At 70.3% G+C, this 461,373-nt stretch carries 397 protein-coding genes, 2 pseudogenes, 3 CRISPR repeat arrays and 2 riboswitches (2 of these 404 cut by a window edge); of the genes and pseudogenes, 185 read left to right on the forward strand and 214 right to left on the reverse strand.

What is annotated here, in order from left to right; translation table 11 throughout:
- Positions 1-767, reverse strand: the beginning of a protein-coding gene (locus JOD54_RS19845; protein ID WP_204451966.1) for a condensation domain-containing protein. The gene continues 937 nt to the left of window position 1, outside the view; the window shows 767 of its 1,704 coding nt (coding positions 1-767); its start codon is at positions 765-767; its stop codon lies beyond the left edge, outside the window.
- 128 nt (positions 768-895) lie between these two features.
- Positions 896-1,108: a hypothetical protein gene (locus JOD54_RS19850; protein ID WP_204451967.1), complete on the reverse strand. Its 213-nt coding sequence runs from the start codon at positions 1,106-1,108 to the stop codon at positions 896-898.
- A 7-nt stretch (positions 1,109-1,115) separates the two neighbouring features.
- Between JOD54_RS19850 and JOD54_RS35160 the strand changes: the two genes are divergently transcribed.
- Both JOD54_RS35160 and JOD54_RS19855 read left to right on the forward strand, forming a co-directional pair.
- A complete protein-coding gene (locus tag JOD54_RS35160; RefSeq protein ID WP_275592668.1) occupies positions 1,116-1,238 on the forward strand; it encodes a hypothetical protein in 123 nt (40 codons plus the stop codon).
- Between the two features lie 450 nt (positions 1,239-1,688).
- Positions 1,689-2,459 carry a pentapeptide repeat-containing protein gene (locus JOD54_RS19855; protein WP_204451968.1) on the forward strand — a complete coding sequence of 257 codons (771 nt, stop codon included), beginning with the start codon at positions 1,689-1,691 and terminating at the stop codon, positions 2,457-2,459.
- Here JOD54_RS19855 and JOD54_RS19860 read toward each other — a convergent pair.
- Positions 2,449-3,315 (reverse strand): hypothetical protein, encoded by an 867-nt coding sequence (locus JOD54_RS19860; RefSeq protein ID WP_204451969.1) that lies wholly within the window; start codon positions 3,313-3,315, stop codon positions 2,449-2,451. The two genes, JOD54_RS19855 and JOD54_RS19860, sit on opposite strands and share 11 nt — an antisense overlap.
- Before the next feature lie 119 nt (positions 3,316-3,434).
- Here JOD54_RS19860 and JOD54_RS19865 point away from each other — a divergent pair, with 119 nt between their 5' ends.
- From JOD54_RS19865 to JOD54_RS19880, 4 genes are read left to right on the forward strand one after another with little or no spacing between them, the layout of a single operon-like run.
- Positions 3,435-3,785 (forward strand): YciI family protein, encoded by a 351-nt coding sequence (locus JOD54_RS19865; protein WP_204451970.1) that lies wholly within the window; start codon positions 3,435-3,437, stop codon positions 3,783-3,785.
- Positions 3,782-4,951: an RNA polymerase sigma factor gene (locus tag JOD54_RS19870; protein WP_204451971.1), complete on the forward strand. Its 1,170-nt coding sequence runs from the start codon at positions 3,782-3,784 to the stop codon at positions 4,949-4,951. Before JOD54_RS19865 ends, JOD54_RS19870 begins: the two co-directional genes overlap by 4 nt.
- Before the next feature lie 46 nt (positions 4,952-4,997).
- The gene (locus JOD54_RS19875; RefSeq protein ID WP_307860180.1) at positions 4,998-5,738 is read left to right on the forward strand and encodes a HipA family kinase; all 741 of its coding nucleotides are present in this window, start codon (positions 4,998-5,000) and stop codon (positions 5,736-5,738) included.
- Positions 5,722-6,111: a DUF3037 domain-containing protein gene (locus JOD54_RS19880; protein WP_204451972.1), complete on the forward strand. Its 390-nt coding sequence runs from the start codon at positions 5,722-5,724 to the stop codon at positions 6,109-6,111. Before JOD54_RS19875 ends, JOD54_RS19880 begins: the two co-directional genes overlap by 17 nt.
- Here the strand turns inward: JOD54_RS19880 and JOD54_RS19885 are convergent.
- The 6 genes from JOD54_RS19885 to JOD54_RS34315 are packed head-to-tail and all read right to left on the reverse strand — an operon-like array spanning position 6,108 to position 11,229.
- Positions 6,108-7,322 (reverse strand): UbiD family decarboxylase, encoded by a 1,215-nt coding sequence (locus JOD54_RS19885; RefSeq protein ID WP_204451973.1) that lies wholly within the window; start codon positions 7,320-7,322, stop codon positions 6,108-6,110. The two genes, JOD54_RS19880 and JOD54_RS19885, sit on opposite strands and share 4 nt — an antisense overlap.
- Positions 7,319-8,005 carry a beta/alpha barrel domain-containing protein gene (locus JOD54_RS19890; protein ID WP_204451974.1) on the reverse strand — a complete coding sequence of 229 codons (687 nt, stop codon included), beginning with the start codon at positions 8,003-8,005 and terminating at the stop codon, positions 7,319-7,321. The genes JOD54_RS19885 and JOD54_RS19890 overlap by 4 nt, the downstream gene beginning before the upstream one ends.
- Complete coding sequence (locus tag JOD54_RS19895; protein WP_204451975.1) at positions 8,002-8,649, reverse strand: phosphoribosylanthranilate isomerase; 648 nt, start codon at positions 8,647-8,649, stop codon at positions 8,002-8,004. Before JOD54_RS19895 ends, JOD54_RS19890 begins: the two co-directional genes overlap by 4 nt.
- Positions 8,642-9,997, reverse strand: a complete 1,356-nt coding sequence (locus tag JOD54_RS19900; protein ID WP_204451976.1) for a TrpB-like pyridoxal phosphate-dependent enzyme — start codon at positions 9,995-9,997, stop codon at positions 8,642-8,644. Before JOD54_RS19900 ends, JOD54_RS19895 begins: the two co-directional genes overlap by 8 nt.
- A complete protein-coding gene (locus tag JOD54_RS19905) occupies positions 9,990-10,979 on the reverse strand; it encodes a hypothetical protein (protein ID WP_204451977.1) in 990 nt (329 codons plus the stop codon). The genes JOD54_RS19900 and JOD54_RS19905 overlap by 8 nt, the downstream gene beginning before the upstream one ends.
- A 1-nt stretch (position 10,980) precedes the next feature.
- A complete protein-coding gene (locus tag JOD54_RS34315) occupies positions 10,981-11,229 on the reverse strand; it encodes an acyl carrier protein (RefSeq protein ID WP_307860181.1) in 249 nt (82 codons plus the stop codon).
- Between the two features lie 381 nt (positions 11,230-11,610).
- Here JOD54_RS34315 and JOD54_RS19915 point away from each other — a divergent pair, with 381 nt between their 5' ends.
- Positions 11,611-12,204, forward strand: coding sequence for a TetR/AcrR family transcriptional regulator (locus JOD54_RS19915; protein WP_204451979.1), 594 nt, complete (start codon positions 11,611-11,613; stop codon positions 12,202-12,204).
- A 318-nt stretch (positions 12,205-12,522) separates the two neighbouring features.
- Here JOD54_RS19915 and JOD54_RS19920 read toward each other — a convergent pair whose 3' ends face one another.
- On the reverse strand, positions 12,523-13,992 hold the full coding sequence (locus JOD54_RS19920) for an aminotransferase-like domain-containing protein (protein WP_204451980.1): 1,470 nt from the start codon (positions 13,990-13,992) through the stop codon (positions 12,523-12,525).
- Between the two features lie 1,239 nt (positions 13,993-15,231).
- On the opposite strand from JOD54_RS19920, the gene JOD54_RS19925 reads away from it, so the two are divergent.
- From JOD54_RS19925 to JOD54_RS19990, 14 genes are all read left to right on the forward strand, one after another.
- Complete coding sequence (locus JOD54_RS19925) at positions 15,232-15,486, forward strand: hypothetical protein (protein ID WP_204451981.1); 255 nt, start codon at positions 15,232-15,234, stop codon at positions 15,484-15,486.
- Positions 15,487-15,665: 179 nt separating this feature from the next.
- Positions 15,666-21,479 (forward strand): ExeM/NucH family extracellular endonuclease, encoded by a 5,814-nt coding sequence (locus tag JOD54_RS19930; RefSeq protein WP_307860182.1) that lies wholly within the window; start codon positions 15,666-15,668, stop codon positions 21,477-21,479.
- Positions 21,480-22,554: 1,075 nt separating this feature from the next.
- Positions 22,555-23,754, forward strand: a complete 1,200-nt coding sequence (locus JOD54_RS19935; RefSeq protein ID WP_372440411.1) for an IS4 family transposase — start codon at positions 22,555-22,557, stop codon at positions 23,752-23,754.
- Between the two features lie 502 nt (positions 23,755-24,256).
- Positions 24,257-25,759, forward strand: a complete 1,503-nt coding sequence (locus tag JOD54_RS19940; RefSeq protein WP_204451983.1) for an alkaline phosphatase D family protein — start codon at positions 24,257-24,259, stop codon at positions 25,757-25,759.
- Positions 25,760-25,770: 11 nt separating this feature from the next.
- On the forward strand, positions 25,771-26,976 hold the full coding sequence (locus tag JOD54_RS19945) for a hypothetical protein (RefSeq protein WP_204451984.1): 1,206 nt from the start codon (positions 25,771-25,773) through the stop codon (positions 26,974-26,976).
- A gap of 987 nt (positions 26,977-27,963) precedes the next feature.
- Positions 27,964-29,175, forward strand: a complete 1,212-nt coding sequence (locus JOD54_RS19950; RefSeq protein WP_275592669.1) for an MFS transporter — start codon at positions 27,964-27,966, stop codon at positions 29,173-29,175.
- 104 nt (positions 29,176-29,279) lie between these two features.
- On the forward strand, positions 29,280-30,143 hold the full coding sequence (locus JOD54_RS19955; protein ID WP_204451986.1) for an FG-GAP repeat domain-containing protein: 864 nt from the start codon (positions 29,280-29,282) through the stop codon (positions 30,141-30,143).
- A 135-nt stretch (positions 30,144-30,278) separates the two neighbouring features.
- Positions 30,279-33,587, forward strand: coding sequence for a galactose oxidase family protein (locus tag JOD54_RS19960; RefSeq protein WP_204451987.1), 3,309 nt, complete (start codon positions 30,279-30,281; stop codon positions 33,585-33,587).
- Between the two features lie 160 nt (positions 33,588-33,747).
- Entirely contained in the window at positions 33,748-34,293 is a 546-nt protein-coding gene (locus JOD54_RS19965) for an RNA polymerase sigma factor (RefSeq protein WP_204451988.1), read from the forward strand.
- Positions 34,286-35,005: a hypothetical protein gene (locus tag JOD54_RS19970; RefSeq protein WP_204451989.1), complete on the forward strand. Its 720-nt coding sequence runs from the start codon at positions 34,286-34,288 to the stop codon at positions 35,003-35,005. Before JOD54_RS19965 ends, JOD54_RS19970 begins: the two co-directional genes overlap by 8 nt.
- A gap of 323 nt (positions 35,006-35,328) precedes the next feature.
- Positions 35,329-37,194 carry a molecular chaperone HtpG gene (gene htpG, locus JOD54_RS19975; RefSeq protein ID WP_204451990.1) on the forward strand — a complete coding sequence of 622 codons (1,866 nt, stop codon included), beginning with the start codon at positions 35,329-35,331 and terminating at the stop codon, positions 37,192-37,194.
- Positions 37,195-37,253: 59 nt separating this feature from the next.
- Positions 37,254-37,886: an ABC transporter ATP-binding protein gene (locus JOD54_RS35165; RefSeq protein WP_307860183.1), complete on the forward strand. Its 633-nt coding sequence runs from the start codon at positions 37,254-37,256 to the stop codon at positions 37,884-37,886.
- Positions 37,883-39,115, forward strand: a complete 1,233-nt coding sequence (locus tag JOD54_RS19985; RefSeq protein WP_204451991.1) for a hypothetical protein — start codon at positions 37,883-37,885, stop codon at positions 39,113-39,115. The genes JOD54_RS35165 and JOD54_RS19985 overlap by 4 nt, the downstream gene beginning before the upstream one ends.
- A gap of 102 nt (positions 39,116-39,217) precedes the next feature.
- Positions 39,218-40,492, forward strand: coding sequence for a cytochrome P450 (locus JOD54_RS19990; RefSeq protein ID WP_204451992.1), 1,275 nt, complete (start codon positions 39,218-39,220; stop codon positions 40,490-40,492).
- A gap of 7 nt (positions 40,493-40,499) precedes the next feature.
- Here the strand turns inward: JOD54_RS19990 and JOD54_RS19995 are convergent, their stop codons facing one another.
- From JOD54_RS19995 to JOD54_RS20015, 5 genes are all read right to left on the reverse strand, one after another.
- Positions 40,500-40,691, reverse strand: a complete 192-nt coding sequence (locus JOD54_RS19995; RefSeq protein ID WP_204451993.1) for a ferredoxin — start codon at positions 40,689-40,691, stop codon at positions 40,500-40,502.
- A gap of 459 nt (positions 40,692-41,150) precedes the next feature.
- Complete coding sequence (locus JOD54_RS20000; RefSeq protein ID WP_504739769.1) at positions 41,151-41,636, reverse strand: carboxymuconolactone decarboxylase family protein; 486 nt, start codon at positions 41,634-41,636, stop codon at positions 41,151-41,153.
- 35 nt (positions 41,637-41,671) lie between these two features.
- Positions 41,672-42,247 (reverse strand): GtrA family protein, encoded by a 576-nt coding sequence (locus JOD54_RS20005; RefSeq protein WP_204451994.1) that lies wholly within the window; start codon positions 42,245-42,247, stop codon positions 41,672-41,674.
- 331 nt (positions 42,248-42,578) lie between these two features.
- On the reverse strand, positions 42,579-43,349 hold the full coding sequence (locus tag JOD54_RS20010; protein WP_204451995.1) for a dioxygenase family protein: 771 nt from the start codon (positions 43,347-43,349) through the stop codon (positions 42,579-42,581).
- A 4-nt stretch (positions 43,350-43,353) separates the two neighbouring features.
- Positions 43,354-44,685 (reverse strand): amidohydrolase, encoded by a 1,332-nt coding sequence (locus JOD54_RS20015; RefSeq protein ID WP_307860184.1) that lies wholly within the window; start codon positions 44,683-44,685, stop codon positions 43,354-43,356.
- Between the two features lie 130 nt (positions 44,686-44,815).
- Between JOD54_RS20015 and JOD54_RS20020 the strand changes: the two genes are divergently transcribed.
- A complete protein-coding gene (locus JOD54_RS20020; RefSeq protein ID WP_204451997.1) occupies positions 44,816-45,781 on the forward strand; it encodes an aldo/keto reductase in 966 nt (321 codons plus the stop codon).
- 204 nt (positions 45,782-45,985) lie between these two features.
- On the opposite strand, the gene JOD54_RS20025 is transcribed toward JOD54_RS20020, so the two are convergent.
- The 7 genes from JOD54_RS20025 to JOD54_RS20055 form a co-directional block, all read right to left on the reverse strand.
- Positions 45,986-46,579, reverse strand: a complete 594-nt coding sequence (locus JOD54_RS20025) for a TetR/AcrR family transcriptional regulator (protein ID WP_204451998.1) — start codon at positions 46,577-46,579, stop codon at positions 45,986-45,988.
- Between the two features lie 484 nt (positions 46,580-47,063).
- Complete coding sequence (locus JOD54_RS20030) at positions 47,064-47,726, reverse strand: peptidylprolyl isomerase (protein WP_204451999.1); 663 nt, start codon at positions 47,724-47,726, stop codon at positions 47,064-47,066.
- A 48-nt stretch (positions 47,727-47,774) separates the two neighbouring features.
- Entirely contained in the window at positions 47,775-48,818 is a 1,044-nt protein-coding gene (locus JOD54_RS20035; protein WP_204452000.1) for an LLM class flavin-dependent oxidoreductase, read from the reverse strand.
- Positions 48,815-50,164, reverse strand: coding sequence for an NtaA/DmoA family FMN-dependent monooxygenase (locus tag JOD54_RS20040; protein WP_204452001.1), 1,350 nt, complete (start codon positions 50,162-50,164; stop codon positions 48,815-48,817). The genes JOD54_RS20035 and JOD54_RS20040 overlap by 4 nt, the downstream gene beginning before the upstream one ends.
- An 11-nt stretch (positions 50,165-50,175) precedes the next feature.
- Positions 50,176-51,372, reverse strand: coding sequence for an LLM class flavin-dependent oxidoreductase (locus JOD54_RS20045; RefSeq protein ID WP_204452002.1), 1,197 nt, complete (start codon positions 51,370-51,372; stop codon positions 50,176-50,178).
- A gap of 129 nt (positions 51,373-51,501) precedes the next feature.
- Entirely contained in the window at positions 51,502-51,876 is a 375-nt protein-coding gene (locus tag JOD54_RS20050; RefSeq protein ID WP_204452003.1) for a hypothetical protein, read from the reverse strand.
- 102 nt (positions 51,877-51,978) lie between these two features.
- Positions 51,979-52,521 carry a CGNR zinc finger domain-containing protein gene (locus tag JOD54_RS20055; protein ID WP_204452004.1) on the reverse strand — a complete coding sequence of 181 codons (543 nt, stop codon included), beginning with the start codon at positions 52,519-52,521 and terminating at the stop codon, positions 51,979-51,981.
- A 177-nt stretch (positions 52,522-52,698) separates the two neighbouring features.
- Here JOD54_RS20055 and JOD54_RS20060 point away from each other — a divergent pair, with 177 nt between their 5' ends.
- Positions 52,699-53,541 (forward strand): EamA family transporter, encoded by an 843-nt coding sequence (locus JOD54_RS20060; RefSeq protein ID WP_204452005.1) that lies wholly within the window; start codon positions 52,699-52,701, stop codon positions 53,539-53,541.
- On the opposite strand, the gene JOD54_RS35660 is transcribed toward JOD54_RS20060, so the two are convergent.
- From JOD54_RS35660 to JOD54_RS20085, 5 genes are all read right to left on the reverse strand, one after another.
- A complete protein-coding gene (locus tag JOD54_RS35660; protein ID WP_204452006.1) occupies positions 53,538-54,488 on the reverse strand; it encodes a LysR family transcriptional regulator in 951 nt (316 codons plus the stop codon). The two genes, JOD54_RS20060 and JOD54_RS35660, sit on opposite strands and share 4 nt — an antisense overlap.
- 302 nt (positions 54,489-54,790) lie before the next feature.
- Complete coding sequence (locus JOD54_RS20070) at positions 54,791-55,564, reverse strand: iron-containing redox enzyme family protein (RefSeq protein WP_204452007.1); 774 nt, start codon at positions 55,562-55,564, stop codon at positions 54,791-54,793.
- A gap of 180 nt (positions 55,565-55,744) precedes the next feature.
- Positions 55,745-56,587: a carbohydrate ABC transporter permease gene (locus JOD54_RS20075; protein ID WP_204452008.1), complete on the reverse strand. Its 843-nt coding sequence runs from the start codon at positions 56,585-56,587 to the stop codon at positions 55,745-55,747.
- Complete coding sequence (locus JOD54_RS20080; RefSeq protein WP_204452009.1) at positions 56,584-57,480, reverse strand: carbohydrate ABC transporter permease; 897 nt, start codon at positions 57,478-57,480, stop codon at positions 56,584-56,586. Before JOD54_RS20080 ends, JOD54_RS20075 begins: the two co-directional genes overlap by 4 nt.
- Positions 57,477-58,757: an extracellular solute-binding protein gene (locus JOD54_RS20085; RefSeq protein WP_204452010.1), complete on the reverse strand. Its 1,281-nt coding sequence runs from the start codon at positions 58,755-58,757 to the stop codon at positions 57,477-57,479. The genes JOD54_RS20080 and JOD54_RS20085 overlap by 4 nt, the downstream gene beginning before the upstream one ends.
- A gap of 332 nt (positions 58,758-59,089) precedes the next feature.
- On the opposite strand from JOD54_RS20085, the gene JOD54_RS20090 reads away from it, so the two are divergent.
- On the forward strand, positions 59,090-59,509 hold the full coding sequence (locus JOD54_RS20090; protein WP_204452011.1) for a hypothetical protein: 420 nt from the start codon (positions 59,090-59,092) through the stop codon (positions 59,507-59,509).
- On the opposite strand, the gene JOD54_RS20095 is transcribed toward JOD54_RS20090, so the two are convergent.
- From JOD54_RS20095 to JOD54_RS20115, 5 genes are all read right to left on the reverse strand, one after another.
- A complete protein-coding gene (locus JOD54_RS20095) occupies positions 59,506-60,309 on the reverse strand; it encodes an MHYT domain-containing protein (RefSeq protein ID WP_204452012.1) in 804 nt (267 codons plus the stop codon). The genes JOD54_RS20090 and JOD54_RS20095 overlap by 4 nt on opposite strands.
- Positions 60,310-60,483: 174 nt before the next feature.
- A complete protein-coding gene (locus JOD54_RS20100; protein WP_204452013.1) occupies positions 60,484-61,674 on the reverse strand; it encodes an ABC transporter permease in 1,191 nt (396 codons plus the stop codon).
- A gap of 722 nt (positions 61,675-62,396) precedes the next feature.
- Positions 62,397-63,056, reverse strand: a complete 660-nt coding sequence (locus JOD54_RS20105; protein ID WP_204452014.1) for an ABC transporter ATP-binding protein — start codon at positions 63,054-63,056, stop codon at positions 62,397-62,399.
- Positions 63,053-64,102, reverse strand: coding sequence for a peptidoglycan-binding protein (locus JOD54_RS34335; protein WP_307860185.1), 1,050 nt, complete (start codon positions 64,100-64,102; stop codon positions 63,053-63,055). The genes JOD54_RS20105 and JOD54_RS34335 overlap by 4 nt, the downstream gene beginning before the upstream one ends.
- Complete coding sequence (locus tag JOD54_RS20115) at positions 64,099-64,659, reverse strand: hypothetical protein (RefSeq protein ID WP_204452016.1); 561 nt, start codon at positions 64,657-64,659, stop codon at positions 64,099-64,101. The genes JOD54_RS34335 and JOD54_RS20115 overlap by 4 nt, the downstream gene beginning before the upstream one ends.
- A gap of 122 nt (positions 64,660-64,781) precedes the next feature.
- Between JOD54_RS20115 and JOD54_RS20120 the strand changes: the two genes are divergently transcribed.
- Both JOD54_RS20120 and JOD54_RS20125 read left to right on the forward strand, forming a co-directional pair.
- A complete protein-coding gene (locus tag JOD54_RS20120; protein ID WP_204452017.1) occupies positions 64,782-65,438 on the forward strand; it encodes a response regulator transcription factor in 657 nt (218 codons plus the stop codon).
- Positions 65,435-66,661: a sensor histidine kinase gene (locus tag JOD54_RS20125; RefSeq protein ID WP_307860186.1), complete on the forward strand. Its 1,227-nt coding sequence runs from the start codon at positions 65,435-65,437 to the stop codon at positions 66,659-66,661. The genes JOD54_RS20120 and JOD54_RS20125 overlap by 4 nt, the downstream gene beginning before the upstream one ends.
- Here the strand turns inward: JOD54_RS20125 and JOD54_RS20130 are convergent.
- The 5 genes from JOD54_RS20130 to JOD54_RS20150 all read right to left on the reverse strand — a co-directional run bounded on the left by JOD54_RS20130 (position 66,577) and on the right by JOD54_RS20150 (position 71,647).
- Entirely contained in the window at positions 66,577-66,981 is a 405-nt protein-coding gene (locus JOD54_RS20130; protein WP_204452018.1) for a DUF7144 family membrane protein, read from the reverse strand. The two genes, JOD54_RS20125 and JOD54_RS20130, sit on opposite strands and share 85 nt — an antisense overlap.
- Before the next feature lie 294 nt (positions 66,982-67,275).
- Positions 67,276-67,443 (reverse strand): hypothetical protein, encoded by a 168-nt coding sequence (locus JOD54_RS20135; RefSeq protein ID WP_204452019.1) that lies wholly within the window; start codon positions 67,441-67,443, stop codon positions 67,276-67,278.
- 108 nt (positions 67,444-67,551) lie between these two features.
- Complete coding sequence (locus JOD54_RS20140) at positions 67,552-70,149, reverse strand: winged helix-turn-helix domain-containing protein (protein ID WP_204452020.1); 2,598 nt, start codon at positions 70,147-70,149, stop codon at positions 67,552-67,554.
- A 405-nt stretch (positions 70,150-70,554) separates the two neighbouring features.
- A complete protein-coding gene (locus tag JOD54_RS20145) occupies positions 70,555-70,725 on the reverse strand; it encodes a hypothetical protein (RefSeq protein ID WP_204452021.1) in 171 nt (56 codons plus the stop codon).
- A 208-nt stretch (positions 70,726-70,933) separates the two neighbouring features.
- Positions 70,934-71,647: an inositol monophosphatase family protein gene (locus JOD54_RS20150; RefSeq protein ID WP_204452022.1), complete on the reverse strand. Its 714-nt coding sequence runs from the start codon at positions 71,645-71,647 to the stop codon at positions 70,934-70,936.
- Positions 71,648-72,113: 466 nt separating this feature from the next.
- Between JOD54_RS20150 and JOD54_RS20155 the strand changes: the two genes are divergently transcribed.
- Entirely contained in the window at positions 72,114-73,013 is a 900-nt protein-coding gene (locus JOD54_RS20155; protein WP_204452023.1) for an Lrp/AsnC family transcriptional regulator, read from the forward strand.
- Here the strand turns inward: JOD54_RS20155 and JOD54_RS20160 are convergent.
- From JOD54_RS20160 to JOD54_RS20195, 8 genes are all read right to left on the reverse strand, one after another.
- Positions 73,010-74,182: a cytochrome P450 family protein gene (locus tag JOD54_RS20160; RefSeq protein WP_204452024.1), complete on the reverse strand. Its 1,173-nt coding sequence runs from the start codon at positions 74,180-74,182 to the stop codon at positions 73,010-73,012. The two genes, JOD54_RS20155 and JOD54_RS20160, sit on opposite strands and share 4 nt — an antisense overlap.
- A complete protein-coding gene (locus JOD54_RS20165; RefSeq protein ID WP_204452025.1) occupies positions 74,179-75,345 on the reverse strand; it encodes an MAB_1171c family putative transporter in 1,167 nt (388 codons plus the stop codon). The genes JOD54_RS20160 and JOD54_RS20165 overlap by 4 nt, the downstream gene beginning before the upstream one ends.
- A complete protein-coding gene (locus JOD54_RS20170) occupies positions 75,342-75,884 on the reverse strand; it encodes a hypothetical protein (RefSeq protein ID WP_307860187.1) in 543 nt (180 codons plus the stop codon). The genes JOD54_RS20165 and JOD54_RS20170 overlap by 4 nt, the downstream gene beginning before the upstream one ends.
- Positions 75,881-76,339 (reverse strand): helix-turn-helix domain-containing protein, encoded by a 459-nt coding sequence (locus tag JOD54_RS20175; protein ID WP_204452026.1) that lies wholly within the window; start codon positions 76,337-76,339, stop codon positions 75,881-75,883. The genes JOD54_RS20170 and JOD54_RS20175 overlap by 4 nt, the downstream gene beginning before the upstream one ends.
- Before the next feature lie 589 nt (positions 76,340-76,928).
- Entirely contained in the window at positions 76,929-78,434 is a 1,506-nt protein-coding gene (locus JOD54_RS20180; protein ID WP_204452027.1) for a GGDEF domain-containing protein, read from the reverse strand.
- A gap of 470 nt (positions 78,435-78,904) precedes the next feature.
- The gene (locus JOD54_RS20185) at positions 78,905-79,333 is read right to left on the reverse strand and encodes a cupin domain-containing protein (RefSeq protein WP_372440412.1); all 429 of its coding nucleotides are present in this window, start codon (positions 79,331-79,333) and stop codon (positions 78,905-78,907) included.
- Between the two features lie 184 nt (positions 79,334-79,517).
- Positions 79,518-83,480: an LPXTG cell wall anchor domain-containing protein gene (locus JOD54_RS20190; protein WP_204452028.1), complete on the reverse strand. Its 3,963-nt coding sequence runs from the start codon at positions 83,478-83,480 to the stop codon at positions 79,518-79,520.
- Between the two features lie 215 nt (positions 83,481-83,695).
- A complete protein-coding gene (locus JOD54_RS20195) occupies positions 83,696-84,244 on the reverse strand; it encodes a hypothetical protein (RefSeq protein WP_204452029.1) in 549 nt (182 codons plus the stop codon).
- A gap of 102 nt (positions 84,245-84,346) precedes the next feature.
- Here JOD54_RS20195 and JOD54_RS20200 point away from each other — a divergent pair, with 102 nt between their 5' ends.
- Entirely contained in the window at positions 84,347-84,934 is a 588-nt protein-coding gene (locus JOD54_RS20200; RefSeq protein WP_204452030.1) for an ArsR/SmtB family transcription factor, read from the forward strand.
- Positions 84,931-86,202, forward strand: a complete 1,272-nt coding sequence (locus tag JOD54_RS20205) for an MFS transporter (RefSeq protein WP_204452031.1) — start codon at positions 84,931-84,933, stop codon at positions 86,200-86,202. Before JOD54_RS20200 ends, JOD54_RS20205 begins: the two co-directional genes overlap by 4 nt.
- Here JOD54_RS20205 and JOD54_RS20210 read toward each other — a convergent pair.
- A complete protein-coding gene (locus JOD54_RS20210) occupies positions 86,105-87,637 on the reverse strand; it encodes an amidase (protein WP_204456398.1) in 1,533 nt (510 codons plus the stop codon). The genes JOD54_RS20205 and JOD54_RS20210 overlap by 98 nt on opposite strands.
- 174 nt (positions 87,638-87,811) lie before the next feature.
- Here JOD54_RS20210 and JOD54_RS20215 point away from each other — a divergent pair, with 174 nt between their 5' ends.
- The 17 genes from JOD54_RS20215 (at position 87,812) to JOD54_RS20295 (ending at position 107,512) form a co-directional block, all read left to right on the forward strand.
- Positions 87,812-88,489 (forward strand): Pvc16 family protein, encoded by a 678-nt coding sequence (locus JOD54_RS20215; RefSeq protein ID WP_307860189.1) that lies wholly within the window; start codon positions 87,812-87,814, stop codon positions 88,487-88,489.
- A complete protein-coding gene (locus JOD54_RS20220; protein ID WP_204452032.1) occupies positions 88,482-90,485 on the forward strand; it encodes an ATP-binding protein in 2,004 nt (667 codons plus the stop codon). Before JOD54_RS20215 ends, JOD54_RS20220 begins: the two co-directional genes overlap by 8 nt.
- Positions 90,486-90,620: 135 nt before the next feature.
- The gene (locus JOD54_RS20225; RefSeq protein WP_204452033.1) at positions 90,621-92,144 is read left to right on the forward strand and encodes a phage tail sheath family protein; all 1,524 of its coding nucleotides are present in this window, start codon (positions 90,621-90,623) and stop codon (positions 92,142-92,144) included.
- A gap of 18 nt (positions 92,145-92,162) precedes the next feature.
- Positions 92,163-92,606, forward strand: coding sequence for a phage tail protein (locus JOD54_RS20230; protein ID WP_204452034.1), 444 nt, complete (start codon positions 92,163-92,165; stop codon positions 92,604-92,606).
- Between the two features lie 14 nt (positions 92,607-92,620).
- Positions 92,621-93,055 carry a hypothetical protein gene (locus JOD54_RS20235; RefSeq protein WP_239573447.1) on the forward strand — a complete coding sequence of 145 codons (435 nt, stop codon included), beginning with the start codon at positions 92,621-92,623 and terminating at the stop codon, positions 93,053-93,055.
- Positions 93,052-93,210, forward strand: coding sequence for a DUF6760 family protein (locus JOD54_RS20240; RefSeq protein WP_204452036.1), 159 nt, complete (start codon positions 93,052-93,054; stop codon positions 93,208-93,210). The genes JOD54_RS20235 and JOD54_RS20240 overlap by 4 nt, the downstream gene beginning before the upstream one ends.
- A 2,598-nt stretch (positions 93,211-95,808) precedes the next feature.
- A complete protein-coding gene (locus JOD54_RS20245; protein WP_204452037.1) occupies positions 95,809-96,360 on the forward strand; it encodes a hypothetical protein in 552 nt (183 codons plus the stop codon).
- Positions 96,361-96,375: 15 nt separating this feature from the next.
- The gene (locus tag JOD54_RS20250; protein ID WP_092774524.1) at positions 96,376-96,807 is read left to right on the forward strand and encodes a phage tail protein; all 432 of its coding nucleotides are present in this window, start codon (positions 96,376-96,378) and stop codon (positions 96,805-96,807) included.
- Positions 96,807-97,571, forward strand: coding sequence for a CIS tube protein (locus tag JOD54_RS20255; protein WP_204452038.1), 765 nt, complete (start codon positions 96,807-96,809; stop codon positions 97,569-97,571). The genes JOD54_RS20250 and JOD54_RS20255 overlap by 1 nt, the downstream gene beginning before the upstream one ends.
- Positions 97,561-99,333, forward strand: coding sequence for a VgrG-related protein (locus tag JOD54_RS20260; protein WP_204452039.1), 1,773 nt, complete (start codon positions 97,561-97,563; stop codon positions 99,331-99,333). The genes JOD54_RS20255 and JOD54_RS20260 overlap by 11 nt, the downstream gene beginning before the upstream one ends.
- Positions 99,334-99,350: 17 nt before the next feature.
- Positions 99,351-99,632 carry a PAAR domain-containing protein gene (locus JOD54_RS20265; RefSeq protein ID WP_204452040.1) on the forward strand — a complete coding sequence of 94 codons (282 nt, stop codon included), beginning with the start codon at positions 99,351-99,353 and terminating at the stop codon, positions 99,630-99,632.
- Position 99,633: 1 nt separating this feature from the next.
- Positions 99,634-100,092 (forward strand): GPW/gp25 family protein, encoded by a 459-nt coding sequence (locus JOD54_RS20270; protein WP_204452041.1) that lies wholly within the window; start codon positions 99,634-99,636, stop codon positions 100,090-100,092.
- Positions 100,092-102,029 (forward strand): putative baseplate assembly protein, encoded by a 1,938-nt coding sequence (locus JOD54_RS20275; protein WP_204452042.1) that lies wholly within the window; start codon positions 100,092-100,094, stop codon positions 102,027-102,029. Before JOD54_RS20270 ends, JOD54_RS20275 begins: the two co-directional genes overlap by 1 nt.
- Before the next feature lie 3 nt (positions 102,030-102,032).
- The gene (locus JOD54_RS20280) at positions 102,033-102,605 is read left to right on the forward strand and encodes a phage tail protein (RefSeq protein WP_204452043.1); all 573 of its coding nucleotides are present in this window, start codon (positions 102,033-102,035) and stop codon (positions 102,603-102,605) included.
- Positions 102,602-103,681, forward strand: a complete 1,080-nt coding sequence (locus JOD54_RS20285) for an NADase-type glycan-binding domain-containing protein (RefSeq protein WP_204452044.1) — start codon at positions 102,602-102,604, stop codon at positions 103,679-103,681. Before JOD54_RS20280 ends, JOD54_RS20285 begins: the two co-directional genes overlap by 4 nt.
- Positions 103,678-106,155, forward strand: coding sequence for a DUF11 domain-containing protein (locus JOD54_RS20290; protein ID WP_204452045.1), 2,478 nt, complete (start codon positions 103,678-103,680; stop codon positions 106,153-106,155). The genes JOD54_RS20285 and JOD54_RS20290 overlap by 4 nt, the downstream gene beginning before the upstream one ends.
- 40 nt (positions 106,156-106,195) lie before the next feature.
- A complete protein-coding gene (locus tag JOD54_RS20295; RefSeq protein WP_204452046.1) occupies positions 106,196-107,512 on the forward strand; it encodes a COG1470 family protein in 1,317 nt (438 codons plus the stop codon).
- Between the two features lie 23 nt (positions 107,513-107,535).
- On the opposite strand, the pseudogene JOD54_RS20300 reads toward JOD54_RS20295, so the two are convergent.
- Positions 107,536-107,628, reverse strand: a pseudogene (locus JOD54_RS20300) (TetR/AcrR family transcriptional regulator); the annotation flags it as partial.
- A 150-nt stretch (positions 107,629-107,778) separates the two neighbouring features.
- On the reverse strand, positions 107,779-108,387 hold the full coding sequence (locus tag JOD54_RS20305) for a TetR/AcrR family transcriptional regulator (RefSeq protein ID WP_307860190.1): 609 nt from the start codon (positions 108,385-108,387) through the stop codon (positions 107,779-107,781).
- A 121-nt stretch (positions 108,388-108,508) separates the two neighbouring features.
- On the opposite strand from JOD54_RS20305, the gene JOD54_RS20310 reads away from it, so the two are divergent.
- On the forward strand, positions 108,509-109,120 hold the full coding sequence (locus JOD54_RS20310; RefSeq protein ID WP_204452047.1) for an SRPBCC family protein: 612 nt from the start codon (positions 108,509-108,511) through the stop codon (positions 109,118-109,120).
- Positions 109,117-109,407: a hypothetical protein gene (locus JOD54_RS20315; RefSeq protein WP_204452049.1), complete on the forward strand. Its 291-nt coding sequence runs from the start codon at positions 109,117-109,119 to the stop codon at positions 109,405-109,407. Before JOD54_RS20310 ends, JOD54_RS20315 begins: the two co-directional genes overlap by 4 nt.
- Before the next feature lie 62 nt (positions 109,408-109,469).
- Here JOD54_RS20315 and JOD54_RS20320 read toward each other — a convergent pair whose 3' ends face one another.
- From JOD54_RS20320 to JOD54_RS20330, 3 genes are all read right to left on the reverse strand, one after another.
- Positions 109,470-110,114 (reverse strand): helix-turn-helix transcriptional regulator, encoded by a 645-nt coding sequence (locus JOD54_RS20320; protein ID WP_204452051.1) that lies wholly within the window; start codon positions 110,112-110,114, stop codon positions 109,470-109,472.
- A 171-nt stretch (positions 110,115-110,285) separates the two neighbouring features.
- A complete protein-coding gene (locus JOD54_RS20325) occupies positions 110,286-110,927 on the reverse strand; it encodes a response regulator (RefSeq protein ID WP_204452053.1) in 642 nt (213 codons plus the stop codon).
- A gap of 8 nt (positions 110,928-110,935) precedes the next feature.
- The gene (locus JOD54_RS20330; RefSeq protein ID WP_204452055.1) at positions 110,936-111,613 is read right to left on the reverse strand and encodes a sensor histidine kinase; all 678 of its coding nucleotides are present in this window, start codon (positions 111,611-111,613) and stop codon (positions 110,936-110,938) included.
- 365 nt (positions 111,614-111,978) lie between these two features.
- Between JOD54_RS20330 and JOD54_RS20335 the strand changes: the two genes are divergently transcribed.
- From JOD54_RS20335 to JOD54_RS20345, 3 genes are all read left to right on the forward strand, one after another.
- Positions 111,979-112,752: an eCIS core domain-containing protein gene (locus tag JOD54_RS20335; RefSeq protein WP_204452057.1), complete on the forward strand. Its 774-nt coding sequence runs from the start codon at positions 111,979-111,981 to the stop codon at positions 112,750-112,752.
- Between the two features lie 6 nt (positions 112,753-112,758).
- Positions 112,759-116,184 (forward strand): hypothetical protein, encoded by a 3,426-nt coding sequence (locus JOD54_RS20340; RefSeq protein WP_204452059.1) that lies wholly within the window; start codon positions 112,759-112,761, stop codon positions 116,182-116,184.
- A 110-nt stretch (positions 116,185-116,294) separates the two neighbouring features.
- Entirely contained in the window at positions 116,295-116,822 is a 528-nt protein-coding gene (locus JOD54_RS20345) for a HEAT repeat domain-containing protein (RefSeq protein WP_204452062.1), read from the forward strand.
- A 274-nt stretch (positions 116,823-117,096) separates the two neighbouring features.
- Here JOD54_RS20345 and JOD54_RS20350 read toward each other — a convergent pair whose 3' ends face one another.
- A complete protein-coding gene (locus JOD54_RS20350) occupies positions 117,097-118,947 on the reverse strand; it encodes a S8 family peptidase (RefSeq protein WP_204452064.1) in 1,851 nt (616 codons plus the stop codon).
- A gap of 346 nt (positions 118,948-119,293) precedes the next feature.
- On the opposite strand from JOD54_RS20350, the gene JOD54_RS20355 reads away from it, so the two are divergent.
- Positions 119,294-120,409, forward strand: a complete 1,116-nt coding sequence (locus JOD54_RS20355; RefSeq protein ID WP_204452066.1) for a DUF418 domain-containing protein — start codon at positions 119,294-119,296, stop codon at positions 120,407-120,409.
- Here JOD54_RS20355 and JOD54_RS20360 read toward each other — a convergent pair.
- The gene (locus JOD54_RS20360; RefSeq protein ID WP_204452067.1) at positions 120,366-120,806 is read right to left on the reverse strand and encodes a VOC family protein; all 441 of its coding nucleotides are present in this window, start codon (positions 120,804-120,806) and stop codon (positions 120,366-120,368) included. The genes JOD54_RS20355 and JOD54_RS20360 overlap by 44 nt on opposite strands.
- 56 nt (positions 120,807-120,862) lie before the next feature.
- The gene (locus JOD54_RS20365) at positions 120,863-121,819 is read right to left on the reverse strand and encodes a helix-turn-helix transcriptional regulator (RefSeq protein ID WP_204452068.1); all 957 of its coding nucleotides are present in this window, start codon (positions 121,817-121,819) and stop codon (positions 120,863-120,865) included.
- 204 nt (positions 121,820-122,023) lie between these two features.
- On the opposite strand from JOD54_RS20365, the gene JOD54_RS20370 reads away from it, so the two are divergent.
- The gene (locus JOD54_RS20370) at positions 122,024-122,746 is read left to right on the forward strand and encodes a hypothetical protein (protein ID WP_204452070.1); all 723 of its coding nucleotides are present in this window, start codon (positions 122,024-122,026) and stop codon (positions 122,744-122,746) included.
- Positions 122,747-122,827: 81 nt separating this feature from the next.
- Complete coding sequence (locus tag JOD54_RS20375) at positions 122,828-123,154, forward strand: DUF2218 domain-containing protein (RefSeq protein ID WP_204452071.1); 327 nt, start codon at positions 122,828-122,830, stop codon at positions 123,152-123,154.
- A 35-nt stretch (positions 123,155-123,189) separates the two neighbouring features.
- On the opposite strand, the gene JOD54_RS20380 is transcribed toward JOD54_RS20375, so the two are convergent.
- Genes JOD54_RS20380 through JOD54_RS20390 form a run of 3 tightly spaced genes read right to left on the reverse strand, consistent with a single transcriptional unit; the run spans position 123,190 to position 129,261 of the window.
- Positions 123,190-126,114 carry an ATP-binding protein gene (locus tag JOD54_RS20380; protein WP_204452072.1) on the reverse strand — a complete coding sequence of 975 codons (2,925 nt, stop codon included), beginning with the start codon at positions 126,112-126,114 and terminating at the stop codon, positions 123,190-123,192.
- Positions 126,115-126,174: 60 nt separating this feature from the next.
- Positions 126,175-126,387, reverse strand: coding sequence for a hypothetical protein (locus JOD54_RS20385; RefSeq protein WP_204452074.1), 213 nt, complete (start codon positions 126,385-126,387; stop codon positions 126,175-126,177).
- Positions 126,388-126,423: 36 nt separating this feature from the next.
- Positions 126,424-129,261 carry a type 2 lanthipeptide synthetase LanM family protein gene (locus JOD54_RS20390; RefSeq protein ID WP_204452075.1) on the reverse strand — a complete coding sequence of 946 codons (2,838 nt, stop codon included), beginning with the start codon at positions 129,259-129,261 and terminating at the stop codon, positions 126,424-126,426.
- 271 nt (positions 129,262-129,532) lie between these two features.
- Here JOD54_RS20390 and JOD54_RS20395 point away from each other — a divergent pair, with 271 nt between their 5' ends.
- The 6 genes from JOD54_RS20395 to JOD54_RS20420 are packed head-to-tail and all read left to right on the forward strand — an operon-like array spanning position 129,533 to position 139,798.
- On the forward strand, positions 129,533-130,885 hold the full coding sequence (locus tag JOD54_RS20395) for a lysine N(6)-hydroxylase/L-ornithine N(5)-oxygenase family protein (protein ID WP_204452076.1): 1,353 nt from the start codon (positions 129,533-129,535) through the stop codon (positions 130,883-130,885).
- Positions 130,886-130,903: 18 nt separating this feature from the next.
- On the forward strand, positions 130,904-132,292 hold the full coding sequence (locus JOD54_RS20400) for an aspartate aminotransferase family protein (protein WP_204452078.1): 1,389 nt from the start codon (positions 130,904-130,906) through the stop codon (positions 132,290-132,292).
- Positions 132,289-133,149 (forward strand): homoserine O-acetyltransferase/O-succinyltransferase family protein, encoded by an 861-nt coding sequence (locus JOD54_RS20405; protein WP_204452079.1) that lies wholly within the window; start codon positions 132,289-132,291, stop codon positions 133,147-133,149. The genes JOD54_RS20400 and JOD54_RS20405 overlap by 4 nt, the downstream gene beginning before the upstream one ends.
- Entirely contained in the window at positions 133,146-134,408 is a 1,263-nt protein-coding gene (locus JOD54_RS20410) for an aspartate kinase (RefSeq protein ID WP_204452080.1), read from the forward strand. The genes JOD54_RS20405 and JOD54_RS20410 overlap by 4 nt, the downstream gene beginning before the upstream one ends.
- Positions 134,401-135,732 (forward strand): MFS transporter, encoded by a 1,332-nt coding sequence (locus JOD54_RS20415; protein WP_204452082.1) that lies wholly within the window; start codon positions 134,401-134,403, stop codon positions 135,730-135,732. Before JOD54_RS20410 ends, JOD54_RS20415 begins: the two co-directional genes overlap by 8 nt.
- On the forward strand, positions 135,722-139,798 hold the full coding sequence (locus JOD54_RS20420) for a non-ribosomal peptide synthetase (RefSeq protein WP_204452083.1): 4,077 nt from the start codon (positions 135,722-135,724) through the stop codon (positions 139,796-139,798). Before JOD54_RS20415 ends, JOD54_RS20420 begins: the two co-directional genes overlap by 11 nt.
- 120 nt (positions 139,799-139,918) lie before the next feature.
- Positions 139,919-140,374: direct repeats of the CRISPR family, unit length 29 nt; unit sequence GGGAACAGCCCCGCTTGCGCGGGGAGGAC.
- 61 nt (positions 140,375-140,435) lie between these two features.
- Here the strand turns inward: JOD54_RS20420 and JOD54_RS20425 are convergent.
- The 7 genes from JOD54_RS20425 to JOD54_RS35665 all read right to left on the reverse strand — a co-directional run bounded on the left by JOD54_RS20425 (position 140,436) and on the right by JOD54_RS35665 (position 147,281).
- Positions 140,436-141,575 (reverse strand): 4-hydroxybenzoate 3-monooxygenase, encoded by a 1,140-nt coding sequence (locus JOD54_RS20425; protein WP_204452084.1) that lies wholly within the window; start codon positions 141,573-141,575, stop codon positions 140,436-140,438.
- Positions 141,572-142,750, reverse strand: coding sequence for a bifunctional 3-oxoadipate enol-lactonase/4-carboxymuconolactone decarboxylase PcaDC (pcaDC, locus tag JOD54_RS34345; protein ID WP_443601600.1), 1,179 nt, complete (start codon positions 142,748-142,750; stop codon positions 141,572-141,574). Before pcaDC ends, JOD54_RS20425 begins: the two co-directional genes overlap by 4 nt.
- Positions 142,686-143,285: a protocatechuate 3,4-dioxygenase subunit alpha gene (gene pcaG, locus JOD54_RS20435; protein ID WP_204452085.1), complete on the reverse strand. Its 600-nt coding sequence runs from the start codon at positions 143,283-143,285 to the stop codon at positions 142,686-142,688. The genes pcaDC and pcaG overlap by 65 nt, the downstream gene beginning before the upstream one ends.
- Positions 143,282-143,989 (reverse strand): protocatechuate 3,4-dioxygenase subunit beta, encoded by a 708-nt coding sequence (gene pcaH, locus JOD54_RS20440; protein ID WP_204456401.1) that lies wholly within the window; start codon positions 143,987-143,989, stop codon positions 143,282-143,284. Before pcaH ends, pcaG begins: the two co-directional genes overlap by 4 nt.
- Positions 143,990-144,048: 59 nt before the next feature.
- On the reverse strand, positions 144,049-144,699 hold the full coding sequence (locus tag JOD54_RS20445; RefSeq protein WP_204452086.1) for a CoA transferase subunit B: 651 nt from the start codon (positions 144,697-144,699) through the stop codon (positions 144,049-144,051).
- Positions 144,699-145,463, reverse strand: a complete 765-nt coding sequence (locus JOD54_RS20450; RefSeq protein WP_204452087.1) for a CoA transferase subunit A — start codon at positions 145,461-145,463, stop codon at positions 144,699-144,701. Before JOD54_RS20450 ends, JOD54_RS20445 begins: the two co-directional genes overlap by 1 nt.
- 162 nt (positions 145,464-145,625) lie before the next feature.
- A complete protein-coding gene (locus JOD54_RS35665) occupies positions 145,626-147,281 on the reverse strand; it encodes an IclR family transcriptional regulator domain-containing protein (protein WP_204452088.1) in 1,656 nt (551 codons plus the stop codon).
- A 156-nt stretch (positions 147,282-147,437) separates the two neighbouring features.
- Here JOD54_RS35665 and JOD54_RS35175 point away from each other — a divergent pair, with 156 nt between their 5' ends.
- Positions 147,438-148,280 carry a polysaccharide deacetylase family protein gene (locus tag JOD54_RS35175; RefSeq protein ID WP_204452089.1) on the forward strand — a complete coding sequence of 281 codons (843 nt, stop codon included), beginning with the start codon at positions 147,438-147,440 and terminating at the stop codon, positions 148,278-148,280.
- 510 nt (positions 148,281-148,790) lie between these two features.
- On the opposite strand, the gene JOD54_RS20465 is transcribed toward JOD54_RS35175, so the two are convergent.
- The 4 genes from JOD54_RS20465 to JOD54_RS20480 form a co-directional block, all read right to left on the reverse strand.
- The gene (locus JOD54_RS20465) at positions 148,791-149,567 is read right to left on the reverse strand and encodes an AfsR/SARP family transcriptional regulator (protein WP_204452090.1); all 777 of its coding nucleotides are present in this window, start codon (positions 149,565-149,567) and stop codon (positions 148,791-148,793) included.
- 148 nt (positions 149,568-149,715) lie between these two features.
- Positions 149,716-150,831 (reverse strand): DUF8189 domain-containing protein, encoded by a 1,116-nt coding sequence (locus tag JOD54_RS20470; RefSeq protein ID WP_204452092.1) that lies wholly within the window; start codon positions 150,829-150,831, stop codon positions 149,716-149,718.
- Positions 150,832-151,033: 202 nt separating this feature from the next.
- Positions 151,034-152,407, reverse strand: a complete 1,374-nt coding sequence (locus JOD54_RS20475; RefSeq protein WP_204452094.1) for an aspartate aminotransferase family protein — start codon at positions 152,405-152,407, stop codon at positions 151,034-151,036.
- Positions 152,408-152,420: 13 nt separating this feature from the next.
- Positions 152,421-153,911 carry a CoA-acylating methylmalonate-semialdehyde dehydrogenase gene (locus JOD54_RS20480; protein ID WP_204452096.1) on the reverse strand — a complete coding sequence of 497 codons (1,491 nt, stop codon included), beginning with the start codon at positions 153,909-153,911 and terminating at the stop codon, positions 152,421-152,423.
- Positions 153,912-154,038: 127 nt separating this feature from the next.
- Between JOD54_RS20480 and JOD54_RS35670 the strand changes: the two genes are divergently transcribed.
- Complete coding sequence (locus JOD54_RS35670) at positions 154,039-155,634, forward strand: PucR family transcriptional regulator (protein ID WP_204452098.1); 1,596 nt, start codon at positions 154,039-154,041, stop codon at positions 155,632-155,634.
- 14 nt (positions 155,635-155,648) lie between these two features.
- Here JOD54_RS35670 and JOD54_RS20490 read toward each other — a convergent pair whose 3' ends face one another.
- The 3 genes from JOD54_RS20490 to JOD54_RS20500 all read right to left on the reverse strand — a co-directional run bounded on the left by JOD54_RS20490 (position 155,649) and on the right by JOD54_RS20500 (position 159,133).
- Positions 155,649-156,740: a hypothetical protein gene (locus JOD54_RS20490; protein WP_204452100.1), complete on the reverse strand. Its 1,092-nt coding sequence runs from the start codon at positions 156,738-156,740 to the stop codon at positions 155,649-155,651.
- Positions 156,737-157,540, reverse strand: coding sequence for a hypothetical protein (locus JOD54_RS20495; RefSeq protein ID WP_204452102.1), 804 nt, complete (start codon positions 157,538-157,540; stop codon positions 156,737-156,739). The genes JOD54_RS20490 and JOD54_RS20495 overlap by 4 nt, the downstream gene beginning before the upstream one ends.
- A 180-nt stretch (positions 157,541-157,720) precedes the next feature.
- On the reverse strand, positions 157,721-159,133 hold the full coding sequence (locus JOD54_RS20500) for an APC family permease (RefSeq protein WP_204452104.1): 1,413 nt from the start codon (positions 159,131-159,133) through the stop codon (positions 157,721-157,723).
- 141 nt (positions 159,134-159,274) lie between these two features.
- Between JOD54_RS20500 and JOD54_RS20505 the strand changes: the two genes are divergently transcribed.
- Both JOD54_RS20505 and JOD54_RS20510 read left to right on the forward strand, forming a co-directional pair.
- Entirely contained in the window at positions 159,275-159,880 is a 606-nt protein-coding gene (locus JOD54_RS20505; protein WP_204452106.1) for a TetR/AcrR family transcriptional regulator, read from the forward strand.
- Complete coding sequence (locus JOD54_RS20510) at positions 159,880-160,944, forward strand: DmpA family aminopeptidase (RefSeq protein ID WP_204452108.1); 1,065 nt, start codon at positions 159,880-159,882, stop codon at positions 160,942-160,944. The genes JOD54_RS20505 and JOD54_RS20510 overlap by 1 nt, the downstream gene beginning before the upstream one ends.
- Positions 160,945-161,427: 483 nt before the next feature.
- Here JOD54_RS20510 and JOD54_RS20515 read toward each other — a convergent pair whose 3' ends face one another.
- The 6 genes from JOD54_RS20515 to JOD54_RS20540 form a co-directional block, all read right to left on the reverse strand.
- The gene (locus tag JOD54_RS20515) at positions 161,428-161,565 is read right to left on the reverse strand and encodes a hypothetical protein (protein ID WP_204452110.1); all 138 of its coding nucleotides are present in this window, start codon (positions 161,563-161,565) and stop codon (positions 161,428-161,430) included.
- A gap of 216 nt (positions 161,566-161,781) precedes the next feature.
- Complete coding sequence (locus tag JOD54_RS20520) at positions 161,782-162,072, reverse strand: hypothetical protein (RefSeq protein WP_204452112.1); 291 nt, start codon at positions 162,070-162,072, stop codon at positions 161,782-161,784.
- Between the two features lie 7 nt (positions 162,073-162,079).
- On the reverse strand, positions 162,080-162,772 hold the full coding sequence (locus tag JOD54_RS35675; protein ID WP_204452114.1) for an EndoU domain-containing protein: 693 nt from the start codon (positions 162,770-162,772) through the stop codon (positions 162,080-162,082).
- Between the two features lie 7 nt (positions 162,773-162,779).
- Positions 162,780-163,481 carry a WXG100 family type VII secretion target gene (locus tag JOD54_RS20530; RefSeq protein WP_204452116.1) on the reverse strand — a complete coding sequence of 234 codons (702 nt, stop codon included), beginning with the start codon at positions 163,479-163,481 and terminating at the stop codon, positions 162,780-162,782.
- Positions 163,474-163,785: a type VII secretion target gene (locus JOD54_RS20535; RefSeq protein WP_204452118.1), complete on the reverse strand. Its 312-nt coding sequence runs from the start codon at positions 163,783-163,785 to the stop codon at positions 163,474-163,476. Before JOD54_RS20535 ends, JOD54_RS20530 begins: the two co-directional genes overlap by 8 nt.
- A 4-nt stretch (positions 163,786-163,789) precedes the next feature.
- A complete protein-coding gene (locus JOD54_RS20540; RefSeq protein ID WP_204452120.1) occupies positions 163,790-164,227 on the reverse strand; it encodes a YbaB/EbfC family nucleoid-associated protein in 438 nt (145 codons plus the stop codon).
- Positions 164,228-164,350: 123 nt separating this feature from the next.
- On the opposite strand from JOD54_RS20540, the gene JOD54_RS20545 reads away from it, so the two are divergent.
- The 3 genes from JOD54_RS20545 (at position 164,351) to JOD54_RS20555 (ending at position 167,946) form a co-directional block, all read left to right on the forward strand.
- Positions 164,351-166,378, forward strand: coding sequence for an NACHT domain-containing protein (locus tag JOD54_RS20545; RefSeq protein WP_204452123.1), 2,028 nt, complete (start codon positions 164,351-164,353; stop codon positions 166,376-166,378).
- A gap of 223 nt (positions 166,379-166,601) precedes the next feature.
- Positions 166,602-167,261, forward strand: coding sequence for a papain-like cysteine protease family protein (locus JOD54_RS20550; RefSeq protein WP_204452125.1), 660 nt, complete (start codon positions 166,602-166,604; stop codon positions 167,259-167,261).
- A 4-nt stretch (positions 167,262-167,265) separates the two neighbouring features.
- Entirely contained in the window at positions 167,266-167,946 is a 681-nt protein-coding gene (locus tag JOD54_RS20555; protein ID WP_204452128.1) for a hypothetical protein, read from the forward strand.
- Here the strand turns inward: JOD54_RS20555 and JOD54_RS20560 are convergent.
- The 3 genes from JOD54_RS20560 to JOD54_RS20570 form a co-directional block, all read right to left on the reverse strand.
- Positions 167,933-168,124, reverse strand: coding sequence for a hypothetical protein (locus JOD54_RS20560; protein ID WP_204452130.1), 192 nt, complete (start codon positions 168,122-168,124; stop codon positions 167,933-167,935). The genes JOD54_RS20555 and JOD54_RS20560 overlap by 14 nt on opposite strands.
- A 33-nt stretch (positions 168,125-168,157) precedes the next feature.
- Positions 168,158-170,395, reverse strand: coding sequence for an ATP-binding protein (locus tag JOD54_RS20565; RefSeq protein WP_239573449.1), 2,238 nt, complete (start codon positions 170,393-170,395; stop codon positions 168,158-168,160).
- 124 nt (positions 170,396-170,519) lie between these two features.
- Positions 170,520-170,951 carry a PPOX class F420-dependent oxidoreductase gene (locus JOD54_RS20570; RefSeq protein ID WP_204456403.1) on the reverse strand — a complete coding sequence of 144 codons (432 nt, stop codon included), beginning with the start codon at positions 170,949-170,951 and terminating at the stop codon, positions 170,520-170,522.
- Positions 170,952-171,019: 68 nt separating this feature from the next.
- Here JOD54_RS20570 and JOD54_RS20575 point away from each other — a divergent pair, with 68 nt between their 5' ends.
- Positions 171,020-172,432: a serine/threonine-protein kinase gene (locus JOD54_RS20575; RefSeq protein ID WP_204452132.1), complete on the forward strand. Its 1,413-nt coding sequence runs from the start codon at positions 171,020-171,022 to the stop codon at positions 172,430-172,432.
- 4 nt (positions 172,433-172,436) lie between these two features.
- On the opposite strand, the gene JOD54_RS20580 is transcribed toward JOD54_RS20575, so the two are convergent.
- Positions 172,437-173,756 (reverse strand): methyl-accepting chemotaxis protein, encoded by a 1,320-nt coding sequence (locus tag JOD54_RS20580; RefSeq protein WP_307860191.1) that lies wholly within the window; start codon positions 173,754-173,756, stop codon positions 172,437-172,439.
- Between the two features lie 608 nt (positions 173,757-174,364).
- Positions 174,365-175,894, reverse strand: a complete 1,530-nt coding sequence (locus tag JOD54_RS20585; RefSeq protein ID WP_239573450.1) for an alpha/beta hydrolase — start codon at positions 175,892-175,894, stop codon at positions 174,365-174,367.
- Positions 175,895-176,134: 240 nt separating this feature from the next.
- Here JOD54_RS20585 and JOD54_RS20590 point away from each other — a divergent pair, with 240 nt between their 5' ends.
- Positions 176,135-176,938, forward strand: coding sequence for a DUF1206 domain-containing protein (locus JOD54_RS20590; protein ID WP_307860192.1), 804 nt, complete (start codon positions 176,135-176,137; stop codon positions 176,936-176,938).
- Here the strand turns inward: JOD54_RS20590 and JOD54_RS20595 are convergent.
- Entirely contained in the window at positions 176,935-177,798 is an 864-nt protein-coding gene (locus tag JOD54_RS20595) for an oxygenase MpaB family protein (RefSeq protein WP_307860193.1), read from the reverse strand. The two genes, JOD54_RS20590 and JOD54_RS20595, sit on opposite strands and share 4 nt — an antisense overlap.
- 69 nt (positions 177,799-177,867) lie before the next feature.
- On the opposite strand from JOD54_RS20595, the gene JOD54_RS20600 reads away from it, so the two are divergent.
- Both JOD54_RS20600 and JOD54_RS20605 read left to right on the forward strand, forming a co-directional pair.
- Positions 177,868-178,335 carry a hypothetical protein gene (locus JOD54_RS20600; RefSeq protein ID WP_204452137.1) on the forward strand — a complete coding sequence of 156 codons (468 nt, stop codon included), beginning with the start codon at positions 177,868-177,870 and terminating at the stop codon, positions 178,333-178,335.
- Complete coding sequence (locus tag JOD54_RS20605; RefSeq protein WP_204452139.1) at positions 178,332-181,016, forward strand: M48 family metalloprotease; 2,685 nt, start codon at positions 178,332-178,334, stop codon at positions 181,014-181,016. Before JOD54_RS20600 ends, JOD54_RS20605 begins: the two co-directional genes overlap by 4 nt.
- Before the next feature lie 12 nt (positions 181,017-181,028).
- Here the strand turns inward: JOD54_RS20605 and JOD54_RS20610 are convergent, their stop codons facing one another.
- The 4 genes from JOD54_RS20610 to JOD54_RS20625 form a co-directional block, all read right to left on the reverse strand.
- Positions 181,029-181,832: an SDR family NAD(P)-dependent oxidoreductase gene (locus JOD54_RS20610; protein WP_204452141.1), complete on the reverse strand. Its 804-nt coding sequence runs from the start codon at positions 181,830-181,832 to the stop codon at positions 181,029-181,031.
- A gap of 116 nt (positions 181,833-181,948) precedes the next feature.
- Positions 181,949-182,722: a peptidase M10A gene (locus JOD54_RS20615; RefSeq protein ID WP_204452143.1), complete on the reverse strand. Its 774-nt coding sequence runs from the start codon at positions 182,720-182,722 to the stop codon at positions 181,949-181,951.
- Positions 182,723-182,939: 217 nt separating this feature from the next.
- Entirely contained in the window at positions 182,940-183,935 is a 996-nt protein-coding gene (locus JOD54_RS20620; protein ID WP_204452146.1) for a YdcF family protein, read from the reverse strand.
- A 100-nt stretch (positions 183,936-184,035) separates the two neighbouring features.
- On the reverse strand, positions 184,036-184,683 hold the full coding sequence (locus JOD54_RS20625) for a DUF4386 domain-containing protein (RefSeq protein WP_204452148.1): 648 nt from the start codon (positions 184,681-184,683) through the stop codon (positions 184,036-184,038).
- A gap of 130 nt (positions 184,684-184,813) precedes the next feature.
- Between JOD54_RS20625 and JOD54_RS34380 the strand changes: the two genes are divergently transcribed.
- The 4 genes from JOD54_RS34380 to JOD54_RS20640 all read left to right on the forward strand — a co-directional run bounded on the left by JOD54_RS34380 (position 184,814) and on the right by JOD54_RS20640 (position 187,937).
- A complete protein-coding gene (locus JOD54_RS34380; protein WP_239573451.1) occupies positions 184,814-185,944 on the forward strand; it encodes a sensor histidine kinase in 1,131 nt (376 codons plus the stop codon).
- Positions 185,932-186,624, forward strand: a complete 693-nt coding sequence (locus JOD54_RS20630; protein ID WP_307860194.1) for a response regulator — start codon at positions 185,932-185,934, stop codon at positions 186,622-186,624. The genes JOD54_RS34380 and JOD54_RS20630 overlap by 13 nt, the downstream gene beginning before the upstream one ends.
- A gap of 60 nt (positions 186,625-186,684) precedes the next feature.
- On the forward strand, positions 186,685-187,107 hold the full coding sequence (locus JOD54_RS20635; RefSeq protein ID WP_204452152.1) for a hypothetical protein: 423 nt from the start codon (positions 186,685-186,687) through the stop codon (positions 187,105-187,107).
- 128 nt (positions 187,108-187,235) lie between these two features.
- Entirely contained in the window at positions 187,236-187,937 is a 702-nt protein-coding gene (locus JOD54_RS20640; RefSeq protein WP_204452154.1) for an NlpC/P60 family protein, read from the forward strand.
- 508 nt (positions 187,938-188,445) lie between these two features.
- Here JOD54_RS20640 and JOD54_RS20645 read toward each other — a convergent pair.
- From JOD54_RS20645 to JOD54_RS20670, 6 genes are all read right to left on the reverse strand, one after another.
- Positions 188,446-189,696, reverse strand: coding sequence for a multidrug effflux MFS transporter (locus JOD54_RS20645; RefSeq protein ID WP_307860195.1), 1,251 nt, complete (start codon positions 189,694-189,696; stop codon positions 188,446-188,448).
- Positions 189,666-190,589, reverse strand: coding sequence for an alpha/beta hydrolase (locus JOD54_RS20650; RefSeq protein WP_204456411.1), 924 nt, complete (start codon positions 190,587-190,589; stop codon positions 189,666-189,668). Before JOD54_RS20650 ends, JOD54_RS20645 begins: the two co-directional genes overlap by 31 nt.
- A 59-nt stretch (positions 190,590-190,648) precedes the next feature.
- A complete protein-coding gene (locus JOD54_RS20655) occupies positions 190,649-191,626 on the reverse strand; it encodes an alpha/beta hydrolase (protein ID WP_204452156.1) in 978 nt (325 codons plus the stop codon).
- A gap of 31 nt (positions 191,627-191,657) precedes the next feature.
- Positions 191,658-192,611 carry an aldo/keto reductase gene (locus JOD54_RS20660; protein ID WP_204452158.1) on the reverse strand — a complete coding sequence of 318 codons (954 nt, stop codon included), beginning with the start codon at positions 192,609-192,611 and terminating at the stop codon, positions 191,658-191,660.
- A gap of 52 nt (positions 192,612-192,663) precedes the next feature.
- A complete protein-coding gene (locus JOD54_RS20665; protein WP_204452160.1) occupies positions 192,664-193,770 on the reverse strand; it encodes a zinc-binding dehydrogenase in 1,107 nt (368 codons plus the stop codon).
- Between the two features lie 103 nt (positions 193,771-193,873).
- Positions 193,874-194,596 (reverse strand): SDR family NAD(P)-dependent oxidoreductase, encoded by a 723-nt coding sequence (locus JOD54_RS20670; RefSeq protein ID WP_204452162.1) that lies wholly within the window; start codon positions 194,594-194,596, stop codon positions 193,874-193,876.
- A gap of 368 nt (positions 194,597-194,964) precedes the next feature.
- On the opposite strand from JOD54_RS20670, the gene JOD54_RS20675 reads away from it, so the two are divergent.
- The 9 genes from JOD54_RS20675 (at position 194,965) to JOD54_RS20715 (ending at position 206,859) form a co-directional block, all read left to right on the forward strand.
- Positions 194,965-196,518 carry an ABC transporter substrate-binding protein gene (locus tag JOD54_RS20675; RefSeq protein WP_204452164.1) on the forward strand — a complete coding sequence of 518 codons (1,554 nt, stop codon included), beginning with the start codon at positions 194,965-194,967 and terminating at the stop codon, positions 196,516-196,518.
- A gap of 61 nt (positions 196,519-196,579) precedes the next feature.
- Complete coding sequence (locus JOD54_RS20680; protein ID WP_204452167.1) at positions 196,580-197,521, forward strand: ABC transporter permease; 942 nt, start codon at positions 196,580-196,582, stop codon at positions 197,519-197,521.
- Positions 197,518-199,335, forward strand: coding sequence for a dipeptide/oligopeptide/nickel ABC transporter permease/ATP-binding protein (locus JOD54_RS20685; protein ID WP_204452169.1), 1,818 nt, complete (start codon positions 197,518-197,520; stop codon positions 199,333-199,335). Before JOD54_RS20680 ends, JOD54_RS20685 begins: the two co-directional genes overlap by 4 nt.
- On the forward strand, positions 199,332-200,147 hold the full coding sequence (locus JOD54_RS20690; RefSeq protein WP_204452172.1) for an ATP-binding cassette domain-containing protein: 816 nt from the start codon (positions 199,332-199,334) through the stop codon (positions 200,145-200,147). Before JOD54_RS20685 ends, JOD54_RS20690 begins: the two co-directional genes overlap by 4 nt.
- 25 nt (positions 200,148-200,172) lie before the next feature.
- Complete coding sequence (locus JOD54_RS20695) at positions 200,173-200,775, forward strand: TetR/AcrR family transcriptional regulator (RefSeq protein ID WP_204452174.1); 603 nt, start codon at positions 200,173-200,175, stop codon at positions 200,773-200,775.
- 40 nt (positions 200,776-200,815) lie between these two features.
- Positions 200,816-201,541, forward strand: a complete 726-nt coding sequence (locus tag JOD54_RS20700; protein WP_204452176.1) for an alpha/beta fold hydrolase — start codon at positions 200,816-200,818, stop codon at positions 201,539-201,541.
- A 326-nt stretch (positions 201,542-201,867) separates the two neighbouring features.
- Entirely contained in the window at positions 201,868-204,012 is a 2,145-nt protein-coding gene (locus tag JOD54_RS20705) for a S8 family peptidase (protein WP_204452178.1), read from the forward strand.
- Between the two features lie 66 nt (positions 204,013-204,078).
- Entirely contained in the window at positions 204,079-205,029 is a 951-nt protein-coding gene (locus JOD54_RS20710) for a LysR family transcriptional regulator (RefSeq protein ID WP_204452180.1), read from the forward strand.
- A gap of 150 nt (positions 205,030-205,179) precedes the next feature.
- The gene (locus JOD54_RS20715; RefSeq protein ID WP_307860196.1) at positions 205,180-206,859 is read left to right on the forward strand and encodes a GAF domain-containing sensor histidine kinase; all 1,680 of its coding nucleotides are present in this window, start codon (positions 205,180-205,182) and stop codon (positions 206,857-206,859) included.
- A gap of 34 nt (positions 206,860-206,893) precedes the next feature.
- Here the strand turns inward: JOD54_RS20715 and JOD54_RS20720 are convergent, their stop codons facing one another.
- Positions 206,894-207,529 carry a response regulator gene (locus JOD54_RS20720; RefSeq protein WP_204452182.1) on the reverse strand — a complete coding sequence of 212 codons (636 nt, stop codon included), beginning with the start codon at positions 207,527-207,529 and terminating at the stop codon, positions 206,894-206,896.
- Between the two features lie 496 nt (positions 207,530-208,025).
- On the opposite strand from JOD54_RS20720, the gene JOD54_RS35180 reads away from it, so the two are divergent.
- Complete coding sequence (locus JOD54_RS35180) at positions 208,026-208,151, forward strand: hypothetical protein (RefSeq protein ID WP_275592670.1); 126 nt, start codon at positions 208,026-208,028, stop codon at positions 208,149-208,151.
- Here the strand turns inward: JOD54_RS35180 and JOD54_RS20725 are convergent.
- Together JOD54_RS20725 and JOD54_RS20730 are read right to left on the reverse strand one after the other, a co-directional pair.
- Positions 208,148-208,951, reverse strand: a complete 804-nt coding sequence (locus tag JOD54_RS20725; RefSeq protein WP_204452184.1) for a S1 family peptidase — start codon at positions 208,949-208,951, stop codon at positions 208,148-208,150. The two genes, JOD54_RS35180 and JOD54_RS20725, sit on opposite strands and share 4 nt — an antisense overlap.
- Positions 208,952-209,208: 257 nt before the next feature.
- Positions 209,209-209,982: a peptidase M10A gene (locus tag JOD54_RS20730; protein WP_204452186.1), complete on the reverse strand. Its 774-nt coding sequence runs from the start codon at positions 209,980-209,982 to the stop codon at positions 209,209-209,211.
- A gap of 260 nt (positions 209,983-210,242) precedes the next feature.
- On the opposite strand from JOD54_RS20730, the gene JOD54_RS20735 reads away from it, so the two are divergent.
- A complete protein-coding gene (locus tag JOD54_RS20735) occupies positions 210,243-210,407 on the forward strand; it encodes a hypothetical protein (RefSeq protein ID WP_204452188.1) in 165 nt (54 codons plus the stop codon).
- A gap of 450 nt (positions 210,408-210,857) precedes the next feature.
- Positions 210,858-211,910: a fatty acid desaturase family protein gene (locus JOD54_RS20740; protein ID WP_204452190.1), complete on the forward strand. Its 1,053-nt coding sequence runs from the start codon at positions 210,858-210,860 to the stop codon at positions 211,908-211,910.
- 28 nt (positions 211,911-211,938) lie between these two features.
- Here the strand turns inward: JOD54_RS20740 and JOD54_RS20745 are convergent, their stop codons facing one another.
- From JOD54_RS20745 to JOD54_RS20755, 3 genes are read right to left on the reverse strand one after another with little or no spacing between them, the layout of a single operon-like run.
- Positions 211,939-213,180 carry a TetR/AcrR family transcriptional regulator gene (locus JOD54_RS20745; protein WP_204452192.1) on the reverse strand — a complete coding sequence of 414 codons (1,242 nt, stop codon included), beginning with the start codon at positions 213,178-213,180 and terminating at the stop codon, positions 211,939-211,941.
- Positions 213,181-213,197: 17 nt separating this feature from the next.
- Positions 213,198-214,946, reverse strand: a complete 1,749-nt coding sequence (locus JOD54_RS20750) for an ABC transporter ATP-binding protein (protein ID WP_239573453.1) — start codon at positions 214,944-214,946, stop codon at positions 213,198-213,200.
- A complete protein-coding gene (locus JOD54_RS20755; RefSeq protein WP_204452195.1) occupies positions 214,943-216,739 on the reverse strand; it encodes an ABC transporter ATP-binding protein in 1,797 nt (598 codons plus the stop codon). Before JOD54_RS20755 ends, JOD54_RS20750 begins: the two co-directional genes overlap by 4 nt.
- A 101-nt stretch (positions 216,740-216,840) precedes the next feature.
- Between JOD54_RS20755 and JOD54_RS20760 the strand changes: the two genes are divergently transcribed.
- Positions 216,841-217,632, forward strand: a complete 792-nt coding sequence (locus tag JOD54_RS20760) for a siderophore-interacting protein (RefSeq protein ID WP_204452197.1) — start codon at positions 216,841-216,843, stop codon at positions 217,630-217,632.
- Positions 217,633-218,926: 1,294 nt separating this feature from the next.
- Entirely contained in the window at positions 218,927-219,847 is a 921-nt protein-coding gene (locus tag JOD54_RS35680; RefSeq protein ID WP_204452199.1) for an AEC family transporter, read from the forward strand.
- Here JOD54_RS35680 and JOD54_RS20770 read toward each other — a convergent pair.
- Both JOD54_RS20770 and JOD54_RS20775 read right to left on the reverse strand, forming a co-directional pair.
- Entirely contained in the window at positions 219,844-221,259 is a 1,416-nt protein-coding gene (locus JOD54_RS20770; RefSeq protein ID WP_204456417.1) for a protein adenylyltransferase SelO, read from the reverse strand. The two genes, JOD54_RS35680 and JOD54_RS20770, sit on opposite strands and share 4 nt — an antisense overlap.
- A gap of 62 nt (positions 221,260-221,321) precedes the next feature.
- Entirely contained in the window at positions 221,322-222,242 is a 921-nt protein-coding gene (locus tag JOD54_RS20775) for a LysR family transcriptional regulator (protein WP_204452201.1), read from the reverse strand.
- 73 nt (positions 222,243-222,315) lie between these two features.
- Between JOD54_RS20775 and JOD54_RS35685 the strand changes: the two genes are divergently transcribed.
- Positions 222,316-223,269, forward strand: coding sequence for an EamA family transporter (locus JOD54_RS35685; protein ID WP_204452203.1), 954 nt, complete (start codon positions 222,316-222,318; stop codon positions 223,267-223,269).
- Here JOD54_RS35685 and JOD54_RS20785 read toward each other — a convergent pair.
- Positions 223,219-224,082, reverse strand: a complete 864-nt coding sequence (locus JOD54_RS20785; protein WP_204452205.1) for a LysR family transcriptional regulator — start codon at positions 224,080-224,082, stop codon at positions 223,219-223,221. The two genes, JOD54_RS35685 and JOD54_RS20785, sit on opposite strands and share 51 nt — an antisense overlap.
- A gap of 83 nt (positions 224,083-224,165) precedes the next feature.
- Between JOD54_RS20785 and JOD54_RS20790 the strand changes: the two genes are divergently transcribed.
- The 3 genes from JOD54_RS20790 (at position 224,166) to JOD54_RS20800 (ending at position 226,161) form a co-directional block, all read left to right on the forward strand.
- Positions 224,166-224,567 (forward strand): hypothetical protein, encoded by a 402-nt coding sequence (locus JOD54_RS20790; protein WP_204452208.1) that lies wholly within the window; start codon positions 224,166-224,168, stop codon positions 224,565-224,567.
- Entirely contained in the window at positions 224,564-225,397 is an 834-nt protein-coding gene (locus tag JOD54_RS20795; protein ID WP_204452210.1) for an NAD(P)H-binding protein, read from the forward strand. The genes JOD54_RS20790 and JOD54_RS20795 overlap by 4 nt, the downstream gene beginning before the upstream one ends.
- Before the next feature lie 164 nt (positions 225,398-225,561).
- The gene (locus JOD54_RS20800) at positions 225,562-226,161 is read left to right on the forward strand and encodes a ricin-type beta-trefoil lectin domain protein (RefSeq protein ID WP_204452212.1); all 600 of its coding nucleotides are present in this window, start codon (positions 225,562-225,564) and stop codon (positions 226,159-226,161) included.
- A 77-nt stretch (positions 226,162-226,238) separates the two neighbouring features.
- Here JOD54_RS20800 and JOD54_RS20805 read toward each other — a convergent pair whose 3' ends face one another.
- Positions 226,239-228,335 (reverse strand): ATP-binding protein, encoded by a 2,097-nt coding sequence (locus JOD54_RS20805; protein WP_204452215.1) that lies wholly within the window; start codon positions 228,333-228,335, stop codon positions 226,239-226,241.
- Between the two features lie 237 nt (positions 228,336-228,572).
- Between JOD54_RS20805 and JOD54_RS20810 the strand changes: the two genes are divergently transcribed.
- A complete protein-coding gene (locus tag JOD54_RS20810; RefSeq protein WP_204452217.1) occupies positions 228,573-228,920 on the forward strand; it encodes a VOC family protein in 348 nt (115 codons plus the stop codon).
- On the opposite strand, the gene glsA is transcribed toward JOD54_RS20810, so the two are convergent.
- On the reverse strand, positions 228,917-229,822 hold the full coding sequence (glsA, locus tag JOD54_RS20815; RefSeq protein ID WP_204452220.1) for a glutaminase A: 906 nt from the start codon (positions 229,820-229,822) through the stop codon (positions 228,917-228,919). The two genes, JOD54_RS20810 and glsA, sit on opposite strands and share 4 nt — an antisense overlap.
- Before the next feature lie 50 nt (positions 229,823-229,872).
- Positions 229,873-232,407, reverse strand: coding sequence for a helix-turn-helix transcriptional regulator (locus JOD54_RS20820; RefSeq protein WP_204452222.1), 2,535 nt, complete (start codon positions 232,405-232,407; stop codon positions 229,873-229,875).
- Positions 232,408-232,540: 133 nt separating this feature from the next.
- Between JOD54_RS20820 and JOD54_RS20825 the strand changes: the two genes are divergently transcribed.
- From JOD54_RS20825 to JOD54_RS20835, 3 genes are all read left to right on the forward strand, one after another.
- Entirely contained in the window at positions 232,541-234,301 is a 1,761-nt protein-coding gene (locus tag JOD54_RS20825; protein WP_204452224.1) for a proprotein convertase P-domain-containing protein, read from the forward strand.
- 113 nt (positions 234,302-234,414) lie between these two features.
- The gene (locus JOD54_RS20830) at positions 234,415-234,807 is read left to right on the forward strand and encodes a VOC family protein (protein ID WP_307860197.1); all 393 of its coding nucleotides are present in this window, start codon (positions 234,415-234,417) and stop codon (positions 234,805-234,807) included.
- 101 nt (positions 234,808-234,908) lie between these two features.
- On the forward strand, positions 234,909-237,299 hold the full coding sequence (locus JOD54_RS20835; RefSeq protein WP_204452226.1) for an ATP-binding cassette domain-containing protein: 2,391 nt from the start codon (positions 234,909-234,911) through the stop codon (positions 237,297-237,299).
- A 30-nt stretch (positions 237,300-237,329) separates the two neighbouring features.
- Here JOD54_RS20835 and JOD54_RS20840 read toward each other — a convergent pair whose 3' ends face one another.
- Positions 237,330-237,692, reverse strand: a complete 363-nt coding sequence (locus JOD54_RS20840) for a hypothetical protein (protein ID WP_204452228.1) — start codon at positions 237,690-237,692, stop codon at positions 237,330-237,332.
- A 121-nt stretch (positions 237,693-237,813) separates the two neighbouring features.
- Between JOD54_RS20840 and JOD54_RS35690 the strand changes: the two genes are divergently transcribed.
- Entirely contained in the window at positions 237,814-238,644 is an 831-nt protein-coding gene (locus JOD54_RS35690; RefSeq protein WP_204452230.1) for a helix-turn-helix transcriptional regulator, read from the forward strand.
- A gap of 204 nt (positions 238,645-238,848) precedes the next feature.
- On the opposite strand, the gene JOD54_RS20850 is transcribed toward JOD54_RS35690, so the two are convergent.
- The 3 genes from JOD54_RS20850 to JOD54_RS20860 all read right to left on the reverse strand — a co-directional run bounded on the left by JOD54_RS20850 (position 238,849) and on the right by JOD54_RS20860 (position 241,753).
- Complete coding sequence (locus tag JOD54_RS20850; protein ID WP_204452233.1) at positions 238,849-238,986, reverse strand: hypothetical protein; 138 nt, start codon at positions 238,984-238,986, stop codon at positions 238,849-238,851.
- A 530-nt stretch (positions 238,987-239,516) separates the two neighbouring features.
- Positions 239,517-240,761 carry a pentapeptide repeat-containing protein gene (locus JOD54_RS35695; RefSeq protein ID WP_204452235.1) on the reverse strand — a complete coding sequence of 415 codons (1,245 nt, stop codon included), beginning with the start codon at positions 240,759-240,761 and terminating at the stop codon, positions 239,517-239,519.
- Positions 240,758-241,753, reverse strand: a complete 996-nt coding sequence (locus JOD54_RS20860) for a saccharopine dehydrogenase NADP-binding domain-containing protein (protein WP_204452238.1) — start codon at positions 241,751-241,753, stop codon at positions 240,758-240,760. Before JOD54_RS20860 ends, JOD54_RS35695 begins: the two co-directional genes overlap by 4 nt.
- A gap of 101 nt (positions 241,754-241,854) precedes the next feature.
- Here JOD54_RS20860 and JOD54_RS20865 point away from each other — a divergent pair, with 101 nt between their 5' ends.
- Positions 241,855-242,766 (forward strand): helix-turn-helix domain-containing protein, encoded by a 912-nt coding sequence (locus JOD54_RS20865; RefSeq protein ID WP_204452240.1) that lies wholly within the window; start codon positions 241,855-241,857, stop codon positions 242,764-242,766.
- 344 nt (positions 242,767-243,110) lie between these two features.
- Here JOD54_RS20865 and JOD54_RS20870 read toward each other — a convergent pair whose 3' ends face one another.
- Positions 243,111-244,199: a M20 family metallopeptidase gene (locus JOD54_RS20870; RefSeq protein ID WP_204452242.1), complete on the reverse strand. Its 1,089-nt coding sequence runs from the start codon at positions 244,197-244,199 to the stop codon at positions 243,111-243,113.
- A gap of 138 nt (positions 244,200-244,337) precedes the next feature.
- On the opposite strand from JOD54_RS20870, the gene JOD54_RS20875 reads away from it, so the two are divergent.
- Both JOD54_RS20875 and JOD54_RS20880 read left to right on the forward strand, forming a co-directional pair.
- On the forward strand, positions 244,338-245,468 hold the full coding sequence (locus JOD54_RS20875; RefSeq protein WP_204452244.1) for a Vgb family protein: 1,131 nt from the start codon (positions 244,338-244,340) through the stop codon (positions 245,466-245,468).
- A gap of 54 nt (positions 245,469-245,522) precedes the next feature.
- Positions 245,523-248,894 (forward strand): TM0106 family RecB-like putative nuclease, encoded by a 3,372-nt coding sequence (locus JOD54_RS20880; RefSeq protein ID WP_204452246.1) that lies wholly within the window; start codon positions 245,523-245,525, stop codon positions 248,892-248,894.
- On the opposite strand, the gene JOD54_RS20885 is transcribed toward JOD54_RS20880, so the two are convergent.
- The 3 genes from JOD54_RS20885 to mmuM form a co-directional block, all read right to left on the reverse strand.
- The gene (locus tag JOD54_RS20885; protein ID WP_504739770.1) at positions 248,841-251,285 is read right to left on the reverse strand and encodes a tetratricopeptide repeat protein; all 2,445 of its coding nucleotides are present in this window, start codon (positions 251,283-251,285) and stop codon (positions 248,841-248,843) included. The genes JOD54_RS20880 and JOD54_RS20885 overlap by 54 nt on opposite strands.
- Positions 251,286-251,500: 215 nt before the next feature.
- The gene (locus JOD54_RS20895) at positions 251,501-253,459 is read right to left on the reverse strand and encodes a tetratricopeptide repeat protein (protein ID WP_204452253.1); all 1,959 of its coding nucleotides are present in this window, start codon (positions 253,457-253,459) and stop codon (positions 251,501-251,503) included.
- On the reverse strand, positions 253,456-254,322 hold the full coding sequence (gene mmuM / locus JOD54_RS20900) for a homocysteine S-methyltransferase (RefSeq protein WP_204452255.1): 867 nt from the start codon (positions 254,320-254,322) through the stop codon (positions 253,456-253,458). The genes JOD54_RS20895 and mmuM overlap by 4 nt, the downstream gene beginning before the upstream one ends.
- A gap of 50 nt (positions 254,323-254,372) precedes the next feature.
- Here mmuM and JOD54_RS20905 point away from each other — a divergent pair, with 50 nt between their 5' ends.
- Positions 254,373-254,783, forward strand: coding sequence for a hypothetical protein (locus tag JOD54_RS20905; RefSeq protein WP_204452257.1), 411 nt, complete (start codon positions 254,373-254,375; stop codon positions 254,781-254,783).
- A gap of 78 nt (positions 254,784-254,861) precedes the next feature.
- Here the strand turns inward: JOD54_RS20905 and JOD54_RS20910 are convergent, their stop codons facing one another.
- The 5 genes from JOD54_RS20910 to JOD54_RS20930 form a co-directional block, all read right to left on the reverse strand.
- Complete coding sequence (locus JOD54_RS20910; RefSeq protein WP_204452259.1) at positions 254,862-255,422, reverse strand: RICIN domain-containing protein; 561 nt, start codon at positions 255,420-255,422, stop codon at positions 254,862-254,864.
- The gene (locus tag JOD54_RS20915; protein ID WP_204452262.1) at positions 255,419-256,309 is read right to left on the reverse strand and encodes an endonuclease/exonuclease/phosphatase family protein; all 891 of its coding nucleotides are present in this window, start codon (positions 256,307-256,309) and stop codon (positions 255,419-255,421) included. Before JOD54_RS20915 ends, JOD54_RS20910 begins: the two co-directional genes overlap by 4 nt.
- 209 nt (positions 256,310-256,518) lie before the next feature.
- Positions 256,519-257,619, reverse strand: coding sequence for an acyl-CoA synthetase family protein (locus JOD54_RS20920; protein ID WP_204452264.1), 1,101 nt, complete (start codon positions 257,617-257,619; stop codon positions 256,519-256,521).
- Entirely contained in the window at positions 257,613-259,040 is a 1,428-nt protein-coding gene (locus JOD54_RS20925) for an aldehyde dehydrogenase family protein (RefSeq protein WP_204452267.1), read from the reverse strand. The genes JOD54_RS20920 and JOD54_RS20925 overlap by 7 nt, the downstream gene beginning before the upstream one ends.
- A gap of 229 nt (positions 259,041-259,269) precedes the next feature.
- Positions 259,270-259,965: an NRDE family protein gene (locus tag JOD54_RS20930; protein WP_204452269.1), complete on the reverse strand. Its 696-nt coding sequence runs from the start codon at positions 259,963-259,965 to the stop codon at positions 259,270-259,272.
- A 307-nt stretch (positions 259,966-260,272) separates the two neighbouring features.
- Here JOD54_RS20930 and argJ point away from each other — a divergent pair, with 307 nt between their 5' ends.
- The 18 genes from argJ to JOD54_RS21020 all read left to right on the forward strand — a co-directional run bounded on the left by argJ (position 260,273) and on the right by JOD54_RS21020 (position 277,528).
- The gene (gene argJ / locus JOD54_RS20935) at positions 260,273-261,427 is read left to right on the forward strand and encodes a bifunctional glutamate N-acetyltransferase/amino-acid acetyltransferase ArgJ (protein ID WP_204452272.1); all 1,155 of its coding nucleotides are present in this window, start codon (positions 260,273-260,275) and stop codon (positions 261,425-261,427) included.
- Between the two features lie 44 nt (positions 261,428-261,471).
- The gene (locus tag JOD54_RS20940; protein WP_204452274.1) at positions 261,472-262,557 is read left to right on the forward strand and encodes a GNAT family N-acetyltransferase; all 1,086 of its coding nucleotides are present in this window, start codon (positions 261,472-261,474) and stop codon (positions 262,555-262,557) included.
- Complete coding sequence (locus tag JOD54_RS20945) at positions 262,554-263,801, forward strand: ATP-grasp domain-containing protein (protein WP_204452276.1); 1,248 nt, start codon at positions 262,554-262,556, stop codon at positions 263,799-263,801. Before JOD54_RS20940 ends, JOD54_RS20945 begins: the two co-directional genes overlap by 4 nt.
- On the forward strand, positions 263,798-265,021 hold the full coding sequence (locus JOD54_RS20950; protein ID WP_204452278.1) for an MFS transporter: 1,224 nt from the start codon (positions 263,798-263,800) through the stop codon (positions 265,019-265,021). Before JOD54_RS20945 ends, JOD54_RS20950 begins: the two co-directional genes overlap by 4 nt.
- A gap of 63 nt (positions 265,022-265,084) precedes the next feature.
- The gene (locus JOD54_RS20955; protein WP_204452280.1) at positions 265,085-265,882 is read left to right on the forward strand and encodes an enoyl-CoA hydratase/isomerase family protein; all 798 of its coding nucleotides are present in this window, start codon (positions 265,085-265,087) and stop codon (positions 265,880-265,882) included.
- Complete coding sequence (locus JOD54_RS20960) at positions 265,879-267,234, forward strand: asparagine synthase-related protein (protein WP_204452282.1); 1,356 nt, start codon at positions 265,879-265,881, stop codon at positions 267,232-267,234. Before JOD54_RS20955 ends, JOD54_RS20960 begins: the two co-directional genes overlap by 4 nt.
- 34 nt (positions 267,235-267,268) lie before the next feature.
- Positions 267,269-268,111: a TauD/TfdA dioxygenase family protein gene (locus tag JOD54_RS20965; protein WP_204452284.1), complete on the forward strand. Its 843-nt coding sequence runs from the start codon at positions 267,269-267,271 to the stop codon at positions 268,109-268,111.
- A 187-nt stretch (positions 268,112-268,298) separates the two neighbouring features.
- Positions 268,299-268,691, forward strand: coding sequence for a hypothetical protein (locus JOD54_RS20970; RefSeq protein WP_204452286.1), 393 nt, complete (start codon positions 268,299-268,301; stop codon positions 268,689-268,691).
- Positions 268,692-268,702: 11 nt separating this feature from the next.
- On the forward strand, positions 268,703-268,897 hold the full coding sequence (locus JOD54_RS20975) for a DUF4926 domain-containing protein (RefSeq protein ID WP_204452288.1): 195 nt from the start codon (positions 268,703-268,705) through the stop codon (positions 268,895-268,897).
- Between the two features lie 203 nt (positions 268,898-269,100).
- Positions 269,101-269,499, forward strand: a complete 399-nt coding sequence (locus tag JOD54_RS20980) for an Imm7 family immunity protein (protein WP_204452290.1) — start codon at positions 269,101-269,103, stop codon at positions 269,497-269,499.
- 160 nt (positions 269,500-269,659) lie between these two features.
- A complete protein-coding gene (locus JOD54_RS20985) occupies positions 269,660-270,040 on the forward strand; it encodes a hypothetical protein (protein ID WP_204452292.1) in 381 nt (126 codons plus the stop codon).
- A 51-nt stretch (positions 270,041-270,091) separates the two neighbouring features.
- The gene (locus tag JOD54_RS20990) at positions 270,092-270,766 is read left to right on the forward strand and encodes a hypothetical protein (protein WP_204452294.1); all 675 of its coding nucleotides are present in this window, start codon (positions 270,092-270,094) and stop codon (positions 270,764-270,766) included.
- A 99-nt stretch (positions 270,767-270,865) separates the two neighbouring features.
- Complete coding sequence (locus tag JOD54_RS20995; protein WP_204452296.1) at positions 270,866-271,528, forward strand: pentapeptide repeat-containing protein; 663 nt, start codon at positions 270,866-270,868, stop codon at positions 271,526-271,528.
- A gap of 38 nt (positions 271,529-271,566) precedes the next feature.
- Positions 271,567-272,655, forward strand: a complete 1,089-nt coding sequence (locus JOD54_RS21000) for a M20 family metallopeptidase (protein ID WP_204452298.1) — start codon at positions 271,567-271,569, stop codon at positions 272,653-272,655.
- On the forward strand, positions 272,648-273,118 hold the full coding sequence (locus JOD54_RS21005; protein ID WP_204452301.1) for a nucleotidyltransferase family protein: 471 nt from the start codon (positions 272,648-272,650) through the stop codon (positions 273,116-273,118). Before JOD54_RS21000 ends, JOD54_RS21005 begins: the two co-directional genes overlap by 8 nt.
- Before the next feature lie 9 nt (positions 273,119-273,127).
- Complete coding sequence (locus JOD54_RS21010) at positions 273,128-273,697, forward strand: hypothetical protein (protein WP_204452303.1); 570 nt, start codon at positions 273,128-273,130, stop codon at positions 273,695-273,697.
- Between the two features lie 163 nt (positions 273,698-273,860).
- Positions 273,861-274,400, forward strand: a complete 540-nt coding sequence (locus tag JOD54_RS21015; protein WP_204452305.1) for a hypothetical protein — start codon at positions 273,861-273,863, stop codon at positions 274,398-274,400.
- 161 nt (positions 274,401-274,561) lie between these two features.
- Positions 274,562-277,528: an AfsR/SARP family transcriptional regulator gene (locus JOD54_RS21020; protein WP_204452307.1), complete on the forward strand. Its 2,967-nt coding sequence runs from the start codon at positions 274,562-274,564 to the stop codon at positions 277,526-277,528.
- A 7-nt stretch (positions 277,529-277,535) separates the two neighbouring features.
- Here the strand turns inward: JOD54_RS21020 and JOD54_RS21025 are convergent, their stop codons facing one another.
- From JOD54_RS21025 to JOD54_RS21035, 3 genes are all read right to left on the reverse strand, one after another.
- Entirely contained in the window at positions 277,536-279,746 is a 2,211-nt protein-coding gene (locus JOD54_RS21025) for an SGNH/GDSL hydrolase family protein (RefSeq protein WP_204452309.1), read from the reverse strand.
- 291 nt (positions 279,747-280,037) lie between these two features.
- A complete protein-coding gene (locus JOD54_RS21030) occupies positions 280,038-280,544 on the reverse strand; it encodes a DUF305 domain-containing protein (RefSeq protein ID WP_204452311.1) in 507 nt (168 codons plus the stop codon).
- Between the two features lie 70 nt (positions 280,545-280,614).
- Complete coding sequence (locus JOD54_RS21035; RefSeq protein ID WP_204452313.1) at positions 280,615-281,001, reverse strand: DUF6153 family protein; 387 nt, start codon at positions 280,999-281,001, stop codon at positions 280,615-280,617.
- A gap of 183 nt (positions 281,002-281,184) precedes the next feature.
- Between JOD54_RS21035 and JOD54_RS21040 the strand changes: the two genes are divergently transcribed.
- The 17 genes from JOD54_RS21040 (at position 281,185) to JOD54_RS21120 (ending at position 304,959) form a co-directional block, all read left to right on the forward strand.
- Complete coding sequence (locus JOD54_RS21040; RefSeq protein ID WP_204452315.1) at positions 281,185-281,967, forward strand: S1 family peptidase; 783 nt, start codon at positions 281,185-281,187, stop codon at positions 281,965-281,967.
- A 201-nt stretch (positions 281,968-282,168) separates the two neighbouring features.
- The gene (locus JOD54_RS21045; protein ID WP_239573454.1) at positions 282,169-282,744 is read left to right on the forward strand and encodes an EF-hand domain-containing protein; all 576 of its coding nucleotides are present in this window, start codon (positions 282,169-282,171) and stop codon (positions 282,742-282,744) included.
- Positions 282,745-282,793: 49 nt separating this feature from the next.
- The gene (locus JOD54_RS21050; protein ID WP_204452317.1) at positions 282,794-283,159 is read left to right on the forward strand and encodes a DUF3558 family protein; all 366 of its coding nucleotides are present in this window, start codon (positions 282,794-282,796) and stop codon (positions 283,157-283,159) included.
- Between the two features lie 280 nt (positions 283,160-283,439).
- A CRISPR array of direct repeats spans positions 283,440-283,895; the repeat unit is 29 nt; unit sequence GGGAACAGCCCCGCTCGCGCGGGGAGCAC.
- Positions 283,896-284,146: 251 nt separating this feature from the next.
- Positions 284,147-284,923 carry an SDR family NAD(P)-dependent oxidoreductase gene (locus JOD54_RS21055; protein ID WP_204452319.1) on the forward strand — a complete coding sequence of 259 codons (777 nt, stop codon included), beginning with the start codon at positions 284,147-284,149 and terminating at the stop codon, positions 284,921-284,923.
- Positions 284,924-285,205: 282 nt separating this feature from the next.
- Entirely contained in the window at positions 285,206-288,688 is a 3,483-nt protein-coding gene (locus JOD54_RS21060) for a penicillin-binding transpeptidase domain-containing protein (protein WP_204452321.1), read from the forward strand.
- A complete protein-coding gene (locus JOD54_RS21065) occupies positions 288,685-290,796 on the forward strand; it encodes a hypothetical protein (protein WP_204452323.1) in 2,112 nt (703 codons plus the stop codon). Before JOD54_RS21060 ends, JOD54_RS21065 begins: the two co-directional genes overlap by 4 nt.
- Positions 290,793-291,110 (forward strand): hypothetical protein, encoded by a 318-nt coding sequence (locus JOD54_RS21070; protein WP_204452325.1) that lies wholly within the window; start codon positions 290,793-290,795, stop codon positions 291,108-291,110. Before JOD54_RS21065 ends, JOD54_RS21070 begins: the two co-directional genes overlap by 4 nt.
- Before the next feature lie 8 nt (positions 291,111-291,118).
- Positions 291,119-292,837, forward strand: coding sequence for a hypothetical protein (locus JOD54_RS21075; protein ID WP_204452326.1), 1,719 nt, complete (start codon positions 291,119-291,121; stop codon positions 292,835-292,837).
- Positions 292,834-295,353, forward strand: a complete 2,520-nt coding sequence (locus tag JOD54_RS21080; protein WP_204452328.1) for a hypothetical protein — start codon at positions 292,834-292,836, stop codon at positions 295,351-295,353. The genes JOD54_RS21075 and JOD54_RS21080 overlap by 4 nt, the downstream gene beginning before the upstream one ends.
- Positions 295,354-295,372: 19 nt before the next feature.
- Positions 295,373-296,608, forward strand: a complete 1,236-nt coding sequence (locus JOD54_RS21085) for a hypothetical protein (protein WP_204452331.1) — start codon at positions 295,373-295,375, stop codon at positions 296,606-296,608.
- On the forward strand, positions 296,605-297,129 hold the full coding sequence (locus JOD54_RS21090; protein WP_204452333.1) for a hypothetical protein: 525 nt from the start codon (positions 296,605-296,607) through the stop codon (positions 297,127-297,129). The genes JOD54_RS21085 and JOD54_RS21090 overlap by 4 nt, the downstream gene beginning before the upstream one ends.
- Positions 297,126-297,791, forward strand: coding sequence for a hypothetical protein (locus JOD54_RS21095; protein WP_204452335.1), 666 nt, complete (start codon positions 297,126-297,128; stop codon positions 297,789-297,791). Before JOD54_RS21090 ends, JOD54_RS21095 begins: the two co-directional genes overlap by 4 nt.
- Before the next feature lie 71 nt (positions 297,792-297,862).
- Positions 297,863-298,440: a CRISPR direct-repeat array (repeat unit 29 nt; unit sequence GGGAACAGCCCCGCTCGCGCGGGGAGCAC).
- Between the two features lie 375 nt (positions 298,441-298,815).
- A riboswitch (cobalamin riboswitch) is annotated at positions 298,816-298,929 on the forward strand.
- A 194-nt stretch (positions 298,930-299,123) separates the two neighbouring features.
- On the forward strand, positions 299,124-300,644 hold the full coding sequence (locus JOD54_RS21100; protein ID WP_239573455.1) for an aldehyde dehydrogenase family protein: 1,521 nt from the start codon (positions 299,124-299,126) through the stop codon (positions 300,642-300,644).
- Positions 300,641-301,900 carry an aminotransferase class III-fold pyridoxal phosphate-dependent enzyme gene (locus JOD54_RS21105; RefSeq protein ID WP_204452337.1) on the forward strand — a complete coding sequence of 420 codons (1,260 nt, stop codon included), beginning with the start codon at positions 300,641-300,643 and terminating at the stop codon, positions 301,898-301,900. The genes JOD54_RS21100 and JOD54_RS21105 overlap by 4 nt, the downstream gene beginning before the upstream one ends.
- Positions 301,897-303,204 carry an aminotransferase family protein gene (locus JOD54_RS21110; protein WP_307860198.1) on the forward strand — a complete coding sequence of 436 codons (1,308 nt, stop codon included), beginning with the start codon at positions 301,897-301,899 and terminating at the stop codon, positions 303,202-303,204. The genes JOD54_RS21105 and JOD54_RS21110 overlap by 4 nt, the downstream gene beginning before the upstream one ends.
- Before the next feature lie 66 nt (positions 303,205-303,270).
- Positions 303,271-304,086 carry a class I SAM-dependent methyltransferase gene (locus JOD54_RS21115; protein ID WP_204452339.1) on the forward strand — a complete coding sequence of 272 codons (816 nt, stop codon included), beginning with the start codon at positions 303,271-303,273 and terminating at the stop codon, positions 304,084-304,086.
- A 3-nt stretch (positions 304,087-304,089) separates the two neighbouring features.
- Complete coding sequence (locus JOD54_RS21120; RefSeq protein ID WP_204452342.1) at positions 304,090-304,959, forward strand: alpha/beta fold hydrolase; 870 nt, start codon at positions 304,090-304,092, stop codon at positions 304,957-304,959.
- A 54-nt stretch (positions 304,960-305,013) separates the two neighbouring features.
- Here the strand turns inward: JOD54_RS21120 and JOD54_RS21125 are convergent, their stop codons facing one another.
- The 5 genes from JOD54_RS21125 to JOD54_RS21140 are packed head-to-tail and all read right to left on the reverse strand — an operon-like array spanning position 305,014 to position 310,345.
- The gene (locus tag JOD54_RS21125) at positions 305,014-305,793 is read right to left on the reverse strand and encodes an enoyl-CoA hydratase (RefSeq protein ID WP_204452343.1); all 780 of its coding nucleotides are present in this window, start codon (positions 305,791-305,793) and stop codon (positions 305,014-305,016) included.
- Positions 305,790-306,674: a 3-hydroxyisobutyrate dehydrogenase gene (mmsB, locus tag JOD54_RS21130; RefSeq protein ID WP_204452345.1), complete on the reverse strand. Its 885-nt coding sequence runs from the start codon at positions 306,672-306,674 to the stop codon at positions 305,790-305,792. The genes JOD54_RS21125 and mmsB overlap by 4 nt, the downstream gene beginning before the upstream one ends.
- Positions 306,671-307,702: an enoyl-CoA hydratase/isomerase family protein gene (locus tag JOD54_RS34405; protein WP_307860199.1), complete on the reverse strand. Its 1,032-nt coding sequence runs from the start codon at positions 307,700-307,702 to the stop codon at positions 306,671-306,673. The genes mmsB and JOD54_RS34405 overlap by 4 nt, the downstream gene beginning before the upstream one ends.
- Positions 307,699-308,838, reverse strand: a complete 1,140-nt coding sequence (locus JOD54_RS34410; RefSeq protein WP_239573456.1) for an acyl-CoA dehydrogenase family protein — start codon at positions 308,836-308,838, stop codon at positions 307,699-307,701. The genes JOD54_RS34405 and JOD54_RS34410 overlap by 4 nt, the downstream gene beginning before the upstream one ends.
- A 7-nt stretch (positions 308,839-308,845) precedes the next feature.
- Complete coding sequence (locus tag JOD54_RS21140; protein WP_204452347.1) at positions 308,846-310,345, reverse strand: CoA-acylating methylmalonate-semialdehyde dehydrogenase; 1,500 nt, start codon at positions 310,343-310,345, stop codon at positions 308,846-308,848.
- Between the two features lie 162 nt (positions 310,346-310,507).
- Positions 310,508-310,682, reverse strand: a riboswitch (cobalamin riboswitch).
- 130 nt (positions 310,683-310,812) lie between these two features.
- On the opposite strand from JOD54_RS21140, the gene JOD54_RS21145 reads away from it, so the two are divergent.
- Positions 310,813-311,760 carry an NAD(P)/FAD-dependent oxidoreductase gene (locus JOD54_RS21145; protein WP_204452349.1) on the forward strand — a complete coding sequence of 316 codons (948 nt, stop codon included), beginning with the start codon at positions 310,813-310,815 and terminating at the stop codon, positions 311,758-311,760.
- Here JOD54_RS21145 and JOD54_RS21150 read toward each other — a convergent pair.
- The 4 genes from JOD54_RS21150 to JOD54_RS21165 all read right to left on the reverse strand — a co-directional run bounded on the left by JOD54_RS21150 (position 311,747) and on the right by JOD54_RS21165 (position 314,791).
- Positions 311,747-311,884, reverse strand: a complete 138-nt coding sequence (locus JOD54_RS21150; protein ID WP_204452351.1) for a hypothetical protein — start codon at positions 311,882-311,884, stop codon at positions 311,747-311,749. The two genes, JOD54_RS21145 and JOD54_RS21150, sit on opposite strands and share 14 nt — an antisense overlap.
- 164 nt (positions 311,885-312,048) lie before the next feature.
- A complete protein-coding gene (locus JOD54_RS21155; protein WP_204452353.1) occupies positions 312,049-313,278 on the reverse strand; it encodes an MFS transporter in 1,230 nt (409 codons plus the stop codon).
- Positions 313,275-314,387, reverse strand: a complete 1,113-nt coding sequence (locus JOD54_RS21160) for a PLP-dependent cysteine synthase family protein (RefSeq protein ID WP_239573457.1) — start codon at positions 314,385-314,387, stop codon at positions 313,275-313,277. The genes JOD54_RS21155 and JOD54_RS21160 overlap by 4 nt, the downstream gene beginning before the upstream one ends.
- 80 nt (positions 314,388-314,467) lie before the next feature.
- Positions 314,468-314,791: a hypothetical protein gene (locus tag JOD54_RS21165; protein ID WP_204452357.1), complete on the reverse strand. Its 324-nt coding sequence runs from the start codon at positions 314,789-314,791 to the stop codon at positions 314,468-314,470.
- A gap of 308 nt (positions 314,792-315,099) precedes the next feature.
- Between JOD54_RS21165 and JOD54_RS21170 the strand changes: the two genes are divergently transcribed.
- From JOD54_RS21170 to JOD54_RS21185, 4 genes are all read left to right on the forward strand, one after another.
- Positions 315,100-315,324 (forward strand): hypothetical protein, encoded by a 225-nt coding sequence (locus JOD54_RS21170; RefSeq protein WP_204452359.1) that lies wholly within the window; start codon positions 315,100-315,102, stop codon positions 315,322-315,324.
- Positions 315,325-315,453: 129 nt separating this feature from the next.
- Positions 315,454-317,262 (forward strand): DUF4407 domain-containing protein, encoded by a 1,809-nt coding sequence (locus tag JOD54_RS21175; protein ID WP_204452361.1) that lies wholly within the window; start codon positions 315,454-315,456, stop codon positions 317,260-317,262.
- Positions 317,183-318,439, forward strand: a complete 1,257-nt coding sequence (locus tag JOD54_RS21180) for a CHAT domain-containing protein (protein ID WP_204452362.1) — start codon at positions 317,183-317,185, stop codon at positions 318,437-318,439. Before JOD54_RS21175 ends, JOD54_RS21180 begins: the two co-directional genes overlap by 80 nt.
- Entirely contained in the window at positions 318,436-319,398 is a 963-nt protein-coding gene (locus JOD54_RS21185; protein WP_204452364.1) for an alpha/beta hydrolase, read from the forward strand. Before JOD54_RS21180 ends, JOD54_RS21185 begins: the two co-directional genes overlap by 4 nt.
- Positions 319,399-319,410: 12 nt before the next feature.
- On the opposite strand, the gene JOD54_RS21190 is transcribed toward JOD54_RS21185, so the two are convergent.
- The 5 genes from JOD54_RS21190 to JOD54_RS21210 all read right to left on the reverse strand — a co-directional run bounded on the left by JOD54_RS21190 (position 319,411) and on the right by JOD54_RS21210 (position 323,237).
- On the reverse strand, positions 319,411-319,851 hold the full coding sequence (locus tag JOD54_RS21190) for a hypothetical protein (RefSeq protein ID WP_204452365.1): 441 nt from the start codon (positions 319,849-319,851) through the stop codon (positions 319,411-319,413).
- Between the two features lie 51 nt (positions 319,852-319,902).
- Positions 319,903-320,349: a TY-Chap domain-containing protein gene (locus JOD54_RS21195; protein ID WP_204452366.1), complete on the reverse strand. Its 447-nt coding sequence runs from the start codon at positions 320,347-320,349 to the stop codon at positions 319,903-319,905.
- A 5-nt stretch (positions 320,350-320,354) separates the two neighbouring features.
- Positions 320,355-320,786 (reverse strand): DUF6301 family protein, encoded by a 432-nt coding sequence (locus JOD54_RS21200; protein WP_204452367.1) that lies wholly within the window; start codon positions 320,784-320,786, stop codon positions 320,355-320,357.
- 41 nt (positions 320,787-320,827) lie between these two features.
- Positions 320,828-322,003 (reverse strand): FAD-dependent monooxygenase, encoded by a 1,176-nt coding sequence (locus JOD54_RS21205; protein WP_204452368.1) that lies wholly within the window; start codon positions 322,001-322,003, stop codon positions 320,828-320,830.
- Between the two features lie 67 nt (positions 322,004-322,070).
- On the reverse strand, positions 322,071-323,237 hold the full coding sequence (locus tag JOD54_RS21210) for an Rv1322 family protein (protein WP_275592672.1): 1,167 nt from the start codon (positions 323,235-323,237) through the stop codon (positions 322,071-322,073).
- Between the two features lie 413 nt (positions 323,238-323,650).
- Between JOD54_RS21210 and JOD54_RS21215 the strand changes: the two genes are divergently transcribed.
- The 3 genes from JOD54_RS21215 to JOD54_RS21225 all read left to right on the forward strand — a co-directional run bounded on the left by JOD54_RS21215 (position 323,651) and on the right by JOD54_RS21225 (position 327,208).
- Positions 323,651-324,760, forward strand: coding sequence for a hypothetical protein (locus JOD54_RS21215; RefSeq protein ID WP_204452370.1), 1,110 nt, complete (start codon positions 323,651-323,653; stop codon positions 324,758-324,760).
- A gap of 98 nt (positions 324,761-324,858) precedes the next feature.
- Positions 324,859-326,334 (forward strand): vWA domain-containing protein, encoded by a 1,476-nt coding sequence (locus JOD54_RS35195; RefSeq protein ID WP_204452372.1) that lies wholly within the window; start codon positions 324,859-324,861, stop codon positions 326,332-326,334.
- A gap of 10 nt (positions 326,335-326,344) precedes the next feature.
- Positions 326,345-327,208: a hypothetical protein gene (locus JOD54_RS21225; protein ID WP_204452374.1), complete on the forward strand. Its 864-nt coding sequence runs from the start codon at positions 326,345-326,347 to the stop codon at positions 327,206-327,208.
- A 78-nt stretch (positions 327,209-327,286) separates the two neighbouring features.
- On the opposite strand, the gene JOD54_RS21230 is transcribed toward JOD54_RS21225, so the two are convergent.
- The 7 genes from JOD54_RS21230 to JOD54_RS21260 all read right to left on the reverse strand — a co-directional run bounded on the left by JOD54_RS21230 (position 327,287) and on the right by JOD54_RS21260 (position 339,607).
- Positions 327,287-330,313: an ATP-binding protein gene (locus JOD54_RS21230; RefSeq protein ID WP_204452376.1), complete on the reverse strand. Its 3,027-nt coding sequence runs from the start codon at positions 330,311-330,313 to the stop codon at positions 327,287-327,289.
- The gene (locus JOD54_RS21235; RefSeq protein ID WP_204452379.1) at positions 330,310-331,605 is read right to left on the reverse strand and encodes an esterase/lipase family protein; all 1,296 of its coding nucleotides are present in this window, start codon (positions 331,603-331,605) and stop codon (positions 330,310-330,312) included. Before JOD54_RS21235 ends, JOD54_RS21230 begins: the two co-directional genes overlap by 4 nt.
- Before the next feature lie 747 nt (positions 331,606-332,352).
- On the reverse strand, positions 332,353-332,802 hold the full coding sequence (locus JOD54_RS21240) for a hypothetical protein (RefSeq protein ID WP_204452381.1): 450 nt from the start codon (positions 332,800-332,802) through the stop codon (positions 332,353-332,355).
- A 259-nt stretch (positions 332,803-333,061) separates the two neighbouring features.
- Positions 333,062-334,564: a PPC domain-containing protein gene (locus JOD54_RS21245; RefSeq protein ID WP_204452384.1), complete on the reverse strand. Its 1,503-nt coding sequence runs from the start codon at positions 334,562-334,564 to the stop codon at positions 333,062-333,064.
- Positions 334,565-334,654: 90 nt separating this feature from the next.
- Entirely contained in the window at positions 334,655-335,632 is a 978-nt protein-coding gene (locus JOD54_RS21250) for a helix-turn-helix transcriptional regulator (protein WP_204452386.1), read from the reverse strand.
- Positions 335,633-335,720: 88 nt separating this feature from the next.
- Positions 335,721-338,492, reverse strand: coding sequence for a M28 family peptidase (locus JOD54_RS21255; protein WP_204452388.1), 2,772 nt, complete (start codon positions 338,490-338,492; stop codon positions 335,721-335,723).
- Between the two features lie 110 nt (positions 338,493-338,602).
- A complete protein-coding gene (locus JOD54_RS21260) occupies positions 338,603-339,607 on the reverse strand; it encodes a helix-turn-helix domain-containing protein (RefSeq protein ID WP_204452390.1) in 1,005 nt (334 codons plus the stop codon).
- Between the two features lie 466 nt (positions 339,608-340,073).
- On the opposite strand from JOD54_RS21260, the gene JOD54_RS21265 reads away from it, so the two are divergent.
- Together JOD54_RS21265 and JOD54_RS21270 are read left to right on the forward strand one after the other, a co-directional pair.
- Entirely contained in the window at positions 340,074-342,668 is a 2,595-nt protein-coding gene (locus tag JOD54_RS21265; RefSeq protein ID WP_204452392.1) for a helix-turn-helix transcriptional regulator, read from the forward strand.
- A 157-nt stretch (positions 342,669-342,825) separates the two neighbouring features.
- Positions 342,826-343,449, forward strand: a complete 624-nt coding sequence (locus JOD54_RS21270) for a nitroreductase family protein (RefSeq protein ID WP_204456430.1) — start codon at positions 342,826-342,828, stop codon at positions 343,447-343,449.
- A 306-nt stretch (positions 343,450-343,755) separates the two neighbouring features.
- Here JOD54_RS21270 and JOD54_RS21275 read toward each other — a convergent pair whose 3' ends face one another.
- Positions 343,756-343,965 (reverse strand): ATP-binding protein, encoded by a 210-nt coding sequence (locus JOD54_RS21275; protein WP_204452395.1) that lies wholly within the window; start codon positions 343,963-343,965, stop codon positions 343,756-343,758.
- 52 nt (positions 343,966-344,017) lie between these two features.
- Here JOD54_RS21275 and JOD54_RS21280 point away from each other — a divergent pair, with 52 nt between their 5' ends.
- Complete coding sequence (locus JOD54_RS21280) at positions 344,018-344,320, forward strand: phosphatase PAP2 family protein (protein WP_204452397.1); 303 nt, start codon at positions 344,018-344,020, stop codon at positions 344,318-344,320.
- A gap of 29 nt (positions 344,321-344,349) precedes the next feature.
- Here the strand turns inward: JOD54_RS21280 and JOD54_RS21285 are convergent, their stop codons facing one another.
- Positions 344,350-345,501, reverse strand: a complete 1,152-nt coding sequence (locus tag JOD54_RS21285; protein ID WP_204452399.1) for an alpha/beta hydrolase family protein — start codon at positions 345,499-345,501, stop codon at positions 344,350-344,352.
- Positions 345,502-345,660: 159 nt separating this feature from the next.
- On the opposite strand from JOD54_RS21285, the gene JOD54_RS21290 reads away from it, so the two are divergent.
- The 3 genes from JOD54_RS21290 to JOD54_RS21300 all read left to right on the forward strand — a co-directional run bounded on the left by JOD54_RS21290 (position 345,661) and on the right by JOD54_RS21300 (position 347,975).
- The gene (locus tag JOD54_RS21290) at positions 345,661-346,785 is read left to right on the forward strand and encodes a sensor histidine kinase (RefSeq protein WP_204452401.1); all 1,125 of its coding nucleotides are present in this window, start codon (positions 345,661-345,663) and stop codon (positions 346,783-346,785) included.
- Positions 346,782-347,420: a response regulator gene (locus JOD54_RS21295; protein ID WP_204452403.1), complete on the forward strand. Its 639-nt coding sequence runs from the start codon at positions 346,782-346,784 to the stop codon at positions 347,418-347,420. The genes JOD54_RS21290 and JOD54_RS21295 overlap by 4 nt, the downstream gene beginning before the upstream one ends.
- Before the next feature lie 261 nt (positions 347,421-347,681).
- Positions 347,682-347,975: a hypothetical protein gene (locus tag JOD54_RS21300; protein WP_307860200.1), complete on the forward strand. Its 294-nt coding sequence runs from the start codon at positions 347,682-347,684 to the stop codon at positions 347,973-347,975.
- Positions 347,976-348,159: 184 nt separating this feature from the next.
- On the opposite strand, the gene JOD54_RS21305 is transcribed toward JOD54_RS21300, so the two are convergent.
- The 4 genes from JOD54_RS21305 to JOD54_RS21320 all read right to left on the reverse strand — a co-directional run bounded on the left by JOD54_RS21305 (position 348,160) and on the right by JOD54_RS21320 (position 351,202).
- Positions 348,160-348,744 carry a hypothetical protein gene (locus JOD54_RS21305; RefSeq protein ID WP_204452405.1) on the reverse strand — a complete coding sequence of 195 codons (585 nt, stop codon included), beginning with the start codon at positions 348,742-348,744 and terminating at the stop codon, positions 348,160-348,162.
- Positions 348,745-348,767: 23 nt separating this feature from the next.
- Positions 348,768-349,271 carry a SigE family RNA polymerase sigma factor gene (locus JOD54_RS21310; RefSeq protein ID WP_204452407.1) on the reverse strand — a complete coding sequence of 168 codons (504 nt, stop codon included), beginning with the start codon at positions 349,269-349,271 and terminating at the stop codon, positions 348,768-348,770.
- A gap of 163 nt (positions 349,272-349,434) precedes the next feature.
- Positions 349,435-350,016 (reverse strand): dihydrofolate reductase family protein, encoded by a 582-nt coding sequence (locus tag JOD54_RS21315; protein WP_204452409.1) that lies wholly within the window; start codon positions 350,014-350,016, stop codon positions 349,435-349,437.
- Positions 349,955-351,202: an ATP-binding protein gene (locus JOD54_RS21320; RefSeq protein ID WP_204452411.1), complete on the reverse strand. Its 1,248-nt coding sequence runs from the start codon at positions 351,200-351,202 to the stop codon at positions 349,955-349,957. The genes JOD54_RS21315 and JOD54_RS21320 overlap by 62 nt, the downstream gene beginning before the upstream one ends.
- A gap of 138 nt (positions 351,203-351,340) precedes the next feature.
- Here JOD54_RS21320 and JOD54_RS21325 point away from each other — a divergent pair, with 138 nt between their 5' ends.
- From JOD54_RS21325 to JOD54_RS21340, 4 genes and pseudogenes are all read left to right on the forward strand, one after another.
- Positions 351,341-352,039: an RNA polymerase sigma factor gene (locus JOD54_RS21325; RefSeq protein ID WP_204452413.1), complete on the forward strand. Its 699-nt coding sequence runs from the start codon at positions 351,341-351,343 to the stop codon at positions 352,037-352,039.
- Positions 352,040-352,152: 113 nt separating this feature from the next.
- A pseudogene (locus JOD54_RS21330) lies at positions 352,153-352,719 on the forward strand (RNA polymerase sigma factor); the annotation flags it as partial.
- Positions 352,720-352,972: 253 nt separating this feature from the next.
- Positions 352,973-353,530, forward strand: a complete 558-nt coding sequence (locus JOD54_RS21335; protein WP_204452417.1) for a TetR/AcrR family transcriptional regulator — start codon at positions 352,973-352,975, stop codon at positions 353,528-353,530.
- 11 nt (positions 353,531-353,541) lie between these two features.
- Positions 353,542-353,829 carry a YciI family protein gene (locus JOD54_RS21340; RefSeq protein WP_204452419.1) on the forward strand — a complete coding sequence of 96 codons (288 nt, stop codon included), beginning with the start codon at positions 353,542-353,544 and terminating at the stop codon, positions 353,827-353,829.
- 18 nt (positions 353,830-353,847) lie between these two features.
- Here JOD54_RS21340 and JOD54_RS21345 read toward each other — a convergent pair whose 3' ends face one another.
- The 3 genes from JOD54_RS21345 to JOD54_RS21355 all read right to left on the reverse strand — a co-directional run bounded on the left by JOD54_RS21345 (position 353,848) and on the right by JOD54_RS21355 (position 354,766).
- Positions 353,848-354,153, reverse strand: coding sequence for a hypothetical protein (locus JOD54_RS21345; RefSeq protein ID WP_204452421.1), 306 nt, complete (start codon positions 354,151-354,153; stop codon positions 353,848-353,850).
- Positions 354,154-354,354: 201 nt separating this feature from the next.
- On the reverse strand, positions 354,355-354,510 hold the full coding sequence (locus JOD54_RS21350) for a hypothetical protein (RefSeq protein ID WP_204452423.1): 156 nt from the start codon (positions 354,508-354,510) through the stop codon (positions 354,355-354,357).
- A gap of 10 nt (positions 354,511-354,520) precedes the next feature.
- Complete coding sequence (locus JOD54_RS21355) at positions 354,521-354,766, reverse strand: DUF2795 domain-containing protein (protein ID WP_204452426.1); 246 nt, start codon at positions 354,764-354,766, stop codon at positions 354,521-354,523.
- Positions 354,767-354,954: 188 nt separating this feature from the next.
- Between JOD54_RS21355 and JOD54_RS21360 the strand changes: the two genes are divergently transcribed.
- Genes JOD54_RS21360 through JOD54_RS21370 form a run of 3 tightly spaced genes read left to right on the forward strand, consistent with a single transcriptional unit; the run spans position 354,955 to position 356,176 of the window.
- Positions 354,955-355,422 (forward strand): hypothetical protein, encoded by a 468-nt coding sequence (locus tag JOD54_RS21360; protein WP_204452428.1) that lies wholly within the window; start codon positions 354,955-354,957, stop codon positions 355,420-355,422.
- Positions 355,419-355,808: an SPW repeat domain-containing protein gene (locus JOD54_RS21365; protein ID WP_204452430.1), complete on the forward strand. Its 390-nt coding sequence runs from the start codon at positions 355,419-355,421 to the stop codon at positions 355,806-355,808. The genes JOD54_RS21360 and JOD54_RS21365 overlap by 4 nt, the downstream gene beginning before the upstream one ends.
- Positions 355,805-356,176, forward strand: a complete 372-nt coding sequence (locus tag JOD54_RS21370) for a hypothetical protein (protein WP_204452432.1) — start codon at positions 355,805-355,807, stop codon at positions 356,174-356,176. Before JOD54_RS21365 ends, JOD54_RS21370 begins: the two co-directional genes overlap by 4 nt.
- Here the strand turns inward: JOD54_RS21370 and JOD54_RS21375 are convergent.
- From JOD54_RS21375 to JOD54_RS21390, 4 genes are all read right to left on the reverse strand, one after another.
- Complete coding sequence (locus JOD54_RS21375) at positions 356,127-357,530, reverse strand: sensor histidine kinase (RefSeq protein ID WP_204452434.1); 1,404 nt, start codon at positions 357,528-357,530, stop codon at positions 356,127-356,129. The genes JOD54_RS21370 and JOD54_RS21375 overlap by 50 nt on opposite strands.
- Positions 357,499-358,215, reverse strand: a complete 717-nt coding sequence (locus tag JOD54_RS21380) for a response regulator (protein ID WP_204452437.1) — start codon at positions 358,213-358,215, stop codon at positions 357,499-357,501. Before JOD54_RS21380 ends, JOD54_RS21375 begins: the two co-directional genes overlap by 32 nt.
- A 170-nt stretch (positions 358,216-358,385) precedes the next feature.
- Complete coding sequence (locus tag JOD54_RS21385; protein WP_204452439.1) at positions 358,386-359,345, reverse strand: universal stress protein; 960 nt, start codon at positions 359,343-359,345, stop codon at positions 358,386-358,388.
- An 80-nt stretch (positions 359,346-359,425) separates the two neighbouring features.
- Complete coding sequence (locus JOD54_RS21390; protein ID WP_504739771.1) at positions 359,426-360,202, reverse strand: NsdA family TPR-like regulatory protein; 777 nt, start codon at positions 360,200-360,202, stop codon at positions 359,426-359,428.
- Between the two features lie 506 nt (positions 360,203-360,708).
- Here JOD54_RS21390 and JOD54_RS21395 point away from each other — a divergent pair.
- Positions 360,709-361,458, forward strand: coding sequence for a TIGR04222 domain-containing membrane protein (locus JOD54_RS21395; protein ID WP_204452443.1), 750 nt, complete (start codon positions 360,709-360,711; stop codon positions 361,456-361,458).
- A gap of 15 nt (positions 361,459-361,473) precedes the next feature.
- Here JOD54_RS21395 and JOD54_RS21400 read toward each other — a convergent pair whose 3' ends face one another.
- Both JOD54_RS21400 and JOD54_RS21405 read right to left on the reverse strand, forming a co-directional pair.
- Positions 361,474-361,911: a GNAT family N-acetyltransferase gene (locus JOD54_RS21400; RefSeq protein ID WP_204452445.1), complete on the reverse strand. Its 438-nt coding sequence runs from the start codon at positions 361,909-361,911 to the stop codon at positions 361,474-361,476.
- 85 nt (positions 361,912-361,996) lie between these two features.
- Positions 361,997-363,613, reverse strand: coding sequence for a hypothetical protein (locus JOD54_RS21405; protein ID WP_204452447.1), 1,617 nt, complete (start codon positions 363,611-363,613; stop codon positions 361,997-361,999).
- Positions 363,614-363,876: 263 nt separating this feature from the next.
- Here JOD54_RS21405 and JOD54_RS21410 point away from each other — a divergent pair, with 263 nt between their 5' ends.
- Complete coding sequence (locus tag JOD54_RS21410; RefSeq protein ID WP_204452449.1) at positions 363,877-365,976, forward strand: M6 family metalloprotease domain-containing protein; 2,100 nt, start codon at positions 363,877-363,879, stop codon at positions 365,974-365,976.
- A gap of 37 nt (positions 365,977-366,013) precedes the next feature.
- Here the strand turns inward: JOD54_RS21410 and JOD54_RS21415 are convergent, their stop codons facing one another.
- From JOD54_RS21415 to JOD54_RS21460, 10 genes are all read right to left on the reverse strand, one after another.
- A complete protein-coding gene (locus JOD54_RS21415; RefSeq protein ID WP_204452451.1) occupies positions 366,014-366,592 on the reverse strand; it encodes a DUF8817 family protein in 579 nt (192 codons plus the stop codon).
- A 137-nt stretch (positions 366,593-366,729) separates the two neighbouring features.
- Positions 366,730-367,692 carry a CE1 family esterase gene (locus JOD54_RS21420; protein ID WP_239573458.1) on the reverse strand — a complete coding sequence of 321 codons (963 nt, stop codon included), beginning with the start codon at positions 367,690-367,692 and terminating at the stop codon, positions 366,730-366,732.
- A 138-nt stretch (positions 367,693-367,830) separates the two neighbouring features.
- A complete protein-coding gene (locus JOD54_RS21425) occupies positions 367,831-369,942 on the reverse strand; it encodes a tetratricopeptide repeat protein (protein WP_204452456.1) in 2,112 nt (703 codons plus the stop codon).
- Positions 369,943-370,183: 241 nt separating this feature from the next.
- Positions 370,184-372,136, reverse strand: a complete 1,953-nt coding sequence (locus JOD54_RS21430; RefSeq protein WP_204452458.1) for an NACHT domain-containing protein — start codon at positions 372,134-372,136, stop codon at positions 370,184-370,186.
- A gap of 171 nt (positions 372,137-372,307) precedes the next feature.
- Positions 372,308-375,403 (reverse strand): isoleucine--tRNA ligase, encoded by a 3,096-nt coding sequence (ileS, locus tag JOD54_RS21435; RefSeq protein ID WP_372440327.1) that lies wholly within the window; start codon positions 375,401-375,403, stop codon positions 372,308-372,310.
- A gap of 143 nt (positions 375,404-375,546) precedes the next feature.
- Positions 375,547-376,248, reverse strand: coding sequence for a class I SAM-dependent methyltransferase (locus tag JOD54_RS21440; RefSeq protein WP_204452463.1), 702 nt, complete (start codon positions 376,246-376,248; stop codon positions 375,547-375,549).
- 107 nt (positions 376,249-376,355) lie between these two features.
- Entirely contained in the window at positions 376,356-377,273 is a 918-nt protein-coding gene (locus tag JOD54_RS21445; protein WP_204452466.1) for a nitroreductase family protein, read from the reverse strand.
- 167 nt (positions 377,274-377,440) lie between these two features.
- Positions 377,441-378,529 (reverse strand): SagB/ThcOx family dehydrogenase, encoded by a 1,089-nt coding sequence (locus tag JOD54_RS21450; RefSeq protein WP_204452469.1) that lies wholly within the window; start codon positions 378,527-378,529, stop codon positions 377,441-377,443.
- An 86-nt stretch (positions 378,530-378,615) separates the two neighbouring features.
- Entirely contained in the window at positions 378,616-378,774 is a 159-nt protein-coding gene (locus tag JOD54_RS21455; RefSeq protein WP_204452471.1) for a hypothetical protein, read from the reverse strand.
- Positions 378,775-379,126: 352 nt separating this feature from the next.
- Positions 379,127-380,533, reverse strand: a complete 1,407-nt coding sequence (locus JOD54_RS21460) for a DHA2 family efflux MFS transporter permease subunit (protein ID WP_239573459.1) — start codon at positions 380,531-380,533, stop codon at positions 379,127-379,129.
- Between the two features lie 88 nt (positions 380,534-380,621).
- On the opposite strand from JOD54_RS21460, the gene JOD54_RS21465 reads away from it, so the two are divergent.
- The gene (locus JOD54_RS21465) at positions 380,622-381,125 is read left to right on the forward strand and encodes a MarR family winged helix-turn-helix transcriptional regulator (RefSeq protein WP_204452474.1); all 504 of its coding nucleotides are present in this window, start codon (positions 380,622-380,624) and stop codon (positions 381,123-381,125) included.
- Positions 381,126-381,144: 19 nt separating this feature from the next.
- Positions 381,145-381,516 carry a helix-turn-helix domain-containing protein gene (locus JOD54_RS36045; protein ID WP_372440413.1) on the forward strand — a complete coding sequence of 124 codons (372 nt, stop codon included), beginning with the start codon at positions 381,145-381,147 and terminating at the stop codon, positions 381,514-381,516.
- Positions 381,517-381,518: 2 nt separating this feature from the next.
- Here JOD54_RS36045 and JOD54_RS21470 read toward each other — a convergent pair whose 3' ends face one another.
- Both JOD54_RS21470 and JOD54_RS21475 read right to left on the reverse strand, forming a co-directional pair.
- Positions 381,519-382,022, reverse strand: coding sequence for an RICIN domain-containing protein (locus tag JOD54_RS21470; RefSeq protein WP_204452476.1), 504 nt, complete (start codon positions 382,020-382,022; stop codon positions 381,519-381,521).
- A gap of 825 nt (positions 382,023-382,847) precedes the next feature.
- Positions 382,848-384,635, reverse strand: coding sequence for a CHAT domain-containing protein (locus JOD54_RS21475; RefSeq protein ID WP_204452478.1), 1,788 nt, complete (start codon positions 384,633-384,635; stop codon positions 382,848-382,850).
- Positions 384,636-384,692: 57 nt separating this feature from the next.
- Here JOD54_RS21475 and JOD54_RS21480 point away from each other — a divergent pair, with 57 nt between their 5' ends.
- On the forward strand, positions 384,693-385,022 hold the full coding sequence (locus tag JOD54_RS21480) for a hypothetical protein (RefSeq protein ID WP_204452480.1): 330 nt from the start codon (positions 384,693-384,695) through the stop codon (positions 385,020-385,022).
- Complete coding sequence (locus tag JOD54_RS21485) at positions 385,003-386,472, forward strand: CATRA conflict system CASPASE/TPR repeat-associated protein (protein ID WP_239574917.1); 1,470 nt, start codon at positions 385,003-385,005, stop codon at positions 386,470-386,472. Before JOD54_RS21480 ends, JOD54_RS21485 begins: the two co-directional genes overlap by 20 nt.
- Positions 386,473-387,575: 1,103 nt before the next feature.
- On the opposite strand, the gene JOD54_RS21490 is transcribed toward JOD54_RS21485, so the two are convergent.
- Complete coding sequence (locus JOD54_RS21490; RefSeq protein WP_204452485.1) at positions 387,576-388,970, reverse strand: aldehyde dehydrogenase family protein; 1,395 nt, start codon at positions 388,968-388,970, stop codon at positions 387,576-387,578.
- Positions 388,971-389,050: 80 nt separating this feature from the next.
- Between JOD54_RS21490 and hisC the strand changes: the two genes are divergently transcribed.
- Both hisC and JOD54_RS21500 read left to right on the forward strand, forming a co-directional pair.
- A complete protein-coding gene (gene hisC, locus JOD54_RS21495; RefSeq protein WP_204452487.1) occupies positions 389,051-390,169 on the forward strand; it encodes a histidinol-phosphate transaminase in 1,119 nt (372 codons plus the stop codon).
- Positions 390,170-390,219: 50 nt separating this feature from the next.
- On the forward strand, positions 390,220-390,921 hold the full coding sequence (locus JOD54_RS21500) for a GntR family transcriptional regulator (protein WP_204452489.1): 702 nt from the start codon (positions 390,220-390,222) through the stop codon (positions 390,919-390,921).
- 4 nt (positions 390,922-390,925) lie between these two features.
- Here the strand turns inward: JOD54_RS21500 and JOD54_RS21505 are convergent, their stop codons facing one another.
- From JOD54_RS21505 to JOD54_RS21520, 4 genes are all read right to left on the reverse strand, one after another.
- On the reverse strand, positions 390,926-391,747 hold the full coding sequence (locus JOD54_RS21505; RefSeq protein ID WP_204452492.1) for a P-loop NTPase family protein: 822 nt from the start codon (positions 391,745-391,747) through the stop codon (positions 390,926-390,928).
- Positions 391,744-393,348 carry a thiamine pyrophosphate-dependent enzyme gene (locus JOD54_RS21510; RefSeq protein WP_204452494.1) on the reverse strand — a complete coding sequence of 535 codons (1,605 nt, stop codon included), beginning with the start codon at positions 393,346-393,348 and terminating at the stop codon, positions 391,744-391,746. Before JOD54_RS21510 ends, JOD54_RS21505 begins: the two co-directional genes overlap by 4 nt.
- On the reverse strand, positions 393,348-394,229 hold the full coding sequence (locus JOD54_RS21515; RefSeq protein WP_204452497.1) for an MBL fold metallo-hydrolase: 882 nt from the start codon (positions 394,227-394,229) through the stop codon (positions 393,348-393,350). The genes JOD54_RS21510 and JOD54_RS21515 overlap by 1 nt, the downstream gene beginning before the upstream one ends.
- A gap of 216 nt (positions 394,230-394,445) precedes the next feature.
- Positions 394,446-395,117: a hypothetical protein gene (locus JOD54_RS21520; protein ID WP_204452499.1), complete on the reverse strand. Its 672-nt coding sequence runs from the start codon at positions 395,115-395,117 to the stop codon at positions 394,446-394,448.
- 747 nt (positions 395,118-395,864) lie between these two features.
- Here JOD54_RS21520 and JOD54_RS21525 point away from each other — a divergent pair.
- Positions 395,865-396,545, forward strand: a complete 681-nt coding sequence (locus JOD54_RS21525) for a hypothetical protein (protein ID WP_204452501.1) — start codon at positions 395,865-395,867, stop codon at positions 396,543-396,545.
- A 71-nt stretch (positions 396,546-396,616) separates the two neighbouring features.
- Here JOD54_RS21525 and JOD54_RS21530 read toward each other — a convergent pair whose 3' ends face one another.
- The 3 genes from JOD54_RS21530 to JOD54_RS35700 form a co-directional block, all read right to left on the reverse strand.
- Positions 396,617-398,749, reverse strand: a complete 2,133-nt coding sequence (locus JOD54_RS21530; protein WP_204452503.1) for an ATP-binding protein — start codon at positions 398,747-398,749, stop codon at positions 396,617-396,619.
- Between the two features lie 38 nt (positions 398,750-398,787).
- Positions 398,788-399,462 (reverse strand): hypothetical protein, encoded by a 675-nt coding sequence (locus JOD54_RS21535; protein WP_204452505.1) that lies wholly within the window; start codon positions 399,460-399,462, stop codon positions 398,788-398,790.
- Positions 399,463-400,195: 733 nt separating this feature from the next.
- Positions 400,196-402,556 (reverse strand): glycohydrolase toxin TNT-related protein, encoded by a 2,361-nt coding sequence (locus tag JOD54_RS35700; RefSeq protein ID WP_204452507.1) that lies wholly within the window; start codon positions 402,554-402,556, stop codon positions 400,196-400,198.
- Positions 402,557-402,639: 83 nt separating this feature from the next.
- On the opposite strand from JOD54_RS35700, the gene JOD54_RS21545 reads away from it, so the two are divergent.
- A complete protein-coding gene (locus JOD54_RS21545) occupies positions 402,640-403,116 on the forward strand; it encodes a hypothetical protein (RefSeq protein ID WP_204452509.1) in 477 nt (158 codons plus the stop codon).
- A 5-nt stretch (positions 403,117-403,121) separates the two neighbouring features.
- Here JOD54_RS21545 and JOD54_RS21550 read toward each other — a convergent pair whose 3' ends face one another.
- Complete coding sequence (locus JOD54_RS21550) at positions 403,122-404,762, reverse strand: DUF8616 domain-containing protein (RefSeq protein ID WP_204452511.1); 1,641 nt, start codon at positions 404,760-404,762, stop codon at positions 403,122-403,124.
- Between the two features lie 1,330 nt (positions 404,763-406,092).
- On the opposite strand from JOD54_RS21550, the gene JOD54_RS21555 reads away from it, so the two are divergent.
- On the forward strand, positions 406,093-406,536 hold the full coding sequence (locus JOD54_RS21555) for a hypothetical protein (RefSeq protein ID WP_204452513.1): 444 nt from the start codon (positions 406,093-406,095) through the stop codon (positions 406,534-406,536).
- Here JOD54_RS21555 and JOD54_RS21560 read toward each other — a convergent pair.
- On the reverse strand, positions 406,502-407,335 hold the full coding sequence (locus tag JOD54_RS21560; protein ID WP_204452515.1) for a WXG100 family type VII secretion target: 834 nt from the start codon (positions 407,333-407,335) through the stop codon (positions 406,502-406,504). The two genes, JOD54_RS21555 and JOD54_RS21560, sit on opposite strands and share 35 nt — an antisense overlap.
- 16 nt (positions 407,336-407,351) lie before the next feature.
- Positions 407,352-407,849 carry a YbaB/EbfC family nucleoid-associated protein gene (locus JOD54_RS21565; RefSeq protein ID WP_204452517.1) on the reverse strand — a complete coding sequence of 166 codons (498 nt, stop codon included), beginning with the start codon at positions 407,847-407,849 and terminating at the stop codon, positions 407,352-407,354.
- A gap of 136 nt (positions 407,850-407,985) precedes the next feature.
- Here JOD54_RS21565 and JOD54_RS36050 point away from each other — a divergent pair, with 136 nt between their 5' ends.
- On the forward strand, positions 407,986-408,129 hold the full coding sequence (locus JOD54_RS36050; RefSeq protein WP_372440328.1) for a NucA/NucB deoxyribonuclease domain-containing protein: 144 nt from the start codon (positions 407,986-407,988) through the stop codon (positions 408,127-408,129).
- A gap of 103 nt (positions 408,130-408,232) precedes the next feature.
- Here JOD54_RS36050 and JOD54_RS21570 read toward each other — a convergent pair whose 3' ends face one another.
- Positions 408,233-408,502 carry an NUDIX domain-containing protein gene (locus JOD54_RS21570; RefSeq protein ID WP_204452519.1) on the reverse strand — a complete coding sequence of 90 codons (270 nt, stop codon included), beginning with the start codon at positions 408,500-408,502 and terminating at the stop codon, positions 408,233-408,235.
- Positions 408,503-408,635: 133 nt separating this feature from the next.
- On the opposite strand from JOD54_RS21570, the gene JOD54_RS21575 reads away from it, so the two are divergent.
- Positions 408,636-409,268 (forward strand): hypothetical protein, encoded by a 633-nt coding sequence (locus tag JOD54_RS21575; protein ID WP_239573461.1) that lies wholly within the window; start codon positions 408,636-408,638, stop codon positions 409,266-409,268.
- Positions 409,269-409,655: 387 nt separating this feature from the next.
- Here JOD54_RS21575 and JOD54_RS21580 read toward each other — a convergent pair whose 3' ends face one another.
- The 7 genes from JOD54_RS21580 to cas3 all read right to left on the reverse strand — a co-directional run bounded on the left by JOD54_RS21580 (position 409,656) and on the right by cas3 (position 418,698).
- Positions 409,656-410,813: a hypothetical protein gene (locus JOD54_RS21580; RefSeq protein ID WP_204452521.1), complete on the reverse strand. Its 1,158-nt coding sequence runs from the start codon at positions 410,811-410,813 to the stop codon at positions 409,656-409,658.
- Positions 410,814-411,310: 497 nt separating this feature from the next.
- Positions 411,311-411,961 (reverse strand): type I-E CRISPR-associated protein Cas6/Cse3/CasE, encoded by a 651-nt coding sequence (gene cas6e / locus JOD54_RS21585; protein ID WP_204452523.1) that lies wholly within the window; start codon positions 411,959-411,961, stop codon positions 411,311-411,313.
- Positions 411,942-412,712: a type I-E CRISPR-associated protein Cas5/CasD gene (cas5e, locus tag JOD54_RS21590; RefSeq protein ID WP_204452525.1), complete on the reverse strand. Its 771-nt coding sequence runs from the start codon at positions 412,710-412,712 to the stop codon at positions 411,942-411,944. The genes cas6e and cas5e overlap by 20 nt, the downstream gene beginning before the upstream one ends.
- Positions 412,709-413,914, reverse strand: coding sequence for a type I-E CRISPR-associated protein Cas7/Cse4/CasC (cas7e, locus tag JOD54_RS21595; RefSeq protein ID WP_204452527.1), 1,206 nt, complete (start codon positions 413,912-413,914; stop codon positions 412,709-412,711). The genes cas5e and cas7e overlap by 4 nt, the downstream gene beginning before the upstream one ends.
- 49 nt (positions 413,915-413,963) lie before the next feature.
- Positions 413,964-414,500: a type I-E CRISPR-associated protein Cse2/CasB gene (gene casB, locus JOD54_RS21600; protein WP_204452529.1), complete on the reverse strand. Its 537-nt coding sequence runs from the start codon at positions 414,498-414,500 to the stop codon at positions 413,964-413,966.
- Complete coding sequence (casA, locus tag JOD54_RS21605) at positions 414,500-416,086, reverse strand: type I-E CRISPR-associated protein Cse1/CasA (RefSeq protein ID WP_204452531.1); 1,587 nt, start codon at positions 416,084-416,086, stop codon at positions 414,500-414,502. Before casA ends, casB begins: the two co-directional genes overlap by 1 nt.
- Complete coding sequence (gene cas3, locus JOD54_RS21610) at positions 416,086-418,698, reverse strand: CRISPR-associated helicase Cas3' (RefSeq protein WP_204452534.1); 2,613 nt, start codon at positions 418,696-418,698, stop codon at positions 416,086-416,088. Before cas3 ends, casA begins: the two co-directional genes overlap by 1 nt.
- A 115-nt stretch (positions 418,699-418,813) precedes the next feature.
- On the opposite strand from cas3, the gene JOD54_RS21615 reads away from it, so the two are divergent.
- Both JOD54_RS21615 and JOD54_RS21620 read left to right on the forward strand, forming a co-directional pair.
- Complete coding sequence (locus JOD54_RS21615) at positions 418,814-419,299, forward strand: NUDIX domain-containing protein (protein ID WP_204452536.1); 486 nt, start codon at positions 418,814-418,816, stop codon at positions 419,297-419,299.
- 819 nt (positions 419,300-420,118) lie between these two features.
- Positions 420,119-420,802 carry a DUF1990 family protein gene (locus tag JOD54_RS21620; RefSeq protein WP_204452539.1) on the forward strand — a complete coding sequence of 228 codons (684 nt, stop codon included), beginning with the start codon at positions 420,119-420,121 and terminating at the stop codon, positions 420,800-420,802.
- 21 nt (positions 420,803-420,823) lie between these two features.
- Here JOD54_RS21620 and JOD54_RS21625 read toward each other — a convergent pair whose 3' ends face one another.
- Positions 420,824-423,961: an AfsR/SARP family transcriptional regulator gene (locus tag JOD54_RS21625; protein ID WP_204452541.1), complete on the reverse strand. Its 3,138-nt coding sequence runs from the start codon at positions 423,959-423,961 to the stop codon at positions 420,824-420,826.
- A gap of 163 nt (positions 423,962-424,124) precedes the next feature.
- On the opposite strand from JOD54_RS21625, the gene JOD54_RS21630 reads away from it, so the two are divergent.
- Together JOD54_RS21630 and JOD54_RS35705 are read left to right on the forward strand one after the other, a co-directional pair.
- The gene (locus tag JOD54_RS21630; protein WP_204452542.1) at positions 424,125-424,415 is read left to right on the forward strand and encodes a hypothetical protein; all 291 of its coding nucleotides are present in this window, start codon (positions 424,125-424,127) and stop codon (positions 424,413-424,415) included.
- Positions 424,416-424,434: 19 nt separating this feature from the next.
- Positions 424,435-426,810: a DUF11 domain-containing protein gene (locus JOD54_RS35705; RefSeq protein WP_204452544.1), complete on the forward strand. Its 2,376-nt coding sequence runs from the start codon at positions 424,435-424,437 to the stop codon at positions 426,808-426,810.
- Positions 426,811-426,874: 64 nt separating this feature from the next.
- On the opposite strand, the gene JOD54_RS21640 is transcribed toward JOD54_RS35705, so the two are convergent.
- Positions 426,875-427,852 carry a toll/interleukin-1 receptor domain-containing protein gene (locus JOD54_RS21640; protein ID WP_204452546.1) on the reverse strand — a complete coding sequence of 326 codons (978 nt, stop codon included), beginning with the start codon at positions 427,850-427,852 and terminating at the stop codon, positions 426,875-426,877.
- A 250-nt stretch (positions 427,853-428,102) separates the two neighbouring features.
- Between JOD54_RS21640 and JOD54_RS21645 the strand changes: the two genes are divergently transcribed.
- Positions 428,103-428,660 (forward strand): isochorismatase family protein, encoded by a 558-nt coding sequence (locus JOD54_RS21645; RefSeq protein ID WP_204452548.1) that lies wholly within the window; start codon positions 428,103-428,105, stop codon positions 428,658-428,660.
- 39 nt (positions 428,661-428,699) lie between these two features.
- Here the strand turns inward: JOD54_RS21645 and JOD54_RS21650 are convergent, their stop codons facing one another.
- The 3 genes from JOD54_RS21650 to JOD54_RS21660 all read right to left on the reverse strand — a co-directional run bounded on the left by JOD54_RS21650 (position 428,700) and on the right by JOD54_RS21660 (position 431,478).
- On the reverse strand, positions 428,700-429,284 hold the full coding sequence (locus JOD54_RS21650; protein ID WP_204452550.1) for a GNAT family N-acetyltransferase: 585 nt from the start codon (positions 429,282-429,284) through the stop codon (positions 428,700-428,702).
- Positions 429,281-430,726 (reverse strand): APC family permease, encoded by a 1,446-nt coding sequence (locus JOD54_RS21655; protein ID WP_204452553.1) that lies wholly within the window; start codon positions 430,724-430,726, stop codon positions 429,281-429,283. The genes JOD54_RS21650 and JOD54_RS21655 overlap by 4 nt, the downstream gene beginning before the upstream one ends.
- Positions 430,727-430,809: 83 nt before the next feature.
- Positions 430,810-431,478, reverse strand: a complete 669-nt coding sequence (locus JOD54_RS21660) for a GOLPH3/VPS74 family protein (RefSeq protein WP_204452555.1) — start codon at positions 431,476-431,478, stop codon at positions 430,810-430,812.
- 565 nt (positions 431,479-432,043) lie between these two features.
- On the opposite strand from JOD54_RS21660, the gene JOD54_RS21665 reads away from it, so the two are divergent.
- Positions 432,044-432,700, forward strand: coding sequence for a peptidoglycan-binding protein (locus JOD54_RS21665; RefSeq protein WP_204452557.1), 657 nt, complete (start codon positions 432,044-432,046; stop codon positions 432,698-432,700).
- Between the two features lie 12 nt (positions 432,701-432,712).
- A complete protein-coding gene (locus tag JOD54_RS21670) occupies positions 432,713-434,974 on the forward strand; it encodes a zinc metalloprotease (RefSeq protein ID WP_204452559.1) in 2,262 nt (753 codons plus the stop codon).
- 33 nt (positions 434,975-435,007) lie between these two features.
- Here JOD54_RS21670 and JOD54_RS21675 read toward each other — a convergent pair whose 3' ends face one another.
- The 15 genes from JOD54_RS21675 to JOD54_RS21745 all read right to left on the reverse strand — a co-directional run bounded on the left by JOD54_RS21675 (position 435,008) and on the right by JOD54_RS21745 (position 447,287).
- Positions 435,008-435,850 (reverse strand): acyl-ACP desaturase, encoded by an 843-nt coding sequence (locus JOD54_RS21675; protein ID WP_307860202.1) that lies wholly within the window; start codon positions 435,848-435,850, stop codon positions 435,008-435,010.
- Positions 435,851-435,866: 16 nt separating this feature from the next.
- Positions 435,867-436,697 (reverse strand): SAM-dependent methyltransferase, encoded by an 831-nt coding sequence (locus tag JOD54_RS21680; RefSeq protein ID WP_204452562.1) that lies wholly within the window; start codon positions 436,695-436,697, stop codon positions 435,867-435,869.
- Positions 436,684-436,950, reverse strand: coding sequence for an acyl carrier protein (locus JOD54_RS21685; RefSeq protein WP_204452563.1), 267 nt, complete (start codon positions 436,948-436,950; stop codon positions 436,684-436,686). The genes JOD54_RS21680 and JOD54_RS21685 overlap by 14 nt, the downstream gene beginning before the upstream one ends.
- A gap of 21 nt (positions 436,951-436,971) precedes the next feature.
- Positions 436,972-437,484 carry a PaaI family thioesterase gene (locus JOD54_RS21690; RefSeq protein WP_204452565.1) on the reverse strand — a complete coding sequence of 171 codons (513 nt, stop codon included), beginning with the start codon at positions 437,482-437,484 and terminating at the stop codon, positions 436,972-436,974.
- A complete protein-coding gene (locus tag JOD54_RS21695; protein WP_204452566.1) occupies positions 437,481-438,269 on the reverse strand; it encodes a ferritin-like domain-containing protein in 789 nt (262 codons plus the stop codon). Before JOD54_RS21695 ends, JOD54_RS21690 begins: the two co-directional genes overlap by 4 nt.
- Before the next feature lie 28 nt (positions 438,270-438,297).
- On the reverse strand, positions 438,298-439,905 hold the full coding sequence (locus JOD54_RS21700; RefSeq protein WP_204452567.1) for an AMP-binding protein: 1,608 nt from the start codon (positions 439,903-439,905) through the stop codon (positions 438,298-438,300).
- Entirely contained in the window at positions 439,898-440,563 is a 666-nt protein-coding gene (locus JOD54_RS21705) for a 4'-phosphopantetheinyl transferase family protein (protein WP_204452568.1), read from the reverse strand. The genes JOD54_RS21700 and JOD54_RS21705 overlap by 8 nt, the downstream gene beginning before the upstream one ends.
- Positions 440,560-441,741, reverse strand: a complete 1,182-nt coding sequence (locus JOD54_RS21710) for a cytochrome P450 (RefSeq protein WP_204452569.1) — start codon at positions 441,739-441,741, stop codon at positions 440,560-440,562. The genes JOD54_RS21705 and JOD54_RS21710 overlap by 4 nt, the downstream gene beginning before the upstream one ends.
- 284 nt (positions 441,742-442,025) lie before the next feature.
- Entirely contained in the window at positions 442,026-442,382 is a 357-nt protein-coding gene (locus JOD54_RS21715; RefSeq protein WP_204452570.1) for a MaoC/PaaZ C-terminal domain-containing protein, read from the reverse strand.
- On the reverse strand, positions 442,382-442,777 hold the full coding sequence (locus tag JOD54_RS21720) for a hotdog family protein (protein ID WP_204452571.1): 396 nt from the start codon (positions 442,775-442,777) through the stop codon (positions 442,382-442,384). The genes JOD54_RS21715 and JOD54_RS21720 overlap by 1 nt, the downstream gene beginning before the upstream one ends.
- Before the next feature lie 155 nt (positions 442,778-442,932).
- Complete coding sequence (locus JOD54_RS21725; RefSeq protein ID WP_307860203.1) at positions 442,933-444,186, reverse strand: sigma-70 family RNA polymerase sigma factor; 1,254 nt, start codon at positions 444,184-444,186, stop codon at positions 442,933-442,935.
- Positions 444,159-444,578, reverse strand: a complete 420-nt coding sequence (locus JOD54_RS21730) for a YciI family protein (RefSeq protein ID WP_204452573.1) — start codon at positions 444,576-444,578, stop codon at positions 444,159-444,161. Before JOD54_RS21730 ends, JOD54_RS21725 begins: the two co-directional genes overlap by 28 nt.
- A gap of 118 nt (positions 444,579-444,696) precedes the next feature.
- Entirely contained in the window at positions 444,697-445,602 is a 906-nt protein-coding gene (locus JOD54_RS21735) for a hypothetical protein (protein ID WP_204452574.1), read from the reverse strand.
- A 231-nt stretch (positions 445,603-445,833) separates the two neighbouring features.
- A complete protein-coding gene (locus JOD54_RS21740; RefSeq protein WP_204452576.1) occupies positions 445,834-446,688 on the reverse strand; it encodes a phosphotransferase in 855 nt (284 codons plus the stop codon).
- A gap of 14 nt (positions 446,689-446,702) precedes the next feature.
- Complete coding sequence (locus JOD54_RS21745; protein ID WP_504739772.1) at positions 446,703-447,287, reverse strand: glycine-rich domain-containing protein; 585 nt, start codon at positions 447,285-447,287, stop codon at positions 446,703-446,705.
- Between the two features lie 70 nt (positions 447,288-447,357).
- On the opposite strand from JOD54_RS21745, the gene JOD54_RS21750 reads away from it, so the two are divergent.
- The gene (locus tag JOD54_RS21750) at positions 447,358-448,473 is read left to right on the forward strand and encodes a helix-turn-helix domain-containing protein (protein WP_307860552.1); all 1,116 of its coding nucleotides are present in this window, start codon (positions 447,358-447,360) and stop codon (positions 448,471-448,473) included.
- A gap of 236 nt (positions 448,474-448,709) precedes the next feature.
- Here the strand turns inward: JOD54_RS21750 and JOD54_RS21755 are convergent, their stop codons facing one another.
- The 4 genes from JOD54_RS21755 to JOD54_RS21770 form a co-directional block, all read right to left on the reverse strand.
- Positions 448,710-449,246: a GNAT family N-acetyltransferase gene (locus JOD54_RS21755; RefSeq protein WP_204456441.1), complete on the reverse strand. Its 537-nt coding sequence runs from the start codon at positions 449,244-449,246 to the stop codon at positions 448,710-448,712.
- 10 nt (positions 449,247-449,256) lie between these two features.
- Positions 449,257-450,231: a hypothetical protein gene (locus tag JOD54_RS21760; protein ID WP_204452579.1), complete on the reverse strand. Its 975-nt coding sequence runs from the start codon at positions 450,229-450,231 to the stop codon at positions 449,257-449,259.
- A gap of 108 nt (positions 450,232-450,339) precedes the next feature.
- Complete coding sequence (locus JOD54_RS21765; protein WP_204452580.1) at positions 450,340-451,962, reverse strand: methyl-accepting chemotaxis protein; 1,623 nt, start codon at positions 451,960-451,962, stop codon at positions 450,340-450,342.
- Positions 451,963-452,245: 283 nt separating this feature from the next.
- Positions 452,246-452,440: a DUF4253 domain-containing protein gene (locus tag JOD54_RS21770; RefSeq protein WP_204452581.1), complete on the reverse strand. Its 195-nt coding sequence runs from the start codon at positions 452,438-452,440 to the stop codon at positions 452,246-452,248.
- Between the two features lie 204 nt (positions 452,441-452,644).
- Between JOD54_RS21770 and JOD54_RS21775 the strand changes: the two genes are divergently transcribed.
- The gene (locus JOD54_RS21775; protein ID WP_204452582.1) at positions 452,645-453,487 is read left to right on the forward strand and encodes a tachylectin-related carbohydrate-binding protein; all 843 of its coding nucleotides are present in this window, start codon (positions 452,645-452,647) and stop codon (positions 453,485-453,487) included.
- 51 nt (positions 453,488-453,538) lie between these two features.
- On the opposite strand, the gene JOD54_RS21780 is transcribed toward JOD54_RS21775, so the two are convergent.
- A complete protein-coding gene (locus JOD54_RS21780) occupies positions 453,539-454,180 on the reverse strand; it encodes a lytic polysaccharide monooxygenase auxiliary activity family 9 protein (protein ID WP_204452583.1) in 642 nt (213 codons plus the stop codon).
- A gap of 176 nt (positions 454,181-454,356) precedes the next feature.
- Here JOD54_RS21780 and JOD54_RS21785 point away from each other — a divergent pair, with 176 nt between their 5' ends.
- A complete protein-coding gene (locus tag JOD54_RS21785; protein ID WP_204452585.1) occupies positions 454,357-455,400 on the forward strand; it encodes a M4 family metallopeptidase in 1,044 nt (347 codons plus the stop codon).
- An 8-nt stretch (positions 455,401-455,408) separates the two neighbouring features.
- On the opposite strand, the gene JOD54_RS21790 is transcribed toward JOD54_RS21785, so the two are convergent.
- Positions 455,409-455,756, reverse strand: a complete 348-nt coding sequence (locus JOD54_RS21790; RefSeq protein WP_204452587.1) for a hypothetical protein — start codon at positions 455,754-455,756, stop codon at positions 455,409-455,411.
- A 13-nt stretch (positions 455,757-455,769) separates the two neighbouring features.
- Between JOD54_RS21790 and JOD54_RS21795 the strand changes: the two genes are divergently transcribed.
- The 4 genes from JOD54_RS21795 to pqqA all read left to right on the forward strand — a co-directional run.
- On the forward strand, positions 455,770-456,084 hold the full coding sequence (locus tag JOD54_RS21795) for a hypothetical protein (protein ID WP_204452590.1): 315 nt from the start codon (positions 455,770-455,772) through the stop codon (positions 456,082-456,084).
- A gap of 258 nt (positions 456,085-456,342) precedes the next feature.
- Positions 456,343-456,738 carry an ATP-binding protein gene (locus tag JOD54_RS21800; protein ID WP_204452592.1) on the forward strand — a complete coding sequence of 132 codons (396 nt, stop codon included), beginning with the start codon at positions 456,343-456,345 and terminating at the stop codon, positions 456,736-456,738.
- A 277-nt stretch (positions 456,739-457,015) separates the two neighbouring features.
- Positions 457,016-461,185, forward strand: coding sequence for a CLIPPER-2 domain-containing protein (locus JOD54_RS21805; RefSeq protein ID WP_204452594.1), 4,170 nt, complete (start codon positions 457,016-457,018; stop codon positions 461,183-461,185).
- A gap of 142 nt (positions 461,186-461,327) precedes the next feature.
- Positions 461,328-461,373 carry the start of a pyrroloquinoline quinone precursor peptide PqqA gene (gene pqqA, locus JOD54_RS21810; RefSeq protein WP_204452597.1) on the forward strand. 47 nt of this gene lie beyond the right edge of the window, so only the first 46 of its 93 coding nucleotides appear in the window; it begins with the start codon at positions 461,328-461,330; its stop codon lies off the right edge, out of view.

Raw genomic sequence — 461,373 nt, forward strand, 5'->3', positions numbered from 1 at the left:
CGCAGCGCCGCCGCGGCCGCGCTCGACACCATCCGCCGCTCCAGGTACCCCGGGGCGCCCTCCGGGTGCGGCGGCAGCGCGCACATCGCCTGCGGGACCTGCCGCAGCCGGGTGTCCCAGTACTTCAGCGCCGACCTGGTCCGCCGCTTGCCGACCTCCGACTGCTCCCACTCCGCCTGGTCCAGCGGCTGGTGCCCCCGCTCCTCGGCCAGGTCGTCGCGCCCGGCCAGCAGCGCGCGCAACTGCTCACCCACGATCGCCGCCCCCGCCGCGTCCACCGCCACGTGGCAGAACAGCAGGACCACCACCATCGGCAGTCCGCCGCCGGTGATCACCAGCACCCGCAGCGGCAGCCCGTTGACCACGTCGAACGGCACCCCGAGCTGCTGCCACACCAACCGCCCGATGAACGCCAGCGGGTCGTCGCCCTCCAGTTCGTGCAGCTGCAGATCGATCTCGCCCTCGACCAGCACCCGCTGGGTGGGCCCGTCGGGGGAGTCGAGCACGAACGTCGTGCGCAGCGCCTCGTGCCGGGCCACCAACACCCCCAACGCCCCCACGATCTCGGGCACGGTGTGCTCGGGGGACAACTCCACGAACACCGGCAACACGTCCGACCGGTCCCCATCGGTCCCCAGCCACCGCAACACGTTGCGCTGCCCCAGCGTCACCGGCCCAGTCCCACCCCGCACCCCGCGGAACCGAACCGGCAACACCGGCACGGCAGGCCCGTCGGGCTGGGACGCGATCGACTGCGGCACCGTCATGGCGAACACTCCTCATGTCCCGGCGGCGAACACAGCAGGACCCTAGGCAGCCCGCCTCCGCCGAACATGGGGGAAATCCCCTATCTTGACCGATCCCACCCGCTGGAACACGACAGGTGTCTGTCCGACTACTCCCGCCGGGGCAACTGGCCGGTCGGACCCGCGGTGACGGTGAACCGGCCCGGTCCGAAGGTGACCTGACCGGTCGGGCCGGGGGAGATCGGTCCGGTCCCCGCCTGCAGGTCCGCCTCGAACCCCGGCAGCTTGAGCTTGATCAGCGACGGCAACAACACCGCGATGGTGAACAAGCCGACCAGCACCGGCGTGGTCGTCGTCAACATGACGGCGGTGACCTTGTCGCTGGTGAAGAAGGTGACCCACAGCGTGCTGAGCAGGGCGATCGAGACACCCCCGCAGGTGCGTAAGTGCCCGCTGGCGGTACAAGAGCCGTCCTCGCGCGTCGCCCGCTAGCGAGCCCATCCGGTGGTGGGCCACACCCGCGACGAAGTGCGGGTCGGCCTCCTTGTCCGGAGCGGACCCGATCGCACCCTGTGCGTGCGCGTAGGCCTCAGCGTGCAGGTCGGCGTTCTGCTGCTTGTCCGCAGGAACAACGCCCCCAACTCAACATGCGCCGCCGCGTCGTACCAATCACGATTGATCGCCTTGGCCAACTCCACCTCGGCCTCCTCGTACCGCCCCATCTGGACGTACAGGGCACCGAGGTCCGCGTGGCCGGATCCACCTCGATCGCGGCGTCGAGGTGGGGGAGGGAGTCTTCGAAGGCGCCTCGAGCTGCGTGAACGTTCGCCAGCGTCAGCGGCGGCGGAGAAGGTCGATTTCGGTGGTGGTCACGGCTCCCCTTAGGCTCGTTCTCCACCCTGGTCGTGACACTCTCACGGTCCGTTACCGGTCAGGAGCACCGTGCCAGATCCGTTCGCCGCGTTGCGGGCCGATTGCGCCAACTGCCACGCGCTGTGCTGCCGCGTGCCCGCCTTCGCCGCGTCTGCGGACTTCGCCATTGACAAGCCTGCTGGGCGTGCCTGCCCCAACCTGCTCGCTGACCACCGGTGCGGGATCCACGACCGGCTGCGGGCCAAGGGGTTCACCGGGTGCACGGTCTATGACTGCTTTGGCGCGGGTCAGAAAGTCACACGCACTGCGCCCGACGAGGCCCAAGACGTCTTCCCGGTTGTGCGTGACCTGCACGAGCTGCTCTGGTACCTCACAGAGGCCCAGCAGATCGCCGCGTCACTACGCGTCGACATCGGTCGGGTGTTGGTTGAGACCGAGGACCTCACCAACGCGGGCCCAGCTGTGCTGCGATCCCTTGACGTCCACTCTCACCGCAGCAAGGTCAACGCGCTGCTGCTTAAGGCGAGCGAGGTTGCCCGCGCGGGGACTCGCGGTAAGAACCACCGGGGTGCCAACCTCATGGGTGCCCGGCTGCGGCGCGCCGACCTACGCGGGGCGAGCCTAAGAGGGGCCTACCTCATCGGGGCAGACCTAAGAGACGCTGACCTACGCCAAGCCGATGTGATCGGTGCCGATATGCGGGGGGCTGACCTAAGAGGGGCTGACTTCACCGGTGCGCTGTTTCTCATCCAGTCCCAACTGGACTCCGCGCGCGGTGACTCCACGACCAAGCTGCCACCCAGGCTGACCCACCCCTCGCACTGGTCGGCTAAGGCATGAACTTCTTGGGGCCGACCAGCGCGGCCGCCCCGATCAGCACGTAGCCGACCACCGGTCCGAACGACCCGACGCTGAGGTTGTCGAAGCCGTCGGCGAAGTCGGCGACGGCGGCCACGTGGACCCCGGACAGCGCCAGCAGGATCAGGCCCGCGACCCGGCGGAACATGCTCACCGCGGTCTTCAGCACGAAGATGACCACCACGGCGACACCGACCGCCGCCACCGCGACCACCACGTCCCGGGTGCTGAAGTCCTGCTCGATGCCGAACATGCCGGTCATCGGGGCGATCCCGTAGCGCAGCAGCAGGTACCCGACGCCGAGCAGGACCAGGCCCGCCCACACCACCTTCATCGCCACGGACTCGAGCACCGCGGAGAACGACAGCAGCACCCCCAACACGACCAGCGGGTAGCTGAAGATCACCACGTACCAGTCGCCGAAGCCGTGCGCCTGGCCGTCCGACAGGTCGCCCACCAGGCTCGCCAGCGACCTGGGGTCGCCGCCGTGCGCGACCCACGGCAGCAGCGTGAGGCTCAGCAGCTGCACCAGCGACCCGACGATCGCCAGCACCAGGCCGACCCCGGGGATCCGGCGCGGACCGGACGACGACCTCGGCGGTGGCGCGGGCCGGGCGGGTGCGGGCCGCTGGGCCTGCTGAGCGGCGGGCCGCTGGGCCGACTGGGGCTGACCCGCCGGACGCTGGGGCTCCTGCCGGTACGGCTGCCCTTGCTGGGGCTGCTGCGGGCGGGGCTGCTGGGGGTAGGGCTGCTGGGGCTGGTAGGGCCCACCGCCCACGGGCGGACCGTAGCCGCCCTGGCCGGGGTACCGGGGGTCGTGCGGCGGCGGTTGCGACATGTGCGAACCGTACAGTCAGGACCGGTCGAAAACAGCCCGTCGCCGAGGTGTCGATTCGCGAGGCAGCCATTCGTGTAGAGGGTGCGGGCCGCCGGGCCCGCACGACAAGAGGAGCCGACATGGCGCAGTACCTGCTCAGCATCCAGCAGCCCGACGGTGACCCGCCCCCGCCGGAGGTGCTGGACCCGATCATGCGCGACGTCGCCGCCCTCAACGAGGAGATGCGGGCCGCGGGCGCGTGGGTGTTCACCGCGGGCCTGCACCCGGCGCACACCGCGACCGTGCTGCGCCCGAAGGGCGACGACGTGCTGGTGACCGACGGCCCCTACGCCGAGGGCCGCGAGCACGTCGGCGGCCTCTGGGTGATCGAGGCACCCGATCTCGACGCGGCGCTGGAGTGGGGCCGCAAGGCGGCGGTGGCGCTCACCCTGCCGATAGAGGTCCGCCCCATCGGCGGTCACTGCGGGTGACCCTGGCAGGCGTGTTCGCCCAGGAGTACGGGCGGGCGGTCGCGGTGCTGACCCGCGTCTTCGGTGACATCGACATCGCCGAGGACGCGGTTCAGGACGCCTTCGCCCAGGCTCTGCGCACCTGGCCGGAGCGCGGGGTCCCGCCGAGCCCGGCGGGGTGGATCATCACCACCGCCCGCAACCGGGCCATCGACCGGCTGCGCCGCGAGGCCGACCGCGACGACAAGCACGCCCAAGCCGCGCTGCTGCACGCGGCGGCGGAACCAGTCGAGGAGGGCCCCGTGGGCGACGACCGGCTGCGGATGGTCTTCACCTGCTGCCACCCGGCGCTGGGCAGACCGGCCCAGGTCGCGTTGACGTTGAAGCTGCTCGGCGGCCTCACCACCGCCGAGATCGCCCGGGCGTTCCTCGTGCCGGAACCGACCATGGCGCAGCGGCTGGTCCGGGCCAAGGCGAAGATCCGCGCGGCCCGCATCCCCTACCGGGTGCCGACCGACGCCGACCTGCCCGATCGGCTGCGCTCGGTCTTGGCCGTGGTGTACCTGGTGTTCACCGAGGGGCACGCCCGACGCCGCGAGGACCTGTGCGCCGAGGCCATCCGCCTGGCCAGGCTGCTCGTGGAGTTGATGCCCGATGAGCCGGAGGCACTCGGCCTGCTCGCGCTCGTGCTGCTCACCGACGCCCGCCGCGCCGCGCGGGTCGACGACGACGGCGTGTTCGTCCCGCTGACCCGCCAAGACCGCGCCCGCTGGGACCACGCCATGATCGCCGAGGGGCACGACCTGGTCCGCCGGTGCCTGCGCCGGGGCGCGCCGGGCCCTTACCAGATCCAGGCCGCGATCAACGCCGTCCACACGGACCCGCCGACGGACTGGGCCCAGGTCGTGGCGCTCTACGACCAGCTGATCGCGGTGGCCCCGACACCGGTCGCGCGCCTCAACCGCGCTGTCGCGGTCGCCGAGGTCTCCGGTCCCGCCGAGGCGTTGGCGTTGGTGGCGGAACTGGACCTCGACGGCTTCGCGGTCTTCCACGCGGTCAAGGCCGATCTGCTCCGACGGCTCGACCGGACCGAGGAAGCCGCACCGGAGTACACGCGCGCGATAGAGCTCAGCCCCGACCCTGCCGAACAGGACCACCTGCGACGCCTACGCGATTGCACGGCATGATTCGGGGGTGCCCTCGCCCCTGCGTGCCGTTTCGGCCACTCGGTATGTGACCCCCTTGCGCGAAGGTGGGTCGCTGCCCGGGTTGGTGGAGGCCGACGACCTGGGGATGTACGTGCTCAAGTTCCGCGGCGCGGGTCAGGGCCTCAAGGCGTTGGTGGCCGAAGTCGTGGTGGGTGAGTTGGCGCGGGCATTGGGCCTACCGGTGCCGGAGATCGTGCTCGTCGACCTCGACCCGGAACTCGGCAGGGCGGAGCCGGACGAAGAGGTCCAGGAGTTGCTGCGCGCCAGCGGCGGCCACAACCTCGGGTTGGACTACCTGCCGGGGTCGTTCGACTTCACCCCGCTGGTGCGCGACCCCGGGCCTGACTTGGCCGCGCGGGTGTTGTGGCTCGACGCCTTGGTCCTCAACGTCGACCGCAGCTGGCGCAATCCGAACCTCTTGCTCTGGCACCGGGATGTGTGGCTCATCGACCACGGCGCGTCTTTGTACTTCCACCACCGGTTCGCGCCGGGATGGCAGCCCTCGCAGACCTACCGCTACGACGCTGCCGACCACGTGATGCTGCCGGTGGCGGGGTCGGTCGTCGAGGTCAACGCGACGCTCGCGCCGAAGGTGCTCCCGGTTGTCGATGACGTGCTGGAGTTGGTACCGGACGACTGGTTGGACAGTGTGTTCGACACGCCAGACCAGGCCAGGGCGGCCTATAGGGCGTACTTCGAGGCACGACTGGCTGACGCGCCGCGCTGGGTCGAAGAGTTGGAGGCGACCCGTGTCGCACGTGTTTGAGTACGCGCTCCTGCGAGCCGTACCCCGCCAAGACCGCGGCGAGGCCATGAACGTCGGCGTCCTGCTTTATTGCGCCAGCCTGGACTACCTACGCTGCCGCACCCATGTAGACCCCGACCGGCTGCGCGCCCTGGACCCCGATCTCGACATTGACACCCTCGCCACCGCGCTGACGCTGCTGTGCGGCGCCTGCGATGGCAGTGACCAGCGGGCACCGGTAACGGGCATCTCCCTTGGGCAGCGCTTCCGCTGGCTCACAGCGCCGCGCAGCACTCTCGTGCAGACCTCGCCTACACACCCCGGGCTCACCAACGACCCTGATGCGGACCTAGAGCGCCTGTTCCAGCGCCTAGTACTTCCCGTAGGTGCCTAACGGCCGTAGGGGAGTGTCGCGTCGATGAAGCCGCGTTCGTCCGCGCGCGGCCACTCCGAACGACCCGTGCCCCGGGTAGCCATCGCCCACAGCACGTCCTCCGCGCACGAGGCGTCCACGTCGTCGTCGGTGAACACGATCAACCTGCCGAACGGGTGCCGGTCGAACGCCCGCCGCGCCACCTCCGCCAGCCGGTGGTCGTCGGCGCTGGACCGCTTGCGCACCGACACCACCAACAGCAGCATCCCGCCGCCCGCCGGGCTGTGGTGGACGTCGGTGACCAGGTCGTCGTCGACCGCCCGCGCCACCGACAACGCCCCCGCCAGCCCCAGGACGACCGACTGCTCCCGCCCCTGCTCCACCATCGCCTGGTACAGCGGATCCGGGCGCGCGGTCACCGCGGTCACGGTGAGCACCGGGCGTCCGTCCGCCACCGCCTGGTCGAGGTAGCCCTCCAGGACGATCTCGGAGTCCGCCAGCACGGTCGACCCGACTCCCGCGCACAGCGCCACCGGCGCCTCGGCGAGGGCACCGGCAAGAGCCACTTTGTCGACCGGCCACAGCTGCGAGGTCAACGCGGACGCGATGGTCACGGCGGGAGGAGCCCCGAGGTTCACCGACACGGGCAACCGGTCCCCAGCGGCCAACGCCTCCGCGCGCAGGTTGCCCAGGGTCGGGTCAGGTCCCATGCACACAGCGAGCCGAGACTCGTCCAACGCCACCATCTGGTGCGCGGACAACACGGCAACGTCGCCGCGGTTCGCGTAGAGGACGCCTTGGGTGATGTAGCGCCCGGCGGTGTGGTCGGTCAGCAACGGCAGCTTGTGCAAGTCGACATATGGCCACCGCACGCGGTTCTGCGCGACCCGCACAGGGGGAACAGCTGCCTCTATCAACGCCTTCGTGGTCTCGCGACTCGCGTACCGGGGGAGTCCGGGTAAGAGGGCCCGAACCCGGTTGGTGTCACCGTAGAACCCGAGCAGGATCGGGATGGATGTGTCCGGCAGTTGGTACTGCACCACCATCTCCGAGTGCGGTGCCGACGGCAAGCCGGTGAACCGCTCGACGAAGTCGGTCGCGACCGCGTCCAGGCGGAACAGCCTGCTCGTTGGTCCGTGCTCGTTGAGCGGGATCCGGCGCAACGCGGTGCGCAGTGACAACGCCGTCGGTTCTTCGACCGTGGGGGTGCGCGGGGTCGGGATGGCCGTCACCGCGGCACCCCGGCCCGGTGGGACAACCAGGCGGCCGGGTTGGGTGACCGCAACAACGCCGTGCCGACCAGCACAGCGGTGTACCCGGCCTCCACCAGCCGCGTGACCTGCTCAGAGCGCTCGATGCCGCTGGCGCTCACCGGGGCGCGGCAGCCCGTCGCCCGCACGACCGGCAGCAGTTGCTCGCTGCGGCCCAGATCGGCCGGTCCGCGCTCCCGCAGCCGGATGTCCTTGTTGTTCACCGCCAGCACGCACTCCCCGGGGTGCGGCACCGCGGCGATCTCGGCCTCGGACACCACCTCCACGAACGGCGTCAGCCCCAGCAGCAGCGCCTTGTCCACCAGCGTCGCCAAGACCCGCCCCGGCACCAGCGCGGCGGTCAGCAGCACCGCGGCCGCTCCGACGTCCCTGGCGTGCACCAGTTGGGACTCCCTGGTCAGGAAGTCCTTCTGCAGCACGGGCAGGTCGCAGCGCGCGGTGATGTCGGCGAGCAGCCGCAGGTCCCCGCCGAACCACCTGCCGGTCACCACCGACACGCACCCCGCTCCGGCGGCCTGGTACGCCGCCGCGATCGCCACCGGCGACCGGTCGCCCAGCAACGACACCCCGTCAGCGCTGTGCACCTTGACCTCGGGGATCACCGGGATGGACGCCCCCAGCAGCGCCTCGATGAACCCGCTCACGGCCGCCACCCCGCCACCAGTGCGCTCACCCTGCCGGGATCGATCCGACCGTTGCCGCCCCGGCAGCCGGTGTCCGCGTCGACCCCGGCGAACCTGGGGTGCCGCCGGACCTCCCGGAAGTCGGCGGCGTTGTCCGGGGTGATCCCACCCGAGAGCAGGAACGGTCGACTCAGCCGGTTCGCGATGCCCAGCACCACCTCTTCGGCCAAAGTCCTCCCCGTGCTGCCCAACGCCCCGTCCGGTCCCACACAGTCGAGCAAGAACATGTCCACCCCCGCCTGCTCGTAAGCCCCCACCAATGCCTCCTCCAAGCACACCCCGGCCCTGACGTGCAGGGCCTTCACCACGGTCAGACCAGCCCCCTTGAGCACCTTGACCACCCTCGGCGGCTGGAACCCGTGCAGTTGGACCCACCGCACCCCGGTCGCCTGTGCGAGCCCGACGAGGCCATTGGCGTCATCGGTGAACGTCACCAGCACCGGCTCCGGGCCGCCGCGCGAGGCCAACTCCGCGAAGGTCGACGGCGACAGGTTCGCGTGGCCGCCCCGCACACCGCACCACAGACCCACCAGGTCCACCCCGCCGAGCGCGGCGAGGTCCGAGGTGCGGGTGGCCCCGCAGACCTTCACCAGCGGCTCAGACATCCGGCAGCCCCGCCAACGCCGCGTACATCCGGCTGAGGTCGAACTCCTCGTCCCGCAACGTGCCCGCGAAGTACTCCGCGTAGGCGGGCAGGTCGAAGTGGCCGTGCCCGGACAGTCCGAAGAGGATCGTCCGGCCGATGCCCTCCTCCTTGCACCACAACGCCTCCCGGATGGCAGCCTCGACCGCGTGGCACGACTCCGGCGCCGGGACGATCCCCTCTGTGCGCGCGAATCGCACACCCGCCGCGAAGCACGCTGACTGCGCGACCGCGACAGGGTCGATCAACCCCTGCGCGACCGCCTCGCTCACCAGAGGTGCCATACCGTGGTAGCGCAGCCCACCCGCGTGTAGAGGCGGTGGGATGAACCCGTGCCCCAGAGTGTGCATCCGCAGTAGAGGCGTGAACCCGGCCGTGTCGCCGAAGTCGTAGGCCAGCGTTCCCTGGGTCATCGAAGGACAAGAGGCGGGCTCAGCTGCCACTACGCGAACAGGCCTGCCACCGCGCAGTTGCTCTCCTAGGAACGGGAACGACAACCCGCCCAAGTTGCTGCCACCACCCGCGCACCCGATAACCACATCCGGGTAGTCGTCGGCCAAACCGAACTGGATGATGGCCTCTTGGCCGATCACGGTCTGGTGTAGCAACACGTGGTTGAGCACGCTTCCGCAGGCGTAGTTCGTCGACGGGTCCTGAGCGGCGATCTCCATGGCTTCCGACGCGGCGATACCCAGGCTTCCGGGGGAGTCCGGGTCCCGCGCCAGGATGGACCTACCGGTCTCGGTCTCCCTGCTCGGGCTCGATACGCAACGCGCGCCGTAGGTCTGCATCAGCAGTTGGCGGTAAGGCTTCTGGTCGAAGCTCACCCGCACCATGTAGACGCTGACATCCAGGCCGAACAACGCGCCCGCCAAAGCCAGAGAAGATCCCCACTGCCCCGCCCCGGTCTCCGTGGCGAGTTTCGTGATCCCGGCCTGCTTGTTGAAGTACGCCTGCGCGACCGCCGTGTTCGGCTTGTGGCTGCCAGTAGGGCTGACTCCCTCGTACTTGTAGTAGATCCGCGCGGGTGTGTCCAAAGCGCGTTCCAGCCCGCGCGCCCGCACCAACGGCGAAGGGCGCCAACGCGCATAGACCTGCCGCACCGGCTCCGGGATCTCTACCTCCCGGTCGAGGGTCAACTCCTGCCGGGCTATCTCCGCGGGCACTATAGGCAGCAGATCGTCGGGTGTAACCGCCCGACCCGTCGCCGGATGCCGGGGCGCGGCGAGGTCAGGCAGGTCGGCGGCGAGGTTGTACCAGGTGCGCGGGATGTCCCGCGCGCTGAGCGTGAACTGCACGGGCTCAACCATGGCGAACCAACCGGGCCAACAACGCCGTCGCCGCGCCATCCCGCACGACCTCGGCCGCGTCCGCCTTGGCCCGCGCCCAGTCGGTGCTGGACCCGGACAGGACAGCCAACGCCGCCGCGTTCAAGCACACGGTCTGAACCGCCGCTATAGGCGCGCTACCGGACAGCAGCGCACGCAGGTCCGCCACCGGGTCTGCCCCGGGCGCGAGGTCGAGCAGGGAGCCCGGCTCGGACGGCTCCAGCCGCCAACTGCGCCCGGTCACCCCCTCGTGGACGTGGTTGACGGCGAACGACACCAACTCGTCGACGCCGGTGTCGTTGTGGCACAGCCAGGTCTTCTGGTCCGAGCGCCGAGCCGCGAGCGCGCGCAACGCGGGCACGTCCTCGGCGCGGGCCACCCCGGTCAACTGCGCCGCCACCGACACCTGGGCCAAGAACGGCCCCACGGTGTTGACGAACCGCCCCACTGTCCGCAGGTCCAACGGCACGATCTCGGCGGCCAGCAGCGAGATCTCCACCGGGTAAACGAAGACCCCGGCGAACCCCACACCGAACCGGTCCACCATGTCCGCCAACTCGCTGTGCGAACCCGCCAGGGGTACCCCGGCCGCTGCCAGGACGTCGAAAGACCCGGCCCGGCGCGAGTAGCCGCGCGACCCGGTCTTGACCACGCGCACCCCCATCGCCGCGGCCACCACCGCCGCCGCGGTGGAGACGTTCACCGTGAGCGGCCCACCGCCGGTCCCGACGACGTTCACCGCCCCCGGATACGCCACCGGTTCCGCACCACCGCGCTCCTGCGCCGCGTCGAACAACGCGGCCAGCGAACCCGGATCGGGCATGACCGTGGACAACGACGCCAACACCGCCGCCGCCTCACCCCTGGCCAGCCGCCCCCGCGACAACCGGTCCAGGAAACACCCCCACGCCGCTCTCCCCACCGGGCCTGCCCGTCTGGTCAGCCCGGCCAGCAACGCCGACACCTCAGCCCGCCCGCACCGGCGACACGGCGAGCCCGGCCACCGCGCGCACCGACCGCAGGTCCGCCGGGTCCACCTCGTCCACGCGCACGTCGAAGGTGTCCTGCAACCAGGCCAGCACGCGCAGCGCGCCCAGGCTGTCGATCACCCCGGCCGCCACCAGGTCCAGATCCGGGTCCACCTCCTCGGCGGGCACGTCCGGCAGGAACTCCTCGACCACGAACCGGGTCACGGCGCCCAGCACTTCGCTCACGGCAAACCTCTTCTCCCCCTCACCGCGCGGACCCCGGGCACGGTCTCCACAGTGGACATCCCGGCGGCATCCCTGCACCGGGATGTCCAAGTTATGTCCGGTAGGGGGGTCGGGCATGGGTGCCCGCCACCCACATTCCGCCAGCCGGAACCCGCGTTGGCGCACGTCACGGCCCCGAGCCGCGCTCAGGGCCCCGGCACGCTGGGGCGACGAGCGGAAAGGGCGTGGTTTCCACCCACCGCTATGCTGGGGCGTTGCCGCCAAGGCTCCTAAGAGGACAAAACGGATTCCGGCCGCACCCCTATCGGGGTGCCACCCCGTCGCGGGCCCGCTAGGATTCGGGGGACAACCCCGCCCACCACCGCTCGACGGAGGACTCCAGTGGCGTCCAAGCCAGCCCCGCAACCAGCCCCCGTCGAGGATCCCGCGCCCGAAGAGCGGGGTGTGCGCGCGCACGCCAGGCGCAACCACGAGAAGCTGCGCGTCGCCGCCAACATCGTCGTCGCCGAACAGGGCGCCGACGCCTCGCTCGAGGAGATCTCCCGCCGCGCGGGCCTGGGCTCGGCCACCCTCTACCGCCACTACCCCACCCGCCTGATCCTCCTCGACGTCGTCTTCCACGACCGCGTCGAAGCCCTCAACGCCGCGGCCGCCCCCCTGCTGACCTCGGCCGACCCCGGAACCGCCCTGGTCGACTGGGTGCTGCTGCTGGCCGACCACTTCACCGCGAACCTCGGCCTGGCCAAGTTCCTCGTCCTCGCCGAGGGCGCCAAGGACCTCACCAGCGCCCACGACCAGGTCCGCGACACCGGCAAGAAACTGCTGACCCGAGCCCAGAAAGCCAAGGCCGCCGCCCCCGACACCACCATCGGCGACCTGCTTGACCTCCTGAACTCCATCGTCCTGACCAACGAACGCGACCCCCTCCGCGTCCGGCGGCTGCTGGACCTGGCGGTCAGCGGCATCCGCCGCTGAGGTGCCGGCTGGTTGGTGCGGGTTGGCGGGGAGTTGCTCGTCTATGCGCAGGAGACCGGGGCGGCTGCGTAGGGGATCGCCGTTGGCGACTTGGTCGGCATGGTGAAACTTTCGTTGTTCTGCCCAACGAACGTGGTCTCATCCGCGTCCGGCGGCTGCTGGACCTGGCGGTCGGCGGCATCCCGCTGAGGTGGCCGCGCGCTGAAGGCGCGGCTTGACCCAGGTTGGCGAGATCTGCCACTGAGGTGGCCATGCGCCGAAGGCGCGGTTGGCGGCCGCAGGTTGGCGGGGAGTTGCTCGGCCGTGCGCGCGATGGCGTCAGATCAGCGGGGTCGTGTCGGTGACCGGGCCGTGGCGTTGGAGGTCGGCCCAGGCTCGGGCCAGGCGGCGGACCAGTTCGGTGATGACCTCGTGGGGGAAGGTGAACGGCACCCGCACGTGGTTGTCGTGCGCGCCGGTGGGGTCGGTGGCCGATCCCGGGACGGCCTCGACGCCGTGGCGGAGGGCCACTTGGGCGAAGATCTGCGCGCTGGTGTCGGGCAGCGCCACCCACAGCGCCGAGCCGCCGTCCGGGGTTTGCCACCGCCAGCTCGGCAGGTTCTCCGCCAGCAGGGTCTGCATGTGCTCCAGCCGCGACCGCATCGTCGCGGCCCGGATCGCGGTGATCTCGTCCAACCTCGGCAGCAGCCGGGCGGTCAGCGCCTGGTCCAGCACCGGGCTGCCCAGGTCCGCGCGGACCTTGTACCTCGCGAGCCGCTCCACGATGGCGGCTGGGCCGCGTACCCAGCCGATGCGCAAGCCGCCCCACACCGACTTCGCGACCGAGCCGACACTCAGGATCTCCGCATTGCCCCTGGCGAACGCGCCTATAGGGGGCGGGGTGGCACCGGTGCGGCTGTGGAAACCGCTATAGGCGTTGTCCTCCAACACCGGCACGTTGTACCGGGCAGCCAGTTCGGCGACCCGTCTTCGCCGCGTCGTCGACATCATCCGGCCGGTGGGGTTGTGGAACGTGGGCATGAGGTAGGCCAGCACCGGGCGTTCCTCGGCGAACACGGCCGCCAACCGGTCCGGGCGGATGCCTTCGTCGTCGAGCGGCACGCCGACCAGCCGCGCACCAGCCGCGCGGAACACGTCCAGACAACCCGGCCAGCTCGGCGTCTCCACGACGACGGTGCTCCCCGGCCGCAGGTACATCTGTGCGACCAGACCGATGACCTGCTGCGCCCCCGTCGTGACGAGCACCTGGTCGGCGTCGGTCGGCAACCCCACGTCGGTGTAGTGCGCGGCAACGGCTTCGCGCAACGGGGGATAGCCCCTCGGGTGGTAGCCGACATCGGCCATCAACTCGGCGAGCTCGCCGTCGGCCAGGTCGCGGTAGACCTCGGCGAGCTCGGGCGCCGCGGGTTCGATGGCCATCGCCAGCGAGATGATCGGCCCCGGTCCGTCGACGAGCCGCTGGAAGATGGAGGTGGCCCGCCCACCCGGGATGCGGCCGTGGGAGCCGTTGACCCTCGGGCGCGCGCTCACCCGGGTACCGCTGCCGCGCACGCTGTCGACGAGGCCCTTGCCGCGCAGCTCGTCGTAAGCGGCGACAACGGTCGCACGGCTGACCGTCAGCAGCTTGGCCAAGTCGCGCTCGGAGGGCAGCCGTTCGCCCGCGGGCAGGTCGCCGACTTCGATGGTCTTGGCCACAGCGCCCGCGAGTTTGCGGTAGAGCGGACCGCCCGTGGTGGTCCAATCGCCGAGCAACTCCACCAGGCTGTTCGCGTCGGAGAGGCGGTCCATGATCATCAAGGTACCGGGCCGGGCCAGCGGGAAACCGGTCCACTTCGGCCGTGATTGGACTGGACTCGGCCCGCCCGCGCGGGTAGGCGCCCCCGAAGTGGACGCTTGACCGCGACGGCTCGCACCGCGCTCCAACCGTTTCGCGCCACCCGGGAACCGGTGCGCGGACTCCGCCCGGGCGGCCTTGCCGGTTCGCGTCGCGCAGGCCCCCTGGTCTGCGGGAACCGCCCGCGCAAGCCCGGTGACCCGCCTTGGCCGGGTCGACCGCGGCGCACCCGGATGGACTAGCGGACCCCCGTCTGGCGGCCGGAACACCGGGCTGACAAGATCGACGCCGTGCCGAACCCGACCACGAGTCCCGCACCCAGCCACACGTCCGTCCAGCACGCCACGACCGTCCGGTTCACCCGCGTCCCCGACCAGCCGGTGATCCCCGCTCAGTCCGAGCCCGCGAAGGCACCGCGCGCCGAAGAGCCCCCGGTCGACCTGTTCGCCCCCTTCCGCCCGGTCGAGGCCACCCCCGAGGCCGTCTCTCCTTGGGCGCCGCAGCCCACCCCGCGGCCCACTGCGCCCCAGCCGCCCGCATGGGAGTCCGCAGCCGCGCCACATGCCGGTGTCCAGCCAGCCGCCGCAGCCCCACAGCCTCTTAGCGCCGAATCTGCGGCGTCGTCGGTGGCGCCGCCCGTGGTTCCGGCTTCGACTGCCACCGCGGCTGCTTCGCCGTTCTCGGCCGCCTCCGCTGCGCCCACTCGGCCATGTGCTCCGCCGCCTGCTGCGTCGTCGGTGGCCCCCGCGGGCGTTGTGCCGGTGGCACCGTCCGTGGTTTCGGCTACGCCTGTTCCTGCCGCTGTGCCAACTGCTTCGCCCGCGCCAGCAGTGCCTGTTCGGCCCGTTGCCCCGGCGCCTGCCGCTTCGTCGGCGGTGGCGCCCGCTGCCGCGGGTATTCGGCCGGTGTCGCCGTCCGTGGTGTCGGGTGCACCTGTTCCTGTTGCCGCTCCAGTTGCCTTGTCGGCCGCGCCCGCTGCGCCTGCTGTCGCAGGTGTCGGGCCGGTGGCACCGGCTGTGACCACCACGGCGGCTGCATCGTCGTTCTCGGCCACTTCCGCTGTGCCTGCCCGGTCGGTTCCGGCGCCCGCCGTGTCGTCGGTGTTGGACCCCGTAGCCGCGGGTGTTGCGCCAGTGGGCCCGGCTCCCGTGCGGCCGTTGTCGGCATCTCCTGCTGTAGATGTTCAGCCTGCTGTGCCTCCTGCCGGGCAGGCCGTCCCGCTCATGGTCGACGCCGCTCCCAGGAGTGCGCCGTCGCCCACTCCTGTCTCGCCGACCAACGGCCTTGAGTCGCTGTCCGCGCGGATGTCGCCGGTTGTCCCCTCGACCGCTGAGGCCGCCAATCCGCAACCGCAGGTGCCCGCCGCCAAGAAGGCCGTGCAGAAGCCGCTGGTGCGGCGGGTCGTGCGCCGGATCATCGGGCCGAGCCTGCTGCAGCGCCGCGACTGAGATCCCGCGTGAGACCCTCACCGGTGCGGAGAACGCCTGGTTGGTGGGCCATTCACCGCCACGGACGGTGGATGCACGCTGGCTGAACGTTGCCCGAACAGGCCTATCGCGGGGTCGTCGGGCGATCTAGTTTCAGCCGGCAGTGTTGGGAACGGTTGTGTGGATGAAGGGGAGTTGACGTGCGCTCACGTCCGCGACGTCTCCTCGGTGGGTTGGTGGTGACCACCCTTGCGGCGTCCGTCGTCGCAGTGGTCACCGGCCAGTCCGCCGCGGCTGTCGGGTTCGCGCCAGGAAACATCGTGGTGGCGAGGGTGGGGACCGGTGACGCCGCGCTGAGCAGCGCGGCCACGGCGGTCTTCCTCGACGAGTACACACCGGCGGGCACGCTGGTGCAGTCGGTGCCGCTGCCGACCACGGCAGGCGCGGGCAAGCGCCTGACGCTGAGCGGGTCGGCGACCTCGGAGGGGGCCCTCGCCCGGTCCGCCGACGGCCGCTACCTGACCCTGGCCGGTTACGACGCCGACCCGGGTACGGCCAGCGTCGCGGGCACCACCTCGGCCGCGGTCAACCGGGTCGTCGGCAGGATCGACGGCTCCGGCGCGGTCGACACCACCACGACCGTCACCGACACCTTCAGCGCCAACAACGTGCGCGGCGCGACCACCGACGACGGCAGCCGGTTCTGGGTTGTCGGCGCCAACGGCGGTGTCCGCCTCGCGGCCCTCGGGTCGACCGGCGCGTCCACCCAGATCAACTCCGCCAACCCGACGAACCTGCGCGCCGCCGTCATCGCGGGCGGGCAGCTCTACGTCAGCACCGGCAGCGGCACCACCGGCGTCTACAGCGTCGGTACGGGTCTCCCCACCACCGGCGGACAGACTCCCGCGCTGACCGTTCCCGTCGCGAGCCCCTACGCCTTGGCGGCGTTGGACCGCGACCCGGCCGTGCCCGGTGTCGACACCCTCTATGTCGCTGATGACTCCGCCACCGGCGGCATCCTCAAGTTCTCCACCGACGGCACCGCCTGGACCGCGCGCGGCTCGTTCCGCCCGTCCAACAGCGCCGTGCGGGGTCTTACCGGCGAGGTCACCGGCTCCGGCGTGACCCTCTTCGCCACGACCACCAACAACGTGCTGGTCAAGGTCGACGACACCGCCGCCTCCGCGGCCCCGATCGCCGCGACCTCGACCGTGCTGCGCACTGCGGCCACCAACACCGTGCTGCGCGGTGTCGCGCTCGCCCCTGCGGCGTCCACTACGGCGCCCGCGATCACCGCGGAGCCCCAGGACACCGCGGTCGCCTCTGGCACCACCGCGACTCTTAGCGTTACCGCCTCCGGCACCGGCCCCCTGACCTACCAGTGGTACAGCGGCGCTGCGGGCAACACGGCCAACCCGGTCTCCGGCGCCACTGCGGCGTCGTTCACCACCCCGGCGCTGACCGACACCGCCACCTACTGGGTGCGCGTGTCCGGCCCCGGCGGCCAGGCCGACAGCCGCACCGCCACGGTCAGCATCTCCGGCGCCACCAACACCGCGCCGACGATCACCGCCACGCAGGAGCTGGCGCTGACCGTCGCCGACCCGGACAACCCGCCCGCGGTCCGCACCGTGACCGTTGGCGACGCCGAAACCCCGGCCAGCGGCCTCACCGTCACCGTGACCAGCAGCGACCCGGCGATCGTGACCGGTGGCGCCACCGGCACCGGCGACGTCCGCACCCTCACCTTCACCCCCGCCGCGGTCGGCCGCGCGACGCTGACCGTCGCCGTCTCCGATGGCGCGCTCACCGCCTCGACCACGCTGCCCGTCGCGGTCTCCGCCGCTTTGCCCGCGGGCCAGCGCAACTACTACGGCGCCAGCGACGCCAGCACAGCGATCGACCTCGGCGGCGGCGCGATGGTCGTCTCCGACGACGAGACCAACGTGCTGCGCGTCTACGACCGCGACCACTCGCGCTACCCCGCGCAGTCGTTCGACGTCCGCGCCGCCGGTCTCGCACTACGCGACACCGACGTCACCCGCGAGATCGACATCGAGGCCGCTGCCCGCACCGGCGACACCATCTTCTGGATCGGCTCGCACGGCCAGAACTCTTCGGCCAAGACCCGCCTCAACCGCCAGGAGTTGTTCACCACCACGGTGACCGGCACCGGCGTGGGCGCGTCCTTCGCCCTTGGCGGCAGCTACCAGACACTGCGCGACGACCTCATCGCGTGGGACCACGCCAACGGTGACGCGCTCGGCATCGCCGCCGCCGCGACCCGCGCCCCCGAGGGCGACGGCGCCGGTGGCGCCACCGGCGTCAACATCGAGGGCGCCGAGTTCGCCCCGGACGGCACCACCCTGCTTCTGGCCTTCCGCGGCCCGCTCACCAGCGACGGCAAGGCCATCGTCGTCCCGGTGACCAACGCCGCCGCGCTTGTTACCGCCAACCCGACCACCGGCGTCACCGCCGCGTTCGGCACCGCCCTGCGGTGGGACCTCGGCGGTCGCGGCGTGCGGGAGATCCGGCGCAACGCCGCCAACCAATACCTGATCATCGCGGGCCCGTCGAGCGCGGGCACCGGCGCGGCGGGGGAGTACAAGTTCTACAGCTGGGACGGCGACAGCACCCACCAGCCCGTGCCGCGCTCCGGCTCGCTCGACGCGTTCGCCCCGGTCGGCAAGCCCGAGGCCGTCGTGGACGTGCCGAACCCGCTGACTGACAGCTCCACCGTGCAGGTCCTCACCGACGACGGCGACACCGTCTTCTACGGCGACGGCACCATCGCCAAGGAACTCCCGCAGTGGCAGCGCAAGGCCGTCGGCGCCACCGTCGCGGTCGGTGCCGCCCCGCCGTGCACCTCGCCGGTGGGCACCGTCGGCGCCGTGCAGGGAACCGGTGACATCACGCCCAAGAACGGTCAGACCGTGACCGTCCGCGGCACCGTCGTCGGCGACTACGAAGGCGCCCAGCCCGCGCTGCGCGGCTTCTACCTGCAGGACGGCGGCGACGGCGACCCCGCCACCTCCGACGGCGTCTTCGTCTTCGACAACGGCGCCAACCTCGTCGCCAACGGCGACGTCGTCCAGGTGACCGGCACCGCCTCGGAGTTCCAGGGCCAGACCCAGATCACCGCCACCGCGACCGGCGTGCAGTCCTGCGGCGTGCAGGCCGTGGTCACCCCGACCTCGGTGACCCTGCCGCTGTCCAGTGCCACCGACCTCGAGCGGGTCGAGGGCATGCTGGTGAAGGTCGCGCAGACCCTCACGGTCACCGAGCACTTCCAGCTCGGCCGCTTCGGCCAGGTCGTGGTGTCCTCCGGTGGCAGGCTGCAGCAGCCGACCTCGGTCATCCGGGCCACCGACCAGGCCGCGGTGCAGGCCAAGCAGGCCGCCAACAACCTCAACCGGCTGATCATCGACGACGCCACCAACGGCCAGAACCCCGACCCGATCGTCTTCGGCCGCGGCGGCCAGCCGCTGTCGGCGGGCAACACGCTGCGCGGCGGCGACACCGTCACCGCACCGGTCGGCGTGCTCACCTACACCTGGGCGGGCAACGCGGCCAGCGGCAACGCCTACCGGCTGCGCCCGATCGGCGCGCTCGGCGGCACCGCGGTGTTCGACGCGGTCAACCAGCGCCCGACCACCCGACCGGACACCGGCGCCGCCACCGTCCACGTCGCGGGCGCGAACCTGCTGAACTTCTTCAACACCTACACCGGCTGCAAGTTGGGCACCCAGGGCGCGGTCACCGACTGCCGCGGCGCGGGCGACGACACCGAGTACCAGCGCCAGCTGGCCAAGGAGGTCGCCGCGATCCGCTCGCTCGACGCCGACGTCACCGGGGTCATGGAGCTGGAGAACGACGGCTACGGCCCCGGCAGCGCCATCCAGGCCCTGGTCGCGGCCCTCAACACCGCCGAGGGGTCGGCCGTGTGGTCGTTCGTCGACGCCGACGCCGCCACCGGCGTGGTCGACGTCGCGGGCACCGACGCGATCAAGGTGGCCGTGCTCTACCGCAACGACCGGGTCACCCCGGTCGCGGGCACCACCTTCGTCGACCAGAACCCGGTCTTCGAGCGGCGGCCGGTCGCGCAGACCTTCGCCACCGCAGGCGGGTCCCGGTTCACCGTGACCGCCAACCACTTCAAGTCCAAGGGCTCCTGCCCGACCAGCGGCCCGGACACCGACCAGGGCGACGGGCAGAGCTGCTGGAACGTCCGCCGCACCGCGCAGGCCACCGAGCTGGCGAAGTGGCTGCGCGAGACCGTCGTGCCCGCCGCGGGCGACGAGGACGTCCTGATCGTGGGCGACCTCAACTCCTACGCGGGTGAGGACCCGATCGCGGTCCTGGAGGACGCGGGCTACGTCAACCTGCCCAAGGCCTTCGGCGGCGCCGAGGCGTACTCCTACGTCTTCGACGGCCAGTGGGGCTACCTCGACCACGCCCTCGCGTCGCGGTCGCTCGCCCCGCAGGTCACCGGTGCGGGCGAGGCCCACACCAACGCCGACGAGCCGTCGGTGCTCGACTACAACACCGACTTCAAGACCCCGGGCCAGGTCCAGTCGCTCTACGCGCCGGACCGCTTCCGCACCAGCGACCACGACCCGGTCCTGGTCGGCATCCGCCCGGGCAGCCCCGCCGCGATCACCGGCACCCCGACCCCGGCGACCGTCGGCGAGGCCTACTCCTTCGCCTTCGGCCTGAGCTCCCCGGCGGTCGTCTCGCTCGCCGAGGGCACGTTGCCCTCGGGTCTGTTCCTGAGCGAGGAAGGCGTCATCAGCGGTACGCCCACCGAGGCCGGTGACCGGACCTTCACAGTCCGCGCCACCAACGCCTACGGCTCGACCGACGCCGCTGCCACCATCCGCGTCGCCAAGGGCGCAAGCTCGACGACGCTGACCGCAACCCCCAACCCGCTCGCTGCGGGCGCGGAGTTGACTCTGTCCGCGCGTGTCGATTCGGCTGTTGGCGCTTCGGGTGTTGTGACCTTCTTGGACGGGACCACCGTTCTCGGGCAGGCGACCCTGGCTGACCGCACCGCGACCCTGCGCACCACGCTGGCCGCGGGCTCGCACGTGATCACGGCCTCTTACGCGGGTTCAGCCGCGCTGGAGCCGTCGGTTTCCGCACCGGTCACCGTGTCGGCGCTGGCACCGGTCACCATCAGCGGCTCCCTGGCGGACGGCCGCGTCGGCACGCCCTACACGGGCGCGCTGACCATCACCGGCTCGCCGCAGACCACCGGCGCCACCGGTCTCCCGCAGGGCCTGTCGATCGGGCAGGACGGCCGGGTGACGGGCGTGCCCACCACCGCGGGCACGTTCACGGTGACGGTCACCGCCACCAACGCGGTGTCCACGGCGACCAAGCAGTTCCCACTGCGCGTCACCGCCGCCACCACCAGCACCACGGTCGTCGCCAACCCCAGCCCGTCGATCATCGGCGGCGCGGTCCGCTTCACCGCCCGCGTCTCCGGCCCAGCGGGCACCACCCCCGACGGCACCGTCCAGTTCGTCGTGGACGGCCGCCCGCTCGGCACCCCGGTGGCCCTCGTCGGCGGCACCGCCACCAGCCAGCCGGTGACGACCCTGACCATCGGCCAACACCAGGTCCGAGCCGACTACAGCGGCTCCGCCTCGTTCGCCGCCAGCACCGCCACCACCCCCCACCAGGTCCACCTGGGCGTCAAGTTCTTGTCGCCCACGACCCAGGTCCGAGCCGGTGACCTGGTCCCGGTCCGCTTCCAACTGACCGACGCCAACGGCACCCCGATCCCGCAGCTGGCCTCCGCACTCCTCCTGCTCACCGGCCGCATCACCGTGTCCATCGACGGTGCCCAAACGCTGCGGCCCACCACCCCCCTCTACGACCCCTTCACCGACAGCTTCGTGCTGCTCTGGAAGACCACCAAACGCCCCACCGGCCCCGCCACCATCACGGTGTCCATCACCCACCCGGACGCCCCGACCCAGAACACAGCCCACAGGGTGACCCTCAACTAAACCCACCACACCGCCGATGGGGCGCACCCGGCGCGGGGTGCGCCCCATCGGCGTCTAACCACCCTTGGAGCACCAAAGTTCGCCACCCCCGACCTGCCGATTTCTCCATCCACAACCCCCGAATCCATCCCCAACTTTTCGCCGCACCCCTTTCCGCCCCCCACCCCCGCTAGACTGGCACCGGGGACGCCCCCCCCAGAGGTGTGGTGGGGGATGTGGACTCGTGGGGAGGGTCTCCGAAAGACGGCGAAGAAGGGCGGGGTGAGCTCAAACCCCCGAGCTGGCAACGCTGGAACGGTCACCGCTCCCGGAAGCCGTTGGGGTATCCCAGCCCTTGAGTCAGCCCCGCCAGTTCGACCACTGGACACACCGAACTTCGGTGCCAACCCGGCCCACCGAGTCAGCCACCCAAGGCAGCCGTCGCTCGCAGAAAGTCGCTGGTGCCAACCCAGCCCTCGAACCAGCCCACCAGCTCGACCACCGGACACACCGAACCTTCAGTGCCAACCCGGCCCCCGAGTCAGTCCCGCCAGCCTGACCGCCGCTCCCGGAAGCAGGCGTGCCACCTCACCCCCGACTCCGACAGCCTTGCCTGCCACCGCTCCCGCAAGCCGCTGGGGCATCCAGGCCCTCGAGCCAGCCCTGCCAGCCCGGCGACGCCCGGAAGTCGTTGGCGCCAGCCAGCCCACCGAGCCAGTCCCGCCAGCCTGACCGCCGTTCCCAGAAGCAGGCGAGCCAGAACAACCACCCGAGCCCGCCCCGCCAGCCCGTCCACCGCTCCCAGAAGCGGGCGTGCCAACCCAGCCCCCCGAGTCAGCCCCGCCAGCCCAACCACCCGACTCCGACAGCATTGCCGGCCACTGGACACTCGGAGTCGCTGGTGCCATCTGCTCGATGGGGTGGACCTGTTTTGTGTGGGGGGACGATAGTCGTAGCGTCGCCTCGCTGCAGGGCCATGCTTTTCGGCCCCTGCTTTGCGGTCCTGCCACGGCTGTCGTAGGGGCCCCGCGCAAAACACAATACCGTTGACTTAGCCCGGCGTGGAGTTTGGGCATGTTGTGTGGGTGTCGGTATGATGCGGGCCATGGTTGATCGTGGTCGCTTTGTCGATGGGATCTCGTTGGGTGTTCTTACGCGGGTGTTTCCGCGGGATCTTGTGGATGAGGTTGTCGCGGAGACTGGTTGCGGGGAGCGTCGTATTCGTCTGTTGCCTGCTCGGGTTGTGGTGTACTACGTGTTGGGGTTGTCGTTGTTCTTTGGTGATTCGTATGAGGAGGTGATGCGGAAGCTGGTTAATGGGTTGAGTTTTCTCGGCACATGGAAAGAGGGGTGGCAGGTTCCCACGCCGGGTGCGATATCGAGGGCTCGGCAACGTTTGGGTGCGGCGCCGTTGCGGGCGTTGTTCGAGCGAGTGGCGGTTCCGCTGGGAGGCCCGGGGACGCGGGGGTCGTGGTTTCACGGGTTTCGGGTGATGGCTGTCGACGGGGTTGTTCTTGATATTCAGGACACGCCGGAAAATGTCGCCGTGTTCGGGGCGAGGCGCTCCGGTGGATATCCTCAGGTCCGGGTCGTGGGTATCGGCGAGTGCGGGACGCACGCGGTGGTCGGCGCGGCGTTGGATGGGATGTCGGTCGGTGAACGGGAGTTGTTGCTCCGGTGTTCCGACGTGCTGGAGCCGGGCATGTTGTTGCTGGCGGACAGGGGATTCTACGGCTACGACGTGGTGTCCCACGTGGTCGACACGGGCGCTGACCTGCTCTGGCGTGTGAAGGACGACCTGATCTTGCCCGTGCTCGAATGGCTCCCGGACGGTTCTTATGTCGCGGAGTTGCTGCCGTCGAGAATCCGGGAAAGAATGACCGCGTCCTCGCGTCCGGCCCGCGCCGACGAGATGTCCATTCCGGTTCGTGTCGTGGAGTACATGGTCACGAATCGCGGCGAGTCCGAGACGATCCGACTGGTGACGTCCATCGCTGATCACACCCTCGCTCCGGCGATCGAACTCGCCGAACTCTACCAGCAGCGGTGGGAGTTCGAGATCACCTTGGATGAGATCGAGACCCATCAGATCGCGGGATCGCGCGTACTCAGATCACGACTTCCCGACCTTGTCGAACAAGAGATATGGGCGACACTGCTCACCCACTACGCCATTCGACATTTCATGGTCGACGCCGCCGACGATCTCGGCGAGGACCCCGACCGACTCTCCTTCATCCGCACCATCCGCGTGGTCCGCCGACAAGTGACGAACCAAGCGGGTTTTTCCCCCTGAACGCCTGAAGGCCGCGATCACCGACACACTCGCCGAGATCGTACGACACCTCAACCCACGGCGAAGAAACCGCCACAATCCGCGCGTCATCAAACGCTACACCATCGGCCAGAAACGAATCAGAAGACCGCACCACCGACAAACGAAATACCTCGAACCGCCGACGATCCACGTCTTCGGAGCAGTCTAAGTCAACGGCATTGGCGCAAAACAGGTCCACCGCATCGAGCCTGCACCAAAATCGCGGACCGGACCCGATGGCGCAGCCGAGGCGAAGATCATCTACCCCGAAAGCCCCCGATACCCATCCTACCGAGGCACACCGACAGAAACGGTCACAGCAGAAGCCCCTGTGCACAACCAAGCGCCTTGTGCACACCCCCCTCAAACCCAACCATCCACAACGAACACCCCTACTCCCAGCCACAACCCAAGCAGCCATCGCATGAACATCCGGTGCGCGCCCTAGCCCCCTCCCCACCACCGTCGTAGGAACAGATGCATGACACTGCATCGAAGGACCTTCCTACTCGGTGGTCTGGCCAGCGCCGGAGTCGTGCTCGCGGGCCCCGCCGTCGCCAATGCTGTCGCGTATCCCTTCACCCTCGGCGTGGCGTCCGGTGAGCCGACCTCGGATGGGTTCGTGTTGTGGACGCGGCTCGCGCCCAGTCCGCTCAACGCCGATGGGCTTGGCGGCATGAGCAGTGCGAGTGTCGCTGTGGAGTGGCAGGTTTCCACCGACCAGTACTTCACCCAGTTGGCCGCGTCGGGCACGTTCACCGCTACGCAGGCGTGGGCGCACAGCGTGCACGTGGAGGTGGCTGGGCTCGCGGCGGGTCGTGAGTACTGGTACCGGTTCCGCGCGCTGGGGCACATTTCGCAGGTCGGCCGGACCCGCACCGCGCCCGCGACCGGGTCGTCTCCCGCGTTGACGATGCTGTTCGCGTCGTGCTCGCATTACGAGGCGGGGTACTTCACGGCCTATAGGCGGATGGCTGAGGAGAACCCGGATCTGATCCTGCACCTCGGTGACTACATCTATGAGGGCGGTGCGGGCTCAGGCGTACGCACTCACCAGCCGTCCGGAGAAATCACCAGTCTGGCGAACTACCGGGTGCGGCACGCGCTCTATAAGCGAGATGTGGACCTGCAGGCCGCGCACGCCGTGGCGCCCTGGCTGGTTGTGTGGGATGACCATGAGGTCGAAAACAACTACGCCAACATGATCCGCGCCGACAGCTCCCCGGCTGGCGACTTCGCTGCGCGGCGGGCGGCTGCCTATAAGGCCTACTACGAGAACATGCCGCTGCGTTCGGCTCAAGCGCCGTCCGGGTCCAACTTGCAGCTCTACCGGCGGTTGCGGTGGGGCAGCCTCGCCACCCTGCACATGCTCGACACCCGCCAGTACCGCGACGACCAGGCCTGTGGCGACGGCACCAAGGTGTGTCCGGCCGCGGACAACCCGGCGCGCACGTTGACCGGTGCGGCGCAAGAGTCGTGGTTGCTCGATGGGCTCGGTCAGGGGTTGGCGACCTGGGACCTGATCGGGCAGCAGGTCTTCTTCGCGCAGAAGCTGGCGGCGGCCGACGGGTCCAAGAGCATGGATTCCTGGGACGGTTACACGGCCAACCGGGGCCGGATCCAGGCGGGGTGGCAGGCGCGGGGCAACACGCCGGTGGTGCTGACCGGCGACGTCCACCGGCACTGGGCGTCGAACATCATGGACAACTACGCGACCCAGAACAAGGTGATCGGCACCGAGCTGGTCACCACGTCGATCACCTCGAGCGGCGACGGCAACGCCGCCGACACGGGGACGTCCAGCCTCAACCCGCACGTGAAGTTCTACAAGAACCAGCGCGGCTACGTGCGCACGGTGACCACATCCACGCAGATGAACGTCGATTTCCGCGTGCTGGACAAGGTGACCGTGCGGGACTACCCGGTCAAGACCGCGCAGAGCTACGTCATCCAGGCGGGCAACCCGGGCCTGCAGGCACCGTGAACAGGAGAAGCATGCGTGCACTGATCGTGGCGGGCGCTACCGCCGTGTGTTCTGTCCTGCTGGCGGGCCAAGCCCTGGCCGATGGCACCACCCCGGCCGACATCACCTGGGTCACCGCCAACTCCGACTCCACCGGCGACCAGGACAACTCCGCCATCGCCACCGTCCGCACCGGCTACACCGCGGTCGTCTGGGAGGACGACCGCGACACCACCAACCCGACAGACCCCGTCCACAGCGAGGTCTACCTGCGCCTCTACCGCGATGGCGTTTCGCAGTACGAGAAGAAGCTCTCCGCGGGTGGCACCGGCAACTGGCGTCACGTGCAACCAGACGTGTCCCTGCACGAAGACGGCAGCGCTGTCGTCGTGTGGTCGGAAGACCCTGACGCCAACGGCTACTACAACATCGCCGTGCGCGCGGTGAACACCGCGGGAACCGTGACAGGCAGCACCACCGCGAACGCCAGCGCCGACGGCCAACAACTCAACCCGTCAGTGGCAGCCGACCCCGACGGCCCGGGTTTCGCGGTCGCCTTCGAAGACAAGCAAGGCACAGCCGCCCCAACCGTCCGCCTCTCCGGCTTCGCGTCCATCACCTCGAAGACCTACGAGGTCCAGGTCAACAACACCGGCGGCACCCACCAGCGCCCGGACGTCGCCATGGGCGCCCCCGGCAACGCCGTGGTCGCCTGGGACGAAGACGGCGACGCCAACGGCTCCTTCAACATCGGCCGCAAGATCGTCACCCCCACGGGCGCCGTCAAACTCGCCCAGGGGGTCGCCAACGTGACCACCGCGGGCCAACAACGGCACCCCTCGATCGCGGCGAACTTCAACGGTGACTTCGTGATCGCATGGGAGTCGGACACACAGGTCGGCGTGCGCTCGTTCACGGCCACGGGTGTCGCGCGCGCTGCCGCCGACACGCTGGTGCCCGGTGCGGATCCCCAGGCGGGCATCGACGACCAGCTGAACGTGGTCGTGGGGTGGTCCGAGGCCGCTGACATCTGGGCCCAGGGCCTGAACCCGAACGGAAGCACGACAGGGCGGCTGCCTCGGCTGCGGGTGCACACGGTTGTGGCGGGTAGTCAGACGGAGCCTGCGGTCGCGGTGAGCGCGTTTGGGCAGGTTGTGTTGGCGTACACGGATGACAACGATGGGAACGGGTTCGACCAGGTTCGGCTGGGGACGGGGTTGATCAACTCTACGTGGTAGCGGTGGGCTGCTTCGCCCTCGCTCGGGTGGCGGGGGCGAAGCTGCTCTTCGCGGTGGGTTGTCCACATGGGTTGCGTTTGTCCACAGGGTTCTGTTGCTGTGGCTGGATTGTCGGTGTGCCTCGGTAGGGTGGATATCGGGGGCTTCTCAGCGCGTTGATCTTGGGCGCGGGTCTCTTGTTTCGGCTTCGCCGTCGGATCGTCGCCTCGGCTGCGCCATCGGGCCCGGTCGCGAGTTAACTGCCAGCTCGATGTGGTGGACCTGTTTTGCGTGGGGCCCCTACGACAGCCGTGGCAGGACCGCAAAGCAGGGGCCGAAAAGCGTGGCCCTGTCCGCGCAGGAACGCTACGACTGCCGCCACCCCACACAAAACAGGTCCACCCCATCGAGCATCTGGCACCAGCGACTTCCGGGGGCGGTGGTCGGGCTGGCGGGGTTGGCTCGGTGGGTTGGGTTGGCACCAGCGACTTCCGAGTGTCCAGTGGCTGGCAATGCTGTCGGGGTCGGGTGGTGGGGCTGGCACCTGAGCTCCGAGTGTCCAGTGGTCGGCTGGCGGGGCCGACTTGGGGGGCTGGCGGGCGCCAACGACTTCTGTGAGCGACGGCTGGCCTTGGGTGGGTTGGCTCGGTGGGCCGGGTTGGCACTGAAGGTTCGGTGTGTCCAGTGGTCGAACTCGCGGGGCTGACTCGAGGGCCGGGATGCCCCAGCGGCTTCCGGGAGCGATGGCCGCTCCGGGGCTGGCTCGGGGTTGAGCTCGCCAAGTCGCCCCGCCCTTTTCGCCGTCTTTCGGAGACCCTCCCCGCGAGTCCACATCCCCCACCGCACCTCTGGGGGGCGTCCCCGGTGCCAGTCTACCCGGGGTGGGGGGCGGAGAGGGGGTGGCGAAAAGTTGGGGATGGATTCGGGGGTTGTGGATGGAGAAATCGGCAGGTCGGGGTGGGGAGATCGCCTGAACGGGGGCAACGCGGGGGCTGGGATGATCGGGGGATGGGTGTTGGGGGTGTGCTTCGGGATCGGAACGCGGCGGTGTATCTGGGTGCGGTGGTGGTGTCGAGCTTCGGCAGCGGGGCTTTGACGCTGGCGGCTGGGGTTTGGGTTATGACGCTGACGGGGGATAGTTCGTTGGCGGCGTTGGTTGTGGTGTTGTTGTGGGCGCCTACGGTGGCGGGGCCGTTCATCGGGGCGGTTATTGATCGGATCGGGCGGTACCGGGCCGTGTTGGTGGGGACCATGGCCGGTACCGGGGTACTGGTGCTGTCGCTGGGCGCCGTGACTTCGGCGGGGTGGTTGTGGTTGTTGTACACCGTGATGCTCATCGATGGCATCGCCTACGTCGCCATCTTCGCGGCGGAAACCGCCTTGCTGCCCCAGGTCGTGGCGCCCGCTCTGCTCGGCGACGTCAACGGGTTGCGGATGTCGGCGGCGGAGGGCACCAAGTTGGCCGCGCCTTTGGTTGGGGCGGCGTTGTTCGCCGCGTGGGGTGGTGCGGCCGTGGCCGTACTCGATGCCGCTTCCTTTGGGATCGCGGCGCTCTTGTGCCTTCTCATGAAGCCGGTGGAGGCCGCGCCGGTGCGGCGGGAGCGGGTCAGGGTTCGGGACGGTCTACGTTATCTCGTGGAGAGGGTGCACCTCCGTCGCGTTGTCGTTTCCGCCGCGGTTGCGCTGGTCTTGGCTGGTTTCGCGGGCACGATGACCTTCGCGCTCGTCGACGAGGGTCTGGGGCTGGCGCCGACGTTCGTTGGTGTTCTCGTTGCGGTGCAAGGGGTGGGGTCCGTGCTGTCGGGGATCTTCTCCGGCGCGGTGTTGCGCAGGCTCAGCCCGCTGGGCTTCGCGGCAGTGGGGCTCACCTTGTTCTCCGTCGGCATCCTGCTCCGGATGACCACTGTGGTGCCCCTCGTGCTCATCGGCACCGCGATAGCCGGGCTCGGGTTGCCCGCGCCACTGGTCGCGGCGACGACCACGATGCAGATCGACAGCCCACCGGAGCTCCTGGCCCGGATCACCGGATCCGTGCAGCTGGTCATGTACGCGCCCAACGCGCTCGCCCAAGCCCTTGGCGTCGTCGTGGTCGGGTTCGTCGACTTCCGGATCTCGCTGGGTGTCGTGGGTGTCGTGGGGCTGGCGGCGGCGGGTTGGGCGACGTGGACCGTACTGGTGAGGCGGGAAGACCGTTCGCGAGCGCGGGTGGCGGGCGCGTAGCCCGGGTGGCTGAACTCCGCCGGTGGCACTCAACGCGAGGCGCCCCTTGGGCCATCTTGGCGGTGGACGCCCGCGCCCGCGGTCGCCGACACGATGGGGAGACCATGCGCAAGCTTCGACTCACTGCACTAGCCCTCGCCGCGCTCACCCTGCCGATCGCCCTCTCTGGGGTCGCGGCGGGGGCGACCGCCGCGGGAACCATCCGCGGGGACGTCAACGGGGACCGGATCGCCGACCTGGTCACGCTCGGCCCGAACGGCACCACCCCCACCTGCACCATCAAGGTCGCCTACGGCCGCGCCAACGGGACCTTCGGCCCGCCCGTCGAGTCCCGCTACACCTCGCCGCAGGTGGCGGCGCCGTACTGCCCGGACATGGCGGTGATCGTCGACCTCGGCGGTGACGGCACCAAGGAGATCGTGACCACCGGCTTCGGCTGGGGCGACGCGAGCAAGGCGTTCCTGGTGCTGCGCAAGAACACCAACAACAACACGATCCGCGTGGTCACCACCCACGCCGGGTTGGCCTACCCGAGCACCATCCGCGCCGCCGACTTCACCGGTGACGGCCGCCAAGACATCTGGGTGTCCTCGGACCAGAGCGTGCGGCTGCGCTCGTTCACCAACACCGCGGCGGGCGGCATCGAGCCCGGGTCCATCGACGTGTGCTCCCGGCGGCCCATCCCGCAGTACGTGATCGCCGACTTCGACGGTGACGGCGGCCAGGACATCCTGCTGTCGCGCCAATGCGGCTTCGGCTACACCACAGCGGAACTGAACTTCGGCAACGGCAAACCCGCCGTCACCTTCGCCCGCGACGACGACGGCATCGCCCAGTACGAGGTCTACGCCAACGAGCAGACCGGCGACGAATCGCTCGACGTCGGCGTCATCACGACCCTGGACGAGCGGAGCACGATCCGCCGCTTCCACAACGACGGCACGGGCACCTTCTACGAGGTGGCCTGACTGGTAGCGGTGGTTTCACTCGACTGCCGTGACATTGCGCTGATCGCCGCTGTCCCTGCCGACGGGTGGGGGCAGCGGTCCGGTGAGGTGGGTCTCATCGGGTAACGATCTTCGCCTGCGGGCGAACCGGTGATCATGCGAGTCGGACGGCTTGTCGTGGCGTTGGCGGTCGGGGTGGTTTCCACCCCCTACCTGATGCAGGCGTTGGAGCACCAACAACCTGAGGGGCACTCGGCGGACCACCGGCACGTGGTGGCCAACGCCGAGGCGCTCATCCCCACCGCGACGGAACTCCCGCGTGACGGGTGGGAGGCGGTCGGCAGCAGCGAGGAGACGGCGGGGGAGAACGGGCGCGCCTCGAACGTCCTCGACGGCGATCCGGCGACCTTCTGGCACAGCCAGTGGACGGCCCCGGCCCCGCTGCCCCAGTCGATCACCATTGACACCCGGGCGACGCAACGCGTCTCCGGGATCGTCTACACACCGCGCCCCGGTGGTGGCAACGGCACGATCGGCCGGTACGAGGTTCGGCTCAGCGTGGACGGGACCACGTGGGGCAACCCGGTCGCCGCCGGTACCGCCGCCGACGACCCGACCGTGAAGACGTTCAGCTTCGCGGTGAGCGGCGCACGGTTCGTGCGGCTGACATCCCTGGCCGAGGCGGGCAACCGGGGGTCGTGGGCCAGCGCGGCCGAGATCGGCATCCTGGGCGACCCGGGCGCCCCCGCGCAAACGATTCCGTTGCCGCGTACCGGGTGGACCGCCACCGCGAGCGACCAGGAGACGGTCCGCGAGAACGGTGTCGCCGCCAACGCGCTCGACGGCAACCCCGCCACCTACTGGCACAGCCGCTACGACGTGCTGGCTCCCCTGCCGCACAGCATCACCGTCGACCTGAAGCAGCCGACTGTCGTCAATGGACTCGTCTACCGGTCCCGCCCCGAACCGGTGCGCAACGGCAACATCGGCGAGTACCTGATCGCGACGTCGTTGGATGGCACCAACTTCGGCGTCCCGGTGTCGTCAGGGCGGTGGGCCGATGACGCTGCCCTCAAGCACGCCCTCTTCGCGGGACCGGTCACCGCTCGCTACGTGCGGCTGACGGCCCTCACCGAGTCCGGCAACCGCGGCACGTGGTCGAACGCCGCCGAGATCGAACTCCTCGGTTCGCCCACCAAGGCAGACCCGCCGTTGTCCCGCACCGGCTGGGTGGCGACCGCCTCGACCGCGGCCGCGGGGCACCCCGCCGCTGACGCGGTCGACAACCGCCACACCACCTACTGGCAGAGTGCCGCCGTCGGCTCGCAGACCTTCACCGTCGACCTCCAGCGCGAGCAGCAGGTCACCGCGATCGTCGCGACACCTGGCCCCACCAACCGGATCTCTACCTACGCCGTGGCCCTGAGCACCAATGGTTCCACCTTCGGTTCCCCTGTCGCGCAAGGAACCTGGGCGGCCGACGGTAGCCCGAAGTCCGCGCAGTTCACCGGCAACGCCCGCTACATCCGCCTGACTGTCCAAGGCGCCGCTATCACGGAGTTCTACGCCTACGGGCCTTCCGCCGCCCCGGGCTCGGTCGCCCCGCTCCCGCGCACAGGCTGGACCGCCGTGGCCAGCGACGAGGAAACGGGCAGCGAGAACGGCCGCGCCGCCAACGTCCTCGACGGCAGCGACCGCACCATCTGGCACTCCCGGTACTCGACGACCACACCGCTGCCGCACTGGATCACCCTCGACATGCAGGCGGCCAAGATCGTCGCGGGCATCTCGGTCCGCCCCCGGGGCGACGGCGGCAACGGCAACATCGGCCAGTACCGCGTCCAGATCAGCAGCGACGGCACGACCTTCGGTCCCGCACTCGCGGAGGGCTCGTGGCCGGACAGCTCCAACGTGCAGACCGCGCTCTTCGACGTGCCGGTCACCGCCCGCTACGTGCGGCTGACCGCACTGACCGAAGCGGGCAACCGGGGCCCGTGGACCACGGCCTCCGAGATCAACGTGCTCACCCCGGCGGCCGCGCCCGACGCGAGCGCGGTCGGTTCCTGGGGGCCGATGATCGGCTTCCCGCTGGTCCCGGTCGCTTCCGCGCTGCTGCCGAACAACAAGCTGCTGACGTGGTCCGCCTACGCCGCCGACACCTTCGGCGGCAGCAACGGGTACACGCAGACCGCGATCTACGACCTCACCACCGGCCAGGTCACCCAGCGCCGCATCGACAACACCGGCCACGACATGTTCTGCCCCGGTACCTCCACCCTGCCGGACGGGCGGATCCTGGTCACCGGCGGCAGCAACGCCGACAAGGCCTCCATCTACAACCCCTACAACGACACCTGGACCGCCGCCGCGCCGATGCGGGTGGCCCGCGGCTACCAGGGGCAGACGACCCTGGCCAACGGGGAAGCGTTCACCGTCGGCGGCTCGTGGAGCGGGGGAGAGGGCGGCAAGCTCGCCGAGGTCTACTCCCCGGCCACGAACACGTGGCGCACCCTGCCCGGAGTCCCCGCCGACCCGTTCCTCACCGCCGACCCGCGCGGGCCGTACCGCGCCGACAACCACACCTGGCTCTTCGCGGCCTCCGGTGGACGCCTCTTCCACGCGGGTCCGAGCAAGCAGATGCACTGGATCACCACCACCGGCAACGGAACCGTGACGAACGCAGGCCTGCGCGGCGACAGCGACGACGCGATGAACGGCAACGCGGTCCTCTACGACATCGGCAAGATCCTGACCGTGGGCGGCGCGACCGCCTACCAGGACGTCGAAGCGACCACCCGTGCGTACACCGTCGACATCAACGGTTCGAGCCCGGTGGTCACCAGAGTCGGTGACATGGCCCTGGGCCGTGCTTTCGCCAACAGCGTCGTCCTGCCCGACGGCAAAGTGGTTGTCATCGGCGGACAACAGCGACCCGTGCCGTTCAGCGACCAGACAGCGGTCTTGACGCCGGAGCTGTGGAACCCCGCCACGGGCACCTTCACCGCGCTCGCCCAGGTGGCCGTTCCCCGGACCTACCACAGCGTCGCCAACCTGCTCCCCGACGGCCGGGTGTTCTCGGGCGGCGGCGGGCTCTGCGGGAACTGCGCCACGAACCACTTCGACGGGCAAATCCTCACCCCGCCCTACCTGCTCAACCCGGACGGCACCCCCCGGCCGCGCCCGGGCATCACCACGGCCCCGACCACCGCGGCCAACGGCGCCACCATCCGCGTCACCACCGACCGCCCGGTCACCCGGTTCGCCCTGGTCCGCACGAGTTCGGCCACGCACTCGGTGGACAACGACCAACGGCGCGTACCCATCACCCCGGTCACCGTGGGCACCAACGCCTACCAACTCACCATCCCCGCCGACCGCGGCATCGCCCTACCCGGGCACTATCTGCTGTTCGCGCTGGACGCGGCGGGAGTGCCCAGCGTCGCCACCACGGTGCGCGTCGGCTAGGCCGTTCGGGACCCACCAGCGGGGCGTGGTCATGGGCGGTTCACCACGCCCGGGACCACGCCCCGCTGCCGTGGAACCAACCCGAGTCCGCCGGTGTAGGTGCGGTACGGGCTCAACGACATCGAGGGTTGGGGGCGCCACGGACGAGGACGGGCAATTGGTGTCGCGGACGTGCGCCGGTGACCTGGGCGCGTTCGCCGACCTCGTGCGCCGCCACCACTCGGCGGCCAGGAGGCTGGCCCTGGTCTCCGGGGCGGGCAACGACGCCGAAGACGTCGTGCAGGAGGCGTTCGTCCGCGCGTTCGCCGCGTTGCCCGGCTTCCGGGCGGGCGCCGCGTTCCGGCCGTGGTTGCTGCGCATCGTCGTCAACCTCACCCGCAACTCCTACCGGTCCCGGATCCGCCGGGCCGGGCTGGTGCTGCGGGCGGCCGAACTGCGCGAGCACCTCGACGCCGTGGACGTGGCCGACCCGCAGGGCGCGGCGCTGGTGGCCGAGCGCGACCGGCGGCTGTGGGCGATGCTGCGCACGCTGCCGGACAAGGACCGGCAGGTGCTCGGGTGCCGCTACCTGCTCGACCTGTCCGAGGCCGAGACCGCCGACGTGCTCGGCTGGCCCAAGGGCTCGGTCAAGTCGCGCACGTCCCGGGCGCTGACCCGGCTGCGCGCACTGGTGGAACCTGAACTGGCGGGGGAACGGCATGGCTGAGCACGAGGAGCCGACACTGGCCCGCGACCTGGTCGAACTCGGTCGCGCCATGGACCAACCGCCGTCCGCCCGCACCGTGGCCACCATCGTGGCGGCGGCCGCGGAACAAGCGCCTCCGCGCCCGCGCACCGCACGCGTCCTGCTCGCGGCCGCCTCCGTTGCCGCCGTGCTCGCTCTGAGCGTGCACGCGGAATCCCTGCTGCGCGACCAGGCGACCGAACCGGCCACCGCGGCCGAGACCGGGATGGGCGACTGCTCGGGGTGGGCCACGATGGACGTGGTCTCCCTCTCGGACCTGAACCTGCACACCGGCTGGAACCCGCCGTCGATGCTGGGCCTGTGGTCGGCGCAGCAGTACTTCACCCGCGCCAGCAAGTCCTCCTGGCCCGCCGCGATGGTCCACTACACGCGCGGGGCGGACATGCTCAGCCTCGAGCGCTACGCGCCGGGCACCCAGATCGACTCGCACCCCACCAACGCCGCCGCGGTGGTGCCCACCCAGGTCGGGCCGTACCCGGGGCAGTGGGCCCGGTCCCACAAGGGCAGCTTCTACCGGGTCAACACCGGCCTGTGGGAGGGCGGCGCCGACCTGGTCTCGATCATCTGCGACGGCAGCAGGCTCAGTTGGACCTCGGACGACGGCAGCGTCTACGCGCTGTCCGGGTCGGTCTCCGAGGGCGCGCTGCTGGCGGTGGCCGAGTCCCTGCCGTGACCTGGGGGTGGCGCGGGCGGTCTGCCCATATCGCCCCCGCCAGACCGGGGCCGCGTCCGAGGGGGAGTCGGGTGCGGCCCCGGTCACTTCTCCTGTGAGCCGGTGGAATGCCGCTATCGAGTTGCGCAATCTGGTATCTAGATAATGGGCATCCAGCAGGGAGTGTCCGGGAGATATCGGGGTGCGATTGGAGCCCAAGACGAGGTCTTCGGTGGGCGAGAGGTGCGCCACACGGGGGGTGGGTGGGGCGGATCGGGCGTGGGCGGCGGTGGGTTTCGCTAGGATTCCGGCGCTGTTGTCCCAGACCGGACGAGGGGTTTTGCGTGAGCGCGACCGTCGAGACGCTCGAGTTTCAGTCCGAGGCACGCCAGTTGCTGCAGTTGATGATCCATTCGATCTACTCGAACAAGGACACCTTCCTGCGCGAACTGGTCTCCAACGCCTCCGACGCGCTGGACAAGCTGCGGTTGGAGGCGTTCCGGGACAAGGACCTCGAGGTCGACACCGAGGACCCGCACATCGACCTGGTGCTCGACAAGGCCGCCAGGACGCTGACCGTGCGCGACAACGGGATTGGGATGACCCGCGACGAGGTGGTGGCGCTGATCGGCACCATCGCCAAGTCCGGGACCGCGGAGTTCCTGCGCAAGCTCAAGGAGAACCAGGGCTCGCAGGACCTGATCGGCCAGTTCGGCGTGGGGTTCTACGCCAGCTTCATGGTCGCCGACAAGGTCACCCTGGTGACCCGCAAGGCGGGCGAGCCTGGCGGCACCCGCTGGGAGTCCGCTGGTGAGGGCACCTACACGATCGAGCCGGTCGAGGACGCCCCGCAGGGGACCTCGGTCACGCTGCACCTGAAGCCGGAGGACACCGAGGAGCACCTCTACGACTACGCCTCCCGGGCGAAGGTCGTGGAGATCGTGCGCCGCTACTCCGACTTCATCACCTGGCCGATCCGGGTCGAGCCGGAGGACGGCGGCGAGCCGGAGACGGTCAACTCGCGCAAGGCGCTGTGGGCGCGGTCGCAGAGCGAGGTCACCGAGGACGAGTACACCGAGTTCTACAAGCACGTCAGCCACGACTGGACCGCCCCGCTGGAGACCATCCGGCTCTCCGCCGAGGGCGCCTTCGAGTACCAGGCGCTGCTGTTCCTGCCGCAGCGCGCGCCGTTCGACCTGTTCATGCGCGACCGCAAGCGCGGGGTGCAGCTCTACGTCAAGCGCGTCTTCATCATGGACGACTGCGAAGAGCTGATGCCGGAGTACCTGCGCTTCGTCAAGGGCGTCGTCGACGCGCAGGACCTCTCGCTCAACGTGTCGCGGGAGATCCTGCAGCGCGACCGGCAGATCCAGCTGATGCGCAGGCGCCTGGTGCGCAAGGTGCTCTCGACGGTCAAGTCGCTGATGGCCGACAAGCCCGAGTCCTACGACACCTTCTGGTCGGAGTTCGGCCGGGCGGTCAAGGAGGGCCTGCTCGACGACGTCGACAACCGCGACGCGATCCTCGACATCTCGTCGTTCGCCTCCACCGCCGACCCGGAGAAGCTCACCACGCTCGCCGGGTACGTGGAGCGGATGAAGGAGGGCCAGGAGCACGTCTACTACATGACCGGTGAGTCCCGCTCGGCCCTGGAGAACTCCCCGCACCTAGAGGCGTTCCTGGCCAAGGGCTACGAGGTCCTGCTGCTGACCGACGCCATCGACGAGATGTGGGTCGGGTCGATCCCCGAGGTCAAGGGCAAGAAGCTGCAGTCGGTGGCGAAGGGCCAGGTCGACCTGGACGCCGACGAGGACACCGAGGAGGGCAAGCAGCGCACCGAGGAGTTCGCGGGCCTGCTCGCCTGGATGACCGAGCAGCTGGGGGACGCGGTCAAGGAGGTCCGGCTGTCCTCGCGGCTGACCACCTCCCCGGCCTGCGTCGTCGGTGACGAGTACGACCTGACGCCCACCCTGGAGAAGATGTACCGGGCGATGGGCCAGGACATGCCCGAGGTGAAGCGGATCCTCGAGCTCAACCCGACCCACCCGCTGGTCACCGCGCTGCGCACCGCGCACGCCGAGGAGCGCCCCGACCTGGCCGACACCGCCGAACTCGTCTACGGCATGGCCGTGCTCGCCGAGGGCGGCGACCTCCCGGACCCGACCCGGTTCGTCCGCCTCCTGTCGACCAAGCTGGAGAAGACGCTCTAGTCGCCCGCGCCACGCGGCCCACCGGGACACGACGGGAACGCGGTCGTACGGTGGGCTGCGTGGCAGGGGCATCCGAGCGGCGGGTCGAGGTGGTGGCGGTCACCGCCGCTGTGGGCAGCGAGGTCCTCTTCGCCGACGTCACGTTCGCCGTGGGCCCCGGGGAGTGCGTTGTGGTCTCCGGCCGCAACGGTTCGGGTAAGTCCACGCTGCTCGGGTGCCTCTACGGCACGCGGCAGGTGTCGTCGGGCGTTGTCCGCGTCGGGGGGATGACGCCCGACGAGCGGAAGGTGGGGTTCCGCCGCCGCGTGTCGGTGGTCTTGGACGACTCGGCGCTGTTCGACGAGTTGAGCGCCCGCCAGCACCTCGACCTGCTGCTGCGGTCGTTCCCCGCCGTGGACCACCGGGGCGTCGACGGGTGGCTGCGGCTGGCCGGGTTGGACGAGCGGGCGGACGTGCCCGCCCTGGGGCTGTCGGCCGGGCAGCGGCGGCGGTTGCTGCTCACCGGTGCCGTCGCGCGTGACCACGACGTGCTGCTGTTGGACGAACCGGAGCGGGCGCTGGACACCGCCGGGCGCGAGTGGCTCACCGGGCTGATCGCGGCGGAGCGGCGGCGGGGGACGGCCGTTGTCGTCGCCAGCCACCACGGGCCGTTGGCGGATCGGGTGGGCGCGGCGCGGGTCGAACTCGGGTGAGTGACACGGTCAGCCGGGTTCTGGCGCTCGTGCTCGCCGTGGGTATCGGTGGGCTGCCCTTCTACCAACCTGACGCCACGCGGGTCGCACTGGTGGGTGATACCGCGCCACCGCATGGCGCGCTGGTGGCGGTCGTGTGCCTTGGTGTCGCGGTCGCGTGGTGGTCGACCCAGGGGCGCGGCTACCTCTGGGCCGACCCGGCCTGGTTGACGTGGAACGACTTCACCACCACCCGCACGACCGCCCTCACCAGGCGGATGGTGCGCGGCTGGCTCGCCCGCTGGGCTGCCCTTGGCTACGGCACCGCTGTCGCCGGGATGGTCTTGGGCTGGAGCGGGATCCTTTACGCCGCTGCACTTTTCGCCGGGTACGGCTTGTTGGCCATCGCCGCGGGCAGGGTGAAGTCGCCGGGCATGTGGGAAAGCGTCTTGCCGTTGTTGCTGGCGGCATCGGCGGCATGGCCGATTCCGTTGGCGGTCAGTGCTGCGGCCGCGACTGCGGCGGGGATCCTGTTGCTGCGCAAGGAGTCGCTAGCGGAGACCGCCGGGCGTGAGGAACTCGTTCGAGGCTTTTCCGCCCGGATGACCCAGCGCGTCTCGGTCGCGTTCCTCGACGTCTGGGGTCTGCTCCCGGCGGCGCGACCCTTGTCCCTGGAACGGTTCTTCGCCCGTCGACCCGTTTTGCCACGCTACTTGCTGGCAGGGGTCTTCACCCGCGCGCGAGCGGTTGTGGGAGCCGGGCTGATCGCCGTGGTGGTGGCGAACCTGCACTGGATCTTTCCCGGAGTGCCGGGTGTGTGGTGGGTCGGTATCGGCTGCTACCTCGCCGCGATCCCGTTCGCCGCGCCCGTCGCGCAACTGCACCGCACGCCGGGGTTGCGGCGCTGGCTCAACCACTCGCCCCTCGCGGTCAAGACCACCGCGGCTGCCCTATTGGCTGTTGTCGCCGCCCTCTGGCTCGCGCTGGTGACCGCCCTCGGCGTCGACTTCCACCCGGCCGCCTTGGTCGCTGTGCCGTTGGCCGCCGCGGCGGCCGTCCGGTCGGTCACCCGGGACCCGATCGACTTCGCCAACGTCGGGGTGGTCGACGTCGGCGGGGTCCTGGTGCCGATGGGACTGGTGGTGCAGGTGGCGCGCGGGATCGACGCGTTGCTGCTCGGGATCTTGTTGCTCGGCGCGGGATTGGTGCCGCTCGCGGGCGTGGTGTGTGCGGCAGCTCTGCTGTTCTGACCGGAAGCTCCCGGAGCTGAGAGTGCTCGCGCTGGTACCGTGGGTTAACAGCCCCTAGACGCTACGGGTCGGCTGGGGATCGGCCCGGGAACAGGAGCTCCCATGGCCACGCCCACCACTTCCGTCGAGCAGCACGACAAGCCGCGCTCGACCCGCCTGCTCGGACTCCCGCCGGAGCTCACCGATCGCCCGGCCGGGTGCCCGTTCGCCCCCGCGGCCAAGCTCACCGAGCTCGGCGCCGCGGGCCCTGTGCACCGCGTCGCCGGGCCAGACGGCGAGGACATCTGGTTGATCACCGGGCACGCCGAGGCCAGGGCCGTGCTGGCCGACCCGAGGTTCAGCTCCGACATCACCCGCTCGCCCGCGGCCATGTCCCGGCTGCCGGAGCGGCTGCGCGAGCAACTGCGGTCGACCCGCTCGCGCGCGGGCAGCTTCATCGGCATGGACGCCCCCGAGCACACCCGCTACCGCAAGCTGCTCACCGGCCAGTTCACCGTCCGCCGGATGCGGCAGCTGGAACCCAGGATCACCCAGATCGTCACCGAACACCTCGACGCGCTCGTGGCCGCGGGCCCGGTCGCGGACCTGGTGCCGACCTTCGCGCTGCCGGTGCCGTCGCTGGTCATCTCCGAACTGCTCGGCGTCGACTACGCCGACCGCGAGGAGTTCCAGCGGCGCACCGCCACCGTGCTCAACCTCGACACCCCGCTCGACGAGGTGTTCGACGTGTTCGAGGAGCTCCGCCGGTTCATGGCCGACCTGGTCGCGGCGAAGCGGGCCAACCCCGCCGACGACCTGCTCTCCGGGCTGGTGCACGCCGACCAGGACAACCCGCTCACCGACGACGAGCTCGTCGGGATGGCCAACCTGCTGCTCATCGCGGGCCACGAGACCACGGCGAACATGCTCGCGCTCGGCACCTTCGCGCTGCTCGAACACCCCGACCAGCTGGCCCTGCTGCGCGACAACCCGGCGTTGATCGCGACGGCGGTGGAGGAGCTGCTGCGCTTCCTGACCATCATCCACCTCGGCATCCGGCGCACCCCGCTGACCGAGGTCGAGGTGGCGGGCCACCGGATCCCGGGGGGCTCGAACGTGATGATCTCCGCGCAGATGGCCAACCTCGACCCCGAGCAGTACGGGCACCCGGAGGAGCTGGACCTCACCCGTCCCCGAGCCCCGCACCTGTCCTTCGGCCACGGCATCCACCAGTGCCTCGGCCAGCAACTGGCCAGGGTCGAGATGACCACCGGTTTCACCGAACTGCTGCGCAGACTGCCCGGCCTGCGGCTGGCGGTGCCCGCCGACCAGGTCCCGGTGCGCGACAACATGGCCATCTACGGCGTGCACTCGCTGCCGGTCACCTGGGACGCGTGACCCGGGGTCACCGAGCGCTGATGGCCTGCGCCGGACAGGCGTGCACCGCGTCGAGCACGTCCCGCTCCTGCTCCGGCGCGGGCTCCGCGCGCAACAGCACAACGGTGCCGTCGTCCTCGCTCTGGTCGAACACCTCGGGCTGGGTGAGTACGCACATCCCAGCCCCCACGCAGCGGTCGCTGTCCACCTCGACCCTCATCGACCTACCTCCCCCGAGTCGGTGCTACACATCCCATGATGCACCCACCGCACCGACCCGGGCACACCCCGTGGACGTGCTGCCGCCCGATCACCGCCCCGGCCACCGAGCCCGGAGGGGCCCGAGGACGGCGACGCGGTGCGCCGCTGCGGGGTTGGTCGGTGGCTCCGGCGGTGCCGCCAGGTCGCGCCTCGCCCTGCTCACCCTGGCGCTCGGGTTCGGTGGCCTGGTGCGATCTCATCGGAGTCCGGCGATGTGGTGCGCTGCGGCGAGGCAGCCCGCACGTCGTCGGGCCCGCTTGTGACCGGCTGCCGCGCGACCCCCAGCCTGTTGGCCCGGCGGCCTGCAGAGCCCGGCGCGCCACGAGAGCGCGGCGGGGTTGGCTGGCCGCTGTCCGGCCGCGCGACCTGGCGTTCGGTCACCCGCCAGGTCGCGCGGCCTTGCCCGGGCGTTCTGGCCTCACCAGGATCCGGCGACCTGGTGCACCGCGGCGTTGAGGCGGTTCCAGACGTTGATGTTGGCGATGGCCACCAGGAGTGCCGAGGTCTGCCGCTCGTCGTAGTGCTCGCGGACCCGGGTCCACAGCTCGTCCGACACCGGGTTGGCCGAGTCGGCCAGGCGGGTCAGCACCTCGGTCAGTTCCAGCGCGACCCGCTCCGCGTCGGTGAAGAAGGGCGCCTCCCGCCACGCCGCGACCGTGAACAGGCGCTCGTCGGTCTCGCCCGCCTTGCGCATGTCCCTGGCGTGCATGTGGACGCACGCGCTGCACCCGTTGATCTGGCTCGCGCGCAGCTTCACCAGTTCGATGGTCGACTCCTCGACGCCCTTGCCCGAGGCGGCCTTGCCGAAGGCGAGCAGCGCCTTCATGGCCTCCGGGATGACGGCGGTCGGGTTGTCCATCCGTGCCTGCATGATCGTGCCCTCCGGTGCTCTCGTCGCTGTCACGGGGAAGACGGGGCGACGGGCGGGGGCGTGACAGGTCAGTTCTTGCTGGGCGTGTGATCCACGACACCGGTGGGCCCGGTGTAGGGCACCAGCTTGCCGAGCTTGCGGTCCCGGCGCGGCGCCCGGGCGTCGGCGGTCGGGAAGACCCACTTCTTGAAGGCCCACCACCGGAACACCATCGCGATGACCGTGCCCACGATCGACCCGAACAGGAAGTCCGCGACCTCCTGCGACAACGCGCTCACGTGCGGCTGCTCCAGGTCGAACACGTACCGCGACACGTAGAGCGGCGCGGTGTAGAAGAACAGCGACGCACCGCTGATGGCGAAGAACAGCGCCGCCTCGTGGTGGCGCTCCCGGCCACCGCGGGTGTCGAAGGACCACTCGCGGTTGAGGATGTAGGACACGATCGTGGCCAGGATGACCCCGATGGCCTTCGCGACCACCGGCTTGGGCTCGAGCACGGTCAGCTTCAGCAGGTACCAGGTGCCGTTGTCCACCAGGTAGGCGACACTGCCGACGACGCCGAACTTGAGCAGCTCGCGGTGCTTGAGCGCGAGCGGTCGCAGCCGAGCGGGCAACACGCGCAGGGCCACGTCGCGGAGGGACATGGGCCCCAGGCTAGCCCACCCGCCCCGGTATCCACCGGCGCGAACGCAAATAGGTCTGGACCAATCGGCGCCACCCCACCAGCCCCGCACAGCCGGTTTGTCCACAACGCCCGCACCCCTCCACAGCCCACCCGCCACCCCCTTGACACCCCGCCCCGGCCGATATCCTCAAACGTGGGACCTCAAACCCCGGGTGGGCGGGCTCCCGGCCGCGGGGTGATCATGAACCGCGGGTGATCATCGCCGTGGGCCGTGGGCCGTGGGCCGTGGGCCGTGGGCCGTGGGCCGGTCGGTGGGGTGTGTGTCTCGGCGCGCTGGGGGAGCGGCGGAGTCAGCGGGTGGGCATCGGCATGGGGCCCATGGCGTCGTCGGTGCCGACCTTGGTGTTGGTCAGGTCTAGGGCCAGGGTGAAGGCTGCTCGGTAGCCGCGGGTGCCGTCCACGTCGGCTTCGGTGGGGGTGAGGAGGAGTTGGTCGCCGCCCTGTTGGTAGAGCTGGTCCGTTTTGTTCGTCGTGTCGGCGGGGCCGTGGGCCTGGTAGGGGGCGGTGGCCAGGTAGCGGGCCGTCAGCTCGTCGGGGAAGTAGAGCTGCGAGGTGAACTCGTAGGCCTTGCCGTCGGCGCCGGTGGTGCGGATCTTGACGTGGATGTGGACCGTGCGGCCCTCGTACCAGCCGGGCAGGACCGTGGTGAACGCGGTGCGGCCGGAGGTGCCGCTGACCTGGAGGCCGCGCAGGTGCTTGGTGCCGGTCGTGCCCTCGCTCGCGATGTCGGAGTAGTCGCCCGCGGCGTCGCAGTGCCAGATGTCGACCACGGCGCCCGGTAGCGGTTGGCAGCCGCCGCCGTCGGCGCGCAGGACGGTCAGGGTCAGGGCCAGGGGTGTGCCCGCGACCCGGACCCCGGTTGCCGGGTCGGACCGGATGTCGGAGCGGTCGAGGTTCTCGTCGACGAAGTACGGGCCCTCCATCTGCTCCGGTCGGACCACGCAGTCCACCGGCGCCTCGGTCGAGCAGCCCGCCAGGGCCAGCGCCCCCACACCGAGCAGGACCAATGCCTGCCGCCGCCCCAGGACCCGGCCGACCGGTTCGTCGTCGTCGTGGGACATGGCGTCAGCTCTCGTAGACGACGCGGCCGCCGACGACGGTCAGGTGCACCCCGACGTGCGGGAGGTCGGCGGGGGAGACCTCGAGCGGGTTGGCCTCCAGCACGCACAGGTCGGCGACCTTGCCGACCTCCAGCGAGCCCTTCCACGACTCGGCGCCGTCCTGCTCCGCGGGGATCACCGTGTAGGCGCGCAGCAGCTGCCGCATCAGCTCCGGGCTCGCCTTGGTACCCATCCACTCGGCGGCCGCGGCCACCCAGCGCCGCCAGTCCGGCTCGATCACCGGCGCGTCGGAGCTCAGGCACACCCGCACGCCCAGCTCGAAGGCCCGGCGCAGCGGCCACGCCCCGGCCAGGGCTTCCTCGCCGAGGGCGGCGGAGAGCCAGTCGCCGGTCATCACCGCGATGCCGGGCTGGGTGTTGAGGCCGATGCCCAGTTCCGGCAGCCGGGCCAGGACCTCGGTGCCGACCAGGTCGCCGTGGATGAGGTAGTGCCTGCCGCCGGGGCCGTGCGCGGCGATGGCGTCGGCCATGGCCGAGACGGTGACCTCGATGGACCGGTCGCCGGTGGCGTGCACGCCGATCTGCGCGCCCGCCCGGTGCGCCAGGTCGATCATGCGGCGCAGGTTGGCCTCGCGCTCGGCCAGGTCGGTGCCCTCGACCAGCAGGTGGCCCTGGGACCCGTCAGCGTAGCAGCGGTGCGTCCACGCCGAGCGCATCGGCGGGATGCCGTCGGCGAAGATCTTCACGCCCGCGATCCGCAGCACGCTCGGGTCGGTGGCGGGGGTCGCCGAGGCCATGCCCGCCTCGAAGTCGGCGAGCGTGCTGGGGCCGTCGAGCTCGCCGAACAGCCGTAAGACGGTGACCCTGGCGCGCAGCAGGCCCTCGTTGGCCATCGCGGCGTACTCGTCGAGCACGCCGCTGGAGAAGCAGCCGGTCTGCCCGTCGTCCTCGCCGGGGCCCAGGCCGGGTTCGGTGTAGCTGGTGATGCCGAGGGCGGCGACCACGTCACCGGCGCGCTGGATGGCGGCGCGGCGTTCGGCCGGGGTGGTCAGCTTCGGCGCCCCCGCGCCCGCCATGCCGCCCGCGCCGAGCAGGGTGCCCGGCCACAGCGCGCCGAGCCAGGCGCCGTGCAGGTGGGAGTCGTTGATGCCGGGCAGCACGGTGCGGCCGTGCAGGTCGACGACCTGGGTGTTCGGTCCGATCAGGTGCGCCACCTCGCCGACGGCAACGACCCGCCCGTCCGCCACGGCCAGCGCGGTGCTCTCGGTGTCGGCGGCGTCGAAGGTGAGCACCGTGCCACCGGTGAGCACGAGGTCGGCGGTCTTGGGGTCGGCCACGGTGTCCTCCGTCAACAGCTGTAGATCAAGCGAGGTGGTGCGGGCACAGCATAAGCGCACTAACCGGGTTCTCCCAGTTTTTAGTCTATGTATGTAGACTAACCCAACCATTTCACGGGTAGGAGGACGCATGGCGCAGGCCAACCGCATCCCGGTCCGGCCACTGGGGCCCGGCGGACCGGACGTCTCGCTGTTCGGGCTGGGCTCGTGGAACACCTGGGACCGGATGGAGTTCGACGACGCGGTGGCCCTGCTGCGCCGCGCGCTCGAGGCCGGGGTGACCCTGTTCGACGTCGCGCACTACAACATGGGCCCGCACGCCGAGCAGGCCCGCACCGACATCATCTTCGGCGAGGTGGTGCGCGCCGCGGGCGTGGCCCGCGACGAGTACCACCTGTGCGGCAAGCTCTGGCTGTGGGAGTACCCCACGACCAGCTTCGAGCAGCAGATGACCACCTCCCTCGAGCGCATCGGTGTCGAGCGCGCCGACAGCGTCGTGGTCGGCGACTACATGTCGCCCCCCGACATCGCCCAGATCGTCACCGACGTCAACGAGCAGATCCGCGCGGGCCGCTTCGCGGTCTGGGGGGTCAACAACTGGGTGGCCGCCGACCTGGACCGCGCGCTGGAGTTCGCCGCCGAAGAGGGCATGGTGGCGCCGATCTTCGCCCAGCTCAAGTACAGCGTCGCCCGCCGCAGCATGGCCGAGGGCCAGTACTACCTGCCGCACTTCACCGGGGGCAGGCTCGCCCTGCAGGCCTCCGACGTGTTCGAGGGCGGCATCCTGGCCGGTCGCAAGTTCCCCGAGCGCAAGATCGGTGCCGACCCCGGTGGCATCCGCGACACCATCCGGGCCGCCGCCGACGTGGTCGCCGAGGTCGCCGCCAGGCACGACGCCACCGCGGCGCAGGTGGCCATCGCCTTCTGCCTGCTCAACCCGGCCGTGTCGAACGTGCTCTTCGGCGTCAGCAGGCTCTCCCAACTGGAGGACAACCTCGCCGCGATCGCCCTCGCCGAGGCGCACGGACCCGACCTGCGCGCCGCGCTGGATCCGCTGTGGGCGGACAAGGCGGTCAACGCGGACGGCTCCTGGTAGCCGATCGGTCCTCTGTGGACCCCGCGCTGTTGTGCGTCTACGCGCGGGGACCGGGAGAATCGGCCGAGTCGATCACGCACCGCGGCGTGGTGGCTTCCCCGACGGCGTGCTCGCCTGAGGGGAGGCGGGTGGGGGACCTGCCTGTCGAACAGGTCCCCCACCCGTCGCCCGCGCACCGGGTCTACGGGTGTTGGCGGCCGGGGGTCACGGCTGGGCGACGCGCTCGAAGAAGGCGTCCAAGTGGGCCTTCTGCAGCTTGCGGGTGGAGTAGCGGGCCCCGACCAGGCTCATCACGTTCGCGCCCGCGTGCAGCAGCACCAGCTCGTCGACCAGCTGCGCGTCCGGCACGGCGGTGCGGATGTCGCCCTCGGCGCGGGCCCGCCGGATGTGGTCGGTGAGCAGAGCCCGCCAGGCCTTGAGGTGGACCAGGTAGCGGTCGTGCAGGCGCTTGTTCGACAGCGACATCTCCCAGAACGCGAGCAGGACTCGCCCCGCGGTCACCCGCTTGGCGTCCAGCGGCATGGTCGCCGAGCACAGCGCGCGCAGCGCCTCGAACGCCGACCGCTGCTCGACCGGCTCGCCGACCTCGGTGTTGACCATGCTCAGCGCGCGCTCGAAGGTGGCTTCCACCAGGACGTCCTTGCTGGGGAAGTACCGCTTGAGCGCCCCGTTGGCGAACCCGGCGGCCTCGGCGATCTCGCGCATGGTGGCGGCTTCCAGGCCGCCGCGCATGATCAGGCCCCAGGTCACCTCCACGATGTGCGCGCGACGCTCGTCGTGGTCGATGACCTTGGGCATCGTGCTCCTCGGAGGACAAGAGGGGGCGGACAGTGGCCGATAGTGTAACGGTCAACCGGTATCCGGTGTCCCCTGCCGCGCGGACCGGATGGCGCAATCCTGCCACGAGCGGGCCCCGCGCGGCGGTTTCCCGCCGGAGCGGCGCCGCCGCCGTGTCCTTTGCCGACCCGGGCGCGCCGGTGTCAAGGGACAGAACCCGGTCGCTGTGGACCCCGCACATCGGACAGGACCAGGACTGGTCGCCCGGGCGCGGCGGTGGCCGCGCTCGGCGGGGTGGGGCAGTGGTGCCGCACGCGGCGGCTCGATTCGTCCAGGACGGCACGGACGTGATACATCGAATTGTTGTCGCGGAGGCAAGTGGCGTTGTGGTTGTTGCGTCCCTGGTGGCCGTGTGCGGGCGGGCAGCGCCCAGGGGGTCCACTGTGGATGTCGCACCCCGCCTGTGGCCGTCACGCGGGACGTGGCGGCCACAGGCGAGGAATGCTCAGCAGTCGTGGCCGATGCGGACGTCGTAGACGCGGACCGGTCGCTTGGGGGCGCCGTCGGTCGCGCCGTCGGGGGTGATGCCCGCGGCGACGATGCGGTCGAGGACCTCGATGCCGCGGGTGACCCGGCCCATCACCGTGTACACCGGGCTGATCTGGGCGACCGAGTGCACGATGAACCACTCGCTGCCGTTGGTGCCGGGGCCCTGGTTGCCCATCGCGATGGTGCCGCGCGGGTAGGTCTCCTTGCCGGTCACCTCGTCGGGGAACTTGTAGCCGGGGCCGCCCTCCTCGGCGCGGTAGATGTCGCCGCACTGCAGGACGCCCAGGCGCGCGCTGGTGGTGAGGCGGAAGCACTGCGAGTTGTCGTAGAAGTCCGCGCGGGCCAGGTGCAGCAGGTTGTGCACGGCGCACGGGGCGTTGTCGCGGTTGAGGACCAGGTCCATCCGGCCGTAGTTGGTGCGGATGGTCACCGACACGTTCCCGTGCGCCTTCGCGCGCGCCTTGGGCACGGTCACCGGCCGGGCGGCCGGGTTCTCCGGCGTCGGGGTGAACTGGCACTGGACGTTGCCGCCTCCGCCGGTGGCGGCGGCGACTGCGGGGACGACGGGCAGGGTCGCGGCCGCCAGCGCGAGGGTAGCGACGAGCAGGATTCGCTTCATTCCCCGCACGCTAGCGGCCCGCGCAATCCCCCTGGGTTGCCCGGATCATTACCCGAGCCAGTGCGGATCCGGGATCGTCTTGGACAACACCGGCGCGATCTCGGCCTGGAACAGCTCCAGCGTCGCCCGGTGCTGCGCCCCGGTCAGCCCCTCGCCGTCCGCGCTGATGTGCAGCACCTGGTGGCCGAACCGCTCGTGGTAGCGGCCGACCTTGTCCACGATCTGCTCCGGGCTGCCCACCAGCGCCGAACTGCGCGCGACGAAGTCCTCCAGCGACTCGAACACCGGCTCCACCCCCAACCGCAGGCTCAGGTTCAGCCGCGCCTCGAAGATCGGCCGGTAGGTCTCCAGCGCTTCTTGCGAGGTCTTGGCCGCGTAGTAGCCCGCGGTACCCGCCCCGACGATCGCGTCCGCGGGTTTGTGGCCGTAGTGGGCCCACCGCTCGCGGTAGTGGGCGATCAGGTCGGCGTAGGGCTCGATCGGGTTGGTCACGTTGGCCGAGAACAGCGGGTCGCCCCACTTGGCGGCCAGCTCGACGGAGTCGCGGCTGGTGGCGCTGCCGTGCCACACGCGGATGGGCCGCTGCACCGGCTTCGGCCACACCTCGGCGTCGACCAGCGGCGGGCGGAACCGCCCGGACCAGGTGACCCTGTCTTCCCGCCACAACCGGCGGAACAGTTCGTACCCCTCGGCGTTGCGCGCCCACTGGTCCTTTGGCGTGACGTGGAACAGCTCCCGCTGCGCGCTCCCGTTGCCCTTGCCGATGATCAGTTCCAACCGGCCGTCGGCGAGGTTGTCCAGCGTCGCGTAGTCCTCGTAGGCGCGCACCGGGTCCAGCAGGCTCAGCGTGGTCACCGCGGTGAACAGCCGGATCCGCGACGTGCGGGCCGCGATGTGGCTGAGCACCACCGGCGGCGACGAGGAGATGAACGGCCGCTCGTGCCGCTCACCCACCCCGAAGCCGTCGAAGCCCAACTCCTCGGCCAGCACCGCGTTGTCCACCACCGCGCGCAGCCGATCCCTGGTGCTGGCCTGGATCCCGGTCACCGGGTCCGCGGTGTGCGTGATCAGCGTGATCAGCAGGAACTTCACGCCGGAACACCGTCCAGGCCCAGGTGGTCGCGCAGCGTCGGCCCGGTGTACTCGGTGCGGAACACGCCGCGCTCCTGCAGCAGCGGCACCACGGTGTCGGCGAACTCGTCGAGCCCGCCCGGGGTCACATAGGGCACCAGGATGAACCCGTCGGCGGCGTCGGCCTGCACCAGCTCGTCGATGCGCGCGGCCACCGTCGCCGCCGAGCCGACGAACGTCTGCCGCCCGCTGACCTGGATGATCAGCTCCCGGATGGACAGGTTCTTCGCCTCGGCCAGCGCCCGGTACTCGCGCGCGGTCGCCAGCGGGTCGCGGTGCATCCGCACGCTGGCCCGCCCGCGCGAGATCGTGTTCTCGCCGACCACCGGGTCGAACGAGGGCAGCGGCCCGTCCGGGTCGTGGTCGGACAGGTCCGCGTTCCACAGCTGCTCCAACAGCTTGATGGCGGTCTGCCCGCTGTACTGCTGGTGGCGCACCACGTCCGCGCGTTCCTGGGCCTCGGCGTCGGTGTCGCCGAGCACGAAGGTGGCCGCGGGCAGCACGACCAGCTGGTCGTGGCGGCGCCCGTACTTGGCCAGCCGCCCCTTGACGTCGGCGTAGAACGCCTGCCCCTTCTCCAGCGTCCCGTGCCTGCTGAAGATCGCGTCGGCCGAGGCCGCGGCGAACTCACGGCCCCCGTCGGAGTCCCCCGCCTGCAGGATCACCGGTTTGCCCTGCGGTGAGCGCGGTACCGAGAACCGGCCGGAGATGTCGAAGTGCGCGTCCTGGTGCGCGAACGACCCGGCCGCCGGGTCGCGCAGGAACACCCCGGTCGCCGCGTCGGCCGCGACCTCGTCGCCGCGCCACGAACCGAACAGCTCCAGCGCCGTGTCCAGGAACGTCTGCGCCCGCTCGTAGCGCTGGTCCTGCGGCAGGAAGCCGCCGCGGCGGAAGTTCTCCCCGGTGAAGGCGTCCCAGGAGGTCACCACGTTCCACGCCGCCCGCCCGGCCGAGAGGTGGTCGAGCGAGGCGAACTGGCGGGCGACCTCGTAGGGCTCGTTGAACGTGGAGTTGATGGTTCCGGCCAACCCGAGCCGTTCGGTGACCGCGGCCAGCGCGGCGAGCACCGTGAAGGTGTCCGGGCGCCCCACCACGTCGAGGTCGTAGATCTGGCCGCCCTGCTCGCGCAGCCGCAGGCCCTCTGCCAGGAAGAAGAAGTCGAACTTCGCCCGCTCGGCGGTCTGCGCCAAGCGCACGAAGGAGCTGAACTCGATGTGGCTGCCCGCCTCCGGGTCGCTCCACACCGTGGTGTTGTTGACGCCGGGGAAGTGCGCGGCGAGGTGAACCTGCTTGATCGGCTTGCCCATGTCCGTCCTCCTCACACAGCCGCGTAGCGGTTCGCGGGCCTGCCCAGCCCAAGCAGGCCGCGCAGTGTGGTCGCTTCGTAGTCGCTGCGGAACGCGCCCCTGGAGCGCAGTTCCGGCACCAGGGCGCGGGTGATCGCGTTCAGGTCGTGCGGGATCGCGGCGGGCCGCAACCGGAACCCGGACAGGCCAGCGGCGTGCAGGTCGAGCAGTTCGTCGGCCAACTCCGCTGGGGTGCCGACGAAAACCCGCGTGTCCGAGGCGTACTCGGCGCCCGCCCAGTCGTCCAGCCGCGCCTTGTGGTCGCGAGCCGCTTGCGGCGTCTCGCCGAGGAACACCACCAGGTCGGCGAAGACGTGCAGCGTGTCGCGCTCGCGCCCGGCGACGGCCTGCTCGTGGCGCACCACGGCCAGGGTGTCCGCGGCCTCGGCGCGCTCCAGCGGCGTGATGTAGACGACGTCGGCCGACCGCGCGGCCAGCCGGTACGGGATCACCGCGTGCGCCAGGGAAGTCACCACCGGCTGCCCCTGCGGCGGCCGCGGCGTGATCGAGGGTCCCTTGACCGAGAACCACTTGCCCGCGAAGTCGATGTAGTGCAGCTTGTCCCGGTCGACGAACCGCCCGGTCGCCGCGTCGCGGATCTCGGCGTCGTCCTCCCAGCTGTCCCACAGCCGCCGCAGCACCTCGACGTAGTCCGCGGTCTCGTCGAACAGCTCCGACAGCGGGCTGACCAGGTCACCGTCCTTGGCGTCGGCCAGGTCCACCACGCCGATGTCGCGCCTGCCGAAGAGCCGGTTGTCCTCCGGCGTCCACGCCACCCGCACCCGCACACCCGCGCGGCCGGAGCTCACGTAGTCGAGCGTGGCGATCGCCTTCGACAAGTGGAACGGCTCGGTGTGGGTGACCACCGCGGTCGGCACGATGCCGATCCGCGACGTCAGCGGCGCCACCCTGGCCGCGACGAGCACCGCGTCCAGGTGCCCGTCGACCTGGTCGGTTCCCCCGCGCGAGGGGTTGAACGGGTCGGTCCTGGGTCCGAGGGTGTCCTCGATGGTGACGAAGTCCAGCGCGGCGGATTCGGCCTCGCGCACCAGGTCCGCCCAGTACGCCGCGGTGAGCAGCTCGCGCGGGCGGGCGTCCTCGGCCCGCCACGCCGCGGGGTGCCAGCCCGCCGCGTCCAACGCCACCGCCAGATGTGGTCCGGTTGTCACCGGCGGCCCCTTCCCCAGTAGGTCTTCCCGCGGTGCGTCCGCGCAGTCGGATTCTGCGCCGCGCGGGGGCCCGTGAGCAGGGACGGCCAAGTCGTGGGAATCAGACCGGGGCCGGGAATAAACGCCGGTTCACAGCGATAAGCCCGCGTACAGGTAGGCGCCGGTGGACGGATCGGTGACCAGCACGACCGCCTCGCCCTGGCGCGGCACGGTGATCCTGGGCACGACGGTGCGCAGCGGCACCGGGCGCTGCCGACGGCCGGAGTCCAGGCTCACCAGCAGGTCCACCACCGGGTCCTGGTCGACGACGTACCCGGTCACGGTCACCGACTCGATCCTGGCGCGGGTGGCAGGGGCACCCATCGCCAGCATGTGCTGAGCGGTCGCGGGCAGCGACACCGCGCCGGGCGCGACCGCCGGGGCTGACCCCGTGACCGCACCGGCGTTGTCCTGCCGTTCACCCGAGTGTCGCCCGTGCTTGCGCTCCCGGCCGAACAACCCCATCCGACGCCCTCTCCCGACCGTTGCTCCGCGCGGACACCCAGCGCGCTGACTGTCCGAAGTGTACGGCCGGGCGCGGACGGGGCCGCCGCCGGGCGCTGCGGGTCAGCCCGCCATCGCCATCGCCCGCTGCCTGGCCCGGTGGCGCACCGCGTTGACCCGGTTGGCGCACCTGGTCGTGCAGAACTGGCGGTTGCCGCCCTTGGAGATGTCGATGAACACGACCGCGCACCGGTCGTCGGCGCAGCGGCCGAGGCGGTGGCCGCCCTCGTCGCAGAGCACGTAGGCCAGGCCGGTCGCGGTGACCGCGCGGACCCGGTTGACCACGCCCTCGCCCTCACCGTGGTAGTGCAGGTGCGGTGGCTGGTTGTCGTGGGTGGAGATCATCGGTCGGCTGGCGGCCTGCTGCAGCAGCGCGTTGATCACGTCGACCCGGCGCTGCTGGGACATCTCGCCGAAGGCGGCGTCCAGCTGCTGGGTCCACTGCATGATCCGCGCCGCTTCCGGCCCGGTCGGTTCGGGGAGCGTGGGGGCGTGGCGGGAGATGACGGCGGCGACCTGGTCGCGGTCGAAGGTGCCGCCCCGGCCCAGGTTCACCAGGTCCGCGGCCATCGCCGCGGCCGCTCCGCCATAAGTGTTGAAGCGCATATTGCCATTACTCCACACTCCCGGCATGTTTGGCAATGACCAACCTGGGAACGACCGTCCGGCCTTATCGGTTACGCCGCCCGCCCGGCGAGGGGGGACCGGGTGGCGCACGCGGCGCGCGGCCGATCCGCCGATACCCCGTCCCCGCCCTGCTCAGGCGGGTTCCGGCGGCCGCGGATGAGCTCCCCGAGGACGGCGAACCCGCTGGTGCTCGTCGCGGTCCAGATGCTGAGCCTGCAGGTCGGTGCCGCGGTCGCGGTGGGTCTCATGGCGCACGTGGGCATCGTCGGGGCGGCCTTCGCCAGGGTCGCGCTGGCGTGCGCGCTGGTCGGGGTGCTGCTGCGGCCCAAGCCCCGGGTGCCGGACCGGCGGTCGCTGCTGCTGGCGGGCGCGCTCGGGGTGGTGATCGCGGTGATGAACACCGCATACTTCGGCGCGGTCGTCCACTTGGGACTGGGGCTGGCAACGACGATCGAGTTCCTCGGCCCGTTCCTGGTCGCGGTGGTCTCGGCGGGGCACGCCTCGGACGTGCTGTGGTCGCTGGTGGCCGCCGCCGGGGTGGTGCTGATCGCGGGCGTCGGCGAGGTGAGCGCGCTCGGGCTGGTGCTCGGGTTGCTCGCGGCGGGCTGCCGCGCCGGGTACATCCTGCTCACCAGGGCCGTGGGCGGCGCCTTCGACGGCGCCACGGGGTTGTTCGTGGCACTGGCCGTGGGAACCCTGGTGGCGGCGCCGTTCGCGCTGGAAACCCTGCCGGGCTTCGGGAACGTGGGCGTGCTCGGCCTCGCGGCCGCGGTCGCGGTGCTGTCCTCGGCGGTGCCTTACCTGTGCGACATGGTGTCGCTGCGCAAGCTGCGCACGACCTCGTTCAGCGTGCTGCTGGCGCTCTCACCGGCGGTCAGCGCGCTCGCGGGGCTGGTGCTGCTCGGCCAGACGCTGTCCGCGCCGCAGTGGTGCGGGGTGGGCGCGGTCGTGCTCGCGGGGACCGCGAGCGTGCTCACCACGGTCCGCGCGCCCGACTAGTCGGCCGGTGCCGACGGCGCGGGCAACGAGATCACGCCCGGTGGGTGCGCGCCGCCCGGCGATCCCGACATCAGCGCCGCGGTTTCCCGGCCCGCCTGGCACAGCCCGCGTACGGCGACGCACACCGCCGAGTTGTCCGCGGTCGAGCGCCACACCACCACCAACTCCGAGTCCACGCCCTCGATCGGCACGAACCGCAGGTCCCGGTTCACCGCGTCCCACTCCGCCAGCCGCGGGCACAGCGCGAGGCCGACCCCGGCGGAGACCGCGGCCAGGGTGTCCACCGCGTAGTCGGCGGTGTGCTCGACGAAGCGCAGACCCGCCACCGGGAACCCCTCGGTGCTGCCGACCCGGATCAACCGCTCCGCGCCGACCTCGGCCACCGCGACCGACGACCGCGACGCCAGCGGGTGGTCCCAGGGCATCACCAGGCAGGTCGGCACCACCGCGGCGGTGGCCTGCTCGACGTCGCCGGGGAACTTCGGCAGGTGCGGCCGCCACAGCAGCGCCGTGTCGACCTGGCCGTGGCGCAACTGGTTGAGCTGGTTGCCGAAGCCGGTGTAGGTCGGCACCAGCTGCATCGGCTCGTGCGCCACCAGCCGCGCGGCGCGGGCGATCACCTGCCCGGTGCCCCACCCGACGTGCCCGATGCGCACCGCCCGCCTGCCCGCCCCCGCCCGCCTGCGCACGTCGGCGAGCCCGGTGTCGAGCACCGAGATCGCCGACGTCGCCACGGCGAGCAGGTCGCGGCCCGCCTCGGTCAGCCGCACCGAGCGGGTGCTGCGGTGGAACAGCCGCAGGCCGATCTCGCGCTCGAACGCCGCGATCTGCTGGCTCAGCGCGGGCTGGCTCAGGTGCAGGTACCGCGCGGCGCGGCCGAAGTGCAGCTCGTCGGCCAGCACCAGGAAGGACCGCACCTTCTCGGTACCGGGGAATCGGTCGCTCACCACCGCAGCACCGCCTCGGCGGCGTCGCACTCAATGGGCATGGAAATCCCCAGTCGGCGTGTCCGCGCAAATCCGTTGTTCGCTCGTTGTCGCCACCGAAAAGGGCGAGTCGAGGTCAAAAATATCGACGCGGAAGGACGCCCGGCTACCGCCGATCGGGTGATCGCCTCCGTTGACGGTTAGATTGTTTGGTCACAGTCCCTTGGGTCGCGCGCGGGGGTGACCTGGAGTTTTCCGCCACGCGGCGGGAAATATCGGTCTATTTTCTCCGGTGTTCCCAGTTATCCATCAGAAATAGTGCTTTACATCACCCGGGAATCGTCGTCGGCCTCGGCGACGGCGCGGTGCACGCCGCGCCAGTAGTCGGCGGTGAGGGTGAGGAACGTGTCGTAGCCAGACACCAGCACCGCGAAGTCGCCCTCGGTGCGGCACACCGCGGCCGCCGAGGTGATCGCCTCGCGCTTGTGCTCCTTCTCCGCCTCGCCGATGTGGACGTAGAAGTACTCGCACGCCTCGTGGAAGTCGTCCTCGCGCCGCCACAGCGGTTTGTAGTTGCGCACCCCCTCGTAGAGCCGGGTCAGCATCGCGAACGCCAGGTGTTCCTGGGCCAGCAGCGCGCCCTGCACCACCCGCTGGTCGGTCGAGGAGAACAGCTCCCGCTGGCCCGCGCTGAACGCCGAGGTGCTCGGCAGCGGTTGCTCCAGCGACAGCTCCGCGGTGCTGACCTCGTGGCCCGCCAGCCGCGAGAGCAGGTCGCACAGGAAGTTCTCCAGCAGCACCAGGTGCGCCTTCTCGACGTTGCCGTTGCCGTACTCGGAGTACAGGTTGCGCACGCACTCCACCCGCGCGGCCAGGTCGGTGGTGTTGAGCACCGACAGCGCCACCATGACGGCGGTGAACCTGGTGCGCGACAAGTACTCCCTGGCGAACACCCGCACCGCGGGGTAGCTCAGCGGGCCGCCCATCCACAGCTTGTAGAAGTCGTTGTCGATGGCGGGCGTGGTGTCGATGTCGGCGACGACGGCGGACACGCGCGCGGCGCGGTCGGTCGTGGCGTGGGGTTGGACCAGCGTCATCGGAGCTTCGATCCCCTTCGCTGTGGGTGGCGCCCGTGCGGCGCGGCGTGCCCGGCGACCGTAACGACGGCGCGCGGCGCCGGTCCAGTCGCTTTGGCTGATGACCATTATTCCGTTCCGCTATCGCCCCCGGTCACCGCCCGCGGCCGGTGCGCGCGGTGCGCCGGGGGGCGGTGCGGATCACCCCTTGACCGACCCGGCGAGACCGGAGACCAGCTTGCGCCGCACCAAAACGAAGAATACGAGGACCGGGATCGTCATCAAGGTGGAGCCCGCCATGATGGCGCCCCAGTCGTTCTGGTCGGGTTTGACGAACACCTGCAGCGCCAGCGGCAGCGTCTGGTTGTCCTCGGCGGAGATGATGAACGTCTTGGCGAACAGGAAGTCGTTCCAGGCGTGGATGAACGACAGCACGCTGGTGGCCACCAGGCCGGGCGCCACCAGCGGGAACAGGATCCGCCAGAGGAACACCGAGCGGCTCGCACCGTCCACTGTGGCCGCTTCCTCGAGCTCGACGGGCACCGCGGCGACGAACCCGCGCAGCATCCAGATCGCGAACGGCAGGCTGAACGCCAGGTGCACCAGCACCAGCGACCCGAGGTGGTTGAGCCCGAACGCCGGGACGGATTCGCCGACCGAGCGCATCAGGAAGAACAGCGGAACGGTCAGCGCCTCCACCGGCACCATTTGCACGACCAGCAGCATGACCAACATGGTCGTGCGTCCGCGAAAGCGCAGCCGGGTGAGCGCGGCGGCGGCCAGGAATGCCACCAGCATGCTCAACGCCACCACCGCCAGCGCCACGATCACGCTGTTGAGGAAATAGCGGCCCAGGTTCTGCACGGTCAGCGCCCGCACGAAGCTGTCCAGGCTCGGCCGCAGCGTCCACGGCACCGGGTCCGCGGAGATCACCTCGTCCTGGGGTTTGACCGCGGTCAGCACCATCCAGAACAGCGGGAAGGCCACCACGCCCGCGACCACCACGGTCACCACCTCGGCGAGACCGCGGCGCGCCCCGCTCACAGCACCTCCCCGGACCGGCGCAGCGCGCGCAGGTAGAACCCGGTGACGGCCAACAGGATCAGCGTCATCACGACCCCGATCGCCGACCCGAGGCCGTACTCCGATGCCGCGAACGCCTCCTGGTAGGCGTAGACGTTGAGCACCAGGTTGCGCCCGGCGATGCCGCCGCCCCCGGTCATCACGTAGACCTGGGTGAACACCTTGAAGTCCCAGATGATCGACTGGATGGTGACCACGACCAGCAGCGGCCGCAGCAGCGGCAGCACCACCGAGCGCGCCGTGCGCCACGCCGAGGCCCCGTCGAGCGCGGCGGCCTCGAGCACTTCCGGTGGGATGGCCCGGATCCCGGCGAACAGGGTGATCATCACGAACGGGAACGAGCACCAGACGACCTCGGCGGCGACCAGGCCGAACGCGGTCCACTTGCCGTAGGTCCAGGAGAACCCGTCGAGGCCGAGCAGGCTGTTGACCAACCCGAAGTTCGCGTCGAACAGGAACAGCCAGATCGTCGAGCCCGCCACCGCGGGTGTTGCCCACGCGCCCAGCGCCGCCAGGAACAGCGCCCCGCGCGCCCACGGCCGCACCCGGGTGGCCAGCACCGCCAGCGCGGTGCCGAGGGCCAGCGAGCCGACCACGCACACCGCGGCGAAGCCGACCGTCTGCCCCAGCACCGACCAGAACTTGGCGCTGCCCAACAGGGTGCCGTAGTTGGCCAGGCCGAGGAACGTCAGCGGCGCGCCGCCGCTGACCTGCTCCTGCCCGTAGTCGTAGAGCGAGATGACCACGAGTTGGTACACGGGGTAGCCGAGCAGGGCGACGAGCACGAGCAGCGCGGGCGCCAGGTACGCCAGCGCCGCCCGGCCCTGTCCCCGGGTGGCGGGCCCGGCGGTCACGACGAGAACGCCGCGTTCATCGCCTCGGCGGCGGTCGTGGTGGCCGCGTCGACGTCCTTGCCCCCGCTGGCGATCTCCTGGAGCATGGTCGGCAGCACGGCCTGCGCGTCGATCTTGGCCCAGCTCGGGGTGACCGGGACGAACCGCGTCCCCGCCTCCAGCGTGGTGGTGAACGGCTTGAGGAAGGGGTCGGCATCGGCGACCGCGCGCTGCACGTCGGCGAAGGTGGGCAGGTTGCCCATCGCGTCGTACATCTTGCGCTGGTACTGCTTGCCCGCCAGCAGTTGGGTGAACTCCTTGGCCAGCGTGCGGCGCTTGGTGCCCGACAGCACGCCGAGCAGGTTGCCCCCGGCGAACGCGGGCGCGACCGAGCCGGGGCTCTTGCCGGGCAACGGGACCACGCCGTACTTGCCCGCCGCGGCGCTCGCGTCCACCGACTTGCGGTTGAAGTCGCCGCCGATGGTCATCGCCGCCTTGCCGCCGCGGAAGTTCTCCACGCTGGCGTCGCCGCCGTTGCCCGCGCACTGCGCCGGCGGGCAGATGTCGTCGCGCAGCAGCTCGGTGTACTGGGCGATCCCGGCCCTGGCCTGCGGCGACCCGATCGCGGAGGCGTACTTGTCGCCCTCGCGGGTCGCGACGTCGCCGCCGTTGGCCCACACGAACGGCAACGCGCCGTAGACGTACTTGCCGCCGACCGAGATGCCGATCAGCTCCGGCTTGGCGGCCCGGATCCGGCGCGCCAGCGGGGCGATCTCGTCCAAAGTGGACGGCGGCTGGACGCCGAGCTCGGCGAACACGTCGGTGCGGTAGTAGAGCGCGCGGACCCCGACGTACCAGGGCACCCCGTGCACCTTGCCGTCGACCTTCGCGGTGTCGAGCACGGCGGGCAACAGGTCCTTGCCCTCGGCCCAGCCCTCGACGTCGGCGGTGATGTCGGCGAACCCGCCCGCGGCGACGTAGCCCGCCAGGTCGGTGTTGCCGAACTCGGCGACGTCGGGCGCGCTGGCCGGGTCGCTGAACGCGGCCTTGAACCGCTCCGCCCGCGAGGACACCTGGATGTACTGCACGTCGACGGTGACCCCGGCGTGCGCGCCCTGGAACTGCGCGACCGCCTCCGCGACCACCTTCTCCTTGGCCGCGCGGTTGACCTCGTCGAACAGCCACACCCGCAGCTGACCGGTGGTCTCATCGGTTCCCGACCGCTGCGGACCGGACTGCACCGGGGCGCACCCGGCTGTCGCCACCACCGCCGCCAGGCAGGCTAACCACTTGCGCATCTCTCGACCCCGTCCCCGAGTGTTGCACTAGGCGCAACTCGTGTTTCATGGAGAGCAACGTGTCGGCGATGGTAGGGGGGTGGCCTGGGCATGGCAAGGTCTGAACCAATTAGGCCGGGTCCCGGTTTCCCGTCGACCACGGCCCGGCGCGGGCGTGGCACCATGGACGGCGGCCGAGTCGGCGACCCCGACGGCCACCCCTCGGCCCGGCGCGCGGGCGATCCGCCGCACCCGGCCCCTTCGACCCCGCAACCCCTGGCCGCGGACACCCCGCGCCGCGGCCGTTCTCGCGCGGGGGCACGCGCAGATCCCCACCATGAAGGAGGCCGCGCATGCTCGCGGTGAGCACCTACAGCCAGGACTACCTCGACGCCTGCCGCGCCCGCGTCGCCGACCACATCGAGGTGTACCGGGCGATGGTGGGCACCGGCGACGGGGCCGACTTCACCGCGGCGGTGGCGGCCTTCGAACCGGTCTTCTTCAACAACCTGGTGCTGGTGCTGGAGACGTCGTTCGTCCACCGCTTGCGCGGCAAGGAGAACAAGGACGGCAACCCGCTCAACGAGGTCCGCATGCTCAGCGGCTCACTGCTGACCAACGACGGGGTGCTGCGCGTCGACGAGGGGATCGCGTGGGACCCGGCGCGGTCGGTGCTCGGCTACGCCGCGGGCGAGCGGATCCGGGTCCGCGAGCGGGGGTTCTTGGCGCTGGCCGAGGCGTTCTTCGCCGACTTGGCCGCGAAGTACCTCTAGTTCTTGTCGGCGCGCTCGCCGAGGAGCTTGCGCAGCTGCTGCTCGGCCCAGAGGTCTTCCTCGATCTCCTTCTCCGTGGAGCCGATGCCGACCGCGAGCAGCGACAGCGCGGTCAGCACGCCCAGGACCATCGCCAGCGGACCGAAGAACGCGGCGGCGTCGACCCCGGTGATGGCGCCGGGTCGCTCCGAGAGGGTGCTGACGATCATCGCCGCCATGCCGGTGTAGTGCATGCCGTTGACCGCGATGCCCATGATCAGCGCGGCCGCCGCGGTCGCGGCGATGCCTCGCACGTTGAGCGTCGCCCACAGCGCGGCGGTCGCGGCGACGACCGCGATCACCACCGACAGGACCACGACGGCGATGTTGTAGTCCACCGTCGCGCCCATGCGCATCGCCGAGATGCCCAGGTAGTGCATCGACGCGACACCGATCCCGGTGATGGCGCCCGCGCCGATCAACCGGCCCCAACTCGCCTTGCCGTGCACCACCGCGGTCAGGCCGATGGCCACGATGCCGACCGCGACCAGCAGGCTGAGGATGGTGCGCGGCAGGTCGTAGCGGATCTCGGTGCCGTCGACGGCGAACCCGGTCATCGCCACGAAGTGCATCACCCAGATGCCGGTGCCGCCGATGGACAACGCGCCCAGCGTCAGCCAGCCCCGCCGCGACCAGCCGCTGTGCGCGCGGGCGCGCTGCATGCTCATCAGACCGAGCGCGCAGCCCAGGCAGGACATGAGGTACGACAACGCCGGGGTCACCGCTCCCGCCGAGAAGTGGTGCACGTGGTCCATGGTCATCCGTTCGACGGTCGAGACAGCCTCCGGCGAGGAGACCACGCGCACCCGCGCCGAACCAATTCCTCAGCGTGAGAGATGACTCATAATCACTGTTTCTTGTGGACGGAGTTGACCAGGGGTTATAGCGATTTCCGCGCGGGTGTCGCGGCCGCGTCGCTACGGTCGGTGACCGGTTCACGGTGACCCGAGGGCTTCGGTCGGGGAGAGTCTCGCCGCGCGGACCGCCGGGTACAACCCGGCGACCGCGCCGATCACCAGGGTCGCCGCCACACCGCCCGCGCTGGCCCACACCGGGACCAGCGCCGCCCAGGACCGGGTGGACGCGTAGAGCGTGGTCGCCACGACCCCCAGCAGCACCCCGCCGACCCCGCCGAGCGCCGACAACAGCAGCGACTCGGTCAGGAACTGCGCCCGGATCTGACCCCGGGTCGCGCCCAACGCCCGGCGCAACCCGATCTCCGCGCGCCGCTCCAACACCGAGATCACCATCGTGTTCGCCACCCCCACGCCGCCGACCAGCAGCGCCACCGCGCCCAAGCCGAGCAGCAACCCGGTGAACGCCTTCGACGTGGCCCGGCGCGCCGCCAGCGCGTCGGAGGGGCGGGAGACCTTGACCTCGCTGGGCGCCGCCGGGTTCGCGGTCGCGGCGAGAACGGCCCGCACCGCCTCCACCGCCGAATCCGCCGTGCGCGTGTAGACCGTGGTCGGGTTCCCGTCGAACTTGAGGTACGTCCGCGCGGCGGTCCACCCGACGAGCACCGACGAGTCCAACTCCGGCGCCAACGCGACCGCGTCGAGCACCCCCACGACGGTGAACCACATCGACCCGACGTAGACCTGCCCGCCCGCCGCGGTGATCCCCAACCGCCGCGCCGCCGCGGACCCCAGCACGGCCGCCGGGTACCGCTCGGTCGCCGCGTTGAGCCACGCCCCGGCGGCCAGCTCGGCGCCCACCGCCGCCGGGAGGTCCAGGTGCGCCGCCTGGACCGAGATCCCACCGGTCTGCGCCTCGGGGATCCGGTCGGTCCGGTAGGCGTGGGTGTCGGGCACCTTGCCGGTGGCCGCCACCCGCCGCACCGGCCCGATCCGGCCGACCATCGCCACCGACTCGGGCGGCAGCGAGGCGGTGCCGCCGAGGAGGGTGGAACCGGGGGAGACGGTGAGCAGGTTCGTCCCCAACGCCGCCAACTGCCGATCCACCTCCGCCTGACTCGACGCCGAGATCCCCACCACCGCGGTCATCGCCGCGATCCCGATCGCGATCCCCAACGCCGACAAGAACACCCGCAACGGGCGCGTCCTGAGTCCCGCGCTGCCGACCTGCAAGACGTCCCTGGGCCTGAGCCGTGCCGGAGTGAGCCTCACTTCAGGCCACCTCCCCGTCGCGTGGTGTTCTGGCGCCGGAGTGCCGCTTCCCGGTTGTGGGTGGTGGCCGGGGCCGTCGCGCCCGCTGTGGTCAGGGCGCTCAGGTGCGCCACCGCTCTCGCGCTGCCGACCCGCGAGACGTCCCTGGGCCTGAGCCGTGCCGGAGTGAGCCTCACTTCAGGCCACCTCCCCGTCGTGCGGTGTTCTGGCGCCGGAGTGCCGCTTCCCGGTTGTGGGTGGTGGCCGGGGTCGTCGCGCCTGCTGTGGTCAAGGCGCTCAGGTGCGCCACCGCTCTCGCGCTGCCGACCCGCGAGACGTCGCTGGGCCTGAGCTGCTTTGGTGCAGGTCTCACTTCAGGCCACCTCTCCGTCGCGTGGCGTGTTCTGGCGTGAGTCCCACCTCAGACCACCTCCCCGTCGTGCAACGTGATCTGGCGCGGCAGTGCCGCCGCGACTCCCGGTCGTGGGTGATGACCGGGACCGTTGCGCCCGCCGCGTTCAGCACGTTCAGGCGCGCCGTGGCCTCCGCGTTGCCGACCCGCGAGGTGCCGATTGGCCTGAGCCGTGGTGGCGTGGGGTCCCATCTCAGACCGCTTCTCCGTCGTGCAGCGTGGTCTGGGGTGGTAGCGCCGCCGCGGCCTCCCGCTCAGGCGCGCCCTTGCCCCCGCGTTCCCGACCTGCGAGGTGTCGCTTGGCCTGAGCCGTGCCGGAGTGGATCCCACCTCAGACCACCTCCCCGTCGCGGAGTGTGATCTGGCGCGGTAGTGCTGCCGCGACGTCCCGGTCGTGGGTGATGATCAGGACCGTTGCGCCCGCCGCGTTCAGCGCGCTCAGGAGCGCCATCACCCCCGTGCCCGCCGCCGAGTCGAGGTTTCCTGTTGGTTCGTCGGCGAGCAGTAAGGCGGGGGAGCCGACCACCGCGCGGGCGATCGCGACCCGTTGCCGCTCCCCGCCCGACAACTCGTTCGGCACGTGCGTCACCCGATCGGCCAGACCGACCTCGCTCAGCGCCTCTTCTGCCCGCCGCAGTCGCTCCCGTCGTGCGATGCCCGCGTAGAGCAGCCCGTCGGCTACGTTCTCCAGGGCCGAAAGCCCTGGTGTCAGGTGGAACTGCTGGAACACGAACCCGATCCGCCGGGCGCGCAACGCCGAGAGCGCGCGGTCGCTCAGCGCGGCCACGTCGTGCCCGTCCACCCGGACGACACCGGTCGAGGGCCGGTCGAGGGTGCCGATCAGGTGCAGCATGGTCGACTTGCCCGACCCGGACGGACCCACGATCGCCGCCAACTCCCCGTGCGCGACCGACAGCGACACCCCGCGCACCGCTGTCACCCCGCCCGGGTACACCTTGCTGACGTCTTCCAGTTCGACCACCGCGCTCACGCGGGAACCCCCACTACCTGACCCTCGACCACGCCGGTCACCTCGACGCGGCCCGAGGCGAACAACCCGGTCTCCACCGCCACCACCCGACGTGACCCGCCCTCGACCACCTCGACCCCGTACCCGCCTTCGGCCAACGCCAGCAGCGCGCCCACCGGCACGGTCACCACGTTCTCCCGCCTGGACGAGACGAACCCGACCTTCACCGACGCCTGGTCGAGGCCTGCGAGGGCCGCCTCGTCGTCGGGGGTGACCGTGACCCGCAGCCGCGTCGACGGCTCCGCGTCGGGGCCGCTGCCCTCGTCGACCACGGTGGCGGTCGAGGTCACCTTCCCCTGCACCGACTTCCCGCCCGGTAGCCCCACCGCGACCGCGGCGCCCTTCGCGGCGATCGTCTGGTCCGCCAGGTCCAGGTCCACCGTCACCACCCGCGCCGAACCCGTGTACTCCAACAACTCCCCACCCGGTCGTACCTCGTCGCCTACGTTCGCCTTGGCCTTGTCGACCCTCACCGCGCCCGGCGCGTAGTGCACCCGCCCCAGGTCGACGACCCCTGTCTCGGTGAGGCCCAGTGCCTTCTGCCACTTCTTCACGGCGGTGGTCGTCGCCGAGGAGAACTTGTTGTCGACCGTGAATCCCTTGTAGCCCAACGCTGCCAGGTTCTCCTCGAACTGCTTGACGTCCGCGCCCTCCATGTCGACCCCAAGCGTCCTGTACGCGGGGAGGGAGCCGTAGAGCAGCACAACGGGGGTGTTGTCCACCTGGCACAGTGTCTGTCCACGTTGGACAACACTGCCTATCGTGGGCACACTCGTCAGTGTTCCTTGCAGTCGAACGGAAACGGCTGTCTTGTCGCCGTAACCGAGTGACCCGTTCTCCTCGCGCGTGTCCACCAGCGTCTGCCGGGTCACCTTCGCCGTGGCCGACGGTGCGGGCTGCGGGCTCTCCTCGGGCGCGGCACCGGATCCGAACCCGGTCGCGGCCACCACGGCACCCCCGACCGCGAGCACCACCGTCGCCCCGACGGCGATCCTGCCCCGGCTCACCCCTCGCTCCTGGTCTCCTGCCGCGGCCCCGCGCCGTCGGCGGGCTTGGGCAGGAACTGGTCGCATTTCTGCTGGGCGGCCTTGAACTCCGGGCTTTCGGGGTTGATCCCGCCGTCCTTGCGCGCCTCGATGCGGATGCCGCCGTTCTCGTCGGGATCGGGGAACTCGGAGACCCCGTTCTCCCGCATGCATTGCGCCATCTTGCGGGCCTGCTCGACCATCCCCGGGTCCGCCTTTCCCGGCTCGCCGCCGTTGGGCAGGTGCGCGCGGCAGGTCGCGTTGGCCTCGTCCACCTTCCCCTTGTCCATGCCCTCCGGCACCCGCACCTGGATCCCGCCCTGCCCGCCCGGCTCCGGATCGGGCACATCGATCCCGTGCTCGCGCATGCACTGGGCGAACGCCAGCACCCGTTCCTCGTCCGACCGGGTGTCGGCCGGTTCCGCCGCCGTGCTCCCGGACCCGTCCGCCGAGGCCACCTTGTCCACCCCGGCGTCACCACCCGACCCGCAGCCCGCCAACCCGATGGAGAGCAGGGCGATCACCACCAGCACCCGCATGACGTTCCCTCCCGCGCCGGGGCCGTCCCGACGCGGGTCGAAGTAGAGCGGTCCGCCCGTTTCCCGGCCGTCGACCGAAACGTTGACGCCGAGGAAACGGGGGGAGCGGTCACCATGGGCGGATGCGGATCCTGGTGGTGGAGGACGAGCCGCTGCTGGCGGGCGCGGTGGCGCACTGGCTGCGCGGCGACGCCCACGCGGTAGACGTGGTGCACGACGGCGCGGCGGCGCTGGAGCGGATCGGGGTGCACGACTACGACGTGGTGGTGCTCGACCGCGACCTGCCCGCCGTCCACGGCGACGACGTGTGCCGCCGCATCGCCGACGGGGACGGCACCGCCCGGGTGCTCATGCTCACCGCGGCCGCCGACATCGACGACCGGGTCGCGGGCCTGGCCATCGGCGCCGACGACTACCTGCCCAAGCCGTTCGCCTTCGTGGAACTGGCCGCCCGCGTGGTCGCCCTCGGCCGCCGGTCCCGCCCGGCCGCGCCACCGGTGCTGCGGCGCGCGGGCATCCGGCTCGACCCGCACCGCCGCGAGGTCTTCCGCGACGGCCGCTATGTGCCGCTTTCCCGCAAGGAGTTCGCGGTGCTCACCGAACTGCTGCGCGCCGACGGGGCCGCCGTGTCCGCGGAAGTGCTGCTGGAGAAGGCGTGGGACGAGCACACCGACCCGTTCACCAACGCGGTCCGGATGACGGTGCTCAAACTCCGCCGCAAACTCGGCGACCCGCCGATCGTGGTCACCGAACCGGGCGTGGGGTACCGCATCCCGTGAGCACCGCCCGACTGACCCTGCGCACCCGCCTCACCCTGGTCTACGGCGGCCTGTTCTTCGTCGCGGGCGTGGTGCTGCTCGCCGTCACCTTCGCCCTCGTCGCCCAGCGGCTGCCGACCGCCGACAAGATCGTGATGGCCGGGACGGACCCGGGGGAGCTGCTCGGCGAGCCCCGGATGTTCATCGGTCAACTGCACCAGGTCGCCTTGGACACCCGGGACTCGGCGCTGCAGGCGCTGCTCACCCAGGGCGGGATCGCGCTGCTGCTGGTCGGCGCCGCCGCTGCCGCGTTCGGCTGGCTCGTCGGCGGGCGGGTGCTGCAGCCGCTGCACCGGGTCACCGACACCGCCAGGCGCATCGCCCACGCCGCCGACCGCGGCCTGCACGAGCGCATCGCCCTCGACGGGCCGCGCGACGAGGTGCGCGAGCTCGCCGACACCTTCGACGCCATGCTCGCCCACCTCGACCGCGCCTTCGACAGCCAGCGCCGGTTCATCGCCAACGCCTCCCACGAACTGCGCACCCCGCTGACCCTCAACCGGGCGCTGCTGGAGGTCGCGGTGCACCGCTCGCCCGCCTCCGCCGAGGTCCGCCACCTGGGCACCACCCTGCTGGAGATCAACGCCAGGCACGAGCGGCTCATCGACGGCCTGCTGCTGCTCGCCCGCGCCGAGAGCGCCCCGCTGGAGAAGTCCTACCTGGACCTCGCCGACGTCGCCGAGCACGTCCTCGCGCACACCCCGACCGACCCGGTCACCGTCGAGACCGACCTCGCCGAGGCCCCCGCCTCCGGCGCCGCGGTACTGCTGGAGCGGCTGGTGCAGAACCTGGTGAACAACGCGATCCGGCACAACACCGGTCCGGCGCCGTGGCTGCGGGTCACCACCGGCACCGACCCGTCCGGCCGCGCGGTGCTGGCGGTGGCCAACACCGGACCGGTCATCCCGCGCTACGACATCCCAGCCCTGTTCGAACCGTTCCGCCGCCACGCGGGCGACCGCACAACGCCCGCGGCGGGCGCGGGCCTCGGCCTGTCCATCGTCGCCGCCGTCGCCCGCGCCCACGACGGCACCGTCACCGCCGAACCCCGCCCCGGCGGCGGCCTGCTGGTCACCGTCACCCTGCCGGTCGTGCCCGGTCAGTCCAGTTCCCTGCCGTGGACCACGACCGCCCAGATCACCAGGACGTCGAGCGCGATCGCCACCAACGACCACGCCGGGTAGGCGGGCAGGAAAGCGATCTGGCTGATCGCGTTGACCCCCGCCAACACCACCGCGGCGACCTTCGCCCAGGTCGCCCCACCCAGCAACGCGAACCCGGCGAACGCCGCGACGGCCCCGACGACCAGGTGCACCCAACCCCAGCCGGTCAGGTCGAACACCAGCAGCCCACCGGGGACCGCCAGGTAGTGATCCCCCTGGAACAACGCGACCAACCCGAAGATGACGGTCGACAACCCCGCCAACACCATCATGATCGCCCCGAAGAAGATCCACCCAACCCACCCCGTCCGCTGCTCGCTCTGGTGTGCCGGTGCGCCCATCGGAACCCTCCCAACCCTCGTACTCCCCATGACGCCCCAACCCTGCGCGCCCCGCCCGCAACCCGACATCCCCCAACCCCGGTGAACCGGACCCGTGGAGCGCTGTCAGCGGGTGAGGAGGCATCCGCGTCACCGCCGCACGTCGCATGCGACGAGTGGGTCGATGACCACTGGGGTCGGTGGGGTGTGCGGGTTGGAGTGCCGCCTGCGGGCGGTGGCGGTGTCCGCCTCGTTGCCGCGCGGTGGCGCACTCCCCGCTCAGCTGCCCCGTCCGCGCCGTGCCACGGTGTGCCGTCAGCGGGTGAGGAGGCGTCCGCCCCATTGCCACACCTCGAAGACGTCCAGGACGGCGGTGACGACCGGGTTGGGTGGGTCGTCCGGGTTGGCGGATCTCTTGTGGGCGGCCAGGACCAGGAGCACGAACAGCAGTGACAGCAGGGGTTTCGCTCGTCTGCCGTTCATCCGGCCGACCCCGGCCGAGGCGGGCGGGCGCCTGCGCGCCCGCCTCGCGGATTTCCCTGTGCCTGCATGGGAGTCCTCCCTCCGTGCACGGGTGTCGCCTTGGCGGGCTCAGAGCAGGCCCTGCCGTCGGGCGACGACCACGGCGTCGCGGCGTTGGCGGACGCCGAGTTTTCGGTAGATGCCGCGCAGGTGGGTTTTGACCGTGTTGGCGGAGACGAACATCGATTCGGCGATCTCGTCCACCGTGCGCATCGACGGCAGTTCCAGCAGCAGTTCCAGTTCGCGGCTGGTGAGCGGGTCGGCGGTGGCGGTGTCCACCGGCAGCGCCGAGAGCGTGCGCACCGCGAACCCGTCCAGCCGCCCGAAGCGGCCAGCGCCCTCGGCGAGCATGTCGCGCACCGAGCGGCGGGCGGTCAGGAACGGGCGCACCGCGTGGATCGGCTCCGCGGCCTGCAGTGCCCGGCCCAGCGCCTCGTGCGCCTTGGCCGGGTTCTCCGCGCGGTCGATCAGGGTCGCTTCCAGCAGCCACGCGTCGATCGTGGTCGTGGTGACCAGCGCGGTGGTGGCACCGGTCAGCACCGGGACCAGCAACCGGCGCGCCTGGCTCACCCGGCCGTGGTGGGCGTGCATCAGCGCGTGCAGCACCGACAGCTCCGCCCGGCCCGCCAGCGCGGCGTGGCACCCGTCGACGAGTTCGACGGCGCGGCCCGGTTCGCCGACGCGCAGCGTCATCCGCACCAGTGTCGGCAGCAGCAGGGCCACGACCTGCGGGCACACCCGGCCGCCTGCCAACCGCTGCCAGTGCTCGACCGCGGTCCGCACGACCTTGTGCGGGTCTTCGCTCTCCTCGAAGTCCACGAACGCGGTGAGCGAGTGCCCGGCCAGCGCGACCGTCGGCTCCTGGTTCGACGGTGCCGTCTGGACGGCGAGGTCGGCCATCCGCCTGGCCTCGCCGGTGTCGCCGCGCTGGTAGGCGTATCCGCCGAGCAGTGTGTAGAGCACCGAGCACGGCCAGCTCCGCTGCCACCCGCGGGTCGTCGCCAGGTGCAACGCCCGGCGGGCCCGCCGTTCCATCTCGGGCAGGTCCGAGCGCAACGCCGCCGCCACCGCGAAATGCGACTTCGCGCGCATCGCCAACCACGGCAGGTTGTCCCGCAGGCACGTTTGCACCACCCGGCTCAATTCCGATTCGGCCGTCTCCAGGTCGCCCGCCCACAGCGCCGACGCTCCCCGCGCGTGCCTGGACAAGACGTCGACGTGACCGTCGCCGGTCGGTTTCGCCCGGCCTTGGGGCGGTACCCGCGACGAGTTCAGGTGGGCGCGTCTGAGCAGGACGGTCTCGTGCAGCGCGCGAATCCGATCCGGCATCGGCGCCCCGTCGGTGTCCGGGATCCGGGCCAGGAACGACTCCGCGGCGATCGGGTCGGGGACCTCCAGCGCCGCCAACGCGGCGGTCAGCGCGAACAGCGGGGTCGCCAACCGCTCTTCCGGCAGAGTCCCCACCACCGCGGCCAGGCGCGCACCCTGCCCCCGGGTGATCGCGCTGATCCCGTCGGACTCGATCAGGTCGGCCGTCAGGTCCGGGTCCTGGGCGAGTTCGGCGTGCTCGAGCGCGGCGGCGAGGTCACCGCCGTCGCGGAACCACCTGGCAGCGGCGCGGTGCAGCCGCTGCGGGGCGCCGGGGCGGGTCCTGGCCAGCTCGGCGCGCAGGTGGTCGCGCAGCAGCGGGTGGTAGCGGTACCACTCGCCGGGGCTGTCGTCGCAGCGCACCACCATGGAGTTGCCGCGCGCCAAGCCGTGCAGCACCGTGCCCGCGTGCCGCAGCCCGGACAGCGCCGTAGCGAGGTCCGCGCTGACCCGCTCGCAGATGCTCGTCGACAGCAGGAACTGCCGGGTGTGCGGGGGATGGGCGCCGAGGATTTCCTCGGCGATGTAGTCGGTCGCCAGCGGGTCCTCCGCGGGGAACCCGGCCAGGTCCCGGTCTTCCGCGGCCAACCACAGCGCCGCGAGCCGGGTCCCGGCGACCCACCCGCGCGTGCGCTCCCACAGCGCGCCGACCCGCTCGGGCCCCACCTCGGTCTGCTCGGCCAGCAGCGCCGAGACCTCGGTGGTGGTCATCGCGAGCTGGTGCCCGTCGATCTCGCGCAGCCTGCCCTCCAGGCTCAACCGCGACAGGTGCACCGGCGGGGTCCGCCCCGCGATCACCAGCCGCAGGTTGTCCGGGGTGTGCCGGATCAGCGCCGACAGCACCCGCAGCACCGCGGGCTCCCGCAGTTCGTGCACGTCGTCGAGCACCAGGCAGAGCGGGTCGGCCAGCCCTTCGACCGCGCGCACCAGCTCGCCCGCGGGGTCGCTCGACTGCGGCGCGGGGGTGGGCTCGCCGCCGTCGAGCGCGGCCTTGATGGTCGCCCACAACCGGTTCGGGTCGTTGTCGCGCTGGTCGAGCGTGGCCCACCGCACCGGGGTGCTCGCCGCGCCCGCCCACGCCGCGATCGCCGTGGTCTTGCCGGACCCGGCCGGGCCGTGCACCACCGTCACCGGCGGCGGGGTGCCCTGGGCGCGCACGCCCCGCTCCAGCGCCGCGGTCACCCGGTCGCGCCACGGGCCGCTCGCCGAGGTGGTCGGGACGCGCACCTTTCCCGCTGGCACCGCCGTTTCGGCCGGATCGCCGTCCACCCGGTACCCGGTCGTCTCCTGCTCGGACATCAGTGGTTCTGCTCCTGTTCGACAGTCGATGCCCCGGACATTTCCGTCGTGAATACGCGGCGGCGTCGAGGGCCGATATCTTCTTGTCGGCGAGTAGATCGGTGCTCCTGAATGACCGGCGTCACCTCCGGCGGGCGAAAGACCGCGATCGCGGTCAACCGGATCGGTTTGCGACACGCCGATTCGGCCGCGCACGGGCGATCTTGTGATTCACGCAACTCGGGCGCGGTGGGGAATCCGCGACAAAGCGACGCCGGGTGGCCTTGTGTGTATTCACAGTATTTGTTCGTCGAATGGGAACGCCAACCGGATATCACCCGGCCAGGGTGACGATCATGGACGGTGGTGACACGGAGCGCCCCCGTGTCCCAGGTGGGACACGGGGGCGCGGGTCTTCGCGGTGGGTCAGCCGGTGAACACCGCGCTGGCCGCGGCCAGCGAGGGCAGGGCGGCGATGGCCAAGCCGATGCCGATGGTTCCCGAGATCAGGGCCAGTCGGACCGAAGCGCGTAGTCGTCGTCGGCGGGCGCGCGGGCGGGAGAGCGCGTAGGCGGCGTCGAGAGTTCTGCTGCTCATCGGTGTCCCCTTCGGTCTTTCCGGCTGGGTGGAGAAGGGCTCGGTGTCGGGCCCGGTGCCGCGCGCAACGACCGCGACCCCGACTTCGCGGGTGCGCCGCGCGCACCGGACCCGACACCGGCGACGGGTGACCTGGGGCCCGCTGTGCCGTGGTTGGCCCGGTCGCTCCGTCTGCCAAGATCGTGCCGGGCTCAGCCCACCAAGATCGTCACCTGTCCCGGGTGGGATCGAGCGCCAGCACCGCCGCGCCGTGCAGACCCGGTGCGGCGACGAGGAAGTCCGGCGCGTCCCCGGTCCACCGCGACCCGTCCGCGGTGGACACCACCGCGCCCGCCTCGGCGGCGATCAGCGCCCCGCCGAGCAGGTTCTCCGCGTCCCGGCCGAACAACCAGAACAGGTCCATCCGCCCCGAGGCCACCTCCGCCACCTGCCACGAGGTCGGCCCGAGCCCCCGCACCGCCCCGACCGCGTCGAGCATCCCCGGCAGCGCCCGCCCCGCGGCCGCGTTGGCCTCCGGCTGCCGGTGGTGCGGATGACTCGTCCCCGCCAACGCCGCGGCCAGGGATGTCTTGCCAGAAGCCGAAATCACCCGCCCGTCGCGCCACGCCCCCTTGCCCCGCTCGGCCGCGTAGGTCTCACCGAGGGCGGGGGAGTGGGTCACGCTGAGGACGGCCTCCCCGTCGCGCACGAGCGTCACGGTCGTACACCACTGCGGAAGCCCTTGCAGGTACTGCACAGCGCCGTCGATCGCATCGATGACCCACTCGCCACCGGGCAACCGCTCGCGCAGGGCGTCGGCGAGCGGGCGATCGACCTCGGTGAACCTCTGGAGGAGTTCGGACAACGTCACGGGCGCGGGCCCGACCGGTGCGGGCACGGTGGCGGCGATCTTCTCGACGGTCTGGATCACATGGGTCAGCATGCGGACAGGCTGCGCCCCGGATGGCAGGATGGGGTCGTGCTTCAAGCCGTGATGAGCGGAAGCGGACACCGATGACGGCTGGAACGAGCGATTCTGACTAGCAGGCGCAGTGCGCTGCCGGAGGGGCTGCCGGGGACGAGCGGAAGGAGACACCGATGACCACCGAGTTGAGCGAGCTCGACTACCGGGCGCAGAGCGCTGCCGGGAGGGACTGCGGCAGTTCTCTTGGTGGCTTGGGCAGCTGGGTCGGCAAGCGGCCAGGGTGCGCGTGTTGGCCGGGGATGAGCGGAAGCGGACACCGGTGTCCACTGCGCCGGGCAGGCGTGCCAGCGGGCGCCTTGCGCTGCGGGGGCTGGCCGCGCGCATCGCGGCGATGTCTTGGGCGGTCTGGGTGGCGTGGCCCAGGTGTGTGCTCTGGTGCCTCGGTGGGTGTGCGCCTGCCGAAGATGAGCGGAAAGCGACAGACATGGCCACCGAACTGAGCGAGCTCGACCAGCAGGTCGCGTCCGCGTTGCAGGTCGACGGGCGGGCGGGCCCGGGGCGGATCGCGGGGGTGTTGGGGGTTTCGGGGCGGACGGTGGCCAGGAGCCTTGCCAGGATGGGCTCATCGGTGCGGGTCGTGCGGGTGCCGGACCGGGCTCGGTTGCCTGAGGTGACCCTGTTGCGGGTGCGGGTCCTGCGCGGCCGGGTCGAGGTGCTCGCGGATGCGCTCGCCAGGCGCCCGGAGGTGCTCTTCGTCGACGTCATCACCGGGGGTGAGGAGATCAGCGCGGTCACCGTCGGCGGCGCGCCCGCGTTGCCCACCGGTCAGGCGGTCACCAGCGTCCGCGCCCACGCCGTCTTGCACGTCTTCTCCGACGCCGCTGACTGGCGGACCCGTCTGCTCACCGCCGACGAGGTCGCCGCGCTCACCCCGCCCCCGCCCGCGGAGACGCACACCCCCGACGCGTTGGACGAGAAGCTGATCGAGCTCCTCACCGCCGACGCCAGGACCGGGCCCGGGCCCCTCGCCGCCGCGGTGCGCGCGCCCGAGTCGACCGTCCGCCGCCGCCTCGACCGGCTCGCCGACAGCGGGCTGCTGCGGACCTGCGTCGTCGCCGACCCGCGGTTGTTCGGTCTCGCGGTGGACGCCAACGTCTGGATGGCCGTGCCGCCCGATCGCCTCCCCGAGTTCGGCGAGCGCCTCGCCGCGGACCCGCTCGTGCACGGTGTCCTGGCCACCACGGGCGCCACCAACCTGATGGCCGCCGTGTTCTGCCGCGACCTGGCGCAGCTGTACGGGTTCGTGACCCGGCTGACCGACATCCCCTCGGCCGAGGTGACCGTCGTCGGCGGCGCGGTGAAGCGCGCCGGGCACCGCTTCTAGCCCAGCACCACCGGCAGCTCCACCAGGCCGCGGTTGCGGAACGACGGCTGCCAGCGCAGGTCCGCCAGGTCCACCGCCGCCCGGAGGCCCCTCGACAGCAGGGCCCCGAACGCCGCCGCCGCCTCGACCTGGCTCAGCCGGGACCCGAAGCTGCGGTGGATGCCGTGCCCGTAGCTCAGGTGCGGGTTGGGATCGCGGTCGAGGACCAGCGACTCCGCGTCGGGGAACACCTCTTCGTCGTGGTTGGCCGAGGCGATCCCCAGCAGCACCGTCTCACCCGCGGGCACCTCGACCCCCGCGATCTCCACCTCGCGGGTCGGGAACCGCCGGATCGCCCACTGCAGCGGCTGGTCGTAGCGGGTCAGCTCCTCCACCGCCCTGGGCAGCAGCGTCTCGTCCCGCAGGCACTCCGCGCTCTCGGGGTGCGCCAGCAGCGCCCGCGTGCCGTTGCCGATCAGGTTGACCAGGTTCTCGTACCCGGCCCACAGCGCCAGGAACGCCATCGACACCAGTTCCGCCTCGCTGAGCCGGTCCTCGTCGTCGCGCACCGCGATCAGCCCGGACAACAGGTCCGGCCCCGGTTCGGCGCGCTTGCGGGCCACGAGGTCCACCAGGTACGCGTGCATCCCGGCCACCGCGTCGCGCGCCGCGGTGGCGGGCTGGTCCGGGCGCGGGGTCAGCAGGGTCGTCGTCCAGCCGCGGAAGCGGGCCCGGTCGGTCGGGGCGACCCCCAGCAGGTCGCCGATCACCCGCAGCGGCAGCGGGGCGGCGAAGCGCTCGATCAGGTCGACCGGTTCACCGGAGGGCAACGCCGCCAGCAGGTCCTCGGTCGCCGCGTGGATCGCCGGGGCGAGTTCCTGGACCCGGCGCGGGGTGAACTCGCCCGCGATGAGCGTGCGCAGCCGGGTGTGGTCGGGCGGGTCGAGGTTGAGCAGGTTGGCGTCGAGCGCGGGCGGTAGCGCGAAACCGCGGTAGCCCTCGCCCGCGTTGTCCCGGCTCAGCGACAGCCGGGGGTCGGCCAACCCGGCCCGCACGTCGGCGTGGCGGGTGACCACCCACGCAGGCGATCCGTCCGGTGTGGACACCCGGCGGATCCCGCCATCGGCGCGCAACCGCGCGTAGGTCGGGTACGGGTCGGCGTGGAACGCGGACCCGAACAGCTCACTCATCGCCTGCTCCGTTGATCTCTACCGCCGTGCTGGTCGAGGTCGGCGAACGCCCGCGCGACCCGCACCAGCCACGCCGTGTCGGTGTCCTCCGGCGGTGGCTGGGGCATCGGGGTGCCCGCCGCTGGGGGAGTCGCCGCCGGGCGCCCCGGCATTGCATTCCCCTGCTCAGCGAGGGCGTCGGCGATGGCCGCGGCCGCGAAGTGGGCGCGCAGGTCGGCTCCCGCCGCCGCGGCGTCGCCGTCGCGGACCGGGTGCAGCCAGCGCAGCCCGTCCTGGATCTCGATCACCCGCCGGTGCAGCCGGAAGTCGAGGTCGCGGACCGCGCGCCTGCCCGCGGTCCGGTCGAGCGCCAGGTCCGGGTTGGCCGCCACCAACGCCGTCCACAGCGGGTACAGCGCCTGGTACGCCCGGCGATCGCGCCACCACAGCCGCAACCGCCCCACCTGCGGGCCCCACCCGGGCAGGCTCCACCCGATGAGCGTGCAGATCCCGCCCAGCCCGGCGCCCAACCGCGCCACGACCTCCCACCGCTGCGGGTCCAACCCCAGCGGCCCGGCCAGCACGTCGGCGTAGCGGGCCAGCACGTAGGCGAGTCCGCCGAGCGCGCCCGCCGCCGCCAGCCGCAGCCCTCGCCGCAGCCACGCCCCGGTCACCGCGCGCGCGTACCGCAGGCAGCGCACCACGATCAGGTACTCCGTCACGGCGAACGCGGTCACGTAGAGCATGAGGTACACCGAGTACAACCCGTGCCCGGCGTAGCGGACCGCGGCCGTGGTGGTGTCCTCCTCGGTGAGGTCCGCCGCCGCGAACAGCACCACCATCGCCGCGAACACCGCGCCGAACGCCCAGATCCGGCGCCGCACCAGCGGTCGAGCCCGCTGCGGTTCCACGGCCCAGTACGTCAACGCGGCCAACTGGCTGGCCGCGACCCCGATGACGCTGCCCTGCGACAGCACCAGCGCCAGGTTCGGTATCCCCGTCACCCGGTCGAGGGCCGCCCACACCCGGGGATCGCTGATGGTGAACGTCAACCCCATGAACAGGTAGAAGAACCCGACCGCCACCGCCGCCGGGCCCCGGTCCCGGCGCAGCAGCGCGGGCAGCTTGAACAGCAGGCTCACCCACGCCACCGCCGCGCACAGCGGGTAGAGGACCCCGTTCATCCGGCCGCGTTCACCCCGGGCACGGGCGGCGCCGAGTGGTCGAGCGAGTCGGCGATGCGCGCGGCGACCCCGTCCGGCCTGGCGGGCGCCCGCCGCAGCCGCGCCGCCAGCAGGTAGGCCATCACCTCGGCCTGTTGTTCCTGCTCGTCGCTGTAGTCCTTGCGCGCCAGCATGTCGCGCACCAGGTCCGGGTCGATGTCGGGGAAGAACACCGCCGCCGTGTCCTCGTCGAGGTGCCCGCCGCCGCGGTGGCAGCAGATCATGTGCCCGATCTCGTGCAGGATGATGTGCTCCCGGTGCGCTCGCGCGGTGGTCTCGTCGTAGAAGATGAAGTCCGCTTCCCGCGTGGCCACCCAGAGACCGCACGGCTCGGACGCGCGCATCGGCACCGGCACCACGTGCAGCGGCCGCCCGCGCACGGCGGCCAGGTGCTCGCACAACGCGGCGAGATCGAGCCCGGCGGGCAAGTCGAACTGGGCCAGCAGTTCCGCGCAGCCGCGCCGCAGCGCGCGCAGGTCCCGCCGCGACACCCCGGTCACGGCTCGGGGTTCTCGGTGCTCGGGTCGGCGTCGGTGACCGGCGGCAGACCGCGCTGCCTGCGCGCCTGGTCGAGCAGCGCGGTGATCAGGTCCAGGTTCGACTGGGGCAGCCCCATCGCGCGCTGCGCGATGCCGACCACGCCCCGGTCGCGCAACATCGCCAGGTGCTCGAGCTGCTCGCGCACCCGCTCGCCCTGGCCGTCCTCGTCGTCGAAGAAGTAGCTGGGGTTCACCCCGAAGAACCGCGCCAGCGCGACCAGCAGGTCCGTCGACGGGCTGCTCCGCTTGCCGGTGCGCAGCATCGACAGGTACGCGCCGCTGACCCGCAACTGCGGGTTGGCCCGCTTGATCTCGGCCGCGACCTCGGTGTTGGACCACTGCCGTCCCCGGGGTCGACTCAGCCGGAACAGCCGGTCCAGCCGCGCGGTCAACGGCGTGGTGGCGCCGTCGGACATCCCATCCCCCCACCAGTGGGTCGTCACTCCAACTCGACCAGTGTCGCAGGGTAACTGTCAGTTGACAATTCGCCTACGCGGCTGGCTACGATGACCCACAAGGGTTAACTCCCAGTTAGAGCACCAAACGCGAGTGCGCTCGGACTCCAGGCCACTGTGCGTGGGGGTGTGCCGTGTGGCGGGGTTCAAGGGGGTACCCCGCCACACGGGGCCCCGATTCCCTCACCCGCGGTACCCGTGGTGGTACCGGCTGTGGAGGTCTCCAGAAAGTAGGAGTTCCGCGCTCAACCGGCCTGGGGGTTACCGGGAGCGCGGAACTAGAACTAGCGTAGTACGCCACCGGGCCCCGTGCACAGCGGCACGGGGAAATTTGTCGCACGGCGTGTCGCCCGCCCCCTCTTCGGGCGGGATGGCCTCCCGTGGCGCACGCCGGTCGCGCGGCCGCCGCACCCGCTCCCACCACGGGATCTTGACCTTGAACGGCCGTTGTGCGGGTTAACGCCGCGGCTCGGCCGATTGTGGCGCGAGGTTGTCGAATGCGACGAAGGTCACGTCCGGGGTCGCTGATCAGTCCACAAAGGACGGCGCGCTAGTCGCCGGGGGAGCCCGCGAGCAGGACGACCCGGTCGCGGCCGGTCAGCTTGGCGGTGGCCAGGGCGCGGTCGGCCTGCAGTTGCAGGTCGGCGAGGTCCGTGCCGTGGTCGGGGGCGCAGGCGACGCCGATGGAGGTCGTGCACGGCGGGACGTCGTGGCCGAGGCGGACCCCCGGTCCCTTGCCCGGCAGGTCGATCTCGGTGTCCAGGCGGCGGATCGCGACGCGGATCCGCTCGGCGGCCGCGACCGCCGCCGAGGCCGAGGTGTTCGGCAGCACCACCGCCAGCTCCTCGCCGCCCCAGCGCGCCAGCAGGTCCGTCGGTCGGGTGCCCGCCCGCAGCGCGTCGGCCACCGCGCGCAGCACCTGGTCGCCGCCGAAGTGGGTGAGGCGGTCGTTCCAGGCCTTGAAGTGGTCCAGGTCCAGCATCAGCACCGCGGTGGGCCTGCCAGCCGCCCGGTCCGCGGCCACGGCGGCCACCGCGACCGGCTCGAACCCGCGCCGGTTGCGCAAACCGGTCAACGGGTCGGTGGTGGCGTCGATGCGCAACCGGTCGCGGTCGGCGGTGCGCACGGCCAGCCTGCCCAGCGTTCTCGTCTCCATCACCGCGACCGCCAGCACCGCGAACAGCGCGACCGGCGTGATCATCGCGGCCACCACGGCGCCCAACCCGACCAGCAAGGTGTGCCCCAGCAACAGGTTGTCCTCGCGGCTGCCCAGCGTCGCGCCCGGGCTCCAGTCCCGGAACCGCACGCCCCGGTACACCCCGACCAGCACGGCGTCGACGACGAAGTACACGACCGCGGCCAGGCCGAGCACCCCCATGAACCGCCACCCGTGCCCGGTGGCCAGCGTGGAGAAGTCGAGGGGCCACGGCTGGGTGATCAGCGCGCCGCGGACCAGGCTCACCGCCGCGATCGTCAGCAGCACGGCCGAGGTGTTGCTCATCCACACCGCGATCGGGCGCCGCGCGATGCGGAACCGGCGGACCCGCACGAACACCACCAGCAGCGCGGCCAACAGCGGCGGCAGCAGCAGTGCCGAGCTGAAGAACCAGATCGACGCCTGATCGATGTACTCGACCGCCCCGCGTTGCGCCCGCACCAACCGGCGCCGCCGCTCACTGGCCTCGGTCAGCTCGGTGTAGATCAGCGCGCACGCCGCCAGCACCAGGAACAGGCCCCAGTCGCCCGGCGACGCCCCCGGCGCCCGCCACACGGCCGCGCCGAGCCCGAGCGTCCCACCGATGTCCACCGACAGCAGGACCGCCATGGTCGCCCGGTCGAAGTCGCCGGTCCGGCGGCGCGGGGTCGCCCAGTGCTTGCGCGGCCCGGGGATCCCGCCCGCGTCGCCCGCCAGCCCGTCGATCGGCCGCGACAGCGCGAACGGGATCCCGGCGAAGCGGGCCGCGGCGAGCTCGCCGTGCCCGTGCCCGCCCAGACCGGTTGCCCGGTGGTCGTGGCCATGGCAGCGGTAGCCGGACCCCAGGCGGATTCCCCCCATACCGCTCGCACCTCCCCGTGCGCAGCTCCCCCGACAAGTGCGGACCCGCCGCTGGCCGGGGAACAGGCGAGGTGGCTACCGGGCGCGCCCAAGCGGGTGTCCCACGCGCGTGGGACACCCCCCAGGAGCCCGGCTTCGCACGATCACCACCCTGCGTTCCCCCGCGGGCGCAAGGTCCTCAGGAGAAACCCTAGGGCACAGGGGGATCTGGACAACGGCATTGCCGGAGGATCCCGGTCAACCACTCATTCGGAGCAGCACGCGGACGGCGAACGGAGCACGCGCTCCGCCGCCGCGGGCTGACCGCCGGTGCGCGGCCGGAGCAATGGCGTGATGGTCGACCAAGCGCACGGTCATGCGGAGATCACGGTGCTGTGGCGGGGATTCGAGGCGAGGCCGCGGCGGTGGATTGGTGGACCACCGCCGCGACCCTGCCCGGAATGTACCCCCCTCGCGGCGGTGGTCGCCGTTCAGTCGTGCTCGACCGGCGCCCACAGGCTCGGCAGGTTCACCACGATCCCCTCCTGGCTGCTCCGCGCGATGATCACCACCGCCGGTTCGTCGCCCGGGTTCTCCTCGCGGTGCGGCACGTACGGCGGGACGAAGATGTAGTCGCCCGGCCCCGTCTCCAACCGGACCTCCTGGTCCCCCTCGGCGAAGACGAACACCGGGTGGCCCGACTTGATGTAGATCGCCGTCTCCGCCTCACCGTGGTGGTGGTCCCCCGAATTGGTCCCCGGCCCGACGTGCGTCTCGCCCATCCACACCTTGGTGGACCCGACCGTCTTGCCCGACACCGCTTCCAGCCGCGTCATCCCACTGGTCTGCATCGTGTCCCCGGACAGGTCGGCGCCGCGGATGTGCCGCAGGGGCCGGTGCCAGTCCTCGGTCCCCGCCACCAGGTCCGCTCGCTCGCTCACGCGGTTCTCCCCAGTGGTCCACAGTGCACGGTCGTGTTCCGCATGCTTTTCCTTCCAGCACTTGCCATCCCGCCGGTACCGGGCCAGCGAACGACACCGGCCCCCACGGTGTCAACCGCGCGGATCGCCGAGTCCAGCCACTGGACGCCGGGTTGGTCGTGCGCTACCGGGTCCGGCGCCGGGTCCTGCCGACCAGCAGCAGCCCGGCGCCGCCGACCAGCAGCCAGACGCCCAGCGCCGCGACCGGGGTCACCGCTGCGCCGGTGTCGGGCAGCGGGTCACCGGGTCGGGCTTGGCCCACCGGCGCGGCGGAGGTGGTCGTGCTGCTGGGAGCCGGTGGGAACCCGGTGGTCGGGTTGGCCGTGCTGGTCGGGCCCGTGGTGGTGTGCGTCGTGGACGGCGTTGTCGCGGTGGGCGTTGTCGTTGTGCTCGGACCGGTCGTGGGGGTGGTGCTGGAGGTCGGGGGAGTTGCGGTGGTGGGGGGAGTGGTGGTTGGGGGCTGCCCGGAGGCGAAGTCGACGACCGCGGTCTCGCCCGGAGCGATGTGGACATCCGCGCTGGTTCCCGGGGGCGCGGGCTCGGTGTTCACCGTGATCGTCCAAGGGGCGAGGGCGGGGTCGGCGGTGATGGAGACCTCGACCCAGCCGGTCCCCGGCACCGCCAGCCGGTACGCACCGGTGGCATCGGTGCGGTCGTAGGCCGTGCCGGGGACCGCGATCACGGCACCGGCCAGTGGTGCGCCGCGGACGACGACGTGCCCGGTGACCAACCCGGCGGCCGCGAAGTCGTCCCACCGGTAGGCCGCGGTGGTCAGCGCCTCGGTCAGCACCGTCGCGGTGGTGTCCGAGTCGACCTCGTAGAGCGAGAGGTCCACCACCCGGTACGGACCGTCCACGCGGTGCCCGTTGATGAGCCTGCCGTCGTAGCGGATGGTGAGCGTGTGCGTGCCCGCGGCGAGGACTTGTTCGTCGCCGCTCCAGCCGATGTCCTTCCCGGTGGCCTCGACGAGCCGCGCGTTGACCGCGTAGGTCCCGGGCCGGGACACGACGACCCGGGCCGCGACGTCGAGCCAGTCGTAGGTCCCGGATCCGTCGGCGTCCACCGGGTGGTCGGTCAGCGAGTCGAGGAACACCCCGCCGCCCGGCCGGAACCCCGCCGCGGGGTAGACCGCCGTCCGGTGGGCCGCCAAGGCGAAGTCGACCTCGCCGGTGTTGTCGCGCAGCACGACGTTCGACAGCAGGTACGGTCCGTCGACGCCGTGCCGCCGCAGGTCCTCGCCGGGGAAGTCCAACGCCAGGGCGCCCGCGCCCGCGGTCACCGTGCCGGTGGTGGTCGCCGTCGTGATGAACCGACCCGCCGCGTCGAACAACGCGCCGGTCAGCGTGTAGTCGCCCGGCCGGTGGACCGCCACCGCCGCGGTGACCCGCACCCGGTCCGGTCGCCCGTCACCGTTGCCGTCCGCCGCCACGTCGGTGTAGGTCGCGGGCAGGGTGCCCGGGGGCGGGTCGAACCGCTCGGCGGGGTAGCCGTCGACGGTGTGCTCGACGGCCATCACCGTGGTGTCGGCGGCGTCGACCACCCGCAGCAGCAACCGGAACGCCGACTGCCCGGCGCGGCGCGCGATCGCCCGCCCGTCGAAGTCCAGCACGGCCTGGCCGGGCGTCGCCGCGGCGGTCGCGGTGCCGATGACCTCCCCGCCCTGGCCGACCAGGGTGCCGCGCAGGGTGACCTGTCCACTGTCGACGGATCGGACCCGCGTGACCACCCGGAGCAGGTCGAACCCCCCGCTGCCGTCGAGGTCGACACCCGCGGGACTGATGTCGTGGTCCACTGACACCCGGGGCCGCTGGAAGGCGTCGACCGGGTAGGTGGCCGTCCGGTGCGTGATCGACGAGCTCGCGAAGCGGTCGTCGACCTGGATGGCCACCGTGTACGGGCCGCCGGTCCCGCGCGCCCACAGCTGTTCGCCCGCGAAGTCGAGCGTGGCGGTCCGTGTCCCGGGTGCGACCGCCAGTTCGCGCTCGACCACCGCGACCGGGACGTCGCCCGGTGCGACCAGGTCCGCCCGCAGCCGGACCGTGCCCGTCCCGGTCCCGGTGACCGGGACGGTGACCCTGAGCAGTTCCGCGCCCGCGACCCCGTCGGCGTCCACCAGCGCGTCGGCGGCCGCGCCGATCTCCGCCAGCGCGGTTTGGAACCGCCCGTGGTCGTAGGGTCCCGTGGTGTGCGTGGCCGCGGCCACCTCGGTGCCGTCGGTGGTGAACAGCCGCACCAGCACAGTGAACGGACCATCCACACCGGACCTCCGGATCGGCGCGCCGGGGAAGTGGATGGTGGCGGGACCGCCGTCGAGGGTCGTAGTGGGCGCCGGGTTCACCACCGCCTCCGGGTCGACCCGGCCCCGGGCGATCGCCCCACCGCCGCTGTCAAGCAGGCGGGCGTCGACGGTGTAGGTGCCCGCCGGCGCGGCGATCGGCACCTCCGCGCGCAGGAAGTCCCACTGCCCGTTGGCGTCCAGGTCGACTCCGGTGTCGGTGCCCTCGACCGCGAGCGCGGTCACCGGCGCTGTTCGCGGCGCGGGCCCGACCGGTTCGAAAGTGACCAGTGCCCACCCCGTGGCGTTGCGCACCGTCCCGCCGCCGAGCCGGTAGGTCCGCCCCGGGTTCGCCACCTCGGTACACATGTCCTTGGCGGCGTCGACCTTGCAGAAGACGTTCTGCCGGTCGAACGCCTCGGTACTCGCGTCACCCACGACGCCGAATGTCGGGTCATACCGCTGACCGCCGTAGACGCCCCAGGTGTGGGAGGCGAACATCCAACGATCGGCTGGGCGGCCTACCGGGCCCGCGCTGACCCCCCGGTTGTTGTCCAAAGACCTCGCCTCGGGTTTGAGCATGAAACCCCTGCCGTTGCCGTTGTAGTCCCGGAGTCCCGCCGGGATCCCGAGGCTGAGCGCCAGGATCTGCCACACCTTCGCGAAGGTGAAGCACTGCCCTTTGTCGCCGGTGCCCTCGAGCAGGGCGGTGGGCTCCTGCAGGAGCTTGGGATCGCCGTGGTAGATCCAGCCCGGGTGCTGGCGGTGGACGCCGAGGGTCAGGTCGTACACGACCTGCTCAGGCTTGGTCTTCCCCGCCGCTCCCCACTCGAACGCCTTGTCCAACCAGCCCGTCTTGGGAACCTCGGTGCGGAAGGGGGACGTCACGGGGTTGTCCAACAACACGTAGACCGAGTGCGTCCTGGTTTCCGTGTGCAGCAGTCGCCCGTCCTTGGAGATCGCGAGCTCGATTCGCAGGACCGCTTTGCCCGTCTCCTGGGGTACTGGTACCTCGACCGTGCCGTTCCAGGCCACGACCTCGCGTTCGGCACCGGACTGGACCGTGCCGCCGCTGGAGACGATGGTCCACCGCGCCTGCACCTCCGGTATCCAGGTCGGTGTGACGGGCCAGGCCCCGAGCGAGTAGGTGTAGGTGAAGGAGCCGCTGGTCATGCTGTCGGCGATGGGGTCGTCCGCGCTGGGGGCGGTGAGTGCGCCGGTGGGCGTGAATCCCGTGGCGAAGACCTTGTCCGGGATCACGTCGTTGCTCAGGCCGCGCCGGATCGTGGTGTCTCGGGTCACCTCCGCCGCGGTCTGCGCGATCGCGAAGCCGAACTCGACCTCCGCCCAGTCGACCTCCACCAGCCAGCAGTCGGTGCCCGCCGCGTCGACGGTCACCTGGAAGGCGTTGACCTGCGGGGTGATGACGCCGTTGGGCAACGGGAACGTGTTGGTGCTCCAGCTGTCCGTGTGCCCGGAGAGGGTGCCGACCTCCCGGCCGTTGACCCGCACGACGTCGACCTCCGGCGCGCAGTTGTTGCCACCCTGCTCGTCGACGTCGAACACCCGCATCCGGAGCAGCGGCGTGGTTGTCGCCACCGCGGCGAACCCCCGCATGTCCAGCTCGAACCCGATCACCCCGTCCTTGTACGAGTCGAGATCACCCCCCTCGTCGACCCGCACCGTCGCCCGCTGCCGTGATTCGTCCACGCTCACCTGGCTACCCACCGCGCGCGGCACCGCGGCGGGCGGCGCTGGTTCGGCGGCGGGTGCCACCAGTGGTGCGACCGGTAGCAGGAGCATGGCCAGCACTGCGGAAACCCAACGCGCTCGACGACCCACGATCGCCACCCCTTGTCCGACAACGGAAACCCGCGCTACGCACCGCTTCCGTCGCCGACGCCCAACCGCTCGTGAGCCCGCGATCCGAACCTCACACGAACGCACCAAGGTCCACCCCGCGTCGCGGAGCGGAGAACGGCGCGGCGGTGAACGGGATGCGGCCAACCGCCCAACGGGTTAGGGGGCTAGCGGCCCGCCTTGGCCGCCTTGAGTTGGCGGTGGAGTTCGGGGTGGGGGTCCCGGTCGCCGGGGAAGAGGAGGGCGGTGGAGTCGGGGGTGCGCAGGACCAGGACGGGGTCGCCGACGCGGGGGATGTGGACGGGGCTGAAGGGGCGGGTGAGGGTGGTGGGGCCGCCGGGGTGGGTGACGGTGACGGTGACCTTCACCGTCGAGTCGCCTCCGCCGCCTGCGTCCTCGGTCGCGGTGACTTCTCCGGTGTAGCGGGTTCCGTGGGCGATCAGCGCGGCCACCAGCGGGGTGTAGTGGGCCCGCTCGCGTTTGCCGCTGATCACCAGCCAGGTGCCCAGCAGCGCGGTGAGCAAGAGGTACGCGCCGATGCCGACGAGCAGCCAGTTGGTCCCCGGTGCGCCCGCGAGCACCAGCGCCAGGCCCGCGCCGAACAGGGCGGTCAGCAGTCCGTACTGGACCAGGGCGACCAGCCGTCGGCGCTGTGCCGAGGGCGGGGGTGGCTGGGGGAGGTCGCGGGGGTCGGTGGGGAGTTGGAGCTCGGCCATGGCGGGAGCACATCACGCCCGAGGGTGGGGGCTTGACCCGGGCCGGGCCGTCGTGGATTCTGAAAGAAGAATTTCGAAAGACTTCTTTCAGATCGGAGGATCATGGCCGAGCTGCCACCGCGGCTGCGGGTGCGGGACGTGGAGTTGATGCGGGCGCTGGCGCACCCGTTGCGGACGGCGCTGCTGAGCTACCTGATGGCGGTGGGGCAGCGCACAGCCAGTGAGTGCGCGGCCGCGGTGGACTCTTCCGCGTCGAATTGCAGTTGGCACCTGCGGCAGTTGCAGAAGTGGGGGCTGGTCGAGTCGGTGCCGGGCACCGACGGCCGGGAGCGGCCGTGGCGGGCGACGCAGGTCGGGCTGGAGATCGGCGAGTTCGACACCGACGGGGCCACGCGGGCCGCCCAGGTCGCGGCGTTCGGGGCGACGCTGGGCAACGAGCAACTGCTCACCCAGCGCTACCTGGACACCATGGGCGAGATGGACCCCGAGTGGCGGCGCGCGTCCCAGCTCAACCAGTACTCGCTGCGGGTCACCCCCGATGAGCTGTCCGCCCTGCACGCCGCCATCGATGCCCTGGTCAGGCCCTATGTGTCCACCATCCGCACCGACGCCCCCGAGCAGGCCCGCCCGGTGCAGGCCAGCTGGCGGGCGTTCCTGCGGGTCGAGGCCGACGGGCGGCCCAGTCGATGAGGGATCTGCTGCGCCGGGGCCCGTTCGTCCGATTGTGGGCCGCTGGGTTGTTCGAGGAGGCCGCGGAGTGGATGGCCCAGGTCGCGCTGCCGGTCCACATCTACCAGAGCACCGGGTCGGCAGGGTCGACCGCGCTGGCCATGGTGGCCGGGCTGCTGCCGACGGTCCTGCTCAGCCCGGTCACCGGCGTGCTGGTGGACCGCTGGGACCGGCGCCGGGTGCTGCTCGGGGTCTGCCTGCTGCAGGCGGCCGTGTTGCTCCCGTTGCTGGTGGGACACGGGGCCGTGCTCGTGATCGCCGTGCTCGTGGCCCAGTCCGCCGTCGCGTCGGTGTTCGAGCCAACCAGGTCGGCGATGGTCCCCGCGCTGGTCCCGGTCGGCCGGTTGACGGCCGCGAACGCGTTGATGGGGTTCAACAGCAGCGTGGCTCGCTTGGTGGGCAGCGCCTTGGGCGGCATCGTTCTCGGCGTGTTCGGCCTGCAGTGGGTGATCGTCGGTGCCCTGGTCGCGCTGCTCGCCGCCGCGGCGTTGTTGTTGTCCGCGATGCCCGGCTCCTCGGTGGCCCCGGTTCGGTCTCCCGTGTTGCGTGAATGGCTCGCGGGTGTGGGGGAGTTCCGACGCGGTCCACTTCGGACACTTGGGGTCACCTTGGTGCTGGTTTCGCTCGCCCAGGGGATGTTCCTCGTCCTGTTCGTGGTGTTCGTGACCGGTCCGCTCGGCGCCGGGGAGGCCGAAGTCGGCCTGTTGCGCGGTGTCCAGGCGATCGGCGGGCTCGCCGCGGGCATCGCGCTCGCGACGATGGCGCGCCGTGCCAGCCCGCGCGGTCTCCTCGGCTGGGGCGGTCTGGCGTTCGGGTCGCTGTGCGCGGTCATGTGGAACCTGCCCGCCGTCAGCACCGAGATCTGGCTCTACACCGGACTGTTCGTCGCCCTCGGCGCTCCGGCCGTCGTCGCGACGACCGGATCACTGACCCTCCTGCAGTCCGCCGCCCCCGCCGATCGCGCGGGCCGCGTCCTGACCACCGCCTTCGCCACCATGGCCGCGTTCCAGGCGGCAGGCATGCTCGCGGCGGGTGCCCTGGTCGAGACCTGGGACCTCGGTGTCCTGCTCAACGTGCAGGCCGCGCTGCTCGTGGCCGCGGGCGTGATCCCCTTCCTCGGGCTGCGCGCGACTACGACGGCAGGTAGCGGGGTGCTCGCCGAACCGGGTTCGCCTTCTCGAACGCCGCTGCCAGCGCGAGCGACTTCGCGTCAGCCCAGCGCGCGGTGATGAACGACAGCCCCACCGGCAATTCGCCCACGTAGCCCGCCGGGACGGTGGTCGACGGGTAGCCCGCGACGGCGGCCGGGGTCGACGAGCCCAGGACGTAGGCGTCGCCGTTCTCGTAGTCGGTCAGCCAGGCCGGGCTGTTCGTCGGGGCGACGATGGCGTCCAAGCGGTGGGCGGCGAGTGTCTCGTCGATCGAGCGGCGCGCCAGGGAAGTCGCCTTCGCCCGCTGCTGCCGGTAGGCCGGGTCGTCCGGCCCCGGAGCGGTCGCGGCCTGCTCGAAGAGTTCCTGGCCGAACTTGCTGAGCTCCACCGGGTCGCGGCGGTTGAAGTCGATGAGCCCCTGGATCGTCTGCGGGGCCTGGGGCCGGTGCCGGAGGTAGATCGGGAGGTCGCGGGCGATCTCGGTGATCAGCGCGGGGTACTCGACCTCGCCGATCTCGGCCTGGTACGGCAGATCCACCTCGACCACCGTGGCACCCTGGGCGCGCAACGTGGCCGCGGCCCGCTCGACGATCCGGTCCACGTCCTTGTCGATGCCCGCCAAGCGCCAGAGGCCGATGCGGGTGCCGCGGAGCGCGCCGGGGCGTAGTGCGCAGGTGTAGTCCTTGGGCTGGGTGCTCGGGTAGGCCAAGGTGGCCGCGTCCGTGCGGTCGCGGCCTTGGAGAACGGACAGGACAATCGCCGCGTCTTCGACGTTTCGGGCCATAGGGCCCGCCGTGTCCTGTTCCAAGGAGAGGGGCACGACGCCACTACGGCTGACCAGGCCAAGGCTCGGCTTGTGCCCGACGATCCCGTTGGCGGCCGCCGGGCAGACGATCGAGCCGTCGGTCTCCGTGCCAATGGCCACCTGGGCCAGGCTTGCCGCGATACCCGCACCCGAGCCCGACGACGAACCGCACGGGTTGCGGTCGAGGACGTACGGGTTGTTGGTCTGCCCACCCACACCGGACCAACCGGACGTCGAGTGGGTCGAGCGGAAGTTAGCCCACTCAGACAGGTTGGCCTTGCCGAGCACAATGGCGCCGCCGTCGCGTAGGCGCGACACCAACGTGGCGTCCGCTGACGGAGGAGCGCCCAGCAGTGCACGCGAACCGGCCGTAGTGATGAGTCCACGCGTGTCGATGTTGTCCTTAAGAAGGACCGGAATGCCCTCTAGTGGGCCCCGAGCCTGACCGCGCTTGCGGCGGTGGTCGCTCTCACGCGCCTGGGCCAAGGCAGTGCTGTCGACCTTCAAGACCGCGTTGACCTTCTTGTCCACGGTCCGGATCCGGTCCAGGTAGGCCTGGGTCAAGCGCACCGAGGTGAGAGCGCCGCGGTCCATGAGCCGTTGGAGTTGGGGGATCGTCGCCCGGTCGAGGTCGAACCCGAGGGAGGCCGTCGCGACGGGGCCCGGGATGACCGAGACCAGCACCGCGAGGCTGAGGACCGCCAGCATCTGCTTCACGCGCACCCGCGTGATTCAAACCGGGCCCGCGACCCACGTCAACGACTCCCAATTGCCCGTTGGGGTAGCCGCCCGTTCCCCCACGGACGGCGGTGCACGGCTGTCGGGCCGCCACCGCGGCGCGCGATAGTCGATCGCAGGTCAGCACATGCGCGGGGAGGCACGGTGATTCACGAGGTCGACCTGTGCCTGCGGCGACTGGTCCGCGACGACCCGCTTCTGGGCGGGGAAGTGGACGTCGCCTTCGAGGCACCCACCAAGGACTGGGCATCACGCCGCAACGCACCCACGGTCAACGTCTACCTCTATGACGTCCGCGAGGACATGCGCCGTAGGCAGCGCGGACTGCACAACGAGTACGTCAACGGCGTAGTGACCGCCCGACACCTCCCACCCCGGTACTTCAAACTCTCCTACCTCGTCACGGCGTGGACCCAGCGCCCCGAAGACGAGCACCGCCTCCTCGCCTCGCTGCTCAGCAGGTTCTTGCGCTACGAGGCCATCCCCGCGGACCTCCTCGAAGGCACCCTCGCCGAGCTGGGGCTCCCCCTCCCGATGACGGTGGCCCTCCCGCCACCCGAGGACCGCGCCTTCGCTGACGTGTGGACAGCGCTGGGGGGTGAACTCAAGCCCTCACTCGACATCGTGGTGTCCGCACCCATGGAGACCGGGCGGGTGTTCCCCGCGGGCCCGCCCGCCAGCGAAGGCGTGCGCCTCACCGTCGGCGGTGGCGACGGCAGCGGCGGCGACACGGTCGAGCACAACGTGCCCGGCGACGCCGCTCCCGGGCACGTGCCCGACCGGGTCGCCATGACCAGGGTCCGGAGGGGGAGCAGTGACTGACACCAGCGTCATCCACCTGTTCGACAGGCTGGCCGCGCTCGAACAGCGCATCCGGGACGCCGTGGCGCAGCGCAGAGCGGGTGATCCCAACCCGGACGACCCGTTCCGAGGGCTCTACCTGTCTGAAGAAGCCATCGACGCCCTGTTCGCCGAGCCCCGCTCACCGTTCCCCTTGCCCGGCGATCTCGACCCCTCGGGCCTGTCGGACCGCCTCACCTCACTGGTCCCCCTGAGCCCGCTGGACGCCGAACTGCTGCTCATCGCTGTCGCGCCTGACATCGACAGCCGATTCGAGCAGTTCTACGGCTACCTCAACGACGACGTCACCCGTCGCCGGGCCAGTATCGGGCTTGCCTTGAGGCTGTGTGGAGTTCCAGAGGCCTCAGCGCCGGCTAGAGCGAGGCTTGACGCGGATGCGCCTCTTATCACCTCGGGGCTTCTGGTCGTCGACGATCGCGACCGCCCGCTGCTGTCGCGCTCACTACGCGTCCCTGATCGCGTAGTGGCCCACCTGCTCGGCGACACCAGAATGGACCCCAGCATCTCCGGGTTCGCCTCCGTCGCCACAGAACTGGACACTCTCCCAGGAACCGACCTCCTCGCCAGAGCGTTCCTCGGCGGCGTTAGGTCCGTCTACCTCCGCGAACACCCCGGTTGCGGCGCAAGGGAAACCGCAGCAGCCGCACTAGGTGAAGCAGGCTTCGCCGCGCTGCTGGTCGACACCCATAGACTCCCGAACGACTACCCCGAGGACACCGCACGAGCGTTGCTGCGCGAAGCCCTGCTGCGCGGCGCGGGAATCGTCATGGGCCCCATCGACGCCAATGGCACGCCACTGCCCCTAGGCAGGCTGTCCCACCCTGCTGTCCCCACTGTCCTGCACGGTACGGCGGTCTGGGATCCGGGGTGGAGCCTCACCCCACCCGTCCAACAGGAACTCCGACCGCTACCGGTCGCCACCCGCACCGCGATCTGGCGGGCCTGCCTCGCGGGCAAACTCGCCCCCGACGCCGACCCGGCTGTGACAACAGCCCATTTCGTCCTCGGTCCCGGACAGATCCGCCACGCCGCACACGCGGCCGAACTCGCCGCCGTCCCTTCCGGCGGACTCGTCCGCGCCGAACACCTCCGCGCGGGTGCCCGCGGCCAGAACGCCGCCGGACTGCACCGCCTCGCCCGCCGCGTCGAACCCGCCGTCGACTGGGACGACCTGGTGCTGCCCGTCCCCGTCACGGCCGGGCTGCGCGAACTCGCCGCCCGCGCCCGCCACCGCGACCGGGTCCTCGACGAGTGGCGCATGCGCCCCGGCGGCGGCCGCGGCCGGGGCGTCACCGGCCTCATGGCGGGCGACTCCGGCACCGGCAAGACCATGTCCGCCGAGGTCATCGCGGGTGCGCTCGGCATGGACCTCTACACCGTCAACCTGGCCACCGTGGTCGACAAGTACGTGGGCGAGACCGAGAAGAACCTGGAGCGGATCTTCGCCGAAGCCGCCGGGGTCAACGGCGTGCTGCTGTTCGACGAGGCCGACGCGATCTTCGGCAAGCGCTCCGAGGTCCGCGACGCGCACGACCGCTACGCCAACATCGAGAGCGCGTACCTGTTGCAGCGCATGGAGACCTTCGAGGGCATCGCCCTGCTCTCGACCAACCTGCGGGCCAACCTGGACGAGGCCTTCACCCGCAGGCTCGACGTGGTGGTCGACTTCCCCGTGCCAGACGAGGCACTGCGGCGCAGACTCTGGGACCGCTGCCTGGGCACCGCCGTCCCGCGCGGCGACGACCTCGACCTCGACTTCCTCGCCGACTCCTTCGAACTGGCGGGCGGGCACATCCGCTCCGCCGCGATCACCGCCGCCTACCTCGCCGCCGACTCGGGTGAACCCGTGTCGATGGCGCGGCTGGTCGGCGCCGTCGCCCGCGAGTACCGCAAGCTCGGCAGGCTCTGCCTGGAACGGGAATTCGGTCCCTACCACGACATCGCGCTCATCGTCTGAGCTGGACACCGGTCCACCGGCTGCCTCTTCGGGCAACCGGAGTTACCCCCCGACGCCGCCACAGGGCCCTGGGAGCCGGTGGGCGGCCCGGCCAGTATCGGTTCTGTCAGCGGTCGACTCCCTTGGAGGCAGATCATGCCCAATTACCTCTCCCCGGGTGTGTACGTGGAGGAGGTGGAGTCGGGGTCTCGGCCGATCGAAGGGGTCGGGACCGCGGTCGCCGCCTTCGTCGGGCTCGCCGAGCGCGGGCCCTACGACGAGCCGACACTGGTCACCAACTGGGGGCAGTTCACCCAGGTGTTCGGCGGCTTCCTCGACGGCGGGTACCTCGCCCAAGCCGTCTTCGGCTACTTCCTCAACGGCGGCAGCACGGCCTACGTCGTGCGCGTCGGGTCCGCCAACGGCAACGGGAACGGCAACGGCGCCCCGCCGCCCGCCGAGGCCGTGCTCGGCAACTACCGGGTCACCGCCAAGCAGCTGCCCGCGGGCAAGGCCGACGAGATCACCGTCGAGGTCACCCACCCCACCGAGGACGGCGCGCCGGACGACCGGTTCACCCTGCTGGTCAAGCAGGGCGGCAAGGTCGTCGAGACGCACACCGCGACCACCAAGCGCGGCAAGGAGAACGTCGTCACCGTCGTGCGGGAGAAGTCCGCGCTGATCACCGTCGAGGAGGTCACCGGCGGCGCGCTGGTCAAGCCGGACAAGGCCAGCGTCGTGCTCGCCGAACCCACCGCGGGCCCGCCCGCGGCCATCCGGGCCGAGGACATCGTCGGCGACGTCGCCGACCGCACCGGCTTCGGCGGCCTCGAGGTCGTCGAGGAGGTCACCATGGTGGCCGTGCCCGACCTGATGGGCCTCTACCAGCGCGAGCTGATCGACCTCGAGGGCGTGCAGGCCGTGCAGACCGCGATGATCGCGCACGCCGAGCTCATGGGCGACCGGATGGCCATCCTGGACGCCCCGCCCGGGCTCACCCCCCAGGCGGTCAAGCAGTGGCGCGAGGACGTCAACTACGACACCCGCTACGGCGCCCTCTACTACCCGTGGATCAAGGTCGCCGACCCCGCCGGCGAGGGCACCGTGTTCGTGCCGCCCAGCGGGCACCTGGCCGGTGTGTGGGCCCGCAACGACGGCACCCGCGGCGTGCACAAGGCCCCCGCCAACGAGGTCGTGCGCGGCGTGCTGCAGCTGCAGGGCGCGGTCACCCAGGCCGAGCAGGCGCTGCTCAACCCGATCGGCGTCAACGTGCTGCGCTCGTTCACCGGCCGCGGCATCCGGGTCTGGGGCGCGCGCACCCTCTCCAGCGACACCGACTGGCGCTACCTCAACGTGCGGCGGCTGTTCAACTACCTCGAGGAGTCCATCCTCAACGGCACCCAGTGGGTCGTCTTCGAGCCCAACGACGAGGCGCTGTGGGCCCGCATCCGGCGCACCATCAGCGCGTTCCTGGTCAACGAGTGGCGCAAGGGCGCGTTGTTCGGCAACACCCCGGACGAGGCGTTCTACGTCAAGTGCGACCTGGAGACCAACCCGGCGGAGAGCATCGACGCGGGCCACGTGGTGTGCGAGATCGGGGTCGCGCCGGTCAAACCAGCCGAGTTCGTGGTGTTCCGGCTCGCCCAGCTCTCCGGCGGCACCAGCCTGGTCAACGAGTAACCCGAAGGGTGACAGCAGATGGCACTCCCCGATCTCGACACCTCCGTCGGCCACTCCTTCGGCCTTGAGGTCGACGGCATCCAGATCAAGAGCATCAACGAGGTCAGCGGCCTGAAGATGGAACAGGACGTGATCGAGCTCAAGCAGAACACCGCCGACGGCAAGTACGTCATCAAGAAGCTGCCCGGGCGGCCCAAGGCGGGCGAGGTCACCCTCACCCGCGGCCTCACCGGCGACACCAGCTTCGAGAAGTGGGTCAAGGACGCCCACTTCGGCAAGATGGCCGACGCGCGCAAGGGCGGGGCGATCATCGTCTACGACTACGAGGGCCAGCCGATCAAGCGCTACAAGCTGACCAACGCCTGGCCCAAGACCCTGGAGATCGGCTCGCTCAAGGCGGGCGACACCAGCGTGCTCACCGAGAAGCTCGTGATCACCTACGAGCAGATGGAAGTCGAGTAGCCGTGCGCCGATCGATGACCGGTGTCGGAGTGCAGGACCCGCCGCGGCCCAGCGAGCCGCGGCGGGCGCTGCGCACCGAGTTCGCCTTCGAACTGCCCCGCGGCTACGTCGACGACAACGGCGTGGCCCACCACAGCGGCACCATGCGGCTGGCCACCGCCCGCGACGAGCTCGTCCCGCTGCGCGACGACCGGGTCCGGGAGAACCCCGCGTACCTGACCGTGGTGCTGCTGGCCAGGGTGGTCACCCGCATCGGCGAGGTCACCGACGTGCACGCCGGGGTCATCGAGAACCTGTTCGCCGCCGACCTGGCGTTCCTGCAGGAGCTCTACCGGCGGGTCAACAGCGAGGGCCACACCCGCGCGGGGGTGGCCTGCCCGCAGTGCGGCCACGGCTTCGCCGTCGACCTGGCGGGCGGGGCGGCCGGGGGGCGCCTGGGGGAATCGTGACGTACGCGGCAGACCGGCTGCACGAGGAGGTCGCGTACGTCGCCTACCACTTCCACTGGCCGCTCGAGGACATCCTCGACCTCGAACACCCCGACCGGCTGCGCTACGTGGCCGAGATAGCCCGGATCAACACCAGGATCTCGCAGGGACGGTGAACAGGACCGATGTGGCCGTGGCGACGCAAGCCCGCGCCCGCAGCCACCCCGGACCGGGTGGAGCGGGCCGACTGGCGCGCACTGCCCCCGATCCAGCGGGTGGTGCCCGAGCACCCGGTGGTGAACCCGGTGCAGCGCTTCAGCTCCGGCCTCACCGCCTGGCAGAACCCGTCCTTCCTGCGCCCCCTGGCGCACAGCGTCGGCCCGGCCGAACCGGGCGGGATCGCCGACGTGCTCACCCCGGTCGACCTCCCGCTGGCCACGCGCGGCAAGGACCCGGTGACGGTGTCGAGGTGGGCGCAAGAACCCACCTTCTGGCTGCCCGCCGTCACCGAGCCCGCGGGTGCTGTGGATCCGCCTGCCGCGCCCGCCCAGCTGCCAATCGCCGTCGACGTTGAACCGCCCAGCCCGCAGCCGCCCGCCCCCGTGCAGCGAACGTCCGATGTGGACGCTCCGGAGCCGAGCCCCCCGATCGTCCCCGCGGTCCAACGCCGCCTCGGCCTCGGCGAACCCCTGGACCCGACCCACCAGCCACCCGCGGCCCACCCACTGTCCAGGCCCACCCAAGCGGGCTTGGCCGCACCGATAGTCCAACCCCTGACGGTGCCCCAACAGACCGAGCTGTCCGCGCCTGCTTCCGAGACGGAGCCCTCCACTCAGGCCGAGTTGCCTGCCGTGCGGCCCTTCTCGGCCGGGCAGCCTGCCGTGCCCAGTGCCCAAGATGCGCGCCCTGCTGCGGTGCAGCCTCTTCTCGCTGGGCCACCCCTCGCGCCGTCGCCTGCTGCTCAGTCCGCGCCGACAGTCCATTCCGAGCTCGTCGGGCAGCTGCTCTCGCCCACGGCTTCCGAGCAGCTCGCCCAAGCCGAGTCGGCCGCGCCGACGGTGCAACCACTTCTTGCCGCACAACCCGTTTCGCCCGCGCTCGCGGCCGCGCAGCCTGCCTCGCCCGCAGAACCCGGGCAGCAGGCGCCGATGGCCCAGCCCATTCTGGCGGCGCCGGTGCCCGCTGAAGGGGCCGCACCATCCCCCCAGCCGGGGCTGCCCGTCCAGCCCCTGCTGTCGGCGCAGCCGATCCAGCCCGTGCTGGCCGAGCCGGCAGGGGCACACCCCGCGGCGGCCACTCCGCCCGGGCAGTCGGTCCAGCGTGTGGAGGCGCACGGTTCCGTGCCTGCCTCTGGGGAGCGGCCACCGGCTGTTCTGCCTGAGCGGCCTGTGCTGGCTGAGTTGCCATCTGCGTCTGGGGCGCAGCAGGTGGCTGTCTCTCTGCCTGCGGAGTCGGTCCAGCGTGTGGAGTCGCTCGGTTCGGTGCCCGCTTCCGGGGAGCGGCCAGCGGCCGTGCTGCCTGGGCGGCCTGTGCTGGCTGAGTCGCCATCTGCGTCTGGGGCGCAGGAGGGGGCTGTCTCTCTGCCTGCGGAGTCGGTCCAGCGTGTGGAGTCGCTCGGTTCGGTGCCTGCCTCTGGGGAGCGGCCAGCGGCTGTTCTTCCTGGGCAGCCTGTGCTGGCTGCAGGTTCTGCACGTGCCCCCGAGGCGCGGCAAGCCGCGGCTACTCTGCCCGCGCAGCCGATCCAGCGTGTGTTGGCTGAGTCGGCACCTGCGTCTGGGGTGCAGCAGGGGGCTGCCTCTCTGCCTGCGGAGTCGGTCCAGCCTGTGGAGGCGCTCGGTTCGGTGCCCGCGTCTGGGGCGCAGCCAGCGGCTGTTCTTCCTGGGCAGCCGATCGAGCCGGTGCTGGCCAGGCCCGAGGCGCGGCCGGATGTGGCTGCGCTGCCCTCGCAGCCGATTCAGCGCGTGCTGGCGGAGTCGCCACCTTCGCCTGGGGCGCAGCCAGCGGCTGTTGTGCCTGGGCGGTCGATCGAGCCGGTGCTGGCGGCCGGTTCGGCGCCTGCCCCCGAGACGCGGCTGGATGTGGCTGCGCTGCCTGCGCAGCCGATTCAGCGGGTGCTGGCTGTGGAGTCGTCACCCGCGTCCGGGGCTCAGCAGCCATCGGGTGTCGGTCCTGAGGCCCAGCCAGCCGCGGCTACGCTGTCCGGACAGTCGATTCAGCGTGTGCTGGCTGAGCCGCCCGCACCCGGGGCGCAGCAGGCAACGACTTCCCTTCCTGCGCAGCAGGGTGCTGAGTCGGGGCCTGGCCCTGGGGCGCAGTCAACGGCTGCCGTTCTGCCGGGGCAGCCGATCGAGCCGGTGTTGGCGGGTTCGGCGTCTGTTCCCGACGTGCTTCCTGCCGCGACCACTCTGTCCGCGCAGCCGATTCACCGTGTGCTGGCCGAGTCGCCACCTTCGCCCGGGGCGCAGCAGCCAGCGGCCGCTCCGTCGGCGCAGACGGTTCAGCGTGTTGCTGAGTCGGCGCCTGTCCTGCCTGGGCAAGTGATTGAGCCGGTGCGGGCCGCGGGTTCGCCGCCTGCCCTCGAAGCGCGGCCGGATGCGGCTGCTCTTCCTGCGCAGCCGATTCAGCGTGTGCTGGCTGAGTCGCCATCTGCGTCTGGCGTCCAGGCTGCTGAGTCAGCGCCTGCCCCCGACGCGGCTACTCTGCCCACGCAGCCGATCCAACGTGTGTTGGCTGAGTCTTCATCTGCGTTCGGGGTGCAGCAGACGGCGGCAGTTGTGCCTGTGCCGGGTGCCGGTTCGGCGCCCGCCGCCGCTACCCTCCCCGCGCAGCCGATCCAGCGTGTGTTGGCCGTCGAGTCGGCGTCGGCGCAGTCCACTCCACAGGCAGCCCAACCGGACCTGCCCGTGCCGCTCTCCTTCTCCCGGCCCACCCCGGACCTCCAGGTCGTGCCGCTCTCCCGCGCCGCCGACCCCGCTTCCCCACCCACCGGCGGCCCCACTCTCGGCCTGCCGCCGCCCCGCACCACCACCAGTCCACCCGCTGTCCAGCGGATCCACGACCCGCCCGTTGCCACGCAGGTCCTGCAACGACAAGAAGACCCACCACCGCCGGAGCCCGCCCCGACGCCCGAGGCGGCTCCTCCGCCGGTGACCCAGGCACCCGCCCCCGCGGCGGTTTCGACGGCGGCGCCCGCGTCAGGGGCGCCGCCCGAGGCCGTTGCGGAGGAGTTGGTGCGCAAGTTGTTCGACCCGCTGCTGCGCAAGCTCAAGACAGAGCTGCGGCTCGACCGCGAACGCCGCGGTCGGGTGACCGACCGGTGGCGCTGAGCTGAGGGGGGCGAGATGACCAGCATCGAGGAGGCCGTCGCCGTCTGCTACGTCGTCAAGATCGACGACGAGAGCCTCGGCGCGTTCAGCAGCTGCGACGGGCTGGGCTGCGAGTTCGTGATGGAGCAACGGGAGGAGGGCGGCAACAACGGGTTCGTCTGGCAGCTGCCCACCCGGATCAAGTACGGCAACGTCAAGTTCTCCCGGCCGGTGACCGCCGACAGCGCCAAGGTCACCGCCTGGATCGCGGGCATGGCGGGCGGCATCCGGCGCAAGACCGCCACCATCGAGGCCAGGACGCTGGCCGGCAAGGTGATCGCCCGCTGGTCGCTGGTCGACGTGGTGCCGGTGCGCTGGACCGGTCCGCAGCTCTCGGCCGACTCGCCGAAGGTCGCCACCGAGACCCTCGAGCTGGCCCACCACGGGTTCCTCGGTCGGGGGGCGTGATGAGCTCGCCGATCACCTTCGTCTCCGCCGGGTCGCCCGCCACCGCCAACTACGGCGCGGGCGCCCCGCCGAACCTGCAGCGCGCCAAGCTCGCCGTGCACAAGCCCCCGCAGGGCGGCAGCACCGCCAAGCCGGGCGAGTTCATGTACGACATCCCGTTCCAGTTCAACCCCAAGGAGCTCTCGCTCACCAAGAACGCCAAGTGGAAGCGCGACGAGCAGCGCAACGCCAAGAAGAGCGGTCCGCCGGAGTTCAAGGGCGCCGACCCGTGCAAGCTGGCGCTGGAGATGTTCCTCGACGCCACCGACACGATGGACGACAAGGTGGTCAAGACCGTCGAGAAGGTCTTCTCCTGCTGCGTGGCCACCGAGGAGAGCAGGCAGAGCGGCAAGGGTTCGCCGCCGTGGGTGGTGTTCAAGTGGGGCGGCATGACCGGGTTCCCGGCCTACGTCGCCAGCGTGACCGCCAAGTACACCCTGTTCACCCCCGCCGGGGTGCCGGTGCGCGCGGTGTGCACGGTGAACCTGGAGGAGATCTCCGGCGAGCAGGGCGGCCAGAACCCGACCTCGGGTACCCGCGCGGTCCGCGCCACGCACACCCTGGTCGCGGGCGACACCCTGCAGTCGGTGGCCTTCCGCGCCTACGGCGACCCCGGGTTCTGGCGCGACATCGCCGAGCTCAACGACATCGACGACCCGATGGTGCTGCGCCCGGGCACCCGGCTGCGGGTGCCCGCGCTGGAGGAGATCTCCCGTGGCCAATGAGAGCTTCGCCAACAGCCTGGCCGTGACCGTCGGCGGGCAGCCGCTGCCCGCCGACGTCAAGGCCATGCTCGCGGTCGCCTACGTGGACGACAGCCGGAACCTGCCGGACATGTTCGTGCTGCGCTTCCGCGACCCGGCCGGTGTCGTGCTCTCCAAGGCGGGCATCAAGGTCGGGGTGCCGGTGGAGCTGAAGGTGCAGACCGCCGATCCCGGCGGCCCGCAGGCGCTGATGAGCGGGGAGGTCACCGCCGTCGGCATCGAACTCGACCGCACCGGCACCTTCACCGAGGTCCGCGGCTACGACCACGCGCACCGGCTCTTCCGCGGCAGGCGGGTCGCGGTGTACCCGGACATGACCGTCGCCGACGTGGTCCGCAAGGTGACCAGCCGGGCCGGGCTGCAGGCGGGCACCATCGACGACGTCAAGGGCTACGGCGGCGCGCCCAACACCCAGTTCGGCCAGGACAACATCAGCGACTGGGAGTTCCTGTCCCGCTTGGCCGACGCGGTGGGCGCGCAGATCGCCGTGGTCGACAAGAAGCTCAACTTCCAGCTCCCCGAACAGCCCTCCGGCGCCCCGGACACCTCGGCCAAGGCCGCGACCGACCCGCTGGTCTTGGAGGCGCACCGCAACCTGGTGTCGCTGCGGGCAGGCGTGACCGCCGCCGAGCAGGTGCCCAAGGTCGAGGTCCGCGGCTGGGACGTGAAGGCCAAGAAGGCCATCACCGCCACCGAGACCCCCAAGCACGCAGGCATCGAGGTCTCCGGTGCGGACCCGGTCGCCCTCGCCAACGGCTTCGGCAGCCCACCGCTGGTGGCCACCACGACCAGGGGCACCCAGGGCGCGGCCGCGGCGATGGCCAAGGGGTTGGCCAACGAGTTCGGCAGCGCCTGCGTCGAACTCGACGGTGTGGCCAAGGGAAACCCGAAGCTGCGGGCGGGTGCTCAGGTGGCGCTGGCCAACGTGGGGGAGCCGTTCGCCGGCAAGTACACCCTCACCACCACCCGGCACCTGTTCAGCGACGAGGTCGGCTACACCACCGAGTTCTCCGTCTCCGGCAGGCAGGAGCGCTCCTTCTACGGGCTCGCCTCCGGTGGCCGCGACGGCCGGGGTGTCCACACCGGACTGGTCACCGGGGTGGTCAGCGACGTGCGGGACCCGGACAAGCTGGGCAGGGTCAAGGTGACCTTCCCGTGGCTGGCCGACGACTGCACCAGCGGCTGGGCGCGGATGACCGAGTGGGGCGCTGGCAAGGACCGCGGCGCGATGATGCTGCCCGAGGTCGGCGACGAGGTCGTCGTCGGGTTCGACCACGGCGACTTCGACGCGCCGTTCGTGCTCGGCTCGCTGCACAACGGCAAGGACACCGTGCCGAAGTTCGCCAAACCCGTGGTGGACGAGGGATCCGGCGAGATCGCGGTGCGCGGGTTCGTCTCCCGCAAGGCGCACAAGCTCGAGTTCGTCGAGGCCGACGGCATCACCATCGCCACCGGCGACGGCAAGTTCGTGCTCGCCCTCGACCAGACCAAGCAGGTCATCGAGATCACCAGCGGCAAGGAGATCACCGTCAAGGCCACCAACGGCATCAAGGTCGACGCCGGGCAGGGGCCGCTGGAGCTCAAGGGGCAGACGGTGGCGGTGAAGGCGGTCGGCGGGTTCACCGCCGAGGGCGCCACCGCGGTGGTCAAGGGGCAGGGGCAGGCCGAGCTCAGCGCCAGCGGACCGGTGACGGTCAAGGGCGCCATCGTGAAGATCAACTGAGTCGGAGGGGGAGGGCCATGCCGCCAGCGGCCAGGGTCGGGGACCCGACCGGGCACCCGGGCACCGTCACCGGGCCCGGGGTGCCGACCGTGCTCATCGGCGGCAAACCCGCCGCCACGGTGGGGGACCTGCACGCCTGCTCGTTCCCGCCACCGCCCCCGCACCCGCCGACCCCGATCGTGCCGCCCGGCTGCCCCACGGTGCTCATCGGCGGCAAGCCCGCCGCGCGCCTCGGCGACATGTCCGGCTGCGGCGCCCCGATCATCGCCGGGTGCCTGACCGTCCTCATTGGAGGCTGACGTGGAGTTCATCGGCAGGGGCTGGGCGTTCCCGGTGCGCACCGACGCCACCGGGTCGGTCGCGCTGGTCGGCGGCGACCGGGAGATCGTGGAGAGCATCCGGCTGATCCTGGGCACCTCGCCGGGGGAGCGGCCGATGCGCCCGGAGTTCGGCTGCGCCATCCACGACCTGGTGTTCGCCCCCGCGGACGCGGCCACCGCGGGGCAGTTGGCCTACGAGGTGCGGGTCGCGCTGGAGCGCTGGGAGCCCAGGATCAGCCTCGACGACGTGGTGGTCGGGTTCGACGCCGTTGACGAGGGGACGCTGCTCATCGACATCCGCTACACGCTGCGCGACCGCAACGACCCGCGCAACCTGGTGTTCCCGTTCTACGTCATCCCCAGCCACGACCCGACCCCGCTGCCCGGTGCCCGACCGGCGATCGAGGCGGCCGACGAGCTCGCCGGGGAGGGTCGCTGATGGGTGGCATCCCGATCCCGAACCTGGACGACCGCCGCTTCCAGGACCTCGTCGACGAGGCCAAGCGCCGGGTGCAGCAGCGCTGCCCGGAGTGGTCCGACCACAACGTCTCCGACCCCGGCGTCACCCTGATCGAGACCTTCGCGTTCATGGTCGACCAGCTGATCTACCGGGTGAACCGGATCCCCGAGCGCGCCTACCTGCGCTTCCTCGACCTGATCGGGGTCACCCTGTTCCCGCCTGCCGCGGCCAGGGTGCCCGCCACCTTCCGGCTCTCGGCGCCGCAGGAGAACCCGGTGTTCGTGCAGGCGGGCAGCCAGGTCGTCACCCAGCGCACCGAGGTGTCCGAACCGGTGGTGTTCACCCTGCAGCGCACGCTGGAGATCCGGCCGTGCTCCTGGACCCACCTGGCGACCTCCACCGGGGGCCGACCGCCGGTCGACCGCACCGACGACGTGGTCGACGGCCGCGCCCCCGCCCTGTTCGGCGGCAGACCGGAACCGGACGACACCGTCTACTTCGGACTCTCGGACGCGGTGCCCGGCGGGCTGGTCCTGCTGCGGATGGAGTGCCAGGTCGAGGGTGTCGGCATCGACCCGAGGGACCCGCCGCTGGCCTGGGAGGCGTGGGACGGGCAGCGGTGGGCCACCTGCGAGGTCGCCCATGACACGACCGGCGGGTTCAACACCGCGGGTGATGTCGAGCTGCACCTGCCCGAACAGCACGAGGTGTCGGTCGTCGGGGTGCACCGGGCTGGCTGGATCCGGTGCCGCGCCACAGCTCCCGAACCTGGCCAGGCGTTCTACCAGGCGTCGCCGACGCTGCGGGCGATCACTGCGGCCACCGTTGGCGCCACCGGCACCGCGGTGCACGCCGAGGTCGTGCGCGACGAGGTGGTCGGGGTGTCCGAGGGCGTGCCGGGGCAGCGGTTCGAGTTGCAGCGCCGCCCGGTCGTCGCCGGGGAGCCCCTGGTGCTCGAGGTCGGCGCGGACGACGGCTGGCAGGAGTGGACCGAGGTCGCCTCGTTCGCCGACTCCGGCCCGGAGGACCGGCACTTCACCCTCGACCGGGTCGCGGGCGAGGTCGTCTTCGGCCCGGCGATCCGCCAACCCGACGGCGCTTTCCGCTACTACGGCGCGGTGCCGACCAAAGCGGCCGCCCTCCGGGTGCCCCGCTACCGCACCGGCGGCGGCCGGGGCGGCAACGTCGCCCGCGGCATGCTGGCCGTGCTGCGCGACCCCGTGCCCTTCGTCAGCGGCGTCACCAACCACCGACCGGCCACCGGGGGAGTGGACGGCGAGACCGTCGACGCCGCCGCCATCCGCGGCCCGCTGACCCTGCGCACCCTCGACCGGGCCGTCACCGCCCACGACTACGAGGAGCTCACCCGCGGCGCCTCACCCCAGGTCGCCCGGGTGCGCTGCGCGCAGGACCCCAACAGCCCCAACGGGGTCCGCGTGTTGGTCGTGCCCACGATCGCCACCTCCGGCGAGCTCGCCTTCGTCTCGCTGAAGCTGCCCGACCGGCTGCGCACCGACGTCCAACGGGCCCTGGAGTCCCGCCGCTGCCTCGGCGCCCGCGTGGTCGTCGAACCGCCCTTCTACCAGGGCGTCACCGTGGTCGCGCAGCTGCGCGCCCGCCCCAAGGTCGTGGCCGACGCGCTCGCCGCGCGCGCCACCACCGCACTGCACGACTACCTCAACCCCGTCTCCGGTGGACCGGACGGCACCGGGTGGCCCTTCGGTCGCCCGGTGCAGGAGGGCGAGATGTTCGCCGTCCTGCAGCGGCTGCCGGGCGTGGAGATGGTCGAGAGCGTGCTGCTGTTCGCCGCCGACCCGGTCACCGGCGCCCGCGGCGACACCGTCAAGCGGATCGACATCCCACCCGAGGCCTTGGTGTTCTCCTACGGCCACCAGGTCAGAGTGACGAGGAGCTGAGGCGTGCGCACCGCGTCCGCGGACGTCCCGGTCCGCCACCCGATCGGCGACCGGCTGCCCGCCATCTACGCCGAGAACGAGTTCACCCAGCGCTTCACCGCCGCGCTCGACGAGGTGATCGCGCCGCTGTTCGCCGTCCTGGACTCCTCGGCCGACTACTTCGACCCGGCACTGGCCGCCCCGGACTTCCTGGACTGGCTGTGCTCCTGGGTCGCGCTCGAGGCCGACGAGGGCTGGGCGCCCCGGCAGCGCCGCGACCTGATCGGCGCCGCCGTGGCCATGCACCGCCGCCGCGGCACCGTCGACGGCCTCGCCCGCCAGGTCGAGCTGCTCACCGGCGGCACCGTCGAGGTCACCGACACCGGCGGCTGCGTGGCCAACGCCGAGCACGGCGGCCCGCTGCCCGGAACCGACCCGGGGCAGGTGCTGGTCGTGGTGCGCGTGGCCGACCCGGCCGCGGTCGACCCGGCCGCCGTGCGCGCCTCGGTCGCCGAATCCGTCCCGGTGCACCTGCGGGTCACCGTCGAAGTCGTCGGCGGGGCGCCCGCCGGGAACACCAACGGGAGCGGTACATGATCGTCTGCGCCAACTGCGGGGAGCGCTCGGCGGGCAGCACCCGGTTCTGCCCCGGCTGCGGCAGCTTCCTCGACTGGTCGGGCAGCGCGCCAGAGCAGCAGGCCGCCGCCCAGACCCCGGTGGCCACCGTCGCCGCTCAGAACGCCGCGCCCGCCGCCCCGTCCGGCCCTGCGACAAATCAGCCCACCACCCCGCCGAACCAGCCGCCGCCCGGTCCCACCGGCGAGGCCACCCCGGACCCGATCGGGCCCCGGCAGTCGACCGAGGTATTGGGCGCCCAACAGCCCGCCGAGGCGCGGCCGCTGCGGGCCAAGGCCCAGACCACGGAGCCGAGGCCGTTGGCCGAGGACGACGTCGTGTGCGTCGGCTGTCGCACCCGCAACCCGGTCTCCCGGCGGATCTGCATGGGCTGCGGCCGCCCGCTCGACCAGCCGGAGGAGGTCAAGCCGCCCTGGTGGAAGCGCTGGCGCGGCGACGGCAAGCGCCCCAAGCGGCCCCGCCGCCGGGGCACCCTCGCCGCGGTCGGCCGCTGGCTGCGCCGGGTGTTCGTCGCGTTCCTCGCCGTCCTGGCCGTGCTCTACGCGCTCATCCCCGGCTTCCGGTCGTCGGTGAACCAGGAGGTCGTCGCGGGCCGCAAGTGGGTCGAGCGCCAGTTCGGCACCCAGCTGCGGCCGGTGCGCCCCACCGAGGTCAGCGCGACCGCCGCGATTCCCGGCCACGAGGCCGTGCTCGCCGCCGACAACGCCAAGAACACCTACTGGGCCGCCCCGGCCACCGCCGTCCCGCCGGTGCTGGTGCTCAAGTTCGCCAACCCGGTCGACCTGCGCCGCGCGATCGTGCGGGTGGGCGACCCGGCCGCGTTCCAGGCGACGCACCGCCCCGCCAAGCTGCACCTGGTCTACTCCAACGGCAAGACCTTCGACGTCCCGCTCGCCGACACCCCCGACCCGCAGACCGTCGAGATCAGCGGCAGCGCGGGCTCCAAGGAGGTCGAGGTGCACGTGGTCGAGATCCACCGCTCCCTGCAGGGCCTGGACGTGGCGCTGTCCGAGATCGAACTGTTCGAGCAGCCATGACGCATGCCGGGATCCGCGTCCGCGCCACCGCCCTGGCGGTGGTCGTCACGGTGTTCGCCGCCGCAACGGTGCTCTTCGCCGCCGCAGCGGCGGGCCAGCCGGGCACGACCCAGACCCCGATCACCGACCCGCCGATCACCACGACCGAGGGACCCGAGCCCACCACGACCCAAGCCCCGACGACCCAACCCACGACCCAACCGCCCACGACGACCACGCCGCCGACCAACCCGCCGGGCCCCACGACGGTGACGGTGTCGATCAGCGAGCCCACCGACGGCGCCGTCCGACCGCCGGGGCCGGTCACCGTGCGCGGCACCGCGGCCGTGGGGGACAGCTCGTTGCCCGCCGACACCGCAATGGTCGTCGTGGTGGACGTCTCCGGCAGCACTTCTGACGACTGCAGCGGCAACGTGAACGACAGCGACACCCGGACCGTCCTGCACTGCGAGGTCGAGGCCGCCACAGCGGTCATCCACCAGGCCGCGGTGGAGCGGTCGATCGGTTCCGTGGCCGTCGTCGGGTTCGCCTCGAACGCCGGGGTGGCCGACCTCGGCCCCGGCCCGGGTATCACCCGCCACGTCGTGCCCGGCACCGACGCCAACAACGACGGGTTCCCCGACACCTCCACCGTGCTGCTGTCGCTGCTCTACTCGTCCAGCGGCGGGTTCACCGAGTTCAGCCCGGTCCCGATCGGCACCTCGACCACCGAGTTCCCCGGCGCGATCGCCGCCGCGGGCGAGGTCGCGGGCGAGATGCCCGAGCGCAACAAGCTGGTCCTGTTCCTCTCCGACGGCGCGAACTCCAGTTCGACCAAGGACGCGCTGGACCACATCGGCCCGAACGTCCGGTTCCGCGCCTTCGCCGTCGGCAAGTCCTCCGCGTGCGGCGAGACGACCTCCGAGACGTCACTGGCCTACATCGGCGCCAGGACCGGCGGCGGCTGCGACCACGTCGAGAACCCGGCGAACCTGCCCGACCGGCTGCCCGACCTGGTCAAGTCCTCCCTCGACGCGGTCTTCCTGTCGGTCGACAACGGCCCGGCGCGCCAGATCCAGGTTCCCGGCCTGCCGCACAGCGGCCCGTACTCGACGCCCTACGAGACCACCGTCGACAACCTCGCCCCCGGCCGCCACACCCTGTGCGTCACCGCGCGCGGCAAGGACGTCTACGGTCCCGGCGAGGCCACTCAATGCCGGGTCGTGTTCATCAACAGACCGCCGACGCTCGACGCCGGGGGACCGTACTCGGGCCTGGAAGACACCAACGTCCCGATCCTCGGCCGGTTCACCGACACCGACGGGCTCAGCCAGGCGACCGCCTGGTCCATCAGCCCGGCCCCCGGCAGCGACGACCAGGCGCGGTGCTCGTTCGCCAACCCGGCCGCGTTGGCCACGACCGTCCAATGTGACCGGTACGGCACCTACGTGCTGACCCTCACCGGGTCCGACGGCGTCAACCAGGCCGAACCCGTGAGCACGACGCTGACCCTGCGCAACGCCGGGCCCCAGGTCGACGCGGGCGGTCCGTACACCGGGCAGGAGGACACGGCGGTCGGCATCGTCGGCACCGTGGTCGACCCGGACAGCCCCGACCTGGGCGTGACCTGGTCGGTCGACCCGCCGACCGACACCTCCCCGGAGCCGCCGTGCACGTTCACCGATAGCACCGCACTGTCCACAAAGGTCACCTGCGCGGAACCGGGCACCTACACCCTGGTGCTCACCGTCGACGACGGCGTCAACCCGCCGGTCACCGACCGCGCCGAACTGCGGATCACCGCCGCCCCGGTCCCGAAGGGCGCGCTCTCGGTCGGCCTGGAAGCGCAGCCGTCACCGGGGTACGTCGGCGGGCAGCCGGTGACCGTCACCTACACCGTGCGCAACGGCGGCCCGGTGCCGATGCCCGGGGTCCGGCTCACCGCGGCCGTCCCCACCGGGCTTGCCGCCGGAACGCCCTCGGGCTGCCCGGTGCCCTGCGTGCTGGGGACCCTGGCGCCGGGGCAGGTGGTGCAGGTGCAGGCCGCCTACATCGCCACCACCGCGGTCGACGTCGCGGTCACCGCGACGGTCACCACGACCGGACCCGACACCGACCCCGCCGACAACACCGCCGCGGGCCGGGTCGTGGTCCGCCAACCGGTCCTGCGGGTCGACCCGACCGCCGGGCCGCAGGGCGCGGTGACCACCGCCTCCGGCACCGACTTCCCGCCGGACGCCACCGTGCGGCTGAGCTGGGACATCGGCATCTCCGAGACCCCCGGCACCGTGCGGGTGCGCGCAGACGGCACCTTCACCGCCCAGGTCCTGGTGTTCCACAAGGACACGCTCGGCCCGCGCGTGCTGGCCGCCGACCCGTCGGCGGGTGCGCCGTTCGGCCGGGTCGTCGCGGGCGGCTACGTCGTCATGACCCGCTCCCTCAAACCGGTCGCGTTCGTGCTGCGCGGGGATCCCCGCTCGTTCGTCTCGCGCTGATCCCGATCCCCGATCCCAGCCCCGAAGGAAGGAGCCCGGCATGGGTGCCTCCGCCACGCTGTCCACCCCCACCCTGGCGGTCCAGGCAGGTCAGCAGGTCACCACCACGGTGGTCATCCGCAACGCGGGCGACGTCGTCGACCACTTCACCGTCGACGTGATCGGCCCGCCCGCGCCGTGGGCCACCGTCACCCCGTCCGGGGTCAACCTGCTGCCCAACGAGTCGACCACGGTGACGGTCACCTTCGCCCCGCCGCGCTCCGCCGACGTCACGGCGGGCACCGTCCCGTTCGGCGTCCGGGTCTTCGCCCAGGAGGACCCCGAGGGCTCGGTGATGACCGAGGGCGAACTCGACATCGCCCCCTTCGACGCGATCGGCGCCGAGGTGGTCCCGGCCAAGGTCGAGGGCGCCTCGGGGGCGACCTTCGAGATCGCCGTGGACAACCTCGGCAACCAGACCGCGCCGCTGCGGCTGGCCGCTGTCGACCCCGAGGCGGAGCTGACCTTCGCCTTCCGGCACAGCGAGATCACCCTCGAACCCGGGACCACCGCCTACGTGCGGCTGCGGGTGAGCCCGCCGCGCCGGTTCCTGCGCGGCCAACCGGTCCGCCGCCCGTTCAAGGTCACGGTGACCCCCGAGACCGGCGACCCGGTCGTCGCCGAGGGCACCTACGTGCAACGGCAGTTGCTGCCCAAGTGGGTGCTGCCCGCGTTGGCCGCGCTGCTGGCGTTCCTGCTGGCGATCATCGTGCTGTGGTTCACCGTGTTCAAGCCCGCGGTCCGCTCTGCGGCATCTGACGCTGCCGCCAAGCAGGCGGCCGAGGTCAAGCAGGTCGCCCAAGCGGCCCAACAGGACGCGGGCGCGGCCAAGCAGCAGGCGGGGGAGGCCAAGACCGGCTCCGACCGCGCCCTGCGCGCCCAAGGCGTCGACCCGGCCCAGCCAGCAGCGTCCGACCCGGTCGCGCCCCCGAAGGTGCCCTCGACACCGCCGCCGCCCCCCTCCGCCCCCTTCGACCGCCGCATCGCCGCGGACGCGCCGATCGACGCCGACGTGCGCCGCTTCCGCGAGGTGGAGTTCGTGGTGCCGCAGAACAAGGTGCTGCAGGTGACCGACCTGATCCTGCAGAACCCGCGCGCCGACATCGGCACCATGCGGGTACTGCGGCGCTCGCCGGACGGGCGGACGCTGATGTTCGAGTTCGGCCTCGGCAACTTCCGCGACCTCGACCACCACTGGGTGCAACCGCTCACCTTCACCAGCGGCGAAGCGATCATCCTCGCCGTCAGCTGCCAGAACCCGCCGGAGCGGGGCAACTGCTCACCCGCGATCTCCCTGTCGGGCCGGATGGAGGGCTGAGCGGGGGCCTGGTTCGCCTGCCCTCAGGCGAGTTCGTCGGCGATCAGGAGGGCGGGGTCGAAGCCCATGCCGGTGAAGTGGCCCGCCAGTTCCAGTGAGAGCACGCCGTGCAGGCGGTCCCCGCGATCCGGACCGCCGGGAGCACTGGCAGTCCCGGGGCAGTGTTTGCGCTCGGGCGCGGTGGTCATCTCCTGCGCTTCGGCGTAGCGCCGCTCGGCTTCCGTCGCTTTGCGCTCGGCGTCGATGCGGGGCCCGGCCCCGTGTCCTCAGGCGAGTTCGTCGGCGATGAGCAGGGCGGGGTCGAAGCCCATGCCGGTGAAGTGGCCCGCCAGTTCCAGTGAGAGCACGCCGTGCAGGCGGGTCCAGAACGACAGCGCGCGGTGCAGGGTCGCGGTGGTCGCCGCGTTGTCGTCGGCCCATTCGCGGTGGGACTCGAGGTGGGTGTCGAACGGTGTGGGCGGGTGGTCCCGCGTCGCGCACGCCTTGATCAGGGCAGCCATGACCTCGCGGGAGATGGCGGTGGTGTCGTCGGGGGCGTGGTAGCCGGGGACGGGCGTGCCGTAGAGCAGGAAGTACCGCTGGGGGTCGGCGCGCGCCCAGTCCCGGATCACCGCCGCCAGGTCGACCAGGTCGGTGGCGTCGGCGGCGGTGACCGCGTCGGCGAGGCTGCGGTAGCCGTCGCGGATCAGCTCGGTGATCAGCTCGTCGCGGCTGGCGAAGTACCGGTACAGCGCGGGTCCGCTCATCCCGACCAGCTTGGCGATCGCGTTGAGCGACAACGCCGACACCCCGGCCGTGGCGATCTGCTCCCACGCGTGCGCCTTGATGTCGGCGCGCACCTGGGTCCGATACCGCTCCCGCGAACTCTGCGCCACGGCGGCTCCTTCCGTCTCGTTAGAGCCTATCACCTTCGCTATTGACTCTCGCTCACCGTTGGTTATAGGTTCTAACCAACGCGACAGGGGTTAGCTCGGTCGCTCGCCACGAGGAGAAGTCATGACCCGCAGGCTGCGTTCGGCGCTGCTCGCCCTCCCGCTTATCACCGCCGGACTGCTCGGCGCCGCCACCCCCGCGAGCGCCGCCCCCGCCCCGCTCACCTGCGGCGGCAAGGGCATCAACCCGGCGGCGAAGGTGCACTACGGCGCCGAGATCGTCATCAACGCCCCGCTGAGCACGGTGTGGGACGTGCAGACGAGGCTCGAAGCCTGGCCGACCTGGCAGCGCACCGTCAGCACGATGAAGCGCCTCGACCCCGGCCCGCTGCGCCCCGGTTCCCGCTTCCGCTGGACGACCCCCGCGCCCCCGACGCCCACCACCCCCGCCACCACCCTGGTGATCACCTCCACGGTGCACCAGGTCAAGCCCCGCCAGTGCCTCCGCTGGTCCGGCCCCGCCGTCGGCGAAGGCCTCCGCATCGACGAGGGCATCCACGTCTGGACCTTCACCCCCGTGGCGGGCGGCGTCCGGGTCCGAACCGAGGAAAGCTGGACCGGGGCCCAGGTCGAAGCCGACCCCGCCATGGCGCTGCGGTACCTGGCCCCCGGCCTCGACCTCTGGCTCACCGACCTCAAGACCGCCGCCGAATCCCGCCCCTGCGGCCACCGATGACCGCCCACCGCCGGGCGACCTACGCCACTGCCTGGAGCGTCCCGGTCCTGATCCTCAGCGGGTTCGCCTTCATCTCGGGCATCCCGATCGCGGTCCTGCTGATCCGCAGCCGCTTGCGCTGGTGGGCAGCGGCCCTCGGGGTGGCCTACGCGGTCCCCGTGGCCCTCTGGCTCCTAGGCCCCAGCACGGCGCCGAGCCTCTCCAAGTACTTGAGCCTTCCCGCCACCGTCGCGTTGGCATCCTTCGCCGCCATCGTGGCCCTGGCCCACCACCTCCGCCGCCCCTGAACTCGAACGCCCCGTACCCGCGAACGCGGGGTACGGGGCGCTGGGCCATTGTGGACAGTTGCTCAGATCAGCCCTTCCCGCAACGCGAACGCCACCGCGTGGGCGCGGTTGCGCAGCTGGAAGCGGCTGGTGATGTCGTGCAGGATTCCCTTCACCGTCCGCTGCGAGTAGCACAGCTGCTCGGCGATCTCCCGCGTCTCCATCCCCTCCGCCACCATCCGCAGCACCTCCGCCTCCCGCGCCGACACCCCCGCCAGGTCCCACCCGCGCGGGTTGAGCACCTGCCGCTGCAGGCGGGAGACGCGGTCGAGGAGGCGGGCCAGCAGGTCGGGGGGCAGGGTGCCGTCCCCGGCCGCCGTGGCTTCGATGAGGCGCACCAGCGTTTCCGGGGTGGCCTCGGCCCGGCGGATGACCGCGGCGACGCCGATGCCGACGGCTTCCAGGAGTTGGGAGTTGTCGATCTCGCCTGCCACCAGCACGACCCGGCGGCGGCCCTGGACCTGCAGGCGGCGGAACAGGGCCTGGGTGGAGGAGTCCCAGGTCTCGGCGACCACCAGCGCCACCGACCGGTCGGTGGGGTCGTCGACCGGCAGGGTGTCCTCGGCGGTCAGGCGGATCTCGGCGCGGGTGCGCAGCGCGGCGTCCACGCCCGCGCGGGTGATGACATCCATGGCGTGCAGCACGACCGGGATCGGATCGGTGATCATCGGGAGCTCCCCCCTGGGATGTGTCCAGTGGCACACATCCTCCCGCTCCGCCGGATGGCCGAGAAGCGACCCGGTGTCCCCTTTGGTCCCGATCGCCCGCCGCTGGTCCCACCCCGGTCCCACGGGCGGCAGGGACAGCCGCGCGGGCACCGCCGACCGCCCGCACGGGCGTCAGCGCAGACCGGCCGCGCGGCCCCTGCGGATGGCCTCGCCGCGGTCGGCGACGTCGAGTTTGCGGAAGATGTGGGTGATGTGGTTGCGCACCGTCTTGGGGCTGACCACCAGCCTGCTGGCGATGGCGGCGTTGCCCTCGCCGCGCACGATCATGATGAGCACCTCGCGCTCGCGGCCGGTGAGCCCGGACAGGTCACCGGCGGGCCCGGGGGCGGCGGCGAACAGCGCGCGCACCTTGGTGGCCACCGGGGTACCGAAGATGATCTCCCCGTCGGCCACCGCGTGGATCGCCCGCACGATCTCCTCCTGGCCCGCGGTCTTGAGCAGGTACCCGCCCGCTCCCGCGCGCACCGCGGCGAACACGGTCTGCTCCGCGTCGTCCATGGTGAGCACCAGGACCCCGACCTCGGGGTGCGCGCGGGTGATCCGCTCGGTCGCGGTCAGCCCGTCGATGTCGGGCAGGTGCAGGTCCATCACCACCACGTCCGGGCGCAGCGCCCCGGCGGCGGTGACCGCGGCGTGCCCGCTGTCGGCCTCACCGATCACCGCCACCCCGGGCACGGTCTCCAGCAGCGCCCCCAGCCCGAGGCGGAACGTGGCGTGGTCGTCGACGATCAGGACTCGGCGCGGCCCCGGCACGGCGGCGCTCAGCCCGCGCCGAGCGGGAAGGTCGCCACCACCCTGGTCCCGACCGGGACACCGGGCTCGATCGACCACCGGCCACCGAGTTCGGTGACCCGGGTGCGCATCGACCGCAACCCCACCCCGCACCACGGGTCCGCGTCCCGCCACGGCACCCCGACGCCGTCGTCGACGACCTCCACGTTCAGCTCACCGCCCAACTCGCCGTCGTTGTGGATGAGCACGACGCAACTGCGGGCCCGCGAGTGCCTGGCCATGTTGCTCAACGCCTCGCACACCACCCGGTAGGTCGCCACCTGCACCGGCAGGGTCAGCACCGCGAGGTCGCCCCTGGCCCGGACCTCGATGCGCAGCGGGCTGCCGGAGCCGGACACGTGCCCGCTCAACGACACCGCGTGCCGCTCGATCGCCTCGACCAGACCGACCTGGTCGAGCGCGTTGGGCGTGCCGCCGTCGGTGAGCCTGCGCACGTCGCAGATCGCGCCGTGCAGCTCCTCCTCGAGCTGGGCGAGCAACCGCGCGGCGGACTCGGCGTCGCGGCCGATCAGGTTCCTGGCCGCGCGCAGGCCGAACGCCATCCCGGTGAGCGCGGGCCCGACCGCGTCGTGCAGCTCCCGCAGCAGCCGCGCGCCGTCCGGGCCGGCGTCACCGGCCACCGCAGAAACCGCCTTGTTGCGACGCATGTCCCCTCCGCAACACCCTTATCGGCGACCGTACGGCCCGCGTTTCCACGACGGGGGCACCTCGGCGGCGCATAGCCCGTTCGTAGCAAGCCGACCGCACCCACCCGGGGAACACGCGCACGGACAGCTCAAGTCGTCGATCATGATAGGGCCATTGGGGCAGCCGTGTCCGGCGGATCCGCGCCGCGTCCATCCCGGTTTTCCTTGCGGCAGGGGCAATCCGGTTTGCCCGAACGGGTGAACGCCGGGGCGTTGCCCACCGCCGCCACCGCCGGGAAGCTGACCCCGAGGCCCCGCCACCGGCGACCCGACGCGGCGTGCGGCGCCCGCAGGTGCGACCCACGCTGGGGAGGGCAGGCGAGCAGATGCGCGAGCACGAGCACGACCTCGAGGCCGAACACCGCCCGGCTGGCGACCGCGGCCACGACGGCGAAGACCACGCGCTGCTGGGCAAAGCGGCCGCCGCCGGGCGGGCGGACGTGCTCGGCGCACCGGGACTCCTTGGCCTGCAACGCGCCGTCGGCAACGCGGGCGTCGGCGCGCTGGTGGACGAGGAGCGCTCACCGGTCCACTCCGTCATCGGGTCCGGTGGCAGCCCGCTCGACACCGCGACCCGCGCCGAGATGGAGGGCCGCTTCGGCGGTCAGGACTTCTCCGGGGTGCGCGTGCACACCGGGGGCGCGGCGACCGAGTCGGCGCGTTCGGTCAACGCGCAGGCCTACACCGTCGGGTCCGACATCGTCTTCTCGGAGAACCGCTACGACCCCGGTTCCGCCGAGGGCAAGCACATGCTCGCCCACGAGCTGACCCACGTGGTCCAGCAGCGCTCCGGCCCGGTCGACGGCACCGACGCCGGGGGCGGCGTGAAGATCAGCGACCCCGGCGACCGGTTCGAGCGCGAGGCGGTCGCCAACGCCGACCGGGTGATGTCCGGGCCTGGTCCCGAAGCGCCGGTGCAGCGGCAGGCCGACGACTCCGATCACGACCACTCCGGTCACGATCACAGCGGTCACGACCACGCCGCCGAAGCCGTGCAGCGCGCCGAGGAACCCGCGCCGGAGGAGGAAGAGGAGGCGCCCGCGGCGCAGACCTTCGTCCAACGGCAGGAGAGCGGCGAGGACTTCGCCGAGGAGGAGTGAGCGGGAGTGAAGGCGCCCGCTGAGAAAGGCGAGCCCGAGCCCCACCGCTCCACCACCGCCCACCGGGCCGCCGACGAGCGCCGGGCGCAGCCGGTGGCGGCCCGGCTGCCCGCGGCGCGGATGTCGGCGACCTCGGCGCGGCGGTTGCAGCGGTCCGCGGGCAACAGGGCGACGGCCAAGGTCCTCGGTCGTCCCGCCGTGCAGCGGCTGGAGTCCGCGCCGGAGGCGGCCCCGCGCCCGTCCGCCGAGGCCGACCCCAGGTTCGCCTCGGTCGAGGCGGAGGTCCGGGGCAAGCAGAAGCAGATCGCCGCGCACCCGCCCGCCACCGCGGAAGCGGCCGCGTCCCAGGCCGCCGCCGTGGCGCCGCCGGACGACAAACTGGCGCAGGGCAAGGCCGCCAACGCGGAGAAGATGAACGCGGCCAAGCCGGGGGAGTTCGACAAGGCGGCGTTCATCCGCGCGGTCGAGCAGGCCATCGCCGCCCAGGCGCCCAAGAACCTCGACGACGCCGACAAGTTCGGCGAGTCCGGCAAGGCCGACGCGGTCAAGGGGCAGGTCCAGGGACAGGTCGGCCAGGGCAAGGCGGCCTCGGCCGGTCCGATCGAGACGGCCACGAACGCGCCACCCGACACCGCCGCCGCCACCGACAAGCCGGTCACCCCGCTGGCCCCGGACCGCCCGCCCGGCACCCCAGCCGCGCCGGACGCGGCGAACGCGGTGCCGCAGAAGGCACCCGCGTCCGCGACCGACTTCTCCGACGGCCCCAAGCAGGTCGACGGTGAAATGGCCGCCGCGCAGGTCACCGACGACCAGCTCGCCAAGTCCAACGAACCGGAGTTCACCGGGGCGTTGCGCGACAAGCAGGAGACCGAGCAGCACGCCGCGACCGCGCCCGGCCAGGTCCGCGGCGCCGAGGCCCAGACCCTGGCCGGTGCGAAGGCGGACGCCGCTGGCGCGGGCCGGGCGGCGATGGCCGGTCTGGCCGCCGAGCGCGGCAAGGCGGGCGGCAAGGTCACCGAGGAGAAGCAGGGCACCAAGGGCAAGGACGAGGCGCGGCGCGCGCAGGTCACCGCGACCCTGCAGAAGGTGTTCGACGCGACCAAGACCGACGTCGAGGCGATCCTGTCCGGCCTGGACAAGAAGGTCGACGACGCGTTCACGGCGGGGGAGAAGGCGGCGCGGGACGCCTTCACCGCCGAGCACAAGCAGAAGATGGACGCCTACAAGGACAAGCGGTACTCCGGGTTCACCGGGAAGCTCAAGTGGGTCAAGGACAAGTTCGCCGGGCTGCCCGAGGAGGCCAACCAGATCTTCGTGGCCGCGCGGCAGGGCTACGTCGCGAAGATGCGCGGGGTCATCTCGTCGGTCGCCGACATCATCGGCGGTGAGCTCAACCGGGCCAAGGCGCGCATCGCGACCGGTCGCGAGCAACTGCAGGCCGAGGTCCGCAAGCTGCCCGAGGACCTGCGGGCGTTGGGAAAGCAGGCGGCGGGGGACCTGGCGGGCAAGTTCGACGAGCTGACCGAGTCGGTCGACGCCAAGGGCACCGAGCTGGTCCAGACCCTGGCGACGAAGTACAACGAGGCGCTCAAGAGCGTCGACGCGGAGATCGAGGCGGAGAAGGAGAAGAACAAGGGCCTGGTCGCGAAGGCGATCGGCGCGATCAAGGGCGTCATCGACACGATCCTCAAGCTCAAGGACCTGCTGCTGGGGATACTGGCCAAGGCCGCGGCCGCCGTCATGGGCATCCTGCGCGACCCCATCGGCTTCCTCGGCAACCTGGTCTCCGCCGTCGGCGCTGGCCTGCGCGCGTTCATCGGCAACATCGGCGAACACCTCAAAAAGGGCCTCGTCGGCTGGCTCATGGGGGCGATGGCCGGGGCGGGCCTGCAGTTGCCAGCCAAGTTCGACCTGCGCGGCATCATCATGATGATCGGCTCCCTGCTCGGCCTGACCTGGGCCGCCATCCGCGGCCGCATCGTGGCCAGGGGTGTTCCGGAACCGGCGATGGCCGCCGCCGAGGGCGCCGTCCCGATCGCCCAGAAGATCAAGTCAGAGGGCGTCGGCGGGATCTGGGAGACCATCAAGGAGAAGGCGGGCGACCTCAAGGCCACCCTGTTCGGCAAACTCGCCGAATACCTGATCCCCACGGTGCTCGTCGCGGGCATCACCATGATCGTCTCCATGCTCAACCCCGCCTCGGCCTTCGTCCGAGCGGTCAAGATGATCATCGACCTGGTCACCTTCATCGTCACCCAGGGCGCCCAGATCATCCAGTTCATCAACGCCGTCCTGGACGCGATCGTCGCCATAGCCGGCGGCAGCGGCGGCGGTGTCCCAGCCCTCATCGAGAACGCCCTGGCCCTGTCCATCCCCGTCCTCATCGGCGCCCTGGCCGCCATAGCAGGCGTAACCGGCATCGCCGACAAGGTCAAGAAAATCATCCAATCCCTCGCCAAACCCATCATGAAAGCCGTCGACTGGGTCGTCGACAAGATCGCCGGAATCGCCAAGAAGCTCTGGGCCAAGCTCAAGGGCAAGTTCGGGAACACTCGTGACCGGCTGCGTGGCGGCGACGACAGCCCCGAGGGCAAGCGCAGACGGCTGGACGCGGCGCGCAAGACCGTCGAGCGCGCGCTGGAGAAGGGGGTGCGGGGAATCCGTCTCAAGGCCGTCCTGGCTGGGATCAAGGTTCGGTACGGACTACGCGACCTGCGCGTCGAGGACCAAGGCGGGAAGGCGAAGATCGTCGGTGAGGTCAACCCCACCTTCGAGTTGTTCGCCGACAAGATCCCGTTGATTGATCGAACTGTCGAGGGCGACGATTCCGAGGCTCTCATGAGCACGTTCCGGTCGATGAGCCTGCGTTCGGTCCTACGCATCTTCAAGGGGCAGAACCTTGGTATTAAGAAAGACGATCAGGGGCGTGCGAGAGGTGAACCGGGATTCTCCGAGAACTATTTATATGCAGTTCACTATGTGGAGCGCAAGCAGAAGGATCAGCGCGACATATCCAAGTATCACTATGCGGTGATGATTGAGATCGAGTTCGCTGCTGGCGGACTGGCCGAGTTGATGCACGGTTCGCATGGCGCGATGGACCACGGCACGGCCAACAAACTGGAGAACGACGGTGAGGGTGTTATAGTCGATCGGGGCAAGCCGGGTCGCTTCTTCGTGTTCCATGAGAAACGCCCAGAACTGCCCAAAGAGATCCTCATCTACGACGGAGGGCGAAACAAGTTGGTCTTCAAGTTGGAGCGCTCGCACCAGCCGGGTGTTTCGGCTGTCGCGAACTATCTGGTCATCTCCAAGGAGTCGGACGACGAGCAGGACGTGGCAACCAAGGTCAACGCGTATATCCGTCGAGTCTCGGTCATCGGTGGGGTAAAGGGTCAAGTTACTGCTGATGTAGTGCGGCGCGGAATCTAGGGGCGGCGGTGGTTGACGAATGCGTTAAGACGATAAACGCGGTCTTGGCTGCCCGCAAGTCTCTTCGGAACCCGTCGGGGAGTAGCGCGGAGGTTGTCGTTCGAGCGTTGATGGCTCTGCCGGTGGAGTGTCAATCTGAACTCACATCAGCCGCGCGCCGACTGGTCGAAGGCCTGCCGGCCACCGAAGAGGGCGCGTTGAACGCCGTGCTCGAAGCGTTGACAGGTTTGCGGGATTTCGATGCCGTGGAGGTCATCCGCGCGGCACTGCTCAGCCGTGACACGACGCAGAAAGAGGCGTACGTCTCGATGTTGGAAGACTTTGGTATCGACGATGGCGCCGAAGAGTTGCGTAAGGTCCTGCGGGCGGGAAAGGAAGATTCGAACCGGCCTGATCTCGCGGTCACGATCCGCGCCTTGCACGCCCTCCGCTGCGAAGGTGCGGTGGAGCAGGTCGCCGAGTACGTGGCGCACGTCAACCGCTCGGTGCGGGCAATCGCGGCGGAGTTCCTTTACGAGTTCGCAGACGGAGCCGTCGCGGGCCCGGTCTGTGCTGAGCAACTCGCCCGGGAACCCGATCCGCGCGTGGCGGAAACTCTCGCCGATGCCCTCGCCCGGTGGGGGTGGACCTTCGACTGACTGTCGGAGCCCACACCTCGCTTGCGTCATCGGCCACGCGTCTTTGACGAACTCGGGTGGAGTCCCGCGGCTGTGTCCGCCACATAGCGCCACTGTGCACGCCGCTCGGCGAGCCATTTGCGCTCTCTGCGATGAGGGTGTGATGGATCGTTTGGTTGATCAGCCGCCAGGTTCTTGACGCCGCGCCATGACTGCGGCGCGGCGGTGCCCCGGTGAGCTCTCGCTCACCGGGGCACCGTTGTCCCTAGCGGTTATCCCTGTCGGCGGGTGGGCCTCAGAGGGTCAGCGTCCAGGAGTTGATGTAGCCGGTGTCGTTGACGTACTGGTCGGCGACGCGCAGGTTCCAGGTGCCATTCTTGTTCTCCGAGGAGAGGTTGACGGTGTAGCTGCGGTTGATGTTGTCCGCCGAGCCACCAGCGCGGTTGTGCAGGACGTAGGTGCTGCCGTCGGGGGCGACGAGGGTGACGACGAGGTCGCCGATGTAGGTGTGGACGATGTTGACCGCGACGGTGGCGGTGGCCGAGGCTCGGCCGGTGCAGTTGGCGACGGTCACCGGGCTGGAGACGGTGGCGTTGTCGCGGATGGTGTAGTCGGCGGAGTTGGTGACCGGGCCGCAGCTGCCGCCGGTGGTGCCGACGGTGATGGTGAACGAGGCCGAGCCGGTCTTGCCCGCGGAGTCGCGGGCCGACACGGTGACGTTCGCGGTGGCCGCGGCGGTCGGGGTGCCGGAGATGGTGCCGGTCGAGGAGCTGATCGACAGGCCTGCGGGCAGGCCGGTGGCCGACCAGGTGTAGGGCGAGGTGCCGCCGGAGGCCGAGTTGTTCAGGCTGAACGGCTGGCCGACGGTGGCGTTCTGGTTGCCCGGGTTGGCCACGGAGACGTCACCGGGGGTGGTGCCGCCGTTGAGGAAGCTGATGCTGAGCAGGCGGTTGGGCGAGCCGGTGCCGATGCTGGTCAGCTTGTTGGTGCTGGAGTTGTTCACCAGGGCGGTCTGCACCTGCGCCGAGGTGGCGGAGGGGTTCTTGCCCAGGTAGACCGCCGCGACACCGGCGGTGTGCGGGGAGGCCATGGAGGTGCCGGACATCGTCGCGGTGCCGGTGTTGCTGGAGTACGACGCCGAGATGATGCTGGTGCCGGGCGCGAAGATGTCCAGGCAGGAACCGTAGTTGCTGGTGGAGTTGCGCACGTCGCTGGAGTTGGAGTTGCCGACGTTGATCGCCTCGGGCACCCGCTGCGGGCTGTAGTAGCAGGCGTCGTCGCTGGAGTTGCCCGCCGCCTGGACCCACTGGACGCCGCTGGCCACGAGGGCCTTCACCGCGTTGTCGAGCGAGTTGTCGGAGCAGCGCTGCTGGCAGCCGATGCTGTAGTTGACGACCGCGGGCTTCACGGCGTTGTTCCGGATCCAGTTGATGCCCGCGATGATGTCGTCGTTGGCGCCGGAGCCCTGGCAGTTGAGCACCCGGACCGCGGAGATCGTCGCCTTCTTGGCCACGCCGTAGGTGGTGCCCGCCGCGGTGCCCGCGACGTGCGTGCCGTGGCCGTGGCAGTCAGAGGGGTTGGAGTCGTTGTCGACGAAGTCGTAGCCCGCGGCCATGCGGCCGGAGAACTCCTGGTGGTTGGCGTTGATGCCGGAGTCCATGATGTACACCCGCACGCCCTGGCCGGGGTTGCTGGGGTAGGTGAAGGACCGGTCCAGCGGCAGGCTCGCCTGGTCGATGCGGTCGTCGCCCCAGTTCGGCGGGTTGGTCTGGGTGTCGGTCAGCTTCATCGTGGTGACCTGCTGCACGTAGGCGACAGCCGGGTCCTTGGCGACCTTCGCGGCCTCGGCGGCGCTCATCTTGGCCGAGTAGCCGTTGAGGCCCGCGTCGTAGGTGTGCCGGATCTGGCCGCCGTAGCGCTGCGTCAGCGAGGTGGCCGAGGCGCTCACCGAGGCGATGCCCTGGCCCTGGGACTTGAAGGCCACGATGTAGCGGTCGGCGACGGCGTCGGCGGAGCCCGCGTTGACGATGGCCACGGCGGAGTCCTGCGCGGCGAGGATGGGCGGTGCGACCACGGCGGCGGCACCGGCGACGGCGGCGACGGAGACGGCGACCACCGCGGATCTGCGCGATAGGCGAATCTTCATGTTCTTGTCGGTTCCTTCTTCAGCAGGGTCGGAGCCGAACGGTCCACATTGCCCTCACGGCGGACCGAACTCTGGGAACAGTGCAATTCCCCCAATTGGGATTCAAGCCGCACTCTTTCCCTGTGAACGTTCCGCTGTGAAGCAGCAGGTCGTGGCCGTGGACGCGCCTTCACAGCGGAACGTTCACAGATCATCACGACCTGAGAAAGGGACAAATCAATTCACTGTATTGCCTGGTCGGGGCCGGACTCCATCGAAGTGCGGACCCCGGCTCGTTCACAAGGGGGACGCGCCGCGCTCACCACGCGGTTACGTTCGGCTCCGCTGGGTGACGAGGGGGAGTCGCATGGAGCGGATCAAGAGTCTCGACGTGCTGCGCGGGGTGGCCATCCTGGGCACGTTCGGCACCAATGTGTGGATCTTCAGCAGCCCGGACGGGCTCGCCGCGGTGCTCGGCGGTGGTGGTCCGCTGGAGTCGGGGTTGCGCGCGCTGAGCAACGGCAAGTTCTTGGCGCTGCTGTCGATCCTGTTCGGCGTCGGGCTGGCCATCCAGCACGCGTCCGCTGTTCGACGCGGCGCTCGTTGGCCTGGTTGGTACCTGTGGCGTTCGGCTCTGCTGTTGCTGGAGGGCGCGCTGCACTACGTGCTGGTCTTCGAGTTCGACGTGCTCATGTTCTACGCGGTGATCGCGGTGGTGTGCGCGTTCGTGGTTGGCCGCGGCACCAAGGTGATCCGCGGCTGGATGATCGGCGCGGGCGTGGTGCTCGTGGCCGAGGTCGGCCTGCTCACCGTGGCGCTGTACGGGTCCGGCCTCGGTGGCGGCGGCGCGACCGATACTTCGAGTTGGCTCGACCAAGTGGCGTTCCGACTCGACCACGTGCTCGCGCTGCGGTCCGAAGGCGTACTCGTGCTCCCTCTTGGTGTCCTGCTGTTCCTTGCAGGCGCTCAACTCCTGAGGGCGGGCGCGCTGGAGCAGTCCATGCGCGGCGACGTCCTCCGGCGCAAGCTCATCACCTGGGGACTCGGCGTCGGCGTCCCGCTCAACGCGCTCACCGCGTTCGGCGGCACCGACTGGGCTCTGGTCGACCGCTACCTGTGCGCGCCCGTGGTCGCCTTCGGCCTGCTCGGCGCGATCACCGCACTGGTGCACAGGATGGGGGAGCGGGCAGGCCCACTGCGGCAAGGCGTGACCGCGGTGGGCCGGTGCGCCCTCTCCTGCTACATCGCGCAGAACGTGCTCGCGTCGATCCTGTGCTACCGCTGGGGACTGGGCATCACCGGAGGTCCCTTGTGGACTGTGTGCTGCTTCGTCCTGGTGTCCGCGGCCGTGCTGCTCGGCGCGTGGCTGTGGCTGCGGAGGTTCCCGCGCGGTCCGGTCGAGACGGTGTGGGACCTTGCCTACCGGGCGCCGCAGCGCCTCAGCTCACGCAGAACTCGTTGCCTTCCGGGTCGGTCAGCGTGATCCACGAGTGCGGGCCCTGCTTGCCCTCGTGCAGCCGCGTCGCGCCCCTGGCCACCAGCGCCTCGACGGCGGCGGCCACGTTCTCCTGCCCGACCCACACGTCCAGGTGCACCCGGTTCTTGACCGTCTTGGCCTCGGGCACCCACTGGAACAGCACCCGCCGCCGGGTCCCGGTCCTCGGGTCGTCCGGGTGCTGCACGGCCGCACCGGTCCGCCACACCAGGACACCGTTGTGCCGGGTGGTCTCGTCCTCGGTGGCGTAGCCCTGCGCGATCATGCTCCGGATGAACTCCTCGTCCGAGGGCTCGACGATCCACCCGAGGGTCTCGGCCCACCAGTCGGCGAGCTCGTGCGGGGTGTTGCTGTCGACGACGACCTGGAACGCGTGTGGACTCATGCCGCCACCCTAGGGGCACTTCCGGACAACTCCAGTCCTCAGAGGTCCAGAACGGCCTAGGATTGCAGGGTCTGGCTGGGCAGCACCCCGAACGCCTCCCGGTAGTACCCGGTGAACCGGCCCGCGTTGAAGAACCCCCACCGCGCCGCGACCGCCGTGACCGTGGTCTGCCCTGGGGACGCGGTCATGAGCTCCTGGTGGGCTTGGTCGAGGCGCACCTGCCGCAGGTAGGCCAGCGGCGTGGTGTCCAAGTGCCTGCGGAAGGCCAACTGCACCGCCCGGATCGTCACCCGCGACGCGCCCGCGACGTCCGCGAGGCTGATGTCGCTCGCCGCGTTCTCCTCCAGGTACGCGATCGCCCGGCGCAGCGTCGGCGGGTACGCGTCGTGCCGGTCCACCCCGGTCGGCTCCACCACCAGGGTGCTCGGGAAGGTGCTCAACGCCGTCGCCGCGAGCAGCCGCGCCGAGGCCGACAGCACCAGCGCGGACACGGCGTCCTCGGCCAGCACGTCCTCGACCAGGTACTCCACCGTCCGCCGCCACCGCAGGGACGCCACGGCGCTCACCGGCCGGAACCCGGTGAACCGCGGGGTCCCGGTCGCGACCTCGCCGAACAGCGCCGGGTCGATGGTGACCGTGCGCAACCGCGCCCGCCACACCCTGGCCTCGTACCGCTCGCCCGGCCGCGCCCGCACCAGCACGTCCCCGGGGGTCAGCTCGGCGTGGTCGTCGGCGAGGGTGCGCTCCGCGAGGCCCGCGTGCAGTTCCACGATCGCCGTGCCCGGTGACTCGGCGCTGAACGCCAGGTCCAGCGGCAGGTGCAGGTCGTCGACGACGAACCGGCCGCCCCCGGCGTGCCGGTGCCGCAGCGGACCGCCGGAGAGCTCGCTGACCCGCAGGTCGTGGTCGAAGCGCTGGAGGAGGTACTGGTGCGCCGCGTCCGCGTTGTCGGTCTCGAAGTGGGTCCTGGCCAGCGGGATCATGGGCTGACCGGGCTGGTCGCTCTGCGTCATCGGTCGCCTCCGCACGGGTGTCGTCCCCTCCGGCTACCCCGATTCGGCCCGGTTATCCCCGATCCGAGCGATCGCGACCCGGCCGGGCTGGGAATGAGCTGTGGAACCCATGAGTTCGCTGTGCGGGTCGCCCGTTCGCTCGGATGGGGGAGTCCGGCGGCCGACGATCGGGGGGCAAGCGAACCCCACCGCGAGGCAGGAACCATGACGATCAGCAGCATCTCCGGCGCGCAGAGCACCGCGGCGCTCCAGCGGGCGGACGGCGCGCAGCGCTCCGACTCGATGCGCAAGGCCTTCCAGGCCGCCGCCACCGCCCTGGGCATGAGCACCGACGACCTGCGCGGCGCGCTCGACGGCGGCGACACCCTGTCGTCGTTGGCCAAGACCAAGGGCGTCAGCGAGTCCACCCTCACCGACGCGATCTCCAGCGCCGTCGGCACCACCAACGGCGCCGAGGTCGCCCAGCGCCTGCTCGCGGGCCCCGGCGGCCACGGCGGACCGGGTGGCCCCGGCGGTCACGGCGGCCCGCCCCCGCCGCCGCGCGACTCCCGGGTCGACAGCGCGCTCAGCGCCGTCGCCGACTCGCTCGGCCTCAGCGACGAGGACCTGGAGGACGAGCTCACCTCCGGCACCTCGCTCACCGACGTCGCCGCCGCCAAGGGCGTGGACGCGACCACCCTCAAAGCCACCCTCACCGACGCCATCAGCGCCGCCGACTCCACCCTGTCCGCCGACGCGGTCAGCGAGCTCGCCGACCGGATCATCGAGGGCCCGCCCAAGCCCGAGCAGGACAACACCACCGACCGGCAGGCCTTCGACCTGTCGCGCAACTCCTACGACTCCTCGGCCGTGAGCCAGCAGCTGCTGGCGAGCCTCTACAAGCAACAGTCCGAAACGGTCAGCACCAGCACCCTGTCGTGGGCCTGACGGGTGCGACGCAGGTCATGAGCGGTACCCGGCGCCCCGGACGTAGCATCGGTTTTCTACACAGAAAACCAGGGAGATTCGATGGCGACCTCCAGCGCGCGGGTGCTGACCGACCGACCGGGCCGTTATGCCAAGCAGTTGGCCGCGCACATGGCCCGAAAGATCGAAACCAGCTGGGACGCCGACGCCGGGGTCGGTGAGCTGCGCTTCTCGGCGGGCACCTCGAGCCTGCGCGCCGAGGCCGACGCGCTCGTGCTGACCGTCGAGGGCGCCGAGGCCGACCTGGAGCAGCTCGAGGCCGTCGTCGGCAAGCACCTGGTCCGCTTCGGCGCCAAGGACGAGCTGGTCGTGGCCTGGACCAGGGACAGCGGCGAGCCCGGCACCCAGTGGCGCAACGACGGCGAGTGAGCCACCCGCCGTGATCGGTGTCCCGGCGTTGTCGATCAGCGGGTTCCGGCGTTGAGCTCCAGCGCGTACTCGCACAGCTCGACCCGGCTGGGGCGGCTGGTCTTGGTGATCAGCGCCGCGACGTGCTTCTCCACCGTTCGGTGCGAGATGTGCAGTCGCGTGGCGATGACCTTGTTGCTCAGGCGGTGCGCCAGCAGTTCGAAGACCTCGTACTCGCGGGCGGTGACCCCGAGGGTGCGCAGGGGGCCGGGGAGGCGGTCGGTTCCGGTGCGGCGGGCGGGCAGGACCGCGCCCATGGTGCGCAGGTCCGCGCGGCAGGCGCTGGCGACGGGGGTGATGGCGTGGCTGTAGAAGTACGTTTCCGCGGCCCGCAGCCAGGTCTGCGGTGCGCCCCACCCGTCGGCGGCGGCGTGCGCGGCCACCAGGCGCAGGCCGAGGTGGTGGGCCATCGGGTAGAGGGACGCGGTGGCGGTGGCCTTGGCCATCGCGGCGTCGGCGAGGTCGGGGCGGCCGTCGCGGCCGTGCAGCACGGCTTCGGCGAGTTCGACGAACTGGCGGTTCCACCGCAGCAGCGCGGGCGCCGAGGTGCTCCTGCGCCGCAACTGGGCCCGGTCCGCCCGGCAGGCCAGCACGTCGAGCAGCAGGGCGAGGCCGTGCCTGCCGGTCAGCTGGAACGTGCTGGGGTTGCTGCGCTCGGCCTCGGCCAGGGCCTGCAGCTCCCGCTCCGCCTGCGGCAGGTCCTCCTCGAGCAGCGCGCAGAACGCCTTGGCCAGACCGAGCGAGAGCGCCCAACTCGGTGACGGGGTGCCGCCTTGGCGGGCGAGTTCGGCCAGGGCGGCGGTCATCTCCGTGCGCCTGCCGCGGTGTGCGGCCAGCACCGCCGCGGTCATCAGGGTGTACCGGATCATCGAGTCGATCTGCAGCCTGCGCACCGCGGCCGCGCAGTCGGCCAACGCCTGTTCCGCGGCGGTGAACTCGCCGGTCAGCACCGCGTCGAGGGCCAGCATGGCGTCGATGTTGTAGACGACCACGATCGCGCCCGCGCCCATCGCCTCGCCGCGGGCTTGGCGCAGCGCGTCCGACGTGCCGTCGGCGACCCAGTCGTCCACGGCGAGCCGGACGGAGGCGTAGATGCGCGAGATCAGCAGGCCGTGCTGCTCGGCGATCTCCCCGGAGCGGCGGAAGTAGCCCACCGCCTCGGCCCGGTCCCGGTCCCTGGCCAGCACCCCGAGCAGGTCCCAGCCCTGGCAGGCGACCGAGGGCAGGTCGACCCGCTCCGCCGCCGCGACCGCCTGCCTGGCCAGCTCCTCGGCCAGGCGCAAGCGGTCCTCGCCGGGGGCCTCCAGGATCACCGCGGCCGCGACGATGTCGAGCTGCGCGGTCTCCGCCTCGCCGGGGTCCTCGCCCAGCAGCGCCCTGGCCTTGTCGATCTGCTCGATGCCCGCCCGCCACTGGCCCGAGAGCCTGGCCAGGGTGGCCAGCCGCACGTGCAGCAGCGCCCTCGTGCGGCGGTCGACCACCCCCGTGCCGGTGCCCGTCGCCAACCCGTCGGCCAGCCGCCTGGCCCGCTCGAACTCCCCGGCCTCGGCGACCGCGGGCAGCAGCGACACCAGCATCTTGGCGTGCGCCTCCAGCGCCCCGTGCCCGGCCAGCAGTGCGGTGGCCCGCTCCAGCAGTTCCACCGCCGAGCCGGGCGCGCCGACCGCGAACGCCCGGTCACCCGCTTCGCCGAACAGTTCCCCCGCCCGCACCGGTTCGCCCGCGCGCTCGCGCAGCACCGCCGCGAGCACGCACCACGGCCCCGGCAGACCGGGGTGCAGGAGTTCGACCGCGTCGGCCGCCTTGCGCGACATGTCCGCCTGCTCGGCGGGGACCATCTGCGCCAGCAGCGCCTCGGCGGTGAGCGGGTGGCGGAAGGCGTACCAGTCGGGCACCGGTTCGTCGGCCACGACCAGTTGGGCGCCGACGCTGGCCCGCAGGCAGCGCAGCAGCCCGCGGTCGTCGATGCCGAGCATGGCCTGCACCACCGACAGCGGGAAGCGGTGCCCGAGCACCGCGGCGGCCGAGAGCACCGACCGCCCCTGCTCGCCCAGGTTCTCCGCGCGCCTGGCCACCGCCCACACCACCGACTCCGGCACGCTCGGCTTGGCGGGCCCGGTGAGCCGCCACCCGCCGTCGTGCGCCGCGAGCAGTCCACTGTCGACCATCTCGTGCAGGATTTCTTCGGCGTAGTAGGGGTTTCCCGCGCTGTCGGTGAAGATGCGGTCCACCGCGGCCACCGGGAGTCGACTCTCGTCGACCTCCAGGACCGCGGCGACCAGCGCGCCGACCTCGGCGCGGTCGAGCCTGCCCAGCCGCAGCAGCCGGTTGTTCCCGCGTCGCGCGGCCGAGGTCGCGAGGTCCAGCGCGGGGCCGGGTTCCGGCCTGGTCGTGCCGAGCACCGCGACCGGCTGCCTGCCGATGTTGTCGGCCAGGTACTCCACGACGGCGAGGGTTTCCCGGTCGACCTCGTGCAGGTTCTCCAGCACCAGCAGGCAGCCGCGGTCGCGGCCGACCGCGGCGAGCAGGCGCAGCACCGCCTCGGCCAGCAGCAGCACCGACCCGCTCGGCGGTACGTCGCCCTCGCGGCTCCAGTCCGGCATCAGCGAGCCCAGGATCGCCCGGTACGGGCCGAGGTCGTCGACGAGGTCGAAGCCACCGCGGTGCAGCGCCATCAGCGCCTCGCTGATCGGGCGGTACGGCACCGACGGCCCGAGCGTGCTACCCCGCCCCCGCAGGGTGACCATCCCGCTCTCGGCCGCGGCGGCCTCGCCGAACTGGGCGAGCCGGGACTTGCCGATCCCGGCTTCCCCCACCAGCAGCACCGCGTTCCCGAGACCGGCCGCCGCGGCCCGAAAAGAGCGGTTCAGCGCGGATGCCTCGGCCTGGCGGCCGATCAGCGACGGCGTCCGCTCATACATGGCCCCAATGTATCCGCACCGCACCCGCCCCAGGCGGGGAACGCCGTGATCTGGGCGGGATCAGGCCAGGAACGGGATGTCGGAGCTGCTGTGCGAGGTGGTGAGCACCGAGGGCAGGACCGTGCTGGCCAGCACCAACCCCATCATCAGGTGCGCGCGGACCCCGATGCCCTTGGGTCTTTCCAGCTCCATCGCTCCGACCTGGTCGTCGCCGCGGTCGTGCCCAACCGGACCGCCGAGCTCGTCCTGGGTGGTGTTGTCGTTCTCGCGCATGATGTTCCTCCTGTTGTGTGACCGACCGCGCCTGTGTCAGATCAGCGGTTCGGATTCGTTCCCCAACAACAGCACCGACGGCACTGCGCGCGCGAAACCCAAGCGCAGCAGGCCGAATCCGATGCCGGACAAACCGGTGAGCAAACCGGGTGACGCGAGCGCCCCCGGGGTCGCGCACACCGGTCCGTTGCTCTCCAACGCGCCGAGCAGCCTTCCCGCCACTCGTTCCCGATCGGTCGCGGTCACCCGGGTGCCGCGCGCGGCGATCGCCTCCAACCGGCCGGATTCCCCGTGGCACAGGCTCATGTCGACGCGCGGGGGCAGGGTGGCCAGTACCCGCGACCAGTGCTCCGCGTCCGCCACACCCGCCGCCACCAACCCGGCCAGACCCGCGCACCACCCGGGATCGGCCGGGTCGTCGGGGCCGGTGTCCTCGAGCAGCGCCCGTCCCGCCGAGTTCGCCCCGGCCGCGGTCAACGCCCACCCGACCCCGGCGCGACCCCTGGCGAAGCCCGGCTCGCGCACCTTCGCGCCCACGGCCGCCGCCCGTTCGGCCAGCAGCGCGATCAGCCCGTCGGCGCCCTCGACGCCGTGGTCGCGGTGCAGGGTGGCCGCCGCGGCGAGCCCACCCGCGGCGCCGGTCGAGACCGACACGTCCTCCCGGTCGAGCGCCCCGGCCCGCTCGGCGGCCGCGAGCACGGCCACGCACCGGGCGGCCAGGTCGTGGCCCGCCGGGTCGGCCAGCAGCGCACCGGCCCTGGCCGAGGCGTAGGCGATCCCGCCGAGGCCGTGGAACCCGCAGCCGACGATCCCCACGGCGTCCCGGTCCCGGTCCAACGCCGCCACCAGCGCGGAGAGCGGGACCAGCGCGGCGCGGGCGAGGTCGGCGTAGCGCGCCGCGCCGGTCAGCCCGGCCACTTCCGCGAGGAACAGGGCGACTCCGGTGTAGCCCTCGCCCAGGCCCGCGCCCAACGGGCCCAGCGACCAGTAGCGCTCGTCGACCAGTTCCACGCCGAGCCAGTTGGCCCTGCCGTGGCCGTGCAGGGCGCGGGCGACCAGGTCGTCGGCCAGGTTGCAGGCGGCGGCCAGCAGCCGCGCCGGAACCGGTGCGACGGCGTCGAAGCCGGTGTCCTGCGGCGCCGCGCGGTGGCGGACCTCCTCCGTCCGGGTGGCCATCGCCGCGGCGATCAGCCATTCCTGGTCCTGGCGGTCCATCTCGTCCATGGCGGCGACCTTGGCCAACACCCCGGCCAGCGGCGTCTCCGCCAGCACGGCGGGCACCCGCGCGCCGCCCGCGGCCCACAGGTCGAGTTCGCCGACGCGTGCGGTGAACAGCGGTATGTCGCCGTCGCGCAGGTGCGCCACCTCGTGCTCGGCCAGCCGGGAGCGCACCGGGTCACCGGCGACGTCGCGGCTGAGCACACCGAGCGCCCGCTCCCGGTCGCCCCACGTGCGCAGCGCGTCCGGGTGGGTGGTCTCGACGCCCACCGTGACGTACACCTGCGTCGGGCGCACCAGCACCCGGACCGTGTCCGCCGCCGCGCCCTCGAGCGGTCCGCCCGCGCCGGTGAACGCGGCGCGGTGGGCGGTGATCGCCTGGTACGCCGCGCGGAAACCGGCCAGCAGGGCGCTCTTGTGGTTCTCCGGCGCCGCCGGGCAGCCGCCGACGGTCGGGCGGTTGTCCGCGCCGCGCACCGGCCTGGCCGTGCGGACCAGGCGCATCCGGTCGGTCCCCTGCTCGGCCCAGTCGACGGCGTCGTGCGGGTACAGCGCGCCCGCGTCGCCCCCGAGACCGGACAGGTCGACGGCGCCGTGTTCGCCGAAGACCGGCTGGGGCAGCAGCGCTGTGCGGCAGACCGACGCGGCCAGCGCGTCGGACGCCGGGTCGCCGCCGGTCACCGTGGCGGGCGGGATGGCCGGGTGGAACACCGTTTCGATGTCGACGAGCACCGGGTGGTCGCCGTGCGCGATCAGGTTCTCGAAGTGCATGTCCGCGCCGTCGACCGCGTAGAGCAGCGCGAGGATCGCGCCTTGGCGGCGGTAGAAGCGGTCCACCGCCCGCTGATCGGCGCAATCGCGGTGCGCGATGTGTTCCACCCAGCCATAACCGGGTCGGGCGAGGCAGCGCGCGGTGCGCAGGTCCAGGTCCGGGGTGCGGGCGTTGAGCCACCGCACCGCCCGGTCGTAGCGCTGGTGCAAGTCGAGTGGGCGTGGCTTGTAGACGATCACCGACCCGTCGGCGAACCGCAGCGAGGCCGCGGCCCGTCCGCCCTCGTGCGGATCCCCGCCGAGCGCGCCGATCGAGACCAGCGCACCGGGATCGCCGGAGAGCAGGTCCGCGATGACGCGCGACCGGTCTTCGGCGAACCGGCGGAGCAGTTCCCCGGTCGCCGCCACCGCGTTCAGCGAGAGGGTGCCGATCAGCCGACCCAGAACCGGGTAGCGGTAAAGGGTCGCGCGCAGACCCCCGCGGCTCGTCGTGCGCTCGATGAAGTCGGCGAACCGGGCCTGGGGGGTGTCGCCGCGCAACTCGCCCGCCGCTCGCGCCGCGGCCAGGTCGGCCACCAGCGCCCGGGTGGCTATTCCCGCCAACCGCGCTGACAACCCGCGAACCCAGCCTTCGACAACCGGACCCAGTTCGACCCGCGCGCCCTCGACGGCACCGGAGACCTCTTCAACGAGGAGATCGGCTGCCGCCTCGGCGACCGGGGCGAGCACCGCGTCGAACGACGCGGGCGTCGCGCCCGGCTCGCCGGTGCCCGCCGAGTCGAGTCGGCGCAGTGCCCCGTCGACGAACAGCGCCCACCCGGGCGGGGACGGTGATTCGGCGGCTTCTGGGGGCTGGGCCGCCCGCCACCACTGTGGTTCGGTCACGCGAAAGCCTCCTCGGAGCTCGGCGACTCCAGCATGGTGCCGGCCGCTCGGTGGGGGCCGAATGGGTAACGACCACCCGCTTCGCGCGGCGACATGGGTAGTGCCTGGGTGGTGCGGGCCCGTCACCCGATCGCCGAGCGGCCCAACTGCCGCCGCGCACCCGCCGTGAGCTGGGCCGCGCCAAGTTGGGGGCTCGGCGCCCATGCTGGGCCGCCCCGTTCGGTGACACGGTGTGGCAGGCAGGTCCCCAATACCCGTGGGAGGAAAGTCCGTGTCCAACCGAACTTCAGCAGCGCCCCTGCCCGACGAGGTGCTCGACCTGGTGTGCGTGGGGTTCGGCCCCGCCAACATCGCGCTCGCCGTCGCCTTCGACGAGCTGTGGCCCAGCGCCAGAGTGCTGTTCCTGGAACGGGAACGCGGCGCCCGCTGGCAGCCGGGGATGCTGTTATCCCGCTCCGACATCCAGAACAACCCGGCGCGCGACCTGGTCACCCCGCGCAACCCGCGCAGCCGCTACACCTTCGTGAACTACCTGCACGAGAACAACCGCCTCTTCAAGCACCTCAACGTCCCGGCGCACCACCCGTTGCGCAAGGAGTTCGCCAAGTACGTCCAGTGGGTGGCCGAGCAGGTCCCGGCGGACGTGCGCTACGGCCACGAGGTCACCAGCGTCGGCATCGTCGAGGACGGCGGGCGCGGGCTGGTCGAGGTGCGCACCGCCGACGGGCAGCTCGTGCGCGCCAGGGCCGCTGTGGTCGCGCCGGGGCGCACCGCCAACATCCCGGCCGCGTTCGCCGACATCGATCCCCGCAACGCCTTCCACACCAACCACTACCTGCCCGGGATCGCCGACCTGGACCGGGATTTCGCGGGCACGATCGCGGTCGTCGGCGGCAGCCAGAGCGCCATCGAGGTCGTGCTCGACCTCGCCGACCGGTTCCCCGCGGCGCGCGTCGCCAACGTCATGTCCGGGTACGGCTACCGGCTCAAGGACACCAGCCCGTTCTCCGAAGAGGTCTACTTCCCGGAGTTCGTCTCGTACTACCACGCCGCCTCCCCGCAGGGTAAGCACCTGCTGCGCGAGCAGTTGCGGCCGACCAACTACTCCTCGGCCGACCGCGACGTGATCGATGCGCTGTACCTGAGGCTCTACGAGGACGACCTCGACGGCGCGCAGCGGATCACGTTGCACACCAACCGGATCATCGAGTCGGTCGTCGAACGCGGCGGCCGCGTCGCGCTCGACTGCCTCGAGCGGGTCGACGGCAGCCGCGAGGTGATCACCGCGGACCGGGTGGTGCTCGCCACCGGCTTCCGCGACCTGGGCACCGGCAAGCGCGCCGAGACCCTGCCCCCGCTGCTGGCCGACCTGGTCCCCGCGCTGCGCGTCGACGCCGAGACCGGGGTGCGGGTCGGGCTCGACTACCGGCTGGCCACCACCGACCCGCAGGCCCCGCCGATCTTCCTCAACGGCCTGTGCGAGTCGAGCCACGGTCTCGGCGACGCCGGGTCGTTCAGCCTGCTCGCCCTGCGCGCCAAGGCGATCCTGCACAGCGCCCGCCGCGCGCTGACGACCGGGGCCGCGGTCGACGACGCGGACCTGATCGCGGCACCCACCCGCTGACCCGACCGAGGAGACGCCATGACCACCATCGACCGCCCGGTCGAGCAGCGGGGAACCGACCTCTCCGTGCCCGGCCCGCAGGGGCAGCTCCTGCTCGCCGCGCAGGAGGAGACCGAGTCCTCGGCCAGGACCTACCCGCGCAGGCTGCCGATCGCGATCGCGCACGCGCGCGGACCGCACGTCGTCGACGTCGACGGCAGGCGCTACCTGGACTTCCTGACCGGGGCCGGGGTGCTCGCCCTCGGCCACAACCCGCCGGAGCTGGTCGCCGCGGTGCGCGCCCAGCTCGACGTGCTCACCCACGGCCTCGACCTGCCCACCCCGGTGCGCGCCGAGTTCGCCCGCCGCCAGCTCGACATGCTGCCCGCGCCGATGCGCGGCAACCGCAAGATCCACTTCTGCGGGCCGACCGGGGCCGACGGGGTCGAGGCGGCGATCAAGCTCTGCAAGAAGGCGACCGGGCGGGGCGGGGTGATCACCTTCCAGGGCTCCTACCACGGTTCCACGCACGCCACGATGTCGTTCACCTCGGAGGCGGCCCCGAAGGAGGGGCTGGCGAACCTGCTGCCCGGCGTGCACTTCAGCCCGTTCGGCTACTGCCACCGCTGCCCGTTGAGCCTGACCCCGGACCAGTGCGGCACCCGCTGCGCGGCGCTGCTGGAGAACACGCTGCGCGACACCCACGGCGGGGTGCCCAAGCCCGCCGCGATCCTGCTCGAGCTGGTGCAGGGTGAGGGCGGTGTGGTGCCCGCGCCGGTCGAGTTCGTCCAGCGGGTCGCCGCGCTGGCCGCCGAGCTGGACATCCCGCTGGTGGTCGACGAGGTGCAGACCGGCTGCGGCCGCACCGGCACCTGGTTCGCCTTCGAGCGCTACGGCATCGAGCCGGACGTGGTCGTCGCCAGCAAGGGCCTGTCCGGCATGGGCCTGCCGGTGTCGATCATCCTGTACCACCGCAGGCTCGACGGGTGGGCGCCCGGCAGCCACATCGGCACCTTCCGCGGCAACAACCTGGCCTTCGCCAGCGCACTGGCCTTCCTGGACGTGGTGGCCCGCGACGACGTGCTCGGCAACGCCCGCCGCGTCGGCGACCACCTGCTCGACGGGCTGCGCGCCCTGGCGGTCGACTCGCCGCTGATCGCCGACGTCCGCGGTGTCGGGATGATGCTCGGCCTGGAGATGCGCGGCCTGCCCGCGGCGGGCGCGAGTGCCACCGAGGTCGCCGCCAGGGTGCAGCGCGCCGCGTTGCGCGCCGGGCTGATCGTGGAGATCGGCGGCCGCGAGGACTGCGTGGTGCGCATGCTCCCGCCGCTGGACCTCAGCCCCGAGCTGGCCGACCAGGCCCTGGCCGCGCTCGCGAGCGCGGTCCACGCCGTGGCCGCCGAACTGGCCGAGGAGGCGGGCCGATGACCTCGACCCTCCCACGGGCCCACGCGCCGCACGTGCGCCCGCGCCACCTCGCCGCGCCGCCGCGGGTCGGGCTGGTCAACCTGATGCCCCGGGCCGCGGAGTTCGAGCGGATGCTCACCCCGCAGTTCGCGGGTGCGGCCCCGTTCGAGGCGGTGTGGCTGCGCGTACCCGGTCGCACCTACCGCAACGACGACCCGGCCGACCTCGGCCACTACGTCGACCCGGCGGACATGGGCGATCTCGACGCCGTTGTCATCACCGGTGCCGCCGTCGAACACCTGCCGTTCGAGCAGGTGGGCTTCCTCGGCCACGTCGCGGACGTGCTCGAACACGCGTCCGCTCGGGCCCTGCCGGTGCTCGGCCTGTGCTGGGGCGGCCTCGCCGTCGGGTACCTGCGCCTGGGGCTGCGCTCGCACGTGCACGAGGTGAAGGTGACCGGGGCGTACGAGACCGACCTGCTGGTCGCCGACCACCCGATCGGCGACGGCCTCGACGACCGGTTCTGGACCGCGCACAGCCGCCAAGCCGGTTTCGACGAGCACGACGTCGCCGCCGCCGTCGCCGCGGGCACGGTCCGGGTACTCGGGCGGGCACCCGCGCCCGCGGGCACCGTGATCGCGGAGTCCACCGACCACGCGCTGCTCATGCACGTCGGACACCCCGAGTACGACGGGGGTCGGATGGCCTACGAGTACCACCGCGACAGCGCGGCCGGGCCCGTCCCGTTGCCCGCCAACGTGTCCCTCGACGACCCGGTGTGCCGGTGGCGCAGCCACAGCCGCACCTTCCTGGCCAACTGGGTGGAACTGGTGTACGCCGCCGCGCTCGCGCGTGCCGGGGGCGGTGGTACCCGGTGACCGGGCCGGCCGAGTCCGGCCACCCCGACGCGGGGCGGGCACCGGGCGGCCAGGGCACGGTGGTGTGGAAGTTCGGCGGCACCTCCGTCGGCGACGTCGACCGGCTGCGCGCCGTGGCGGCCCGGCTGGTGGCCGCCAACCGCGCTGGCACCAGGGTCGTCGCCGTCCTGTCGGCGATGGGCGGCAGCACGGACGACCTGGTGCGGCAGGCCCACCAGGTCGCCGCGGTGCCGGAGCCGCGCGAGTTGGACGCGCTGCTCTCGGTCGGGGAGGGCGTCTCGTGCGCGCTGGCCGCGATCGCGGTGCACGAGCTCGGCGGACGCGCGGTGTCGCTCACCGCGGCCCAAGCGGGCATCTACAGCGACGCGAGCCACGGCAACGCCCGGCTGTTGCGCGTCGACCCGGGGCCCATCACCGCAGAACTCGACCGCGGCCGCATCGTGCTCGTCACCGGCTACCAGGCGGTGTCGCCCCGGGGTGATGTCACCACCCTCGGGCGGGGCGGGTCCGACGCGTCGGCGATCGCCGTGGCCAGCGCGTTGGGGCTGCGCGAGTGCGTCATCTTCACTGACGTACCCGGGGTGTTCACCGCCGATCCCAGGGTGGTGCCCGAGGCGAGCAAGCTGACCGACCTCGGCCACGACGAGATGCTGCAGCTCGCCGACTCCGGCGCCAAGGTGCTGCAGACCAGGGCCGTGGAACTGGCCGCGGCGCACGGCATCGACATCCACGTCCGGTCCAGCCTGTCCGACGAGCCGGGCACCCTGGTCGGCGGTGGGGGCCGGGGCGCCACGGCCGTCGACGGCGGCCGGGTCTCCGGCATCGCCCACTTCGGGCACGACCCGATCTTCCACATCCCGGGCACCGGGGCGGGCCCGGTGTCGGCCGCGCTGGCCAAGGCCGGGATCGCGGTCGGCTCGGTCATCGTCGAGGCGGTCGGGGTGCGGTTCACCGCGCCCGGCGCGGAGACCGCCCGGGTGCTGGCCACGCTCGCCGAGCAGGGCCTACCCGGCACGGTGCGCGACGACCTGGGCAGCGTCAGCGTCGTGGGCTCGCTGGCCACCGACCGGGTCGCGGTCGCGGCCACGGTGATGGCCACCCTGCAGGACGAGGGCGTGACCGTGCAGCTGTTCACCACCTCGCCGAACCGGGTCTCGGCGCACGTGCCCGCCACCGACGTCGCCACCGCGGCCAGGGCGCTGCACCGCGCCTTCGGCCTCGGTGCCGACCAGGCGCTGGAGGTGGGCGTCGGTGGCTGAGCAGAACGCGCCGCGGCGGTTGACCCGCGACCGGGACTTCCTGCGCTTCTGGGGCGGGGAGACGGTGTCGCTGGCGGGCGCGCAGGTGGCCGAACTCGGCCTGCTGCTCGTCGCGGTGATCACCCTGTCCGCCGGGCCGCTGGAGATCGGCCTGTTCAACGTGGCCCGCTACAGCCCGATCCTGGTGTCGCTGCTGGTCGGCGTGTGGTTCGACCGGCACCGCAGGCGCCGGGCGCTGATCGCGGCCAACCTGGGCCGGGCCGCGCTGGTCGCCCTGGTGCCGCTGGCCGCGGCGACCGGGACCCTGACGATCGGCCTGCTCTACGCCATCGGGTTCCTGCTCGGCCTGCTCACCGTGGTCTTCGACGTCGGCTCGCTGTCGTACGTGCCGAGCCTGGTCGAGCCCACCCAGCTCGCCGAGGCCAACGGGCGCATCCAGACCAGCTACTCGGTCGCCGGGATCGCCGGTCCCGGCCTGGCTGGCGCGCTGGTCGGGCTGCTCACCGCGCCGTTCGCGCTGCTGGTCACCACCGGCTCCTACCTGGTGTCGGCGCTGAGCATGACCCACATCCGCAAGCCGGAACCCCCGCCGCCACCGCCGGAACCGGGTGTCGGGACGCGGGCGATGATCGCCGAGGGCATCCGCGCGGTCTTCGGCGACCGCGTGCTGCGCAACCTGGCCACCCAGTCGGCGACGTTCAACCTGTTCGAGAACGTCGTCACGACCCTGTTCGCCGTGTACGCGGTGCGCGAGCTCGGGCTCAGCGCGGGCCAGCTCGGCTTCGTCATCGGGGCCGGTGCCGTGGGTGCGCTCATCGGCGCGGTGACGTGCGCCCGGCTCACCCTCGGCGTCGGTCTCGGCCGGGTGCTGCTGCTGGCCACCCTGCTGGGCTGCGCGTCCCCCCTGGCGCTGATCGCGCCGGGCGACGCCCAGCCCGCCGCGCTCGCGGTGCTCGCCGTCGGGCTCGCCGTGCACGGGTACGCGCTCGCGGTGTTCAACGTCAACGCGCTCACCCTGCGCCAGTGCGTCACGCCCGCCCGGCTGCTCGGCCGGATGAACGCCAGCTACCGGCTGCTGCTGTTCGGCACCATCCCGCTCGGCGCGCTGCTGGGCGGCGCCCTCGCCGCGGCCTTCGGGCTGCGCACCGGGCTCGTCCTGGGCGTCGTCGGCCTGATGCTGCCGATGGCCTGGGTGCTCTTCTCGCCGGTCTACCGGCTGCGGGCCATGCCCGCGCCACAACCAGAACCCCCCGCAGTGGCAAGCGATCCCGGGCGGGAGCCCGCGACCGAAGGAAAGGATCGGGAAACCGGTTATGTTGTCTGACGCCGACCGCACCGCCATGCTGGCCCGGCTGCGCCAGGGCCGAGACCTCCAGGTCGACCACATCCCCCGCCGCCCGGCCTTGGTCGAGCAGCTGCCGCTGTCGTTCGGGCAGGAGCAGCTGTGGTTCATCGACCAGCTCGCCCCCGGCCAGTCCACCTACACCATCGCGGGCACCCTGGAGCTGACCGGCCCGCTGGACCGCCAGGCGCTCGGTCGCGCCGTGGACGCCGTCGTCGCCAGGCACGAGGTCCTGCGCACCCGGCTGGTCACCGACGACGCGACCGGCTCGCCGGTGCAGGTCGTCGACCCGGCGGTCCCGGTGCCGGTGCCGCTGGTCGACCTGACCGCCCTCGACCGCGACGAGCTGGCGGCCAGGGTCGAGGCGGTCATCGGCGAGGAGGCCGCCCGGCCGTTCGCCCTCGACCGGGGCGCCCTGCTGCGCACCACCCTCGTGCGCCGCGGACCCGAGTCGCACTGCCTGGTCATCGTGGTCCACCACGCCGTGTTCGACGGCTGGTCGTTCGGGGTGTTCACCGCCGACCTGCTCGCCTGCTACACCGCCGAGGTCACCGGGGCGCCGCACGGGTTGGCCGAGCTGCCCGTGCAGTTCGCCGACTACGCGCTGTGGGAACGGGACCGGCTGCGCGGCGCCGTGGCCGACGACCTCGTCGAGTACTGGCAGCGCACCCTGGCCGGCGCGCCCGCACTGCAGCTGCCCACCGACCGCCCGCGCCCGGTGGTGCAGACCTACGACGGCGACGTGGTCACCATCGAGCTGCCCGCCGAGCTCGCCGCCGCGATGCGCGCGCTGGCCCGCGGCGCGGAGACGACGGTGTTCACCGTGCTCATGGCCGCCTTCCAGGTGCTGCTGCACCGGTTCAGCGGCCAGGACGACATCGTGGTCGGCACCGTGAGCGCGAACCGGGGCAGGCCGGAACTGGCCCCGCTGGTCGGCTACCTGGTCAACACCCTCGCCATCCGCGGCGACCTCAGCGGCGACCCGGCCTTCCGCGAACTGCTGCGCCGCACCCACACCACCGTCCTCGGCGCCTACTCCCACCAGGACCTGCCGTTCGCCAGGCTCGTCGACGCGCTGCGGGTGCACCGCGACCCCAGCAGGCACCCCGTGTTCCAGGTCGGCCTGCAGCTCGCCGACGGGACCGGCGCCGACCACGAGGCGGCCGGGGTGAGCGTGCGGCCCTCGGCGGTGACCAGCACCGCGGCCAAGTTCGACCTGCTGCTGGCAGCCGCGGAGCACAGCGAGGGCATCGGCGTCACCGCCTCGTTCGCGACCGCCCTGTTCGACCGGGCCAGCGTGGTGCGCCTGCTCGGCTGCTTCCGCGTCCTGCTCGAGGGGATCGTCACCGACCCGGACCGCCCGCTGTCGCGGCTGCCGCTGCTCACCGCCACCGACCGGCACCGCGAACTGGTCGAGTGGAACGACACCGGCACCGAGCACCCGGACCGGTGCCTGCACGAGGTGTTCGAGGCCCGGGTCGCCGCCACGCCCGACGCCGTCGCCGTCGTCCTGGGTGCCGAGGAGGTCAGCTACGCCGAGTTGGACGCGCGCGCCAACCGCGTCGCCCGGCGGCTGCGCGAGCTGGGTGTCGGCCCCGAGCGGCTGGTCGGGATCTGCATGCGGCGCTCCACCGACCGGATGGCGGCCATCCTCGGCGTGCTCAAGGCGGGCGGCGGCTACGTGCCGCTCGACCCCGAGTACCCGGCGGCCCGGCTGGGGTTCATGGTCGAGGACGCGCACATGGAGGTCGTGGTCACCGACAGCGCCAGCGCGGCGGCCGTGCCGGGGGAGACCGGGCACGTCCTCGACCTGGACGGGCACGACCTGTCCGACGTGCCCGCCACCGCGCCCGGCTACCCGGTCGACCCGTCGTCGGTCGCCTACGTCATCTACACCTCCGGCTCCACGGGCAAGCCCAAGGGCGTCGTCGTGGAGCACCGCAACGCGGTGGCCTTCGCCACCGGCGAGATCGAGCACTGGCCGCTGGGCCCCGGTGACCGGGTGCTGCAGTTCGCCTCGCTCAACTTCGACGTGTCCGTGCTGGACATGTTCGGCGCGCTGCTGTCCGGGGCCTGCCTGGTGCTGGCCGAGAGCCAGACGCTGCTGTCGCCGCCCCGGCTCGCCGAGCTGATCCGCGCCGAGCGGATCACGTTCATGTGCCTGCCGCCCGCGGTGCTCAACCTGATCGCCGACGAGCGGTTCCCGGACCTGCGGGTGGTGATCGCGGGCGGCGAGGCGTTCTCCTCGGACCTGGTCGCCAAGTGGGCGCGGCCGGGGCTGCGGTTCATCAACGGCTACGGCCCGACCGAGACCACCGTCGGCGCGACCATGGCCCAGTGCGCCGACGACGGCGTCGACCCGCCGCCGATCGGGCTGCCGCTGCCCAACTACACCGCCTACGTCCTGGACGCCACCATGGAGCCGGTGCCGGTCGGCGTGGCGGGGGAGCTCTACATCGGCGGCAAGGGGGTCACCCGCGGGTACCTGAACCGGCCGGAACTGACCGAGCAGCGGTTCGTGCGCGACCCGTTCAGCGCGGTGCCCGGTGCCCGGCTCTACCGCACCGGCGACATCGCGCGGCGCAGGCCAGACGGCAACCTGCAGTTCCTCGGCCGAGCCGACGACCAGGTCAAGATCCGCGGCTTGCGCGTCGAACTCGGGGAGATCGAGTCGACGCTGGCGGCCCACCCCGCGGTCGCCCAGGCGGTGGTGGTGGTCGGCGCGGACCGGACCGGGGACAAGCAGCTCGTCGGCTACGCGCGGCTCGCCACGCCCGGCGCGGTGACCCCCGCCGACCTGCGGCTGCACATGGCCGACCGGCTGCCCGGGTTCATGGTGCCGCCGCACCTGCTGGTGCTGGAGTCGTTCCCGCTCAACGCCAACGGCAAGGTCGACAGGTCCCGGCTGCCCGACCCGGCCGAGGCCGGGGCGGGTACCGGCAGCACGCCGCCGCGCACCGTGGTGGAGACCGTGCTCGCCGACATCTACGCCGACCTGCTCAACCTGCCGGAGGTGGGGGTCGAGAGCAGCTTCTTCGACCTCGGCGGCAACTCGCTGCAGGCCATGCAGCTGATCACCCGCCTGCGCCGGGACCTGGCCGTGGACACCGACGTGACGACGATCTTCCTCTCACCCACGGTCGAGCGGTTGGCCGCCGTGCTGCGCGACCAGCACGGCCTGCCCGACAGCGACCTCGACAGCGGCGCGGAGATCGCCGCGGGCACGGCGGCCGCGGCGGCGGGCACACCACTGGTCCGGCTCTCCGACGGGGCGGGCACCACGCCGCTGCACCTGGTGCACGCGATCGGCGGCACCGTGTACGCCTACGCCCCGCTGGCCGCGGAACTGGCCGACGACTACCAGGTGTGGGGCGTCGAGGCGGCGGGCCTGCGACCGGGGGAGGAACCGATCGCGTCGCTGGCGGACATGGTCGAGCGGTACGTGGAGCGGATCCGCGCCGTGCAGCCCGAGGGCCCGTACCGGGTCGGCGGCTGGTCCTTCGGCGGCCTGGTCTCCCTGTGCGTCGCCGAGGCACTACTGGCCCGCGGCGAGCAGGTCGCGTTCGCACTACTGCTCGACGCGCCGATGCAGGTGCACGGCGAGGTCACCCAAACCGAACGGGAACTCGCGGGCTTCTTCGTCGCCGACGCCGCGCGCACCCTGGGCCCGGACGCGGGCCCGCCCCCAGACCCCACCACCACCCCCGTCGACGACCAACTGGCCTGGCTGGCGGGCAAACTCGGCGCGGTCGGCGACCCGACCGAAGCCACCGCCAACATGACAACCCGCTTCGCCGTCTACCGAACACACCTGCACACCATCGCCGGCTACCAACCCCCCGCGGTGGACGTGGACACGGTGATAGTGGCCGCGGCCAAGTCGACCGACGCGGGCGCCGAATGGGCAGAAGCCCTCCCCGGCCCCACCCACCACGCCGTAGTCCCCGGCGACCACTACACCTTCCTCACCGGCCGCTCAGCCACCGCCATAGCCCTCACCATCGCCGCCGCCGAACAACGCATCACCACCCGCACCGCCGCCCACTGACCAGGAACGGCCGTGGAGCCCGGGATCCCTTTGATCTCAGGCTCCACGGTCGTTTCTGAGGAAGACGGCCCGCTCGCGCGGGGAGCACGATCCCGACGCCCGACAGGGCGGTGGGTTCATGGGAACAGCCCCGTCTGCGCGGGGAGGACTGGTTCCGCAGTGTGTGCCGCACGCTGCGTCCGGGAACAGCCCCGATTGCGCGGGGAGGACCCGCCCGCGTTGCGGCACCTCTACGTGGACAACGGAACAGCCCCGCCTGCGCGGGGAGGAGGTGCGCGCGATGGACAAGGTGGCCGCCGGGCTAGGAACAGCCCCGCTTGCGCGGGGAGGACCATGAACTTCCCCGGGTTGGACAGCGCGGCGTGGGAACAGCCCCGCTTGCGCGGGGAGGACTCGGTGACGGCCACGATCCCGTGCCGGGACCGGGGAACAGCCCCGTTTGCGCGGGGAGGACGCCTCGATCGCTGGGCCCCTGTACGTGGCGTGGGGAACAGCCCCGCTTGCGCGGGGAGGACCCGAATGCAAAGGGGGCTAGCAGTGCGGATGCGGGAACAGCCCCGCTTGCGCGGGGAGGACACTTCCTGACCAGGGAGGTTATCAGCCGCAGCGGCCATTCCCTTCACTTTCGAAACCCTCCTCACCCTGCCGCGATACCCGTGTACTCCTCAGCGAAGCTGGTCGCCGCCGCGCGGGACGTCGTTATCTGCCGTAGGCGGGCCAACTGGAGGTGGGTGTCGAAGTCGGTTTGATCGGGAGCCACGTGCAGGGTGGTGGTCATGAAGTGGGAGAACTGCTCCGCTCGCCACACCCGGCGCAGGCTGGTGTCGGAGTAGGCGTCCAGCAAGGCCAGGGATCCGGTGTCGTGCAGGTGGGTGAAGGCGGCTGCCAGGAGCGTCACATCCGCAGCGGCCAGGTTGAGGCCTTTGGCGCCGGTGGGCGGGACTATGTGGCCCGCGTCGCCCGCTAGGAACAGGTTGCCGTGGCGGAGGGTGGGGGATACCCAGGCTCTCATGGGTAGGACGGACTTGGCGGTGATGGGGCCCGGGTTCGGGCGGTGGTCGCCGAAGCGGGCTGTCAGTTCTGCCCAGATGCGGTCGTCGGGCCAGTGGGTTGGGTCGGTGCCGTTGGGGACTTGCAGGTACATGCGGCTCACCGAGGGGGACCGCATGCTCGCCAGGGCGAAGCCGCGTGGGGAGTGCGCGTACACCAGTTCGTGGTGCATCGGCGGCGCTTCGGCCATGATGCCGAGCCAGGAGTGGGGGAAGGAACGCTCGAAACCGGTGCCGGGGACCAGTGACCTGGCCACGCCGTGGAAGCCGTCGCAGCCGACCACGTAGTCGCAGGCCAGGGTTCGGTCGCCGTGGTGCACAACCGGACGACCATCCACATCGGACACTCCGGAGACCGGGGTGTCGAACAGCAGTGGCAGGTCGTCGGCGATCCGCAGTGCGATGAGGTCTTTGACCACCTCGGTCTGGGCGTAGATCCACACCCGAGAACCGGTGGTGTCGAAGAAGTCCACCCGGTGTGCGGAACCGTCGAACACCAGGTCGATCCCGTCGTGGGGGAGTCCTTCGCGCTCCAGTCGATCGGCCGCACCTGCCCGGCGCAGTGTGTCCACTGTGGCCTGTTCGAGGATTCCCGCGCGCTGCCGCTGTTCGACGTGTTCGCGGCCTCGGCTCTCGAACACCACGGCGTCGATCCCGGCCAGGTGCAGCAGCCTGCCCAGCAGTAACCCGGCCGGGCCCGCGCCGATGATCCCGACCAGCATGCTCATCCCAGCTCTCGTTGTGCGATGGCGAAGGCCGCGTTCGCGGCGGGAACTCCGCAGTAGATCGCCGACTGGAGCAGGACTTCGCCGATCTCCTCGCGGGTCAGCCCGTTGGTCAACGCCGCTCGCACGTGCATGGCGAGCTCGTCGTGGTGCCCGAGCGCGACCATCGCCATCAGCGTGATGCAGCTGCGGGTGCGCCGGTCGAGACCCGGTCGGGTCCAGATCTCGCCCCACGCGTACCGGGTGATCAGGTCCTGGAACGGTGCGGTGAACGGGGTCGTCGCCGCGATCGCGCGGTCCACGTGGGCGTCGCCGAGGACTTCGCGCCGAACCCGCATCCCAGCGGAAGTAGTTGTCTCGCCGAGGAAAGCCAGCAGCGCCGCGGTCACCGCGTCTGGCTGGTCGACTCCCGCGAGGTGTGCGGCGCCACTGATCTCGGTCAGGTTCGAGTTCGGGATCCCGTCGACCAGTTCACGCGCCCGCTCGGGAGGTGTCGCCGGATCGGCTCTGCCCGCCACGACCAGGGTGGGCGCCTGGATCTCCGACAACCGGTCGCGAATGTCGAATGTGGACAACGCGTCGCAACACGCGGCATAGCCCGAGGAGTCCACAGTGGTCAGATCCTCGACAAGTCGTGCGCCGAGCGGAGACCGCGCCGTCCCGGGGTCGGCGAACCACCGCGCCAAAGTCGGCTCCACAAGGGACGAAATGCCCTCGGTGCGCACGAAATCCGCTCGATCCCGCCACTGCTGCGCATCGCCGAATCGGGCTGCCGTGCACACCAACACCAAGCGGCCCAGCCGTTCCGGTGCCAACAAAGCCAAAGTGGACCCGATGGCGCCGCTGATCGAGATACCAGCGTAGTCAAACCGGCTCCACCCCAACGAATCCGCCATCTGGAGCACCAGATGCGCCAGATCCTCCATAGTGGACCCGGCAGGAAGTGGCGGCGTGCCACCGTGTCCTGGCAGCTCGAACCGGGCGATCCGCCACCTCCGCGCCAAAGCGGGCATCTGCGGGTCCCACACCGCCGACGTCGTACCCACCGACGGGCCCAGGATCAGCGGTGGCCCCTCGGCGGGGCCATCGAGCCGGTACCGCAGCGACAGGGGTTCAGCGGAAGTCAAAGAACACCGTCTCCTCCTCGCCCTGCAGCCGGATGTCGAACCGGTACACACCAGCGCGTTCCCGCCGCGCGAGCAGCGTCGCCAGCCGACTGTCGGGCAGGTCCGGGAACTGTGCCCGCAAGCCGTCGGCGTGCTCGGGCAGGTACACCCGGGTGTGCAGGTGGTGCAGCAGTCCGCGGGCGAACACGGCGACCGCCAAGTACGGGACCGCGCCGGGCCGGTGCGGTCCGGGCGCGACGGTGCGCACAGCCCAGTGCCCGTCGGCGTCGGTCGGCACCCGGCCGAAACCGGTGAACGCCGTGCCGTCGCGGCCGATCACCTCACCGGTCACCTGGTCGTGCCGCAGCGAACCGGGGGCGCCGGTGAGCGACCCGTCCCGGTCGGCCTGCCAGATCTCCACCAGCGCGTCCGGGATCGGGACCTCGGCGCCGTCGAACACCTGCCCGTGCACGGTGATCGGGTCGGGGTCGCCGTCCACGGCGATGCGAGCGCCACCGGCGAAGGGCAGCGCGTACCCGAAGAACGGGCCCACGGTCTGCGCCGGGGTCGGTGGGAGCGAGTGGGAACGCGGTGCGGAAGGGGTCATCGATCCTCGAACAGCGTGCGGGATGGTCCACCCAGGACAATGTCCCAGCGGTACCCCAGTGTCCACTCGGGAAGCGACAGCTCGTGGTCGTAGACGGCCACCAGGCGGTCGCGCGCGGCCTGGTCGGTCACCGACCGCAGCACCGGGTCGTAGGGGAACAGCGGGTCGCCGGGGAAGTACATCTGGGTCACCATGCGCTGGGTGAACGCGGTGCCGAACAGCGAGAAGTGGATGTGCGCGGGTCGCCACGCGTTGAGGTGGTTGCGCCACGGGTAGGCGCCGGGGCGGATCGTGGTGAAGGAGTACTCACCGTCGTCGTCGGTCAGGCAGCGGCCGGAGCCGGTGAAGTTCGGGTCCAGCGGCGCCGGGTGCTGGTCGAGGTCGTGGGCGTAGCGGCCTGCGGCGTTGGCCTGCCAGACCTCCACCAGCTGACCGGCCATCGGGCGCCCGGCGCGGTCGAGCACCCGGCCGGTGATGGTGATCCGCTGACCCGCCGGTTCCCCGGTCTTGCCCAGGGTGAGGTCGTTGTCCAGCGCCGACACGTCGGTCACGCCGAACACCGGCCCGGTCAGCTCCACCGCCTCGGGGTCCACGACCGGCAGCGGGGCGTGCTTGGGGTGGCGCAGCGCGCTGCTGCGGTACGGCGGGTAGTCCCGGGTGGGGTGGTGCGGGTCCGGCGCCCCCACCCGGTCGGCGGCGGCCATCGCCGCGTCGATCTCCCGCTGGGTCGCGGCGTCCGGGATCGAAGTCCGCGGTGACCTGCTCATCGGCGTGGCTCCCCTCGGCTCGTGCGCAGCTCGGCGCCGGTCTTGGCGGCTACCTCGGCCTCGGTGACCCCTGGCGCGAGCTCCACGAGCTCGACGGCTCCCGCGCCCACGTCCAGGACGGCCAGGTCGGTCACCACCCGGTGCACGCAGCCGCGCCCGGTCAGCGGCAGCGTGCACCGCCGCACGAGCTTGGGCGCGCCCTCCTTGGTGGTGTGCGTCATGATCACGATCACCCGGCGCGCGCCGTGCACCAGGTCCATCGCCCCGCCGATGCCGGTGACCAGCTTGCCGGGCACCGCCCAGTTGGCCAGGTCGCCGTCGGCGGAGACCTGCATCGCGCCGAGCACGGCGGTGTCGATGTGCCCGCCGCGGATCATCCCGAACGACAGCGCGGAGTCGAAGTAGGCGGCGCCGGGCAGCACCGTGACGGTCTGCTTGCCCGCGTTGATCAGGTCCGGGTCGACCGCGTCCTCGGTCGGGAACGGCCCGGTGCCCAGGATCCCGTTCTCGGACTCGAGGGTGACCCGCACGCCGGGCGGCAGGTGCTCGGGGATCAGCGTCGGCAGCCCGATGCCGAGGTTCACGTACTCGCCGTCGCGCAGTTCGGCGGCGGCCCTGGCGGCCATCTGGTCGCGGGTCCAGGCCATCAGTCGGCCCGCCCGCGCACGGTCCGGAACTCGATCTTCTTGTCGGCCGCCTGCTCCGGGGTCAGCTCGAGCACCCGCCGCACGAACACCCCTGGCAGGTGCACGTGGTCGGGGTCGATCTCGCCCGGCTCGACCAGCCGCTCGACCTCGGCGATGGTCACCCGCCCGGCCATCGCGGCCAGCGGGTTGAAGTTGCGCGCGGACTTGGCGAACACCAGGTTCCCGTGCCGGTCGCCGACCGCGGCCCGCACCAGCGCGAAGTCGGTGCGGATGCCGCGTTCCAGGACGTACTCGACGTCGTCGAACACCCGGGTCTCCTTGGCCGGGGAGGCCAGCGCGACCGTGCCGTCGGGGTGGTAGCGCCACGGCATGCCGCCCTCGGCGACCTGGGTGCCCACCCCCGCCGGGGTGAAGAACGCCGGGATGCCGTGCCCGCCGGAGCGCAGCCGTTCGGCCAGGGTGCCCTGCGGGATCAGCTCGACCTCCAGCTCACCGGCGAGGTACTGGCGGGCGAACTCGGCGTTCGCGCCGATGTAGGAACCGGTGACCCTGGCGATGCGCCCCGCGGCCAGCAGCACGGCCAGCCCGGAGTCCATGGCGCCGCAGTTGTTGGAAACCACGTGCAGCCGGGCAACCCCGGCCGCGTGCAGCGCGTCGATGAGGGTGGTGGGTACTCCGCTGAGCCCGAACCCGCCGACGGCCAGGCTGGCGCCGTCGCCGACGTCGGCCACCGCCTCCTCGGCGCTGCCGATCACCTTGTCCATGCGCCGCCCGCCCGGTCGTTCGCCTGGTGAACTTGTCTTCACCAGTGTTGGCGACATCGAGTGTCCGGCCAGCCTGGCGGACCTGTCAACCGGACCGGAAGCTTGGCCCGGCGCGGGTGGGCTGCTCGGTCGAGGCGGCCGGGCCCGTTCAGCCGCCCCTAGTCACACCTTCGGCACCGGGGCGAAGCGCTGCGTCACGTGCAGGTCCGCCTCGATCGCGGCGGCCGCGGCGCGCAGCCGGGGGAGCACCTCGACGACGCATTCCGCGCTCGTGCGGCGTTCGCTGTGCATCGCGACGTTCACCGCCGCGACCACCGCGCCCGCCCGGTCGCGCACCGGCACCGCGATCGAGCGCACCCCGACCTCCAACTCCTCGTCGACGATCGCGTACCCGTCCCCGCGCACCTGGTCGAGCGCGTCGACGAGCCCGGCCCGGCTGGTGATGGTGCGCGGGGTGAGCGGGTGCGGCTCCAGACGGTCCAACCGCGCGCGCAGTTCGGCGGGCGCGAGGCTGGCCAGCAGGACCCGGCCCATCCCGGTCGCGTACGCCGGGAACCGGGTGCCGAGGGTGATCTCGATGTCCATGATCCGCCGGGTCGCGGCCCTGGCGACGTACTGGATGTCGCGGTCGTCGTCGGCGGCCACCGCCAGCGACGACGAGTCCCGCACCTGCGCGGCCAGCGCCTCCAGGTGCGGGGTGGCGATCCTGGCCAGGGTGGTGGCCGCCAGCACCGGCACCCCCAGCCCCAGCACGCGCGGGGTCGGGCGGAAGCGGCCCGCCTCGGTGCTCATGTACCCGAGGTGGACGAGCGTGATCAGGGCCCGCCGCGCGGTCGCCCTGGCGAGCCCGGTGGCGCCCGCGACGGCGCTCAAGCCCAGCTCCGGCCGATCCGCGCCGAACGCGGTCAGCACGGTCAGTCCTCTCGCGAGGGATTCGATGAATTCCCGGCCGAGTTCCTGCTTGGACGCACCGGTCCACGCCGCCAGGCCTATCGCCGGGTCGCCGGGGTCCGCGAGCGGGTGGTCGTTCGCGAGCTCGTGCTCCATCGCCGCGACCGCGGTCCGCAGGCAGGACAACAGGTGCTCCCGCAACGACTCCGCGCTGTGCCGACTGGTGTGGCTGGACACGCTCGCGACACACGCGACTGTCCCGTCCGGTCGCCGCACCGGGACCGCGAGCGCGACCAGGCCGCGCTCGATGAACTGGTCGTCGAGCGCCCACCCGCGCTCGGCGGCCATCTCGACCTGCACCGGGAAGTCGGGGATGGGGCCCTGCCTCGGGCTGACCGCGGGAAAGCCCTGGTCGTGGGGGTCCGCGGCGCGGCGCGCCCGCCACCGCGCCCAGTCCACTCCGGTCCACCCGGTGGCCACGACCGCGCCCGCGGCGGTGCGCTCCGCGGGGAGCAGGTCGCCGATGCCGAAGGTCAGGGAGACGGCCCGGCGCCGGGTGGCGTGCTGGATGAAGCGGACGCCGTCCCCGTCGCCGACGGCCAGGGACACCGACTCGTCGAGCTCCTCTGCCAACCGCAGCACCGTGGGGCCCAGGCGATCCGGCAGGCCCAACGCCGCGAGGTAGGCGTTGCCCAGTTCGAGCAGCCGCGGCGCCAGGGTGACCTCGCGGCGGTCCACCCGCAGGTAGCCCATCCGGGCCAACGTCGCCACCACCCGGTCCACCGTCGACCTGGCCAGGCCGCTGGCCCGCTGCAGTTCGCTCTGGCTCAGCGAACCACCCGCGTCGGTCAGCAGCCGGGTCACCAGCAGCCCCCTGGTCAGGGGCGCGACGGCCTCCACCGGGGTGTCGGTCTCGTCGGGTGGCATCTGCTCTCCGTAGTGGTCAGCGCTAGACCATAAACGACCGTGGGTGGCCCCTGCCCAGTGTGCTCCTGCTCGCCTGCCGGGCGGTCCCGTTCGACGACCCACATACAAGATCATCTAATGGTGGTCCTGCTCGGTCGGCCGCGCATAGGGTGCGCCATGCTCAAGCGCCTCGTCCTCACCACGGCCGCCCTGCTGCTGGCCGTGGCCACCCCCGCGGCGGCCGCGCCCACCTCCGAGATCGTCTACACCACCAGGACCAGCGGCCAGGTCCTGGCGCTCACCTTCGACGACGGCCCGTCGCCGGAGTGGACGCCCCGGGTCCTGGACCTGTTGCGGGAGACCAAGACCCGCGCCGTGTTCTGCCTCGTCGGCTCCGAGGTGGTGAAGTACCCCGACCTGGTCAAGCGCATCGTCGCCGACGGCCACCCGGTGTGCAACCACACCTACGGCCACGAGAACCTGGCCACCCTCACCCCAGAGCAGGTCCGCGCCAACCTGGTCGCCACCAACGCCGCCATCCGCCAGGCCGCGGGCAACCCCACCCTGCCCATCCCGTACTTCCGCGCCCCCTTCGGCATCTTCGCCGCCCCCATCACCGACATCGCCGCGTCCCTGTCCCACACCTCCCTGGCCTGGACCGTCGACCCCCAGGACTGGGACGGCTCACCCGCGCCGGTCCTGGTCCAACGCCTCACCGCCCAGGCCTACCCCACCGCCATCCTCCTCTCCCACGACGGCGGCGGCGACCGTTCCGCCACCGTGGCGGCCTACCAAGACCTCATCCCCCGCTGGAAAACCGCCGGCTACACCTTCGACCTCCCCGCCACCACCGGCGGTAGCCCCACCCCCTGCACCGCCCCCACCTGGAACCGCAACACCACCTACTTAGTTGGCACCCGAGTAACTCAGGACGGCAAGCTCTACCAAGCCAACTGGTGGACCCGCCTGGAACGCCCCTCCGCCGCACCGTGGACGTGGACCCCCCTCGGCCCCTGCTGATCTCTCGTCGTTGAGTCCGGCCTCTTGGCAGAGGCCGGACTCTTTTCTTTGATGGCTGCTATCCGGGTCTCGCGGTTCACTATGTGGTATCTAGATAATGGGCTTTGGGGTGGGGAAGGTTGGGGGAAGCCGGTTGGGCGAGCAGAAGCTGTATCCCGCACCCCGCCGAGACGTCCGGACTTTCGCGCATTGATGACCACTGGACACTCGGAACCTCCGGTGCCAAAGCAACCACCCGACCCCGCCCACCCAACCCAGCCACTGGACACTCGGAACCCGAGGTGCCAGATGCTCGATGGGGCGGACTTGTTTTGCGTGGGGTGGCGGCAGTCGTAGCGTTCTGCGCGGACAGGGCCACGCTTTTCGGCCCCAGCTTTGCGGTCCTGCCACGACTGGCGCAGGGGCCCCACGCAAAACAAGTCCGCCCCATCGAGCACCCCCACCCACCACGGACCCGATGCAATGCCGCAGGCGAGCCGACGACGAAGCCGCCGCCCCATCGAGCCCCACTCACATCGCGGACCGAGCCGCAAGATCCCGAAGCGACGAGCCAGACACCACCCGGTGCAACGCGTCCCGCAACACCGGTCCCGGCTCCAACCCGTACTCACCCACCAACCGCGCCCGAATCGTGTTCAGCACAGCCACCGCCTCCGCCCGCCTCCCGCACATGGTCAGCAACCGCCCCCAACTCGCGTACACCGCCTCATCCATCGGCCTCTCCAACGCCAACGCCGCCAACGCAGGCACCGCCACCACATGCCGTCCCGAATCAATCGCCGCATCAGCCAAAGCGCACGCCGCCGCTGTCCGGGTGAGGTCCCATCCCGCTGTAGCAGGGAAATCTGCGGCGACCGGATGAGCATCCAGCACCGGCCCCCGCCACAACGCCAACGCGGCAGCCAACTTGCGCAGCCGCACACTAAGCGGCGCACCAGGATCCAAGCCCAGCGCCGCCAGGCTCTCGAACTGACCAGCGTCCAACGTCCACGGCCCCAGTTCCAACCGGTACGAGTCGTCGTCGCGGCCTATTCGGGCGCCGGGGAACTCGGTGCGGAGCCAGGCGCGGAGGCGGGAGATGGCCACGTGCACCGACTTCATGCCCGACGGGGGTGCCGAGTCGGGCCAGGCGAGGGTGAGCAGGTGTCGGCCGGGGACGGCGCGGCGGGCTATCAGCAGGGCCATCAGGACGACCCGTTGGACGCCTGCCGGGGTGGGGCGGTCGAGGCCGAGGCGGTGGGCGCGGAGCGGGCCGAGGACGTCGAACCCGCCGCTGTCGTCGGGCACCTGGCCTCCCGTTGTCGGTGATGGGCCACCACCGACTATGCCACTGTCCACACGCACCGTGGGGTGATGGCCCGGTGCGGCCAACCGTGTCCGGCGGGTCGGCTGACCGCCCTGGATGGAGCAGGCGGTCAGCCGACCGGGCACCGGATCAGTCGGTGATGGTGAACCGTGCGTACGCGCCGTCGGGTTCGCGCTGCGCGGCCGACCAGATCTGGCGGTCGGTTCCGACGCCGAAGACCTGGAGTCGGCCGTCGACGTTGACGCCGACGGCGGCGCCGCCGGTGAAGCGGCCGCCGAGGGAGCTCGGGGTGCCGAACGAACCGGTGCCCGCCGACGTTTCCACGACGGTCCAGAAGGCGTTGTCGGCGCCGCGACCGAAGACACTGATGCGGCCGTCGGCCTGCCTGCTGGTGGCGAACTGGTCCGCGGTCCAGCTGCCGCCGAGGTAGGTGTAGCTGCCATAGGCGCCGCTGGGTTCGAGCTGCGGCAACGTGTACAGCGCGTTGTCGAGTCCGCGGACGAACAGGTGCACCAAACCGTCCACGCCGCGCTGGGCGACTGGGGGCGTGTTGATGGCGCCACCGAGGTAGACGTAGTCGGCCTCCCAGGCGCCGGACGCCTCGGCCTGCGTCTTCACGTAGACAGCGTCACCGCCGCCGCGGACGAAGGCGACCAAGCGGCCGTCGGACTGGGCGACGATGGCGGGGGAGCCGATGATGCCGCCGCCGAGGTCGGCCCAGCTGCCGGTCGGGCTGCTCGGGCCGTCCTGCTTCCAGGTCCACAGCGACCCGAGCGTCCCGCGCACCAGCACCGACAGCGACCCGTCGGCGTTGCGGCCCGCGGCCGGGTCGTCGGTGAGGCTGCCGCCGATGCGCACCCACGGACCGAACGTGCCCGCGTCGGTCTGGGTGCGCCACCACAGCGCGTTGTCGGTGCCGCGGGCGAACACCACCAGGTGCCCGTCCGCGTCGCGCTCGACGACGGGTTTGCCGCCGAGCTGCCCGGTGCCGATGTTGCGCCAACCGTTCCAGCCGACCCCGGGCACCGCCTGGGTGTCGTACCACAACGACCGGTCCGCACCTCTGGCGAAGGCGACCAGCCTGCCGTCGACATCACGCCCCACCGCGGGGCTCAGCGTGGCGACCGGCCCGAACGTGACGTCGTTGGGCTTGTTCTGGCCCGCCCCCGCGGACCCGGCCACCCCCACAGCGACCGTGGCGGCCGCGACCCCGGTGATCAACGCCCGACGCAGCAACGTGCGCATCGTGGTTCCTCCCGCCCGCTCCCCGAGGGGGCATGACCTGCCCGCCACTGGCCGGGGAGCGTTGACGAGCCGATGCTGGCGTCGCCCGGTTGCCCGGTGCTTGCCGCGCGCTTGCCCGGCGCTGATGCCGTTGCGGGACAACCTGTTCGTGGTCCCGCCGGTCACCGCCCGTGCACCGGACGGCGGCTGTTCGGGTGTCGCGTCACAGCAGTTTCGCGGCCTCCGTCAGCGTCTCCCGCAGGATGCGCTCGATCTCGTCGAACTCCTCCTGCCCGCTGATCAGCGGCGGCGCCACCTGCACCACCGCATCGCCCCGGTCGTCCGGCCTGCAGTAGAGACCGTTGTCGAACAGGGCTCGCGGCAGGAAGCCGCGGATCAGCCGCTCCCGTTCGTCTGTGTCGAGCGTTTCCTCGGTTCCGGCGTCCTTCACCAGTTCCACGGCCCAGAAGTACCCGTCGCCGCGGACGTCTCCCACTATGGGCAGGTCCAGGAGTTTGCGCATGGTGGCGCCGAAGGCGGCTTCGTTGGCCAGGACCCGCTCGTTGAGGCCCTCTGACTCGAACAGGTCGAGGTTGGCCAGGGCCACCGCGGCGGCGACCGGGTGGCCGCCGAAGGTGTAGCCGTGGGGGAAGACCGTCTTGCCCGTGAGGAACGGCTCCACCACGCGGTCGGTCGTGATCATGGCGCCGATCGGGGCGTAGCCGGAGCTCATCCCCTTGGCGCAGGTGATGATGTCGGGCTGGTAGCCGAACTTCGAGCACGCGAAGGTCGCCCCGTGCCTGCCGAACGCGCAGATCACCTCGTCCGACACCAGCAGCACGTCGTACTTGTCGCAGATCTCGCGGACCCGCGCGAAGTACCCCGGCGGCGGCGTCAGGCACCCGCCGGAGTTCTGCACCGGCTCCAGGACCACCGCGGCGACGGTGTCCGGGCCCTCGAACAGGATCGCCTCTTCGATCCGGTTCGCGGCCCACTGTCCAAACGCGACCGGGTCGTCGGCGTGCTCGGTGGCCCGGTAGAAGTTGGTGTTGGGGACGCGGAACCCGCCCGGGGTCAACGGTTCGAACTGCTGCTTCATCGCGGGCAGGCCGGTGATGGCGAGCGCTCCCTGCGGCGTGCCGTGGTAGGCGACCGCGCGGCTGATCACCTTGTGCTTGAGCGGGCGGCCGGTGAGCTTGAAGTACTGCTTGGCGACCTTCCACGCGCTCTCGACGGCCTCACCGCCGCCGGTGGTGAAGAAGACGCGGTTGAGGTCGCCGGGGGCGGCGGCCGCGAGGCGTTCGGCCAGCTCGATCACCGGGGGAGTGGCGTAGCCCCACACCGGGAAGTACGCCAGTTCCGCAGCCTGCGCGGCCATCACCGACGCCAGTTCGGCCCGGCCGTGGCCCGCCTGCACGACGAACAGGCCGGAGAGGCCGTCGAGGACCCGCCTGCCCTGGTCGTCCCAGATGTAGGCGCCCTCGCCGCGGGTGATCACGGGGGTGCGGGGGGCGGAGAGCCGGGTGAAGTGCGGCCACAGGGTCCCCCAGCCGGTCTGGGCCGGACCAACCGCGGTGGAGTGCTCGGTGAGCGTCATGTCCCGTCCTCGTTCAGTCGTTGCGGGGGAAGCCGAGGTTGAGGCCGCCGTGGTCGGCCTCGGGCCAGCGCGAGGTCACGACCTTGCCCCGGGTGAAGAAGTGCACGCCCTCGGTGCCGTGCGCGTGGGTGTCGCCGAACAGCGAGTCCTTCCAACCGCCGAACGAGTAGTAGGCCACCGGCACCGGGATCGGCACGTTCACCCCGATCATGCCGACCTCGACCTCGTTCTCGAACCGCCGCGCGGCGCCACCGTCGTTGGTGAAGATGGCGGTGCCGTTGCCGTACCGGTTGGCGTTGACCAGGGCCAGCGCCTCGGCGTAGCTGTCGACCCTGACCACCGACAGCACCGGGCCGAAGATCTCGTCGGTGTAGACCGTCATCTCGGGCGTCACGTGGTCGAGCAGCGTCGGGCCGAGGAAGAACCCGTTCCCGTCGGCGTCCGGCTCGACCTTGCGCCCGTCCACCACGACCCGTGCCCCGTCCCGTTCGCCTGCGTCGACGTAGCCCGCCACCCGGTCGCGGTGCTCGGCGGTCACCAGGGGACCCATGTCGCAGCCGCGCCGCCCGTCCCCGGTGCGCAGTCCGCTGGCGCGCTCGGCGATCGCGGCCACCAGCGGGTCGGCGATTTCGCCCACTGCGACGACCACGCTGATCGCCATGCACCGCTCGCCTGCGGACCCGAATCCGGCGTTCACGGCGGCGTCGGCGGTGATGCCCAAGTTGGCGTCGGGTAGCACCACCATGTGGTTCTTAGCCCCGCCGAGCGCCTGTACGCGCTTACCGGCAGCGCTAGCGCGCTCATGGACGTACTGCGCCACGGGAGTTGACCCAACAAAGGACACGGCCTTGATCGCGGGATGGTCCAAGAGGCCGTCCACGGCTTCCTTGTCGCCCTGCAGCACAGTGAACACACCGTCCGGCAGGCCTGCCTTTTGCCAGAGCTCGGCGAGCAACAAGGCCGCCGACGGGTCCTTCTCGCTCGGCTTCAGCACTACGGTGTTGCCCGCGGCGATCGCGATCGGGACGAACCACAGCGGCACCATCGCGGGGAAGTTGAACGGGCTGATCACCGCCACCGGTCCCAGCGGTTGCCGCAGCGAGTGCACGTTGACCCCGGTGGAGGCGTTCTCGGTGTACCCGCCCTTGAGCAGGTGCCCGATCCCGCACGCGAACTCCACCACCTCCAAGCCGCGCGCCACCTCCCCCTGCGCGTCGGACAGCACTTTGCCGTGCTCGGCGGTGATGATCGCCGCGACGTCGTCCTTGGCCGCGTCGAGCAGCTCGCGGAACGCGAACAGCACCCGCGTGCGCCGTGAGAGCGCGGTGTCGCGCCACCCGGGGAACGCCGCGGCGGCCGAGGCCACCGCCCGCTCGACCTCGGCGGGCCCCGCAAGCGACACCTGGCGCGCCACGGCACCGGTGGCGGGGTCGAACACGTCCCCGGTGCGCCCGCCGGGCGAGAGCGCCCCGTCGATCCAGTGCGCCACGATCTCCGCGCTCATCCGCTTCCCTCCGCCGAGTGGTCTTCCCCCAGCTTCCGGCCGGTGGGGTTCCCCCGGCCAGTGACACATTGACGCTGATCCGGCGCGACACGCGACGGTGTGTAAACCGCCGTGTTAGGGTCCGGCTGTGTACCCCACGGTGGCGGAGGTGCTCGCCACACCCAGCGTCCAGGCGGGCCACCCCCGGGTGCGCGCGGGCGAGGAGAACCTGGACCGCCCCGTCCGCTGGGTGCACGTCAGCGAAATCAGCGATGTCGCGGGCACCTTGGCGGGCGGCGAGCTGCTGCTGTCCACCGGGATCGTCGCCACCGCGCCGGGCGCGGACCTCGCCGCCTACGTGACCGCGCTGGCCGAGGCGGGCGTGCGCGGGCTCATCGTGGAACTCGGCAGGCACCTGCCCGCGCTGCCCGAACCCATGGTCCGCACCGCCCGCAGACTCGGGTTCCCGCTGGTCGAGCTGCGCCGCACGGTGCGCTTCGTGGAGATCACCGAGGCCGTGCACGCGCGCATCCTCAACGTCCAGCACGAGCGGCTGCGGTTCACCCAGCAGGTCAACGCCGTGTTCACCACGCTGACCGTCGAGGGAGCCAGGGTGGAGGAGGTGCTCGACCAGGCCAGCGCCCTCGGCGGTCACCCGGTCGTGCTGGAGGACCTGGCGCACCACGCGATTGCGTTCAGCGGCACCACCCGGGCGGGGGAGTTGCTGCGCGACTGGGAGGCCCGGTCGCGGCTCGCCGCGGCGGCGGGGGAGACGGCAGTGGCGGGCCCGGAGCAGTGGCTGTGCACGCCGGTCGGGCCTCGCAGGGGCCGGTGGGGAAGGCTGGTCGTGCCGATGTCGGTGGCTGACCTCGACCACGTCACCGCCGTGCTCGAACGCGCCGCGGCGACCCTGGCGATCACGCGCATGCTCCAGGGCGAAGGCCGTGACGTGGCTCTGGACGCGCACGGTGGTCTGTTGCGGGACCTGCTCACCGGTCAGGTCACCGACGAGCAGGCCATGAACGCCCGGCTGCGTGCCCTGGGCCTGCGTGCCGGACGCGCCTACGCAGTCCTCGTCCTCGGCGTGCCGGGCGACCCCTCCGTCGACGCCGACCAGGCCGTCCTCGCCGCCGCCGCAGCCACTGCCCGCGGCCAAGGCCGAGCCGCGCTGACCGGCATCACCGCCCCCGGCCGGGTCGCCGTCGTGTTCTCCTGCGCCGCCGAGACCGACGAACCCGAGGCGGTCCGCTCGTTCCTCTCGGCCCTGGGACCCCCTCTCCCCGAGGGCACCTTCGCCGCCGCGTCGACCCCGACCACCCGGCTCACCGGCCTGTCCGCCGCGTTGGCGGAAGCCACCCACGTCGCCAACGCCGTGGCGGCCGCCCCCGGGCGTGTGGGGGAGCGGGAGGTGTACCGCAGCCGAGACCTCGGCGCGCGCGGCCTGCTCTGGTCCCTGCGAGCCGACCCCCGGCTGCACCAGTTCGCCGAACTGCAGTTGGCCCCCCTCCTCCGCCACCGAGTCCTCCGCCCCGGCGACGAACAGGACCTGCTCGACCTGCTCCGCGCCTATCTCGCCGCCAACGGCAACGTGGCGGTCCTGGCCCGCGCCCTCCACCTCAGCCGCCCCGCTGTGTACGCCCGCCTAACCCGCCTCACCACGGTCCTGGGCCATGACCTCACCGACGCGGAAACCCGCCTCTCTCTCCACCTGGCCGTCCTGGCCTACGACCAAGCCGCGCTTTGACACCGTGTAGCGGACTAGGAAGGAAGCCTGAACACGGCGGCGGCTTCATCCATGTCGACGATCGAGGCCAGGGTCTGCTCCAACCCCTGCAGGTCCGCGATTCCCTGGTTGTAGACCTGCAACGGCGCGAAGTTCAGCGTGGCCAGGTTGTTCCACGCCACAGGTAGATCAGCCGGGGCAGGTCGTAGCACGACCGGCGCGCTCATCGGCGAGATCGTGGTTGCGGCCAACTCGGCCAACACGCCGGGCACCGGTCCTTCGGCGGCGAGGCTCACCCGGGCGACAAAGGCTCGATCGGTGTACCGGCGGGCGGCGTCCAAGAGCACGTCCCGCGCGGTGGCGGCGAAGGGATCCGGCTGCCTCGCGACGCTCCAGACCGCGGTGGTCGGCGGACCGGGGGCGGCGAGTTTCGCCAGCTCGGTGAGCCGCGCGCCGAGGTGCGCCTTGAGCCCGGGCCCGACCGTGTACGGAACCAAGCCGACAGAGAACACCGTGCGCACCGGCGACGCTGAGAGTTCAGTCCACAGTGGATCCCAGGAGTTCCGCTGGTGCGCCAACGGACTGACGGTGGTCAGCCAGGGGTGCTGGGCGTCGTCGCGGGTGGTGCGCCGCGCGGTGATCCGCTTGCGCAGCTCGACAACATCGCCCGGCGGGAACGGGTTGAGGACCCAGCGGGTCTCCGCCTCGTCGGTGACCGCGGTCGTCGTGGTACCCGGGATCACGCCGAGTTGATCGCGTACATGGGAGGCGCGGTGCTCGGCCTCGGCGCGTGTGCGCCCGTCGGCTCGGGTCAGCAGGTAGCAGTCCAGTCGACCTTCGCCAGGGTAGTTCACGTAGCGCACCTCAACCGGCGCGGTGCCGAGCACACCCCAGGCCGCCCGCAACCAGGCCGAATTGTCCGGGGCGGACTCCACGCCGTGGTGGATGTGCAGGCCGCCGAGCAGTTGCCCGGTCTGCACAACGGTGTGCGCCGGTCCCGCCTGCTGGTTGTGCACACCGGCGGGTGGTTCCGGTACGGCAGCGGACACCACGGCCGCAACCTGGACCCGGCTCGCGGCCCACGCCCACCACCGGTCGGCGCCCTGGGCGACGGCGATCCCGGTCATCGGCCTGCCTGCGGGGCATTCCCGAGCGGCAGGGCCTCGATGGCGGGCAACCCACCGGGGAAGCCGTACTCCTGCGACACCGTCGTGCCCTCGATGGCCGTGTGCAACGCTTCCCGGCACACGGCGTGCACGGCCTCGCGCATCGCCTTGAGCCGTTCCAGGCCGAGTACCAGCGCGACGGAATTGGCGTCGGTGACCTTGGCTGTCCTGATCAGGGCGCTGCCCTTGCGGATCCGCCACATCGCCCAGCCCAGGTACAGGCTGGTCCCGTAGCTGAACACCGACACGTACACGTAGTGGTACCCGTCGACGAGCACCAGCGAGTTGCCCGTCGCCCCGTAGGCGGTGGGGGTTCGGGACGCGATGTAGTTGGTCACCGGCATCTGCCGGTCGCGCAGGGAGCCCGCGACGTGGCTGTAGACCGAGTCCGCCGCTGCCGACTTGCCGGGCAGCAGCGTGTACCACTCGCTGATCGCCTCCTGCCGCTCGCTGGTCAAGAACACGAGCCAAGTCACGATGAAGGCGAACACGCCGAGGACAAGACCGACGAGCAGGAACGTGAAGTCGTCATCACCGCGGCGCGACAGCGACACTCCGAAGTTCTGGCCGTGTGCGATCTGGATGACGAGGAACACGAAGAAGATGCCGAGCGTGAGCTTTATCGACCTGCGCCACACCGCGGCGAGGATGTCGGTGCTCACCGTATCGGCCAGCAGCAGATCGGTCGGCTCGTGCCGCAGCCGTTCCCGCAGGTACGCCTCGTCGTCGTCGTTGCGCGCTATACCAGGCTGTTCCGACATCGTCACGCCTCCCGTATGGCGGCGCCGCACCGGCGGCTGAACGTACACCATAGCGAGCGCGGAAGGACAATAGGGAACGGCTGTCCATCATTTGTCTGGTGGACACTGATGAATGTGCCGCCCACCTATTCCGGTGGGCGGCACAGACGATTTTCCCCGGTTCCGAACAATCGGCGGTGCTTACCGGACGGCCGGGTCGACCACCACCGCCTCGTCCTCGGGGCCGCGCAGCACCCACTGGCCGCGCCTGCGCAGCACCAGCAGGTAGTACAACGCCGACACCACAGCGATGCCGAGGGTGATCAGCAGACTCGGGCGGCCGATGGCCGGGTCCAGCGCGTTCTGGTAGATGACGTAGACCAGTGCGGCCAGCGCGAGCACCGGGGCGACCGGGAACCACGGCATCCGGTACGCCGCGTGCGCGGTCGACCCGGTGCGCCTGCCGTTGAGCACCGCCAGGCACAGCGCCCCGTACACCGCCACGATCGAGGTCGCGGTGACCACGAGCAGGAAGTCCTTGTCCGTGAAGCACAACGCGGTCGCGAGCGCGCCGGTGACCACCGTGGCGATCCACGGGGTGCCGTGGCGCGGGTGGATCGCGGCCAGCGAGCGGCTCAGCGTCCCCGGCCATGCGGCGTCGCGGCCGGTGGAGAACACCATCCGCGCGGTGATCAGGATGATCGCCAGCACCGCGTTGAGGATCGCCAGCGCCACGGCCAGGCTGATCACCGTGTTGACCGCGGACCCGGCCTGCGCGGTGACGAAGTAGCTCATCATGTTGTCCGAGGCGAACAGCTCCGGCAGCGACGGCGCGCCGAGCAGCACCGCGGTCACCGGCACCAGCTCGGCGACGACGGTGATCACCAGCGCCCACAGGATGGCCTTGGCGATGCCCCGGTGCGCGTTGGTGGTCTCCTCGCCGAAGTACACCGCCGACCCGTAGCCGTTGTAGGAGAAGATCGCCACCGCCGCGGCACCCACGATCAGCCCGAGCGAGGCGGGGCCGACCACGCCGTCGGCCGCCGCGACCGGGGCGGAGAGCAGGTCGCCGAGCGGGCGGGCCGGGTCGAGGAAGCCCAGTGCGCTCACCACGACCAGCGCCACCATCTCGATGGCCAGGAAGACCCCGGTGATCCAGGCGTTGAGCTTGATGTCGAAGATCGCGAGCACGGTGGCGCCCGCGGTGGTCACCGCCGCGACGACCGGCGCGGACAGCCCCGGGACGAGCACCTCGAGGTAGGTGCCGACGCCGAGCGCGATAACCGCGATGATCAGCAGCTGGGTCACCATCAGCAGGCCGAGGGTGACGAACCCGGGCAGCCTGCCCAGGGTCCGCGCGACGATCGCGTACTCGCCGCCGCTGAGCGGGTACGCCGAGGCCAGCTCCGCGTAGACGAACGCCATGAACACCCCGACGACGGCGGCGATCACGAAGCTCCAGAACGCGCCGCTGCCCGCCTGGCCGATGACCCCCGGCGCGATGATGAACACCGAGGACGCGGGGGAGATGGCCGACAGCGTGATGAGCAGGGTGCCGAGCACTTTCAAGCCCCGGCGCAGGGCCGGTGTGGACGGTGACGACGGATCCGACATGGCGGTCTCCTCGGAACGCGGTTCTTTGACTCGACATCAAAGAACTCGGCGGGCTCCACGTCAATACCAGGTTGGGACACGGTTCGGGTGCGAACCTGGGCACACTTGCGTTCTTTGACACTCGGTTGAAGAATCACCGGCATGCCGAGACCGAGCAGGGCCCACCACAAGCGGGCCGAGCTGATCACCGCCGCGCGCCAGGCCGTCATCGACCGGGGCGTGCTCGACCTGCGGCTGCGCGACGTCGCCGACAAGGCCGCCATGTCCACCGGGTCGGTCCTGTACTACTTCCCGTCGCTGGCGGAGCTGCTCTTCGAGGTGCAGCGCGAGGCGGTGGAGCGGTTCTGCGTGGACCGCGAGGAGGCCATCCGCGACGAACCCGACCCGCGGCGCAAGCTCATCAGGACCATCCGGGCGGGGCTGCCCACCGGCAAGGACGACGAGCTGTGCGTCCTGATCTACGAACTCGGCGCCTACGCCCGCCGCGACCCCGCGTACGCGGCCGAGCACATCCGGCTGTGCGAGCGGCAGGTCGCCCTCTACACGGCGATCCTGGAGACCGGCTCCGCCACCGGGGAGTTCGACCTGACCCGCGACGCCACCACCATCGCCCGCGGCCTGGTCGCCCTGGAGGACGGGCTCGGGCTGCACATCACCCAGGCCGTGCCCACCTTCACCACGCCCCAGGCCGAGGCGATCCTCATCGCCCACGCCGCCGACGCCACCCGCTGCGAACTGGAGTCCTGATGCGAGCCCGCGACCTCGGCCTGCCCCTGACCGGGACCACCGGCCCGCACAACGCCATCACCGACGTGCCGGGCGTCGAGGTCGGGTACACGACCCTGGTCGAGGGCGACGCGGTGCGCACCGGGGTGACCGCGATCCTGCCGCGCGGCCGCGCCGACATCCACGTCCCGTGCGCCGCGGGGCGGTTCTCGTTGAACGGCAACGGCGAGATGACCGGGTCGGCCCTGGTCGACGAGATCGGCTCGGTGCGCCTGCCGGTCCTGATCACCAACACCCACGCCGTCGGCCCGTGCCACCGCGGCGTGATCGACTGGGTGGCCCGCGAACACCCGGCCGTCGCCGAGCAGTGGCTGCTGCCCGTGGTCGCCGAGACCTGGGACGGGTACCTCAACGACATCAACGGCCCGCACATCCAGCCCGCCCACGCCATCGCCGCCATCGACGCGGCCGCAGGCGGGCCGGTCGCCGAGGGTTCGGTCGGCGGCGGCACCGGAATGAACTGCTACGCCTTCAAAGGCGGCAGCGGCACCTCGTCCCGAGTCGTCCCCTACGGCCAGGACTCCCACACCGTCGGCGCGTTCGTCCAGGCCAACTTCGGCTCCCGCCACGAACTGACCATCTGCGGCGTCCCCCTAGGCGAGCGCTTCGCCGACGACAACCCCATGCAGGACACCGACTGGCACATCCCACCCGGCGCAGGCTCAATCATCGTCATCATCGCCACCGACGCCCCGCTCCTGCCCGGCCAATGCACCGCCCTGTCCCGCCGCGTCCCCCTCGGCCTAGCCCGAACCGGCACCACCGGCTCCCACTTCTCCGGCGACATCTTCCTGGCGTTCTCCACCGGAAACCCCCTAACCCCCTCAGAATTCCCCACCGGCGACCCCGGCTACGACACCCTCCGCCACATCCCCTGGAACCGCATGGACGACCTCTTCGCCGCCGTAGTGCACACGGTCGAAGAAGCCGTCCTCAACGCCCTAGTAGCCGCCACCCCCATGACCGGCCGCCACGGCCACCGCTCCCCAAGCCTCCCCCTGGACCAACTCCGGGGCCTGTTCTAGGCCTCGGAGTGGCAGTGCCCTCGGCAGAGGGACAAGGTAGTTGTGCGCGATTTCGCGACTAGCGCGATTGCTGACGGGAACCGTGCTGGTACTCAAGGGTTGCGACCGTCGGCGCGTCGCGCTGGCTCCGAGGGCCCGTTGGTGAGCTGGAATCAACAGCCGATATCGGGTGTGGCCCCTGGCTCGTCGGTGTCGGCCACAACCTCTGACCAGCTGATCTCCGCGCCAAAGATGATCACTCGGCGGGTAGCGCGGGTACGGCGATATCAGCGGCGCGCCGAAGAGTGGTGTGTAACGTGCTTGAGGGCGTGGCGGAGCATGGCTATATGATTGCTTTCGGCTGTCTGTGTGCGCCCTTGTCAACTGCGTGGCGAAACCGGCTGGTTCGTCGTGGGACACCGCGTCGTGGACACAGCGGGTTGCGCGGACAGCGCGACGGCCGGGTGGATGCACGCACCCAACCCGGCCGCCGTGGCGGAGCCTCTACGACCTAGGCGACCAAACCGTGACGTAGAGGACCGCGGTCGAGACGAGCAGCTTGGCGAGCGTCACCGCGGTGGGGCTCGCCAAGCTCTCCACCAGCGAGCCCAGCACCACCAACGCCGCCAACAGCGTTGCCAAGACCTGGGGACCTCGTCTCCAGGACCATGGCCTCGTCTCTGTGTTCCACATAGGGCGTCACCCTTTCACCGCGTCGCGGTTGCCAGGGGAATCCGCCTGTCGGACTCCCCCCGGGAGGCCGACGATCCGCGCCCATGTGGATCCAACCGAGCCAGCCTACTGCCACCCTCGGCTGGATGATTGGCGCAGGTGTGCGACTACAACCCGTTGGCTGGGCTAGTTCGGATCCACCACCAGCTTGGACAACACGCCCTGGGGGTCGCTGAGGAAGGTGTAGCCGTCGCGGGGGCCGCCGAGTTGGGATAGCAGGTCGGCCACCCGCTGGTACTCCGGGACCGACAGCACGATCTTGCGGCGGACCAATGACGCGCACAGGCTGTCGACCAGTTCGGCCCATTCGCCCGCGTCGCTGAGGCGGCGGTAGCCGGCGGTGGTGTCGGGGGGGAGGCGGTCGGCGACGGCCTCGAGGAGGGCTCGGGAGTCGGTGTTGAGCTTGACGAGGTCCATGGGGCTCCTACGGGATGGGGTCGCCGTTGGCGTCGTTGCGGGTGACGCCGTTGCCGCTGATCGGGTAGGCGGTGCGGATGCTGCCGTCGGGGTCGATGATGACTTCGATCTCGACGCCGTCGCGGGTGCCGCGGGCGACCCAGCGGCCGTTGTCCTGCTGGTGCGGCGGGTGGTCGGGGTTGCGGGCGACGTCCTCGACGTGGGCGCGGACGACGTCGTCGAGGCCGGGGTCGGCGGGGTCGGTGGAGTCCCAGCGCTGCGGGAACTCCGACTTGCCCGGGATGCCGGTGCCCGGAGCGTGACCACCGCCGACGCCGTCGGAGTCGCCGTCGAGGATGTGGATCAGGCGCATGGCGGTGAGGTTGATGCTGGCCAGGCTCGGCGGGTCGTCGAACCCGGTCGCGCTGTCCCACTGGCTAGGGGGAGGGGTCTGCGGGTCGGGCGTGCCCGGCGTCTGGCCGTCGCCACCGGGGGGCGTGCCCTGGTCGGCGATGGTGCCGGTGGCGTCCTGGGCGCTGGTGATCCCGGCCCCGGCGTCGACCGACCCGTGCTGCTGCGACGGCCGCCCGCTCGGGGTGTCCGGTGACGACGAACCGCCGCCGTCGGGCTTGCCGGACGGCGCGTCGGCGCCACCGCCCGGCGGCCGCTTGTGCAGGGCGAGGTACCAGAGCAGGAGGAGGACCGCGAGTAAGCGCTTCACCGGCGTCCTAGCTGTTCAGGAGCTTGTCGAGGTTGGTCAGGCTGGTGATCAGGGCCATGGTGTAGGTCAGGATCCGCCCTGCCCACTTCACCACCGCGGCCGCGATCTGGGTGGCGATCACCGGGATCGTCACCACGAACACCGCCTCGGCGACCCACACGATCACCCGGGCCACCAGGTCGGCGATCAGGTCGCGGACCAGTTCCCTGGTGAACTCCACCAGGCCGCCCGCGCCCTCGGTCGCCACCGCCATCGCCGCCGAGATCGCGGCCAGCCCGCCGAGCGCGTCGACGTTGTTGACCATCAGCGACCGGTAGCCCTCGGCCGCGGGCCCGTGCCAGTCCGGGGTGTCCTGGTTGAGGTGCTCGCCCAGGTCGGTGCACATCGCGTACAGCTCGGTCGCCATGTTGTTCCAGGTCGCGGCGTGCGCGCGCACTACATCGGGCTTGCCGGTCAGCTCGTCGAGCATCTCCCGCAGCGGCTCGAAGTACTCCATCGCCCAGCCGATGCCGTTGGCCAGCAGCGCGCTGATCGGGTCCATCACCGTCGCGGCGACCTCGACCCCCAGCGCGGCCCCGGCCAGCGCGTCGTCCACCCAGCCCTCGCTGCGCAGCGCGTCGACGAAGCCCTCGATGCTGTCGGCGAGCCCGGACCCGGTCCACACCTCCCGGCTGGACTGGACCGGTGCGATCAGGTCACCCTCAGCCACCGCCGACACCCCCCAGCATCGTCGCGTTCGAGCCCTCGGTGCCGTCGTAGTCGTCGGCGTTGGCGCGCAGGCCCGCCGCCACCAGTCGCAGGTTCTCCGCGACCTTGGCGATCAGCTCGTCCTGCCTGGCGTGCTTGCCCTCCAGCAGCCCGGAGATCCACCCGCACAGCAGCCCGTACGCCTGGTCGTCCTGCGCGATGTGCGTGCTGGCCGCCTTGACCGCGTCGAACCGCGCCAGCACCGCCTCCACGTTGGCCGCGTGCGCGCGGATCTGTTCCGGGTTGACCGCGAAGCCCTCGCCCATCAGCTCACCGCTTCTTCACGTGCGTCTGCAGGTCGAAATCGCCGTCGCCGTACTCGTCGGGGGCCTGCGGCGCGCGCAGGTGCTGGTCAACGCGCTCGGCGATGGCCCGACCGGCCGCGGAGTCCGGACCCATCGTCTCGGCGATCACCTCGCGCGACTGCTCGGCCACCTGCCCCCTGGCCGCGCGCAGCGTCGCCAGGATCGCCTGCGCCACCGCGTCCGGCGGGGTCTTGTGGATCCGGTCGGTCAACCGCAGCCCGACCAGCGACCCGGTGGAGTCCACAGTGACCTCCGCCAGCCCGCCCGGGTCGGCTGCGGTGGCCTGGACCTCTCGCAGCCGCGCGCCCATGGCCTGGGTGTCGGCGGCCAGCTTGTCGATGCGGCCCTTCCACGCGGCCATCCGCTCCCGCGCCGCGTCCGGGTCGAGTACGCGCTCGTCCATGTTCCCCCTCACCTGGCGACTGCGCGGCAGTGTAGTGAATGGATCTCGCGGTAGGCACCGTTCGGTGGGGGTAACGCGCGACGGGTCGCGTCCGAAACCGATCATGGAGGACGCTCGCCGGGGGTGGTCGTGAAGGGTCTGCTCGCCGCGCTGACGGTGGTGGTGGCCGCGCTGATCGGGGTGCTCACCAACCTCGTCACCGCTGATGGCGCCGTGCCGGGGTGGCTGTGGGTCGCCTTCGGGTGCAGCGTGGCGGTGGCCGTGGCGCTCGGGGTGACCTCGGCGGTGCGCGGTGCTGGACCGGTCGCGTTGTTCGCCCCGTCGGTGGCGCTCGCCCGCCGTCACGCCGCCCTGCGCAAAGCGGTCCGGCGGCTCTGGATCGACCAGTTGCTGCGCGAGGCGGTCGACCCGGTGTCCCGCTTCGCCGTCCCCCTGTCCTACCACCGGCTGACCCCCCACACCTTCGGCGTCGCGCCACCGTCGCGCCCGCGCGAGGTCGAACTGGGACGTTCGGTGCTCGACCTGTTCGACGACGCCGACGGTCGGCTGCTGGTCGTCGGCGGTCCCGGGTCCGGCAAGACGGTGCTGCTGCTGGAGTTGGCCGAGGCGTTGTTGGCCCGCGCGGAGACGGTCACCGAACCCGTGCCGCTGGTGCTGCACCTGTCGTCGTGGTCGGGTGGGTCGCTCGAGGCGTGGATCGCCGAGCAGACGCGGACCCACTACGGGCGCGCCGGGTTCTCGCGCAAAGCGGTGGGGCAGTGGTTGCGCGAGGGTCTGCTGGTGCCTTTGCTCGACGGATTGGACGAGGTCGACCCGGCGCGCCGGGACGGGTGCGTGGACGCGATCCGCGCCTTCGCCGAAGACCCCGCGCACGCCGGTGTCGTGGTCACCAGCCGCGCGGAACCCTTGCGGCCCAGCGGTTTGGTCGGGGAGACGCGCATCGGTGAGTTGCCGGACGAGGTGGTGCGCCGATACCTGCGGCAGGTGGACACCGAACACCTGGGCCCCGATCACCTCACCGATGACGCCGAGTTCCGTGCACTGCTCGCGACTCCGCTGATGCTCAGCACGGTGGGCGCGAACCTGCACGCGGTCGACCACGTCCGGCTTCCGAACACCGGCGACACCGAACAGGCGCGCCGTGAACTCCTCGCCGCGTACGTCGCCGAGCTGCTGGCCCGCCCGCGTGCGCCGCTGTCGCGCCTGCGCCGGTACGGCTCCGAGGCCATTCGGGCCTACCTCGCGTTGTTCGCCCGCAACACCGCGCCGGGAGGGGTGTTCTACCCAGACTTCGTCGCCGACCTCGCCGAGAACCCCTATCGCGTCCAACGCGCGATCCGTTGGGGCGCAGCGGTTCTGACCGGCGTCGCCGTGTTCGTGGTCTTGGCGACGGTGGCGATGCCCGACGACCTGGCCCGGGACGGTTGGTCCGGCGGCGTGGTCATGAGCGCGATCCTCGCCGCGGTCGTGTATTTCAGCCACGACCCTGGCGGGGCGCTGAGTACCCGGATCCGGTGGGCCATGGCGCCCGCGCGGGAGATGACCATGAAGTTCCTCACCGGGGCCTGGGGGCTCACCGGAATCCTGTTGCTGGGCGCCACGATCGGCTTTGTCCGCGACACCATCGACGACGGTCCGGTGCGGGCATGGGAGTCCTGGGGGCTGCCGTTCCTCGGGATCTCGCCGCTGGAGCAGCTGATCACCGTCATCGCGCTGCCCATGTTGTTCGGTGCACCACTGGGCTTCCTCGCAGGCTTGGTCGTCGGCCTCGTCGGCGCCCCATCGGATGCGCCTGCTCGTCCGATGGCGGCTACCCACGCCTCTCGCGGGAACCTGGTCGCGGGCGTGGTCCTCGGACCGCTGTGCGGGCTGCTGGTCGGCGCCGGTTTGGCCGCGGTGGTCGACCCGTCGGACGCCTACGGAGGTGGACTGATGGCGGGCATCGTCTGCGGCAACCTGATCGCCCTCCGTTCCGGTGGTGCCGCCTACATCGCCTACCTCGCGACCCGCACTTCCCTTTCCCGTCAAGGAATCCTCCCGTGGCGGCTGCTCGCCTTCCTCGCCCAGGCCACCGACCGCCTCCTCCTGCGCCGCGCGGGCGGCGGTTTCCTGTTCCCGCACCGGCTCATCCAGGAATGCCTGGCCGACTGACTTGTCCGGTTCACTCACCAGCGCCGGTGTTCACAGCGCGGTGAACAGGCCAGGAATGTTGTCCGGCAGGCGATCGCGGCCTGGCCCTGGGCGGTGAACGCTCACAGCCGGTCGCCTGGCAACACACCGGCGTTGTCCGCGGCGGGCGGGCCGCGCGACGGTGGGGGAGTCCGCCGTCCGGCCGCGGCGGGCTGGAAATCCTTCCCCTGCAAGGAGAACACTCGTGAATCGAACCTTCCTCCGGCGCGGCCTGCCGTGCGCGGTGGCCGCGGTGCTCGCCGTCGTGGTGACGCCGTCGCCCGCGGTCGCCACCGGGTACACCGCGCCGCACGGGCTGATCGGGTCCGCCGACGGCGCCGTGGTCCGCGAGATCGCGCCCATCCGGCCCGCGATCAGCGCCCCGGCCGCGGCCAAGAAGCTCAACTACACCCAGCAGGTCCAGCAACAGGACCAGTGGTGCTGGGCGGCGACCGGCTCCAGCATCGAACGCACGCTGGGCGCGACGGTGTCGCAGCAGCAGTTCTGCTCCGCTGGCAAGGGATCCGGCGGGTACTGCTGGAACGAGGCCGCGGAGATCTACGAGATCGTCCGCGGGTTCAAGGGCACCGGCTTCACCGCCCAGGACGCCAACGGGACGATCAGCTTCGCCTCGATCACCCGCCAGATCGACGCGGGCATCCCGCACCTCACCGGCATCTACTGGACCTCCGGCGGCGGCCACGCCGAGGTGATCTACGGCTACGACTCGACGAACAAGACCATCATGGTCGGCGACCCGTGGCCGACCTACCAGCGGTACCAGACGTGGTCCTACAGCCGGTACCTGAGCAACGCCCAGTTCCGCTGGGGCGACACCATTGTGAACATCGCGAAGGCGGCGTAGGACGATGCCCGTGGCCTGCCGGGCGGTACTCGCCCTGATCATGCTGCTCGTCCTCGCCACCCCAGCCGCGGCTCGTGCCCCGGTCCCGCCACCACCGGACCTGGCCGCCGCCGCGGCCGCCGCGACGACCCCTGCGGCGATCAGCATGGCGAAGACCAACTTCCGGCAGGTCCACGGCACCGACCCCGCGACCGTGACCATCGCTGACCGCGCGTTCGCCGCCTACGTCCTCAACCCCGCCTTCGTCCAAGGCCTCCCCGGCGCCCCCGCGGGCATCCTGCAATACGTGGCCGTCACCGCCACAGCGGCCACCGGGGAACACGCGACCCTGCGCGCCACCCAAGACCCCACCGGCACATGGACCGTCGACAGCGCCTTCTCCGGCAACGACGAGGAAGTCCTCAGCGCCCGCCTGGGCCCGGATTCCGTGCTGCTCAACGAACCCCAGATCAACGGCTGGTACGAACTCACCGCCACCGGAGTGGTGCTGTTGCAAGCCAGCCTCCCCCAATCCCCAGTCGGCACCCCCATCCCCCTTGCCGACTACCAAACCCAGGTCGAATCCCGTTACGGGGACAGTCCTCCCCCTCAACATCCCACCAAGCCGCCGTGGACCATCCCGTTCATCGTCGCCGGGATCGCCCTTCTCGGCATCGTCCTCTATCGACGATTCAGGTGTACATAGGATTTTCGCTGATCGCCTTGGCGACCAGCTCGATCTCCGTGTACCCGTCCTCGGTGCTGGGCCCCTTCCGCGCCATGGCCTCCGCGTCCATCCCCACCGCGCCGTCCACTTGCCCCCGCGGGATGTCCGCGTGCCCCGCGTGCGGAGTGGTCTCGGTGAGCCCGCTTCCCGCACCCATCGCAACTCGCCCACCAAGTGCGCCTTGATCTCCTCATCGCTCGTGGACCAAGCCTGCTCCACCTCCCGAGTCACCTCGTCGGGCGGGATCCTCATTGAGGTCGTGGAGATCAAGCTGGTACTGGACACGATCCGCGTCAGCGTCGCGACCTTGTTCCCGAAACAGCAGCAGTGCCTCCTGCCATACTTCCCGAGCCTGCGCGCGTTGCCCGAGGGCCATGTGGGGGTGGCCAACGTTGTCGAGTGTGCCCGCGATCTGGTAGCTCTGGCCATCCGCGCGGAGTAGGACCAGCGACCGGTGGTAGTACTCGACGGCCTGCCGGTCGTCGCCGGTTCTGTGGGCGATGAACCCCAGGCTGTCCAGAGCGGCGGCTTCGCCGTCGTGGTCGTCGTGGTGCAGGTGCAAGGTGAGCGCGGCCCGGCAGTGGTCACGTGCGGCGTCGAACTCACCCAGGCGAGCGGCGAACCAGCCCACGGCGTTGAGCGCGTCCGCTTCCCAGTCTGACCGGTCGAGGGTGCGGTAGAGGTGGAGGGCGTGCGTGGCGTGGTCCAGGGCCCGCTGATCGTCCCCCCGTCGTCCCCAGTCGGCCGCCAGCACCTGGTGGGTATGTGCTTGTTCGGCGCAGTCGTCGAGGCGGACGGCCAGGACGAGCGCCTGGTTCAGGTGCTCCGTTGTCTCCTCGCGCAGGTTCAGCCGCGAGCAGACTCGGCCGAGGAGCCGGTGGGTGTGGACGCGTGCGGCGGGGTCGGGCAGGTGGGCGGCGGCGTCCAGCGCGGCTCGCCAGGCGTCGAGCGCGTCGCGCCGGAGTCCTTGCCGGATGAGGAAGGTGTCCAGCGCCCAGGCGAGGTACCAGACGACGTGGTGGTGGCCGAGGACGACCGCTGCACGCTGGGTGGCGAGGAGATTCGCCTGCTCGGCCGCCAACCAGGCCATCGCGGCCTCGGTGTCGGACAACGCCTGCGGGCGGACACCGTCCGCCGGTGGGTCGGGTCGTAGCAGCGGGCGGTGGGGTGCCAGCAGACGGTCGGCGGCGTGGGCGGTGTGGAGGTAGAAGTCCATCACTCGGGCCGAGGCCCGCGCTCGCGGTTCGTCGGGCGGGGCAGTGGTCATGGCGTATTCGCGGACCAGGTCGTGCATCACGTAGCGATCGAGCGGCAGGCGCTCGATCAGGAAGGCCTCCGTCAAGCCGGACAGCGATCTTCGCGCGCGGTCCGGTGGTTGGGCGAGCAGGGCGACCACGGCGGGCAGGGTGGTGTCCGGTCCCGGGGCGATGCCCAGCAAACCGAACAGGGTGCGTTGCTCGTCGGTCAGGTGGCGCAGCGACCAGGACAGGACGGTGGGCAGGCTGGCGTCGGGATCCTCGGAGTCCAGGGCGTCCAGGCCGAGGTCGCGCAGTTCGGCGACCACTTCGGCGAGCAGAGCGGGGTGGGCTCGGATGCGGGCGGCGATGAGGCCCAGTGCCAGGGGGAACCCCCCGCACAAGCCGACCAGTTCGGTGATCAGCTGTTCGGACCCGGTGGTGGTGTTGTCGAGGGCGGACATGAGCAGGGTGTGCGCTTCGGCGTCGGTGAGCACGTCGACGTTCAGCGGGTGGGCGCTGTGGCGGGCGACCAGGCCGCGGAGTCGGTCGCGGCTCGTGACCAGGACGGTGCAGCTGCCGCCACCGGGCAGGAGGGGGACGACTTGGTCCGTGGCGGCCGCGTTGTCTAGGAGGATGAGCATCCGCTTGCCACTGGTGTGGGTGCGGTACAGGGCGACTCGGGCGTCGAGGTCCGCGGGGTGCTGGTCGCGGGGGACGCCGAGCGCGGCGAGGAAGTCGCCGAGCACGTCGACGGCGTGCCGGGGTTCACCAGGGCTGAAACCCCGCAGGTCCACCGCGAGTTGCCCGTCGGGGAAGCGGTGCAGGGTGCGATGCGCCCACGCCAGGGCGAGCCAGGTCTTGCCGATTCCGCCGGTGCCGCCGATCGCGGAGATCACCACCGCCCCGGACCCCCGCTCCCGATCGGGTGTGGTGCGACGGTCGAGTTCGGCCAGCAGGTCGAGACGACCGACGAACCCGAGTGGTGCCGAGGGCAACTGCCGCGGCAGTGGTGGTGCGGGCAGAACGGGGTGGTTGTGGAACTCGACGGTCCCGATTGTGTCGGCCTGCACGACGTGCCCCACCGTCATCGCGACAACCGCGTTCCGCACCTCGACTGCGGCTCCCGGCGGCTGCCCGACCGGTTCGATCGCCCCAGCGGCGTTTCCGCTGTGCTGTTCCTGGACCCCCATCGCCTACCTCCACTGCCTGGAGGGCTCCGACACTACGAGCGGATCGTCCTCCCGGCCCGGATTCGAGCGCCCACCACCCGCACGGACGCATTCGCCGTGCGGTGATTCCGCCGCCCGGTCCGGGCTAGTTGACCTTGCTGCCGTAGACGTGGTCCACCGTCATGGTCATCAGGACCCGGCGGTCGGACACCATGACCGCGCGGTACTCGGCCCAGTCCGGGTGCTCACCCGCGGCGAGCCGGTAGTACTCCACGAGCGCGTCCACCTCCGGCCCCGCCGGGTCCGTCCCCGGTCCGACCAGGGTCGCCACGCCCTCCGCCGTCGCCCACGACCAGCCGTCCGCGCTGGTGACCTGCAGCGTCGCCCTCGGGTCGCGGCGGAGGTTGGCCGTCTTCGCGCGGCCCTCGGTCATCGAGACGTGGATGACGCCCGCTGCCGGGTCGTAGTACGGCATGACCGGGGACAGTTGCGGGCGGCCGTCGGCCTTGATCGTGGCCAGGACGCCGAGTCGGCTGGTGGCGAGCAGGTCGCGCGGGTCGAACCGGGGGGTCGTCATGTAGGTGACCAAGGCGCGGCGGGTGGGGGCTATTCCCTGGCTCTTGATCAACAAGGCATGCTGGGGCGATGGCTGAACGCGTGCTGGTGGGCCGGTACCGCCTCGGCGGCGTCGTGGGCGTCGGCGGTGTGGCCCGGGTCTACCGGGGGACCGACCTGCGGTTGGGGCGGGCGGTCGCGGTCAAGGTCCTGCGCGCCGACGCCGACGAGGAGCAGGTGCGGCGGTTCGAGGCCGAGGTGCGGATCCTCGCCGCGCTCGACCACCCCGGCCTCGTCCCCATCCACGACTCCGGCGTCCACGAGGGGCACCCGTTCCTGGTGCTGCGCCTGGTCGAGGGCACGACGCTGCGGCGGGAGATCCAGAACGGCCCGCTGCCGGTCGAGCGGGTCCGGGCGCTGGGCACCGGGCTGGCGACCGCGCTCGCCCACGTGCACGGCAACGGCGTGGTGCACCGCGACGTGAAGCCGTCCAACATCCTGCTCGACGAGCGGGGCGGGGCCCTGCTCGCCGACTTCGGCCTGGCGCGCGTGATCGACTCGCCCCGGTTGACCAGCAGCGACCGGATGACCGGCACCGCCGCCTACCTCGCGCCCGAGCAGGTCACCGGCGCACGGGTCGGGTACCCCGCCGACGTCTACGCGCTCGGCCTGGTGCTGCTGGAATGCCTCACCGGCACCCGCGAATACGAAGGCGGCGGTGTGGAGACGGCCCTAGCCCGGCTGCACCGCCCGCCGCGCGTGCCCCGAGACCTACCCCCCGACCTGGTCCGGCTACTGCTGCTGATGACCGCACTACCCGCACGCCGCCGCCCGAGCGCGGCCGACTGCGCCCGGCTGCTGGCGATCGCTCCGCCAGCCGAGCCCGCCCCGGCACGGCGGCGGTGGATACCGCTACTGCCCGCGCGCCAGCGTCTGGATGCGGCGGAGCGTGCCCGTTTGCCTGCGGTCGAGTCGCTGATTGAACCTGCCCCCGAGCGGCAGCGGTGGAGATCGCTGCTGCCCGCGCGCCGGAGTCCGGGTGCGGCGGAGCGTGCCCGTTTGCCTGCGCTTGAGCCGCTGGTCGAGCCCGTTCCGGCGCGGCGGCGGATACTGCTGCTGCCCGCGCGTCGGCGGCCGGCTGCGGCGGAGCGTGCGCGGTTGGCGGCGGTCGAGTCGCTGGTCGAGCCCGTTCCCCCGCGGCGGCGGTGGTGGATACCGGTTGTCGGCACCTCGGGCGTTCTGGTCGCCGCGGCGGTCTGCTGGGGGACCGCCGCCCCGACCGGGACCCTGCGGCCGCCCGCCGCGACCGCGCCGCCCCCGGTGAGTCCACCCAGGCCGGTGCCCGCGGTGCTCCCGGTGCAGGTGACCACCACACGGTTGCCGCCTGCACCGCCGTCCGCCAAGCCACCCGCTCCGAAGGCGACCGCTGCCACCCCCGCCCCGCCTGCGCCCCCCACGCGGGCGGACAAGGCGAACAAGCGGGCGAAGCGGAAGGACGGCTGACCGGTCAGTCCAGGACCGACGCGGAGAGCTGGTCCAGGCCCGCCAGCACCTCGCGGGCCGCCTTGGTCGCGCGGGAGAGTTGGTCGGTGACGTCGCTGAGCACCTGGGACTGCTGCTCCACCGCGCTCGCGATGTCCAACTGGGTGTCACGGACGGTGTCGATGACCGCGATCGTGCTGTCGAAGCTGCGGGTGACCTCACCCGTCGAGGTGACGATGGTGTTGATGACGCCCTCGACCCGGCCGACGGAGGACGAGGTGGCGTTGGCCAGGGCCCGGACCTCGCTGGCCACGACCGCGAAGCCCTTGCCCATCTCGCCTGCCCGCGCCGCCTCGATGGCCGCGTTGAGCGAGAGCAGGTTGGTCTGCTCGGCGAGATCGGCGATCATGCCGTTGACGTCGGCGATCTCGCCGACCGACTGCTCGAGCCTGGTGACCTGGTCGGCCGAGTGCCTGGCGGTGCTCTGCCCCTCACCCGCGGTGGAGGCGGCGCTGACGGCGCGCCTGGCGATCTCCTGGATCGCGGTGGACAGCGTCGCGAGCTCGGCGTCGACCACGGCGACCGCGTCGATCGCGGCCCGGGCGCCCACCCCGATCGCGGCGGCGTCGCTGGCGAGTTTGGCACCGCGCTCGGCGATCCGCGCGGCCCGCTGCTGCTCGACCTCCGCGGCCCTGGCCTTCGCCTCGACCTCGGCGGCCTGCTGCTCCTCGCGCTCGCGCTGGGTGCGCGCGGCCAGGTCCTGCGCGTCGCGCTCGGTCAGCTCGGCGAAGTGCCAGAACGAGATGATCCCGATCGACTCCAGGATCGCCAACCCCGCGTGCACCCCGACCATCACCATCGCCTGGCCGACCGACATCGACATCGCCATCGGCCCGCCGGTGCCCATCTCCATGTGCGACATCCCGAACACCGCGTCCGGCGCGAGGATCCCCAGCGCGCCGTGGTGCAGCACGATGATGACCACCGCCATCACCAGCGGCTCCCACTGCTGGTAGAGCGCGACGAACGCCAGGATCGCGTACAGGTGGAGGTGCGCGGCCATCTCGCCGCCGGAGAGCTCGATCGCGACGAACGTGCTGGAGATGAGCCCAATGCTGGTCAGGTTCGCCTTGTGCCTGCGCTCCGAGCTGAGGGCCGCTGCCGCGGCGAACAGGCCGACGCCCAGCGGCAGCACCCACGCCTCCCACAGGGGACGCGGCCCGAGCAGCCCGAGGACCGCCAGGGCGGGCACGTGCAGCCAGAGCAGGACGGTGACGATCCGGTGGCGGGCCGCCCAAGACTCGGCGGTCAGCTGAGCCCCACGGGGCAGGCGCAATGAACTCACGACGGCTCCCTTCGGCAGCCCCACCCACCACGTGAGCCCTTCGGGGCCCCGCCTCCGGGTGAACCAGGCCTCGCGTGGATCTCACCTGGACGCCGCCGGTGCTGGACGCCGCCGCGGAGCTGGGCCGCCGCGGAGCTGGGCCGCCGCGGAGCTGGGCCGCCGCGGAGCTGGGCCGCCGCGGAGCTGGGCCGCCGCGGAGCTGGGCCGCCGCGGAGCTGGGCCGCCGCGGAGCTGGGCCGCCGCGGAGCTGAGCCGCCGCGGAGCTGAGCCGCCGCGGAGCTGGGCCGCCGCGGAGCTGAGCCGCCGCGGAGCTGGGCCGCCGCGGAGCTGAGCCGCCGCGGAGCTGAGCCGCCGCGGAGCTGAGCCGCCGCGGAGCTGGGCCGCCGCGGAGCTGAGCCGCCGCGGAGCTGAGCCGCCGCGGAGCTGAGCCGCCGCGGAGCTGAGCCGCCGCGGAGCTGAGCCGCCCCCGAATCAAGGGTAGTGGGGAGCGGCGCCACAGCGGTGGGGCGAGTGGTGCGCTGTGGATGGTTGGTGGGGTTGTGGATGGCCTGCGGCGTTGGGGAGAAACGCGACCGGGCCGCCCCAGGGGCGGCCCGGTCAGCGGGGGGTTAGCGCTGGGTGGCCCAGCCGGGGATGCCCGGGCGGGGGCCGGTGGGGAGGTGGGGGCGGGGGGTGGTGGCCACGGAGGGGCCGAACTGGGGTTCCACGGCGGCGCAGCGGGTGCCGTCGCGGGGGGTGCGGAGGGTGAGCAGGTAGGCGTCGGTGACGGCCTTGGTGCAGTCGGAGCGCTGGTAGGCGGTGTGGCCCCAGCCCTCGTAGGTCACCAGGACGGTCGTGTCGCGGCTCTGCCGGTGGATGGTGAGCGCCCACTCGTGGCTGGTGGACGGGTCGTGCAGCGAGTTGAGCATGAGGATCTTGGGGGCGTCGTCGATGTCGAGGCGGTGTTGGGGGTTGCGCACCTTCTCCGGCAGGCCGATGCACCCGGCCGTGGCGAAGATGCCCAGCGCCGAGCCGCGCATGTGCGGGGCGATCTGGTTGACGCGGGTGGAGAGCGCGGCGTACTCGCGGTAGTCCTTCACCCGGATCGCGTAGTCCTGGCAGAACACGGCCGCGAAGGCGTTCGGGACGGCTTCGTCGGCGGCGGCGGCCTTGGCGGTCACCGGCGAGGCCGCGCTGGTGGCGACGAGCCAGGTGGCCAGGCCCGCCCAGTCCGGCACGTAGAAGGAGAAGAACGCGGTCTCGATGATCTCCCGCGAGCTGACCGGCCTGCTCGGGTCGACGTGGTCGAACACCTCGCCGCGGTCGGCGCGGGCGAGCAGGGCGTCCCACCACTTCGGCACGTCCTGGCCGTGCAGGGCGCAGCTGGTGGTCCGGTCGCACCAGCGGGCGAACTCGAGGAAGGAGTCCTCGGCGGTGGCCGCGGTGACCTCGTTGAACCGCCGGGTATCCGTGCTGTGGTCGATGTTGGAGTCCAGGACCATGGTCCGGATGTCCCGGCCGAACTCCTCGGCGTACTGCTGGCCGATCAGCGTGCCGTAGGAGATCCCGTAGTAGTTGATCTTCCGCTCACCGAGCGCGGTGCGCAGCGCGTCGAGGTCGCGCACCACCGACTTGGTGTCGGCGTGGTCGAAGACCGGTCCGCTGCGCGCGCGGCAGTCGGCGGCCAACTCCCGGTTGTAGGCGGCGAAGGCGTCGAACTCGCGCTGGTTGGCGGGCAGCGCGGGTTGGCGCAGCATGAGCTCCAGCGAGCAGACCACCGGCTGGCTGCGACCCACGCCGCGCGGGTCGAACCCGATGACGTCGAAGCGTTCGAGCACCTGCGGGCTCAGCGCCTGCTCGGCCCGGAACGCGAAGTCCACACCGGAGTCGCCTGGGCCGCCGGGGTTGATCAGCAGCACGCCGATCCGCTTGCGCGGGTCGGTCGCCTTGCGCCTGGCCACGGCCAAGTCGATCTTCTCGCCGCGGGGCTTGGACCAGTCGACCGGCACCCGGATCGAGCCGCAGTCGACCGAGGCCGCCTCCGCGCAGGGCTTCCAGGCGATGCTCCCGCCCCTGTGCTCCTGCCCGGCGCTGGCGAATCCCGCGCCGCCCGCGACCAGCGCCACCACCGCGGCAAGCCCACCCACCGCTCGGATCATCGACCGCACAACGCCCTCCGCAACCCTCTGTCCACAGTGTCCGAAACAGCCGTTTCGGGGGCGAACCCTCCCAGACCGGTGGTGGCCATCACAAGGCGCCGGGGGCGACCGGTGGGTGTACGCCGCGGATTGACCCTCTTTGGTCTAGACCTATCAATGGAGGGTTGGGCCGTTCGGCGCAACCGCTGTCCGCGGTGACCGGTTTGTGTGATCCGGCCGCGCGGGAGGTACGTAGCGCCTGTGCGCGCGACGGGTCAGCTCAGGAGGCATCCGGTCATCCAGACGACCGGGCGGGTCGGCATGGTCTTCTACGGCGGCGTGCACGTCCTGATCGCCTGGCTGGCGTTGCAGGTGGTGATCGGGCAGACCGGTGAGCAGGCCGATTCGAAGGGCGCCATCGCCGAGATCGCGGAGACCGGCGCGGGGCCGGTCCTGCTGTGGGCGTTGACCGCGGGCCTGTTCCTGTTCGCGCTGTGGCAGGTCGCCGAGGCCCTCTCTGGGCACACCCACGTGCGACAACCACGCAAGCGCCTGGCCAAGCGGATCGGCTCGGTCGCGCGGGCGGTCACCGCGGTGGGGATCGGGATCGCCGCACTGGACTTCGCGCGGGGTACGGGCAGCACGAACTCCACCGGCAAGCAGCAGGAGCTCACCGCGCGCGTGCTGGCGATGCCGTTCGGGCAGGTGCTGGTCGGGGCGGTCGCCATCGCGGTTCTGGTGCTCGCGGCGGTCCTCGTGCGCAAGGGCGTCACGCGGTCGTTCGAACGGGACCTGGACCTCTCCGAGTTACCGGACGGGACGCGCGGGTTCGTCCACCACGTCGGACGTGCGGGCTACATCGGCAAAGGCCTGGCGTACGGGGTGATCGGCGTCCTGGTGGGCCTCGCCGCCCTGCACGCGGACCCCGCGCGGTCCGGCGGCATGGACAAGGCCCTGCACACCGTGGCCGCGCAGCCGTACGGGGTGGTGCTGCTCGCCGCGATCGCGCTCGGGTTGGGCGCTTTCGGGGTGTACTGCTTCGCTGCCGCCAAGGCCCACCGCTAGGCGGCCAGGGCCCACCTGATCGAGCCGACCAGGCAGCGCCCCGCGCCCCGAACCAGCGGGCCTTCCAGCCCGGGCAGATCCGGCACACGTAGCAGCGACCGTGCCCACGGCGGCAGTGACGCCAGGGCGTTGGCGGCGAGGACGGCGTACGGAACCCTTACGGGCAAAGGGATCGGCGGGGTCAGCAGCAGGAACCGGGCAGCGTCGCGCGCGGGCCCGGTGGAGCGCAGTTCTGGCCGGAAGGACGCCAGCCGCTCAGCGAGTTCGGCCTGGTCTCGGGGCGGGTCGACGACGCCGAGCGCGGAGGCGACCCGGGCCGTGTCAGCGACGTAGCCGTCGTACCCCGCCTGGTCGAGCGGGTGCTGGCCGTAGCGGCGGTGGGCCAACAGGAAGCTGTCGACCTCGGCGACGTGCACCCAGGCCAGCAGGTGCGGATCGGCTGCGTGGTAGGTCTCGCCGCCGTCGGCCGTGCCGCGGACAGCCTGGTGGATGCCGCGCACGCGGTCCACGGCGGCTTGCGCGTGCTCCGCGGTGCCGAACGTCGTCGTCGCCAGGAACGTGCTGGTCCGCTGCAACCGCCCCCACGGGTCACCCCGGTAGCCGGAGTGCGCCGCCACCGCCGCCATCGCCAACGGGTGCAGCGACTGCAACAGCAGCGCCCGCAACCCCCCGACGAACATCGACGCGTCCCCGTGCACCACCCGGATCGGCCGATCCGCCCCGAACCAGCGCGTCCCCGGACTGTCGTGGATCCGCACCCGCTCCGCGGGCCCGTTCGGCCCGGCCACCCTGGCGAACAACGCCTCCCCGGCCAACCGCCGCAGCGGCTCCAGCGCCCTGTCCAACCCCAGCCCGCTCACCCCGCCAGCCTATGCGCCATCCGGGTACCCGGCGCAACGGCAGGGTCACCGGGGGCGACATGAACAGGTGTGGCTGACGAACGCGTGAGCTCGACCGCCCCCACCACCGTCGCGCTATCCCACCTGGCACAGCGCATTGTCACCGAGGTCGCGCCTGACCAGGGCGACTACCTCCAGGCGGTGACCGCGGCCTTGGAAACGGGCGACCGCCGGGCCCGCCTGCTCGGTGGCGCGGTGGGTTCGGGCGTCGAGCCGACCGTGCTGGCGGACCTCATCTACCCCCTGCTGACCGGAACCGTCGCCCAGGTCCTCGGCGCTGCGGGCTTCGCCGCGGTGCAACGCCGAAAGCGGTGGCGACGCAAGAACAAGGGCGGACCCCGACCGAGCACGACGATCAGCATCACGGCCGCGCAGATCGCCCCCATGCGCGAGGCCTGCCTTGCGCACGGCCAAGTGCTCGGGCTGTCCCCGGAAGAGGCGACGTTGCTCGCCGACGCGCTGGAGCGCGCGTTGCTGCGATCGCAAGACGAGCGATGACCGCCACTTCCCGAGCCGGGCTGTGGTGGGTCTACCTGTTGGTCTTCCTCGCCTTGGCGATCAACGGTGCCGGGGCCGCGCAGGCGTTGTTCATGACCAACGACCTCGGCGACACGTGGACCGTGCAGGCGTGCTACACAGCGCACGGCATCTCGATGGCCGAACCGTTGAACGTCAACCCGATCCGGGACGGGCCCGCGTCCGAAGCGTGCAGCCGCGACTACAACTTCGCGCTCGGCACCACGATGGTCATCGGTGCCGCCGCGTTGCCCGCCGCGGCCTGGCTGCTGATGGTGCTCGGCGGTCTCGTCATCCGTTGGCGGCTGCGGCCCGGTCCGGCTATCGCGAGACTTGAGGCGGGCTTCGACGAACTGTGCTCGAGCCAAGGGCTGACCGGGCGCCGACGACCCCGGCTGGTGTTGGCGGCGCGCGCGTCTGGGCACCGGCAGGCGTTCACCACCGGCGTGCCCGGCGCTCGCCTGTGGGTGGTCGTGCCCGAGGCGTACGCGCACGTCGACCCCCGCGAGTTCGACGTCGTCGTCAGCCACGAACTCGGCCACGTCCACGCGAAAGACGTCCTGTGGGCTTCGGCGGTGTGGTGGACGGGCTGGATCTCGCTGCCCGCCCTGCTCATCTCGCTCACAGCCCTCGCCGGGGATCTCGACGTGGTCTGGGACTTCTACGGCGAGCACCTGGTGGTGGCGCTGGTGACCGCGATAGCCGTCCTGGCGCTGAGAGCGGCGTTGTTGCGCCGCCGTGAGTTGGCCGCGGACCAGTACGCGGGCGAAGTGCTGGGCGACCCGGTGTCCGCGCGCGAGGTCTTGGTTGGTGCGCCGAGGAAGTGGTCGCCGTTCGCCGTGCACCCGTCGGCGGCCGAGCGTTCGGCCCCGGACGGGCGGCGGTGGGAGGGCGGGTTCGTCGTCAGCGCCGTCGCGGGTGTGGTGGCGATGTTGTGCTACCAGGTCTGCTACATCCTGATCAGCGCCTTCGCGGGCGCCACATCGGATGTGCTGGTGTCCCTCGACCTGCCGATGATCCTCGCCTGCCTGTTGTGGTCCGTCGTGCTGCTCCCCGCGTGGACCCGCCGCGCCCGATCCGGCACGACCCAATGGTTCGGGCCCTTGGCAGGCGCGGTCGTCGGTCTCGTGGGCGGGTACCAGATCCAGGTCCCCGGCGCCGCCGCGTCGATGCGCCTGATGCTCGAACAGTCCGCCCCCGAACTGGTCGGGCTGATCCTGCTGGTCACGCTCACCAGCGCGGTTCTCGCCAGGGCAGCGGCCATCCGGCTGGCCCAGACCACCACGATCGCGGCCCGGGTCGGCGCCACACTCGGAATCGCGGTCGTACTGAGCAGCGGAATCGCGGCCGTCCCCGCGGTGCTGGCGTCCGCGATGCTGTTCGACACGGCCGCCTTGGTGCGGCGGTCGGTGATCGGCGCGGGCTCCGGTCTCGATTGGACGGTCGCGGTACTGGTGCTCCTCGCCTGCCTCGCCCTGTTGTGGCGGCGCGCGGGTGGGATCTGGATCGCGCTGGCGGGCGCGCTCACCGGCGGCGCCGCGGCGGCATTCTCGTGGCTGTCGCGGGTCGAGCCAGAGCAGACCGAGGGCGCGGACTACGTGCTCGCCTACCAGTCGTGGTGGATCTGCGCCCTCGCCGGTTGGGTCGTCGTACTCGCGATCCTGCTCACCCACCGCGGCGAACCCTGGCTGTCCGCGCTCCTGCTCGGCCTGACCGCCGCTGTGGTGGCCGGGGTGCTCTGGTTCGCGATCGTCCGGCTCACCGGCAGCGGCCACGGCTGGTCCGCCCTCACCGGATCGCTGAACTACCCGTCCTGGCTCCTGCTCGTCACCGTGTTCGCGACGACGCCCGTCCTGCTGGTCGCCGCCCGCCAGTCCTTCACCCCCTCCCCGCTGCTCTGGTCCGCCACCACGGTCGTGGTGACGGCGTCACTGGCCGCCCTCATGATCACCGGCCCGTTGTCCACCCTCACCGTGGCCCCGGGCGACGGCGACGAAAGCGCAGGCGCCGCCTACGAACCCCCACCCGCGCCCATGGCCAACCCCAACGCCTACCGCCGACTGTCGGACACCGACATCATGAAAGCCGTCTCAGTGGCCGCGGCGACTTTCCCCGCCGGAACCAGGGAAGTACCGACACCGCCACCGGGCGATACCGAGGTCGTCACCCCAGCCAGCTGCCAAGACACCGTCGACCGCGCCGCGGCCGCCGAAAAGGCCGCTCCCCGCACCGCCGAACAGTCCCGAACCTTCGTCGTCCCCGTCGAAGGCGTCGCGAACGGCGTGGTGGTCGAGATCACCCTCCTCTCCTACCGGACCGAACCCCACGTCCTGGCCACTGTGGACGAAAGCCTCCGCGCCTGCGCCCACTTCACCACCCCCAACCCCACCGCCGACGACGGCGTAACCCGGGCACGGCTGATGCCCCGAACCGCCCTCCCCTCGCCATACCCGACCCGCCACGTCGCGGGCTTCGCCCACAGCACCCGAGGCCCCCAACGCGACTACGCCGTTGTTCAACAGTTGGTCACCGCGGCAGGCAACAACATCCTCCAGATCGATGTCGCGTGGACCTACCGCGCGACCCCACCCCCAGCCGCCACCGTCGCCACCATCGACCAGATCACCATCGGCGCCATGGCAGGCCTCATCGCAGGCCTGTGAGACCCGGCAGCGTCAGACGGCTTTGAGGAGGCCTGCGTCGATGGGGATGGTGGTGCCGGTGGTGCTGGCGGAGCGGGGGGAGGCCAAGAGGAGGACCATGTCGGCGATTTCCTCGGGGGTGATGAGGCGGCCGGTGAGCATGTTGAGCAGTTGGGGGGCTTGGGTGGTGAGGACCTCTTCCCTTGTGGAGCCCAACATGCCCGCCATGCGGTCCGCCGCGCCTCCCGGGTCGGTCCACCACGGGGTGCGGACGCCGCCGGGGGAGATGGTGTTGACGCGGATGCCCTGGGGGGCGAACTCCTCCGACAGGACTTTGGTGAGGTTGTTGAGGGCCGCTTTGGCCGCGCCGTAGTCGACGTTCATGGGGGAGGGTTGGGTGGCCAGGGTGGTGGAGATGTTGATGATCGAGCCGCCGCGGGTCGCCAGGTGGGGGAGGGCGGCGCGGATGGCGCGGACGGCGCTGAAGAGGTTGAACTCGAACATGGCGCGCCAGTCCTCATCGGTGGCGTCGTGGAAGGACGTTCGGGGGAGTTTGACACCCGGTGGCGGTCCGCCCGCGTTGTTGACCAGGATGTCGAGGCCGCCGAAGGCGGAGACGGCTTCGGCGATGGCCTGTTCGGGCGCGGCGGGGTCCATCAGGTCCAGCGCGGTGTGGCGAAGGGACGGTCCGGCCACCGCGTCCAGTTCGCTCGATGTGCCGCGGGACACGGCGAGCACCTTCGCGCCCTCGTCCAACAACGACCTGGTGATGGCGAGACCGATGCCCTTGGAGGCACCGGTGACCACCGCGACCCGACCAGCCAGCTTGAGATCCATTGGGGTTCGCCCTTTCTGTTGTTCTATCCGGGTGAACACCGGACCCCAGCAGAACGTTGCACTCCCGGAAACACAAAAGTCCCCTCCCAGACCAGGGAGGGGACTCGCTGTGTGTCCTACTTGGAGGCGAGGGCCTTGAGGCCCGCGTAGTCACCGGCACCCAGGAGGCGGCGGGAGGTGTCGCACGGCGAGCTGGCCGGGGTCATGGTCTGGGTGGCGTTGTTGGTCTGGTCGACGTGGCCGAGGCCCGCGGTGTGGAGGCGCTCGTGGGTGAGGGTGGTCTCGAGGTCGTACTGCTGGCCGGTGCAGTTGGCCGGCTTGGTGGTGAACCAGGTGTACGCGACGTTGTCGATCAGGGTGTCCGACGCGATGACAACACCCTTGGCGTTGTAGTAGGTGCAGGTGTAGGCCAGAACCTTCGACGGCAGGGTGCCCCAGCCGGTCACCGACTTGTTGTCGTTGCCGGTGCAGGTGGCGGTCGACGAAACCTGCGGCTTCAAAGTGGTGGTACCGGCGTAGTTGTAGGTCGAGGTGGTCAGGTTCGTCAGCCCGCAGCGGTTGGTGCCCTTGGCGACGGTGTTCGTCGAGGTGGTGATGGCGCCAAGAGCGGTCGACGCGATGTTGGCCGGAACACCGTCGCCGTTGTACAGCCAGTTCAGCGTGCCGACCTTCCAGGTCTTCAGCGCGTAGGTGGTGTCCTCGCACGCCGAGGCGGCGGAGGCGGCCGCGGCAGAGGCGGTGACGGCGTCGCCCTCGTCGTAGGTGAAGGCCTCGGCCACCAGGAACACCTGGTCGTCAGCGGCGACGACGGAGGTGACCGGCTGCGCGGCGATGATCACCGAAGCGGCGGCCAGTGCGGTGGCGGCGAGGGTGGTGATCGAGCGGCGCATCTGGTGCTCCTCGGTCGGTCTTGGCTGGATGACACAAGATTCGAGGTCCGCGGGAGCGGGTCGGGTACCGCGACGGGTGCGTCTCGGGTGCACGGCTAACCCGGCACGACGCGCTGCCGAAACTAGATGGCTCAGCCGATCCGTCGTCCCCCACACAGGCGGCCAGACGCCGCGACCTAGCGCCCACCGTGACCGCCGACACCACACAGGTGGGCGCCTAGGGCGTCACCAGCGCCGTGAACACCAGCGGCGCAACCGCCAGGACCAGCAGCAACAGCAGGTTCGTCCGCCGGTAGAAGACCAACAAGGCCACGAACTCGCGCAGGAACGCGCTGGGCACGAAGTACGACGCCGTCCGGGCGCCGACCACGGTCACCCGCAACCGCAGGCGCCGGGACAGCACCGCGGTCCGGAAGACGTGGTAGTTGTTGGTCACCGCCACCGTCTTGCCGGTGTGACCGCGCTCGTCGAGCAGCGCGATGCTGTAGCGGAGGTTCTGCTCCGTCGTGGTGGCCCGGTCCTCCAGCACGATCCGATCCGCGGGCACCCCCTGCTCGCGCAGGTACCCGCTCATCGCCTCCGCCTCGGACACCAGCTCATCGGCCCCCTGACCGCCGGACACGACGACCAGGGCGTCCGCGCGGTGCTCCCGGTACCGCACCGCGCGGTCCAGCCGGGCCTTGAGCAGCGGCGGCACCTTGTCGCCGCGCAGACCGGCGCCCAGCACGATGATCGCGCCTGCGCTGGCGCGCTTGCCCAGCCTGCTGTAGATCGCCGAATACGCGACCAGCGCGATGAACAGGAACGCCAGGTACCCGGCGACCAGCGACACCGAGGCCGCCACCGCCACCAGCCACGGCGACCCGCCGGAGGCCATCGCGGCCACGGTCAGCCCGACCACCCCCAGCGCGGCGACCCCGGCGAGCAGCGACAACAGGTTCGCCAACCGGCGCCCCTCCCGCCGCCACATCACCACACCGTTGGCGATCAGGGCCAGCGGCAGCACGAGCAACACCAGCAACGCCACCGCTGCCGCCACCCAGATCAGGAAAGCACGCAGGAACTGGACACCCGACAGCGCCACCAACAACCACAGCCCCGCGAGCACCGCGGCGATCCCGAGCCACACCGCGTTGCCCAACCGCCGGGGTTCGCGGTACACGCGCGCGGCGAACACCAGCAGTGCCACCAGCGCCAGAACTCCGAAGACCATGACCCTCCGCGGCCGTCCGCACCACCACCGGCGTCGAGCCGTGACCGTAGCACCCGGTCCCCGACCCCGGGCACCTGGCCGGTCGAGTGGTCCACTGTGGTCAGTCGCGGGTTCGGACACCGCGGATGAGCAGGTAGAACATCAGGCCGAACTCCGCGATCCACGTCGGTGCCGAGACCACCTCGCGCAGCAGGGTGGGCGCGGTGGGCAGGGTGAACGCGAGGACCGGATCGGCGACCCAGGCAACTGTGCTGATCATGAGCAGGACGCCGAGGACGCTCGGGAACAAGGGCGAGCGGTAGGCCAGATAGCCCATCGGCAGCAGCCAGAGACCGAAGAACACCCCGGCGAGGACGTAGCCGTCGGTGTGCAGGTCGAGCAGGAGCGCGGCCAGGGCCGGATCGTCGGTCGCGCGCAGGGCGCCCGCGTGCAGGGCCAGGTTGAGCACGATGAGTCCCGCGCCGACCGACACGAACACCAGCAGGGCGTTGGCCGCCAGGTGGTCCACGTGGTGCAGCAGGCGCTGGAGGGTGAGTCCCAGTAGGACGAAGACGACCGCCATCAGGACATCCGCCGCCAGACCCCAGCGGTACAGGGTCTCGTTGGCGACGATGTTCGCGGCCGTGGCCGCCGGGTCGCCGGGAACGCGAATGGATCCGCGCACGAACAGCTCTGCCCAGCCGCCCAGCACGGCGAGCAGCAGGTACAGCGCTCCAGCGGTTCGGGCGAGCGTCACGGGTTTGGTCATGGCGGCAACGCTGCCGGGCGGGCGAGCGCCGCACCTCCCCGCGCGGGCTCGACCTCCTCCACCCAAAGGTGGAGCCGCCCCAGCCCCGAGACGGGTCCGCGGCTTGTCGGGCACCACCTAAACTCCGCTCATGTCACGAGCCTGGCGGTACCTGCTCGCGGTGGGTATCGGTGCCGCCGCGTGGTGTGCGATGGCCGCGGTCCTCGTGTCCGAGTCGATGACCGCGGCCGAGGAGGACGCGGTCGGGGCGATCCTGGCGGTGGACGCGCTCGTCGGCCTCGTGGCGCTGACCCTGCTCCCGCTGAGGCGGCGCTACCCGCTGGTCATCGCGTGCGTGACAAGTGCGGCTTGCGCGGTGTCGGCGGTAGGCCTGGGACCCATGGTTGTGGCTGTCGCGTCGATGGCCACGCGGCGACGCGCGGTGTGGGTCGGTTCGGCGGCCGCGGTGTTCGTCGCGGGAATGGTCGCCTCGGACCTGCTGTGGCGCAAACCCGAAGGTGGCGCTGCCGAGGTGGTCACCGGTGTCGTGCTCGCGGGCGTGATCTTCGGCGCGGCTGTCGTCACCGGCTACTACACCGCCGCTCGCCGTGAGCTGGTCGACTCGCTGCGTGACCGCGCACGCACTGCGGAACGCGAACAGGCATTGACCGCTGTGGTCGCCCGCGACGCCGAACGCACCCGCATCGCCAGGGACATGCACGACGTCTTGGCGCACCGGATCTCCCTGGTCGCGTTGCACGCGGGCGCGTTGACCTACCGTGACGACCTCAGCCGGGGTGAGACGGTCAAGGTCGCCCAGACCATCCAGTCCAACGCGCAGCTCGCGCTGAGCGAGCTGCGCGCCGTGCTCGGCGTGCTGCGCCCCGACGACCCCTCCGACCAGCCAACCCTCGCCGAGTTGCCCGCCCTGGTGGCCGACGCGCGCGAAGCCGGAGCCGAGGTTTTGGTCGACAACCGTTGCCCAGCAGGGGAATCACTGCCAGAACACCTGTCATGCACCGCGTTCCGCGTCGTGCAGGAAGCCCTGACGAACGCCCGGAAGCACGCGCCGGGCGCGCCGGTCACCATCCGGATCTCCGGCGCCCCGGCGGGGGTGCTCGAAGTCGAGGTCCACAACCCGGTCGGGCCCGAGGGCAGCGCACCCCCGGGCGTGGGGCTCGTGGGGCTGGCCGAACGCGCGGAACTCGTCGGCGGCACCCTCCACCACGGCCGGTCCGACGGGTCGTTCATCGTCACCGCGAGGCTGCCGTGGCCGAGGTGACCCCGGTGCGGCTGGTGGTCGTCGACGACGACCCGCTGGTCCGCGCGGGCCTGCGGATGATCCTCGGCGGCGCGCCCGACATCGACGTCGTCGGCGAGGCCGCCGATGGGCGCGCGGCGATCGACCTGGTCGACCGCGAACGCCCGGACGTCGTGCTGATGGACATCCGCATGCCCGGCGTGGACGGTCTGGCCGCCGCCCGAGCGCTGCGCGACCGGGCCAGCGCGTCCCGGGTCATCGTCCTGACCACCTTCGACACCGACGACATGGTGCTGGCCGCCCTCCGCGACGGCGCCGCGGGCTTCCTGCTCAAGGACACCGACCCCACCGACCTCATCGCCGCCATCCACCGGGTCGCGCGCGGCGAACCGATGCTCTCGCCCAGCGTCACCGCCCGCCTCATCGCCGTCGCCACCCGACAACCGGGCGACGACCCCGCCCGCCGCACCGCCCACGCCCTCCTGGGCACCCTCACCGCCCGCGAACGCCAGGTCGCCGCCGCGGTCGCCGAGGGCCTGTCGAACACCGAGATCGCCCAGGCGCTGCACCTGGGCGTGGCCACGGTCAAGACCCACGTCGCCGCCGTGTTCGGCAAGCTCGCCGCCGCCAACCGGGTCCAGGTCGCCCGACGCGTCCACGACGCCGGACCGGACTGGCAGGAGCACCTCCCACCCGGGTAACGGCCCGCGCGGACGCGGCGACGTGATCATTACGACGCGACGAGGCGAGGGGAGCGGCAGATGTCCTACCAGGGACCGCCGACCGGCGGACAGCATCAGCAGCAGCCCGAGCCGCCCCCGAAGACCACCATCAACACGCACGGCCTGTTCGGCGTGCTGCTCATCCTGGCGGCGGTGGGCATCGCGATCAGCAAGCACTGGGACATCCCGTGGCTGTACTTCCTCGTGGGCATCGTCGGCTACGCGGCCGCGATGCTGGCCCTGACGTTCCAGATCAGCCAGTCCGAGCGGCCGAACCAGGGCCACCTGGCCGAGCACCGGTTCACGCTGCTGCGCGCCCAGTACGGCGCGCACCTGACGTTCCTGTTCCTGATCGGCGGGTTGCTGCTGCCCTTCGACGGCTTCTGGCTGGGCGTGGCGATCTTCATCGCGTCCCTCGCCGCCGGGATGGCGATCCCGTTCCTGCTGGTGCGCCAGCGCTGACGCGCAGGTCACAGGGTCTTCTAGGCGATCTATAGGGATCGGCGGTCGATCTGGAGGGGGGTTGCAGACCGGTCCCCGATCCTTACCTCGCAGGGCATCCGTCCGGTGCCCGAGGAGAGCGAGGACTCATGAAGAGCGTGTGCGCGGTGGTGGCCGTCCTGGGCGCGATGACCTTCGTCGGCACCGGCTACGCGGAGGCCGACGAAGGTCATCGCGACGGTGTGCTGGCCCGCGCACGGGCATGGGTGGACCAAGGCGTCCCCTACGGCCTCAACGACTTCACCGACGGCTACCGCCGCGACAGCGCCGGTTTCATCGCCATGGCCTGGTCCCTCGACGACAACCCGACCACCCGCCGCCTCCCCGACCACGCGGTCCGCATCGACAAGGACCAACTCCAGCCCGGGGACGTACTTCTGTGGACCAGCCCCGACCCCCGCACCCCCGGCCACGCCCGCCTCTTCGGCGGCTGGACCGACCCCGCCCACAACGGCTACTGGGTGTACGAGGAGACCGCCCCCAAGGCCCGCTACCACGAGTACACCTGGCCCAACACCGCCGCGACCTACCTCCCGTACCGCTCCACCACGCTCCCCGAGCCCACTCCGATCCCAGCAACCACAACAGCCCCAACAACCACAACCGAACCCCCAGCACCCCCCGCGCCGTCTTCGCCCGAGTCAACCCCGCCAACCCGGCCCGCCGAGCCAGCCCCGCCAACCCGGCCCACCGCGTCAACCCCGCCAGCCCGACCACTGGACACTCGGAACCTGAGGTGCCAACTGCTCGATGGGGCGGACTTGTTTTGCGTGGGGGAGCGGCAGTCGTAGCGTCGTCGCGCTGCAGGGCCATGCTTTTCGGCCCCAGCTTTGCGGTCCTGCCACGGCTGGCGCAGGGGCCCCGCGCAAAACAAGTCCGCCTCATCGAGCCCATCCAACCCACCACGGACCGGGTCGCAATGCCGAAGGCGAGCCGACCCCGAAGCCGCTGGTGCCAACCCAGCCCCCCCGAGCCAGCCCCGCCAGCCCGACCACTGGACACTCGGAACCTGAGGTGCCAGATGCTCGATGGGGCGGACTTGTTTTGTGTGGGGTGGCGGCAGTCGTAGCCTTGCCTCGCTGCAGGGCCATGCTTTTCGGCCCCGGCTTTTGCGGTCCTGCCACGGCTGGCGCAGGGGCCCCGCGCAAAACAAGTTCGCCCCATCGAGCACACCCACACCCCACGGACCGGGTCGCAATGCCGAAGGCGAGCCGACCCCAGAAGCCACCCACCCCACCGAGCCACCACACGCCCAGGGGGTGCTCCGCGAACGGAACACCCCCTGCCCACGACCAACCATCACACCACCCCCGGTGGCACGACCTCCAACTTCTCGACATCCACCACGCGACGAGAACGTCGACGAAGCCCCGGCAGCACCGCGACCAGAACCAGCGTCGCCGCCGCCGTGTAGGCCACCGCCATCGTCAGGCTCATCGTCAGCGGCGTAGTGCCGCCCAGCGAGACCAAGGGCGCCACCAACGGCCCGACCGCGAACGACGTCGTCCCCAGCAGCGCGGCTGCGGTTCCGGCGCGTTCACCGTGGTCGGCCAGGGCGAGAGCGGACCCGTTGCCCTGGGTCACCCCGCCGACCAGCATCAGCAGTGCCAGCGCGATCAGCAGCGGCACCAGCCCGCCGCCCACGAGCACCGTCACCAGCATCGCCACCGCCGCCAAGGCCGTGATGACCGTGCCGACCGTGTACATCCGCTCCGGACCCGCGCGCCGCACGACCACCCGGTTGATCTGCGCGCCGATGATCGACATCACCGCGTTGGCCGCGAAGCAGACGCTGAACCACTGCGGTGACAGCGAGAAGCTCTCCTGCAGCACGAAGCTGATCGACGCCAGGTAGGTGAAGAACGCGACCCCGCCGCAGGCGCCCACGACGAGGAAGCCCAGGAACAGCTTGTCCCGCAACACCGCCCCGAACTGCCGCCCGCTGCCCTTCACGTGCCTCGCCCCCGGCGGCAGGCTCTCCGGCAGTGACGTCAGCGCCAGGACGAACAGCGCGACCCCGATCCCGGCCAGCACGGCGAAGATGCCGCGCCAGCCGATGTAGGGCGCCAGCTGCCCGCCCACGACCGGTGCGACGATCGGGGCTATCGCGCCCACCATGGTCAGCATCGCCAGCAACCGCACCAGGTCGACGCCCTGGGTCAGGTCGCGGGCCACGGCCAGGGCGATCACGATCCCGGCCGACCCGCACAGGCCCTGGAAGAACCGGGCCGCCAGCAGCAGTTCGATCGACGGCGTCACCGCGCACACCAGCGACAGCACCGCGAACAGCGCCACCCCGGTCAGCAGCGGCTTGCGCCTGCCGAACCGGTCGCTGAGCGGGCCGACCGCGAGCTGGCCGAGCGCCAGCCCCAGCATGCACGCCGACATCGTCGCCTGGGCGAGGCTCTCGCTGGTGCCGAGGTCGGTGGCGAGCTGGGGCAGCGCGGGCATGTAGAGATCCATCGAGATGGGCCCGAACATCTCCAGCAGGCCCAGCACGACGGCGACGCGGCGCAGGCTCACGGGGACCGCAGGATCCGCCGCAGCCACGACAGCCGGGTCTCCTCGGCCGTGCGCGACACCTGCGCGTCGGGGGAGAACCCGGAGAAGCCGTGGTACCCGCCCGCCCACACGTGCAGCTCGGCGTTGCCGCCGGTCGCCCAGATGCGCAGCGCGTACTCGGTGGCCTCGTCCCGGAAGATCTCCGCCGCGCCCACGTCGATGAACGCCGGTGGCAGGTTGGACAGGTCGGCCATCCGCGCCGGGACCTGGTACGGGGACGCCTCGTCGGTGAACCGCAGCGGGCCGAGGATGGCGTCCCACGCGGTGTCGTTGTTGTTGCGGTCCCACGCGCCGCGCCCGTCGTACTGCCGGGTGGACACGCTCTCGTTGCGGTCGTCGAGCATGGGGCACAGCAGCACCTGCCCGGCGATGTGCGGACCGCCGCGGTCGCGCGCGAGCAGCGAGACCCCGGCGGAGAGCCCACCACCGGCACTCGCCCCGGTCACCACGATCCGGGAGGCGTCCACACCGAGCTCCTCGGCGTGCTCGGCCAGCCACACCAGGCCCGCGTAGCAGTCCTCCACCGCGGCGGGCGCGGGGTGCTCCGGGGCCAACCGGTACTCGACCGACACGCCGACCGCGCCGAACCGCAGCGCGTCCGCGATCAGGCCGTCGACGCCGAAGTACCGGTTGCCCAGCACCATCCCGCCGCCGTGGATGCAGTAGAACGCGGGCGCGTTCGGCGCCAGGTCCCGCGGTCGCACGATGGTCAGGGTGATGTCCGGGGCGCCGTCGGGGCCGGGGACGACGCGGTCCTCGACGTCCACCGGGCGGTCGCCGACGATCTGCTCGACCGGCGGGACGATGGTGGCGAAGTGGTCGCGGTTGACCAGGATCGTGTCCGCGCGCAGCGGGATCTGCTCGACCAGGTCGAGGAACATCGCCAGCCCCGGTTCGAGCTCGGGGTCGTACGGGACGGGCGGGACGGGCTCGTAGGTGCTCACTTCGCCTCCAGACCCAGGACCCGGCGGAACCACGAATCGCGGGTCGCGAGCGCGGCCTGGCTCACCGGCCAGTCCGGGACGTACATGTCGAACCCGTGGAAGGCGCCGCTCCACACGTGCAGCTCCGCCTGCCCACCTGTCGCCCAGATGCGCAGCGCGTACTGGGTGTCCTCGTCGCGGAACGGTTCCGCGCTGCCCACCTCGATGAATGCGGGCGGCAGACCAGACAGGTCGGTGGCCCGGGTCGGCGCCGCGTAGGGCGACACGGCGTCGGTGCCGACGGCGTCGCCGAGCAGCGACTGCCAGCCCGCCAGGTTCGACTCGCGGGTCCAGGTGCCGATGCCCCGGTACTGGTGGCTGGCGACGGTGGTGTTGGTGTCGTCGATCATCGGGCACAGCAGCAGCTGACCCGCCAGCGCGGGGCCACCCCGGTCGCGCGCCAGCAGCGCCACGCCCGCGGACAGGCCGCCGCCCGCGCTGCCGCCCATGACCACGATCCGGTCCGGGTCGACGTTGAGCTCGGCCGCGTTCGCCGACATCCACACCAGACCGGCGTAGCAGTCCTCCACCGGGGCCGGGTCCGGGTGCTCGGGGGCCAGCCGGTACTCGACGTTGACCGCGACGACGCCGAGCTCCAGCACCAGGGCCAGCAGCCGGGGCACGTCCATGTTGCGGTGGCCGACCATCATGCCGCCGCCGTGGATGTTGTAGAGCCCGGGGACCGGCCCGGTGAGCCCGCGCGGGGAGATGACCGTGATCTCCAGGTCCGGGGCGCCGTCGGGGCCGGGGACCAGCCGTTCGACGACGTCCACCGGCGCGTCCCCGACGGCCACCGCGGCGGGCGGGAACATCGCGGCCTTGCCCGCGCGCATCGCCGGGATCGTCTCGGGGGTGAAGGGCGGGGCGTCGGGCATGACGATCTCGGCGAGCGCGGGCTCGATGTCCGGGTCGAACGGGACGGGAGTGGGGCTCACAGCAGGCTCCTCGCTTGCGGGGACAGGGGGATCAGGGGCCCTCGGGGTTGACCACGTCGCGGTCGACCCAGAACGGCTCGACCAGCGCGCGCAGCTGCTGGGCGCCGACGCGCTCGACCAGGTCGACCGCGGCGAGGTTGTCCTCGAGCTGGGACTGCTTGGTGGCGCCGAAGAGGGTGGTGATGTTGGCCGGGTGGGTCAGCGTGAAGGCGACGGCCAGCCGGGCGGCGCTGGTGCCCAAGCCCGCGGCGACCTCGGCGACGGCGGCCGCGTTCTGCTTGATCCGCTCCTGCACGCCGCCGGGGTCGCGGCCGATCTCGCGGCCGGTGGTGGACCCGGCGAGCAGGCCGCCCTCGAGCACGTCGGAGGACTGCATGGCGAACCCGTCGGCGAACAGCGCCGCGAACGGTTCGCCGTCGGGGATGCTGCGCCGCCCGATGCTGTACTTCAACTGCGCGATCGCGGGCCCGTCGACGCCCTTCTCGGCAGCGATCTCCTGCAGCCGCCGGATGTTGGTGGCGGACCAGTTGTTGACCCCCCACGCGCGGATCTTCCCGGCGCGCTGGAGCCCGGCGAGGTCCTCGACGAGGTCTTCCAGGACGATGTCGTCGCGCCGGATGTCGCCGAGGATGACGAGGTCGGCGACGTCGAACCCGCCGCGCAGGAACGCGTTGTCCAGCTGCGGGCCGAAGCCGTTCTCGCCGAAGCCCTCCAGCCACAGCTTGGCCGAGACGAGGTACTCGTCGCGGGGGATGCCGGAGGCGCGCATCAGCGCGTTCCAGATGACGTCGGTGAACACCGGGGTCATGCCGGGCACGCTGTAGACGCCGACGTCGAACAGGTTGACGCCCGCGGCGACCGCCGTGCGGATCATCGCGACCGCGTCGGCGAAGTCCATCCGGTCGTAGGTGTGCCAGGAGCCGAGCGACAGCTGCGAGAGCTCCAGGTCGGTCGTACCCAGGCGACGGCGGGGGAGAGTGGACACGGTTCTCCTCAAGAGGTGTGGCGGGGTGTGGTGGGAGCGCAACCGTTGGGACTTATGGCAGCCGGGGGTCGATTACAGCTTTGACCTCGTCGAGGCGGTGCATGGCGGCGATGCGCTCGGAGGCGCCGGAGAGCCCGACCGGGGTGCCGAACAGCTCGTCCCACGGGAAGCGGTGGCCGAAGGCGCCGAAGAACTCGATGGCGCGGTGGTAGTCGGAGATGTCGCCGTTGAGCGAGCCGGAGATGGTGAGTTCCTTGCCCATCACCGCGCCCAGCGGCAGCGGCGCCGAGGTCGGTCCGGTGCTGCCGACGATCACGACCTGGCCGCGCTGGGCGGCCATCGCCACGGCCTCGGGGCCGACGGTGGGGGCACCGGCGAAGTCCAGCACCAGGTCGGCGCCGCGGCCGCCGGTGAGCTCGGTGACCCGTTCGATGATGCCCTCGGAGCCCGCGGCGATGTCGACGACGGCGTCGGCGCCGAAGCGGCCCGCCAGGGTCAGCCGGGACTCCGGTGCGCCGACGGTGATCACCTGGGCGGCGCCGGAGATGTGCGCGACGGCGGTGGCGAAGATGCCCAGGGCGCCGGATCCCTGCACCACGACGCGCTTTCCGGTGAGTCCACCGACGTAGGTGAACGCGCGCAGCACGGTCTTGGCCGCGCACCCGGCCATCGCGGCCCAGGTGCTCGGGACGGTCTCGGGCAGCAGCAGCTTCGCCGCGCGCGGGACGACGTAGGCGTACTCGGCCAGACCGGCGGTGGCGTACGGGGGTACGTCGGAGCGCTGCAGGAAGCCGTACCCGCGGCGCGAGCAGGCGACCGGTTCGCGCAGCACGACGCAGCCGTGGCACTCGCCGCAGGTCGACTCCGACCAGCCGATCCTGGCGCCGACCTCGATGTCGCGGCCGAGGGCGTCCTTGGTGCCCGCGCCGACGGCGACGACCTCGCCGACCATCTCGTGGCCGAGCACCATCGGCAGCATGCCGGGGAAGCTCATCTTCCCGGACCAGATCTCCACGTCCGTGCCGCAGAGCGTGGCGCAGGAGATCCGCACCAGCGCCGCGCCCGGCTCCACCTCGGCGGGCAGCGGGAGGTCGATCAGGCTCAGCGGCTGGCCGTGCTCGGTCAGCACCGCCGCGCGGGTGGAGGTGGGGACGGTCATCGTTGTCCTTCCGATCACGGGGAGGTCGGGTGATGAGGATCGTTAGTCTACGACTGTTGACTAAAATGTCGAGACCTCGGCCACTCCCGGCCGCGGGCCGGGGTCAGCCCAGGAGTTGGCCGCCGTCGACGGGCAGGCTGGTGCCGGTGATGTGCGCGGCGGACTCGCCTGCCAGGAACACCACGGCCGCGGCGACCTGGGCGACCGGGGCCAGTTGCCGCAGCGGGATCCTGGCCAGCCACGCCTCGCGCGCGGGGGAGCCCTCTGGCAGGCCCATCTCCAGCATCGGGGTGAGCACCGGGCCGGGGGCCACGGCGTTGACCCGGATGCCGTGCTCGGCCAGTTCGATGGCCGACCAGCGGGTGAGCGCGTCCACCGCGGCCTTGCTGCTCTCGTAGCCGCCCATGCCCGGCGTGGGCTGGCGGCCGCCGATCGAGGACAGGTTCACCACCGCGCCGCGCACGCCCGCGTCGACCATCCGGCGCGCGACGTGCTGGGTCACCAGGAAGGTGCCGTGCACGTTGGTGGTCAGGATGCGCAGCATGTCCGCGGCGGGCAGGTCGAGCAGCCGACCGTGCACGGTGAGCAGGCCCGCGTTGTTGACCAGGACGTCCACCCGGCCCACCGCGTCGAGCGCGCGGGAGAGGGAGTCCTCGTCGGTGATGTCCAGGTCGACGGCGCGGGCGCCGAGTTCGGCGGCGGCCTCGGCGGCGCCGTGGATGTCGGCGACGACCACGTCGTCGCCGAGCGCGGTGAAGGCGGCGGCGATCGCGCGGCCGATGCCACCCGCGCCTCCGGTGATCAGAACGGTGCGGGCAGCGGTCATCGTCGATCCCCCGTTGTGGGCACAGGTGAGTGGGTCAGTATACGAGCGTAGAAAAACGATTGGTCCGACCACAAGCCGCCCGAACGCTACGCAAGGTTGCGGTTCGGTGTCGGAAGCGCTTCGCCGCCGTGACCCTCGGGGCATATGCCCAGTACACGGGATTCTTCGTCCAAAGGTGGGATGGATCGTCGACGAACGTGGAGAAAACCGCTGGTCACCGGAGCATTGCTTTTTTTGCCGACGAACGTAGACTATCCCGCACCACGGTGAGCCAGGTCTCACTTCTTGATCATCCATGTACGGGCGGAGCGGCCCCGCAGTCGCGGAGCGTGACCCCACCGGCAGTCCAGCACCCGAGAGAAGGCTCGATGACCAGGACACGGACAACGGCATTGGTCGCGGTGGCCGTCGCGGCCGCCACCGCGCTCGCCGCATGTACCAGCGCGGGCGGCGGCAACACCCCCGGCGGCTCCACCGCCGGTGGCGGCGGGGGCGCCGAGATCACCGAACTGAAGGCGGGCGTGTTCCTCGACGTCACGTCGTGGGACCCGGCCAGCGCCGACATCGGCTTCGACGGTCCGTACCTCTCGGCCGTCTACGACCCGCTGGTCGCGCTGGACAACGAGGCCAAGCCGATCCCGGCGCTGGCGACCAAGTGGGAGTGGTCGGCCGACCGGCTCACCCTCAGCATGGACCTGCGCACCGGTGTCACCTTCGACGACGGCCAGAAGTTCGACGCCGCCGCCGCGGTGGAGAACCTCAAGCACCTCAAGGCCGGTGTGCGCTCGGGCCAGGCCTACCTCAACGTCGCCGACGTGAGCGCCAAGGACGACGACACCGTCGAACTCAAGCTCACCAAGCGCGACGACTCGCTGCTGTACTTCATGGGTCTCGGCCGCAGCTGGATGGCCTCGCCCGCGGCGATCAAGGCCGACGCGCTGGCCAAGGGCCCGGTCGGCTCCGGCCCCTACAAGTTCGTGGCGGACAAGTCCGCGCCGCAGTCGCAGTACGTCTTCACCAAGAAGGACAACCACTGGGACAGCGCGACCTACCCGTTCAAGGACGTGCAGCTGCTGCCGATCATGGACCAGGCGGCCAGCTTCAACGCCATGCAGTCCGGTCAGCTCAACCTGCAGTTCGCCAACGCCGCCAACCTGCCCAAGGCCAAGGAGGCGGGCTGGAACATCGCGTCCAAGCCGTCGTCCTGGGTCGGCGTGCAGTTCGCCGACCGCACCGGCTCGCAGGTCAAGGCGCTCGGTGACGTCAAGGTCCGCCAGGCCATCGCCTACGCCTTCGACTCCGCGGGCATCCTGCAGGCCGTGGGCAACGGCGCCGGTACCGCCACCAACCAGCTGTGGCCGGTCGACGGCCAGGTCTACGACAAGTCCATGGACGGCAAGTACCAGACCAACATGGACAAGGCCAAGCAGCTGCTGGCCGAGGCGGGCTACGCGGGCGGCTTCTCGGTGAAGATGCCGATGTCGCCGATCTTCCAGGCCTGGCAGCCCGCCGCCAACCAGACCTTCGGCGACCTGGGCATCAAGGTCGAGTGGGTCGACATGGCGATGCCCGACTACCAGAAGAACGCCCCGACCTACCCGATGTTCCTCGCCGTGATCGCCATGAGCGGCAACGACATGGCGACGCTGTCGGACCAGGTGACCACCGCCCAGTGGTACAACCCGAACCCGTCGGTGGACAAGTTCCCCGAGGTCAAGTCGCTGGTCGACGAGGTGGAGAAGGCCGAGCCGGGCGCGGCGCAGACCGAGCTGCTCAAGAAGCTGAACACCAAGCTGGTCGACCTGGCCTGGTGGGACGTCTGGTACCAGGCGGACAACATGTACTTCAGCGCCAAGGGCATCAAGGTCCAGCCGGTCACCGGCATGATGTTCCCCACCCTGCGGTTCATCCAGCGCGGCTGAGGCCACCAGTTGCTCCGGCGGGCCCGCTCGAGGGCGGGCCCGCCGGTGAGGAGCCGAGACTATGTTTTCCTTCATCGCCAAGCGTCTGCTGTCGGGCATCCTGCTGCTGGCGGTCGTCACGACCGGCACGTTCTTCATCGCGCACGCGGCCATCGGGGACCCGACCCCCGGTCTGCTCGGCAACAGCGCCACCCCCGCCCAGCAGGCGGCGCTGCGCGCCAAGATCGGCATCGACCGGCCGCTGCTCACCCAGTTCTGGGACTGGCTCACCCACGCCGTCACCGGTGACTTCGGGACCTCGTGGCGCACCTTCACCCCCGTCAACGACGACCTGGCGCTGCGGCTGCCGGTGACGCTGTCGGTGGTCGTCTTCGCCACCGTGCTCTCGGCGGTCTTCGGGGTCATCATCGGCATCGCCTGCGGTCTGCGGCCCGGCAGCGTGTTCGACCGGCTCCTCAAGTTCGTCTCGGTCGTGCTGTTCGCGCTTCCCGGCTACTGGCTGGGCATCGTGCTGGTGCAGGTCTTCGCCCTGGGCCTGGGCTGGTTCGACGCGACCGGCTACGTGTCGCCCAACATCTCGGTCAGCGGTTGGCTGCGGTCCATCACGCTGCCCTCGGTGGCGCTGGCGCTCGGCGCGATCGTGATGATCGCCGAGCAGTTGCGCAACAGCTTCCTCGAGGTCAACAACCAGGACTTCGTGCGGACCCTGCGCGCGCGGGGGCTGTCCAAGCGCCGGGTCGTGCGGCACGTGCTGCGCAACTCCGCGCCCGCGGCGCTGACCGTGCTGGCGATGATGTTCGTCGGCCTGCTCGGCGGCGCCATCATCGTGGAGTTGGTCTTCAACCTGCAGGGCATCGGGTTGCTCACCCAGCAGTCCTCGCAGAACGGCAACATCCCGGTGCTGCTCGGGCTCACGGTGATGACCGTGGTGTTCGTCGTCGTCATCAACCTCCTGCTCGACCTCGTGCTCGGGTGGGTCAACCCGAAGGTGCGCGACCGATGACCGCTGCCCCGTTCCCCGCCAACCTGGCGCCCGTCAAGCGGGTCTCGCTGTGGCGGCGCTTCCTGCGCCGCCCGGCCGGTGTCGTCGCCCTCGTGGTGATGATCCTCATCGTGCTCGTCGCGGTCCTCGCGCCGTGGCTGGCGCCCTACGACCCGAACCTGGTCAAGCTCCGGATCACCCACGCCCCGCCCGGCGGCGACCACCTCCTCGGCGGTGACTCCGGCGGCCGCGACATCCTCAGCAGGTTGATCTACGGTGCGCGCACGACCCTGTTCGGCGCCGCCATCACCTGCGTCTCCGCGGTGCTGATCGGTGTCCCCGCGGGCGTGTGCGCCGGGTACTTCGGCGGCGCGGTCGACCGGGTCCTCACCTGGATCAGCGACGCGGTGCAGTCGATCCCCGTGCTGCTCATGCTGATGATCGTGGCGGCGGGCACCGGCCAGTCGTTCCCGGTGCTGATGGTGGTCCTGGGCCTGTTCATGGCGCCCGGCTACTACCGGATCACCCGCGGTCGCGCGCTGGCGGTGCGCAAGGAGCCCTACATCGACGCGGCCCGCGTCTCCGGCGTGACCAACCCCCGCATCCTGCGCACCCACATGGCACGCGCGGTGTACCCGCCCATCGTGGTGCAGTCGGCGCTGACGGCGGGCCTGGCCATCGGCCTGCAGGCAGGCCTGCAGTTCCTCGGCATCGGCTCGGCGCAGACCCCGTCGTGGGGCCAGATGATCTCCAACGGCATGCTCGTGATCAACACCCACGGGCTGATCCTGCTGTGGCCCTCCGTCGCGCTCGGTCTGACCATCGCGTCGCTGGCGTTCATCGGCACCACGTTGGCCGACCTGATCAGCATCCGGGTCGAGCAGCCCACCAGGCGGATGCGCCTGCGGACCCGCCAGCAGCTGGTCAAGGCCCCCGCGGTCGCCGACCTGCCGCAGCGCGCGGTCAGCGGGACGCACGTCCACGAGGTCGCCGACTGCGCGCTGCGCATCGACAACCTGCGGGTCGGCTACCCCGCGCCCGACGGCGGGGTCAAGGAGGTCGTCCGGGGGGTGTCCCTCGACGCGGGCCCCGGCGAGGTGCTCGGCATCGTCGGCGAGTCCGGCTCCGGCAAGACCCAGACCATGTTCGCGGTGCTCGACCTGCTGCCCATCGGCGGTACCGCGGTCGCCGACGGGATCCACCTCAACGGCAAGGAGATCGGCAAGCTCCCCGCGCTCGAGCGCGCGGCGCTGCTGGGCCGCTCCATCGGCTACGTGCCGCAGGAGCCGATGACCAACCTCGACCCCAGCTACACCATCGAGCGCCAGCTCGTGGAGCCGCTGCGGCAGGTCCAGGGCCTGTCCAAGGCCGAGGCGCGCAAGCGGGCCAGGGAGGTGCTGGTCCGGGTCGGCATCACCGACGTCGACCGGGTGCTGCGCTCCTACCCGCACCAGATCTCCGGCGGCATGGCCCAGCGCGTGCTCATCGCGGGCGCGGTCTCGGGTCGGCCCTCGCTGCTGGTCGCCGACGAGCCGACCACCGCGCTCGACGTCACCGTGCAGGCCGAGGTGCTCGAACTGCTGCGCGAGCTGCAGCAGGAGTACGGCATGGCGCTGGTCATCGTGACGCACAACTTCGGCGTGGTCGCCGACATCTGCGACCGGGTCGTGGTCATGAAGGACGGCCGGATCGTGGAGACCGGGACGGTCGAGCAGATCTTCCGCAGCCCCGCCGACCCCTACACCGCCGAGCTCATCGACGCCTCGCTCGACGACGCCGACGGCAGGCTCCAGCTGGACGAGGCCCACGTGGGCGGAGAGGACGGTGCCCGATGAGCCCGCTGCTGACCGTCGAGGACCTCGTCGTCGACTACCGGCTGGCCCGCAACGTGCGGTTCCGCGCGCTCAAGGGCGTGTCGATCACCGTCGACCAGGGCGAGTGCGTCGGCCTGGTGGGGGAGAGCGGGTCGGGCAAGTCGACCCTGGGCCGGGCGCTGCTGGGCCTGGCGCCGGTCGAGTCCGGCCGGATCACCTTCGACGGCCAGGACATCACCCACGCCAAGGGCGCCGCCAGGCGCAAGCTGGCCAACGACATCCAGGTCGTGTTCCAGGACCCCTACGGCTCCCTGGACCCGACCATGACCGTCGGTGAGATCCTGGCCCAGCCGCTGCTGGTGGCCAAGACCGCGCGGCCGGGCGCCGTGATCGAGGAGATGCTCGACCGGGTGCGGCTGCCAGCCGACTCGGTGCACCGCTACCCCAGCGAGTTCTCCGGCGGGCAGCGGCAGCGCATCGCCATCGCCCGCGCCCTGGTGCGCAGGCCCCGGCTGATCGTGTGCGACGAGCCGGTCAGCGCGCTCGACCTCACCACCCAGGCGACGATCCTGGACCTGTTCATCGAGCTGCAGCGCGAGACGGGCGTGGCCTACCTGTTCGTCTCGCACGACCTGGGCGTGGTGCGGCGGGTCTGCCACCGCACCTCGGTGATGTACCGGGGCGAGATCGTCGAGTCCGGACCAACCCGAGCGGTCACCGAGGAGCCGACCGACCCGTACACCAAGCGGCTGCTGCTGGCCGCTCCCGTCGCCGACCCGGAGCGCCAGGCCCAGCGCCGCGCCGCCTGGCTCGGCCTTCGCGACTCGGCTTGACCGAGCCAGCATTGGAGTCACGGCCATGCCGAAGGTCATCGACCATGATCAGCGGCGCCGGGAGATCGTCGAGGTGTCCAAGCGGCTGATCGCCGAGGGCGGCTTCGAGGCGGCGACCATGCGCAGCATCGTCACCGCCGCCGGTTTCGCCAACGGTGCGCTCAAGCACTACTTCGCCAGCAAGGACGGCATCATCGCGGCCACCTTCGACAGCGTGCTCGACGAGACCGCGCAGCGCGCGGCCGAACTGGACCCCGGTCTGGGCCCGGTCGCCGCGCTGCGCGGGTTCGTCGAGGCCGCGATGCCGCTCGACGCCGAGCGGATCAGCTCCGCGAGGGTGCTGCTGGTGCTGTGGGGGCACTCGGTCGCCAACCCCGACCTGGCCGCGCAGTACCGCGAGCTGCTGACGAACTGGCGCGCGGAGCTGGTGGCCAGGATCGGGGCGGTGTGGGACCACAGCCGTGACGTGGTGGCCGCCGGGGTGGTCGCCGACGAGATCATCTCGGTGACCATCGGCGCCAACGTGGCCAGCCTGATGCACCCGGTCGGCGCGCTGGTGGCCCGCTACACCGACTACATCGACGCGCTGGTGGCGCGGGTGGCGGGCCCGGTGGGCCCGGTGGGCTGAAACCCTGGACCAGAGCCGAGTTATTGTCTACGCTCGTAGAATGACCAGGGTTTCCGCGCTGCCGACCACCGTCACCCCGCCCGCCGCGGCGGTGACCGGCCCGCCCGTCGTGCTCATCCACGGCTTCACCACCAGCGGGGCGGTCGACTTCCCGGCCGAGCGCTGGGCTGCCCCGCTGGCCGCGGCCGGACGCGAGACGATCGTCGTGCACCTGCCCGGCCACGCGGGCGGCCCCGCCGTCGCCTCCGCCGACGAGGTGGGCACCACCCGGCTGCTGCAGCGCATCGCCGAGGCCATCACCGCCCCCGAGGTCGACGTCATCGGCTACTCCCTCGGCGCCCGCATCGCCTGGGACCTCGCGAGCGTCCTCCCGGTCCGCAAGCTCGTCCTCGGCGGCCTCAGCCCCATGGAACCCTTCGCCGCCGTCGACCTCGCCGCGGCCCGTGCCGCGGCCGCGGGCGGCCCCCAGCCCACCGACATGCTGACCGGCATGATCATCGGCATGGCCACCGCCCCCGGCCAGGACGCCAACTCCCTGCTCAACCTGGTCGAAGGCCTCGCCAGCGAACCCTTCAACCCTGCCGCGGGCGCCCCCCAGGTCCCCACCCTCTTCCTCGCGGGCGACACCGACCCCATGTCCCAGGGCGTCGACCACCTCGTGTCCCTCGTCCCCAACGCCACCCTCCAGCGAGTCCCCGGCGACCACGTCTCAGCCCTCGCCGGAGAGGACCTCCGCGCCGCAGCCTTCACCTTCCTGGGGGTCTGACCATCGCGGGTTGATGGGCGAGCCGCCGCCCATCAACCCGCGATGACCGGACCGGGTCACGCCCACGTGGCCCGCCACACCGCAACGAGCGCGGCGTGAACCGTTGACCCCGGCCGGGAATCGCGCCATAGTGCGATGCGATGATCGCGCTCCGATATGGACCGCGCGCCACACGACCACGCCCTCCTTCGTGGACCCCACAGCCGATTTCGCTGTGCTGAAAGACTGTTCCTCTTCCGTCACCCGTGTCGCCGACGCGGGATCCGCGCCACTGTCACCTTCCTGCACCCGCCCCAGGGCGGGGACCCTGCGTGAAGGAGTGACCAGTGAGACGAGATCGGGCGTGGCACGTCGTGCTCGCGATCGGGTTGGCGGTGGGCGGCGCGGTTCCCGCCGCCGCCGCGGAAGGGGTGGTGCTCGGAGCGGACAAGCCGGGGGCCATCGAGGGCAGCTACATCGTGGTGACCAAGGACCGCCCAGCGGGCGCCGGGTACGACGTGGGCGCCAAGTACGGTGCCGTCGTCACGGCCACCTGGGAACGGGCCTTGACCGGGTTCGCCGCCCGGATGGACGCCGCGGCCGCGCGCAGGCTGGCCGCCGACCCGGCGGTGGCGATGGTGGTCCAGGACTCCGTGGTCACGGTCGCGGGGGAGCAGCCGAACCCGCCGAACTGGGGCACCGACCGCGTCGACCAGCGGGACCTGCCGCTGGACAACACCTACCGCTACGGCGGCACGGGCGCGGGGGTGACCGTCTACGTCATCGACACCGGGGTGCGCACCAGCCACAGCACCTTCGAGGGCCGGGCCAGGTGGGGCACCAACACCATCGACACCAACAACACCGACTGCCACGGGCACGGCACCCACGTCGGCGGCATCATCGGCGGCCGCGAGTACGGCGTCGCCAAGGCGGCCGAAGTCGTCGCGGTGAAGGCGTTGAACTGCGCGGGATCCGGCTCCAACAGCGCGGTCATCAGCGGCATCGAGTGGGTCACCAAGAACGCCGTCAAACCCGCCGTGGCGAACATGAGCCTCACCAGTTCCGCCGACCCCGCCATGGACGCGGCCGTTCGCAAGTCGATCGCCTCGGGCGTCACCTACGCGGTCGCCTCCGCCAACGACGGCAAGGACGCCTGCAACTCCTCGCCCGCGCGGGTCACCGAGGCCATCACGGCCAACGCCGTCGACAAGAACGACGCCAAGCCGACCTTCTCCAACTTCGGCCCGTGCACCGACCTGTTCGCCCCCGGCGTGGGCATCCTGTCGGCCTGGAAGGACAACGACAACGCCACCTACACCGCCAGCGGCACGTCCATGGCCGCTCCCCACACCGCCGGTGTCGCAGCGATCTGGCTCGGGGCCCGCCCCTCGGACACACCGGCCCAGGTCCACGCCGGTGTCGTGGCCGCGGCCACCCCGGACAAGGTGACCAACCCGGGCACGGGGTCACCCAACCGGCTACTGCACTCCGCGCCCACCCCGCAGCCGTTGGCGCTACCGAGCCCCGGCAACCAGACCGGCGCGGTCTCACGTCCCGCCTCTGTCGCCCTCCGCGCGACGGGGGGCACCACCCCGTACACGTGGGCCGCGTCCGGGCTGCCCGCCGGGATCGCCTTGGACGTGAGCACGGCGACCCTCGCTGGAACACCCACAGCCGAAGGCGCCACCGCCGTCACCGCCACCGTCACCGACGCTGTCGGCGCGACCGCCGCCACCACCTTCACCTGGACCATCACCGCCGCGAGCGACCTCGAGGTGCTCGACCCCGGTGACCAGACCGGCGAGGTGGGCCGGGAGAGCGGGGTCAAGGTCTCCGCCAGCGGCGGCGCCGAGCCCTACACCTGGACGACGACGGGCCTGCCCGGGGGCGTTGGCGCCACCGCCAGCGGCAACGTCGTCACCCTGGCGGGCGTCCCGACCACCGCCGGGACCACAACGGTCGTGGCCACCGTGCGCGACAACACGGGCGCCACCGCGGCCACCACGTTCACCTGGACCATCACCGGGGGCTGCGCGGGCGGCCAGAAGCTGACCAACCCCGGCTTCGAATCCGGCGCCACCGGCTGGACCGGCACCACGGCGGTCATCGGCCAGCACGCTGTCGCGGGCCAACCCGCCCACGGCGGCACCTGGAGCGCCTGGCTCGGCGGCAAGGGCAGGGCCAACACCACCTCGGTCGGTCAGACCGTGACCCTGCCCAGCGGGTGCGCGTCGTACCGGTTGTCGTTCTGGTTGCACATCGACACCGCCGAGCGCGACGCCCGGGTCTGGGACCGCCTCACCGTCACAGCGGGGGACAAGACCCTCGCCGCGTTCTCCAACCTCAACGCGGCCACCGGGTACCGCCTGATGAGCTACGACCTGTCCGCGTTCGCGGGCCGCGCGGTGCCGATCACCTTCACCGGGCTCGAGGACAGCTACCTGCGGACGTCGTTCGTCCTCGACGACGTCGCTGTCACCGCGGGCTGACTGTCCCGGGGCGGGGCCGCGGGCGACTCCGGTCGGCCGCGGCCCCTGCCGCGTACCATGACCCGGGTGGATCTTGAGGTGCGACACCTGCGTGTTCTCCTCGCCGTGGCCGACGAGGGCAGCATCACCCGCGCCGCCGCCGCGCTCGGCCTGTCCCAGCCCTCGCTGACCGCCCAGGTTCGGCGGATCGAGCGCGCGGTCGGTGAGCCGGTCTTCGTCCGCGGCCACACCGGCGTGCAGACCACGCAGTTCGGCCGTGGCCTGCTCAGCCGGGCCCGCGCCGTGTTGCGCGAAATGGACCACCTGCTGGTCAACTCCCTCCCCGCCGCGCGCCGCGAACTCGCCATCGGCGACGCCGGACTGCTGCTGGCTGCGGTGGTGCCCCGCCTGGAACGCGACCTGGCCGCCGCGGGCTCGGGCCTGACCGTGCGCGTGCACATCGACCCCGCCGCGGCCGCGCTGGTCGCGATGCTGCGCTCCGGCAGGCTCGACGCGGCGATCATCAGCGACGTCGTCGGTTTCGAGTTGCCCAAGACCGCCGCCGTGCACCGGGTGACCGTCGTGCCGGTCGAACCCGTGTTCATCGCCCTGGCCGCCCACCACCGGCTCGCCGCCCACCCCACGGTCGACCTCACCGACCTCGCCGACGAGGCCTGGATCGTCAACCCCTACGACAACCCGGGGTGGATGGCCTCCGTCCGCGCCGCCTGCGCCCACCGCGGCTACCAACCCCGCATCGCCTACGAGAGCAGCCACATGGCGGGCGCCCGCGCGTTCGTCGCCACCGGCACCTGCGTGGCCATCGCGGATCCGCTCTCGGTGGAGGACCTCGGCGTCGTCTTCCGGCCCCTGGCAGGCGACCCGATCCGCGGCCGGATCGATCTCGCCTGGGTCGACCAGTGCCCGGTCCCGGCCGACCTGCTGCGCCGGGTGGTGGCCGAGGAGTACCGGGCCTTGGCCGAGCGCAACACCGGCTACCGCCGCTGGTGGGCCGAGCACGGACAGGTCTTCGTCTGAGCCGAGGCCACCTCGCCACCGACCCCGGACGGCCCGCGCGGGCCGCGGTGGGGCTAAGCGGGAATCAGACCAAGGGGCTGATTGCCGCTCCACTCGGCCCGTGGGAGCCTCTACGCACAACCGGCCGGGGTCGAGCGAGGAGTCGATGCTGTGGAGGGTGACGGGGCCATCACCCGGGGCCTGCTCTCCGGTCTGCGGCTCGACGAGCTGCTGGGGGAGTTGCACGAACGGCTCGGTGCGGTGATGAGCACCCGTGACAGCCTCCAGGGCCTGCTCGACGCGGTGATGGCGGTTGGTGCGGGGCTTGAGCTCGACTCGACCTTGCAGCGGATTGTCCAGGCGGCGGTCAACCTCGTCGACGCCCGGTACGGCGCGTTGGGCGTGCTCGGCGAGACCGGTGGCCTCGCCCGTTTCGTCAACGTCGGGATCGATCCGAAGCAGCGGGCCATGATGGGGCACCTGCCGGAGGGGCGCGGGCTGCTCGGTCTGCTCATCGAACACCCCGAGCCGATCCGGCTCTCGGACCTCACCCAGCACCCCGCGTCCGTCGGCTTCCCGCCCAACCACCCCGCCATGGGCAGTTTCCTGGGCGTACCGGTCCGCATCCGCGGCGAGGTCTACGGCAACCTGTACCTCACCGAGAAGCGCGGCGACGCCGAGTTCACCGCCGACGACGAGGCCGTGGTCAGCGCACTGGCCTCCGCGGCGAGCGTCGCGGTGGAGAACGCGCGGCTGTTCGAGCGCTCCCGCGAACGCGAGCGCTGGCTCGCCGCGGCCGCCGAGGTCAACGAGGGGTTGCTGCGCGGGGTGTCGCAACGGGAGTCCCTCGACCTGATCGCGCGCCGCGTCGCGGAGCTGACGGATGCTGATTGTGTGCTGATCCTGTTGGAGGCCGAGGAGCTCCTGCGGGTCGGTGCGGCCACCGGTCGGCTGGGGGAGTGGCTGACCGACGCCGAGGTGACCGCGCTCGGCCCGCTGATCGAGGAGACGACCGCCGCCGAGGCGCCCCGGGTGGTCGCCGACCTGGGGGTGGAGACCTCGGGCGGCCGGGTCGCCGACCTGCTCGGCCCCTGCGTGCTGGTCCCGCTCACCGGCACCGGCGGTGTCCTGGTGACCGCCAGGCAGAAGGGCGCGGCCCCGTTCCCCGCCGACCGGGTGCCGCTGCTCGGCTCGTTCGCGGGCCAGGCGGCGGTGGCGCTGGAACTGGCCGAGAAGCAGCGCTCCCAGCGGCTGCTCGACGTCCTGGCCGACCGCGACCGCATCGCCCAGGACCTGCACGACCACGTCATCCAGCGCCTCTACGCGACCGGCATGAGCCTGCAGGGCACGCTGCGCCGCATCGACGACCCCGAGGTCCGCGCCCGCGTGCACCGCTCGGTCGAGCAGTTGGACCAGACCGTCCGCGAGATCCGCACCTCCATCTTCGACCTGCAGGCCGTCGACGACCCCGCCTCCCTGCGCCGCCGCATGCTCGACGCCGTCGCCGAGATCGCCGCCGACCAGCCGGTCACCCCCTCGGTCAGCATGTCCGGCGCCATCGACACCCTGGTCCCGCCCGAGGTCGGCGACCACGCGCTGGCCGCCCTGCGCGAGGCGGTGAGCAACGCCGTGCGGCACAGCCGGGCGAACACCATCACCGTCGTCGTCTCCGCCGCCGACGACCTCGTGGTCGAGGTGATCGACGACGGCAAGGGCATCGGCACCACCACCCGCCGCAGCGGCCTGGAGAACCTCACCCGTCGAGCCCGCCAGTGCCAGGGCACCTGCGAAGCCACCCCCGGCCCCGACGGCATCGGAACCCACCTCCGCTGGCGCGTCCCCCTCGGCTAATGTGGACTGTCCACACAGTACTTCCGGCCGCTTCTCAGCGCCCCCGGCGCAGTTCGGCGGCGAGTACGGCGGCCTGGGTGCGGCGCTGCATGTTGAGCTTGGCCAGCAGGTGCGAGACGTAGTTCTTGACGGTCTTCTCGGCCAGGAACATGCGCTCGCCGATCTGCCGGTTGGTCAAGCCCTCGCCGATCAGCTCGAACACCGTCCGCTCCTGGTCGGTCAGCGTCGCGATCGGGTCGTCCTCGGTGCGCTCCCGCCGGATCCGGTCCAGCAGCGCCGCGGTGGTCCTCGGGTCCAGCAGCGACCCACCGGCGCCCACGGTGCGGACCGCGGCGACCAGGTCGGTCCCCAGCACCTGCTTGAGCACGAACCCCGCCGCGCCCGCCAGGATCGCGTCGAACAGGGCCTCGTCGTCGGCGTAGGAGGTGAGCATCAGGCAGCGCAGGTCCGGCATGACCGACCGCAGTTCGCGGCACAGCTCCACCCCGGTCCCGTCCGGCAGCCGCACGTCGAGCACCGCCACATCCGGCTTGGCGTCCGGCACCAGCACCAACGCCTCACCCGCCGACGCCGCCTCCCCGACGACCTCGATGTCCGGGTAGTCCAGCAGCTCGGCCACCCCGCGCCGCACGATCTCGTGGTCGTCGACGAGGAACACCCGGATTCCCATCACGTCTCCCGCTCAGCTCGGACCGGTACCACCCCACTCTAGGTGCGCCCCGCCCGCCTGACCCAAGCCCAGCGGCACGTCCGGATGAGGACCAAAGTCCCGACGGGGACCACCTGGGCCGAGGCCGACGGCCCGGGTCTCACCGTCGTGTTGGTGGCCGCCCGGCCGGATAGGAAGGGGGGTACGCGTGGCTACCTTGCCGTTCGGTCACCCGGGCCTGGTGTTGTGGCGGTCGAGCGGCATCGGCTTACTGGCCTCGGTGTCACTCGGCGTGCGGTGAGCCCAGCCGGGCAAGGCCGAACCGCGCATTGCCCTCGCGCGGAGACACGCTAACCGCACGCCGTCGCTGGGCAGGCATGTCCCGGCGACCGTGAAGGCTTGCTCGCGTTGCGGGACTCCACCGACAGTTGCTGGCGGTCGTGTTCGAGGGCGGCCCGCTGGCGGTTTTGCCACGGTGGAGGATACGGCGGCCGACAAGGTTCGCGCGGATATGGCGATGCGGCGGGTCCGCTCGAAGCGCGCCGCGGGCAACAGCGTCGTTCTTGTCTCAGCCGGTCGGCGGGCGTGCACGCCCCGCCGACCCCTCGACGACGTGGTCGTCGAGGGGTGGGCGAACCACTAGCGGGGCAGGGTGCAGCCTGGGCGGGTGAGGACGAACTGGTTGCCGGGGCCGATGCAGGCCACGATGTCGTAGGTCTGCTGGGCGTAGCCGATCCCGGACCGGACGGTGACCTGGCCGGTTTGCGAGACCTCACACGGGTTGTTCTGCGTGCACCGGCCGCCGCTCTCGTTGATCGTGTTGTTCACGCCGACGACCTTGCCCGAGGCGGTGTCGATGATCGGCGACCCCGAGGTGCCGCCGATGACGTTGCAGGGGCGGGTGTAGCGGATGGAGTCCTTCCAGGTCCAGCTGCCTTCCTTGAGCTGGTAGGCGAACCCGTCCACCGCGCAGGTGTAGATCCGCTTCCAGTAGCCGGAGACGACCTGGATGCCGGTGCCCTGCGCGGGCCTGGTGGCCGACAGGTCGAGCGCGCGGGAGCGGTACTGCTGCTGGATCTGCGCGTAGGTCGAGCTGAGCTGGTAGAACGCCGCGTCGGTGTTCTTCATCGTGGCGTAGGCGAGTTTGGTGGCCCGCAGCGTGCCCAGCGATTGACCGGAACCGTTGAGCAGGGTGAACGAGCGGCTCGACGACTGGTTGACGATGACCTCGTTGGCGCCCATGAGCTTCACGCAGTGCCCGTTGGTCAGCACCAGCGCCGGGTCGCTGTCCACGGCGGCGGGTGGGCGGACCACCGAGCCAGAACAGTTGTCCAGCGCCACAATCCCGGTGAAGTCCGCGTACGCCGCCGCACCGGCCGGGGCGGCGAGCACGGCCGCCGCGGCCAGTGCGGTGGCGAGCACGCCGACCACTCGCTTGATCATGGAAGTTCCTTCCGGTAGCAGGGTTGCCACCATGCAGGGTTGACGTCCCGGCGTTCACTCACCACCCCCGTTCGGGTGGCAACGCCGACCGGACAATCCAGATCCCCCAGTCTGAAGAGGAGGAATCCGGCGCCGAACCCCTTCATTCGCAACGCGTTCACAGTGGGAACGCTGGGAATGCGTTGCCCGCCAACCCACCCCGCACACAGCCGCGGCCCCCTCCCGATGTGGGAAGGGGCCGCTGCGGCGCTGTCTGCTTACTTGGTGGCGAGGGCCTTGAGGCCGGCGTAGTCACCGGCGCCGAGGAGGCGGCGGGAGGTGTCGCAGGGGGAGCTGGCCGGGGTCATGGTCTGGGTGGCGTTGTTGGTCTGGTCGACGTGGCCGAGGCCCGCGGTGTGGAGGCGCTCGTGGGTGAGGGTGGTCTCGAGGTCGTACTGCTGGCCGGTGCAGTTGGCGGGCTTGGTGGTGAACCAGGTGTAGGCGACGTTGTCGATGAGGGTGTCGGAGGCGATGACGACGCCCTTGGCGTTGTAGTAGGTGCAGGTGTAGGCGAGGACCTTGGCGGGGAGGGTGCCCCAGCCGGTGACGGACTTGTTGTCGTTGCCGGTGCAGGTGGCGGTGGCGGAGACCTGGGGCTTGAGGGTGGTGGTGCCGCCGTAGGTGTAGGTGGAGGTGGTCAGGTTGGTGAGGCCGCAGCGGTTGGTGCCCTTGGCGACGGTGTTGGTGGAGGTGGTGATGGCGCCGAGGGCGGTGGAGGCGATGTTGGCGGGGACACCGTCGCCGTTGTACAGCCAGTTGAGGGTGCCGACCTTCCAGGTCTTGAGGGCGTAGGTGGTGTCCTCGCAGGCCGAGGCGGCGGAGGCGGCAGCGGCGGTGGCGGTGACGGCGTCGCCCTCGTCGTAGGTGAAGGCCTCGGCGACGAGGAACACCTGGTCGTCGGCGGTGGCGAGGGAGGTGACCGGCTGCGCGGCGATGATCACCGAGGCGGCGGCCAGTGCGGTGGCGGCGAGGGTGGTGATCGAGCGGCGCATCGGGTCTCCCTGGTGGGTTCTGGCTGGTTGACACAAGATTCGGGGGCGGGGGGAGCGGGTCGGGTACCGCGACGGGTGCGTCTCGGGTGCACGGCTAATCCCGCACCGCCCGCTGCCGAACCCACCTGGTTCCGCGCGTCCGGCGACCCCCACACGAGGCCGCTGGTGGCGGTGGGCGGCGGAAAACGACCGGGTTCACCCACAAGCGGGCTGGGTACTGTTCACGGTGACCGAAATGTCGCTATCCGGAAGAGGTACCCGTGGCTCTCGACCCCACCGCCCGCCGCCCGCTGCGCCTGCTGGCCGTGGTGGGCGCGCTCGCGATGCTCCCGCTCCTGGCCGCCTGCGGTGACGACGACGATGACGACGATGACGACGACGGCATGCGCGCCCAGCCCCGCCCCGCCGCCGTCCAGACCTGGTAGTACCGCCACTCGTACCCCCGCCGGTGCCCCCGGTGGGGGTACGACCGCGTCGGGCGTCTGAAGTGGACCGGATCCAGAATGCCCACCCCCGTGGACGACCGGACCGGGGACCGGTGTCGCCGCGCGCTAAGGAAGTTCCCCGACCGCCCGACCGCCGCCGCCTAAATGGTTTGACTCGGTCGTGCCGCCGTGGTCTTGGCCGCACCGGGTGGTATAGCCTCGCAGGGAGCCCCACCGCCGTCAGGGGGGTATCAGGATCGACGGGTGGGCCGCCAGGCCCGTGTCGCCGGTCCGCCCCCGACCCGCTCTCCCGCGCCGCGCCCGCTCCCCGTGGGTCGCGGTGTGCGCCCGCCGCGGTGGCGTGCCGCCGCGTGCCCCACCACACCCTGATCCAGCTGTCCGGTCCAGGTCAGCGGCGTGCCGCCCCTGCCAGAGAAAGTCACCTCAACCATGAGCGCTTCCCCCCTGTCCGACGCGCACGCCGCGCCACCGCGGCGCGGCAGCGACTTCGCCGAGTTGTCGCGCCGGATCAAGAGCGAGGGGCTGCTGGAGCGGCGGCACGGCTACTACGTGGCCCGCATCGCCACCAACGCCGCGCTGCTCGGCGCGGGTGTCGCCGCGTTCCTGCTGCTGGGCGACTCCTGGTGGCAGGTGCTGACCGCGGTGCTGCTCGCGGGGGTGTTCACCCAGTTCGCCTTCATCGGCCACGACGCCGGGCACCGCCAGATCTTCGGCTCCCGCCGGGGCAACGACGTCCTGGGCTACGTCCACGGCGCCATCACCGGGATCAGCTTCCAGTGGTGGGTCGGCAAGCACAACCGCCACCACGCCAACCCCAACCACGAGGACGACGACCCCGACGTCGACATCCTGGTACTGGCCTTCAGCGACCGGCAGGCGCTGACCAAGAACGGCCTGGCGCTGTGGGTCACCAAGTACCAGGCGTTCCTGTTCTTCCCGCTGCTGCTGCTCGAGGCGATCATGCTGCGCGCGGCCAGCGTGCAGGCGGTGCTGCGCCGGGAGATCAAGCCGTTCCGGCTCGAGGGCGTGCTGCTGGCGGTGCACATCGCGGTGTACCTGAGCGCGGTGTTCCTGGTGCTCTCGCCGCTCAAGGCCGTGGTGTTCATCCTGGTCCACCAGGGCCTGATGGGGGTCTACCTCGGTTGTTCCTTCGCCCCCAACCACAAGGGCATGCCGATGCTGACCGACGAGGACTCGGTCGACTTCCTGCGCAAGCAGGTCCTCACCTCGCGCGACATCCTCGGCGGCCGCTGGGTCGACTACCTGTTCGGCGGGTTGAACTACCAGGTCGAGCACCACCTGTTCCCCAACATGCCGCGCTCGAACCTGCGCCGCGCCCAGCCCCTGGTCGAGGAGTACTGCGTGCGCAACGGCATCACCTACACGCACTGCGGGATCCTCGCCTCGTACAAGCAGGTCCTGCGGCACCTGCACTCGGTCGGCGCCCCCCTGCGCGCTCCCCGCGAGCTGGTCGCGGGCTGAGACCACCGCGACCGGTATCCACATCGGACTACCGGTCGCGCAGCAACCCCGCCACCAGCGCCGTCAGCCCCGCGTCGGCCTGGTGGTCGGCGGTGCTCGCGCGCAGGACCTCGGCGATGACGGGGGAGTCCGCGCTGGCCATGAGCCTGGTCGCGAAGGAGCCCGGGGTGTCGGTGGTGAGGGCGGCGCCGAACACGTGGGTCCACAGGGTGCGGGCGGCGGCGGCGATCTCCCCGTCCGGCATCCCCGCGGCCCGGAAGGCCGTGAACACCCGGCTCAGCAGCGGGAGGATCAGCGGCCCGGCGAGCCCGTCCACGGCCAGCGCGGTCACCGCCCAGCGGTCGCCGCGCAGTGCGGTGTGGACCGCCATCGCCAGGGCGACCAGGTCCTCGCGGGGATCGTCGACCGGCTCGGGCACGACGATGGTCTCGGCGAGCGCGTCGAGCATCGCCACCACCAGCCCGTCGCGGTCGCCGAAGCCCGACCGCACCCCCGCGACCGACGCCCCGACCGCCTCGGCGACCGAGCGCACGGTCACCGCGGCCAGGCCGTCCCGTCTGGCCAGTGCGCCCGCGGCGGCGACCACCTCGGACCGGTCCGGTGTGGAGCCCCCGGGGTCGCTCGCCCGCTCGACCCTGGTCGCCATGCCGTCGAACAGCAGGTCCAGCTTGTGGTCGAGCCAGCCGCGGCCGTGCAGGGCCTGTTCGTCCGAGGCCTCCACGAGCAGGTCCCGCCAGGACTCCAGGTAGATCTCGCGCAGGCTGCGCTGCCCCCGCGCGGTCTGGAAGGTCCGGTCGAGTCCGCGCATGGCGATCTCGGTGGCGATGGTCAGGTCCGCGACCAGGTCCACCGCGACCGAAGCGTGCAGCCGGTCGAAGCCGTCCGCCCGCAGCCTGGCGACGTAGCCGGTGGCCAGTGCGGTGACCCTGGCGGGCAGGCCGGGCGCCAGTTGGATCGACTCGGCCATGCCGGGGTGCTTGAGCAGGAACTCCCACAGCGCGTCGGCGAAGGCCCGCAGCAGCTCCCGCCACCGCAAGCCCGCGGTCGGCCAGTCGAACTCGCGGACGGCCAGGTCGATCACGGCGAGCACCAGGTCGTCGCGGTCGTGGACGTAGCGGTAGAGCGTCGAGTGGCTCACCCCGAGCCTGCGCGCCACGGTCGGCATCGACAGCGTGAGCAGGCCCTCCGCCAGCGCCGCGCGCGCGACGTCGTCCCTGGTCAGCGACGCGGGTGGGCCGGGTTTGCGGCCCACCCGCTTGGCGGTGCTCATGGCAGCACGGTAGCGGGCTAGCCCGCGGCCAACCGCCACCCCGCCGCCCGGTCCCGCTCGCGCCAGAACGCGGCGTACCTGCCGTCGACGCCGATCAGCTCCTCGTGCGTGCCCACCTGCACCACCGCGCCCTCGTCGAGCACCACGATCTGGTCGGCGGCCACCACCGTGGGCAGCCGGTGCGCGATCACCAGCACCGTGGACCGCTCGGTGAGCGCGTGCATCGCGGCGCGGACGTAGCGCTCGTTCTCGCTGTCGAGCGCGGCGGTGGCCTCGTCGAACAGCACGATCGGGGCGTTCTTGACCAGGGCCCTGGCGATCGACACCCGCTGCCGCTCGCCGCCGGAGAGCGCCATGCCGCCCTCGCCGACCCTGGTGTCCCAGCCGTTCGGGAGCCGGGCCACGATCTCGTCCACCCCGGCCAGCGCTCCGGCGGCGTGCACCTCGGCCTCGGTCGCCTCGGGCCGACCGGCCCGGATGTTGCCCGCCAGCGTGTCGTCGAACAGGTAGACGTCCTGGAACACCAGCGCCACCTGGGCCATCAGGTCCTCGGTCCGCTGGTCGCGCACGTCGGTCCCGCCGACCCGCACGGTGCCGGTGTCGACGTCCCAGAACCTCGCGATCAGCCTGGTCACCGTGGTCTTGCCGGACCCGGACGCGCCGACCAGCGCGGTCATCGTCCTGGGCGCGACGGTGAACGAGACGCCCCGCAGCACCGGCCGGTCCGGGCCGTAGCCGAAGTGGACGTGGTCGAGCTGGACCTCGCCGGGTCGCGCCTGGGCGGTGGTCTCGGCGGGTTCGGGCAGCGGCCGCTCCTCGAGCACGGCGGTGATCCGGCGGACGTCGTTGTGCGCCATCCGCACCGCCCCCGAGAGCTCCGACAGCTCGGCGAGCGGGCCGGTGAACCGCGCCGCCAACGCGAGAACCGCGACCAGCGCGACCGGGTCGACCGAACCGCCCAGCGCCAGCAGCACACCGACGACGATCAGCACGGTGAACGCGAACTGGGTGGCGATGCCACCGCCGAGGATGCCGGGCACGGCCATCCACAACGCGCGTTTGCCCACCCGGTGCTGCTCGGTGATCGAGTCCTCCAGCGGGGTGTGCCCCTCGGTGCCGCGGCCGAACGCGCGCAGCGTGCGCTGGTGGCGGGCGAACTCGACGACCCGGTTGGCCGCGGCCACCGCCGCGGTGTCCGACAGCTCGTCACCCCGGCCGACCAGCCGCGCGCACCAGGCGAACACCCAGGCCAGCAGGGGTGCGCTGATCAGCATCGCCAGGGCGAGCCGCCAGTCGAAGAAGAAGGTGACCACCGCGATCGCCGCGGGCGTCACCGCACCGGCGACCAGCGGGGTCAGCAGGTGGGCGAACAGGCCGCCGACCATCACCGTGCCGCTGGTGACGATCCGCGAGAGCCTGCCGACCTTCTCCCCGGTGAACCACCCGACCGGCAGCGACCCGACGTGGTCGCCGACCCGCTCGTGCAGGGTGGTCAGCGCGACGATCGCCACCGCGAAACCCTTCATGGCCTGCACGTAGTTCGCCGCGCACGTCGCCACGACGACCACGGCCATCACCGCCAGCCACCGCACAGCGCCGCCGAGGTCACCGGCGAGCAGGTCGCGCAGCACCGGCACCAGCATCGCGGCCGCGACGCCCTGCAAGACCCCGAACGCGGTCGCCCACGTGAGGTAGGCGCGCAGGGCGCCGCGGTGTTCGGGTCCCAGGATCGTGGCGAGGTCGCGCACCAGCGGGCGCAGGTTCATCGGTTGTCCCCTTCCTGGTTGGCCCACAGCCGGGCGTAGGTGCCGCCGAGGGCGAGCAGTTCGTCGTGCGTGCCCCGCTCGGTCAGGGATCCGCCGTCGAGCACGGCGATCTGGTCGACCGAGGTCACCGTGGACAGCCGGTGGGCGATCACCAGCAGCGTCCGGCCCCTGGCCAGTTCGGACAGCGCGTCCTGCACGGCGGCCTCGGACTCGGGGTCGGCGTGCGCGGTTGCCTCGTCGAGGACGAGCACCGGGGTGTCGGCCAGCAGCGCCCGCGCGATCGCCACCCGCTGCGCCTCGCCCCCGGAGAGTTGGGCGTCCACGGTGGCGTAGCCGTCGGGCAGGGCCGTGATCCGGTCGTGGATCTTGGCGGCGGTGGCCGCGGCGACGACCTCCTCGTCGGTCGCGCCGGGTCGGCCGAGGCGGATGTTGTCGGCGACGCTGCCGTGCACCAGCGCGATGTCCTGCAGCACGAACCCGACCCACCGGTACAGCTCGTCCGGGGCGATGTCGCGCACGTCGACCCCACCCAGGCGGACCGCGCCGCCGGTGACGTCGAAGAACCGGGGGAGCAGCGTCGCCAGGGTCGACTTGCCCGCGCCGGACGGTCCGACCAGCGCGGTCACCGTCCCCGGTCGCAGCCGCAGCGACACCTCGCGCAGCACGTCGTTGCTGCCGTCGTAGCTGTAGGACACCCGGTCGAACTCGACGTCGTGGTCGGTGGGTCGGCTCGGGTTCTGGGTGACTGGCAGTTCAGGGGTGCTGAACAGCTCGTTCACCCGGGCCGCCGCTGCCGCCGCCGCGCGCCGGTGCTCGGCGCCGAACCCCAGTGCGGTCACCGTCGTCGGGATCACCAGGGCGACCAGCACCCCGGTCATCGCCTCCACCGGCGTCACCCACCCCGAGTCGACGAACCAGACGACGCCGAACAGGCTGACCAGGCCCACCACCGGGGCCGACACCAGCATCGCGCTCAACGCCTCGACCTTGAGCAGCGGTCGGACCCAGTCGGCGTAGAACCGCCTGAACTCGCCCGCCGCGGTGGCGTAGGTGTCGTGCGCGCGCTTGGCCCGGCCGAACGTCTTCACCACCGCGATCCCGGTGATGAACTCGACCACCGCCGAGCTGATCCGCACCATCGCCTCGTTGAGCCGGGCCGCCTTCTCCTTGTAGCCGCGCATCATCCAGGCGTACGCGGCGGCGTAGAGGGGCAGCGTGGCGACGGCGAGCAGGGCCAGTCGCCAGTCCAACCACAGCAGGTAGCCGAGCCCGCCCAGGGGCAGCACGAGCGCGGCGGTCATCTCGACGGAGTGGTGCGCGACCAGGTGGTGCAGGTCGGCGATGTCGTTCTGCGCGGCCTTGCGCACCGCACCGGACGAGTTCTCGGTGAACCAGCCCAGCGGCACCCGCCCCAACTTCGCGGTGATCCGGCGCCGCAGCGCAGCCTGCAGGTCGACGTCGGCGAGGTGGGTGATCGTCAGCGCGACGCCCATCAGCAGCCCGCGCGCCCCGAGCCCGACGACCACCAGCCAGGCCACGGTGATCACCGCGCCCCGGTCGGGTGGACCGCCGGTGAGCAGCAAGGACCCGAGCTCCGCCAAAGCCGCGAACGGCACCAGGGAGGCCAGCGCGCCGAGTGCGGCCAGGGCCATCGCCAGCCGGGTTCGGCCCGCCACCGGTCGCAGGAGTTCCTTGAGCGCGGCCTGGTTCTGTTTCGCCTGGTCAGCGGGAGGTTCGGTCGGGGTTGTCGCCGGTGTGGCGCGGCTGTCGGGTTCGACCACGGTCGCGGTCATGGGCTCCTCCTTCTCCGGAGTCGACGGCGCCGAGTCTAAGACAGGTTGTCTTGGTTAGGTAAGGCATGCCAAAGTAACGATGGGCGGACGAGGAGGACGGAATGGCACGCACCAACATCAGGACCACCCGGGTCAAGCCGGACCAGGTCGACCTGCTGACCCTGCGCGTGCTGCGCAGCGAGCGGATCTCGCCGCACTTCATCCGGGTCACCTTCGGCGGCGACGACCTGGCCCGGTTCCGGTACATGGGCTTCGACCAGTGGTTCCGCCTGTTCATCCCGGTCTCGGACCGCTCACTGGCCAAGGCCCCGCGCAAGTTCGACACGCTGGCCTACGCCCGCTACCTGACCATCGCCAAAGTCGACCGCCCCGTCCTGCGCAACTACACCGTCCGCGCCTACCGCCCAGAAGGCCCCGAACTCGACGTCGACTTCGTCGTCCACGGCACCGGCCCAGCCGCGACCTGGGCCCAAACCTGCGCTCCCGGTGACGCCGTCGGCATCCTCGACGAAGGCATCGGCTTCAACCCGGCCCCGTCGATCACCCGCTTCCTGCTGGTAGCAGACGAAAGCGGCCTCCCCGCGGTCGCGGGCATCCTGGCCTCCCTGCCGCCAGAAGCCACCGGCCACGCCGTGATCGAACTGCCGTCAATCGAGGATCAACAGCAGCTGACAGCCCCCTCCGGCATAGAGATCACCTGGGTAGTGCGTGACTCCGATGCCATCCCCGGCCAAGCAGCCTTGGCCACGAGCCGCCCTCTACCGATCCAGGGCGCCTACGGCTGGGTCGTCGGTGAACAGTCCCTGGCCAGCGGCCTCCGCAAACACTGGGTCGAGGCAGGCCTGCCCAAACAAGACCTGATGTTCTGCGGCTACTGGCGCCACCGCCCCTGACCGGCGGACACGTTCTCGACTCTCGGCCACCTGCTTACGGGCTGGCATCGTGCTCACCCGCCGACTCCGCTGCCGAGAGTCGGCGGAGTCGGCATCCTGATCCAGGTGGCCCGCGCCCTCCGACCGGCATCGCCCGCCCTCCCGGCGGAGGTGGCGGGCTCTGCTTCACGATGCGCTGTGGCCATTGCCAGCGCCGCTCCTACCCAGTAGGGCGAGTGCTCTTCCTCGTGGCGGCGGTCTATCGCCCGGTGCGCTGTGGCTACTGGCCGCACGCCGCCTGCCCGGACCTCCTCACGGGCGCGCATTGGCCGCCCCAGGCGGCGGCAGCGAGCCCGATCGGCCGGTCCGTGGTGGTGCCGGTGGGCTCGATGGGGCGGACCTGTTTTGCGCGGGGCCCCTGCGCCGCCCGTGGCAGGACCGCAAAGCTGGGGCCGAAAAGCATGGCCCTGCAGCGCACAACGCTACGGACGCCGCACCCCACGCAAACAGGTCCGCCCCATCGAGCAGTGGGGTGGAGGACTTCCTGGGAGCGGTGGTTGGCTGGCGGGGCTAGCTCGGAGCCGTCGTCGTGCGGTGGGCTCGATGGGGCGAACTTGTTTTGCGCGGGGCCCCTGCGCCAGTCGTGGCAGGACCGCAAAGCTGGGGCCGAAGAGCATGGCCCTGTCCGCGCAGAACGCTACGACTGCCGCTCCCCCACGCAAAACAAGTCCGCCCCATCGAGCCTTTGGGTGGGCGGCTTCCTGGGGGCGGTGGCCGGGCTGGCGGGGTTGGCTCGGTGGGTTGGGTTGGCGGGGCTGGGTCGTGGTGGTGCGGTGGGCTCGATGGGGCGAACTTGTTTTGCGCGGGGCCCCTGCACCAGCCGTCGCAGGACCGCAAAAGCCGGGGCCGAAAAGCATGGCCCTGCAGCGAGGCAAGGCTACGACTGCCGCTCCCCCACGCAAAACAAGTCCGCCCCATCGAGCAGTTGGCACCTCGGCTTCCGAGTGTCCAGTGGCTGGCTGGAGCGCTCTTGGCCCTCGGCACTCCGATCCGGGCGGCCTTCAAGCCCGCATCGTGTTCGCCCAACGAACACTCCGCTCACCGGTGCGGCAGCTGCCACCGCTAGACATCTCTGGCCACTGCCAGCGCCTCTCCCGCCGGTAGCGTGCGCTCCGGCTCTCGGCCAACTGCTCCCGGTGGTTCCGCCGTCGAGACCGGCATCGCGTTCGCCCGCCGCAGACTCCTCCGCCGAGGCGCGGGGTCTCGACCGCCTGATGCTCTGTGGCCTCTGGCAGCACCGGTAGCGTGCGCCCTAGTGGACGCGCTCTCGGCTCTCGGCAAGCTGCTCCCGGTGGTCCTGGCCTTCGGGACCGGCATCCTCTTCGCCCGCCGCAAACTCCTCCCGACGGAGGCGGCGGGCTACTTCACCGACTTCGCGTTCCTGTTCGCGATCCCCTGCTACCTGTTCGGCAAGATCTTCCTCAGCGACCTGGGGCACCTGTTCAACGTCCGCGCGATCTCCGCCTACGCGGCCAGCGCCGCCCTCTGCGTCGTCCTCATCGGACTGTCTGCCGGTGGCAGTGCGAAGGTCCGGGCACTACGCGTCATGGCGGCGGTCCAGGTGAACACCGCGTACTTCGCTGTTCCCGTGTTCATCATGCTCTTCGGCGACGCCGCGCCGATCTTCCCTATCCTGCTGCTGCAAGTCTGCCTACTATCGACGGTCATCCTGACCACACTGGAGTTCGGCGGCCCCGGCAGCACGCCACGCAAGCTGGGCCGCGCGATCTGGGCCTCGCTCAACACCCCGGTCGTCCTCGCCTGCAACCTGGCGATCGTCCTGAACCTGCTCGCCGTCCCGATCCCCGGTCCAGTCCTGTCCGCCCTGTCCTTCGTCGGCGACGCGGCCGCGCCCGTGGCCCTCTTCGCCCTGGGTCTCTACCTCGGCAGCGCGGGCCTATCGATTCGCGGCACCACCCGCACCGAGCTCGCCCTCATCACCTTCAAGTGCGTCGCTTTCCCCCTCATCACCCTCGTCATCAGTCACTACCTCTTCAACGTCACCGGCGACTGGCTCAAGTACCTGGTCCTCATCGCCGCCATGCCGTCCCCGCAGAACCTCTTCGTCTTCGCCCACCGCTACAACACCGACGTCGACCTGGCCGCGTCGATCGTCGTCAAGAGCTCCCTGCTGGCGCTACTGCTGTTGCCGGCCTGGGTCCAGTGGGCCTCTTAGGTCCCGCAGAACGTCTGGTACTCGCCGAAGTCCTGGGGCGCGGGGGAGGCGTAGTGGGCGTGCGCCGGGTCTTCGACGTACGGGTGGGTCACGACGCTGAGCAGCTCGGTGAAGGGGGCCAGGTCACCGGCGGTCGCGGCTGCCAGTGCTTCCTCGACGAGGTGGTTGCGGGGGATATAGAGCGGGTTGACGGCATCCATGACATCGGCGTCCGGGCCAAGAGGCAGCCAACGAGCCAGCCAGGCGTCGATGCCGGCCAGGTCCAGGACGACCTCGCGGGCAGGTTCCGTGTTGCCGCGCGCGGCAGCAGACAGGTGACGGTAGAACGAGGTGTAGTCGACGTGGTTCTTGTGCAGCAGCGCCAAGAGGTCATCGATCAGCGCGGGCGCCTCTGGGACGTCCGGGATGCCTAGCTTCGCGCGCATGCCCTTAAGCCAGTGACCGTTATAAGAGGAACGAAACCCGCCTAGAGACTCGAGCGCCAGCTCTATGGCCTTGTCCTGATCGGCGTCGAACAGAGGGAGCATCCCCTCAGCCAACCGCGCCAGATTCCACTCGGCGATGGGCGGCTGGTTGCCGAACGCATAACGCCCACCGTGGTCGATCGAGCTATAGACCGTGCCAGGATCGAAGGCCTCCATGAACGCGCAAGGCCCGTAGTCGATGGTCTCCCCAGAGATCGTCATGTTGTCGGTGTTCATGACCCCGTGCACGAACCCCACCAGCATCCACCGCGCCACCAACGAAGCCTGCGCCTCGATCACCGCCTCGAACAGCCCCCGATACCCCTCCACCCCCGGGTAGTGCCGCTCGATCGCATGATCCGCCAACCGCCGCAACAAATCGACGTCGTCAGTCGCCCTCGCGTACTGGAAACTCCCCACCCGCAGGTGACTCGCGGCCACCCGAGCCAACACCGCCCCTGGCAGCAGGCTCTCCCTCACCACCGCCCGCCCAGTCCCCACAACCCCCAACGCCCGCGTCGTCGGGATCCCCAACGCGTGCATCGCCTCGCTGACCAGGTACTCCCGCAACATCGGCCCGACCGCCGCGAACCCATCCCCACCCCGCGAGAACGTCGTCCGCCCAGACCCCTTCAGGTGCAGATCCCGCACCCCGCCGTCCGCGTGGACAAGTTCCCCGAGCAGCAAGGCCCGCCCGTCCCCCAACCGAGGCGAGTAATGCCCGAACTGATGCCCGGCGTACGCCTGAGCCACCGGACGCACACCCGCGTGGTCACCCACCAGCAGCCGCACCCCCTCCGGCCCCCGCAGCCACGCCGGGTCCAGCCCCAGTTCCCCAGCCAGCACCTCGTTGAGCACCAGCAGCCGAGGCTCCTGCACGGGCTCCGCCTGCCAGGACAGCGCCATCTCGGGCAGCGCACGGGCGAAGTGATCACTCAGCAGAGGCATGCTCACCCCACCACGGTACGTCCCCGCCACCTCTCTCTCGCCAGCCAGGATCCGCGACCACCTCACTCCGCCCCTTCGACCTGTGGGCCACACCGATCAGTGGCCGCGCAACGCAGCGCGTCCACCAGTTCGCCGTGGTCGGAGTTCCGCCGGACTGCGGCTGCGATCCGGCGCTTCGGTGTGTGGGACGCGATCGCCTGGATCCGAACGCTCTCGGGCAGGACGGGGGGAAGACCGAGTTCTGGGACGACGGTGACGCCGAGCCCCGCTGCCACGATCCCCACCGCGGCCGCGAAATCGGTCGCGTGGTGTTTGACGCGCGGTTGAAACCCGGCCACCGCGCAGGCACTGGCCACGACCTCGCGGCACGACGTGTTGTGCCGCGACAGCACCCAGCTCTCAGCGGCCAGGTCCTCGAGGCGAATCGGAGCGGTTCCGGCGAGCGGGTGGCCGGTGGGCAGCACCGCGCAGTAGTTCTCGACGACGAGCGGCAGCAGGTCGATCCTCTGGTCGGCGAGCCCGGGGTGGTTGGACGTGATCATGACGACCGCCAGGTCCACATCGTGGTCGAGCAGCCGGGTCAGCGACTCGTCCGTCTCGGCTTCCTCGATCTCGACGTGCCAGCCGGGCAGTCGTACGCCGAGCCGGGCCACGGCCTCGGCGACGAAGCCGGCGATCGCGGTCGGGAAAGCGGAGATCTTGAGGTGGCGAATCTGGCGCTGCTGGAAGTGCCGCAGGTCCGTGTGCGCCAGCTCGATCTGCTCCAGGATCGTTTCCGCGTGGTTGAGCAGGACTTTCCCCGCCTCGGTCAGCACCACCCGTCTGCCGTTCCGTTCGAGGATGGCGCAACCGGCGCTCCTGGCCAGCGATGCCAACTGCTGGGACACCGCGGAGGGGGTGAGGTGCAGTGCGGCCGCCGTGTCGATCACGGTTCCATGATCACCCAGTGCGCGGAGTGTTCGGAGGTGCCGGGGGTCGATCATGCAGCACTCCTGAACGGATCTGTGAAGAAGATGTTGCTAGACTACACAATGGTCGGCGAGCTTTTCTGAACGCGTGACCCGAGCCAGCGCACTTTCCTTCCGCCACCTCGTCTTCGCTGCTTTTGTCGTCGTGGTCTGGGGCGTCAACTTCACCGTCATCGAGATCGCGCTGGAGGGTTTCCCGCCGATCCTCTTCGCGGCGCTGCGATTCGCGCTGGTGGCCCTCTGCTGCCTGGTCGTGCCCCGGCCGAAGGTCGCCTGGCGGTACCTCGTGCTGGTGGGGCTGTTCACGGGCACCGGCCAGTACGCCCTGCTCTTCCTCGGCATGGCCGCCGGGATGCCCCCGGGGATCTCGTCGTTGGTGTTGCAGGCCCAAGTGCTGCTCACGCTGCTCGTCGCGGCCACCGCGCTGCGGGAACGGCCGACGAGACGGCAACTCCTCGGTGTGTCGATCGCGGTCGTCGGGCTCGTCGTCGTCGGGTTCAACCGGGGTGGCACCGTGCCGCTGGTCGCACTCCTGCTGGTACTCGCCGCCGCCACGAGTTGGGCGATCGGCAACGTCTGCACCCGGGCAGCCCGACCCGACGACGGATTCCGCCTCACCATCTGGTCGTGCCTCGTCCCGCCCGTCCCGCTGTTCCTGCTGTCGATCGCGACCGAGGACGCTGACCGGGGCATCGCGGCGATCGCCGACGCGGACACCACCACCTGGTTGGCCCTCGGGTATGTCGTCGTGTTCGCCACCATCCTGGCGCTCGGCGTCTGGTCGACGCTGCTCGGCAACTACCCGGCGCACAAGGTCGTGCCGTTCGCGCTGCTGATCCCGGTCATCGGCATCCCCACCGGCTGGCTGGTCGAGGGCGACGTGGTCACCCTGCCCATGCTGGCGGGCGCGCTGGTTGTGCTCGCGGGTCTGTACTTCGTGACCACCCGGGCTCGGGTCGACAGGGCAGCCGCACGCAACCGGTGCCTGACGTCATCGGGGGAAGTTGGCGACCAGGAAGTCCCGGAGCACGGCCACCCGTGAGGGCAGGTGTCGGTTCGACGGCACGACCAGGTGCAGCGGTTGCCCCTCGGCGTGGTGGTCGGGAAGTACCGGCGTCAGCAGGCCTGTCCGCACCGACGGGGCCACCGCTGGTTCGGGGAGCAACGCGATCCCCGCCCCGGCCACCGCCGCCCGGCGTACGAACGACAGGTCGTCGGCCGCCAGTTGACCCACCACGTCCACGGTGACCTCCCCGCGCGGTCCGTGTAGCACCCACTGCTCCACGTCACCGAACCGCACGCACTGGTGCGCCGCCAGATCCGCGGTCCGCTGCGGGATCCCCTTGCGCGCCAAGTAGACCGGTGAGGCGAACAACCGGAATCGCGTGTCCTGCAAGCGAGTCGAACCGCGACCGCCCGCGCCTGCGCGCAGCGCCAAGTCGAAGCCGCCCTCCACCAAGTCCGCCGACGCCGACAGTGTCGCCTCCACTCGGACCTCCGGGTACCGGGCCAGGAACGCCGCCACTAGCTCCGGCAACACCTCCGCCCCCACGTCCGGCCGGGCGACCAACCGCACCACGCCGCGCGGTGCCTCTCTGCTGTCCGACGCCGCGCCCGCCGCTGAGTCCAATTCGGCCAAGGCCACCGACACGCGAGCGTGGTAGGCGCGTCCGGCCTCGGTCAGCGCGAGCGAGCGCGTGGTGCGGTGCAGCAGCCGCACCCCCAGGCGGTTCTCCAGTCGCGCCACGCGGCGGCTCACCGATGACTTCGGCATCCACAGCACCCGCGCCGCCGCGGAGAAGCTCCCCGTCGCCACCACCTGCACGAACACCGCCACATCGCCCAGCTCGTCCATGGCCACATTGTTCCATGAGCGGAACAGTCCGTTGAGGATTCGCTCACTAGTGCACCCGAGACAACGCTTCTACCGTCGTAGACGTGACACGGAACAACCGCACGAGCGCACCCGTGCCCCGAACAGCGCACCTGTCCACCATCGCGGCGAACGTCATCCCGGCCTACGTCATGCCCGCCGCCATGAGCTACCTCAGCGCCCTCGCACTCGACGACGCACGGCTGGCGGCGGCGTCGGTCACCACGATCGCCGTCCCGTCCGCGCTGGCCGCGCTCGCGGTCACCTTCGCCCCGCGCGGCAGGCACCGGCTGGTGCGGGTGCTGCTCGCCGCTGTGTTCTGCGCGGCATTGGCGTTCATCGCGAGTTTCACCCTGGTCCACACCGGACTGGCCGCACCCACCCTGTTCCTCGACGCCGTGCCCTCCGCCGTGCTCGGCGGCGTCATCACGGCCGCACGCACCCCCACACGGAAGAAGGAATCATGATCCTCGTCATCGGCGGCACCGGCACCACCGGCCGTGCCGTTTTGCACACCCTGCACGCCCACGGCGTACCGACCCGGGCCTTGGTCCGCACCCCGCGCGACCTCCCACCCGGCGTCCAGCAGATTGTTGGCGACGCGGCGGACCCCGGTCCGTTGCGCGCCGCGCTGACCGGTGTGGCGAGCGTGTTCCTGGCCATGGGCAACGGGCCGCACCAGGAGGCGATTGAGTCGGGCGTGGTGACCGAGGCCGCCCGCGCGGGCGTTGGCCACCTGGTCAAACTATCCGCGCCCGGTCCCGCCGACTCGCCGGTCGCCATCGCCCGTCTGCACCACCGGGTCGAAGACGCGGTACGCGCGTCGGGGATCGCGCACACGTTCCTGCGGCCCTACGCGTTCTTCCAGAACCTGCTCTTCCACGCCGACCGCATCCGCGCCACCGGCTGGTTCCCCGCCACGACCGCCGACACCCCCCTCAACATGGTCGACGCCCGCGACGTAGCCGACGTGGCCGTAGCCGCCCTGACCCGAAAGATCACCGGAACCCACCTGCTCACCGGTCCAGAAGCCATCTCCTACCCCGAAATCGCCACCCGCCTCACCGCCCTAGGCCGCCCAACCCGCTGCGCCACGGTCACGGCAGAACAACTACGCACCGACCTACACGGCGCCCCAACCTGGCTCGTCGACCACGTCCTGGAGATCCAGCACATGGCCACCACCCACCCAGAACACCCCAACGACACCGTGGCCCACCTACTAGCCCGCCCCCCACGCCACCTGGACGACTTCCTGCACGAACACGCCACCGCCTTCGGCGCCGCTCGCGGCTGACCAGACGGATCCAACGCTAGGTATTGTCAATAGGCGACTCGTGGGCCAACGGTCTCGCCCGTACGGTCGTGTGTACCTCCCGTGGGCAGTTGCTAACCTGTGCGAGCTGGCATTCCGGGCGGCGACAGCCGCTAATGTTTCTCCGAATCGTGGAGTGGCAAACTATGAGTTTGTTGTTCGGGAGAATTGTGTCCGCGATCGGTCTCGCGGCTGTTGTTGTCGGCGGGGTTGCGCTACCCGGATCGGCGGCCCAAGGGAAACCCTCGGCGTCGACCATCGCGGGCAAGGGGTCCCTGGGGATGTCGGTCGAGCAGCGGGTGGCCGCGAAGAAGGCCGCGATGGCTGAGGCGACCCGCTCAGTCTCAGCGTTGTCCAGTTTCACAGCGACATATCGGAGCGTGGGCAGTGGTTATGTGATGTGCCTCGATGTCGGTTCCTATGCCACCGGCAGCCCGATGGTCATCGCCCCATGCCACTACAGGACAAGCCAGCGGTACTTCTACTGGGACGTCGACGGTTCACTGACCGCGACCGGGGACTATTCCAAGTGCCTGGACGTCCAGACCTACAACGACGGGCAAAGCGTATTCCTCCACCCCTGCCACGGCGGAGCCAGTCAATCGTGGTCGATCGGCACGAACCGCATCTACAACGTCGGCAGTTCGTACAGCAAATGCCTCGACCTGGGCTCGTACGCGAACGGCTCACCTGTGGTCCTCTACCGCTGTTACGAGGCCAACAGCCAAAAGTGGTCAGCCGCCTGATCACCGCCCCCTGGGCGCCGAGGCGCCCAGGAGGCGGTCGTTCGCGCGAGCACGGTCTTGACCTAGCGCAGGGGCGCTCAACGCTCGGCGGACTTGGCCGATGCTGGATTGATCACGGTTTGAGCGAGCGTGTCCACGATGGCCTCGAGGTACTCGGCTATCCGAGTGACGTCGTCCTCCCGTTGCTGGGCGCGATATATGTCCAGTGCGTGGCGCCAAACCGTTCTTGCTTGGTCGAACTGACCGAGTGCTGCGTGTGGGTGCCCGAGTCCATCAAGGGTGTTGGCGATCCGGTGGGCGTTGCCCACCTGCGAACGCAGCTCCAGCGACCGTCGGTAGTAGCGCACCGCCGCGAGATGGTGACCGCTCTGGTGTTCGATATAGCCGAGGCTGTCGAGAGCCGCCGCTTCGCCATTCGGGTTGCCCTGTCCGCGGAGCAGGTCGAGGGCAGCCTTGCAGTGTGTCCGCGCGCTGTCGAGATCGGACAGAAGGGCGGCGTGCCAACCCATCGTGTTGAGTGCGGCGGCCTGCCACACGGCGTTACCGACAACGCGGAAGAGCTTCAAGGCGTGGCTGGCGTGGGCCAATGCCTGTTCATCGGCCCCCAACGTTCCCCATACCCAGGCGAGACCCTGGTGTGCGCGGGCTCGTTGAGTCGGATCGGTGTCCGCCGCGGCGTGGGCGAGAGCTTCGTGCAGGTGCCAGAACGCCTCGGTGTGCTTTCCCACCTCGCCGCAGGCGATGCCGCAGTAGCGGTGCGCCATCACCAGAGCCGGTTCTGGCAGGTGAGGTGCCGCGTCGATGGCAGATCTCCAGGCCGAAACCCGGCGGTCCCGGTGGCCGCGACGGAAGTGGAAGGTGTCCATGCTCCACGCCAGCCACCAGACCGTGTGGTGATCAGCACGGGCGATCGCGAGCCGTTGTACAGCAAGGAGACACACGTGCTCGGCGTCGAACCAGGCCCAAGCCGCCGCTGGTTTGGACAACAGCACAGGGCGGATGTCAGCGGTGGGTGGAAGCGGTCGTACAGGATCGTGGTGGGGGTTGAGGAGTTGGTCACCGGTATGGGCGCTGTAGGTGTAGTAGTCGAAGACTCGACGGATCGCCCGGTCCCGCACTTCTGCTGGAAGACTGTCGGCGGCAGTTGTGCCGTAAGCGCGGACGAGATCGTGCATGGTGTGACGACCGCTTGGCAGGCGGTGTAACAAGGAGACTTCGGCCAGGGCCTCCAACGCACGGCGGCTCTCAAGCACCGGCATGCCAAACAGGTGAGCAGCGGCCTCCAGGCCTATGTCCGGCCCAGGAGCGGCGGCGAGCAACGCGAACACAGTGCGTTGCTGAGTGGACAGGTGGCGCAGGGACCACGACAGCACTGTGGGGAGGCTGGCTCTCGGCTCCTCGGAGTCCAATGCCTCCAGCCCCAGTTCGCGGAGCTCAGCGACTGTACCGGCAAGAGGTACCCGGAGTTTCGCGACGACGAGCCCCAGCGCTAGGGGAAGGCCGCGACACAACCGAATCACCTCGTTGACGGCTTCCGCGTCAGCCATTGGCACTGGATCGATGGCGGAGCTCATGAAGGCATGTGATTCAGCCTCCGACAGCGCGCCTAGGTGTATCGATCGCGCACTGTGGCGGATGCTCAGACCTCGTAGCCGATCACGGCTGGTGATCACCACTGCACAACCTGGTCCACCAGGCAACAAGGGGAGCACTTGATCAGTGCTGGCCGCGTTGTCCAGCACGACAAGCATTCGCTTGTCTGCGAGCAGACTCCGGTACAACGCCGCCCGCTGAACCATGTCGTCGGGCAGACGTTCTCTCGCCACTCCAAGGGCATCGAGGAATCCGCCGAGTGCGTCCATCGCGCGAACGGGCTGCTCGACCTGGCTGAAGCCGTGCAGGTCGACGAAGAGTTGTCCATCGGGAAACCGGCGCTGAACCCGATGCGCCCAAACCAACGCCAACGACGTCTTCCCCATGCCTCCGGAGCCGCTGACGATCGCCACAGGCATCGCCCGTCCGAGCAGATGACGATCGAGGTTGGCGGCCTCCTCCGCGCGACCCACGAAGGTCGTCGGTGCCGCGGGCAGTTGACGAGGGATCGGCCGCGCCGCGCCGATGACCATGACGGTACCCGCCTGGATGATCGAGCCGTGCACGACGGTCGAGTCCACGGAGTTGTGAGTTCCTTGCGACGACATCAGCAGCATCCTCTCCACCGAGGTGGGGAGGATGCTGCACCGAACGCGCTGTCGCGGACACCACCGATTCGACCAAGGTCGAAGCGATGTCGTGACTCTGCGAAATGGTCAGGTACGGCCATCGTGGGGTGAGATGTCCCGCAGCGAGTTCGACGCGCAGTTTGGGTGCGGACGTGCTGAGTTGGGGGGAGCGGACTTGGAGGAGAGAGCATGGCGGTGCGTCGGGTTGTTCCGGACTTGACCAGCACGTCCCTAGAGGCGGCTACTCGCTTCTACACAGCTGTCCTGGGCATGGAAGTGGTCATGGACCACGGGTGGATCGTCACGCTCGCACAACCCGGGCGTCCCGAGGTGCAGCTCAGCCTGATGACCCACGACGCCACCGCGGGGGTGGTGCCGGTGGCGTCCATAGAGGTCGATGACGTCGAGGGGGCCTATAGGGCGGCGCGGGAGAGCGGGGCTGAGATCGTGCACGAGTTGACCACGGAGCCCTGGGGTGTTCGGCGGTTCTTCGTGAAGGACCCCGATGGCAATGTGGTCAACATCCTGGGGCACTAGAAGATTGACCACCCCGTGATGCTCGTGAAGGACGACAGGGCCAACGCCCCGGCGACCGAGTTCCCATGCGCGTCAAGAGCAGGCCCCCAAGCGCACAGCACCCCCCGGCCCGGGATCACCGCGAGGATCCCGCCCCCGATCCCGCTCTTAGCCGGGAGTCCCACCGCGTACGCGAAGTCGCCAGCCGCGTCATAGGTGCCGCATGTCAGCAGGGTGGCGTTGAGGCGCGTGGTGTCGGCGGCCGACAGTAGGCGGGAGCCGTTGGCGCGGGTGCCGCCTCGGGCCAAGAAGAGGGCGGCGGTGGCCAGCTGCCCGCAGGTGGCGGCTATGGCGCAGTGCCACGTGTAGTGCGCCAGGACGTCCTCTACCGGGTGGTGGAGGTTGCCGTGGTCGGCGATGAGGTGGGCTATGGCGCTGTTGCGGTGGTTGTGGGCTTGTTCGTCGGCTGCGACTACGGCGTCGAAGTAGGGGCCGCCGCCGGACTCTGTGTGCAGTAGGTCCAAGACGGCGGCCTTGGCGTTGCCGGTGATGCCTAGTAGCCGGTCGGTGACGACTAGTGCGCCTGCGTTGACGAACGGGTTGCGGGGGATGCCGCAGTCGCCGTCGAGTTCGGAGAGGGAGTTGAACCGGTGCACTGACGGCTGCCGGTGGACCCTGGACCACAACGCCTCGCCGTCGTGCGCGAGTACCAGGGCGAGGCTGAACACCTTCGACACGCTCTGCAGCGAGAACGCCAGGTCCCAGTCGCCGACGCCCTCCAGTTCGCCGTCCACGCCCGCGAACGCCAGCCCGAACCGGTGCGGGTCCACCCTGGCCAGGGCCGGGATCGCCGAGGTGACCACCCCGGTCGTGATCCGGCCGACGTCGTCGTGCACCTGCGCCAGCACGTCACTCAATTCCACGACACAGAGCGTGGCCGAGCCGGGGTCTCTCGACCAATAAGGGAAACCCCTTACCGCCGGGCCAGCCGCGCCACCAGTTGGGCCCGCGAGTGCACCCCCAGCTTCCGGTACACCCTGGTCAGCGTCGCCTCGACGGTCTTCACGCTCACGCTCAGCGCCGACGCGGCCTGCTGGTTGGTTGCCCCGGCGTTCACCAGCTCGGCCAGCCGCGCCTCGGTGCGGGTCAGGTCGCCGTCCGCGGGGTCCAGGTGCCGCAGCCGCTGGGCCGCCAGCGCCGACCAGGGCACGGCGTCGAGCCGGTCGAACAGCTCGGCCGCCTCCGCCAGGACCGACCGCGCCGATCCGCGCCGCCGCGCCCGCCGCTGCACCGACGCCAGCGCGAGCAGGGTCCGCCCGGCCTCCATCAGCAACCCCAGCGCGGTGAACCGCCCGGCCACCGACCGCAACTGCGCCGCCGACCCCGCCGCGATCCCGGCGGACCGGTCGAGCATCGCCACCACCCCGTCGCGCCCCAGCTCCACCGCCCGTTCCCGGGTCGTGACCAGCAGCGGTTCGGCGGCCGGGTCGCCCACCGCGATCAACGCTTCGGCCAGGTCGGCGTGCCAACGCAGGATCGACGGGTCGCCGACCTGCTGTTCCTGCTCAAGTTCTCGCACTCGGGACAGCACGCTCACCGCCTCGTCCGAGGCCGCCGTCACCAGCCGGACAACCCCGAGCGCGTGTAGGCACCGCGAGAGGTAGATCCGGTCCTGCTCCTGTTCGGAAGCAACGGCACCGCGCCGCGCGTAGGCCACCGCCCGTTCGAATGTTCCACCCGCGGTCTCCGCCACTGCGGCCGTGTACCAGGCAGGGCCGGGGGACAGGCCCGCGGACGCGGTCAGCTCAAGTGCCCGTCGCGCGTAAGAGAGCGCGTGACCACAACGACCGGCGCGGCCCTCGACCTCCGCCAACGACCGGAAGACGTCCACTACGTCGTCGACCGCGCCCGCGCGCTGCGCTGCGGGCAGCAGCACTAAGAGCCGCGAACGCGCTGCCGTCAACCTGTCGTCGAACACCGCGTGCCGCACAGCCAGGTACTCCGGGGTGTCGTGCACGTCGATCCCCGCGCCGCTCAAAGCCAGCGCCTCCTCGAGCGCCGACGAGTCCGGCAAACCGAGCACCCGCTCCATCCGGGCGCGCACCGTCAACGCCCGCGCGCGCACCGCCATGTCGTGCACGGTCAGGTCCGCCGCTTCCCGGGCCAGCTCGCGTGCGGTGACCGGGTCGCCTGCGGAGATGTTGGCGCGCACCGCCTCCCACAGCCGCACGACAGCGACCAGGTCCGGGTCGTCACCAGCGTCGGCCAACGCCGCCGCGAGTTGGTCGTCCACATCGGTCATCGCCTGACCAGCCGAATCGGCCAGGGCCAGCCGCACGCGCAGCCGCTGCCGGGGGTCGGTGCTGCGGTCGAGTACCAGCCGCGCCGCGTTCCAGGCGCGTTCGGCGAGACCGGAGTGGCCCGCGTCCACCGCCGCGTCGCCCGCCCGCCTGATCAGAGTGTCCTCGTCGGTCGGTGGTGTCCGCTGCGCCGCGAGCAGGCTCAATTCGGCCGCCAACCTGCGGTTCCCCTGGTCGCGCACCACCGCGGCGGCCCGCTCCAGTTCGTCGGCGAGATCCGGGTCCGGCTCGGCGGCGGCCAACGCCCGGTGCCGCGTCCGCTGCACGGGGTCGTCCACCGCGCCCGCGAGGTCCCGGTGCAGGTCGAGCCGCTGCGCGTACGGGATGTCGGCGGTCAGGGTCGCCGCCACGGCCCCGGCCGGGAACGACACCCCGTCGAGTTCGTCCACCACGACCAGGTCGTCGACCTCGGCCAGGTCCACGCCACCCGCTCGGTGCAGCACCGCGAGCGTGGGGCGCTCCGCCAGCGCCGCCAGCCGCGCCGTCCGCAGCACCGCAGGGTCCAACTCGGCCAGCCGGGCACCGATCGTCCGCCGGACCGCATCCGGCAGCGGAACCGCCGCGACTGGCTCCCGGCCTGCCAGCGCCGCCCCGAACTCCAGCGCCAAACCGGGATTGCCGCCGCTGAGCGCGTGCACCCGCCCCGCCCAGCGGTACCGGAACCCGTTGTGCGCCAACAGTTCGGCGACATCGTCCGGACTCAACGGCGGCAGTGGCCCGCGATCGGCCTCCGCGCCGAGGACAGCCACCCCCCGCGCCGGCCGCCGGTTCGCGCGCTCGGCGACAACAACCCGCAACCCCGGCGCGTGCCGGATGGCGAACCCGATCAACTCGGCACTCACCGGATCCAGCCACTGCGCGTTGTCCACGACCAACAGCCCCGCCAGCGCCCGCACGGTCTCCACCGCCAGCGCCCGCCCGCTCAGCCCGTCACCGGTGGGCAAGCACGGCAGTCCCGCCGCCGCCCGCAGCTCGGCCAACCCCGCCCCCGGCACCTCCGCGTCGGCGGGCTGCGGCGCGATCACCAAGGCCGCGTCGGCGCGCTCGGCGAGGGCCGTGGCCAGGGCGGACTTACCGATCCCGGCCGGACCGTAGAGCAACAACCGGGCGCGGTCGTGGTCCGCGACGCGGACACCGACGAGAGGCATTCGCCCATCTTGAGACGTTGGCCATCCCCTGACCAGCGCCAATTCGATGAACGAGGGGTTTCCCGCATTTCGGGCGGTCCGGGCCATCCCTAGCTTCGATCGCACCCTGCTATCGACTCCTACGGAGTGACACATGCGATTGCGAACAGCCCTGTGGTTGGCGTGCGCGCTGACCCTGTCCGTGAGCGCCGGGTACGCCTCCGGCGCGGGCGCGGCCCCCGACGACCCGGTGGTGGACGCGCTCAGCCGCGACCTCGGCATCAGCCGGACCGAGGCGCAAGACCGGCTCGCCGACCAGGCCCAGGCCCAGCGCGTCGTGGCGGCCCTGCCCCGCACCGGCACCGCGGGCCTGTGGCTCGACGGCGGCTTGAAGGTCGCCGTCACCGACGAGGCCACCGCGGCCGCCGTGCGCGACCTCGGCGCACAACCGGTCATGGTCAGCCGCGATCAGGCGACCCTCGACCGGCTGGTCAAGACCGTCGCCGACCACGCGTTCCCCGGCGTGACCTCCTGGGGCGTCGACCCGCGCGCCAACGACGTCGTCGTCCGCATCGACCGCACGCGCACGTCCCGCGCGTTCCCGGCCATCGACGGCGTCCGCGTCGTGGAGACCACCTCGTCGCCGGTCCAGCAGAGCGGCACGGTCCAGCCCGGCAACCCGTGGTGGCCCGGCAGCGAGTCCAACTGCTCCGTGGGCTTCCCGGCCACGGATTCCTCCGGTGGCAAGCACTTCCTGACCGCCGGGCACTGCACCAACGACGCCAACCAGGCCGCCTACGGGCAGAGCGGCAGCCAGAACCGCATCGGCACCTCCAACGTCGGCGGCTCGCGGTCGGTCAACGCCCGCGAGGGCGACATGGGCGTCGTCGCGGTCACCGAGTCGGGCTGGTCGCTGTCGGCCTCGGTGAACACCTGGGGCGGCAGCGCGGTGACCGTCTCCGGTTCGGTGGAACCGCTGGTCGGGCAGGCGGTGTGCCACTCGGGGAACACGTCGAAGTGGCAGTGCGGCGAGGTGACCGCGGTCAACCAGACGATCAGCTACGGCAGCGTGGTCGTCGAGGGGTTGGCCACCACCACCGCGTGCTCGCTGGGCGGCGACTCCGGCGGCGCCTGGCTGGCCGGGGACAAGGCCGTCGGCCTGCACTCGGGTGGCGCGTCCTCCTGCAGCCCGGGTGGCGCGCGCGACCAGTCGATCTTCCAGCCGGTCACCGAGGCGCTGCGGAAGTGGAACCTCACCCTCGTCACCAGCGGCGGGGGAGGCGACACCCAGGCGCCGACCGCGCCCGCCAACCCGCGCGCGACCGGCACCACCTCCAGCAGCGTGACCCTGGCCTGGGACGCCGCCACGGACAACGTCGGCGTCACCGGCTACACCGTCTACAACGGCACTACGGTCGCGGCGACCGTCGCAGCGACGACGGCGACGGTCAATGGCCTGTCGCCCGACACCGCCTACACGTTCACCGTCAAAGCCAACGACGCCGCGGGCAACGCTTCGCCTGCCAGTGCTGCCGTGCAAGCCCGCACCCAGCCCGGCAACCCGGGCGGCGGCCGCACGTTCCGCAGCGACACCGACTTCCAGATCCGCGACTACCAGACCGTCATCAGCCCTCTTAGCGTGACCCTGTCCGGTAAGGCAGCCACCACCGTGAAGGTAAGCGTGGCCGCCACACACACCTGCCAACAGGACCTCAACGTCACCCTGGTCGGCCCCTCCGGCACCTGGTACACGCTGCAGCGCTATGGCGGCTACCCGTGCACAGCGTTCCCCAACCCCAAGACCTTCACGGTCACCAACGTCAACGAGAACGCCACCGGCAAGTGGACTCTGCGCATCGGCGACAACGGGCCCGGCGACACCGGGTTGCTCGACGCATGGACGGTCACCCTGTAACCACACGGTGACCACCGGGCACCAGCCGCTCCACGGCGGCTGGTGCCCTCGCGCGTCCACACCGGTCACGAATCGAGAAGCGCCCTCCCGCGGCCCGACCTAGTGTTGCTCCCGTGTCCAACCGCGACACCCCAACACCCAACGATTCCCGGGAGATCCGCATGTCCAACCTCGGCGCCAAGACCATCCTGCACCCGGTCACCGACCTGGCCGCCGCCAAGGCCGTGTACACCGCTCTGCTGGGCACCGAGCCCCAGGCCGACGCGCCCTACTACGTCGGGTTCGAGCACGAGGGCCAGCACATCGGCCTGGTGCCCGGCGGTGCCGCCCAGGGCATGACCGGCCCGGTCACCCACTGGCACGTGACCGACATCGAGGCCAAGATCGCCGAGCTCGTCGCCGCGGGCGCCACCGTCGCCCAGGCCCCCAGGCAGGTCGGCGGCACCCGGCTGGTCGCCACCGTCACCGACCCCGACGGCAACGTCCTCGGCCTCATCCAGGACTGATGATCCGCGCGACGCGTGTCGTGCCCATCCGGTAGACAGTGACCGAAGTGCCGAACAGACCACCCACCCGGGCCGCGGCCGGGCCGACCGATGGAGAGACGATGAGCAAGCCCAAGCGGGCGGCCGCCCAGGCGACCGGGGCGCACGTCGCCGACAGCCACGAGCTGATCCGGGTGCTCGGCGCGCGGGAGAACAACCTCAAGGACGTCAGCGTCGAGCTGCCCAAGCGCCGGTTGACGGTGTTCACCGGGGTGTCCGGGTCCGGCAAGAGCTCGCTGGTGTTCAGCACCATCGCCGCCGAGTCGCAGCGGATGATCAACGAGACCTACAGCGCGTTCGTCCAGGGCTTCATGCCGACCCTGGCCCGCCCGGACGTCGACGTGCTCGAGGGCCTGACCACCGCGATCATCGTCGACCAGCAGCGACTGGGCGCCGACCCGCGCTCGACCGTCGGCACGGCGACCGACGCCAACGCGATGCTGCGGATCCTGTTCAGCAGGCTCGGCAAGCCGCACATCGGGTCACCGCAGGCGTTCTCGTTCAACGTCGCCTCGATCAGCGGCGCCGGGGCGGTCACCGTGGAGCGCGCGGGCAAGACGGTGAAGGAGCGGCGCAGCTTCTCCATCACCGGCGGCATGTGCCCGCGCTGCGAGGGCAGGGGCTCGGTCACCGACATCGACCTCACCCAGCTCTACGACGACTCCAAGTCGATCGCCGAGGGCGCGTTCACCATCCCCGGGTGGAAGTCCGACAGCTGGTGGACGGTGCGGATCTACGCCGAGTCCGGGTTCCTGGACCCGGACAAGCCGATCCGCAAGTTCACCAAGAAGGAGATGCAGGACTTCCTCTACCGGGAGCCGACCAAGGTCAAGGTGGAGGGGGTCAACCTCACCTACGAGGGCCTCATCCCCAAGATCCAGAAGTCGTTCCTGTCCAAGGACAAGGAGTCGCTGCAGCCGCACATCCGGGCCTTCGTCGAGCGCGCGGTCACCTTCACCACCTGCCCGGACTGCGCGGGCACCCGGCTCAGCGAGGCGGCCAGGTCGTCGAAGATCAAGCGGATCAGCATCGCCGACGCCTGCGCGATGCAGATCAGCGATCTCGCCGAGTGGGTCCGCGGCCTCTCGGAGCCGTCGGTCGCGCCGCTGCTGGAGACACTGGGGCACACGCTGGACTCGTTCGTGCAGATCGGCCTCGGGTACCTCTCGCTCAACCGGCCGTCGGGCACCCTGTCCGGCGGTGAGGCGCAGCGGGTGAAGATGATCCGCCACCTCGGCTCGTCGCTCACCGACACCACCTACGTCTTCGACGAGCCCACAATCGGACTGCACCCGCACGACATCCAGCGGATGAACGACCTGCTGCTGCGCCTGCGCGACAAGGGCAACACGGTGCTGGTCGTCGAGCACAAGCCCGAGGCCATCGCCATCGCCGACCACATCGTCGACCTGGGCCCCGGCGCGGGCACCGCGGGCGGCACCGTCTGCTTCGAGGGGACGCTCGAGGGCCTGCGCGCCAGCGGCACCGTCACCGGTCGGCACCTCGACGACCGGGCCTCGCTTAAAGACGAGGTCCGCGCGCCTAGTGGCGCGCTGCAGGTGCGGGGTGCCACCACCAACAACCTGCGCAAGGTCAACGTCGACATCCCGCTGGGCGTGCTAGTCGTGGTGACCGGCGTGGCGGGCTCGGGCAAGAGTTCCCTGATCCACGGCTCCGTCTCCGGCGGCGACGGCGTGATCTCGGTGGACCAGACCGCGATCAAGGGCTCCCGCCGCAGCAACCCGGCCACCTACACGGGTCTGCTCGAGCCCATCCGCAAGGCTTTCGCCAAGGCCAACAACGTGAAACCCGCCCTGTTCAGCGCCAACTCGGAGGGCGCCTGCCCCACCTGCAACGGCGCGGGCGTCATCTTCACCGACCTGGCCATGATGGCGGGCGTCGCCACCCCCTGCGAGCTCTGCGAGGGCAAGCGCTTCCAAGCCGAAGTCCTCGACTACAAGTTCGGCGGCCGCGACATCAGCGAGGTCCTCGCCATGTCCGTCACCGACGCCACCGAGTTCTTCAGCGGCGGAGACGCCCACATCCCCGCCGCCCACAAGATCCTCACCCACCTCTCCGACGTCGGCCTCGGCTACCTCAGCCTCGGCCAACCCCTCACCACCCTCTCCGGCGGCGAACGCCAACGCCTCAAACTGGCCACCCACATGTCCGAAAAAGGCGGCGTCTACGTGCTCGACGAGCCCACCACCGGCCTACACCTGGCCGACGTCGACCACCTGCTGGGCCTGCTCGACCGCCTAGTCGACTCCGGCAAGTCCGTCATCGTCATCGAACACCACCAAGCCGTCATGGCCCACGCCGACTGGATCATCGACCTAGGCCCAGGCGCAGGCCACGACGGCGGCAAGGTCGTCTTCGAAGGAACCCCCGCCGACCTGGTAGCCGCCCGCTCCACCCTCACCGGGGAACACTTGGCCGACTACGTCAGCTAATCCCACCAGCAGGTGCTCACGGGGTGGCCATCAGTAGCACAACTCGTACTGGTTGGGTTTCGCGAGGTTGGCCCTGGGCACGAATCCGGCGTACTTCTTGGACGCGGTGGTGACGTAGACCAGGTCCCAGTAGGGGATGCCGCCCACGGGTGAGCCTTCGACGTAGCAGTAGTCGAGCAGGACGTCTTCCGGGAAGACGTTCTCGGCGCGGTTGCACTGCGCGGACGGGCATTGGAACACCCAGGTGGGTGCGTACTTGACGTTGTTGAACATGACGCCTGCGGCACGCGCGGTGTCCGGCTTGTCGAGCGCGTCCGCCGGGGTGCTCAGCGCCATGGCGATCCCCGCCGCCGCCATGACCGCGAGCGCGGGCAGGAGCTTGTGCTTGATCATCTCGACCTCCGTCGTCGTGGTGACGGGAACCGACGCTAGTACGGGGCCGAAGGCGGGGTCTTGGACGAATGTCCGGTCGGGTTGTTGACCTTGTCGTCGGGCGGGGAGGACCGTCGGGGGCGTGGAGGACTTCTGGCGAACCCAGGTGCCACACCGGTTCCTCGCCCCCTGGGTCAGCTTCTACCTCGCCTGCCAACGGACAGCCGACGAGCCACGCACCGGGTTGGTCGCCGCGTTGAACTCGGTCATCGTGGTGATCGACCTCGACACCGGATCCCGGCTGCAGGTCACCGGCCTGTCCGACCGTCCGACCAGCTACCGGCGCCCCGCGTGGGAGCACGCGGTCATCGTTGAACTCACCCCGCCAGGCGCCCGAGCGCTGTTCGGCATCGCGCCCCGAGAACTGGCCAACACCACCACCGCGCTCGACGACCTGCTCGGCCCACGCGCGCGCCACCTGGCCGAGGAGTTGGCACTGGCACCGGACTGGGACCACCGGTTCCGCGTCCTGGACCACCGCCTCACCCAGTGGATCGACCCGGCCCCCGCCAAACACCTCGACAACGGCTGGCGGCACCTCACCGTCGCGGACACGCCGATCAGGGTCGACGCACTGGCCCGCGAGGTGGGCTTGAGCAGACAGCACCTGAGCACCAGCTTCCACCGGGACATCGGCCTACCGCCCAAGTCCGTCGCCAGAGTCGCCCGCTCCCACCGAGCCGTCCGACTGATGACCGGCAGCACACCGCCACCCCTGACCACCATCGCCGCGCACTGCGGCTACGCCGACCAAGCCCATCTCAACCGCGACTTCCGCCAACTGGTCGGCTGCACCCCCACCGAACTGGTCCGCCACGGCAGCAACCGAACCGACTTCTTCCTCGGCAGCCTGATCAGCCTGCGCCCAACCCCCCGCACCGGCACCCGCCTCGAATCAGGCAGACCCCTCTAGAAGACACCTCGACACACCCTTGGCCATCGACATCACATCCGGCTGCGGCGCCGTGCCTACGGGCGACCAGGTTCCCGCCGAAGCGACTCAGCCGCAGATCAACCGGGCGACTGAGTCGTCGCGCACGCTGACCACCACCCCGTCGCCCATGCGTTCCAGCGGCACCCAGGCGCTCGCAGTCGACGTTCGCCAACGCCTCGTGCGTCAGGTGAGGTCGGCAGTGGCGCACACGCCCACCAAGGCCAGCGTGGCGGCGCCTGCGGCCGCAGCCGTGATCGATTGGGCCACCTCGTCGTCGCGCACGCTGACCACCACCCCGCCGCCCATGCGTTCCAGCGGCACCCAGGCGCCCTCAGTCGACGTTCGCCATCGCTTCGCGCATCAGGTGAGGTCGGCAGTGGCGCACACGCCCACCAAGGCCAGCGTGGCGGCGCCTGCGGCCGCAGCCGTGATCGATTGGGCCCACCTCGTCGTCGCGCACGCTGACCACCACGCCGTCGCCCATGCGTTCCAGCGGCACCCAGGCGCCCTCAGTCGACGTTCGCCAACGCCTCGCGCATCAGGTGAGTTCGGTAGCGGCGCACAGTCCTGCCAAGGCCAGCACCCGCAGCCGCAGACGTGATCGATTGGGCCCACCTCGTCGTCGCGCACGCTGATCACACCCTCGTCGCCCTCGGGCTTCGAGCAGCATCCGCGTCCGCGTGCCGGTCGACGTTCGCCAACGCTTCTCGCACCGGGTAAGCGAGTTCGGCAGCGGGCGCACACGCCCACCAAGGCCAACACCCGCAGCCTCAGCCGTAGGGCAGCCCATCCGTTCTCCAGCGGGCTGGCAGCGCGACGACGTGCGGTCCTGGCCGGGGATTGGCGGAGCGTCAATCCGGGGTGTTCAGGTACGGGGCCAGTGCGGGTGGGGTGCCGCGGTCGAAGGTGGTGTTGTGGAAGTCCGCGGTGGTGAAAGTGGTGTCGGCGAAGTCGGCGTTGGCGGTGAAGGTGGATGTGGTGAAGTCGGCCGTGGTGAAGGTGGCGGCTCTGAAGTCGGCGTAGCCGGTAAAGGTGGCGGCGGCGAAGGTGACGTCTTCGGTGAACTCCGCCTGTTCGAAGTCGACGCCGTCGGTGAAGGTGGTGGAGCCGAAGTTGGTGGGGCCGGTGAACCTCGCCTGGTCGAAGTTGGCGCCGTCGGTGAAGGTGGACCACTCGAAGTCGGCGGCGGCGAACGTCGCCTGTTCGAAGTTGGCGTGGTCGGTGAAGGTCGCCCATTCGAAGTCGGTTTCGCGGTGGAAGGTGGCCAGCGCGAACGTGACCCCGCCGGTGAAGGTGGTGCCGCTGAGGTCGGCGGGGCCGGTGAACGTCGCGGCCGAGAAGTCGGCGTAGCCGGTGAAGGTGGCGGACTTGAAGACCGCCGAGCGGGCCGCACACCGGTGCAGGCTGAACCCGATGAGGGTCGCGGCGGTGAGGTCCAGGTCGATGCCGCGCCAGAAGCCGGGGTTGTCGGGGCAAAGGTGCGCGGTGAGCAGCCGCTGCGCGGTCAGTCGGAACTCGCGCTCCTGCAGCCGCTCCCTATAGGCCTCCGCCGTGGTGCCTTCCGGCAGGTCGTCCTCGTCGGGCAGGTCCGCGGGCATGCGCAGGCACGAACACAGCACGTTGATGATCGTCTGCCGCTGGCCCGGGTTGTCCTGCGCCAGCCGCTCCAGCGCGTACAAACCGCCCAAGCGCACCGGTGCCTGCGCCGCCCCCAGCAACTCGACCGCCTTCGTGTACAGGTCGGTGATCCGCCGCGCCGCCGCGTCCTCCCTGGTGTCGGCGGCGACCCGCTCCTGCAGCGCGAGCGCCTGCTCGGTCGCAGCCTGCTCGCGGTCGCGCTGCCGCAATGCGATCTCGGTGCTGCGCTGTCTTCGCGCGGCCAGCAGCAGCGCCGCCGCGCCGCCGGTGCCGACCACGATCGAGCCCGCGGTGCGGATCGCGTCGAGCCGAATCCGGTTCACCTCTGTGTCGCGGCCCGCGTTGCCCAGCACCAGCCACGCCGTCACCCCGGCCCCGACCCCCAGGATCAGCGCCGCCCACACGATGATCGCCTTCACCGACAGGACGGTGTAGCTGTCCGCTTCCCGGCTCGTCACCACCCCAGGGTGCCGCCGGTGCCCTGTCCCAGCGACTCCACGGTGAGCCGCGGCGCCAACGCGCGCAGGAAATCGGCGGCGTCGAAGATCTTCCCGGCCGACGCCACCCCGGTCGCCCGAGTCCGCCCGGACAGGATCCGCTCGACCGCCTCCACCGCGAGCGGCGCGCTGATCGCGTAGATGTCCTGACCGGACGCCACGACGCGCCGGTCGACCCCGCCGGAGCGCACCAGCACGTCGACCACGAACGTCTGGTCCGGCCGCTCGGAGATCACCCCGCCCGCCAGGTCCCGCGCCGCCTCGACCGCCATGTACGTGCGGACCTCGGGAACCGCCAGGTGGCTGGGGACGGTGACCACGTCGGCCATGGTGAACTCGCCGATCACCTCGCGCGGCCCCGACGGGAATGGCCACTCCAGCGTCGGCAGGCTGTCGTCGTGGTACTCGAGCGCGCCGCCGGTGAACCGCACCCGCCGCCCGCCGCGCCGCGCGCTCGACACCGCGCCCGCCGCGACGGTGCCCTCGGTGGGGTGCCAACTGCTCAACCCATAGGCGACGTGCACCTCGTCTGCGGCCGCCGAGTCGCCCAGCGCGGCCGTGACCAGCAGGTCGCCGAGCCCGCCGAAGAACGCCATCGCGGGGACCACCACCGTGTCCGAGAACCGGGCGAAGGTGTCCACGTTGGCCTCGACCTCGGCCGCCACGTCCACGTACGGGATGCCCGCGCGCCCGGCCGCCTCGATGACCGGCGCAGCGGTCACTGCGAACGGCCCAGCGCAGTTGATCACGGCGGCGACCCCGCGCAACGCCCGGTCGAGAGCCGCCGGATCGTCGACCGACGCCTGCCGGGTGTCCAGGTCGGGGTGGGCGGCGGCCAGCTTGTCCGCGTCACGGCCGGACGGCACCGGGTTGTGGCCACGTTCCCGCAGCTCAGCGACCACGAACCGCCCCGTGTGCCCGTACCCGCCGTACACCGCGATCTCCTCGCCCATCGACTCTCCCACCCGTGCCGGAACCAGTGCCCGACCATCGTGCGGGTGACCTCCACGCCGTCACCAGCGTCCGGAACGCCATGATGCGTACACTTTCGGACATGCCCACCGTCGCCCTCGCCGCCACCGACGGCATGCTGCACTTCGAGCTGGCGCTGGCGCACGAGGTGTTCACCGCGACCAGCTACGACCTGGTCATCTGCGGCACCGGCCCGGTCCGCCTCGGCCGGTTCGACCTGCGGCCTGACCACGGACTCGACCACCTCGCCCGCGCCGACACCGTCATCGTCCCCGGCTGGTCCGACGTCGACGTGACCCCGCCGGACGACCTCGTCGACGCCGTCCGCGCCGCCCACGAAGCGGGCGCCCGCGTCGCGTCGCTGTGCACCGGCGCGTTCGTACTCGCCGCCGCGGGCCTGCTGGACGGTCGCCGCGCGACGACCCACTGGGCCCACACCGACGACCTCGCCGCCCGCTACCCCCTGGTCGAGGTCACCCCGGACGTGCTCTACGTCGACAACGGCAGCGTCCTCACCTCAGCGGGCAAAGCCGCCGCGATGGACCTATGCCTCCACCTAATCCGCACCGACCACGGCGCCGCCGTCGCCAACACCATCGCCCGCCGCCTGGTCGTACCCCCACACCGCGCGGGCGGCCAAGCCCAGTTCGTCACCACGCCGGTACCGGTGAAGGACGCCCCACTCACGGCACTGCTCCCGTGGGTCTCGCAACGCCTGGACCAGCCGCTCACCGTGGAAGACCTCGCCCGGCAGGCGAACATGAGCTCCCGCACCCTCACCCGCCACTTCCGCTCATCCATCGGCACTACGCCGTTGCAATGGCTACTCACCCAACGCATCCGCCGCGCCCAAGAACTCCTCGAAAGCACCGACACCAACATCGACGCAATAGCAGCAGCCACCGGCATGGGCACCGCCACCACCCTGCGCCGCCACTTCCACCGCACCCTCGGCGTCCCACCTGACGCCTATAGGCGCACCTTCCGGGGCTAGCAACCACCGAAGATCGGTGCGGCCAACTTCAAGGGGCGACTGAACAGCAGAAGTTCCAGTGCGTCGCCTTCCCCAGTAGGCCCCGCCCGCTGCAGAGTGTCCGGCGGACCGTCAACGGCAACTACCTGCCATCCTTCGACGGCATCACCCACACCCCGATCTTCGGGTGTGGAGGTGGGCGCAGGGGCGCTCGGTAGTGTCCGTGCTGTCGTGCTGGCCAGTGGGCCGAGCAACGTTTCGCCGCCACTTCCACCGCACCCTCGGCGTCCCACCTGACGCCTATAGGCGCACCTTCCGGGGCTAGCAGACACCGCCCGATGCGGTGGTTGGAGAGGCCGCCTGAGCTACCGCACACCGGACAGGAAGTCGACCAGCGCCCGGTAGTACGGCTCAACCGTCGTCAGGTCGGCGTACTCATCCGGCCCGTGCTGGCCGTCGCCGCCGATGCCAAAGATCACCGCGTCGATGCCGTGCTGGTGGTAGAAGCGCGAGTCGGCCGCGCCGTGTTTGCGCAGAAAGTCACCGGAGTAGCCCTGGGCTCGCGCGGCACGCTGCAATGCCGCCACGTCCGCCCCCTCCGGGTCGGCGTGGTGCGGTGGCTCGACCCGGTCGACCTCAACGACGACATCAGCCGGGCACAGCGACGTCAAATACGCGGCGACCTCGTCCGGCGTGCGGCCCGCGAAGTCCCCGTCCTCCGCCGTGTACCGGATGTCCAGCCACGCCGTCGCGTCCGCGGGCACCTGGTTCACCGCGGTGCCCCCCGTCTCCACCCTGGCCACGTTCACCGTCGTACGCCACACCTCCTCCGCCGCCACCGGATACACCGCCAACACGCCGTCAATCGCACGCATCAATTTGAGTACCGCGTTGTCGCCCAACCACGGGTACGCGCTGTGCGCGGCCCGCCCCGAAGCCCGCACCCGAGCCGTGAGCAGCCCCTTCGACTCGACCACCAGACGCAGTCCGCTGTACTCGCCGATCACCACGAAATCCGCCGACACCCCCTGCGCCAGTTGGAAAGCGGTCCCGTCGTACCCGCCGACCTCCTCGTCGGTGACCAACTGCAGGCCAACCGGAACCTCCGCAGGCGCGTCCCGAAATGCCATCGCCTGCGCCAAAGCCGACAGCTTCATGTCCTGCGCACCGCGAGCGAACAACCGGTCACCGTCGCGCCGTGGTTGGAACTGCTCCGGCGTACCGGGAACCACGTCCAGGTGTCCGTTGAGCAGCACCCGAAACTGCGGCCGCCGCGCACCCCGGTACACCAACGCGCTGGGTTTCCCGTTGGACACGAACCGCTCCACCGTGAACCCCGGCCCGACCACCCCCAACGTGAACTCCAGCGCGCGCTCCAGTTCCGCACCCCGATCGGCCGTGGACGGGATGGCCAACAACTCCTCGCCCAGCGCCAGGAACTCGCGAATATCCATACCCGCATCCTGCCCGCTCACGGCTCCGACCGAAATAGAGTCCACTGTGGACATAGCTCGCACTTTCACCTGACAGGGGGATCGCGGCCGCCGCGAAGCCGCCCCTAGCATCCCGACGGTCGATCCCGGGAGGCATCGTTGCACCGCACCAGCCGCTCCATCGCCGCCGCGCTCGTGGTGGCCGCGCTGCTCACCCCTGTCCCGGCGTCGGCCGCGTACCCGATCACCGAGTACGGCCCCGTGCCGTCCTCGATCCCGGTCGGCGGCGTGTGCGAGGTCGAGTTCGACCACACCGGCGCGCTCTGGGTCGAGCAGTACCTCAGCAGCCAGGTCGCCCGGTTCGACCCGGCGACCGGCGCGTTCACCAACTTCAGCACCCCCATGCCGCTGTCGGTGCCCGGCGGGATGGACCTCGACCTGGCAGGTGACCTGTGGATGCCGCAGGTCACCGGCAACAGCCTGCTGCGCGTCGACACCGCGACCGGCGCCATGACCGAGTTCCCGCTGCCCTGGGCGAACGCGCTCAACCTCCAGCCGCTCGGCATCCCGCTGCACAGCGGCCTCGGCCTGGCCAACGACATCGCGCTCGGCCCCGACGGCGCCCTGTGGTTCACCCTCGGCGGCCTCAACTCGATCGGCCGCTACGACCCGGCCACCGGCGCGTGGGCCCGCTTCCCCGTACCGGGGGAGATCCTCGGCCAGGTCGGCGCCCTGTTCGGCATCATCAAACCCGGCCCTGGCCGCACCGTCGTGTTCGACCTGCCGCAGCTGAACAAGGTCGCGACCCTCGACGTCGACACGCACCGCTTCACCCAGTACACGATGCCCACCCCGCTGTCGTTCCCGGTCGGCGTGCGCACCGCCGCCGACGGCACGATCTGGGTCGCCGAGGCCGTCGGCATGAAGATCGCCCGCATCAACCCCGGCACCGGCCAGATCACCGAGTACCCGCTGCTGGGCGTCAACGGCCTGCTCACCAGCCTCCTCGGTGGCCTGGGTGTAGGCAGCATCGGCAACCCGCTGCCCACGCCCGGCCCGATCGCCGAGGCCAGTGACGGCAACATCTACTTCGCGGTCAGCTTCCCGGTGCCGATCGGTTTCGGCAACCAGATCGCCCGGTTCAACCCGGTGACCCACGAGGTTCGGATGTGGAGCACCCCGTCGTCGGCGTCCTACCCGTGCGACATCAACGTCCACCAGCCCGGCGCCGTGTGGTTCGGCCTGCTGACCAGCAACAAGATCGGCAAGCTCGACCTCGCCGCGACCTGAGCCCGGCGTGTCGGTCCGGGGTCGACCCGGCACCCGGTGGCACACTCGCTCGCGATGTACACCCCCTCCGACCTCGCCGACCTGCTCGACTGCGAGCACCGCAGCATCCTGAGCCAGGCCAGCGCGGCGGGGGTGCCGGGCGCGCCGCAGCCGGGGCCCGGGCCAGACCGGCTGACCGTCAAGTACGGCAAGGAGCACGAACAGGCCACGCTGACCCGCCTGCGCGGGGAGCAGCACGCGGTCATCGAGATCGACTCGCGGGACCCGGTCACCGCCGCCGCCGAGACCGCCGAAGCGCTGCGCTCCAGCGCCCCGGTCGTCTACCAGGCGGTGTTCCACGAAGACGGGCCCGACGGGATGACCGGCCGCGCCGACTTCCTGTTGCGCGGGCCCGACGGCCGGTACGAGGTGTACGACACGAAGCTCGCCCGGCACGCGCGCCCATCGGCGGTGATCCAGGTCGTTGCCTACGCCGATGCACTGACCAGGGCCGGGTGGCCCGCGGGGCCGGACACGCACCTGTTGCTCGGCGACGGCAGCCGTGCGTCCTTCCGGGTGGACGAGTTCCTCCCGTTGCTGCGCAGGCTGCGTGGCAGGCTCCTCGACCGCGCGCCGCAGCTGCCCGACCGGCTGTGGGGCGACGAACGGCCCGCGTGCTCAGGTTGCCCCTATGCCGAGCATTGTGCTTCCGGTCGTGCTGCCGACCGCGATCTTGCGCTCGTCGCAGGCATCCGTGCGGATCAACGCCGGAAATTGCTCGACGGCGGGCTCGGCACCATCGACGCACTCGCCGCCGCAGGACCTGACGACCGCCCCGCAACGTTGTCCCTCGCGTCCTACACGGCCCTGCGCGCGCAGGCGGCGATTCAGGTCCGCCAGGACGCCACCGGTGAGGTCGCGTTCGAGCTCGTGGACGAAGACGCGCTCGCGACGCTCCCGCCACCCAGTGCGGGCGACGTCTTCTTCGACATGGAGGGCGACCCGTACGCCTTCGGCGGCAGCGGCCTGGAGTACCTGTTCGGCGCCGTCGCCGACGGCCGATTCACGCCGTTCTGGGCCCACACGCGAGCCGCGGAACGCAGCGCTTTCGAGAAGTTCGTCGACTTCGCCACCGCTCGACTCGCAGAGCACCCGGACGCGCACATCTACCACTACGCGCCGTATGAGTCCGCAGCTCTCAAGCGGTTGGCCGCACTGCACGGCACCCGCGAAGAAGCGGTCGACACTCTGCTGCGCCGCGAATCGCTGGTCGACCTCTTCGCTGTGGTGCGCAAGGCTTTGCGGGTGTCGCAGCGGTCGTACTCGATCAAGGCGCTCGAACCGCTCTACATGCCCGACGCGCGCGAGGGCGAGGTCAAGACGGCGGCGTCGAGCATCGAGGCGTACGAGGACTACCTGACGCTCACCGGTGCGGGGGAGGCCGAGCGCGCGGCCGAAGTGCTGCAAGGGATCGCGGACTACAACGAGTACGACTGCGTATCCACCCAGCGGCTTTTCGAGTTCCTGCACGAAGTCCGTGTGCGGGAAGGCATCGAGACGCGGGAACCCGAGGTCAAGTCCGAACTGGACATCGGCCTCGACGACGTCAAGGCGGCGGAACGGGCCGAGAAGGCCGAGATGCTCGCCAAGCTCGTCGACACGCTGATCGAGGGGCTGCCGGACGACCCTGCTGAGTTCACCGCCGACGAGCGCGCACGCGCTTTGCTGGCGGCCTCGGTCGGCTACTACCGGCGGGAGAGCAACCCGGCCTGGTGGGAGTTCTTCCGCCAGCTCGCCGCGCCGCTGCACGACCTGGAGGCCGACTCCGCCTGCACGGTGCCGGTGCGGGTGGCGGCGGGGGAGTGGGAAGCCCCGAAACGCCGCAACGGCAAGGCAAAGCGTGTCCTCCAGGTGACCTGCGACCCGGACCGGCCGCACCCGTTCACCGTCGGCGACCAGGTGCGGCTGCGGTACGGCGGGGCCAAGGGAGACGGCGTGGTCACCCAGGCGTCCACTGATCACGTGGTTGTGCTGGAAAGCCGCGCTGTGGACGAGACTGATTCTGTTGTGCCGCAGGCGTTGCTGCCTGGCGAACCGGTGCGAGCGGCTCCGAAGGATGAAGCGGTCCTGGAACTCGCACAACAGGTCGCGGGCCTGCTTCCTTTGCTGCCAGCACATCCCGGCATCGACTTGTTGCTCCGCACCCCGCCCAGGTTGCGTGGTGGTCGCGCCCTTCCGGAACCCGGTGACGATCTGGTCCGCACGGTGATCGAGACCGTCGATGCGTTGGACGGATCGACGCTCGCCGTGCAAGGACCACCCGGCGCGGGCAAGACGTACCTGGCGGGCAGGCTGATCGCGCACCTGGTGAAGTCCGGTCGCACTGTTGGTGTCACGTCCACCAGCCACAAGGCCGTGGAGAACGTGCTCTCCGCTGCCTTGTCCGCAGCTCCAGGACTTCCGGTTGCCAAACGACCCCGCGGCAAGACCCCCGCGCCAGACGCCGCCTGGGAACAGCCGAAGGACTTCGCCGCGTTGGCTCGGTGGCGCGAAGAGAACAACATGGGCCACCTGGTCGGCGGCACCGCCTGGAACTTCGCCAACAAGACCCTGCGCGCAGAACCCTTCGACGTCCTGATCGTCGACGAGGCAGGCCAATTCGCCCTCGCCGACGCCCTCGCGGTCTCCACCTGCGCCCGCAACCTCATACTCCTCGGCGACCCGCGCCAGCTACCCCAAGTCGTCCAAGGAACCCACCCCGCCGGTGCCGACGCCTCAGCCCTGGGCCACCTCCTCGGCGAGGCCGACATCATCCCACCAGACCTCGGCTTCTTCCTCGACCAAACCCGCCGCATGCACCCCAATGTTTGTGCCCCAGTCTCCCGCCTCTCCTACGCGGGCCGACTGCACTCACATCCCAGCGCCGCCAACCGATCCATCGACGGCATCACGGCGGGCTTGCACGTGCTTGAGGTCCCGCACAAGGGAAACACCACCCGGTCCACAGAGGAAGCCGCCGCCCTAGCGGACCTCGTCACCACCCTCCACGGCCGCCCCTTCCACGACAAAGACGGCACCCGCCCCCTCACCGACGACGACATCCTCGTAGTGGCCCCCTACAACCTTCAGGCCCGAGTCGTCACCCGCGCCCTGGAAGCCACCGGCCACCCCAACATCCGCGTCGGCACCGTAGACCGCTTCCAAGGCCAAGAAGCCCCCGTCGTCATAGCCACCATGACGTCATCCTCGGCCGCCGACCTCCCCCGAGGCCTGGACTTCCTCCTGTCCCGCAACAGGCTGAACGTGGCCCTCTCCCGAGCCCAAACCCTGGCAGTCTTGATCTGCTCCCCACACCTAGTGGAGGCGGACATCCGCACCACCCAACAAATGCGCCTACTCTCCGGCATGATCGGCCTCCTCGACGACGCCACCCCCTGGCCCACCTGAGGAAGCAGTCAGACTCTGGTGCCGCCTTTGCCAGTAGACGAGACTTTGACGGGTGCCGAGCGTGGCGGGGTGATCGGGTCCGAGGATGCGGAGCCGGTGGGCGAGTAGCTTGGTAAGTGCCTGTATCGCGCCGCGTACATCTCCCAATCGGCCTTGCCAGTAGGCGAGGTTGGCGCGGGCGATGAGTGTGTTGGGGTGGTCGGGTCCGAGGACGCGGAGTCGGTCGGCGAGTAGTTCGGCGTAGGCCTGCATTGCCCCGACTACGTCTCCTGCTTGGCCCTGTCGGCTGGCGAGGTTGGCTCGGCAGATGAGGGTCTCGGGATGATCGGGTCCGAGGACGCGGAGTTGGTCGGCGAGCAAGTCGGTGTAGTCGGACACAGTTGTCGAGGTATCGCCTGTCTGCGCTGTCCAGTAGATGAGGTTGCTGCGAATGACGAGAGTGGCGACGTGGTCGGGTCCGTAGATGCGCTGCGCGTCGGCAAGCAATGCACTGAAGTCGGCCACGGCTCCGTCGAAGTCGCTTGCTTCTCCCTTTACTCCCGCCAGGTTGGCCCGGGTGGTGAGGATGCTCGCCTCTCCCAGGCCTCGGGCCTGTTCCTTGTCGGCGATCAGCAGGGTGTATTGCCGCACAGATTCCGCCACATCTCCAGCTTCGGCTTGCCAGAGGGCAAGGTTGGCTCGGGCGTCAAAGGCATCACTGTGCTCGGATCCAAGGTGGTGATGGATCCTGGACAACAGGTCTCGGTGGTAGGCGACTGCGGTGTGAACTTGGCCCGCCCTGCCGAGGCTTGAGCCCGCCCGAAACAGGACAGAGTGAGTGCCAGTGTCATCCAGCAAGCCTTCGCCGTATTCCGCGAGAGTGGCTGTGTTAGCCCTCAGCCTCGCGCCCAGGGCGGAGTCGCGTTCGATCGTCGGCCAACTGTCCACTAGTGCGTCAGCGGCTACCTGCGTGAGCACCGGGATTCGATCTTCTAGCACCTGGTCTCTGGTGGCGCGCTGGATCAAGGCATGTACACGGGCATTGGTTCCAGCGACCTCGGTGTCGACGGTGATGAGGTTAAGTCGGGCCAAGCATCCGAGGGCCCTCGATGCGGTCTCCGCGTTCACCTCCTGCCCGCTTCCAGTGGACAAGTATTTCAAGACAGGGTCCGCGGTCAGCACGGACAACGGGATGCCGTTGGGGTCGAGCAGGGACATCACCGCCAGCATCGGTCTTGCCAATCCCGCCGGTGGCAACTGGTCCGCCGCATCGATCGAGATCGACCAGGTGGTGGCGGTCCGGGCACCCGGACCCGACCAGTCCTCCGGGAACATCTCCGCCAGCGTCGCCCGCTTGGTGCGCCACTTCTCCACGTATCCCAAACACGTCATCCCCGGCGTCATCGCCAAGTGCGCCGCCGCCTGGCTCAGGGCTAGCGGCAGGTGCCCCAACAACGCGGCCAACTCCGAAACCCCAGGCACGTCACCAAGCACACCACGCAGGTACTCCGCCGACTCGGCCTCGGTGAACACGTCCAACGGCACCAACCGCTGAGTCGCAGTCTGCAGCGCCCACCGCTCGTTGCGCCGCGTCGTCACCACCAGTCGCCCGTGCGCCCCCGTGGACGGCCACAGCCCCTGCACGTCCGCCGGATCCGCCACGTCGTCGAACACCAGCAGCCACGTCCGGGTCGTGCTCGCGCACCAGTCGAGGAACTTCCGAGCGCCCTGCTCCGCGTCCTCGATCACCGACTCCGTGACCACCGCCGCCAACTCCGCCAACCCGCTGACCAGGCTCGACCGCGACGTGGCCGTCACCCAGCCCACCAGGTCCGCCGACGTCCGGCTCGCGTACTCCGCCGCCGTCTGGGTCTTGCCCACCCCGCCCATCCCCGACAGCACCACCCCGCCGGAGACCAACCCCGCCAACTCCGGCACCGACCGCGGCTGGAACCCGTCCACCACCACCGGCACCTTCCCCGACCGGTAGGGCAGCCCACCCACCGGCCGGACTACCCCACCGACCGTCACCGGCCCGTGCACCGTGTGGATCTGCGCCGCGGCCCCCGACACATCCCCGTCCAGGCGGTTCAGCTCACCCATGCCCCCATCATCGACCATCCCCTCGTACGCGATACCAAAGACAGCCCCAGCGGTAGCGAGCGCACCGCGCATGCCGCCAATCGCATCGATACCGCTAGTTCGGAAAGCGGTCCGCTCGGTTGAACGTGTTGGCCGCGCCGACCTGTGGTCAGCGGGTAGCCGAGCAACGCTGCGACAGCCTGTGTCGTCCGATTGCATCGAGACCTCGGCTCGCGGGGTGTGGCCGCTCGGTGAACGTGTTGGCCGCGCCGGTCTGTGGTCAGCGGGTAGCCGAGCAACGCCGCGACTGCGTGTGCAGTCCGATCGCATCGAGGCCACCGCTCGCGGGGTGGCCGGAGCGAGGTGCCGGACGCCATCGGTCGGGCCAGCCCGTTTGCGCCAGGTGGCGATTGGTCCGTGTCGGGAGGGTTGCGGGGCGGTCTGGCGCCGGTGCGCGGGCCCGAACGGCGAGCGAGCCCGCGTGGCGAGTCAGGTCGCGGCCAAGCCAGGCACTCACCGAACGGGCTGGCGGGTTCCCCAGGTGCTCAGTGGTCACCAAGCCCGGCTCGTTCGCGCCAGATGGCGAGCTTCGTCCGCGTGGCCATGGTCGCCGGGTGGTCTGGTCCCAGCACCCGGATCCGGTCAGCGAGCAACTCCGCCAGGGCATGCGCTGCCCCGACGGCGTCGCCCGCTTCGCCGCGGTGGCGGGCCAGGTTGCTGCGGGTGGCCAGGGTGTGAGGGTGGTCCGGCCCCAACACCCGGAGTCGGTCGGCGAGCAACTCGGCGAAGTCCTCTGCGACTCCGGTGTGCCCGGCCTCGCCGCGCCAGTAGGTGAGGTTGTTGCGGGTGGTGAGGGTGTCCGGGTGGTCCGGGCCGAGTACGCGGGTCCGATCGGCGAGCAGGCTGGTCAGGTCACGCACGGCGGCCGCGGGGTCGCCGCCGAGTCCTCGCTGGCGGGCCAGGTTGCTGCGGGTGATCAGGGTGTCGGGGTGGTCCGGGCCCAGGATCCGCGTCCGGTCGGCCAGCAGCTGCACGAACGCCTCGGTGGCCTGGGCCCGTTTGCCCGCCTTGTCCAGTTGCCGCGCGAGGTTGCTGCGGCTGGTGAGCGTGTCCGGGTGGTCGGGACCCAGCACCCGCAGCCGGTCCGCGTACAGCTTGACGACGGTGTCGTACGACCCGGTGAGGTCGCCCGCTTGGCGTTGCCAGTAGCCGATGCTGTTGCGGGTCTTGAACGTGTCGGGGTGATCAGGCCCGAGGTGGTGCTCGGCGGCCGCGAGCAAGGTGCGGAAATAGGCGACGCCAGCCCGCACCTGGCCAGCTTCGCCGAGGCTGCGACCCGCGCGCAACAGCAGGTCAGGACGCCCGGACCGCCACAGGTGGTCGCCACCGAACGCGGTCAGCGCGGCAGTGTTGGCCCGCAGCATCGCCGCGTGTTCGGTGTCGCGCTCGATGTCCGGCCAGTTCGCGAGGATCGCGTCGGCGACCACTCGGGTCAGCAGCGCCAGTCGCTCGGTGGGCAGGTGCTCGCGGCTGACCTGTTGCACCAGCGCGTGCACCCGGGCGACCGGCCCCAGGGACTCGGTGTCGACGGTGATCAGGTTGAGGCGGCGGAGTGCGCCGAGGGCGCGGGTCGCGCCGTCCACGTCGATGGGTTCGCCGCTGCCGGTGGACAGGTAGGTCAGGATCGGCTGGGCTGTCAGCACGGGCAGCGGGATGCCGTTGGGGTCCAGCAGCGACATCACCGACAACATCGGGCGGGCCAGATCGCACAGGGTGTCGGCCGCGTCGACGGAGACCGCCCAGGTCTTGGCCACGGTCTCGGAGCCGTCATCCGGGAACATCTCCCGCAGTGCGGCCCCTCGCCACTTGGCGATGTAGGACTCGCAGGTCATGCCAGGGGTCATCTCCAAGTACGCCGCGGCCTGGCCAAGTGCGAGGGGGAGTTGACCGAGGAGCTCCGCCAGGTCGTCCACCCCCGGGGCGTCCCCGAGCACGCCCCGCAGGTACGCCGCCGACTGGGTTTCGGTGAACACCTCCACCGGCACCATCCGCCGGGTGGCGGTTTGCAGCGCCCACCGCTCGTTGCGGCGGGTCGTCACCACCAGTCGCCCGTGGGCACCTGTGTTCGGCCAGAGGTCCTTCACATCCGCCGGGTCCGCCAGGTCGTCGAACACCACCAGCCACGTGTGGTCGGTGCTCGCGCACCAGTCCAGGAATCGCCGCGCCCCCCGTTCGGCGTCGTCCGCCACCGACCCGGTGACCACCGTCCCCAGCTCCGCCAAGCCGCTGACCAGGCTCGACCGCGAAGCGGCCGTCACCCAGCCCACCAGGTCCGCCGACGCCCGGCTCGCGTACTCAGCCGCCGTCTGGGTCTTGCCGACGCCGCCCAGGCCGGACAGCACCACCCCGCCGGAGACCAGCCCTTCCAGTTCCGGGACCAGCCTCGGTTGGAACCCGTCCACCACGGCGGGCACGGCGCCCGACCGGAACGGCAGCCCGGTCACGACCCCACCGCTCTGGCCAGATCGGCGATGTCGGCGGGGGTGACCCGGCAGCAGCCGCCGACCACCTGGGCGCCCGCGGCCACCCACTCCGCCGCCAGGTCCACGGAGAACCGGGACGGGCCGCTCCAATCGCCGGTCCAGGATTCGCCGCTGTTGGGGTAGACGATGATGGGTTTGTCGGTGACGGAGCGGGCGACGGCGATCGCGGGGCCGATGTCGGTGGGGGAGCTGCAGTTCACGCCGACCGCCGCGACCGACGGGCTCGCCGCGGCGGCGTCGAAGGCTTCGGCCAGGGGTTGACCGGCGCGGGTGCGGTCGCCGTCGATCGTGTAGGCGACCCACGCGGGCACGTCGACCTCGGTCAACGCCACGGCCAAGGCCTGCGCCTCGACCATGTCCGGCACCGTCTCGCACGCCAGGATGTCCGGTCGAGCGCTCGCGAGCACCTCCAGCCGCGGCCGATGCCAGTCGGCCAGGGCCGACACCGACATCCCGTACCGGCCCCGGTACTCCGACCCGTCGGCCAGGAAAGCCCCGTACGGCCCGACCGACGCCGCGACCCACTGTGACAGTGAGGTGCGCGCGGCGATCGCCACCTCGACCCCGAGCCGCATCAACCGCTCAGCGCCCGCCCGGTCGATGCCACGAGCCGCGAACCCCTCGAAAGACGCCTGGTAGGTCGCCGTGGTCGCGATGGACGCCCCAGCCTGGAAGAACGCCAGGTGAGCGGCCGTCAGCACACCGGGCTCATCCACCAACATCCGCGCCGACCACAACGCGTCCGACATGTCATGGCCCCAGGCGCGCAGTTCGGACGCCAGGCCGCCGTCGAGGATCACGGGGGAACCGGTCAGGAAGTCCACCCACGCAAGACTACGTCCGTAGGCGGTGACAACCCGGATATTCTGGCCGGGTGACCGTGGAGACACGACCGGACCAACGCCCGAGCTTGCTCCCTCTGCTGTGGGTGCTGCTGTTCTTCACCTGGCTGTTCGCTGTGCCCGCGCTGGCGCTGGAGTCGGCGCTGTCCGGGTGGTCGTTCATGGGGTCGCCCTCCGCCGCTGCTCTGGCCAAGAGTGACCGGCTGGCGATGTGGGCCGAGATCCTGGCCGTCGCGGTCCCGCTCGTGGGCGTCGTGCTGGCGTTGATCACCCGGCGCAACGCGCCGATGAGGGTCTTCGGCACGATCCTGTTCCTGAGCGTGGTCGTGATCGGCTGCGTATGGGTCGCCGAGTCCCGCCACAACCCGGCCCCCGCACCGACCCCCGTGTACCGGGGCTGCCAAGAACACAGCGGCGGCGACAACCGCTGCCCAGGCGGCTGATCCGGTGAACTGTTCATGGTGAGCATCCCGCTCCAATGACTGGAGCGGGATGCTCACGCTCAGCCTGACCGGCCCGTCTTACGGCGCGGCGATGGTGATGGCCTGTGACTTGGCATTCGCCGATGTCAGTGCGGTGACCTTGACCGCGTAGGGGGTCATGTCCGCTGGGGGCGCGGCGAAGGAGAGGTAGGACTGCCCGACCACAGGCAGTTTCACCGCCGGGCTGATGCTGGTCGTGCGCCCTTCGTCCCGGCTGGCGACCCTCCAGTGCTGCTCGGATTGCCCGGCGTCGCAGGTGTACTGGCGCAGGGTGATCGGTGAGGTGGAGGGGTTGAGGGGGACAACGGGCCGCAGGCACCTACCTGTCCCGACGTTGCGGATGAGGTAGCGGCGGCCGCCCCCGATCTCGACGAACATCCACGTGCTGAGGGTGGAGTTGTCGCAGGGCTGGGCCACGGCGTGTTTTCCCGCGTCGTTGGTGACGGCCATGCACACGATCCGGTTGCTGCCGTACTGGTGCGAGCCGATGGTGAACGGACCCAGTTCCAGCGGCGGGGTGGCCTGGGCGGGCAGTGCGGCGATCAGGGACAGCGTGGTGGCAGCGGCCGCCAGCGTTCCGGCGAGGCGACGGCGGATCATGGGGTCGTTCCTCCGCTGGGGGTGAACCGGACAGGGCGGTGGTCGGAGGTGTACTGGGGCTGCGCCGCCGCCGGTGCGATGACGGCGGCGGTGAACGTCCTGGTGGCGTTCGCGTCGGACCAGAGCAGGTAGTCGACGATGCGAGTGCTGTCAGTCTTGGTGGGCACACTCGGAGCCACGAGGTGTTCGCCGCCCGCGAGCAGCGCGGCTGTGTACCGGGGTTCGATGTTGAAGTCCCCGGCGAGCACCCAACGCTTGTTCGGCGTGTGCGACCGCAGTTTCTTGAGCAGGGCGCCGACGTTGATTCCACTGGGTTCCGCGTCGGCGTGGAGTGTGTAGAGGACGAGCCCGTCGGCCAAGGTCAGCTTGAGCAGTCCCCGGTCGCCGTCGTGGTAGGTGTCGCCCTTGATCGGGGGGATGTAGTCCCATGCGCGGACCGTGACCTTGGCCGGGTCGACGACGAACGCGAGGTTGTTCTTGCGGTTGGACGGAGGTGTGCCCTGGTGGCGGTCCTCGGACTCGACGAAGTACACGGTGCGGGTCTTGTTGGAGAACGTCCAGGCGCATTTCCAGGCGAGGCGCAGGCTTTTCACAAGCGACGTGCACGCCCACCCGGGCTTGCTCTTGAACTGGTTGACAGAGCCTGCTTCTTGCAGCGCGACCACGTCGTACGCAGCGGCGAGGTTTGGCACGCCGCGGGCGTTGTCGCGTACCAGCCATTTCCACTCGGTGGTCGAGTTCGAGTTCGACCCCTGCATGTTCCACGACGCGAATGTGTAGTGGTGCACGGGGACAGGTGCCACGGGTTGGGCATGCGCGGTACCAGTGCTCAGCGAGCCGAAGGCGGTCAACGTCGCCAGCGCGACCGCCAGCATCCGTCTTGTCATAAGGACTTCCCTGTTCCACATCGAGTGGCGCCGCAACGGGCGAGATCGTCCGACAAGCTCGCACCGCTGGACCGCGGCGGTCAACGGGTGCCCACCACGACCACACGACCGATGGCGATCTCTCACCCCTCCGGGTTGCCGCCACTGCACCCACCAGATGAGCAGCGGCGGCTTTCCGCACGGCGGAGGAGAGGAGGTCGTAACCGGGCTCAGTACACGCCCTCCACGCGCCTGCCTTCGGTGAACTCGGGGCTGTACGGGTCGCCGATCCAGGGCCAGGGGAACAGGTCAGCGGCCTTGCCGTAGGGCTCGACGCGGCGGGCTCGGTCGCGTTCGAGGAAGCCGGGCAGGAGTTGGTCGTCGGTGAGGCGCCAGACGCGGACTCGGCCTTCTTCGCCGTAGGCGACGGGGGTTGCGGCGTCGTCGACGAGGTCGAGGGTGACCCAGGGGGAGCTGGGGATGTAGACGAGGCCGTGTTCGTCCTCGGGTTCGAACGGCTTCTGCCAGCTGATGCTGGTGGTCGACGACCCGTACATGCCCAGGATCGGGACGTCGGGGAAGACGTCTTCGCGCAGGAGTCGGTGGGACAGCACCGGCATCGTGGTGCCCGCGTGCACGACACCGCGGACATCCTTGAGCAGCTTGGGATCCACGTACTCGGGCAGCATCTCCAGTAGCCGCGCGGTGCCGTAGAGCACGCCGATCCGCTGGGACTCCAGTACCGCGTTGACCTGGTCCCAGATGTGGCGCACGTACCGCTCGTACGCGGCTGCCATGCCCTCCTCGCCGAAGATCTTGACGATGCGCGGGTCGAGGTCGATCGAGAAGCACATGCCGCCGCGCGATTCCGCCCAGTCGACCACGAGCCTGCCGATGGTGTGCGGGCCCATTGGCGAGATGTAGAGCCAGTTGACGCCGCGGGGGATGCCGTGGGTGTCCATGGCGTAGTGGGAGAAGTCGCTGACGTGCTTCCAGTACTTGCCGCCCCAGGTGCCGTGCTTGGGCAGTCCGGTGGTGCCGCCGGTTTGTGCCGCCCAGAGGAAGTCGTTGTCGCGCACGACATCGGCCGGGATGAAGTCCTCTACCGGGCGCCGCCTGCTCGCCTCCTCGAAGATCTCCTGGTCCGCTTCGTCGCGGAAGGCCAGCAGTTCCTGTGCGGCCGCCCAGCTGTCCACTGTGGAGTATCCATTGGTGCCGAGCCTGCGGTCGCGTTCCAGCCAGAACGGGGAACCGGTCTCCGGGTGCAGGTGCCTGCGCACGACCGCGCGCACGTGCTCGTCGGACACCGGGGTCAGTGGTGGGGTCACCATGCGGGGTCTCCTTCTCGGTGGGGGAGCACGGGCTTCTTCTGGAAGAGGAAGTCGGCGAGGTAACCCTCCTGCGGGTCGCGTGGGTCGTACCCGCGGTCGAACCCCTCGCCGTGGAACACCTTGGAGATCGACGGTTCCGCGACCAACTCCCGCAGCAACTCGGGGTCGTCGCCGGGCAGCGACACGATGAGCGACTCGCGGCACGTGTCTGCCAACTCGGCGCGCGGCACCTCGGTCACCGTGACGAACGGAAATGGCAACTCCATGCGCACCAACGGCGAATCCGACCGCACCCGCAACACTGTGGGCCGCAGGAACCGGGTCCCGTCCAACTCCACCCGAAGCGGCACCCCGGTCACCCGCGCCGTGACGTCCTCCGCGCCCGCCGCGATCTCCCGCTCGATCATGCGGGCAACGGCGTCCCAATCGGCGGGGTCGGTGAACGCGGGCACGTTCGCGGCCGGATCGGCCAGCGGTAGCACGGGGAACTCGGCGAACTCGGCCGCCAACCGCTCCGCGGCCTGCTCTGCCGACCACGAGACCGCGATCGAGCTGACGTTGGTGCACAGCCTGCCGCAGCCCTGGAACGCCAACCGGGTGAGCCGGGTCCACGCGTCGTCACCGGGATCGGTTGGTAGAACCGCCTTGCTGCGACCGAAGTGGTAGAGCTTCAGCCGTGTCGGATCGAGCCCCGGCGGGTAGTTCTCGCCCGGCCACACCACCTGATCGGCCAACCGGTGGAACGTCTCGGCGTTGTCATGGCTGATGGACACGGCACCGTCGGGCAACCCGGCCTCGTACAGCGCCTCGACGAAGATCGCCGCCACGAACGGGTCGTGCCTGCTGGTGCTCACCAACGCCGCCCGCCTGCTCGCGAGCACCTGCAACCACTCGATCGCGATGGTCGGGAAGTTCGCGGGCACCCGCACCATGGCCGTGCGGCCAGCGGGTAGCCACGACCAATTGTGTCCACTGTGGCCAGTGCGGTATGGCCCGGTCGTCCCGTCGGGCGACTGCGCCGCCATGATCTCGTCGAGGTACCGCATCTGGCCCACCACGGCCAAGATCCCTCGACTCGCCCGCCGCACGGGCAAGGCGCACGTCGATGCCAGGGCCGCCAGCTGTGAGTCGAGCGCCCCGGATTCGACGTGCTTCTCGACGATGTCGGCGGCTCGGCGGAACAACCCGAACCACTCATCGTCCGGAATGGACAGCAGGTCGACGGCCTTGGCCCGCGCGACCATCTGCTGCTGGGCCAGACGGCTCGCGTGGTCCACAGTGGCCGCGAGCTCGCCCCGGCACCCGAGGAGTTCGACCGGGCGGCCGGACCAGATCGGTTCAGCTCCCGCCCACGAGGGTACGGCTGGTAGTTGGTCCGTGGCGGTGGCCAGCGGAAGCGACACGAGATTCTCCCTGGTCATGGTTGGACAAGGTGCTCACGCGGTGCTGTCGTGATGGGCCGAGAACAGTTCAGTCCCGGAGAGGCTCGGCTTCGCTACGGCGGTGTTCACGCGGCGCCTAGTTCCGCTTCACGCGATGCCGCCGCGTAGTCGTGAGTCGGTCCGTGGTGGCACGGAGACGGCCTTCCAGTTCGATGTGCCGACTGGCCGCGTGTTCTCGCTGGTCGGGATCTGGCGTGCCCGGTGTCGGTCAACCAGCAGTGCGTTCCTGTTCTCCCTGGTCGAGGGCGGGCGCGGTGTTCACGCGGTGCCAAGATCCCCCTTCTCGCGGTGCCGCCATGAAGTCGTAGGTCAGGCCGTGGTGGTCAAGGGAGACCGCCGCTGCCGAGGTTGTGCCGTAGGGCCTGCCCGATTCGATCCGGTCGATCAGCAGCGCGTCCTGCTTGGCGGGAAACGGTTCTGGCCCGTCGAGCAGCGTCGGCCACTGCGCATCGGACAGCCCCGCGAGCCGGGGGTGGAAACGGCGGACTCGGGAGTGGGTGAGGTCGTTGAGGCCGCCGTAGGTCAGGACGTGGTCGCCTTGCTGCACGACGCGGGCCGTCAGGGCGCGGCCATCCCAGCTGGTCAGCCGCACCCGGCCGGGTTCGGCGTGCAGGAGGTGGAAACCCGGCATCCCCGCGGCGTACGGTTCGCCGCCGCTGAGTGCACGCGGGACGAGCCAGCCCCTACTGGGCGCGTTCGGCGCCGTACCGGGGCCGTTGACCAGGACCGAAACCGCGGGCCGGTCGGTGCGCACAGCGAGCCAGGTACCGCCGGAGACCAGGTCGAGGCCGCCGAGCAGGTCCTGGTCCGGCCAGTGCCGTCCCGGTGGTGCCCACGGCCGGTCGAGGAACTCGTCGCGTGCCGCGGCGAGCAGGACCACCGGGTCCCGGACACGCAAGAACACGGTGCACATCGCCTCGCCCCCAGTCGGCCAGCCGCACTCGCTCCGCACTCGACCTTGGATGGTTATCCATAAGCTGTCCAGTGGGTGTGACTGCCACCACAGCGATTCGTTGTTGCGAGCGGCAGGTGGGCGAAGTTTCTTGCGAGCTGACAGGTGAACCGCCACGCTGAGCACTGCGTACCGATCGGTCCTGCCAGTATCATCATCTACTGCGATGCATGACTATGCATCATCATCCGACCGGCCCAGGCCGGTCAACGGCTGCGGTGCCGAGGTTCCCGACGCGCCGGAGAGAGGACGCGACGCCATGTCAGCAGGTGGCCCACGGGGCTTCCGCGGTCGGACCGCGGCGCTGGGGATCAAGGACGAGGCCGACGACTTCGCCGTCGTCGTGTCCGAGGTGCCCGCTGCGGTTTCGGCCGTGTTCACCCGGTCGAGGTTCGCCGGGCCCAGCGTCGTGCTCAGCCGCGAAACGGCCGCGACGACCACCGCGAGCGGCGTCGTGGTCATCGCCCGCAACGCCAACGTGGCCACCGGCGCCGAGGGCCTGGCCAACGCGCGCGAGGTGCGCGCCACCGTCGCCGCGGCGGCCGGGATCGAGCCGGAGCAGCTGCTCATCGCCTCCACCGGCGTCATCGGACGGCAGTACCCGATGGACCGGGTGCGCTCCGGGTTGGCCGAGCTGGACTGGTCGCTGCCCGAGGCCGACCTGGACAAGGCCGCCCGCGCGATCATGACCACCGACACCGTCGCCAAGCACGTGGTCGCCGAGTGCGGCCCGGCCAGCATCGCCGCCATCGCCAAGGGCGTCGGCATGATCGAGCCGAACATGGCGACCCTGCTGACGTTCTTCTTCACCGACGCCGAACTCGACCAGCCGGTGCTCGACCGGGTGTTCCGCCGCGTGGTCGACCGGACCTTCAACGCGCTCAGCGTCGACACCGACACCTCGACCAGCGACAGCGCCGCGATCCTGGCCAACGGCCTGGCCGGTCCGGTCGACGAGGCCGAGTTCGAGGCGGCGCTGCACGAGGTGGCGACCAAGCTGGTCCGGATGATCGCCGCCGACGGCGAGGGCGCGAGCAAGCTGATCGAGGTGCGCGTGCTCGGCGCCCGCGACGACGCGCAGGCCAAGCGGGTCGGCAAGGCCGTGGTGAACTCGCCGCTGGTCAAGACCGCCGTGCACGGCGCGGACCCCAACTGGGGCCGGGTCGCGATGGCGATCGGCAAGTGCGAGGACGAGCTCGACATCGAGCCCGCGAAGGTCGTGATCCGCTTCGGCGACGTCGAGACCTACCCGGCGCCCGCCACCGACGAGGTGCTGGCCGCGGCGTCGACGCACCTCAAGGGCGACGAGGTGGTGATCACCATCGACCTGGGCATCGCGTCGGGGGCGTTCACCGTCTTCGGCTGCGACCTGACCGACGGCTACATCCGGATCAACGCCGACTACACGACCTGACGCGGTACTCCAGACGACGGCACGGCGGGGATCAGGGGGAACTCATGCCGAACGGCGACAGCACGCTCTCGTGGTGCGACAGCACCGCCGACATACCGGTGGCCGAGTGGGACGGGCTCGCCGGTCCGGACGAGTTGTTCCTGTCCCACCGCTGGTTGCGGGTGGTCGAGGAGACGGCGGCGACGCCGATGCGGTACCTGTGCGCGCGGCGCGGCGGCCAACCGGTCGCCGCGCTGGCCACGGCCATGGCCACCGCCGATGTGCCATGGGTGAGCGGCCGGGTGGACCACGTGCTCACCGAGTGCGCCGAAGCCGGATCCAGCGGTGCCGCAGCGTTCCTACACGCGGTGGGTGGGGCGGATGCGCTGCTGCCCAACGTCCATTGTGGAGGGCGGCACATCGGCCGCAACCGGGTGCTGCACACCGGTGATCGAGGTGACGTCGCCACGCTGGTCGAGGCGGCCGAGAAGCTGGCTGCTGACAACGGATCTGCATCTGTCTCGTTCTCCTACGTCGACGAGCGCGACACTGTGCTCACAGGGGTACTGCGTGATCGCGGCTACTTCTCGTTCGCCGCGGGTAGCTACCACTGGCTCGATGTGGACCCGGGCGGGTTCGGCCCGTACCTGGCCGCGTTGCCGCGCAAGCGCCGGTTCAGCGTCCACAGTGAACGCCGCAAGGTGAGCGAAGCGGGGTTGACGATCACGCACGAGCGCGTCACCCCGGAGATCGTCGGCAGGCTCGCTGAGCTGGACGTGCTGCTGCTGGCCAAGTACGGCCTGACGTGGCCGGTCGAGCGTTCGGCCGAGGCCATCGGCACCTCAGCCGCACGATTCGCCGACGACGCCTCGGTGCTGCTGTGCCGGGCGGACGGTGAGATCCGCGGGTTCGCGTTGATGCTGCGCCAAGGCAACCACTGGTACGCCAGGCAGTGCGGCTTCGACTACGACTTCCTCGGCAAACTCCCCGTGTACTACGAGCTGCTCTACTACTCCGCCGTGGAACGTGCTGCCGAGATCGGCGTGACGACGATCCAGTACGGGCTCGGTAGCGACACCGCCAAGCGTTCCCGGGGCTGCCAGTGGAGCGAACTCACAGCCCACGTACTGCCGCTGAGGCGGTGCGCGTGAACCTCGACGGCGTTTTCGTGGTGGTGGAGACCCAGCTGTCCCGGTTCGGGCTCAGTCCACTGGTCGCGGCTCGTGACCTGGGTATGCGGACCGCTTTCCTGGCAAGGGATCCCGCGCGCTACGCCGGGCACAGCGGGACCACCACACCCGCCGACCTGGCCGACCATGTGATCGAAGTGGACACACGTACGGCGGCCCCGGTCGTCGCGGCGGTTCGTGGCCTCGGTGCGGTGCGCGGCATCTGCACCGTAACCGACTACAGCGTCGCCGTCGTCGCCGAGGTCGCCCGCGAACTCGACCTGCCCGGCCTGGCACCCGAGGCGGCGCACAGCGCACGCGACAAACTGCGCACCCGACGCGCGTGCGCGGCAGCCGGGGTACCCGCGCCACGGTTCGCCTGGGCGGACGACGAGGAATCCGCCGTCGCCGCCGCCAACGACTTCGGCTACCCCTGCGTCGTCAAGCCCGCGACCGAGGCAGGCAGCATCGGCGTGCGGCTGTGCCGCGACGCGGACGAGGTGAAGGCGCACCTGCGGGGGCTGACCGCCGACGAGCACGACTTCCGCGGGCAGGCCAAGCCAGTCGGGGCGCTGGTGGAGGAGTACCTGGTCGGCTACGAGGTGAGCGTGGAGTCCCTGCTCGTCGACGGGCACCGGCACACCCTGGGCGTGGTCGACAAAGTCCTCGGCGCGCACCCGCACTTCGTCGAACTCGGCGAGAGTTTTCCCTCCGCACTGCCAGAATCCGTGCGCCGCGAGGTGACCGAGGTGGCGACCGCGGCGCTGCAGGCCATCGGGCATGACTTCGGCGCCGCCCACGTCGAGGTCAAGGTGACCCCGGCCGGGGCGCGGCTGGTCGAGATCAACGCCCGCCCAGGTGGCGGGGTGATCACCCGGCTGGTCGCCGAAGCCACCGGGATCGACGTGCCGCACCAGTTGGTCCGGATGCACGCGGGCTTGTCTGCCGACCTCACCCGCACCCGCGACCTCGCAGCCGCCTCGCGCTACCTCACCTCCGCCGTGGCCGGCACCGTGCGGGCAGTGCACGGCGTCGACCTGGCCCGCAGGGTCGGTGCACGGGTCGAGGTGGCGCTGGAAGTCGGCGCTGGCGACGAGGTCCGGTTGCCCACCAGCAACGTGGACTGGATCGGCCACGTCGTGGCGGTCGGCGCCAACGCGACCGAGGCGTCACGGACCGCAGACGCTGCCGCGAACCAGGTCCAGGTAGAGGTTGTGCGGTCGTGACCGACTCGGATACCTTGCCGCGTCGAGGGTTTCTCCCGCGCGGCCGCGGGGTGACCGCCTTCGGCCTGGCCAACCTGGTGAGCGCGTTGGGAACCGGCGTGTTCTACCCGTACACGCTGCTGTTCTTCCCCGCGCTGCTCGGCCTTCCGCTGACCCAAGTCGGCCTGGTATTGACCGCGGCCGCGCTGGTCGCACTGCCCGGCATGTTCTGGGTCGGTCGGCTCATCGACCGGGTCGGACCGCGGTCGGTGCTCATCGCGGCCGCCCTGCTGCGCGCGGTCGGCTTCACCGGATACGTCACGATCCGCCACGTGGTCGCATTCGCGCTGTTCAGCGTGCTCATCGCGTTGTGCAACCGGGCAGAACAGGCGGCGTCGCCCGCGTTGGCGGTCGCGCTGGCCGCAGAGGGTGAACGCAACCGCTGGCTCGCGTTGTCCCGCACGGTCTTCAACGCTGGCATCGGTGGGGGAGCGCTGCTGGGTAGTGCGCTCATCGGCGGCGGCTCGGCGGGACTCGTCTGGCTGGGCATGGCCAATGCGGCGGGGTACCTGTTGGCGGGCTTGGTGTTGTGGCCGTTGCGACCGCCGCCCGTTCCCGCGCCTGACCGGGCCCGCGTGACCCGGAGACCGTGGCGCGACGGACCGTTCCTCGCTGTCGTGGCGGCCAACTCGGCGTCGTGGCTGATCGCGTTGGCGGTGGAGACCGGCCTGTCGGCGTACCTGGTCGGCGTGCTCGGCAAACCCGCATGGCTGGTGGGCGTGTTGTTCGCCATCAACACCGGTCTGCTGATCGTGCTGCAGTTGCCGCTCACCTCGGCGTTGGAGCGCCGCGGCGACATCCCGATCCTCGTCGCGGGCACGCTGGTCAGCGCGGTGTTCCTGGTGCTGGTGGCCATGGCGGGCGGATTCGGTACGACCACGCTCGTCGTGGCGCTGGTGTTGGGCATGGTGGTGTACACCCTCGGCGAACTCGCCACCACGCACGCGCGGTACGCGCTGCTCACCGACCTGCCACCGCCCGCCCAACTGGGCTCCTACCTGGCTTTCAGTCAGGTCGCGGCGGGGATCACCGGCGCTCTGGTGCCGGTGCTGGTCGCCGCGCTGCTCGACTCGGCGCCCGCTGGGCTGTGGTGGCTGTTGGCCGGGCTCTCCGCGCTGACCGCAGCCGGGGTGCTGGCCGCGCGCCCGCTGCTGCTGGCCCGCACGAGAGGGGACCTGTGACCGCCGTGGCGGTCGGTACCGGAGATCGGTGAACGCGTTCGACAACCTGGGAGGCGGATCGCGATGACCCATGACTACTCGGTGTTCGACTTCGGCGTGACCCTGGCGGACGGGGTGGCGCTGGTGGAGTTCGACGACGCGCACCGGCACAACCCGTGGTCGATGCCGAGGATGGACGGCCTCACCCGGTTGCTGACCGAGTTCGGCCGCGATGACCGGGTGCGCTCGGTGGTGCTGTTCAGCGGGGTCGGCCGCTCGTTCGGCGTGGGCGGCAGCTTCCACGAGACCGCCACCTTCACCGGCGGCGACGAGGTCGACGCGTGGATCGACCAGGTGACCGACCTCTACATCGCGGCGCTGCGGCTGGACCGACCGCTGATCGCCGCGATCGACGGGTACGCCATCGGCATCGGCCTGCAGATCGCGCTGACCGCCGACTACCGGATCGGCAGCTCGCGGTGCGTGCTCAAGATGCCGGAGTTCGAACTCGGCATCGCCTGCACGTTCGGCGGCTACATGCTCGAGCGGGTCGTGGGCCGCGCCGTGATGCAGAAGATGGTGATGACGTGCGCGGAGTGGGATGCCAGGCGCTCGGAACGCGATGACCTGCTGCACGAGGTGGTCGCGCCGGAAGCGTTGCGCGAGGCCGCTGTGCGCCACGCCGAGCACGCCGCCGGGTTCACCGCGGCGGGCTTCCGCAAGACGAAACCCCACTTGAACGGGGACTTCATCGAAGGGCTTGAGCGGACACGGATCGCGGGCAAGGCGGCTCACCGTGCGGCATTCGCGGCGGGGGACGCGCAGCGGAAGATGAACCGCGTCATCGGCGCGGGCGCGGAGCCCGCCGGGGTCGGCCGATGACCGGCATGCCATGGCTCGTTGTCGCCAATCACCCAGTGCCCGGCTTCGAGGAGACGCTCGCCTTTGGCGGGGTTCGGGTGTACGCGTCCGGGTGCGCACCCGCTGGTACGACCTTCGCCGTGGAACCAGGTGGAACGGCGATCCACTTTGACGTGGACCGGGTGCGGGTGCAGGTGTCGGAGCGCAATACCACCCCTGTTTACTTCGCGCTTGACCAGACGACCGGCCGGTTCGTGCTCGGCACGGACCTGCCGACGACCGCGGCGGCGTCTGCGGCACTGACCGGTGAGTCCGCTGTTCTGCGCGCGGACCTCGGTGTCCATAGTGGATCCGATTCGGCTGTCGTCGGGGTGTCGCGGTTGACGCACCTGGCAGATCTGGATCTACGTCTGGAGTCCGGCACGTGGCGGTGCTCCCACACCCGGCGCGCTGACCCGGAGCAGCCCGCCATCCGCTTCCACGACGCGGCCGCCGCTGGCGAGGCCCAAGTGGACGCCCTGCGCTTGGCCATCGCCGACGCGCTCGCCACGGAAGCCGAAGGCGAGGCCGGTGTGCTGGTGTCCGGGGGAGTGGACTCCGGACTGGTCGCCGCGTTGGTCGCGCGGACCGGCACACCCGCGACCGCGTACACCATCGGCACCGAGTGGGGCGACGAGTACGACCACGCAGCCGAAGCGGCACAAGCGGTCGGGCTCGACTTGCGGCGCACCGCGTTGCGCGCCGAGGACATCGTCGAAGGGTTGCCCACCACGGTGCGCGCCTTCGGCCACTGCGAGCCGGAGACGATCGCGATCGGGGTCGCGCTCGCCGCGTTCTGCCGCGGTGGGTACGCCCGGGAACGGCTGCTGTTCACCGGATATGGCTCAGATCTGCTGAACTCGGGGATGGCGACCACCGACGAGATCGACGGTGACATCGGCGCCAAGGTTCGCGCCGCGGTGGACCGCACTCGCTACTCGTCGGAGTTCACCCGGGCACTGGGCAGCGAGCGCGGCTATCTGCTGACCCATCCGTACTGGCACCCCGGAGTGCTCGACGTCGCGTTGGCCACCGACCCGGCCGTGAAGTCCTTCCGCGGCAGGGAGAAGGGCCACCTGAGGCTGGCGGCGCGGGCCCTACTGCCCGAGGATGTCGCGTGGCGGCGCAAAACCGCCATCCACCACGGCAACGGACTCGGCGCCAACCTCGCCCACCTCATCGACGCGCACATCGGGATCCCCGGCAGCGCACCACTGCTCTACCGCGCCCTGCTCACCGAGCAGATCGCCACCGCGGCGAACAACCCACTCGCTCCGCTGTTGGGCCACGACGCCTACCACCGCGCGGTCGCCACCGTGGCCCGCGGCCACTAGAGCAAGTCACCGACTACATCGAGGGCGGTACACCATGACCAACTTCTCCTCGCTGACCCCGTCCGGCTTCGGTGCCGTGCTGGACGAGGGCACCCCGGCCGACCCGAAGACCGTGCGTGACGTGGCGCTCGAAGCCGGTGTCACTGTCGTGAAAGGACAGACGTTCACCGAAGACCTGTTCCGCGAGTTCGTCACCGGCCTCGGCGACACGGTCTCCTACGATGACGACGACGCCGCCGTCGGCTACGGGTTCACCGACATCCTGCACCTGGACGGCACCCGCGACGAGGGCAAGGTGATCACCGGCCGCGGCGGCCTCCCGCTGCACACCGACGGAGTCCTGCTGGGCACCCAGGTCGACCTGATCGTCCTGTTCGCCGCCGAGGTACGCGACCTGGCCGCCGACGGTGCCACCCTGGTGTGCGACCAGATCACCGCGTGGACTGAATTGCCGGACGACCTGCGCGCGGTGCTCGACCGCGGCCACCTCGAGTACATCGCGACCGAACGCGGCTACTTCACCAGCGTCCCCGAGGGCTGGTACCCGATCCCCACCTTCCGCAACTACGGCCGGGTCAAGTCGCTCAACCTGGCACTGCCGTTCCAGTCCGACGAGGCCCTGGCCAGCTGGGATGTGCGGGTACCGAACACCTCAGCGGAGGAATCTGGGCAGTTCTTCACCAACCTGCGCACGCACCTGTCAGACCCCCGCTACCTCTACGAACACCGGTGGACGGCAGGCGACCTGGTCGTGATCGACAACCAACGCACCCTGCACGGCAGGCGCGGCCTGGCCAACGCCTCGAGCCGCAAACTCCTACGCGGCCAGGTAACCCTCGCCGCCATCGACGGCGCCCCCGGAGCCGTGACCAGCTGACCGTGACCGAAGTTCGCCCGCAACGACGCGTGTTCGTTCTGCTCGACCCACGCCGCGCACACCACAGGCTACGACTATGGTCAGCTACGCTCGCGCCGACAGTTTGTTCGACGAACGCCACGCAACCACAGTTGAACTGTCTTGCTGAGAGTAGTCCGCAGAAGCGGATCAACGAGGGACGGTGGCAGTGAGCCCACTCGACGAGGTGACCCGGTCGTCGGTCGAGCGAATCTGGCAGGGCGTGGTGGACGGCTCTGTCAGTCGCGAAGAGGCCCATGCCTGGGCCGAGCCTTGGGTAGAGGGTGATTCGGGCTCGGGGGACGTGATGACCGACTCGGGGTTGCAGCACCTGCACGGCTTCGATCTTGTCTGGGTCGACGACGATCGCACCATCACGCAGCATGGAGGCATCGGCCCGCGAGTGCACTCCGCTGCCGACATCGAGCGAGCGTTCACGGCATGGCAGGCTGCCTGCGACAGTTACGACGCCGACCCAGTCGGCTACGTACGTCAAGTGCAGGCGTCCGCATTGGCGAACTTGCTTGGTGATCTTCGTGAACATGGTCGTGAAGCGGAGTAAACGGACCTAACATGAGATTCGAGCTGTTCGACCTCGTGCGTATCAAGCAGGGACGCCCAGACGAGGGTCTTCAGGCGGGCACCTGCGGCACCGTGGTGGTAGTTTTCGACGCGCCCGTTCCTGGCTACGAGATCGAGGTCGCAGATGAGAACGGGCGTACCCTGTACCTGGGGAGCTTCGCCCCTGACGAACTCGAGCCCTGGTGACACACCACCAAGGTGGCACTCGGCCGCTTCGCCAGGCACGATTCCCGCGTCGACGGTTGGGCCACCCCGTCTTCGGGCTTGAGAACTGCCCGGCGAACCCCGGCCTGCTCGGCTGTGCCGAGGCAACGTCGGCCAGCCAGCGGCTTCCGAGATGGCGGTATGGTGTCACAGTGGTGATTACTTTTGATGCGCTGCGAGGGTGAGTGTACGTACTCAACGGTTGGCTCACGCTATGGCAGGACACGACTGGTGACGGAGAGTTCGATGCGCTAGTAGAAGCGGTTGGCGAGATTCGTGCCATGTTCGACTCCGTAGCCCCATTCACGGTCAACTGGTCGCTAGAACCGGTAAACGGTACCTACTACCTGCGAATCACCGTCGATGCGAACCGACGGAGAGATGAGGCCGCAGACGTTGAGCGGATCATCCGCAAAGCTTGTGTTCTCCTGCCTGGCTCGTGGGGAGTCTTCTACGAGCGTGACGACGAGGCAGTCGAGCCGCCGGGATCCAACGCGTTTCGGGTTTGGGCGGTCGCCCGGGGAGAGATTTCCTATCGCGAGGACCCGTTTCTGTCGCCGTGTAACCCGATTATCGAGGATTGATCACCTACGGCGGGCGAGCCCGCTAGCCGCGGTCTCGGCTTCGGCAGGCGCCGCCTCGGCCTGTTGCCACCGAATGAATGAACTCCAACGATGCAGCCGGTGAGATCGATCCGAACGCACCTATTCGCGTCTACGTCTACGATGGGGAACAGTCAATACAATGCTCATCAATCCATCTGACTCTGACTTCCGGGTGGCGCAGATCGAGTTCAGCACCTTGCTCGAGATCCAGTTGGAGGCTGAGCGTCATGGTTGGGCGACGCGGTGGACCTCGGTTGGCGCGTTACGTGACCAAGTCAAGGACGATGCGGTTCTGCTACGGACGTGGAAGCGCGAGCTGCGGGATGGGGTCGTGCGGACCTACCGGTGTCTGGTGTTGTTCTCGGGCCCCGGAGGCGCTGGAGGGCTTGTAGCAGTCGATCTCAGCCCGGCCAGGTGTGAGAGCCTGGTTCGACTCGACCGAGACCCGGATGTCCGCAGTGCGTTCGTGCGGGTGTTCGCCCTGGCTCTTGGCGGCATGTCGATGGCCTCGAAGACGTAGTCGCTGGCTGGGAGGTGACCATCGTCGACTGATCGACCGGGGGCCGAGGACGTGGGTGGTATCGGAGATCTCTCGGATCTTGAGGAGTTCTTCCTCGGCTCCGGCGGGTTCATCGAGGGATCGTTGGCGGAGGTGTCGGCCGCGTTCGTGGGGTGGCGGCGTGAGTTGGGGTACGCGCCCGTGTCGACCGGGGTCCAGGGGCGGCTGGAGGATCAGCTGCGGCGGTTGAACCCGCTGACCCTTGAGGGTAGGCCGCGTGAGGTGTTGGTGCCGATCGCTGGTTGGGTGGCCTACTTCGACTGCTTCGCCAGGGCGAGCGACCCTGCGTCGGTGTGCGGGGAGCTCGCCGCGCGGATGGGTGGCCGAGCGGTTCTGGCCCGGTTCGGACCGGTCTCGTATGCCGGGATGCACATACCGACGAGCGTCCAGTTCCACCTGTGGGGCCCGACCGGCAAGCCTCCTCTGGGCTATGTGCGCGCCATCGACGCGGTGAAGGACTCGAAGTGGATCTTCGAAACTTCGGGGGAACCACTGTCGTTCGAAGAGATCGAGAACTACTCGAAGCGCCTTGTCCGCGATCGGTTCACCGTGGACATGCTCCGTCGGTACTGCGTCTCCTTGGGGTTCGACCCGTACGCTGTCGGGTCGTACTCTTCTACCGGCCTGCTGGTGGAGAGCACGCTGCCGTGGATGGTGGCCAACCCCGCCGAAGAAGTGTGGATCTAGGTGTTGCCTGCCGGTGAGCGGCTGGCAACGGACCGGAGTCGAACTGTGGTGTCCGACAGGAGTCTGACCGTCAAGGGGGTCCACGTCGGGGAGTCGTTCGTGGGCCTTGACCTGGACTACTTCACCGTGGTCGCGGGACGGTTCGAGCGCTGCGACTTCGAGGGGGTCAAGATCAAGGATGCCTGCTTCGGAGAGGGTGTTGAGGTCTCGGAGTATGTGGACTGTTCGTTCGACGGTGCGCGCATCGGTGCCATCTCTCCTGGCCTGGCCCGCTTTGAGCGATGTACGTTTCGGAATACCCGCCTGGTGAAGTGGCTCTGCAAATCAGTCGAATTTGTCGACTGTGTGTTCTCAGGGCGGATCACCGAAACTAACTTCACCGGTACGGTGCCGCCGATGCTCGCGCAACTTGCCGGTCGTACGGCTAATCGGTTTGAGCGGAATGATTTCAGCGACGCCGTGTTGGCTGGAGTCTCGTTTCGGCGCGGCATCGATCTGCTCGATCAGCGATTGCCCACGTCCGATGTCCTCTTTATCGAGAATGGCGACGTGGTCATCCCGAAGATGCTCGACCGTGCAACGGCGTGGCCAGAATCTCGCGCCAGATCCAAGGTGGTGGCTGCCTTGGAAGTCCAGTCGGACGAGTTGGCGAATGGCCAGCGGCATGTCCTGTTCACAGCAGCGACCTGGGAGGGGAAGGCCTACGCCGGGTTGGATGTGTACGACAAGCTTGTGGAGTTGGCGAGCCTCGCCAGCAGATGAGGCGAGCAGCAAGTCTTGGCGAACCTAGACTGAGGCTCATGGTCAACGTTGACGCGATGCTGGCGGATCTTCGGGCGCTGGTCGAGGTCGAGTCGCCGTCTGGGGATGTTGGGGCGGTGGGGGAGTCCGGGCGGGTTGTCGCGTCGGTGATTGAGCGCAACCTCGGGGGACAGGCGCGCTTGATCGACAGTCCGGCTGGGCCGCATGTGCACTGGTCGGGTGGCGGTACTCCTCGGGTGCTGATCCTCGGGCACCACGACACGGTCTTTCCTATAGGCACGCTCGCCCGGCGTCCCTTCACCGTCCAGGACGGCCGTGTGCTCGGCCCCGGCGTGTTCGACATGCTCGGCGGCCTGATCCAGGCGATACACGGCGTGGCTTCGCTCGACGACCGGACCGGAGTCGAGATCCTGGTGACTGCGGACGAGGAGAACGGTTCGCACAGTTCGAGGGCTCTGCTCGAGGAACGCGCCACCGCCTGCGGTGCGGTGCTCGTGCTGGAAGGCGCGGGGGAGGGCGGCGCGGTGAAGACCGGCCGCAAGGGGTGTGGGACCTTTGAGGTCGCCATCCGGGGCCGGGCCGCGCACGCGGGCCTCGAACCCGAGGCGGGGAGCAACGCCCTGGTTGAGGCCGCGCACCAGGTCCTGGCCATCGCCGATCTCAACCGGCCTGACATCGGCACCACGGTCACCCCGACCGTCGCGTCCGCCGGGACGATGAGCAACGTCGTACCCGCGGCAGCAACGGTAACCGTCGACGTCCGGGTCGAGTCGTACGAGGAGAAGGCCAGGGTCGAGGCCGCATTCGCCGCCCTCACCCCGCGGGTCGACGGCACGGAGATCACCGTCACCGGCGCGGTCACCCGACCACCTATGCCGGAGTCGGCCTCCGCCGAGCTCTTCGCGATCGCCCAGCGGCTGCGCCCCGACCTGACAGGCATCGCAGTGGGTGGGGGCAGCGATGGCAACTTCACCGCCGCGCTGGGAATCCCTACCCTCGACGGCCTCGGTGCCGTGGGCGGAGGCGCGCACGCCGACCACGAGCACCTACTCTTGGACACCATGGCTGACCGCGCTCTACTCATCGCCGACCTCGTCACCGCCATCAAACAACGGCCCAATGACTGACGACCTGCGCCACCTCGCCGACCCCGTGCAGGTGCAACAACTGCGGGACTCCTTGGCGCACAACTACCTTCTGATGACGGTGCTCACCCGTGCGCGGGACATGGCCTTACCGGGCTGGTTCCTCACCGCCGGATGCGTCTTCCAGAACATCTGGAACCACGTCGCCGGATACCCAGCCAACCACGGCGTCCGCGACTACGACCTCTTCTACTTCGACGACTCCGACTGCCCTGGGATGCAGAGTTCGGCACCCCATGCCCTCCACTGCGGTCAGTCGAGGACCTGGACGGTGTACGCGCCCCACGGCATCGAAGACGCCTTCACCATGGTCGTCCGCCCGAACCCCGCGGTAGCGCCTCGTCAGGTGTACGTCGACGAAACCACCCGCTGGCAACAGGTATGGCCATCACTCACTGTCCACCCCTGGCCGTCGCACACCAGAACTGTCGGTGGGACGCCCTAGCATTGTCCTGTGTCCGAGAACCTGAAGGTGCGCCGAGTGTCGCGCGGCGTCGTAGTGGCAGCGGTGTTCGCCGTCGCCGTGGCGTGGCTGTTCGGGTACTGGACAGTCCGTGAGACCGCGATCGAGCACGCCCGAACATGCCCCGAAACCTGCCTCACCCATGAGACAGCGACCGTGGTGGACACAGAGTTCTACCCAGGCGGCGAGCGCGGCGGCAGCGGCTCCACCATCACGATCAAACTGGCCTCAGGCGACCGCTACGAGATTTCGGGGACCACCAGCGTCGGGTCGTCAGTTGAGATCAGTACCTGGGGCGGCCAGCTCATCCGAGTTGGCGACGCTTGGGTCGACCAGGGCTGGGCAAGCCCGGTGTGGCGGTTCTTCCTGATCCCCCCGCTGTTCGCGGCATTGGTGTTCGCGTTGTTCTTCCTCGCCGGACGACCAGTGCTGGGCTTGGGTGCGGGCGTCCTCGGCGGCCTCTTAGCCTTGGTGGCCATCGTGGCTCGCGTGCTGCCATGGTGGCCACCCGTAGCGCTGGGGCTCGTGGCGTTGCTGTTGGTGAAGCCGCAGCGAGTCTGATGGTGGGAGCCGGTGGACCATCGCCCGCCCAAGGGCTCAGCGGCGGTTCAGTGACTGCTCAGCGGTGTATCTGACCCTGGTTCTCGACCGGGCCACGAGGCCCTGGTCCTCCCGCCACCACCCCGACCGGGGATGGGCGGGAGCGGAGAAACCGGGAGAGCCCGTGAAGTACATGAACAGGGTGCTGGTCGCCGCGGCGCTCAGCGTGGCGATGGCGGCGCCCATCGCACAGGTGGCCACGGCGTCGACGAGTCCGTCTGTGGCCGTTCAGCCGGGGGTCGGTCACAGCGTGGTCGTCGACCAGGCCGCGCCGCGGTTGAGTCAGGCCGAGCGGCGGCAGTGGGCCGAGATGGTCGCGACGCCCGAGGGCCGGGGCTCCGTGCTGAAGGCGCTGCAGGAGTCCTTCGGCGGCGCGGTCACGATCGGGGTCCCGGCGAGCACGCCCGGGGGCGGGGTGAGCACCAACCTGGCCACGGGGATCACCGGTGACCACTTCTGGATCATCGCCTCCTACGCGGACGTGGTCAACGGCGCCGTCGCCGGTGGCGTGGCCGCGTGCTCCCTGCGCGTCCCCCGTCCGTTGTGCGTCCTGGCCGGGGACCTGATCAGCAGGTGGGCCGCGGGGTGGGGCAACACGTCCAACCACGGCATCTGGGCCGAGGTGTACTGGTGGCCGCCGAACGTGAAGGTCGGCCGCTGGTAGGAACGCCTGGTCACTCGCTGGTGCCCCCTCGCCGACGAGCGAGGGGGCACCACCGGCGTTGCACGGAATCGGGTGCGAAGACCACCCGAGCGCTCGTCGCACTTCGACAACCGCTGTGCGAAGCTGCGCAGACGTGCCCCGCCAGTCGAACGGGAGCCACAGTGCGCCTGGGTGCTCTCGGGACCATCCTGATCGAAGACGACAACGGGAACACGATCCCCATCACGAAGCCGCAACCGCGTGCCGTGCTGGCGCTCCTGCTGCTGTCGGCGGGCCACCTGGTTTCGGTTGACCGCATCACCCGGGTGCTGTGGCCGCCGGGCGCAGAACAACCCGAGGGCGTCAAGAACGCCGTACAAGCCTGTGTCAGCCATCTGCGCGCCGCGCTGAAGCGCCTCGACGGCGTGCGGATCACCTGGCACGAGACCGGCTACATCCTGCACGTCAACCGCGCACTGGTCGACGTGTACCGGTTCCGCGAGCTGGTCGGCCAGGCCCGGGGTGACCGCGATCCCGGCAGGCGGTCGACGCTGCTGGCCGAGGCGCTGGGGTTGTGGCGCGGCACCAAGGCGTTGGCCGATGTGGCATTCCCGGAGCTGGAACCCGAGGTCGCGGGGCTGGGTGAGGAGTACGCCGACGCCCTGGAGTGCCGGGTCCAAGCCGACCTGGACCTGGGGCGGGAGGAACGCCTCGTCGCGGAACTGGTCACGCACACCGGTCGTCATCCGGAGAGGGAACGGCTGCGTGCGCACCTGCTCACGGCCTTGCACCGGTGCGGGCGTACCGCCGAGGCCTCGCAGGCGTACTTGGACTACCGCAGGTGGCTGGCCGACGAGCACGGCACAGAACCGGGTGCGGAACTGCGCCAACTGCACACCCAGCTGCTCGCCCGCTCGAACTCGGGCGACGAGCGAGCGGACACCCCGTCACCCACCGCCGCGGGGCGCGCGTCCTACCTCACCGTCGCCGGGACGGTGCCGCGCGTGTCGGACCTCGACGACCCGCTGCTGCTGGGGGTGCACCCAGCACCGCCACTCACCGGCACACCTCAAGGGGCTGATGACGTCCCGGCCTACGTGGCGCGCGATGTCGACGCTGACCTCGGGTCGGCTCTCCGGCGGTCGGGGTTCGTGCTGGTCGTGGGCGCTGCGACAGCGGGCAAGACCAGGGCCGCCTACCACGCGATGCGCACGGAGCTCACCGATCACCACGTCTTCGCTCCGGACGACAAGGCCGGTCTGACAGCCGCTGTCGACCAGGCCGAGAGGTACGACGACTGCGTGCTCTGGCTCGACGACTTGGAGCACTACCTGGGCGCCGGGGGACTGACACGTGCGGAGATCTCCCGGTTCCTCGTACCCGGACGCCACCGCGTCATCCTGTCCACGCTCAGGTTGGTGGAGGACAGCCGCTACCAACACCCCACGGCGAAGGACCTGCTGCACCACGCCGTCCAAGCCCTGAAGATGGCGCGCCGCGTTGCCTTGAAGCGCCTGTTCAGCCCCGCCGAACGGCGACGGGCGGGCAACCTCGCGGACGACGACCCGCGGCTGGCCAGAAGCCTCGTCACCGCCGACCGGTACGGCATCGCGGAGTCCCTCGCGGCAGGCCCTGCCCTGCGTGACATGTGGCTCGCCGCGCAAGCCGAGGGGAGCGACCAGTACGGCGCGGCCATCGTGACCGCGGCGATCGACTGCAGGCGAGCGGGCCTCACCCGACCGCTCACGCGTGAGTTGCTCTTCGAACTCGCCGAACCAGCCTGGGGCAGAGCAGGCATGGCTCCCGCGCAGAACGACGAAGCCTGGACTTGGGCGACTCGTCGACGATTGGGGACGGTCGCGTTGCTCTCGCCCGACGGCCATGGCGGCGGGTTCACGGTGTTCGAGTACCTCGTCGACGCGGTCGTCGCGCAGACGCCGACGCCTGCGCTCACCACCGCCGTTCTGAGCCGCATGGTGCGGGAGGCGGACACCGAGGAGGCCGCTCGCCTCGGGGGCACCGCGATCGAGCAAGGCGAGTTCGACATCGCCGTCGCCGCGTTCGATCAGGCCTATCAGCACCAGCAGTCGGAGTTGGGCGCCGACCACCCCGAGACGTTGACCAACCGGGATCGACGCGCCTTCGCCCTGCGCACGGCGGGTTTGCCCGATCATGCCGCAGGTGAACACCGGGCCGTGCTGAACGCGCGGGCCGCCAGTCTCGGTGCTGAGCACCCCCTCACGCTGACCAGTCGGAACAACTTCGGCGTCGCCCTCTACCAGGCCGGGCGGTGGCCCGAAGCCCAAGCCGAACTGGCCACGGTCCTCGACGCCCGTCGCCGGGTCCTGGCCGAGGACGACCCGGATATCGGCCGCAGCTTGAGTAACCTCGCGCCGGTGCTCATGGACCTGGGCCGCTGGTCGGAAGCCGAACGCCTCGCGAGGGAAGCCGTGGCCTTCCGGACCAGGGTGCACGGCCTCGACGATCGCAACACGCTCAACAGCCGCAACAACCTCGGCTTGGTGCTACAGGCATTGGGCCACTACGCCGAAGCGGAGGCCGAGCACGCCACCACGCTCGACGCGCGTGAGCGACTGCTGAGGCCAGACCACCCCGATGTCCTTGAAAGCAGGCACAACAGAGCGACGGCGTTGCGCCACCTCGACCGCGCCGAGGAAGCCGAACGCGAGCACCGAGATGTCCTCCGCCTCCGCGAGAAGATGCTGGGCGAACAGCACTATGACACCGTCGACGCCCGGATTCACCTCGCCGCGGATTTGCTCGCTCTCGGGCGCGTCGCCGAGGCAGCGGAGATGTCGGAGCTGGCGATCGCCGCGGGAACCGAAACCTACGGGCCGAGCCATCCCTACACGCTCGACGCACACGAGGTGCACGCCCAAGCGCTCATCGCCGCCGGTCGCCACCTCGAGGCTGCCGACGAGCTAGCCGCCTTGACCCAGCTCCGCGGACGCGTCCAGGGTGACGAGCACCCGTACACCCTCGCCTGCGAACTGCGCTGGGCTGTGGCCCGATCTCTTCTGGGCGAGGACATCCGGCCCGTCTTGGCGTTGTTGCACACCCGTGCGTCGAGGCGGCTCGACGCGGATCACCCCTTGGTCAGGGCGATCATCTCGGCGCTCGGCGCGTGAATCGGGTTCACTCGGCCAACTTGCGGCGACGCCGTTTGCGTTCGAGGACGACGATGGCGAGGCCACCGAGGAGTGCCAGGAAGCCGATCCCTGCCAGGAGGGTGACATTGGCCCCTGTCGAGGCCAGGTCGGACGCTGGCGGGGACCCCTGCGGGATGGGTGTTGTGTTGGTGGAAGTGTCCACTGGTGGTGTGGTCGGTGATGTCGTGGGTGTCGTCGGTGGGGTGCTCGGGGGCGTGTTGGGGTCGGCCAGGGCGACGCGTTCGATCATGACGGGGGTGGAGGCGATCTGCGCGATTCCCTCTGGGCTGGCGCCCGTGATGTCGACGCGGTGTTCGCCGTCTGGGACGGAGGTCGGGACCGGGAAGGTGGCGTCCAGTTCGCCCGCGGCGTCGGTGGTCGCGGTTCCCAGGTCGACGGGGTCGGAGTTCAGGACGATCCGGACCTCGCTGTTGGGCGAGAAGTTGTCGCCCCGCACGCGCAACGCGCAGTCGCTGGGGGAGCAGGCGGGTTGCAGGCACTCGACCCCGCACTGGCCGGACGGGTCGGCGCGCACGTTGCCCACGGCGACGGTGATCGGGCCTCGTGGACCGCGGATCGTCGGGTTCGGCGCGGGGTTGGCGAACAGCAGCCTGCCCTGGTCGTCGACGTAGTGCTCGAGGAAGTAGGCCGCGATGGCGTCGTGGCCCAGTTGGTTGGGGTGGAAGCTCTCCTGGATGTCAGTCAGGTGGAGTCCGGTGATCCAGGCGGGCGCGTCGTCTGTGCCGGTGCAGATCTCGTGGCCTGCGGTCACGGCGAACAGCGGCATGAAGGTCACCCCCGCCGTGGCGGCCGCGTCTTCGATGGCCTGGTTGAGCGCGGGGAGGAAGCGGTTTTGGAGGTACTCGCGTTCGGCGGCGTTGAAGGTGAACGGCAGGCACTGCAAGGCGACCTGGAGTGCGCTCGGGTACCCGTACACCAGCACCGCGGCGTCCTCGAACTCCGCGCGCAGGCTGCTGAACGTGGTGACCAGCTTGTCGAAGACGGGCCCGTTGACGCGGCTGATGGCCGACTCCTCGGACACCCGGCAGTCCACGGTCCCGAAGATGGTGTGCAGGTCCGGTGCGAGGCAGGCGGTGACCATTCCCGCGAACGACGCGTCGTTGCCGCCGATCCCGAGCGTGACCAGGTCGGGCGACCCGTGCGCGGCCGTGAAGTTCCTGGCGTCCGTGACCTGGACGTTGCCACCTCCCACACCGTTGGGCGACAACGGGTACTGCGCCTTGCCCGCTTGGTCGAGCAGTCCGAGGTTCTCCGTGACGCCACCGGAACACGCGGTGAAGAGGAAGTCATCCGCTGCCACACCGAGGGTGCGGCTGACTTGCTGGGGCCATGCCCGTCCGTGGCGGTGGCACCGGTTCTCGTAGTGCTTGGACGGGCGTCTCCGCACGTCGGCGAAGCTGATGGGTTGTTTGGTCGTGGTGTCGCACCGGACACGAGAGCCCCGGAAGAGTTCGGAGTACAACCACTCCGAGTTCTCGTGGTACTTCGCGTCGCGCATGGCGGTGCCGCAGTCGTAGGCGACCGGGTCGCGACCCAGCCGCTCCTCTATGTCCTCGGTGTACCCCTCGCCGGAGGAGTAGGAGTCGCCCATCGCGATCATCCGGTTGACCTGGCGGCCGCCGAGCGCAGTACCGGTCGACACGTTGTCGATCGCGAAGCCCGCGGGTTCCTCTTCGGTGTTGTCGACTGTGACCCGGTGGATGCCCGCCAGCGGGAGGCGGATGTGGTTGATCCCGATCGCGTTCGCCCTGACTGAGCCAAGGCGTGTGCCGTCGACTCCGTAGTAGGCGATCTCGACGGAGTTCCGGCTGTCGATGTAGCCGACGTCGAACTCCATCCCACTGGTGGTCGCGGGTGCGCCGGTCGCGGGGTCGACGATCTGGAGTGCGATCTCCCCTTGGAACCGGGGTGTCCCGGACAGCACCGGACTGGTCGGGTTCGCGCTGTCGGTGGTGATGAAGCTGCCCGTGCCGAAGACGATGCCCTGGTCGCGGTACTGCGTCGTGATCTGCGTGCCCAGGCCGAACTCGCTGAACGTGATCGCCCCGGCGAGGGCGGCCACGCGGGGAGCGGCGCCGAGCTCGTCGGGGTCTCGCGTGCTCGTCGAAGGCGTGTCGTCCTGATCGACGGGTTGGGCAGCGCGGCCGAGCCCGCTGACCGCGGTCGAGACCGTCAATGCGAGAACGGTTGCGAGAACGCCGATTCGCCGCCGAGACATCTACTCACTCCTAGGCCTGCGCGTGGAGGGCACTTGTGCTGACCGGTAGCCGCCCCCGCGCGTCGACCGATGTGCCAGTGATCGCCCGGAACCCGGGCGTTGTTACCGGTTGGCCACTATTTGTCCACTCGACGGAACCGGACTGTCCTCTTCGGAATTGACGAAGGGCGGGTGTCCCAGATCGCTGGGGCACTCGCCCGGAGGTCAGCCTTGTGCTAGCAGGCCTCGCATTTCGCGGATCTCAGCGTCCTAGGTGTCGATGATGCGCTGGGCGAGCTTCTTCGCTTCGGGGTTGGCGCCTTGGGCCAGTTCGGTCCTGGCCATCTCGACCGCGCCCTGGTGGTGGGCGATCATCATCGTCAGCCAACGCTGGTCGAAGTCGTCGCCAGTGGCTGTGCGGAGCGTTGTCATCTCGTCGGCGGTCATCATGCCCGAGCCGTGGTCCATTCCGGGCATTGAGTGCTCTTCGGATTCACCCCAGGCTTTCAGCCACTCGGTGAGGGTGGCGATTTCGGGGGCTTGGGCCTTCTTGATACGCGCTGCCAGGTCGATGATTTTCGGGTTGGTGGTACGGCCGGTGACGAGTTCGGCCATGTCCACGGCCTGGGTGTGGTGCGGGATCATTTGCTGGGCGAAAGCGGTGTCGGCGGCGTTGTGCTGGCTGGAGTCGCGAGCCGTTGTAGTGCCGCAGGCGGTGAGCATGGCGAAGGAGGCCAGGACGGCGAGTGCCGACCTGACCAGGGTCTTGCTGGTCATGTCTGGGTCCTCAGGTGGTCGCGTGTGGTTTCGCTGCAGCGCCATTCCGATGGGGATGGCGCGGGCGCTGTCACTGCCGCGACACGCAGAGGAGGGTCAGGGTGGGTTTCGGGGGCGCCCGGGTGGAATCGATCGCGACGCGCTGTCGTCCGGGCAGGGGAAGGCTGCGCTGGAAAGGGATGCTCAGCAGGATCAGCAACAGTCCGATGCCGACGGCGAGTACTGCCAGGCACAGGTGCGCCAGCAGGTCGTGGGTGTCCCCGTGGGAGGGCGACGCCGGATCGGCGGCCACGACACAGCAGTCAGGGCCCGACATGACCGACTCGGCGGCGTGCGCACCGCCGTGGGCCGAGTCGCCGCCCGTGAGGCCTGTGAGGTGGTGCATGCCGAGCACCCCGAACACCAAGGCGCACAGCAGCACCCAGCGCACCAGCGCCGTCGGGGGATCGGCTCTCACGCCACGACTCTAGTCTCCGGCCCGCGCCGCACCGCGCGCGGCGCGGCGGCGGTGTTCCCATTTATGTGTCCCATAGGTGAACTCGATGGAATGTTGAGATGTTCGATTGGGGCCGGTTTCCGTCGATAGTGGGCATATCGGCTGGATATCCGGATTCGCCGATTTCGAACAGGAGAACCCTTCATGAACCTGCGTACCCTGCTACGCGCTGCCCTCGTCCCCCTGGTGGTGGGAGCCGCGACGCTCACCGCCATCTCCACTTCCGCCAACGCCGCCCAGCCGTCGGACTCCCCGCCGATGTCCCCCGCGATCGTCGGTGGCTCCACGGCCACCGGCAACTACCCGTGGATGGCGTCCCTGCAGGTCAACGGTCGCCACGGTTGTGGTGGCTCGCTGATCAGTTCCGAGTGGGTCGTCACCGCCGCGCACTGCATCCAGGGCGGTTCGCTGAACCTGCGGATCGGTTCCAAGGACAACACGACCGGCGGCACGCTGGTGTCGGCGTCGCGGCAGATCAAGCACCCGTCCTACGGCAACATCCAGAACGGCTACGACATCGCGCTGATCAAGCTGTCCCGCGCGGTGCAGAACCAGCCGATCACCATCGCGGGCAGTTCCCCCGCGGTCGGCTCGAGCGTCGTGCTCTACGGCTGGGGCCAGACCTGCCCGCAGCGCGGTTGCCAGCAGAGCCCGCCGCGCGCGCTGAAGATGCTCAACACCCGCATCAACTCCGACAGCCAGTGCCAGAGCATCCGTGGCGCCAGCGAACTGTGCGTGCAGAGCAGCACCTCCCAGACCGCCTGTTACGGCGACTCCGGTGGTCCGCTGGTGGTCCAGGGCCAGCTCGCGGGTGCGACCAGCCGCGCCGGTCACGGCAGCGCGACCTGCGGCCAGGGGCACACGATCTACACCGACCTGACCGCCTACCGCCAGTGGATCTCCCAGACCACCGGCGGCGCTGTCTAATCAGGACCCCCTGAACGGGCCGGGCGGGTGCTGGCAACGCAGGGTCACCCACCCGGCGCCGGGGTGCGCCACGGTGCCCTCGCCGCGGCGCATGGCTGGAAGAGTGGGCGACCCCTCGGCACGGGTCGCCCACTCGCCCGGCCGACGACCTGCGTTCGTCCGATCCGGGGGTCGTCCTTGTTCCAGGGGGGCACCGGGTCCATGATCACGATCATGGGACTCGGCGAACTGCTCACCACGAAGATCAGCCGGGGTTTCGACCACCTCGACGCGGACGGCGACGGGGTGCTCGACGAGCGGGACCACGTGCTGATGGGCGAACGGGTCGCCGAGGCATTGGGGCACGCGCCAGGTTCGCCGGGCGAGCAGCGGATCATCGACACCTACCTGCGCATCTGGCGTGAAGTGCACCTACCGCACGTGCCCGCGGGTGAAAGCGGAATCGCCAAGGAGAGCTTCATCGCCTCCACGGGCGCCCTCGCGAACGACCCCGACACCGCGCAGGCAACACTGGGCGCCTTGGCCGAGGCATTCCTGGACCTGGCCGACGTCGACGCGGACGGGACGGTATCGCCCAGGGAGTTCCTGGCCTTCCAACGAGGACACTTCCCCAACCTGTCCGAGGCCGACGCGAACGCCGCCTTCACCCACCTAGACACCAACGGCGACGGCACCCTCTCGACGGAGGAGTTCGTCCGCGCCACCATCGAATACTGGACCAGCTCCGACCCAGCCGCGCCAGGAAACTGGTGGCTGGGCGACCCCACCCGGAGCTGACTTGCTTCGCCCGCTTGGAACGCGAGTTTGCGAAGCCCCGGGAACGCACTTGGACACGGGCGAACGACTGCAAGGGCAGCCCGGCAATCCGTGCGAGTTCTCCAAGCTCGACACCGCTCCCATGGTGCAGATCTGTTTTGGGCCGCCCCAGGGGCTTGACGACCTCCGCGCTGCTCATGGTCAAGGCCGCCTGTCCCCGAACCGCTGGCAAATCGCGGAGATCGATGGCAGCCCAGCCATCACCTACCAACGCGAGCCAGGCCCCGGCTGGTGCGAAACCGCCGTAGAACTAGACGACACGCACTACATCAACGCCCGCATCCGCTACAACGACGGTTCCCCCACTCACGACCCCTGCACGCAGTCCAAGGAACTCGCAGCTGCCGCACTGGCAACCGCCCGATCGGGCAGGTGATCTCCCAGCGAGACTCATGTGGGAGGACGCTGGCTAGCCATGCAGCGGAACAGCCCCGCTCGCGCGGGGAGCACGTCCGGCTCTGGTACGACGCCAGCGACGTCCCGGGAACAGCCCCGCTTGCGCGGGGAGAACGACGCCGCCGCAGGACAGGGCGCCGTGGGAACAGCTCCGCTCTGCGGGAGCACGTGGGCAAGGCCACCGAGTCGGCCGCAGGCTCGGGAACAGCCCCGCTCCGCGGGGAGCATAGTCGGCGTCCGGGGTGGCGGATGACGACGACCGGAACAGTCCCGCTCGCGCGGGGAGTACTCGATGACCTTGAGCGCCCAGACGATCAAGGTGGGAACAGCCCCGCTCGCGCGGGGAGCACCACATCGAGACGCTCGCCACCGGCGTCCTAGGGGAACAGCCCCGCTCGCGCGGGGAGCACGCCGAGCGCCTGGTCGAGCACTACCTGGCGCGGGGAACAGCCCCGCTCGCGCGGGGAGCACTCGAGGGTGTCGAGGTCGACCTCGTGCACCCAGGGAACAGCCCCGCTCGCGCGGGGAGCACACACGTGCAGATGCTCACGCATGTGTTGCCATGGGAACAGCCCCGCTCGCGCGGGGAGCACGCGGGAACGCTTCGGCAAAGGTGGTCTCACCGCGGGAACAGCCCCGCTCGCGCGGGGAGCACCCGATCGCGGCGTTCGCGGCGACTTGGTAGTAGGGAACAGCCCCGCTCGCGCGGGGAGCACACTTGCTGACCAGGCACGTTGTCAGCCGAGGCGTGGGTTTTCCTTCACTTTTGGAGCTCGATCGACCGCTGTCCGGGGCGGTCGTGGTTCGGGCTGAGGTGGGTCGGGTGCCGCATGGTCGGAGTGTAGGGGCGCGGGCTTGGATGTTGGCCGCATTGGGCCCGCCATGGTCGGAGTCAACGGTGCCCTGTTCGCACGCTCTTCCGGCGGGTGACCCTCGCGTAGTCTGACCGCCGGTACAGCGACCGGAGGTGGCAGTGGCGCGGGGCGGGCTGGCTGGCGAGGTCGTGCTGGTAACGGGCGCGGCGCGGGGGATTGGGCGGGCGATCGCCGAGACGGCGGCGGCCCAGGGCGCGGCGGTTGGGCTGGTTGATGTGCTCGCTGCTGAGTTGTGGGAGACCCGGGATCGGCTGGGCGAGAGTGCTGACGTTCACGCCGTGGTCACCGACATCACCGATGAGGTTGCGGTGGCTGCTGCGGCGGCGGAGATCGCTGGGGCGTTGGGGCCGGTGACCGTCTTGGTCAACAACGCGGGCCGCAACTCCTACGCCGACCCGATCGCCATGACCGCGCAGGAATGGGACGCGGTGTTCGACGTCGACCTCAAGGGGGCCTGGCTGGCCGCGAAAGCCGTTCTCCCCGGCATGGTTGAGCGTGGTGGCGGCGCGATCGTGAACATCGCCTCGATCCACGCCACCGTCACCACCGCGGGCATGTTCCCCTACGCCGCGGCGAAAGCAGGCCTGGTCGGCTTCACCAAGAGCCTCGCCCTCGACGTCGCCCAGCACGGCATCAGGGTCAACGCCGTCAGTCCCGGCTTCATCAGAACCGCCCTGGTCGACGAGTACTTCGCCAACAACGCCGACCAGGAAGCCGAACAGAAGGCCCTGGCCAACCATCCCCTAGGACGCTTCGGCACCCCCGAAGACATCGCCGAAGTCGTCTGCTTCCTCGCCTCCCCGGCTGCCGCCTTCGTCACCGGCGCCAACTGGTCGGTCGACGGCGGCCTGGGCGCCTGCTTCCCCTGAGTCCACAACCTGTACTGCTTCTCGGCCCTTGCGATGGCGCCGGAATGGTGAATTAACCTCAGGTGTTGTGGCGCCTTTTCACCCGCGGAAACGCATTTCCGGTCAATCGTCGCCGACTCGCGCCTGCCAGAATGCGGACAACCTCCAAGAATCGGGTAACGGGCCAGCTGGTCCGCGCGATCATGACACTGACCAGGCGATCTGCAGTGCCTGTCCGGTGATCTGGGCGGCCGCAGACGTCATATCCGCTGTCTGCGGCATCAGTGTGGAGGTCATTCTTCGATGGGCGGGTTCACGTCGTTCGTCGCGACGCTGCTCGGCGGGACAACCGGCATCAGCCGGGTTTTGATCCTGACCGGGCTCGCCTTCGGAGTGGTCGCCGCCGTGCGGTTCCTGCGCGGGTCGCCGCGACTGCGGCTGGTGACCGCGGCGGCGGCGGACCTGGCCGTCGGGCCGGTCCGGCTGTACGCGACGGGTGCGCGGGGCGCATTCATCCTGCCGCTTGCGTTGGTGTGGCTGGGTTTCGCGGTGGGGGCCGAACTCGTGAGCGGCTTCTACAGCGCGGTCGCCGGGGCCATGGTCGCGGGTATCGCCCACTTCGGCGTCCGCGGGCTGCGTGCCGGGCACGCGCGGCGGGGCGAACCCGAGGTGTTGCCCGCCGCGCTGGCGGTGCTGTTCACCGGCTGCCTGTTGCTGCTGTTCGGGTTCCTGCTCGTCATCCGGCTCGCGGTCGCTGCGAACCCGCAGGCGACGCAGGCCGAGACGCTCAACAAGACCGCTTTCGCCGAAGCCGTCAACGCGGTGTACCTGCCCGCGGCGGTCCTGCTGGCGCTTCTGGCCGTGCCGCACCTGTGGCGACTGCTGCCTGCCCGCGTGCGCGGACCGGTCGAACGGGCACGTGCGAAGACCGGGGCGCTGGTCGGCCGGGTTCGCGGCTGGGCCGACACCCGGTGGGGTGCGCGAGAGGCGCCGTGGTGGCTTGCCGCCATGCTCGTCTACGGCGTCTTCGTCTCCGCGATCGTGGATTCCAGGAAGCACCTGCACATCGGGGGTGTGATGACCGCCGAGTACGGCAAGGTGCTCTACCTCTGGCTGCTCGCCACCGTCCTCGCGGGCGTCGCGCACCGCTTCGGCCGCAGCGGCGGGCACGTCCGCAACCGCTGGCACGTGTACTACCCGGTGCTGTTCTTCACCGCGGTCGGTGTCGCCAGCCTGCAGAAGCACGACCTCGGACCGCTCATCGGCCTGTTCGCGGTCACCATCGGCACGATGCTCTACCTGGTGTGGGACGGCGTCAGCCGCGGCGCGCGGCGGCAGGGCTTGCGCTGGTGGCGCGTGCTGCTCCAGTTCGCCGCGCACATCCGCGGGTACGTGGCGGTGCTCTTGGCGATCGCGGCGATCGGCGCATTGTTCATCGTGATCACCCCGAAGCTCGCCTACCGGGTCGACGCGATGCGGCACCCGTGGGAGTACAGCTGGTCCAACCCGTGCGTGCCCGCGTCCGCGGGCGTCACGGTCCCCGGCCTGCCGGAGGGAGCGACCGCCTGCCGGGAAGCCGTCGACGCGCCCCAGGCCAACATGCTCTCGCAGATCGCGCACGGCATGGCGGTCATCGCCGACGGCGGGCTGTGGGGTCGGGGCCTCGCGGACACCGGCTCGCAGTACCTGCCCGCGGGGGAGAGCGACCTGGTCCTCGCGGTGGTCTGGGGCAAGCTCGGCGGGCTGGTCATCATCCTGCTCGGGGTGCTGTTGGCCCTGCTGGCCACCGCGCTGTCACGCACGGCGCGCGCGCTCGGCCCGCCGGTCGGCCGATCCGGTCCGGGTGCGGGGCGGCTGATCGCGCTCGGCCTGGGCATCCTGCTGATCACCCAGTTCACCGCGGTGTTCCTGGCCACCCTCGCGCTGGTCCCGCACTCCGGTGTCACCGCGCCGTTCCTGTCCCGCGGCGGGCAGTCGGTGCTCGGCCTCGGCTTCGGGATCGTGCTCGCGCTGTGGACGGCGTACCGGCCCGCGCGCAACGCGGTCCCGCCCACCCTGGTCCTGGCCACCCCGGAACCGCCTGCGCGGCACCGTGTCCCGGTCCCGGCGGTGCTCGTCCTCGTCGTGTGCGCGCTCGGCGCGGCGTACATCACCGCGAGGCCCTACGGTGCCTACGCCGCCGATCGCCCCTACTGCCTGCGGGAACTGCCACGTGCGAACCCCGAGGTCTGCTCGACCGACCGGGTGGCGATGCGGCGCACGTCTGTCGTGCTGAGCGTGCGCGGCGTGCCGCAGTACACCCGCGACCGGTCGACGAACAAGTGGGAGCCGATCGGCGCACCCGCGCTGGTGCTTGAGGACTTCGCGGGTCTGCTCCAGATCGGCGGTGACGCGGGTGTCGTCGACGGCGCGTTGCGCGAGTTCGTCCAAGGGGCCAGCGGGCTGTCCAACCCGCTCGGCCCGCCGCCCGCCGCGGGCAGCGACTCCGGCTCGGTCGAGCTGACCATCGATCCGGACATCCAGCGGTCGGCGGCCACCGCGTTGCGCGCCGACGCGGATGGCGCGGGCCCGCTCGCGGGCGGTGTCGTCGCGATCGAGGCGCGCACTGGTCGGGTGCTGGCCGCGGCCAGCGCACCGGGGCACACCGGGGGCACGGCCGGGCCCGTCGATCCGGCGACCGACGGGTCGGGTGGTCAGCGGGGTCCTGGGGTGATCGATGACCGCGGGTCGATCGACGAGTCCCGGGAGGGCGAGTGCAAGGCAGGCCGTGCGGTCGGCAACGACTGCTGGCACTGGAGGTTCGTCCCGGTGCCCGCAGGCGAGTCCGCCGAGTCCGCTGCCGACCGGCGCCGCTACGTTGACGGCCGCGCGGACGTCCACCTACCGTCCACATCGGACAATCGCGCACTTGGGCACAACTACGGTCTCGGGTCCACCTTCAAGGTGGTGGTCGCCGCGGCCTACCTGCGCCAGCCGGGCACGACCGTCGAGGACGAACTGCCCGCCCCGGTCGGGTTCCCGGTACCGGGTCGGGTCCTGCACAACTACGGCGATGGCGAGTGCCCCGGCACGGTCAACGGCAAGATCACGCTCGCCAAGGCCCTCGCCGTCTCCTGCAACACCGCGTTCCTGGAGCTGGCCTACGAGCTGCGGTGGCCCGCGATCCGCGCCACCGCCGTCGACCTCGGTTTCCGCGCCGCGCCCACCGACGCCGAGCGCGGGACCGCCTGGCTCGCTGGTGCCCCGATGGGTGTCGACGCGCGGGTCCCGCAGGACGCCACCCAGTCCAGCCTCGCCAACGACGTCCTCGGCGGGGGCGAGGTCGACGGCACCCCGCTGCAGATGGCGTCGGTGCTCGCCGCGGTCGCCAACGGTGGCACCCTCGTGCAGCCCAGGCTGGTCGACGCCACGACCGCCCCGCACGGTGGCGTCCGCGTCCCCGTCGTCCCGCAGACCCGGCAGGTCCTCACCGCCGAGCAGGCCGGGCAGCTGCTGGCGGGGCTGGCGGGGACCGTCGAAACCGGTGGCACCGCGCAGCAGTTGCCCGCGCGCCCGGGCCACCAGATCCGTGCCAAGACCGGCACGCACGACCTCTACGGCGGGCGCCCGCCGCCGCGGGGTGAGTTCACCAGCCAGATCGCCTGGCTGGTGGGAACCGTGGACACCGCGAACGGGCCGGTGGCCTTCGCGGTGGCGGTCGAGACCGCGGACGAGGGCAGGGGAGCCGCGCGCGCCAGGTACCTGGCGGACGCGGTCATCACGAGCATCACAGGGGTGAGGGGATGAGCAGAGCGCACGCCGATGCCGAGAAGGCACTGTTCCGCGAGGTGAGCCGCAGGCTCGGCACGTTCCTCGACGACCACCGGCCGTCGGGCCCTGGGCAGCCGGTCGTGGTGGACGTGACCGTCGTGGTGTCCTGGGACCTCACCGAGATCGCCCGCCGCGAGGTCGCCGAATCGGCCGCGGACCTGCGGCTGGACTACGACTACGCCGTCCCCCGGGTGTGGATCGAGGTCGACCACGACCTGGGTGCGCCGTTCACCGTGTCGGTCGCCGAGGGGATCGGCGTGGCCACCGGGGAACCCAGCGTGCGCGTCGAGGAGGCCGACCTGGGACCGGATGCCGACGACGACGTGATGGTCCTGGAACTGCGCTTCGGGCTGTTCCGCTTCCCGCACCGGCTCGCCCCCAGCGCGCAGTGGGTCCCGTTGTCGCGCGGTGGGGCGACGGGCATCCGCTTCCCCGACGAGGCCCAGGCGATCCCGCGGGCACCGCTCATCGAGCTGCGCAACGTCATGGGAACCCTCGCCGTGCGCCGGACCGAGCGCGACCGGCACTACCTGGTGTCGGTCAACGGAACCCGGATACCGCACGGGGAGAACGCGGGCACCCGCGTCGCGCCGCAGGGCTCGATCACGATCCGCGAGTCCAGCGGCGACGCCGTCGCGGTGATCGACTTCGAGTTGCACGACCGCGTCGACGAACTGCGCGCCTGCGGCCCGTCCGACCCAGGCGACGACGGGGGCATCGACGCCTGGATCTGCTCGAGCGGGTTCGACAAGCAGATCGTCGTGCAGCCGCCCCCGCCGAGCGAGAGCGAGGACGCGCGCGGCTTCACCGTGCGCGAGAAGGACGGGAGCACCACCACCCTGGCGGTGAAGGTCCGCTACACGGAGGGGAAACCGCTCTTCGACGAGCCGAACCCGGACGGCAGCGAGAAGTGGCACGTCAAGATGTACCGCTGCGACACCCCCGAGGACGCGGCGCGGCTCGGCCGGTTCCTGGCCAGGCAGGTGGGGGAGATCGAGCGCGCCAACGTCGCGGTCGGCGGGTCGAACCAGCGGCCCCGCTGGGTGATCGCGCCGGTGCACATCCTCGAACTGGTCCCGCCAGCAGCGCGGCTGGCCACCAAGCTCGCGGACGCGGGCGGGCGCATCCCCGACGGTGTCGACGGCAAGCTCGCCAGGTGGTTCGGCGTCCCGGACTCCCCGCAGCCCGGGACCTGCGTCCTGGTCGCCTCGGCGTACCTGGAGAAGGTCGGCTGGCTGGGGGCGAGCTACCGCGCCGAGGCGCCGGGCTTCTCCCAGCTCAAGCACCTGCGCGAGCTCGCGGACGGGCTGGAGCACTGCCACGGGCTCAACTTCGCGCACGGGGACATCAAGCCGGACAACGTCCGCAGGCTCGCGAGCACCGACCGGCACGGCTACGTCCTCATCGACGGCGACTCGATCATGCCGTTGGTCTGCCCGGCCGCGGAGGCCCGGCCAACCGACCGCTACGTCTCGCAGGCCTACCGGCTGCAGAAGGCCGCGGGCGACAACGTCCACCTGCGCGACCTCGACCGGTTCGGCTTCGCGCTCATCACGATCACCGCGGTCGCCGGGCGGGAACGCCTCGCGGGCCTGCTGGTCGAGCGCGGCGGCGGGGCCCGCGACATCGACGACCACGGCGCCGTGCTGACCGCGCTCGGCAACGGCTGGCCCGACCACTGGCGCGCGTTCGCCACGGAGTTGGCCGCGCCGTTCGGCGGGACCCACTTCGCCGACCCCGCGTGGTCGATGGTCGAGTGGATCGATCGGCTCGCCGAGTTCGACACCGATCTCCCGAGCTGCGGCCACCCCACCTGCCCGGCAGGCGAGTGCCGGAGGGCGGGCACCGACGACGACGAGTACCCGCCGCCGCACGCCGCGGCGCTGCGGCGCATCCGGGACGGCGCGCGCGGGGGTCTGGCCAGCAGGCGCGGGCCCCGGTACGAGATCATCCAGCTGCTGCGCCGCGAACAGGCGGTCGCCGCGGTCGCCGCCTACCGGGTCAGCAAGTTCCGCTGGATGGCGGTGGTCCTCGTCATCCCCCTGGTCTTCGCGGTGACGGCGATCGTGGGGGCACTCCGATGACCGCCCCGGAGACGCCGCGGTCCGCGCGCGAACTGCCCGCGGGCCTGCGGGCGCGGTTGGCACCGCGACTGCACCCCGACCACATCCCCAACGAGGCGAACCAGACGCTGCCCACGACCGTCGCCGACTGGGGGTCGCACGCCCAACCCGCCAGCAGGCACGCCAAACCGGTGGCCGAGGCGTACCTCGCCGCCTACCTGGATTCCGCGCTGCGCGTGGGCCAGGAGCACGGCAGGCGCGTCGCCCTGTCCTTGTCAGTGCCGATCGCCGTGCTCCTCCTGGCGATCGCCATCGTGCTCACCGCGATCGGATAGGCCAGACCATGACCGCTCCCCGCAACCTCGCCCGCTTCACCGCCTGCCCGGCGTGCGGGCACGACTTCGGCATCGCCCCCACCGGCGGCCCGCCGAGCCTGTGCCTGGACCTCGGCCACCACGCCGCGGACAAGCGCCAGTGGCGGCTGAGCCTGTTCGACGCCGCAGGCCACCCCGACCCGCGCCCCGACCGCTCCTGGCAGACACCGCACTTCGACCCGAAGCGCGTCGGCGACGTGTACTGGATCTGCGGCGACGGGCACCTGTTCCTCGACCACCACGTGCACGGCGTGCGCAGCAGCGCGGCCCCGATGCGCCGGTTCGACAGCGCCGCGATGGTCGGCGCCGTCGCGGCGGGCAAGAGCTACCTGCTCCTGCGCACCCTCGCGCAGCGGTTCATCATGCGGCCCATCGAGCGCGGGGCGCACAACACGTCGCCGCTGGTGAAGGTGGACGGGACTGCGCTCGAACAAGGCCCGATGACCTCGCTGCTGCGCGAGTACCAGACCTCGCTGCGGTCCGGTGTCCCGTTGAGCCAGACGAACCTGCGCGAGGTGCTGCCGCTGACCTACCTGGCGCGCAAGCTCGGCGCGGAGATCGTCGACCAGATCTCGCGGATTCACGCCGAGCAGTCCGAGCGGGTCGACCAGGAGTGGGGGCTCACGGTCCGCCAGCCCATCGTGCAGCGCTACGACGTGGGCGGCTCGCAGATCCTGGTGTCGATGGCCGACCTGCCGGGCGAGTTCTTCAACGCCGACACCTACGACGACGCGTACCGCCAGCGCGCGCTGCGCAACTACGGCTGCCTCGTGTGGGTCGTCGACCCCATCGTGGAGGACGACTTCTACGACTTCCTGCCCGACGACGAGGTGCGCAAGCAGTTGACCGCGGGCAGCGCGCGCCCCGACTCCGGCACGCTCGCCGAACTCGACGCCGCCCTGCACGACCGGCGGATGCAGCAGGCCGACATCGCCGAGCGGTTGCCCCTCGACGGCGACTTCGGCGGCGACGACGCCAACACCCGCAGGCTCCTGGTGGCCGTGACCAAGGCCGACCTCGTGGCACACGCCCTGGGTGGCGGGAAGCGGCTCGACGAGCTCGGGCCGGAGAACGCGGTCGTCGACGGCGTGGCCGACTTCCTGGTCAGCGTCGCCAACCGGTGCATCGCCAAGCCGAACGCGATGGTGGACGACCTGGTGCGGCGCAGCGTCATCGGCGAGCTGATCCGCGAGTGGCGGGTGCGGGCCATCCGGCAGGAGATCGCCCAGCACGTCGCGCGGGCGATGGTCGCCCACTACAGCGAGCGCGAGCGGTTGTGGAACCTGGTCCACGACGGTGGCGCGGACGTGATCACCGTGCCCGCGGGCAAGTCCGAGACCGAGCTGGCGAACAGGATCGCCGTACCGTCGCTGTCCGACCACGTCGCCGCCTCGCTCATCCCCGGTGAGGCGGGTGTGCTGCGCCAACGCGACCTGGTCATGTCCGCCATCACCTGCGGCCTGGTGCACGGACTCGGCCTGGGCGGGCCGGTCAACGAGCTGCTCGACCAGCACTGGCGCGACACCCGGTTCTTCCTGTGCTCCCCCTTCGGCGAGGTGCCCCTTTTGCTGCCCGGATCCGACAAGCACTTCCAGCCCATCAAGAGCCGCACGTTCCCGGCGGCCGCTGCCCCGTCCGCCGCCCTGGTGCAGCTCAAGCTGGCCCTGCTCGCCGGGGCGCGGCCGTGATCGCGGTCGCGTTCGTCCAGTGGGGCGGGCACGCGGGCCGCGGGTTCACCCCGGTCCGCGAGGGGAGCCTGGCCGAGGTCGAGCGGCCGTTCCGGGACGCCGCGCACGCCTTGGTCCACCACCCGAGCGGGGTCCAGCAACCACCCGCCAAGCTCGGCGACATCGCCGCGCACCCCGCGCTCGGGCTGCGCCGGGTCGACGTGCCCGACCTCGGCGCGCACTGGTGCTTCTCGGTGCAGGTCAAGGGCGGCCGGATCGGTCGGACCGGGGTGTGCCAGTTCCTGTTCGCCCCGGTCGGCCCGGTCGCCCCGGCCGACCTGTGGGCCAGTGGCACGGCCGCGGTCGTGGCGGGCGAGGGGCTGATCCCGTGGAGTGTCGCGCAGGACGGTCTGCCAGAAGCAGTCGGACCCGCCCGGGTGCCGTCCGACGCGATCGAGCCGGTGCTGCGGGCCCTGGCCGCAGGGCAGGAGCGGGTGCGGCTCCCCGCGGCCGTCGGGGAGGTCCCGGCCGCGATCGCCGCGCTGCTGCGGGTCCTGCCGGAACCGGTCGTGCTCAATCGGGTGTGGAGCACCTACCTGGTGGAGGTCCCGATGGGCCGCAGCCACCCGCACGTCACCGGTGACTGGCCAGAACACCTGCGCGACAACGACTTCGCGCGGGAAGTGCACAGTTGGCTGACCCCGACAGCCGCGGTCGCGACGTGGCACGGCATCGACTCGGCCGAGCGGGCGATGGACCTGCTTGTCGACGTCGCCGCGGGTGGCGGGGCGATGCCCGAGTACCGCGACCTGCCAAACATGGGCGACCTGCTGGCCGCGGTCGCCCACGACAAAGTCGTGCTGCTGCGGCAGGACGAGATCGCGGGCGCGCTCGACGCCGCCGACGAACGGGTCCTGCGACCGGAGAACTCCGCCGTGCTGGCGGCCTGGGTCGAGTCCACACCGGATGGTGCGATCGACAGGCTGTCCGGCCGCTCGGTGCCCGCGCCGTTCGAGGACGTCGTCTTCGAACGGCTGCTGGAGCTGCACGAGGCCAAGCCGCAGGCCCAAGTGCTCCGGATCCCCGGATCGCGCGACGCGGACCCGGACTGGTTCGACGCGTCCGTCACCCTGGTCCTTCGGCGCTGCCCGACCGAGGAGGACCGGGTCAACCTCGTCCGGGACCTGGTCGACCACGCCGGGGTGCCGGAGCGGGTGCGGCAGCGCGCGTGGTTCCTCGCACTGGGACTCGACGAGCTCGACCCCGCCCTCGCCGACCTGTTCCCGATCACTCCCGAGCAGGTGGCCGAGGAGGTGCGCGTGACCGGCGGTCTCGGACCGCTGGCAGGTCGATACCTGCTCGCGGCCGACGACCGCGCCGAGGGCCTGCTGACCGTCCTCGCTCTCCTCGGCCCCCAGGAGCCCGCACGCGCGATCGACCTGCTGCGCCCGCTGGAGACCGCGACCGAGCAGCGGCACGTCCTGCGCGCGGTGCTGGAGCGGCACGAGGCGACTCCCGAGGGGTTCGGCGACTCGGTGTCCACCTGGCTGCTCACCGCGTGGCAGGCGACGGAGAGCCAGGAACTGCGGGAGTCCGTGCTCGTGCTGGGTTCCCACGCGCTGCGCAAACAAGGCGAGTCCCCGAGCCTGGACCTGTCCTTGGCCGCCGTGCGGACCGCTGCGGCGTCGCAGGAACCGGCGAAGTCCTTCGCAGGCTTCACCACCGTGCTGGCGACGGCGACGACCCGGTTGCGGGAGTTGGACGACGCCCGGATCGTCGAACTAGCGGAGGAGCAGCAGAAGGTCCGGCTGCTCGACGCGGAGCTCAAGACCGAGCGTGCCCAGACAACGGCGCGGGTCAGGGAGGTGAAGGAGCTCGAAACCCGTCTTGTCAAGGAGAAGAAGGCCAGCGAGAACCAGCGCGCCGCTGCCGTGGAGGCGGAGCAGCGGCGCGGGAAGAGGGCCGTGGACACTGTGCGCTCCCGAGCCGCCGCGCTGGCGAAGACCGTGGAGGACAGGCATCGCGATGAGGTGCACGATGCCCGAACGCAGGCGCGGATAGACGCCACGGCCAAGTACGACGCCAAACTGTCGGCCATGCGCGGGCAAGTCGAGGCCGAGTTCGCGACGAAACTCGCCCGACTTGGCCTCGCCTTCCCGGCCACCGCTCCCGACGCGGACTCACCCCAGGCCCCCGGCGCGGAAACGCCGCAGGCCCCGCGGAAGAAGCGCGGCGCCATCAAGTTGGACCTATCCGGCTTCGGCCGGATGTTCCGCCGCGCGAAACCAGCGGCCGACGAGGAGGACGCCCTGCCTGCCGGTCGTGTCGACGACACCCCGTGGCCCCCGGAACCCACGCGCGCTGGCCAGACGAGCGTTGAGCAAACGGAAGACGAGGGCCACATGACTGCTGACGAATACCGGGCGAAGCCCACCCGGTTCCCGCACGCCAAGGTGATCGGCGCCTTGGTCGCGGCGCTCCTCGTCTTGGGCGCCGTCATCTACCTTGTCGTCTTCCTGACGAGCACCTTCCACTAGGGACCCGGGACCAGACCAGATGAACACCGCAGAAGCGGCACACTCAGTCGACCAGCTGACCACCCTCGCCGCGCGCGAACTCACGGTCCTCAACCGTGCGAGCAGGACACGGCCCGCGCACCTGGCACAGCTCGACGCCCTCTTCGAGTTGGCGAAGGCCCAGGCGAAGCAGGTCGCGGCCGGATCGGGCCAGGTCGAACGCGACGCGGACCTGTGGCGGTTGCGCGAACCGGGGTTCCTGCGCGCCGTGTGCGACGTCCCGCTGCCGCAGCCGGGCGCGTCGCTCGCGCTGATCCCGGTGGTGCTCACCTGGGCCGTCCTGGGTGGCGCCGAAGTGATGTACCTCAACAGCGACCTGGCCCCGGAGGTGGCCGACCGGCCGCCGTTCTTCGCCTACTGGCTCAGCCTCCCGGTCTACTTAGGACCCCTGCTGCTCTCCGCGCTCATCGTGGCCACCGTGCTGGGCATCATGGTCCGCTACGTCAAGCCCGCCCGGGCCCGGAAGCGGGCCGACGCCACCGACCGCCGGGTGCAGCGGCTGGAGGCCGACCTGCTGCGCCCGCTCGCGGTCCTGTGGGCGGCCCGCCCGGCCGCCGACGGCAGTGAGCACGTCCAGCGGCTGGGCGCGGAGCTGACCACCGCGGCCCGCCGCTTCGGGGCCGCGTCCGAGCGGCTGGCAGGCGCGGTCACGACCGTGCAGGAACTCGGGACCGCCGTCAGCAAGCTGCTCGACGGGCTGCCGCACCTGGGCGCGCACGCCGTCCAACTCGGTGAGGTGCAGCAGCGCATCGAGCGCGACACCGCCACCCTGGCCGAAGTCACGGCACCGATGACCGCACTCGCCGCCGACGTCGGGAAGGCGGCCACGACCGCTGCCACCGCCGCCGCGAAGGCCGCCCAGGTGCTGGACACCTTCACCGCCGAGTTGACCGAAGCGCGTGCGCTGGTCACGGCGACCGCCGAGCAGCGCACGGCGGTCGACTCGGCCGAGCAGCCGTTCACCTCGGCCGCGGCGCACGTCGAGTCCGCCGCCCGCGACCTGGGCCCGGTGACCGCGGCCCTGCGCAAGACCAGCGAGCAGCTCCGCGACGCGATCCACGAGGTCAACTGGCTCGCCATGGTCGCCGACGGGCTCCGGGCCGCCGACGCCGAGCACCGCGCGGAGGCCACCGAGCCCGCGGACCACCGGGTGGCGGACTTCCTGCCGCCGCCACTGCTCGACGCCGGTCACGCGCCCGCCGAGGACCGGGCATGAGGAAGCGGTACCGCGATCGCGGCGACCACGGCGCGCTCGGTGTGGCGGGCTGGCTGTTCGCCGAGTTGGCGCTCGTGCTCGTCGTCATCGCGTTCGGTTCGGAGGCGCTGCCCCCGCCCCGGGTGGCGGCGGACCCAGGTGCCCCGGTCACCACCACCACGCCCCCCACGACGTCCTCGCCGCCGCCCGTCACGACCACCACGCCCACGGCGAGCGGGTTGCGGCTGGACACCGTGGTGTTCTTCGTCCTCGTGCCCGCGAACGGCGCTGGGGCGCTCGAGTCCTTTCAGGACCAGCTGAACGCGCTGCTCGGTCCCGACCAGCGGATCGGTCTCATCCTGCTCTTCGGCAAGGAGCGCGGCGGCTTCAGCGGCACCGACGTGTCCCGCCAGCTGACCGACATCGTCGTCGGAAGGGTGCCGCGGCTGCCGCGCGTCGAGCAGATCCGGCCGTACCTGGGTGACGAGGGCGCGCCCGGAACGGTGAAGGTCGAGCTCTTCCTCATGACGGGCCCCGCGTGATCCGCCTGCCGTGGCGCCGCAGCGCCCCCGCCGCCCCGCCCCCGGTCGGCGGCCTCGGCGTGCTCGACGGTCACGGCGGCCCGCTGGCAGGCCAGGTCGCACGTGCCCTCGGTCCCACCGCTCGGCTCGTCGACCCGTGGGAGATCACCGGCGGCCTCGACTGCCTGGTGGTCGTGCTCCCGCTGCGCACCGACGACATCGCCGCCGAGACCCTCGACGCGGTGTCCAGCCTGGGCTCGGTCGCCACCGACCCGGCACTGGCCGGAGACTTCACCGCGGGTGTTGTCGTCGTCTGGTCCGCCCACCACCGCGACCGCGCCGAGCTCGCCGCCCCCCAGATCACCTCAAACGCGGCGGTCGTCGACGCGTGGAACACCGCACGGCTCCTCCTGGGCACCTCGTGGCAGCGCGAGCGGTCCCGGCACGCGGGCGACGAAACCGCGGCAACCCACTGCGTGAGCACCGCCATCCACCGCATGCTCCACGCCACCACCCACGACCCACACCTCCCAGACGTCTGCACCCACCTCACCGCCCTGGACGCAGGCCACCTGCACACCCTGACCCTCCGCCTCACCGACGGCTCGACCGAGCACTGGTCCGGCCACACCCCCATCACCACCGCCGTCCAGGTCCGCCTGGCGCGGCGCCGAGCGGGCTGACCACCGACGGGCCGGTGAGCACCATCGGCCCCGGGTTCGTCGACCGCCACAGCCACGTGGCGAGGGTGCTCTGGAACAGCCCGGCATGGGCGGGGAGCACAACCGGTTCAAGTTGAACGTTCCCGGGATGTCGAGAACAGCCCCGCCTGCGCGGGGAGCACCACCTGGACGGGCACCGCGTGCTGCGCGAGGGGGGAACAGCCCCGCTCGCGCGGGGAGCACCCGCTCGGCGAACCCGAGGGGATCGAGCAGTCGGGAACAGCCCCGCTCGCGCGGGGAGCACCGCCGCTACCGGGGCACGAACGAGCCCCTGCCGGGAACAGCCCCGCTCGCGCGGGGAGCACGACGAGCTGGCCGCGACGCCGAACCGCGGCTGGGGAACAGCCCCGCTCGCGCGGGGAGCACTCCGCCAGTTCCAGGGGCGGCCGGACCGGCAAGGGAACAGCCCCGCTCGCGCGGGGAGCACCAGCAGTCCCTGACCGAGCAGGACGTCGAGGCAGGAACAGCCCCGCTCGCGCGGGGAGCACCACACTCGACGCCAACCAGTGCCACGATGCCGGGGAACAGCCCCGCTCGCGCGGGGAGCACTGGTCTCATGCCGGTCGGCCAGGGTGGCAACCGGGAACAGCCCCGCTCGCGCGGGGAGCACACTTGCTGACCAGGCACGTTGTCGGCCGGGGCCTCGGTTTTCATTCACTTCTGGAACGTGATTGACGCCTGCTCGGGTCGGTCGCGGTTGGCGCTGATGTGGGGCGGGTGCCGCATGGTGCAGAGTGTAGGGCCGCTAAGCAGGGTGTTGGCGGCGCTGGTTGGGTTGAACACTCAGTCGTCCGCGTGTTGAAGCCGGAGGTCGCCAACAGCGGCGTGCCCTGTCGTTGATGCGCCCATGAAGACCATGCGGCGGGGGATGTGGCGGCACCGTGTTTGACCTTGAGGCGCCTACGGGTACGGGCAGCAGGTTGTTTGCCGTATCCGCCGCTGGGATGAGGGGCCAATGGTCCCGAGGGCGTGTGGCCTGCTATAACTGTGCGGGTAAGCCCTCGGTACGGGGAAGCCGGTGTGAATCCGGCGCGGTCCCGCCACTGTGATCGGGTGTGAGCCCGGGAGTCAGGTTGCCGGCCGGGGATGGACGGCGTGTTCCACGAGGATGGAGCTGACCCCGCGATGGGACCCTTCGGTACCCGACAGCTGCTGATGCCGCGCGCGCTCGGCGGGTGGACCTCGCTCTGACGCGTTCCCGCGTCCACACCGACCCGCGCTGATCTCGCGCGCGGTCCCCTTCACGCACGGCCGCCTTGGTGCGCGGTCGTGTTCACGCTGCCTGGAGAACCCTTGACGCGCGTCACGTATGCCACGTTGTCCTCCGACAACGAAGATCTACACCTGGGTTACGAAGAAGGCTTGCGCACCGCCCGGTCGTGGCTGGGTGCGACCTTCCCCGGTAACGGCGAACCGTTCACTGTGGTCAGTCCCGCCGATCCGGCTCTCACGTTGTGCACGGTGCACGCCGCCACGGAGTCCGATGTGGATGAAGCTGTCCGCTCGGCGGCGGTTGCCGCGCCCGAGTGGGCGGCGAGGTCTTGGCAGGAGCGGGTTCGGCTGCTGCGGGCCGCTGCGGAGCTCATCAGTGATCGATGCCCGGAGTTGGCGGCGTTGATGAGCTTGGAGGTGGGCAAGAACCGGCTTGAAGCGCTCGGTGACGTGGAGGAGTCGGCTGATCTGATCCGGTACTACTGCGACCAAGTCGAGAAGCACGACGGGTTCGCGGTGGACATGGCGCGGTTGTCCGCCAAAGAGCACACGAGCAGCGTGCTGCGGCCATACGGGGTGTGGGCGGTGATCAGTCCGTTCAACTTCCCTATGGCGCTGGCGGCGGGGCCTGTGGGTGCGGCTCTGGTCGCGGGCAACACCGTGGTGCTCAAGCCGAGCCAGCAGGGGTCCTTCACGGCGCTGAAGCTGCACGAATGCCTGCTGGACGCGGGAATTCCCGCCGATGTCGTGCACCTGCTGCCCGGTGGCGATGACGTCGGACGCGCCGTGGTGGGCCACCGGGGAGTCGATGGGTTGACCTTCACCGGGTCCTACGAGACCGGTATGGCCATTCAGCGCGACTTCGCGACCGCCTACCCGAGGCCCGTGTTGTGCGAGATGGGCGGCAAGAACCCGGCCATCGTCACCGCGAGCGCCGATCTGGACATCGCGGCGGCCGGGGTGGTGCGGTCGGCGTTCGGGTTCTCCGGGCAGAAGTGCTCGGCTTGCTCCCGGGTCTACGTGCAACGCGAGGTGTACGAGCCCTTCCTGGAAGCCCTTGCCGCTCGCGCCGTCGACGTGGTGGTGGGCGACCCGACCGAGCGCGGCACCTTTGTCGGGCCGGTGATCGACAGGGATGCCGTGGGCCGGTTCGAAGTCGCTGTGGAGCACGCCCGCGAGGTCGGTCGGGTGGTGGTTGGGGGAGAGGTAGTGCGCGGCAAGGGGAACTTCGTCGCGCCCACGGTCGTCGCCGATGTGCCGGTCGACGATCGGTTGTTCACCGACGAGCTGTTCGTGCCGTTCGTCGCCGTCGCCCCTGTGGATTCATTGGAGGAGGCTCTCGCGTTGGCCAACAACTCGGTTCTCGGCTTGACGGCGGGGTTCTTCTCGGCCGAGGAGCACGAGATTGACCAGTTCCTGAACACGATTGAGGCGGGTGTCGTGTACGTCAACCGGGCCGCGGGCGCCACTACCGGTGCGTGGCCGGGGGTGCAGCCTTTCGGCGGCTGGAAGGGATCCGGCAGTTCCGGCAAGGCGGGCGGCGGCGAACACTACGTACAACTGTTCCTGCGCGAGCAGTCCCGGACGGTGGTGTCGCGATGACCGCCCCGCTGCTGCGCACCGAGCTGCCGGGGCCGCTCGCCCGCGAGGTCCTCGACCGCGACCGCGCGATCACCAGCCCGTCCCTGCCGCGCGCGTACCCGTTGGTGCCCCGGCGCGGGTCCGGCTCGGTCATCGAGGACGTGGACGGCAACCTGTTCCTGGACTTCAACGCGGGCATCGCGGTGAACTCCACCGGCCACACCCACCCGCACGTGGTCGAGGCGGTGCGGCGGCAGAGCGGGGAACTGCTGCATTACTCGGCCAGCGACTTCTACCTGCCCATCTACTCCCAGATGTGCGCCGCCCTGGCCGAGACCGCGCCGATGTCCGGTCCGGTGCGGGTGTTCCTGTCCAACTCCGGCGCGGAGGCCGTCGAGGGCGCGATCAAACTCGTCCGCCGGGCGACCGGGCGGCCGTACGTGATCGCCTTCCACGGCGCGTTCCACGGCCGCAGCTACGGCGCCCTCACCCTCACGGCGTCGAAGGCCAAGTACCACCAGGGTTTCGGCCCGCTGTTGCCCGGCGTCCTGCACGTCCCCTTCGGCACCGACGACACCTTCGCCGCCTTGGAGCAGCTGTTCGACCAGCAGGTCCCCGCTTCCGAGGTGGCCGCTGTGTTCGTCGAACCCATCCAGGGCGAGGGCGGGTACCGGGTGCCGGAACCGGGGTGGATGGCCCGGCTGCGTGAGGTGTGCGACCGGCACGGGATCCTGTTGGTGGCCGATGAGGTGCAGTCCGGGATGGGCCGCACCGGGCGGATGTGGGCCATCGAGCACACCGGCGTCGAGCCCGATGTGCTCATCAGCGCCAAGGGAATCGCCTCCGGCCTGCCGCTGGGCGCGTTCATCGCCCGCGAGGAGCTGATGCTCGCCTGGGGTGCCGGTGCGCACGGGTCGACCTACGGCGGCAGTCCGATTCCGTGCGCGGCTGGCATCGCCACGCTGGAAACCATTGCCGCAGAGGGGCTTCTGCGCAACGCCGAGACCGTGGGCACCCTGTTGCTCGAGGGGCTGGCGAAGCTCGCCGCCCGAGTCGACGTGGTCACCGACGTGCGCGGGATCGGCTTGATGATCGGGGTCGAGTTCGCCACCCAAGAGTTGGCCGATGCGGTGCAGCAGGCCGCGTTCGAGCGTGGGCTGCTCGTGCTGGAGTGCGGTGCGGCGACGATCCGGATGTCACCGCCGTTGGTGGTCACCGCCGAGCAGGCGGAGGCCGCGCTGCGGGTGTTCGCCGAGGCGATCGACGCCTGCCGGTGAGCGAGCACGTGTTCTCCCGTGGCCATCACCTGCCGGTGGTGGCCACGGGGGAGGGCGCCGAACTGGTGGACGTCGACGGGCGGCGCTACCTCGACGGGTCCGGTGGCGCGGTGGTGACCTCGATCGGCCACGGCGTCACCTCCGTCGTCGACGCCATCGCCGCCCAGGCCGCCGCCGTCGCCTACGTGCACGGCACCACGTTCACCTCCCAAGCCCTCGATGCCTACGCCGACGAGCTCGCCCCGCTGTTGCCGGTCGACGACCCCCGGATCTACCCGGTGTCCGGTGGCAGCGAGGCCGTGGAGACCGCGATCAAGCTCGCCCGCGCGTACCACCTGGGCCGCGGCCAGAACCGGTCCGTGATCATCGGGCGGCACGGCTCGTACCACGGCAACACCCGCGGCGCGCTCGACGTGTCCGGCCGGCCGGGCCTGCGCGCGCCGTACCTGCCCTGGCTCGCGCACGCGATGCACACGACGGCCCCTTACGAATACCGCTGCCCGTTCCCCGACGACCACCCCCACGGCTGCGCCGCCCGTCACGCCGCCCACCTGGACCGCCTGATCACCGACATCGGACCCGACCAGGTCGCCGCGTTCATCGCCGAACCCATCGCGGGCGCCGCGCTCGGCGCCTGCGTCCCGCCGGACGAGTACTGGCCCGCCATCGTGGACGTCTGCCAGGCGCACGGCGTCCTGCTGATCGCCGACGAGGTCATGACCGGGTTCGGCCGCACCGGCCCCTGGTTCGCCTGCGATCACTGGAACCTGCGTCCGGACATCCTGGTCGCCGCCAAGGGAGCCGCCTCCGGCTACTGGCCCCTCGGCCTCACCGTGAGCTCCGGCGAAGTCCACGACGTCGTGGCGGCCAGTGGGTTCACCCACGGCTTCACCTACTCCCACCACCCCGTAGGCGCCGCGGCCGGACTCGCCGTCCTGCGCGAACTACGGCACCTGGTTCCGCACGTCCCCGGTCGAGGCCACGACCTCGGCACCGCCCTGCACCGGGAGCTGGACCGGCACTGGGCGGTCGGGGACATCCGCGGTCTCGGCCTGCTGTGGGCGGTGGAACTCGTCCTCGACCGCGACACCCGACAGCCGTTCCCCCGACAGGAACGCATCGTCGAGCAGGTGGTGGCCGCCGCGAAGGACAACGGCCTCTTGGCCTACCACTCCACCGGCTGCGCCAACGGCCGTGATGGCGACTTGCTGGTGTTCGGTCCGCCGTTCGTCATCACCGCTGAGCAGTGCGCGGAGCTCGCCAACCGGTGCGCCGCGGCGGTCAACGCGGTGTTGGGTGCTTGACGTCGATCGGCCCCGTCGGCAAACTCAGACAGGATGTCTCAGATGACTTAGGGTGGGCTAACTCGTATGGCCAAGGAAGCGATCCGGCTGGGTACCGTGCAGGAGATCCTCCTCATCCCGCTCTACGGGCGGGCGCTCGACGCGCGGGCCAAGCGGTCGGTCCTCGGTGACAGCAAAGCCGCCGAGATGGTCGAGCTGATCGACTACGACTTCGCCAAGTTCCGCGGCCCCTCGCTGGGCGGTTCGGTGCTGCGCAGCGCCATCTTCGACGGCTGGGTCGCCGAGTTCCTGCGGGAACACCCCGAGGGCACGGTGGTCGAGCTCGGGGTCGGCCTCAACACCCGGTCGCACCGGCTCGACAACGGGCGGGCGCGGTGGTTCGACCTCGACCTGCCTGACACGATCGAGCTGCGGTGCCGGTTCTTCGCCGACACCGACCGGTCCACGATGATCGCGGGATCCGTGCTGGAGACCGACTGGTTCGACCAGGTCGCGGCCACCGGCGGCCCGTACTTCTTCCTCAGCGAGGCCGTGCTGCTCTACTTCGAGGCCGAGCAGGTCCGCGCGGCCGTGCGCGGGCTGGCCGACGGGTTCCCCGGCTGCCCGCTCAGCATCGACACAGCGGGCAGGCTGATGATGTCCAACCAAGATCGCAACCCGGTGTTCAAGGCCGTGGACGCCAGGATGACGTGGACCTGCGACGACCCGCGAACCCTGGAGCAGTGGGGTTTGCGGCTGCGTGAAAGCCGCACGTTCGCTACTCCGCAGCCGGGCATGGCCCGCGCCTGGCCGTGGCGTTACCGCGTGGGCATGCCGCTGCTGGCGAAGGTGCTGCCACCGACGGTGAACATGTACCGCATCAACCTGTTCACGATGGTCTGAGCCATGACCCGCCACACCCAGGGCACGCCGGAATGGGTGCCCACCGCCGATGGTCGACGCCTGTACGCCATGGTCCTGCCGGGTCCTCGGCGCGACGCCCCGACCGTGGTGTTCGAGGCGGGCTCCGGCGCGGGCCGCTCATCGTGGGCGTTGGTGCAGCCCGGGGTGGCCACGCACGCACGCGCGATCGTCTACGACCGCTCTGGCCTGGGCCGCAGCGCACCGGACCCGACCGACCGCACGCTCCCGCGCATGGCCGACGACCTCAACGACCTGCTCGACCACTTCGGGCCCGGTCCCTTCGTCCTGGTCGGCCACAGCGCGGGCGGTCCCCTTGTCCGGCTCGCCGCCGCCCGCCGCCCCGAACGCGTCGCGGGCCTGGTCCTGGTCGACCCCACCGACGAAGCAGCGGACGTCCTGTTCACCTCCCGCTTCCGCCGCGCCGAGCGGGTCGCGCTCCGCGTCGGCGCCGCGCTCAGCGCCGTCGGCCTGCTCGGGCCCTTGTTCCGGTGGCAGACCGCGGCCCTGCCCGCCGACGCCCGGCGGGACATGGAACGCGAGGGATTCGCCAGGGGAGTCCTGCGCACTCAGCGCCACCAGGCGCGCACCTACCTGGATCACCTGGCCACCTGGCGCCACGACCCACCTGACACCCGTCTCATCCCCACGACTGTCATCTCCGGCGCCCTCCCCGGCAACGGCATGACCCCCGCGATCCGCGCCGCCGCCAACGCTTCCCACGCCCACCGCGTGTCCCAGGCCCGGCGCGGCAAACACGTCATCGCCCCGCGATCGGGCCACTACGTCCCCATCACCGACCCCGACGTGATCATCGCCGAGATCGTCGCCCTGCTGCCCGGGGCAGCACACTGAGACCGGACCCGTCTGGGTCGGTGATGGAAACGGAACCACGGACCAGTGTGGCCGTCAGGCGTGGCGGAAGTCCGGCTTGCGCTTCTCGGTGAAGGCGGCCATTCCTTCCTTCTGGTCGTGCGTGGCGAAGGTCGAGTGGAACACCCGGCGTTCGAACAGCAGGCCCTCGCTCAGCGACGACTCGAAGGCGCGGTTGACGACCTCCTTGACCATCCGCGCCGCCGGGGCGGACATGGCCGCGATGGTCGATGCCACGGCCACGGCTTCCTGGAGCAGGTCGTCGGCGGGAACGACCCGCGACACCAGGCCCGCGCGTTCGGCTTCCACCGCGTCGATCGTGCGGCCGGTGAGGCACAGGTCCATCGCCTTGGCCTTGCCGATCGCGCGGGTGAGCCGCTGGGAGCCGCCCATACCGGGGATGACGCCCAAGGTGATCTCCGGCTGGCCGAACTTGGCGGTGTCGGCGGCGATGAGCAGGTCGCACATCATCGCCAGTTCGCACCCGCCGCCGAGCGCGTAGCCCGCGACCGCTGCGATCAGGGGTGTCCGGACGCGGGTGAGCGCGTCCCAGCCCGCGAACCAGTCCGCGGCGTAGACGTCGCTGAAGGACTGCGGGGCCATTTCCTTGATGTCCGCCCCGGCCGCGAACGCGCGGGCCGACCCGGTGACCACGATCGCGCCGACCTCCGGGTCGAGGTCGAGTTCGCCCGCGGCGGCGGTGATCTCGCGCATCGCCGCCAGGTTGAGCGCGTTGAGGGCCTTGGGCCGGTTGAGGGTGATCACGGCGACCCGGTCGGCCGGGCGGTCGACGGTGATCGTCTCGTAGCTGGTCATGCGGTCCCGTTCTCGCGGAGGCTGGTGATGATCGCCGAGAAGTCCCGGCCTGGGCCGTCGAGGTCGACGAACCGGGCGTACAGGTCGGCGGCGTGCTGCCCGAGGGCGGTGTCCACCCCGGCGGCCCTGGCGGCGGCTTGGGCGAGGCGCAGGTCCTTGAGCATCAGGCCGCTGGCGAACCCGCCGGTGTAGTCGCGGTTGGCGGGGCTGGCCGGGACCGGCCCGGGGACGGGGCAGTTCGTGGTCAGCGCCCAGCACTGCCCGGAGGCGGTCGAGGCCACGTCGAACAGGGCCTGGTCGGTGAGCCCCAGCTGGGCGCCGAGGGCGAAGGCCTCGCTGACGGCGATCATCGAGATGCCCAGGATCATGTTGTTGCAGATCTTCGTGGCCTGACCGGTGCCCGCGTCACCGCAGTGCACGAACCGGGCGCCCATGTGCCGCAGGTACGGCTCCGCGGCCGCCACCGCCTCGGCGGGCCCGCCGACCATGAAGGTCAACTTGGCCGCTTCGGCACCGACCACCCCACCTGAGACCGGCGCGTCGACGGCCAGGTGACCGGCGGCCGCGGCGATCTCCGCGGCGGCGCGGGCGTCGGCGACGTCGATGGTCGAGCAGTCCAGGAACAGGGTGCCCGGCTTGGCGCGGGGCACGACCTCGCGGTAGCAGTCGAGCACGTGCGCGCCGCTGGGCAGCATCGTGATCACCACGTCGGCACCCGCGACCGCCGTGACCGCGGACCCGGCGATGGTGATCCCGGCCGCGTCCGCCGCCGCGCGGGCGGCGGTCACCGGGTCGTACCCGGTGACCCGCTCGCCCGCCCGCAGCAGGTTCACCGCCATCGGGCCGCCCATGTTGCCCAGGCCGAGGAAGGTCACGCTCATCGGGAACCCCCGTCCCACTCGTCGGCGCCGAGATCGGCGAAGTAGCTGTCGACCAGGTCGTCGCCCACCTCGGCCAGCGTGGCGGGGGACCAGCGCGGTGCGCGGTCCTTGTCGATGATCTGGGCCCGGATGCCCTCGACCAGTTCAGCGGTCCGCAGCGCCCGGTGCGAGGTCCGGTACTCCTGGGCCAGCACGGTTTCCAGGTCCGGCAGGGTCATGGCCTTGCGCAGCGCCCGCAGGGTCACCTTCAGCGACGTCGGGGACTTCTGCTCGATCTCCTTGGCCGCCGCGATCGCGGCCTCGCCGCCGTCGCGCAGCCGGTCGAGGATCTCCTCGACGGTGTCGGGGGCGTAGCAGTGGTCGATCCACCCCTGAGCAGCCGCCAGCGGGCTTGGCGGTGCGGGCTCGGTGACCGTGCGAATTGCCTCGTCCGGTGTGCGGGTGGCGAGCGCGTCCAGCAGGTCGGGCAACCGGTCACTCGGCACGTAGTGGTCGGCGAGTCCACAGTGGATCGCGTCGGCGCCGCCCACCGCGGCGCCTGTCAGAGCGAGGTGGGTGCCCGCCTGGCCCGGCGCGCGGGACAGCAGGTAGGTGCCGCCAACGTCGGGCGCGAAGCCGATGCCGACCTCGGGCATCGCGATCTTGGTTCGCTCGGTGACCACCCGGTGGCGCCCGTGCGCGGACACACCCACTCCGCCGCCCATGACCACGCCGTCCATCAGCGCGATGTAGGGCTTGGGGTAGCGGGAGATCGCGGCGTTCATCCGGTACTCGTCGGCCCAGAACGCCAACGATGCCGTCCCGCCGGTGCGCGCGTCCTCGTAGATCGACCGGATGTCGCCGCCCGCGCAGAGGCCGCGGTCGCCCGCACCCTCGATCAGGACCGCTCGAACGGCCGGGTCGTGCCGCCAGCGGTCGAGGTGCTCGGTGATGGCCAGGACCATGGCGTGGTCGAGGGCGTTGAGCGCCTTGGGCCGGTTGAGGGTGATGTGGCCGATGCCGCTGTGCACCACGAAGTCGACGCTCACGAGGCCTCCCGCAGCATCCGGCGGGAGATGATGACGCGCATGATCTCGTTGGTCCCTTCCAGGATCTGGTGCACCCGCAGGTCGCGGACGATCTTCTCGATGCCGTACTCGGTGAGGTAGCCGTAGCCGCCGTGCAGTTGCAGCGCGTCGTTGGCCACGTCGAACCCGGTGTCGGTGCACAGCCGCTTGGCCATCGCCGAGAGCTGGGTGGCGTTGTCGTCGCCCTGGTCCAGCGCGTCCGCGGCCCGCCACAACAGGGTCCGTGCCGCCTCCAGGCCGGTGCGCATGTCCGCCAACCGGAACCGCAACGCCTGCGCCTCGACGAGTTTCGCGCCGAACGCCGAGCGTTCGGTCAGGTGCCGCACCGCCTTGCCGAGCGCGGCCTCGCCGCCGCCGAGCGAGCAGGCGGCGATGTTGAGCCGCCCACCGTCCAAAGCGGACATGGCGACCGCGAACCCGACGCCCTCGCCGCCCAGGATCGCCGACGCGGGAACGCGAGCGCCCTCGAACAGGACCTGGCGGGTGGGTTGGGCGTTCCAGCCCATCTTGGCCTCGTTGGGCCCGAACGACACACCGGGGGTGTCCCGGTCGACGATGAACGCGGAGATCCCACGCGCCCCCGGCCCGCCGGTCCTGGCGAGCACGACGTAGACGTCCGAGGTGCCCGCGCCAGAGATGAACTGCTTGACCCCGTCGAGCACGTACTCGTCGCCGTCGCGGCGTGCCCGGGTGCTCAGCGCGGCGGCGTCGGAGCCTGCGTCGGGTTCGGTGAGGCAATAGCTGCCCATGGCGTCCATGGTGGACATCCGGGGCAGGTAGCGGTGCCGCTGGTCGTCGGTGCCGAAGCGGTCGATCATCGTGGCGACCATGTTGTGGATCGACACGTACGCCGCGATCGACGGGCAGCCGGTGGCCAGCGCCTCGAACACGAGCACGCCGTCGAGCCTGCCGAGCTCGGACCCGCCCACCTCCTCGGGCAGGTAAAGGCCGCCGAGGCCCAGTTCGGCCGCTTTGCGGAGCACGTCGACCGGGAAGTGCTTGGCCTGGTCCCATTCCACCGCGTGCGGGGCCAGGTGTTCGGCGGCGAAGTCGGCCGCTGTCTCGCGCAGCGCGCGCTGTTCGTCGGTCAGTCTCATCGGTCGCCTACTTCATCGTGGGGATCACGAAGCTGGCGCCTTCTTTTGCGCCGGACGGCCAGCGGGAGGTGACCGTCTTGGTCTTGGTGTAGAAGCGGATCGAGTCCGGCCCGTGCTGGTTGAGGTCGCCGAAACCGGACCGCTTCCAGCCGCCGAAGGTGTGGTAGGCGATCGGGACCGGGATCGGCACGTTCACCCCGACCATGCCGGTGTTCACCCTGGCGGTGAAGTCGCGCGCGGTGTCGCCGTCGCGGGTGAAGATCGCCACGCCGTTGCCGTACTCGTGCTCACTGGGCAGCCGCAGCGCGGCCTCGTAGTCGTCCGCGCGGACGATCGTCAGCACCGGGCCGAAGATCTCCTCCCGGTAGATCCGCATCTCGGGCGTGACCTTGTCGAACAGGCTGCCGCCGAGGAAGAACCCGTTCTCGTGGCCGGGAACGACCAGGCCACGCCCGTCGACGACCAGCTCGGCCCCCTCGGCCACCCCGATGTCGATGTAGTCGCGCACCCGGTTCACCGCCTCGGCGGTCACCAGCGGCCCGAAGTCCGCCGTCTCGTCCAGGGCCGCGCCCACCTTGAGGGTTCGCACCTGCTCGGCGAGGCGCTCGACCAGCGCGTCCGCGGTCGCCTGACCGACCGGAACGGCCACCGAGATCGCCATGCACCGCTCGCCCGCCGAGCCGTACCCGGCGCCCACCAGCGCGTTGACCACCTGGTCGAGGTCCGCGTCGGGCATGATGACCATGTGGTTCTTGGCGCCGCCAAAGCATTGCGCGCGTTTGCCGTGCGCGGCGGCGGTCGAGTAGATGTACTCCGCGATCGCCGACGAGCCGACGAACCCAATCGCCTCGACGCGTGGGTCGGTCAGCAGCGCGTCCACCGCTTCCCTGTCCCCGTTGACCACCGAGAACACCCCCGGCGGCAAACCCGCCTCGCTGAACAGCTCCGCCAACCGCAGCGGCACCGACGGGTCGCGCTCGGAGGGCTTGAGCACGAACGCGTTCCCGCAGGCGATCGCGGGCGCGGCCTTCCACAACGGGATCATCGCGGGGAAGTTGAACGGGGTGATGCCCGCCACCACGCCCAGCGGTTGGCGCATCGAGTAGACGTCGATGCCGGTGCCCGCGCTGTCGGTGTACTCGCCCTTGAGCAGGTGCGGGATGCCGATCGCGAACTCGACGACCTCCAACCCCCGCTGGATGTCGCCCTTCGCGTCGGCGACGGTCTTGCCGTGCTCGGAGGACAACAACCGCGCGAGACTGTCCTCTTCGGATCGGACGAGCTCGAGGAACCGCATTAGCACCCTGGCACGGCGCTGCGGGTTCCACGCCGCCCACTCGCGCTGCGCACGAGCCGCGTCGTCAACCGCGGCGCCGACCTCGGCCGCGGTGGCCAGCGGAACCCTGGCCTGGACGGCACCCGTGCTGGGGTCGAAGACGTCGCCGAAGCGGCCCGATGTTCCCGGAACCGGTTTCCCGGCGACGAAGTGGTGGAGTTCGGTGGTCATGGCATGCCTTTCGCGAAGGAGCGCAGGACTGAACCGCCCGGGTCGCGCCTCGTGGGGCGACCGGGCTCAGGGCAGGACGGACCTACCGCGCCGGAGGCGGGCGGTCGGCGACTTTCGCGCAGGCAGGACGAATCCGCATGCGTTCAGCTCCATCCTCGTGGACGAACACGGCTGTCCATGGCCGGTATCCTGGCTCCCGGATCGACGGCCGCCCCGGCCTTCCCGGCTCGCGCCAGTGGCCTTGAAGTGGGGCGTCGCTCCCCGGTCACAGTGGCGGGACCGCGCCGGATTCGCACCGGCTTCCCTGACACCATGGACCTGAGGACACCCTAAAGTAGGAAGTCCGACCATGTCGACCCCCTGGGGTCACCCCTGAACGAGCGGGCAACCGCCACGGCCGCGACCACTCCTTGCCAGAACGGCAAGCCGGTTTGCGTACTGGCCGCTGTGCGGGTGAACTGGTCGGCATGGATGAACAGTGGGACGTGGTCGTGGTCGGCGGGGGAGTGGCGGGACTGAGTGCCGCCTTGATGTTGGGCCGTGCTCGGCGGCGGGTAGTGGTGGTCGACGCGGGTAGTCCGCGCAACCGCTTCGCCGATCACATGCACGGTGTGCTCGGCCACGAGGGCGTCGATCCCCGCGAACTGGTCGCGCGCGGCCGGTCCGAGGCGGCGTCCTACGGCGTCGAGTTCCACCCCGGCCGGGTCGAACGGCTCGACGAGACCGGAGCTGGGGTCGTGGTCACCGTCCCCGGGTCGGGGCAGATCTCGGCGAGGGCCGCGATCGTGGCCACCGGCCTGTCCGACGACCTGCCCGACATCCCCGGTCTCGCCGAGCACTGGGGTGCCCGTGTCCTGCACTGCCCCTACTGCCACGGCTGGGAGGTCCGCGACCAGCACCTCGGCGTGTTGGTCACCTCACCGCTCGGGCTGCACCAGGCCGAGCTCATCCGCCAGTGGAGCCCGCAGGTCACGGTCTTCGCCCCCGCACTGGACGAGTCGGTCGAGGCCCGCCTGCGCTCACGCGGGATCGACCTCGTAGCCGACCCGGTCGTGTCAGTCTCCGGCGAAGGCCCCCTCGTCGTACACACCGCCCGCGACACCGAGGTAGCGGTGGACGCCCTGTTCACCACCGGCACCCCACGACCGCACGACGACTGCCTCAAGCACCTGAACCTGCGCCGCGCGGACACCCCATTCGGAAGCTTCCTCGCCGTCGACCCCCTCACCGGCAAAACCAGCGGCGACCGCATCTGGGCCGTGGGCAACGTGGTCAACCCCGGCGCCAACGTCCCCATGTCCATCGGAGCGGGCGCGGCGGCCGGTGGCGCGGTCAACGGCGCCCTGGTCACCCAGGAGTTCGACGCCGCACAGGCGACACCCGCGGACCTTCACCGATCGGTCACACCTCGGTGAAGTTGCCCGCACCGTCGTTGCGGAAGTGCCGGACCCGCAGGTCGAGTGTGCCGGAAAGGTCGAAGGGGTCCGAGATCACGCCGACGTCCGGGTCTCCGTCATTCTCGAGGTCGACGCTGAACATCTCGTACCAAGTCGCCCACGACTCCCATGTCGGGGCTGGCCTCCATCCCACAGGCGGACCTCTTACACACCACGATCAAACGGGCCCGGCCAGGTGGCGAGTATTCGTACCTCGAGCACGGACTTGGCGGCCACCAACAAAGTGTTGGTGGCCGCCAAGTCACGTCATGCCGTGGCAGCGGCCAAGGTGTGCTTCGCCGGGTCGGGTTGGCGTGGATCCGTGAACGTGGCCATACCGGGTACAAGAAGCGTGAGCAGTGCGGCGACGATGACCACGACCCCGCACACCGTCAGGACGAGCGTGCCACCCGCGGCGTCGATCGCGGCGGGGAGCAGCGCCAAGCCAAGAGGGCTCATGCCGTAGGAGACGAGGAAGTCGAGAGCGGAGATCCGGGCTTGGAGGTGTTGGGGGACTTCGCGTTGGATGGCCGTGAACCAGGGGATGTTGAAGATCTCGATGCCCGCGCCACCGATGGCGCAGCAGGCGATGATGATCCAGCTGTGGTGCGCGAAGGCCAGCGCGAGCGGGACCAGTCCGTAGCTGCCCAGCATGATCATGGCTGGAACGCCGGGGCGTCGTGGGCGCCAGCGGCTCATCAACACCGCCCCGCCTGCGGCGCCGAAAGAGTAGGCGCCCAAGGCCGCGCCGATGAGCCAGTCGCCGCCGAAGCGTTCTTGGCCGATGATGGGGAGCATGAGGTACTTCGCTGCCTCGCCGAGGGCGAGCCAGACGACGAGGGCGACCAGGCCGGCGAGGAACCACCGGTGTTTGCGCGCCTCTCGCAGGCCCTCGCCGAAGTCGACGAAAGCGTTGGTACGACCCGTATCCTGAGGCGCCGCACCACGTCGATCAGGTAGCACGGCGGAGACCAGCCACAACCCAGCGGCGATCAGGAGGCTCGCGGTCGCGCCCAGGCTGCTGTGCGCCATGACCGCGATGGTGGGCCCAGCCACCAGGCAGATGCGCAAGCTGAGCGTCGTGGCCGCGTTCGCCGAGTGCCTGTGCTCCTCGGCGACCAGCTCACCGACCAGGGCTTGGTAGGCGCTGCGGAACACGCCTTCCCCCGCACCTGCGAGGAAAACGGCAGCGCACAACGCGATGGTGGGCAAGTCGAGAAGCAACGCTACTGCGGCTGTTCCCGCTGCTCGAAGCAAGCTGGAGCAGGCCAACGTCTTGGCGCGGGGATAGCGGTCCGCGATGACACCCGCAGGCAAAGCACCCAGCAGGAACCCCAAAGTCCTCGCGCCCAACACAAGACCCAGCGCAGTGAAGCCGTCATGACGGTCCAGGACGGCCAGGATGAGCGCAGTGGGCATCAGGCCCGTCGCGGCGGCCGACGCCGTGTGGCTCAACCACAAGCGGCGGAACGCCCGCTGGCGCAACACGGTGATCACAAGCTCACCTCGGCGATGGCGCGGGCGGTCGGCGAGCCCAGTTGCTCCGCCAGTTCTGGCATGTAATTCGCGCAATCCCTTGCGGGGGTGGTCGAGTACGGGGTGAGGCGACCAGCGCGGGCACGCAGCCCAGCGGCCGTGCAGTCAGTGGCCAGGCCATTGGTCCGCAGCCACTGGTCGTTGAAGGCGGTAGCGAGGTAGCGCTCACCGCGATCGGAAGCGAGCACCGCCACGCGGCGCCCAGGACGCGTCCGCATCGCGGCAGACAGTGCGACGGTCAGCGCCGCCCCTGTCGACACCCCGGCCAGGATTCCCTCCGTGCGGGCCAAGGTTCGGCACGCGCGGTAGGCATCGTCATCGGTGACCTTGTACACCTCATCCACAAGGGACAGATCATCGAGGTTTACCGGCGTCCAGCTCAAGCCCACGCCAGGAGTCAGGTAGGCGTGCGGGAGCCCCCCGAACACAGTGGACCCTTCGACGTCGACCCCGATGACCCGCACGTGCGGCGCGCGGCGCTTCACCGAACGGGCGATACCGCCGAGGTGACCACCGGTGCTGACGGTGCAGACCACCGCGCTGAGCTCCGGGCCTGCTTGGTCGAGCAGCTCGGCGGCGGTGCTGTGCAGGTGTGCCTCGCTGTTAAGCGGGTTGAAGCACTGGTCGGGCCGGAACGACCCGGCGATCTCGTCGTGCATCCGGTTGGCAAGCGAGATTCGGGTCTTGTGGTAGGAACCGGAGTCGTCCTGCTCGTCGACGACGACGATCTCCGCGCCGTAGGCCTGCAGCAGCGCCCGGTTGGTCGCGGTCAACTTCGGGTCGACCACGGCGATCACCCGGTAGCCGAGAGACGCGCCGTACATGGCCAGCGCGATGCCGAAGTTCCCGGAGGACGACTCGATGATCGTCCCACCTGGACGGAGCGCGCCGGTGCGCTCCGCGTGTCGGATGATGTGCGAGGCGGGCCTGTCCTTCAGGCTGCCCCCGGGGTTCGCGCCCTCCAGTTTCACGACCAGTTCGGCCTCGTGGGCCGTGGTGAGGTTGCGCAGGCGGACGACAGGTGTGTCGCCGACCGCGTCGAGCAGCTCGGGCAAAGTGGTCGAACGCATGGGTTTCTCCAGTGACCGTCGCGGCATCACATGACGGGGCAGCCAGCGGCACAAAGCGCACCGCTCGGCGGTGCGTGCCGTCAGGTCCGCGCGACGCAGACGTGAGTCAGGAGAGTGCGCCCCCACAACGGCGGCGGTCGACCGTAACCAGCACCCGCCGCGTACCCCTGGTCCGACGGGCAGCCGATCACATCCACGACCGCGTCGGCGACACCGCAGGATGCCGCCGATGTGTGCACGGCATCCGGATCGTGAACCACGGAACCGCAATCATCCCCACCAGAACCGGAATCCGGCTGATCCGCCACGACTTCCGTCGCCACCAGATGCCCCGACTCGGCGAGGAGCGGATGCGAGTGGCCGACGCACAACGCCACGTACAGCAGGAGCAGCACGACAATCATGGACGACACAGTGCTCGTGCGCACGGGGGTCCGATGATTGAACACAACGCCCGACTGTACGAATACCCGACGAGCCGCACCACCCCCCGACCAGACCGCGGACGGAGCTCGGCTCGAAACGCGCACGCAGTCGTCGTCCACGGGGAAATTCACATCTCGTCGTCACCGCTCTTCCCACCTATTCACATCAGGTCATCGAGACGAATGCGCGAATCGCCACCTGACTACCACCAACGCCCACCGCCAGCGGGCGCGACCGGGTCGTCTACCATCCCCAACGAGCACGGGGACCGGGAGAGGGGCGAGAAATGGGCTGGCTGATCCTCTTCCTGCCAACCGCGGCCGTCTGGGTGGTCCTCATCGGCGCGCTCATCAACCACGCAGGTCCTGTCGTCACAGTCCCGTTGGGTGTGGGCGCTCTCCTTGGTGCCATCGCCACGATCACCCAAGAGCCCTGGCTCCTCGCTCCGGTGGTCCTGGCCTGGGCCTGGGGCGTCGCCATGCTCGTCCGGGCCGAACGCGGCACACGATGACCGCGGGCACACGTCTCTGACCAGTTGGCGAACTGCTCGATCGTGGCCGAGCGTTATGAACCGGGCACCACGAGCGATGGTGGGGTCATGGGTGTCGCGGTGTCGGGGCGGAGTTCGGCGGCGCCACGCGTGCTGGTGAGACTCGCGGGCGCCCGGCCGGACCTCCTGGCCAAGGCGCCGGGCGAGCGCTATCACTTCGCGTCGACCGGTGCTGTGCTGCTCGTGGGGGCCGTGGTCGCGGGGATCTCGGCGTACTTCGCCCTGACCATGACGACTCGGTTGTCCGTCCCGGTGGCGGTGGTCGTCAGTGTCGGGTGGGTCTTGCTCGTGCTCGGCTTTTCCCGACTTCTGGTGGTCACCGTGACTCGCGGCCGGTGGACCCGACAGGTGCTCGCCGTCGGGCCGCGTCTCCTGCTGGCCGCGCTGGTAGGTGCCGTGGTCGCCGCCCCGCTGGTGCTGCAGGTGTTCCGATCCGAGGTCGAGGTCCAACTCCAGGTCCTGGCCGCGGAGAAGATCGCCGCGTTCGGGCAGGAGCTGTCGGCCAGCCCGCGCTACGCGGTCATCCCGGACCTGCAACGGCAACTCGCCGATGAACTGCGCATCGCCGACAGCACCACGCAAGCACTGGTCGACGCCGACCCGGCCGTGGTCCGGGCACGTACCGCCGTCCAGGAAACCAGGACCAGGTACGAAACCGCCCAGCAGCTGCTGGTGTGTGAGATCAGCGGGACGTGCGGTACGGGCCGACCCGGGGTCGGTGACGCGGTACGGGAACGCCAGTCGGCTCGTGATGTCAGCCTGAAGGACTACGACGACGCGAAAGCGCGGCTGGCTCGGGCGGAGCAAGACGCGCGGACCTCGGCGCCCAAGATGGCCGACGGGGCCGAGACCAACGCCGACCGGTTGGCAACCCAGCTCAACGAGCTCCGCTCCGCACAAGCCACTGAATTGTCCGCTTTCGCCCAAGATGTGCGCGCCGACACCGGGCTGCTGTCCCGTCTGGAGGCCCTGAGCGCCATCGGCGGCCGCGGTATCGGCGCCGCTCAATGGATGATGTTCGCGCTGTTCACCACACTGCACATGCAGCCGGTGCTGACCAGACTCATCCGAGTCACTGGTGCTCCCACGCTCTATGACGAACTGGTCCGGTTGGAAGACGACTCGGCCATGCGCATCGCGCGTCGAGAGATCGACCGCAATGAGCAGGTGGCGGCTGAATACGCCGAGCGCCGCGCGGACCTGGAAATGCACCAAGCCGGACTCCAGTACGAGGCAGGCCTAAGAGTCAACGAGCGGCTGGTGGCGGAGAAGGCCCGCATCGCTGAGGAGGCGATCCGCCGCTGGGCGACCGTAGCGGCAGGGCTGGCCAAGGCGGAGACGAGCGGTCTCTCAGAAGCAGAGGCACGGGAGTTCGAGAGCCTCACACGAGAACTCGAGATGTCGGCCGCCGCGCTGCACACCATCGGGGCGCAACCGTTCGCGTTCCCAGACCCACCCCAGGGCGAACCACCGCCCCTCATTCCCGCGCAGACCGACGCTCGGGTCCGGTTGCTCGATGACGACGCCGTCGTGGGCACCGCCTGCGAAGTCGACTTCGCCTACGTCCGACCAATCCCCGTCGAGCAGGCGGCGAGTTCTCGCCCGATCGCGGTGCGAATACTGCTCGACGCCCCTGACGCCAAGGTGTCGCCGACGACCCAGATCGTTGCCCTCGCCGCGGATCGAACCTGCGAACCTGTCCTCTTCGAGGTCGTACCCCACCTCGCTGGGAAGATCGAACTGCGGTTCCGCGTCTACACCGCCGCGGACGGGCAGCTGCTCCAGGAAATCAGCACCTCACTCGTGGTAGGCAGGCCTGATGCGCGAACTCTCGTCCACGGTCACGATCGACCACACCAATCGCCTGCACTGGCTGCCGACCACCGACTACAACCGTGAGCGCTCCATCCACCTCCGCGTCCTGAACGCCAACGGCCGGTACTTCATGCAGGCGTGGGGCTCGGCCTTCCCGCAGGACGGCGGTGGTAGCTACGCGGGCTGGATCACCACCGACGTCGCCACCATCCAAGGCGGTATCGCGGACCTGCGGCAGGCGTGGCAGCAGGCCGTCATCGACCGCACCGAGCCCGGTCGTCGGCCAGTGCGCCGCCCCTTCGTCGACGACTGGGATCTAGCGGGTCCCGATGACAGGACGTACCTGGAACACGCGGGCCTCGCCCTTGCCCGAGCGGGCTACGCGCTGTTTTCCCTGCTGTTCCTCAACGGCGACGACGCGATGCGAGAGATCACCGCGCGTATCGTGGCGGCCGTGCGCTCCGGGGAGCAGGTGATCACCGTGGAGTCCGACGACCTCTTCGCCCCGTGGGGAATGCTCTACGTCCCCGCCGCTGAAGACGACGACATCTGGGCGGCGGACTACCGCTGGGTTCCCGAGGGGTTCTGGGGATACCAGCACCTCTTGGAGCACAACTTCTCCCGCGCTCTCGCCTTTGACAGCCGGGTGACCATCGCGGGCACGCCCCACGTCGGCCTCAACGTGGACGAGCGGGTCGACAGCGACCACCCGCCGACCCCGTGTGTGCGACCGATCATCGACTTCTTCTCCGCCCACACCGACACGACGGTCCGACGCACCAAAAGCGCGCTGGCACAGGCCCTGAACAGCAAGGAATTCGCCGACGACATCATCTACTTCGGCTGCCACGGCACAGTCGACGGCATCGGCGAACGGCCCTACCTCGCTCTCGGCGACGGCGAGAAGATCTACAGCAGCGAGGTCGTCGCCTGGCTCACCAACAACCCCCTCGCGACCCGCCCGGTGGTGTTCATCGGCGCCTGCCAGGGCGGGCAACTCGCCTCGATGTTCTACCCGTCCTTCGGCCACCACCTGCTCCAGCGCGGCGCCCGGTGCCTGATCGGCCCGCAGATCGACCTGCCACGGGCATTCGCGCCGGAGTACGCGACGCAACTGTTCACCGAGTTCCTCCGCCACCAACGACTCGGTGACACCGTGCGATACCTGGCCCGCATGTTCCTCGACCGCTATCACAACCCGCTCGGCCTGATCTTCTCCTTGTACCGCGGCATCGACGTCCACTTGGGACCCCCGGAGTGAACCACACGGTCATCGACCTCGACACCGACGGGAACCCCGTCGACCCCGAGACCTCCGAGCCGATCCGATCGGACGTCGACGGGTTCCTGCGCAGGCACGTCGTGCTCCCCGAGAACACCACTGACGTCGTGGTGTTCGTCCACGGCTGGCGCAACAACCGCGCCACTGCCCTGACCCGCGCCACCAAGTTCGCTGCACTGGTCGACCGCACGCACTCGCCCACCCGGTACCCGGCCCTGCCCGTGTGGAACTGCAACTACATCGTCGTGCGGTGGCCGTCGACCAGCAGCCCCTTCCGCGCGGGCTACCGGCGAATCCGCGAACGTGCGCACCTGATGTCCACCGCAGGACACGCACCGACCGTGCTCGCTCACCTCCTCGGGTACCTGGGCACCCAACGGCGCGAGACCTCGGGCACGCTGCGCACCCGTACCGGTCAATACCTGCACCTGGTTGGCCACTCCTTCGGTTGCCGCTTTCTCGCCGAGGCCATCCAGTGGGCCGCCGACGCCCGCCCCGACGTCCTGTCCTGGAACCGCGCCGACCCCCGCTACCCCTGGACCGCGGATACCCTGCTCATGCTCCAGATGGCCCTCGCCCACGACACCGTGGAACAGGCCTTTCCCCGACTCATCCACAACGCCCCGGTCAACGGCCCGGTGGTGTTCACCCATTCCACTGCGGACCGCGCTCTGGGCCTGTGGCACACCCTCGCCGAAGGTACGGTGGGCATCGGCTTCCGCGGCGCGAGCACCTCGAACGGCCACCTCAGCGAGATCACCCTCCACCCGACCGAAGTGGACTACACCGATAGCGACTTCGCCACCGCACTGGTCAACGTGAACGCGTCCGCCCGGTTCCGTCGCGGCCGCTTTCTCCTGCCCGCGGGAGCGCACGCGGACATCATCCACCCCGAGACCGCGCACCTCCTGCTATCGCTGGCCCAGCTCGCCCGTTGACAACACGATTGATCAGTCGACCTCCCACCAGGCCAACAAACCCGCGAGCCCGTTGGCCACCAACAGAGCGATCATCACCGCTGCCCCAACCCCCTCAACGGAGAACCCGAGCCCCTCATCGGCGGCGAACCGACCCTCCGCGCGGTAGTCGGACAGGTAGGGGATCGAGAAGAGCCCCGCCCCGAGCGCGAACAAGCTCACCGCCGCCCCGATGTTCGAGGGAGCCTCACGCCGACCAGACCGAAACCGCCGAAGCCAGATCGACCGCCCACCCGACAGTACAGCGCAGGCACCGGTGAGCAACGCCATCGAAACGCCAGGCCCCAGGTAGGGAGCGAGCGCGAACAGCCCGAGCAGCACCACCCCGGCGACCGCCGTGATCCAACGCAGCCACCGCCGAACAACCGTGATGGTCGTCGGTCCCGGCTCCACCTCCGCGACTCCCTCAGACACGGTGATCACGTTAGCCGGTGCGCGCTGCCCGGGGACCTACTTCTTCGAGGATCAACCAGATACGGAAGGGATACCCAGCCACGAAAGCGTCAGCGGGTTCTCGCCGAGGTCCCTTTCGGCGGACGCGGAAGACCATTCCGCATCGCGCCACGCCTTGTACACCAGCTCTTCGGGTCCGGCGATCCCGTGGACATCACGCAAGGCCACCACACAACGCGCCGCCAACGCCGAATACTCCACCGTCAACGCCGGTAGAGGCAAAGAACAACTCCAGTTCGGCGGATCGATCCCGGCAGGCGGCACCCACCCGGCCTCGGCCATCCGGTTGCGGTCCGTGGCCGACACCCCCGCCGCCTCGGCGTGCAACTCGTGCTCGCCGCCAGCGAACTGCACGAACACCTTCGGGTCAGCCCGCGAGAAGACAACCAGGAATACCCGATCAGACACCTCCCGCAACGCCTCGGTAAGACCCGCGCCGAACCTCTCCCAATCAGACATCCCGATCACCTCCCTGCCGGAGTGCGGAACCGAACCGCCACAGCCCTCGACGACAGCGTGATAGTCACCTGAGCAGCCCCCATCTCCCACGTCGCGTCCGTCTGCCCACGATCACGCCGGATCGACGCCCGCCCCAACCGAGCCGTCCCTTCCCGCACCACCAACGTGAAGAGATCACCAAGAAACGCCCTCGACGCCGCCGTCTCCTTCGCGACCGCGTCCGTGATCCGAAACCGCACGGACGCCACGCTGTCGATCCCGGACATCGACACCTCCGGCGGCCTGAACCTGGGGTTGACCAGGAATCCCAGCCCGTCCTCGACCTCAACCACCCAGCCAAGCTGCTCAACGGCCCTCTGCTGTGCGTCTACACGCGACACCGGCCACGGGAGACTTGCCCAGAAGTCCACGATCTCCCAGACCTCAGCGACCGACATCGCGGAACAGTCCACAAGCGCAGCCTGACTGCTCGGCCCTGTCACGTGGTCGGTCCGATGTCGGGCACTCCGGCGTAGTCGGGCAGGTCGATGCCGTTGAGGGCACGCTCGATCAGCGCCGTGAGCGCCTCCATGTCCGGCTCGGCGGAGGCGTGGCTCCCCGTGTGCAGCCTGCCGATCTCCTGGTTCGCCTCAACGAACGGCCGCATGCGCGCCTCATACGCGGCAAACCCCACCTCGGGGTCCCACCCGGCGGCAGCCAACTCCCCGGCGAGCACATAGGCACCAACCAGAGCCAACCCAGTCCCAGCCCCAGACATCGGCGACGGACTGAACGCCGCGTCACCGATCAACGCCACCCGCCCCTCCGACCAGCGATCCATCACCACCTGAGCGACCTGGTCGAGGTAGAAGTCCGGGCTGTCCCCCAGATGCTCAAGAATCCGCGGCGTCAACCAGCCCAAGCCCGCCATCCGCTCACGCAACAGCTGCTTCTGCCCCTCCACATCACGGTAGTCCACCCCGAGATCGTCCGAGGGGAACGCGAACACCGCCATCGCCTGAGTAGCGTCCTTGAAGGGCCTCAAACCCGCCGACCGCCCGGACTCGCGATCCTGGTACTCCACAAACCAACGCCCCAACCCAAACTCGTTGGGCACGCTGTAGAAGGCCAACACCAGTCCGAGGTGACGGATGAACCGCTCACGCGGCCCGAAGACCATCTCCCGCAGACTCGAGTGCAGCCCATCCGCACCAACCACCAGGTCGAACCGCCGCTGGCCGCCCCCAGCGAACGTCACCTCAACCCCGCCCGCATCCTGCACAAGCTCGACAATCCGGTCACCAAAGACATACTCGACACCCCCACACGTGTCGTCGTAGAGGACCTGAGCCAAGTCACCACGCAGAATCTCAATCTCCGCGATCATCCCATCGCCACCGTCATCATCGGCTCGATAGGTCTCCAGCACGTTCCCGTCAACGTCCACAGTGTGCGCACCCTCGGTGTCCGTACAGGCCGCCCGAATCGCCGCATCCAGCCCCATCCGCCGGATGACCTCCTTGGTCACCCCGCGCGCATCCACCGCCTGCCCGCCCGGCCGCAACCCAGGAGCCCGCTCCACCACAGTCACCTCAGCCCCCCGCCGCCACAACCAATGCGCCAACGCGGGACCCGCGATACTCGCCCCAACCACCAACACCCTGCGACCGCTCATCACAACCCCCGTTAGTCCATCCAGACGACGCCGCGGAGTGTATGCGTTCTGGCTGACACTCTTGCGGTCATCGAGGCCGAGCAGGATTCGGCGCGGACCCACTCCTGTCGCGGTGTTGCCAACACATCGTGTGCCAGTGGCGGCGTTCTTCGACCGAGCGACCGCGTGAGGCAGGCCAGGCGACCACGTGTGACAGTCCCGGACGGATCTCGTGGTCGCATCGAGGACAGCGGTAGATCTTGGTTGCGGCCGACCCAGGGATGTACCGGAAGAGCCACTCGTCACCGGACGCGGGCTCAAGAGCGGGGTCAGGAAGACGCGTTCCGCTGATCACAGACTCGTCGATGCGCATGGCGAGCAGAGCTGTTCGCATGTCGTCGGCGGTCTGGAAGCGGTCGAGTGGGTTCTTGGCCAGTGCGGTGGCGAGCAGCTCGCGTAGCTCCTCTGTGGGGAGGTCGTGCAACTGGGGCGCTTCGTTGAGGTGTTTGAGGGCTACTTTCACCGCGGTCGTGGCCGTGAACGGGGGACTGCCGGTGAGCAGCTTGTGCAGGAGGCAGCCCGCGGAGTACACGTCCGATCGGGCATCGGGCTGACCACCGTCGATCTGTTCCGGCGACATGTAGTGCACAGCCCCCGCGAGCGGGTTGCGCGCCGTCGCCTCCGACTCGTCGAGCAGGCGGGAGGCGCCGAAGCCGAGGATCTTGACCTCGCCCGCTTCGCCGACCATCACGTTCGTCGGCTTGATGTCACCGTGCGTGGCGCCGGTGCGGTGCCCGGCTGCCAGACCCGCGCAGACCTGCTCGACGATGGTGACCGCGTCCCGCAGCGAGAACCGACGCCGTTGGCCCAGGACGTCGAGGTTGTCACCAGGTACGTGCTCCATCACCAGGTAGTGCTGCCCGTCGTGCTCGCCCGCGACCGACACGGACACGACGTTGAGGTGGTCCACGCCGCCCACGGCCAGGAAGCGTGAGAGCACATTGGCGTGGTGGGCGATCTCCGGTCGCAACACCTTGATCGCGACGCGTCCACCGTGTCGATCACGGCGGTGTCCGACGCGGGGTCGGCCAGCGTGGTCACAGCCGCCACGCCCCAGATCGTCGGGTCTCGCAGGCAGGCCCCCAGGTCGTCGAGGTTGTGCCGCACAGCGGGCAAATCGGGCATGTTCTCGAACGTGCTCGCCCCCCACGAGCACGACCCGAGACCTGTTCGGGTCGGGAACCTCCCCGGTCATCCGCCCCCTCCCAGTTGTGCTTGACGCGATCGGCGCCCGTTCGTCGACGATAGCCAAGCGGCGATCCAGTGGTAGGCCGATCCGGTCTGCCAGTCGGCGGTCACGGCCCGGCGGTGGCCCTGGGCCGTTGTTGCGATCACCGGGCGCCGGTTGTCAATGGTCGTTTGAGGTGGCTGATTCTTTCCCGACGGTTTCCGGCCAGTTCGATGGCCTTGGAGAACAAATGGTGAACAGCAGATCGCTTGTTGATGAGCGCTGCTGGTCAAGCCCTTTGTGGCACATCCGTGCTTCGAGTGCGGACATATGATCCGGTGCGTCCGGCGTAACGTGTACGGCCTGCGGCTCGATCACCGGGTGTGCACATTCGGTCGCAGCGCGCGGAATCGTGGGCCGCGCGGTACCTGCAGTCCCGGTTGACCAAGAGAATCACCCTCACGGTCGTCACCGCGCTGTTCTTCGGTGGGGTCACCTGGTTCGTGACCGAGCCTCCTGCGGGGCCCGAGCAGGTCCACGCGCTGGTGGGCACAGAGAAGGTGGCCTTCTTCAGAGATCCCAGGGTCCAGCAGGTCTTCCTGGACAACGGCAAGAACGTCCAGGTCGAGGGAGCGGGCTCACGGGACATCTCCCGGCGCACCGACCTGGACAAGCAGGACTTCCTGCTGCTCGCCGGGCAGACGGCCCTGGACCCGGTGCAGGATCGGCTCTCCGGCCGGGCGCTGCAGCCCAGCATGCCGTGGGATTCGCCGCTGGTCGTCGTGACGTCGAAGACGATCGCCGACGGTCTGGTCGCCGGGCAGGCCGCGACCCCCATTTCGGGCCGGTACTACCGGCTGAACCTGAAGGTGTTCCTCGACCTCGCGCTCAACAAGGACAAGAGGTGGAACCACCTGGGCGTAAACGGGGACGCGGCGAGCAAGCGGATCTACGCCACGACGACCGATGTCTGCACGTCGAACTCGGCGGGGGCGTTCCTGGGGCTGGTGGCCTATGTGCTCAACAACAACAGCCCACCGGTGGACAAGGACCTGGGGACGGTGTCGGCCGCGAGCGGGGGACAACCACTGCACCAGGCACTGCAAAGCTACGTCGACCTCCAGGGACAGGGGCAGGCCAGCACCAAGAACATCTTCGACGACTACCTCAACGGCATCGCGGGGCCGTTGGTCGTCGTCTACGAGCACCAGTTCCTCGAGGCTTCGATGCACGAGCCCAAGTCCATCAGGCCCGACATGGCGCTGCTCTACTTCGAGCCGCTGGCCCAGATCCAACCCACGTTCGTGGCCCTCAGTACGCGTGGCGAGGCGGTCACCCGACTGATCGAGGACAACGAACAGCTCAGGAACCTGGCTGCCGAGTACGGCCTGCACATCGGCCGGACGAACCACTTGGCCGACCAGTTGGCCAAGCACGACATCCGGGACTTGCCCAGCCTCAGCGACGAGTCGCTCGGCTCCGGCTTCTCCATGCCCAAGAACCCGGTCTTCGAGAAGATGCTCACCGAGATCGGGGGGTGCAGGAAATGATCCGCCGAGTGCGCCGGGTGTGGTTCACCGCACTGTTGCTGGTTGTAGCGGGCGTGGCAGGTGCGTGTACGGCCACACCGGAGACCATCACACTACGGGTGATCGCGAGTTCGGAGCTCAGCGACGTCGAGCCACTGCTGGCCGGGCTGCGCGAAGCGACCGGGGTTGAACTCAAGATGGACTACCGCGGCACGTTGGACGCCTCGGACGCCATCGTGGACGGCACCGCCAAGAGTGATCTGGCCTGGTTGGCGTCCGACAAGTTTCTCTCGCTCAAGCTGGACGAGCTGGGCAAGCCGCGGTTGCCCAGGGAATCGATCGCCTACTCCCCGGTCGTGTTCGGGATCAAGCGGTCGGTGGCGCAACGGCTCGGGTGGTCCAGTGGCGCCCGGGTCACCTGGGGGCAGATCGCGGCCAAGGCCGGTGCCGATGAACTCACCTTCGGCATGGCGAGTCCCGACACCTCGCACTCCGGGTTCGCCGCGGTGCTCGGCGCCGCGGCCGCGTTCGCGAACACCGGCGCCGCACTCCAGGCCAACCAGGTCGACGGCGCCAAGCTCACCGACCTGTTCAAGGGCCAGATGCTGACCGCTGGCACTTCAGCCTGGCTGGTCGACACCTATGTCGATGACCCCGCGGCCGTCGACGGACTTGTCAACTACGAGTCCGTGCTCACTTCGTTGAACGCCAGCGGCAAACTGGCCGAGCCACTCGACTTGGTCTACCCCGCCGACGGGGTGACCACCGCCGACTACCCGCTCCTCCTGCTCGACCAGTCCAAACAGGACGCTTACCGGAAGGTCGTCGAGTACCTGCGCGGCGCCACCGCCCAGCAGGACCTCACCGACCGCTCCTTCCGCAGACCCACCAACCGCACTGTCGCCGCGAACCCCCGTGTGGCCGCGGTGTACGCGGGCGAGTTGCCGTTCCCGGCGAACCAGGACGTCGTCGACGAGCTGATCAACGCCTACCGCACGACCTATCGGAGACCCGCCCACGCCATCTATGTCCTCGACTTCTCCATCTCGATGGCCACCGGCGGACGAATCGAGGCGCTGCGCTCCGCGTTCGCCAACCTGTCCGGTGCCGACAAGTCAAGGCTCGGTCGTGCGGCCGAGTTCCGTGATCGCGAGAAGATCACCATCGTGCCGTTCGCGGGTGCGGTCCAACCAGAGCAGACTGTGGTCGTCGACAAGGACGACCCGGCCCCCGTCACGCGGATCAACTCGCTGGTCGAGTCGACACCGCTGACCGATGGAACCGCTGTCTGGTCCGCGCTCGAACGGGCCTACGTGTTGGCCGCGGACTCGGTCGCCACGCACGACTACCTGGTGTCGATCGTGTTGATGACCGATGGCGACCGGAACATGGGCACCGAGCTGCCTGCATTGCTCGACGGCCTGAAAGCGCTGCCCGAGCCGGTTCGGCACGTGCGCACGTTCCCCATCCGCTTCGGCGAAGCCAATGCGAGCGCCCTCAACGAGATCGCCACGCTCACCGGCGGCAAGGCGTTCGACGCGCGATCCGACGACGAACTGCGTCGGGTGTTCACCGAGATCCGCGGCTACCTGTGAAAGGAGTGGCATGAGCACGACGCAGTTGGTGCTTTCCCCCCTCGTGGCAGTGGCTTTCGGTTCGGTCGCGTGGTGGTTGTCGGGCAGGTACCTCTCGGAGCCCGCGGCCCCCGCACCGACTCCGGAACCGTCACCGCGGGTCGCGTTGTTCGTCGATCCGACGGTGGTCGACACGCTCTACGCCGACATGCACGGCCACCAGTCGGTTCCGTCGTCCCGCGAGTGGGAGAAGGTCATCCAGCACCAGATCGACGCGGCGCTGCGCATGCCCGTTGTGGAACCCAAGGCGAGCCGCAATGTTACGGAGACCATCCGGGAGGTCTACCTTCCGGAGGCCGACACCGGTCGAAAGTTGGCAGCGGTCCGCGCGCACCTGATCAGGACCAAACTGGTGGTCTCGGTCGACTTGAACCAGGGCAGGGAGGTCGAGCTCGGCGTGCTGCGCCTGGACACCGCCACCAGCGACCCCATCGGCGCGGTCCGCACCATGGTCGCCGAAGCCCAGGAACAACTCAACCGCCGCCTCTCCCCGGCCAAACTCAAAGGCTTCCTAGAGCTCACCGGCGACTTCGCCGTCACCGCGATCAGCGACGAGAAGGTCACGTTCGAAGCCGTTGCGCCCGACCCGACCACGGACAAGCCGGTCACGTTCCGTGCCACCGGATTGGCCACGGGGATCACGACCCACGGGAGCGTGCACGTCCGGGTCGGATCCACCGCGAAGGTCGTGTGCTTCGGTGCGGTCCTGGGCTGGCGCCCCGACGAACAACGCCTCGACCTGGTAGCGATCTCCGTCCACCTGCCCGGTAGCCAGCCGACTGACAACCAGCCGAACCCTCGGACGCCCACACGATCGCGGGCTAGGAAACTCTAGCCACAGCGCATACCGCCGCGTTCGCGGATCTTGGTGAGAACGTCGACCGGGGTGGCGAGGGTATGCGCTCGGTGTTGCCTACCCGATGGTGAAGGTGAGGCTGTCGGGTTCTGGTTTGAGGGTTTCATAGACGTTCCGGTCGAGGAAGGTCAGGGTGTAGGTGCCGGTGGCGGGCAGGTCGAGTTGAGTGGCGATGGCCAGGCGGGTGCGGGTGGGGGCGTCGGGGTAGAGGGCTACGTTGGCCGTGCTGTCGAAGCGGAGGGTGCGGCTGTCTTGGTGGCGGGTGAGGGTGAAGTTCTCGGCGCCCAGGCCCAAGCCGCCCTGGCCGGGGGCGCCGGTGAGGTCGAAGTAGATCTTGAGAGAGCCTTTGTCGCGGTCGAGGCCGCCTGCCCAGGGGCGGTCGAAGTCGGAGCCGCCGCCTTGGGCTTGGTCGTGGCTGCCTTCGGCGTAGAGGGCGGCGTCGAGTCGGAACAGGCTCTTGTAGCGGAAGGTGAGGTGGAGCCTGCCGGATTCGAGGCTCTGCTTGCTCAGGGTGACTGCCAGTGGTCCGTGGGCCACGGGAGGTCGCTGGCCGGATAGCGACACCGTGCTGGGTGCGGTCTGGTTGGACACCAGGAACTCGAGCGTCGCTTCTGCCCAGGAGAAGTCTTCGCCGACAAAGAAGGTGTAGATGACCGGAACCGTGGTGCCCCTGGGGAAAGAGGCAGACTTGTTCGTGCTGCCCCCTTCCACCGCGGTCCCGTAGCGGACCTGGGCGGGCGGTGGTGACGAGCTGCCTTCACCCCACAGTTGGTTCTGCACCTCGGTTCGGACCTCCAGCGTCGGTTGGCCGCGCGAGAGGAAAGTTCGCGCTGATTCGACGTGGATCATGAAGCCCCGCGCCAGCACTGTGGTGCCGAGGTCCTGCGACCGCTGATCAAAGACCGGCCCAGACGAGGGTTCCGATTCTGTCGGCTTGGTGGCCCCCGTGGTGGTCGGAACCGGCGGTGCGGACGACGTGGTGTCCTCGGTCGCGGTCGGAATGGGCTCGGTGGGCTGGATGGACGTCGGGGACGCGGCCGGTCGGTTGGGGGTTCCGTTGGCCACGAACCACGCGGTCGACAGGCCTGTCACGGCTACGGCTGCCACGGCAAGGGCCTTCCAGCCGACCACGTGCGTTCCGTGTCCAGGAGCTGAAGTCGTGGGCCCAGGCGAATGTGGTCGCGCGGTGAGTTGTCCCGTCGCCCACAGTTGCAGCACCGTGTCCGCGAGCATCCGCCCGGCCTCGACCGCCACCCCCAACACGACTCCCCGCGCACCCCAACGCCCGGCCGCTGTGAGAGCCGGAACGAGGGCGCGGGCCAGCTTCTCGGCCACGGCAGGCCGGTCTTGCCGCAACGCTTCCTGCGCGGCGTGCTCCAACAGAGCGGCGTCGGTGAGCACGCTCTCGGTGTCTGATCCGTGCTCGTCCACCCACTCCGCCAGGTGGTCCACCATTCGAGCCCGGAACTGGCCCGCCGGGATCACCGTCTGCACCAGCCGCGCCAGAGACGGCAGGAGGCGCACGTGCGCGTCGGTGGTGTCGAGCAAACCCGCGCGGCGGAGGGCGTTCAGACCGAGTTCTGCTTGCCGGTGGCCGACGGTGCCGGACACGTGTTGCCGCGTCATCGGTGTGGGGACGGCGGCCAGCTGGCTCAGAACATCCCTCGCCTCGGGGGTCAGGCTCCGCACCAGCGCCGCGACCAGCGCTGAGCGTGCCGCGGTCGCGCCCGTCAACCAGGCCGCGAGCGCGTCAGGGGTGAAGGTGCCTTGGTTGAGCAGGCTTGCCGCGATCATCAGGTCACTCGGGTGCCCTGCCAGCGCCGCAGCGATCCGATGCAGCGGATCGGTGGGTTCTCCGCCATTCGACAGCACGGCCACCGCAGCGTTGTCGGACAACCCACCCAGCACAACGGCAGGGTCGTCGGCGGCCGCCACAGCGGCGACGACCGCTGATCTGGGCATCATCTGGATCAGTGCGGCGGGCGTGTGCGTATCGGCGTCGTCGACGAACACGAGGACGCGGGCATCGCCGAGCAGGTCGGACAGGAGTTCGGCGTCAGCGACCACGGGCTCGTCGGTGAGGTACAGCGCGTCGAGCACCGCTTGGCCAAGGTCGTTGGGGTGGATGCCGCTGCCGTCGAGGTGGATGGCGCCATCGGGGAACTCGGCGGTCCAGTCCTCGTGCGCCAAGCTGCGCAACAGCGTGGTGCGGCCGGTTCCCGGTTCGCCTGTGATCACGATGTGCTTGCCTGGCGCGACAATCGTTCGCACGGCGAGGGATTCCTCTGTGCGGCCGTGCATCGTGGTGGGGCGGGGGACCTGCGGACTGACCGGTCGGGGCCACGGGCGCAGGGTTGTCGGCGTTCGCCGGTCATCGGTGACGTCGAGTACGAGGCCGCCACCGAGTGACACGCTGAGCCGCCCCGGGATCTGGTGTGGCGCGATACCCAGTTCGTACCACGCCGTGGCGACATCGAGTGCGAACACAAAAGGACGCTCAAGCTGCTCGCGCCCGGTTGCGACGGCTTGGTCGAAGGTCAGCAGACCCTGTACCCGTCCGCGACCTTCCGGGACCGTCGCGGGTAAGTCCTCGGTGAACGCGAAACCGGTGCACTCCAGAGGAATCAGCTCTTCGGAGTCGATCAGACGCCGCAGCGTTTCCTGGTCCTGTAACAGGGCGCGGTCGAACTCGTCCCTGACCTGTCGACCCAGATCGTTCCATTGGGACAGTCGGTGGTTGGCCGACACCGCGAGGAGGGCGTGCCCTTCGACGACGATGATCACCGGGAGCAGGTCGTGGCTGAGGCAGAGTCCGCCGAGCAGGGCGGCGAGGTCGAGACACGTCCCTTTCCCTTGCCCGGAAAGTAATTCGGCCGGGCCGCGGATGTACTGGTGCGCCTGGCCCGGCCGGTATTCCTCGCGGTCGTAACGGATTCCGGCCCCTGTGAGTGCCGCGTACAGCGCCGCCAGCCGGTCGCGTGGTCGTTCGCCGGTGGGGGACAGGCGCAGGAACCGACCCGCGTCCTGGTTCACGTAGCGCGCCAAGCCCAAGTAGTCGTCTCGGGACCAGGGTTCCCAGCTCATGGGGCCACCACCTCGACCAGATCGTGCACGGGATGCGGCGCGTCGGGGCCGCGCTTGACGTCGGACACGGTGAGTCGATGCACGCCCGGCGCGACACCGGTGATGACCCCGGTCCACGCGTCGCCGTCTTCGGCGAGTGCGATCCGCACAGGCGGACCAGGTTCATAGACCGGATCCAGCACGGCGGTGAGCGGCCCGGAAGCGCCGAGTCGACGTGCGCGGATCTCGATGGGTTCGCCCGCCAGGCACGCGTCCGGGACCTCGAGTTCGATGCCCGGCGGTTGCGGGAATGGCTCGCCTTCCGGTCCGCGCAAGGCGGACAGTCCGCGCGCCTGCAACATCAGGAGCTTGTCCCGCAGGTCGCTGAGCACGACCGGGCTGTTCTGCAGCGAACTGTGCCGCTCCGGCACGAACCCCATCTGCGCGGTCCCGGACAGCTCGATCGGGATCGCGGAGACCCGGGGGACCGTGCCGTCGCCGTCGGCGAAGTCGAGGTCCACGCCCTCTGGTGGGAGGTGGCCGATGCTCAACCCGGCCTCGGTCACGACGGCCGATTGCGCCGTCCGCTGAGCAGTGCCGACAACCGGGATCAAGCCGTAGTCGCCGACCTGTGCCGCCTCGATCTCGCGGTGGAAGGCCAGCGCGTCCGCCGCCAACCGCGGGTCGACGCCGGGCAAACCGGCCAGCTCGGCCGGGCGGTGCCAGGCCGTACCGTCGGACACGCACGGGTAGATCGGCAGCAGGTGGTGCACGGACGGGAAGGTCCGCATCACCTCGGTGAGGTCGACGAAGAGCTTGCGATAGCCGTTGACCAGGTAATCCAGTGCGGCGAGGCTACCCCGGTGCGGCGTCCCGAGGGTGACGAGCGCCCGGCAGTGCTCGTGCCCGCCGAGGACCGTCGCCCAGTAGCGTGCGATCAACCCGCCCATACTGTGCGCGAGCACGATGACCTTCGCGTCACGCGCGCCGCTGTACTCCCGCCACGTGGGGAGAGCGCGGCGCACGAACCGGTCCAACTGCCCGGCGATCACACGCAGGTCACGGCGCCAGTCGTAGGGGAACGGAACGAAGTTCGCGGGCGCGGATCCCTCAGGATCACCCTCAGCGACCGCGAACGTACTGGTCACCATCCGGCACAACGCGGTGTAGCCGTCGATCTTCACCAACCCCGGCACCAGGTGCGCGGTAGGTATCACCCGCGTAGCCCGAACCCCGTCACCCGCCGGATCATCCCCGCGCAACGCCAACGCCTCGAGCAGCTCACCCCGCCCAGCCACCACACGCCGAGCCATAGCCCACGACGGCCCCCAGATCGGCCGCCCATCCCGCGTCAACACGCTCCCGGTAATCCCTGGGAGCACCACCACCAGGTCTCGAAGCCGCGACGTGCCCATGCCCTCCGACTCCCGCATCGCCCGACGATCTTCCCGTCGCCGCCCGGCCGCGATCCGTTACGCGCGACGACCATCCGCCCGAGGTCGAACCGGGGCAGATCGTTGCGGGTGGACTCGGGTGGCTGGTTCGTTGTGGCGTACGGGCTGAGTCAAGCCCGGCGCGCGGCGCGCTTCCTTGAGAGGATCGCCAGGGTGGCTGCCCCGACGACCGCGATCGAGCCGAGCACGATGAGGACCACTGCGGTGAACTCCAGGGGAGCGGTTGAGGGAGCGGGCGCACAGGGATCCATGCCTGGGGAAGGATCGCACAACAGGATGGTGCCCCCTGGAGAACGAGTGACCGGGCCTTGGTGAGGCTGCCTTGTCACTTCGTCCCCCACGAAGGCTGCCAAGGCCAACAGCAGCACACCCAAACCGAACAGGACGACTCGTACGACCTTCCCCACATCGCCTCCACGCGGTTGCACCAGGTCGATGCCATTGCCGGGCCGCACGTGAGCGTACGTTCTCTCCGACGGACATCGGTCGTTCGCCTGGCTAGCCCTCGACCATGGTTCCAGCTGTTGAGCCGTCTGGCCCATGGCGCCCGGCCTGCTGCGGCTCCGCTACAACCCGCATTGTCCGCGATCGCCGCGCCGCGAGGGGTCAGTTGTGGTTCTCGGGGAAGTACTGGTAGTAGCTCAACCACCATTTCCCGCTGTTGTCCGACAGGATGGGGTCGTTGACGCCGAATAGCAGTCGTACGGGTGGGCCGGACCAGACCGTGCAGCTGCCGAACGCGGTCGCGCGGATCGGTGCGCCGACCCAGCCGGTGGGGTTGTTGTTGAACCGGAGGACGGCCGAGTACTGGTTGAGGCCCGGATAGGGCCATCCGGCCGGGGCGGCGGCGCCGTTGTCGTCGGGTAGGTAGCTGGGGTCCCAGGGCCAAGCGCCGATCTTCACCTGCGGGTGGGGGCTGGACAGGAGCAGGAAGACGTCGCCGTCGAGGAGGACGTTCGACGGGTTGGTCCCGGTGGGCACGCTCGCGCCGGAGCCCCCGGGGATCTCCACCACTTGGCTGAAGTCCGCTGCCAGGTGGTTGTTGCACGCGGCCAATGCTCCCGCGGTTCCGGCGGATGCCGGTTGAGCGGCCGTGCCGGCTGCGCTTCGGAATCGAGGTCAGCGACCGTGCTCACCACACGGCGAGCCACCCGGGCCAAGCCGGGCCCGGGTGGGGAGGAGGGGCGGCGGCCCGATGGGCGAGGGCGCCATCGGGCCGCCGGGGTTGCGGTCTCGCGGAACGGAGATCGGGCGCGGTGGAACAGGGGCGCGGCGTTCACCGTCCCGGTTCCGCTGACCGCGGGTTCGTAGCCCGTCAGGGGAAGAGTTCGACGGGGGTGGTGCAGCCGTGGGCGGTGCGCAGGCGCTGGATCTCGGCGAGCAGGTGGGGTTGGCGGACCAGTTCGGTGACCTGGCCGCTGTCGGGTTCCATGCCGCCGGTGTTCGTGTTCAGGTAGCGCCACGACCGGCCCCACAACGCCAGCAGGGTTTCGCGCCAGGCGGGGCTGGTGATCAGGTAGTCGTGTTGCTCCGGTTGTTCGACACGGATCTTGGCGAGGTAGCGCTCGACCCACCACAGGTAGGTCAGCAGGGCGTGGCGGTCGCTGGTCCGGGAACCGCCGCCGGTCTGCAGCGAGTAGGTGACGGCCATCGAGTTGATGTACTGGTTCCACTCCTCGACCAGCATGTTGAAGCCCTGGTCGCCGGATTCGAACGTGGTGTTGGTCGGATCGCCGTTGAGATAGGTCTCGGCGTAGGTCGGGTCGCTGCCGTGGGAACCGGAGCCGTACTCGCGGCTGGTGGTGATGGTGCCCTTGGTGGCGGGCGGTCGTTTCTTGTTCTCGGAGTCGGCGAGCAGCAAGGAGCGCGCCATCGAGAACATGGGGCTCGACGAGGTGGTGCCCTTGCCGTGCATTCCCGGCGCGGTGAAGGTCACGTCCGCGCCGTTCTTGCCCCGGGTGACGAAGTACCGGTTCTCCGGTGTGCTCTTGTCGATCCCGTGCCCGACCTCGTGGACCACCATGCTCAGCTGGCCGAGGACCTGCGCCGCGGTGTCCTTGCGCCAGAGCCAGCGGTCGACCGCCTGTTTACCGCCCGCGATGTCGATGACCCGCTTGCCGGTCGGGTACCGCCGGGAGAGGACTCCGTTGATGAAGCCCATGTAGTCGGCCGAGTTGTAGCCGTTGACGAGGTCCTGGATGCTCGGCAACTGGCCGGGTTCGCGGAAGTCCTCGACGGTCAGCACGAACTTCCCGTCCGCGCAGTTGCGGTCCACGACCACGGGTGTACCGGGTGGTGTGGTCGTCGGCGGCGAGGACGTGGTCGAGGTGGGACGCGTCGTGCTGGTCGGTGCCGTTGTGGGTGGTGTGGTTGTGGGCGGAGTGGTCGTGGTGGTCGGTGGTGTGCCACCGGCGGTCGCGGTGATCGTGTAGGTGTGCGGTTCGAACAGGAACCGGCCCGAGACTTCCAGGTACCACAGCCCGGCCTTGGGCATGGTGACCGAGACGTCGGCTGTCCCATCCGAGGTGTCGTCCTTGAAGTCGTAGACGAACACCGTGGGTGCGGTGCCGGCGCGCCCGACCAGGTCGAGGTCCGCGCCCGCGCCGTCCACCGTGATCGCGAGGTTCGCCGTGTTCGCGGGTACCTCGACGGTCCAGCGCTCCCGGGTGTTCCACTCGACCTGGCCGGTCGTGGGCACGCCGCTGACCAGGCGGCCGCCGGAGCCGCTGGGGCCTGGCGTGCTCTCGGCCGCCCACACGACCAGCGACCCGGAGCTCAGGGTGATCAAGGCGGCTCCCACCGCCAGCAGCTTCTTCATGGATTCTCCCGTTCCTGGGAGCAGCAGGGGCTCCCACGTTATGGCGATGCCCAGGGTGAGGATGTGAGGGAAACCCGCGGGCGGGCGGGATCACCGCGGTCCGGTCGGGCCGGGCAGCCATTCGCGCCCGAACGCGATCGCGCCCGCCTGGAACCGGGAGTCCGCGCCCAGCGCGGTCAGCAGTTCGTGGATGTGCCTGCTGACCGTCCGCTCGGTGACGCCCAGCGACCGGGCGATGGCGCGGTCCTTCATGCCCGCGCCCATCATGGCCAGCAGTCGCCGCTGCCGCGCGGTCGGTCCCGCCGGGGCCTGGGGTGTGGCGTCCGCGGGAAGGGCCAGCGACCACAGCCACTCGAAGGACTCCAGCAGCGCGTCGAGCAGCGGGGATGCTCGCACCACCAACGCGGACCGCGCCTGGGTGGTGCCGAACGCCGTGGGGACGTACGCGGTGTGCCGGTCGACGACGACCATCTTCATGGTCGCCGGGGTCAGGGTGCGCGCTTGTTCGCCCGCTCGCACGCACTCGGCCATGTGGTCGCGGTGGTGGGGCAGGTCCAATGAGGCCTTGTCGTAGATGGTGCGGTATGTGACGCCCCGCCGCAGCGCGGCCAGTTCCTCGACGTTCTGGGCGGGGGTGCGGTCGAGGTAGGGCGGCGCGTCGACGAAGAGCACCTCCTCGGTGGCGCCGAGTTGGGCTCGGGCGAGGTGCCTGCTGGTCAGTTCGTGCCCGTCGACGACCTCGACGATGTGCGGGTGCGCGGTCGCCTCCAGTGCCCGGGCCAGCTCATGTGCCTCGGTGAGCACCCTGTCCAGGTCCCGCTCGCGGCGGTTGACGATCGCGCCGACGGCGATGTCCGTTGGTACGGGCGTGAATTGGGTGGGCCGGGTGCGCAGCCGGGCCAGCAGGCCCGCCTCGACGAGCGTGGCCAGGCTGCGCCGCGCGGCGGCGGGGGACAGACCCGTCAGCGTGGCGACCCTGGCCTGCGTGGTCTTCTGCGCGCCCAGGACCGCGAGGTAGGTCGTGCTGTCGGCGTCAGTCAGTCCGATGCTCGCGAGCAGGTGGGACATGTCCTCGCCCTCGTGATCTCCTGTGTGCGGGGGTGTGGGTGCCGGGTTCGCCGGACCGACGACAGAGGTCTGGCGAACCCGGCTGGTCTCAGCAGGAGCCGTTGTCCTGCCAGGGGTTGCCCCACGGACCCGCAACGCCGGGCTCGTCGTCGTAGGAGAACGTCATCGCGGTCCACTTGCGACCGTTGTGCTGCACCTGACTACCCGCCCAGTACAGCTCCGCCGCGTCCCACGCGGGCAGGGAGCAGGTAGGGGGAGGGGTCGTGGTGTTCGTCGTGGTCGGTCGGGTGGTGGTGGGTGTTGTGGTCGGTCCGCCGTCGGCGCCTGTGAGCATCCAGGCGCCGTGTGCCGCGGCGTCGGCGCTGCGGTCGAGCACGGTCGGGTTGATGTTGGCCTTGGTGTCGCAGGACTGGTGGTAGCACTTGTCGAACGCGACGCCAGACTGGCCACCCCACTTGCCCGCTTGGGCCGCGGTCATCCGGTTGCTGGCGCCCGCCGCGACACCGCTGGTCGCGATGCCCGCGTCCTTGAAGGACTTGTCGTCCGAGCGCCCGGCTCCCTCGGTGTTCTCCTCGGTCTGGACGCCGATGGAGTCGTAGTACGCCTTGAGCGCCTTGCCCGACTCGGTGGTGATGTTGTTGATGAAGTAGCCGCCGTTGGGTGAGCCGACCATGTCGAAGTTCAGGTAGTTCTTGATCTTCGCCCGATCCGCGCTCGACAACGACCGGACGTACTGGGCCGAGCCGATCAGCCCGGCCTCTTCGAAGTCCCACCAACCGAAGCGGATGGCCTTGTCGCCCTTGGCGCCGCTCGTGGCGTAGGCGAGCGCGACCTCCAGCGTCACGCTCGACCCGGAGGCGTTGTCGTTGATGCCCGGCCCCGCGGACACGCCGTCCAGGTGTGAACCGAGCATGACGACCTGGTTCGGGTCACCGCGCCCCGGCAGGTCGGCGATCAGGTTGCGGCCGGTCCGGCCCTGGTAGCTGAACTCGTGCACGCGGGTGGTGTACCCGGCCTGGTCGAGTTTGCCCTGCACGTAGCGCAGCGAGGCCTGGTGGCCCGCCGAGCCGCCCGCCCGGTTGCCCGAGTTCTGTTCGGCGATGGCCTGGAACTGGTCGACGTGCGCCTTCACCCTGGCCACGTCGATGTCCGGGACGGTCGTGGTCGGCGGCGTGGTGGTGGTGGTCGGCGGGGTGGTCATGGTCGTGGTGGTGGTCATGGTCGGTCGCGTCGTCGAGGTCGGCGGTGTCCCGGTGCAGGTCGGCTCGTTGGACTGGGCGGGCACGCTCACCGCGGTCCACGCCGCTTTGGCCGTGTCGAACTCGACGCAACTGTTGGGGTACAGGTCCTTGGCGGCCTGCAGTGTCGCGGTCCGCGCCTTGGCGTAGGACCAGTTCGAGGTCTTGCGCAGCAGCGAGTGGTAGAAGATGTCACCCGCCTTCCACACCCCGATCCCGGTCACCGTTGAGCTGTTGCAGGTCGGGCTGTTCGGCTTGCCGCCCCCGGGGCTCGATCCCTCGGCGAGCAGGTAGAACCAGTGGTTCTGCGGGCCGCCGGAGCCGTGCTCGGCGGGCAGTCCCGACTTCCAGCAGCTCGGGTCGCCGAGCTTGGCGGGGTCGTACATGTTGCGCAGCGCGCTGCCGTTGCCGGAGAAGTCGACCTTCTCCCCGACGAGGTAGTCCGGCGCGTCGTTGGGGTTGTTCGCGTAGTGCTCGAGCAACGCCCCGAGGATGTCGCCCATCGACTCGCCGATGCCGTACGCCTCACCCTGCCTGCTCATGCCACCGGGTGTGCGGCAGTCGATGCTGTGCCCGTTCTCGTGGCCGACGACGTCCATCGCGGTGAGTTGCAGCGTGCTCCTGGAGTTGCGGCCGAAGCGGGTGTAGTCCGTGGCGGCGCTGTTGGTGCAGAAGGAGTACGCGTTGCCCTCGTTCATGCCGACGTGCGCCTCGGGCCATTGGCCGTTGCCGTCGTGCCCGTTGCGACCGTACTTCTCCTTGAGCATGTCCCACATCTTGTTCTGGGCGTACTGCACGTCGACCGCCGCCGAGGGCAGGTCGTTGGCCCCGCCGTTGCCCCACATGTCGTCGGAGTCGGTGTAGATCGCCTTGCTGCCGTCGTTCGCGACGGACTGGCCGCCGCGGTCGGGGTCCTTCATCTGGTAGCCGGACCCGGACTGCTGGGTGCCGATCTGGACGGTGCCGTTGTGGTGGCCCTTGCCCTCGGCGTGCGCGACCGCGTCCCAGGACCCGGTGACCACCCCGGTGTTCGCCTCGACGAACACGTGCAGCGCGCTGGGCGTCAGATCCGCGGCACCGCGGGTGATGTCGCGGCGTTCACCGGTGACCACCACCTCCCAGGCCAACCGGGGTTCGGCCGAGAGGTCGATACCGAGGCGGGGTGCGGACACCGAGCGCACCACGCCGGTGAAGTGGGCGCGGGCGACGGTGTCCGCGGTGCGCGCGGTGACCCCGGGACGGGTCGACCGCGGTGCCGCGCGGCGGTTGTCGCCGCCGACGTCGCGCACGGAGCCGGTGGCGTCGACCACGACGACGACGTCGCCGCCGTTGAACACCGGTAGGCCTTGGAACTCGCGGGTGTAGCTGACGTAGGTCAGCCCCTGCCGGGTCGACTCGACGTCGGCGCGGACGAACCGGTCGTCCCCGCTGATGCCCGCCAAGCCCGCTTGCCCACCGAGGGCGCGGTCGGCGGCGGCGATCGCGACCTCCTCCGGTGTGCCTGCGGGTTCTGGCGGGGCCTGTTGGGCGAGTGCGACGGCGCCGAGGGCGGCTGTGCACACCGCGACCCCGAGCACGGCGGTCAGCCGGGATGCCCGGCCCACCGTCTTCTTCGTTGTCATGGGAGATCCACTTCTTCGCAGGGTGTGCCGGTGGCCGTGTCGCGGCTCGCGTCGGCACGATGTCGTGACCGTAGAAGTGCTTGATCGTCGAGAAGAAGAGGTGGGACCGGTCAATGACCGGTACTCGCCACGAGTTCGGGTGGCGTCCTCGGGGTCTGGGCCGTCCGTCCTCGGCGGGCCGTCTCGACGCCCGCCTGGAACCGGGTGTCCGCGCCGAGTCCGGACATCAGCTCGCGCACTCGTCGGCTGAGCGTCCGACCGGTGACGCCCAGGGCCCGCGCGATTGCCCGGTCGTCCATCCCCGTGCCGAGCAGGTCGCGCAGGGCCTGTTCGCCCGGTGTGCCACCACCGAGTGCCAGGCCGATCGGGGTCGCTCTGTGCCACAGGGATTCGAAGGACGTGACGAGCGCGTCGAGCACGGCAGATGAGCGCACGAGAAGCCCGCTGTGCGTTTCGGTGGCGTTGAAGGAGATCGGGACCAGCCCGACGCGGCGATCGACGACCTGCATCCTCATGGAGGCCGAGGCGAGCACCCTGGCCCGCTCACCGGCACGCACGCATTCGCTGACCTGGTCGAAGCGTCCTGGTATGGACAACGAGGGCCGGTGGTAGACGCAGCGGTAGCCGATCCCGCGGGTCAACATCGCCAGTTCCTCGACTTTGCGCTGTGGCACCCCGAACGGGTACGGCGGTGCGTCGACGATCACCACCTCGTCGCGTGCCTCGAGTTGCGCGCGGGCGAGGTGGTGGGCGATCGCCTCGTCGCCCTCGATGATCTCGACCACACCCGCGGGCCGTGTCGCCGGGAGCGGGGCCAACCGCCGTTCCAGCGCTGCTGCCGCGGCTCGCAGGTCCCGCATCTCGCGGCGTCGCGCTCCGACGAGAGCCGCGACCGCGATGTCGGGTGGTACTGCGGTGAACCGCATAGGCCGCGAGTCCGTCCTGGTCGCCAGCCCGGCGCGCGCCAGCCGGGTCATCGTTCGCCGGACGGCCGCGACGGACATCGCCATCCGGTCGGCGAGTTCGTCGACCGGCGCCTCGCCCACTCCGAGGAGCACGACATAGGCGTCGTTGTCGGATTCGCTGATTCCCACCGCTTCGAGAAAGTACGCCATAGATACTCCATTGTGGACGGGATTCGGCAGGGGGCGAGCGGCCGACATTGTCGGGTGGGCGCCGGTCACGGGCCCGTTCGCCGATCTACAGTGGGCGCGGCCGCCGGTCACCGCCTGGCGGCGACGTCCGGATCCGGGACGAACTGGTTGTCAACAGGGCAGGGGGCAGCCAGGTCGTGGTGTCCGCCCGTGCCTCGCGCGGGCGGACACCCGTCCGGCCACGACACCATCCGGACGAATGCCGCGCGGGGCCACGAACCGTACTGTCGCTCGCGCGCTCGACGATGTGGGGAAACCCCCACCGCCGCTCGACCTCATGGCGGCTACTCCAGGTGACAGCTGGAATGCGGCATGTGTCTCGACGGTCGAGAGGGTGGCGTTTCCCCGAGCCGACTCCTACGGTCTGCTCCATGCGAATGCGGGTCTGCTCTCACCATCCGGCACCGGTCGGGGCTTGCGGCCGAGGATGACGACGCGATCAGAACTCCTCGCCCAGGTACGCGTGGCGCTCGCCGATGGGGTGGTGCTGGTCGACGGCCCCTGTGGCATCGGCAAGTCGACCCTGGTGGAGTCCGTCGCGGCGGACGCGCGGACGCGGGGTGAGCAGGTGCTCACCGCACGCGGGCACCGCGCGGAGCGGTGGATGGCGGGCCAGGCGCTCGCGGACCTCCTGTCCGGCGAACTGGCCGACGGCGAAGTGCGCGCGCTGGCGCGATTGGCGCGTCGCGGCAAACGGGTGCGCACCGCTCGCGGCACCCGGTTCCTCGCGCTGTTGCGGCGGTGGGCCGACACGCGGCCGGTGCTGGTGGTGGTCGACGACCTGCAGTGGATTGACGCCGCGTCGGCGGAAGCGATCGCCCACGCCGCTCGCCGCGCCGATGATCGGATCCGGTTCCTGTTCGCGGGCGCGGCGGAGACGGTACTCGGTGAACGAGCGGTCCGGGTCGCGGTGCCACCCATGACGGCTCCGGAAGTGGTCGAACTCCTGGAGCCGCACGCCGTCCCGGAGCGCGCCGCGACCCGGATCCACAGCGAATCAGCGGGAAACCCGGCCGTGGCCATCGCGGTGTGCACCGGCCGGGTCCGGGAACTGGTCGGCCTCGCGTGGTCCCGGCTGTCGGTTCCCGCCAGGGATACGGTGCTGGTGTGCGCGTTGGCCGCCAGGCCGAGCGTGCCGCTGCTGCACCGGTTCGGCAGGCCCAACGCGGATGCGGACATCGCGGAAGCGGTGCGCTGGGGTGTGCTCGTCGTCGACGGGGACACGATCCGGTTCACACCGCCCGCCGCGTCGGCGGAGGTGGCGATCACGGCGGGGGCCGCCGCCCAGCGGCGGGTCCACCGGAGGTTGTCCGCCGTGGTCACCTCCGCGGCCGAGGTCGTGCGCCACCAGGCGCTGGCCCGGCCCCAGCTCGACCTCGCCGTGGCCAGAACACTCGCCGCGACCGCCCGAGCCACCCGGCACCTGCCGGACCTGGCGGCGGAACTCTACCTGCTCGCGGCTGACCGGTATCCGTCGCACGCGGTGGCGGAACGGACGGAATCCCTGGTCACGGCAGTCGAAGCAGGCGTCGGCGCAGGCGTTCCCGAGCTGGTCGAACGGGCAGCGGGCGCGGTCCTCGCCGAGTCGCCCACGCCTGCGCACCGCGTGCGGGTACGCACCGCCCTGGTCCGCCACGCGGGCCAGAGCGCGCCGTTGATGACCGACCTGCTCGCCGCCGCCGAGTCCGACGCGAGCGGGAGCGCGGGTGCCCTCGCCGCAGTGCACCTGTGGTGTTCCTACTCGGCGACGCTGGCGGGGAACGCCCGCGACGCGGACGACCACGCGTCGAACGCGGTCAACCACGCGCGGTCGGCGGGCGACAAGCGCACCGAGGTGCTCGCGCTCACCCTGCGTGCCCGCGCGTCGCGGCTACTCGGACACAGCGGGTGGGGCGCGCACCTGCAAGCGGCGCTCGCGGTACCCGTGCAGGACACCGCGGGAGTGCTCCACCTGACCCCCGCCTACCTCGCGGCCCGGTTCGAGGCCTACGACGACCGGCTCGACGACGCCCGCATGGCACTGCTCGCCATGCTCGGTGACGCCGAAACGGGACCGGTCGAGGACCTGATGGGTCCGCTGTGCAGTCTGTCCGATGTGGCCGCCAAGCGGGGGAGCTGCGTCGAGGCGATGAACTACGCCCACCGCGCGGTGGACGTCGCGGCGCGGGCCGCCCTGAGCCCCGGGCCGGGGTGGTACGCGATGGCCACCGCGGAATTGGCAGGCGGCGATCTCACACGGGCCAAGTCCTACGCCGAACACGGTGTGCGCACCTGCGCCCAAGAAGGCAACGTCGTGTTCCGGCTACGGCACCTGCACGCGCTGGGGCAGGCACTCACCCGCCTCGGTGAGACGAGGGCGGCGATCGCGGCCCTGCGCGAGATCCAACACGTGGAATCGACCCTCGGGCACGCTGATCCCACATCGCTGCGCTGGCAACCGGAGTTGGTGATGTGCCTGGTCCGCACCGGCGAGTACGCCGAGGCCGAGCGCGTGGTGCGCACCGCTCGTGACCACCTGGGCGGGCCGCGAGAGCGCGGTGCCGCAGCGGGATTGGACCGCGCGCTCGCGTTCGCCGCCGCCGCGTCCGGAGACACCGAGCAGGCGTTGATGCTCACCCGGCGAGGAGCGACTGTGTTCGCGGCCCTGGGGCAACCGGTCGAGCAAGGCCGCTGTCTGCTCGTCGAGTCCACCATCGAACGCCGTCGACGGCACTACACCGCCGCTGCCAAGGCGGCGGGCGCGGCCCTCGACCTGTTCACCGGCATCAAAGCGCGACCCTGGGCCACGCACGCCCGCATCGCCGCCGCGGCCATCGCCGATGTCGGCACCACCACCAGGGACCTCACGGCGACCGAGCAGCGCGTCGCCGACCTGGTCGCCCAGGGCGCGTCCAACCGCGAGATCGCACTGCGCCTCTACGTCACCACGAAAGCCGTGGAGGCGACGCTCACCCGCGTGTACCGCAAACTCGGTCTGCGGTCCCGGGCTCAACTCGTCCGGCACCTCAGCGGGCAGGCATAGGGGTTTCCCCACATCCTCGGCCGCGGTCTGGCCCTAGCGTGGAGATCCCTGTGACCGCGAACGAAACACGGAAGAGCCACCGTTGACGAACACGACGCGCCCCTGGTCGCCGATCCACTCCCGGCCCTACACCCCAGTGCCCTACCGGCCACCCAGGATGTCGCTGCTGCGGTCGATGCACGTCGCGACATCCCTGCTCACGCGCATGCGCGAGCGCCGCACCGTGCGCGCCTTCTCCCCGGACCCCGTGCCCGAACAGCTCGTCCTCGACGCCATCGCCGTCGCGGCCACCGCGCCATCCGGTGCCCACCAGCAGCCCTGGACGTTCGTCCTCGTCACCGACCCGGAGGTCCGCGCCCGCATCCGCGACGCCGCCGAGGCCGAAGAGCGCGCCGCCTACGCCGGACGTCTCGGCGGCGAGTGGCTCTCCGCCCTGCTGCCGCTGGGAACCGACAGCCACAAACCCCACATCACCGACGCGCCACACCTCCTCGTGGTCTTCGAACAGCGGTATTACCTCGACAGCGAGACCCAGCACAAGCACTACTACGTGGGGGAGTCGGTCGGCATCGCGGTCGGCATGCTCCTGACCGCCCTGCACCTGTCCGGCCTCGCCGCGCTCACCCACACCCCCAGCCCCATGCGTTTCCTCGCCGACGTCCTCGACCGCCCCCGCAACGAGAAGGCCTTCGCCGTCATCCCCATCGGCTACCCCGCCGACGACGCCGTGGTGCCGGATCTCGTCCGCAAGGACCTCGACCAAGTCCTGGTCCGCGTCTAGCCGGGCCGTGGCACGAGCGGCGCGTCCGGCCGACCTCAGGCTCGAAAGGCAGCCCGGACGTGGAGATCGCCCCGATGCGACGGGCTCGCTGCCGTGCAACCCCGATGTCCGGGGGTGCGCCGACCGCGCTGCCGTGCCACCGGTCGCCTTCGCCCCGGGAACCCACTCGCCCTAGCCGGCGAGTCCTGAGTGGACAACCAGATTCGCCGCGTCGGGGTAGCGCGTTGACCGGCGCGTCGAGTCCCCTCTGCGGCAACCGGTCCGGGGAACCGCCTGGTTCCCGTAGGGCAGGCACGGGTTGGCCGATCAGCGGGTTGGCAGCACCAGGGTGAACCGCGTCGGGTCGGTCCGCATCAACCGCAGCCGTCCGCCCTCGGCTTCGGCGAGCCTGCGGGCCAGCGCCAGGCCGATCCCGTGGTCGCCACTGTCGTGCGCTCGCCGTCGGAACACGTCGGTGCCCGCCGCCGGCCCGGCGCCCTGGTCGGTGACGTCGACGGCGATGGTGTCGTCCACCATCCGGGCCCGCCACCGGTCCCCAGCGGCGGCCGCTACAGCCGTGTGGGCACCGGTGGCGGTCCTGCTGGCGTACGGGGTGAGCAACGTGGTGAAGGCGCTGGTAGGCGAACCTCGACCGTGCCAGGTCTTGCACCTGCCCACCGTCTCGCCGTGCGACTACGCCACGGACTTCTCACTGCCCAGCAACCACGCCACCGTCGCCGCGGCGGCCGCGGTCGCCATCTTGCTCACCCACCGCGCGCTGGGGTCGACTGCCATCGCCATCACCCTCCTGGTCGGCGTATCCCGCGTCTACCTCGGCGCGCACTACCCGCACGACATCCTCGTCGGCTTCCTCATCGCCGCCCGCGACTGACGCGCACCTGGGCGCTCGGCGACGACGGGTCAGGGGGTGAAGACGACCTCGGGGAACCGGGGTGACGGGCCGTCCAGGAGGTGGCCGGTGTGGCGCAGGTGCCGGTCGAAGAAGGCCGTGGGGTAGGCGCGTTGCACCGCGACCGACCTGTCCGGGGCCACGGTACCGATCTCGGCCTCGACTTGGGCCTGGTTCAAGCCGAGCAGGGGGGCCGCCTGGGGGAGCAGCACCGCGAGGTCGCCGTAGCTGCCGTGCGCGGCGCCGGTGAGGGTGATGTCGCGCTTCCAACCCCGCAGGTTGGACCAGAACGTCGCCAGGTCCGGCAGGGTCTGCCGGGACGCGCGGGCGTTCATCAGCAGGTACGGGCGGTCCAGGCCCGCGGTGACGACCGGACCGGTGACCGCGCCGTCCACGCCGATGCCCGCCCGCACGCGCGGGTCGGCGAACAGTGTCGCGGCGGTTGTGGTCGCTCCGGCCGAGTAGCCGAACATGCCGACCCTGGCCAGGTCGATCCCGCCGCGCAGGCCCCGGGGGAGCGGGTGCCCGTCGACGTCGGGGTTGCCGCCCGCGTCGAGCGCGGTGAGCTGGTCGAGCACGAACCGGACGTCGGCGACCCTCGCCCCGGCCATCGCCTCGCCGGTGGCCGGGCCGTCGGGCACCGGCGAGCTCACCCGGCCGCCGGGGAACTCGACGAGACCGTCGTGGGTGTGGTCGATGGTGACCACGAGGAAGCCCCGGCTCGCCAACTCCTCGACCACCGCGGTGTTGGCCGAGCGGAAGGAGTCGTTGCCGGGGGAGTAGAGCACGACCGGCAGCCTGCCGCACCGGTCGACCGGTGCGCCGTCGTGGCCGTGGGTGTCCGGGACGCGCAGATCTCCTGGCGCGACACCGTTGTCGATGGCGTACTGGGCCGCGGCGGCGGGCGGGAGCCAGGGGACGACGGGGTGGCGCTCGGTGTCGCGGGCGGGGTACCAGAGGCTGATCATCAGTTCCCTCGGCGCATCCGGTGCGCCCCAAGGGTCGCGGCGGCCGTGGTCGACCAGGTGCAGTGCTGTGGTGCCGACCGCGTGAGGACCGGTCGGCGGGGGCAGGGTGAGTGCGAGCGGGCTCGCGGTCGCGCCGGTGCCCAGTACCAGGCTCGCGGTGAGCGGGACCACCGTTGCCAGGCGGCTGATTCGCATGAGGACCTCCTTGTGGACTCGGATGTCGCCGGTAACGATCGCCCTTCGCCCGCGCGGGTTCATCAGGCCGCGAGCCGGTTTCCCGACCGGGCGCCTCTGCCCTGGGGCGTACGACCGTGGGCTGATGTCCGGGCGACGGAAGTGCTCTAGCGTCGTGGCATGCGCCACGGCTCGCGGTTCGGTCGGTGGGTCGACATCGCGGTCGTGGTCGTCCACGGCGTCGTGCTCGGTACCGCCCTGTTCGCCCAGAACAGTCCTAACGGGACCTTCCGGCTCAGTCCGGCCGGGATCGCCGCTGTGCCGGGCCAGATCGGACCGCTCGGTGTGCTCTGCCTTCTGCTCTCCTGCGCGGCTGTGCTCGGCCGCGAGAGGTGGCCGTTGACCTCCGCTGGGCTGCTCCTCGTGGCCACGTTGCCGCTGTCCTCCCCGTGGCCGGTCCTGCTGCCGTGGCTTCTGCTGCTCTATTCGGTCGCGGTCCGCTCGGACCGGCGGATCGGCGCCTTGACGCTGCTGGCTGCGCTCGCGACGACACTCGTGCACGGCAACGGCGCGCTGGCTCCTGCGGTCACCATGGTGATCGCGTGGTCGGTCGGCGTGGCGGTGGGTGGGCGCCGGGCGGCGGTCGCCGAACGGATCCACCGTGCCGAAGCGGCGGCTGCGCGCGCGAGGCAGCGCGTGGTGGACGAGCGGTTGCGCATCGCAAGGGACCTGCACGACGTGATCGCCCACGGCATGAGCGTCATCACGGTGCAGGCGGGGTACGCGCACCTGGTGATCGATGACCGGCCGGACGAGGCGCGCACCGCGCTCGGCGCGATCGAGACCACGGGGCGCGAGACCCTGGTGGAGATGCGCCGCCTGCTCGGCGTGCTGCGCGCGGAACCCGATGACGAGGGCGGACCGCCGGGTCTTGCCAACCTGGGTGAACTCGTGAAGCGGACCCGGGGCGCGGGCGTCGAGGTGGAGGTCGCGGTGCGCGGTGCGATCCGCGACGTCCCCGCGGGGGTGGACGTGTCGGCGTACCGGATCGTGCAGGAGGCGCTGACCAACGTGGTCAAGCACGCGAGCACCGACTTCTGCGCGCTCACCGTCGAGATCACCGGTGATGCGCTGCGAGTCGAGGTGGTCGACCGCGGTCGCGGCGGTACCGGCGAGGTCGGGCACGGCCTCGCCGGGATGCGGGAGCGGGCGGCCGCGCACGGTGGGACGGTCGAGGCGCGGCCGGTGCCCGGTGGCGGGTTCGCGGTACGGGCCCGGTTCCCGTTCGCCGAGGTGCCCGCGTGACCACGCGCGTCCTGATCGCCGACGACCAGGAGTTGATGCGGGCCGGGTTGTGCGGCATCGTCGACTCCGCCGACGACCTCACGGTGGTCGGCGCGGCCGAGAACGGCCTGCGCGCCGTCGAGTTGGCCCGCGACCTGCGCCCGGACGTGCTGCTCATGGACATCCGCATGCCGGTGCTCGACGGGGTGGCCGCCACCGCCCGGGTCACCGCCGCGACCGGGGCACGGGTGCTCATCCTGACCACCTTCGACCTCGACGAACACGTCCACGCCGCCCTGCGCGCCGGTGCCAGCGGGTTCCTGCTCAAGGACACGCCACCCCGCGACCTCCTCGCCGCGCTGCGCGTCATCGCCGAGGGCGACGCCCTCCTGGCCCCCACCATCACCCGACGCCTGATCGCCGAGTTCACCAAACTCCCGGCTCCCGCCCTCGGCGGGGTCCGGCTGCCGATCACCGACCGGGAACGCGAGGTGCTCGTCCTCGTCGCCCGCGGCCTGACCAACGCCGAGATCGCCGCACAACTGCACATCAGCCCCGGCACGGCCAAATCTCACGTCCGCAGCCTGCTGATGAAACTCGGCGCCCGCGACCGCGTGCACCTGGTGCTCCTCGCCCTCGGAGCGGGCCTGGGGTGAGAAGGTCACCGCACCCTGACAATCCGAGCCTGCCACTGAAATGTGCTGACCCAGATCGCGCGTTTCCGGCGGGAAAAGGTTCGGTTAATGAACGGGTGGGTGATGTGCTCATCACTCGATCGGCGTTGCCGGGCTGCTGTCGGTGGGTGTTGTCCGCCGTCGTTGGGCGGTGTCGGTGCATCGGCGCGGCAACGGGGTGGCGGGCGGGTTTCGGCCTTGGCGAGGGCTCCCGTGGCCACGCCATGATGGCGGAGCAAGATCGTGATCTACGTTCCCCGGCGATGTGAGGAGAACAAGCCTGTGGCCAAGTACAAGACCTTCTACCAGGTCGGCGGCTTCAACGGCGGCTGGAGCCCGGACGGCACGTTGGAGATCAGCATCACCAGCCGCAGCGAGGTGATCGGAGCCTCGGCCCCCGCCACCGGGACGACGGTGACCTGGAGCGGCCCCAAGGGCAACGCGACGGTGACGTTCTTCGACAACGGGGCCACCTTCCAGGGCACCGCCCAGTTCCCCAACGAGGGCCCGATCGGCTACCGGGGCGAGCGCATTTAGCCACATGCTCCACAGTGGACGGTGAGTGAGGCAGGGCCGGACTCCTCGACGACAGCGTCCCGCGGTGTCGACCAGACACCCGGTACCAGGAGTCCGGCCCAGCCGAGGCGTTTGGTTCGAAGGCCACCGAGGTGTCCGCAGCGGGATCACCCGCGAACGTCCACTCCGCGTCGGCCTCGACCTGTCACAGATCCGCTAGGGGGAGACCCAGTTCCGCGCACGTTTCCGCGGTTCCAGGGAAGACCCCGACCGTGCCGTCCTCGACGTCGTGGGCGTCATCACCCAGTACGCACGCCACCAGGTTGGGGACGGGCAGCGGTGCGGCGGTGGACGGCCACCAGTCGAACGCGTTGTCCGTCCAGCCTTTGCCGCAGATCGACAACGCGCGGCTGGCGACGTCACCGCGGCCCTCCGGTCCGCCGCTGGAGCCGATGAGGGTGTGTTGTCCCGGTTCGGTCGTCGTGATGTCCGCGGTCCGGTAGCAGTAGGCCATCACCCGGTTGGTCGGTGCCGCGGAGAACCCAGGGCCTGGTGCTTTGGCGGACGAACCGGTTGTCGAGGGCGAGGCGGCCATCTCCACGCCCGACGGCCCCGATGGGCGCCCGGTGTTCGCCACGAGCACCACACCCAAAGTCACTCCCGCCACGCACGTGGCAGCCACCGCAGGCACGATCAGCCGCCGCCTGCGCAGCGACCTGGCCCCCTTCGCCTCGATCGTGTCCAAGTCCACCCGCAGCGGTGGTTCGTTGCCCAGAGCTGTCTCGAACACAGCTTTCTCGCGCTCCATCGCTGTCAGCCCAGCCTTTCCTCTTCCCGCTGCTCGGCAGCGGGCTCGCTCAACAACGCTCGCAATGCGGACAGGCCCCGAGCGCACTGTGACTTCACCGTCCCCGCGCTGATCCCCAACGTCGTCGCGGTCTCGGCCACTGACAGATCGCCGTAGAACCGGAGCACCAGCACCGCTCGCTGCCGAGGAGGGATCTCCCGCAACGCCGATCGGACGGCCAACACCTCTTCCGTAGCCACCGCGTCGACGGGACGCTCGGGCACCCCGTCCAGCACCTCGCCCCGTCGACGGCGGTGCGAGGCCTCGTCCACGGCCAGCCGCACGATCACTCGGCGTGCGTAGGCGTCCAGCCCTGCGCTCTCGATGCGATGCCAGTGCCGGTACAGCCGCAGCAACGCCACCTGGACCACGTCCTCGGCGCTGCGCCAATCACCGCAGACCAGAAACGCGATCCGCCGCCAGCGCAGCAGACGCCCCCGCACCGTCGAACCGAACTCCAGACGATCCATCCCACCCTCTCCCGTGCCCCTCAACCCGCCGATACAGCCGCTCACAACCACTCGGTTGCATCCACGACCAAACCAGTCGACAAGGTCCCCCAATTGGGGGAACGCCGTCGCGACGGTCAAGGCTGGGCTTTGGTTTTCCGCACGGAGACAGGGCAAGGTTCGATCAGCGGCGGACCTGAAAGCGCAGGTGGAGCACCCGGTTGCCCTGAACCAGCACATCAGGGTCTTCCAGCAGGTGCTGCGCGTCGACCGACCCGAAGAAGCGCTTGCCGGACCCGAATACCACCGGAATGACATCCATGCGCACCTCGTCCACCAGACCCGCGGCGAGCACCTGACCGCCGACGTCGCCCGCGGAGACCTCGACGATGCGGTCGCCCGCGAGCTCCTGCGCCTTGACCACGGCCGCCTCGACACCGTCAACGAAGTGGAATGGCGCCGCGGTGTCCCATCCCTCGGGAGCTGGCCGGTGCGTCACGACGACCACGTTGTCGATCCCGCCCGGCGGGGTCCCGCCCCAGCCGTCGGTCAGGTCGAAGACGTGGCGGCCGACGACGGTCACCCCGATCTGGTCCCAGTACGGCCGGATGCAGTCGAACGACGTCTGCGACACCTTCAATTCGCCGCTGTCGTCCAACGGCACGTCGCCGTTGGACAACCAGTCGAACAACGGCCCGGGCTGGTCATTCGCGTCCGCGATGAAGCCGTCCACCGACACCGAGCTGTACAGGACCACCTTGCCCACAGGACTCTCCTCTGCTTGGGGATGCGCCCATCCTGGCCTGCCGTGAGTCGTCGCGCTTGTAGAAGATCAATCGGCGAGCGGCGGTATGGAGGTGGGTCGAGGTCAGGCCGGGGACCGCGCGGGTGAGGATGTGGGCGCGGATCAGCGGGTGCAGGCTCCAACGGTCCAGGCCGGTGGACTGCAGCAGGTGGGCGTGCCGCAGGCTGCGGAGGTCGACTCTGACCTGGTCGACGGTGTGGTTGGCCAGATGGGCGGCGGTTTCGGTCGAGATCTCGGGTTCGGGGACCAGGCAGAGCAGGCGCAGGAGTCGCGCTTGTTCGGGGGAGTGGCGGAGTAGGCGTTGCCACGATTGATCGAACACCGGCGCCAGAGCTCTCTCGCCCGCGGTGTATCCCTCGACGCCGGGAGCGGCGAGTAGTTGGCGGGCCAGTTCGTGCGCGGGTAAGCCGGGTTCGTCGGAGAGTAGGGCGGCGGCGATGTGCAGGGCGAGTGGGAGCCCTGCACAGACGCTGGCGAGTTCGTTGGTTGCTTGGGCACCCGTGATCTGGGAGAGCAGGGTGCGGGATGCCGTGGGGTCGAGGACCGGAAGTTCCAGACGCCGGGAGTGGGGCAGGTCTGGGGTCTCCCGGGTGGTCACCAGGGTTCGGTGGGGTCCCCGGCGGGGCAGCAGGTCACGCGCCTGGACCCCGGTCACCACGTTGTCGAGCACTAGCAACACCGCCCGCCCGCGGTCGGCCAAGTCATCAAGGACCCGGCCGAAGTCCCCGCCCTGCTCACCGATCGCCCGCACCAGCGGCCCGGCTGTCACCGGCTCCCCGTCCCCGGGCAGATCGACCCAGATCACACCACCGGGAAACCACTCCTGCGCCGACGCCGCCACACGGCGTGCGAGTGCGGTCTTGCCCACCCCGCCCATTCCGGCGATCACCGAGACGCGCCCGCCCGCGTCCGGAGCCAGATCAGCCAACACGCGGGCCACCTCGGCGCGCCTACCGACGAAAACCTCCCCGGCGATCTCGTTCTCCTGAAACCGGCGCGCCACAGGCGTTTGGGTCCGACCGGGGTGGAAGACGGCGTGACCGATGTGCCCGACCTGGGTCAGGTGCCCGGACAACTCGCTGGCGCAGTTGACAGTGTGGTGGTGTTCGGCCCCACGGAAGGCGAGCGGGTCCATGCTTCGACTCATGTCGAACTTGTAGATCCGCGGCGGCTGATGTCTTTGCCCGCAAGACGTCCGCGCCGCGTCGACCTATGACCACCCCGTGGGCCAACCAAACGAACACCCCGGGTGCGGACCAGATCGCGCACCGGAGAGGGGGCACCCTTGACAGGAACCGAACCGGAGGTGTCGCTCGACGACACCCAATCCGACTGCCGCCGCGAGGCCGACGCCGAACTGTGCGCCGTACTGGCCGCAGAGCGGTTCAGCGGCCCACTCTGGGAGCATTACGCCGAAGAACTCGCCAGGTACGGCTGCGCGGTGCTGTCGGCTTGGCTGCGCACGGGACTGATCGCAGCGGCATGCCGCAGGCACGGGCGACCGGTCGCACTGCCCACCGACTGGACCGCCGACGACCAGTGGGAGATCGTCCTGGAAGCGGTGGCCAACGGGTTGGCGACGTTCCGCCTCTCACTGCTGGACGGCCGGTGGTCGGCCACCGCCGGGGCGTCGTTGCGCACCTACTTCGCCGGGAGTTGCGTGCGGGCCTTCCCGAACGTGCTGCGGGCGTGGACCCGGGAGCGACAACGGTGGATCCAGGCCGAACGCGTCTGGGCCTGGGCTGATCGGGACGTGCCGGTAGAGGCCTTCGCCGAGACCGACGCCGTGCACGAGCTCGAGGCGATGCTGGCTGACAGCCCGGAACGCACGAAGGCGGTGATGCGCTTGAGCTTCGAGGGGTACGCGGTTGCAGAGATAGCCGAAACGTTGGCGATGACCCCCGCGGCCGTCAGCGCTGTCCTGCACCGGAGTCGGACCAAGGCCCGCGAGGCCGGTCTGCTGGCAGCGCGGAGCAGCCGATGAACAACCGGGAGCACCCCATCGACTACGTGTCCTTCACCAACCTGATCGAGCGTTCCTCTCTGGGCACCGACGGCGCGCGGGACCTGCGTTCCCGCACCACCACCGGCGCCGCGCTGCGCGCGACGACCTCGGCGGAGCGCCACTTCCACCGGGCCGACTCGTCGCGACCGTGGCTGGGACTGGAAGGTACGGCGCGGCACGAGGCGTGCGTTGACGCTGCGAAGAGCGGTGTCCGAGGCGCGTTGGACGTTCTCGTCGCTGAGCTGACTCCGTTGACGTGGCACATCGCGCGCGGCCATGGCCTCAACCGGGAATCCGCCGAGGCGGTTGTCCAAGCCGTGTGGTTGACGCTGCTACGCCACATCAAGGATGTCCAGGACTCGCGCGCGGTTGTCGGTTGGTTGATCACCACCACGCGCCGGGAGGCAACCCGCTACCGACGTGAGCACCCCGACACCTGGGCCGAGGAACCCACGACACTCTCGCCTCTGGCCGACCGGGACAGCAGGCTGTGGCACGCGTTCCACCAGCTCCCGACACGGTGCCAGGAACTGCTGCGCCTCACCGTGCTCGCGGGCCGGACCGAGTACGCCGCCGTCGCCGAGGTCCTCAACATCCCCCAAGGGGAAGTCGGACCCACCCGCGGCCGATGCCTGGCCAGGCTGCGGGAACTGTACGCCGAATCCGACCCCGCCGCGCCTGTCGCGCAACCCACCCTGTTCTCGGCCCTGAGCACCACGCTCGACGACGCTGACCCAATACCCGGCCACCTGATCCCGCACCTGACCGGCTGACCCACCCGCGCTCTCGTCCGGCGGACTCCACCGGGCGACAGCGCGGGTCCAGGATCGCGGTGGTTCGGTGTCGACATTTGCCACAGCTAGGACAACTGTCCTACTATCGGGATGTGTCACAGTGGACCGGAGGTGTTGTGTGGACACGAGGGAGCGGATCGTCGACACCGCGGATCGGCTGTTCTACGAGCAGGGGTACGCGCACACGTCGTTCGCGTCGATCGCGATGGCGGTCGGTATCTCGCGCGGCAACTTCTACCACCACTTCAAGACCAAGGACGACATCCTCGCCGAGGTCATCAAGGTTCGCCTGGCCCGCACTCGCGACATGGTGGCGGGCTGGGCCGCGGACGAGACCAACCCGCTGGACCGCATCCGCCGGTTCGTCGAGATCGTCCTCGTCAACCGCACCGACATCGAGAACTACGGCTGTCCGGTCGGGACGCTCACCGCCGAACTCGCCAAACTCGACCACCCCGCCCGTGAGCACGCCGTCGCCGTGTTCGGCGTCTTTCGCGACTGGCTCCGCGAACAGTTCGAGGCACTGGGCCAACCCGATGCCGACGGCTTGGCGTTGCACGTCCTGACCTTCAGTCAAGGCGTTGCCGCCCTGTCCAACGCCTTCCACGACCGCGCGCATGTCGATCGTGAAGTCGCCCGCATGTCCCGTTGGCTGGCGCAGTTCACGCCACAATAGAAGGAATCCCCGTGTACGTCATCCTGCTTCGTCTCTCCGACAACAAGTCCCAGGCGCCCCAACACATGGCGGCCCACCAAGACTGGATCCGCCAAGGCTTCGACGACGGCGTCTTCCTCCTCGTCGGTGGACTCCGCTCAGGCGAAGGCGGCACCGTGCTCGCCACAGGTGTCACGGTTGACCAGGTCCAGTCCCGCGTCGCCGAGGATCCCTTTGTGGCCCACGGTGTGGTCACCCCCGAGATCATCGCCATCGACCCGGCTCGCACTGATCCCCGCCTTGCCTTCCTCGCCACCTGACCAGGCGTCTCATCTCCATCACGCCTCCCGTGCTTCCCCGCCGAGGTGACCACCGAGTGGGGTGAGGTGCGACCAGACCTCGGTCAACGCGGCGAAGCGCAGCTCGGGGAGCCGGTTGAGGGCGGCGAAGACCTCCCGTCGGGCGGCGCAGCCGAGTGCCGCGTTGAGCAGGTCCGACTTGGTGGCGGCGCCGCGGAGGAACGCGTCGCCCACGCAGTCGCGCAGCTCCGCGAAGGTCGGTTCCACCCACACCGCCGCGTGGTCGTGGCCGGGTGTGCGTTGGGTCGGCAGGTGGGTGGGGAGTTCGCCGAGGATGTTGTGCACCTGTTCCTCCGCTGATTGGCGTCAAGGTCAGCGCTATCCTCGATATGCGGTGTTGCGCTTGCCCACGACACCGGTTTGCGATCGTGTGACGATCAAGGGACCGGGATCACGCGCCGGGAATGGTGTGAGCAGGCGGATGAGTTCTTGGCCGAGTCGGTCCGTTGTTCGACGGCTGCTACGTCCGCACAGCCTCGCCCAAGGTCAGGGACGTGCGCCGAACGCCAGCACCGGCTCGACTTCGAGGGCTGCGACCTCCTCATCCGCCTGCCACGACACGATGTCTATCGGATGGCCGGGGACCGGCGCCAGGCCCGGCGAGGCCGATCGGGCTATCGTCATCAACTCGTCAAACTCCACGTTGGCCGCGCTACTTCGTCTTGGCCTGAACGCCCGGGATCGTGGCCAGGCACGCCCAGGCGTCCCTGGCCGACTTGAACTTGCGTTGCGGGAGCAGGCTCAGCGCGGCGAGGACCTCGGGGGAAGCGCGCCGGAACCTGGCTGCCGCGAGGAGGTCCGAAGTGGACGCGGGCAGCCCGGTGAACGCGGCTTGCACGGCCGTGCTGAACTCCGCGCGGTCGAGGTCGATGCTGACGAACGGTTGGCTGATCTCCATGCGTCCCCTCCGCTCGGGCAGGCGGGCAGCGCCACCAGGCCGTTCTACCGCCCGCCCACCACGCCCGCCATCCGTTCCCCGCTGCTCGCGCGTTTCGTCATGAACTCGTCAAGTCCGGTCCGCGTCGTCACACGATCGCATAACAAGCGCTTCGCCCAGCTCAACAGTGCGCGGTCACGATGGTGGTCATGTCCGGTAAGACGATCCACGCGGCCCTGGCCAGGGAAGCGCTCCTGCTCCGGCCGCGGACCGAACCCGACGAGATCCGGGGCCTGTGGCCGCTGGTGGTGGTCGCCGTCGAGGACGAGCACGAGGTGGCCCTCGCCGTGGAGCACCGGTTGTGCGCCGACGAGACCGCTGTGGTGCTCCTCGACGGGGAGGGCCACTGGTCGGTCCTCGGCGACGGCCCGCTGCTGGGACTGCGCATCGCCATTCCCAGCGCGGACGAGGTGGTGAAGATCGTCGTCCCCGCCGCCCCGCTGCGCGACGAACTCGGCCTGCTGGCGGCCGGACCGACGGTGGGCCTGACCACCGTGAGCCGCGCCCGCGCGCTGCGTGACGGCGTCGACACCCGGACCGCCCTGCGGTCGCTGGTCCTGGTCCGCAGCCGCCCGGCGCCGGAACTGGCCGCGCTCGCGTACGCGGTGGCGTCATGACCGCGCCCAGGACCCGGACCCGACCGTTGGGACCGCAGCTGACCGGTGTGGTCAGCGGCGTGGTGCTCTCGGTCGGGTGCTGGCTGGTGCTCCAGTCCGGGAACGCCGACTACGGCACGGTGTCCGGGTTCGACGCTCCGTGGAACGACCGCATCGCCGGGGTGCTCGCGGTAGGTCTGGGGGTCGCGCGCGCTTCGCGCCGGGTCACGCTCACCGTGGCGACGTCGGCCGGGCTGGCTCTCGGGTGTTGGCTGCTGCTCTCACCGCTGATGGTCGACTACGGCTTCGGCGTCGACTCCTTCCAGGCCACCGGGACCACCGTTCTCGCCGGAGCCCTCGTCGCGGGGCTGAGCGTCGTGGACCACCTCCGAGAAACGGACAGATGACCTACGGCCGCCCCAGTGCCACCCCCGCCGCCTCGGCCAGCGCGCTCGCATTCCTGTTCGGGCTCTGGTTGATCACGGCTCCGCTGATCCCGGTACCAGGCGCTGTCGCCACCGCGGTCAGTGACTCGGTGGCAGGCTCGGTGATCGTGCTGTTGTCGTTGGTGCGGTTCGCGTTCCCCCGCTCGTGGCCGTGGCTCAGCCTCTTGGCGGCCATCGCCGGTCTGTGGATTCTCCTGTCGCGGGCGTGGTGGGCAGCTGAGCCCGTGGTGACGGTCACCGGGGTCCTGTGTGGTCTTGCGGTTCTCCTGCTCTCCGCGGCTAGTGCGACGCTGACGTTGCGCTTGGACCGACCGGTAGGACGACGGTGAACCTGGCTCCGCCCTCGGCTCCGGGGCCGCAGGTGACCGTGCCGCGGTGGGCGTGCACGGTCTCGGCCACCAGGGCGAGCCCGAGGCCGGTGCCCGCGGTGGAGCCCCTGCTCGCGCGCCCGGTGGCAAACCGCTCGAAGACCCGCTCGCGGTCCTCCTCGGCGACGCCCGGCCCGTGGTCGTCGACCTCGACGACCACCGCGTCCCCGGCGGCGTGGACCCGGACGGCGGTGAGCCCGCCCGCGTGGCGGTCGGCGTTGTCGACGAGGTTGCCGAACGCGCGGACCAAAGCGAGCTTGCGGCCGGGAACGACCCCCTCGGTATCGGCGGTCAGCAGCTCGTCCGGGTAGCCCCGCGAAGAGAGCACGTGCCGCACCAGCTCGGTCAGCGACAGCGGCTCGAAGTCGTCGTGGTGCAGGCCCGCCTCGGCGCGGGCGAGGTCGAGCAGGTCGTCGAGCATCCGGCGCAGGTGGTCCAGCTCCGAGGCGACCAGGGCGAGTGCTCGACGGGGGCGTTCGGGCAGTTCGTCGGCGTGCCTGGTCATGACCTCGACGCTGGTGACCAGGGTGGTCAGCGGAGTGCGCAGCTCGTGGCTGACGTCGCCGACGAAGCGCTGCTCGCGGGCGATGCGCTGGCGCAGCGAGTCGACCATGGTGTTGAACGAGGTCACGATCGGTTCCAGGTCGGCGTCGCCGTCCTGGGGCAGGCGGGACTCCAGATTGCCCTCGACGATGCTCGCCGCCGTGCTCGCCAGCGGCTTGAGCGGGCGCAGCGCCCGTCTACTGGCCCAGGCGCCCAGCAGCGCGGCGCCGACGGTCGCGGCGGCCGCACACGCGGCGAGGACGACGCCCAGGGTGCGGATGGTTGACCGCAGCTCGATCACCGGCGCGTACTCGTAGAACGCGCCCCCGCCGCGCAGCGGGATGCCGACGACCAGGTACGGGGTGTCACGGATGGTCATCGGCGCCACTCCGGGTGAGCCCGCGGTGACCTCGGTGCGGACCTGGTCGGGCGGCAGGTCCGCTGGCGCGCTGTCCCCGTTGCTCACCCACTCGCCGTCCCAGTACAGCAGCACGCGGGCGCTCGCAGGCGGGTCGAGGGCGGTGAGCGCGGCCTCCGGCGTCATGCCCGCGGCGAGGTGGCGGCCGATGGTGTCGGCATCCCCGCTCGCGATCCGCTGGGCAGAGCGTTCACGCTGGTCGGTGAGGTACCCGCGGCTGATGGTGAACACCGACACCGCGAGCAACACCGACACCAGGGCAGCGCCGACCGCGAAGCTCAGCATCACCCGACCGCGCAGGCCGAGTCGGCGCCCGGTGGGCCTAGCGGACATCGAGGCGGTAGCCGAGCCCACGCACCGTCACCACGGTCCGGGGGTTCGACGCGTCCTGCTCGACCTTGGTGCGCAACCGTCGCACGTGGACGTCGACAATGCGCTCGTCACCGAAGAAACCCCGGTCCCACACCCGCTCCAGCAACGCCTGCCTGCTCAACACCCGACCCGGCACGCTCGCCAACTCGCACAGCAACCGGAACTCCGTCAGCGTCAGGTGCACCACCCGCTCACCCCGACGCACCTGCCCCGCCGCCTCGGCCAGCACCAACGGCTCGCCGAGCTCGGAATCGAGCACCACCTCCGCGGGCACGTCGGCGGGCTGCCCGGCGGTCGCCCGCCTGCGCAGCGCGCGCAACCTGGCGGTGATCTCCTTGATCTGGAACGGCTTCGTGACGTAGTCGTCGGCCCCCGCCTCCAGCGCCGCCACCACGTCGTGGGTGTCGACCCGGGCGCTGACCACGACGATCGGCACGTCGCTGTGCTGGCGGACGCCGCGGATGCAGCTGAACCCGTCCATCCCGCCGAGCATCAGGTCCACGATCATCATGTCCGGCGCCCCGGACCGCGACAGCGAGTCCAGCGCGTCCTCCGCGCTGGGCGCCTCCGCGACCCGGTAGCCCTCGTCCTCCAGCGCCAGCCGCAACGACTGGCGCACCCGGTCGTCGTCCTCCACGATCAACACCGACAGGCTCACCCCGGCCATGCTGCCAGGGGAATCGCCACGGGGCCGGTCGACCACGCGCCCGTCACACGATCGCAAAGCCTCAGACCGGGCCCCGCCCCGCCCGAGCCGCCGTCACCCCGAGTGCCCGCGCTCGAGCCCCGGCTCGGCCGAGGTCTCGGCGGAGATGCGGTCCTACTCGTGCCGCTGGTTCATCCTCGATCTTCTTCCTCCGGCTCCTCGTGGCCGGTGACGATGGCGACCGGGCACGGCGCGCGGTGGGCGACCGCCTGGCTCACCGAGCCCAGCACGAGCCTGGTCGCCGCGCCCCGACCATGCCCGCCGACCACGAGCAACAACGCCCCGGTCGCCGCCTCCACCAGCGCGTCGGCTGGCCGGTCGACCTCGTGGACGACCTCGACCGGCACATCCGGATAGAGGGGAGCCACCGCGCCAACCCGGTCGTCGATCATCCGCCGCGCGGCCTCCGACGGCCGGTCGTCACCCATCCCGGAGAACAGGGACACCACGAGGTGATCGAGCGGGCGATCCGACCACGCGTGCACGGCCACCAGCCTCGCGCCGTGCTCCGCCGCGTGCCGGAACCCGAACTCCAACGCCCGCCTGCTCTCCGGCGACCCGTCGACACCCACCACCACATGACCCCCGGTGGCCTCAGCCGGACCACGCACCACCACGACCGGGGTGCGCGCCGCACCGAGCACCCCGGACGTGGTCGACCCCAGCACCGCGCTCACGACCGCCCCGTGCCGAGAACTGCCGACGACCAGCATGTGCGCCGAGTTCGCCGTCGCCCACGCGCTCAACCGCAACGCGGGCGGACCGTCGTCGAGCACGGTGTGCACATCGACACCGGGACCGGCCGCACGGGCGCGCCGCGCGGACGCGGCCAGGGACTCACCCGCAGCGTGGCGCAACACCTCGTTGTCGAACCCGAAGTCGGTGGTCACCATCACCGGATAGCCGCTGACCGGCCACGAGGTCTCCACCACCCGCACCAGGACCACAGGCCACCGGTGCCGCGCCGCCTCAGCCACCGCCCAGTCGACAGCGGCATCCGACGCCTCCGACCCGTCCACGCCCACCACCACGGCGGCGGGCACCTGGTCGGGAGCGAGGGACACGACCTCGGTGGAATCGATTTCAGCCATACCGGGGACATACCCGTCCACCGCCAGGACAAGCGCCTTCCGGTGTTGCGGTTGGTTGACGACCGGCAAATGTTGGTGACTCAGATGGAACCGCGTTGGACGAGCAGTTCGCGGACGTGAGCGGTTCCCGGGATCGAGCCCAGTCGCACGGTGATGTCAGCAGCACTGCGATCAATCCGTGTCGAGTGCACACCTTCAGCGATACCCGCGAACTCGGTCCACGCGCCCACAGCGCCGTCGACATCGCCGCGGCGGAATCGGATACCGCCAAGGTCGGCCAAGACCATGGCCCGAGTGCGGCGGCGGTCGAGGCCGAGGGAGAGCGCTTGGCCGATGTGTTCCTCGGCGGCGACCATGTCTCCCATGCGGGCGTGGACCAGTGCCGCTTCGTGGGCCCATCGGCCTGGACTGTAGTGACCAGCCCAGCTGCTACCCGGTGTGGTCGCCGCGCGGTCCATGGCGCTTTCGGCCACTGACAGTCGGGCACGGGCGGTCGCGAAGTCGCTGTCTGCTGCCGCCGCACGCGCGTGAGTGGTGGCGTAGTAGGCCCGCGCCTTCGGCTCGTCGAGATGGCGTCCTGTGTGGTCGGCTGCATCGGCGAAGCAAAGCGCCGTACCCGTGTAGCCGAGGTCGAGGGCTTGGTCGGCGAGTCCGCGAAGTGAGGTAGCGGCCACTTCCTGTGCGCCTGCCTCAGTCGCCAAGCAGTAGCTGTGGAGATAGTACCGTTGCGCGATGCCGTTCTCGCCTGCGTCACGCGCCATCCACCCGGCTAGGTGCACCAAATTCTGCGGTCGCGGTAACCAGTGCACGCCCGGTGGCCTCGGTGTAGGTACCCTCCAACCAGCGCCCGACGTCATCGACCAGGTAGCGCACAACCAGGTGGCGCGCGTGCGCGCCTCCTAGTTCCGACGCGGCGTCCCCCAGGGCCGTGGTCATCGTGCGGATCGCTGCGACCTCTCCGGCACCCACCCGAATACCCCTGTGCGAGCTACTCGGCGCGTGATCGCTTGCAGGTCAACAGGCGCGAACGCAGCAGCCGCTACGCTCGCCGCAGCCGACGTGAGGAACATGCGACGGTCCACGTCCGCGCCTCCTAGCTTTATCACCGACTCCACGGCATCCCTGCCGGGCATCCCGTCATCGACGCCCACTCCTGCACGAGTGTGCCAGCCCGCGGCCTCGACATACGCTTGTCAGCACGTCCGCCAGTCGACATCGGATCCCCGGCATCGGTGCCTGACCAGGAGCGGCAGGGGGCAGCAGCCTGCCACGCCATGGGAAGCGAACCCGTCTCAATCGTGGTGGGCGTGGAACTTGTGCGGGTGCCGCGACGTCCCCAGGTGTGAGGGAGAAGGGGGGCTCGGTGGCGACTTCGCGGGTGGGTTTGGTGGGTGGGTTGCGGTTGGAGGAACTGGGGTTGCTCAGCGGCGGCCCGGGGCGGGCGGCTGAGGTGGCGATCGTCGCGATGCTGGACGCCAGAGTGCTGCGGATGTCGCGTGGGGGCACGGTTACCGCGATCAGCGGGCCCACCGAGGAGTGGAGCTCGTTGGAGCGCAGTCTGCGCCGATCGACGCCGCGGACGTTGGGGAGTTTGGTTCGTGCGGGGGCCGAGAGCAAGCCGATCGCGAGACTGCGAGAGGGGCTGGTCGAGCGCGGTTACCTGCGGTCTGCGCAGGCACGGCGCAAGGCGCGGCGAATGCGGTGGCTGGTGCTCGCGGTGGCCTCCGCGGCGTTCGGGGGCATGCTGTTCACCGAGTTGTCCTCGGAGGTGGCCTCCGTGGTCCTCATCGCGGGGTTCGTAGTGGCAGCGATCGTCCGGCGGGGTGAACTGCCGCTGACTTCCGCAGGTCGGGCGGCGGTACGGGAGCCGCGGACATCGGCGATCACATCGAAGCAGCGGCTCCCGCTGGTCGCCTCGCTCGGACTGAACGGGACGATCCAAGGGCAGCCTGTGTGGCAGGCTCTGGGCTTGGACCCAGCTGCGGCGTCGACGTTGGAGCCGCGGCCCAAGAACTCCTCGGACAGCTCGGGTGGGTGCGGGAGTTGCTCGGGTTCATCCGGCGACAGCGGCGACTCGTCCTGCGGCGGCGGGTGTGGTGGCGGCGGTGACTGACGACTTCCGCTGATGTCAGAGATAGTGCCGGTAGCCACGCGCTGAACGCGCGAAGCCGTGCTTCTCGTAGAACAGGTGCGCGTCCGCACGCTTGCTGTTGGTCAAGAGTTGGACCTTGTAGCAACCTTGCTCGGCCGCCCTCGCCAACGCCGCTTCCAGCAACGCCGATGCGATGCCTCGACGGCGGTACTCCGTTCGCACCACGACGTTCTCGATGAGCATGAACGGTCGTGCGCCGCGGGTCAGGTTCGGCACGACGATCGTGTCGAGTGTGCCGACCAGGTCCGGTCCCGCCTCCGCGAGGAACACCGCCCTGCCCGCCTGGGTGACGGCCGCGTTCCAGGCGGCGCTCAACCGGGCGGGATCCGGACGATCATCGTCGGGTGCCAGCATCCACAGAAGATCGAACAGGCGCTCGGGATCGTCTTCCACCCCGGCGACCCGGATGCGCATCCCCTCGGGTACAGCCACTTCAGACCTCCACAGCCACGAGTAGGAGTCGGGTACGGCCACCCGTGGTGGCCGTACCCGACAGCGATCAGCGGCTGACCAGAGGTGCGAACGCCGCGTGGACGTCCGCGTCGGTCGGCACGACCTTCTCCTTCACGTCGCCCACAGTCTTCGTGTTGAGGAACTCCGGGCAGGTCGCGCCGCCGATCTCCAGTGTGGTGTCGGACAGCACCCGGCCGCTGCTCAGTTCGATGGCGCGCACCGGGACCGCGATGCGGTGGAAGGACACCGTGCTGCGCCTGCGGAGCCCGCCGATCTCGATGTAGGGGCAGCTCTTCGCGACCGAGCCCTCACCGGATGGGCCCACGCACAGGACGACGGTGGCGTTAGCGACGTCATCCACGACCCAACCGGCAGGCAGGCGCGTGGTGAACTCGCTCGACCCTGCGACGTACGCGCGACCCGGCGGCGCGTGCGGCGGCGCTGCCGTGTACGGGGGAGCGGCGTCGCAGTAGCGGGGCCTGCCGGTCGAGGTACCCAGCGCGGACCGAACGGCCGCCAGTTCGATCGCCCACTGGGCCTTCTGCGCGCCTTCCTTGGCGCGCGGCGTGAGTTCGTGGTTCGGGTACATCGCGACCAGCGACTTGTACCTGGTGAGGGCTGCCTGGAACGACTGCCGCGCCAAAGAACCGTCGGCGCATGACAGCAGCGCCTTCGGCTGCAGGCCGGGCACAACGTCGGCGGCGCGGCCCAGCAGGTCGCCTTCAGGCCGGTTGTCGCGCAGCCACTGGGTGACGTCGGCGACCTCGCAGTCATCGCGCTTGGGCAGCTCGGCGAGGAAGTCGTCCAGCACGTGGCGGACCACGTTGTCGTACGTCGATTCGTCCTTCAGAAGTGCCGCTAGACCTTTGAACCCCTGCTCCAGCGAGGCACTTCTACCGCTGAGCCCGGTCTTGAGCGCCGCGGCGGACACAGCGAGCCGCTGGCACGTCGCCGTGGCGTGCTCGCCACGCGCGACGAGCGGCGGGTCGGCGAGTCGGTGCGCGAAAGTCAGCCGCGCCACTTCGGCGACAGACTTGTCGCAGTCCCCACCATCGCGGGCGGCGTGGCTGTCGGACTCGATGCCAGCGGCGTCAAGGCGCACGAGCGTCACGACGACCAGTACCGGCAGCACCGCGGCGATGCCGATCACGCGCTGCCGCCGCGGACTCGGCACCTGGCCGCTCTTGGCCGCGAGCGACCAGCCATGCCAGGCCAGGGCGCCTGCCCACAGCACGAGCACCAGGTGGAAGAGCACGTTGCGGACCACGAGCGCGGAGATCAGCAGGTAGCCGATCGTGACCAGGAACGCGAGGACAGCGAGCCAACGCCTGCGCAGCAGGAGATAGCCGATGCCCAGCAGAGAGGCGTTGCCGAGCGCGGCGGCGAGCGGATCGACGGCGGGCGGCGGGACGGGCTCCGGCTGCGGTTCATGGACCGGTGCCGGGGCGAGCGGAACGTCTCCGCCGGTCTCCGAATCGGTACCCACGGGGGATAGCACCGGGATAGGTCCGGTGTCGGGCTCGAAAGGCGCCGCGGCAGGCTGCGGGGTGGGGTCGGCGTCTGACTCCGACTCCTCCGAACGGTGCTCAGAGCCGAGAGCAGGCTCGTCACCCACCTCCTGCGGTCTCTCGTCGTGCGGCTCCCGCGGCGTGGTCTCGTCCACAGTCCTCCCCTTCACAGCGGGCCCCTTTCGGGCCACAGCGCCCCACATAGTGGCGGGACGGGCCGTTCGCGCGGACCGCATTCGCACAGTCGTGACCAAACGTCGAGCAACCGGACCACTCCACCCGTCCTGGGCCGCAGGCATAACAGAACGGGCGGCGCGGGCCATATACCTGGTGGTCATCGAGATTTCTGTTAACTGGCAACGGTTTCCCGGCCTGTCCGGATCATTAGCATGAGGTGCACCGACACATCGGAGGCGGCATGTACCTCACCCGGGTCCGCAGGCGTCCGCTACTCCTGATCGGCGCGCTGTTATCCGCTGCCGCGCTGCTCTCGGGGACGGTCACCGCGACCGCGGCTCCACCCGACCAGCCCGAGCACCCTTGGCAGTACGACCACTGGCCGCGCCAGCAGCCGTGGCAGCAGGAACGGGACGGGGCGCGGGTCGCGGGGGCCGACGGGCTGCCCGGGCCGATCGACCCGCAGAACTGGGTCAACCCCGACCACATGACGTGGGAGCAGGACTACCGGAAGATCCCTGGCACGAACTGGGCCGATCCGGCGGTCAAGGGATCGAAGCGCACGGTCAAGGGCGCGCTGGTCCTGTTGGACTACCGCAACCAGCCCTTCGTCGTGACCCAGCCCGCGCGTTCGACCGTGTTCGGCAACCCCAGCAGCGAGGCGCACGACGTCCCGCGCGCCCAGGTCGCCCAGTTCTACCAGGACTTCCTCAACAAACCCGGGGCGCTCAACCGCGGTCACACCGTGCACGAGTACTGGATGGAGAACTCCGGCGGGCGCTTCGGGGTGGACCTGAAGGCGTTCGGCCCGTACACGATGCCGGGCAAGGACCACGAGTACGGCATGGAGTTCCAGTCGGGCACCGGCTGCCCGGCGGGGGACCGGTGTACCCGCGACTTGCGCACCGACGGCCGCGCCGCCTGGGTCGCCGCGGCCGGGTCGCAGGTCCCGGCCGGGTTCGACTTCATCTACTACCTGTCCGCGGGCCAGGACGAATCCAGCACGTGGCAGGAGTTCGGGCCGATCAAGTTCGCCACCAAGGCGGACGTGCCCAGGGCGTTCGGCTCACCCGACCCGGCACTGCCGAACTCGGCGCGCACCCGGTACGTGGACTGGACGTCGTGGGCGTCCGCGTCGACGTTGTGGCCCAACGCGGTCACCGGTTCGTCTACGCAGGCGGAGAGTTCGGGGCAGGGCGTGTTCGCGCACGAGCTGACCCACATCCTCGGTATCGGCGACAACTACGGGAACCCGTTCGGGAGCCCGCAGCGCCGGGACTACTCGGGGATCTGGGACATGCTCTCCCGCGGCGCGTTCAACGGCCCCGGCGGCCCGCACTCCCGCTGGGTCATCCCGGCCACCGCCGGTGCGTCGATGGGATCGCAGCACACGTTGCGCAACAAGCTGAAACTCGGGTTCGTCGACGAGGTCAACGTCCTGCGCCTGTCTCGGGACGCGCTGGCCCAGTCCGGCGTGGTGATCGCCAGGGTGACCACGCGTGAGGTGCGACCGGGTACGACTGGGCTCTCCGGCATCAACATCGTGCTCGACCGGGGCGACCTGTCCGCCAGGTGCGACATCCGCACCAACCCGTACTGCGACGGCGGCGGCTACCAGAACTACACCGTCGAGGTCGTCGACCGGATGGGCTCGGACTCCTTCACCCCAGACTCCGGCGTCCTGCTCGCCAAGACCAAGAACACCGACGACGCCCCGTTCACCTGGGTGATCGACGCCAACCCACAAGACATCGGCATGACCGACTACGTCCTACCAGACGGCCGCAAGGTCCCCATCACCCTCGGCGACTACCGCCAACTGTCCGATGCGCTGCTGCACGCGGGCACGGGATCAGGCAGTGAGTACGAGTACATCGACCAGGCCAACCGCCTGCACTTCTACATCCTCGACATCAAGCGCGACGACAAGGGAATCCTGTCCTACACCGTCGCCATCCGCTCCCTCAGCGGCGCAGGCCCGCAAAAGCGCGGCGTGCAGATACAACCCACCTCCGCCCACACCGCCCCGGACGGCGTTGCGACCTGCGTGTTCCCTCTATCCAACACCGGCACCGCCTCAAGGCCCGCCGGACAACACCCAGAAGACGTCACCGCCTACCTCAACGCCGACGTCTACCGCCTCACGGCCAAGGCCGACCGCCCAGAGTGGACGGTCGCCCTGCCCAACGCACTGGCCACGGCACAGTTCGGCCAGAGTGTGCAGGTCCCGGTGCACATCAAGCGCGACAGCGGATCCGGACCAGCGAAGGTAACTCTGACCGCCACCTCGGAGAGCAACCCAACCGCCACCACAACCACCACCTGCACCATCGACGGCTGACCAGGTCCTGGGGCGGGCCTCTCAGCCCGCCCCAGGGCTAAACCCCCTTGATCCTCTCGACGAGCTCGTCGCGGAACTCCTGCGCCGCCTGAAACTCCGGTTCGTCCCCGGTCGCCCGCTTCAACGCGCCTTCAAGGATCTTCAGCCCCTGACGTTCATCACCACGCGCATCGGCCTGCCTCGCAGCGTTCTCCATGGCCTTGGCGAGCACCGTCCGCGCCTCGGGTTCCTTGACAGCCTTGTTGATCCGGATCCAGTTCCCACCCGGATCCACGACACTGAACCCGGTGTACCGGTCGTTGCGCACCCGCGGCCGAGTCATGCGCGGGATGCCGGAGACAAGCAGTTTCCCGTGCACGGCCCGCATCCCCGCCGCGAAAGCCTCAAACAGCTCACTGGTGTCCTCCACTATGACCAGGCACGTGCTGTACGACTGCGCCGGGTCGTAGCCCTCCATCCCGAAGAAGTGCAGATTGATGTCCTCCCGCCGCACCGCGACATACGGATTCGGCCGCGTCTGTCGATGGGTGACCTCGAAGCCGAGCATCTCGTAGAACGCCGCGATCTCGTCAATGGAAGGACAGGGCAGGAGCGGAATCGTCAGTTCGTTCGCCACCGCCCGAAGCTAAGCCAGACCCCGACGAAACGACACGGAGCTCTTTGCTCATGCGAACGACCCTCGGGTCGGTGCTGAAGATCGCAGCATGACGCCGAGCTGCCGGGACGTGGACCACCCCGGCAGCTCGGCCCAGGTCAGGAGTTGATCTGCACGTTGAGCGGGTGGGCCAGGAAGAACGCCCAGATCACCTGGGTCGCCCCGATGTCGTCGGTCTCAGGGCCCGGGCCGCTGTCCACGGGCGCGTCCGGCCAGGTGTGCCCGCCGCCGATGACCTTGTAGTGGGTGACCTCGGTGGTTCCCTGGCAGGAGCCCCACGCGTACTTGATGACGCCGGAGTTGATCTGAGTGGTCACCGGTGTAGGCGCGCAGCCGTCGTGGGTCGCGCGGTCCTTCGACCATTGCCAGATCGACGGCAGCGCGCCACCGTTGTTGTTGGGTTCGCCGTCGTAGTCGGCGATCGGGTCGGAAGAGCCGTGGAAGTCGATGACCGGAGCGGGCCCGCTCTCCGCGCAGCCGTCCTTCGTCCCGTCGTACAGCGCCCCCGCGACGACGCCGAACGCCGCGATCCGCAGCGGCATCTGGCAGGCGAGCAGCGCGGCGAACCCACCCCCGTTGGACTTGCCCACCGCGTAGATCCCCTTCGGGTCGACGCACAGTGTGGCCTGCAGGTGGTCCAGGAGATCGGCGACGAACTGCACATCACTGGTCCCGGCGGCGTACGGCGCGCCCTGCCACGCGGTCTTGTTGTCGGCCCCGATCAGCCCGATCGGGTACACGGCGATCGCATCGAGCGCATCGATCTCGGAGAACCCCTCGATGTCGTACCCGGTGCCGTTGCGGCCGTGGAAGGCCAACACCAGCGGCTTCTTCTGGTGCACCTGGTAGTTCTGCGGGACGTGGATCAGGTAGGTCCTCGACTGGTACCCCGACGTGATGCTCTGGGACTCGGTTTGTCCCTTCTGTACCGAAATGGTAGAAAGATCGCATCCGGCGGAAGGGATAGCTGAATTGTTCACCGGTGTTGCGGAAGCGTTCTGTGGCAACACAACCACCGCGGCCAAGGACAGTGCAGCAACGACGAGCTTGCTCGCTCTCATGTACACCCCTGAGTAAGTGGACCCGCGACTGGTCGCCGCGAGCAACACACTTCACGCACGCGCGAGCCCCCGAAGAACGTTGCATGACGTCCGTGCCGATACCTTACGGGCAACGTCTCCCACTGGCATGCGGTCCGGTCAGCCCGACAGCCGCGCCAGCACCTCGTTCGCGTGTGGATCGCCGAGCGACTCGTAGAGGCCGGCTGCCATTCGCCACCGCGCCAGGGCTTCTTCCCGACGGCCCGCCCCGTTCAGGGCGTCACCGAGCAGCTCGTGGGAGATCGCCTGGCCGTGCCAGTAGTCGGTGGCGACGAGTAGGTCCAAGCCCTGTTCGGCGCACTCGATGGCCTGGTGGAAGTCCCGCATCGCCAAGTGGACTCGGCCGACGTCGTTGAGGGCTTGGCCGATGTTGCGGCTGTCCTCGTGCTCGCGTCGGATGTGCAGCGCCCGCCGCGATTCAGCGAGGGCTGTGTCCAACTCGCCGTTGCCCAGGTGCGCCTTCGTCAGGCCCGCGAGAGCCGTCGCCTCACCCCATGTGTCGCCGTCGGCCCTGTGCATCGCCAGCGCCTGCTCGAACATAGCGATGGCCTCGGCGTGCCGCCCGAGCTGGTGGTGGGTGGCCGCGGTGTCGCGCAGGGCCCACGCGACACCCCACCGGGTGCCGTCCGCGCGCCATAACTCGAGGGCCTGCTCCACGTGCCCAAGCGCGCGCTCGGGATCGCGCAACTCGCGCTCGGCGATGGCCACACTGGTGAGCAGCCACGCCTGGGCGGCGATCTCCCCGCAGGCACGCGCTGACACCAGGCCTGCCTCGTGCGTGGCCAACCAGTCCGCGTGCGGCCTGCGGACGAGCAGGATGCCGAACATCAGCACCGCCAACCGCCACACCTGCTGGTGGTCGCCAAGTGCCGCGGCTTGGCGGATCCCGGCTGTCAGGTTGGGCAGCTCCAGGTCGCTCCAGGCGAGGGCCGCCGCGCGGTCGGGGAAGTCGGGCACCGGGGTCTCCGTCTGCGCGAGTTCCACCGGTATCTGGGAGAAGAAGGGGATGATCTCGTGCACGGCGGCCCTGGTGGCGTGGGTGTACCAGGTCATCAGGCGCGATAGAGCGGCGCTGCGCTCGTCGGCGGGCTCGTCGATCTCCGCGCGTTCGGCGGCGTGCAGTCTCAGCAGGTCGTGCAGCTGGTAGCGCTGGTTGTCCTTCTCGGTGAGCAGGTGCACGGAGGTCAGCTCGGCCAGCACGCGGCGAGTCTGCCCGGCACCGAGACCGAGGAGCGCCGCCGCGGTGAGCAGGCCGATGTCCTGACCCGCGAAGAGACCGAGGAGGCGGTACGCGCGAGCTGCCGCGGCCGGGAGCGCCCCGTAGGACAGTGCGAAGACGGCGCGCACGGCCGAAGACTCGTCGCCGGGAGTCGCCAGCACGTCGAGGCGTTCGCGCTCGTCGGCCAGCTCAGCCACCAGATCGGATACCCGCGCCCCCGGTCTGGTGACGAGCTGCTCCGCCGCGATGTGCAATGCCAAGGGCAGGTAGCCGCAATAGCCGGCGAGCTGGTCGACGGCCCCTGGTTCCGCTACCGCGCGGTCACCGATCACCCGGCGTAGGAGGCTTGTCGCGTGCTCGTGTGACAACACGTCCAGTGGCATACAGTGCGCCCCATTTCGCACGACGAGTCCGCCCAGCTGGCTACGGCTGGTGATCACGACCCTACAGTTCGGGCTCCCCGGCAACAGCGGTCGCACCTGTTCCACCGAGGAGGCGTTGTCCAAGAAGACGAGCACTCGCCGCTCGTGCAACAAGGAGCGGTAGAGACCGGACATGGCGTCCACGGTCGTCGGTATCCGGTCGTCGGCGACGTTGAGCGCGCGGAGCATCGCGCTCAATGCCGCCCCGGCGCTGACAACCCGGTCCGGGTGGTAGCCGTGCAGGTCGACGAACAGGTCCCCGTCGGGGAACCGGTCACGCACCTGGTGCGCCCAGTGCGTGACCAGCGAGGTCTTGCCGACGCCGCCTACCCCGGCGATCACCTGGACCAGCGGCGCCCGCTGTGCGGACGGCCGCAGCCAGGCGCTCAGCCGGGACAGGTGCGCTTCCTGGTTGATGAACCCGGGCACATCAGGTGGCAATTGCCTCGGCGCGGGGAATGTGGTGGAAGCGACGGCATGGAAATGGAAGTCGCCGTGCACCTCGCCTATCTGTACCGCGTTGTTGGTGACACCGGAAATGGTGTAGCTCAACCCGGATTCGCTGTCCACCGTCCGTCCACTCCCGAGACTTCGCGTTGGCCAACGGTAGCGGAAGTCAGAGCGGGCCTACCACCTTCCGCGTGAGGGAGGGATCGACACGACCCAGTCGGACCGCGCCCGTTCGCAGCAATGCCTGCGAACTGTTCCGATGCGGTCAGCGGGATTCGGTCTGGTCGGGTCGAACAATGCCTGGATCCTCCCGTGACCGGTATTTGTCACGACAAGCCGAGTGTGGTCCACCCCTCGGGGTTCACCCGCTGTGCTGGAGGTAGACCTGCAACTCGGCGTGCCGGAACTGGTACACGAGGCCTGCCTGTCGCAGCACTTGTTTGTCCAGGGCCGACCGGAGAGTCGGTGTGAACCGGTAGGGCCGTGCGGGACCCCCGAAGGATGGACGCGCCACGACCAGTAACCAGGCGGGTCCCAGGCCGGATACCCAGCCGCCGGTGAAGCCCATGCTCACGCCCCACACGAGCCCGGAGGCCACCGAGTCGTCGAACAGGCCGAGCGGGGCGCACATCGCGCCCGCGGCGACGGCGCCGACCGCGGCGGCGACCAACGTGCGGCGACGGTCGGCGCGGAACGCGTTGTGCGGGGTCACGCTGGGTGAGTCGGTCAGGTCCCTGGTCGCCGAGCCGAGCAGGCCGCCGGACACGCCCTGCCCGTATCCGGCGCCGAGCAGTCCCATCACCACGAACATGCCCGCGATCCCCGCCATCGCCCACCAGTTCCCGCTGGACACCACTGCCGCTGTGCCGAACAGGAGGCCGCCCAGCAGCCAGACCCCGGTGGTGTGCAGAAGGTCCGCGGGGGAAGGACCGGCCCAGACCAGGGTCGCGGGCGCCCGGTGCACCGCGCGCGGGACAATTCGGTCGGTGACCAGGTAGGCGACACCGACGGGAACAGCGACCAGCCCCCACGGTTCCGGCCATCCGAACTCGGCCGATCCCACCAACATGACGGCCAGGACCGGCACGGTGACCAGCAGCGCGCTCTTCAGCCGCAACGACTCCACTTCCACCTCGTGGGGAATCCGCCACCAGGCGATGTCGCGCTTGGCGCCCAAGCGCCGGGCGAGCCAGGTCAGGGTCGCCCGTTCCCGGGCATACCGGGCGGTCTTGCGGGCTCTGCGGAACCTGCCGGTGATACCTTCCGTCGAGTAGGCGCGGTCCAGGAACAGACCCATCAGCCTGGTGGTGATCTTCGCGGGCGTGTCCAGGTCGTCGCGCACCAGATCGAGCGGCTTCTCCTGCCTGCTCCCCGCGTGTGGGAAGGCGTGCCGCACAAGGTTGATCGTCAGCGGTGTGCGCAACGCCTTCGCCAAGGCGCTGTCGGGGTTCGCGGTCAGGTAGTCGGCCAGTTCGCGCCACGCGGGCCTGTCCTGCCCGGTCTGTCTGTGCAGCAGGAACTCGACCGCGGTCGGCACGTCCACAGGGTTCAACCGGACCACATCAGGCTGCTCGAAACGCACAATGTCCTTGTTGCCACCGCGTTTGCCGGGCCTGGTGCTCAGCACGACCCGGGTGCCGCCGTGGGTGGCCCGATTGACCTGGGCGGCCGCTTTGGCACGCAGCGCAGGCGGCATCTCGTCCAGACCGTCGAGGAACAGGGCGATCCGCCCACGCCGGACCAGGAGTTCCGCCATTCGCCGAGTGAGGCCGTCCCGGCGGCGCAGTCCCGGTAGTCTGAGGAGTTCCCGCACCGCGTACGCGGCCAGGTCCAGGCTTTCGGGGTCCCAATCGCTCATGGTCAGCCACAGCGGGACCTGAGCACGGGGGTCCCCTTTGTCAGCCCGCTCGTCGAGTGCCTTCTTGTACAGCAGGTGCATCGCACTCGACTTGCCTGCCCCGGCCTCGCCCACCAAGATCAGCAGCCGTAGGCCCTCCCGGACAAAGAGGTCCTCGTGCAACCGCGTGATCACGGGTTCGGACAGCAGCGGCCGCTCGTCCTCCACCGACAACTCGTCGTTCCGGCTCCACGACACCCGCACCGGCGCTTCCGGGTGGATCTCCCAGGTGTGGCTGGTCCTCTGCCACAGGTCGGCCGACAGGCCCGCCACGATGTCCAGTACCGCGTCCACCTGGTCCCGGGGGCGCGCAGCCGCGACCACCGTCACCGACTCGATGGTCCCGGCCTGGACCACGTTCCCGCTGATGTTCCCGGCCACAACCTTGTTGTGTGTTGAAGACCCCGGATCGTCCACGCACCACTCCACCCAACAGAACCGACTCCACCATGCCCATCGGTCCGCGTCCGCGTTCCGCTACGCGCGGTCCCAACCACCGACAGCCAACTGGGCCGATGCCTAACAGGGTGAGGAGTTGTCCGGGAGCCCGGAAGTACTCGCCGGGTGTTCTGCGTCGATGGCGTCCCGCTAGCTCGCTGCGCGCCTGAGTTGGATGTGAAGTCCTAGGGCGTCGTCGCGGTGGCTGGAGAAGCCTTCGGCGTCCGAGTCATTGAGACCGTGTTTCAGCATCGTTGCGAGGACGGCCTCGGCGATCTCGGTTTGGTGTTCAAGTACGGCCTCGTGGATGTCGTTGTCCGCGGTCCAGTGCAGTTCGATGCGGTCGACGACCTCCAGTCCGGCTTGTTTGCGGGCGTCCTGGATGAAGCGGATGACCTCGCGGGCGTTGCCCGCGCGCTTGAGTTCGGGGGTGATCTCGGTGTCCAGGGCGATACTGATGTCACCGTCGATCTGGACGACCCAACCGGTGCGGGGGATCTCGGTGATCAGCACGTCGTCGGGGGTGATGTCGATGGGGGAGCCGTCGAACTCGACCTGTGTCCGGCCGGTGGCGCGGAGCGCGGCGACGAGCGCCGTTGGGTCGGCGGCGGCGACGATGTTGGCGACTTGCTGGGTTTGCTTGCCGAATCGTTTGCCGAGTGCGCGGAAGTTCGGCTTGAGGGTCACGTCCACGACCTCACCTGCTGAGGCGAGTGGCTCGAATGCGCGGATGTTGAGCTCGTCGGCGACGTCGGCGAGGAGGTCGGCGGGCAAGGTGGTGCCTTCGGGCAGGCCGATCAGGGCACGGCCCAGCGGTTGCCGGATGCGGATGTCGCTTGCCTTGCGGGCGGCCCGACCTGCCTCGGTGAGCGAGCGGGCGATCTGCATCTGGGCGATCAGATCGCCGTCGATGAGGCGAGCGTCCGACTGCGGCCACGCGGCGAGGTGCACGGACTCGGGTGCGTTCTCGATACCGAGGGCGATGACCTCGCGCCAGACCTGTTCGGCGATGAACGGGGTGAAGGGCGCCATGAGCCGGGTGACGATGTCGAGGCATTCGTGCAGGGTGGCCAGGGCGTTGATGTCGCCCTTCCAGAAGCGGGCACGGGACCGGCGAACGTACCAGTTGGACAGGTCGTCGATGAACGCGTTGATCGCGCGCCCGGCGCCTGCGGTGTCGAACGCTTCCATGGCGGTGTCGACTGTGGCGGCGAGGCGGTGGACGCTGGCCAGAGCCCACCGGTCGAGCACGTGGCGTTCGGCGACCGGGGCGGCGGTTTCCGGTGCCCAGTCGGCGATGCTGGCGTAGACGGTGAAGAACGAGACGGTGTTCCAGTAGGTCAGCAGGACCTTGCGGATGATCTCCTCGAGCGGGCTGTCACCGATTCGGCGAGGAGACCACGGGGATCCCGAGCAGAGCATGAACCAGCGCACCGCGTCGGCGCCGTGCTTGTCCATCAGCGGGATGGGTTCGAGGATGTTGCCCAGGTGCTTGGACATCTTGCGGCCGTCTTCGGCCATGATGTGCCCAAGGCATACGACGTTCTCGTAGGAGGACTTGTCGAACACCAGCGTGCCCACGGCCATGAGGGTGTAGAACCAGCCACGGGTCTGGTCGATCGCCTCGGCTATGTACTGGGCGGGGTAGCTGCGAGCGAACTCCTCCTCGCTGCCGGGCAGGTGTGGGTAGCCGAGTTGCGCGAAGGGCATCGACCCCGAGTCGAACCAGGCGTCGATGACCTCCGGCACGCGGGTGGCGGTCTCGCCGGTTTCGACGTCGGTGAAGGTGATGTCGTCGATGAACGGGCGGTGCGGATCCACTTCGGACAGATCCCGGCCGCACAGCTTGCCCAGTTCGGCGCGGGATCCGACTGGGATGATCTTCCCGCTCGGGGTGCGCCACAGCGGAAGTGGTGTTCCCCAGTACCGCGACCGCGATAGCGCCCAGTCGATGTTGTTGTTCAGCCAGTCGCCATAACGGCCGTGCTTGATGTGGTCCGGATACCAGTTGGTGTTCTCGTTCTCCCGCAGCAACGCGTCGCCAACCGCGGTGGTGCGGATGTACCAGGACAACTGCGCGTAGTACATCAGTGGGGTGTGGCAACGCCAGCAGTGCGGGTACGGGTGCTCGTAGGTGCTGTATTTGAACAGCAGGTCCCGCCTGGTCAGGTCTTCTATGAGGGTCTTGTCGGCGGCTTTGAAGAACACCCCGCCCACTATGGGAACCTCGTCGAGGAAATGTCCGTTGGTCCCGATCGGGTTGACTACTGGCAGGCCGTTGGCCTTGCAAATGGCGAGGTCGTCGGCGCCGAACGCAGGGGCTTGGTGGACCAGGCCGGTGCCGTCGGTTGTGGTCACGTAGTCGGCGAGTACGACGTAGTGCGCGTCGGGTATGTCGACCAGGTCGAACGGGCGCTGGTAGCGGACCCCGGCGAGGTCCGCGCCGGTAATCTCGGCCACTATCTCGGCATCCTCGCCGAGTACAGCCGCACGCAGCGGGGCGGCGATGACGAACACGCCAGATTTGGCCCGCGCCACCTGGTAGGTGACCTCGGGGTGTACGGCGACCGCGGTGTTGGACACCAGGGTCCACGGGGTGGTGGTCCAGATCAGCAGGTCGACGCCACTGTGTCCGGCGATCTCACCGAGGACGGGGAATCGGACGTAAGCCGACGGGTCGGCCACCGTTTCGTAGCCTTGGGCGACCTCGTGGTCGGACAGGCCGGTGCCACAGCGCGGGCAGTACGGGGCGACCCGGTAGTCCTCGGACAGCAGGCCCTTGTCGAAGATCTCCTTGAGCGCCCACCACACGCTGTCGACGTACTCCGGGCTCATCGTGCGGTACGGGTCTGACATGTCGACCCAATAGCCCATGCGCTCGGTCAGCTGTTCGAACTCGTGCACGTGCCGCTGAACAGACTCCCGGCAACGCGCGTTGAACTCCGCGACACCGATCTTCTCGATATCCGGCTTACCGCTGATACCCAGCTCTTTTTCCACGGCCAGTTCGACCGGGAGTCCGTGGCAGTCCCAGCCCGCGCGGCGGGGCACGTGGAAGCCTTTCATGGTCTTGAACCTGGGCATCACGTCCTTGAACACCCGGGCCTCGATGTGGTGCGTGCCAGGCATCCCGTTCGCGGTCGGCGGCCCCTCGTAGAACGTCCAGCGCGGTCCGTCAACGGTCTGCGCGAGACTTCGAGCGAACAAGTCGTTGTCGTTCCACCACTCGATAATTCGCCGCTCCACCGCCGGAAGATCGACCTTCGCGGACACAGTGTGAAACGGCGTCTTCGGAGACAACGTCAACTCCCTGTTCAGGACAGGCGACCAGGCGACACGAACTGTGCCGCTGACCGGCAGGTTTCTGCATAATGGCTGGTGATCGAGGCTCACGCCTGGTCGCCAGCCGATATGGTACCGGTCTCAACTCGTGGCCTTCGATCAGGCGGCGCCGGTGCCTGGGAATCGACTGGCAGGAGCGTTCCGAGGTACGCCACCGTCTGGAACGTGAGCCATACTTTTCCGTGGTCGTGGGAGTAGGCGTGGATGTCGTCAGCGAGCGCTTGCGCACGCCGTGGGTGACCACGTGGTGCGTACCCAGAGGACCAGGCGAACCCCAGCAGCCTGTCGAGGTCGTAGGGATGCCGATGGACACGTCTGAATTCATGTATCGGGCCGCCGAGGAACCTGGGCACAACCTCACGTTCGATGTCCTCGGGAAAAGGCCCGAGTCGCGGACCGAGGTGACGGTTCCACAGCCGATCCCACCGACGACCTGCCTCGTCCAGCACCACCCGGTGGTTCCACATCAGCAGGACCAGCCCTCCCGAGCGCAACACCCGCTGCCACTCGACTCGGGTGGGCACAGGGTCGAACCACTCGGCGCAGGACCCGGCCACAATCAGGTCAGCGCAGTCATCGACCAGACCGGTTCGCTCGGCCGTCCCCGCCTGGAACGTAATGCCTGAGGACGCGGTGGTGTCGACAGCGATCGCCAGCATGGCCGGATCCGGCTCGACCCCGATGACCCTCTCCGCGATGGCCGCGAGCTGTCTCGTGGACAATCCCGTACCGCAGCCGATATCGGCCATGACCTGGGTGGCAGTCGTCAGGTGTCGAGCCGCGAAGGCCGAGATGCCGCTGGCGTATGCGGGCCGAGCCGAGTGGTAGTGCTCGGCCCGCTCAGCAGCCGACCTCATCAGCGCCCGAACGCGGCCATGTAGAGCGGGGCGAGTTCGCCGTCATCGACACCCAGCAGGTCGCAGAAGCGGGCGTCGTCGATGGCCGGTGTCTGAAAAGTGCGAAGCCCCAAACCGGTACTCACGGTGAGCGCGGTCTGCATGAACGCACCTGCCTCCATGTATGCCCAGCGGTATGCCCGCGACATGCGGTACTTCCACATGAACTGGGTCCAGTGCACGCAGATCACCAGGACCATTGGGGCCCCGTCGGCGTAGTCCTGCTGCCACAGCAGCTCCGACCAGGCGTGGATCGGCGCCGAAGAGCGGTGCACGAGCGACTTGCCGATCGGATCGAACTGGTATGCGGCGAAGTCGCTGCGGACTTCAACGGGCGCGCCCTTGCCTGCGAACAGCGCGAAAGCGACGAACGGGGCTCCGCGGCTGTAGGTCTGCGCGGTGTGGAACATGGGGTCGTCTGTCGGCCAGTGGGGTGCGAACGACCAGTTCAACACGGTTGCCACGTCGGCAAGATCCACGGAGGTGCCGCGGAAATCGCGTGCGGTTCGACGACGCACCTGGATGGTGCGAAGCTCCTCGGAGAGTGGTTTCACCTCGAGAAGCGGCACCCGTTCGCCCTCGGGCACGGGGAACCGGGCCGGTGGTGGTGTCGCGGGGTCGAGCCTGCGGTCGACGAAGTAGCGGGTCATCACCTTCGGATCGCCGGTGTAGTCGTGGACCCACATCGCATCGTGCGTGGCCAGGTGAAAGTCCAAGCCATCCGACCAGGCGACGTCGAGCCACCGGTCCTCCGCCGAGGACAGGTCGTCGGGCTCATCCCGGTACAACCCGTAGCCGCGTAGGCCCCGCAACAGTTCGGCCGCCTCAGGCAGTTTGATGCTCATCAGGGTCGCGAGGCGTTGGGCCTCGTCCTCCACCTGTGATTCGGCTGGTGCCGTGGCCAGGGTCGCAGCCAAGGCCGCGGACGACGTGACGAACGATTCGCGGCGGCTGCCCTCTCCCCAAGTGACCTCGAACGTGCGGGAGTCCTCGTGGTGTGGTCGGACGCAGAGGGTGCGCGCGAGGAAGATCCTGCTGGCGGTCATCAGCGGACTCCGCCGTGGCCCAGGCCCAGCGCGTACACAGGTCCTTCCGCGCAGTCGTCGTCAATCGCCAGGATCTGCCGCAGTGCTTGGTCGTTGATCGAGGGGCAGTGGTAGACGGTCAACCCGTGTTCGATCATCGCCAGGTTGATCGCTTGCACGATGTGCCCGACTTCCAGCATCAACATCCGGTACGAGCGGTCGTAGCGGTACTTCCACGAGTGCCGCAGCCACCTGCACGTCAGCACCACAACCGCTCCCGCGGTGAGGATGCCGCCCTTCCCGAAACAAGCCACGTCGATCCGCTCGGCGTCACCGTAGTCGCTCGTGCTCACCAGCCCGCCCGTCAGCGGATCGAAGTAGTACACGCCGACCGGGAGGTCATCGAGCCCCTTCGACACCACGTACGCCTCAAACGGGTGACGCGCACCCCCCGACGGATAGCTGCGGAGGTGATGGTCGCCCAGCATCCCCCCGACGGTGCGTTGCACCCCGAAGGCTTGACGCAACGCGGGCATGAACTCCTGCCCGCGCACCTGTGCACCCTCGAACCGATTGATCGGCTCGGCGACGGCGAGAACATCGTCAAGCGATGGCCGTCGCGTCAGCGGATCGGTGAACGCCTCGCACACGCGAGAACCTGCTCGCGGGACAGTTGCGGGCGGCTGCTCACCTGCGGATTCGACATCATCGACCATCTGCGAGAAGTACTCCTCGTAGCTGACCCCGTCGACCTCGTCCGGGATGAACCGGAGCCCATACGTCGCAAGGTGAAAGTCAGCCGCGTCGCGCCAACCGAACCGACCCCACTCGGCGATCCGCCGCTGCTCCCGAGCATGACTGCCCACGGGCACAAGGACCTTCGCCTCGATCATGCTCCGCACGAACGTGCGACCAGCCTCCAGATCCATACCCGCGGCACTGGCCACGCCATCGACCAGAACCGCTTCCCCCGCGGGCGAAACACCCAACAGCCAAGCGATCAAAGGCTGAGCACCCGCGCCACCCACCGCGAAATGGCCACGCTCATCACCCGACCCCGCGTGGAGAACAACCCGACCTTCCTGATCGAGCCGCGTGATCTTGAACAACGGAGAAAGGGCATACGTTGTCACGATCGTCCTTCGGGCGAGGCGGCGCTGTGGGGAACACCGCTGACGTTCCCCGCAGCGCCCGGTCAGTTGTTGGCCTGAATCCACACCGGGCTCGACTGCGCCGTGCGGACGATCGACACGGTGCCCGCCCCCACCTGCGCCGACCACTCAAAGTCCTGGCGAACAACAGAATCTGCAGGCGCGACGGCCGTGTCAACCTCGCCATCGACCATGTTCTGCACCAAGCTCACCCCCTTTCGCCCAGATCTGCGAAGGATGATCACCGCAACGAGTGAACCTACCGACACTCGGACAACAACGCCCGCACCGTCTCCGTCCTTCACTCAGACGGTGCAGCGGCACCAAGAACAGCCAATCCGCTTACGCGATCACGACAATCGGCAACCGGGCGACCACCGCGGGCGCGAGACCCACGCTGACACGCGATGACCACTGCTCCAGTGCTTCTTTCCTTCAAGCATGACGCCGATGCGCGTCATGCCGCCTTTCCTTCCCGGTGCCCTGCGGCCGCCCGAGTCTATGGGATGGACCAACGATACCGAGCATTGTGTTGGCTATCCAACGATTAGGCGATCACCGCGCCGCGGCGCGCTGCTCGCGGGTCAGCCAGACCGCTGAGGCCAGGGCCACCAGTGAGGCGCCGGTCAGCCAGCAGAAGGTCTCGCGGAAGGCGGCCGGGTCCGTGGCGCCGTCGGACAGGATCACCACGAACAGGGCGCTGCCCAGCGCGCCGCCGACCCGGGACAGGATGTTGACCTGGGCGCTGGCGTCGGGCAGTTGCCGCTGTTCGACGCTGGCCAGCGCGGAGGACACCCCCGGCGACCCCGCCAGCGCCATCCCGATCCCGCGCAGCACCTGCAGCGCCTCGACCAGCACGAGGTCGGGCTGGGCGGGCAGCAGCGCCATCGCCATGGTGGTCGCCACCGTGAGCACGAGCCCCACCACGGCGACCACGCCGCCACCGAAGCGGTCGGCGAGCCAGCCAGCCGCCGGGAAGGTCGCCGCCGCGCCGATGCTGAAGGCCATCAGCAGCAGGCCCACGTCCACGATGTCCGCGCCGAGCTGGAGTTGGAAGTACAGCGGCATCACGACCAGGCCGCCGAAGAGCGACGCGCCCGCGAAGAACACCTCCGCCGAGGCCGCGGTGAACTGGCGGTTGGCTACTAGCCGCAGGTCCATCAGCGGCTCCTCGCTGCGCAGCGAGCGCCACCCGAACGTCCCCAGCGCCACCAGACCGATGACCAGCGGGATCCACGCCCGCGGCCCGCTCGACGAGCCGGAGATCTCGGTGAGGGCGTAGACGGTCATCGGCAGGCCGATGACCACCAGGCCGAGCGCGACCAGGTCGAGCCGCCCGGCCTGGTCGCGCTCGCCGCGGGGCAGGTGGCGCAGCGCCAGCAGCAGCCCCAGCAGGCCGATCGGCAGGTTGATCAGGAACAGCCAGTGCCAGGACAGGTTCGCGATGAGCACCGCGCCGAGCACCGGCCCGAAGGCGGGCGCCAGGATCGAGGGCACGCTGGAGATGGCGATGACCCGCCCCATCCGGCGCTTGCCCGCGACCTGACCCAAGATGGTCATCCCGGCCGGGATCAGCAGCCCGCCCGCCACGCCTTGGACCACCCGGCCCACGACCAGCCAGATGATGTCCGGCGCGACCGCGCAGAGCCCGGAGGCGACGGTGAACCCGGCCAGCGCCCACAGCCACAGCCTGCCCGCGCCGATCCGCTTGCTCAGCCAGCCGCACGCGGGCAGCGCCGCGGCCAGCGCGAGCAGGTAGCCGCTGTTGACCCACTGCGCTGTCGACAGCGGCGCGTCGAGCCGGGTGCCGATGGTGTCGAGCCCGACGTTGACAAGCGAGGTGTCCAGGCCCGCCATCAGCGAGCCGAACGCGAGCAGGAACGCGGTGCGCCACACCGACGCGGGCACGGCGCCGCTGTCGTCGTGGTCCCGGGCGGTCTCGCCCTTCGTCGTGGTCGCCATGTCTTCCCTTGTCCGCCCCGACCATTGGGCTTCCAACGGTACTCTCTCGGTGTTGGATGTCCAACGCAGCCCGGCTACACTCGGCGGTATGGACGAACCGCTGCTCCAACCGGACGTCGACCCCCCGGTGCGCCTGTGGCGGCTGACCTCGTGGCTGCTGCACCAGGCGACCGCCAGGGCCAACCGGCTGGTGGTCGGGCACTTCGGCAGACCGGGCGGGCGGATGCGCTACGCCATCCTGGCCGGGCTCGACCAGTTCGGGTCGTTGAGCCAGGCCGACCTGAGCCGCCGCCTCGGCATCGACCGCGGCGACGCGGTCGCAGGCCTCAACGACCTCGAACGCGAGGGTCTGGCCAAGCGGGTGCCCGACCCCGCCGACTCCCGGCGCAACCTCGTGCACATCACCCCGACAGGCCGGGAGATGCTCCTCGAGTTCGACGTCCTGGTCGACGCGGCGCAAGGCGAACTGCTGCGCGATCTGGCCCCGGCCGAGCGGGCGCAACTCAACTCACTGCTGCGCAGACTGGTGGAACGACCCGCCACCGCGCCCACCCGCACCGGCGCCGCGCCGCGAAAATCGACCCGGACCTGAGGGGGCGGCACCTGGCGCTCTGGCACGCCACGACGCTGCTGCGGGAGCACCGGGGGAGCAGTTGGTCATGACCAAGCGCGGCTGGACCGAGCACGACTGGGCACGGTGGCAGGACCGCCTGCGCGAACAGGGTTTGCTCGACGCCGCAGGCGCGCTTACCCCGGCTGGCACCGAGTTGCGCGTCGAAGTCGAGAGGGACCCGCGGCTGGGCTTTAAGCCGCACCCGGTAGTCGGTGAGTCTACGCGCGACGAACCATTGCTAGAGCAGCCGCCGCATCCGGGTGCGGATTCTGAGCGCTGGGGCGTGCGTGGGGCGCGCCCCAGCGCTCAGGTTCGACCGCGACAGTGTCGACATCGTCTGTCAGACAAGCGATGTCGACCGTCAGGGTGAGGTCAGGACAGGTCCCAGCGCTGGCTCGTAACGCCGCTGCAGGTGAACACGCCCACGGTGGTGCCGTTGGCGTACGACGCGACGTCGATGCACACCGAGAAGCCGCTGCCGTAGCTGTAGATCTGCTGGCCGTTCACACCGCCGAAGACCCACTGCTGGCTGCTCACGCTGCTGCAGGGGTAGAGCCCCACGGGCGTGCCCGGCGCGTACGAGCCGAGGTCGAGGCACTTGGTGTTGCCGGAACCGGTGACGAAGATGCGACCGTCAAGGGAGTCCCAGTGGAACTGCTGGCTGGAAACACCACTGCACCCGTTGAGACCCACGATCGTGCCCGAGGCGTAGGACGTCATGTCCACGCACTTGGTGTAGCCACTACCCACGCTGCTGAGGTCACCCGACTTGTAGACCGTGACCCCGGCGGGCGACGCGGAGGCGGGCATCCCGGCGGCGAGCAGCACCGAGGCAAGCCCAAGACCAGACGCGACCGTGCGCGAGAACTTCTTCATTCGAACTCCCCAGTCCGGCCCGACACACGCGGGCTCGTGTCGACCGTAGCGCCTTCCCCCCGGCCCGTAACTACTCCGACCGGATGGACACCCGCATCCGCCAAGCCGGGCCCCGGACACACCGGCTTCCCCGTGAAGTGGACGTGCTAGCTGAAGTCCAAGGACTCAACGACGCAGGCGTGGACGTCATGTTGGTCTGGAAGCTGGCACGCCACTGGGCCGGTGAAGACGACCCCGAGGTAGGGGAAAGCCGCCAGCGGAATCGAAATGGCCTGGTTGACATCGGACGAGTCCATTGTAGATGAATTCTGTGTAGAGGATCCTCCGTCTAGCCATTGTCCACGTCCTGGGGGTTACTCGCGCAACACCGACCTCGTCCGCCAACGCCTCGACGGCGTTAGCGGCGGCTAGCCGAAGCTTGGATTTTCATTCCTCGTCGCTTGTCCGTGATCATGGCTGTGCACACTGTCCCGTGGTGAGTCGGGTGGTTCAAGACTTGGGTGGTGAAGGCGTCGGGGGAGTACCGGGCTGCTGGGCATGAGGACGATAGGGCATTGGCGCCGGTGCAGCGAATGCCTGCCGGAGGCGGCGGGCAAGGCTCGGGTGGTGAAAGCGCACCCGGCCCCGGCGTCGGAGGCGTCGGCTGCGCAGGGGGCGGCGAAGGCGCCGAAGAACCACGACGAGGCCGACAAGTTCGGTGGGTCGGGCAAGTGGGCCAGGTGTCGGCGGGCGGTGATGCTGACGTCGTGCAGGTATGGCATTGCCCGCTCCCGGAACCTCGCCGCCTTGATCCTCGACTTTGGTGCGGCGTGGTGCTTGGCCCGCTCAGGCGCCGAAGTAGGTGAAGGGCGCCCAGAGCGACGCCGGGGCGCCTGCCTCGCGGGCCTCTTCGATGGCCGTGCCAAGAGCGCGGTGGGCCTGTGCCGAGGCCAACCGCTCGTGGAAGCGGGTCATCAGGCGCACGGTCCGGGGGGCGTCGGGGACCGGCCACAGCGCGGCGACCACCGATCGCGCGCCGCACGCCAGCAGCACGGCGGGGAACCCCAACTGCTCGCCGGGGACGGCAGTGCCGATGCCGGCCAGATCGCATGCTGACAGCACGATGGTGCTGCCCGCCAACAGGTCCACCGCCAGCAGCGAGGACAGCGGTAGGGTCCCGCCGAGGAGCAGGGCCGACGCCAGGGGTTCGCGCGACTTGATCACGCCGTGGCAGGCGAGGTGGACGACCGCGCTACGGCGTACCCGGTCCAGCAGATCCGTCGGGATGTCCCCGGCGCTGTGCGTGCGCGGTCCGGCCGAGCGCAGGCGCTGGTCGTCCGGCGGGCCGGTCGGTTCGCTGATGACCAGTGGCTCGACGCCGTGCACCGCCGCGACGGCGCGTGCCTCGTCGGCGACGTAGATCAGCTCGTCGTCGCCGGTCGACGGGTCTGCGGCCACGAACGCTGCGCCGGTCGCCGGTGGGTGTTCGGCGGCCAGGATCAGCGACCGGGCGGACGGGGTCACGGCCAAGTCGAGGAAGCCGCAGACCGGGCGGTCGTCGAGCACGGCGGTGAACAGCGGCAGCTGCGCCGACTCGCCCAGCGGGATCACGGCGATCGGGCGCTCGCGCAGCTCCGGCCACCGGTCGAGCACCGGCCGCCACACCGTCTCGCCCAGCCAGGCCAGCAGGTCCTCGATGTGTTCGGACAGGACGGTCCCGCTGATTTCCCGGTCGCGCCTGCCTGCGGCGAACCGGTGCAGCGCGGCCACCTTATTCTCGACCGCTACCACGTCGAACCCGGGTAGTTCGGTGCTGCTCGCGATCGGGGTACCGGGATCGTCCAAGGCGGCGCTGTCCACCGCGATCGCCATTCCGCCGTGGACGCCTGCCCCGACGTACAGCAGCGACCGGTCGGACTGGCGCATAGCTTCCAGGGGTATGCCTGCCCCGAACGCCATCGCCACCCGGGGGCCGGATCGGGCGGGGTCGATCTCGGCGAAGGCGGACCGCATCTGCTGCTGGTAGAAGCTGTCCAGCTCGTTGGGCGGACCGTCGAACTTCAGGGGCCGTCGCGCCCGCTTGCGTTCGGCGCGGACCCGTTCGTTGATGACGCGGAGCCCGGACCGCTGCTCCTCGGGCGTCGAGCGGTCGACCCAACTCGTTGTGGACCTGGCGAGGGTTCGGTCGCCCAGCCTGATCGAGGTCAGCTCCTCGCCGATGGTGCACGCGGCGGTGGGCACGCCCGCGCGGTGCGCGGCGTGGGCGATGACCTCCGCGTTGCGGTAGAGGTCCATGGCGATCGCCTCGATCAGCCGGGGGTTCGGCGCCGCCTCGTGCCGCTGGTCGATCACGGCGACGGCGGCGGCCTCGGCCATGCCGAGGGTCGTGACCCGATGCCAGTCCTGGGCCGCCAGCTCGATCCTGAGTGTGATCTTGGTGATCGCCACGATGATCACGGGCACCAAGGGGTCGGCGCTGTGCACCCGGGCCATGCAGTCCTTGATGAGCTGCCAGCCAAGTTCCTGGACGTGGTTCCAGGCGTTGGGCGCCTCGTTGTTCTGCGCCTCCTCGGCGAGGGCGCGCAACTCCAGGTACCGGTCGTCGAGGGACTTGCGCTTCTTGAACAACCCCATCGTTCCCCAGGTCGCGGTCCCGCGTTCGCCGTCGGTGGCGCTGTACGATCTTGAATCGTGGCAGGTGACCGTGCGTTACACGACGTCGACCGCGATGAGTTGCGGGAACTTGCGGCGCGGATTCGGCGCAGCAGGCTGACGGCGGGGGAGTGGCAGCAGGTCACCGCGCTGCTGGCGTCGCTGTGCGGACTGCTCGCAGACGGCTCCCCGCGGGCCGTGCGCAAGGCGGTGGGCGCGTTCGACGACGTGCTGCCCGTGCGTGTGCGGTCCGAGCCCGGCGGTCTGGCGCTGGAAGGGCCGCCTGAGGTGGTCGGTCACCTCGTGCACGAAGTGGAGCTCACCGTCATCGATCGGTTCTCGCGTGACGATGCCGCAGCCGAGGATTGACCGGCCAGCGCTGGTCGTCTACGCCTTCTCGGCCCTGGGTGGATCGGATGCCGAGGCGGGCTGGCGCGAGGTGGGCGAGCTGTGGCGGGCGTGCCGCGACCTCGGGGAGATCACCGCCCCGCTCCTCGGCGTCGACGCCCCAGCGCACCTGCCCGACACCCCACCGACCGGAGGAGGGTTCCGGGTCGTCGCGTCCGCCCGCCGGGCGACGGCCGGGCGCGTGCGGTCGATGTTCGCCTTCACCGAGCAGGACATCGCGGGTGTGGTCGCCGTGCTCAGCGCCGATGAGGACAGCGCGCGGTCCTGGGACGAGCTGATCGGCCGGTGGCGAGCAACGGCCCCCGCCTCGACGGTCTCCGGGCGATACCAGGTGCTCGTCGGCCTCGCCGCCGACGACGCCCGGGTGCCCGAGGTCGCCACACGGCTGGCGGCGGGCGACAGCATCCGCTACCCCGCCGACGACGGCCCGCCCGGGGTCCGCCTCTGGCAGGTCGAGTCCCCGGATGACGCGGTGTTCGCCGTCGCGGGCCCGGTCAGCGCCGAGACCGCCATCGACGAGTGGGTCTGGGCCGTGGACGGGCGGCAGGGGCTCGTCCCGCTGACCCGCTACTGCCTGAACCTGTTCCGCGTCGAGCACCAGCGCCGCGTCCACCGCGCCCTGCGCCCGCTGGCCGACGTCATCGCCGAGAGCGACGCGGCCAGCACCGACCTGGCCGCCGCGTTCGACAGCGCCGGGGACGCGGCCACGCCGTCCGCCGAGTTGATCGCCGCCGACCGGCGGGTGCGGCGATCCCAGATCGGCTCCACCGGCGTGCTGTGGCGCCTGACCCGCGTGCAGGACATCGCCGCGGGCCTGCGCGGCACGGCGGCCAACCTGGCCCGCCTCGGCCCCGGCACTGCGGGCGGGGCCCTCGCCCGCCACACCGCCGAACTGGACCGGTTCACCAATCAGCTCGACAAGGAAGCCGCCTTCCTGGAAACGCTGGTCCGCCGCGCCGACGCCGTCCACGCGGCGGCCGCCGCGATCATCGGCGCCGCCACCCAACGTCGCCGCGATCGCATCACCCTCGTGCAGACCTCTTTCGTGGGCTCGCTGCTCATGGCGTTGGCCGCCATCCAGTCCTTTCAGTACACGACCCCTTTGCACACCAGTCTCAAGGGCCCGGTTATCGGTGCGCTGACTGCCGCCGCGTTCGGCCTGCCGCTGTTGCTCACCCGGTGGAGCGGACTCGTCACGCGCGACGACCGTCATCACGGGCACGACTTGGTCGCCGCCGCCGCGTTCGGCGGTGCGCTTGGGTGGCTGGTCAGCTGCATCGCGTGGGTGACCACCACCGGCCGTCCGGCACCGGGGGCGGCCACTGCGGTCGCGGTCGGGCTCGGCGTCGTCGTGCTCGTCGCGGCCACTTGGTTCAGGGATGGGGCCCGTGCAGGGCGACGTCGGAGGTGAGGAAGTCGTACTCGGCCGCGCTACGCAGACCACCAGGTCGGACACCCACTTGGCAGGGGAACAGCACATCACAGCCCTGCGAAGTAGGCCCGCGCTCCGAGAAGTGATCAACGCGCGCGAGTGCGCCTGGGCGAATCGCTTGACGCGATAGCAGGTATGGCAGGGTAGTGTCCTAATTAGATACTGCCCCCTCTCGTGATCTCCCGAGGACAGCGAGTCAAATGCTTGTCATGGCACTCGCCGTTGCTCCCTGGCCAGCCACGGTTCCTGGGGCGGTGAGCTCGGCGCTGGGGAGCCTGCAAAAGGGTGGGGTCTGATAGTGGCCCAGCCCGCGTGAAGCCGGTGGTTTCCTTCTGAGTGTGGCGGTTTGTCGGTGGCTCGGGGTGACCACGGTGACCTTGCCGTCGGCGGTGACCAGGCGGCGCGGATCGGCTACGCACGCCATGTCGCACGGGGCGGTCTTGGTGCAGTTCGAGGCCGCGGTGCCGCGCTTGGGCCGACGAGCTCCTCGAAGAGCCGCCGTTTGGCAGGCGATCGGTCCTGTCGGCGGCCCGTAGGATCGGCCGCGCAGTCGTGTTGCGTCCCTGTTCCTGTTTTCCGACCGTACCGCTGGCGTATCAGGTTCCGTGACCCGCCATCGCCGGAAGAAGGAGTGCGCCAATGCGTGGAACAATCCGACGACGGATGCCAGCCGTGGTGGTCGCGGTGATCGCCGCCCTGGCTGTGCCGCTGGCAGGTCCGGCGTCCGCGGCGCCCGGTGCCGGGCTTGCCGGGGAGTTGCGGTACGCAACCGGTGTCGTGCCGAGTGTCGTGTACTGGGAGCTTGACAACGCCATCACGGCCGTCGAGGCCGCGGGGTTCGAGGTCAGACTCAGTGGCGGGTGGGTCGACTGCGGACCGCGCTATGTGCAGACGCAGGATCCGGCCGGTGGTGTCACAGCGACGCTCGGGTCGATTGTCACGTTGAGGGTCAACTTGCGTCCGGGCCCTGGGCAGCCCTGCCCGTGATCGGGTGACCCGGGACGTCCGGTGCGGATATCGGAATGAGCAGGCCGCACCGGTCTTCCCGACGCTGAGTCAGGGGCGCGAGGTCATGTGGCGCACTAGAAGTGCACGGACTGGGTGGTGAGGAACTCCAGGATGCCGTGGGCGCCGCGTTCGCGGCCGAAGCCGGACATGCGGAAGCCGCCGAAGGGGGCGTCGGGGTGGGTTGGGGCTCCGTTGATGCTGATGCTGCCGGTGCGGATCTGGGTGGCGACCGCAGCGGCCTGTTCGGGGGTGGCACCCCAGACGGAACCGCTGAGGCCGTAGGGGGAGTTGTTGGCGATGTCGGTGGCTTCGCTGATGCTGTCGTAGGGGATCACTGCCAGGACAGGGCCGAATATCTCTTCCTGGGCGAGGGGATCGTTCGGGTCGGTCAGGTATGCCTGGGCGGGAACGTAGTAGCCGGGCGGGGTTCCGGTGGTCGGTCCGGACGCGATCAGGTCGAGGCCGCGGGCGTCGGAGGTCAGGGTGAGGATCTTCTCGTGTTGCGCCGCCGTGGTTACCGGGCCGAGTTCGGTCGTCGGGTCGGTCGGGTGGCCTGTGGTGAAGGTGGGGACTAGGCGGTTGAGCACGGCGCGGGCTTCAGCCAGGTCGGTGCGGGGGAGCAGGAGGCGGGTCAGGGCCGCGCAGGTCTGACCGGAGTTCTGGAAGGTCTTCGACAGGGTCTTGGTGATCGCCGTGGTCAGGTCAGCGCCGGGTAGGACGATGCTGGCGGACTTGCCGCCGAGTTCGAGGGAGACCTGTTTGATCTGCTCCCCGGCGACGGCCGCGATTCGGCGGCCCGCGCGTGTCGATCCGGTGAAGGACACGAAGTCGACGGAGGGGTGTCGGACGAGGGTCTCGCCGGTGCCTGGTCCGCCGCCGAAGACGACGTTGAGCACGCCGGGCGGTAGGGCGGAGGCCGCTTCGACGAGGTGCACGACGCAGGAGGGTGCGACTTCGCTGGGTTTGAGCACCACGGTGCACCCGGCGACCAGGGCTGCGGCGATTTTGGACGCGATCTGGAACAGCGGGTAGTTCCACGGGGTGATGCAGGCGACCACGCCCACCGGCACCCGTCGCACGGTGGTGTTGTCGATCCGCTCGTCTGCCTGGAGCGCGGCGCCCAGCCGTGCTGCTGACGCGAACGCCGCGACGGCTGGGTTGACCTGCAGGGCCACGCACTTGTGACGTGGGGTGCCGACCTCCGCGGTGATGGCGTCGGCGAGTTCCTCCGCCCTCTCAGCGAGGCCGAGGCCGACAGCGGCGACGTATGCCGCGCGCCGGTCTGGGTGCAGCGAGCTCCACTCGGGGAACGCGCGAGCGGCCGCGGCGCAGGCCTGGTCGACGTCACCAGCGCTGGCCGTCCTGACAACTCCCCGGCTGCGCCCGACCGACGGGTCGAACACCTCAAGGTGGTCTTGTCCGGTCGACGGGACCCAGACGCCGTCGACGAAGAAGTCTTCTATCCGCACCGCCTGACCCATTGCCGCTCTCCCGAACCGCGCCTAGAATCGTATAGGAAACACTATAGCTCAACGAAGGGGTATGTGCCGTGTCGACTGCTTCGCCTGGCCCGGTCATCCGGGCGGCGATCAACGGGCTTCCCCCCTACAGCGCTGGGCGGAGCGTGCGGGACGCGGCCGGAGGTGCCGTCGCGTCGGAACTGCTCGGCCTGGCCGCCAACGAGGGTCCGTACGGGCCGTTCCCCGCGGCCGCGGCGGCCGCTGTCGAGTGCGTCCAGTCCGCCAACCTCTACCCGCAGTCGGGATTCCGCTCCCTGCGCGGCGAGCTGGCGGACTTCCTCGGCGTCGAGGTCGAGCGGGTGGCCGTCGGCGCGGGCGGGATAGCGCTGATCCACCACCTGTCGGTGGCCCTGCTCGACCAGGGCACCACCATTGTGACCGGCACGCCCACCTTCCACGCGTACGCCCTCGATGCCCGCAAGCAGGGCGCGTCTGCGCGCACCGCTCCCGTGCGTCCCGACGGCAGCTACGACCTGGCGGCGATGCTGGAACTGGTCGACGACCTCACCCGTATCGTTTACGTCTGCAACCCGAACAACCCCACTGGCGGCATCGTGACGCGCGAGGAGCTGCTCCACTTCGTCGATGCGGTACCGGAATCGACGACCGTGGTCGTCGATGAGGCCTACTTCGAGTACGCGCGGTCAACCGGGTATCCCGACACCATCGCAGACCGCGCGTTCCACCGGCCGAACCTGGTCACCCTGCGCACGTTCTCCAAGGCCTACGGCCTCGCCGGACTGCGGGTGGCGTACCTGGTGGGGTCGCCCGCGCTGATCGAAGCGGTGCAGAAAGTGCAGAGCAACTACGAGGTCACCAGCGTCGCCCTCGCCGCCGCCCGCGCCAGCCTGCCCGAAACCGACGAACTCGCCCGCCGGGTCGAGCTCAACCGCGCCGGACGGACCACCCTGACCGAAGGACTGCGGCGGTTCGGTTTCACACCGATCGAGTCGCACGCGAACTTCGTCTACGCCAATGTCGGTGACGGCAAGCTGTTCGCCAAGGCCCTGGAGGCAGAGGGAATCATCGTGCGACCGGCCAACGCCATGGGTGACCCGGCCGGAGCGCGGATCACCGTCGGAACGCCGGAGCAGGTCGAGCGCACCGTCGAGGCGCTGTCGCGCATCGCAGGCAAGACCAGCCCATAGGTGACGATATATGATCGGTGGGCCGTCTGGTTCAGCCAAGGAGACATGTCATGGGATCGGCGCCCTCGGCAGGACAGTCGAAAGTGGACTTCGTGCACGAGATCCTCCGTGCCCGGATCGTGAACTCGGAGTACGCGGCAGGCCAGCGCCTGATCATCGACACCCTGTCGAAGGAGGTCGGCGTCAGCCAGGCCCCGATCCGGGAAGCGCTGCGCAGGCTCGAGGCGGAGGGGCTCGTCGACTACGGCGCCAACGCGGGGCCGTCGATCGTCCGGCTCGACAAGCAGGACTGGTTCAACCTCATGGAGATGAAGGCGGTGATCGAGGCGTACGCCACCCGTGCCGCCGTCCCGTTCATCACCGCCGACGACATCACCGAGTTGCGTTCGCTCAACACGCGGTTGTCGCAGGCGCTCGAGGCGTTCGACCTCGAGTCCTGGAGCGCGCACAACCGGGCGTTCCACGAGCTGATCCGCTCCCGGTGCCCCAATCAGCGGATGGTCGGCGAGCTGGAGGACCTCAGCCAATGGGCCGACACCGTGAGCAGGCTGGTGTTCTCCCACGAGCGGGGTTTCATCATCCAGGTACTCGGCCTCTCCGCCGGTCGCGAGACGATCGCCGCGCACGAGCAGATCCTCGACGCCGTCGAACGCGGCGCCGCGGACGGTGCGCTGGAGGATCTCAGCCGTGCGCACACCCTCGCCTTGGTCAAGCAGGTCCAGGACAGGTTGCGCGCCAACGAAGTGGCGTGACTTGTCAGGTGCGGTACCAGGATTCGACCCGGTCGGAGAGTGCCGTCGCGGACAGCGCCTCGGACTCGGCGATCGATCGGTGCACCTGCTGCGGGTTCGGCCACACCCGCTCGGCCCGGTCGTCGAGGGCGTACACCGAGCCGGACACGGCCATCAGGCTGTCGGGGCGGATGACCGTGGTGTGCCGGTGTTTGAGCACTTTCTCCATCAGCGCGACGTACAGGTCCTGGTCGTACCCGGAGTCCGTGCGTGCCGTGACACCCTGCTCGGCGGCGGGGGTCCGCAGTGAGTCGGTCAGTTCGTCCAGCAGCTTCACCGAGGCGTTGTGCCGTTCGAGGTGATCGTCGCCTGCCTCGGACATGTCGGCCGAGCGCTGGCCGCGCAGCTGCTCGCGTAGCTGGTCCTCGGGTGCGAGCACGGTGAACAGGGTGCTGTGCGCGGCGAGCACGGCCTCGGCGTCGTCGTCGAGCCGGTGGGCCAGTTCGGCGAACCTGCCCCCGATCAGAGGTGCCTCGACGATCAGCAGCCCGTCGTCGGTGAACCAGTCCGCGACGGCCGAGCGCACCCACGAACCCATGGCCACTCGCACGCCCGCGTGGGTCACGCCGTCGATCTCGGGGTACTTGTCCCGTGCCACCGGGTCCTGATCCCAGGACCGGCGCGCGACATCCCACTGCAGCACACCGGTACGGCGGCCAATGGCTGCGGCGGCCAGCTCACGCACCAGCAGGCTCTTGCCCGTGCCGGGCAACCCGACCAGCACGACACAGCGCAGCGCGGGCAAGCGTGCCCACAACGGGTCCAGGTATGGCGCGGGGGCGGTCATCGGAACCGGTCCACGCTGACCATGTCGCCCACCGGCACCTCGATGACCGTAGGGCCAGGGTTCGCGAACGCCGCGTCGAGCGCAGGGGCCAAGGCCGCCGGACTCTCCGCGCGGGCGTAACCCGCGCCGAACGAGGTGACGAACCCCTCGAAGTCCGGGTTGACCAGATCGGTGGCGATCACCCTGCCTCCGTACAGATCCCGCTGCATCTGCTGCACGTTGCCGTACTGGCTGTTGTTGAACAAGACCGTGACCAGGCCGATTCCGTGCTGCACGGCGGTAGCCAGTTCGGTTGCGGCGAAAAGGAATCCGCCATCACCGGTGACCGAGAGCACCCGGGTGTCCGGCTTCGCGACCTTGGCGCCGAGCGCGGTGGGAAACCCGTAGCCGAGGGTGCCCATGTACCCAGTGGACAGGAACGTCCGGGGTCGGTGCACCGGCATGACAATGCGGCTGGCGAACCCGATCTGGGTCAGCTCGTCGACGAAGATGCCGTCGTCGCCGAGCGCCTCCCTGATCACCGACAGGTAGGCGATCTGCTGGTCGAGGACCGCGCTGCGCTCCCGCCAGGCCGCGTGGACCTGCCGCATCTGTTCGGTGCGATCGGGGCCGCGGACTCCCTTGGCGCGCAAGGCATCCAGCAGTACCGGCAGGTGGCTCTCCAGCCGTCCGGTGATGGCGACATCGGGCTGGCCGTAGCGGCCGTGGACGGTCTGATCGGCGTCGATCCGGATCAGCGTGCGGGCACCCCGCCCCCAGCCCTGCAGCGCCGACCGCGCGCTCCCGCCGAGCGCGATGACCACATCGGTCTCGGCCCACAGAGGCTTGGCCTCGGGCAGGAAGCAGCTCAGCGGGTGGCGGCTGTCGACGATGCCGCGGCCGGTCCGGTAGCCCACCACCGGCGCCTGCAGCAGCTCGGCCAGCGCGGTGACCTCCGCCGACACGTCCTGGGCGCCGTTGGCCACGAAGATCATCGGGTTGGCCGCGCCCGCGAGCACCGAAACCGCGTTGTCGATCCCCTCCGCGTCGATCAACTCGTCGGCCTCGCTGGCGACCGGCGATGCCCCGGGAACCGGAGCCCGCATCGCCAGCACGTCCATCGGCACCTCAAGGGTCACCGGCCGGGGGCGACCCGTGTTGAGCGCCCGGACGGCGTCGGCGACCTTGGTGCCCGCCTCGGCGGGGTGGGTGACCCGGTCGTAGTGCTTGCTCAGCGACCGCAGCAGCCCGGGCTGGTCGGGGACCTCGTGCAAGGTGCCCAACTCCCGACCGATCATCTTCTGCGGCACCTGACCGGTGAGGAAGAACAGCTTCGCGTTGAGCCCGTACGCCGTGGCCAGCGCGGCACCGGCGTTGAGCACACCCGGGCCGGGCACGACGTTGCAGACGCTGGGCAGTCCGGTCGCCATCGTGGCCCCGAGCGCCATGAACCCCGCGCCCTGCTCGTGGCGGGTGTGGATGACCCGGAAGTCGTCGCCCGCGTCGTAGAAGGCGTTGTAGAGCCAGTCGTTCTGGACGCCGGGAAGACCGAAGACGGTCGTCAACCCATGCGCTTTGAGACCCGCGACGACCGATTCGCCCCCGGTCCGGTAGGTGACCATCAGTTGCGTACTTCCTCGTGGCTGGGGACGGGGACGCGCAGGAAGTCCCGACCGATCGAGATCGGACCGGAGTAAGCGGATCGCGCCTCGCGGCGGATCTCGTCGTCGGAGGTTGGACCGAACGCCCCGACAGGACTGAGCAACAGCGCCCGAGCCCCCGCCGCAGCCGCAATCCGCGCCGCACCGACAGGCTCACTGTGCACCGACCGCATCCGCGTCAGCACCCGCTGGGCCCGCTCCGTCGGCAGGTACGAGGCCGCATTGTTCAGGTACGTCGTCTCGTGCACCAGCAAGTCGACATCGCGCGCGAGCTCGGCGACGGCCTGTGACGGCCGTGTGTCGCCGGAGAAACACACACTGCGACCGGCCACATCGACGCGATACCCGAACGACGGGATCGGGGGATGCTCGACCGTGGCGGCGGTCACCTGGGCGACGCCGCAGTCGATCGATCCTGGCGATGTCAGCTCGACGATGTCGACCAACTCACGAAGATGCGGCCACCCCTCGTCAGCCATCCGACTCCGGATGTCGACCTCGAACGCCTCGTAGTGCAACTCGAACAACCGCCGCAACGGCGGCGGCCCGATCACCCGCACCGGCGCACGAAGCCGCGACCACGCGAGATGCAGCAACACCGCGACGTCAGCGACATGGTCAATGTGGTGGTGGGTGATCAGGACCCGCCGCAGCTTCGCCAGGTCGAGCCCCGCCTCGACGAGCTGCCCGGCAACACCGTTCCCGCAGTCCACCAGGCTGATCTCACCCGCCACCTCAAGCGCGTGCGCGACCGGCCGCCGCCCCACCTTGGGAGTGGGGCCGCCTGCGGAACCGAGCACCACCACAACCGCCTCGGCATCGGTGTCTGGACCAGACGGCACCGCTCGTTCCCTTCTCGCACCTCGTGGCGCAGCGACCTGCCGCACGCGCTAGCAATAACCTATTGGGGATCCTATAGGATGCCGGTAGAGATCGCTAGACCAACCAAGCCCTCGGTACGGGCGTTACGGCGCGTCGGGGTACGCATGGCTGTGGTCGTGCGGTGTGGACGCTCGTGGAGGCGCCAGAATGCCCATTCTCGGGCGATTCGTGATGGATTAGTTGCAGAACTTCGAAGAAGAAGGACGCCGGGTTACTGTCTGGGCGTCAAGAATGTCAATGCCGAGGCTACCCATCTCGCTCAGGTTGAGGGCGGTGGGGGTCGATAGATCATTCTGGAGTTCGCCTGCCCGCTCGGTGGGCAGTACGCCGTAGAAGATGTCGTAGGAGGCCGTGTCGTTGCCAAGCTCACCAATGGCCAGGTCCGGCCTCGTGCTCCGTGTGCCTTTCGGGTCAAAGGGGGCCATGATCACGCGCGCAGGATAGTAGGTTCTCTTGTTCTTGAGTGCACTTTCGTCCTGGCGGGAATGAATCCCAACCACCACCGAGTAGCCGGGCTTGGCGGCCCCGGCTACGGTGACCTTGACACATCGGTCGACCGTGCCGTTCTTGTCGGTTTCGACGGGAAGCATCCGAAGTTCCTCAGGCACTGCCGAGGCTGCAGTCGTGGAGGTTCGTGAAGCGGCGATCGTAACCAGTGCCAGGGCGAGGGCAGAAAAGATGCTGACAGCCAACACTCGGCGAGCAACCTTGCGCCCGTCCTTCCTGACGCGGCCACCATGGTAGTGCTGGTGAAAGCCTCCGTGGATGCTTCCCGCTTGAACCGCTTGCGAGATGTCACCAGACAGCGTGTTGCTCGTCCGGATTTCGTCTGAGGACGGGTCTGTCACAGGCCAAGTATGCCGGGCCTGCTTGCCCGGCAAGCGCGGAAGCGGACTCAAACAATCCTCCAGTGCCACTCGCGGACACCATGGCGGTGATCGGGGGCGGTCCCCACTAGCTCGGCAGGCGGTGCTCCTCATCTCCGCATGTGTTGCGGTCATCTGGCCCTGATGTGGCGGCCCCGGGCGACAACAGACTGGTCCGGGCCCAGGGACGGAGGCCCGCGAGCGACGAGGGGCGGAGCGTTGGTGCGTAGCGGATTCGCGCGGGTGGTCGTCGGTGTGGTGGTCGCGATGGCGGCTTCGGTAGAGCCTGCCGTGGCTGGGGTAGGCGGGGTTCGGGTGGTGGCGTTGGAGACACCGGGGGCGGAGAGCGGGGTGTCCGACATCAACAACGTCGATGCCTCGGTGGGGTACGTCCGCCCAGATGGGGCGCAGTGGAACGAGACACTGCCCGTGCGGTGGTCTCGGCGGGGGGCTGTGACCTGGCTGGCTGTGCCGCCCGAGTTTCCCGTGGGGGCGGCGGCAGCGCTCAACGACGCGGGGGTCGTGGTGGGGCGTGTGTCCGACCGCACTGCGGGGCGGGCCGTGCGGTGGGACCGGGACGGGCGTGTAGCAGTGCTTCCCGGGCCTCCCGGTTTCGAGTCGACCGCTGCGGAGATGGTGAACGCGGCTGGCTGGGTGGGTGGGGTCGCATCGAACCCTACGCCGCCGGAGTACCCGCAGCGGGCGCTGCGGTGGGATCCGCGCGGCGCGTTGGCCGTGCTGGAACCGTTGCCTGGGAACACGTTCGCGGTGCTCACCGGCCTGACTGACGATGGTGTGGCTTACGGTTACTCCAGTCCGCGGCGCACCAGCCCCGTCTCGACCGCCGTGCGCTGGGGCCTTGACGGCGTTCCGGTGGCGTTGCCGATTCCGCCGGGCGCGCTCGGCACGTCCCTCCACGGGGTTGCTGGCAGGACGGCGTTCGGGTCCGCCACCGACACGCCCGGCCTGGACTACCCGGTGCGGTGGGACCTGACGAACACCACCGTCACCGTGCTCGACACGACCGGGTTCCGTTTCACTTCCCTGCAAGCGGCCAACCGCCGCGGTGAGGTCATCGGCGGTGGTCTCGACAACTCTTCCATCATACCGGTGCTGCGCTGGAATCGGTCAGGTCACCGGGACAGCCTCGCCCCGCTACCCGGCCAAACGCAGGCCGCGGGCTATGCCATCAACGACTCGGGCACGGTCGTCGGCACTTCAAGTGGCTACAGGTCCGGCGATCGCCCGGTCCGCTGGAGTGCTGACGGGGCCGTGACCGAGTTGCCAACCGCCCCGGGCACGACGTTCGACATCCCGCACGCCATCAACGAACGCGGCACCATCGCGGGCCGCGGCTCGACGGACGACGACAACCACTGGACCCGAGCCCTGATCTGGGTCACCACCTGACGGCGGCGACGACCGCCGTCTCCAAGAACGCCACGGCGACGCAAGATCCCTGCGTCGGTCTGCATCGTGAGCTACTCCACCCTGGTCGCTGTGTCGCTGCCGCAGGTGGAGCAGTAGTACTCGTCGTTGTCGGCCATCGTTCGGCTGATGCTGGCGGTGTCCGGGTCACCGGTTATCGACATGGTGAACTCGCCGTAGCCGAGGAGCGAGCCGCAGGAGCCTTCGCGCATCGGCAGTTTGCCACTGGCCGAGGAGTCTGTTCCGGTCAGGCGGATCACGTCGCCGCAGGTTGTGGTGATCTCGTAGCTGCCGGAGCCGGATTCCTGCACCTCGAACCGGCTTCGGCTGTCCTGCCAGGTGCCGGCGATCCCGGTTTCCTGGAACAGGTCACTGTTGTTCAGGATCGCGATCCCGACCACGGCCGCGATGATGACCATGATTGGGGAAAGCAGTGAGCTACTGGCGGCGGCTCCCGCTGCGGTTGCCGCCTGAGGCGCCGCCGACGCGACCGACGCCGCGGGGGCGACCGGTGCGGAGGGAGGTGCCACCACGTTGCTCACGGCGCTGGGGTCGGGCGGTGTCGTAGCGTAGACCGGGTCCGCTGTCGGGGTGTGCGCTGCGGGGTCGGGCGGGACGAGCGTGGACTCGGCCACACCGTCGGGGAAGTTCGGGAAGTCGATGGTGTCCACCGTGGGGTCCTGCTGCTCGAACCCCGTCATGTGGTCCATCACGAGCTCCGGTGTGTCCCCGCCATCGGTCAGCGGCAGATCGGGGATGTCGGACGGTGCCGGAAGGAACTGCTGGGCCCCGGCCGCCGCGTTCGTGCCCTGATGCTGTCCGAGAGTCCGCCACAGCGTGACGGCCTGGGCCAGCAAGACGGCTGCCAGCAGGCGTTTGCCGGTCACGAGGCTGCGGATGCCTTCCTCGTGCGCGAAATACGCCTTGGCCGCAGTGTCACCCGCGCGGTCGGCACCCGTCCAGCCACGGCGCAGCGTCTCGCCCCACGCGTCGAACCGCAGGGAATGCGCCAGTTTCGGCGACGCGGCCCGCCCCAGGTCGACCGCGAGGTGGGGCGCCCCACCCGCGATGGCCAGGCCCGCCGACCGCTCGATCGCCCTGCTGTGCTCGGCGACCCGCTCGGGCATTGTCCCGGGGTCCGCGGCCCACTCGGTGAAGTGCGCGCAGAGCCGCTCGAACGGGACCGCCGCGACCTCGCGCCGACGCAGCGCGGCGGCCACCCCGGGCGCGGGCCGGTAGCCGTGTTCGCCTGGCGTCACGAGCCCCAACTCGCTGAGCCGCTCGCACAGCGGTCCTACCTCCGGCTCGCCCGCCAACGCGCCAATGTGGACAGTCGAGAGCTCCGCGTCCCGCAATGTCGACAGCACGTTGAGGATGTCCAGGGCGGTCGGCCCGACTGCGTCGAGCAGCAGTGGCAGCAGGTCGGAGACCGCGCCGGGGGCAGGAAGCTTCGACTGGTCCACTCCCGCCGCGCGCAGCAGGAGCAGCGGATTCCCGTCCGCAGCTCGCCACAGGTCGGCCGCGGTCTCCTGCTCGGCGCCGCGCAACGGCCTGCCAAGCCCCTGAGCCAACAGGAGCAGGGCGATGTCCTGGGGGAGACCGCCGAGGCGGTGCGCCGTCGCGTCCCCGAGCGGCGTGCAGTCCCGGCCCGCGAGCACGAACGTCGCGTCGGGCACGAGGTCGGTCAGCTCCCGCAGCTGGTCGACCCCGAGGTCGGCGTCATCGACGTACACCGTGATCCGCAGGCCCGTCATCAGCTCCCGCAGGCCCGACCGCGACGGCGCGTAGCCGTGACTGTGGTAGCAGGCCTCAAAGATCTCCTGCGCGAGGTCACCAACCTGCCGGTGCGCGGCGCTGACAAACACCACGCCGTCCGGGTCGCACTCGACGGTGCGCGCGACATGGCGCAGTAGCGTACTCTTGCCAATGCCCGCAGGCCCGCTCAACCGCACCAGTCCACCATCGGCGATCGCGGCGGCCAGCCGGTCCACGTCCTGCCCCCGCCCGATCGGCACACGACCGCGCCGGGGCAGCACCGAAATCCGCTCCCGGCGCACCGGATCGGGCCGCTCCCGCTCCACCTCGACCGTCACCGAGGACCCGTGCCGCGCATCGACCAAGACGTTGTAGTTGCCCGCGACGACCGACCCGTAGGTCGAGCCCTGCACGGTGATGTTCTGCCCCATGGCCACCCCTCCCCTTCCTATCTTCGGCCGGTCGCGGTTCAGACCAGCCGCCACCAGCCGTCGCACACCGTCTCCTTAACTGCGACCGCGGTGTGCCGATACCCGTCGGACCGCACCCGGCAGTACCCGTCGTCAACGACCCGCTTCACCGCGTCGGACAGCACCACCGCCAGGCAGGCCACCGGATCCCGCTCCAGCGCCGCCTTCACCTCCGCCGCGTCCACCAACCGCGCCGCATGCACCATGGCGGAGCCAGACCACTCCGCACCCACCCGATCCAAGTGTCCAATATGGACAGCCGCGCGCAGATCAATCCGATACGCCTCACTCGCGGCCACGTTGTGCTCGCGCAAGGCCGCCGCCACCGCCTCGACAAAGGTGTCCAACACCGCAACCACCGACACCGTCCCCGGCATCACAACAACCAGCCCATCCCCCCGATCGAACGTCTCGTCACCCACCCCAAGCGCCGCCGTCCCGGCTCGCACGCACCCGGCCACCCCCTGCCGCATATGCCGCTGCCCCACGCTGTCCCGCCGCCCCGACCCCTGCACATCGAGGTTCACCACAACCCGATGCGCCGCCACCACGTCGTCCCGTTGGTCGGGCTCGCCTGCCATCCCACCCATCTGGGCGAAGACATGATTCCCCGCCGCCAGCTGCCCGTTGACGTTCCCACCGACCGACACCCGAACCTCACCCTGCCCGTGCATCCCCACGCCCCCTCATCCGCCAGCACACCCGCGACAACAGCAGTTGTACCGGCGCGTGCGGCACGGCAATACGCCAATTGGCACATCACCGGGGGACTACGACAGCTTTGGAACCGCAAGCGAGCGTCGACACACCGGGAGGTTCCGAACCGTCGGATGGCGCGTCATCCTGCATGGCGCGACGACTGACTCATGGCGGAGGCTGTCGATTGGTAAAGTCCCTGCTCGTGCAAGGCAGCATCGGCCCCCACGGGCCAGTGAGGATCGCAGCACCGACCCTCCCGGGTTGGTGAGGATCGCAACCTCCAGCATGTCTCGGTCCACGCCGGGCATGGAGTCCTCGGGCAGCACCGACCCACTTGGGCGGTGAGGATCGCAACCGGCCTATCCAAGAAGCCGCCGCCAGCGCCTACGAGGCAGCACCGACACACTCGGGTCGGTGAGGATCGCAACGCCCAAGCAGTGCCCCGTCCACGCCGGAGCCATCACGAGCAGCACCGGCCCACCCCGCCGGTGAGGATCGCAACCGCGTGGGCTGGGCCTACGCGCACGCCGCCGGTCGCAGCACTGGCCTGCCCGTGCCAGGTGAGGATCGCAACATCGTGCAGGGTGGCAGGGGCGACTCCACTCCACGAGTGGCACTGGCCCACCCGGGCCGGCGGGGGATCGCAACCTCGACGACCAGACCTCCCTGTGCGGCGGCGGCACCGGCCTACCTGGGCTGCGGAGGCCGCTAGTCGATCACCCGGTCGAGTGAGGTGGCGGGCAGCTCCGCGCAGGGCTGGCCGCCGAGGTTGATTACCAGTGTCGCCTCGGCGAGCACCGGTAGCAGCTCCCGGCCGGTGGCCACGGTGGTCCGCGTTCCGGCGGGTACGTACCGTGGCGTGCTGTAGCAGGGCAGGTACGGCTCCACCCCGGTCGTGTTCGTGATCACCTGGGGCTGTCCGGACTCGTCGACCTGCACGAGGAGCTGCGTGTCCAGGGCCGCGCGGGCCAGGTCCAGCCACGACAGCCACCGCGCGGCGAAGTACCCGAGCACCGCCTCGAAGTCCGACAGCGGCTCCGGGTAGCCCCGGCGGCGCGGTGACGGTCGGTAGCCGACGTTGAGGTGCTGTTCACCGGTGAGGTGACCGTCCGGCCCGACCCGGTAGTGGCCCAGCACGGCGACGTCGGGCGGGCCCTCGGGGAAGAACCGGGGGTTGAGGTCGGGGTCGACGCACGGTACCCACCCGTCGGGTGTGCGGGCCGCCTCGGCGATCAGGGCGTCGGTGACCGGGGGGAGACCAGGGTTGATCATCTCCTCGATCTCGCCCATGACGAGGTACGCGGCGAACGCCTCGGGCAGCACGTACAGCCGTCCGCCCGACGGCGACACCGCCGTCGCCACCCGCCACGACCCGGGCAGCACGTACCGGTGGTACTCGCGCTCGGCGTGCTCGGGTGGCAGGTCCCGCTGCTCGAACGGGGTGTCGGCGGCGTACGCGGTGTTGCCGTCCGGGGTGCCGTACCGGTCGATCTCCAGGTCGTGGGTCAGTGTCACGGCCACCTCGGCGTAATCGCTCAGTGGCGGGTCCTCCTCGGAGCGCGTCTGGTGGGGGGACAGCCAGTGCGGCAACTCCTCGTCCAGGTCGTAGCGCAGCGTGCCCTTGTTGACCTGCAGCTGCCCTATCAGGTAGGCGGCGGCGTCGCGCGGGTCCGCGAACCGCACGAGGAGACGGCGCTCGCGACCCTCGGCCCGGTAGACGACGAACCACTCGTCGTCGCGGACCATGCACCAGGCCTCGTCGGTGTGCTCGTCGATGGCGACGAACCGGGGGCTGATCAGGAACTCCCGCATCGCCTCGCGGAGCGTGACGAGCGCTTCGTCGATCGCGTGCCTGCCCCGCTGCTCGTTGTCGTACCGCCCCATCGCGAGATCGGCCGCGCGGGCCATGGCCAGCGAGGGCACCTGGTCGGGCAACGTGTAGCGGCGCTGGCGGATGTGGTCGACGAGCGCGAGCGTGGGCGGGATGTCGTGGTGCTGCAGGTAGTACGGCACAGAGCCGTGCCACACCCACACGCCGTCGGTGTGATAACCGCGCGGCACGACCGGCTCGTCGTCGTCGCCGAGTTCGTCGACACTGAAGCTGCGGGACGTGATCGCCCGCGGCGCGTCGCGGAGGTAGTCGAGGATGGCGACGCTCTCGACAGAATCGATCACCGGCCGGTAGGCGACCGGGCGGCCGTCCGCGTCCACACCGTCGAAGATCGGGGCGATCAGCGCGATCGGCTCCTTCCTCTTCGACGGGAGGTTCCGGCCGCTGAGCGTCCAGGCCAGGCCGAAGCGCTGCACTTTCGCCGCCGCCTCGTACAACCAGGGGAAGATCGCCTCGGTCGGCCGCGGGAGCAGACGCAGTTCGTCGGCGAAGTTCTCCAGCTCGTCGCGGAAGGTGATCGGGGTGACCCACTCCTGCTTCGCCTCGATGTCGAACCGGTGCCGCGCGTCGCCATCGGCGGTGAAGTGGAATGACGCGGTGGACCACACCCCCGTCGCGGTGTTGTACTCGCGCATCCGCAGGCGGTGCAGCCATTGGCCGACCAGCGGGGGAGGGGCCCACCACCGGCGCTCGCCGTCGGGGAGTGTCACCCGCGCTTCGATCTCCATGCGCCGAACGGTGGCGCGGCAGTCGATCGACAGCTCGCGCCAGCCTTCCGGGGCGAGCTTCGGCAGCTCGGCGGAGACTGTGGGCAGTAGCGATTCGTGTTTGCTGGACCGCCAGTGTCCCTCGACCACTGGCGGGTACTGCGGCCACCGCGTCCCCGATGGCTCGACTTCTCGCACCTGGACGAGCCGTTCGTCGGCCAGGTGTCCGACCATCGGGTCGAGGTCGGTGCGCTCGGGGGCCTCGCCCTCGACCAACCGCCACGTCGTGGTCGACACGATCGACTCGAAGATCGTCTTCGGCACCCGCCGCCGCGGCAGGCCCTCCACATCCGACGATGACCAGTGCGGGTCGAGACTCGTCCCGTGCTCCAGGTAGGTGGTCGCGCCGGGGCCGGGCTGGAAGCGCACCGCCTCCGCGCCCCGGATGGCGATGTCGAACGACTCACTCACGACCGAATCTCCCCTGCGGTGACTGCGTCCGCCGATACTATCGTCGGTACCGGTATCGGGCGGCGGAACGACGAGGTGTGGTGATGGGGCGGGACCACCGCGATGTGGTGACCAAGCAACAGGGCACCCAACACCGGATGATCTTGCGTTACGAGCACGAGAGGGGCAGCGCGGACGCATACTGCTTGGCGCGTCTCGTGGTTCGTGATTCGCTGCCGCCCGTGGCTGTGCTGACCGCGTTTCGCCATCGTGACAGGCCCCCTGCTCTTGGCTACTCCGGTCGACCTGCGGATGCGTTGCGGGTAGCCGTTGGTGATTCGATCGCCATCGACTGGGGCCAGGTGGTGTGGGCGTATCACTTCGGGGAGTTCTCCGATTTCTACATCGAAGGCGCCCCGGAGAACTTCGTGGTCGACGAGTTGGTGTTCTTCAACGGTCACTATCACAGTGACCTCGACACGTGCGTGGTCTACACCCCTGGGGAGTTCTTCGAGCGCTACGGGGAACTCGGCCTGGACCCGGTGCCCGACGTCGTGCAGGCCCTTGGGTGGAGGTTCTGACACCGTCATCGCCGCACTACCCGCCACGGTGGTAGGTCAGGGGCAACGTCCCGATGTACCAACCTGTCCAGCAGGACCGCCATCTCCACGGGGCCGATTCCGCCCGGTACAGGGGTGACAAGGCGGGGAACTTCCGACACCTCATGCTGTACGTCGCTGAGCACGGTTGTGCTACCGAGTTGCGGCACGAAGCCCGAGTCCACAACAAGTAGGTGCCCTTCGTGGATGTGTTCAGGCCCGAGGACCCGCGGGCTGCCAGTCACCGAGATGACGATGTCGGCATCTCGAACCTGCCGCAGGTCGTCACCGAAGTCGAGCTTCATCAGGGTGGCGCCGTGGCTTTCCAGCAATCGCACTACGCCGCGACCTACGAATCCGCCCGATCCCACTACGGCGATGGCCGGCCGGTCAGCCAGGAACGGCTCGACCACCCGCGCGATACCGTCGGCGGTCGCGCAGGCGTCATGCGGCGACTCGGTTTTGGTTCCATGCAATAGTGCATCGATGTCCTTGTCCGCCTTGATCCGCTCCACAAGGGGTTGCATCGTCGGTCCGACGGGCATCTGGACGATGATGCCGCTGACCTTGTCGTCGTCGTTGTACTGCGCCAGTAGTTCCTTGAGTCGGGACGGTGGTGTGTCTGCTGGGAGCACGTGGTGGTCGACCTGGTAGCCGAGGGCGCCGATGTTCTTTTCCTTCTGCACCGCCGATGCGCGGGAAGCGTCCATTTTGGTCTTCCAGCCGTCGGTCTCCGAGTCGGCTGCCTCGAAGCGGATGACCGCGACCTTCTTTTCCTGCTTGACGATGGTGTCGCGGTAGTCGCGGACGTACTCGTCGCGGACGTCCTTGAGGATCGAGCGGCCGGAGACCTGGTTGGGTTCGAGGACCTTGAGCTCGGAGACGACCTCGCCGCGCTGGGTGGCGCTCTCGGGGGCCGTCGCGGGCAGGTCGTCGCCCCAGGTGGGGTGGTGGCCGGGTGGGTTGGGCGACTCGTGGACGGTGTGCTGACCATCCGGGCCGTAGGTGTGCCACTCGCCGTTGGGGGGCCAGCCCGGGTGGTCACCGGCGGGGCCGCCTTGGGCGCTGGAGGCGAAGAGGTTGCCGTCGTAGTCGACCCAGGCGTCGGTGTTGGGTGCGGTGACGGGCACACCCAGCTCCCTGGCCAGCCGCGCGGCGAACCCGTCCGGTGTCCGGCCCGTCTGGCAGCTGGTGAGGGTGATCGGCGTCTTGCCGTCCCAGTCGGGGTTGGCGCGCAGGACGTCGGCGATGTCGCGGACGCCGAGGTTGGACCGGCCGATCCGCACGTCGCCGCTCGCGCCGTGCATGTCGACGACGAACTGGCCGGGGATCTTGCGCAGCTGGTTGGCGGTGTGCCGCTCGTTGCTGTCCGTGCCGATGAACATCGACATGCCCGCGGCCGTGGCCCCCATGCCGGGCCGGTGCTGGTCCAGCCGTTCGTCCGGCAGCGGGGCGAGCCGTTGGGACAGCGGCTTGGCAGGCCGGGGCTCCTGCAGCCGCGCCCGGGTGTCCGGCGCCCGGTGCTCGAGAGCCTGCTCGTGGTGACGCGGACGCGGGTCGGCGCCGGTCGGCCCGAACGACGGCTGACCGTGACGGTCTGGCGCTTGGTGGTGCTCGGCACCGGGCACTTGATCACCCGGCGGTCGACCGTGGGGACCGAACGCCCCGGGGTTCGTGTGTCCCGGGGGCGCGTGCCGGGGATCCGGTGGGACCGGGCCGCCCATCGGGTGCCTCGGGGGAGCCCCGTCGTGCCGTTGCGGGAACCGCGGGTCATGCGGACCGGTCCCGGACCACGTCCCGCCCGGGTGTCGTGGTCTACCGCTCGGTCCGGATGGGTGCTGCGGGAACCGATCACCCGGCGGCGGCCCCTGCGGTGGGCGAGCACCGCCACGCGCAGGCCCGTTGGCGGGGACCGGCCCGCGAGCGTGCGTGAACGGCCCGCTGGCAGGCGGCGGTGTCCCGTACGGCGGACCACCCTGCGGCGGACGACCGCCATCTCGAGGTGCCTGCCCACCGGCTGGCGGAGTTCTGTGCGGAGCCGTACCGGGGTGCGGTCGATGAGGTACGGGTCTGCTGGCGGGGGGCGTGCCGTGCCGGGCCGGGGGTGGTCCAGCTGGTCGTGCGCCGTGTGGGGATTGGCTCCCATCGCGTGGTGGCGCTCCACCAGGGGACGTCGTCCCGTACGGCGTGGGTCCGGTGTGCGGCGGGCGACCGGCCGGAGGTGTGCCGTGGGTCGGCTGGCCGCGGTCGCGAGGTGTCGGACCGGTGGCCGGGGGCGCGCCATAGGGAGGCTGACCGCCGCGCGCGTGTGGTCCGGCCGGTGCGTTGTGCGCGGGTCCGCGGCCGTCGGGGGATACCGGTCGGCCGGTTGTGGGCGTCCCACGGTTCGGATGACCGCCGTGGGCAGCGGGTCCGCTCTGGGGTGGATGACCGCCGCTGCCGCGCGTTGTTGTCGGGACGCCAGGGGCGGAGCGGCCGCCACCGGGCCCGGCCGGAGGTTGGGCACCGGCGCGGGAAAGCGGCCCGGGGCCTTGGGGGTGTGGTCGGCCTGCCTGGGGTGTACCGGGTTGCGGTCGGCCGCCTTGGGGTGCCGGTCCGCCGGGCACGCGTTGGGGATTGCTTCCGGGGCCGGGTGTGCCGCTGGAGCGCTGGGGGAATGCTTGTGGCGCCGGTCGAGGGGCCGCAGGCAGCGGTCTGGTGGCGCCGTCGGTGCGGAGGGCGCCATCGCCGACTCGCGGGAGTGGACGTGTCGGGGAGTGCTGCCGCCCGGCGTCGGGAGTAGCTGGGCCTGGGGCCTGGACGCGCGGCGGGGGCGCCACCGTGGGGCGGGTGCCGGTTGTCGGCGGCGTGCTGGTGCCCAGCGGTGTCGGTCGGCTGGGGGCGGAGGTGGGCGCCGGGCCGGACCGACCGGTGGGGGACTGGGTTCGTTGCGGTAGCGCCGGTGTCTTTGGGGCGGAGGTGACGCGGCGCATCGAGTCGGCGGAGGAGCGGTCGGTGCCGCGGGTGGCCTGGGCGGTCGCCTTGGTCTTCGCGCCCGCGTGGTCGGCCGCGGTGGCCGCCTGGTCGGCGCCGGTGCGAGCGGTGGCGATGGCGCGGTCCGCGTGGACCATCGCGACCTGGCCGAAGACGCCCGCGCCGCCCTGGCTGGCCGAGATGTTGAGCTTCGACGCGACAGCCGAGCGCAGTTGCTGGCCCCGGTCGGTGATGCGGCCGCCCAGGTTCTCGACCGCGTCGGTGTCCATCCGCGTGCCGCGGCCCGCGGGTGCGCCGCCGGGGGAGGAGGACGGTGTGGGAGGTGGGGATGACGGTGGGCTGTCGTGCCCGCCGTGGTGCGCGGACGAGCCGCGGCCGGTGCGGGGACGGGTCATCAGGTGGCGGTCTGCGGCACGTCATAGGGCTTGACGGCGTCGTAGGCGGACTTGGCGTAGCCGCCGTACTCCGCGAACCGCTCCAGCCCCTTGACCAGGTCCTCCATCTTGTGAGCGAGCTTCGCCAGCCGACCGCCCATGCGCCCCATCGCCGCGCCGAGCTTGGACAGTCGAGTGGCCATCTTCGTCGCCAGCATGGCGGCGCGGCCGCCGGCGTAACCCGCGAACGCCGCGATCGATCCGCCGAAGCTCACCACCGCGGACGCCGCGGCGATCAACGCGCCGGTGATCAGCTCGCCGACGAGGTCGGAGATCCAGCCGAACACCAGCGACCGCAGCTCGCACACCAGCGCCCCCGACAGCGCGTAGATCGCTGCCGTTCCGTCCATAGTGGACCCCAGCGCCTCGTACTCGCCCGCCATGCGGTCCATCTCGGCGCGGAAGGTGTCGCCGGAGTCGCCTTCCCAGTCCGGCACGGTGCCCAGGTCGCGGCGGTGTTCCTCGGCGATCATCTTCATCTCGACGGCGGCCTGCTTGAGCTGGTCGACATTGGCGTTGATCTCGTCGGGGTCGCCCAGCAGGGCGTCGAGCGGCTCGCGGATGAAGTCGATGTGCTCCAGCAGCCAGCCCACACCCGCGGACGCCAACGCGCCCAACGGATTGGCCGCCAACCCGACGACGTCGACCACCACGCCCGCGCCGCCGAGCGCGACATCGATCACGTCGACGCCCTCGCCCTCGGACTCCGCGGTCAGCGAGTCGACGAAGCCGTTGACACTGTCGACGACGCCCGCGCCGGTCGACCAGGTGGTGGTGCTGTTCTCCTCGGACACCGTGGTTCCCCGCGATTCACTTGCTCTGGTAGATGGAGTCGCCGCTGTAGTCGTCGGGCTCATCGTCCGGCGGGCGCTGGGTCGGCGGCCTGCGCGGCGGCTGCGGCCGCGCAGGCGGCTCGTCGACCTCCGGCGTGATGTAGGTCCGCCCGCGCGGGCGCTCCTCGGCGACCGGCTCGGGCAGGTACTCGGTGATGACCCGGTAGGTCTCGGAATCCGTGCCCCCCACCGCGCCGAACGTCTCCGCGACCAGCACGGCCGCCTGCCGCTGCGCTTGGCGCGCGGTGGCGGTGATCTCGGCGGCGAGTTGGGTGTGCGACAGGCGCATGGCCTCGGGGGTGAGCTTGAGCTCGGTCAACGCACCGTTGGGCGCCACCGTGACGGTGACCACCCCGTCCTTGGACGTAGCCGTTCCGTGCGCCGTCGCCAGCCCCTCCCGAACCACCGCCGCCTTGCGCTGAGCGTCCGCGATCCTCGCGTCGAACTCCCGCATCCACTCGTCGGGCGTCTTCACCTTGATCCCCCTGTACAACAACCGGCGGCGTGCAGCATCGCACAGCCACCCTCCCGGCGAAGCCAGAATGGCCGCACTCGCCCGTTCAGACGGTGAACCTGGTGTCGGCCAGTGGGATCGCGGGCGTACCTGAACTGTGGGCGACGCGGCGAAGCAAGCCGCCAATCGCGCCGCGGCGTGTGGGCGGTTCGTGCCGAAGAATGGGGGGAGTTGCGACGAGTACAGCTTCGCGACCACGGACGAGGGCGGTTCCGGTGCACGCATCGAGGGGTCCCGTTGAGGGAGCAACGGTGTCAGGGCGGGGCGGTCAGCTCCGGATACGCTAAAGCCGAGGTCGACCAGGGAGACAGGTTTCTAGTGGTCATCGCCAGTCCGGCCCAGGTTTAGTCGAAGTGGCCGAGGTATGCGCCGATGGCCGACACGGCCAGGCCTGCCTCCTCGGTCACTTCGCGCGCGAGCGCCACGTCGAGCGTCTCGTCCGGTTCGACCTTGCCGCTGGGCAGCTCGTAGATGCGGCCCATGAAGTCGTCGCCCGGCCGCTTCAGCAGTAGGACGCGCTCCTCGTGGGTGATCACTGCCCCGACCACTAGCTGCTGCACGCCGTCGGCGTCGGCGGTGCTTGCCAGGTCGATGAGCTGCTGGGTGTCGATCACGTGTCAGATCCCTTTCAGTCAGGGCCGCGCTATTCACACTTCTCCCATCGAGTTGTTTCCCTGCGTGAATAGTGGAATAGGTCAGCGGTCGAAGGAACTCTGCGGATGTCAACCCCTGTGCTACGTTCCAAGAATGCGCGTAGCGTCGAAGTCGATAAATGTCCCATTTGTCAGGGCGCTGGCCGCGGGTGCGGTGGCGGTGTCGTTGTTCACGCCGGGGGCGGTCGCGGAGGCGGCCGGGCCGCAGTACCGCGGGGTCTACGAGTGCGCGGGCCCGTCGATCGACCGGTACCAGCAGTGGCTGGCCTCCGGCGAGGGCACCACTGTCCCGGCCACCGGCAGTCTGCTCGTCCGCGAAGGCCGCGGCTACGCCGCCAAGGTCACCTTCCTCAAGGACGAGTGGCACGTCGCCGTGGTCTGGCTGGGAAACCAGTTCGAGGCGCAGGCCGACCTGTCGGAGTCGTCCGGGTTCTGGATGACCTACAGCGCCACCGACGACCTCTACCTCCAACTCCGCCCCGCCTCGCACTGGAGCGGTGGCGACAAGTGGCTGACCAAGGTCCCGGCCACCGGCGGCAAACGGGTCACGAAGTTCTTCAGCTTCGCCGCGGACAACTGGACCTGGCTCCCCGAACTCGGCCAGCCTTCCTACTCCTTCGCTTCCGCCCTGGCCGCGGCCCGTGGTTTCGTCTTCGTCGGCAAGACCGCCAACAAGCTCGACTTCCGCGGCCTCCGCATCGACGGCTACCAACCGCCCTGCCGCTGATCGCTACCCGACGAATGGTCCGACCCCACTCCTCTGCTGCCATCGCCACGTACACCGGCATCGCCGCGACCCGGATTCGGTCGTCCCGCGTCGTGTACCCCAGCACCACACACCGCAGCCGCCGCCCTACCTCCGGCCACGGTTCGCCGTCGGGCCGGTCCGTGATGTGGGCGTGGGCCACGAACCCGGGCTCCCCGTCCTCGGACTCCACGATGAGCCCGTACGACGCGTGCCGCTCCACCGTGCAGTGGACGACGTCGAACCTCTTGTGCGCCCGCGTCACGGGAACCGCGCCCCACTCGTTGTCACGTCCCGATTATCCCCGTGGACAGCGAACAACGCCCTCGTCCCGCCCGGGAATCCCCGGGCGGGACGCGAGCTGTCTGATCAGCGCCAGAGCACGCCGCGGGTGACGACCCCCGGGTAGGTGATGCTGCCCATGATGAACCCGTTCGCCGTGAGCTGCCTGGCGTACACCTTGGTCGCACCGCTGGCCGCAGGCGACAGGGGTAGGGTCGTGGCGTTGCCCGCCGGGTCCCACACGATCGCGCGGACCAGCGGGGACAGGTTCTGGAAGCCCACGCTCGTGCCGAGTTCGTCGACGTCGGTCGCGGAGGAGTTTCCGCCGCCCGCCTGCGTGGCCAGCACCTGCGGAATCCCCTGCGGAGTCCACCGAACCGCAGAGATGTTGCCGCCGCTCTTTATGTAGGTACCCGCGATGTTCTGGTTCTCGGTCACCGCCGCCGCGCCGTTGCTCCAACTGGTGTCGTCGGGCGCGCCCAGCGAGGTGATGGTGTCGTCGAGGTTCCAGCGCACCGCGAACCCGTCGGAGCTCCCGACCGCGATCCCGCTCTCGTTGACGTCGGAGATCGTGTCGACGCTGCCCTCGAGCACCGTGGGCAGCACCCGCACCGCACCGTCGGGTGCCCACAGCACGGCACGCGTGCCGATCTCGTCCTGCGGGGTCGCCCGCCCCCAGACGATCCCGCCGTCGGTGATCCCGTCCGCGGCGACGCCCCGGTACCCCGCAGGCACCGCCAGCCTGCTGATCTGCCCGTTCCGGTCCCACCGGACCGCGTTGCGCCACCCGATTTCCAGGTTCCCGGACGCCCCGACCACGACCCCCGCCCGGTTGACCGCGATGGCGCGGCTGCTGTTGTCCTCGGGCAGCACACCGAGGTCCTGCGGTACCGGCCCGTCCCACCGAGTTGCCCGCCACAACCCGCTGTACTCCTGCGCCTCACCCACCACGACCCCGGCGTCGTTGACCGAGTTCGCCCGGCTCCGCTCCCCACCCAACGTCCCGAGGTCAACCGGCGTCGAGTTCCCGTCCCACCGCACAGCCCGCCGCGCCGTTCGGTCGGACCCCGAGCTGTACCCGACCACGACCCCGCTCGCGTTCACATCCGTCGCCAGACTCGCCCGATCTCCGGGCAGCGGAGCCAACTCCACATACGAGTACTCCCGCCCAGCCGCCTCAGCGACCCCAGGCACCAACCCCACCGCCACCACGGCGACGGTCATCGCCAACAAACTCCTGCGCACGACAAACCCCTTCCCCCTCAACTGGTCACCGACGAGGAGCAGGGTTTCGTCCTTTTCCTGGCAGTACCAGGGCATTGCGACCCGATACACGCTGTTCCCTTTGGCCGCCAACATTCTCCACCGAATAGTCGCGTGGTTTGCTGAGGGCCATTGTGGACTGTGCGAACCCGGGCGGGTTCCCTGGTTGCCGCAATCCGAACAAGAAGCGTCCATCCGGGAACACCCCAGGACCGGGTGGTCCGAGCCCAGCCAGGACCACGCCACCGATCGGACGCACGACCACGCCTACCGCAGTTGGACAACGAAGAGACCGAGGTCTATACCACGCATGGCGTGCACGGCGCCCCGATCTCACGTGAAGTCCTGCTAGCGGCAGCGGGCGTCCTCGACCATGGCCAGGTTGATGGCGGCGGGGACTGCAGCACCGCCGAGAGGACTATGGGATCACCAGAGAATCGCAAGCCCCACCGTCGCTCGCCGTATTCGTCTCGGGATGGCTATTCCTGGGCTAGGGGAGCCACGGACAGAAGACCGCAGCCGTAGGAGCGGGCTTTGCCGATGCCGGTGAGGATGGCGGTGCGGGTGGCGTCGGGGTCGGTGATGGTGGCGGTGCCCTCGAAACGGGTGGCTCCGTGCTTTAGGCGCTGGTCGCCGTCGCGGCGTCCGGTGAGCAAGGTTTCCTCGTTGAGCAGCACAGACTGGGTGACCAACCCGGCATCTGTGGAACGTCGCTGCCACCACAGCAGCGCGTCCTCTCCGCGCAGCCAGCGGCGTTGCTTCTTCCCGTCGGGGGTTGTGTGGATGGCGACGGGGTTGGCGACGATGCGGTAGCGGACGGAGAGGTTGTGGTCGAGTCGGTTGAGCAGACCAGTGAGGGGGATCGAGTCGACGATGGCGTAGTCGGTGGGCAGTTGGTCGGGGTCGGGGGGTAGGTCGGCTTGGACGAGCGCCACGGTGCTGCCGTTGTTCTGTTCGACGCGGTAGAGCACGTTGGCGGTGGACCTGCGGTGGTCCCCTTGGAGGCTGGGGAATAGGTCCAGCACGCGCCTGTGCATACGGTGCACGTCCCTCAGATCACGCGCCACTTCTCGGTGGCGCGAGTTGAGGCGTAGACGGATCAGCGTTGTACTAGGGGTGGAGTTGGTCATCTGGACTCCTCAGAGCGGTGGTGAGCGCGTCGAGGTAGGCGCCCCCGTAACCCGCGCAGAGGGTGGCGGGAAGCGCGCGGCGGTAGCGGTGAACGGTTCGGGTGCGGTAGGCGCGGTCGATGGCGTGGAAGGTTTGTGGGTCGTCGGGGACCTCCTCGCTGTGGTTGTTGTGGCCGAAAGGGGCGGTCTCACTGATGAAGTCGACGTCCACTTCGTTGCCTTCGCGCGGTTTGGCGCGTGCCAAGGGCAGCAGGGTCTCCAGCCATTCCGTGCCGTTGTCGACCCTGGCCAACAGCATCGGTCCATCCGGTGGACACGATCGGCGCCCGAGGTAGCCAGCCCAGTGAGGTCGGCGAAGTGCGACCTCGATCTCGTCGAGGAGCGCTGGATCCCTGCTGCCGAGGGCGACGGTGAACACGGCGTCGGCCAGGTAGTGCCGGTTGCTCACAACCGTGCCCTTCCCCTGCGGTCGGTAACCGCCTGAGGAGATCGGAACGGTCTGGTTCGCGGGACGTCCTCCGCCGACGGTGTGGAAGTCGACCAGTTGCTGGCCGGGGCGGTCTACGCGGACGTCGAGGTGCAGTGGGCGGTAGCGGGTCAAGTCTTCGCCGCGTGAACGGTGCTGGGCGGCGGCGATGATCCCGATGATGCCCGAGCGCGTTGGATACGTGTTGGTATCGCGCTCGTTCCACGGCGAGTGAGTTCCCCAGGACTGCAGTGGGCCACCGAAGCGGAGCAGGAGCACGCTCACGCTGCTGCTCCGGCGTGGTTCATCGCCTCGGTGATGAGGTTGTGCAGGCTCTCGTACCGTTCGCCCAGTGCGGTGTGGGCATCTGCGTCGATGCCCGCGTGGCCGTGCCAGACCAGTTCCTCGGTGCCGATGAAGGCGTGCAGTCGGTGGGCGTAGTCGGCCAGCTGTCGCCGTGAAGGTTCGGCGTAGCCACCCCCGTCCGCGTAGCGTGCGGGCTTCTCGAACGCCGCGGCCAACGACAGTGGCTGGTGGCGTACTGCGATGTGGACGAGGTCGGGTCGCGTGACCGCGCCGGTAGTGCGCTGCTTCCCGCTGGGCATCGCGGTGCAGAAGGCCCGCAAGTAGGTGTCGATCGTGCGCAGTGCGTCTTCGGCGGAACCGACGTTGGTCACCAAGTCGGTGATGTTGACGCTGCTGTACCGGTAGAACACCCCCGACGTGAACTCGGCGGTGCTCAAGTGACCAGAGCCGCTGTTCTGCGCGCGGTCGTCGACGGCGGTGAAGAAGTCATAGTCGACCGCGGTCTCGTGGGTCGTGAAAGCGTGCGCGAACAGTACGGCGCCGTCCACCTCGTGCCCGGGCATCTCGGCCAGCATGCGGCCCAGCAGGTTGATCGTGGGTGAGCGGCGCCGCAGGATCTCACTGACAGACTCCGCGGGTAGCACGACCGCCGCCTTGTCCTGCTTCTTCTTCCCACCTTTCGCCTTGCCCTTGCCGGTAGGCGTGGTTTCAGCGTTCTCTGCCTTCTTGTCCTCAAGCTGCGGCAGGGCGGTGGCCTCGATCTCGGCCCGATGTGTCTCACATAGGTCTGCCAGCTCTGCCAGGGTCACGGTGGGGATCCAGAACAGCACTCTGGATAGGTCCGTGATCTCGTCCGGAGTGACGCCGCCCTGCTTGCTGTCGGCGCGCTTGGCCACCGCGTCGGCGCTGAACATCACCGCACGGCCGCCCTTGCGCGCGTTGTCAGCGTCCCACCCCCGCTGTTCGAGCAGCTCGGCGACCGCACCTGCCACCCCGCGGGTTCGGATGGTCGTCTCGCCCAGTTGCTTCTCCACCTCAAAGCGGACAGCCCGCTTCCACGACTGGCTCGACACCCGTGTTCGGGTCTTGCCCCCGTAAACGGTCTCCTTTGGCGAGCCGAGAGCATCGCGGTTGAGGTTGCTGTACGGAACGGACTGCAACGCGTGGATGTCTATGTGCACTGGAAGAACCTTTCGCAGCGGAACGGACTGGACGGGCAACGTCGTGGGCTCAGCGGTCGCCGCCGCCTGGGAGCGAGAGGTAGTAGCTCTGGAGCCAGCGTTTGCGGACGACCGATTGTTGACCGGGCCAGACGATCAGGTCACGAAGCAGGGCGGTGAAATCGACTGGTACCCGGGCCTGACGCAGCGGAACCACGACGTGGACCACCCGTCTGCACACTGTCTCGGCTGTCTGCCTTCCCACTAGATGCACGAGCTTCTCCGTGGTGGAGGCAGCGATGTGCTTGTCCTCACTCGCTTTGGCCAGGGATGCGCCCAAGTTGCGTGGAGGACTGTCCGGCCGTGCTCCCTCCGGAAAGTGCGCCATGAGCGAGGCCACTGTGTACACGCATCGCTCACGATGGCCTGAAGTGTCGTTGCGGCAGAACCTGGCCAGATAGCGGTGCATCGGATCGCACTGGCGGTGCTCAGGGGGGCGGCTCAATCCCGAACGCAGAGCCGTCCTGATCGCTGGGTTCGGGAGATAGTCCTCGACCAACGTGGCCACCACGTCGGACGCGAACTCGCGCAACGGCTTCTCGGGCATCACTGGGGTTCCTTGTCGTTACGGGGTTCCTTCTTCGCCGCGTGGTTGCGCAGGTAGCGGATCACCTGGGCTTGTGCGCGGGCCACCGCCGCCTGGTGCGCGAGGTGATCTGTTGCCTCGGCGACAGCGTCCTCGGCTAGAGCGGTGAAGGCGCGATAGGGCTCTACGAAGTCCCTGGCATGGAACAGTTCCCAGAACCTCTCCTCGGCGCGCGGCCAGTACCAGGTCAGGGCGGCGGCGACCCAGGGTACATCCTTGTCGTCGGGTCGGGAGTTGGCGATCGACAAGGACCGGTACTCCTGCCTGAGCGCGGAACGCAGCACACCCGCGACCGTTTCCGCGGCGGAGCGCAACACGGCAGCCCCGTGCGCGTAGTCGGGATCGTGTTCTTCCAACCAGATGAACAGCGGCGGAGTCGTCGAGGTGATCCACTGTCGGTCGACGGACTTGCGATCCTGGTGGACCCCATGCGCTCGTACCCGAACGTGGTCGCGGACTTCCGGGGGCAAGGTGTGGATACCGGTGACCGTGTCGGGGCGGGTGTGGTCCTCGGAGTCGGCCAGCAGGGCGTCCAGGTCCCGCCACAACGCGCGGGTGGCGTCTGCTCGACGGTCCTTCCACTCGCCTTGCTTCGTACGTTCGCGGATGGTGTAGGGATCACGTCCCAGGATCGGCGGGTGGGGTTCCTTGAAAGCCCAGGTAATGCGGGCATCGACGACCGTGTCGCCGCTGGGGTCGGGGTGCAGCAGTACCGCGTGCCTGCTGCGTCCGAGCAGCAGCCCTGCGGGAGAGGTGACAGGAGGGGGAGGGGCCAAAGGGTCGGGCGGGCCCTCGCGCTCCCACAACGCCACGTCCGTCCCGGGTTCGGGCGCCGCTCCCGGATCCGGTAGCCCGATGACCAGGGTTTCGAACAACGATCTCCCCAACGGGTAGTACGTCAACGCAGCGCGCAACGGACCGGAGCTCATGTACTGGTCTGACACCACATGCCCAGTACCGTCGGCCCTCTGTCGGCTTACCGTCCTTGTACCGCCACCGCCGCCCGGACCGTAGAGGTGGGTGACCAGTAACCACTGGATCGCTTGCGCGGTCGGGATCGCAGGAGCGTGGCCCTTGTGGGTGTGGCGAAACCACACCGGCGAGTTGTCCCGAGGGCGGGTCGGATCGAACCGGTTGACCCCGATCTTGCGCGCCTCGGTCACCAGCCGAATGTCCTGCATCCACGGCCGCACCGGGGAGTACAGGTCCCACCTGTCCTCATACCTGTCGAAGTACTCGTCAACGGCCTCGGTGTCGAACCCCGTGTCCGCGGGGAATGCCGAAGCCCGAGCGAGAGCGAATCGACGCGACTGCCAGTCGCGGTCGTCGCCGGGGACCGTGTGCTGGTCGAGTCGGGTCACGCGCGCGGTGAGCAGGTAGAGAAGGCGCAGGATCGCCGATGCCGCAGGAGGTGTGGGAACTGCGATGTCCCGGAGACGGTGGGCTTGCGACAGCACATCGCGTAGCGACAGCACCTCCAGCTCACCCTCGTGCGAGAGCACCGGGACCCATGGCCGACGATCTACCGGGTAGGTGGGAAGTGTCATCAACTCCCTTTCGTGGTGCGCCGAAGCCCCAGTTCGGGATCCAGCGTCAAGTCCTCGAAGACTGGCGCGGGCAGGACGAGGACATCGCGCAGTACCCCCAGCCGACTCCACTCGCCATGTGAGGTGAGCCGCCCTTTCGCCACCGCATCCCGCACCCACTCCCCGGGGCAGGTCACCGAGTGGTCCATGAATGCCTTGACGCGAGGTGGTTTCGGCCGCGACGTCGTCCACTCGACCTTGTGTTCGGGATCCAGCCAGTTCCTGCCACGGGCATCGGTGTAGCGGGGCACCAGCCGAGCGGTATCGATGCCGAGTCTGGTCGAGACGTCCTGCTCCAAGACCTCGTTGCTGGTCAACTCGAACAGGTCCTTCACCGTGGAGGCAGGGACGACACCTGCCACCGCGGCGAACTGGACTCGGGCGCGGGCTTCGGCGTACTGGGCATTCCACAGGTTTCGCAGATCGGCTGGGACGTCGTCCGCCGTCACGGAGTGCACCTGCTGGACGAGTGCGTCGACGTCACCGGGCACCCGTAGTTCGCCCGGTCGCTCCGACAGGACCACATGCGTTGCCGCCAAGTCGAAACCGTCGTAGACCGAACCCCACTCCTCCGGGAACGGTCTCTCCGCCGCTAAATCCACGGGATCCAGCACCACCAGCCGGGGCCCGAGGCTCCACGAGGGACGATCCGGTGAGCCGTCAGAGAGACGCCGATCATGACGCCAGCACCTACCCAGCCGTTGGATCAGTAGGGCCATTGGCGCGAGGTCAGAGATCATCAGGTCGAAGTCCAGATCCAGGCTCTGCTCGAGGATCTGTGTGGCCACGACGACGGTCGGGCGTTCACGGTCACCACCCTTGCCGAACCGCGACAGCAACCCGCGAGTGATCTCGGCACGCTGGTAGTGGGGGAACCGGGCATGCAGGAGGATCAGGTCGACTCCGGCGGGAAAGTTCTTCCGCAGGGACTCGAAGGTGCGCTGCGCGGAATCGACCGTGTTGCACAGCACCGCCACGGACCCGCCGCGCTTGGCCACCTTGTCGACGTACTCCCGGATTGCCCGCTCCCTCCCTGTTGCTGAGCGATCGTGAGTGCGATGTTCGATGAACGGCCTTGGATGGCGTTCCACTGCCATCGCCTGGGCGGAGTCCTGCCCTGCGGTCAACACCGCGCCCGATCGCCCCACGAAGAACCAGCCTGGGTAGGTCGTCGCTGCCTCACCTGCGGGCGCGGCACCCGCGCCGTCCAGGTAGGCGGCCACGTAGCTGTCGCGGACCTTGGCCGGAAGCGTCGCCGACAGCAGCACCACCGGCACTCCCAGCCGTCCGCACCAGGACAACAAGCCTGCCAGCAGTTCTCGCGTGTACGTGTCGTAGGAGTGGACTTCGTCGATGATGACGGTCTTGTTCGCCAACGCGTGCATCCGCAAGGCGTTGTGCCGCACCCGCAATCCAGCCAGCAAGGCCTGGTCCACGGTGCCAACACACAGACCCGAGAGCAGGGTTGTCCTCGGATCACGCAACCACTCTGTGATGTCGTGATCAGCGACGTACTTGTCGTTGAACCGCGCCATCGAGTGTGCCAAGGTCACCGGCGGCGTCCCCACCGCCACCGCGTCCACGTACTCCTTGAGTCGCGACCAGATCTGATCGGCAGTGGCCATCGTCGGCAACCCCACGAACAGGCCTGTCCGCCCTGTTAACCTCCCCAACGCATGCGCCGCGATGAAGCTCGCCTCCGACTTGCCCACCCCGGTCGGCGCGGCGATAACCAGCAGCCCGGTTTCCCTCGCCCGCGGCACGAACTCCTTGATGATGGACTGCTGCAACGCGTTCGGCTCGAACCCCCAGACTGCCTGTGTGGATACACTCTCAGCGAACACGGGAGTTGACAACCCTACCTCGGCGACACGGCCCCGCACGGCCTTCAGGGTGTTGTCGTACCGGGAAAGGAGGTCTTCCGGTGCGTCGGCTTGCTGACTGCGAATGAACTTCACATCCGACACCAGCCAGTCGGCGACTACCACGATCCCGGTCAACACCACCGCGACCGGCAGCGGCAACCCCGTCGGCAGCGAGGGCTCGCCCAGCACCTCACGGACCGCCGATACCAGCTCTACACGGGCTTGGTGCCACCGGTCGTGTCCCAAACGGCCCACCCGCAGCGGACGCTCCACCTTCTTGGGGCACGGATGCGGGTACTGGCCGTGATGTCCGCCCAGCAACTGGCCAACCCAGTACGCGACCGGCGGCTCGGGGGAGACGCCGTCAGCCACTCGAGGATCCAGAAGCGTTGGCAACGCCCAGTACGCCGCCTCGGCGTGTCCTAGGTACTCGGCGCCGGTCAGCCCTTCCTGAAAGCAGGGAATCGCCTTGCCGACGTCATGCAGCCCGGCCAGCAACGCCACGAACCGCCCGGCCTCATCCTCGGACACCCCGAGTTCGTCCGACACCCACCGCCGCACCCCAGGCGTCACATGCGATTCCCACAGCGCGACGGCAGCAGCAGCGGCGTCCAGCAGGTGGTAGATCAAGGGGTAGTCCTCTGCCAGCCCCTTCCGCTTGCCCCACACTGTCAGATCCACCCAGATCCCCCAGCCGAACTTGATCAACGCTGACGGGTGAGCGTACAGGATACGACGAAGCTGGCTGGGTCTACCCACCGGCTTGGGGCCGATCAGGTTGTGATGTGGGGATAGGTTGCGTTGTGTGACTGGTGGTTCGGTGATGTCTCCGGCTGAGTACGTGGCGTCGTTGCCGCGCAAGCGGATGGCGGCTGGGGTGGTGTTTCGTGATCGCGACGGTCGGGTGTTGTGGGTGGAACCGACCTACAAGCCGAACTGGGAGGTGCCTGGTGGGGTTGTGGAGGCTGGGGAGTCGCCGTGGGAGGCGGCTGGTCGGGAGTTGATGGAGGAGTTGGGGCTGTTGGCTGGTCGGGTGGGGCGGTTGCTGGTGGTTGATCATGTGCACCCTCATGACGACCGGCCTGAGGGGATGGCGTTCCTGTTCGACGGTGGTGTGCTGGTGCAGGCCGATATGGAGGGCGTGAACTTGGCGGACGGGGAGATTCGGTCTGTCCGGTTCATGACAGTGGACGAGGCTCGATCGCGGGTGAAGCCGGTGCTTGCGGGGAGGGTGGCTGCTGCTCTTGACGCCGTGCGGATGGGTAGTACGGCGTTGTGTGAACATGGCGTCCAGATCAACGGTGCGTAGAACCTCCGCACGGTCGGGCAGCGCCCTCGTGCGCCTCTGGGATGGGTGCTCTGGCGCGAATGTGGTGCTTGCCTGCCGTGCGGTTGAGGGAGTCATGGACGCCGTCGGCGAGCCGGTATTCGGCGAGGTCTACGGCTGCCTTGGCGATGGGGGAGTCACGGCGGTAGCCCGCCACTCCGGCTAGCGGCGCGAGATCGGCGACGACCCGGTGGGCGGTGTCGACGCCGTGGGCCTTGACTTCGGCACCCCACAGCTCGGCGTGTGGTCCGTCGTGGTGAGGTGTTCCTGTAGCAATGTCATCCCGTCTCCGTGCAGGATTTGATCTGGGTGGACTACGACCTCGTCTAAACAGCCCCGCTCGCGCGGGGAGCACCGGGTGCCGGTCAGGACCGGCTTGTCGATGTCGGGAACAGCCCCGCTCGCGCGGGGAGCACACTTGTTGACCTGGGATGATGCTAGCCGAGTCGGCGGTTTACATTCACTTTGGCGTCGCAGTCGGTTGCTTGTGTTGGGTGCGGCTGGCACTGGGGCAATGGCGAGTGCAGCACGATGCAAGTTTAGAGCTTGGGAATCGGGCGCACTGGTGGCGATGGCCGCGGACGTCGCGCTGAAGGGTGATGGCTTGGCAGCGGGCCCGCCACCGGTTCCCGGCTGCCGCCACAGCCGTATTGGCACCGGTGGCGGGCCTGCTGGCGTACGGGGTGAGCAATGTGCGTTCACCTGGTGCTCCTCGCCCTCGGAGCGGGACTGGGGGGCCTTTATGCGCCTCGTTTCACACGGTGTGCCCGAGTCGGTCGGTGGGTCTGGGATACTTGAGTGGTGCGCATCCGATGGTCCAGCGATCCGGAGGCACTGTTGGTTGAGCTGGCTGAGCGCCAGATCAACTACGCGGTGGCCGAGGTGGGGTCTGGCTGGTGTCGGGACGATCATGAGCGGCTTCTGGGGTATGAGGAAGCTGGCCCGCCGGTCCTGGGTGGGGTGTTTGCCAGGGCGGTTGAGTTGGTGCGGGGATATGAGTTCGCGCCTCCCGAGTTGATTCGGGGTCACTTTCGGCGGGGATCGGCGTTGTTGGGGCGGGACATGGTGTTGGAGGGCCGCTTTTGCGGTGCTCGGTTTCTGATGGGGGTGCGGGTCACGGCCGTTCTCGACACGGTGGATGCCCAGGTCAGTCGGTGGGGGTGGGCGTATGAGACGTTGGTTGGGCACCTGGAGCGGGGGCGGGTGGATTATGAGGTCAGCAAAGATCACGTGACGGGTGCGGTGCGGTTTCGGGCGCACTCCTACTCGCGACCCTCACACGAGTCACACCCGATCCTCCGCGTCGGCTGGGCCATATTTGGCCGCCGCCTCCAGTTGCGTTTCTACCGGCGGGTGGGCGAACAGATGGCCGCTCTCGCCGCTCACCACACAATCACCACCGCGCCGACTACCCGAATCCACCGGCCACGCCGAGCCCTCACCATTGTCGACGGCGGTAACCGCACACTGTTGCCGGATGGGTGAGGGGCAGCTGGCACGGCTGAGTCATGTTTCGAGGAGTTCTCGTGTTGTCGTGGTGAGGGCGTGGAGGTGGTTCTGCTCGGCGATGATCTGGGCGGAGTTGAGCAGGGAGCGTGCTTCCGGTGTGCGTCCGATGCCGAGGAGGGCGCGTGCTCGGTGGACGCGGAACCAGCCGAGTTGGGCGGGGGCTGTTCGGACGGCGTTGGTGCAGTTGTCCAGAAGCGACAGTGCGGTGGGGAAGTCGTTGGTTGCCAGGGCTAGGCGGGCGCGGAGGGGTTCGACGGGGCCCAGCAGGACGGCTGGCCAGCCTGCTAGGACCAGTTCGCCGGTGTGAGTGGCTAGGAGCTTGTCGGTGGTGTGGCAGAGGTCGTGGAGGTCGGTGGGGAGGTTGTGGTTTCGGGCGAGGCTGTCGATGGTTTCGACGACCAGGGTGAGGACGGTGACGCCGTAGCCGTGGGGTGGGAGGGAGTTCAGGCCGTCCAGGCGGTGGAACAGGGCATGGAGGGCGTCTACGGCGGCGGTGGGGTTGTTGGTTTCGCTGTGGAGGAAGGCGGTCGCGGCCATCCAGACCGGGAAGTACTCGCGTTGCTGCACACCGGTGTCGAGGTCGACGGCGCTCAGGTCGGCCATGCGGCCTTGTTCGCGGCGTAGCCAGAAGACTTGAGCCATCCAGGTTTGGCGCAATGAGTCGCCGATCGTCTGGGTCGCCATGCGGTTGAGGAGGGCTCGACCGGTTCCGAACAGTCGATGTTCGGCGGCAGTCAGGTTTCCCCGCCACAGGTCGAACATCGTATCCATCGTGGACTGCAGCCACGGCATCAGACCGTGCGCTGAGTGGGCGGCGATCTCCCGGTGCCGGGCCGCGGTGGCCTGAGCCTCGTGCAACTCGCCCAAGCGCAGGTGGTCGATGACGGTGGCGATCAGGGCTTCGCCGTGGAAGTGTTCGGGGCCGCCGGAGTAGGCGGCCTGTTCGAGCATCCTGCTGATGTCCCGCAGCTGGTCGGGTGGGGTGAAGTCGTACAGGGCCCAGCGGCACTCGGTCAGCACATCGCAGACGATCTCGGATGGGTCGTCCTGCTTGAGGTCCGCGATCAGGGCGCGGGCTGCTCGTACGCCTGCGGGGACGGTGCCCATGGGCGGTAGAGCCATTGTGGACTTATGGGCCAGATGCGCTCTGACCTGCAGCGACAAGCGTCGGCCCGCCGGGTCAGACACGAGCGGCCAGAGCTCTTCCCGGCTCCTTTCCAGCAATGGCAACAGTTCCTGGTCGGTTCGGCCGGGTGCCGACCAGCGGCGGGCCAGGCGGACTACCGCTGTCGCTCGGCGCAGCGGGTCGTTCACCGCTGTGCGGAAGGCAGCGTGGTACGCCGCCGAGGCCGCGGTCATGTCCGCTTGGCTGTGGTGGACATCCCCTTGCGCCAGGTGCAGCGAGAACCGGAGTTCGGGGTTGCCGGTCATGGCGAGCCCGCGCTGGACGAAGTCGAGCGCCTCTTCATGACTGTGGCGCTCATACGCATCCCAAGCGGCGGCGGACAACGCGCTGGCCACGACGTCGTCCGACAGGTCCGGGTGAGCGGCCAGTGCGTGCCACGCCAAGACCGCGTAGGAGGCGGCAGGGGTCCCGGACAGCACGGTGAAAGCGTTGCGGTGGAGGCGTCGTGAGGTAGCGGCGCGCGTGGCGAGTTCGGTCAGCACGTCGTCGCGGAGTTCGGCGGTGGCGAACTCCACGCGCCCCCGCCTGGCCCGCACCGTGCCGGACCGGGTCGACGCGGCCAGGTACTCGTCGGCCTCGGCCGCGGTCGTGCCGACGACCTGGCCCACCAGCCGCGTGTCGATGGCCAAGTCGACCTCGGTGATCGCGGCCGCCGCCAACCACTCGAACTCGGGTGGACCGGCGACGCTGTCGCAGAGCAGCGCGAACCCGACCCGGTCGCGCGCACACCGCCAAGAAACCTCGTTGATCACGTCCAAGTCGTTCCGCGCCAAGCGGTCCGCTTCCTCGACGACGACCGCGACCGGGCCGCGCCTGGCGACCAGGCGGAGCAGAGCCGCCAGGTCCTCAACCACGCGGGCCGCACCTGGGCTGAACGGACGCGGGTCGACAACGAGTCCGATCGCGGTGGGCGGCTGCTGCCCACGGGTCAGCGGGTCCCGCAAGGTCGCGACCAGGCACTCGGCCAGGATCGTCCGCCACAAGCCAAGTCCACCCGCCACGACGTGCAGGGTTCGAACCCCAGCCGCTGTGGCGATCTCGCGGAGCCGGGGGAAGTCCTGACCGCCAAGGGGATGGTGGCGAACATCCGGCTTGCCCTCGCGCACCGCCGCGATCTGGTCGGCGAACGATCCCGCGGCCTGCTCCGGACTGGTTAGCCGGTTTCTCGGCAGTTGGAGCTGGAACCGGGCGCCGAACTCGTGCAAGGCAACGAGGTCATCGGCCGCACGCGCGATCGTGCTGTAGCCACCGTCGCGGCGGAGCTCTTCGAGCAACTCCACCGGGTCACCGTTGTCGAGCAGAGTCACGATCCGCAGCAACCACAGGTGCTGGTTGCGCGCCAGTCGCGTGCTCTGCTCGAGGTCCGTGGCGAGCCAGTCGAGCACCGCGTGGTCGCCGGTCAGCAGCCCGGCCGTCACCCAGAAGAGCGCGAGTTTGTCCCGCAGGACCTCCAGTTCGGCTCGGGCCCGCTCGCACACGGAGGGCAGATTCGTCTCCCAGTCGATGTCCGGAACGGAAAACGGCCGGTCCGACCACAGGGCAGCGGCCCCTCGCAGCACCTCGACGGCCTCAGCGGTGGCTCCGTCGCCGATGAGCGCCTCCGCATCGGCAAGCGCCGCCTGCAGCCGATAGCGGTCCACCGCCTCGGTCACCGGCACACCGCCAGGGGCGGACTCGAGTCGGTACCCGGCGTACTGCTGTGCGGTCGACACGGTGAGACCGGTACAGCCCAGCGCTTTGCGCAGCTTGGCGACCAGCGGGTACAGCCGCTCGGGCTCCGGCCGGTCCGGCCACAGCGCCCGCGCGAGGACCTGCGCCTCGACCACCCGGCCGCGCTGTTCGGCCGCGAGCACGGCGAGCACCTTCGCCAGTTGCGGCGGCAACGCCATGACCTCGTTGTCCCGCACAAGTCCGACCCGTCCGAGCACCCGAACGTGGAAGTCGACCATGTCGTCCCGGCCTCCAAAGTGTCTGCACTGGATGCATCGGGTGCGGCGGTGAGCGCGTAACACGGTCGCGGCAAGGCGGTGGAAAGGTCCGTGGCTAGCGTGCGGTCGGGGTCCACCGAGCCGGGCGGTCCGGATCGGCCGAGTCCCCGCGGAGGTGTCGTAGATGATCATCGAAGCCATCGCGGCCAAGGTCGTGTTCGTCGTCAAGGGCGCGGTCGCCGTGGCCGCGCACCAGGGGCTCACCGTGTCGGTGGCCCAGCAGTTCGCAGGCATGGTCGGGTCGGCGGGCCTGGTCGCCGCGCTGCACTGGTTGGTGGCCGCCCTGTCCGCCGCGGGCGCCACGGTCGCCCTCGTCCAGGCCATCGAGCGCCTGATCCAGGCCATCGAGCAGGGCCGCCCGCTGCCCGCCATCGAGGCCGCCGCTGACGTCATGGCCAGCGCGTTCCGGAAGTGACCCGAGATCGGAGGCTGCTGTGAAGAGGGGATTGGCTTTGTTGCTCGGGTTGCTGGTGGTGGCGGGCGTCTTCGCCGCGCCTGCCTCAGCGACCTCCAGCGCGGTGGGTGTGCTCGTCTGCCCTGAGATCCTGCCGGAGCACCCACACATCTCGTCCTACAACCTGAAGAACCTCAACAGGATCGACATCAAGACGAGCGCGGGGTTCACCTGTGCGTCGTTGGGCACTGAGTACGTCGTCACCGCGCGGATCACGCTGGAGCGGCAGACCCCATCGGGGGGCTTCCAAGCGGTCGTCGTGGGCAAGCCCGTCACCAAGACCGTCGCGGGTCTGCCGCAGACGTGGTTCCGGGGCGAACTGTTCGCCGTCGGGCCGTGCTTGCCCGGCACCTACCGAGGCAAGATCGACATCGACTCGCAGGCGCTCGGCCAGCCCACACCCAAGGGGTACGCGACGCGGTACTCGGACCCGCGGCCGATCGACTGCCTGCCGAAGCGGACGTCGATGGTCATCGACGACACCGGGTCGATGGCCGGGGTCATCGGCAGCGTCTCCACCTCCCTGTCCAGCTACATCGCCGCGCAGCCGGAGGACGAGTACACCAGGTGGAGCCTGACCACGTTCAAGGACAGCCCCACCGACGTCGGCACGACCGACGACCGCGCCGAGGCGCTGGGGTGGGTCAACGCGCTGTCCGCGAGCGGCGGGGGTGACTGTCCGGAGGACGTCCTGGGCGGTATCAACTCCGGAATGGCCGCCCTCGGCGGTGACCCCGGTGTCGAGCGGCAGATGATCGTCGCCACCGACGCCTCCGCCCAGGCCGGCGACGTGGACGGGATCATCGGTTCCGCGCGAGCGGCAGGCGTGCGCGTCAACGTCCTGCTGACCGGCGACTGCGGCGCGATGGCCGCGCGGACGGCGGCGGGCCCAATGCCGAGTCAGGTGGTGCTCAAGCGCATCGCCGACGAAACCGGCGGCCGGTACTACTACCTGCCCGGCGCCAGCGACGCGGATCTCACCACCGCACTGGGGCAGATCTTCGCCCAGATCGCCGACCCGACACCGCCGAACGGCCCGGCGGCGGTCGAACCCGTCGCTGGCGACGGCCAGTCGACGGCCGCGGGCACGCGGTTCCCGACACCGCTGACGGCGGCTGTCACCACCGCTTCCGGTCAACCCACGACAGGCACCGCGGTCACCTTCACCATCGACGGCACGGCGACCTTCCCCGACGGCACCAATACCGCCACGGTGACCACCGGGTCCGATGGTCGGGCCACGGCACCCGCGATCACCGCAGGCGCCACCGTTGGCGCGGTCACGGTCTCGGCCAGCACTCCTGGCGCGACGTCGGGGTCGTTCTCCGCGACCATCACCGCCGCTGTCCCAGCTTCCATCACGACCACGTCCGGCGGCGGTCAGTCCGCACCGGTGGGAACTGCTTTCCCCGCAACACTTGTCGCCACCGTGACCGACACCGCCGGTGAGCCGTCAGCCGCCATCCCGGTGACGTTCACCATCTCCGGGCCGGCCACCTTCCCCGGCGGCTCGACGACGGCGACGGTCACCACGGGCGCCGACGGGCAGGCGGTGGCACCGGTTCTGACTGCTGGCCCTCAGATCGGCACAGTGACGGTCAGGGCGAGCACACCGGGAGCGACTCCGGCGACGTTCACCGAGATGGTGACCGCTGCCGTTCCGGCCACCATCACGGCGACCTCCGGCAGCGGCCAGTCCGCCACCGCGGGCACGACCTTCGCCGCCCCTCTGGTCGCCACGGTCACCACCACCGCCGCAACACCCGCCGCGGACGTGCCGGTCACCTTCACCGTCACAAGTGGAGCGGCAACGTTCCCCGGCGGCTCAGCCACGGCGACCGTGAACACGGGTGCCAACGGGCAAGCCATCTCGCCCACGCTCAGTGCGGGCAGCGCCACCGGCGCTGTCAGCATCACAGCTGCCGCTGCCGGCCTCACAACCCCAGCCGCCTTCACCGCGACCGTCACCGCACCCCAGGGCTCGGCCAAAGCCGACCTGGCCGTGAGCATCTCCGCACCCACCAACGCAAGCAGCGGCACACCATTCACCGTAAGGCTGACCGTCCGCAACAACGGCCCCTCAACCGCGACACTGATCTACTCAGGCATCTCCCTAGCCAAGGGCCTGCGCATCACCAACCCCGGCGGCGGAACCCCCACCGACAACAACCGCGCCGTCGTCTTCTCCCACCCAGGCCTCGCCAACGGCGCAACGGTGACCTACACCGTCACCGTCACGCCGGATCGCAACGTGACCGGACCACAGAACATCGTGGCGGCCAGCGCGTCGATCAGGGTGGGGGATCCCAACTATCGCAACAACGTGGCTACATCTCGCTTGACGTTGCGCAGGTAGTTCGGGGCTGACAGGACTGTGGGAAGGGCTGGGCAACCCCCGCCCTTCCCACAGTTGTAGGCGGTCACGCCTTGACCGGGTTGGCTATGCCTAGTAGCTCGCACTGGTGGCTGAGTTGACTGGTCAGCTCCAGGGATTTTTGGCCTGCCACCAGGTTGGTGAAGGGGCGGACGAAGTAGGACATCAGGCCGGGGCGGTGGTTGATGGCTTCCATTTGCCTGGAGTAATTGGCCAGGGAGTCTTTGAGGCGGAGGTAGGACTCTTGCCAGGCGCGGATTCGACGGCGGTCGTCTTCCGAGGTGGGGAGGGGGATCTTGCTGAGGTCCCACCAGCCCTCGGTCATGACCTCGTGGTAGTTCTCGACAAGGTGGGTCGCGGTGTCGCGGCCGGAAGTGGTTTCCATGACTAAGTCGCCGGAGTTGTTGCTGGCTTGTACTAGGCGGGCTCGGATGGACAGGCAGATGGGGGAGATGGTCGCGGCGTAGGTTTCCAGGGAGGTTGGGTGTCGGCGGTGGCCGTTGGTGAGGTCGGGTTCGGGGTCGGGGGGTAGGTGGGGGATTGTGCCCAGTGGGGGTCTGACCAGGCGGGGTTGGTTGGTGATGACGCGGACCAGGTCGGTGATTCCGGGGTTGGTGAGGTCGGTGATCACGTAGTGGTCGACTGTGTGGGGGAGGACGAAGTGGGGGAGTTCGGTGACTTGGCGGCCGGGGAGGATTACGGGGAGGAGCTTGGGGGTCCAGGTGTCTCGCTGGCTGTGCAGGAGATTGCGCAGGATTGCGGCTTCTGATCGGACACCGGGGTTGGTGGTGGAGGGGCCCAGGCCGTCGCCCGCGGCGGCGTATTGGGGGGAGGCGATGACCAGGACGTAGTCAGCGGTCAGGATTGACTGGGTGGCCCAGGAGGACCAGTCTTGGCGCACGCCTTCGGCCCATTGGTCGAGGGTGACGTCGATGCCGACCTCGCGTAGGAGGCGGGAGAAGAACCGCACGTCGTCCTTGTGGTTCTGGGAATCGTGCGTGTACGTCACGAAAACGTGAGGCATGCTCGTCACCGCCGACTCTGCGTGCGCGTCATTTCGCCAGGCTACTTCCTTTGGTCCGCGCGCACGGAAGATTTCTCGCTATTTCTTCGGTCGCATGCACTCCGAGGGAAAATGTCAGGAAACTGTCTGGCTTTTGCCTTGTTGGACACTTGCTCGTTGCCGAGAGTGGCTGGTTGGTCACGCGCGCGGAGTGTCGGTGGGTGTGCTTATGCTGCAGTGACGAACAGGTGTGCGGGTGAGGAGTGGGGTTGTGTCTACGCTGAGTGACCGTCCGGGGACGGCTGTGGTGATCATTGATGTGCAGAACTCGGTGGTGGCCACCGCGCACGAGCGCGAGGCCGTGATCGGGAACATCAACGTGCTGGTGGATCGGGCCCGCACGGCGGGTGTGCCGGTTGTGTGGGTGCAGGACAACGGGGGTGACCACCCCAACGGCAGCCACGCGTGGGAGATCGTGCCCGAGTTGTCGCCGCTGGAGTCCGAGCCCCGCGTGCAGAAGGAGTACGGGGACTCCTTCGAGGAGACGGACCTGGAGTCGATCCTGGCTGACCTGCGCGTCGGCTCGCTGGTCGTCGCGGGTGCCCAGACCGACGCGTGCGTCCGCTCGACCCTGCACGGCGCCGTGGCCAGGGGCTACGACACCACTCTGGTCTCCGACGCGCACACCACTGAGGACCTCACCGAGTACGGTGCCCCGTCGCCGGACAAGGTCATCGCGCACACCAACCTGTACTGGAGCTTCCACTCCGCCCCCGGCCGCACCGCGGGCATCGCTTCCGCCGCGGAGGTCCCCCTGGGGTCGGCCTAACGAGAAGGGGGTGGGTCAAATGACCCACCCCCGACTGCTTCAGCGTGGTTGCCGCCAGAGAGGCCACATGGTCGGTCCGTCCTCCGGTAGCTGGTACGGCTCGCCGAGCGGCGCGTACCCCGCCCGCAGGTACAGCCGCCTGCTGTTCAGCGTGCTCGCCTCCAAGAACGCCGCCAGCCCCCGATCGTCCAGCTCGGCGTGGTGGTGCCGCAGCAACGCCGCGCCCAACCCGTGGCCCTGACGTGACGGGGCGACCGCCAGCAGGCCCAGGTGGTGATGGGGTTCGGACGGGTGGTGCGCGTCGAACGCGGCGTCCAGGGCGTGGAAGCGGTCCGCGTACCGGCCGGTAGCGGCCAAGACCCTGACGTCGTAGTCCGCAGGCGCGGGTGGTTTGCCGTGTTCGCGGTGGAACCACACGGCGACCGCGTCGTCGTCGATGGTGTCGATGTGGCCGTGGGTGACGGCGTGCTCGACGAGGATCTCGAAGTCCGCGGTCAAGGCGGCCAGCCGGTCCGACGGGGTGTCGACCAGCCAGGCCGTCTGGGGGAGGGGCTCGAACGCCCTGGCCACCACCGCCGCGCAGTGGGCGACGTCGGTCGCTCCCGCCCGGGTGATGGTGGTCATCGGGCGCCCACCGGTACGCGACCGGCGCCGCGGCCGATGGCGTCGTAGACCTGCGGTCGGGTGCGGCGCAGCAGCAGCCCGTAGCCGACCCCGCCCAGGGCGACCACGGCGAACAGGATCGGGATGCCCCAGCGCAGCGGTGAGGTCTCCGGGACACCGAGCAGCAGCGCGTAGTTGGCCACCACCAGCACCAGGATGGCCGTCACCGCGATCGCCGCGATCGGGGGCGCGATCTTGTGGACGGTAGTGGTGTCCTCGTCGTTGTCGCGCAGGAACCGGACTGTGGCGAACGCGGTGGCCGCCAGCAGCATCAGCACGCCGAGCGCACCGGCGGTACCGGCGATGTAGAACAGCTCGGTGAGCGGGTCCCAGCCGCCGATGGCGTAGGCGATGATCACCAGCAGGGCCAGCGCGCTCTGGGTCAGCGAGGCGGCACCCGGCTGACCGGTGCGCGGGGTGGTGCGGCCGAGCGCGGCGGGCAGCACCTGGTCGCGGCCGAGCGCGAAGGTGTAGCGGGCGCAGGTGGCGTGGAAGCTGATCAGCGCGGCCAGCACGCTGGTCACCAGCAGGATCTGCCCGGCCTCGGCGGCCCAGGCGCCCAGGTTCTGCTCGGCCAGGGAGAACACGACCCCGGCGGGCGAGGCCTGCGCGGCGGCGACCACGTTCTCCGGGCCCGCGGCCTGGATGGTCGACCACGAGGACAGCGTGTAGAGCGCGCACAGGCCGCCGATGCAGATGATCGTCGCCCGGCGGACCGCGCCGGGGCTGGCCTGCTCGGAGAACACCGCGCTCTGCTCGAAGCCGACGAAACCGAGCACCGCCAGGCCCAGCAGCGGGCCGAGGCCCGAGCCGAGCAGGTCACCGACGGCGAGACCGGACAGGGTCGGGCCGCCCTCGGCGGGGTTGGCCAGGTTGGCCACGGTGTAGAGCAGCACGAGCGCGACCTCGGCGGCCAGCAGCACCAGCAGGACCCGCGCGGAGTTCCGGATGCGGCGCACGCCGAGCACGGCGACGACCACCCACGCGACCAGGGCGATCACCCACCACGGCAGGTCGAGGCCGAACCACTTGTTCAGCAGCGGGGCCAGGGCCGGGCCGATCGCCCCGTACAGGCCGACCTGCAGGGTGTTGTAGGACAGCAGCGCGATCCAGGACGCGCTGACCCCGGCGGGCCTGCCCAGGCCGAGGCTGACGTAGGTGTAGAAGGCGCCCGCGTTGGGCACCTGGCGGGCCATGGCGACGTAGCCGACGCTGAACACCGCGAGCACGGCGGCGATGATCACGAAGGCCAGCGGCAGGCCGAGCGTGCCGGTGGCGGCCAGCCCGGTCGTCACGATCGCCGCGCAGACGGTCAGCGGCGTGGCGGCCGACGCGGTGAAGAACACCACCCCTGCGGTCGACACGCGTTGCCCGGCCAGGGTCTGGGCTGCGGTTGTGGACACGGTCACTCCTTAGTAGACCTGGTAGACGGTTCCGGGACGGAGTGGGCAGCCGGTCCGGTGGTGCGGTCGGTCGCCGGTCGTGGTTAGAACAGCGGGGTGACCGCTGCTGTCACGAGTACTTCGGTGGCGTTGTCGATGAGCGCGACCGCGCTCGGCCACAGGTTCGCGCGGATCTGGCGCTCCAGCTCCTCGTGCACGCCTGGCTCGCAGTGGCTCAGGATCTCCCGGTCGCGGCCGGTCGCGCGCAGCAACCCGGCCAGCAACAGATCTACAGTGGACAGTGGACGTGGGACGCTCAGGTTGCCCGCGATGCGCACGCCCGCGGCGGCGGCGGTGCTCAGCGAGGGTGGGACGTAGAGTTCGAGCGGTTTGCGCAGCAGGCGCCTGCGGGTGGTGCGCACGACCTTGCCCGAGGCCAGCATCCGGTGCCGGACCAGCTCGGCGATGTCGCGGGCGACCAGGACCATGATCCAGTCCTTGGCGGCCCGCACGCTCTCGTCCTTGCGAACCCACGCGCGCACGCGCTCCTGCAGTTCGTCCCCGGCGGGGACGTCGGCGACCAGCAGTTCACCGTCTTCGATGATCATGTGCCGGGACAGCAGCAGTTCGCCGAGCACCGAGGCGGCCAGGCCCACGGCGAGCGCCTGCGGTTCCAGCCGCTGCTCGCCGGTCATGTCGTCGAGGCCGCAGAGGAAGAACTCGTCGGCCAGCAGCGGTGCCGGTTTCGCCTTTCCGTATTGCGGTGTGGTCACCGAGGGCACCGGGCCCATTCGTCGCCCCCGGGCCTGCTGTGGTGGTCCGAGCGGGTCCGCCCCCGCCACTGGACTGGTCGACTCACGTTCCTCACTTCTTCGTGGTGTGCGCGCCGCAGGATAAAGGCGGGACCGACGGTGCGGGATACCCCCATGGGGGTGACCACCCGATCGGCCCAATCCCGTACACCACGGCCGATCGGGGGACGGCACCGGACCACTGTGTGGGATGGCAACGCTCCCGGCCGTGTGACCTGACTGAGACAATCGGGTGGTCGGAGCCCGGTGAGTGAGGGATCCTCAGTGGAGCTCCCGACGGTTGGGCGCGCCGGGTAATGGGTGTCCACAGCGGATCGTGAATAATGTTCACCGGCATTGTCGCGCACCGCTGAATAGCGCGCATTTCCTCGGCCGTGCTGAACTCGGTGCTTGTGCGCACGGCTCGTTGATCAGCGGCGCGACACCGCACAATGATGCCTTGGCGATCGAGAAACATTCCACCGACAACGTCTCACCGATACCGGGATTCGTTTCGACCGCGCGGGCCAGGGGTACCGATCGGGACATGGAGCGAACCAACCAGGCATCCCTGCCCCCGCTGTCGGCCGACGACCTCGCCGCCGAGACCGGCGCCGCGCTGCCCGCCAAGGAGGTCTACTCGCTGCTCGACCTCAACGTCGACCTCGACCTGGCCCTGGACCTGGCCGCCCCGATCGATCTCGCGGTCGCGGCCAACGCCAACGTCGCCGCCCCGATCGACGCGGCCGTCGGCGCCAACGTGCTGTCCACCGACTCCACCGCCCAGGCCCTGTCGGACCAGGGCGTGGCCATCACCCAGGGCATCACCGGCGACTCCACCGCGCACTCCACCCAGGACAGCGCCATCGACCAGTCCGAGCCGGTCCCCACCACCCCGCCCGCCGCCCAGCCCGGCGGCGTCCAGGCCGTGGACATCCCCGACGACATCAGCGGCGCCCTCAACGGCGGCCTGCTCAACCTGGACGTGAACGTCAACGCCGACCTCGACCTGACCGCCCCGATCAACGGCGCGATCGCCGCCCAGGCCAACGTGGCCGCCCCGATCGACGCCGCCGTCTCGGCCAACATCGGCTCGACCGGCTCGGAGGCCACCGCGGTCGCCCAGCAGCAGGCGATCATCAACCAGGACATCACCGGCAACGCCACCGCCACCGCCGACCAGGTCAGCGACGTCGACCAGTAAGAAGGGGCCCGGATGAGCGTCATCTCGGGCCCGGGTACCGCACCGGGGCGGGACGCCGACGCGTCCCGCCCCGCGGTGCCGACACGGGCCGACGGTGTGCGGCTGATCGGCGAAATGAGCGGGTCCGGCTACCGCCGCCCACCCGCTCTGGTCCGCCGCGCGGACGGCCAGGTGCTGCAGCTGACCCCGCTGCTGTACCGGGTGCTGGAGGCCGTGGACGGGCACACCGACCACGACGGGATCGCCGAGCAGGTCGGCGCCGCCGTCGGCAGGCGGATTAGCGCCCAGGACGTGCGGGTGCTGCTGGACAAGCTGGAGCCGCTCGGCGTCCTCCGGTTACCGGACGGTACCGACCCCCAGCCGCGCAAGGCGAACCCGCTGCTGGGCCTGCGGATGCGCTGCGTGATCTCCAACCCGGACACCACCCGCAAGGTCACCGGCCCGTTCACCTGGTTGTTCCACCCGCTGGTGGTGCTGGTCGTGGTGGCCGCGTTCATCGCCGTGTCGTTCTGGGTGCTGTTCGAGAAGGGCCTGGCCGGGGCCGCGTACGAGGCGTTCCAGCAGCCGTCGTTGCTGCTGCTGGTGTTCGCGGTGACGATCATCTCCGCCGGGTTCCACGAGTTCGGCCACGCCGCCGCGGCCCGCTACGGCGGCGCCACCCCCGGCGCCATGGGCTTCGGCATGTACCTGATGTGGCCCGCCTTCTACACCGACGTCACCGACAGCTACCGGCTCGGCCGGGTCGGTCGGCTGCGCACCGACCTCGGCGGGCTCTACTTCAACGCCATCGTCGCCGTCGCGATGTTCGGCGGCTGGGCGCTGTCCGGCTGGGACGCGTTGCTGCTGGTCATCGCCACGCAGCTGCTGCAGATGGTCCGCCAGCTCACCCCGCTGGTCCGCTTCGACGGTTACCACGTGCTCGCCGACCTCACCGGCGTGCCCGACCTGTTCCAGCGGATCAAGCCGACCCTGCTCGGGCTGCTGCCGAACCGGTGGCGCTCCCCGGAGACCACCGCGCTCAAGCCGTGGGCCCGCGCGGTGGTGACGCTGTGGGTCGTGGTCGTGGTCCCGGTGCTACTGGCCAGCTTCCTGCTCATGGTGCTGACGCTGCCGCGCATCATCGGCACCGCGGTCGACGGGATCCAGAAGCAGTGGGCGGGCTTCGGCGCCGCGTGGGACGAGGGCGACCTGGCCCTGTCGATCGTGCGGGTGCTCTCGATCGTCGCGATCGCCGTGCCCATGATCGGCATCGGCTACCTGCTGATCCGCATGGTGCGCCGTGCCGTCACGAAGGTGATCCGCTGGTCCTCGGGCAAGCCGGGGCGGCGCGCTGTGGCTCTGTTGGCGCTGGTCGCGGTGGTGGTCGGTCTAGCGTGGGCGTGGTGGCCGGAAGGTGACCGGTACCGGCCGATCCAGCCCGGCGAACGCGGCACGGTGCAGGACGTGATGCCCCAGGCGGCCCGCGCACCTCAGCAGCAGGCGGTCGCCCCGGCGGCGGTCAAGAAGCAGGTTCGGCTGCCCCAGGGTGTCGCGGTCCCCACGAAGCGGGTCCCGGCGGTCGTTCTGCGGCCGGTCAACGACCCGACCGCGCCGACCTGGGTGTTCCCGTTCCAGCGCCCCGACGCCCCGGGCCCCGGAGACAACCAGGCCGTCGCGATCAACACGACGGACGGTTCGGTGCGCTACGAGGTGGCCTTCGCGCTGGTGTGGGCCACCGACGACACCGTGGACAACAGCAACGAGGCCTGGGCCCTGGCCAGCTGCCGCGACTGCACCACCGTCGCGATCGCCTTCCAGGTCGTCATCATCGTCGGCCAAGCCAACGTCGTTGTCCCCGAGAACGTCGCCGTGGCGGTCAATAAGTCCTGTGTGGACTGCGTGACCTTCGCCCTGGCCGCCCAACTGGTCATCACCGTGGCCAACGAACCCAGTGACGCCGCCAAGGCCGAGATCGCCCAGATCTGGTCCCGCCTGACCGACCTCGCGGGACGCGTGCAGGACATGCCCATAGCCGACATCCAAGCCGAACTGGAGTCCGTCAAACGCGACATCCAAGCCGTGATCGCCCGAGACCAACCCCCCTCGACCACCACAACCCCACCGATCTCGTCCTCGGTCGTGGCCACCACCACAACCCCGTCGCCCACCGAGTCGTCGTCGACCCCACCATCGTCGACAACGCCTCCCTCAAGCGAAGTCCCGTCCTCGACCCCGAGCCCGACCAGCAGCTCGGAAACGCCGAGCTCCGAATCGGTGGTGCCGACGAGTCCATAGTGGAGCGAGGGGCGGCCGCGGGGCCGCCCCTCGTCACGCGTTGATGGTCCGACAGGCCGAGATGAAGGACACCAGTTCGGTGACCTTGTCCGACCGCGCGTCCACCGCCCGGTTGAGCACCTTGATCAGGTAGTCGTAGGCGTCGGTGTGGTCGTAACGGGCCGTGTCGGCGATCTTCAGGGCCCAGCGCCAGTAGCCGCGGATCGTGTCGGCCAGGGGCATGCGGAAGTCGGCGATCACGGCGCGGACCGGTTCGACCACCTCGTCGCCGTAGCGGATGAGGTAGCGCTGGAGCATGTCGGCGAAGAAGGTGAAGTGGCGGGCCTCGTCACGGCTGAGGCGGTTGAGGATCTGGGCCAGGACCGGTTCGTCGATGACCTGGCGCAGGTTCTGGTAGTACAGCTGCGTCGCCTTCTCCTGCACCAACGGGTACGTGAAGAACTGCACCGCGTCCGCGTAGTCGACGGCGAACTTCTTCTGGCCCTCCACCGCCAACGACTGCCGCAGCGACTCCGCGTCCGCCAGACCGGACTCCACCTGGTACCGGTAGAGGACCCGCGCGTGCGTGTCCTCCTCCTGCGCCCACCGGATCGAGAAGTGGTACAGCTCCCGGTTGTGCACGAACACGTCCCGCTCCACGCTCTCGTTCAACGGGAAGTGCTCGTCGTAGAGCGCGAAGTACCCCGGCAGGTGGTCCTCGATGATCGTGATGAACTCGACCGCCGACCGCTGACCCTCGGTCAGCCGGGACACATCCGCCTGCGACCAGTCGAAGTCGAACTCGTCCCAGCGGGTGCGGCCCGCCCGCAGGAACGTGCCGACCGCCGCGTCCACCTCCGCCGCGGGCAGCAGCGGCCCGCCCACTTGCCTGTGCACAGCCATTCCTCCCCGATCAGCGCCGTTTCGCGCAGGTGAGCGCGTAGTGCTTGGTGGTGAACCCCCACCCCGCGTTCGCCGTCCGCAGGTACTTGGTCAGCTTGTCGGCCAGGCCCGCCTCGATCTCGTCGAGCCGCTGCGCCGAGGCGGCCACGTTGGCCAGCCAGTCCTCGATGGTCCGGTGGTAGTGCTCGGTCAAGTCGTCCACCGCCACCACGCTGAACCCGGCGTCCTCGGCGCCGCGCACCAACTCCGACAGCGGCCGCATGTCGCCCCAGCCGAAGATCGCGTCGCGGACGAACGCCGTGGACTCCTGCTCGCTGAACTCCGCGTGCTTGGCGGCATTGCGGAAGCAGCTCTCCGAGACGTAGAGCATCCCCTTCGTGCGCAGCGCCGCGTGCGCCCGCCCGAACGCCTCACCGAGGTCGGGCATGTGCACGATCGACCCCAGCATCGTCACCGCGTCGAACGAGCGCGGCTCGATGTCGAGCTCCTGGATCTGCCCGACCCGAGTGGTCACCAGCTCACCGAGCCCGCGCTGCTCCACCAGGTCGCGGATATAGGCGTGCTGGTTGGGCGCCGGGCTGACACCGACCACGTGCGCGCCGTACTCCTGGGCCATGAACAGGACCAGCGACCCCCACCCGCAGCCGATGTCGAGCAGCCGCTTGCCCGGCGCCAGCTTGACCCGGTCGGCGACGAAGTGCAGCTTGGTGCGCTGCGCCTGCTCCAGAGTGTCCTCAGAGGACTTGTAGAGCCCGGAGGAGTACTTGCGCATCGGGTCCAGGTACAGCCCGAAGATCTCCGGGTCGAGGTCGTAGTGGACGTTGGTGTCAGCGACCGCCACCGCTGGGCTCCTTCTCCGCGAGGGTGGCCACGACCAGCGTCGCGGCGTCGCGCACGGTCTTGAGGCCGAACACCTGGTCGTCCTCGAGCTCGATGTCGTAGGTCCGCTCGATCTTGGCGACCGCGCGCAGCACCTTCACCGAGTCGGCGCCCTCCAGCGAGCTCAGGTCGACATCGGCGCCGACCTCGGCCGCGGGCAGACCGAACTCGGTCGCCACGATCTCGGTGACGGTGGTGATCACGTCGTCGGACATTCGGTGTCTCGTCTCCTCGGGTCAGCCGCCCGGCCGCAGACCGGCCAGCGCGTTCTCGATCAGTTCCACTTCGCCGTCCGACAGGTCCATCCGGTCACGGACCTGCTCGGCGGTCGCGGGCTGGTAGGTGCCGACGGCGGTCACGCACACCGCGCCGTCGGGGTCGGTGATCTCCGCGTACGCCCGGTACGGGGCCGCGCCCAGGTCCTCGGCCGTGGCCACGCAGCGGTAGCTGACGCCAACCGCGAGTGGGGACAGGTACCGGGTGCGCAGCGTGGTGGTGAACACCGACGTGCCGATCTTGAGCACCAGCAGGTTGCCCATGATCTCATCGCACACCGTGGTGGCGATCCCGCCGTGCACCACACCCGGGTAGGACTCGAAGGTCCGGTCCACCCGCAGCACGCACTCGATGCCGTCGCCGGAGTGCGTGAAGTTCAACCGCAGCCCGTGTTCGTTGCTGGGGGAGCAGCCGAAGCAGCTGTAGTCCGGCAGCACCCGCCACGGCACGACGACCGGTGTCCCGTCGCTCACCCGAGCGCCTCGGCCAACGCCCGGCGCACCTTGCCGTTGGTGCTCAGGTCCTTGCCGACCAGCTGACCGAACACCTGCCGGATCTTGCCCTGCAGCTCGTCGAGCTCACCCTGGTCGGCCACGCCCTCCAGGAACAGGTCGAACCCGGTGTCGATGGTCTCGTGGTCCTCGAGCTCGATCAGGTTGCTCTTGAACATGCTCACCGGGTGCTTGATCTTCTGGTCGCTGGTGTAGACGTACAGCGTCTCCAGCACCGACGGGATCTCCTCGGGCTTGCGCTCCAACCGGCCGCGGCAGTAGTGGATGAACTCGCGCGCGTGCCCTGCCTCGTCGCGGCTGGCGCGCAACAGGATGTCGGCCAGCACGGGTTCCTCCACGGCGGCGGAGACCCTGCGGTAGATGTGGTTGACGGTCAGCTCGGAGATGATGTTGGTCGCCAACGTTGCCGCCGGGGTGCTGCCCGGCGCGTACGGTTCGCGCATCGCCTGCACCGGCGCGTCATCGACAGCCTCGCCGATCGCCTCCAGCCACGACTTGAACGCGTAGTGGTGCTGCACTTCCTGGTAGCCCCACACCACCGCGAAGGTCGAGAAGTCGTAGTCGTCGACGAACTCGTTGAGGAACCCGTGCACCGCGGCGATCACATTGGACTCGCCCATGACGCCGCTCTTGGCCATCAGCACGTGCTCGGGCTTGACCAGGTCCTTGTCGACGCTGCCGAAGTCGATGTCCTTGAGCTGCCAGTGGACCCGTTCGTAGTGGGTGAAGACGTCGAAGCTGTGCATGTCCCCTTCTCCTCTGGATGTCTTTGCCCTAGCCGAACCTGGCCCGGGAAGCGAGTCGCTGGAGCTTGCCGCTGCTGGTGCGCGGGATCGCCTGCGGCGGCGCGACAACCACCCGCACATCGTCCAAACCGGTCGCGGTGGCCACTACCGACCGAAGCCGCTCCCGCAGCGCCGGACTGTCCTCTTCGGCCGACTCGACGACGAGAACCAGCCGCTCGGCCTCCTCGTCGAGGTAGGCCACGCACCGCCTGCGGTGGACGGCGGGGTCGGTGCGCACGGCCGCCTCGACATCCTCGGGGTAGTAGTTGTCGCCGCGCACGATGATCATTTCCTTGCGGCGGCCGGTGATGTGCAGCTCGCCGCCCGCGGTGTAGCCGAGGTCGCCGGTACGCAGCCAGCCGTCCTCGGTGAACGGCTGATCACCGCGCAAGTACCCCGCTGTCACCGAAGCACCCTTGATCTCGACCTCGCCCACGACGCGTTCCCCTTGGGGCGCGCCGGTGTCGGGGTCGGTGATGCGGACAGCCATGGCCGTCACCGGTCGTCCTACCGACACCACGCCGCGGGCGTCGGGGTTCTCGCGGTCGACCGGGACGGCTTTGCCGGTTTCGGCCAACTGCGGTCGGTCCACCCAGTCGACGCGCGGTGGTGCGGTCAGCTCGGAGAACGTGACGGGGAGCGTGGCTTCCGCGAGGCCGTATACCGGAAGCATCGCCTCGCGCCGGAAACCGGCAGGGGCGAAGTGGTTCAGGAACTCTTCGAGGGTGTCCACCGCGATGGGCTCAGCGCCGTTGAACGCCACCCGCCACTGGCTCAGGTCGTACCCCGACACCTCCTCCTCGGGCACCGCGCGAGCCATGGCGTCATAGGCGAAGTTCGGCAGCGGACACGCTGTCACACCGATCTCCGACATCAGCCGCAACCAGTGCGCGGGGTCCTTCACGAACACCGACGGCTGCCACACGGTCAAAGGGATCGGGTAGTACAACGCCGCCAGCGAACCGAACAACCCCATGTCGTGGAACAACGGCAGCCAGTTGCCCGCGCGATCCGCCCCGCTCAGCTCGATGCCGTTGTTGATGGCGGTGAGGCAAGCGAGCACGTTCGCATGCGACAGCCGCACGCCCTTGGGTACGGAGGTGCTGCCGGAGGTGAACTGGACGATCAGGTCGTCATCGCCGCTCACACCACTGCCCGGTGGTGCCTCGTGCTCGCGCAAGTCTCCGGTGGACAGGGCGGTTGTCCCGTCGAGAGCGGGGCCCAGCACGCCACGCAGTTTCGTCAACCGCTCCGACACGACCACGGTCTCGATGTCGGCCGCTGTGATGACGCCACGCACCCGAACCTGGTAGCCGTCACGGGCCATCGTCGGCAGGGGGAGCGGGCACGCGCAGGCACCGAGGATGCCCAGCGCGAGGAGCACGCGGAAGAAGTCGGCCTCGTTCTGGCACAACAGTCCGATCCGGTCCCCGCGCCGTATACCGGCGGCGGCCATCGCACCCGCCATCGCGTGCGACTGGTCCAGCAACTCGGTCAACGTCAACTGCTCGCGACCGGTGTGGAAGGTGATCGGCGTGTCGGGGCCTCGCTCCGCCGCGGCCGCCAGAGCCGCGTGGAGCGTAGTGGGTTCAGGCACGATTGCCGCCGAACGCGTGCAGCCCTTCGGCCAACCGGCGGGCGGGGGAGTCGTCAACTTGGGTTACTTGTGTGAATGACCAGCGGTGATCGGACACTGTTGGTGCCCACACCTGAGTCCGGACCTGGGGTGGCGCGTCGGCATGCACGGTGAGTGCGCAATGCCTGTCACCCAGATCGACCGTCCGGGTGAGAAAACCCCGGCCGTACGGCCAGTCCACTGTGGACCAGTCAGTGCTGGGATCATCCGCGAACCCGATCGTCCGCAGCCCGGCACGCAGCCCCCGCCGAGTCGCCTTGGCCGCGCTCTCCTTCGCCGTCCACAGCGCCCGCGCCGACAGCGGCCCCGCGGCCTCGTCCGCCGCGCAGAACCGGTCCGCCACCTCGCGTAAGTCCTCCTCCGCCGCGTCCTCGACGTCGATGCCGCACGTCGCGGCGCTCTCAGCGAGAACGAGGAAGTCCTGGTCGTGGCTGGCGTTGCCGGACTCAACCGCAGCGACCTGCGCCAGCACCCGCGCCGCCTGCGCCTGAACCCGCCGCCTGCCGGTAGTGCGCCGCGCGATCGCGGCCCGGTCGCGGTCGGACAGATCCGGTTCGGCGTGGCCGCGCACCTGGTCGAGGGCGCGCAGGGACACCACGTGTACCGCTACGCGGGTCACGACGTGCTCGCCCGCAACTCGGACAGGCCTCGGAACTGCAAGTTGTCGGCGCGCCAGGTCAACCGGTCCGGTTCGACCAGCCGCAGGTCCGGCAACCGCCTGGTCAGCTCGGTGAGGGCGATCTTGCCTTCCAACCGCGACAGGCCCGCGCCGATGCAGTAGTGCACGCCCAAGCCCAGTCCGACGTGCCCGGTGTCGCCCCGGGTGACGTCGATGCGGTCTGGGTCGGCGAACCGCTCCGGGTCGCGGTTCGCCGAACCTCGCATGAGGTAAGCCAACTGGCCCTCGCGCAGTTGCTTGCCCCGCAGCTCCACATCCCTGGTCAGCAGCCGGTGGGTGAGCTGGACCGGACCGTCCCAGCGGATCACCTCGTCGACCGCGCCGGGGATGGTCGACGGATCGCTCTTGAGCAGCTCCCACTGGTCGCGCTGGGTCAGCAGGCCCGCCAGGCCGTTGCCCAGCATGTCGATCGTGGTCTCGAACGAGGCCGCGATCAGCAGCAACAGGTTAGACACCAGCTCGTCGGTGCCCAGCCGATCGCCCTCGTCATCGGCGGCGACCAACCTCGACACCAGGTCATCGCGCGGCTCGACCCGCCGGGCTTCCATGATCTCGGTGAGGTAGTCGATCATCTCGTGCACCGCTTCGGCGGCCGCCTGGGCGCCACCGAGATCGGTGGCCGCACCGAGGAACACCTTGAGCGCGTCGCACCAGTCGGTCACCCGGCGCGCGTCGGCAGGGGGCAACCCGTAGAGACCACAGATCACCAGAGCCGGTACCGGGAAACAGAAGTCGGCCATGAGGTCGACCTCTTCGCGCGCGACCGCCGCGTCCACCAGGTCGTCCACGATGCCCTGGATCATCGGCTCCAGCAGCCGCACCGCGCGCGGGGTGAACCCCTGGTTCATCAGCTTGCGCATCCGGGTGTGCGTGGGCGGGTCCAGCATCCACATCCAGTGCCCGGCCAGCTCCAAGAACCGCGCCACCGCCGGGGTGGGGTTCGAGCCGCCGCGCTGGGCCACCAGCAGCGCGATCCGCCGCGAGGAGAACGTCTCGTGGTCGCGCAACGCCGCGGTGACGTCGTCGTAGCGGGTGATCACCCAGCCGCCGAGCTGCTCGTTGAAGTGCACCGGGTCCTCGGCGCGCAACCGGGCGTAAGTGGGATAGGGGTCGCTCATCACCTCTCGGGTGAGTAAGCTCGTTAACCCGATCTGATCCGTCATCCTGCGCACGTCCCCCCGATATCGACGTTTATCGCGGCAGCGCGCCGAATCCGCGCTCGTGGCGATTGGCCCCATTCGCCGTTGCGTCCCCAGTGAACCCCAAGCCCGGCGAGATCCGCAAGGAATTGTCACCTGGGAAAACCGGAACGCACCAATTCAACCGCCGAGTGTGGACATCCCGCACGGGTGTGCGGTATGGCCGCGCGGGAATGCGGCATGGCGTAGCGCGTACGGGTCGATCAGCCCAGGACGGCGGCGGTCCCGGTGCCGCGCAGCACCTCGGCGGCGGCCGTCGCGACCACCACGGTGAAGGCGATCTCGGCCCCCTCGAGCGCGTCCACGGTGACCGAGGTGGTGATCTCGTCACCGGCGAACACCGGCGCCAGGAAGCGCAGGTCCATTCCGGTGACGTGCACGTCGTCGTCGGCGAGCAGGGGGGTGCCGGAGAGCGTCAGGAGGCCCTGGGCGACCTTCTTGCCCGCCATGCCCGCGATGTGGTGCGCGCCGAAGTCGCCGGTCAGCCGCGCGCAGGCGGCGATGTCGGCCTCGGAGACGGTCCTGGTGGCGCTGCGCTGCTCGCCGACGGTCACGCCCATCAGTGCCCACTCCCCGCGGTCAGGACCACGCCCTTGCTCGTCCCGGCGATGACCACCTCGTCGCCGCAGAGGATCCGCGCCTCGAAAGCGATCTTGGTGGCGGCCTCGCCCGGCTCGAGCCGGGTGATCTCCAGCTCCGCGGTGATCTCCTCGCCCACCTCGACCGGACGGCGCACCGTCCAGGTCATCCGCCCGGACAGGTAGTCGATGTCGCCGCCGAGCTTGGTCAGCGGGGCCACCACGAGCAGGTACGGCAAATACCGGGGCACGGAATTGTCCGGATATCCGGAAAGGCGCCGGAATTCCCGAACCTCCGCCTCGGTGTAGGTCCTGCTCGTCCGCAGCACATCGCCGACGGTGACGTCGCCGTGCGCACTCGGGATGGTCGTCGTCACCGAATTCCCTTCTCGTCGGCCGAGAATTCACCCACGAAACCCACGCCGTTGTCGGGCCACAACCACGCTAGCACGCACCGGCTAACACGCCAACGGACCGTGATCAGTGCTTGACGCCGAGTGCCATGCAGCAGGACAGGCTCGTGCGTGTCGGGTCAGCCGAGGGCGTCCAGTTTGTCCCGCAGCACAGCCCGTTCCCGGTCGTTGCCGCACAGTTCCACCGCCAGCTTGAACGCTTCCCGCGCCTCATCGTCGCGACCCAAGCGCGCCAACAACTCCCCGCGCACGCTCGGCACCAAGTGCGACTGCGGCAACGCATCCCCCAAACCGTCCACAATGGCCAAAGCAGCCGCCGGGCCGCGGGCCATCGATACCGCCACCGCGCGGTTGAGGTCGACCACCGGGGACGGGGTCAGCGTGCCGAGGGCCTCGTACAACGCCACCACCCGCTCCCAATCCGTCTCCTCCACCGACGGCGCCACCGCGTGGCACTGGGCGATCGCTGCCTGCAGGCCGTACGCGCCCAAGCCGCGGCCCGCCTGTTCGGCCCGGGCCAGCGCCGCCCTGCCGCGGCGGATCGCGGCGTGGTCCCAGCGGCCGCGGTCCTGGTCCTGCAGCAGCACCGGGTGACCGTCGGGGCCGGTCCGGGCGGGGAAACGGGCCGCGGTCAGCTCGAGCAGTGCCAGCAGGCCGTTCACCTCCGGCTCGTCCGGGATCAACCGCGCCAGGACCCGGGCCAGTCGTTGGGCCTCGCTGGCGAGGTCGAAACGGATCAGGTCGGCGCCGGAGCTGGCGGACGAGCCCTCGGTGAAGATCAGGTAGATCACGCTGAGCACCGACCCCAGCCGCGCGGGCCGTTCCTCGACCGGGGGTACCTCGAAGGGCACCCCGGCCGAGGCGATGGCCTTCTTCGCCCGGGTGATCCGCGCCTGCACGGTCGCGGTCGGCACCAGGAACGCCCTGGCGATCTCGTCGCTGGTCAGACCACCGACGACACGCAGCGTGAGCGCGACCCGGGACTCCCGCGCCAACACCGGGTGACACGCGGTGAACACCAGCGCCAGCACGTCGTCGTCGATCTGGTCCGGGTCCCAGTCCACCGTCACGCCGTCCTCGCCCTCAGTGGCGAGGACGGCGTACTTCTGGTCCAGGGTCGCCCGCCTGCGGTAGGCGTCGATCGCCCGACGCTTACCGACAGTGAGCAACCACCCGGCCGGGTTGTCCGGGACCCCTTCGCGCGGCCAGTTCACCAGCGCCTCGGCGAACGCCTCCTGCGCCAGGTCCTCGGCCATCGCGAAGTCCCCGGTGTAGCGGGCCAACGCGCCGACGATCTTGGCCGATTCGATCCGCCAGAGCGCGCCGACCGCGTCGCGGTCCCCGCTCAGAGCTGCCCGGTCGCCTCGCGCCACGCGCGCTCCTTCTGGATCCACTCGTTGTCCTGCGGGAACTCGTCGATCGAGGGCACCCGGCGGATCTCGGTCTTGAACCCGGCCCCGGTCATCGGCATCCGCTTCGCCCACTCGACCGCCTCCTCCTTGGAGGCCACGTTGAGCAGGTAGAACCCGTTGAACAGCTCCTTGGTCTCCCCGTACGGCCCGTCGGTCACCACCGGCGGCTCCACCGAGTAGTCCACAACCACCCCGTCAGCCGCGTCGGACAGGCCCTCGGCCGCCACCAGCACGCCCGCCCGGATGAGCTCGTCGTTGAACTTGCCCACGGTCGCCAGCATCTCGCTGAAGTCGAACTCACCCATCGCGGCGTAGGCCTCGTCGGACGCGCGCATGATCAGCATGTACTTCATCGTCGTTCTCCCTGGCTTCACCGGGACCCTCTCGGCCCCGCTTCACCCCTAGGTCGAACGGGCCGCGCCGTGGATCGACACACCGCCCGAACTTTTTTCCCGAGGTATGTCCGGCAGCCTATGTCGCACCCCCGCGCCGACCCCCGAGGGGGTTCCCACCTGCGTTAACCTTCCGCCGCCACAACGGCCCCGCCATGGCAGGAGGCGTGGTGTCCCGGTGCGCGTACCAGGTCGCCTCCCACTGCTCGGGCGGCAGCGCCACGGTCGCGCACACCTCCCGGGCGAGCTCCTCCGGGCTGCGCCACTGGGTGTAGAGGTACACCAGGTAGTGACCGGTGCTGAGGGTGACTCGGAAGAGGTCGGGCTCCACAGCGCCCACCCAACCGAGGGAGAGGCCGTACTCGAGCAACTGGCCACGGTCGATCCCTGCGTACACAAGACGGCGCGCAGTCCGAGGCGGCGTCTCCCACGACGTGTCGGCGACGAACCTGGCGAGCTCGCCGTCGTACTGCGCGGCGGTGAAGGTCACGTTCGGCCCCACCTCCGGGTCGTCGGGCCAATCCCAGTGCACCAGGTCGCCGTCGCGGGTGATCGTGACCTCCGCGTTGTAGGCCTCCCAGAAGCCGTCCTCGTACGCGATGAACTCCTCGTGCTGGACGACGATCGGAACCTTCCGTGGTTCAGGACCACCCGTCAGCAGGTTGTCGGGCAGCAGAACCTGGTCCGGATCCACCCCCCGCACACCCCACACCGCCGTCATCTCCGTCCCGTTGACCTCGACCAACACCTGAAACACGTCCTCCCGCGGCCCCGGCGCCACAGACAACCGAAGCCTGTCCACCGCAGCCCGCCTGATCACCCCACCCCCAGCCGCCGCCGTGAACCCCAAGGGCACGCTCCCCGGAATCCCCAGTTCCTCGGACATCGCCGCCACCAACTCGCCGATCTCCCACCTCGAGTCCCGCGCCGAAGCCCCCGCAAGATCCCGCAACCCCGCCGAATCCACCCCGTCGACCAACGCCATGCAAGCCTCGTGGATCAGGTCACGGGGCCCCGCCCCATCCCTCTCCCAACGACGGACGGCCCGGTAGAGACGTTGCTCAACGGATTCACTCACCCGGCCATCCTCCACACCCACCACCAGCGCCGCACTGGGATTTCCCACCGCCCCCGGAGGCACGTTCAGCATCGACCGAGTTCAGCGAATGACACGCCTGACCTGCGATGCTGGTGGAACGCTAGTAGCTCGCGGCCGCTATCCGAGACGGTGTTGCGCCCATGCGCGGGCGGCTGCGGTCGTATTGGTGCTAGGGAACTTGCGTTCCCAGAGACGCAGTACGGACGCGGCGAAGGCGGTCAGGGCGTCGGGGTTCGCGTCTCGGAAGCCGGGAATCCGGTTCGCCCATTGTTCCGCTTCAGCCGGGGGGTGTCCGGCGGCGATGAGCCGGATGAGGACGAAGGCCGGGTCGATCCACGCGGCGCCGGTTCGCCACCATGCCCAGTCGATCACTCGGGCCGTGTCGGCTATGAGGAAGTTCGCCGGGTTGAGGTCGGTGTGGATGAGCGCCGGGCCGTCGATGTGTTCCGGGGCTCGGGACGCCCAGGAGGTGAGTGTGTCCGCGTTGTCGACTGACCAGGCGGACGCCTTCTCGGGCGGTGCCGCGTGGATCTCGGATGTGAGTGCCCGTGCCCATTGGGTGGACATCGCACGGCGGCCTGCTGGCACCGACACCTGTGCGATGACGTTGACCGCGTCGGTCACCAGCGGGATATCACCTGATCCTGGGGAGAGGTCGGCGTGCTGCCCGGTCACGTGCTCGAAGCCGAGCAGCAGCCAACCCCCTTCTTCGACATGCCACAACAAGCGCGGCGCGAGTTCCGCAGGCAGAAATTGGCTTACGCTAATCTCATTGTGATGCATGACGGACAATGACGACGCCGTCGTGATTCCCTTGCAGAAAATCCGCCCTTGCGATGTCCACAACGTGGCGGCCAGTTCCGAGTTTCGACCAGAAGTCGCGGACTCAGCCTTGAGGATCGGTCCGGTGCGATCCTCCGCCGCGCGCTTCACCGGTTCGGGCAAAACGTCCCACTCACAACGGGTCGTCATCCACATCCCTCGTTCTAGCGGCAGAAGCCGCCGTCGTCATCGCCCCCCTGGCCGCAGTCGGTGCACCCGGAGTGACACTGCGAGCAACTGCCCGCGTCCGTTCCCCACAACTGAGCGTCGACCTCGAAGCCAGCAGCGGTCAGGGCCTCCACAGTAGGGGCCAGTGCCGCACGCATGGCGGTCCGGGTGGCCGTGGGACGGGCGAACTCGTCCGGCACATGGTGGATGAACCCGGCGCCCAGGTGCGCGCAGAACTCGGCGTAGTCCCGAGTGTTGAGGATGAACATGTGCCAGCCCAGGTCCACGCGCTTGCTCGGGCGGAACCGCTTGCCGGGGCTCTCCGCGCAGATGACCAGGAACGCGACGGTGGCGTTCACGATGCGGACCGCTTCATCACCCGTCATCCCGGCGTGCTCGCGGATCAGTTGGCCCACCAAGCGGCTGTGAAGGCTCCGCGAAATCGAGTCAGCTGGGTTCCGCACAATAGCGAGCGTCATGACTCTCCCTTGATTCTCTGGTCGACATTCGGGTAAGTGCCATTCCCAACTCTTCCGGAAGGCTTGCGCCTCGGTAGTAGCGTGACTGTCGCGGAGTGTCATCGGAAGGACTCGGGCGTCCACAACCGTCCACAACTCAGGGGGAGCGGTCCGCGTGCACGAAACGGGGCGGGTGCTGAGAGCAGCACGGGAGAACGCCGGGCTCAGCCTGGCGACGATGGCGAGCCGCGTTCACTACAGCAAGTCCACGCTTGGCATGGTGGAGACCGGACAACGGACCGCGACACCGGACCTGGTAGCCGCATACGAACGAACGCTGGGCGTTCAGGGGTTGGGTGAGGATGTGAACCGACGGGAACTACTGGCGGCCGCTGCGGCAGTGCTGGCAGGCGGCCACGCCCCTGCCCCGCTCGTGCGCCTCTTGGACGGCTTGACGACGACCGACCACCCCGGGCAGGTCGGTCGGTCCGAGGTCGAAGCCGTCCAGCAGGCAACAGCGACCTACACGACGATGGACCTCCGGTTCGGCGGTGCCGTCGCCGCAGACCTGTCCACCGGTGCACTCAGATGGGCTGTGAACCTGCTGGACGCACCCATGCGAGACGACACCCGCGTAGCACTTAGCGCGGCCGTCGGGGCACTCGCGGACCGAACCGCCTGGATCCACTTCGACGCCGGACGCACCTACTCCGCACGCCAACTCTCCACACTCGCCCTACGCACCGCCGACGAGGGCGCAGACCCCGACCTTCGCGCGCACGTCCTGCTCAACATCGCCGCACAAGTCGGCGAAGCACTCCCCGCCGAAGCCGTCGGCCTAGTCGGCGCCGCCCTGTCCGACCGCCGAGTGTGCACGCTGGAACGAGCGAACCTGCACGCCGGACTGGCCGGACACCTCGCGAGATCCGGCGAGAAGGACCAAGCGCTCCACCACATCCGCGAGGCCGAAACACTCGCCGCTCGCGGCGGCAACACCCCCGAGTGGGCTGGGTTCCTCACCCAGGACCACCTCAACTCCATCATCACCCAAGCACTAGCGGCAGCCGGTGAACATGCCGAGGCCATCCAACGATTCGAAGACCTCCTACCCCGCATCGGCACCGACCGACTCCGTGGCCGAGCCGGACGAATGATCGACCTAGCCGAGGTCTACGCGGCAACGGGAGAACTGGAACAGGCAACCTCACTCGCACGGAAGGCAAGCGAAGCACTCACCGACGTCCGCTCAACCCGAATCACAGCCCGACTCGCCCAATTGAACGAAAGCGTGGCACGAGTTGCCTCGTAGACCCGCGCCACGCCAGCTTCACACGCCATTCGATCCCCCCTTCGCCCGCCGACGTCGCACACCTACCGTCGCGGAAACGTGCAGCTCACGGCGTGTGCGGGTTCGTGTGAATGCTGTACGAGCCTGCCCGGGGGCGCCTCAAGTGCAGCGCTTCGACTGCCGCTGACTTGGCCAGTGAGTAGCAACAGCGAGAGCGGTCCGCTGCGGCCGAGTGTCCGACCGCAGCGGAGGAAAGGCTATTGCTTGCCAAGCTGCTGCTTGATCGCCGACGGGCCGGGGAAGTCGGCGGGGATGGCGTCCATGATGACCTCGTCAACGCGCTCGCCGAGCCAGTAGCCGGACTGGCGGCGCAGGCCAACGTGGCGGAAGCCCGCCTTCTCGTAGGCGCGAACGGCGCCCACGTTGGGGGCGAGGACCGTCAAGTGCACGCAGGCCAGGTTGGTGATGTGGAAGGCGTAGTCGAGCGTCAGACGGGTCGCCTCCGTGCCGATACCGCAGCCTCGACTGGCTGCGTCGCCCAGCAGGATGAAGTACTCGGCGATGCGGTGGCGGTGGTCAACCTGGAAGGCGGTCGTGCCCACCGCGGTCGGCGCGCCTCCGGCGAGGTCATAGACCGTGAAGCGAGCTTGGTTGTCCGTCCGCCGCAGCTGGTGGCCCAGCCCCTCCGTCCGCTCCTGCAGCGACTCTGGCGTTTGCTGGCCATACCCCACCAGGACCTGGGGGTTCTGCTCCCAGCGCCAGTACGGCCCCAGCGGTCTCGCCCGAGGCCCGATTGCCGAGGATTCACGACCTCCTAAGAGGCGCGGGCTGCCACAACGGTCCTGCGATCGAGGGGGGTGCGGTTGCCCTGGGCCTCATGGAGAACCATGTCGCTCGCCATTGCTCAACCGGGAGCGCCAAGGACTCGCACACTGCTCGCGCCGCCTCCTCCGGGCCACGCCCGAGCCATGGGGTGTCGACGAACACCTGGTAGTCGTCGACTATGAACGCGACTCGGAAGTGCTCGGGGTCCTGGTTCATCGTGCCTGCCCAGGCGAACCTGAGGCCGTGGGTGCGCAGCCGATCGTGGTCGATGCTGGTTTGGACGAGGCGGCTTGTGGTGCGCAGGGGTGTTTCCCACGAGTGGTCGGCGCCCATCCTCGCCAGTTCGGCGTCGTACTCCGCTGCGGCGAAGGTGAGGTTTGCGTCGATGGGGGAGTCCGCGGGCCAGTCCCAGTGCACCCGGTCGCCGTCGCGGGTGACTGTGACTGTGATGGTTTCGCTGTCGTACTCGCAGCACTCGACCAGGATCGCGATCGGCACGACCCGCGGTTCGGGGCCGCCCGACAGGAGGATGTCGGGGATGAGCAGCTCGTCTGGGTCCACACCGTGGTGTCCCCAGACTCGGGTCATGTCCGTTCCGTTGACCTCGACCACCACCTGGAACCGGTTCGCCCCCACCCCAGGCACGACGCGCAACCGGAGCGTGTTCACCGCGTCCCGCCGCGCGAATCCGCCACCGGCGGCCGCGGCGCATCCCAGCGGCATGGTCCCGACCTCGGGGATCCGCAGCTCGGCCAGCGCCGCGGTCACCACGTCGCCGACGTCGTAGCGGGAGTCGTGGGCTGAAGCGCCTGCCAGGTCCCGCAGCGCGGGTGAGTCCAGTCCGGCGACCAGTGCCAGGCACGCCGCGTCGATGACACCGGCCAGGCCCTGCTCGGGAACCGCGTGCCAGCGCCGCACCGCGCCGTAGAGCCGTTGTTCGGCTGAGTCGCCCATGCCGCGATCCTCCACATTGGTCGGCACGTCCGCACCCGGATAAACGGCCGACGGCGGACCGGGGGGCCGGTCCGCCGTCGGCGGTGGGGGAGGGGAGGGGTTGGTGGGTCAGTACTGGAAGCGGGCCACCAGCTCGCGCAGGTGGGCGGCGAGCTGCTCCAGGTCCACCGCCGCCTGCTTGCTGCCGTCGATCTCCTGGGCGGCGGTCTGCGTTGCCGTGGCGACGTGGCCGATGCTGCCTGCGATCTGGGAGCTGCCGGAGGCGGCCTCGGCGATGGAGCGGGTCATCTCGCTGGTGGTGGCGGTCTGCTCCTCCACAGCCGAGGCGATGACCAGCTGGTAGTCGTTGATCTTGGCGATGATCTCGGAGATCTCGCCGATCGTGCCGACGGCCTGGGCGGTGTCGGACTGGATGGCTTCGACCTTGCGGGCGATGTCCTCGGTCGCCTTGGCGGTCTCCTGCGCCAGCTCCTTGACCTCGCTGGCCACGACCGCGAAGCCGCGACCGGCGTCACCGGCGCGCGCCGCCTCGATGGTGGCGTTGAGGGCGAGCAGGTTGGTCTGCTCGGCGATCGAGGTGATGACCTTGACCACGTTGCCGATCTGCGCCGAGGAGTCGCCCAGCTTGGCGACCACGTCGGTGGTGGAGGCGGCGACCTCGACGGCGTGCGAGGCCACGTTGGCGCCCTCGTTGGCGCTGTGCGCGATCTCCTTGATCGACGAGCCGAGCTCCTCGGCGCCGGTGGCCACGGTCTGCAGGTTCAGCGACACGTTGTCCGCCGCCGAGGCGACCTGGGTGGCCTGGGTGTTGGCGCCGCTGGTGCTCTCCAGCAGCCGGTCGCTGACCTGCACCAGGCGGGTCGAGTCCGACTGCAGGGTCTGCGCGGTGGTGGCCAGCGCGGCCACCGCGGCGCCGAAGTTCTCCCTGGCCTGGTTGAACGCGGTGCCCAGCTGGCCGACCTCGTCGCTGCCTTCGACCACGGCGGGCTTGCTCAGGTCGCCGTCGGCCATGTGCTTGGCGACCACGGTGATCTGGCGCAGCGGTCGCACGATGCGACCCGCGACCAGCAGGGCGAGCAGGATCGCGGCGGCGAGGCCGACGATCATGGACACCAGCACGATGGTCCACGCGGTGTTGTAGGCGTCGCTGCCCTCGGCCGCGGCGCGCTCGGCGCTGGTGCGCTCGATGACGGCGAGCTCGTCGATGCCCTTGTCGATGTTGCCGACCAGGGTGGTGAACTCGTTCATGTCGGTGATCGGCGTGTAGCCGGCGGGAACCGGGTCGCCGTAGGAGATGTCGCGCTCGATGCGGAACTTCTTCTGGTCGGCGAGCAGCTGCGCGGCGCGGACCCGGCCGGACTCCTCGGTGGTGTGCGACAGGTAGGCCTCGACCGAGGTGTCGATCTTCGAGTCGGCGGCGTGCTGGCCGTCGCGGGCCCGCTTCTGGCCCTCCGGGCTGTTGTCGACGTACCACATCACGGCCCAGTGGTTGATGTCGCCCTGGGCGCCGCGGATGTCACCGAGGTCGCTCAGCGCCGCCGCGTTCCCGGTGGCCACCCGGTTGAGCTGGGCGTCCAGATTGGACATCTGGATCATCGCCAGCACGCCGATCAGCACGGCGACCGCGACGACCGCGCTCAGCGCGGCCAGGATCTTGGTCCGGATACCCCAGTTCGCGACGAGCCCGGCAAGGCCCCGCGGTTTCTTGATCTCGGTTGCGTTCGCAGCCATCGCCCTACCCTCACGCTCTTCGTCAGCCCTCTGGCTTCACCTGCCCCGGAGTCGTCGGCACCGGGGCCATAGACCTGAGCCATTCACCCGTCCGATGGCCCCCCGACCGGTGTGACCTGAGAGCGCTTCGGGTGCGGCCCAGGTGCCGTCGTGGGCGCCGTGGGCCATGACGAACGCCCTTTCCTGGCCGCTCGCGGTACTGCGGGAAAGTTCGAGGGCGGGTACCGCGAAGGCGCGCGGATTCGCTGCCGATAGTGAGTTGTCGGGCGTCACCGGTAGTGGCTCAGTCCCACCAGAAAGCCCACGAGTGGTCGCCGACGAGGTGTTCGGCGTATGCGGAGAGCGTGTGCGGGGCCTCGGATTGCCACACGTTGTCCGGCGCGAGCGCGAAGTGCTCGACGGCGACGGCGAGGGCGTCGGGGAAGGTGCGCGGTGGTGCGGCGACCGCCAGCGCCAAGGCGTCGAACCCGATGTCCATGGCCGGTACTCCTCGGCCTCGTCGTTCAGCACGTCCAACAGCGGTGGTCACAGCCCGGACCCGGCGTGTTCGGCGGGCGACCAGTCGCACTGGTGGCAACGGCACCGACAACTCCTGGAAGTTCCCGGAAATCGAGGGCAACCGGATGTGGATCTCCGGCGTGGACCTGGTGTCACCATCCGTTCGACACCTGGGGGACTACTCATGCGCTCGACCAAACGCTGGAGCGGGCTGCTGGCAGGCCTGGCTGTGGCGGCCTCCGCGCTCACCGTCGTGACCGCGAGTCCTGCGGCGGCGGACCTTCCCGAAGCGCGCTGCGGGATCGGGGCGGCCATCCAAGGGGTGGAGTCAGATGGCCGTCTCTTCGAGTTCACGCACTTCGGCGCTGCCACGGGTACTCGCGAGTGGTCCCAGAAGGAGTACATCGGCACCGGCTGGCAGGGTGCGTTGCTCTACAACGGGTACGGGACCTACCACCTGATCCCCGAGGGCACCGGCGAACTGCGCCGCTATGAGCGGCACAGGGGCCGTTGGAGCATCGTCGACGGCCGCCCTTACGAGGTCGTCGGCACCGGGTTCGGCCGCTACACCGTGGACGGCGCGACCTTTACCCGCGATGCCTCGGGCAAGTTCTACGGGATCGACGACATTGGGGAGCTCCGGGTCTGGATCCGCACCGAGACCGGCTGGGAAGACGGCCTGGGTGAGGTCATCGGAACCGGTTGGGACGGCTTCGAACGCGTCATGGCGGGTGCCGACGGTGAGCTGTTCGCGTTCGAGCACAACGGCAGCGCTCTTCGCTACGAGTACAGCCACGCCACCGGCGAGTGGACCGTTCAGGCCGACCACATCGACGAGGGCTGGGGTGATTTCACCAACGTCATCTACGCGGGCGCGGGTGTGTTCTACGCGGTCGACCGGGCGGGCACCCTCTACTGGTACCGCTACGACAACGGCCAGTGGGCCAACAACGGCATCGGCCGCCAGGTCGGCGAGGGCTGGAAGAACCTGACCCTGGCCGTCGGTCCCGACGTCTGCCTTAGCTAGTCTACAAAGGACTGACGGTGGTCCGCCACGCGGCGGACCACCGTCGACCGGTCAGGTGAACAGGACGTCCGAGCAGGAGTAGAAGGCTTCGCCGCTGTCGGGGTAGTGGCGTTGCCAGATGGAGTAGACGAGGTGGCGGCCGGTGCGGCCGCCGGGGATTGTGGCCTTGAGCTGGTAGGAGCCCCCGGCTCGGGGCGGGTTGAGCTGCTTGTAGAACGGGGTGGGCTCGAGGTCCGACCACTTCAGGGGTTTGGTGGGGTCGTAGCCCTGCTTGGTCACGTAGAGCTCGAAGGTGCCCGGGTGCGGGGCGGTGGCCTTGTAGGTGAAGGTGTACGCGCCCGTGGGCAACGCCGTGGCGGGCCAGTCGGCTCGGGGCAGGTCGAGGCCCTTGTACTTGTCGCGGCCCGCGCTGCAGAGCTTGCCGTCGGGGATGATCTGGCGGCTGTTGCCGTTGGCGTTGGGCTGGTTCACCTCGTCCCAGTCGTAGATCGGCCAGCTCTGCCCGACCTGGACGGCGGCTTTGCACGCGGCCGAGCGGGGGTTCTCCGGGCCTTCGGTGAAGCACTGGTAGATCCGGCTCACCGGGTTGCCCATCGACCCGTGCGCGTAGGCCGGGGTCGCGGCCAGCACGGTCGAGGCCAGTAGCGCGCCGGTGAGTGCGGTCACCGTGGTGGCGGCGCGGGGGATCCTCATCTGCGATCTCCTTCGGCGGTCGAGAAAAGGTCTAGACCATTATGCGACCAACCGAACCACGAAGTCCACTGTTGGGAATTCGCCAACATGGACATATCGGACGCGCGCGGGTACTGGTTATCTGTTCAGGGCCGCACTCCCTTGCAGTGGTCCAGGCCACTGCCGATCCTGTGCACATGTCGATCCCGTGGGGGAGAACCCTGACCAAGCAGACCACCCTCGTGCTGGCAGCGGCGTTATGGGCCGTGATGCCCGCTTCGGCCAGCGCGACCGGCTCCGGAACCGGGGCGTGGAACCACAACCCGGTTCCACTGGACACGACCTCGTCCAGCGGCACCTACCTGATGCGCGACCCGCGCTGGCCAGGCCTCGACTGCGTCGACGCCGTCACCGGCCAGGTGTTCAGCGGCCAAGACGACCAGTGGGGCGACGGGAACCCGCTCAACCGGGAAACCGGCTGCGTCGACGCCCTCTACGCCGCGCAGACCTTCCAGCGGATGTCGGTGACCTGGTTGGGCCGCAGCGGCGCCGCGGGCAACGGCCGCCCCGGGCTCAGCCTGCGCGTCGGCGACCCGAGGCCGGGCATCGGCACCGCGTCCGGCCGCGTCGTGGTCGGGACCAACAACGCGGGGCAGTGGGTCGGCTCGCTCGACCTGGTCGGCCGCGAATACGGCAAGCACGTTGACGAGACCACCCCGGGCGGCCGCTCCAGCAACGGCACGGCCGAGTTCATCGCCGACGCTTACGGTGCCGCCAACGAGTGGTTCAGCGGGCAGACCGCGGGCGACGTCCCCGACTTCCTGGTGGGGGAGCGCCCGAACCTGGCCGTGCGCAACATGTCCAACCCGGCAGCGACAGGTGGGCTCAACTGCTACAGCTCCACCATCCCCACCACCGAACCCTATGCGGCCGCCGGTGTCGGCGACCACTGGTTCGCCCTGCTCGCCGCGGGGTCGAACCCGACCACCGGCCTACCGGCCAGCCCGACCTGCGACGGGAAGCGGGTGACCGGGATCGGCACCGAGAAGGCCATCAAGATCCTCTATAACGGCATGCTGCGCAAGGTCACCAACATGACCTACCTGAAGTACCGCATCGCCACACTCCAAGCGGCTATCGCCCTCACCCCGGGCAACTGCACGGACTACAAAGCGGTGAAAGCCGCGTGGAACGCCGTCAGCGTTCCCGCGCAGCCCGGCGAACCCGCTTGTAGTGCGTGACTGAACGCTCAGCCGTCGTGGTGGCACTCACCATCGGCGGGCTTGTCGATGAGCTGGACCTCCACGCTGTCCAGGCGTCTGCTTCCCGGCGGCAACGGGAAGTGGACGCCTGGCGGCGCCGCGAGGTAGCTCTGCCAGCCTTCCTCGGTGAACTGGTAGATGACCAGCTCGGCGCGGGTGTGGGCGCCACGGCACTGGACGCCCACGTCGCCGTCCCGCACCCACAAACCGGCCACATCGATCCGCCCCGCGGGGAACAGGGATTCCGGCGAAGGGGCTCCCGTGTCCTCGGTCAGGACGCGCAGGACGACCCCCACCCCACCCGTGTCCGGCAGTTCGGACAGTTCGATGCGCATCGGGAAGCGCTGCGTGAGGTCGTTCCTGTTGCAGGGTTGGCGGAAGACGGCCGTGATCTCCGTCGGCGTCGGCCTGGAGCACACCTGGTTCACCACTCTGGTCGGTGCCGTGAACGCGGTGCTGGAGGTAGTGGTCGCGGTCGGGGTGGTCGAGGTGCTCGGCGATGTCGGCGTTGCCGTCGCCGACGTTCGCCGGGCCGCGGTCGCTGACAGTGCGCGTTCCTCCCGCCGTACCACCGGGAGCCCGACCATGGTGGTCCTATCCGGACTACCGGTCGTCGAGGTCGTGGAAATGGTGGGCGGGATCTCCGGGTACTCGATCCGTTGAGCTTCCGGCTCACCGGGCGCGAGGGCCACTGCGGACACGACGAGCACCGCGACAACCACCCCGCCCACGACCACGGGGGCACGACGACGCCTGCCCGCTCGGCCCACGACCACCCGTCCCCCCTGTTCGTCCCGATGATCGAATCGGGCGGGCGGAGCATAGCGAACCCGGTCACCCCGTCACCCGATCGGCGCAGACCCGATGTGATTGGTTGAACCATTGGGTGTGACCGGGTGCGACGGCGGGCAGTCCTCTGCCATGACGACCCACCAGGACCTGGCCGTGTTCAGCGCGACCGTGCCCGCGCGGGCCGAGCACCTCGCCCCGCTGCGGCGGCGGGTGCGCCGCTGGCTGACCCACCGCCGCGTCCCCGCCCCCGTGCGCCAGGACGTCGTGCTGGCCGCCCACGAGGCCCTCAGCGACGCCATCGACCAGCCGGGGGCGGGCGAGCGCACCACGGTGACCCTGCACTGCGACCGCGACGGCGTGGTGCTCACCGCCATCGACCACTTCACCTGGACCGCGCGCGCCCACCACGGCGACGACCCCGGCGAGCGCAGGCTGCGCGCCATCGCCAGGGTCGCCGAGCGGGTGGACCTCGACGTCGACGCCGACCGCGGCACCCTGACCGCCTACTTCACCCTGCCGCGCTGAACCGCCACCCCGACGGCCCAGCGCGGGAAGATCCAATCGCGCTGATCATGGAACCGTTACAGCGCCCTTCTCCCTCGATCCGGTGCAAGAAGACATCATCCGGTGCGCCCGTCCGGCCCGATTCGGAATAGATCGGTAACGGCCGTCAGTACCTTAATCACCTGTGGTGACTCTTCCGGGTGGACAGTCGTTGCCGGCGTTGTGCTGTGATCCAGCGGCCCTAGTCTTTGAATCCACCCAGGGAACGTCCTGGCTGGACTATGTGGCGAGGTGCGGGATGCGGAATCGGAAGTCGCCCCCAGAGGACCCCGGCAGGAGGCTCCTGCCAACCCTGATCCGCAGACCCGGTGCCAGAGCCGCCGTCGCGCTGCTGGTCGTCGCGACGCTGGTGTCCACCGGTGGCCCGGTGCTCGCCGACCCGGACCCGGTCGACGCACCCCAGGTGGAGGTGGTCAGCCCGACCGGGGACATCGCCGTGGAAGGGGAACCGGCCACCGCGGTCGACCCGTCCGAAGTGTCCGATCCCGCCCAGGGGCCCGAGTCCCCGGCACCCTCCACTGAGGATTCCCAGTCCGAGGCGCCTACCCCGGTCGAGGACGCACAACCGGGTGACAGCGCCCCGAGCGAGCAACCGCCCAAGGAGCCCTCGGTCGACCAGGCGCCCGCCGTCGAGAACGCCCCGAGCGTCCAGGAAGCCGACCCCCGCGCGACCGTCGACCTCGCGGTGAGCGTTTACGCCCCCGAAGCCGCGAATCCCGGTGCCGCCATTTCCTGGCTCGTGACCGTGACGAACAACGGCCCGGGCTCGGCGGCGTCTTTCACCTTCACCGACAACGTGCCGATTTCCGTCACGGGCGTCAGCAGCCCGACCGCCGGATGCGCGGTGGCGGGGAACCTGGTTTCCTGCGCGGGCGGCGCACTCGCGGCCGGTGCCTCCACCTCCATCCGGATCAACGGCACCACGCCCGCGACCTTCACCTTCCCCCTGGTCAACCAGGCCTCGGTCGTGACCGGCCCCGCTGACAGCGACGCCAACACCGCCAACAACGACGCCGTCACGGTCACCACGACCGCGACCCCGGCCCCGTCGGTCGCGCTGTCGGCCTCGGCGAACCTCAACGACACCAACGGAAACGGTGTCGGTGACGTCGGCGAGAACATCACCTACACCCTCGAGGCGCACAACCAGGGCAACGTGACCCTGTTCGGCCTCACCGTGCAGCACAACGGCGCGGGCACCGTCACCTGCGGCACGACGACCCTGTCGCTGGGCGCGAGCACCTCCTGCTCGGCCCCCGCGCACGTCGTCACCGCCGCCGACGTCACCGCGGGCCAGGTCGTCACGACCAGCACCGCGAACGCGACCGCCCCGGACGGCGAGCTCGTCGCCTCCGCGCCCACGGTCACCAACATCCCGACCTTCGCCGCGGCGCCCGCCATCGAGCTGGTCCGCACCGCGAACCTCATCGACACCAACAGCGACACCGTCGGCGAGGTCGGCGAGGAGATCGACTACCGCTTCCTGGTGTCGAACTCCGGCAACGTCGCCCTCACCGGCATCGTGGTCTCCGGCGCCGACCTGGCCACCAACCCGTGCGCCGGTGTCGTCGTCACGTTGCAGCCCAACCAAACCGTCGAATGCGTCCGCTCACCGCGCTACGTCATCACCGCGCAGGACGCGGTCAACGGCTCGGTCGTGCAGACCGCCACCGCCTCCGGTGTCTCGCCGGGCGGCGCCACCGTGACCTCGGCGCCGTCGACCACCACGACGCCGACGTTCGTGCCCGCCCCCGCGGTGAGCATCTCGCAGACCTTCGCCCTCGGCGACGAGAACGGCGACGGCCGCGTCGAAGCGGGGGAGACCATCCGCTTCACCTCCACGATCACCAACAACGGCAACACCTCGCTGAGCAACGTCGACGTCGTCATCGTCGTCGGCGCGCCGAGCCTGTCCGGCTGCCCGGCCAACCTGAGCGTCCAGCCCGGCGGCACCGCGGTGTGCACCCAATCCATCCCGTACGTCGTCACACCACAGGACGCCGCCGCGGGCTCGGTCACACGCACCGTGCGCGCCAGGGGCACCTCCGCCGGAGGCGTCGTCACGCTGTCGGAGCCGGTCACCTCCGCCATCCCGGTCTTCGTGCCCCTCCCGTCCATCGGCCTGACCCACACCGGGACGCTCGTCGACACCAACGGCAACGGCATCGGCGACCTCGGCGAGGTCATCGACTTCACCGTCACCATCACCAACACCGGCAACGTGACGCTGACCAACGTCATCGTCGAGGGCGAGCTCAGCGGCAGGCCGGAAACCATCTGCCCGCAGCCGGTCCTGGCCCCCGAGGCCAGCGCCACCTGCGCCCGGCTGCCCTACACGATCCGCCAGCACGACGTGGACGTCGGCGCCGTGCTCGGCATCGGCACCGCCGTCGGCACCGCCCCCAGCGGCGTCCAGGTCCGCTCCGCGCCGGTCACCGCCAACATCCCGGTGTTCGACCCGGACCCGGTCCTGGCCCTGGTCAAGGACGACGTCCTGGCCGACACCAACGGCAACGGCCTGGCCGACGAGGGCGAGCAGATCAGCTACACCTTCGCGGTCACCAACGTCGGCAACGTCGTGGTCACCGGCCTCACCATCCAGGACCCGCTGCTGGTCGGCACCACCTGCCCGAAGACCACGCTGATCCAGCAGGAGAGCACGGTCTGCACGTCCAACGCCCCGCACGTGACCACCGCGGCGGACGTCGCCGCCGCGCAGGTCGTCAACGTGGCGACGGCCCGAGGACTGGCACCGGACGCCTCCGTGGTCGTGTCGCTGGAGTCGCGTACCAACACGCCGACCTTCGTCGCCGTCCCCGGTCTCGCCCTGGACAAGATCGCCACCCTCGGCGACACCAACGGCAACGGCCTGGCCGACCTCGGCGAGAACATCCAGTGGTCGTTCCTGGTCGTCAACAACGGCACCGTGCCGCTGTTCCGGCTGCACATCGTCGACCCGGTCGCGGGCGTCGTCACCTGCCCGGTCACCGACCTGGCGGTGCTGGCGGTCACCACCTGCACGGCCACCGCCCCGCACCAGGTGACCGAGTCCGACATCCTGCTCGGCGAGGTCGCCAACACCGCGATCGCGGTCGCCGACCTCGGTGACGCCGTGCAGACCGAGGTCGTCTCGCCCCCGGACTCCACCGTCACGCCGACCGCGCCCCCGGCGCCCCGGCTGACCCTGTCCAAGCGGGCCGACCTGCAGGACAGCAACGAGAACGACCTGGCCGACAAGGGCGAGTTCATCCTCTACTCGTTCGTGCTCACCAACACGGGCAACCTGACGCTGACCAACATCGGCGTCGACGACCCGAAGGCCGGGGCGGTCACCTGCCCGGTGTCGACCCTGGCACCCGGGGCGACCACCACCTGCACCGCCGCGCCCTACCTGGTGACCGGTGACGACATCGCGGCCGGGATCGTCCGCAACGTCGCCGTCGGCTTCGGCACCCCGCCGGTCGGGCCGCCGCTGCGCACCCCGCCCGCCATCGCCGAGGTCCCGATCGCGTACCCGGGCCTGACCCTGGACAAGATCGCCACCCTCAACGACACCGATGACGACGGGCTCGCCAGCCTCGGCGAGACGATCACCTACACCTTCGTGCTGGTCAACATCGGCAACGTGCCGATGACCGACATCAAGGTCGACGACCCCAAGGCGGGCGTGGTGACCTGCCCGGTCACCACCCTGGCCCCAGGCGAGACGACCACGTGCTCGTCGCAGCCCTACGAGGTGACCGCCGAGGACGTGGCGGCGGGCATCGTGCACAACGAGGCCACCGCCTCCGGGCAGCCGCCGGGCACCGACCCGCCCTACGTCACCCCGCCGGTGACCAGGGACGTGCCGACCACCGAGATCGTCAGCGGTGAGGACCCCAACGAGGCGGGCGACTCGCCTGCGATCACCCTGGTCAAGTCGGCGGCGCTGCGCGACACCGACGGCGACGACCTGGCCGACGAGGGCGAGTTGATCGACTACTCGTTCCTGGTCACCAACACCGGTGACGTGGCGCTGGAGAACATCCGCGTGGACGACCCGAAGATCACCGGGGTCGTCTGCCCGGACACCACGCTGGCCCCGGGCGCCTCGCTCACCTGCGCCAAGCTCGGGTACGTGGTGACCGCGGCCGACATCGCGGCGGGCACGGTGCACAACGTGGCCACCGCCTCCGGCGACGTCTCGGGCGGCGACTCCGTCACCTCCCAGCCGTCGGCGGTCGACGTCCCGGTCGACGACTCGATCGCGGCCAACGGGGACGCCGAGGAGGCCGCACCCGAGGCCCAGGGCGGCCTGGCCGCGACCGGTGCGACCGGCGCGATCACGCTGTTCGGCTGGTCACTGGTGCTGCTCGTGGCCGGTGTGCTGGTTCTGCTCAGCGGTCGGCCCCGGCGCAAGCGGGCCTGATCCCGAGTAGGTAGCTGACGGGCTGTGGCCGTGGGACTCGATCCCGCGGCCACAGCCCGTTTCGCGGTCCAGCGGCGCTCCAGGTCGGCTCGAAGTCCGGTGGCCATGCTGGGGGAGTAGGTGCCGAGAGACAGGAGCGCACATGGGTGACAACCGCGAGCAGTGGGTGGCACCGGAGTTCGACGACT

Source organism: Actinokineospora baliensis (assembly GCF_016907695.1).
In the GTDB taxonomy this organism is placed as follows: domain Bacteria; phylum Actinomycetota; class Actinomycetes; order Mycobacteriales; family Pseudonocardiaceae; genus Actinokineospora; species Actinokineospora baliensis.

Coding starts and splice junctions, on each gene's coding strand:
- JOD54_RS19850 (WP_204451967.1), bottom strand. CDS start 1,108: ATGTTGACGACGACCACGCCGGTGCTGGTCGGCTTGTTCACCATCGCG.
- JOD54_RS19860 (WP_204451969.1), bottom strand. CDS start 3,315: ATGTCGCAACCGCCGCCGCACGACCCCCGGTACCCCGGCCAGGGCGGC.
- JOD54_RS19865 (WP_204451970.1), top strand. CDS start 3,435: ATGGCGCAGTACCTGCTCAGCATCCAGCAGCCCGACGGTGACCCGCCC.
- JOD54_RS19895 (WP_204451975.1), bottom strand. CDS start 8,649: ATGTCTGAGCCGCTGGTGAAGGTCTGCGGGGCCACCCGCACCTCGGAC.
- JOD54_RS19900 (WP_204451976.1), bottom strand. CDS start 9,997: ATGGTTGAGCCCGTGCAGTTCACGCTCAGCGCGCGGGACATCCCGCGC.
- JOD54_RS19920 (WP_204451980.1), bottom strand. CDS start 13,992: ATGGACCGCCTCTCCGACGCGAACAGCCTGGTGGAGTTGCTCGGCGAT.
- JOD54_RS19935 (WP_372440411.1), top strand. CDS start 22,555: ATGCGGGCCATGGTTGATCGTGGTCGCTTTGTCGATGGGATCTCGTTG.
- JOD54_RS19940 (WP_204451983.1), top strand. CDS start 24,257: ATGACACTGCATCGAAGGACCTTCCTACTCGGTGGTCTGGCCAGCGCC.
- JOD54_RS19945 (WP_204451984.1), top strand. CDS start 25,771: ATGCGTGCACTGATCGTGGCGGGCGCTACCGCCGTGTGTTCTGTCCTG.
- JOD54_RS19950 (WP_275592669.1), top strand. CDS start 27,964: ATGGGTGTTGGGGGTGTGCTTCGGGATCGGAACGCGGCGGTGTATCTG.
- JOD54_RS19955 (WP_204451986.1), top strand. CDS start 29,280: ATGCGCAAGCTTCGACTCACTGCACTAGCCCTCGCCGCGCTCACCCTG.
- JOD54_RS19960 (WP_204451987.1), top strand. CDS start 30,279: ATGCGAGTCGGACGGCTTGTCGTGGCGTTGGCGGTCGGGGTGGTTTCC.
- JOD54_RS19970 (WP_204451989.1), top strand. CDS start 34,286: ATGGCTGAGCACGAGGAGCCGACACTGGCCCGCGACCTGGTCGAACTC.
- JOD54_RS19990 (WP_204451992.1), top strand. CDS start 39,218: ATGGCCACGCCCACCACTTCCGTCGAGCAGCACGACAAGCCGCGCTCG.
- JOD54_RS19995 (WP_204451993.1), bottom strand. CDS start 40,691: ATGAGGGTCGAGGTGGACAGCGACCGCTGCGTGGGGGCTGGGATGTGC.
- JOD54_RS20005 (WP_204451994.1), bottom strand. CDS start 42,247: ATGTCCCTCCGCGACGTGGCCCTGCGCGTGTTGCCCGCTCGGCTGCGA.
- JOD54_RS20010 (WP_204451995.1), bottom strand. CDS start 43,349: ATGTCCCACGACGACGACGAACCGGTCGGCCGGGTCCTGGGGCGGCGG.
- JOD54_RS20020 (WP_204451997.1), top strand. CDS start 44,816: ATGGCGCAGGCCAACCGCATCCCGGTCCGGCCACTGGGGCCCGGCGGA.
- JOD54_RS20025 (WP_204451998.1), bottom strand. CDS start 46,579: ATGCCCAAGGTCATCGACCACGACGAGCGTCGCGCGCACATCGTGGAG.
- JOD54_RS20030 (WP_204451999.1), bottom strand. CDS start 47,726: ATGAAGCGAATCCTGCTCGTCGCTACCCTCGCGCTGGCGGCCGCGACC.
- JOD54_RS20040 (WP_204452001.1), bottom strand. CDS start 50,164: ATGGGCAAGCCGATCAAGCAGGTTCACCTCGCCGCGCACTTCCCCGGC.
- JOD54_RS20050 (WP_204452003.1), bottom strand. CDS start 51,876: ATGGGGTTGTTCGGCCGGGAGCGCAAGCACGGGCGACACTCGGGTGAA.
- JOD54_RS20055 (WP_204452004.1), bottom strand. CDS start 52,521: ATGCGCTTCAACACTTATGGCGGAGCGGCCGCGGCGATGGCCGCGGAC.
- JOD54_RS20060 (WP_204452005.1), top strand. CDS start 52,699: ATGAGCTCCCCGAGGACGGCGAACCCGCTGGTGCTCGTCGCGGTCCAG.
- JOD54_RS20070 (WP_204452007.1), bottom strand. CDS start 55,564: ATGACGCTGGTCCAACCCCACGCCACGACCGACCGCGCCGCGCGCGTG.
- JOD54_RS20085 (WP_204452010.1), bottom strand. CDS start 58,757: ATGCGCAAGTGGTTAGCCTGCCTGGCGGCGGTGGTGGCGACAGCCGGG.
- JOD54_RS20090 (WP_204452011.1), top strand. CDS start 59,090: ATGCTCGCGGTGAGCACCTACAGCCAGGACTACCTCGACGCCTGCCGC.
- JOD54_RS20095 (WP_204452012.1), bottom strand. CDS start 60,309: ATGACCATGGACCACGTGCACCACTTCTCGGCGGGAGCGGTGACCCCG.
- JOD54_RS20115 (WP_204452016.1), bottom strand. CDS start 64,659: ATGCGGGTGCTGGTGGTGATCGCCCTGCTCTCCATCGGGTTGGCGGGC.
- JOD54_RS20120 (WP_204452017.1), top strand. CDS start 64,782: ATGCGGATCCTGGTGGTGGAGGACGAGCCGCTGCTGGCGGGCGCGGTG.
- JOD54_RS20130 (WP_204452018.1), bottom strand. CDS start 66,981: ATGGGCGCACCGGCACACCAGAGCGAGCAGCGGACGGGGTGGGTTGGG.
- JOD54_RS20135 (WP_204452019.1), bottom strand. CDS start 67,443: ATGAACGGCAGACGAGCGAAACCCCTGCTGTCACTGCTGTTCGTGCTC.
- JOD54_RS20140 (WP_204452020.1), bottom strand. CDS start 70,149: ATGTCCGAGCAGGAGACGACCGGGTACCGGGTGGACGGCGATCCGGCC.
- JOD54_RS20145 (WP_204452021.1), bottom strand. CDS start 70,725: ATGAGCAGCAGAACTCTCGACGCCGCCTACGCGCTCTCCCGCCCGCGC.
- JOD54_RS20150 (WP_204452022.1), bottom strand. CDS start 71,647: ATGCTGACCCATGTGATCCAGACCGTCGAGAAGATCGCCGCCACCGTG.
- JOD54_RS20155 (WP_204452023.1), top strand. CDS start 72,114: ATGGCCACCGAACTGAGCGAGCTCGACCAGCAGGTCGCGTCCGCGTTG.
- JOD54_RS20160 (WP_204452024.1), bottom strand. CDS start 74,182: ATGAGTGAGCTGTTCGGGTCCGCGTTCCACGCCGACCCGTACCCGACC.
- JOD54_RS20165 (WP_204452025.1), bottom strand. CDS start 75,345: ATGAACGGGGTCCTCTACCCGCTGTGCGCGGCGGTGGCGTGGGTGAGC.
- JOD54_RS20175 (WP_204452026.1), bottom strand. CDS start 76,339: ATGTCCGACGGCGCCACCACGCCGTTGACCGCGCGGCTGGACCGGCTG.
- JOD54_RS20180 (WP_204452027.1), bottom strand. CDS start 78,434: ATGGGGGGAATCCGCCTGGGGTCCGGCTACCGCTGCCATGGCCACGAC.
- JOD54_RS20195 (WP_204452029.1), bottom strand. CDS start 84,244: ATGGCCGAGCTCCAACTCCCCACCGACCCCCGCGACCTCCCCCAGCCA.
- JOD54_RS20200 (WP_204452030.1), top strand. CDS start 84,347: ATGGCCGAGCTGCCACCGCGGCTGCGGGTGCGGGACGTGGAGTTGATG.
- JOD54_RS20205 (WP_204452031.1), top strand. CDS start 84,931: ATGAGGGATCTGCTGCGCCGGGGCCCGTTCGTCCGATTGTGGGCCGCT.
- JOD54_RS20210 (WP_204456398.1), bottom strand. CDS start 87,637: ATGCTGGCGGTCCTCAGCCTCGCGGTGCTGGTCTCGGTCATCCCGGGC.
- JOD54_RS20225 (WP_204452033.1), top strand. CDS start 90,621: ATGCCCAATTACCTCTCCCCGGGTGTGTACGTGGAGGAGGTGGAGTCG.
- JOD54_RS20230 (WP_204452034.1), top strand. CDS start 92,163: ATGGCACTCCCCGATCTCGACACCTCCGTCGGCCACTCCTTCGGCCTT.
- JOD54_RS20235 (WP_239573447.1), top strand. CDS start 92,621: ATGACCGGTGTCGGAGTGCAGGACCCGCCGCGGCCCAGCGAGCCGCGG.
- JOD54_RS20250 (WP_092774524.1), top strand. CDS start 96,376: ATGACCAGCATCGAGGAGGCCGTCGCCGTCTGCTACGTCGTCAAGATC.
- JOD54_RS20255 (WP_204452038.1), top strand. CDS start 96,807: ATGAGCTCGCCGATCACCTTCGTCTCCGCCGGGTCGCCCGCCACCGCC.
- JOD54_RS20265 (WP_204452040.1), top strand. CDS start 99,351: ATGCCGCCAGCGGCCAGGGTCGGGGACCCGACCGGGCACCCGGGCACC.
- JOD54_RS20275 (WP_204452042.1), top strand. CDS start 100,092: ATGGGTGGCATCCCGATCCCGAACCTGGACGACCGCCGCTTCCAGGAC.
- JOD54_RS20285 (WP_204452044.1), top strand. CDS start 102,602: ATGATCGTCTGCGCCAACTGCGGGGAGCGCTCGGCGGGCAGCACCCGG.
- JOD54_RS20290 (WP_204452045.1), top strand. CDS start 103,678: ATGACGCATGCCGGGATCCGCGTCCGCGCCACCGCCCTGGCGGTGGTC.
- JOD54_RS20295 (WP_204452046.1), top strand. CDS start 106,196: ATGGGTGCCTCCGCCACGCTGTCCACCCCCACCCTGGCGGTCCAGGCA.
- JOD54_RS20310 (WP_204452047.1), top strand. CDS start 108,509: ATGACCCGCAGGCTGCGTTCGGCGCTGCTCGCCCTCCCGCTTATCACC.
- JOD54_RS20315 (WP_204452049.1), top strand. CDS start 109,117: ATGACCGCCCACCGCCGGGCGACCTACGCCACTGCCTGGAGCGTCCCG.
- JOD54_RS20320 (WP_204452051.1), bottom strand. CDS start 110,114: ATGATCACCGATCCGATCCCGGTCGTGCTGCACGCCATGGATGTCATC.
- JOD54_RS20330 (WP_204452055.1), bottom strand. CDS start 111,613: ATGCGTCGCAACAAGGCGGTTTCTGCGGTGGCCGGTGACGCCGGCCCG.
- JOD54_RS20335 (WP_204452057.1), top strand. CDS start 111,979: ATGCGCGAGCACGAGCACGACCTCGAGGCCGAACACCGCCCGGCTGGC.
- JOD54_RS20345 (WP_204452062.1), top strand. CDS start 116,295: ATGGCTCTGCCGGTGGAGTGTCAATCTGAACTCACATCAGCCGCGCGC.
- JOD54_RS20350 (WP_204452064.1), bottom strand. CDS start 118,947: ATGAAGATTCGCCTATCGCGCAGATCCGCGGTGGTCGCCGTCTCCGTC.
- JOD54_RS20355 (WP_204452066.1), top strand. CDS start 119,294: ATGGAGCGGATCAAGAGTCTCGACGTGCTGCGCGGGGTGGCCATCCTG.
- JOD54_RS20360 (WP_204452067.1), bottom strand. CDS start 120,806: ATGAGTCCACACGCGTTCCAGGTCGTCGTCGACAGCAACACCCCGCAC.
- JOD54_RS20365 (WP_204452068.1), bottom strand. CDS start 121,819: ATGACGCAGAGCGACCAGCCCGGTCAGCCCATGATCCCGCTGGCCAGG.
- JOD54_RS20370 (WP_204452070.1), top strand. CDS start 122,024: ATGACGATCAGCAGCATCTCCGGCGCGCAGAGCACCGCGGCGCTCCAG.
- JOD54_RS20375 (WP_204452071.1), top strand. CDS start 122,828: ATGGCGACCTCCAGCGCGCGGGTGCTGACCGACCGACCGGGCCGTTAT.
- JOD54_RS20380 (WP_204452072.1), bottom strand. CDS start 126,114: ATGTATGAGCGGACGCCGTCGCTGATCGGCCGCCAGGCCGAGGCATCC.
- JOD54_RS20385 (WP_204452074.1), bottom strand. CDS start 126,387: ATGCGCGAGAACGACAACACCACCCAGGACGAGCTCGGCGGTCCGGTT.
- JOD54_RS20400 (WP_204452078.1), top strand. CDS start 130,904: ATGACCACCATCGACCGCCCGGTCGAGCAGCGGGGAACCGACCTCTCC.
- JOD54_RS20405 (WP_204452079.1), top strand. CDS start 132,289: ATGACCTCGACCCTCCCACGGGCCCACGCGCCGCACGTGCGCCCGCGC.
- JOD54_RS20420 (WP_204452083.1), top strand. CDS start 135,722: ATGTTGTCTGACGCCGACCGCACCGCCATGCTGGCCCGGCTGCGCCAG.
- JOD54_RS20425 (WP_204452084.1), bottom strand. CDS start 141,575: ATGAGCATGCTGGTCGGGATCATCGGCGCGGGCCCGGCCGGGTTACTG.
- pcaG (WP_204452085.1), bottom strand. CDS start 143,285: ATGACCCCTTCCGCACCGCGTTCCCACTCGCTCCCACCGACCCCGGCG.
- pcaH (WP_204456401.1), bottom strand. CDS start 143,989: ATGGCCGCCGCCGACCGGGTGGGGGCGCCGGACCCGCACCACCCCACC.
- JOD54_RS20445 (WP_204452086.1), bottom strand. CDS start 144,699: ATGGCCTGGACCCGCGACCAGATGGCCGCCAGGGCCGCCGCCGAACTG.
- JOD54_RS20450 (WP_204452087.1), bottom strand. CDS start 145,463: ATGGACAAGGTGATCGGCAGCGCCGAGGAGGCGGTGGCCGACGTCGGC.
- JOD54_RS35665 (WP_204452088.1), bottom strand. CDS start 147,281: ATGCCACCCGACGAGACCGACACCCCGGTGGAGGCCGTCGCGCCCCTG.
- JOD54_RS35175 (WP_204452089.1), top strand. CDS start 147,438: ATGCTCAAGCGCCTCGTCCTCACCACGGCCGCCCTGCTGCTGGCCGTG.
- JOD54_RS20470 (WP_204452092.1), bottom strand. CDS start 150,831: ATGCGCACGTTGCTGCGTCGGGCGTTGATCACCGGGGTCGCGGCCGCC.
- JOD54_RS20475 (WP_204452094.1), bottom strand. CDS start 152,407: ATGACGCTCACCGAGCACTCCACCGCGGTTGGTCCGGCCCAGACCGGC.
- JOD54_RS20480 (WP_204452096.1), bottom strand. CDS start 153,911: ATGAGCGCGGAGATCGTGGCGCACTGGATCGACGGGGCGCTCTCGCCC.
- JOD54_RS20490 (WP_204452100.1), bottom strand. CDS start 156,740: ATGACCGGGATCGCCGTCGCCCAGGGCGCCGACCGGTGGTGGGCGTGG.
- JOD54_RS20495 (WP_204452102.1), bottom strand. CDS start 157,540: ATGTCGGAACAGCCTGGTATAGCGCGCAACGACGACGACGAGGCGTAC.
- JOD54_RS20500 (WP_204452104.1), bottom strand. CDS start 159,133: ATGTCGGATCCGTCGTCACCGTCCACACCGGCCCTGCGCCGGGGCTTG.
- JOD54_RS20505 (WP_204452106.1), top strand. CDS start 159,275: ATGCCGAGACCGAGCAGGGCCCACCACAAGCGGGCCGAGCTGATCACC.
- JOD54_RS20510 (WP_204452108.1), top strand. CDS start 159,880: ATGCGAGCCCGCGACCTCGGCCTGCCCCTGACCGGGACCACCGGCCCG.
- JOD54_RS20520 (WP_204452112.1), bottom strand. CDS start 162,072: ATGGACCTCGTCAAGCTCAACACCGACTCCCGAGCCCTCCTCGAGGCC.
- JOD54_RS20535 (WP_204452118.1), bottom strand. CDS start 163,785: ATGGGCGAGGGCTTCGCGGTCAACCCGGAACAGATCCGCGCGCACGCG.
- JOD54_RS20540 (WP_204452120.1), bottom strand. CDS start 164,227: ATGGACGAGCGCGTACTCGACCCGGACGCGGCGCGGGAGCGGATGGCC.
- JOD54_RS20555 (WP_204452128.1), top strand. CDS start 167,266: ATGCCCGTGGCCTGCCGGGCGGTACTCGCCCTGATCATGCTGCTCGTC.
- JOD54_RS20560 (WP_204452130.1), bottom strand. CDS start 168,124: ATGGGTGCGGGAAGCGGGCTCACCGAGACCACTCCGCACGCGGGGCAC.
- JOD54_RS20565 (WP_239573449.1), bottom strand. CDS start 170,395: ATGGGGGTCCAGGAACAGCACAGCGGAAACGCCGCTGGGGCGATCGAA.
- JOD54_RS20570 (WP_204456403.1), bottom strand. CDS start 170,951: ATGACGACCCCCCGGTTCGACCCGCGCGACCTGCTCGCCACCAGCCGA.
- JOD54_RS20575 (WP_204452132.1), top strand. CDS start 171,020: ATGGCTGAACGCGTGCTGGTGGGCCGGTACCGCCTCGGCGGCGTCGTG.
- JOD54_RS20585 (WP_239573450.1), bottom strand. CDS start 175,894: ATGATCCGAGCGGTGGGTGGGCTTGCCGCGGTGGTGGCGCTGGTCGCG.
- JOD54_RS20605 (WP_204452139.1), top strand. CDS start 178,332: ATGACCGCCACTTCCCGAGCCGGGCTGTGGTGGGTCTACCTGTTGGTC.
- JOD54_RS20610 (WP_204452141.1), bottom strand. CDS start 181,832: ATGGATCTCAAGCTGGCTGGTCGGGTCGCGGTGGTCACCGGTGCCTCC.
- JOD54_RS20615 (WP_204452143.1), bottom strand. CDS start 182,722: ATGCGCCGCTCGATCACCACCCTCGCCGCCACCGCACTGGCCGCCGCT.
- JOD54_RS20620 (WP_204452146.1), bottom strand. CDS start 183,935: ATGGTCTTCGGAGTTCTGGCGCTGGTGGCACTGCTGGTGTTCGCCGCG.
- JOD54_RS20625 (WP_204452148.1), bottom strand. CDS start 184,683: ATGACCAAACCCGTGACGCTCGCCCGAACCGCTGGAGCGCTGTACCTG.
- JOD54_RS34380 (WP_239573451.1), top strand. CDS start 184,814: ATGTCACGAGCCTGGCGGTACCTGCTCGCGGTGGGTATCGGTGCCGCC.
- JOD54_RS20635 (WP_204452152.1), top strand. CDS start 186,685: ATGTCCTACCAGGGACCGCCGACCGGCGGACAGCATCAGCAGCAGCCC.
- JOD54_RS20640 (WP_204452154.1), top strand. CDS start 187,236: ATGAAGAGCGTGTGCGCGGTGGTGGCCGTCCTGGGCGCGATGACCTTC.
- JOD54_RS20650 (WP_204456411.1), bottom strand. CDS start 190,589: ATGTTCCTCGACCTGGTCGAGCAGATCCCGCTGCGCGCGGACACGATC.
- JOD54_RS20665 (WP_204452160.1), bottom strand. CDS start 193,770: ATGACCGTCCCCACCTCCACCCGCGCGGCGGTGCTGACCGAGCACGGC.
- JOD54_RS20670 (WP_204452162.1), bottom strand. CDS start 194,596: ATGACCGCTGCCCGCACCGTTCTGATCACCGGAGGCGCGGGTGGCATC.
- JOD54_RS20675 (WP_204452164.1), top strand. CDS start 194,965: ATGACCAGGACACGGACAACGGCATTGGTCGCGGTGGCCGTCGCGGCC.
- JOD54_RS20680 (WP_204452167.1), top strand. CDS start 196,580: ATGTTTTCCTTCATCGCCAAGCGTCTGCTGTCGGGCATCCTGCTGCTG.
- JOD54_RS20685 (WP_204452169.1), top strand. CDS start 197,518: ATGACCGCTGCCCCGTTCCCCGCCAACCTGGCGCCCGTCAAGCGGGTC.
- JOD54_RS20690 (WP_204452172.1), top strand. CDS start 199,332: ATGAGCCCGCTGCTGACCGTCGAGGACCTCGTCGTCGACTACCGGCTG.
- JOD54_RS20695 (WP_204452174.1), top strand. CDS start 200,173: ATGCCGAAGGTCATCGACCATGATCAGCGGCGCCGGGAGATCGTCGAG.
- JOD54_RS20700 (WP_204452176.1), top strand. CDS start 200,816: ATGACCAGGGTTTCCGCGCTGCCGACCACCGTCACCCCGCCCGCCGCG.
- JOD54_RS20720 (WP_204452182.1), bottom strand. CDS start 207,529: ATGGGAATCCGGGTGTTCCTCGTCGACGACCACGAGATCGTGCGGCGC.
- JOD54_RS35180 (WP_275592670.1), top strand. CDS start 208,026: ATGCGGCGGGTCCGCTCGAAGCGCGCCGCGGGCAACAGCGTCGTTCTT.
- JOD54_RS20725 (WP_204452184.1), bottom strand. CDS start 208,951: ATGATCAAGCGAGTGGTCGGCGTGCTCGCCACCGCACTGGCCGCGGCG.
- JOD54_RS20730 (WP_204452186.1), bottom strand. CDS start 209,982: ATGCGCCGCTCGATCACCACCCTCGCCGCCACCGCACTGGCCGCCGCC.
- JOD54_RS20740 (WP_204452190.1), top strand. CDS start 210,858: ATGAGCGCTTCCCCCCTGTCCGACGCGCACGCCGCGCCACCGCGGCGC.
- JOD54_RS20745 (WP_204452192.1), bottom strand. CDS start 213,180: ATGAGCACCGCCAAGCGGGTGGGCCGCAAACCCGGCCCACCCGCGTCG.
- JOD54_RS20750 (WP_239573453.1), bottom strand. CDS start 214,946: ATGAACCTGCGCCCGCTGGTGCGCGACCTCGCCACGATCCTGGGACCC.
- JOD54_RS20755 (WP_204452195.1), bottom strand. CDS start 216,739: ATGACCGCGACCGTGGTCGAACCCGACAGCCGCGCCACACCGGCGACA.
- JOD54_RS20760 (WP_204452197.1), top strand. CDS start 216,841: ATGGCACGCACCAACATCAGGACCACCCGGGTCAAGCCGGACCAGGTC.
- JOD54_RS20770 (WP_204456417.1), bottom strand. CDS start 221,259: ATGCCTCTGCTGAGTGATCACTTCGCCCGTGCGCTGCCCGAGATGGCG.
- JOD54_RS20775 (WP_204452201.1), bottom strand. CDS start 222,242: ATGATCGACCCCCGGCACCTCCGAACACTCCGCGCACTGGGTGATCAT.
- JOD54_RS20785 (WP_204452205.1), bottom strand. CDS start 224,082: ATGGACGAGCTGGGCGATGTGGCGGTGTTCGTGCAGGTGGTGGCGACG.
- JOD54_RS20795 (WP_204452210.1), top strand. CDS start 224,564: ATGATCCTCGTCATCGGCGGCACCGGCACCACCGGCCGTGCCGTTTTG.
- JOD54_RS20800 (WP_204452212.1), top strand. CDS start 225,562: ATGAGTTTGTTGTTCGGGAGAATTGTGTCCGCGATCGGTCTCGCGGCT.
- JOD54_RS20810 (WP_204452217.1), top strand. CDS start 228,573: ATGGCGGTGCGTCGGGTTGTTCCGGACTTGACCAGCACGTCCCTAGAG.
- JOD54_RS20820 (WP_204452222.1), bottom strand. CDS start 232,407: ATGCCTCTCGTCGGTGTCCGCGTCGCGGACCACGACCGCGCCCGGTTG.
- JOD54_RS20825 (WP_204452224.1), top strand. CDS start 232,541: ATGCGATTGCGAACAGCCCTGTGGTTGGCGTGCGCGCTGACCCTGTCC.
- JOD54_RS20835 (WP_204452226.1), top strand. CDS start 234,909: ATGAGCAAGCCCAAGCGGGCGGCCGCCCAGGCGACCGGGGCGCACGTC.
- JOD54_RS20840 (WP_204452228.1), bottom strand. CDS start 237,692: ATGATCAAGCACAAGCTCCTGCCCGCGCTCGCGGTCATGGCGGCGGCG.
- JOD54_RS20860 (WP_204452238.1), bottom strand. CDS start 241,753: ATGGGCGAGGAGATCGCGGTGTACGGCGGGTACGGGCACACGGGGCGG.
- JOD54_RS20865 (WP_204452240.1), top strand. CDS start 241,855: ATGCCCACCGTCGCCCTCGCCGCCACCGACGGCATGCTGCACTTCGAG.
- JOD54_RS20870 (WP_204452242.1), bottom strand. CDS start 244,199: ATGGATATTCGCGAGTTCCTGGCGCTGGGCGAGGAGTTGTTGGCCATC.
- JOD54_RS20880 (WP_204452246.1), top strand. CDS start 245,523: ATGTACACCCCCTCCGACCTCGCCGACCTGCTCGACTGCGAGCACCGC.
- JOD54_RS20885 (WP_504739770.1), bottom strand. CDS start 251,285: ATGCGATCGGACTGCACACGCAGTCGCGGCGTTGCTCGGCTACCCGCT.
- JOD54_RS20910 (WP_204452259.1), bottom strand. CDS start 255,422: ATGATCCGCCGTCGCCTCGCCGGAACGCTGGCGGCCGCTGCCACCACG.
- JOD54_RS20915 (WP_204452262.1), bottom strand. CDS start 256,309: ATGACAAGACGGATGCTGGCGGTCGCGCTGGCGACGTTGACCGCCTTC.
- JOD54_RS20920 (WP_204452264.1), bottom strand. CDS start 257,619: ATGGTGACCCCACCACTGACCCCGGTGTCCGACGAGCACGTGCGCGCG.
- JOD54_RS20925 (WP_204452267.1), bottom strand. CDS start 259,040: ATGACCAGGGAGAATCTCGTGTCGCTTCCGCTGGCCACCGCCACGGAC.
- argJ (WP_204452272.1), top strand. CDS start 260,273: ATGTCAGCAGGTGGCCCACGGGGCTTCCGCGGTCGGACCGCGGCGCTG.
- JOD54_RS20940 (WP_204452274.1), top strand. CDS start 261,472: ATGCCGAACGGCGACAGCACGCTCTCGTGGTGCGACAGCACCGCCGAC.
- JOD54_RS20955 (WP_204452280.1), top strand. CDS start 265,085: ATGACCCATGACTACTCGGTGTTCGACTTCGGCGTGACCCTGGCGGAC.
- JOD54_RS20960 (WP_204452282.1), top strand. CDS start 265,879: ATGACCGGCATGCCATGGCTCGTTGTCGCCAATCACCCAGTGCCCGGC.
- JOD54_RS20965 (WP_204452284.1), top strand. CDS start 267,269: ATGACCAACTTCTCCTCGCTGACCCCGTCCGGCTTCGGTGCCGTGCTG.
- JOD54_RS20975 (WP_204452288.1), top strand. CDS start 268,703: ATGAGATTCGAGCTGTTCGACCTCGTGCGTATCAAGCAGGGACGCCCA.
- JOD54_RS20985 (WP_204452292.1), top strand. CDS start 269,660: ATGCTCATCAATCCATCTGACTCTGACTTCCGGGTGGCGCAGATCGAG.
- JOD54_RS21000 (WP_204452298.1), top strand. CDS start 271,567: ATGGTCAACGTTGACGCGATGCTGGCGGATCTTCGGGCGCTGGTCGAG.
- JOD54_RS21005 (WP_204452301.1), top strand. CDS start 272,648: ATGACTGACGACCTGCGCCACCTCGCCGACCCCGTGCAGGTGCAACAA.
- JOD54_RS21030 (WP_204452311.1), bottom strand. CDS start 280,544: ATGACCAGCAAGACCCTGGTCAGGTCGGCACTCGCCGTCCTGGCCTCC.
- JOD54_RS21040 (WP_204452315.1), top strand. CDS start 281,185: ATGAACCTGCGTACCCTGCTACGCGCTGCCCTCGTCCCCCTGGTGGTG.
- JOD54_RS21045 (WP_239573454.1), top strand. CDS start 282,169: ATGATCACGATCATGGGACTCGGCGAACTGCTCACCACGAAGATCAGC.
- JOD54_RS21060 (WP_204452321.1), top strand. CDS start 285,206: ATGGGCGGGTTCACGTCGTTCGTCGCGACGCTGCTCGGCGGGACAACC.
- JOD54_RS21065 (WP_204452323.1), top strand. CDS start 288,685: ATGAGCAGAGCGCACGCCGATGCCGAGAAGGCACTGTTCCGCGAGGTG.
- JOD54_RS21070 (WP_204452325.1), top strand. CDS start 290,793: ATGACCGCCCCGGAGACGCCGCGGTCCGCGCGCGAACTGCCCGCGGGC.
- JOD54_RS21075 (WP_204452326.1), top strand. CDS start 291,119: ATGACCGCTCCCCGCAACCTCGCCCGCTTCACCGCCTGCCCGGCGTGC.
- JOD54_RS21085 (WP_204452331.1), top strand. CDS start 295,373: ATGAACACCGCAGAAGCGGCACACTCAGTCGACCAGCTGACCACCCTC.
- JOD54_RS21090 (WP_204452333.1), top strand. CDS start 296,605: ATGAGGAAGCGGTACCGCGATCGCGGCGACCACGGCGCGCTCGGTGTG.
- JOD54_RS21105 (WP_204452337.1), top strand. CDS start 300,641: ATGACCGCCCCGCTGCTGCGCACCGAGCTGCCGGGGCCGCTCGCCCGC.
- JOD54_RS21115 (WP_204452339.1), top strand. CDS start 303,271: ATGGCCAAGGAAGCGATCCGGCTGGGTACCGTGCAGGAGATCCTCCTC.
- JOD54_RS21120 (WP_204452342.1), top strand. CDS start 304,090: ATGACCCGCCACACCCAGGGCACGCCGGAATGGGTGCCCACCGCCGAT.
- JOD54_RS21125 (WP_204452343.1), bottom strand. CDS start 305,793: ATGACCAGCTACGAGACGATCACCGTCGACCGCCCGGCCGACCGGGTC.
- mmsB (WP_204452345.1), bottom strand. CDS start 306,674: ATGAGCGTGACCTTCCTCGGCCTGGGCAACATGGGCGGCCCGATGGCG.
- JOD54_RS34410 (WP_239573456.1), bottom strand. CDS start 308,838: ATGAGACTGACCGACGAACAGCGCGCGCTGCGCGAGACAGCGGCCGAC.
- JOD54_RS21140 (WP_204452347.1), bottom strand. CDS start 310,345: ATGACCACCGAACTCCACCACTTCGTCGCCGGGAAACCGGTTCCGGGA.
- JOD54_RS21145 (WP_204452349.1), top strand. CDS start 310,813: ATGGATGAACAGTGGGACGTGGTCGTGGTCGGCGGGGGAGTGGCGGGA.
- JOD54_RS21150 (WP_204452351.1), bottom strand. CDS start 311,884: ATGTTCAGCGTCGACCTCGAGAATGACGGAGACCCGGACGTCGGCGTG.
- JOD54_RS21160 (WP_239573457.1), bottom strand. CDS start 314,387: ATGCGTTCGACCACTTTGCCCGAGCTGCTCGACGCGGTCGGCGACACA.
- JOD54_RS21165 (WP_204452357.1), bottom strand. CDS start 314,791: ATGATTGTCGTGCTGCTCCTGCTGTACGTGGCGTTGTGCGTCGGCCAC.
- JOD54_RS21170 (WP_204452359.1), top strand. CDS start 315,100: ATGGGCTGGCTGATCCTCTTCCTGCCAACCGCGGCCGTCTGGGTGGTC.
- JOD54_RS21180 (WP_204452362.1), top strand. CDS start 317,183: ATGCGCGAACTCTCGTCCACGGTCACGATCGACCACACCAATCGCCTG.
- JOD54_RS21195 (WP_204452366.1), bottom strand. CDS start 320,349: ATGTCTGATTGGGAGAGGTTCGGCGCGGGTCTTACCGAGGCGTTGCGG.
- JOD54_RS21200 (WP_204452367.1), bottom strand. CDS start 320,786: ATGTCGGTCGCTGAGGTCTGGGAGATCGTGGACTTCTGGGCAAGTCTC.
- JOD54_RS21205 (WP_204452368.1), bottom strand. CDS start 322,003: ATGAGCGGTCGCAGGGTGTTGGTGGTTGGGGCGAGTATCGCGGGTCCC.
- JOD54_RS21210 (WP_275592672.1), bottom strand. CDS start 323,237: ATGACCGGGGAGGTTCCCGACCCGAACAGGTCTCGGGTCGTGCTCGTG.
- JOD54_RS21225 (WP_204452374.1), top strand. CDS start 326,345: ATGAGCACGACGCAGTTGGTGCTTTCCCCCCTCGTGGCAGTGGCTTTC.
- JOD54_RS21230 (WP_204452376.1), bottom strand. CDS start 330,313: ATGAGCTGGGAACCCTGGTCCCGAGACGACTACTTGGGCTTGGCGCGC.
- JOD54_RS21235 (WP_204452379.1), bottom strand. CDS start 331,605: ATGGCTCGGCGTGTGGTGGCTGGGCGGGGTGAGCTGCTCGAGGCGTTG.
- JOD54_RS21245 (WP_204452384.1), bottom strand. CDS start 334,564: ATGAAGAAGCTGCTGGCGGTGGGAGCCGCCTTGATCACCCTGAGCTCC.
- JOD54_RS21250 (WP_204452386.1), bottom strand. CDS start 335,632: ATGTCCCACCTGCTCGCGAGCATCGGACTGACTGACGCCGACAGCACG.
- JOD54_RS21255 (WP_204452388.1), bottom strand. CDS start 338,492: ATGACAACGAAGAAGACGGTGGGCCGGGCATCCCGGCTGACCGCCGTG.
- JOD54_RS21260 (WP_204452390.1), bottom strand. CDS start 339,607: ATGGCGTACTTTCTCGAAGCGGTGGGAATCAGCGAATCCGACAACGAC.
- JOD54_RS21265 (WP_204452392.1), top strand. CDS start 340,074: ATGACGACGCGATCAGAACTCCTCGCCCAGGTACGCGTGGCGCTCGCC.
- JOD54_RS21270 (WP_204456430.1), top strand. CDS start 342,826: ATGTCGCTGCTGCGGTCGATGCACGTCGCGACATCCCTGCTCACGCGC.
- JOD54_RS21275 (WP_204452395.1), bottom strand. CDS start 343,965: ATGGTGGACGACACCATCGCCGTCGACGTCACCGACCAGGGCGCCGGG.
- JOD54_RS21285 (WP_204452399.1), bottom strand. CDS start 345,501: ATGCGAATCAGCCGCCTGGCAACGGTGGTCCCGCTCACCGCGAGCCTG.
- JOD54_RS21290 (WP_204452401.1), top strand. CDS start 345,661: ATGCGCCACGGCTCGCGGTTCGGTCGGTGGGTCGACATCGCGGTCGTG.
- JOD54_RS21310 (WP_204452407.1), bottom strand. CDS start 349,271: ATGGATCGTCTGGAGTTCGGTTCGACGGTGCGGGGGCGTCTGCTGCGC.
- JOD54_RS21320 (WP_204452411.1), bottom strand. CDS start 351,202: ATGAGTCGAAGCATGGACCCGCTCGCCTTCCGTGGGGCCGAACACCAC.
- JOD54_RS21355 (WP_204452426.1), bottom strand. CDS start 354,766: ATGGAGATCAGCCAACCGTTCGTCAGCATCGACCTCGACCGCGCGGAG.
- JOD54_RS21360 (WP_204452428.1), top strand. CDS start 354,955: ATGTCCGGTAAGACGATCCACGCGGCCCTGGCCAGGGAAGCGCTCCTG.
- JOD54_RS21365 (WP_204452430.1), top strand. CDS start 355,419: ATGACCGCGCCCAGGACCCGGACCCGACCGTTGGGACCGCAGCTGACC.
- JOD54_RS21370 (WP_204452432.1), top strand. CDS start 355,805: ATGACCTACGGCCGCCCCAGTGCCACCCCCGCCGCCTCGGCCAGCGCG.
- JOD54_RS21380 (WP_204452437.1), bottom strand. CDS start 358,215: ATGGCCGGGGTGAGCCTGTCGGTGTTGATCGTGGAGGACGACGACCGG.
- JOD54_RS21385 (WP_204452439.1), bottom strand. CDS start 359,345: ATGGCTGAAATCGATTCCACCGAGGTCGTGTCCCTCGCTCCCGACCAG.
- JOD54_RS21390 (WP_504739771.1), bottom strand. CDS start 360,202: ATGACGTCGGGCGCTGGTTGGAGGGTACCTACACCGAGGCCACCGGGC.
- JOD54_RS21400 (WP_204452445.1), bottom strand. CDS start 361,911: ATGCGCATCCGGGTCGCCGGGGTGGAAGACGATCCCGAGCGCCTGTTC.
- JOD54_RS21410 (WP_204452449.1), top strand. CDS start 363,877: ATGTACCTCACCCGGGTCCGCAGGCGTCCGCTACTCCTGATCGGCGCG.
- JOD54_RS21420 (WP_239573458.1), bottom strand. CDS start 367,692: ATGAGAGCGAGCAAGCTCGTCGTTGCTGCACTGTCCTTGGCCGCGGTG.
- JOD54_RS21440 (WP_204452463.1), bottom strand. CDS start 376,248: ATGGCCGATATCGGCTGCGGTACGGGATTGTCCACGAGACAGCTCGCG.
- JOD54_RS21460 (WP_239573459.1), bottom strand. CDS start 380,533: ATGGCGACCACGACGAAGGGCGAGACCGCCCGGGACCACGACGACAGC.
- JOD54_RS21465 (WP_204452474.1), top strand. CDS start 380,622: ATGGACGAACCGCTGCTCCAACCGGACGTCGACCCCCCGGTGCGCCTG.
- JOD54_RS21470 (WP_204452476.1), bottom strand. CDS start 382,022: ATGAAGAAGTTCTCGCGCACGGTCGCGTCTGGTCTTGGGCTTGCCTCG.
- JOD54_RS21475 (WP_204452478.1), bottom strand. CDS start 384,635: ATGGGGTTGTTCAAGAAGCGCAAGTCCCTCGACGACCGGTACCTGGAG.
- JOD54_RS21485 (WP_239574917.1), top strand. CDS start 385,003: ATGCCGCAGCCGAGGATTGACCGGCCAGCGCTGGTCGTCTACGCCTTC.
- JOD54_RS21500 (WP_204452489.1), top strand. CDS start 390,220: ATGGGATCGGCGCCCTCGGCAGGACAGTCGAAAGTGGACTTCGTGCAC.
- JOD54_RS21505 (WP_204452492.1), bottom strand. CDS start 391,747: ATGACCGCCCCCGCGCCATACCTGGACCCGTTGTGGGCACGCTTGCCC.
- JOD54_RS21510 (WP_204452494.1), bottom strand. CDS start 393,348: ATGGTCACCTACCGGACCGGGGGCGAATCGGTCGTCGCGGGTCTCAAA.
- JOD54_RS21530 (WP_204452503.1), bottom strand. CDS start 398,749: ATGGGGCAGAACATCACCGTGCAGGGCTCGACCTACGGGTCGGTCGTC.
- JOD54_RS21535 (WP_204452505.1), bottom strand. CDS start 399,462: ATGCACGGGCAGGGTGAGGTTCGGGTGTCGGTCGGTGGGAACGTCAAC.
- JOD54_RS21545 (WP_204452509.1), top strand. CDS start 402,640: ATGGGGCGGGACCACCGCGATGTGGTGACCAAGCAACAGGGCACCCAA.
- JOD54_RS21575 (WP_239573461.1), top strand. CDS start 408,636: ATGCGCGTAGCGTCGAAGTCGATAAATGTCCCATTTGTCAGGGCGCTG.
- cas6e (WP_204452523.1), bottom strand. CDS start 411,961: ATGACCAACTCCACCCCTAGTACAACGCTGATCCGTCTACGCCTCAAC.
- casB (WP_204452529.1), bottom strand. CDS start 414,500: ATGCCCGAGAAGCCGTTGCGCGAGTTCGCGTCCGACGTGGTGGCCACG.
- casA (WP_204452531.1), bottom strand. CDS start 416,086: ATGACACTTCCCACCTACCCGGTAGATCGTCGGCCATGGGTCCCGGTG.
- JOD54_RS21615 (WP_204452536.1), top strand. CDS start 418,814: ATGTCTCCGGCTGAGTACGTGGCGTCGTTGCCGCGCAAGCGGATGGCG.
- JOD54_RS21625 (WP_204452541.1), bottom strand. CDS start 423,961: ATGGTCGACTTCCACGTTCGGGTGCTCGGACGGGTCGGACTTGTGCGG.
- JOD54_RS21630 (WP_204452542.1), top strand. CDS start 424,125: ATGATCATCGAAGCCATCGCGGCCAAGGTCGTGTTCGTCGTCAAGGGC.
- JOD54_RS21640 (WP_204452546.1), bottom strand. CDS start 427,852: ATGCCTCACGTTTTCGTGACGTACACGCACGATTCCCAGAACCACAAG.
- JOD54_RS21650 (WP_204452550.1), bottom strand. CDS start 429,284: ATGACCACCATCACCCGGGCGGGAGCGACCGACGTCGCCCACTGCGCG.
- JOD54_RS21665 (WP_204452557.1), top strand. CDS start 432,044: ATGGAGCGAACCAACCAGGCATCCCTGCCCCCGCTGTCGGCCGACGAC.
- JOD54_RS21670 (WP_204452559.1), top strand. CDS start 432,713: ATGAGCGTCATCTCGGGCCCGGGTACCGCACCGGGGCGGGACGCCGAC.
- JOD54_RS21685 (WP_204452563.1), bottom strand. CDS start 436,950: ATGTCCGACGACGTGATCACCACCGTCACCGAGATCGTGGCGACCGAG.
- JOD54_RS21695 (WP_204452566.1), bottom strand. CDS start 438,269: ATGCACAGCTTCGACGTCTTCACCCACTACGAACGGGTCCACTGGCAG.
- JOD54_RS21710 (WP_204452569.1), bottom strand. CDS start 441,741: ATGAGCGACCCCTATCCCACTTACGCCCGGTTGCGCGCCGAGGACCCG.
- JOD54_RS21715 (WP_204452570.1), bottom strand. CDS start 442,382: ATGGGCGTGACCGTCGGCGAGCAGCGCAGCGCCACCAGGACCGTCTCC.
- JOD54_RS21730 (WP_204452573.1), bottom strand. CDS start 444,578: ATGAAGTACATGCTGATCATGCGCGCGTCCGACGAGGCCTACGCCGCG.
- JOD54_RS21735 (WP_204452574.1), bottom strand. CDS start 445,602: ATGGCGTTGGTCGACGGGGTGGATTCGGCGGGGTTGCGGGATCTTGCG.
- JOD54_RS21740 (WP_204452576.1), bottom strand. CDS start 446,688: ATGACGACCCGTTGTGAGTGGGACGTTTTGCCCGAACCGGTGAAGCGC.
- JOD54_RS21745 (WP_504739772.1), bottom strand. CDS start 447,287: ATGACACTCCGCGACAGTCACGCTACTACCGAGGCGCAAGCCTTCCGG.
- JOD54_RS21760 (WP_204452579.1), bottom strand. CDS start 450,231: ATGGGCGACTCAGCCGAACAACGGCTCTACGGCGCGGTGCGGCGCTGG.
- JOD54_RS21765 (WP_204452580.1), bottom strand. CDS start 451,962: ATGGCTGCGAACGCAACCGAGATCAAGAAACCGCGGGGCCTTGCCGGG.
- JOD54_RS21770 (WP_204452581.1), bottom strand. CDS start 452,440: ATGGACATCGGGTTCGACGCCTTGGCGCTGGCGGTCGCCGCACCACCG.
- JOD54_RS21775 (WP_204452582.1), top strand. CDS start 452,645: ATGCGCTCGACCAAACGCTGGAGCGGGCTGCTGGCAGGCCTGGCTGTG.
- JOD54_RS21780 (WP_204452583.1), bottom strand. CDS start 454,180: ATGAGGATCCCCCGCGCCGCCACCACGGTGACCGCACTCACCGGCGCG.
- JOD54_RS21785 (WP_204452585.1), top strand. CDS start 454,357: ATGTCGATCCCGTGGGGGAGAACCCTGACCAAGCAGACCACCCTCGTG.
- JOD54_RS21790 (WP_204452587.1), bottom strand. CDS start 455,756: ATGCGCATCGAACTGTCCGAACTGCCGGACACGGGTGGGGTGGGGGTC.
- JOD54_RS21800 (WP_204452592.1), top strand. CDS start 456,343: ATGACGACCCACCAGGACCTGGCCGTGTTCAGCGCGACCGTGCCCGCG.
- JOD54_RS21805 (WP_204452594.1), top strand. CDS start 457,016: ATGCGGAATCGGAAGTCGCCCCCAGAGGACCCCGGCAGGAGGCTCCTG.